This is a genomic window from Rhodococcus sp. PvP016 (assembly GCF_017832185.1).
In the GTDB taxonomy this organism is placed as follows: domain Bacteria; phylum Actinomycetota; class Actinomycetes; order Mycobacteriales; family Mycobacteriaceae; genus Rhodococcoides.
In genome coordinates this window covers 3,436,595-3,897,967 of sequence record NZ_JAFIBH010000001.1, presented here as the reverse complement: position 1 = coordinate 3,897,967, position 461,373 = coordinate 3,436,595, and the positions used below count along the sequence as shown (strand labels likewise).

The following is a 461,373-nucleotide window of genomic DNA, read 5'->3' as shown; positions in this document are numbered from 1 at the left end:
GGGTACCGGTCTCATCGAGGCGTTCTCCACGACGTGCGAGCACTGCCACGGGCGTGGGTTGATGATGCATCAGTTCCCGGTCGAGCCGGCCAAGGACGAGGGTGGGCGCTCCCACTCCCGCTCCGACCGGTCGCGGTCCGACAACTCCCGTTCGGACACCAGCTCACGCTCCGAGAACTCCCGCTCCGACAACCAGGGCTCCGAGGGCGGCTCGCGTCGCAAGCGCGGCGGCCGGGACCGGTCGGAGAATCGAGTCGACGACACGACGACGGCCGAGACCACGGAGTCCGAGTCGGGGAGTGACACGGCTCCGCGTCGTGCGCATCCCGTGGCTCTGGCCATGGCGGCGCATCTGCATCCGGACGATGTCGCCGAGGTGGCGGACACCGTGTCGGATCCGATCGAGGACGCGACGGCCGCCGTGGCAGCGGTGCGCGACGCCGCCGGCCGCAACGGCCGATCGGACTCCGCCGCCGAGGTGACCGAGACGTCGGACACGCTGTCGACACCCGATTCCGTCACACCCGAGCCCGCGGCGTCGGAGCCTGTCACTCCCGAACCCACCGCCGCGACGCGTCCGCGCCGCAGTCGTCGGGTGTCCCGAGCGGCGTCCGCGCCGGCCGGGGACTCCGCCGGCACGGTCATCGTGGTGCCCTCGGCGTCTGAGACATCCACGGGGACAGCGGCTTCCGGCAGCAACGACGGGGGCGGCGCTGCCGAACCCGTTGCGGTGACCGTCGGGGGCGGCGCCTCCGTGGAGCCCGTCGCACCGGTCCGGCGTCCGCGCCGTCGGGCAGCGGGTCGGCCGGCTGGACCGCCGGTGGACGACGAGGCCTGAGCTGCGGCCGAGCACCGGGTCCGGCGGTTTGACCGGGCCACTGGCTCTACCGTAGTCTTGGACAGTCGCTGCCGGCGACGTGGCTCTGTCCTGTCCACCGCGAGGTGAGCGGGCGCAGCCGCCCGAACTTCGGTTCGCCGGCGCAAGAGTGTGACCAGCAGGGGCTGCGGAACCGCAGCCACGAGACCAGTCGCGTCCCCGACCAGGGACGCGAGAACGCATCAAAGAAGCAAGGGGTAGCCCTCCGATGGCAACGTACGCGATCGTCAAGACCGGCGGAAAGCAGTACAAGGTCGCTGTAGGTGACCTCGTCAAGGTCGAGAAGATCGAGGGAGCGCCCGGAACGGCTGTCTCGCTTGCTCCTGTTCTCGTCGTCGACGGGTCCGAGCTGACCACCGGGGCCGACAAGCTGGCCGGCATCACCGTCACCGGTGAGGTCGTCGAGCACACCAAGGGCCCGAAGATCCGCATCCACAAGTTCAAGAACAAGACCGGGTACCACAAGCGTCAGGGACACCGGCAGAAGCTGACCGTCCTGAAGGTCACCGGCATCAAGTAAGTCCTGATACCGGTCTCCATCCGGCGTCTCTGCGTCACCACGGCTCGTTCCACCAGGGCTCGTCCATCACGGCACCGGCTCCACCAACCCCGGGAGGGTTTCTCATGGCACACAAGAAGGGCGCGTCCAGCTCACGCAACGGTCGCGATTCCAATGCTCAGCGTCTCGGCGTCAAGCGCTTCGGCGGACAGTCGGTCAGCGCGGGCGAGATCCTCGTCCGTCAGCGCGGCACCCACTTCCACCCCGGTGTGAACGTCGGCCGTGGCGGCGACGACACGCTCTTCGCCCTCTCGGCGGGTGCAGTTCTCTTCGGCACCAAGCGTGGCCGCAAGACCGTCAACATCGTCCCGGCCGCCGCGGAGGCCTGATTCTCCTGCGGCGCCCGCGAGGTCCGGCTTCGGCCGTTCGCGCGACGTCAGTGCACGTTCCCGTCAGGGGCGGTTCGGAGGGCTCGTCCTCCGTCCGCCCCTGACGGCGTTTCACCCCTCGGCGCCCTGTCGGCCGCCGATCTCTCAGCAGTTCAGCATCATCTGCCTTTCGGAAGGACCCTCCACCCATGTCGCGTTTCGTCGACCGTGTCACCCTGCACGTCAGTGCGGGAAAGGGCGGTAACGGGTGCTCCTCCGTCCACCGGGAGAAGTTCAAGCCCCTCGGTGGTCCGGACGGCGGCAACGGCGGCCGCGGCGGCGACGTGGTCCTCGTGGTGGATCCGAGCGTGCACACCCTTCTCGACTTCCACTTCCACTCCCACGCGAAGGCAGGGAACGGCACGCAGGGAGCCGGCAGCAATCGCGACGGCGCCGTCGGCGAGGACCTGATCCTGGGTGTCCCGGACGGCACCATGGTTCTCGACAGCGACGGCCGGATCCTCGCCGACCTGGTGGGCGAGGGCACGCGTTTCGACGCGGCGGCCGGCGGTCGCGGCGGCCTGGGTAATGCTGCCCTCGCATCGCGAGCGCGCAAGGCGCCCGGCTTCGCGCTGCTCGGCGAGGACGGGGTCGAGCGCGACCTGGTCCTGGAGCTCAAGTCCGTGGCCGACGTCGGCCTGGTCGGCTTCCCGAGTGCCGGAAAGTCGTCTCTCGTCTCCGTGCTCTCGGCCGCCAAGCCGAAGATCGCCGACTACCCGTTCACGACACTGGTCCCGAACCTCGGCGTCGTCTCGAGCGGCGACACCACGTTCACGGTCGCCGACGTCCCCGGCCTCATCCCCGGTGCCAGCCAGGGCAAGGGGCTGGGCCTGGACTTCCTGCGTCACCTCGAGCGCTGTGCCGTGCTCGCCCACGTCGTCGACTGCGCGACCCTCGATCCGGGTCGCGACCCCGTGTCCGACGTCGACGCTCTGGAGGCCGAACTGGCCGCGTACACGCCCGCCCTGTCGAGCGACGCCGGCCTGGGCGAGTTGGCCGATCGCCCGCGCATCGTCGTGCTCAACAAAGTGGACGTTCCCGAGGCACAGGAACTGGCCGACATGGTGCGCGAGGACTTCGAGGCGCGCGGCTGGCCCGTCTTCGCCATCTCCGCGGTGAGCCGAGAAGGTCTGCGGCCCTTGACCTTCGCCCTCGCGGAACTGGTCGCGCAGTACCGCATCGATCATCCGAAGGCCGTCGCGCGTCGGCAGGTCATCCGGCCCGTCGCCACCGACAAGGCGGGCTTCAGCGTCATCTCCGATCCCGACGAGCCGGGCGGCTTCATCGTGCGCGGCGAGCGCCCGGAGCGGTGGGTCATGCAGACGGCCTTCGACAACGACGAGGCCGTCGGTTACCTCGCCGACCGACTCGCTCGTCTCGGTGTCGAGGCGGAACTGGTCAAGCAGGGCGCACAGCCCGGGGCGTCCGTGACCATCGGCGACGTCAGCTTCGAATGGGAGCCGCAGACCCCCGCCGGTGTCGACGTCACGATGACCGGCCGCGGTACCGACTCGCGCATCGACCAGGTCGAGCGCATCGGCGCGCCCGAGCGCAAGCACGCCCGCCGTGTCCGTCGAGGGCTGGAGAGCGACGAGCAGTGACCGCGACCCAGCCGCAGCGGAGTACGCGGGAGATCATCGCGTCGGCGCGCAGCATCGTCGTGAAGATCGGGTCGTCGGCCCTCACCAGCATGGAGGCCGGGCTCGACCTCGCCCGGCTGGACGCGTTGGCGGATGCGATCGAGGCTCGGATGCGTGCCGGGTCCGACGTCGTCGTCGTGTCGTCCGGAGCGATCGGTGCCGGTATGGCGCCGCTGGGTCTCAAGCAACGGCCTCGTGACCTGGCGACGAAGCAGGCCGCGGCCAGTGTCGGCCAGTTGGCCCTGGCGCACGCGTGGGGCACCTCCTTCGGCCGCTACGGTCGCACCGTCGGTCAGGTCCTGCTGACGGCGGACGACATCGCCCGTCGGTCGAATCACCGCAACGCTCAGCGCACGTTCGACCGACTGCGCTCGCTCGGCGCCGTGGCCGTCGTCAACGAGAACGACACCGTCGCGACGGCCGAGATCCGCTTCGGCGACAACGACCGCCTCGCAGCCCTGGTCGCGCACCTCGTCGGGGCGGACGCGTTGCTGCTGCTGTCCGACGTCGACGGCCTCTACGACGGCGACCCCCGCAAGGACCCCGACGCGACCTTCGTCCGCGAGGTCGCGAGTCCCGAGGATCTCGACGGCGTCGTCGCCGGATCGGGCGGCTCCCTCGGCACCGGCGGCATGGCGTCCAAGTTGTCCGCAGCCCGCCTGGCAGCGGACGCGGGTGTTCCCGTCCTGCTGGCGGCGGCGTCCGAGGCGGCCTCCGCCCTGAGTGGTGGACTGGTGGGAACCACGTTCACCGCGCGCCCGAACAGGTTGTCGGCCCGCCGTTTCTGGGTCCGTCATGCCGCGGACACCGCCGGCGCCCTCACGCTCGACGACGGCGCCGTCACCGCGGTGATCGGCCGACGACGCTCACTGCTGTCGGCAGGAATCGTCTCGGTCAGTGGCTCGTTCGACGCCGGCGACGTGGTGACCCTGCACGGCGTCGACGGCACCGTGGTCGCGCGCGGAGTCGTCGCCTACGACGCGGCGGAGCTCGCCGGCATGATCGGTCGCTCGACGGGCGACCTCGCCCCCGAGGCCCGGCGTCCCGTGGTGCACGCGGACGACCTCGTCCCGGGCTGAGCGACCGGTCAGGCCGGAGCCGACGCGGCGAGCACGCGCCGCAGTGCGAGGGCCAGCAACGCCACCGCGACACCGGCGGCGACCATCGACCACAATGCCCAGCCGAAGCCGGTCAGCTCCGCGAGGGAACCGAACGCGACGGGTGCCAGCAGCACCCCTATGCGGGCGATCAGCGACACCACCGTGAGAGCCGTGCCCGCGGTGATACCGGGGAGTCGGCCGGCCAACCCGAACGCAGCCGGAAAGATCGGTGCCGCACCGAATCCCGCAACGGCGAACATCACCGGGGCGATCACGGGCGAGCTCACCACGGGTGCCGCCAGGAACGCGGCCGCGATGAGCAGTGCGCCGCCCATCAGCACGGCGTGGCGTCCGACGCGGTCCACCACGGCATCACCGACGAGGCGCCCGACGAACATTGCGGACGAGAAGGCCACGACGGTGAGTCCCGCCAGTCCCGGCCCGGCTCCGAGATCGGTGGAGTAGATCGCACCCCAGGACTGCGGCACGTCCTCGACCAGGGCACACACCAGCACGAGCCCGCCGAGCAACGCCAGGGCGCCGGAGAACACGCGCCGTGGACCCCGGCCGGACGATCGAGGGACGGTGTCGGGCGCGGCGCGTCCGTCGGGAACCAGCGAGCGGTGAGCCACCAGTGCGAGCACCAGCAGGACGCCACCGACGAGAGCGAAGTGGACGAGTACGGCGAGTCCGATGCCGGCTGCGGCGGCGCCCGTGAGGCCGCCGGTGACGGCCCCTGCGCTCCACGCCGCGTGGAAACGGTTGAGAAGCGAACGCCGCCGGTGCTTCTCGACGATCACCCCCTGCGCGTTCATCGCCACGTCCATGACGGCGTCGGCCCCGCCCAGGACGGCGAGAGCGAGTGCGAGTGCCCACCACGTCCCGGCGAGAGCCGGGAGCACGAACGCCAGGCACAGCACCGTCGCGGAGAGCAGGACGACTCGGCGACTGCCGAGCCGCCGGATTCCGAGGGCGGCCAGGGGAGTGGCGAGGAGACCGCCGGTGCCGACCCCCGCGAGCGCCAGACCGAGCACCGACGCGTCGAGCCCGAGAGCGTCACGGATCGCAGGCAGGCGCGGCGCCCAGTTACCGAGCACCGCACCGTTGACGAAGAAGACCGCCGCGACTGCCCATGGGGCACCGCCGACGGCCCTGCCGTCCGTCACAGAAAGGACGCCAGGACCTCGGAGCAGCCGGCCTCGATCTTCTGGGCGGCGAACTCGTCCCCGCGGGTGCGCCCTCGGTTGACGATGAACACCGGGATGTCGTTCTTCCACGCGTGTCGGACGAAGCGCAGTCCGGACATGACGGTGAGCGAGGACCCCAGCACCACGAGCGAGCGCGCGGCGTCGACCATGTCGTAGGCGCTGCGGACGCGCGGCTTGGGCACGCTCTCGCCGAAGTAGACGATGTCGGGTTTGAGGATGCCGCCGCACACCTCGCAGCCGACCATGCGGAAGTGGGCGGTGCTCTCGATGATCGCGTCGGCGTCCGGGGCGATCTCGACGCCGTCGGCGCCGACCACGGACTCGATGAAACCGGGATTGGCAGCGGTCAGACGTTCGTCGAGAGCGACGCGGGAGACGAGGCGATCGCAGTCGAGGCAACGGACCCGGCCGTACACGCCGTGCAGGTCGATCACCGAGCGGGAGCCGGCCTTGGTGTGCAGCATGTCGACGTTCTGCGTGATGACGCCGGTGACGGTGCCCATGCGCTCGAGCTCGGCGAGGGCACGGTGGCCGGCATTGGGGCGGGTGGCGTCCATGTGGCGCCAGCCGACGTGGTTGCGAGCCCAGTAATGACGTCGGAAATCGTCGTCGCCGATGAACTGCTGGAACGTCATCGGGTCACGCGGTGGAGAGTCCGGGCCGCGGTAGTCGGGAATTCCCGAGTCCGTGGACATCCCGGCACCGGTCAAGGCGACGACGCGGCCGTCGGCCATCGCGTCCTGCAGAGAGAGGGCGCTGCGCGGCGACCGATCGAGAGAGCGTGGGGAAACCGAGGTCACGCTCTCCAGAGTAGGTCGCCGCGCCGGCTGGGGTGGGGCGGCGGGGTGGGATGTGTACACACCTGCCACAGAGCGAACACACCCTGCAGCATGCGGAAGTGTGTGTCCGCTCGCGGCAAGGTGTGTTCGGTCCGCCCCTGACGTCAGGCAGGAACCTCGATCAACGGGTAGACACCGTTCTCGTCGTGACGCTCGTTGCCGACGACGGGCGGGTTGAACACGCACAGCATCCGCATGCGGGTCCGCGTCTCCACCGTGTGACGCTCGTGCCCGTTCAGCAGGTACATCGATCCCGGACCCAGGTCGTACGTCTCTCCGGTCTCGCGGTCGGTGAGCGTGCCCTCGCCCTCGATGAGCCAGACGGCCTCGACGTGGTTGGCGTAGTGGAAGTTGTTGACGGTGTTCGGCTCGATGGTGGTCTCGTGGAACGAGAACCCGACCCGGTCACCGCCCAGGACGATCCGCTTGGACCGCCACTGGCCGTCCTCGCTCGCGATGTCGCGCTCGGTTCCGGTGATGGCCTCGGTGGTGCGAACGATCATGTGGTCCTCCTCGTGCTGTGCAGACGTGCGGAACGCGATTCGGTCAGGAGCAGACGGTCGCGGTGGCGTCGGCCAGGATGCCGAGGCCGTGATCGAGATCCTCCTCGGTGATGGTGAGCGGCGGAAGCAGCTTCACCACCTCGTCGGAGGGACCGGACGTCTCGGCGAGCAGGCCCTTGTCGTAGGCGAGCGCGGTGACCTTCGACGCCTTCTCCGCGTCCTCGAACACGAGGCCCTGGACCATGCCGCGGCCGCGGGTGCTCAGACCCTCGAAGCGGGCCGAGAGGTCGATGAACGCGTCCTGGATGCGCTCGCCCTTGGCCAGGATCGACGCCTCGAACGCGCCGTCGGCCCAGTAGTGGTCGAGCGCGGCCTTGCTGGTGACGAAGGCCGGGCTGTTGCCGCGGAACGTGCCGTTGTGCTCGCCGGGGCCCCAGACGTCGAGTTCCGGGCGCATGAGGGTCAGTGCCATCGGCATGCCGTAGCCGCCGATCGACTTCGACAGCGTGACGATGTCCGGCACGATGCCGGCGTCCTCGAAGGAGAAGAACGGGCCCGTGCGGCCGACGCCCATCTGCACGTCGTCCACGATCAGCAGGATGTCGCGGCGCTTCAGCAGGTCCGCGAGTCCGCGCAGCCATTCGGCACGGGCGACGTTGACGCCGCCCTCGCCCTGGACCGTCTCGACGATGACGGCCGCGGGGCGGTTGATGCCGCTTCCCGAGTCGTCCAGCACTCGTTCCATCCACTGGAAGTCGTCCGTGGCACCGCCGAAGTAGTTGTCGAACGGCATCGGGGTCGCGTGGACGAGCGGGATACCGGCTCCGGCGCGCTTCATGGAGTTGCCGGTGACGGACAGCGCGCCGAGCGTCATGCCGTGGAACGCGTTCGTGAAGTTGATGACCGAGGAACGGCCGGTGACCTTTCGCGCCAATTTGAGCGCGGCTTCCACGGTGTTCGTTCCGGTGGGTCCGGGGAATTGCACCTTGTAGTCCAGCCCGCGCGGCTCGAGAATGCGCGTGGTGAACGACTCGAGGAATTCGCGTTTCGCGACGGTGGACATGTCGAGACCGTGTGTGATGCCGTCCCGCATGATGTAGTCGACCAGTGCCTGCTTGAGCACGGGATTGTTGTGGCCGTAATTCAGTGCACCGGCTCCGGCGAAGAAGTCGAGATAACGACGGCCGTTCTCGTCGGTGATCCACGAACCCTGCGCGGTGTCGAACACCGCGGGCCACTGTCGGCTGTAGCTGCGGACCTGCGACTCGCGGGCCTCGAAGATGTCGGTGGTGGTGTCGGTCGGGGTGATGCTGGTGGTCATCGAGGTCCTTCGGGTGTGGTCGTCGGAAGTGTCGGCGAGCGTGCCGTCGAACGGGCCGACCGTGTAGAGGTCCTCCGGCTCGTGGCTGTCGGGAAAATCCGCCGCTGCGAACAGATCTCGTCGGGTGATGGTGGTGTCGCGTCGTCGCGCCAGGGACGTGAAGAGGGCGATCGACGCGTCGTTGTCGGGGCTGATGGTGGTCTCGAGGAGGCGTGCTCCGCGTGGCGTGGTGCGGTCGACGAGGCCCTGCAGCATGCGCACGGCCAAGCCGTGCCCGCGCTGGTCGGAGTCGACTGCGACCTGCCAGACGAACAGGGTGTCGTCGGCATCGGGACGGATGTATCCGGTGACGAAGCCGACCGGACGGTCATCGGCGTCCACTGCCACGATCGAGGTGTCGGAGAAATCGCGGCACCACAGCACGTACGAGTAACTGGAATTCACGTCCAGTACTCGGGAGTCCCTCGCGATCTCCCACAATCGCGTCCCGTCGGCCACGCGTGGTGGGCGGAACGAGAAATCGATGTCGTCGGTCGGGGCGGCTCTCTGTAACACTGGCGTCATATTGCAGACGAACGTAACAAGACCGACCGGACATGTCAGGCGCCCTCGTCGTCAGGCGCGGGAATGGCGCGCCTATCGCCAGTACGTTCGCCCCTTGTGAGTGTGGTCACACGGCGATGCCTGCGTCGGGTCTTCGGGGACTGCCGCGGCCGTCCCGCACCCATGCTGCCTCCGCGCACCCCGCCTCGCCGAGCAACACGCGTGCGGGACGCAAGCATGGGTGCGGGAGGTGCGGGAACCCTCTCAGCGACACCGCGGCGTGGGGCTGCTGTGACCAGTGTGAACAGGGTGATCAAGACTGAATGGTCTCGACGACGGCGAAATAAATGGTCAGAGCACCGGCGAGGCACCCACCGTTCCCGTTCGGTGATGGCTAATGTCCGGCACACTATGACTCCCACGGTCAGACTTCCCCGGCCCGCCCGACTGCGAGGCGCGGCTGCACGTGTCGGTGCAGCCAGTTCGACCCCCGTCGCGATGGTGCTCGCCGTTCTGCTCCCCACCGTGGCGGCCGGAGTGTTCTGGGTCTCGCAGACCGACCGCCCCGCCACCACCGGCACCGTCACCGTCGCCGCCACTGCGGGCGGGTCGACGACGGACCCGCTCGGGTCGAGTCGGGCCGCGTTGACCAACACGGTCCTGCCGCTGCAGATCCTGAGCGGCGGCATGGCCGAGCTGTCCGACGGCAGCGTGGAGTTGGACGACGGCGCTCACCAGATGTCGGACGGCCTGCACCAGGCCCGCGACGGGTCGGCCGAACTCGCCGACGGTATGACCCAGCTCCGCGCCGGTCTCTGGCAGCTCGGTGACGGCTCGTCGCAGGTGAGCGGAGGAGTCGACCGCGTGGTGGGTGCCCTCACCGGCGTGGGAGCCGCGCAGGGCCAGATCGAACTGATCGTGCAGCAGACTCTCGACTCGCTCGCCGCGTCCACCGATCCGGGCGCCGCCGCGTCCGCCGATCAGCTGCGGCCGGTCCTCGACCTGCTGCGCACCCAGGGACTGAACGCCGGGGTGATGACGGATCTGCAGACGCTCCGCGACGGTGCGCGGACGGTGGCGTACCAACTCGACGACCCGTCCTCGGAGTTCGTCGACGGCATGGTGCGTGCCACCGACGGTTCCGCGCAGCTGCGCGACGGCCTCGTCCTGCTCGACGACGGCGGGGTACGCCTCGTGGACGGCACCACACGTCTGGTCGGGGGAGTCGGCCCGATGGAGACCATGTTCTCCACCCTGCGCACCAACGTGGAGAAAGCGTCCACCTCACTCCCTGCAGCGGAGCGGATCGAATCCGATCCGGCCGGTGGGGGTACCTCGTACGTGGTGCGGTCCGCTTCGGACGCGTGGCCCTACCTCGCGGCGGCGTTCGCGCTTGTCGCAGCAGCGCTCGTGGGGTTCTTCGTCCCGCGCGCCCGCGCCGCGGTTCTGGGGGCGGTGGCCACCGCGTCGACCATGGTGCTGGCCCTGACGTTCGCCGACACCGGCGCGAGTCTCTCGGGCTCGATGATCTCGACCGTCCTGATCGGAGTCTGGGTCGCCGCGGTGGCCACCGCGGCGCGTGCACTGCTTACCGCTCTCGGCGCCGTCCGCGCCGGGGTGGTGCTCGGGGTTCTCGGGCTCGTCCAGGTGGTGCTCGGCGGACTGGTTCTGCGCGGGGTCGGTGGACTCCCCGACACGGTCGGACTCTTCACGCCCCTCGGCCAACTGGTCCGATCATTGGAGAACGCGGCCGCGGGCGGAAGCATCGTCACCTCGCTCGTGTCGGTGATCGCCGCACTGGTCACGGTGGCCGTGTCGGTGGCCGTCCTGGCCGCACATCGCACGACCGACGACGCGGAACCGGTCGACCACGGCGCCGATGCGGCCGTCGAGAACGACGCCGACGAGGCCGACCGAACCGAGGACGACAGCGTCTCGTCCTCCGTACGCTAGGACCACCGGCCGGACGATCCCGCGGCAGGAATTCCTGTCGGCGCCGGGTGGGCGGAGGAGCGTGACGTGCTGCTCGACGGAGCCAACGCACTGATCTACGGGGGCGGCGGTGTCGTCGGGGGCCGTCTGGCCGTCGCCCTGGCCCGCGACGGAGCGCGCGTGCACCTCGCCGGACGATCCCGGACAAGGATGCAGCACGTCGTCGACATCATCCGCGCGGACGGTGGCCACGCCGAGGCGGCCGTCATCGACGTGCTGGACGAGGTCGACGTCGACGAGTACGTGGACGTCGTCGCCGCCTGTTCCGGGAGCATCGACGTGTCGATCGACGTCATCGTCCCCGGCCGGGCGTCGCGCGCGACCCCCTCGGAAGCGTCGGCGCGTCGGCTCGATCGCACCGAGGTCGCGGATCTCGAACGTCCGGTCCTGGACGCGCTGCGCGCCCACTTCATCACCGCGCGGGCGGCCGCACGGCACATGGTGTGCCAGCATTCCGGGCTCATCCTCGTTCCGCGCTGCCTGCCGACCGCAGGCGACGCGGGGCTGGACGCGTCGTCGCTGGCCTCCGTCGTCATCGATCGGCTCGCCGCGCAACTGGCCGGCGATCTGGTCAGCACCGGGGTGCGCGTCACGGCCGTCGACACCGATCCGACGTCGGCCGACGAGACGGCCCGCCGACTGGTGGCCGCGGCGTCAGACGGCGATACGTAGCGCCTCGACGAGATCCCGGTACAGGGTGTCGGTGTCCAGCAGCTCGCGGTGCGTTCCCTTCGCGCGGACGCGTCCGCGCTCGAGTACGAAGATGGTGTCCGCGTCGATGACCGTCGACAGGCGGTGCGCGATGGTCACGACGGCACCGTGCACGGACAAATCCCGGATGGCGTCGTGGATGGCGGCCTCGGTGATGCCGTCCACCTGCGCGGTGGCCTCGTCTAGCAGCAGGATGTCCGGTGGGCGGACGATGGCACGGGCCAACGCGATGCGCTGACGTTCGCCGCCCGAGACCGCCGAATCGCGCAACTCGGTGGCGAGACCGTCCGGCAGCAGCTCGATCTTCTCGGCCAGCCGAACGCGTTCGAGTGCCGCCCACAGCTCGGCGTCGGTCGCGTCCGGGTGGGTGAGCCGGAGATTGTCGGCGATCGTGCCCGGCAGTGTGGGTGTGGCCTGTTCGACGTAGCCGATGCGCGCGCGGATCTGACTGTGCGACAACGCCGAGTACGGGACACCGTTCAGGGCGAGTTCGCCGTCCCGCGGTTCGAGGAAGCGCAGGATCAACGAGAACAGCGTCGTCTTGCCGGCGCCCGACGGTCCGACGACGGCGGTGTGGCCGCGCGACGGAATGCTCATGTCGATCGCGTTCACCGCGGCGCCCTCATCGCCGTACCCGGCCGTGACCCGAGTGAGAGCGAGCGCCGAGACCTCCGCGCTCGCAGGCAGGTCCGCCACCGCGGTGGGCGCTTCCTTCTCCAGGTCCATCACCTGCACCTCGCGAATGCGGGCCGCGGCGGCGATGCCGCGCTGCAGCTGCGAGACGTAGAGCGTGAGCTGGGCGACCGGGCCCACCAACTGGAACGCGTAGAGCAGGAACGCGACCAGGCTGGAGACGGCCAGCGCTCCCGAGCTCACCCGATAAGCGCCCACGCCGAGCACCGCGATGATGGTGAGCTGGATCCCGGAACCGGTGATGGTCCACGCCCAGGCTTCGAGACGCACTGCCCGGATACCGTAGGACGCCGAGACGCGGGCCTCCTCGATGACCAGCTCGCTCGAACGACTCTCCGCGCGACTGGCCTTGACCGTGCGGACGGCGCGCAACGCGCCCTCCAGAATGCCGCCGAGCCGACCCATCGCCTCCTGCGCATTGCGTTGCGCGCGAGCCACCTTCGGCATGAGGAACCCGGCGGCGACACCGATCAGACCGATGCCGAGCAGAGCCGTCCCGAGGAGGGGGAGGTCGAGTGTCGCCATGAGCACGATGACACCCACGATCGCGATGCTGCCGTTGACGATCTCGACCAGCGCCCAGGACGACGCCTCGCGGAGCAGCATCGTGTCGGACGTGACCCGCGTGAGCATCTCGCCCGCGGGACGAGCGGTGACCGCCGGGATGGTGGCGCCGAAGAAGCGCCGCACCATGGACGATCGCGCCTCGAGCACGACGCGTTCGGCCATGGTTCCCAGTAGCAGGCGTTGAGCCAGACCCACGATGATCCCCACGACGAGGAGCCCGACCAACAGGACGATGGCCGACCGCGTGGCGCCCGGGACGTCGAACGAGTCCAGCAGGCGCTTGGTGACCAGAGGAGTGGCCAGGGACGACGCGGTGACCAGCAGACCGAGGAGCAGACCGACGCGGAACAACCGGCGATGCGGGCGGATGAAGGTCCAGAGAAGGCGGAGATTGGGAAGCCGACCTGGTGCATCGGGCGTAGCTGTCGTCACCTCGTCACACTAGTCGCGCGCCGCCGGCCACCCCTTCTCGTCCATCCGCCCGGCCTCCGGCCTACCCGCGACCGATCAACGCGAACGGCAGGACCGCATCGGCCCCCGCCTGCCGGAGCGCCCGCGCCGCCATGGTGAGCGTCCACCCGGTGTCGGTGGAGAGATCGATTAGCAGGACCGGTCCGTGGTGCGCCGTCAGATCGGGCGGCTCGAAGGCGTCCACCAACGAGGCGACGCGGAACGCGGAGTTCGCGCCCGAGACCGGCCGCGCATCGGGCCGACGGTGCAGTACGCCCAATGGCTCCAGCCTGCCGACCCTCGCCAGACGCTCCCCGAGGTCGTTCAGCAACGCCGGCCGAGAGTCGCTCTCCATGACCATCAGCCCGGTGGGCCGCTCGTCCCACGTCCACTCCGCGAGAACCTTGATGCACGCGGCCTCGAGCCCGTCGGGTGCCGGACCGTCCTCGCCGTCCGTCAGCGCGCGCAGGCGTGGTCCCCACACCGGATCGGTGAGGCGGCCGAGGATACGGCCGGTCTCCGGACCGTCGGTGATCTTCCCCGACAGCTCGACGCCGACCTTCTTCAGTCCCGTCGGCCACTGCTTGCGGATGGCGAGGTCCAGCCCGGGTCGATCGAGACGGCGACGGGTCGATTCCACGTGATCGGCCGACACGTCCGCGGAGAGGTGCTGCCCGGTGCAGTTGTCGCAGCGCCCGCACCGGTCCGCCTCCGCGTCCCCGGTGAGGGACGGGTCGTCGAGTTGCCGGCGCAGGAACGCCATCCGGCACTCGTCGGTGCTCTGGTACTCGATCATCGCGCGCTGTTCGGACAGCCGTGCCTCGTCGAGTCGTTCGTACCGTTCCCGGTCGTAGTGCCAATGTTCCCCGGTGCCGAGCCAACCACCCTTGACCCGCCGGACGGCACCGTCGACGTCGAGGACCTTGAGCACCATCTCGAGGCGAGTGCGTCCGAGCTCGACGAGCGGTTCGAGAGCCTGGGTCGACTGGGCGCGCTCAGTGTCCAGAACCTCCAGCACCCGACGCACGACGTGCTCGCGGGGGAAGGCGACGGACGCGAAGTAACTCCAGATCTCCCGATCCTCCGGTCCGGGCAGGAGGACGACGTCGGCGCGCTCGGTGGCGCGTCCGGCGCGGCCCACCTGCTGGTAGTAGGAGATGGGGGACGACGGTGCACCCACGTGCACGACGAACCCCAGATCGGGTTTGTCGAAACCCATGCCCAACGCCGAGGTCGCGATGAGCGCCTTCACACGGTTCTGCAGCAGATCCTGTTCCGCCGCTTCGCGTTCCGTCGGGTCGGTCTGGCCGGTGTAGGCGGCCACCTCCATTCCCCGGTCGCGCAGCAGCGCCGCGAGGTCGTTGGCTCCCGCGACCGTCAACGAGTAGACGATGCCCGAGCCGGGCAGCGTCTCGAGATGGTCGGCGAGCCAGGCGATGCGTGCCGTCGGATCGGGGATGGTGACCACGGACAGGTGCAGCGACTCGCGCTGGAGACCGCCACGCAGCACGGTGGTGTCGGCGCCGCCGACGCCGAGCTGTGCCGCGACGTCCTCGACCACCCGATCGTTCGCGGTGGCGGTGGTGGCGAGAACGGGAACCCCCTCGCGCAACTCGGCGATGAGCGACCTGATGCGGCGATAGTCCGGCCGGAAGTCGTGACCCCAGTCGGAGACGCAGTGCGCCTCGTCCACCACGACGAGCCCCGCGTCCGCGGAGAGCGAGGGCAGCACCTGATCGCGGAAGTCCGGATTGTTCAGCCGCTCCGGGCTCACCAGCAGCACGTCCAGTTCACCGGCCGCGACGCGTGCGTGGACGTCGTCCCACTCGGTGACGTTGCCCGAGTTGATGGTGGCGGCGGTGACCCCGGCGCGCTCGGCAGCCGCGACCTGGTTGCGCATGAGCGCGAGCAGAGGCGACACGATGACGGTCGGTCCGAGCCCCTGCTCGCGCAGCAGGCGTGCGGCGATGAAGTACACGGCCGACTTTCCCCACCCGGTGCGCTGCACCACGAGTGCGCGTCGATGATGGACGACGAGCGCCTCGATCGCCGTCCACTGATCCTCGCGGAGAACGGCATCGGGGCCGGCGAGGTCGGTCAGCAGCTCCTGTGCGCGCTCACGGGTGCTCATGCGTCACGCGATCCGGCGAGCGCCCGGTCGACCTCGGCGACGGTGGGAGCCGAGGCCCCCGCACCGTCGCGCGTGGTGGACACGGCTCCGGCCGCACATGCGCGCCGTATCGCGGCGGCGGGGCCGTCACGCCACGCGGCTGCCAGCGTGCCGGCGAAGACGTCGCCGGCACCCGTGGTGTCGACGGCTTCGACGGCAGGCGAGGGATGAGCGGTGACGACGCCGTCGGCTCCGCGGTGGCGGGCACCGTCCGCCCCGAGCGTGGTGACCACGTGCGGAATGCGGGCGAGGGCGTCGACCCCCAGCGCGTTCTCCTCGTCGCGGTTGACGACGGCGACGTCGACGAGCCCCAGCAGATCGTCGGAGAGCGGTTGCACGGGTGAGGGATTGAGGAACACGAGCGTGCCGTTGGCGCGCGCGTGCCGCGCCGCCGCGACGACCGTGGCGACGGGCGTCTCGAGTTGGCACAACAGGACGTCGGCCTCGGCGACGGCAGCCAGTTCCTCCGCCGTGAGCTCGGTCAGGGTCTCGTTGGCACCGCCCACGACGACGATGGAGTTCTCCGCGGCGTCGTCGACCGTGATGACCGCGACGCCGCTCGCGCCCTCGACCTCGCGCAGCAGCGACGCGTCGACCTCGGCCCCGACGAGGGTCTCGCGCAGGTCGAGCGCGAAGGTGTCGGAGCCGACTGCTCCGACGAAGACGACCTCGGCGCCCGCCCGAGCGGCGGCGACCGCCTGATTGGCGCCCTTGCCGCCGGGGGAGGTGCGGAACCCGCTGCCGAGGACCGTCTCGCCCGGTGCGGGCAGCGTGGGGGTGCGGGCGACGAGGTCCATGTTGATGCTGCCGACGATGGTGATGCGGGGACGTGCGGTGTCAGGATCGGCCATGGTGCACGACACTAACGGGTGGTTCGGACACCCGAGCCGTCTCGACGAGCGGGCGGCCAGTCCACGAACGACTTGCTCCGCGGCGGCGCGAACGTGCGCACCTTGGACGTGCGGAGACCCTGCCGGACCAGCCCCTCGGCGACGGTGATCGCCGCGGTCACCCCATCGACGACGGGAACGTCGACCCTGGCCCGCACGGCGGCGTCGAGACCGGACATGCCGCCGCACCCCAGGACGATCACCTCGGCTCGGTCGTCGCGCACCGCGCGTTCCGCCTCGTCGACGACGGCGCGCACCGCGGCATCGGGATCACGGTCGAGGTCGAGCACCCCGAGGCCGCTGGCGCGGACCGACGCGCAGCGGGTGTGCAGGCCGGCGACGAGCAGCCGGTCCTCGATCAGCGGGACCGTGCGGTCCAGTGTGGTCACCACCGAGTACGACCGCCCGAGGAACATCGCGGTGCTCGCCGCGGCCTCGGTGATGTCGACGACGGGAACGTCGAGCAGCTCCTGGAGTCCCTCGCGGCCGTGCTCGCCGTAGCCGGCCTGCACGACGGCGTCGAACGGTTCCGCGTACGCGCGGACGGTCTCCATGACCGCGACGGCCGCGAGGTACGACTCGTAGTTGCCCTCCACCGACTCGGCCCCGAACGCGGGCGTCAGCGCGACCACGGTGGTGCCCGGCGACGCGATCTCGCGGGCGCGCGCACCGATGGCTTCGGTCATGGATCGCGTCGTGTTGACGTTGACGACGAGGATGCGCACGGCAGCTCCGGAGTTCGGCGGGAACGGGGTTCGGCGTCGCTCAGAGTAGACCCGCGCCGCGGGCCGGAAGATATATCGCGAACTCGGTTACGTTGGCAGCGCACGAGCGTGAACCGAACGAGAGGACCGGACCCACACCATGGCCGAACTGTTCTGCAACGGAGGCGCCATGCGTGGCGGCAACCTGCACCACAACGTCTCCAGCCACACCTTCCTCGGCTCGGTGCGAACGGCGCCGAACTACCGGTTCTTCGCGGTGCGCGACGAGTTCCCGGGACTGCTGCTGACCGAGACCGGTGGCGCCTCCATCGCCGGTGAGCTGTACGACGTCCCGATGGAGAACATCCGGACCGATTTCCTGCCGGAGGAGCCCGTCGAACTCGAACTCTCGGTGATCGAGCTCGCCGACGGACGGTCGGTGATGGCCGTGGTGCTGCGACCGGGCCTGGTCGATTCGCTGTCCTCCGAGCTCACCGAGATCACGGATCTCGGCGGATGGCGTGCCTATCGCGGGCTTCCCGATCCGGACGAGACCGCCTCCGCGGGAGCATGAGTCGTGTCCGCTGCTGCTGACTTCCTCCTCTTTCCCGATCTGGCCTCGCGCGCGCTGGGCGGGTCGGTGAGCGCCGCCAACGACGAGTTGTTCGCCCAGCGCGAGAACCTGATCAAGCCGACGGCGCCGTTCTTCGATCCGTCGGAGTTCGGCCACAAGGGCAAGGTGTACGACGGCTGGGAGACCCGCCGCCGACGCGACGACGGTCACGACTGGGCTCTCGTGCGACTGGGCGCGGCGGGCGTCGTGCACGGCGTCGTCGTGGACACCGCGTTCTTCCGCGGCAACTATCCGCCGTTCGTGTCGGTCGAGGCCGCGTCCGTCGAGGGCTACCCCTCGGCCGAGGAACTGTCGACGGCGCAGTGGCACACCATCGTCGAGAAGTCGCCGGCCGACGGCGACACGGCGAATCTGTATCCCGTGACCGACACCCGCCGCTGGACCCACGTCCGGTTGTCGATCTATCCGGACGGGGGAGTGGCGCGGTTGCGGGTGCACGGCGAGGTGGTGCCCGACCCGCGGTTCCTCACCGGAACGGTCGATCTGCTGGCAGCGGAACACGGTGGGCGGCTCGTGGAGTGCTCGGACGCGTTCTACGCGTCTCCGGCCAATATCATCCTGCCCGGCCGCGCTCGGAACATGGGTGAGGGGTGGGAGAACTCGCGTCGGCGAGGCGGCGGAAACGACCACGCGACGTTCGCTCTCGCTGTCGCCGGGGTGCCGCGGCACGTGGAGGTGGACACGTCGTACTACGTCGGCAACGCCCCGGGCTGGGTGCGACTGAGCACCGTCGACGATCGGGTCGCCGACGTCGCGGATCCGTCCGCGTGGGCCGAGGTCCTGCCGCGCACGGCGGTCCAGCCCGACACGCGGCACCTGTTCCTTCTCGACGGCGCCCCTGCCGCAACACATCTGCGCCTCGACGTCTACCCGGACGGGGGTCTGTCCCGGCTGCGGTTGTTCGGCGATCCGGACGAGCGTGGCCGCGCCGACGCGCGCGCCGCGTGGTGGGACGCGCTTCCTGCCGAACACCGCGCACTCCTCGCCGAGCAGGCCCCGGCATGAGCGCGTGGGATCTCGCGTTCCGCGCACGCCGTGCGGTGGTGACCGCGGCCGACGGTTCCCGGATCGAGACGGCGTGCACGGTGGGGGTGCGGGACGGCCGCATCGTCGCCGTCGTGGGTCACGACGATCCTGCCGATGCGGACGTCGTCGTGGACCTGGCAGACGACGAGGTACTGCTCCCGGGTCTGGTGGACACCCACGTGCACGTGAACGAGCCCGGTCGCACCGAGTGGGAGGGGTTCGCGAGTGCGACGACCGCCGCGGCCGCCGGGGGCATCACGACCCTGATCGACATGCCGCTCAACAGTATTCCCTCGACGGTCTCCACCGACGCACTCGACGTCAAACGAGCGGTGGCCGAGCCCAAGGCTCGTATCGACGTCGGCTTCTGGGGCGGCGCCGTACCCGGCAACGTCCCGGACCTGCGCGCGATGCACGAGGCCGGTGTCTTCGGCTTCAAGTGCTTCCTGTTGCACTCGGGTGTCGACGAGTTCCCGCCCCTCTCGCCCGACGAGCTCGAGGAGGCGATGCGAGAGATCGCCTCGTTCGACGGACTGCTGATCGTGCACGCCGAGGACGCGCAGATCATCGCCGACTCCGAGAACGCCGGCGGCCGGGACTACGCCGGTTTCCTGGCGTCGCGGCCGCGCGCCGCGGAGAACACGGCCATCGCCGACGTGATCGCGGCGTCGCAGCGGACGGGATGCCGCGTCCACATTCTGCACCTGTCGAGTGCCGACGCCGTGCCGCTCGTGGCGGCGGCGAAGAAGGACGGTGTGCGCATCACTGCCGAGACCTGCCCGCACTACCTGTCGTTCGCGGCGGAGGAGATCGCGGACGGGGCGACCCAGTTCAAGTGCTGCCCGCCCATCAGGGAGGCCGACAACCGGGACGCGTTGTGGCAGGCGTTGTCCGACGGCGTGATCGACACGGTGGTCACCGATCACTCGCCGTGCACCACGGAGCTCAAGCGGTTCGACATCGGCGACTTCGGCGTCGCGTGGGGTGGCATCGCCTCGCTGCAGGTGTCCTTGGCCGCCGTGTGGTCCGAGGCGCGTCGGCGTGGGCACTCTGTCGCCGACGTCGTCGGGTGGATGTCCGCGGCGACGGCGGCTCAGGTCGGACTGGAGACCAAGGGCGCGATCGCGGTGGGCAAGGACGCCGACCTGGTGGTGTTCGCACCGGACCAGGAGTTCGTGGTGCACGCGGAGGAACTGCGGCACAGGAACCCGGTGAGTGCGTACGACGACCGAGCGGTGACGGGCTGTGTGCGCTCCACCTGGCTCGCCGGACGGCGCGTCGATCTCGACGGTCCAGCGCAGGGGAGGCTCCTGACGCGCGGCTGATCGCAGATTGTTGACAATCCGACGATCGTCCTCGACAGTGAGGGCATGACTGCAGCAGCATTCGTGCCTCGAACAGCCGACGGCACCGACGCCTCCCCGGGTGCCCCTTCCGCTCGGCTGTCGCCCGCCCTGAAGCAGGCCACACCCATCGTCGTGGATCACGCGTCGGGAACTTGGATCACCGGGACCGACGGGCGTCGCTACCTCGACTTCACCACGGGTATCGGCGTGACCAGCACCGGGCACTGCCATCCGCGCGTGGTCGCGGCGGCGCGTGAGCAGGTCGGCAAGATCATCCACGCGCAGTACACGACCGTCATGCACACACCCCTGCTCGAGTTGACCGAGAAGCTCGGCACCGTCCTTCCGACCGGCCTGGACAGCGTGTTCTACGCCAACTCGGGGTCCGAGGCGGTCGAGGCGTCGATCCGCCTGGCGCGCATGGCCACCGGCCGCCCGAACATCATCGCGTTCCACGGCGGTTTCCACGGTCGCACCGTCGCTGCGGCGACACTCACCACCGCCGGGACCAAGTTCCGGTCCGGCTTCGCGCCGATGATGGGCGGCGTCCACATCGCACCGTTCCCGTATGCGTTCCGGTACGGCTGGGACCTCGACACCGCGGTGACCTTCGCGCTGCGCGAGCTCGACTACCTGCTGCAGACCGTGTCCGCCGTCGCCGACACCGCGGCGTTCATCATCGAGCCGGTCCTCGGCGACGGTGGTTACCTCCCCACCCCGCCCGCGTTCCTGGACGGCCTCCGAGAGCGAGCCGATCGGCACGGCATCGTGCTCATCGTGGACGAGGTCCAAGCGGGAGTGGGCCGCACGGGGAAGTTCTGGGGTCACCAGTTCTCCGATTCCACCCCGGACGTCCTCATCACGGCCAAGGGTCTCGCCAGCGGCTTCCCGATCTCCGCGATCGCCGCGTCGACCGCCCTGATGAGTACCGCCCTGCCGGGATCGCAGGGCGGCACCTACGGCGGCAACGCGGTGGCCGCGGCGGCCGCCGTCGCCACGCTCGACGTCGTCGAGGACGAGGGCCTGGTGGAGAACGCCCGTCTGCGCGGGGAGCAGCTTCTCGGTGGACTGCGTGCGATCGCGGCTCGGCACGACCAGATCGGTGATGCCCGCGGGCTCGGTCTGATGGCGGCCTTCGAGTTCGTCGACGACGCCGGGGACGCCGATCCGGGCGCCGCGCTCGCTCTGCAGAAGGCAGCGCTCGACCGCGATCTCCTGCTGTTGACCTGCGGTGCGCTGGGCAACGTGGTGCGCATCATCCCGCCCCTCGTGGTGACGCGCGACGAGGTCGAGCTGGGACTCGAGCGCATCGCGGACGCGTGCGACGCGGCGCTGGGAGTTCGGTCGTGACGACGACGGTCGACCGACCCGTGCCGGTGTCCGATCGCAGCATTCTGATCGGGGGTCGATGGCGGGACGCGGTGGACGGCCGCACGTTCGACGTCGAGAACCCTGCCACCGGCGAGATCATCGCGCGCGTCGCCGACGGGGGAGCCGCCGACGCGGCTCTGGCGCTCGATGCCGCGAGCGCCGCCCAGTCGGGGTGGGCCGCGACGTCGCCGCGGGACCGGAGCGTCGTGCTGCGCCGTGCGTTCGACCTCGTGGTCGAGCGCACGGAGGACCTCGCCGCCGTGATGACCGCCGAGATGGGCAAGCCGCTCGCCGAGGCTCGCGGCGAGGTCGCCTACGCCGCGGAGTTCCTTCGCTGGTTCTCCGAGGAGGCCGTCCGCATCGCCGGCGATCACACCCTGACCGGCGACGGGTCGACGCGCATGGTGGTCACACGAGTACCGGTGGGACCGTGTGTGCTGGTGACGCCCTGGAACTTCCCGTTGGCCATGGGTGCCCGCAAGATCGGGCCCGCTGTGGCAGCCGGATGCACCATGGTGTTCAAGCCGGCCGAACAGACCCCGCTCACCTCACTGGCTCTCGCCCGCATCTTCCAGGAGGCCGGACTGCCGGACGGCGTCCTCAACATCGTCACGACCTCGGACGCGGGTGGCGTCGTCGAACCGTGGTTGCGCAGCGGTGTGGCTCGCAAGCTGAGTTTCACGGGCTCCACCGCCGTCGGCAGGCTCTTGCTCGGCCAGGCGGCGTCCACGGTCATGCGCACGTCGATGGAACTGGGCGGGAACGCGCCCCTCGTCGTCTGCGCGGACGCCGATCTGGAGACGGCGCTCGACGGAGCCATGATCGCCAAGATGCGCAACATGGGGGAGGCCTGCACCGCCGCCAACCGGTTGTTCGTCCATCGGTCCGTCGTCGACACCTTCGCGGAGCAGCTGACCGCGCGGATGGCCGAGCTCACTGTGGGAGACGGTGCGCACGAGGGTGTCCGGGTCGGCCCGCTGATCGATGCGGAGGGCCGCGCGAAGGTGCAGCGCCTCGTCGACGACGCGGTGAGACGTGGGGCGCGGATCCTGACCGGCGGCGCCACGCCGGAGGGACCGGGATACTTCTACCCTCCGACGGTGCTGGTGGACGTCCCTCCTGACGCCGAGATCGTGCACACCGAGATCTTCGGGCCGGTCGCCGCGATCATCACCTTCGACGACGAGGACGAGGTGGTGCGCATCGCCAACGACACCGAGTGGGGTCTCGTGGGCTACGTGTTCACTCGCGACGTCGATCGGGCCTTCGATCTGGGTGAGCGCCTCGAGGTGGGCATGGTCGGCCTCAACACCGGGCTGGTGTCCAACCCCGCGGCACCCTTCGGCGGGGTCAAGCAGTCCGGACTCGGACGCGAGGGCGGGCGCCTCGGCATCGACGAGTTCCTCGAGGTGAAGTACTTCGCCGTGCCGCGTCGGCCGGGGCGGACGCTGTGACGGCCACTCGACGGCTGACGCCCCTCGACGCCCGCACCACGTCGATCGTCATCGCGGACCAGCTGCGCGAGCGCATCATCGACGGATCGTTCGCGCCGGGGGAGCAGGTCCACGAGGCGACGGTCGCGACCGAACTCGCCGTCTCCCGCGGACCGGTTCGCGAGGCGCTGCAGCGCCTGAGTCAGGAGGGGTTGCTCGTCTCCTTCCGTAATCGCGGCGTCTTCGTCGTCGAGCTGGGCGAGTCCGACGTCGCCGAGATCTACCAGGCCCGCGCGGCCATCGAGATCGGTGCCGCGTTCACCGTCCTGCGACGCGGTGACTCCGAACGCGTCGCCGACGCGTTGTCGCGCATCGTGGTCGAGATGCAGCCGGCCATCGACCGGGGCGACTGGCGGTCGGTGGCCGAGCGGGATCTCGCGTTCCACACCGCCCTGGTCGCGGCGACGGGGAACAGCCGGATGAGCCGGATGTACGCGACTCTCGCCGCCGAGGCCCGCATCTGCATGGCCAACCTCGAGACCGCGTACCACCGGCCCGACGCGTTGATCGAGGAGCACACGCTGCTGGTCGATCTGCTGCGAGCTCAGGACTGGGCCCGGCTCGAACCCGCTCTGCGCGAACACATGGACACCGCCGTGCACGATCTGACGGCGTCGCTACGCGAGTCGGCGGAGACCGCGTAGTCACTCGCGCTGCGCCCGTGGGTGCGAGCACCTACGCTCGCTCCATGAACCCGGAGAACCTCGAAAGCGTCAGGGGTACAGCATGATCGACACGATCAGCACGGCCGAACACAGCTCCCGCCTCGCTGCCGTGCGTGCCGTCATGGCCGAGCGGGGTCTCGCGGCGCTCATGATCACCGATCCGTCGAACATCTACTATCTGACGGCGTACAACGCTCTGTCGTTCTACACCCCGCAGGTGCTGTTCGTGCCGGCCGAGGGCGACATGCTGTTCTTCGCCCGCGCCATGGACGCGCACGGCGCCTCACGCACGTCCTGGCTGCCGGACGACCAGGTCTTCGGCTATCCGGAGACCCTGGTGCAACGGCCGGACACCCATCCCTTCGTCTGGGTGGCCGACACGCTGCGCGGACTGAACCTGGTCTCGAACTTCGAGCACGGCCAGGTGGGGCTCGAGATGGACTCCTACTACTTCAGTCCCAAGGCGTTCGAAGCACTCGTGAAATGCCTGCCGGAGTACCGGTTCGTCGATTCGCGTGAACTGGTGAACTGGGTGCGATCGGTGAAGTCGGACAACGAGATCGAGCTGATGCGCGGGGCGGCGGCGATCTGCGAGAGCGCCATGGCGACCGCGATGGACGCGATCGCCATCGGTGTGCGCCAGTGCGACGCCGCCGCGTCGATCTCCGCGGCGCAGGTGCGCGGCACGGACGATTTCGGCGGCGACCACCCCGCCATCGTTCCGATGCTGCCCACCGGTGAGGGTGCGGACACCCCGCATCTCACCTGGACCGACCGGCCGTTCCGGGACGGGGAGTCGACCGTCGTGGAACTCACCGGGGTGTTCCGCCGCTACCACGTCCCGATGGCGCGGACGGTCTCACTCGGGCGACCGGACCCGCGCATGGCCGGTCTCGCTGCCGCCACCGACGACGCACTCGGAGCCGTGCTCGCGGAGATGAGGCCCGGAGTACAGACCAGTGACCTCGCGGCGACGTGGAACCGTGAACTGGGCCGCGCGGGATTTCACAAGCCTTCGCGCATCGGGTACTCCATCGGCATCGCGTACGCGCCGGACTGGGGCGAGCGCACCATCAGCCTGCGCAGCGACGACGCAACGATCCTGCAGCGCAACATGACCTTCCACGTCATCGGCGGTATGTGGCTCGACGGTTACGGATACGAGGTGTCCGAGTCCGTGGTGGTGACCGACACCGGTATCGACACCTTCACCGCGTACCCGCGATGCCTGACAGTCAAGGAGTGACGGACATGCACGCACAGACATATGCGACGACCACGCTTCCGTGGGCGCTGCGCACCGATCACCTCGTCGGGTCGATGATCGACTCGTCGACCTCGCTTCTCGCCGCGCAGAAGCACGACATCGTGCGCTTCGCCATGGGATCGCCCGCCGCCGAGGCGGTTCCGCACGCGGCGATGGCGGAGATCGCGGGCCGGGTCCTGACCGCAGATGCCTTCGACTACGGTGCGACGGAGGGTGATCCGGCTCTGATCGAACAACTGGTGGCCTTCTGCGACGCCTTCGGTGAACCGACGTCGCCCGATCGGCTGGTCATCACGTCGGGTGGGATGCAGGGGCTCGATCTCGCGTGCACGCTGTTCGTCGACCCCGGCGATCTGGTGATCGTCGAGAGCCCGACGTACACGAACGGCACCGCGACCGTGCTCAGCTACGGTGGCGACATCCTCGAGGCGCCGATGGATTCCGACGGACTGATCGTCGAGGCGCTTCCCGAGTTGGTCGCCCGCGCGGGCCGACTGCCCACGATGATCTACACCATCCCGACGTTCCAGAATCCGTCGGGAACGACCATGTCGCTCCCGCGCCGACTGGCGCTCCTGGAGCTGGCCCGCGAGTGGGGCGCCGTGGTGCTCGACGACGACCCCTACGGCCATCTCCGCTTCCAGGGAGACCCGGTTCCGAGCCTGCGAGCGCTCGCCCCCGACGACCCGCTGGTGTTCTCCGTGCGCACGTTCTCGAAGCTCATCGCCCCGGGGCTGCGCGTCGGATGGGTGGACGCGGACCCCGCGGCTCGCCGGTTGATCATCAACGCGAAGCAGGCGATGGACACGTGCACCAACGTGCCGAACCAGCGGATCGTGGCCGAGTTCCTGCGACAGGGACTGCTCACCGAGCACCTGGCGTCCCTCGCGGACATCTATCTGCCCCGCAAGATCGCGATGCAGACCAGCCTGGAGCGGCACCTCGGTGGGAGGGTGCGCACCACCGATCCGGAGGGAGGGTTCTTCCTGTGGGTCACGTTGGTGGGTGACGACGCCGCCGTGGACACGCGGCGACTGTTCGAGATCGCACTCGCGCACGGCGTCGCCTTCATCCCGGGTCCGGCGCTGTCCGCGAACGGTCTCTTCGGTGATGCGATGCGACTGTGCTTCGCGTCCTCGACGCCCGAGCGCATCGACGTCGGGGTGCAGCGGTTGGCGGGTGCGCTGGATGCGGCCCGAGCCGAACTGTGACGGCGGCCGATCTCGAGCAGGATCGCGCGTCGACCGACGTCCAGACGGTCGAGCAGATCACGCGCGCGCTGATCGACGCCGGTCCCGACGAGTCCGCCGTGGTGGCCGAGATCTGCCGCATCGCTGAGAGTCTCGGACTGCAGACCGTCGTCACCGACGCGTCGCCGGGGCGGCCGAACGTCGAGGTGGTCCTTCCTGGCGGGCCCGGCCCGGGCCTGCTGTTCCTCGGGCACTCGGACGTGGTGCCCGCCGGCGAGGGCTGGACCGGGGACCCGTTCCGCTCGCGGGTGCACGACGGTCGGATCGTGGGACGCGGCGCCTGCGACATGAAAGGTGGTCTCGCGGCGGTACTCGCTGCGATGGGGTCACTGGCCCGGCGCGGTGTGGTCCCGGCGCGCACCGTGACCCTCGCCTGCGTGGTGGACGAGGAGGACACGGGCCTGGGCATCCGGGCATGGGTGTCCGACCAGACCGGCCGGCCTCCGGCCTTCACGGTCGATGACGACCAGCCTCCGGCCTTCACGGTCGATGACGGCCGGCCTCCGGCCTTCACGGGATGCGTCGTGGCGGAACCCACGGCCGGCACCGTGATCGTCGGGTGCCGCGGAGCGGCGAACATCGTGCTCACCGTCACCGGTCGGAGCGCGCATGCCGGTCGGCCCGAGAACGGTCGCAGTGCCGTGGTCGCGGCGGCTCGCGTCGTGGGCGAGATCGCCGGGCTGCACGCGGAACTGGCCACCGTGCCGCACCCTGTGCTCGGTGCCGCATCGTGGAACGTCGGCCGGATCGACGGTGGGACCGGACCGTCGATCGTCGCTGGCCGCTGCCGTCTGGAGATCGATCGTCGCGTGCTGCCGGACGACGACGTCGACACCGTCGTCGAAGACCTGCTGCGCCGGGCCCGCCTCGTCACGGATCTGGACGTCGACGCGTACGTCGAGATGGAGATGCCGGGATTCCTCACCGAAGAGTCGAGCCCGCTCGTCGAGTCGGCGCTGGCGGCGTTGCGCTCCGAGGGCGCGCCGGACCCGTCTACCGCGGTGTGGACGGCGTCCTGCGACGGGGGGTTCGTCGCCCGTGACCTCGGGGTGTCCACCATCGTGCTGGGTCCCGGTGATCTCGAGGCGCAGGCCCATCAGCCCGACGAGTCCGTGGACCTGCTCGAGGTCGCTCGCCTCTCCCGGGCCTACGCTCGACTGATGACGGAGCAGCGACCGTGAGCCCCTCCCGCACGGACGGCGGAGCGAGGCCGATCATCACCGTCCTGCACGACGGGCTCCTTCCCGATCGGGTGCAGGAACTCGACACCTCGTACGAGGTGCGCCATGCCACCGCCGACACGTTCGGCGATGCGGTCGACGGCGCGCAAGCGGTCCTGCTGTGGGACTTCTTCTCGTCGGCGCTCCGGGACCAGTGGTCGCGCTGCTCCGCCCTCGAATGGGTGCACGTCGCCGCAGCAGGGGTGGACAAGCTGTTGTTCGACGACCTCGCGGCGTCCGACGTCGTGGTGACCAACGCGCGCGGGGTCTTCGACGTGCCGATCGCCGAGTTCGTGCTCGCCTCCGTGCTCGCTCTGGCGAAGGACGTGCGCGGCACCGTCGAACTCGGCCGGCAGGCGCGATGGTTGCGCCGGGAGACGGAGAACATCGCGGGGCGTCGAGCTCTGGTGATCGGCACGGGCAGCATCGGCCGGGCGACGGCGCGCATGCTGCGTGCCGTCGGTATGGACGTCGCCGGGGTCGGACGGACGGCTCGCACGGGTGATGCGGATTTCGGAACCGTCCATGCCAGTGCGGATCTCGCGTCGGTGGTGCCCGGCGTCGACTACCTCGTTCTCATCGCACCGCTGACACCGTCGACACGGGGCATGGTCGGCCGCGACGTCCTCGCGGCGGCCGATCCCGGGGTGCGCGTGATCAACGTGGGTCGTGGCGAACTGCTCGACACCGACGCGCTGGTCGACGCTCTCCGCAGCGGCCATGTCGGCGGCGCTGCCCTGGACGTGTTCGAGACCGAGCCGCTGCCACCCGAGCACGTGCTGTGGACCCTCGACCACGTGCTGCTGACCGCACACATGAGCGGTGACACCGTGGGGTGGCGCGACCGGCTCTACTCCGGCTTCGCCGAGAACGCCGAACTATTCGCCGCCGGCCGACCGCTGCGCAACGTCGTCGACAAGTCCCTCGGGTTCGTCGCCGGGTGACCCGGTGACCGCGGGCGTCCGGTCGTATCCCTTGCGGTCGTAGATCGCGATCACCAGAGCGCCGAGGAGCAGGCCGATGACGAGCCCGAGCAGCGTCATGCCGAGTCCGTGGGCCAGGCCCGAGGTCCAGCGTGAGTCGAAGTAGAGGATCGAGCGCACCGCGAGATACACCTGATGCATCGGCTCGAATTGCGCGAGCCACCCGAAGAGCGCGGGTGACGCCTGGATCGGGATGGTGGCGCCGGCGGACGGCAGGCCCAGGATCACGAAGACGACGAGGTTGAGGATCAGCCCCGGAGTGCCGAAGATCGACAGTACCGACACCGCGGTGATCCCGACGGCCGAGATGGCCAGCACTCCGAAGAGCCACAGGCCCAGTGCGTTCGGGATCGGCATGCCCAGTGCGGTGGCGATCGCGACGTAGAGACCGGACACCACGAACCCGATCACCACCATCGTGAGCCACTTCGCGGCGAGCACGCGCAGGCGACTGTCGGTGGACCGGCGACGCTGCAGGAAGGTGGGGCCGAACTCGAGCGGTACGAAGCCGAGGGCGCCGTCGACGAGAGCGCTGGCGATCATCGCGCCGGTGAAGCCGGCGAGCACGAGGAGCAGGGCGTAGTAGAAGGCGGACAGCCCGAGCCCCGTGCCGTCCGGAAGTGGGTCGTAGGGAGTGACGACGATGTCGACCGGCGCGGCCAGCGTGAGGGCCGCGGCCCCGGAGAGGGTGGCGCCCGCGGGCAGTGCCTCGGTCACCTGCGTCGTGAGTCGTTCTCCCAGAGTGCCGTTCGCGGAGTCGAGCGCCGTGTCACCGATGGTGGTCATGAGGGAGGATCCGAGAGTGCCGGCGCGCGGATTGGTCATGATCGTCACGATGGGTCGCTCGATGTCGCCCGCCACGACGGAGGCCTGCGTCAGGATCGACACCCGTTTGGTGAAGTCGCTCGGCACGACGATCGCGCCGTAGACGTCGCCGTTCGCGAGGAGGTTCTGCGCCTCCGCGATACCGACCTGTTTCAGATCGATCTTCTCCGCGTCGATGCCGTCCGCGATGCCCTGGCCGATCTGCTGACCCAAGTTCGCCTGCTCACCGTTCGGCAGCACGTCACCCTCGTCGCTGACCACCAGTGCCACCGGGAAGTGGCGGAGGTTCTCCTTCGGGTCGAGGATGCCGCCGAGGTACAGCGTCGCGAGCAGCGACATGACGACGGAGACCGCGACGACCGGCAACAGCCAGGTGGTGGGGCGCCGGAATGCGGGCGCAGCGGCTTCGGGGGACATGGCGGGCCTTCCGTCGTCGAGTTCTCGGGATCCGATACACATCTGTATCGTCTCGTTCGATACGATAGTGCATCATGGCGGCGACTTCAGGCAACGTGACCGCGAGAACAGGCCGGACCGCCACTCGCAGCAGAGCGCAGACTCGCGAGCGCGTGCTGGACGGCGCCCTCGAGGTGTTCGTCGAACGGGGATTCGGGAGATCGACCCCGGAACAGATCTGCGAGCGAGCGGGATTCACCCGTGGAGCGTTCTACTCGAACTTCTCCTCGATGGACGAGGTCTTCCTCGAGCTGTGGACGCGACAGTCGTCGGGACTGATCACGCGGGTACGTGGAGTGGTCGACGCTCTCGAGTACGACGCGTCCGACGGGCGCTCGTTCGAGGAGACCGTCGTGGCGGCGTTGAGCGGCCTGGTCGGCGACGTGTCGTGGCACATTCTGATGGCCGAGTTCGGCGCCCACGCGGCGCGGAACCCGGGGCTGGCGGCCGTGGTGACCGCTCACCGGGCCGCGCTCCGTGACGCCCTGCGTCCCCTGATCGTTCACGGTCTCGCGATCCACGGGCGCGAGGTGGCGGTGGACGACGACACCCTCGGTCGGGGTGTCGTCGCCGCCTACGAGGGAGCGATGGCCCAGGCGATGATCGAGCCGGCCAACCCGGTACCCGCGCGGCTCGCCCTCGAACTCGTGGCCGCTGTCATATGGTCGTTCTCGCGAAAGCGCTGACTCAGAACGCCCGCTCGTACTGCGGAGGGGTGGCCGGGGTGATCTCCGCGCCGAGTTCGCGTGCCGCCCGACGGGCCCAGTAGGGATCGCGCAGGAGTTCGCGCGCGAGGAACACGGCCACGGCCTCACCGGACCCGATGATGTCCTCGGCCTGCTTGGGCTCGGTGATCAGTCCGACAGCGGCCGCGGGGATGCGCGTCTCACTCTGGATGCGCCGCGCGAACGGCACCTGGTAGCCGGGTTCGACGGGGATGGAGGCCTTGGCGACGTTACCGCCGGTGGAGACGTCGACGAGATCGACACCGTGATCCTCGAGCTGCTGGGTGAGCAGGACGGTCTGATCGGGCGTCCAGGCCTCGGAGTCGACGCCGCGCTCATCGCCGGTCCAGTCGGTCGCGGACACGCGCACGAAGACTGGCTTGTCGGCGGGCCACACCTCGCGGATCGCGTCGACCACGCGCAGGGTCAGGCGGATCCGACCCTCGAAGCTGCCGCCGTACTCGTCGGTCCGGTGGTTGCTGGCCGGGGACAGGAACTGGTGCAGCAGGTAACCGTGCGCCGCATGCACCTCGGCCACGTCGAAACCGGCGGCCAGCGCGCGTACCGCGGCGGACCGGAAGTCGTCGACGACCTTGTCGATGTCCGCGGTCGTCATCTCGCGCGGGGCGGGGTAGTGGCCGAACTCGACAGCGCTGGGTCCGACCGTCTCCCACGCGAGGGAGTCGTCCGCCGCCAGCGGCTTTCCGCCGCGCCACGGTGCGTCGGTGGACGCCTTGCGACCGGCGTGGGCCAACTGGATCGCGGGCACACTGCCGTACTGCCGGATCTCGGTGACCACCTCGGCCAACGCGTTCGCCTGCTGGTCGTTCCAGATGCCGAGGTCCCACGGCGTGATGCGGCCCTCCGGGCTCACCGACGCCGCCTCGGTCATGACCAGGCCGACGCCGCCGACGGCACGCGAGACGAGGTGAGTCCGGTGCCACGGTGTGACCGCGCCCGTCGAGGGTCCCTCCGCGTCCGCCGAGTACTGACACATCGGCGACATCCACACCCGGTTGGGGAAGGTGACCTCACGCAGGGTCAGGGGCTCGAACAGCAGGCTCACAGTCATCTCCTCGTCTCGTCCGACACGCGCGCCGTCCACGACGACAGCGCTCACGATGAACGAACAATCGGGCCCGGCGATCATTCCCGTCGGCCGGAGCGTCCCGGGTGCGCTCGGGCGTACGGGCTGGTGGGAGCGTGACCTACCCTGGACGGCGTGACTGCCACCACCAGCGCCGAGGTGTCCACTCCCGATGCTCTCGAAGCGGACGTGCACGCCGCCGCTGCCCGCGCGCGGGTCGCCGCACGCGCGCTCGCTCTGCTGACGACCGCGCGCAAGGACGACGCACTGCACGCCGCGGCCGACGCCGTCCTTGCCTCCGCCGACGCGATCCTCGCCGCCAACAGCGAGGACCTCGCGCTCGCCGAGGCGTCGGGCACCCCGCCCTCGCAGCTCGACCGACTGCGACTGACCCCCGACCGCGTCGACGGCATCGCCGCCGGACTGCGCCAGGTGGCGTCCCTGCCGGATCCCGTGGGGGAGCTCCTCGAGGGTCGGACCCTGCCCAACGGGCTCGAGATCCGGCAGCTCGCGGTGCCGCTCGGCGTCGTCGGCATGATCTACGAGGCCCGGCCCAACGTCACGGTCGACGCGTTCGGGCTCACTCTGAAGTCGGGCAACGCCGTCCTCCTGCGGGGATCGTCCTCCGCCGCACGATCGAACGCCGCGCTGGTGGGCGTTCTGCGGGCGGCTCTGTCGGCGCTGGACCTTCCCGCCGACGCCGTCCAACTGCTGTCCAGCGAGGATCGCGCGACGGTCACGCACCTCATCCGGGCTCGCGGGCTCGTCGACGTCGTCATCCCGCGCGGCGGGGCCGGCCTCATCTCCGCGGTGGTGCGCGACGCGACGGTGCCCACCATCGAGACCGGTGTCGGCAACTGCCACGTCTACGTGCACGCGTCCGCGGACCTCGACATGGCCGAGCGCATCCTGCTCAACGCGAAGACACGTCGAGTGAGCGTGTGCAACGCCGCGGAGACGGTGCTGATCGACGCCGCCGTGGCCGACGTGGCAGTGCCGCGTCTGGTGCAGGCGTTGTCGGACAACGGGGTACGTGTCCACGGTGATCTTCCGGGACTCGTTCCGGCCACCGAGAACGACTGGGCCGACGAGTACCTGTCCGACGACATCGCCCTCGCCGTCGTCGACGGGCTGGATGCCGCCGTCGCGCACATCGACAGGTACGGCACCGGACACACCGAGGCGATCGTCGCATCGGATCTTGCTGCCACGCGGGCATTCTCGGCTCGGGTGGACGCAGCGGCCGTCATGGTCAACGCCTCCACCGCGTTCACCGACGGTGAGCAGTTCGGCTTCGGAGCCGAGATCGGCATCTCCACCCAGAAGCTCCACGCTCGCGGCCCCATGGGGCTGCGAGAACTCACCTCCACGAAGTGGATCGTGCAGGGCGACGGGCACATTCGTCCGGCCTGACCCGCTCCACCACACTCGAATCCTCGACTGTCTCGAACCATCCGAAGGGCCCGGCGTGACGCAGACGTACTCCGACATCGTTCCGTTCTTCTCCGACGTCGACGACGTGGCGACCCGCCTCGCCGCCACGGGGTATCTCGCCGACAAGGCGACGGCCACGGCGGTGTTCCTCGCCGATCGTCTGGGCAAGCCGCTGCTCATCGAGGGTCCGGCAGGCGTCGGCAAGACCGAGCTGGCTCGCGCCGTCTCGCAGGCCGCGGGAGCCGAACTGGTCCGCCTGCAGTGCTACGAGGGCGTCGACGAGGCGCGGGCACTGTACGAGTGGAACCACGCGAAGCAGATCCTGCGCATCCAGTCGAGTTCCGGCGCGGGGTGGGACGAGACACGCCACGACGTGTTCTCCGAGGAGTTCCTGCTGTCGCGGCCGCTGCTGACGGCGATCCGTCGATCGGATCCCACCGTGCTGCTGATCGACGAGACCGACAAGGCGGACATCGAGATCGAAGGCCTCCTCCTCGAGGTGCTCAGCGATTTCGCGATCACCGTGCCGGAGCTCGGCACCATCTCGGCGACCAGACGGCCGTTCACGGTGCTGACCTCCAACGCGACCCGCGAGTTGTCGGAGGCACTGAAGCGTCGCTGTCTGTTCCTGCATCTCGACTTCCCGGACGCCGACCTGGAGCGGCGCATCCTGGCCAGCCGGGTCCCGGAACTGCCGGAGGCGATGGCCGAGCAGATGGTGCGCATCGTGCAGGTGCTGCGGGACATGCAGTTGCAGAAGTTGCCGTCGGTCGCCGAGACCATCGACTGGGGCCGCACCCTGTTGGCACTGGGCATGGACGAGGTGAGCGACGCAGCCGTGCGGTCGACGCTCGGCGTCATCCTCAAGCACCGCTCCGATCAGGACCGCGCCGTCGCCGAACTCCGACTCGGCTGACCCGTGACCGGGACGGTGGACATCTCCGGCATCCCCGCACACCTGGTGGGCTTCGTGGAGGCGCTGCGTCGCCGCGGTATCGACGTCGGCCCGTCGGAGACGGTCGACGCGGGCGCGGTGTTGGCCGTCCTCGACATTCTCGATCGCGAGGTGGTGCGGGAGGGTCTCGCGTGCGCGCTGGTGCGCCGACCCGGCCATCGCCCCGCGTTCGATGCGCTCTTCGATCTGTGGTTCCCCGCCGCGATCGGTGCGCGGACCGCCGACGAGGAGAACACGGTCGGCCCGCCTCTCGCCGAAGACGGCACCGTCGATCTCGATGCTCTGAAACACGTGCTGGCGGAGCTGCTCGCGGACGGCTCCGCGGAGGCCATGGCGCAGGTCGAGCGCCTGGTGGGCGACATCGTCGAGACCTACGGCAAGTACAGCTCCAGCCGGGGCGAGTCGTTCTCGGAGTACCAGACGCTGCGCACGGTGGAGCCGTCGACGCTGCTGGCCAGGATCCTCGACGGACTGGTCGGCCGCTCCACCGGTCCCGGTGCACCCACGACCGGCGAGTTCGAGTCCGAACTGGCCCGTCGGACAGCGGCGGTCCGCATCGCGGAGTTCCGGTCGATGATCGAGAAGGAGACTCGCCGCCGCACCGCCGAGGTGCTGGGCAAGGAACGGGTGGCGTCCTACGGCGTCCCGCGCCTGGCCGAGGACGTCGACTTCCTTCGCGCGTCCGAATCGGAGCTGGCCGCACTCCGCAAGAACGTCGCTCCGTTGGCGCGGCTCCTGGCGAGCCGACTGGCGGCCCGTCGACGGCGGTCACGAGCGGGGTCGATCGACCTGCGGCGCACGTTGCGAAAGTCCCTGTCCACGGGCGGCGTCCCCATCGACCTGGTCAACCGCAAGCCCCGCACCGCGCGGCCGGAACTGGTGATCTTCTGCGACGTCTCGGGATCGGTCGCGGGCTTCAGCCAGTTCACCCTCCTGCTCGTGCACACGTTGCGCGAACAGTTCTCCCGAGTGCGTGTCTTCGCGTTCATCGACAGCGCCGACGAGGTGACCCGGTTCTTCGACGCTTCGGCCGGGCGCGCGTCGCTCGCCGAGTCGATGTCGCGGATGATCGCCGAGTCGGAGCTGATCACGTACGACGGCCATTCCGACTACGGCCACTCCTTCGAGACGTTCACCGCGCACCACCTCGATGCCATCGGTCCTCGGGCGTCGCTGCTGATCCTGGGCGATGCCCGCACCAACTACCGCGATCCGCGCACCGAGTCGCTCGCCCGCATGGTCACCGTCGCGCGGCACGCGCACTGGCTCAACCCCGAGCCGAAGGCGCAGTGGGGGACCGGCGACTCGGCCGCCGACGTCTATCGGCGCGTGATCTCGATGCACGAGTGCCGGTCGGCAGCGCAACTTGCCGAGGTCGTGTCGCGGCTCCTGCCCACGGGATCCTGACGTCTCTCGGTTCGGCCGAATCCTCTGTTCGGGGCAGGTCCACGTAGAGTCGTCACTCGTGCAGGAACCGACGACGCCGCCCGAGGGCCGACGCCCGCGACGGCTCGGCGTCATGGGCGGCACGTTCGACCCCATTCACCACGGGCACCTCGTGGCCGCCAGTGAGGTCGCCGATCGGTTCCAGCTCGACGAGGTCGTCTTCGTTCCCACCGGCCAGCCCTGGCAGAAGCAGGACCGGACGGTGAGCCCGGCGGAGGACCGCTACCTCATGACGGTCGTCGCCACCGCGTCGAACCCTCGCTTCTCCGTCAGCCGCGTCGACCTCGACCGTGCCAAACCGACGTACACCGTCGACACGCTTCGCGATCTCGCCAACCAGCATCCCGGTGACCAGCTGTTCTTCATCACCGGAGCCGATGCTCTGAGCAGCATCATCGGGTGGCAGAACTGGCAGGAACTGTTCGAGCTGGCCCGCTTCGTCGGCGTGTCCCGCCCCGGGTACGAACTGGGTGCCGACCATCTGGCCGAGTACCTCGATCGGTTGCCGAAAGACGTCCTGACCCTCGTGAAGATCCCGGCTCTGGCCATCTCGTCCACGGAATGTCGACGGCGTGCCGCCGAGAACCGTCCCGTCTGGTACCTCGTGCCGGACGGCGTCGTCCAGTACATCTCGAAGCGGGACCTCTACCGCCCCGCCGGGGAGGAGCGTCACGACGGCATCGCGACCGTCTCCGAGCCCGCACCCCAGCACACCGGCACTTCCGCCACCACCGCATCAGCCCTACCAGGAGAGAACACCACGTGAGCGCTACACCCGAGGCCATCAGGGTCGCCAGCATCGCCGCACTCGCCGCGGACGAGAAGCTCGCCGCCGACGTCATGGCCCTCGACGTCTCCGACCAGCTGGTCATCACCGACTGCTTCGTCATCGCGTCGGCACCCAACGAGCGCCAGGTCAACGCCATCGTCGAGAACATCGAGGAGAAGCTCCGCGAGGCGGGCAGCCAGCCCGTTCGTCGTGAGGGCACCCGCGAGGGCCGATGGGCACTGCTCGACTACGTCGACGTCGTCGTCCACGTGCTCCACAACGACGAGCGTCACTTCTACGCCCTCGAGCGTCTGTGGAAGGACTGCCCGGTCCTCGAGATCGAGGGTCTCGGAGCCACGGACACCTCGACGCAGTACGGCACCGACGATCACGGTGTCGACGACGCCCTCGATCACGGTGTCGATCGCGTCACCGAACCGGACGAGTGACGTCCGTTCGTCGGTTGGTGCTGCTCCGGCACGGTCAGACCGAGTACAACGCGGCCTCGCGCATGCAGGGTCATCTCGACACCGAGCTGACCGAGCTGGGTCGCACACAGGCCGAGGTCGCCGCGCGAGCGTTGGCGCTGCTGCAGCCGCACCGCATCGTCTCGTCCGATCTGCGACGGGCACACGACACGGCGACCGCGCTGTCGACGGCGACGGGTGTTCCCGTCGAGCTCGACGAGCGGCTGCGGGAGACGCACCTCGGTGACTGGCAGGGGCTGACGCACCTCGACGTCGACGACGTCTCACCCGGCGTCCGCGAATCGTGGCGCGCCGACGCCGAGTTCCGTCCGCCGGGCGGCGAGTCGCGCGTGGACGTCGCCGAGCGCTCGATGCCGCTGATCCAGGAGCTGCTGAAGGACCCGGAGTGGACCACGGCGCCCGTCGTCGTGGTCGCCCACGGTGGAACCATCGCCGCGCTCACGGCCGCACTGCTCGATCTGCCGGTCGACCGGTGGCCGGTGTTCGGGGGGCTGGGCAACGCCAGCTGGGTGCAGGTCGCCGGCATAGGAACAGACGACGTCTCCTGGCGCCTGGACGTGTGGAACGCGACGGCCGCCGTGGCGGGTGACGTTCTCTGATGTCCGAGGCGGATCGCCCGGTCCTGCTCGTCCTCGCGGACTCGCTCGCGTACTACGGTCCCGAGGGCGGCCTGCCGGCCGATCATCCCCGCATCTGGCCGACCCTCGTCGCACGCGAACTGGGGTGGGACGTCGAGCTCCTCGGCCGCATCGGCTGGACCTGCCGCGACGCCTGGTGGGCACTCACCCAGGACCCGCGTGTGTGGGCGTCGATACCGCGTGCCGGCGCGGTGGTCCTCGCGACCGGCGGGATGGACTCGTTGCCGTCACCTCTGCCGACGGCCTTGCGGGAGCAGATCCGCTACGTCCGACCGCCCATCCTGCGGCGCGGTGTGCGCGCCGCCTACGGGTGGCTGCAGCCGCGGCTCTCGCACCTGGGCCGCCCGGTGGCCCTGCCGCCGCATCTGAGCGTCGACTACCTCGAGCAGATCCGCGCCGCCCTCGCGGCCGTGCGTCCGGAGGTACCCGTCATCGCGACGCTCCCGTCGGTGCATCGGTGCGACGCCTACGGACGAGTGCACGCCGGCCGCGAACCAGCGGTGCGCGCGACCACGGCGTGGGCGGTGGCGCACGATCTCCCGCTCGTCGACCTCAAGGCGGCCGTCGAGGAGAACATCGTGTCCGGGAACGCGAATCCCGATGGTATTCACTGGGGTTGGGACGCACACGTGCGCGTGGCCGAGTCCGTCGTCGCTGCCGTGCGCGCCTCCGCCCGCATCTGATCCACAGGGTCGTGGCCGTCCACAGGTGAGCCCGGCGGCGGCTCGTCTCGTCCTGGCCCCGGCCTACCGTCGCGGGCATGGCACCCGAGATCGCTGCTCCCGAGCCGGCCGACCCCGACGGCGGCCGGTCCGACGCGGTGCATCGCCGCGCGGGTCTCGTCGGCTCGCGCTTCCGGATCGATCCGGGATCCCGCGGCGTCCGTGCGCTCGCCGTGACCGCCGTCCTTCTCGTGGGCGCCGTGGGGGCGGTGGTGATGCGAGATTCTCCGCAGGTCACCGCGGTGCCGCCGCTTCCTCCTCTGGTCACGGAGTCCGAGACGCCGACGACGTCGGCACCGGAGTCCGCGGGAGTCGTGGTCAGCGTGCTCGGCGCGGTGGTGCGCCCCGGACTCGTCACCGTTCCCGCCGAGTCCCGCATCGCCGATGTCGTCGCGGCCGCGGGTGGGCGCCGGGACGACGCGGACCTCTTCGGGCTCAACTGGGCGGCGAAGGTGTCGGACGGTGACCAGGTGGTGGTGGGGTCGACGACGGGGTTGGTACCGCTCGCTCCGGCACCCGTGTCCGTGGCCGGTGAGGGGTCGTCCGATGCCGGCGGGAAGGCCGGAGGCCGGTCGGGGGGCAGCGGGAAGGCCGCGGGTCTGGTGTCGCTGAACGAGGCGACGGAGGCGGAGCTCGACGCCCTGCCCGGTGTCGGGCCGGTGACGGCGAGCGCGATCGTGCAGTGGCGCAACGAGAACGGCGGGTTCACGTCCGTCGACCAGCTGTCCGAGGTGAGCGGTGTCGGCCCCGCTCGGCTCGAGAAGCTCACGCCTCTGGTCACGGTGTGACCGACGCACCGGCCGTGGATCTGCGGCTCGTTCCGAGTGCGGTGGGGGCGTGGGCTGCGACCGTGGTGGCCGTCGGCGCGGGGTGGCGGCCCGCGGCGGCTCTGGCCGCGGTGTGCGTGCTCGTGGCGGTCGTCGGCTGGTGGTGCCGGCGTCGGCAGGGCCGGGGATCGGTGGTGATGCTCGTCGTCGTGGCGGCCTGCTGCGTCACCGCGGCGTTCGCGGCGATGTCGTCCCTGCGGATGCACGAGGTGACGACGGGTCCGATCCGCGAGGGTGCGCTCCTCGGTGCGTACGCCACGGTCGAGGGCGTCGTCACGGACGATCCGCGTCCGATCACGGGCTCGTTCGCGGATCAGGTGCTCGTGCCGATACGCGCGAGCCGAGTGACGCTGCGTGGCACCGTCGTCGACGGGTCGGCCCGGATCACCGTGTTCGCGCCTCCGGATCCGTGGCGGGCACTGGAACCGGGTGTGTCGGTGACGTTCCGGGCGCGGCTCGCGGCTCCCGATCGTGTGGGCGCGGTGGATGCCGTCGCACGCGCCACCGGGCCACCCGAGGTGGGGAGCGCGCCGGCCCTGCTCCGGTGGTCGGGCGTGGTGCGACGTGCTCTCGCGGAGGCCGCTGCGATCGCACTGCCACGAGAGGAGGCGGGGCTGCTCCCGGGGATGGTGGTGGGGGACAGGTCGGGACTCGTCGTCTCCGTGCAGGACTCGTTCACGGCAGCCGGTATGTCCCACCTGACCGCTGTGTCGGGTGCGAACTTCACGTTCGTCGTCGGGTGTGTCGTCCTCGGCGCTCGGTTGCTCTCGGCCGGCCCTCGGACCACCGCCGCGCTCGCCGGAGTCGTCCTCGTGGCGTTCGTCGTGGTGGCCAGGCCGTCACCCAGCGTCCTGCGTGCGGCGGTCATGGGTGTGCTGGGCCTGCTGGCGGTGATGACGGGCCGCCGTCGCCACGTGATGCCGGCCCTGTGCACCGCGGTGCTGGTGCTGCTGGCCGTCGATCCGGGGCTGGCGGTGTCGTGGGGGTTCGCGCTGTCGGTGACCGCGACGGTGGCTCTCGTGCTGCTCGCCCCGGTGCTGACGGCGATGGTGAGCCGAGCCGACGCGCCGCCCGGTCGGCGACGACCGGTGGTCGACGCCGTGGCCGTGGCGCTGGCGGCGCACCTGGTGACCGCACCGCTCATCGCCGCCATGGCCGGCACGTTCTCCGTCTACTCGGTGGCGGCGAACGTGCTTGCCGCACCCGTCGTGGGGCCGGTCACCGTGATCGGAGCGCTGGCCGCAGTGGTGGCCGTCGTGAGCGTGGAGGCCGGGGCCGTCGTCGCCGGGGTGGCGTGGGTGCCGCTGCGGTGGTTACTGGCCGTGGCCGCGTACACGGCGGACGCTCCCGGTGCGACGGTGCTCACTCCGACCGGGCCTCGGGGTGCCGCCGTCGTCGGGGGATGTGTCCTCGCCGCGGCGGGCGCGGCGGTGATGGTCCGGCGTCGGTGGCTGTCGGCGCACCGTGGCACCATCGACCGGTGAGTTCGACAGCGAGCAGCACCCGTCCCGAGCCCCTGCACCTCGTCCTGGGCGACGAGGAGCTTCTCGTCGAGCGTGCGGTGTCGTCCATCGTGTCCGCGATGCGCGCAGCGACGGTGGGGGCCGGGGCCGAGGTGCCGGTCGACCGTCTGCGGGCGGGGGACACGACGGTCGCCGAGCTCGCGGAACTGCTCAGTCCCTCGCTGTTCGCGGAGGATCGCGTGGTCGTCTTCGAGGCGGCCGCCGAGGCCGGCAAGGACGCGATGGCCCTGGTGCTGGACGCCGCGGCGACTCCGGTGGACGGGGTGGTCCTGGTCGTTCTGCACTCGGGTGGAGGTCGGGCCAAGGCCATGGTGGGGGCGCTGCAGAAGTCGGGCGCCGTGGTCCACGAATGCGCGAAGCTGTCCAAGGCGTCGGAGCGCGTCGACTTCGTGCGGGCCGAGTTCCGGTCCCACTCGGAGACACGCGTCGCTCCCGACGCCATCGCCGCGCTCGTCGATGCGGTGGGGTCTGATCTCCGCGAACTGGCCGCCGCGTGCTCGCAGCTGGTGTCGGACACGGCGGGGAAGGTCGACGTCGCGGCCGTCCGCCGCTACTACTCGGGCCGTGCGGAGGTCACGGGCTTCGACATCGCCGACAAGGCCGTGTCGGGTGACCGCGCCGGTGCGCTGGAGGCATTGCGGTGGGCGATGTTGGGTGGGACACCGCACGTGCTGCTCGCGGACGCACTGGCCGAGGCCGTGCACACGGTGGCGCGGGTCGGTTCGGCAGGCCGCGGTGATCCGTTCCGGATGGCGTCCGAACTGGGGATGCCGCCGTGGAAGATCAAGAAGGCGCAGGCGCAGGCCCGCATGTGGGATCCGCAGCGCATTGCCGAGGCACTGCAGGTGGTGGCCGCGCTCAATGCGGACGTCAAGGGTCAGGCCGCCGACGCGGACTACGCGGTGGAACGTGCCGTGAACGTGGTGGCGGGACTGAGCTCGCGCTGACAGCGACACCCGTACGCACGACTAAGCCCCGGGCATCGTGCTCGCCCGGGGCGTAGTGCTGACAAGCTACTGCACAGGAACTCTCGAGAAGAACTGCACAGGGACTCTCGAGAGGAGCCGCGAGGGCTCGGGAGAGATCAGAGCTTGTTGAAGGCCAGCGACAGTGCCGACTTCTTGTTGGCAGCCTGGTTCTTGTGGATGACGCCCTTGCTGGCTGCCTTGTCGAGCTTGCGGCTCGCGGTCAGCAGGATCTCCTCGGCCTTGGCCTTGTCGCCGGCTTCGGTCGCCTCACGGAAGGAGCGAATCACGGTGCGGAGCGACGACTTCACCGACTGGTTGCGCAGGCGCTGACGCTCGTTGGTAGCGATTCGCTTCACCTGGGACTTGATGTTGGCCACGCGTAGTTATCCTTCGTCTCTTCTCGGTCCGGGACGGCTGACTCCGGGGAACACTCTCGAGCCGTACGTGCAGTGCTTGTGAAAGCTGGTGACGGTGGGTGCGCACGAGCGTGCCCACGTCCGACGTACGAGACTACCAGCGTCGGTCCGGTAACCCAATTCGGTGATCTCGCTGCAGGGAGTCGGCGTGCACGTGACTCGTGAGGTTGCATGGAATTAACGTGTCCACCGTGCCTCAGGAGTACCTGTGAGGCAGCATGGCGACCATGAGTCCCCGATCAAGCGCTGCACCACAGGCGAAGAAGAGCCGTTCGCAGTCGCAGTCCTCGTCCGGACCGAGTGTGTTCGACGGGTACGCCGATATCGGCAAGTACGGGCTCGCCTTCGACGAGATGTTCGACGGCGACGGCGGGCTCCGCGGTCCCTACAAGGGGATCCACAAGGCGCTCGCACCGTCCGACGCCGCCGAGCTCGACGCGAGATCCGACGCTCTGGGCCGCGCGTTCGTCGACCAGGGCATCACGTTCGCACTCGAGGGGCAGGAACGTCCGTTCCCTCTCGACCAGGTGCCCAGAGTCATCGCGGCGTCCGAGTGGAACAAGCTCGAGCGCGGCATCAAGCAGCGGGTCAAGGCACTCGAGTTCTTCCTGGCGGACATCTACGGGGAACAGGAGATCCTGCGCGACGGCGTGGTCCCGAAGTCTCTGGTGACGTCGTGCGAACACTTCCACCGTGAGGCGTTCGGCATCGTCCCGCCCAACGGTGTGCGCATCCATGTCGCCGGCATCGACCTGATCCGTGACGCCGAGGGCACCTTCCGCGTGCTGGAGGACAACCTGCGCTCGCCGTCGGGGGTCTCGTACGTGATGGAGAACCGCCGCACCATGGCGCGCGTGTTCCCCGACCTGTTCGCCAGCCACCGGGTGCGTGCGGTCGGCGACTACGCCACGCACCTGTTGCGCGCCCTGCGTGCTGCCGCCGCGATCAACGAGGCGGACCCCACCGTCGTCGTCCTCACACCCGGCGTCGCGAACTCCGCGTACTTCGAGCACTCCCTCCTCGCTCGCCTGATGGGCGTCGAGCTGGTGGAGGGCCGCGACCTCTTCTGTCGCGACAACGTCGTCTACATGCGCACCACCGAGGGCGAGCGCCAGGTCGACGTGATCTACCGCCGCATCGACGACGACTACCTCGACCCCATGCAGTTCCGACCCGACTCCGTTCTCGGTGTGGCCGGGCTGGTCAACGCCGCACGCGCGGGCAACGTCGTCATCTCGAGCGCCATCGGCAACGGTGTCGGGGACGACAAGCTCACCTACACGTACGTGCCGACCATCATCGAGTACTACCTCGGCGAGAAGCCGCTGCTCGCCAACGTCGACACGTTCCGGTGCTGGCTGCCGGACGAGTGCGAGGAGGTGCTCGACCGTGTCGACGAACTGGTGATCAAGCCCGTCGAGGGCTCCGGCGGCTACGGCATCGTGTTCGGTCCGGACGCGACGCCGAAGGAACTGGCCACGATCAGCAAGAAGATCCGGGCCGATCCGCGCGGGTGGATCGCGCAGCCCGTGGTGCAGCTGTCGACCGTGCCCACCAAGATCGGTGACCAGCTCGCGCCGCGGCACGTCGATCTGCGACCGTTCGCCGTGAACGACGGCGACGACGTGTGGGTGTTGCCCGGAGGTCTGACCCGAGTGGCGCTCCCCGAAGGATCGTTGGTGGTCAACTCGAGCCAGGGCGGCGGCAGCAAGGACACCTGGGTGCTGGCCGGCCGCGCCACCAAGGAGGACGAGCGTGAGCTCGGTGGAGCGGAGATCGTGTCCGAACCCCCGTCGTCACCGACCGCAGAGCAAGGTCCCGAGCTCAACAGCCAGCAGATCCAACAGCAGCAGCAACAACTGACCCACTCCCCGAAGGACGGTGCCCGCTGATGTTGGCTCGTAACGCCGAATCGCTGTACTGGATCGGCCGCTACGTCGAACGCGCCGACGACACCGCGCGCATCCTCGACGTCACGCTGCACCAGCTGCTCGAGGACGCGACCGTCGACCCCGACCACACATCCCGAGTGTTGCTGCGGGTGTTGGGATTCGAGCTTCCCGACGAGCGCCTGGACGTGTGGTCGTTGACGGAACTCGTCGCCTTCTCCCGCGAGGGCAACGGCTCCATCGTCGACTCGTTGTCCAGTGCCCGCGAGAACGCCCGCGGCGCACGCGAAGTCACCTCGAGCGAGATGTGGGAATGCCTCAACACGACCTACAACGCACTGGGCGAACGCATTCGAGCGTCGAAGCGCCTGGGCCCCCATGAGTTTCTCGGGTTCATCGAGGAGCGCGCCGCGATGTTCGCCGGCCTCGCCGACTCGACGCTCAGCCGCGACGACGGCTACCGGTTCCTGCTGCTCGGTCGCTCCGTGGAACGCATCGACATGACCGTCCGCCTGCTGCTCGCCCGTGCCGGCGACCGCCCGTCGTCACCGGCGTGGGTCACAGTGCTGCGGTCGGCCGGTGCGCACGACACCTATCTGCGCACCTACCGCGGTGCTCTCGACGCCCAGCGCGTTCTGGAGTTCATGCTGCTCGACCGGCTGTTCCCGCGCTCGGTGTTCTACGCGCTGAGCGAGGCCGAGCACTCGCTCGACAGCCTCGACCATCACCCCGACATGCGCGTCGGATCTCGCGCCGAGGCGCAGCGCCTTCTCGGTCGCGCACGCAGTGAACTCGAGTTCCTGCAGCCGGGTGTTCTGCTGGAGGATCTGCAGGATCGCCTGATGTCGTTGCAGGAGATCTGCCGCGAGGTGGGTGAGGCAATATCCAAACAGTACTTCCACGCAGCGCCCTGGGTCGCCTGGACGGACGCCGGAAGCCGAACGGACGAAGCACAATTGGAGGGTGAACTGTGAGCTGGCGGATGCGCGTCGTGCACACCACGGGGTACAACTACGACGCACCGGTCACGTCCTCGTACAACGAGGCCCGACTGACGCCGCGGAGCGACACCCGGCAGAACGTCATTCTCAATCGCGTCGAGACCGATCCGGCGACGAGGTCGTACCGGTACACCGACTACTGGGGCACCGCGGTCACGGCGTTCGACCTGCACGCTCCGCACACGTCCCTCGAGGTGGCCGGGTCCTCCGTCGTCGAGACGGACGCGTTCGTCCCGCCGGAGGAGACCCTCGGCTGGGAGGATCTGGCCGCCGACCCCGTGGTGGACAGGTTCAACGAGTTGCTCGGCCACAGCACCTACGTCCCTCGGAACCGTCAGCTGACGTCCGTCGCGAAGAAGTTGGCGAAGGATCTGGGGCCGTACGACGCCGTGGTGGCCGTCTGCGACTGGGTGAACCAGGAGATGTCCTACGTTCCCGGCACCACCGGGGTGCACACGTCTGCGGTGGAGGCGTGGGCCGAGAAAAAGGGCGTTTGCCAGGACTACGCACACCTCACGCTGGTGTTGCTCCGCAGTATCGGCATTCCTGCCCGCTACGTCTCGGGCTACCTGCACCCGAATGCCGAAGCGGTGGTGGGTGACTCGGTCGAGGGTCAGTCACACGCGTGGATCGAGGCGTGGACCGGATCGTGGTGGGGCTACGACCCGACCAACGGTGTGCCGGTGAACGAACAGCACGTCTCGGTGGGAATCGGGCGCGACTACGCCGACGTGCCACCACTCAAGGGAATCTTCTCCGGTGGCGGGTCCACCGAACTCGACGTGGTCGTGGAGATCACCCGCCTGGCGTGACGCTCGAACCGCCCAGCAGTGAGCGGGTCAGTCTCTGACGTTCGTCCACAGAGGCGGCCAGAACCGCGGCGATGTCACTGTCGGTGATCATCGTTCTGCGTCCGTCGACATCGTGGTCGTCGCGCTCGATCGCGGCGACCACGATGCGGCGCACGAGTTCCCGCACGTACGAGGCTGTTCCGCCCTCGGTCGCCTCCACCAGCGGTGTGAGGTCGGCTGCCACGTCCACTGCCGACAGGTAGCGCTCCGCCAACCGGGCGCGGCCGCGGGCATCGGGCAGCGGGATCTCGACAGCGAGATCGATACGTCCGGGTCTGTCTCGAACCGCTCGCTCGATGGAATCTGGCCTGTTCGTGGTGAGCACGAACGTCACGTCCGCGTCGCCGTCCATGCCGTCCATCGCATCGAGCAAGGCGAACAGGAGCGAGTTCACACCCGTTTCCTCGCGCTCCCGAGCGATGAGATCGACGTCCTCGACCACCACGACCGACGGGCTCAGGCGGCGTGCAAGGGTGGTGGCCTCGGCGATGTGGCGCATCGCGGACCCGGTGAGCACGATGACCGTGCTGTCCGGCACGAGTCCGAGCAGGTGGCGGACCGTGTGGGTCTTGCCGGTTCCGGGTGGGCCGTACAGGAGTATGCCGCGACCCACGTGTTGGCCCGCTTCACGTAGTCGTGCTGCGGAGGATCCGACGGTGACGAGGTGGCGGGTCATCGCCTCGAGGGTGCCGTCGGGAAGGATCAAGTCCTCGCCTGCGACGGTGGGCCTCGTCATGAACCTCACGAGCCCGTTGCCCCGTCCGCCGCTGCTCCCCAGGGTCAGGACCTGGCCGCGCATGACGTCGTGTTCGTCCATGAGCGAGACGATGCTGTCCAGCGTGCTCGCGCCGGCGTCCCGATCCCTGCAGATCACCTCGATCTGCAGCGGACCCTGATGCGCCGGGTCCGGGATGTGGATCGCGACCGCCACGGGGATTCCGCCGGGCGAGCAGGTGTCGAGTAACCCGAACGCCGGAACCGACATCGTCGACTCGGGACCGGTGTCCACCGACCGGTACTCGACGGGTGCGCCGCGACAACTGCCACCGCGACGGCAGGAACTCAGCATGGCGACGAGGTCGTCGTGGAATCTCTCGTGGCCACGAACCGACGACCATCGTTGTGCCGCAGATGATGTCGATTCTTCCGGACGATCATCGGCATAGGCCTCGACGGCGAGGACGAGGGTCGCGGCCTGATAGGCGGGGAGTGAGCGGCGATGCGAGATCACCGCATCCGGAGGCACCGCCAGGTGCGAGAAGATGTGCAGCGCAGGCTCTTCGAGCGGTCCGGTGTCGAGTGCCCGGGCGCGATGGGAGAGATGGGACAGGGCTCCGCTGACGATGTCGAGGGAGTCCGGGGGATGCGTGAGGGTCACAGTGAACGCACTACCAGTGCGGATGGTTCGAAGGAATGTGATGCAGGATGTGGCGCCCGTGAGAAGGGGGGAGAGGGGAGGGCGGAGAATCACATCCGCACGGTCACGGTAGCACCGCGGCATGGATGTGCGCCAGGGCCGGCCGGAACTGACGACCCTCGCGGCGTCCGGACGGAAGTGATTCACTGGGGACCATGTCGGCCACCGGATGGTTCCTCGTCGCCCTGATCGTTCTCGTCGTCGCCGTCCTGGCGTTCCGATATCTCGGACGCGCCGCATCCGGCACGTCCACGACCTCCGGCGAGGTCGGGACGGTCGGCCTGGACGACGGTGCTCGCGCCGAGATTCATCGACTCTTGGTCGCCGACAAGAAGATCCAGGCGATCAAGGTCTATCGGGAGCGGACGGGCGCCGGACTGCGCGATGCAAAGGTGGCGGTCGAGTCCCTCGAACGCGGTGAGTCCCTCGAACGCGGTGAGTCCCTCGAGCCGGGGCCGGCGCAGTGGGAGGACCTCGTTCCACGACTCACGGCACTGAAGAACGAGGGACAGGCGATCGCCGCGATCAAGCTCCTCCGCGAGCGAACCGGGTTGTCGCTGCTCGAGGCGAAGAACGCCGTCGATCGACTGTGATCCGAGTTCAGTGCCAGGAGAAGTCGGATCGCAGGCGCTGTGCGACCAGGTCGAAACGGTCACGGGGGAGGACGGCTCCCTCTCGTCGGATCCCGCCCTCCGGAACGTCGAGCACGCGGTCGAGACGGACCCAGCTCGGGCGTCCCTGCGCGTCCCACGGCCCGCCGCCGAGTCCGAGCCAGTCGCGGTCGCCGTCGTGCTTGCTCTGACTCGAGAGCATGAGGCCGAGCAGAGTGGAACCGTCGCGGCCGACCACGAGCACCGGTCGATCCTTGCCCTGCGACGGATCCTCCTCGAAGGCCACCCACGTCCACACGACCTCGCCCGGATCCGCGGCGCCGTCGAGCGCGGGGGAGTACTCGATGCGCCGTGCGCGCGTGGCGGTGGGAGCCGAGGTCGACGTCACGGGCCGTCCAGACGGTGCTCCGGTGGGTGAGGTGCCGCCGGCACCGGATGCGCCGATGCGTGAACCCAACGACTGCGTCACCTTGTCGAGGGCGCCGGACCGCTGCAGTTGCCGGAACAGGCGCGGGCCCTCCGCCACTGCGAGTCGTCCCAGTTTCTTGCCGATCGACGCCAGAGTTGCCATGCCGACCAGGCTACCGAGACCCGACGATGTAGCTCACCACCCATGAGTGAGGTTCGGCTACCCTAAGTCCGATTTCGGGAGATTCCCGATGCGGAAGAGGGTTGTCGTGAGGCGTGGAAGTGTCGGACGTGTGGGTCGCCGCACGGTGGTGGCCGTCGGACTGAGTGTCCTGGCGTTGGTGTCGGCGTGCTCGTCGGACACCGAGAGCGGATCGACCGAGGGGTCGGTGACCGTGACGCACGCCTACGGCGAGACCGTCGTGCCGGCCAATCCGCAGCGCGTCGTCTCGGTCGGACTGACCGAGCAGGACACCCTGCTGGCTCTCGGCGTCGTTCCCGTCGGTGTCACCGAGTGGTACGGAGAGCAGCCGGACGCGACGTGGCCCTGGGCTCACGATCTGTTGGGTGACGCCCGGCCCGAGGTGCTCACCCAGGACGACGGCATCCAGTTCGAGAAGGTCACCGCCCTCGAACCCGACCTGATCATCGGCACCAATGCCGGCATGACGCAGGACGACTACACCCGGTTGAGCGCCATCGCCCCGACCATCGCCCACAGCGATGTCGATTCCCCCTACTTCGAGCCGTGGGATCAGCAGACACGCACCATCGGGGCCGCGCTCGGTAAGCCCGACGAGGCGGAGGCGCTCGTCGAGAACGTCCGTACCCGGTACCGAGAGGCGGCCGAGGCCCATCCCGAGTTCGCCGGGAAGAAGGCCGTCCTCCTGCAGAACGCGATCTACGACGGCAACGCCATCGCCTATCAGGACGGTCTGAGCACCGATTTCCTCACCTCGCTCGGGTTCGCGATCCCGTCCGAGCTCGACGCGTTCGTCAAGGAGGAGGACGCCCAGGCGTACATCCCGTTGGAGAACCTCTCCGTGCTCGACGCCGCCGACGTACTGCTCTGGGCCACCGAGTCGCCGGAGGACCGCGCGACCCTGGAGGCCGACCCGGTGTACTCGTCGTTGCAGGAGGTGCGGGAGAACAGGCTCGTCTTCACCGACGCGATCACGGCCGGCGCCATCTACTTCACCTCGCCGCTGAGCCTGCCGTACCTGCTCGACTCGCTCGTACCGGCACTCGAGAGCACCCTCGCGGGGGACGGAGCGGCCACCACCACGGCCCCCGCCTGACCCCTCCGGCCTGCCCGGGACCCCGGCCGTGGTGACGTGCAGATATTCTGTATGTCACCACGGCCGTCTCGTCAGGAGTACCCCATCACCAATTTTGCGGACACGACGTTCACGGATCCCACCAGGATCCGTAACTTCTGCATCATCGCCCACATCGACCATGGCAAGTCGACGCTGGCCGACCGCATGCTGCAGCTCACCGGTGTCATCGACGACCGGTCGATGCGTGCGCAGTACCTCGATCGCATGGACATCGAGCGCGAGCGCGGCATCACCATCAAGGCGCAGAACGTCCGCCTGCCGTGGAAGGTGGGGGACACCGAGCACGTCCTGCACCTGATCGACACCCCCGGGCACGTCGACTTCACCTACGAGGTGTCGCGTGCTCTCGAGGCGTGCGAGGGTGCCGTGCTCCTCGTCGACGCCGCACAGGGCATCGAGGCGCAGACGCTCGCGAACCTCTACCTGGCACTCGAGAAGGATCTGACGATCATTCCGGTGCTCAACAAGATCGACCTGCCCGCGGCCGACCCCGACCGCTACGCCGCGGAGATCGCCCACATCGTCGGATGCGAGGCGGACGACGTGCTGCGCGTCTCGGGCAAGACCGGCATGGGTGTCGAGGCATTGCTCGACGAGGTGGTCCGTCTGGTGCCCGCGCCCGTCGGCGACGCCGACGGCCCCGCACGAGCCATGATCTTCGACTCCGTCTACGACGCGTACCGCGGCGTGGTGACGTACGTGCGTGTGGTGGACGGCAAGATCCTGCCGCGCGAGAAGGTCACCATGATGTCGACCGGTTCGACGCACGAGCTCGTCGAGGTGGGCATCGTCTCGCCGGACCCCAAGGCGACGAAGGGGCTCGGAGTCGGTGAGGTGGGCTATCTCATCACCGGCGTCAAGGACGTGCGTCAGTCGAAGGTGGGAGACACCGTCACCAGCGCCCGCAACGGCGCGACCGAAGCGCTCACCGGATATCGCGAGCCACGGCCGATGGTCTACTCGGGTCTCTACCCGGTGGACGGGTCCGATTACCCCGATCTGCGCGACGCCCTCGAGAAGTTGCAGCTCAACGACGCCGCTCTCACCTACGAACCGGAGACGTCCGTCGCCCTCGGATTCGGGTTCCGCTGCGGATTCCTCGGTCTGCTGCACATGGAGATCACCCGTGAGCGCCTCGAGCGCGAGTTCGGGCTCGACCTGATCTCGACGTCGCCCAACGTCGTGTACCGGGTGGAGATGAACGACGGCGCCGAGCACATCGTCACCAACCCGTCGTACTGGCCGGAAGGCAAGGCGCGCGCCGTGTTCGAGCCGATGGTCAAGTGCACCATCATCTCGCCGAGCGAGTTCATCGGGTCCATCATGGAGCTGTGTCAGAGCCGCCGCGGTGAACTCGGCGGTATGGACTATCTGTCGGAGACCCGCGTCGAGCTGCGCTACACCATCCCGATGGCCGAGATCATCTTCGACTTCTTCGACATCCTCAAGTCGCGCACCCGCGGCTACGCGAGCCTCGACTACGAGGAGATCGGCGAGGAGTCGGCCAACCTGGTGAAGGTGGACATTCTGCTGCAGGGCGAGGCCGTCGACGCGTTCTCGGCCATCGTGCACGCCGACGCGGCGGGTGCCTACGGCAACAAGATGACCACCCGACTCAAGGACCTGATCCCGCGCCAGCAGTACGAGATCCCGATCCAGGCGGCGATCGGATCCAAGATCATCGCGCGCGAGAACATCCGAGCGATCCGCAAGGACGTCCTGGCGAAGTGCTACGGCGGCGACATCAGCCGTAAGCGCAAACTGCTCGAGAAGCAGAAGGCCGGCAAGAAGCGGATGAAGACCATCGGTCGCGTCGACGTGCCGCAGGAGGCGTTCGTCGCCGCTCTGTCCACCGACGCGTCCGCGGACAAGAAGAAGTAGGCCCGCGGTCGCTCCCGCGGGGACACCCATGACCAGGACCCCGCCGGCCGGCACCGGGTCGGCCGGCGACGACGATCCGCCGTCGCTGGCCGACGCGGACCTGCTCCGCACCCCGCCGGCGACCCCGCGCGGAGTGCGGACCCGCGCTGCGCTCGTCGCGGCGGCGCGGGTGGTGTTCGAGCGTGCCGGGTACCTCGACGCCCGTCTGGTGGACATCACCGCCGAGGCTCGCTGCTCGTCCGGCACGTTCTACACCTACTTCGCGAGCAAGGAAGAGATCTTCGCGGCGGTGCTCGAGGTGTCGCAGGACGACATGATGCATCCCGGTACCGAACACGTGCCGGACGACGGTGATCCGGTCGCCGTCATCGAGGCGAGCACGCGCGCGTACTTCGAGGCGTACGAACGCAATGCGAAGCTGATGGAACTGCTCGAACAGGTGGCGGCCATCGACATCCGGTTCCGGCGGCTCCGACGCAACCGTGCCGACGCGTTCGTCCGTCGCAACGCGCGCAGCATCGCGGGTCTCCAGCGACGAGGCCTGGCGGACGGCGGCGTGGATCCCGTCGTCGCATCACTCGCGTTGTCGGGCATGATCTCCCGGCTGGCGTTCACCCATTTCGTGGTGGAGCCGTCCCTCGGCGAGCCGCCGACGTGGTCGTCGGATCAGCTGGTGCACGCGGCGACGCGCCTGTGGGTCAACGCCCTCCGACTCGACTGACCGTCACGAGTGCGCATGGCCGTGGGCGGGCTGGAACTGCCCGGCCTGCGCTGCCTCCTCCGCCCGGATGACGTGCACCACGGCGTTGATCAGCGCGAGGTGGGTGAACGCCTGCGGGAAGTTGCCCAGGTGCCGACCCGTCTTCGCGTCGATCTCCTCCGCGTAGAGCTTCAGCGGGCTCGCGAACCCGAGCAGCCGTTCACACAGTCGCTTCGCGCGGTGCAGTTCGCCGATCTCGACCAGTGCGGACACCAACCAGAACGAGCAGATGGTGAAGGTGCCCTCCTCGCCGGAGAGCCCGTCGTCCGTGGTGTCGACGCGGTAGCGCAGTACCAGGCCGTCCTCGGTGAGCTCGTCGGCGATGGCGAGCACCGTCGCCCGGACGCGCTCGTCGTCCGACGGCAGGAACCGCAGGAGCGGCACCAGCAGCAACGAGGCGTCGAGTGAGTCGTCGCCGTATCGCTGGGTGAAGACTCCGCGCGAGTCGACGCCGTGCTCGAGAACGTCGGCCTTGATCTCGTCGGCGATGCTCGACCATTCCTCGGCGTACGCCTCCTCGCCGTGCAGCACAGCAAGTTTCGCTCCGCGGTCGAGCGCCACCCAGCACATCACCTTGGACGACGTGAAGTGCTGCGGTTCCCCACGTACCTCCCAGATGCCCCGGTCGGGCTCGCGCCAGTGCTCGATCGCTTCCTCCACCTGACGCTTCAGCAAGGGCCACAGCGACTCCGGAACATTCTCCCGCGAGCGCACGTGCAGGTAGACGGAATCGAGCATCGTGCCCCAGATGTCGTGCTGCACCTGGTTGTAGGCACCGTTACCGATGCGCACAGGGACGGCTCCGTCGTACCCGGACAGGTGTCCGAGCTCCTCCTCCTCGAGCGTGCGTTCGCCGCCGATGCCGTACATCACCTGCAGCGGAACGGGTTCGCCGTCCGGGCCCGACGTCACGTCGGAGATGAAGGCGAAGAAGTCGTTGGCCTCGCGATCGAGGCCGAGCGTGTACAGACCCCACAGGGCGAAGGTGGAGTCGCGTACCCAGGCGTACCGGTAGTCCCAGTTCCGCTCTCCGCCCGGCGTCTCCGGCAACGACGTGGTGCTCGCGGCGAGCAGCGCGCCGGTCGGTGCGTACGTGAGACCCTTGAGGGTGAGCGCGCTGCGCTGCAGGAACCCGCGCCACGGATGGTCCGGAAAGCGGCCGATGGTGATCCACTGGCGCCAGCACTCCGCCGTCTGCCACATCTTTTCGGCTGACTCCTCGAAGGTGCGGGGAGGATCGAGCGTCGACCACGACAGCGCGACGAAGACGTTGTCGCCCTCCGTCATCCGAGTCCGGGCGCGGGCCTCTCGCCCCTCGAGGCCGATGCGCAGATTGGTGGTCAACTTGAGGGTGGGTTCGGTGCCGTCGCCCGCCGTGGCGGTGGCCGTCGCCTCCTCGTAGACGTTGCCGGTGTACTCCCACACGGCAGGCTTGCGGTGGTAGTCGAACGCGGGCTCACAACTCATCTCGAGCTCGACCGTTCCACTGACGCACTTCACGCTGCGGATGAGGCAGTGCTCGGCGTCCCAGTCGGACGGGGCCCGGCGGTGCGTGCGGGAGCGCTCGTCCGTGTTGTGCCACTTGCCCATCACCAGAGCGTCGCGGACCACCAACCATCCGGTCTCGGTCTGCCACGTGGTCTCGACGATCAGACCGCCCGGGAGATAGCGCCGCGCCGCGGGCACGTTCTGACCGTATGGGCCGATGCGGAACTGCCCGGCACCGCGATCGAGCACCGCTCCGAAGATGCTGGGGGAGTCCGGTCGCGGAATGCACATCCACTCCACCGCACCGTTGCGAGCGATCAGACACGTGGTCTCGCAGTCCGACAGGAAGGCGTAGTCGTCGATCGGCGGAAACGTCGTGCGATGCGGCAGCCAGGTCTGGGCCGTGCCGGGAACGGTGTCGAGCGCGCCGCCCTCCTCGGCCGGCTCGGCCGCGCCGGGGCCGAAGACGGCTTCCCCCGCGCTGGCGACGCGGGGGACCACGGACTGTTCGTCGAACGGGCTCATCCGCCCATCATGAAGCCGTCCGGCGCCCCAGTCCACCGCGGAGAGCGAGGGACTACTGTCGTGAGGTGTGAACGCAGTGGCCACGTGGTGGGACGGAGTCGAACTCTGGATCGCCGGGTTGCCGTTCGTGCCCCAGGTCGCCGTCGTCCTGCTGGTGGTCGTGCCGGCAGCGGCACTCACCGCGTACGTCGTCGACATCGTGTTGTCTGCGCTCTTCGATGCCAGGCGGCGCTACTTCCGCCGGACGCCCGCCGACCGGGATCCCGCAGCCGTGACCACCGGCAACTCCGACCCCCGAGAGAAGTGACACCGTGCCCCGCTCCCGTGTGACCCTGGCCCTCATCGCGCTGATCGTGCTGGTGATCGTCGCGTGGCTGTTGACTCGGTAGCAGGCTCTCTCCGACTTTCTGCTAAATTCTCGGCTGTGTCCGACGCAGCCCCGCACCCGATCCGCCATGAACTGGCGCTGATCGCTGTCGGCATGCTCGCGGTCGCTGACGTCGACTGTCGCTGACCCCACACGGCGCGCCCTCACCGATTCCGGCGCGTTCCGCTCGTCAGTTCCGTCCATCACCGCTGTTCATGTCCGTGCCGCCGCGCGCTCGCGTGTGCCGCACTCCTCGAGAGGTCCACCGTGTTCCCATCACGTCGTGTCCGCCTGCTGTCCGCCGCCGCCGTCGCGGCCGCCCTCACCCTGACCGCGTGCTCCACCGGGTCCTCCGACACCGTCGGGGAGACCGCCGCGTCCACGTCCGGTCCGTCGCTCACCCTCGTCGGGTACGCCGTGCCCAAGAACGGGTGGGATGCCATCGGCGCCGCGTTCGCCTCCACCGAGAACGGTGACAACGTCACCATCAACGCCGACTATGGCGCCTCGGGCAACCAGTCGCGCAAGGTCGCCGACGGCGCACCGGCCGACATCGTCAACTTCTCGGTCGAGCCCGACGTCACCCGACTGGTGAAGGCCGGCAAGGTCGACGAGGCCTGGAACCAGAACGCCTACGGTGGCGTGCCGTTCGGTTCGGTGGTGTCCATCGTGACGCGACCGGGCAACCCGAAGAACATTCGCACGTGGGAGGACCTGATCCGCCCCGACGTGCAGGTCATCAGCCCCAGCCCGCTCAGCTCCGGCTCGGCGAAGTGGAACTTGTTGGCGCCCTACGCCTCCGTGAGCAACGGCGGCCAGGATCGCCAGGCCGGCCTGGACTACGTCACCGAACTGGTGAAGCACTTCCCGGTGCAGCCCGACTCCGGCCGCTCCGCGTCCGAGGCGTTCCTCCAGGGCCAGGGCGACGTCCTGCTCAGCTACGAGAACGAGGCACTGTTGCTCGAGGGGCAGGGCCAACCGGTGGAACACATCGTTCCGGACCAGACCTTCCGCATCGACAACCCCGTCGCGGTCGTCAACTCCAGTGCGAATCTCGAGCAGGCCAACGCGTTGAACGACTACCTCTACACCGCGGACGGCCAGAAGATCTGGGCCGACAGCGGTTTCCGTCCCGTCGACCCCGCGGTCGCCGCCGACTACACCGACAAGTTCCCGACGCCGCAGAAGCTGTACACCATCGACGACCTCGGTGGCTGGGCTGCGGTGGACAGTGACCTGTTCGGCGAGAACGGCGCCATCAACGCGATCTACAAGGCATCGAGCTGACCATGACGACAGAGGTCGCCGGTCGGCGAAGGTTCCTGTCCCGCCGCTCGGCCTCCCATCTTCCCGGGGGGTCGCTCACGCTCGGCACCGTCGTCCTGTGGCTCTCGATCATCGTTCTGCTGCCCCTGGCAGCCGTGCTGAGTCGCTCCCTGTCCGACGGACCCGCCGAGTTCTGGGACGCGGTCACCGATCCGCGGGCGCTGGCCACTCTGCGCGTGACAGTGCAGGTCTCGGTGGTCGCGGCGTTGATCAACGTCGTCATGGGCACCGTCATCGCCTGGGTGTTGGTGCGCGATGACTTCCCGGGCAAGTCCGTCGTCAACGCGCTGATCGACCTGCCGTTCGCCCTTCCCACCATCGTCGCGAGCCTGGTGCTCCTGTCGCTGTACGGGCCGATGAGCCCGGTGGGAATCACGCTGAACGCCACTAAGACCGGCGTCGTGCTCGCCCTCGCGTTCGTCACCCTGCCGTTCGTCGTGCGCGCGGTGCAGCCGGTGCTCATCGAGCTCGACCGGGAAGTGGAGGAAGCGGCCGCCTCGCTGGGTGCGAGCAATCTGGTGATCTTCCGGCGGGTCGTGCTGCCGGTGCTGCTGCCGTCGATACTCTCGGGTGCCGGACTGGCCTTCTCTCGGGCGCTCGGCGAGTTCGGATCGGTCGTCCTCATCGGTGGCAACATCCCCGGCGACACGCAGATCGCGTCGCAGCTCATCCGCGAGCAGATCGAGACAGATCAGCCCGTCGACGCGGCCGCGATCTCCGTGGTGCTGTTGCTCATCGCCTTCGCGGTGCTGTTCGTGCTGCGCATCTCCGGTAGCCGCCTCGCCCGGCGGGAGGAGCAGAAGTGAAGCTGTCCACCGGAACTCGACTGAGCCTCCGTACGGTCGCGCTGCTCTATCTGGCCGTGCTGGTGGTGTTCCCGCTGGGCGCGATCCTGTACCGCACGTTCGAGAACGGCATCGTCTCGTTCTTCCAGCTCATCACCACACCGGCCGCACAGTCGGCGTTGCAGTTGTCGCTGATCATCGTCGCGATCGTCGTGCCGCTGAACGTGGTGTTCGGCGTCGTCACGGCCCTGGCTCTCGCGCGCGGCAACTTCCGTGGCAAGGGTCTCGTGCAGGCGGTCGTCGATCTCCCGTTCGCGGTGTCCCCGGTCATCGTGGGTGTCGCGCTCATCCTGCTGTGGGGTGCAGGCGGCTGGTTCGGCTTCCTCGCCGAGTGGGGCATCACGATCATCTTCGCGCTGCCCGGCATGGTACTGGCCACCATCTTCGTCACGCTGCCGTTCGTGGTGCGCGAGGTGGAACCGGTGCTGCACGAGATCGGACAGGAACAGGAGGAGGCCGCGGCCACGCTGGGCGCGACGTCGTGGCAGACCTTCTGGCGCATCACACTTCCCGCCATCCGCTGGGGGCTGACGTACGGCGTCGTCCTGACGGTCGCCCGCGCGCTCGGCGAGTTCGGTGCCGTCATCATCGTCTCCACCAACCTGCCGGGCATCTCGCAGACGCTGACGCTGCTGGTGAACGCCAGGTACGAGGACTTCAACCAACCGGGCGCGTACGCCGCGTCGACACTTCTCATGGTCGTCGCCGTCATCGTGTTGTTGCTGATGACGGTTCTGGACCGCAAGCGAACCAAGGAATGAGCACCGTGACGACGACAGAGAAGCGCACGGGCGGCATCGAGATCTCCGTCCGTGGAGCGCGGAAGAACTACGGCGACTTCGCGGCCCTCGACGACGTGTCCCTCGACATCCCGTCCGGATCGTTGACGGCGCTGCTGGGGCCCAGCGGGTCGGGCAAGTCGACTCTGTTGCGGTCGATCGCCGGACTCGAGGAGCTCGACTCCGGTGTGGTGGTGATCGCCGGCGACGACGTCACCACCGTCAGCCCGCAGAAGCGGGACATCGGGTTCGTCTTCCAGCACTACGCCGCGTTCAAGCACCTCACCGTGCGCAAGAACGTCGCCTTCGGGCTCGAGATCCGCAAGCGGCCCAAGGCCGAGATCGACGAGCGCGTCGACCAGTTGCTCGACATCGTCGGCCTCTCGGGGTTCCAGACGCGCTTCCCGGCCCAACTGTCCGGTGGCCAACGTCAGCGCATGGCCCTGGCCCGCGCGCTCGCCGTGGACCCGCGCGTGCTGCTGCTCGACGAGCCGTTCGGTGCCCTGGACGCCAAGGTGCGGGCCGATCTCCGCACGTGGCTCCGTCGACTGCACGACGAGGTGCACGTCACCACGGTGCTCGTCACGCACGATCAGCAGGAGGCGCTGGACGTCGCCGACCGGATCGCGGTCATGAACAAGGGCCGGATCGAGCAGGTGGGCGCTCCTCGCGATCTCTACGACACCCCTGCGAACGACTTCGTCATGTCCTTCCTCGGTGACGTGTCGCGGCTCAACGGCCAGCTGGTCCGTCCGCACGACATCCGGGTCGGCCGCACACCCGATCTCGCGAACGCGCAGCAGACCGGCACGGCCGAGAACGCGGGGGTGTTGCGGGCGACCGTCGAGCGCATCGTGCACCTGGGATTCGAGGTGCGGGTGGAGCTGCGCAACGGCGCCACCAACGAGCTGTTCTTCGCGCAGATCACCCGCGGCGACAACGAGGCGCTGGGGCTCCAGAGCGGGGAGACCGTGTACGTGCGTGCCACGCGCGTGCCGGTGATCCCCGGCTGATTCACGCGCATCCCCGACGCGGGGACGTGCGTCCAGTCCGCGCCGCGTGGGTGCGCTGCGGGAGAGTGAACACCTCGTGTGTCGAGTGCACACCGGGTGCGGCGTGCCGCAAAGGGTGTGTGCTCACCGAGATCCGTGTGCGCACACCGTGCAGAGTCCGCGGGCCGACGTGTGAGGGCTCCGCGGCAGAGTGGACACCTCGTGTGTCGAGTGCACACCGGGTGCAGCGTGCCGTAGAGGGTGTGCGCTCACCACAACTCGTGTGCGCACACCGTGCAGCGTCCGCCGGTCGACGTGTGAGGGCTCCGCGGCAGAGTGGACACCATTTCTGTCGAGTGCACACACGGTGCAGCATGCCGCAAAGGGTGTGCGCTCAACGCAACTCGTGTGCACACACCCTGCAGCGTCCGCCGCTCGCCGCGTAAGTGCGCTGCGGCCGAGTGAACACCACTTCTGTCGAGTGCACACACGGTGCAGCATGCCGCAAAGGGTGTGCGCTCAACGCAACCCGTGTGCACACACCCTGCAGCGTCCACGACGCGAACCCCTCGAGGGGCTACTGCTCCAGTCCGCGCAGCACGGCTGCCGCGACCTCGGCCGGCGCCGCAGTGTCGTCGGCGTCGACGCGGTGATCGGTGACCGGGATGCCGGCCGCCGCGATCTCGACCCGCGCGGCAGCGAGATCTTCGCCGTCCGCGGACGAGATGGGCACGATCGCGACCACTCCGGCATCGGCGAACAACCGGGCCAACCGGGCGAGTTGCACCGTTGCGGCGCGGGTTCCGGCTGCGGCGTCGATGTCGAGCACTCCGCGGACGTTGTCACCGCCGACGATGTAGGCGGTGCGACCGGAGGCGGTCAGTGCGTCCTCGAGCGCGACGGCGACCGCGGCCTTGTGCGAGGACGGGTGACCGGTGAGCCAGATCGTCGCACCGTGCTGACCGGTACGGCGGACACGCTCCTCGGGGGTGATCGACGACGGAACCCAGGAGGGGGTGTCCGAGCGGTCGAGCACCGCGCGGGACCCCTCGATGATGCCCGCGGCCACGGTGTCGTTCGTGTGCTCGTCCAGCAGGATGAACGCGCCGGAGTCGCGGTTGTCCGCGTAGTCGTCGGCCACGATCACCGCACTGGTCCGCAGTGTCACCCGCGCTATGTCGTTGAGCGACAGGTTCTCCGAGCCCGGATGCTCGTCGAGCGTCTCCGGATCGAGCCGTGAATGGATGCGCTGCACCGTCGCACGCACCGTGGTGGTGGTGTGCTTGAGCGCCAGTCGGTCGCCGACGCCGAGGGGCGCCTCCGCCAGCCAGCACACGGTGGCGTCGAATTCCCGTGCGAGCGTGGGCAGGTGGGCGTCGGGCTCGCCACTGACCAGGACGTCGCCGCGGGCCACGTCGATGTCGTCGGCCAGTTCGACGGAGACGCTGAGCGGCGCCACGGCGACATCGCGGGCGTCGTCGAGTGTGTCGAGTGCCGTGACCACGCTGCGGGATCCGGACGGCAGCGCGACGATCGAGTCGCCGATCCGCACGGTGCCGGCAGATAGTCGGCCGGTGTAGCGGCGCCGTTCGCCGTCGGTAGGGCGTGAGACCCACTGCACGGGCAACCGCAGCTCCGTCGCGACCGGTGCCGGAGCGACCAGGTCGATGCTCTCGAGGTGATCGAGCAGGGTGGGGCCCGTGTACCAGGGCATGGTCGTCGACGGCTCGACCACGTTGTCGCCCAGCTTTGCCGCGATCGGGATGACCAGGATCTCGGTGCCGAGACGAGCGCCGAGTTCGGCGAGCTCGCGCTCGACGTCACGGAATCGGGACTCGTCGAAGTCGATGAGGTCCATCTTGTTGACGGTCGCCACCAGGCGGTCGACACCCACCAGCGTCGCGATCCGGGCGTGACGACGTGTCTGGCGCAACACGCCGGCTCGGGCGTCCACGAGCAGGATGGCGACGTTCGCGTTGGACGCCCCCGTGAACATGTTGCGCGTGTAGCGCTCGTGTCCCGGGGTGTCGGCGAGGACGTAGCTGCGACTCGGCGTGGAGAAGAAGCGGTAGGCGACATCGATGGTGATGCCCTGCTCGCGCTCGGCACGCAGACCGTCCGACAGGGCGGCGAGGTCGGCCACGCCCTCCTCGTCGGTCACGGCGTCGAGGTGATCGAGCGGAAGGCTGTCCGTGTCGTGCAGCAGCCGCCCGATGAGGGTGGACTTGCCGTCGTCGACGGAGCCGGCGGTGGCGATGCGCAGCAGCTGACGCGGGACGGTGGCGGCCGGCGACACCGGAACGTCCGACACGGGAAGCGGATTGGTGATGGTCATCAGAAGTACCCCTCGCGCTTGCGATCTTCCATCGCGGCTGTGGACGTGCGGTCGTCGGCGCGGGTCTCGCCGCGCTCGGACACGGTGGCCGCGGAGATCTCCGTGATGACCCCGGCGATGTCGGTGGCGTGCGAGCGCACGGCGCCGGTGATGGTGAGATCGCCGACCGTGCGGTAGCGCACCATCTCGACGGCGGCGGTCTCGTGCTCGGTGGGGGAGGTGAACTCCGAGGTGGCGAGCAGGATGCCGTCGCGCTCGAACACCTCGCGCTCGTGGGCGAAGTAGATGGACGGGAGTTCGAGCTGCTCGAGCTCGATGTACCGCCAGATGTCCAGCTCGGTCCAGTTGCTCAGCGGGAACACGCGGACCTGCTCACCGCGCTTGATGCGGCCGTTGTACAGCGACCACGGCTCGGGGCGCTGGGCCCGCGGATCCCACTGGCCGAACTCGTCGCGGAAGCTCAGCACACGCTCCTTGGCGCGGGCACGCTCCTCGTCGCGCCGCGCACCACCGAAGGCGGCGTCGAACTTGTTCTCCTCCAACGCGTCCAGCAAGGTCCGGGTCTGGAGACGGTTGCGCGAGCCGGAGGGGCCGCCGACCTCGCGGACGCGACCGGAGTCGATGGACTCCTGGACGGACGCCACGACGAGGCGATGGCCGCCCTCCTCGAGTCGTCGGTCGCGGAACTCGATGACCTCGGGAAAATTGTGTCCGGTGTCGACGTGCATCACCGGGAAGGGGACGGGGGAGGGGCGGAACGCCTTCTCCGCCAGGCGAAGAAGGACGATGGAGTCCTTGCCCGCCGAGAACAGCAGGACGGGTCGTTCGAGCTCGGCCACCACCTCGCGGATGATGTGCACGGACTCGGCCTCGAGTGCCCGGAGCTCGTCGACGTGGGTGACGTCCACGCTCGTGGCGGCTGTCATCGGGTTCCTTCCTCGGTCGAGTGCAGTCCGCACTCGGTCTTGGTGCTGCCGGCCCAGCGACCGCTGCGTGGATCCGCTCCGGGAGCGGGCTTGGCCGTGCAGGGTGCGCACCCGATCGACGGGTACCCCTCGTCGACGAGCGGGTTGACGAGGATGCCGTGCTCGTCGATGTAGGACTGCATCTCGTCGTCGGACCACGCCGCGATCGGGTTGATCTTCACCAGGCCGAACGCCTCGTCGAAGGAGATGAGCGGCGAGTTCGCGCGCGTGGGCGCCTCGACGCGGCGGATGCCGGTGACCCAGGCGCTGTAGTTCGCCAGTTCGCGCTTCAGCGGCACGACCTTGCGCAGGGCGCAGCAGCGTGCGGGATCGCGGGCGAAGAGATCCTTACCCTCGAGCCGGTCCTGCTCGGCCACCGACACGGTCGTCTTAGCATCGATGACGTTGACCCCGTATACCGACTCGACGGCGTCGCGGGTGCCGATGGTCTCGGCGAAGTGGTAGCCGGTCTCCAGGAAGAGCACGTCGACACCCGGATGCACCTGCGCGGCGAGATGCACCAGCGCGCCGTCCTGCATGTTCGACGCGACGATGTAGTCGTCGCCGAAGGTGTCCTCCGTCCAGCGCATGAGCTCGTCCGCAGAGGCGCCGTCCATCTCCCGCGCGCCGCGCTCGGCGATGGCGCGGAGCTCGGACTCGGTCAGGTGGCGATGGGTGGCGACGCTCATGAGACAACCTTTCGCGGGCGGACGGTCCAGGAGACAACGCGAGGGTGGGACACGCGATTCCCGTGCTCGCTCACTGCAGATCCGCGTCGTCGGCGCGCACGGCCCACTGCGCGAACCGCTCGCCCTCGTCGCGATGCTTGACGAAGTTGCGGACGACCCGGTCGATGTAGTCGCCCAGCTCGGCGCTGGTGACCTTGTGCTGGCGCAACTTCCGGCCGAAGGCGCTGTCGAAGCCGAGGCTTCCACCGAGATGGACCTGGAAGCCCTCCACCTGTCCGCCGTCACCGTCGTCCACCAGCTGGCCCTTGAAGCCGATGTCGGCGACCTGCGAGCGGGCGCACGAGTTGGGGCAGCCGTTGATGTTCACGGTGATGGGGACGTCGAGCTGCGCGTTTACGTCGGCCAGCCGCTGCTCGAGTTCCGGGACGAGCGCCTGCGAACGCTTGCGGGTCTCGGCGAAGGACAGCTTGCAGAACTCGATGCCGCTGCACGCCATCAGGTTCTTGCGCCAGATGGACGGCCGCGCCGGCAGACCCAGCGCGTCCATCTCGGCGATGAAGTCCTCGAGCTTCTCATCGGAGATGTCGAGGACGATGAGCTTCTGGTACGGGGTGAAGCGGATGCGATCCGACCCTGCCCGCGCGGCCGCGTCGGCGACCTTCGTCAGGATGGTGCCGGAGACGCGCCCCGCGATGGGAGCGAGTCCGACGGCGTTGAGGCCGTTCTTCAGCTTCTGGACCCCGACGTGGTCGATGGGACGGGTCGGCTTCTCGGGGGCGGGCCCGTCGAGCAGTGGCCGCTTCAGGTACTCGGTCTCGAGCACCTCACGGAACTTCTCCACGCCCCAGTCCTTGACCAGGAACTTCAGCCGTGCCTTGTTGCGCAGACGCCGGTAACCGTAGTCACGGAAGATCGAGACCACGCCTTCCCAGACGTCGGCAACCTCGTGCAGCGGCACCCAGACTCCGAGTCGCTGCGCGAGCATGGGGTTGGTGGACAGACCGCCGCCGACCCAGACGTCGAGGCCGGGACCGTGCTCGGGATGGTTCACCCCGATGAAGGCGATGTCGTTGACCTCGTGGACCACGTCCTGCTGGCCGGAGATCGCGGTCTTGAACTTGCGAGGGAGGTTCGAGTACTCCGGGCGGCCGATGTAGCGCTCGACGATCTCGTCGATGGCGGGCGTGGGATCGAGGACCTCGTCGAGCGACTCGCCGGCGAGCGGGGAGCCCAGCACGACGCGGGGGCAGTCGCCGCACGCCTCGGTGGTCTTCAGGCCGACCGACTCGATGCGGCGCCAGATCTCGGGGACGTTCTCCACCTCGATCCAGTGGTATTGCACGTTCTCCCGGTCGGACAGGTCCGCGGTGTCGCGGCCGAACTCCTGCGAGATCTCACCGAGAGTGCGCAACTGCAGCGCGCTGAGCGCACCGGCATCGCAGCGGATGCGCATCATGAAGTACTTCGCCTCGAGCAGGTCGATGTTCTCGTCACCCGTGAAGGTGCCGTCGTAGCCCTGCTCGCGCTGGGTGTAGAGACCCCACCAGCGGAAGCGTCCGCGCAGATCGGCCTTGTCGATGCTGTCGAAGCCCTGCTTGGAGTAGATGTTCTCGATCCGCGCGCGGACGTTGAGCGGGTTGTCGTCCTTCTTGCTCTGTTCGTTCGCGTTGAGCGGTTCCCGGTAGCCGAGTGCCCACTGGCCCTCGGACCTCCGCTTGGCGGGACGGGTCGACCGTGCGCGCGGCGCAGCGGTGTCGGGGGTGTTCGTCATGGGCGCTCCAAGGTCGGGCGCCGAACAGGAAGGGGTGTCTCGGAGGGCTGGTCCGCACACCTCGTCCCTGACCGGCCGGGGGGTGTGCGGGCTGGCGGGAGGGTCAGACGAGCGGCCTCAGACAGCTGCAGACGCGTGCGAGATCGACGTGGCGCCGAGCCACGAGCATGATCTCCACGACTGTCATGAGCCCCATTCTGCCACGAGGCGGGTGCCTCCCCCGACCAGGGCGTCGCCGAGCAGGGAGGAGGACACTGGTCCGGTGATCCCGGTTCCACTGGCAACTCCCGCCGTCGGCGTACTCGCACCCGAGTCGTTCGTCGATCGTCCGCCCGCGCCTTTCGGCCTCTACCTCCACGTGCCGTTCTGCGCGACGCGCTGCGGCTACTGCGACTTCAACACCTACACCGCCGGGGAGCTCGGAACGTCGGCGTCACCGCAGTCCTGGCTCGACGGGGTGCGCCGCGAGCTCGATCTCGCCGCGGCCACGTTCCAGCGAGAGTCGGGCAGCGTGCCCGCTGTCGACACCGTGTTCGTGGGCGGCGGAACGCCGTCGCTGCTCGGCGCCGACGGCCTCGCCGATCTCCTCGGTGCCGCGCGTTCGTCCTTCACGTTCTCGGCCGATGCCGAGGTGACGACGGAGTCCAATCCCGAGTCGACGTCGCCGGCCTTCTTCGACGGAATCCGCGCGGCCGGCTACACGCGCGTGTCGCTGGGCATGCAGTCGGCGGCGCCGCACGTGCTCGCGATCCTCGACCGCACCCACACCCCGGGACGCGCCGGGGACGCGGCACGGGAAGCGGCGGCGGCCGGGTTCGACCATGTGAACCTCGACCTGATCTACGGAACGCCGGGAGAGAGTGACGACGACCTCGACGCGTCGTTGACGGCGGTGCTCGACGCCGGTGTCGACCACGTGTCCGCCTACGCGCTCATCGTCGAGGACGGGACGGCCCTGGCGAGGCGGGTGCGCCGGGGCGAGCTCCCGGCTCCGGACGACGACGTGCTGGCGTCGCGCTACGAGCGGATCGACGCGCGGCTCGGCGCGGCCGGCTTCGGGTGGTACGAGGTGTCCAACTGGGCGCGGGGCGACGGTGCGGAGTGCCGACACAACCTGGGTTACTGGGACGGCGGTGACTGGTGGGGCATCGGTCCCGGCGCACACAGCCATGTGAACGGGACGCGGTTCTGGAACGTCAAGCATCCGGCGCGGTACGCGGAGACGCTGGCGAACGGGGCGCTGCCGATCGCGGACAGTGAAGCTCTCACGCGCGACGAGCGCCACATGGAACGGATCATGTTGACCGCGCGGCTGCGGGCAGGAATGGCCGCGGGTGATCTGTCAGCGGACGAGGTGGTCCGCGCGGACTCGATCGCCTCCGATGGACTGCTCGTCCGTCTGGGCGATCGGTACGTCCTCACTGACCGTGGGCGGTTGCTGGCCGACGGGGTCGTGCGCGACATTCTCGAGTGAGGGCCGCGTTCAGGCCCCGATCGCGTCGTAGTCGAACACCCGCGCGTGCAGCACGACACGGTTTCGCAGCGCGGCCCGCACCGCCCGGTGCAGGCCGTCCTCGAGGTACACGACGCCGTGGTAGTGCACGGCATGGGGAAACAGGTCCCCGTAGAACGTGCTGTCCTCGGACAGCAGACGGTCGAGTTCGAGCACCTTCGTGGTGGTCACGATCTCGTCGAGGCGCAGCTGGCGTGGCGGGATCTTGGACCAGTCGCGGAGCGACAGACCGTGCTCCGGATACGGCTTGCCGTCGCGCACTCCCTTGAAGATCACACCGGCCACAGTAGTGACTCGGGCGAGCGGAATGGGGCACCCGCGCGTCGCCGACTAGAATCGGCTGGTCCCGCACAGCCACCGGTCCCGAGCGTAGGAGGGTTGCGATGTCGAGTACGGAGGATCGACGTTTCGAGGTCCTGCGTGCCCTGGTCGCCGACTATGTCGCGACGCAGGAGCCCATCGGATCGAAAGCACTGGTCGATCGACACAACCTCGGGGTGTCCAGCGCGACCGTGCGCAACGACATGGCCGTGTTGGAGGCCGAGGGCTACATCACGCAGCCGCACACCAGCTCGGGTCGTATCCCCACCGACAAGGGCTACCGGCAGTTCGTCGACCGCATCGCCGACGTCAAGCCGCTCTCCGCGGCCGAGCGGCGCGCGATCCTGCAGTTCCTCGACACCGGTGTCGACCTGGACGACGTGCTGCGACGCGGCGTGCGCCTGCTGGCCCAGCTGACCCGTCAGGTCGCCGTCGTGCAGTACCCGACGCTGTCCGCGTCGTCGGTCCGCCATCTCGAGGTGGTGGCCCTGACGCCGGCGCGACTGTTGCTGGTGCTCATCACCGACTCCGGTCGCGTCGATCAGCGCATCGTCGAACTCGGCGACGTCATCGACGACGAGGACCTCTCGCGTCTGCGGTCGCTGCTCGGTGGCGCGCTGGAGGGCAAGCGTCTCGCCCTGGCGTCCGCCGCGGTGGCCGAACTCGCCGAGACGGCGCCCGAGGATCTGCGCGACGCCGTGGTGCGCTCGTCGACCGTGCTGGTCGAGACGCTCGTCGAACACCCGGAGGAGCGTCTCGTGCTCGGGGGCACCGCCAACCTGACGCGCAACGCCGCCGACTTCGCCGCGCTCAGTGGATTCCCGGGGTCGCTGCGCTCCGTGCTCGAGGCGCTGGAGGAACAGGTCGTGGTGCTCAAGCTCATCGCGGCGACGCAGGACACCGGCCGGGTGACCGTCCGGATCGGCGAGGAGACCATGGCCCCGGAGATGCGGGGAACCTCGGTGGTCTCCACCGGCTACGGCTCGGCGGGCAACGTGCTGGGCGGTATGGGTGTGCTCGGCCCCACTCGCATGGACTACCCGGGAACGATCGCGTCGGTCGCGGCTGTTGCTCGATACATCGGAGAGGTGCTGGCCGAACGATGACGGCCGGTGCACTCACCTGACCCACCCGAACTTTTCCCGACCCACCTTCCACCAAGAGGATATGAGTACACACGTGGCACGCGACTATTACGGAACTCTGGGCGTCGACAACAAGGCGTCGGACCAGGAGATCAAGCGCGCGTATCGCAAACTCGCGCGTGAGTTCCACCCCGACGTCAACCCCGACGAGTCGGCCCAGGCCCGCTTCAAGGACATCAGCTCCGCGTACGAGGTGCTGTCCGATCCGGAGAAGCGACGCATCGTCGATCTCGGTGGCGATCCGCTCGAGAGTGGCGGCGGAGGCGGAGCAGGCGGTTTCGGCGGTGCCGGCTTCGGCGGCGGACTCGGCGACGTGTTCGAAGCGTTCTTCGGCGGCAACGGCGGCGGCACCCGCGGACCCCGCGGTCGCGTCCAGCCCGGCTCGGACTCGCTGCTGCGCACCACGCTGACGCTGGAGGAGTGCGCCACCGGCGTCACCAAGCACATCGCCGTCGAGACGGCCGTGCTGTGCGACGTGTGCACCGGTTCCGGGACCAACGGCGACTCGACGCCGGTCCGCTGTGAGACGTGCAACGGTGCCGGCGAGGTCCAGTCGGTCCAGCGGTCGTTCCTCGGACAGGTCATGACAGCACGCCCGTGCCCTACCTGCGGCGGCGCGGGCGAGACGATCCCCGATCCCTGCCGCAAGTGTGGCGGCGACGGACGTGTACGTGCCCGCCGCGAACTGGCCGTGAAGGTGCCGGCCGGTGTCGGCAGCGGGATGCGCATCCGTCTCGCGGCGCAGGGCGAGGTCGGCCCGGGCGGCGGTCCCGCCGGTGACGTGTACGCCGAGGTGGTCGAGAAGTCGCACGACGTGTTCGTCCGCGACGGCGACGATCTGCACTGCACCATCCGCGTGCCGATGGCGGACGCCGCCCTGGGCACGTCCGTCAGCGTCGACGCGATCCTCGACGGGCCCACGACGATCACCGTCGAGCCCGGCACGCAGCCCGGCTCGGTGCAGGTCCTGCGCGGTCACGGCATGCCCAAGCTGCGCAGCGGTGTGCGCGGCGATCTGCACGCCCACCTCGAGGTGGTGGTCCCGGCTCGCCTGGACTCCACGGAGACCAAGTTGCTGCAGCAACTGCGCACCCACCGCGAACGCGACAACGCCGAAGTGGTCACCACCGCATCGCAGCACACCGGGGGACTGTTCTCCCGTCTGCGCGACGCCTTCAGTCGCTGATCGGGCGGAGGACCACTCGTGGCGGCGACCGTCTACTTCCTCGATCCGCTGCCGTCTCCGGGGGAGTCGGGCGTGCTGGACGGTGCCGAGGGTCGGCACGCGGCCACGGTGCGCCGGACGACGGTCGGTGAGCGGCTGGTGCTGTCGGACGGCCGCGGCTCGCTCGCGGCCGTCGAGGTCACGGGCGTCGAGAAGGCCCGGCTCGCGTTCTCGGTGCTCTCCGTCACCACCGCGGAGCCGCCCCGGCCCACGGTGACGGTGATCCAGGCGCTCCCGAAGTCGGAGCGCTCGGAACTGGCCGTCGAGACGGCGACCGAGGCGGGTGCGGACGCGATCGTGCCGTGGCAGTCGCTGCGCTGCGTGTCGCGATGGGACGGCCCGAAGGCCGTCAAGGGTGTGGCGAAGTGGCGGAACGCTGCCACCGCGGCCGCCAAGCAGGCGCGGCGTGCCTTCGTTCCCGACGTCGCGGACCTGCACGACACCCGGATGGTGCGCAGCCTGGTCGAGGGCGTCGTCGCACGTGGGGGCATCGTGGTCGCGCTGCACGAGGCTGCGCCCGGGGCCTTCGCGGACCTCCCGTTCCGCGGCGCACCCGAGGTGGTGCTCGTCGTCGGACCCGAGGGCGGGCTCGACGACGCGGAGATCGACATGCTCGTCGATGCCGGCGCGACTCCCGCGCTCCTGGGGCCGACCGTTCTGCGGACGTCGACCGCGGCGGCCGTGGCACTCGGAGCGCTCGGCGTCCTGACCGATCGCTGGTCCGGCGCACCGCCCAGCGTGTGACCCGCGACAATAAAATGCACTTGTCGGCGCAATGGCTAGAGTGGAGAGCAGGACGGGACGAAGTCGAGCTCGTCCCGCATCGAGAGTCGAGAACCGAGAGAAGGCCATAGCCACCACGTGAGTGACAACATCCCTTTCGTCGGCACCAGAGGTGACGATGCGCAGGACACCACTCGTGCGTCCCGCGGACAGAAGCGGCAGTCCTCACGCCCGGTTCTGACCGAGGCGCGTGTGACCGAGTCCATCGAGCTCGACCCCGCCGTGATGTTCCCTCTGCTCGGATCCGCCGACGGTAACCTCCGGGCGCTCGAGCAGGTACTCTCCGCCGAGATCCACGTGCGCGGTAACGTCGTCACGTTCGAGGGGGCGCCGTCCGACATCGCCGTCGGCAAGCGGGTGCTCACCGAGCTGGCCGCCGTCGTGGTCGCCGGCGGACCGGTCACTCCGGACGCGGTGCGGCGCACCGTCGCGATGCTCAGCCGCGGCGTGAGCGAGTCTCCCGCCGAGGTCCTGAGCCTGGACATCCTGTCCCGACGCGGCAAGACCATCCGGCCCAAGACGCTGAACCAGAAGCGCTACGTCGACGCGATCGACGCCAACACCATCGTGTTCGGCGTGGGTCCCGCCGGAACGGGCAAGACCTACCTGGCCATGGCCAAGGCGGTGCAGGCTCTGCAGGCGAAGCAGGTCAGCCGCATCATCCTCACGCGCCCGGCCGTCGAGGCGGGGGAGCGGCTGGGGTTCCTCCCCGGCACACTGCACGACAAGATCGATCCGTACCTGCGTCCGCTCCACGACGCGCTGCACGACATGATGGACGTCGAGGCCATCCCGAAGCTCATGCAGGCGGGCATCATCGAGGTCGCACCGCTGGCCTACATGCGTGGCCGCACGCTGAACGACGCGTTCATCATTCTCGACGAGGCGCAGAACACCACGGCCGAGCAGATGAAGATGTTCCTGACCCGCCTCGGCTTCAACTCGAAGATCGTCGTCACCGGTGACATCACCCAGGTGGATCTCCCCGGCGGATCGCGCTCGGGTCTGCGGGCCGCCACCGAGATCTTGGTGGACATCGACGACATTCACTTCGCCAAGCTCGACAGCAGCGACGTGGTCCGGCACCGACTGGTCTCCGACATCGTCGACGCGTACGACCGTTTCGACGCTGCGGACGCCAAGTCCGCCAACCGCGCTGCCCGTCGCAGTGGTGGTCCCCGCGCCGCGCACCACTGATGTCGGCGTGCACGGGCACGGGGTCGTCGCCGCGCACTAGTACGGTGTTCGCATGAGCATCGAGGTCTCCAACGAATCCGGGATGGACGTCGGAGAAGAGGATCTGATCGCGGTCGCGCGCTATGCCATCGCGCAGATGGACGTGCACCCGGCAGCAGAGCTGTCGATGGTCCTCGTCGACTCTGCCACCATGGCCGATCTCCACATGCGCTGGATGGACCTGCCGGGTCCCACGGACGTGATGTCCTTCCCGATGGACGAGCTCGAGCCGGGCGGTCGCCCGGACTCACCGGACCCCGGCCCGTCGATGCTCGGCGACATCGTGCTGTGCCCGTCGTTCGCGGCGGACCAGGCCGAGAAGGCCGGACACCCGCTCGAGCACGAACTCGCACTCCTCACCGTGCACGGTGTGCTGCACCTCCTCGGCTACGACCACGCGGAGCCGGACGAGGAGAAGGAGATGTTCGGCCTGCAGAACAGCATCCTCGAGGACTGGTACGAGAGTCTGCGCCAGGCCGAGCGCGACGCTCTGTTGGCGGCGCGGGACGCGAAACTGTTGGGCAGCACCGGTTTCGCGAATCCCCGGACCGATGCCGGTGGTGAGTCGACCCGGTGACCAGCGCTCCGGCACTGATCGTGCTCGCGGTTCTCCTCGTCCCTCTCGGTGGCCTCTTCGCCGCCATCGACTCCGCCGTCAACACTGTCTCCTCCGCACGCGTCGAGGAGATGGTCAAGGAGTCCCGGGGCGGGGCGAGCGAACTGCTCCGCATCCTCGAGGACCGTCCCCGCTACGTCAATCTGATGGTCCTGCTGCGCATCCTGTGCGAGATCGGGTCCACGGTCCTGCTCGCCGGAGCGTTGCTGGACCTGCTCGCGCCGGCGCAGGCACTGGCCATCGCCGCGGGCGTCATGGTGGTGGTCGACTACGTCGTCATCGGCGTGGGGCCGCGCACACTCGGCCGCCAGCACGCGTACTCCATCTCGTTGGGGTCGTCCTACCCGCTGCGCGCCATCGGCATCCTCCTGGGCCCGGTGAGCCGGCTCCTGATCCTCGTCGGCAATGCGATCACGCCCGGCCGTGGCTTTCGCAACGGTCCCTTCGCCTCCGAGATCGAACTGCGGGAACTCGTCGACATGGCGCAGGAGCGCGGCGTAGTCGCCGACGACGAACGCCGCATGATCCAGTCCGTGTTCGAGCTCGGCGACACCTCCGCACGCGAGGTGATGGTGCCGCGGACCGAGATGGTGTGGATCGAGCGTGACAAGTCCGCCGGTCAGGCGACCACCCTCGCCGTGCGCAGCGGGCATTCACGGATCCCGGTGATCGGCGAGAACGTCGACGACATCCTCGGCGTCGTCTATCTCAAGGACCTCGTGCAGCAGACATACACGTCGTCCGACGGCGGCCGCAGCGTGCGTGTCGACGAGGTCATGCGTCCGGCGGTGTTCGTCCCGGACTCCAAGCCGCTGGACAGCCTGCTGGCCGAGATGCAGCGGGACCGCAAGCACATGGCCGTCCTGGTGGACGAGTACGGCGGCGTCGCCGGCCTCGTGACCATCGAGGACGTGCTGGAGGAGATCGTCGGTGAGATCGCGGACGAGTACGACACCGACGAGGTGGCCCCGGTCGAGGAGCTCGAGGACGGTCGCTTCCGGGTGTCGTCCCGGCTGCCTCTCGAGGACCTCGGGGAACTCTTCGACATCGAGATCGACAACGACGAGGTGGACACCGTCGGTGGCCTGCTGTCCTACGAGATCGGGCGCGTGCCGCTGCCGGGTGCCCGTGTCGAGGCACACGGGCTGATCCTGGTGGCCGAGGGCGGTTCCGATGCGCGCGGACGGGTGCGCGTGAGCACCGTGACCGCCGAGAAGCTTCCCGAACCGGACGCCGACGACGAGGACTCCGAGTCGTCGGACGAGAGAGACGAGATCGACCATGACCGAGACTGACGACTTCCACTCCGGGTTCGTGTGCTTCGTCGGACGGCCCAACACCGGCAAGTCCACTCTGACGAATGCCCTGGTGGGGGCCAAGATCGCCATCACGTCCTCCCGGCCGCAGACCACACGCCACACGATTCGGGGCATCGTGCACCGGGACCACGCGCAGCTGATCCTCGTGGACACCCCGGGCCTGCACCGGCCGAGGACGCTGCTCGGGCAGCGATTGAACGACCTGGTGCGCGACACTTACTCGGAGGTCGACGCCATCGGTCTCTGCATCCCGGCGGACGAGAAGATCGGCCCCGGCGACCGCTGGATCCTCGAACAGGTGCGGCACAACGCGGGCAGGACCGCGCTCGTCGGTCTGGTGACCAAGATCGACAAGGTCTCCAAGCAGCGCGTCATGGAGCAGCTGATCGCCGTCTCGAACCTGCTCGGTCCCGACTGCGAGGTGGTCCCCGTGTCCGCCGCGTCCGGCGAGCAGGTGGAGGTCGTCGTCGACGTCTTCGCGAAGGTGCTGCCGCCCGGGCCCGCGTTCTACCCGGACGGCGAGCTGACGGACGAGCCGGAGGAGACCCTCATGGCCGAATTGATCCGGGAGGCAGCGCTCGAGGGAGTGCACGACGAGCTCCCGCACTCGCTCGCCGTGGTCATCGAGGAGGTCGGGCCCCGCGAGGGGTCGGACACGATGTTGGACGTGCACGCCATTCTCTACGTCGAACGTCAGTCGCAGAAGGCGATCGTCATCGGCAAGGGTGGCGCTCGACTCCGCGACGTGGGCACAGCGGCTCGCGGTCAGATCGAGAAGTTGCTCGGCACACGCATCTATCTCGACCTCCGCGTCAAGGTGGCGAAGGACTGGCAGCGCGATCCGAAACAGATGGGCAAGCTGGGCTTCTGACCCCGCGGCCACCGTGCCGTGCTCGATCGTCGCGACACGGTGGCCGGGTGGACACTCAGGACAGGTGCACAGGCTCCGTCTGAGTCTTGTGGTGCTCGTCGGAACGCATCGCGTCCTGGCCGCCGTGTCCCACTCCGGGGCTGCCTGCCGTGGCCGGACTCAACGAGACGACGATCGACTTCGACGTGGGGCAGTTGCTGTCGATCGCCGACGAGTCGAGCGGAACCAGAGGGTTGGTCTCCGGGTAGTAGGCGGCCGCGGACCCCTTGGGCGTCTGGTACTCGACGATCCGGAAGTTCTCGGCGACGCGGACCACGTCGTCGTCGTCCCACTTGGTGGTGATGTCGACGAAGTCGCCGTCCTTCATGCCGAGTTCGGCGATGTCGCCGCGGTTGACGAACACGACGCGGCGGCCGCCCTCGATTCCCCGGTACCGGTCGCTGAGGCCGTAGATCGTGGTGTTGAACTGATCGTGGCTACGGAACGTCTGCAGCAGAAGGTGCTTCGGCGGTACCTGCAGAGCCTCGATGGGCGAGACGAAGAACTCCGCGAGGCCCGACTCCGTCTGGAAGGTCCGTGAGTCCCGCGGCGGGTGGGGGAGAACGAAGCCTCCGGGGCGCCGAGCGTTGACCTCGTAGCCCTCGCATCCCGGAACCACCCGCGAGATGTGCTGACGGATGGTGCGGTAGTCGTCGCGCATGCCCTTCCAGTCGAGGCCGTAGCGGTCGCCGATCGTGGCTTCCGCGATCTGCGTGAGGATCTCGACCTCGGACTTGACGTGCGGGCTCGGCGGATCGAGCGGACCGCGGGAGGAGTGCACCGAGCACGTCGAGTCCTCGACGCTGATCCACTGCGGCCCGCTGGCCTGGATGTCCTTCTCGGTGCGGCCCTTGGTCGGCAGGATCAGCGCCACGTCCCCGGTGACGAGGTGCGAGCGGTTGATCTTCGTCGAGATGTGCACCGTCATGTTCGTCTTGCGCATGGCATCGAAGGTGACGGTGCTGTCCGGCGTGGCCTGGGCGAAGTTGCCGCCTAGACCGAGGAAGAACTTCACCTTGCCGTCGCGCATCCCGCGGATCGAGTCGATCGTGTCGAGACCGTTCTCGCGGGGCGGATCGAAGCCGAATTCCCTCTCGAGTGCGTCGAGGAAGTGCTTCGGCACCCGCTCCCAGATGCCCATGGTGCGGTCGCCCTGCACGTTCGAGTGACCGCGCACAGGCAGCACACCCGCGTTCGGCTTACCGATGTTGCCCTGAGCGAACGCGAGGTTGGTGATCTCCTTCACGGTGTTCACGGCATTGCGGTGCTGCGTGATGCCCATGGCCCAGCAGAAAACGGTGGCCTTCGAGTCGCGCAGGAGCTTCGCTGCGTCGGTGATCTGGCCTCGGGAGAGACCGGTGACCGTTTCGACCTCGTCCCAGTCGACCGCCGAGACGTGCTGCTTCCACAGATCGAAGTTGTTTGTGTACTTCTCGATGAACTCGTGATCGAGGGCGTCCCACTCGACCAGCAGCTTGCCGATGGCCTGGAAGAGTGCCAGGTCGCCGTTGATGCGGATCGGCAGGTGCATGTCTTCGAGATCGGTACCGGGGCCCACCATGCCGCGCGGCGTCTGCGGATTCTTGAAGTTGATGAGGCCGGCCTCGCGCAGCGGGTTGATCGCCAGGATCTTGGCGCCGTTCTGCTTGGCCTTCTCCAGCGCGGACAGCATGCGCGGGTGGTTGGTGCCCGGGTTCTGTCCGGCCAGGATGATGAGGTCGGCGCCGTACACGTCGTCGAGCACGACGCTGGCCTTGCCGATGCCCATCGACTCCTGCAGGGCGAACGACGTGGACTCGTGACACATGTTGGAACAGTCCGGCAGGTTGTTGGTGCCGTACGCGCGGACGAAGAGCTGGTACACGAATGCGGACTCGTTCGACGCGCGACCCGACGTGTAGAACGTGGCCTCGTCCGGGTGCAGCGAGCGCAGTTCCTCGCCGATGAGGTCGAATGCCTCGTCCCACCCGATCGCCTCGTAGTGGGTGCCGCCCGACCGCTTGACCATCGGGTGCGTGATGCGTCCCTGCTGACCGAGCCAGTGCTCACTGTGCGAGTCGAGGTCGGCGATGCTGTGGCGCGCGAAGAACTCCGGGGTGGCGCGGCGCTTGTCGGCTTCCTCGGCCACGGCCTTCGCGCCGTTCTCGCAGAACTCCGCGGCGTGGCGATGACCCGGATCCGGATCGGGCCACGCGCAGCTCATGCAGTCGAAGCCCTCGGCCTGGTTGAGCTCGAGCAGAGTCCGTGCTGTGCGCACCGGGCCCATGCGCTCGAGCGAGCGCTTCATCGAGACAGCGACGGCGGTCGGACCGGCGGCATGCGTCTTCGGCTTCTCGATCGACAGGTCGGCCTCGTCGTAGTCCCGAGAGTCGTGTGTGCGTGTCATCGATCCGTCACTCCTTCATATCGCGCGTGCCCCTCTGGTCGAGGGTAGTGCGCGGCGCCGACACGACCGGTCGGACGACGCGCTTCCTCTCCTGTCTACCCGCGCCGACGGTTCCGTACCCGTCGCCTAGCGTGAGGCCATGACGAGAACTCGCACCGTGTCCGATCACGTCGACGTCGCGGCGTCGCCCGACGAGGTCTACGCACTGGTCAGCGACCCGACGCAGACGCATCGGTGGAGCCCCGAGAACACGGGAGCGGTGGTGGACGAGCCGCGCCGTGGAGGTACCTACGAGGGCATGACGTTCGTCGGTCGCAACAAGCGCGGCCGGGCGACGTGGAGCACGCGGTGCGTGGTGACGGCCGCCGATCCCGCACGGCGATTCGCGTTCCGGGTGGAGGCCATCGGACCCGGCAAGCCGATCGTCCGCGCCCGGAACGCGAGCTGGGAGTACACCTTCGCACCCGTGGACGGCGGCACTCGCGTCACCGAGACGTGGACTGACGATCGGCCGTGGCCCGACGCGGTGGCCGCACTGTTCGACAAGGTGGCCACCGGGGGCAGTTCCTTCCCGTCCTTCCAGCGCCGCAACATCGCGCGGACGCTGGCGAATCTGCAGGCCGAGCTCGGCGCTCCCTGACCTCACCCGATCGTCCTGCGTGGGACAATGAGATGGTGCCGGCGAGCAGAGGTGGAGTGTGAGGTCGTATCGCGATCATGCCGTCGTCCTGCGCCAGCACAAGCTCGGTGAGGCCGACCGCATCGTCACGCTCCTCACTCGCCGCCACGGACTGGTGCGCGCAGTGGCGAAGGGTGTGCGCCGCACGACCTCGAAGTTCGGCGCCCGGCTCGAGCCGTTCGCCTACATCGACGTGCAGCTGTATCCGGGACGCAACCTCGACATCGTGACCCAGGTGCAGACCGTCGAGTCGTTCGCGTCCGACATCGTCGCCGACTACGGCCGCTACACCACGGGCTGCGCCGTCCTCGAGACCTCCGAGCGACTGGCGGGTGAGGAACACGCTCCGGCGCCCCGCCTGCATCACCTGACCGTCGGCGCGCTGCGCACCCTGGCATCCGGGGCCCGCGACTCGGAACTGGTGCTCGACGCGTTCCTGCTGCGGGCGATGAACTTCGCCGGGTGGGCTCCGTCGCTGGACGAGTGCGCGACGTGCGCTGCGCCCGGTCCGCATCGCGCGTTCCACGTCTCCGCCGGGGGAGCGGTGTGCACCCACTGTCGCCCCGCCGGGTCCAGCACACCCTCGATGGGTGTGCTCGACCTGATGTCGGCCCTGCAGAGCGGCGACTGGGCGGGTACCGAGGCGTCGACCGACTCGATGCGCGTGCAGGCGAGCGGTCTGGTGGCCGCGCACCTGCAGTGGCATCTCGAACGGCAACTCCGCACCCTGCCCTTCGTCGAACGCAGTGGCGCCGGGACCGCCGGGTCCGCGACGGTCCCGGAAACCTCGGTCGGGCAGGATGAGACCCGTGATCCGTCGAAGTCCACGCGAGCAGCCCACCCGGCGTGAGGTCCGTGCGCCCGATCCGCACCCGTCCGGAGCCCGCGCGCCGATCCTGCAGCCGGAGCTGATTCCCCGCCACGTTGCGCTCGTCATGGACGGCAACGGACGCTGGGCGCAGGATCGCGGACTGCCCCGCACCGCCGGCCACGAACGCGGCGAAGCCGTCCTCATGGACACGGTCTGCGGATGCATCGACATCGGCGTGCGGTGGCTGTCCGCCTACGCGTTCTCGACGGAGAACTGGCGCCGCAGCCCGGACGAGGTGAAGTTCCTCATGGGCTTCAACCGCGACGTCATCCGCCGTCGCCGCGACGAGATGCACGAGATGGGGGTGCGCGTCCGCTGGGCCGGACGCCGACCTCGTCTGTGGCGCAGCGTCATCAACGAACTCGAGACGGCCGAGGAGCTCACGAAGGACAACACCGTCATGACGCTGACGATGTGCGTCAACTACGGAGGCCGCGCCGAGATCGTGGACGCAGCCCGCGAGATCGCCCGTCGCGCAGCAGCCGGACAGCTCGATCCCGACAAGATCTCCGAGGCGTCCTTCGCGAAGTACCTCGACGAGCCGGACATGCCCGACGTGGATCTCTTCCTGCGGCCGTCCGGCGAGCAGCGCACGTCCAATTTCCTGATCTGGCAGTCCGCCTACGCGGAGATGGTGTTCCAGGAGAAGCTCTTTCCCGATTTCGACCGCCGCGACCTGTGGGCCGCGTGCGTCGAGTACGCCTCGCGTGACCGCAGATTCGGTGGTGTCAAATGACAGAGCAGGACATCGTGGCGGCCCTGCAGGACCGGGCCCGGCTGGCACTCGGACAGTTCGCGGACGTGTCCGTGGGCGACGACGGGTCGCTCGGCTTCAGCTACGCGGGCGCACTCTGCTCACTGCGTGCGGTCGCTCTGAGTCCGGGGCTCGAGGTGCTCGCGCTGACGGCCGTGCTGGCCTGGGACCGTCCGTCGTCGGGCACGCTGCGGGCGCGAGTGGCGGTGCGCAACAGCGAGTCGCAGTTCGGCTCGATCTCGCTCACGACGCACGGGTCGCAGGCCGACGTCGTGATGCGCTACACGTTCCCGGCGTCGGGTCTCGACGACGAACCGCTCATGACGATGCTCGTCCTGGTGCTCTCGGGTGTGGAGAAGGCGCGCGTCGGCCTCGTGCCGTGATCTAGGGGGCGGCGCACTCGCTGCAGGTGCCGAAGATCTCGGCGGTGTGGCTGACGTCGCGGAACCCGTGCTTGGAGGCCACCGATGTGGTCCAGCGCTCCACGGCGGCACCTTCCACCTCGACGGTGAAGCCGCAGCCGCGGCACACCAGATGGTGGTGGTGACCGTCGGAGCACCGGCGGTAGACGGACTCACCGGAATCGGTCCGCAGGACGTCGATGGTGCCGGCGTCCGCGAGGGCCTGCAGGGTGCGATAGACGGTGGTGAGGCCGATGCCGTCGCCACGCTTGCGCAGTTCGTCGTGCAACTCCTGCGCGGACCGGAACTCGTCGACGGTCTCCAGCAGTTCGGAGATGGCGCTGCGCTGCTTGGTCGAGCGCACACCAATGGTGCGAGGGGCGGTCACGAGTGGTTCTCCTCCTGAGCGTGGGCGACGGCGTCGACGACGATGTGGGCGAGGTGGTCGTCCACCAGGCGGTACAGGACCTCGCGTCCGGCTCGCTCACCGCGGACGACGCCTGCGGCCTTGAGGACACGCAGGTGCTGGCTGATGAGGGGCTGCGTCACGCCGAGCGCGCCGACCAGCTCGTGCACGCACCGCTCCGATTCCCGCAGCTGCAGCACGATCGCGATGCGCACCGGCGCGGCGAGTGCACGCAGCAGGTCGCCCGCGCCGCCCAGCACGTCCTTGGACGGCAGCGGAACGGGGCTCGGGGCCGCGGGGGGGACCACCGTGTCGTCGATGCTCATGAAGGTCCTCCTGCACTGTCGGGTGGTGCTTAATGGAAACAGTAACCACTTTCGACATCTACTCTGATATGCGCGGACGTGCATGTCAACTCACCGGTGCTCGAAGGCCGGGGCGTCGCCGGATAGTCTGATGTGTCGCGAGCCGAGGGACACCCCCTCGCTCGGCAGTACTACCGACCACCCGAGATGGAGAGCTGGCCCCGTGGCACCGAAGTCCAAGATCGATACCGTCGCCAACCTGGCCAAACGCCGGGGACTCGTCTACCAGTGTGGCGAGATCTACGGCGGAACCAAGTCGGCCTGGGATTACGGCCCCCTCGGCGTGGAGCTGAAGGACAACATCAAGAAGCAGTGGTGGCGCAACATGATCACCAGTCGCGAGGACACGGTGGGTCTCGACTCCTCGGTGATCCTGCCGCGCGAGGTGTGGGAGGCGTCCGGCCACGTCGAGACGTTCTCCGACCCGCTGGTGGAGTCGCTCCACACCCACAAGCGCTACCGCGCCGACCACCTTCTCGAAGCGTACGAGGAGAAGCACGGCCACCCGCCGGAGAACGGACTCGCCGACATCCGCGATCCCGAGACCGGCGAGCCCGGCTCGTGGACCGAGCCGCGCGCGTTCTCCGGACTGCTCAAGACGTTCCTCGGACCCGTCGACGACGAGGCGGGCCTGCACTACCTCCGCCCCGAGACGGCGCAGGGCATCTTCGTGAACTTCGCCAACGTGCTCACGACGTCGCGCAAGAAGCCGCCGTTCGGCATCGGCCAGATCGGCAAGAGCTTCCGCAACGAGATCACGCCCGGCAACTTCATCTTCCGCACCCGCGAGTTCGAGCAGATGGAGATGGAGTTCTTCGTCAAGCCCGGCGAGGACGAGCAGTGGCACCAGTACTGGATCGACTACCGCATGAAGTGGTACACCGATCTGGGCATCGACCCGGAGAACCTGCGCCTGTACGAGCACGCGCAGGAGAAGCTGTCGCACTACTCCAAGCGCACCGTGGACATCGAGTACCGCTTCGAGTTCCAGGGCAGCGCGTGGGGTGAGCTCGAGGGCGTCGCCAACCGCACCGACTTCGACCTGTCGACGCACTCGAAGCACTCGGGCACCGACCTGAGCTTCTACGACCAGGCCAACGACGAGCGCTACACCCCGTACGTCATCGAACCTGCTGCGGGACTGACGCGTTCGCTCATGGCGTTCCTCGTCGACGCGTACCACGAGGACGAGGCGCCCAATGCGAAGGGCGGCGTGGACAAGCGGACGGTGCTGCGACTCGATCGTCGACTGTCGCCGGTCAAGGCCGCCGTGCTCCCGCTGAGCCGCAACGCCGATCTGACGCCCAAGGCCAAGGACCTCGCGGCGACTCTGCGGCAGAACTGGAACGTCGAGTTCGACGACGCCGGCGCCATCGGTCGCCGCTACCGTCGCCAGGACGAGATCGGCACCCCGTTCTGCATCACGGTCGACTTCGACACGCTGGACGACCATGCGGTCACCATCCGCGAACGCGACAGCATGGCCCAGGAGCGGATCGCCCTCGACCAGGTCGAGGGCTACCTCGCCACCCGGCTGCTGGGCTGCTGACCGCTACTTCTGCAGGGCAGCGGTCATCTGCTCCTCGGTCTCTTTCCCGACCCGCTCGAAGGCGACGCCTGCGAGCGGGTCGGCCAGTTTCGCGAGGCCGTTGAACTCGATGTTCGCGTGATAGGTGATCTCCGTGGAGTTCGGGCCGGCTTCCGACAACGTGATGTCGTCGATGCTAGTGGCGGTCTTGTTGGTGCCGCGCAGCACGATGTGTCCGGGCTCGTCGACCTCGAGGCGGTAGGTCAGCTCCGTCGAGATGCCGTACAGCTTCGACGTGTTGTTCCACTCGGTGCCGACGGCGACCGGTCCGGGCGTGGACTGCGTGCACTCCACGGTGCCCGGGTCCCACTCGGTGGCGTTCGCGAAGTCGCGCAGGTACGCGGCGACGTCCGCTCGGGCGCGGGAAACGGTGAACGTGCGGGTGACATCGACCATGGGTGGGGCTCCTGATGCTAGGTGGGTGACTCCAGAGTGCCCGTTCGCGCGCAGTGCTGAAACACCACCTCAGCGGACACAGGAGCGCTGCTGGTACTCCACCAACCGGCGCTGCACCGACACGGGCACCGGGATGCGGGTGTAGACCGGCGCACCGTCACCCACTGCGATCCACGCGGGGAACACGGCTCCGTGTCTCGACCGGGCGTTTTGCTCCTCTCGCGCGCAGAATCCGCGGGATCCAGCGCGTAGTCGCCGCGAGCGGAGCATCACGGTCACCCGATCAGAAGCGTCCGCCGGACGAGCGTCCGATGCGTCCCGAGCTCCCCGATCCACCGAACGATCGTGGGCCGCCGCCGAATCCGCCGTACCCACCGCCGCGCCGGTTGCCGTACGACCGACCACCCGAGAAGCCGCCGCGAAGCACACTGTCGATCAGCACTCCGGTCAACACACCTCCAGCGGACGAGGAGCTGCCGAATCCGCCGCTGTGGCGCGGGCGTTGCGTCGCTTCCCATTCCGCGACATCGGCCTGCGCCAGATGCGAAGCCTGCGCCGCCATGGACAGCGCCGCAGCCGCATGCTGCAGCGCACGCGGAGCATCGGTCGCGGCGAGCTGTTGCGCTGCCTGCACGTGCCGCTCCGCCTCGGCCAGTCGTGTGCGGGCCTGTACCTTGACCGCTCCGCTCCGGGCACCGATGTAGTCGCCCGCGGCACGGACCTGCGCCTGGGCCGACCCCAGATCGCGGTCGAGCCGCGCCCGCGCATGGTCGTCTTGCTCCTTCGACTGCGCCGCGGCGGCGAGGGCGCGGTCGAGTTCCGCGTCGGCCGCGACGAGAGCGTTCATGGTGCCGAGCGGGTCCTGAGTACCGCGTGACTGCGCTTGATCCAGAGCTGTCGCTACGGCGGCCCTCGCGGCGGCCAGCGGGTCGCCGCCGTGCTCTGCGAGACGGTCGGCCGACGCGATGTCCGCTCGGGCGTCCTCCATCGCTGCGGGCAGCCCGTCCCGTGCCGCGGTGATGTCACCGTCCGCGTGTTCGACCGCGTCGAGAAGCGACCGCGCTCGCGACAGAGCGCTCTCCGCGGTGCGGACCGCGGCGACGACCGGACCCTGATGCCCGACGGGTTGTGCCGCGGCGTCTCGTCCGTCGTCGATGCTGTTGTCCGCCAGTGCCAGCTGTTCGCGGGCAAGGTCCACGTTCTGTGCGACAGGTGCCAGGACGGCGGCGTCGTACCGCTCCCGCAGCGATGCCAGAGTGGCCGCGGCCGAATCGAGCCGGGCCGTCTGCTCCACGTGGGCGCGGGTAAGGGCGTCCAGGCGCGCGTCGGCGTCTATGAGCAGATTGCGGATCTCGTCGAACTCGGCCACCTTCTCGTCCAGTCGGCGGTCGGCGTCGCTGCACGAGGTGATGATCGCCATGAGCATCTGCCGGCGCTCGTCGGGTGACTCGGGAATGGCGTCGTCCAGACGCTGGCGAATCGCGAACGCCTCGGAGAGTGCGCGTCGGGCGCCGTCGAGGGCATCGACGAACGGTCGGGCCGCCGCATCGCCCAGTTCGCCTGCTGCGGTGGACAGCTCGTCGGCGCTCGCACGGATGGCCTCGTCGGTTTCCACGAGCAGGGCGCGAGACCGCTCGTCCAGCACGTCCAGCGGCAGTGACGCGAAGGCAGCGGGATCGCTGCCGTCGAGTTGCTCGGCGGCCTCGAGTGCGTCCTTGCGGCGTCGCTTCGCCCGCAATCTGGTGAAGGCGAAGGCCCCCACCACGATCAGGAACACGACTCCGACCGCGACCCACAGGCCGGCCGAACCCGATCCGGACGTGGACGACGCCTTGCCCAGGCCGGTCGCCGCCGCGGTCGCCGCGCCGGCCCAGTTCTCTTCGCGCAGAGCCGGTTCGATCGACGACTGCTCAAGTTCGGAGATCTCGGAATCCGAGATGCTCGACAGGGCCTGCGGCACGTTCAGCGTGTAGGCACGGGCCTCCGTCGCCACCGCCATCAGGACATCGCGACCACCGAAATCACTGATCGTCGCGGTGCGATCGCCCCACGTCGTCGCGGTCTGGCCGGAGAAGTCGTCGACGAAGACGACCCAGAGCCGGAAGCCCTGCTGGTCGTAGAGCGAGTCGACAGCCGACTGCACCTCCGACAGCTCGCTCGGGTCGAGGGCGCCCGTAAGGTCGCTGACCTGTTCGGGAACCCGGAACGGCTGCTCCGCGGAGGCGACGGCGGACGGCAGCAGCGCGGCCGACAGCAGCATGGTCGCCGCGGCAGCGGCGCGCAGGAGAACTCGAGCGCTGGTCATGGTGGGAACCTACCGGGCCGCCGTCTGCCGCGAGTACCCATGACAAGTGTCACCTCGGAGTCGTGACGCTCGGACGAGGGTCGGGGTGCCGGAACGGAGCATCGTTCCGTACATGACCACACCAGCGATCCACCTCGACCGCCTCCGGAAGTCGTTCCCCGGTCCCGGCGGTACACGTGTCCAAGCAGTCGACGACGTGTCGCTCGTCGTGCACCCCGGCGAGATCGTGGCGTTCCTCGGTCCGAACGGAGCCGGCAAGACGACCACGATCGACATGATGCTCGGCCTCGGGCGCCCCGACGACGGAACGGTGTCCCTGTTCGGGGAGTCCCCGCAGGACGCCGTCGCCACCGGGCGCGTCTCCGCGGTGATGCAGAGCGGGGGACTCCTGAAGGACATCACCGTCGAGGAGACCGTGCGGCTCATCGCGACTCTGTACGCGTCGACGAGACCGGTGTCGGAGGTGCTCGCGCGGGCCGGCATCGCCGACATCGGTGGCCGCATGGTGGGCAAGTGCTCGGGCGGGCAGCAGCAACGCCTGCGATTCGCCCTCGCGTTGCTCCCCGATCCGGACCTGATCGTTCTCGACGAGCCCACCACCGGAATGGATGTCGAGGGCCGCCGCGAGTTCTGGTCGGCGATGCAGGAGGACTCCTCGCGCGGCCGGACCGTGCTGTTCGCCACCCACTACCTCGACGAGGCGGACGCCTACGCCGACCGCATCGTGTTGATCCGCGACGGTCGCATCGTGGCCGACGGCACCGCCGCCGAGATCAAGAACGTCGCGTCCGGTCGCCGCGTGTCCGCGGTGCTGCCGGGGGCCGACGCCGCCGAGTTCCTCTCGATTCCGGGTGTCGACGACGTGGAGATCCGGGGTGACCGCCTGACCGTCCACGCATCGGACTCCGACCAGGTCGCCCGATACCTGTTCGGACACACCGAAGCCCGCGATGTGGAGATCGTCGCGCACACCCTCGAAGACGCTTTTCTGACCCTCACCACCGACACCGCCGGGAGCCACGCATGACCACCACAGGATCGCTCGTCCGTTCTCGCTCACTGCCCGCCCACGGTGGGTTCAACGCAGGCTTTCTCGCACTCGAGATGCGGCGGATGCTGCGGAACCGACGCACCATCGTGTTCGCGCTCGTGGTCCCGCCGATCTTCTTCCTGATCTTCGGATTGCAGGGCGATCTGAAGACCGAGTCCGCCGGGTCGGCCAACGTGACGGGATACGTCATGGTCAGCATGGCGCTGTACGGGGCGATGCTCGCCACGACGAGCGGCGGCGCCATGGTGTCCATCGAGCGAGGGTTGGGCTGGAGCCGACAGCTCAGGCTCACACCGCTCACGCCGACGGCGTACATCGCGATCAAGGTCGTCGTCGCCATGGCACTCGGACTGGTGTCCGTCGCCGTCGTGTTCGCTGTCGGCGCGGCAACCGGAGCAACACTTCCCGCGGCCGCCTGGGTCGAATGCTTCGTGCTCGCCTGGATCACCTCGATCGTGTTCGCCGCCTTCGGGCTCTTCATGGGCTACCTCCTGCCGTCGGAGAACGTGATGCAGATCCTCGGTCCCGGCCTGGCCGTCCTCGCCTTCGCCGGCGGGTTGTTCGTCCCCGCCAGCGGATGGTTCGAGACCGTGGCCAAATTCGTCCCCACGTACGGTGTGGCCACGTTGGCGCGGTCGCCGCTCGGCGACACCAGCTGGTCCTCGCTGATCGAGGCGCTGGTCAACGTTGCCGTCTGGACGGCGATCTTCGTAGTCGGCGCGATGACGATGTTCCGTAAGGACACCGCCCGCGTATGACACGGACGAGGGCAGCGGGTCTAGCGTGGCAGCGGTGAGCAGGACCACCGGTGCCACGCTGTACCGATCGCTATGGTCGCACTTCGTGATCGAGCCGCGCGAGGTGAACCTCGACGACAGCGAGGGCACCCGGCTACGGGATGCCGTGCGTCGCGGCTGGGTCTTCAGCGCTGTCTGGCTGATCTATCTGATCTACCCGGTGCGCGCCGTGGCCGGTTACGACGGTCCGGTGGCCTGGAAGATCGCGGCAGCGTTGTCGCTGATCGCCTTCGCCGCCGTGTTCCTCGGTGGGTTCCGCGATTTCCGTGGCCGCTTGCACGCCGCGGAGGACGTGCGGGTGCCGCGGCAGTGGGCCGTGGTGGTGACCCTGATGCTCCTGCTGGTTCCCGCTGCCCCCGCCGCCGGCGACTCCGTTCTGACCGGGTGCGTCTTCGTCGCGGTTCTCGCGGTCATGACGCTGCCGCGCCGGTCGGCTCTGGTGGTGCTGGCTGCGAATTTCGTTGCGGTCGAGGGTCTTCCTCGCATCGTCCCGAGCTGGACGCCGGACGACTCCGCAGGGTTCACACTCGGAGTCGCGGCCTTCGCCGCGTGGGGGATCAGTCAGCTGGTCGCCCGCAACATCCAGTTGAACGAGGCGCGTCGTCGCCTGTCGGACCTGGCCGTCGTCGAGGAACGCGAGAGAGTGGCCCGCGACGTCCACGACATTCTGGGTCACTCGTTGACCGTCATCACCGTGAAGGCGGAACTCGCCGGTCGACTTCTCGAGCTGGATCCGGCGCGGGCCGCCGCGGAGATCGCCGACGTCGAAAGTCTCTCGCGTGCAGCATTGGCCGATGTACGGTCCACCGTCGGAGGCCTGCGCCACCTGCGTCTCGAGACCGAGCTGCGGGGAGTCCGCAGCGCGGTCGAGGCGGCCGGAATGGTGGTGCACATCGAGGGTTCCGCGGCGGGTGTCGACGAGGACTGTCGTGAACTGTTCGCGTGGGCGATGAGGGAGGCGGTGACCAACGTGGTGCGCCACAGCAAGGCAACGGAGTGTCGTATCCGCCTGGATCCACGTCGTATCACCGTGACGGACAACGGGGTCGGACCTCAGGGTAAATCGACGGGAACCGGTCTGAGAGGTCTGTCCGACCGTGCGGACGCACTCGGCGCCACCGTGCGCGCCGCACGAGGGAGTGACGGCGGATTCGTACTCACGGTGACCGCGCCATGACGATCCGCCTACTGCTTGCCGACGACCAGGCCCTGGTGCGCGGTGCTCTCGCGGCGCTGCTCGGACTCGAACACGATCTCGATGTCGTGGCCGAAGTCGGGGGCGGCGACGAGGTCGTTCCCGCGGCTCTCGAGCATCGACCGGACGTGGCGCTCCTGGACGTCGAGATGCCGGGCGGCGACGGCATCGTCACCACCGGACTTCTACGGGCCGCGCTTCCGACCTGCCGTGTCCTCGTGGTGACGACGTTCGGACGGCCCGGTTACGTCAGACGTGCGATCGACGCGGGGGCCGGCGGATTCGTCGTCAAGGACACTCCCGCCCGCCAGCTCGCCGAGGCCGTGCGACGGGTCCATGCTGGCCTGCGGGTGATCGATCCCGAGCTCGCGACGGAGACTCTGACCGCGGGCACCTCACCCCTGACTGCGCGTGAGCGGGAAGTTCTGTCGGCCGCCAGGGCGGGCACCACCGCGGCCTCGATCGCGTCGGCGCTGCACCTGTCCGAGGGCACTGTGCGCAACCATCTGTCCGCCGCCATCGGCAAGACGGGCGCCACGACGCGTGCCGAGGCCGTGCGGACAGCAGTGGACAACGGCTGGCTCTGAAGGCGCGCCGACACCTACTCACAGGTGCCGACTGGCAGAATCGCCGTGTGAGTACCGACTACCAGTACGACTACCCGCCTCAGCCTGCACGTCTCGGCTTCGGTGGCACGCTCGCGCGCTGGCTGCGACGCGTGATCGCCGGTGTGGTGCTCGTGGGACTGCTGCTCGTGGGCGGAACCGCTATACGCGTGTGGCAGGTTGCCCGTATCGACGACCACACCCCGTCCGACGCGATCGTGGTTCTGGGGGCGGCGCAGTACGACGGTGTTCCGTCATCGGTCTTCGAGGCGCGACTCGAGCAGGCGTCGGCGCTGTTCTCCAGCGGGGTCGCTCCGCTGATCGTGACGGTCGGTGGCAAGCAGGTGGGCGACAACTACACCGAGGCGGCATCGGGTCGGAACTACCTGATGGATCAGGGTGTTCCGGGCGAGGACATCGTCGCCGTCGAGGAGGGGTCGGACACCCTGCTCAGCATCGAGGCCGTCGCGGCCGAGTTGCAGTCGCGAGGACTGACCGACATCACCCTGGTGAGCGATCCATGGCACTCGCTGCGCACCCGCACCATGGCGCGCGACGCCGGTCTGGACGCATGGACGTCGCCCACCCGCCAGGGCCCCGCCGTGTTCACTCGCGAGTCGCAGATCCACGGAATCGCCAGGGAGACAGCGGCTCTGCTGTGGTATCAGCTGACGCACTACTCCGCAGACTTCCAGTACACGGCCAGCCAGTGACGCAGTACGACGCGGCGGACCTCGAACGGCTGGTGGCGGAAGGGCCGAAGACGGCCGCGCTGATGCTCACCGAGGCGCCCGGCGATTCGCGAGGACACTTCGCCCGTGATCGCGCCCGCGTGCTGCACTCGGCCGCGTTGCGACGCCTCGCCGACAAGACTCAGGTCACCGGTCCCCGTGAGGGCGACACGCCCCGCACCCGGTTGACGCACTCGCTCGAGGTCGCCCAGATCGGGCGCAGCATCGCCGACGGCATCGGGTGCGATCCCGATCTGGTGGAACTGGCCGGGTTGGCTCACGACATCGGCCACCCGCCCTACGGACACAACGGCGAGCGGGCTCTCGACGAGGTGGCCGAGTCCTGCGGCGGGTTCGAGGGCAACGCTCAGAACCTCCGGATCCTCACAGTGCTGGAACCGAAGGTCCTCACCGAGGACGGCGCCAGCGCCGGGCTGAACCTCACTCGTGCGTCGCTCGACGCCGCGATCAAGTACCCGTGGCTGCGGCCGCGGCCGGGCGCGAAGTTCGGCGCCTACGACGACGACGCCGACACCCTCACCTGGATCCGCGAGGGCGCACCCGAGGGCCGTCAGAGCCTGGAGGCGCAGGCGATGGACTGGGCCGACGACGTCGCGTACTCGGTGCACGACGTGGAGGACGGCATCATCGCCGGGCGCATCGACCTCCGGTCGCTGGCCGACCCCAGTGAGCAGTCCGCCCTCGCCGAGATGTCGGTGAGCGAGTTCCGCGGCTTCGACCGCGACCACATGCGCGAGGCCGCTCAGCGGCTGTCGGAGATGCCGGTGGTCACCGATGCGTCCGGCTACGACGGGACTCTCGTCCGCTCGGTGGCGCTCAAGCGGATGACGAGCGAGCTGGTGGGCCGGTTCACCACCGCCGCCATCTCGAGCACCCGGGAGGCGGCCGACGGCAGGCCCGTGCGGCGCTACGAGGCCGATCTCTCCGTACCGTCGCTGGTCCGAGCGGAGGTGGCGCTGCTCAAGACGATGGCGCTGCGCTACGTGATGTCCGACGCCGGGCACCGGCTCCGGCAGGACCGTCAGCGCGATCGCATCCACCGCGTGGCGGCCTGGCTGCTGTACTCGGCGCCGGCCTCGCTCGATCCGATGTTCGTTCCCGTGTGGAACGCTGCCGCGGACGACGCGCAACGCACCCGCGTCGTGGTGGATCAGATCGCGTCGTACACGGAGTCGCGGCTCGAACGGGTGGACAAGAGCAGCGTCGGAGCGCAGGCGTCCTGGGGTTAGCGGGTCCGGGTCGGGACGGCGGGGGAGCCGTGTCGGACCCGGCACTAGACTGGGCTCGTGGCCGGCCGGATACCTGAACGCGATGTAGCCGCCATTCGCGAACGCACTCGCATCGAGGACATCGTCGGCGAGTACGTCGCACTGAAGGCTCCGCGAGGCGACTCCATGAGCGGACTGTGCCCGTTCCACGACGAGAAGAACCCGTCGTTCCACGTCCGGCCGAATCACGGCACCTTCCACTGCTTCGGCTGTGGTGAGGGCGGCGACGTGTACACGTTCCTGCAGAAGATCGAGCACATCACGTTCGTCGAGAGCGTCGAACAACTCGCGGATCGGTTGAACTACTCCATCTCGTACGAGGGTGGCGGCACCTCGGTCCAGCGCGATCGCGGCACCCGGTCCCGCCTCGTCGCGGCCAACGCGGCAGCGCAGCAGTTCTACGCCGAGCAACTCGGATCATCCGAGGCGCAGGCGGCGCGGGACTACCTGACGCAGCGCAACTTCGACGCCGCCGCGGCCAAGGAATTCGGGTGCGGGTTCGCCCCGAGTGGGTGGGACACGCTCACCAAGCACCTGCTCAACAAGGGCTTCGAGTTCAAGGAACTCGAGGCGGCCGGGTTGTCCCGCGAGGGCAAGCGGGGGCCGATGGACCGGTTTCACCGTCGGTTGCTGTGGCCCATCCGTAATCTCTCCGGCGACGTCATCGGCTTCGGCGCACGCAAGATCTTCGACGACGACACGATGCCGGGCAAGTATGTCAACACGCCGGAGACGTTGCTGTACAAAAAGTCTCAGGTGCTGTTCGGCCTCGACCTGGCGAAGAAGGACATCGCCAAGGGGCACCAGGCCGTCGTGGTCGAGGGCTACACCGACGTCATGGCCATGCATCTGGCCGGGGTCAAGACGGCGGTCGCCTCGTGCGGTACCGCCTTCGGTGACGAGCATCTCGCGCTCCTGCGTCGGCTGCTGATGGACGACAAGTTCTGGCGCGGCGAGATCATCTACACCTTCGACGGGGACTCCGCTGGCCAGGCTGCCGCGATGAAGGCCTTCTCGGGAGACCAGAAGCTCGCCGGCCAGACGTTCATCGCGGTGGCCCCGGACGGGATGGATCCGTGCGACCTGCGCCTCGAGAAGGGCGACGCGGCTGTACGTGATCTCGTCGCGCGTCGTACCCCACTCTTCGAGTTCGCCATCCGCGGCGCACTGTCCGAGTGTGATCTCGACACCGCCGAGGGGCAGGTCGAAGCCCTGCGCCGCACCGTGCCGATGGTCGCGCAGATGAAGGACCGTGCGCTGCGCGACAACTACGCGGCTCGGCTCAGCGGATGGGTGGGCTGGATCGACGAGCGCATGGTGGTCAACCGGGTGCGCGAGGAAGCGGCGAAGATCGCGAAGGGTGGCGCTCCGGCGCCGCTCCGGCGGCCGGTGCGCAGTACCGAGACCGAGAAGGCCGCGCCGGTCGGTCCGGCGCATCCGGCGCGCAACGACCCCACCCTGTGGCCGCAGCGCGAAGCCCTCAAGGCCGTCATGCAGCACCCCGGTATCGCCGGGTCCGTGTTCGATTCGCTGCCGCACGAGACGTTCGGGCACCCGGCGTACGCCGCGGTGTCCGAGGCGGTCCGCGAGGCCGGTGGAACGGCCGCGGGGCTCGGGGGCGGGGAGTGGCTCGATGCCGTCGGCAAGAAGGCGGAGCCGAAGGGATTGCGCTCACTGGTCACGGAACTGGCCGTCGAGGCCATGCCCATCTCCGACGAGGCGACCCCGCGCTACATCTCGGGTGTGCTCGCGCGGCTGCAGGAAGTGTGGGTAGGCCGGCAGGTCGCGGAACTGAAGTCGAAGCTGCAGCGCATGTCACCCATCGACAAGCCGGACGACTACAACGCGCTGTTCGGCGACCTCATCGCGCTCGAGCAGTACCGCCGCAGCCTGTTGGAGCAGGCAGTCGGCAGCACCACGGACGCGGAGTTCCCCGCCGTCTAGAGCTTGTCGTGCGGGATGTAGAGCTGAGTGTCGTCGACCTGCTTCATCGGCTCGAGCTTCGGCTGCGTACTGAGGGTGTCGGCCAACTTCTGGCGTCCGGCCGACACGACCTTCTTCGTCGCGGGACTCGACGCCACCGCCTTCGTCGCACGGCTGATCTGTTCGTAGCGCGCCCGCCCCGCCTTGGTGCCGAGCACGTATCCGGCAGCGATGCCGGCCAACATTCCCATCATGTGAGCGTGAGTCCTTTCGAGACGTCTCCCCATATCCTGCCCGACAGCGCGGACATGCGCCGTGGGCGGGGGGCGCACAGCCCGCCGAGATCTACGCGGACGAACGGAAGTGCCTCCGACCAGCCGATTTGGTGGTGTGCGGGTGTGATGAGCTAGAGTCTGTTCTCGGTCGAGGACACATCCGTAAGGGTCTGTTCGCGGCCACGGACATTCCCCCATAGCTCAATTGGCAGAGCATTCGACTGTTAATCGAAGGGTTTCTGGTTCAAGTCCAGATGGGGGAGCGCCTGAGACCCCCGATCATGCATCTGAGATGTGGTCGGGGGTTTTCGCGTCGTCGGCGCCATGGTGCATACACGTCGGGTTCCTGACGAAAGTTTCGGTGTTTCAATCGGCAGACTGTCGGGGCGGGCCCCTACTGTCGATGCGATGAGCTCCAGATCTTCGACGTGGCAGGTGCCGGCGCAATGGTGGCGGCGCGGCGAGGCGGTGCACGGCCGGACGCCGACGCCCGCGCCGTCGAAGGCGCCGCTCAAACCTGACGCGATCGACGGTCTCATCGAACGGGTGGCGGACCAGTTCGATGCCGTCCTCGATCATCCCGCGACACCGCCGGAGTGGGCCGATGCTGCCCGCGCGTTCGTTGCAGGCCACCATTCGCCCACGGAGAACGTGACGCCACTCGCGGCGGCAGCGGTGTGGATGGTGTCGACCCAGCACAATCAATACAAGATGCGAACACCGTTCGTCGTGTACTTGATCGGTCGATTCGGGGCCGCGTTCGCCGCGGAGGCTGTCGTCGTAGCAGCGGGGATGACCATCGAATATCACCCGAGTCCGCAACCCAGAACCATGGCCACTAGTTCCCTCAGCCACCGAATCGGCATGGACACCGTCAATTTCTGGGTCGACGACGCCTACAGCCGCGTGCGATCTGCGCTCGCCGCACTGTCGGACAACGAGTACGCGGCAGCTGTGGAACGACTCGCGGAGTTTCGCGGCTCCTGCTTCGCGCGTCGCATCGCGACGTCATTCCTGTTGCCGACCGAACACGACTGGGTTGCGGCCGATCTGCAGAAGTCGTCCGGACTCGACCGCTATCAACGGAGTATCGGCCTCGTCCTGCTTGCCAGTGTCAGCGACGTGGCTGCCGTAGAGACCGCGTTCGAGCTGGTCGAAGACCGTGCCCGTGCGATCTGGAATGTTGGGATCTATCCGCGCATCCTTCACGCCATGTGTGCCAACATCGGGCCGGGGTTGGAGCCGATCGTGGGTGAGATCTTCGACGGCAATCTCTCGTCCGCCAACAAGAAGCGGTGTGCCGAAATTCTTGCGGAATTCGACACGGACGCGGGGGTGTCGGAACTCCTGGACCGGTTGGGCACGAAACACATAGAACCTGCTGTCCTCGACGCGATGGACCGTGCACCCGAGCGGGCGGCGCGGATGTTGGAGGAGTCGGACAAACCGCTCGCAGGGGCACTGCTTCGCGATCTGTACCGAACACACCCTGAACTTGCCGGACCCGAGTCACGGGACGAGCCGACCACGCTGTCCGCGAATGCCGTTCCCACACTTCTGGCGTCGCCGCCGTGGCTCGGGCCTCGGAAAGCGTCAGCCCCCGTCGTGATCGACGTCGACGAGCCGTCGACGGAGTTGTTCACGGCATGGCTGCCCGGAGAGCGAGAGGAATGGGCCGCGGCGGGCACGCCGTATCCACCCTCTGTGTGGCGAAAGACGTGGGCGGACTTCATCAAAGAGGTGACCGATGGCCACGGGCGATATCCACTGAGCTACGTGGCACACGCACCGGATGACATTATCCGTCCCCTACTTCCGACGATTACCGAATCGTCCTACCTGTGGCAGGCAGAGGGCGAGATCCGTCGTATCTTGGCCCGATTCGATGTCGACGCAGCGGATTACGTACTGCGAACAGTGATCACCAAACCAGCGCAGACCGTGCACGTCCTTCTACCGGTGGGCGGCAGCGCTGTAGCCCGTCGGATGGTGAACTGGTTGCAAGCGAGGTCGGTGAGGCCAAGCGCTCTTGAGTGGTTCGACCGGCACATCGACTCGGCAGCGCCTGACGTCGTCGCGTCGGTGCTGCGCCAGAAGGGTGCGCCGCGACTGACAGCGGAGAAAGGCATGCGCACGTTGGCCCGGCGTGGTCACCGCGACGTACTGGTCGCTGCTGCAGAGCAATTCGGGCCGAAAGCGAGCGCCGTGGTGGCCACGATCGTGGACCTTGATCCGCTAGCGGTGCTGCCACGCACCATCCCGACGACTCCGGCGTGGCTCGACCCCGCGTTGTTGCCGCCGCTCGTTCTGACGGACACCGAGGCGCCCCTACCCGCAGATGCCGTGCAGAACGTTCTCGTCATGTTCGCGATGTCGAGGATGGACGAGGTCTATGCCGGGATCGACATCCTGCGCGACCTCGTCGACGCGGATGACCTTGCCGTGTTCGTGTGGGACGTCTTCGAACGATGGGCGGCGGCAGGCTTCCCCGATGCTCAGAATTGGGCGTTGGACGCACTGGGGATCGTTGGCAACGACGACACCGCGCGGAGGCTCACACCACTGATCCGAACGTGGCCGCTCCAATCCGCACACCGCAGGGCCGCAGCAGGATTGGAAGTTCTGGCAACGATCGGCACAGACGCAGCACTCGGCCATCTCTGGACTATCTCGCAAGCGCTGCGGTTCCCGGCGCTGCGAGCCAAGGCCGATACCCGCATCCGGCGCATCGCCGACGAACTGAACCTCACGCCACTCGACCTCGCCGACCGCCTGGTTCCGAACCTCGGACTCGACCCTGACGGCACGACGACATTCGACTATGGCGACCGCTCGTTCATCGCGACCTTCGACCACCGCCTGAGCCTGATGATCGTCGACCGCGACGGCAAGACTCGCGACCGTCTTCCCCGCCCGGGACAACATGATTCGGATCTCGCCCGTGAGGAGTACAAGCGGTACACGACTCTGCGAAAGGATCTCGGCGCGGTCTCCGGCGAGCTGATTGCACGCTTCGAGAAGGCGATGGTCGCGCATCGAACGTGGCGCATGGGCCAGGTGAGAACCCACCTGGTCGCGCACCCCTTGACGTGGCATGTCGTGAGCAGGCTCGTCTGGTCTACGGGCAGTGGCACGCACTTCCGATTCTCGGACCTCCGGTCGCCCATCGATGCCGATGGTGCGCACGTCGAGATCGCAGATGAGGTCGACGTCGCGGTGGCGCACCCCCTGACGATGGGTGACGCGGTGCGAACCTGGCAGCACGTGCTCGACGCCGCGATGGTGCAGCAGCCGTTCGAGCAGGTGCACCGGGCTGTCTTCACTGGTGACCTGCAGGCTGCCATCGGCGGGCTGGAGGGAACGAAGGCATCGACACGGCAACTGCTGTCGTTGAAATCCCGCGGGTGGATTCGAGAGGAGCCCCAGGACAAGGGGGCGCAGATCTCCTTGGAGAAGCGCGTCACGGACGCGGTGACCGTCTCGATCATGGTCTTTCCGGGCTTCAACGCTGCCCAACCTGTGTTCTCGGAAATACAGAAGATCGTCTACATCGCGATCAGTGAAGACGAGCTGACACCGGTTGCGTCGTCCGAATTACAGCGTGATCTGTCGACAATCGACACCCAGCCGATCCGAGGAGACGAGCCCGAGTTGGCGGGCGAACTGTGAATGTCAGAAACCCGTGAGCAGTTAGTCGTTAATTTCACTTAACGCACCGTCAGCCGTGAAACGCCAGTTCAGCACAGTTTTGGTCCGCGACCATGTCGGACGACGGGTCTAGGCTGCAAGTATGGAGTCCCGACCTGCCGAAACGGCCCACGTGCGCGCTCTGGCGACCGTCTCGGGTCCCTCGGAGGGCGCGAGAGCGCCGGCGATTCCCGAGGCGGTGGCCGCTCGCATCGCCGGAGCGGTGCAGTTGTCCCGGTCGGCCGGGACCCGCCGTGCCTACGCCGCAGGGTGGAGCCGCTTCACCGAGTGGTGCACCCGCCACGGGCATGTCGCGCTCCCGGCGCACCCTGTCACCGTCGCCGCCTACCTCGTCGACGCTGCCGACACCGTTTCCGCGGTGGGGGAGAAGGCGTACGCCGCCAGCACCCTGTCCTCCTGGGTTGCGGCCATCAACCACTACCACCGGACTGCTGGACACCCGCAGCCGTCGGCGCACGAGCTTGTTGCCGCCACGCTCGCCGGTATGCGCCGCGACTACGCCACCGCCGGCGACCGACCCCGGACCCAACGGGCACCACTCCTCGTCTCCGACATCCGCCGCCTCGTCGACACCGCCCGCCACCAATGCAACGGGTGGGCCGACGACGTCCTCGAGCGCCGCGACAACGCGCTGCTGCTCCTCGGGTTCGCCGGCGCATTCCGCCGCTCCGAGCTCGCCGCCCTCGAATGCCGCGACGTGACGCTGCACCGAGAGGACGGCCTGCACATCCGACTGCGCAAGACCAAGACCGACCAGGAAGGCCGGGGGGTCGTCCGCGCCCTGCCCACCACCGACTCGCACACCACCTGTCCACCCTGTGCGTACGTGCGGTGGGTGCAGGTTGTGTCAGCCTTCGACGCCGGCGGCCGCTCCTCAGTCATTCGACTGCTCCGTGGACGGGCGCCGTTCCGCGATCATGTCTGCCGCGGGGGAGTGCCCCGCACCACCGCACGGGCACCGCTGTTCCGGGCAATTGCCAAGAACGGCAACCTCAGCACCACACCGATCTCCGGTGCCGCGATCCACAAGACCATCCGACGCCGCGCCGAGCGTGCCGGCTACGACTCCACCCTTGTCGCTCAATTCGGTGGGCATTCTCTTCGATCCGGGTTCGTCACCCAAGCCTTTCGTAACGGCGCCGACGCGCACGCCATTATGCGCCAGACCGGGCACACCACACCCGCGATGCTCGAACGCTACGCTCGCGAAAACGCACCACTGATCGGCAACGCAGTCAACGACATAGGATTATGATCCTTACAGGCTCAAGTGTAAGAGCCGAAATCCTCAGGTCTAGCGGCCAGATTCCGGAACTGTCGTGTCCCAGGGGCAGAGTCCGTCATGACACGGGGTCAACAAGATTGGCCTCGACTTAACTTACTGTGCTGCGTCGCGAACAGCCTCGGTGAGCAGTGCGAGGACACTTTCAGTGTTCAGTTGTTTGCTGTCGGTTATGAAATCGTGGTACGTAACCACTCGAGCGGTGTTCTTCTGGTCTTCGATTGGTGGGTAATCCGCCATTTCACGGCCGACCATGTGCGCCGACCGCTGCTGAGTGTACCGCTGCAGGACCCAACTACCACGGTCCGTTTTAGCCTCGAACTGGTAGCCGATGTTGGCAATCGCCTTTTTCTCTCCGTTGAGCGCCGCAGCGTAGACAATTCCGGCGAACAAGATGGGCTGTTGTAACGCCTGGTTTCCGTACGCGAACGCGCTCATCCTTGAACCATCGAGACCGGACAATTCCTGCGCATACTCGACGGCCTTGGGCGCGAGTCCTGACGTCCACGGCCACGGTACGAAAGCTAGGCGAACGGTTCCGAGGCGGAGAAACCACTGCGCATTATCGGTCGTGAGTGCGATGTCCGGTGCGCCCGCTGAGGCTTCTTCTTCGGATGACCTCAAAATTTCTTCGAGGTCGGCCTGAGATTGTATACGTAAATCGTCCACCCGACGCGCGTGCTTGCGCTGGTTCGCCGTGACGGCCTCGTCGTTCGCTTCCTTGAGGTCGAGCGCCGCTGCTGCTTCCGCGAGTTCGGCTTGACCGGTGCTGAGCGGCCGTCGAGCATTGGTCAATGCTTCTATAATCTCGCGCGCATCTTGCGGCCGTTCAGCCGGGTTTTTCTTGAGCAAACGCGTGGCCAGGCGTCTAACGGTGGGTGGAACGGTGTCCGGCAGATCAGCCGGAACCGTGTGGAGGTGGTGGTTTCGTTGTGCTTCGAGCGATCCAGCGGGGAACGGACGTGCCCCGTTGAGTACCTCGTGCAGCAAAACTCCGAACGCGTAGAAGTCAGACTTGGCGGTTCGCGGCTCACCATTCCAGACCTCAGGTGGCAGATACTCTGATGTTCCATACTGCGCGAATGTCTTCGTTGCGGTCTTGGTGCTGAGATTGCGCGCGATACCAAAATCTGACAGTAACCATTGATCGTCGAACCGCAGTACATTCGCAGGTTTGAGATCGCGGTAGGCAATGCGCAAATCCTGCAATTCTTGAAGCCCTTGCGCGATCTGAATCAAGGTCCCCAGACCTTCGCGCAGATCGAAACGACGTGCTTCGAGCTCCTTCTCCAAGGAACCGTCTGCGCGCTGCATGACAACATAAAACCGATCGCGGTCGTGAAAGAATGCCTTCGGCTTCAAGAGATGAGTAGTTGCAGAACCAGACTGCTGGATGAGGGCATTGATGTCACCCTCACGGCCCAGCTCCGAGTCGATCTCGGAGGCCGCAGACGACGGGCTCAATTCCACGACTTTGATCGCTAGTGCCTCACCTGCTGAGGAACCACCGTAGACATTACCGAAGCCTCCACGCCCTATCAGGTCGCTCGGGTCATATGTCCACGCTCTTCCCGACGGATCGACTATCGTTTCTACCATGCTTCCCCTCTTCTTTTGGCTAGCAAGTCGAATTCCTTTTCGCGATCGTCTACGACCCTATCGCGAGTTGTCCAAGAACCGCGACCAGTGGACTGCTGGCCACTGACACGGTGAACGGGTAGACGAACTGTTCGGCGACGTCTTTCCATCTTGATTTTTCGGAGGTGCTGTGTACGGAAGCGACGCCCACAGCCATCATCAGTCGATCCACGGCGATTCTCAGATCGAAGTCACCGACGATGTCGAAACGGTCGAGGCAATCCCTCAAGTGCAGCACTAAGTTGGCCAAATAGAGGCGTATCTCCTCCGATAGCGAGTCGTCGGCTTTGACCAGTTCGGCGATGCGATCGCTGAACTGTCGGATGTCGTCGCGCTGTTCGTCTGTTGTTCGCGCGATCCAGGTGTCCATGATGCCAGCGAGGGTGTCAAGCAATGCGAGATCTTGCGTGGGAATACCGGATGCGCTGTCCTGGTTCCACCCGTGGGGGTAACCGACTATGGCTGCGGTCCACCTGGGCACCGCTTCGACGTACGGTGTCACTCGGGCTTGCTGCGCCTGCTGTCCGGCGAGCGCTTCCGAGATGGCATCGACGTATCCCATAGCCCGCCGAACGTCCGACCATGCCGGAGACGCCGTTGAATCGATTCCGCGAATATCGCTTGCTGAGCCGTTCACGCACCATGACGTCAACAAGCCGTGCAGCAGTGCCGCTGGGTTCGCCATGCGTCGAGATCTTAAGGGGTGGCCCCGACACCGCTGTCGTTTCTGAGAGAAAGCCCACTGAGATCTCGAGTTCGCCTCTTCTCGATTCACTGTGTCCTCGTCACCCGCAATCCGGCAACGATGTCGGATCCGGTTGAAACCGCCAAATTTTGCCGACCCCATCAGCCCGTCCAGGTGGTTGTTTGTCAAAGGGCACGCTTCACGGTGCGTTAACAGCAATTTATGACCCCGGTGAGTGCATGCGGCACCGCGAGCCGGCCTCGGCGGCGTCGGAAGCCGGTCCCGCGATCTGCTGACCGAGTCCGGTACTACCGGATGATGTGCGCGAGCGTACCGAGTGTGCACAGAGCAATTTGCTTCGAGCGAGCAAACCCCCGGTCATGTCTGGCTGTCTACTTAGCTCGGAAATCTACGTTTCAGATCGACCAAGTCCCGAAAGTCCGTTCAATCTTCGCCGCACGCCAGAACCCTCGCGTCAGTGGTTTGCGATCGGGTCGCCCAGCTCAATGAGTTTGAGCGGCCCAGTTCTCCGGAGGATCCACCGGCTCCGGAGCCGCCGACACCCACTCCCTGATCGTTTGAAGTACGTCCGTATAGAACACGTCGACAGCAGCGGTGACGCTGGTGACGAACCCCGACGCGGTACCGGATCTCTTGCTTCCCATCGTGGTGATGCGAGTCAGTGAGAACGTCACGATGTGCCCCTGGCGACCGTCGGTGAGTGCCTTGGGCGTGGCGCGAACAGTCGCCAGAGTTTCGCAGGCGACCACGCCGTGTTCCGAGAAAACAGCCTCCACGAGTAGATCCTCGGGTGCCGACCCGAGCTGCTTCATGATCCAGGACAGTCGCTTGGTCGTCGATCCCTCGTCAGGAGCATTCACGGTCGTTGTGCAGGTGACTCGGTTTGCTCTGAGGTCGACGCTGACATCCAGATCGCCCGCAGTTTCCGGAACGCGGAATGACGCGCCGAGTGTGCCCTCCGACGCGAGTTTGTCCACGAAGAACGCGGTCCTCTGAGTCGGGTCGTTCACCAGCCGTCGTGGGAGAACGTGGCGCACCGGCACGCCGAGTTCAGCGGTGAGTCGCTGGGAAAGGTGCCTGGAGAGGCTCAGCCACTTGTCCGCGACGAACGACACCTTCTTGTCGCCGGCACGCAGCGTGCCGGCGGCAATGCTGTCCCGGACACTCACCCAATGTGGTCCCATGTCGACGAAGTCCGCCGCACCTGATCGAGGATGCGCGAGATACCGAACGAATTCGGTCAGAATCCATGCTTCGAGACCGTCCTCGATACCGCCGTGAGCCAACAGCATTCGCGCCTCGTGAACGACATCGGTCCACGAGAGGTGCCGGAGGTCGACCTTGGCGAGCTTACGTCTGTCGACCTCGACGGGAAGGTCCCCGACACCGGGAGGCACGTCGTTGGACAGGCTGACGACGACGTCGTACTTGTGGCGCCGCGCGACATCCAGATAGTTCTCCAGTTGGTCTCGGCGCAATTCGCCCGAACCCGTCTTCACTTCGAGCAGCGCCGTCCACATCCTGGATCCTCGGGCGACGCGAAAGACGGCGTCCGGGATGACCTTGGTTTCGCCCTTCGTGTACGGAACTTCGACGTAGCCTTCGAATCGGCCTGCCGGTGCGCCGACACGTCCACTGATTGCGCGCGCGAAGGGCCTCACGGCTTGCATCGTGGCAACGAGTGCGGCAGTCGCACGGCGCTCTTGCTCGTCGCCGGACCCGACCCCGACGACAGAGAACAGTCGGGCGGGCGCCCAGTTGTCCCCGTCGGCGGAGACGAAAGTGAAGGGCTTCGCCTTCCTCGGCACAGCTTTCGTGGTGCGCACTCCGCGACGCGTGGAGGCGGGCGCGCGCCCCGTGGTCTTGTCGGATCCATCTTCCTGAACCGATGCGGATGTCGTCGTCGTGATCGGCATGTCGACAACAGCGGACGTAACTGTCTCATCGAGCTCAGATTCGACAGAACTCGGTTCGACGACATCAGGTGCCACACTCACCACATCGTCAGCGACGGGATCAGCTCTGTCGACCACCTCCGGGTCGGGCACATCGCTGTTCTCGATCGACACCCCGTAATCGGTTGCCAATCCCTCCAGCCCACTGGTCCATCCCTGTCCGACCGCCCTCAGCTTCCACCGACCCCCTCGCCGGTACACCTCCCCGAATACGAAGGCCGTTTCGTCCTTCGCATCCGCTGTGACGTACTCGCCCAGCGTCACGCCCGCACCGTCGATCACACGCAGGCTCAGCTTGCCGAGGTCACCGAACGTCCCCCCGGTCACGCTTCCCGCGAGCGCCACGGTCAGAACGGCCGGGTCGAGAAGTGTCAGGTCGATACTGATGCGTTCGGACATTCCGTCCTCCGCGGCACTTCGCCCGAGGTGACGGATCGCGCCGTCGGAACTCTCAGGTTGGTTGTAGAACACGAAGTCGTCGTCCTTCGACACCGTGCCCGATTCCGCCAGCAGGAGTGCGGACGCGTCCACGTCGCCCGCGTCGTCGACCCAACTGATCAGGATGTCCATCTTCGAGATCCCATCGGGAAGTTCGACATTCTGGCCTTTGGACAGCAGGCTCGACGTCATCGGTTGCTTTGGTTCGGTCGGCATCTCTTCGCGCACGTGTCGATCAGACCACACGGGCCGTTTCGTCGGGACGCGTCTGTGAATCGAATTGCTCGGGAGTCCTGCGCCTGCGGGCAGCAACTCGTCGTGGCACCACCATGAGCCGAGCGGTCAGGGTAGCCTAAGTCGAGTTCACGACCTCGACTGCGGGAGTTTCATCGATGACCGACGACACCGAGCCGACCTTCTACTGGGCCGAGGTGGTGGACCGGGTGACCCTGAGCCCCAACCTCGTTCGCCTCACCTTCGGCGGAGAGGACCTGCGCCGGTACCGGCCGGCCGGTGTGGCCGACGAGTGCGCCGCTCTCTACTTCCCGGCTCCTGGCAAGTCTCGGCCGCCGGCCATGCAGTGCGTCGACGGGGTGTGGTGGTACCACGACGACGCCACCCGTCCCGAGGGCCGCAACTACACGGTGCGCAAGGTGACCGACGCCGGTGAGCTGGTGATCGACTTCGTCGCCCACGAAGGCGGGGTGGCCGCCTCCTGGGCGCTGTCGGCGCGACCGGGCGACGTCGTGGTCGTCACTCCACCGCGGCACTGGTTCGCGCCGCCGGCGGACACCACGTGGTTCCTCCTCGCGGCAGATCTCGCCGGGCTTCCGGCGCTGGGCCGAGTGCTCGAGGACTTGCCCGCGAACACTCGGGCCCATGCGATCGTCGAGGTTCTCGACGAGGCCGATGTGCAGACGTTCGAGTCGGCGGCCGACGTGACCGTGCAGTGGTGCGTCGGGTCCGGCAACGGGCACGGTCCCGGGGTGCTGCCGGACGCGGTGCAGGCGTGGGAGTTCCCGCCGGGCGAGGGTTACGTCTTCTTTGCGGGGGAGGCCGCGGACTCGCGTGCCGTTCGCAAGTACGTGCGCCGCGAGCGGGGGATGGGCGTCGACCGTTTCGACATCATCGGTTACTGGCGCGTGCGAGCCGAGCAGTGGCTCGCGAAGTACACGGCGGTGGAGAAGGAGGTGTCCGCCGTCTACGTGAATGCGCTGCAGGAAGGCCGTTCGGAGTCCGAGGCGGCTCTGATCTACGACGAGGCGCTGGAGAAGGTCGGTCTCTGACGCACGCCTCGGCGAGCGAACTCCAGGAGCACCGCACCGGAAGCCACCCCTGCCACGATGTCGATCCACATCCGGTCCGCCCCGGCGACGGCCAGCACGAATCCGAGCACGCCGAGAGCGGTCAACGCCGCGCCCAGGACGTCGAACAGTCGCAGGTGCCACAGGCGCGCCAGGACGATGAAATGCACCCCGACCACGACGGCCACCCAGGCGACCCCGGCCTCGGGAAGTCCGAGCGGCCCCGCCACCACGCGGACGCCGACGAACAGCAGCACCACCTCGGCGAGCACGATCACGGCGTAACCGCGTCCGAACGGTCTGACACCCGCGGGCACCGAGGCCACGGGATTGCGCGCGATTCCCACGAGAACGGTGATCGCGGCCGCCGCAGCGGCCACACAGAACGCGAGACGCAGGAGCCCGGGCGACGACGCCGAGTTGACCACCACGAACACGAGTCCGAACACGGCGCCGATGAGGGATCCGAGTTTCTGCGGGGGCAACCGGCGACGAGTGCTCATGGACTCAGTGTGGCAAGTCTCCGGTCCGCGCGCTCATCTTCCGCGGGGGAGGGGCGGTCCTGGAGTGGAATACATTGCCCTCCGAATCGTCTTTGGGCTCGCGCGCGATGCCGAAACGCCACATCAACGGCCCGACGAGTCGATCGAAGACCGCCGGCACCAGCGAGTAGCCCGCGGACGCGAACTTGTTGACGAGACCGAACACCGCATCGGCATCCCTCTCACGCTGTGGGCGCCGGACGACCGCCGCCACGGCGCGGGCGATGACCTCGGGCTCCGCGACGGGGGGAGGCGGCGATCCCGCTCGCCCGACGACGGTGGCGGCCTGCTCGTAGATCGGCGTGTTCACGGCACCGGGTGCGACGGCACTGACGTGTACGCCGGGATACTGCCGAACCTCCTGCTGGAGAACGCGGGTGAGGCCACGCAGTCCCCACTTGGACGTGACGTAGGTCCCCATCCACGGCACCGCGATGCGGCCCAGCAACGATCCGATGACCACGAGGTGGCCGTGCTCCTGGTCGCGGAACACCGTCAGCGTCGACCGTGCGACGTTCGCGGACCCGAGCAGGTCGACCGACACGGCGTGATCGAACACCTCGGCCGGGGTGTCGAGGAACGTCCCGTAGGACATCACCGCGGCGGAGTGCACGCAGACGTCCAGGCGGCCGAACTGCTCGACGACCTCGGTGACGACCTTGGTCACGTCGTCTCCGCGCACCACGTCCACCGGCTTGACGGCCACCGCGGCGGCGCCGCGATGCAGGCACTCGTCGGCCACGGCGGCCAGACCGTCACGGCCACGGGCACACACGACGATCGACCATCCGCGCTCGGCGTACAGGTGGGCGGTGGCGCGACCGATACCGCTCGACGCGCCGGTGATGAGGATCGTCCCTGCGGATCGACGATCGGAGGGAGAGATGGACTGGGTCATGGATCACCTTGAGTATCGACGCACTGCCGACGTCGGCGCGCGTCCAGAGAGTCGACGGCCGAGACCGTCGATGGTGACGCCAGTTCTCGACGCCGTCGACGCCGCGGATGTGACCGGCGGCGTCCCAGAGCTGTACCCCGAATTCGGAGTCACGAGCAGGACGAGACCGATCAACGTCGATATTTCTCGCGATACATCGCGTTGTCCGCCCGCCTCATCAGTTCGTCGAGGTCCGGGCCGACGCCGCCGGGAGCGGGGTTCCACACCGCGACCCCCGCACTGACGGAGAGCTGCGCGGCGCCGAGTCCGTCCAGGGCGGTCGTCCCGAGGTCGAGGACCTCCTGTTCGCCGGCCCGAGGGAGGACGACCACGAATTCGTCGCCGCCGACGCGGGCGATCAGATCGTCGGAGCGAAAGCTCCTGTGGAGAATGCCGGACAGTCGCACCAGCGCCGTGTCGCCCGCCTCGTGGCCCGCACGGTCGTTGATCTCCTTGAGACCGTCGAGATCGAGATAGAGGACGCCGACGGGCGCGGCGTCACGTTCGCACTCGGCCAGCGCGTGCGCGGCGCCCCGCGCGAGTCCGCGCCGGTTCAGCAGGCCCGTGAGGTCGTCTCGATGAGACAGCGAATCGGCTTGCGCGCGTGCTCGATCCACCGTCCTGTAGCGCTCCCACAGCAGACCGATGGTGCGGATCCGCACGTAGTGGATCAACCCCGCCACCAGAACGGTGCGCACGATCGCGGCCGCGAAGGTTGGCACCCCGACGTCTCCGATTCCGTTGATCGAGGCCAGGGCGATCCAGGCCAGCACGCCCACGGTGACGACGACGACCACGTGCCATCGTCGTTGCAGCAACGCGGCGGCGGCGACGATGGAGAGCGCCAGTCCGAAGGCGGGGAAACCTGACTCCGCGTCGGCGTTCCCCAAGACCGGACTGGCGATGACCAGGGCCGCGGCGACGAACGTCACGACGTCCGTGTGACGGTAGAACCACACGGCCCGCGGCGTGTGCAATGCCCAGAACGTCGTGGCCGCGAGCGCGGAGACCAGCAGGTTGTAGGACTGGACCCACCAGTGAACCGCGTAGTCGGGGTCCGTGGTGATCCACAGGAACACTCCTGCGTACAGGACGGTGCACAGCACGCAGATCGCGGCGAGGCCTTGGACGACCACCACGTCGGATCGCACCGGATCGCCGTCGTGAGCGCTCTCGCGCCACCGCCGACGCGCTCGGCGTGCGGACGCCACCAGCGCACCCGCCCCCGTGTCACTCACTCGCGCAGACCGCCCTCGCTCCGGGCCCCCGTAGCCCGTGTCACCACCACGCTACCGGGCGGACGAGTCCTCGCCGTGGGAGAGGCGCAGGGCGCGACCACGTTCGACGTGTTCGCGATCGGTCTCCTCGTTCTTCTCCGAGACGCGCGTGTCGCGCGGCGGAAGCTGCAGATGGTCCTCGGCCTCGATGCCGGCCTGGAGTTGGCGGCCGCGCTCGAGCTCGGAATCGAGTTCCGCTCCGAACAACAGAGCGAGGTTGGTGATCCAGAGCCACAGCAGGAAGATGATCACGCCGGCCAACGAGCCGTAGGTCTTGTTGTAGCTGCTGAAGTTCGCGACGTAGAAACCGAAGAGCACGGACGCGAGGATCCACACGACGATCGCCATGCCGGCCCCCGTGCTGATCCACCGGAACTTCGGCTGCTGCACGTTCGGCGTGGCGTAGTAGAGGATGGCGACGGCCAGGACGATCAGCGCGAGCACGGCGGGCCACCGCGCGATGTTCCACACCGTGAGTGCGGTGTCGCCGGCACCGATCGCGTCACCGACTGCCGTGGCGACGGGACCGCTGACGGCCAGCATGAGTCCCGCTGCAGCGATGCAGATCAGGCCGATGAGGGTCACGAGCAGCATGACCGGCCGCAGCTTCCAGATCGGTCGACCCTCGTCCACTTCGTACATCCGATTCATGGCGCGGCCGAACGCGCCCACGTAGCCGGACGCCGACCAGAGGGCGCCGGCCAGACCGATGATCAGGGCGAGTCCGGCGGTGGGCGCCTGCACGAGCTGCTCGACTGGTCCGCGCAGTGTGTCGACTGCGGACTACCCGCGCTCGCCCGATGCAAACCGCCGCTGGGTCACGCGGACAACGGCGGGGTCGGTGCGTCGTCCACCTCGTGCACGCCGCGGACGAACTCGGCGAGAGCGGCCTGCGCGGTGTACCGAGGTGCCCAGTCCAGCAGGTCGCGGCGCACCGAACGTCAGGGAGCGTCGGTGAGGTACCCGCCGCCGCGGGGGAAGTACTCCGCAGCGGGGATCGTCCGGTCGTCGTCCTCGGTGCGCACCGCGTCGATGACGAGCGCGCGGTTACGGCCGAGGTGGGCGTTCGGGCCGGAGACGATCGCCATGCCGTCACCCTCGTGGATGAAGACACGACCGGGTGTCCCCCCGTAGATGCCCTGCGACACATGCGCTTCGACGATGCGGAGCCGACGGCCACGGTGGTGGGTCCACGCATTGGGGTAGGGGTCGGACTGAGCGCGGACCAGACGGTCGATGTCCTCGGCCGGCCACGTCCAGTCGATACGGCTGTCGATGTCCGCACGCTTGTGGAAGAACGTGCGCTGCGAGAGGTCCTGCGGGGTCCACACCGCGGTGCCGCTCTCGATCGCGCCGAGGGCCTCGAGCAGGACCTCGGGGATGAGATCGATGGTCGCCTGGACCAACTGGGTGGCGGTGTCGCGCGGGCCGATCGGAACGGACCGCTGGATGACGACGTCGCCTGTGTCGAGTTCGTCGTCCATGCGGTGCGCGGTCAGGCCGGTCTCGGCCGCACCGCTGATCAGCGACCAGATCACGGGGGAGAAGCCCGTGAACCGGGGCAGCAGCGAATCGTGCAGGTTGAGGGTGCCGTGCGGCGGCATGTCGTAGATGGACCGGGGCAGCTTGGTGCGCCAGTTGTTCGCGACGATGATGTCCGGCTTCGCCTCCTCCAGTGCGACGCGCAGGGCATCGTCCGGAGTGAGGGCGAGATGGACCGGCACGTTGTGAGCGCGTGCCAGATCCTCGACGGAATCCGACCAGATCGACTCGTACGAGTGCTCACTGGGCGGATGAGTGACGGCCAGCACCACCTCGTGGTCGGACTCGATGACCGTCCGAAGCGTCGTGTGTCCCCAGGTCTGATAGCCGAACATCGCCACTCGCATGCTGGTTAGCCTAACCTTCCCCGGCCGCCGTCCTGCATCAGCCCCTGAGCATCACCGGGACGCCCTGGTAGGGCTGCAGGGTCATCGGGAAGCTGCCCAGCTCGTCGACGACGGCGATGTCGTGGTCGGTGAACAGGTCCACCACCGTGGCTCCGCCGGTGAGGTGCTTCGACTGCACCGTCGCGTGGATCTCGTCGCCGGTGAAGTTCAGCACCGTCGCCGAGACGGACCCGTTGCCCAGCTGGTGCACCAGGACGAGCAGCCCCTTGTGCGACACGGAGGGGACGTCGAGCTGGGTGGCCGTCGCGATGCCGTACCTCGTCCGCACATCGAGGATGCGGGACAGCTGACGCGCGAACGACGTCGAGTCCTTCATCTGCTCCGGCAACGAGCCGTAGAGGCTGCGGCCACGCGGGATCCCGGACTCCGACCGGGTGGCGTCGGGTGAGGTGTTCATGAGGTCGTGCGCCCCACGGTTGATCCAGCGGGTGTCGCCCTCACGGATGAGATCGGCGACCTCTTCCGCGGGCACCGGCAGGATGCCGGTGAGGTCCCAGCCGGACAGCGCGAACACGCCGGGTTGCAGCGCGTTGTACATGGCCAGCATGAGATGGGCGCGCTTGACCGTCTCGATGTCGGTGTCGTCCATCCGGTCGAGGTCGCGGATGCCCAACGACGCCGTGATGACCGACGCGGTGGTGCAGGCGATCCCGTTGTTGGTGAACGTGCGGTTGTACGGCGCCCAGCGGCCGGTGAGTCGTTCGCACAGTTCGGCGCGGATCTGGTCACCCAGATCGCCGCCCTTGATCACGTCGCCGCCGTACGAGAACTCGTCCTCACGGTGCAGTGTCGCGAAGTGCACCAGCTCGAAGGTCATCTCGTCGTGGTTCTGCAGCGCGTGCACCAGCGACGCGGTGTCCACGCCGTGGTCCCGCGCCAGATTCATGGTGAGCCTGAGGAACTCGGTGTTCCCCATGACGAGCGCGTGGTGGTAGGCGGGACGGTTGATGAAGTCGTAGGACAGGTCGGCGCCGCTGCTTCCCATCGCCTTGATGTCGTCGATGGTGAGGTTCAGCTCCTGGAAGGTGAAGCCGCCCATCTTGCGCACCACGCTGGAGATGAGGTGGTTCGCCGCCTCCGAGAGCGGGTGCCCCTCGGACCATCCCGGACCCTCGGTCCGGCGCTCGACTCCGAGGAACCCGTTGGCGTCGAGTCGCAGTGCGCCGGCGCCGAGGTCCGCGATGGAGTGGCAGGCGTCGCCGATGACGAGGCGCATGCCGGCGAACGAGGGATCGAGCCAGTTGATGGAGGGCTGACCGGCCTTGAAGTAGTGCAGGTACACCCAGCGGCGCTCGACCCCGTCGACCCCGCGGATGATCGGCGTGGCACTCCAGTTGGTCTCCTTGACGCCCATCTCGTAGAAGATGACACGCTGGAGCTGGCCGACGATGTACCCGGCACGAGCGAGATTGGCCTCGGACTCGGCATCGATGTTCACCGAGTCCTGGCCCGCCTTCACGCGGGGGAGCAGGTGCCAGTCCTGCGGCTCGATCTCCACCATGTGATAGATGCCGGGGTAGTCGGAGACGTTCATCTCCGCCAACCGGAAGTCGGCGCCCTTGCCGGTGTGCCCGGGGACGATGTCGTCGATGACGATGCCTTCGTATGCGGACGCGACGACGCACAGCCGACGGAACTCCTCCTCGGAGCCGAACGCCGGGTCGATCTGCATGCTGACGCGGTCGAAGTGGCCGTCCACCGACGGTGTGGCGTGCCACCCGTGCAGTCCACCGGCCTCCTTGACGGGGCCGGTGTGCACGGCCGTGATTCCGATGTCCGAGAACACCTGCCACAGGGCCTCGTCGCCGAGCGTGCCGAGGAAGCTCTGCCCGGGAGCCGCGATGAGCGAGATGGGGTACGCGGTGAACCACACGGGTGCGCGCTCGACGGCTGCGCGCGGATCCGGCGACGCGTAGGGGTTCTGCCACATGCTGCCCTTCCCGGACAGCTGTTCGGCGATCAGCTTGGCATCGTGCAGCATCGACCGGTCGACGAGCCACGACACGTACTCGGGATTGGTGGCGTCGGCGTCACCCTGGGGCAGCGCGCCCGCGGTGCGGTACGCACGACGCACCGACGGCTTCAGCGGGCGAGGCCTGGCCGGGTAGAAGCTCTCGTCGTACGTGATCTCGCTGGGTTCGTGCTGAACTTCCGGATCCACTGTTCCTCCGATGTGACGGGACGCGCGGACATCTTCGATGGGAAGCTCCCACAGGCGTGCCTGGTCTGCATGCCGTCCGGGGAACTACCCGAGGGCCGACGAACCGAAACGCCGACCGCACCTCAGACTACGCACGGACCGACGGAGTGTGCCGAACACGCCTCGGTGGATCGGCGGTCGTGTGATCGAATGGTGCAATGGACACGGAAGGGCGGGCCGAAGGTGGCCTGACACCCGAACGCCTCGGTGAGATCGTCAGCTCGCTGGGTCGACGCATCGAGGACACGGACGAGCTCGGCGAGTTGCTGCAGCGATCGGTGGACCTCGCGCACGACATCATCAGAGGCGCCGACAGTTGCGGCGTGACAATCGATTACGACGGCACCACGTACACGGCGGTCTACACGGACAGCACCACCCTCGCGGTGGACGAGATGCAGTACGAGACCGGCGAGGGCCCGTGCCTCGAGGCGTCCCGTACCGACACCACGATCGTCGTCGACTGCGACAGCACCGATCAGCGGTGGCCGGAGTTCGCAGCCGCGGCGCGCACCGAGGGCGTGCACTCGTTCCTCGCCTCGCCCATCAGGACTCTCGACGGTGTGATCGGCTCGTTCAACCTGTACGGCTCGTCGCCCGACGCCTTCGACGACATGGACGCCGACATCCTGGAAAGCCTCACCACCACGGTGGGTCGGGCCATCGGCGAGCATGCTCGCTACACCGACGCCACCACCACGGTGAGCGGACTACGCGACGCCATGGCGCGACGTGCCCCCATCGAGCAGGCCAAGGGCATTCTGATGGCGATGCGCGGTCTCGACGCAGATGCGGCGTTCGACGTGCTCTCGCGTGAGGCGCAGCGGCGGAACGTGCGAGTCCGCGAGGTGGCCGCCGACTTCGTGCGCGACGCCACCAGGACCGATCCGGCCGGCTGACGATCAGCCGGCGCGTCGCTCCAGCAGCATCGAGGTGACCTCGTTCGCGCTGGCCGGGTGGGCGAGCCAGAAGCCCTGGGCCAGATCGCAACCACTGTCCCGCAGTCGGTCGAACTGGGCCTGTGACTCGACACCCTCGCCGACGACGGCGACGTCGAACGCGTGTGCCAGGGACACGATGGCGGACACGATGGCCTCGGGCTGCTTGCCCGGCATGGCCTGGATGTACGTCTGATCGATCTTGAACGCCTCGATGACGGGATACCGGCTGAGGTAGGTGACGGAGCTGTGGCCACTGCCCAGATCGTCCAGGAGGATGGACACGCCCATCTCGTGCAGTTCGGTGAGAGCGTCCCGCACCTGCGCCGTGTCCGCGAGCCACACCGTCTCGGTGATCTCCAGGCCGAGTCGGCCCACCGGCAGACCGGAACTGGCGAGGATGCGGGCGACGCTGGCCACGAACTCGGGCTGGCGAAGCTGCAGGGCACTGACGTTGACCCGCACGCCGACGTCGGAGATGGCCTGCCACTCCGCCGCCTGCACGCACGCGGTGTGCAGAGCCCACAGGCCGAGGGTGTTGATCTGGCCCGTCCGCTCGGCGATCCGGACGAAGGTCTCCGGGCTCACCGAGCCGAGAGTGGGGTGCTGCCACCGAGCGAGCGCCTCCACCGCGGTGATGCGGCCGGTCGCGATGTCGAAGATGGGCTGGTAGGCGAGCGTCAGGATCTGGCTGTCGAGCGCGGACCGGAGATCGGCCGACAGAGCCAACTGGTTGCGGCGGTGCTCACGATCGTCGGTGTCGAACACTGCGACGTTGCCGCGCCCGGTGTCCTTCGCGCGATACATCGCCACGTCGGCGCGGCGGATGAGCTCGTTGCCGGGCACGGTGTCGTCCGCCAGCGCGACGCCGATGCTCGCGGTGATGCGCAGCTCGTTGCCGTCGACGACGATGGCTGCCCGGACGGCGTCCGCGTAGGCCTGCGCCACGGCGATCGACTCCTCCGGACCGGAGATGTTCTCGCAGACCGCGACGAACTCGTCGCCGCCCAGGCGCGCCACGGTGTCGCCGGGACGCGATGCCCGGGTCAGGCGGTTGCCGATGGACACCAGAGCCGAGTCGCCCGCCTCGTGTCCCAGCCCGTCGTTGATGGACTTGAAGTCGTCGAGGTCGATGAGCATGACGGCCGTCGTGGTGGCCTTCGCGACGCCCCGCTCGACGGCGGACTCGATCCGGTCGTACGCCAGCGCGCGATTGGGGAGACCCGTCAGTGGGTCGCGGAGGCTGCGGTAGCGCAGTTCGCTCTCGACGCCGACACGATGCACCGCCGCCGACACGACGTCGGACACCGTGTCGAGGGCGCCGGTGTCGAGCATCGGATTGTCCGAGACCAGAACCGGCGGCCCCGCAGTCGAGATGTCGATGATCGGCACGGACGACCCGGTGGCGGAGGAGAGATAGCGCGAATCGACGCCGAGGACGGTCAACACACCCCACGGCTGGCCGGTGCCGTCGATCGGCACCGCGACCGCGTTCTCCACACCACCCGCGACCAGTGCGGCGACGTCGAACCTGGACTCGTGCGCGTCCCCGGACCACACGATCCGGGTGGCCGATCGACTGGCGAACGCCGTGATCGAGGACGGGCCGGTGGCGCACAGATCGTGCGGTGCGTCGTCTCCCGTGGCGGCGACGATCTCGAGAGTGGCCGGCAGGTCGTGCGCGCGGGTGATGACGGCGCACCGCGCCCCGTACAACGTCACCACGGCGTCGGTGGCCGCCGACAGAAGATCGTCGAGCCGGCCGCGGAGAGCGAGCCTGCTCAGCTCGGCGACGACCCGCTGCTCGGACGCCCGGAAGGTCGACGCGTCCAGAGCCTTCTGCAGGAGATGGTCGTCGGCATTCTGTGCAGAGGCGTCGCGATGGATCGAGACGACCAGGGACGAATCGTCGTCGTGGCCGCGTACCGCGAATGCTGAGGTGGACACCGCGAGCCTTTCTCCTGTGAGGTGATGCACCAGTTCTGTTCGGCCGAGCCACGTTCCGTGGAGCTGGACAGCCGACAGGATGTCCGCGAGCGTCGTGGGGGGAGTGGGGACGACGACGGCGTCCACGGTCGGATCGTCCGGCGGCCCGTGCTCACCGCCGTCGAGGCCCAGAGTCCTCGACGCCTCGGGATTCGCGTGGACGATCCGCCCGTCGGACGTGGACACGAGCACCACGTCGGGGGAATGGTCGAACACCGTCGCGAGACCGAGTCGCGAGGACATGAAGGCCTCCGACAGTGTCGGGCGCGGGTCTGATCCATCCTCGTCGGGCATCATCGTCGTTCCTCACGGCTCTGCCGTCGGTCCTGCCTTTCTCGTCACCGTTCGGAGTCGACGAACAGACGGGTAGCCGGGTCGATCGCTTCGAAACAAACCTAGAGTTCAAAATATAGCAGACGAACAGCCGAAACGACGGTGTGTGCGTGTCGGGACGACTGGGTCCCGGTGAGGGGGGCGCCCGGGGCCTGACGGCCGAGGTGCGGGAAAGCGGAAAGGTCCGAGTGGGGCGGGCGGGGCTCGAACCCGCGACCAATGGATTATGAGTCCACGGCTCTAACCGACTGAGCTACCGCCCCCGGCGCTGACGCGCGCTCACGATACCTGGGCAGGATTATCGACGGCGGCCGCGGGTACGCGTGCCGCATGACCGAACCGAACGGCGACTCGCCCGTGTCCGACCGACCCTCGACCTCCTCGGAGAGGCCCTACGACTCCTCGCGTGACCCCGACGCCGATCCGTCGGAACTGGACGACGCGGCCGGAACGCAGCCCGACCAGGCGGAGGGCTGACGCTCAGCTCGGTGTGAGAGTTCCGATTCGCAGCATCTCGAGGACGACGTCGGCGGGCTGGGGACGTGCGTAGAGGTAACCCTGAGCACGCGTGCACCCCAGTTCCAGCAACACGGCACGGGCGTCGACGTCCTCGAGTCCCTCCGCGATGAGGTCGAGGTCGTAGGCCCGAGCGAGGGCGGTGACGGCCTCGACGATCGCGCGGTCGTCCCGACTGGTCGCGAGGTGGGTGACGAACTCGCGATCGATCTTCACGGCGTCGACCGGCAACGTCTTGAGGTGCGAGAGCGAGCTGTACCCCGTGCCGAAGTCGTCGATGGCCACGCGGACCCCGAGTGCACGGATGTCGCGCAGAGCCCGTGCTGCCAGGACGATGTCGTGGACCACCGCCACCTCGGTGATCTCGATGCACAGGTACTGCGGTTCGAGGGAATAGCGGGACAGTGCCTCTCGTACGGTGTGCACGAAGTCCAGCGAGACCAGTTGAGCCGGTGACACGTTGACTCGGAGTGCGATGTCGAGCGTTCCCAACGTCGAGCGCCACGACGCGTACGTTCTGCACGCGGTGTGGAGAACCCACCGCCCGAGGTCGGTGGCCAGGTTGACGGCCTCGGCGATGGCGATGAACTCGACCGGCGGCAGCATGCCCCGCGTGGGATGCTGCCACCGCACCAGGGCCTCGACCGCGGTGATGCGGTCGGTCGTGAGGTCGATCTCGGGCTGGAAATGGAGGAGCAGGGACTCGCCCTCGATCGCCGCACGCAGATGCAACTCGATGTCGTTCTGCAACTCGTTGCGTTCGCGGATCTCGGAGCTGAACAGCGAGACCTGATTGCCCCCGGCCGTCTTGGCCGCCAGCGCAGCCTGGTCGGCGTCCGCGATCACCGAGTCGACCGTGCCGCTGCCGGGGATGCCCAGTGCGACACCGATACTGGCGGTCCGTGAGACGTACTCGCCCGCCATGTCGACCCGTGCGGTGACCACGGTGAGGATGCGGCAGGCCTCGGCGTACGCGTCGTCCTCGGTCATCGGACCGGGAAGGACGACCACGAACTCGTCGCCGCCCCATCGTGCGAGGAGTGTGTCCGCGTCCGAATGCCGCTGCAGCCGTGCACCGACCGTCCGGAGGAACGTGTCGCCGGCCGAGTGCCCCAGGAAATCGTTCAGGGCCTTGAGACGATCGAGGTCGAAGTAGAGCACCGCGAATGCGTCACCGCCCCCGGCGAGTCGAGCGGACAGCAGATCCGAGACACCCCGCCGGTTGAGCAACCCCGTCAACGCGTCGTGCGTGGCTGCCCACCGCAGGTGCTCCTCGGCGTCGATCCGAGCCTGCAGTTGGGAGAAGAGGGTGGCGATCGCTTTCATCGCCTCGACCTCCTCGTCGGACCACTCGCGGTCGCCCGACGCGACCAGGCCCAGGGTTCCGGTCGTCGTGTCGCGCGTGACGAGCGGGACCGACGCCATCGAGATGCTCGTGTATCCCGAGGCACTCTCGACCCGCCGGCGATAGTCCTCCATCGCGGGATCGGGGCGGAACAGCAGCGGTTCCTTGAGGTGCTCCGTCGCGGCGAACACGGGGTCGGCGTCCCGAAAGGTGACGGTTCCCAGTGGATCGGGATCGGGCACATCGGTACGAGCCGGCCACTCCGCCACCATGACTGTTGCACGGCGTTGCGCGTCGTGATGCCGGAGATAGGCGGCATCCACATCGAAATAGTCGACGAGATTCTCGAGGACCTTCTCGTACCCAGCACTCACCGTGGCGGCGTTGACGCCGATCAGGTGGGTCGCCACACGGGTCACCAACACGTCGAAGCTCGGACGGCGCTCCAACGTCGGGTCTCCTCGCGTGGCCTCGGAGCGCTGGACTGCACTCGTTCAGCCGACTGTACCGCGAAGAGTGCCGTCAGCGAGGTCGACGCCGACTTCGAACGGCGGGAATTGCGCAGTGAGACAGTCGTAATACAAGGCCGACCGGTTTGTCTCGCGGCTGACCAGCGGTATCGAGGAAGCGGTGACGCAGCGCGCGAAGCCGCTCGGCGTAACGCGGAGACAGAGCGTCGAATTCGCGATCCTCCGAGGCGTAGAGGAACACGGGTGACACGGGATGGACTGCCAGACCGTGCAACTCGGCCGTGATCCACGCGCGCTCGATCGCACTGCCCGCGACGACGTGATCGCGTCCGGTGGTGCCCGGCGCGAACACGACGAGCACCGCGGACGTGGTCGCCATCCGATCGCGTGTGTCGTCGCCCAACGCCGTGCCGGTGTCCCAGTCCGCGAGGAGAGCCATCACGTCGGGTCGTCGGGCCACGTCGAGCTTGACCAGGTCGGTGGCGTCCAGGGCCAGAGTGGCGACATCGATACCGGTGTCCGGGTCGTCGTCTCCGGGCCACCGCAATTCGGACATCATCTCGGCGTGCAGCGTGCTGGTGAGGTAGCGGAGTCTGTCCGATTCCGCCAGGATCTCGCCGATCTCGGACAGCGCCGCCCGATCCGTGATCACGACCGCTGAGCCGTCCTCCGCCGCAGCCGCCGCGCGGAGGTCGCGCACGACCTCGTCGGACAGCGCTGTCGGCGTGCCCGGGTGACGGTTCGTCGAACGCCGCATCATGGCCTCGTGAAGGGGAGCGAGGGCAGTGTCCGGCGCCGGCGCCGGCGCCGGCGCCAGTGTCAGGTCGACGCGTACGCCCCCGGCGCTCTCGTCGACGACGGTCGGCACCGCCGTGAGTCCGGCGTGGGCCGCGGCGACCCGAGCATTGAACACGGCGGCGCCCACGGCGATTCGGCTCCCGCGGTAGGCGACATCGAGACCCGTAGTGCGCAGAGGATCGAGGGAGATCGTGACGACGTCGTCGGACGCGTTCAGGATCCACGGCTGAACGTTCCCGCCGGACGGTGCGCGCCGTGCGGCCTCCACCATCGAGTCCACGACCGAGGAGGTCGGTGCCGTGGGCGTCGTCGTCGGTGCGGGCCGGGCGGTGGCGTCCTGGTGGCTCTCGGCCGTTCCGAGGGTGTCGAGCGCGCCGTCGACGTCGATACGGGTGCGCCCGGACGGCATCGGGTGCCCCAGCACGATGCGCCGCACCACCGCTGCGACCGTCGCGCCTCCCAGTGCGACGTCGCTCCCGAGCTGCGGCCACGTCGAGATCGTGCGGTCGACTTCGACCATGGACGCGGCGAACCGCGCGGACACCTCGGATGCACCGAGGATCGACATCACGTGGGGGGCCTTGTCGCGCGTGCTGAGACCGGCGAGGGCGCCCGACGAGAGAGTGCCGACGGTGCCGTGAAATATCGGACGATCGGGCTCGAGATCGAACCGTTCCACGTCGAGAAGTCCGCGATCGCTGGTCTCCATGATCACCGGGATGCGATGCCGCTTGGCGGCTTCACGCAGCAGGACCTTCACATCGAGGGAATCGCATTCTTCGACGACGATGTCGAGGCCGTCCAGGAAGTCGTCGACCGTGTCGGCGGTGATGCCGCGTGCTTCGACGCGCACGGTGAGGTACGGGTCCAACTCGGCGATGCGCCGGGAGACGATGTCGGTCTTGCTCTCGCCCAGGTCCAGAACGGTCGACGGGATCCGGTTCAGGTTGGAGAGTTCCAACTCGTCGAAGTCGGCGACCCGCAGCTCGCCGCACAGTCCCTCGAGGGCCAGGGTGTGCGCGACCGCGTGCCCCACGCTGAGACCCACGACGCCGATCGTCGCCGCGCCGAACCGGTCCTGTTCCTCGGCGGTGATCTTGTTGCGGTTGCGGTCGAGCCGGAGCCGCCGGAAACCGCGAGGTCCGAGGACGCGGACGAGCGTGCGGCGCCACGGATAGTGCACCCAGCGAGGGGATTCGTCCAGAATGTCGGCGTCGGGCCGGGGGACCAGAGCGGACAGTCCCCGTGCCTGGGCGTCGAGTGTGTCGAGAACGACGGTCACCCCGTCGCCGATCAGTGACTCGATGACGGCGCGGTCGTTCTCCGAGTGTGGATCGAGAACGACTGCAGCAGAGCCTGTCAGCGCATCGGTCACGAGTCGCTCCTTCTGTCGGGCCTACGTCTCACCCGTGGACCAGGTGTGGACCAGTTGCGCTGCCGCGTCGTCGATCCGTCGAGCGTGATGAGCGTGTGCGGTCTCTCGAAAAGTGTGCAGATCCCACCAGAGGGCCCGCGTGCTGTAGCGGTCGTCCGGATACGGGGTGGGGTCGATCGTATCGGCCACCACGGCCCCCGACTTCTGCCACATCGACACGGCATGGTCCGCAGCGGTGGAGAGAGCGAAACGCACCCCGAGCAACGAGCACGCCAGCGGCCCTGCGTGCGCGATCATGTCGACGAGACGTCTGTCGCGTGGCGCTGCACGATCCACCCAGCCCGATTTGAGCTCGATGACACCCTCGCGCAGGCGTTCGGTGACTGCGTCACGCAAGACAGTCCGCGCCAACGGGTTACGTCGCCACTCCAGGTCGGCGTGCGTCTGGCGGGCGTGTTCGTACGGACCCTGGACTCGGATGCCGGCGAGCATGCGCCCGGACGCATCCAGGGCGCACAGGAAGATGGTCGTGTTCCGCCCGTCGCGGATGGTGTCGTACTCGAGGGCGACGGACACGTCGTGCCGCTCGTAACTGATGCGCGCGCCTTCGAGGTAGCGGTGCCACAGATCCGGACGGGAGGTGGGGGAGGTGGCGACCACGGTGCACTCGAACACGGGATCGTCGTAGTACCCGAAGGCGTGCGTGGGGCGTGTGTGCGTGGTCGAGAGTGGCGGGGCCGTCATCGTCTGGCACTCCTGTACTCGGGATCGTCACTGTCCGGGGTTCAGTTGTCGTGCCTCCGGCTCGGCGAGTCAGGCCGCGGGGGCGACCGGTGTCGACTCGACGAGCAGGTACCGACGATCCCCGACCTGCACCCGGGAGAGTTCGAGATCCACCTCGACGGACCCACCGTTTTTGCAGACCAGCCGCAGGCGAGCGTCGGCCGAGCCGTCGAGGGCGGCATACGCCCGCGCGGTCGCATCGGCGAGGGCCTCGGTGTCCGCGGGGTGAAGCACCGCGGACGATCCGAGCAGCCCGAGCTCACCCGAGTCGTAGCCGAGCAGATCGGTGCACGCGGAGTTGTAGAACATGAGAGCGCCGGAGCCGTCGTGCACGGTCGTCGCGCGGTCGGACCGTACGACTCGGTGGTAGAGGGACGAGAGGTCAGGGGCAGCGGTGACCGAGCTCGCTGACGTATTCATCGATACCAGGTCCGACATGGGTTCGATAGTGGCACAGTGGCTTACGGTTCTGCCACGGTGCAACTGCGGCAAAACCGGTAAAAGGTCGGTTTTTATGTGTGATGTCATGAGTTGCAGGTCACTGCATTTTCGGATCAGATAGTGATCAGAATGCGCGGAAGATGCCTCGAGCTGCGAGTACGACACGCTGCATCGACCGGGCGGGGTGGTGACGGCCGTGCGGGGGGCATCGGGCCGTTCAGGGGATTTCAGGAGAAGTCATGGATGGGATGGAAGGTCGGACGAGTGTCCGGCGGCCCCTCAACACGCTCGTGTCCGAGTTGGCGACGCGGTTGCTCGGTGCCGACGCCGCGAACGTCGTCGAGGCGTACCGGGCGCTGCTGCGAGACCTGTCCACCGATTTCGGGATGGACACGTGCTTCCTCCGGCACAACGACGAGCGCATCGACGCGTCGATTCTCGTCGCGGAGTGGCCCCCGCGGCACGTCGTGCCCGACCCGGATCCGTTGGGTGTGGTGTATTTCGACAGAGCCGATCCGGTCTTCGCCCGGTCGCGCAGCCAGACCGAGGTCGAGATCTACAGGCCGAGCGATCAGCCCGAGAACTACCGCGAACGGGTCAAGGACGGATCAGGGGTTCCGGCGACCACGATGGTCGCCGTACCCCTGGTCGGTGACAGCCGCACCCTGGGCGTCCTGGGGTTCGTCCGTTTCGCCGATCGCGAGTGGACCGCGGACGAGCTCGAGGCCGTCACCGCGGTGGGAGCGATGCTCGCCCAGGTGCAGCGGCGCGTGGCCGCGGAGAACGAACTGCGTCACACCGCGATGATCGACGAACTGACGGGGCTGATGAACCGTCACGGGCTGACCGAGCTGCTCGACGGGCGCGCCGGAGACGGCACCGCGGTGGGCGTGCTGTTCGTGGACATCGACCGGCTGGCGGCTCTCAACGACTTCCTCGGCCATCGCATGGGTGACGAGTTCCTGCGCACCGTTGCGGACCGCATCCGCCGCCGACTGCCGGACGAGGACGTGGTGGCGAGGCTCGGTGGAGACGAGTTCGTCGTCGTCCTCGGCGGTGTGCCCACGGCCGAGGACGGTGCGGAACGTGCGGAGATGGTCCGGTCGGTGGTCGCCGAGCCGATGGTGGTGGTGGACGACAGGGTGACCCGCACCGCGAGTATCGGCGTGGCCGTGGGAACCGCGGATCCGTCGGAGATGCTGCGCCGGGCGGATCAGGCGGCGCTGCACGTGAAGTCGTCGGGTGGCAACGGCGTCGTCCTCTACTCGGACGAGATCGCGGCGACCAACGACCTGCGGACCGACGTGGAGCTGACGCTGGGCCACGCCATCTCGCACGACCGGCTGGTGCTGCACTTCCAGCCCGAGGTGGACCTGCGTTCCGGTGAGATCACCGCGGTGGAGGCTCTCGTCCGCTGGCCGCATCCGACCCGCGGGATGCTCGGGCCCGACGTGTTCGTGCCGATCGCCGACGCGGCGAACCTCGCCCCGGAACTCGGGCGCTGGGTCATCGATGCGGCGTGCCGGGCGTATGTGAGCTGGCGGGACGCCACGGGTCGCACCGATCTGGTTCTGCGCGTGAACATCTCACCGGTTCACCTCGCCGTGCGCGATTTCGCGCAGGAGGTGGCGGACATCCTGCGGACCCGCGGGATCGATCCGGCCTGCTTCTGCCTGGAACTGTCCGAGGTCGCGGTGGTGGACTCGGTGGCGCGATCGGGCGCCGCTCTGACCTCCCTGCGCGAGAGGGGAATCAGGACGGCCATCGACCACTTCGGCGTCGGCTACTCGTCGCTGCTGCATCTCAAGAGGCTGCCGCTCGACGTGCTCAAGATCGACAGACACTTCACCGACGGACTCGGTGTGGACGGCGACGATCGTGCGCTCGTCTCGGTCATGATCGGACTTGCTCGATCACTCCGGCTCGACGTCGTCGCCAACGGAGTCGAAACGTCCACGGCGGCGCGCACCCTGGTCGAGCTGGGCTGCCATCGCGCTCAGGGTCACGCCATCTGCCCGCCCGTCGACGAACCGACTCTCCGCTCGCTGCTCGTCGACGGGACACGCCTGCTCGACGTGTCCTGATCGGCGGTCCCGACGGGCCGGAGTGTCACCGGTACACCGTTGAGGACGGCATTGCCCGCGACCCCCTCGACGCGATCCGGATCCGTGAGGTCGTTGACGCTCGGTCCGCGGACGTCGCGGGCCACCGTGAGTCGCACGCCGTCGCGGTCATGACCGAAACCGTGCGGGATGCTCACGACGCCCGGCATCACGGAGTCGCTCGCCGTCACCTCGATGCGCACGGAGCCCGCGGCGGACACGACCTCGACGGTGTCCCCGTCCGAGATGCCGAGACGGTCGAGATCGGCGGGATGTGCCAGCAGACCGTGGCGCGGCTTGCCCTTCACGAGACGCGGCGCGTTGTGCATCCACGAGTTGTTGCTGCGCACGTGGCGCCGCCCGATCAGGAGCAGTTCGCCGTCCGCACGCGGCGTCGCGGCGAGCAGCGCGTTCCGCAGCCTGTCGATGTCCGGGGTGATCACGTCGTGCATCAGAGCGACACGCCGATCGCGGGTGAGCAGCTTGCCCGGCAGGCCGGGACGCAGCGGACCGAGGTCGGTGCCGTGCGGGTTCTTCCGAAGTGTCCGCAGAGTGACCCCGCGGGCGCGCAGCAGCAGGAGTTCGACCGTTCGGGCGGGGGACAGCCGAGTGCGCACCTCACGGACGACGGCCGCGGCGTTCACCCGACCCAGGGTCCGCGCACGCGGTCCGCGGCGGCGGACGGCGGCGTAGCGCAGACTCAGATCGCGGAAGATCTCCCAGTCGTGGCGCGCCTCGGCCTCTTTCGGCAGGACGGCCGGATTGAACTTGGCAGTGTTCCGCACCGCGAACGTCGAGAAGATGAGGTCGTAGTGGTCCCGCTCGAGGGCCACCGTGGACGGCAGGATGATGTCGGCATGGCGTGAGGTCTCGTTGACGTAGATGTCGAAGGACACCATGAAGTCGAGCCCGGCGAACGCCTCGTCGAGTCGGGGACCGCCCGGCATCGACAGCACCGGGTTGCCCGATGCCACCACCATGGCGCGGACGCGCCCTGGCCCGTCGGTGTTCATCTCGTCCACCAGGGTGGACGCCGGGAGCTCGCCGCTGAACTCGGGCAGATCCCGCACCCGGCTGCGCCACTTGTCGAAATGACCGCGGCCGGTGATCTTGTTCGCGATCAGGTCGACGGCCGGATCGGTGAACAGCACGCCGCCGACCCGGTCGAGGTTGCCGGTCAGGATGTTCAGGACGTGCACGGCCCACTGGCACACGGTGCCGAACTCCTGGGTGGAGACACCCATCCGGCCGTAGACCGCGGCCGATCCGGCGCTCGTGAGATCACGTGCGAGCGTGCGGATCACGTCGGCGTCGATACCGGTGAGCGGTGCCACCGCCTCGGGAGTGAACGCCGCCACCGCCTCGGTCACACCCTCGACCCCGTCGACGTACGGGGCGGGGGTCGCGGCACCGTCGGCCAGGACGACGTGAACGAGTGCCAGCAGCAGATGAGCATCCGTGCCCGGACGGATGAAGTGGTGGGTGTCGGCGACGTCCGCCGTCTCGGTGCGCCTCGGGTCGATCACCACCATGCGCCCGCCCCGTGCACGCAGTTCCTTCACCCGCTTACCGAAATCGGGCACCGTCATCATGGATCCGTTCGACGCCATCGGGTTGGCACCCAGGACGAGAAAGAAGTCGGTGTTGTCGATGTCGGCGATCGGCTGACGGAGCTGATGACCGTAGAACAGCATGTTGGTGAGCTGGTGCGGCAACTGGTCCAGTGAGGTCGCGGAGTACCGGTTGCGGGTGCGCAGCATCGACAGGAACGGGATGCCGTGGGTCATGGCGCCGAGACTGTGCACGTTGGGGTTGCCCGCGTAGACACCCACGGCGTCGGCGCCGTGCTCGTCACGGATGGCGGACAGGCGTCGGGCCACGAGGTCCACCGCCTCGTCCCACCCGATCTCGCGCCACCCCGTCTCGGTGCGCTGCAGCGGTCGGCGTACGCGGTCGGGATCGTTGAGGATGTCGACGAGCGCCGTCGCCTTGGGGCAGATGTGTCCACGGGACAACGGATCCTTCTTGTCTCCGCGGACGGACTGCACACCCTCGTCGGTCACCGTGTACTCGAGTCCGCACATGGCCTCGCAGAGGGTGCAGGTGCCGTGGGCGGTGCGCGTGGTTCCAGCCGAGGTCATTCCACGCACGCTAGTCGCGTGTACCCGGACGCATCGAGATTCTGTGACGAGTGTGAATTACAGTCGGGCTCGTGGTCACCGGCAACGCATCCGAGATTCTGTCCTCGCTCACCGACTGGCCGGTCCCGGCGGTGTCGGCCGTGGTGATCACCGAGGGCCCCGACGTGGCCGCGCGACACGGTGATCGGGACCGCGTACAGGAACTGGCCTCGGTCACCAAGCTCCTCGTCGCCTACGCGGCGCTCGTCGCGGTGGAGGAGGGTGCCGTCGAGCTCGACGAGGCAGCGGGGCCCGAGGGATCCACCGTCCGTCATCTTCTCGCTCACACCTCGGGAGTCGCATTCGACGATCGACGGCCCACCACGGCGCCGGGAACGAAACGCATCTATTCGAGTGCCGGCTTCGAGATCCTGGCGGACCACGTGACCGAGCGCTCCGGCATCGAGTTCGGGGAGTACCTGTCCGCCGCCGTGCTCGAACCGTTGGGGATGACCTCGACCGAGCTGCACGGGTCGGCCGGCCACGGAGCCCGGTCGAACCTCCGCGACATGGAGGCGTTCGCGGCGGAACTGCTCGCACCGACGCTCGTCTCCCGCCAGACCGTCGACGAGGCGACGCGCGTGCAGTTCGAGGGACTCGGGGGCATCCTCCCCGGGTACGGGTCGCAGCGACCCAACGACTGGGGTCTGGGCTTCGAGCTCCGTGATCACAAGTCACCGCACTGGACGGGGGAGAGCAACTCGGCGCGCACGTTCGGGCACTTCGGTCAGTCGGGAACCTTCCTCTGGGTGGATCCCGATGCCCGCGTCGCGTGCGTCGTGCTCGCCGACCGTGCGTTCGGGGACTGGGCCAAGCCGCTGTGGACCGCGTTGGGTGACACGGTGCTCGCGGGCGTGTGACCCGCTGCGACACGCCGCCGGAACCCACGCGACACACCGAACGACTGGTGTAACAGGGGTAACTCGAGGCACACTGGTAGAAGCCGTACATCAGCTGACGCGTCAGGCCGTTGGGGAAGACGTCCCTCGTCGAAGCTGGAGGCAACGGTGAACGCACTGAACCAATTCGCGGACTCGACCACGGGTGTCGTCTACATTCACTCGTCGCCGGCCGCGCTGTGCCCGCATGTCGAATGGGCGCTGTCCGATGCGCTCGACTGCCGAGCGAATCTCAAGTGGACCGCGCAGCCCGCATTCGACGGTCAACTGCGGGCCACCACCAACTGGACCGGCCCCGTGGGCACCGGCGCCCGGTTGGCCAGCGTCCTGCGCTCATGGCAGATGCTGCGTTTCGAGGTCACCGAGGACCCCAGTGAGGGTGTCGACGGTGAGCGCTTCGCGCACGTGCCCGGCCTCGGCCTGTGGCACGGCGCCACCAGTGCCAACGGCGACGTCATGGTGGGCGAGCAGCGACTGCGATCGATCCTGGAACAGGGACGCGGCGACGTGTACGCGCAGCTGGATCACGTTCTCGGTACCGCCTGGGACGCGGAGCTCGAACAGTTCCGTCTCGGTGGAGTCGGCGGAGAGGTCACCTGGCTCGCGAGTTAGTGGGCCTCCGGCCCCCGTGAGCCTTTTGCGCATCCAGGGATGCGCGAAAGGCTCACGGGGCGAAGCCACTCAGAGCGGGATGTTCTTGTGGCGACCGCGGCGCGCCGGGGCGTCCGCCAGCGCGCGGGTGAGAGTGCTGCGGGTGGCGGCCGGATCGATGATCGCGTCCACCACACCGATGCCCACGGCCCGCTCGACACCACCGGCGATGGCCTCGTGCTCGGCCGTCAGGCGGTCGTGCAGCGCCTCGCGCTCGTGATCGGGCGCCGCTGCCAGTGCCTTCTTGTGCAGGATGCCCACGGCCGCCTTGGCGCCCATGACCGCGACCTCGGACTCCGGCCAGGCGTAGACGGCCGTCGCTCCGAGAGCCCGCGAGTTCATCGCGATGTACGCGCCGCCGTAGATCTTGCGGGTCACCAGTGTCACGCGGGGCACGGTGGCCTCGGCGAACGCGTGCAGCAGCTTGGCGCCGCGGCGGACCACGCCCTCCCACTCCATGCTGACGCCCGGCAGATAGCCCGGGACGTCCACGACGACGACGAGCGGGATGCCGAACGCATCGCACAGGCGGACGAAGCGAGCGGCCTTCTCGGCTGACTCGGAGTTGAGGCACCCACCGAGGCGGATCGGGTTGTTGGCGATGACGCCGACCGTGCGGCCACCGAGGCGGCCGAGCCCGGTGACGATGCTGCGCGCCCAACCGCCCTGGAACTCCTCGAAGGACGACTCGCCCTCGACGTTGTCGAGCAGCTCGTGGACGACCGGGTGCACGTCGTACGCGCGGCGGTTCGACGCGGGCAGGAGTGCCTTGAGATCGGTGTCGCCGTGCTGCGCGGCGGCCAGGTCGAACTCGCCCTGCTCACTGAACATCGACACGAGCCGACGTCCACGGGCGAGAGCGTCGAGTTCGTCGTCGGCGACGATGTGGCAGACCCCGGACTTGCGGAAGTGAGTGTCGGGTCCGCCGAGCGAGGCCATGTCGACCTGTTCGCCGGTGACGCTGCGCACCACGTCGGGACCGGTGACGAAGACCCGGCCCTCGGGGGCCATGATCACGACGTCGGTGAGCGCGGGGCCGTACGCGGCTCCGCCGGCGGCGAATCCGAGCACGACGGAGATCTGCGGAACGGTGCCCGACGCGCGGACCATGGCCTCGAAGACCAGCCCGACGGCGTGCAGGGCCTCGACACCTTCGGCGAGACGGGCTCCACCGGAGTGCCAGATGCCGACGATGGGCGCACCGGAGTCCAGGGCCTCGTCGATGGCGGAGACGATGTGCTTGCAGCCGTCGACTCCCATGGCGCCGCCCATGACGGTGGCGTCGGAGCAGTAGGCGATGGTGCGGACTCCGTCGATCTCACCCGAGGCGGCCAGCACACCGGACTTGTCACGGTCGTGCAGCGGGGTGGTCGTACCGGAGTCGAAGAGCTTCTCGAGACGAGCGAGGGGGTCGCGCGGGTCACGCGACGAGGAGTGGCGGGTGTGCGGAGCGAGGACGGTCATCGTGTTCTCCCCTTCATACTGCCGCTCCCGGCAGGGGAGTGGTGGTGCGAACGGAGATCCGGCGACCGCGGTCGCCGGATCCCCGCTGTGACGCGGTCCGTGCTGTCGTGCTCGGTCAGTGACGACCGAAGGCGAGCGCAACGTTGTGCCCACCGAATCCGAACGAGTTGTTCAGTGCGTACTCGATCTCGCCGCGACGGGCCTCGCCCGACACGACGTCGAGATCGATCTCCGGATCCTGGTTGTCCAGGTTCAGCGTGGGCGGAACGATCCCGTCCCGGATGCTGAGCACTGTCAGGATCGACTCCAGGGCGCCGACAGCGCCGATGGAGTGCCCGAGGGCCGACTTCGGCGCGTACACCGACGCGTGGTTGCCCACCGCAGCGTTGATCGCGGTGGCCTCGGCCGTGTCTCCGATCGGCGTCGCGGTCGCGTGGGCATTCACATGAGTGATGTCCTGAGCGGTGAGTCCGGCCGTCTCGATCGCGCGACGCATCGCGCGAGCTGCACCGGAGCCCGACGGGTCGGGAGCCACGAGGTGGTACCCGTCCGAGGTGATTCCGGCGCCGAGGAGACGAGCGTGGATCGTCGCTCCGCGTGCCAGTGCATGTTCTTCCGACTCGATGACCATGAGTGCACCCGACTCGCCGAAGACGAAGCCGTCACGATCCTTGTCGAACGGCCGCGAGGCCGCCTGCGGATCGTCGTTGCGTGTGCTCATGGCACGCATCATCGAGAAGGCCGCGATCGGCACCGCGTCGATGTGTCCCTCGACCCCACCCGTGACCATGATGTCCGCGTCGCCCATGACGATCATCCGCCATGCGTGAGCGATCGCTTCCGATCCCGACGAGCATGCCGACACCGGTGTGATGACACCGGCGCGTGCACCCAGGTCGAGCCCGACGACAGCCGACGGTCCGTTCGGCATGATCATCTGCACGGCGAGCGGGGACACCTTGCGGTACCCGCCCTCGCGCATCTTCTTGTCGGCGTCGAGCAGTGCGTCTCCGCCGCCCAGGCCGGTGCCGATCGAGACGCCGAACCGCTCCGAGTCGACCTCGGGGCTGCCGGCGTTCTTCCACACCTCCTTGCCCAGGACGTACGCCATCTGCTCGACGTAGCTCATGCGTCGTTGCTCGACGCGAGAGAGAAGAGTCGATGGATTGACGGCCAGATGGCCGCCGATGCGAACCGGAAGATCGAACTCGGTGACGAAATCGTCCTCGAGCACGTCGATGCCGCTCTCCCCGTTCAGCAGTCCCTTCCACGTCGCGTCGACGTCACCGGCGATGGAGGTGGTTACCGCCAGGCTGGTCACGACGACGTTGCGGAAGCCCCCGTTGGCTGTGCTGGGCGTGGTCACGGTCGTGCTCACTCGCCTGCGGAGTCGCTCTGGTTGTCGAGCTTCGCCTTGATGGCCTCGGCGGCCTCGGGGTTCTCGGCTTCGAGCTTCTGGATGTAGTTCACGGCGTCGCCGACGGTGCGGAGGCTGGCGAGATCCTCGTCGGGGATCTTGACGCCGTACTTGTCCTCGGTCTGCACTGCGATCTCGACCATGGAGAGGGAGTCGATGTCCAGGTCGTCGACGAACGACTTCTCGACGGTCACCTCGGACGGCTCGATGCCGGTGACCTCTTCGATGATCTCGGCGAGTCCGGCGATGAGTTCTTCCTGCGTGGCCACGGAGTGGCTCCCTTCGTGTAAGGAACTGTGCACACGGCGCGACTGTGCGCCGGTGCGGATGCTGTCTCGACGAACGCTCGTTCTCGAGTCGGGCCGGCTACGTACCGGCCCCGCTCACCCCACGACGTGTGGTGAGCGATGCGCACCCCCGGATCGGTCCGTGACGGACCGGCGGGGTTGCGCGCAGTAACCTAACCGACCGATACCGGGGCGGTGAGGCCGGAGACGTCCTCCGGAGTCTTGAGGGCGACCGTCGGAGTGCCGCGCATCTCGCGCTTGGCGATCCCGACGAGGGTGCCGGCCGGCGGGAGCTCGACGATCGAGGCGACCTCGGACGCGCGCAGGGTCGCGGTGCACAGATCCCACCGGACGGGCCGGGTGACCTGGCCGGCGAGCTTGGCCAGTGCGTCCGCGCCGGAGGTGACCTCGCGGCCGTCGAGGTTGGAGAGCAGGCGACGCGTCGGCTCGGACGGCGTGATGGAGGCAGCGGCGGCGACCACGGCGTCCTGTGCGGGTGCCATGAAGCGCGTGTGGAACGCGCCGGCGACGGGCAGCGGGCGAATGCGGGCCTTCTCGGGCGGGTTCGCGGCGAGCTCGGCGAGATCGGTGAGGAGACCGGCGGCCACGATCTGGCCGGCGGCGTTCCGATTGGCGGCCTCGAGTCCGAGCTCGGTCAGACGCTCGAGGACCGCGTCCTCGTCGCCACCGAGCACGGCGGACATGCCGGTCGGAGCCGATGCGCAGGCCTTGGCCATCTCGGCGCCGCGGATCGCGGCGAGAGCGACGGCGTCGTCGGCGGAGATGACGCCGGCGACAGCGGCCGCGGCGAGTTCACCGACCGAGTGGCCGGCGACGACCATGTTCTCCGGCAGTCCGTGTGTGCGCTCGATCTCCTCGAAGGCGAGGAGTGCGGCGGCCACGACGAGCGGCTGGGTCACGGCGGTGTCGGTGATCTCCTCCGCCGTGGCGGTGGTTCCGAGCCGCGTCAGGTCGAGGCCCGACGCCTGCGACCAGAGGGCGAGACGATCCGCGGCCCCGGGGAGTCCGAGCCACGGCACGAGCATGCCGGGTGTCTGAGAGCCCTGTCCGGGCGAAAGCACTGCAATCACGGAACTAAGAAAACACTGTGAAGGCCGTTTCAGGAGATGTTCTACGCGATGAACCTTGTCGGTCGTATTTGTCAGAACCCTACAAACGCCCTGCAGGATGGGTCGCATCGCTCCTGGCGCAAGATCCGTTACTGTATGAGATTCCCAAATGTTCCGGCTGTGACTGTTGTTATCGGTGATGGGTTTTCGTTATGGGATTGCGACAGGCGACCTACTGTTGCCGCGATTCTCAGGACGTACGCGTCGCGGGCATTGGTGGGATCCCGACCAGTCACCTCCGCGATTCGCTTGAGCCGATATCGCACAGTATTTGGATGAACAAACAGTGACCTGGCACACGTCTCGACCGCTCCACCGCAGTCGAGATACGCATCGAGCGTGTCCGAGAGTGCCGATCCGGCAGCCTGGAGCGGCTGGACGATGAGTTCGTTGAGCGACGTGACCGCCGCCTGATCGCCCAGCAACGCTCGTTCCGGCAGAAGTTCACCCGCATGGACCGGCCGCGGTGCACCCCGCCATCCGACCACCGCCTGCATCCCCGCGAACGCCTCCACGGCGCTCGAGTGCGCGGCGCCGAGGGTGCGGGTCGTCGGGCCGATGACCACCGGGGTGTCGGAGAAGTTGCGCATCAGGTCGTCGAGGAAGGCGGCACTGGTCGGGTCGCCGGAGAGATGACCGGAGACCACCATGACCAGACGCGTGCCCTGCACCACGGCGAGCGCGGCGCGATGGTGGCGCTGCGCCACCGTGTGCACGGTCCCGACGACGGAGACGCCCTGATCCGGCGGAGGTGATCCGACGAGCACGGTGGCCGGTGCGGTCGCGTCCCAGTTGAGGGTCGCGGCGCGCGAGAGCATGTCCGAGCCGGTGTCGCCGCGGACGACGGCGTCCACCACGAGGGCCTCGAGGCGGGTGTCCCACGCGCCACGCGACTCGGCCGCGCTCGCGTACACCGACGCGGCGGCGAATCCCAGCTCGCGCCCGTAGCGCAGCACGGCTTCCGTGAGCGCGACGAGCTGCTGATCGTTGCGCGCCAGGGCCGGGAGCCACTGCTCGAAGAACTCCATGGCGACCCGGACCATGTCGACGGTCTGCCGCAGAGTCAGGCGCCGCGCCAGATCCTGCGGAATGACCTGGAACGCGTCGAGACTGAAGCGGATGTCGCTGTCGGGGTTCTGCAACCACTCGAGGAAGTTGACGACGGCCGTCTGGACGAGCATCTGCACACTTGCGCGCTGCGACGCATCGAGATCGCTCACGAACGGCAGCTGATCCTGCATCTGGGTCAGCGCCTCGGTGGAGAGCCTGCTGGAGAACTGCTTCACCCGTCGCAGCAGTGCCTCGGGGAGCGGGACTCGTTGTTGTCTCGCGCGGATCGCGCCACCGGGTCGGTGGGCCTCCGCGGCGGCACGTCGGAGCTCGCGGCGTTCACGCACACGCTCCGATTCCCCCTCCGGCGAACCGTCGGGGGAATCGGGAGCGATGTCTGCCATGGCCACGAACTTACGCGGCGTGCCTGGTGTAACTGTCAGGCGACGCCCGGATCGGCCGTGGAGATCGGAGCGGCCAGGACATCGTCGATCTGGTAGCGCTCGGCTGCCTCGACGGCCTTGTCCTTGTCCACCTCACCCGAGCGAGCGAGCGCGGACAGCACGGCGACGACGATCGACTCCGCGTCAACGTTGAAGTGCCGCCGCGCGGCGGTGCGGGTGTCGGAGAAGCCGAACCCGTCGGTTCCCAGCGTGGTGTAGTGGCCGGGAACCCACTGACGGATCTGATCCGGGACAGCACGCATCCAGTCCGACGCGGCGACGAAGGGGCCCTCCGCCTCCTGCAGCTTGCTGGTGACGTACGGGACGCGCGGCTCGTCACCGGGATTGCGCAGTGCCTCGGTCTCGGCGTCGACACCGTCGCGGCGGAGTTCGCCCCAGCTGGTCACCGACCAGACGTCCGCGGACACGCCGTAGTCCTCGGCGAGAAGTTCCTGCGCACGCAGCCCCGACGGCATACCTACACCGGAGACCAGGATCTGCGCTTTGGGGCCGTCGGCCTTGCCCTTCTGGAACAGGTAGATGCCCTTCAGCAGACCCTCGACATCGAGGTTCTCCGGCTCGGCCGGCTGGCGGTACGGCTCGTTGTACAGAGTGATGTAGTAGAAGATGTTCTCTCCACCGAATCCCTCCACACCCTCGGTGCCGCCGTACATCCGGCGCAGACCGTCCTTGATGATGTGCGCGATCTCGAACGAGAACGCCGGGTCGTACGCGACGGCCGCCGGGTTGGTCGCCGCGAGAAGCAGCGAGTGTCCGTCGGCGTGCTGCAGGCCCTCACCGGTGAGCGTCGTGCGGCCGGCGGTGGCGCCCAGCACGAAGCCACGGGCCATCTGGTCGGCAGCAGCCCAGAGGCCGTCACCGGTCCGCTGGAAACCGAACATCGAGTAGAAGATGTACAGCGGGATCATCGGTTCGCCGTGGGTGGCGTACGACGTGCCGACGGCTGTGAAGGACGACGTCGAACCGGCTTCGTTGATGCCCTCGTGCAGGATCTGGCCGGTGACGTTCTCCTTGTAGGCGAGCATCAGTTCCGAGTCGACCGAGGTGTAGAGCTGGCCGTTGCGGTTGTAGATCTTGAGCGACGGGAACCACGAGTCCATGCCGAAGGTGCGGGCCTCGTCGGGGATGATCGGCACGACGCGATGGCCGATCTCCTTGTCGCGGAGAAGTTCCTTCATGACGCGGACGAGCGCCATGGTCGTCGCGACCTCCTGCTTGCCAGAGCCCTTCATGATCGACTTGTAGGTCGAGTCGGGCGGCATGGGCAGCGGCTTCGCCGACGTGCGACGCTCGGGCACGTATCCGCCGAGGGCCTTACGGCGATCGAGCATGTACTGGATCTCGGGGGAGTCCTCGCCCGGGTGGTAGTACGGGGGCAGGTACGGATCCTTCTCGAGCTCCTCGTCGGAGATCGGGATGTGCTGGATGTCGCGGAACGCCTTCAGGTCGTCCAGCGTCAGCTTCTTCATCTGGTGGGTCGCGTTGCGGCCCTCGAAGTGCTTGCCCAGCGTGTAGCCCTTGATGGTGTGCGCCAAGATCACCGTCGGCTGGCCCTTGTGCTCCATCGCGGCGGCGTAGGCGGCGTGGACCTTGCGGTAGTCGTGGCCACCGCGCTTGAGGTTCCAGATCTCGGCGTCACTGAGGTCCTTGACCAGTTCCTTGGTCCGCGGATCGCGCCCGAAGAAGTTGTCGCGGACGTAGCTGCCGTCGTTGGCCTTGTACGTCTGGAAGTCGCCGTCGGGCGTGGTGTTCATCAGGTTCACCAGCGCGCCGTCGCGGTCCTTGTGCAGGAGGGTGTCCCACTCACGGCCCCACACGACCTTGATGACGTTCCAGCCGGCACCGCGGAAGAACGACTCCAGTTCCTGGATGATCTTACCGTTGCCGCGCACCGGGCCGTCGAGGCGCTGCAGGTTGCAGTTGACGACGAAGGTCAGGTTGTCCAGACCCTCGGTGGCCGCCACGTGGGCGAGGCCGCGCGACTCCGGCTCGTCCATCTCGCCGTCGCCGAGGAACGCCCACACGTGCTGATCGGTGGTGTCCTTGATGCCGCGGTCGGCGAGGTAGTGATTGAAGCGGGCCTGGTAGATGGCGTTCATCGGGCCGAGACCCATCGACACCGTCGGGAACTCCCAGAAGTCCTGCATCAGACGCGGGTGCGGGTACGACGGCAGGCCGCCGCCCTGATCCGCGTGGCTGTACTCCTGGCGGAAGCCGTCCATGCGCTCGGCCGGAATGCGGCCTTCGAGAAAGGCGCGCGCGTAGATGCCGGGGGAGGCGTGGCCCTGGATGAAGATGTGGTCGCCGCCGCCCGGGTGGTCCTTGCCGCGGAAGAAGTGGTTGAAGCCCACCTCGTACAGAGCAGCGGACGAGGCGTACGTGGAGATGTGGCCACCGACGCCGACACCGGGGCGCTGCGCGCGGTGCACCATGATCGCGGCGTTCCAGCGGATCCAGGCGCGGTAGCGGCGTTCCATGGACTCGTCGCCGGGGAACCACGGCTCGTTCTCGGTGGGGATGGTGTTGACGTAATCGGTCGACGTCAGCGCGGGAATGGACACACGCTTCTCACCGGCACGCTCGAGCATGCGCAGCATCAGGTAGCGGGCGCGCTGCGGCCCGGAGCGCTCGAGGAGCTGGTCGAAGGATTCCATCCACTCGTCGGTCTCGTCACTGTCGATGTCCGGAAGGTACGACGCCACCCCCTCTCGGATGACGCGAACACGGCCGTCCGTGCTCGCCTTCCTGGCGACAGCGCCCATCGCGGCGTCTGCCGCGTCGGTGCGCTCTTCCTTCGTCGATTCCGACAACGTGTGTTCTCCTCGATGTGGCGGGAGCATGGTGTGCTCCCGGTCCAGTGCGAGCCGGTCCTGTGACGCCGGCCCGCTGTGCTGCTTCACGGTGATCTGGGTCAATCTCGGGTGATCGAGGTCAATCCTGCCCCATCGGACCCCACATGGTGCAGGTGGTTCCCGATTGGGTAAGCGTGAAATCAATGCAACGGAAAAACGTGCAGATCGCCGCGTCGGCTTGCGCCGGGGCGCCCGACCCTGTTCGCTTTGACTACTGCACACTTTGCTGTATCGCCCGGTCGGTCTCGATCGGGTTCACGACTCGAAGGAGGACACGACCGTGGTCGCCGCGGCGGACGCCCAGAACTATGCCCAGAAGCTCGGAGTCACCCGCGACATGGTCGTACAAGAGTTGGGTTGGGACGAGGACACCGACGACGACTTGCGGGCCGACGTCGAGGAGATGATCGGCGGCGAGACCGTCGACGAGGATTCCGACGAGGTGGTCGACGTCGTGCTGCTGTGGTGGCGCGACGGGGACGGAGACCTGGTCGACGCCCTCATGGACGCCATCAGCCCCCTCTCCGACGACGGCTTCGTGTGGGTCCTCACTCCCAAGACAGGCCAGTCCGGCCATGTCGAGCCCAGCGAGATCGCCGAGTCCGCACCCACCGCGGGCCTCACCCAGACCTCGACCACGAACCTCGGTGCGTGGATCGGCAGTCGGCTGGTGCAGCCCAAGGCTCAGCCCACGAAGCGCTGATGACGCTCGAGGTGGGAGTCGAGGCTCCCGACTTCACGTTGAAGGATCAGAACAACCAGCCCGTCACGCTGTCGGACTATCGCGGCACCAAGAACGTGCTGCTGATCTTCTTCCCGCTCGCCTTCACCGGCACGTGCCAGGGTGAGCTCTGCCGGGTGCGCGACGAGCTGCCGAAGTTCGAGAACGACGACACCGCGGTGCTCGCCGTCTCGGTCGGTCCGCCTCCCACGCACAAGATCTGGTCCGCCGAGCAGGGATACACGTTCCCGCTCCTGTCGGACTTCTGGCCGCACGGCGCCGTGGCGCAGCAGTACGGCGTGTTCAACGAGGACCTCGGGTTCGCCAACCGCGGCACCTTCCTCATCGACACGTCCGGAGTGGTGCGGTTCGCCGAGATGATGGGTCCGGGCGAGGCCCGTGACCAGGGGGCTTGGGAGAAAGCCCTCGCCACGCTAGATTCTTGAGCGCGTTCCCCGGCTCGGTCGGGGAACGACGGGGCGTATAGCTCAGCGGTAGAGCTCTGGTTTTACACACCAGCGGTCGGGGGTTCGAACCCCTCTGCGCCCACATCATGGACATGCGGCCCAATTGCGAACGGTGCGACGTGGATCTGCCCCCGTCGTCCGTCGACGCTCATGTCTGCACGTACGAGTGCACCTTCTGCACCGCTTGTGTGACGCGCCTGGCGAACGTGTGCCCCAATTGCGGTGGCGGCTTCGCGCCACGTCCCGTGCGCCCCGCCCGCGAGTGGCGGCCCGGGTTGTCGGTCGCGCTGCGACCCGGATCGACCGTGCGGGTACACACGCCGTACAGCGAAGCGGAGCTCGACGAGTTCGTGGACCGGGTGAAGGGTGTGCCGCCGGCGGAGCGGTGAATGGGGCCGGCGCCGCGGTCGCGCCGGGCGCTGCGCGCGGCGGTCTGCGCAGGTTGCAGAGTGCGCTCACCACCGGGCGCTGCGCGCGGCGCAAGAAGCAACCGGGCGCAGCGCCGTGGGCAGCGTCAGAACACCTGCCGGTACAGCTCCTCGATCTGCTGCGCCGTGGGAACCACCGGGTTGTTGTTCGGCGAACCCGAGGCCAGGGCCTGCTCCGCCATCAACGGGACGAGCTTCTCCCACTTGTCGGCGTCGATCCCGTGTGTGCTGGGGGACGGCACTTCGACTGTCGCGCAGAGGTTCTCGATGTAGGTGACCAGTGCTGCCGAGGCCACATCGTTGCTGTCACCCTCATGTGCGGCGCCGAGTTGCCGTGCGCACTCCGCGTACCGCTCCGGGGCGCCGGGGATGGAGAACGCGGTGATCGCGGGGAGCAGCATCGCATTCGACAAGCCGTGTGCGACATGGAAATGCCCGCCGATGGGCCGGCTCATGCCATGCACCAGGCACACGCTCGCGTTGGAGAACGCCATGCCGGCCTGGGTGGATGCGGCCATCATCGCGGCGCGGGCCTCGGCGTCGTCCCCGTCGGTGTACGCGCGTACGAGGAACCGTCCGATGGTGCGCATGGCGTTGAGGGCCAGCGCATCGGAGATCGGGTTCGCCTTCTTGCTGACGTACGCCTCGATCGCGTGGGTCAACGCGTCGACACCGGTGTCCGCGGTGAGGCGGGGAGGCATGGACATCGTCAGCTCGGGGTCGACGACGGAGGCGATGGGGAGGAAGGACAGGCCGGGGCACAGCATCTTCTCGTCCGACTCGCTGTCGGTGATGACGGTGAACTGTGTCGCTTCGGAGCCGCTTCCGGCCGTCGTCGGGATGGCGATGATGGGCAGCGCGGGTCCGGTGTACGGGCCGGGTGCCTTGTAGTCGCGCATGACGCCGCCGCCCTTGCTCAGCACCGACAGTGCCTTCGCGGTGTCCATGGGGCTGCCGCCGCCGAAGCCGATGACGGCGTCCGCGTCGTGCGCTGCGACCGCGGCGACGCCGGCGGTGAGGGAGTCGGTGGTGGGGTCGGGCACCGTCTCGGCGAACAGTGCGCCGGTCTTGCCGGCGGCCGCGATGATGCCCATGACGCGATCCGCCGCGCCCGTGCTGACCATGAACGCATCGGTCACGAGAAGGGGGCGCTCGACCCCGAGGTCGTCGAGCACCTGGCCGAGGTCCTCGACGGCGCCGGGTCCCATGCGCAGGAAGCGGGGAAAGGAAATGGATGTCGACATCGTCGTCGTGCTCCTTCTCGTGGTCGGGCGGTGCGATTCCCGCACCGATCCTCGTGTCCCGCACCTGACCTCGCCGAGCGACACGCGTGCGGGAACCGAGGAAGGGTGCGGGAAGGGGAAATGCCGGGGAAATACCGATGCCGCACCGCCTCCCGAACTGCGGAGAGACGATGCGGCGCGGCGTGGACCTGACTAGTCGTTCTCGGGGAATCCGAGGTTGATGCCGCCGTGGCTGGGGTCGAGCCAGCGGGAGGTGACGGCCTTGGCGCGGGTGAAGAAGTGCACGCCCTCGGTGCCGTGGGCGTGGGTGTCGCCGAAGAGGCTGTTCTTCCAGCCGCCGAAGCTGTAGTAGGCCATGGGAACCGGGATCGGGACGTTGATGCCGATCATGCCGACCTCGACCTCGTTCTGGAAGCGTCGAGCGGCGCCACCGTCGTTGGTGAAGATGGCGGTGCCGTTGCCGTAGGGGTTGTCGTTGATGAGCTGCAGTGCCTCGTCGTAGGTGTCGACGCGGACCACGGAGAGTACCGGTCCGAAGATCTCGTCGGTGTAGATGCTCATCTCGGGGGTGACGTGGTCGATGAGGGTGGGTCCGAGCCAGAAGCCCTCGGCCGGCCTGATTCCCGTCGCTTCGCTCGCCCCGTCGCCGTCGGCCTTCACGGTGCGGCCGTCGACGACGATGGTGGCGCCGGACTCCTCGCCCGCGTCGACGTAGGAGGCGACCTTGTCGCGGTGCGCCTTGGTCACCAGCGGGCCCATGTCTGCGCCGCGGGTGCCGTCGCCGGTCTTGAGCGGGGTGGTGCGCTCGGCGATCTTGGCGACCAGCTCGTCCGCGATGTCGCCGACCGCGACGAGGGCGGAGATGGCCATGCAGCGCTCACCGGCGGAGCCGAAGCCGGCGTTGACCATGGCGTCGGCAGCGAGGTCGAGGTCGGCATCGGGGAGCACGATGGCGTGGTTCTTGGCGCCGCCGAGAGCCTGGACGCGCTTGCCGTGCGAGGTGCCGGTGGCGTAGACGTACTGCGCGATGGGGGTGGAGCCGACGAAGCTGATGGACTTGATGTTGCGATTCTCGAGCAGCTCGTCGACGGCGGTCTTGTCACCCTGCAGGACGTTGAAGACGCCGTCGGGCAGGCCCGCTTCCTTCCACAGCTCGGCGATCCAGATGCTCGCCGTCGGGTCCTTCTCGGACGGCTTGAGCACGACGGTGTTGCCGGCGGCGATGGCGATGGGGAAGAACCACATCGGCACCATGGCCGGGAAGTTGAAGGGGCTGATGATGCCGACGGGTCCGAGCGGCTGGCGCAGGGAGAAGACGTCGACTCCGGTGGAGGCGTTCTCGGTGAAGCCGCCCTTGAGCAGATGCGGTATGCCGCAGGCGAATTCGACGACTTCCTGGCCGCGGCTGATCTCACCGAGGGCGTCGGAGAGCACCTTGCCGTGCTCGGCGGTGATGATCTCGGCGAGTTCGCCCTTCTTGGCGTTGAGCAGCTCGCGGAAGTTGAAGAGGATCGCGGTGCGCTTGGACAGGGAGGTGTCACGCCAGGCGGGGAAGGCGGCGGTGGCCGAGTCGATGACGACGCGGGCATCCTCGACGGTGGCGAGGGCGAGCTCGCCGGTGACCTGACCGGTGGCCGGGTTGGTGACGGGTGAGGTCTTGTCGGAGGTGCCGGCGAACGGCTTGCCGTCCACCCAGTGCGTGATCGTGTTCACGGAGATTCCTTCGGTCGAGTGCTGGCCTGTGACCTGAGTCTCCCCAGCAGATTTGCGTCTGTCAAAGGCCAAAGGCGCACTGCCGCGTGCAGATCTGCACGTGGTGGGTACGCTCACGCCATGTTCTCCGCCGATCACCTCCGCTTCTTCCTGGAGGTCTCGCGCCACGGGCGCCTCAACGACGCCTCGCGAGTGCTGGGCGTCGATCACACGACGGTGGGCCGCCGCATCACCAGTCTGGAGAAGGCGGCGGGCCATCGACTCTTCGATCGCACTCCCTCGGGCTGGCGGCTGACGGAGGCGGGGCGGCGCCTCGTGGGGTACGCGGAGACGGTGGAGTCGACGCTGATCGCGGCGTTCGAGGATCAGACGACGTCGGTGGGCTCGCTGACCGGCTCGGTGCGCATCGCGGCCCCGGACGGTTTCGGTGCCTTCGTGCTCACGCCGCAGCTGACGCGGCTGCGGCGGGACCACCCCCGACTCGACGTCGAGCTGGTCACCGCCACGGAGCACGACGCGCTGAGCACCCGCGGCTTCGACGTCGCCGTGAGTCTGGAGCGGCCCTCGCCGCGATTCATGTCGTCGCGCAAACTGGCGTCGTACGAGCTCAAGCTGTACGCGTCACCGTCCTACCTCCGCGCCGCGCCCGCACTCGAGAGCCTCGACGACCTGCGTCGGCACGTCCTGATCTGGTACGTCGACGCGCTGCTGGACGTGGTGCCGCTGCGCATCCTCGATGCCATGCACCTGGACGGTCGACCCCAGTTCCAGACCAACAACATCACTGGTCACTGGCTCGCGGCCCGCCACGGGCTCGGGATCGCGCCGTTGCCCAACTACATCGGTGAGCCGGACGACCAGCTGGTCTGCGTGCTGCCCGACGAATTCGCCGTGCGCCGCGACTACTGGACGGCGATGCCTCGCGACCTCACGCGACTGGCGCGGGTGAAGGCCGTCGACGACCTACTGCGGTCGATCGTCGCCGACGACGTGCACCTGCTGGCACCGGATGCGGACGATCAGTGAGCCCGTCGCGGTAGGGCGAAGACCAGGACGAAGGCGAGCACGGCGAATCCGGCGCTGACTCCCATGGCATGCGCCGCGCTGTCGGTGAACGCCGTCGCGACGGCGTCCTCACCGGGGCCCATGACGTTCAGCGAGCCGAAGAGGACGCTGCCGATGATGGCGATGCCGATCGCGCTGCCGACCCGCTGCATCGTCGAGATGACACCGCTGGCGGCGCCCGCGTCGGGCCGGTCGACCGTCGCGACGATGAACTGCGCGTTCGGAGCGATGAAGGCGCCGTTGCCCAGGCCCGCGATGAACAGGGGGAGCAGCAGCTTCCAGTTGGTCAACGCCGACGCATCGGTGAACAGCAGGACCAGCCAGGCCCACACGAGTCCCAGGGTGACGAGCGCCGTGCCGAGCACCAGCACGTTGCGCCCGAGTCGTTCGGCCAGTCTGTTGGACTGCGACGACGAGATGATGCTGCCGATCGCGAACGGGATCGACACCACTCCGGAGGCGAGCGCGGAGTTCCCGAGACCGGTCTGCCACAGGATCGAGATGGTGAAGAAGATCGACGTGAAGGCGGCGAAGTAGACGAGGGCGAGAATGACTCCGCCGGTGAACGCGGGCCGGGTGAACAGTCGCGGCGGGACCAGGGGGGTGCGGCCGGCACGCGAGTAGCGCACCTCCCACGCGCCGAACAGTCCGATGAGCACGATGCCGGCGCCGAGTGTCACGTACGTCCATGTCGGCCATCCGGTGTCCTGGCCCTCGATGAGGGGGACCAGGATCGCGACGAGACCTGCCGTGACGAGTGCGAGACCCACCCAGTCGATACCGCGCGCGGGGGCGTCGGGGGAGTCGATCTCGGAGCGGGTCGGCAGAATCTTCGCGGCCAGGATCAAGCCGATGAGTCCGAACGGCAGGTTGACCCAGAAGACCAACCGCCATCCGCTCTCGCTGCCGGCGGCCTCGATGATCAGACCGCCGATGATGGGGCCCAGTGCCGACGAGACACCGATGACGGCGCCCATGATGGCGAACGCCTTGCCCCGCATCTGCGGCGGGAAGAGCAGCTGGATGTAGGCGGTGACGGCGGGGACGAAGATGCCGCCCGCGAGTCCCTGCACGATGCGCGCCGCGACGAGCTGCAGATCGTTCTGCGCGAGTCCACACGCGAGGCTGGCCACGGTGAAGAGGGCGAGTCCGGTGAAGAACACCCACTTGTGGCCGATGCGGTCGCCCACCCGACCCGCAGGTATCAGTGCCAGGCCGAACGCGAGTGCGTATCCGGAGATGATCCAGGACAGGGTGGCCTCGGACGCCTCGAGGCTCGTGCGGATGATGGGAAGCGCGACATTGACGATGGTCGTGTCGAGCAGGGCGATGAACATGCCCATGAGCAGGACGATCAACGACTGCCAGGCGCGTCGGGAGACCGCGGGGGCCGCGTTGTCGGCCGAGGTGGAAGTGGTGGACACCCGAGAAACCTTTCGCACAGGACATGAACTGACGACCGTATTCGGTGAAGACGTGAGTCTCGGACCGGTGGTGGCCGCATTCTCTAGAGTTGCGTGCACCACGGAGCGCAGCGCACGGGGTGCAGCGTTCCCCGCGGGACGCGCACGCAATCACCGCGGCGCCGGTGAGGGAAGCGAGGGGGATCTTCGATGACACATGCGTTCACGGACGATGCGCTGGGGCGCGACGACGCGGTGGGGCTCGCGCTCCGAGTGCGCCGGCGCGACGTCTCCGCCGGCGAACTGGCGTCGGCGGCACTCTCGCGCATCGAGAAGATGGCCGAGTTGGACGCTCTGGTGGGGCCACCACTGGCGACTCCCGTCGTCGGCGACCAGGCGGGGCCGTTCGCGGGTGTGCCGACGGTGATCAAGGACAACAGCGACGTCCGGGGGCTCCCGACGGGCCAGGGCTCCGAGATCATCCGTGCTCGTCCCGCCGACCGGCACGGTCCGGTGGCCCGCGAGATGCTCTCGATGGGGTTCGGCGTGGTGGCGAAGACGACGCTGCCGGAGTTCGGTCTCAGCGCGTCGACCGAGTTCCCGACCCGGCCGCCCACCCGCAACCCCTGGAACACCGAGTACTCGACCGGCGCGTCGTCGGGCGGATCCGCGGCGCTGGTGGCGGCGGGGGCGGTTCCCCTCGCACACGGCAACGACGGCGGTGGCTCGATCCGGATCCCTGCGGCCTGCACGGGGCTCGTGGGCCTCAAGCCGTCGCGCGGCAGGTTCGTGCTGCCGGCGCTGGAGAAGCTGCTGCCCGTCGCGATCGTCTCGGAAGGGGTGCTGACGCGCAGTGTCCGTGACACGGCCGCATTCTGGGCCGCGGCCGATCACGCGAGTGCGCGACGCCTGCGACCGATCGGCACCGTGACGGGCCCGTCGGCGCGGCGATTGCGTGTCGGCGTGATCCGGCAGTCGCCCGCGGGCGGCCCCACCGACGTCGAGACGCTCGCCGCGCTGGACGACACCGCCGCGCTCCTCGCGCGCCTCGGTCACACGGTGGACGAGATGACCACCGTGCCGATCGACCAGCGCTTTCCCGAGGATTTCGTCGAGTACTGGTCGTTCCTCGCCTACGTTCTGCAGAAGACGACGCCGCGTCTCGAGGGCCGCACGGAACGCGACTTCGACACGCTCACCGTGGGACTCGCGGACCGCTTCCGTCGTACGCGGTACCGGTTGCCGTCGGTGGTGCGTCGACTGCGCCGGGCGAGTGCCGACTACGCCTCGATGTTCGCGAGCGTCGACCTGGTGCTGTCCCCGGTACTAGGGCACACCACGCCGCGGCTGGGGCATCTGTCGCCGCACGTGCCGTTCGACGAGTACCTCGAGAGGCTCACGTCCTACGCCGCGTTCACTCCGCTGCACAACGTGGCGGGAGCTCCGGCGATGTCGCTGCCGCTGGGGCGCTCGAGTGCCGGACTGCCGGTGGGGGTCATGTTCTCCGGTGTGCAGGGCGACGAGCGAACGCTGCTCGAGGTGGCCTTCGAGGTCGAGGACGCGGCCCCGTGGCGTTCCCTCGCCGACTGAACCGAGAACTTCGCCCGTTCTCCGTGTTGCGACCCCCGACGGGCCGGCGGGTGCCTAGTGTGCGGGGACAGGGGGCGACCCGAGCCCGCTGACAGGCACGAACGTCGGAGGAACACATGTCCGCAGGGCTCGTCGACATCCTGATCCGCATCAGCTACCTGTTCCGCGGCTGGAGCTTCTAGTCAGGCGTTCGGGTTCGCCACGTTCTGCAGCCGTACCTGGCCGCGGGCGATCTCCTTGCCGGAGTCGGCGCTGGTGATGATCACCTGCCAGAGCTGCTGGACCCGACCCTGTTGCAGCGGGGTGGCGACCACGTCGACCCGCCCCTCGGTGATCGACCGGAGGAAGTCCGTCCCGTTGTGGACGCCGACGGCGAACTGTCCGCGGTCCGAGACCGCCACGCTCGCACCGATACTCGCGGCCGATTCGACGGCCGAGGTGTAGACGCCGCCGTGCACGACGCCCCACGGGGTGTGGTGATCGCTCGTCAGATCGATGTGTCCGCGTACCTCGGTGCCGGTGGCCGTGGTGACCTGCAGCCCGGCTGCAGCGGTGAAGACGGTGTCGGCGAAGTTCTGCAGGTCGGTCATGGAGGCTCCTGTGTCGGCGGACCCCCAGTCAACACCGACCGACTCAGCGTCGGTCGACGTGTCCGCCGAAGACGATGGAGGCGTCGGCGAGTGCGGCGCTCACGGTCGGCGTGCGTCCGTGCAGGTGACCCAGCGGACCGTCCGGCGCGAACGTCCACGTCGTCGACAGCGCGCGGGTGGTCGCGTAGATCGTGTTGCGGGAGACGACGGTGCGACCGCCGAGGTGCTGTGCAGTGGTGAGCGGAATGCGCGGCGTGCCCGGCGTGAGCCGGCGCCCGACGCGCGCGTCGAGCGCCGCGACGGGGGCACCGTCGAACGTCATCGACGCGGTGACACGCGGCCCGCTGGTCTCGCGGCGGAACTCGCCCAGATGCTTCGGAATGGACCACAGTTCGCGGCCACCGGTGCGGGACTGCGGACTGTCGACCCAGATGTGCGGGATGGTGGCCATGACCGTGAGGCCGCGCCGGACGAGTACCGAGCCGATCAACTCGTCGTAGGACAGGACGCCGCCCGAGGTGTAGCGCACGAAGGCCGCCGAGACGACAGCGTTCCCGCCGACCGTCACCAGCCGGGCATCGGCGTCGGACACGGCGGACAGCACGTCCTGCGGGAGCTCGCGGACGGGAACGCGGTAGACCGACACCAGGAGTGTGCCGCCGAGATACCAGGGCTCCGGCGGATACAGCTCGCCGTCTGCGCCGGTGTGCCAGTCCTGCGTCCGCGTCGACTCCGTCATGCGCACAGGGTAGCCGAATACGTGGACGTCCGACTATCTGACCGTGACGTGAAGGATAGGATCGCGGACGATGATCACCGCACCCGCCGTCGGAATCGCGTCCGGATACCTTGCCGACCTGATGCTGGGGGATCCACGACGCCGTCATCCCGTGGCCGCCTTCGGATCCCTCGCCGCCGCCCTCGAGACGCGGACGTACCGAGACGACCGACTCGCCGGAACCGTCCACACCGCACTGCTCGTCGGTGGAGCGATCGGAGCGACGGCCGCGGCGGATCGACTCGTGCGTGATCACCCGGTTCCGCGTGCAGCGCTGACGGCCGCCGCGGTCTGGGCGTGTCTCGGGGGAACGACGCTGGCTCGCACGGGTCTCGCGCTGGCCGACGCCCTGGACGCCAACGATCTTCCGGCCGCGCGGGCGATTCTGCCGTCGCTGTGCGGGCGTGATCCTGCTCTGCTGGACGACGCGGGCGCGGCGCGGGCGGCGCTCGAATCGGTGGCCGAGAACACGTCGGACGCGACGACGGGCGTGCTCTTCTGGGCCGCGGTGGCAGGGGCTCCCGGCGCCGTCGGATACCGCGCCGTCAACACCCTCGACGCGATGATCGGCTACCACTCGCCGCGCTACGAACGGTTCGGGTGGTGTGCCGCCCGCCTCGACGACGTGGTCAACCTGATCCCCGCCCGACTCACCGGACTCCTCACGGCAGCATCGGCGCCGACGGTGGGTGGGACGCCGCGGGACGCCCTGGCCGCGTGGCGCGCGAGCGCGGCCGACCATCCGAGCCCGAATGCCGGAGTGACCGAGTCGACCGCCGCGGGCGCCCTCGGAGTGCGGCTCGGCGGCGAGACGGCCTACGCGCACGGCGTCGAACAGCGGCCCGTCCTGGGCCGGGGAAGCGTCCCCACGACGAACGATCTGCGGCGTGCGGTGCGCCTGTCGGCTGCGGTACAGGCGAGCGCCGCGGCGGTGTCAGCGCTTCTTGCCGTAGCGGTCGGTCAGCAGCGTCGTCGACTCGGCCGCGGGCGCCGACTTCCGTCGTAGGCCTCGCCGCGGCTTCAACAGCGCGTCCAGTCCGTCGTCGTACTCGTCGGGAGCGGCAGTGGGCTCGAGATCGTCGCTCGGTTCGAGATCGTCACTCGACTCGGCGTTGCCACGGCGCCGTTCCTTGATCTCGGCGCGCACGAAGTACGCGAGGCCCAGCGGAGCCATGATGCCGAACGCAAGCCATTGCAACCCGTAGGACAGGTAGGGCCCGGCGTCGAGCTGCGGCAGCGCGAGAACACCGAGACCGCCGGGCTGCGCGTCGGCGAGCTGCACGTACCCGTCGACCGGATCGGTGCCGGTCAACTCACCGACCTGCGCCGGCGTGATCGTGTACACCTGCGGGACCCCGGGGCCGGCGACGGCGGGCTTGTCCGGAACCGACGGTTCCGAGACGCGCAGGCGGCCCTCCAGCGTGACGGTGCCGGCCGGCGGGGGATCGAAGGTCGGGACGTCGATCCCCGTGGTGGGCAGCACGTAGCCGCGGTTCACCAGGATCGTGGGCCCGGCGTCGGTGACGAACGGGGTGAGGACCTCGAAGGCCGGCGTGTCGTCGACGCTGCGCAGGCGGACCACCACGTCGCTGTCGGTGTCGTACGTCCCGGTCACCACGACCCGTCGCCAGTCGTCCTCGGGAGCGACGACCTGCTCGGTCAACAGATCGGCAGCATCGACCGGTTCCGCGTCGAAGGAGCGGCTGATCTGCTCGTTCCGCGCCGACGTGGTGGTGTTCTTGCCCAGTTGCCAGGGCGCGAGAACCGAGAAGCAGAGGTACGCGAAGAGGATGACGACAGCCGCGAGTGCCAACCACCCGGGACGGAGAAGGAACGACAGTCGGCGCACGACTACACAGCGTAGTCGTCGCGTCGCGACGGGGGTGTCAGCGCTGGGAGAGGGCCTCGAGAAGACCGGGGACGGCTGCCTCGATCTGCTCGCGCACCGTCCGGAAGTCGCTATCGTCGCCGTAGTACGGATCGGCCACCGAGTCGGAATCGGCGTCCGGGTCGAACGAGCGCAGCAGTGCCAACCGGTCCGCGGGCACGCCGAGCCGACGGAGGTCGCGCTCGTGAGATCGATCCAGCGCGACGACGAGGTCCGCGCCCAGGATCTCGGCATCGACGGTGCGGGCGCGATGCGCCGACGGGTAGCCGTGCGACTCCAGCTCGGCAGCGGCGCGCGGGTCGGCGGCGTCGCCGACGTGCCAGTCGCCCGTGCCGGCGCTGGTGACGCGCACCCGGTCGTCCATCCCGGCATCCGCGAGGGCCTGCGTCACGATCTTCTCGGCCATCGGCGACCGACAGATGTTGCCCGTGCAGACGAAGGTCACGTGCACCGTCATGCCGCGTCCGTCGTGAGCGAGGAGAGCAGCGTGGTGAGTTCTGCGGCCGATCCGACGGACCACGAGGCCGCGTCGTGCTCGGACTCGAATCCGTATCCCCACCGGACCAGGACCACGGGGATGCCCCAGTGCCCGGCGCCGAACACGTCGTGGTCGCGGTCGCCGACCATCACCACCGACGCGGTACCGCCCTCGGCCGTGGACCGAGCCGGGCGCCCCACCTGCTCGAGTGCGCGCGCGACGACGTCCGCCTTGGACCGGCGGCTTCCGTCGTCGCTGGCGCCCGCGATGAAGCGGAAGTAGTCGGCCAGGCCGAAGTGCTCGAGGATGCGCCGCGCGAATCGTTCGTTCTTCGACGTCGCGACCGCCATCGGGACGCCGGCGGCCACGAGCGCGTCCAGCACGTCGACGATGCCCTCGTACACCCGGTTCTCGGACCAGCCGCGGCTGTCGTAGTACTCCGTGTAGGCCGCGCGGGCGCGCTCGACCCTGTCCTCGTCGAGACCGAGGGACCGGAACGTGTCGATCATCGGCGGTCCGATGACGTGCGCGCGGACGTCGTCGCCGGGCGGCGGGCTCCCCACTGTCGCGAGCGCGTGATCGAAACCGGCGAGGATGCCGGGTGCGGAATCGGTGAGGGTGCCGTCGAGGTCGAAGAGGACGAGGTCGACGGCTGTGGTGGACATGGGCGTCAGTATATGGAGCGCCTACAGTCACCCGAGTGACAGGCGACGCCAGTATCGATCCGCTGCTTCGCCACCACGGCGACGTGGAGGTCGAGGCGGGCATGCTCGACTTCGCGGTGAACGTCCGCGGGTCCCGGCCCCCCGAGTGGTTGCGGCGCAGACTGATCGAGACCGTCGACCGACTCGCGGCGTACCCGTCGGAGGCCGAGGATCGGCGGGTTCGTGACCGAGTGGCGTTGCGCCACGGTCGATCTCCGGACGAGGTGCTGTTGCTCGCCGGAGCGGCCGAAGGATTCGCGATGCTGCCCCGGCTGCGCCCGCGCCTCGCCGCGGTCGTCCACCCGTCCTTCACCGAGCCCGAATTCGCGCTGCGCAGTGCCGACGTCCCGGTGCATCGAGTCGTGCTGCCCGCGCCGTACCGGCTCGTCGACGCCGCCGTTCCCTACGGCGCCGACCTGGTGGTGCTGGGCAATCCGACCAACCCGACGTCCGTCGCCCATCCCCGCGCGGACGTGCTCGCACTCCGGGAGGAGGGACGCGTGCTCGTCGTGGACGAGGCATTCGCCGACACCGTGCCCGGCGAGCCCGAGTCCCTGGCGTCACAGTCGCATCCCGACGTGGTGGTGCTGCGCAGCCTCACCAAGTCGTTCGCCCTCGCGGGACTGCGGTGCGGGTACGCGCTGGGAGCGCCGGACGTCCTCGCCACACTGAACCGGGGCCGACCCCACTGGCCGCTGGGGACCCTGCAGCTGGCCGCGATCGAAGCGTGCTGCGAACCCGAGGCCGTCGCGTCCGTGGACGCCGACGCACTCGTGCTCGCCCGCGAGCGGCAGTACCTCGTCGAACGGCTCCGCGTACTCGGGGTGGAGGTGTCGGCACCGGCGACGGCGTCGTTCGTGCTCGTCCGCGCGGAGAACGGCGCAGCGATCCGGGCCGCGTTGCGGGACCGCGGTGTCGCGGTCCGCCGAGGCGACACCTTTCCCGGCCTCGGCCCGGATCACCTGCGGATCGCGGTGCGGGACGCGGACTCCGTCGGCCGACTCGCCGACGCGTGGGGTGACGTGGTGCGCGAGACGGGCACACCTAGGGTCGAGTGATGGCATCGACGGGAACCGCAGCGCCCACCCTGGCCGAGATCATCGACGTGCTCGACGCGGCGTACCCGCCCCGGCTCGCCGAGAGCTGGGACTCGGTGGGTCTGGTGTGCGGCGATCCCGCGAACTCCGTGACCACCGTGATGTTCGCCGTCGACGCCACGGCCGCCGTCGTCGACGAGGCGATCACCGCCGGTGCCGATCTGCTCGTGGTGCACCACCCGTTGCTGCTGCGCGGCGTGGACACGGTCGGTGCCCACACGCCCAAGGGCGCGTTGGTGCATCGCCTGATCACGGCGGGGTGCGCTCTGTTCACCGCCCACACCAACGCGGACTCGGCGCAGCCCGGGGTGTCCGACGCGCTGGCCACTCTGCTCGGCCTCATCGATCTGCGCCCCCTCGACGAGAAGTCGGACGGGGGCCTCGACAAGTGGGGTGTGTACGTCCCCGTGGCCGATGCTCCCGCCGTGCGGCAGGCCATGTTCGACGCGGGCGGCGGGTCGATCGGCGACTATCGCGAGTGCAGCTGGAGCGTCGTGGGCGACGGCCAGTTCCGTCCCGTCGACGACGCGCGGCCGGCGATCGGCACCGTGGGCACCGTCGAGTCGGTCGAGGAGCGGCGCGTCGAGATGGTCGCTCCGCGCTCGGCGCGCCCGGCCATTCTCACCGCGCTCCGCTCGGCGCACCGCTACGAGGAAGTGGCGTTCGACGTCGTCGAGACGGCCGGGTTGCCGACCGACTGCGGGCTGGGCCGGATCGGGACACTGGCCGAGCCGATGTCGTTGCGCGCCTTCGCCGAACGCGTCGGCAGTCGGCTCCCGTCCACTGCCTGGGGAGTGCGCGCCGCCGGCGATCCGGACGCGACCGTCCGCCGTGTGGCCGTGTGCGGTGGATCCGGGGACTCGATGCTCGGCGACGTCACGGCAGCGGGCGTCGACGCCTACGTGACCTCCGACCTGCGACACCACGTGGCGGACGAACACCTGCGGGCCGGCGGACCCGCGCTGATCGACGTCGCGCACTGGGCGGGGGAGTTCCCGTGGTGCGCCCAGGCGCGCGACCTGCTGGACAGCGCGTTCGGAGATCGCGACGGCTGGACCACCCGGACCCTGACGATCAGAACGGATCCGTGGAGCATCGGCGTCCGTCCCCCGCAGGACTAGTACCGTGACACGCGTGAACGTCGACCCGAAGATCCAGCTCTCCCTCCTCGACCTGGCCGCCATGGACACCGAACTGGCCCAGCTCGCACACCGTCGACGCACTCTTCCCGAGCAGGTCGAGCTCGATGCACTCGAACGCGAGCGGATCGAGCGCAAGGACGCCGCCGTGGGCGTGCAGATCTCGCTCGATGATCTGGACCGCGACATCCGCAAGCTCGAGGGCGAGGTCGACGCCGTGCGCCGCCGCGAGGAGAAGGACCGCGCTGCGCTGGCCTCCGGGGCGGCTCCCGCGAAGCAGCTCAGTGAACTGCAGCACGAGCTGGGCAGTCTCGAGCGCCGCCGCGGCATCCTCGAGGACGAGTTGCTCGAGGTCATGGAGCAGCGCGAGGCGTCGCAGAGCGACTACGAGCACGCCGGCGCCAATCTGACACAGGTCGAGGACACGATCGTCGACGCCACCCGTCGACGCGACGACGCCCTCGCCGACGTCGAGAACGCCGAGCGCACCCGGTCGGCGCAGCGCGAGGAGCTGGCCGCGCGGCTGCCCGCCGAGGTGTCCGCGATGTACGAGAAGCAGCGTGAACGGTCGGGCATCGGTGCGGCCCTGCTGCGCGGTCGACGCTGCGGCGCGTGCCGGATCGAGCTGGATCGCGGCGAGATCGCGCGCATCGCCGGCACCGCGCCCGACGTGGTCGTGCGGTGCTCGGAGTGCAACGCGATCCTGGTGCGCACCAACGAGTCCGGTCTGTGAGTCCCCAGCTCGATTCCGTCCTGGTGGAGGCCGACGGGGGATCGCGAGGCAACCCCGGGCCCGCCGGATACGGAGCCGTCGTGTGGGACGCGGCGCGATCCACGGTGTTGGCAGAGCGCCGCGAACACCTGGGAGTGGTGACGAACAACGTCGCCGAGTACCGCGGACTGATCGCCGGTCTCGAGGCGGCCCGCGAACTCGGGGCCTCGCGCGTGTCGGTGCGGATGGACTCCAAGCTGGTGGTCGAGCAGATGTCCGGCCGCTGGAAGGTCAAGCACCCGGACATGATTCCGCTGCGCGCGCGAGCAGCCGCGATCGCGGACACGTTCGACGACGTGCAGTACGCGTGGATTCCGCGCGCCGAGAACTCGCACGCCGACCGGCTGGCCAATCAGGCGATGGACGGTGAGGACGCTCTGCTGACCGGAGCGGCCGAGGTCGTGAGCGCGCCGGCCCCGGTGTCGGAACGGCCTGCCTGGCAGTCCGTCTCGGGTGCCGCCACCCGCACGATCCTGCTGCGGCACGGCCAGACCGCGCTGTCGGTGGATCGTCGGTACTCCGGCCGAGGCAACCCCGAGCTCACCGAGCTGGGTCGAGCGCAGGCGGCGGCCGCGGCGCAGCGTGTCGCACTGCTGGGCGGCGTCGACGTCGTCCTGAGCTCACCGCTGGGCCGGGCCCGGGACACTGCCGAGGCCGTCTCCCGCGCGATCGACGTCCCCGTCACGGTCGTCGAGGATCTGACGGAGACGGACTTCGGCGAGTGGGAGGGCCTGACCTTCCTCGAGGCCACCGAACGCGATCCCGAGCTGCATCGGCGGTGGATGGGAGACACGTCCGTCGCGCCTCCCGGCGGCGAGAGCTTCGACGCCGTCCGCGAACGGGTGCGCCGGGTCCGGGAGCACATCGCGACCGAGTACGCGGGCAAGACCGTCGTCGTGGTCTCGCACGTGACGCCCATCAAGACGCTCCTGCAGCTCGGCCTGGACGTCGGCCCGTCGATCCTCTACCGGATGCACCTCGACCTGGCGTCCATCAGCATCGTCGACTGGTTCGACGACGACGCGGCCTCCGTGCGCCTGGTGAACGACACGTCGTTCCTCTGGGCCTGACGGAGGAACCGACACGTCGTTCCTCTGGGCCTGACGGAGGAACCGACGCGTCGTTCCTCTGGGCCTGACGGAGGAACCGACACGTCGTTCCTCTGGACCTGACGCCTACACCTGCAGGGCGAGCCACAGGGCGACGGTTGCCGCGACCACGGTGATCGGTGTGGTCACCAGGCCCACCACGGTGAACGTGCGCAGGCTCGGCGCCTCGCCCTCCGCGCGAGCCACGCGGCGCCACAACATGATCGCGAGCGACCCGACGTAGGTGAGGTTGGGCCCGAGGTTGACGCCGATCAGCATGGCGAGCAGCGCGCCCACCGGGGCAGCGCCTGTCGTCGACGTCAGGGCGGCGAGCAGCAGCAGGGTCGCGGGCAGGTTGTTGAGCACGTTGGAGGCGACTGCGGCCACCGCGGCGACGGTCAGCAGCGCGAGCAGCGTGGACGACGTCGGCAGGATCTCGGTGACGGCCTCGCCGACCGGGCCACCGGCGAGCCCCGCGACCACCACCCCGAGCGCGAAGACGAACACGCAGAACCACAGATCGAGTGCACGCACGATCGCGACGGGAGTCGTCTCGGACCGGCGCAGCGCAGGAACGGCGAGCACGATCGCGGCCGCCGCGGCCACCCACACCGGTTCGAGGCCGAGCGACCCACTGATCGCGAAACCCACCAGGGCGCAGCCGATCACGACGAGGGCGAGCGTCGGCGCCGCCACGGACGGACCGTCGTCGTCCGGCGGGTTCTCCACCTCGTGCAGGTCGCCGCGGAACAACCAACGGAACGCCGCGTACTCGAGCGCGATCGCGACGAGCCACGGCGCCGCCATCAGTGCGGTGAAGTGCAAGAACGACAGACCGGTGGCCGAGAACACCAGCAGGTTGGTCAGATTCGACACCGGGAGCAGCGTGGAGGCCGAGTTGGACAGGTGTGCCACGGCGTAGGACGCCGGTCGTGGCGACATCCCGGCGCGGCGGGCCGCGGCGATGACGACCGGGGTGAGCAGGACGACCGTCGCGTCGAGACTGAGCACGGCCGTGGTGAGGGACGCGGTGGCGAACACGAGCATCAGGAGCCGCGTCGGGGAGGACCGCGACCGGGCGTGCAGGACGGACGCTATCCACGTGAACACGCCGTGCGCGTCGGCGAGGTGAGCGAGAGCCAGGATCGCCGCGAGGAACGCGACGGTGGGGGCGAGCTCCGCCGTCTCCTCGAGTGCGTCGCTCGTCGACACGACTCCGAGCAGGATCGCCAGTGCCGCGGCCGGAACCGCGATGGTGGCCTCGGGGAGTCCGCGGGGGCGCGCGATGGCGAAGATCAGGACGGCAGCCACCAGCAGCGCGGCCACGACGGTCCGCGCGGTGGAATCGGTGATCACGCGAGGATCTTGCGCAGCGTGCGGAGGTTTCGCGTGGTCGTCGTCGACTTGTAGGACGCGCGCGCACTGGCCTTGCCGACGACGCTGGACAGGGTGTCACCGCGCACGACCTCCCAGAAGAGGACGTGATGCGGCCCGAGCGTCGACCGCTCGACGGCAGGGTCGGCCGTCTCGCCGATCTCCGCTAGATCAGTGGTCGACACACCGTCCGTCGAGAAGATCACGTACGGGTGGCGTACCGCCTCGTCGGTCTCCCACGGGAAGGCGGTGACGATCTCGGCGAGCTGCTCCACGGTCACGACCACCACCCACGCCTCGTAGCCGAAGGCCTGCCGGAGCACACCCTCCACGTCGGAGCGCACCACGGCCGGGTCCTGCGTCGTCGCGGTGAGCACCACGTTGCCCGACGCGAGAACGGTGCGCACCCCGGTGTATCCGGCGTCCTCCAGAGACGACCGCAGGGCCGCCATGGAGATGCGGATGCCGCCGACGTTGATGCCGCGCAGCAGGACGACGAAGGTCATGCGCGTGACTCTAGATCCCCGGTCCGACCATCCGTCCGCTCGGCACACCCACCCCCCGCGAGTACGTCCGAACTGTCGTGATCGGGGCTCGCCCAGCGACGGTTCGGACGTACTCGCGGGGGTTGGGCACGGGGCGGAACGGGGGTCGGAGCGGGGGTGGGACGGGGGTGGCGGAGCGGCTACCATGACGGGGCGGACGAGTTGGCCGGGCGGCCGCGGCACGGAGAACTGACGACCGGCGTCGTCAAGCTTCGAGCCGAGGAAAGTCCGGACTCCACAGAGCAGGGCGGTTGCCAACAGCAACCCGAGGCGACTCGCGGGACAGTGCCACAGAGAAGAGACCGCCGACCGGTCCTCGGATCGGTCGGTCAGGGTGAAACGGTGCGGTAAGAGCGCACCAGCACCCCGGGTGACCGGGGTGGCTCGGTAAACCCCGCCCGGAGCAAGATCGAAGGTCGCACCGCCGTTCGCGGTGGTGCGTCTGCGCAGGTGTTCGAGGGCTGCTCGCCCGAGCCTGCGGGTTGATCGCTCGAGGTACCCGGCGACGGTGTGCCCAGATGGATGGTCGCCACCCGGGATTCGTTCCGGGGACAGGATCCGGCTTACACGCCGACTCGTCCGCGCACACCACCAGCACGGATCGCTGTGTTCGAGGGCGGACTAGAACATACGTTCGATGTCCTCTACAGTGAGTCTCGGCGGGCCGGCGGTAGGAAACTACGGGAAGCGTCGGCCCGCCGCCACGCATCGAGTGCCCCTCCTGAACGACGAACGGCCCCGTCCTCGATGAGGGCGGAGCCGTTCGTGAGCAGGGTGGATCAGATGGGGTCGACCACCAGCAGGGTGGCCCAGTACGTCGCGGCGTCATGGCCCATCAGCGGCAACAGTTGATCGAAGAGAAGGGTCGACATGTCGTACTCCTATCGGGTGCGTGGTCCGGCTCCGGTCCGGCGTGTGTACCCGGACATGCGAGAAGTGTAACGCGGTCACTGGTCACGCGGTGTGTCCGGTCGGCGCGTCGCCGAGCGTGAATCGCGGGGTCGCAGAACGCGAAGTCTGTTCCGTCGGGGCGGATCTGGGGCACACTGTCGATCATGAGTGACGACGACGATCAGTGGTACTTCCGCATCAGCGACAAGGCTGTCGTGCAGGGCAAGGAGGCCGGTGCGATGGACCGCATGGGCCCCTACCCCGACAAGGCCACCGCCGAGCGCGCCCTCCAGATCGCCGCGGAGCGCAACAAGGCCGCGGACGACGCCGACGACACCTGGTCTTCGTGACCGCATCGGCGCGCTCGTGACCGCGTCGGTGTCGAGGCGGGCCGTCGCGCCTCGGGTCGACGGTGTCGACTTCTCGGCCGTACGCGCCGAGTTCGACCTGCCCACCGGGTACCCGCCCGACGCTGTCCCGGTGGCGGACTCTCGTCCGACGCGGCGCGACGCGACCGACCTCGAGTTCGTGACCATCGACCCGCCCGGGTCGATGGATCTGGACCAGGCTCTCGTCGTCCACCGCACTGACGCGGGTTTCCGCCTCTACTACGCCATCGCCGACGTCGGTGCGGTCGTCGCGCCGGGAAGTGTGCTGGACGAGGAGGTGCGCCGCCGTGGACAGACGCTGTATCTCCCGGACGACAGCGTGCCGCTGCACCCTCGGGAGATGTCCGAGGACGCGTCGTCCCTCCTGCCGGACCGGGTACGACCGGCCGCGCTGTGGACCATCGACACCGATCCCGCGGGAACGGCGACGTCCTGGCACGTCGAGCCCGCGACAGTGCGCTCACGGCAACGGTTCACCTATGCCGAGGTGCAGTCGGCGGTCGAGTCCGGCACCGTGCATCCGTCGCTGACGGCGCTGCAGGATCTCGGTCGGGCGCGGCGGGCCCTCGCGGTCGAGCGCGGAGCCATCGAGCTCGCGCTGCCCGAACAGGAGGTCGTCGCCGACGGTTCCGACCGCGGTGGATGGCGCCTCGAGATCGCGCCGCGCACGGAGGCCGACGCGTGGAACGCCGAGATGTCCCTGCTCACCGGGATGTGCGCCGCCGCGATCATGCTCGAGGCGAAGGTCGGCATCCTGCGCACACTCCCGCCGCCGGGAGCATCGGACGTCGAGGCACTTCGGGCCGTGGTGCGGGCACTGGGCCTGCAGTGGCCGACCGGTGCCTCGCCCGGCCAGGTTCTCGCCGGCCTCGATCCGTCGGCCCCCACGACTCTCGCCGTGATGACCGAGGCGACCAAGCTGTTGCGCGGCGCCGCCTACGTCGCCTTCGACGGTGAGACACCCGAGGAGCCGGACCATTCCGGGATCGGCGGCCCGTACGCCCACGTCACCGCGCCGCTGCGTCGGCGCGTCGACAGGTACGCCACCGAGGTGTGTCTCGCTCACTGCGCCGGAACTGCTGTTCCCGACTGGGTGCTCGCCGAGTTCGCGGATCTGCCCGACGCGATGCGGCGCAGCGACTCGCTGGCGTCGAAGGTGGACCGTGCATGCATCGACCTCGTCGAGGCCAGGGTCCTGGCGGACCGCGTCGGCGACACCGTCTCGGCCGTCGTGCTGCGCGGACGTACCGGCAAGCGGCCTGCCGAGGTCTTCGTTCCCGAGTACACCGTCGTCGGTCCGTGTTCGGGAGATCCGGCCGAGGGCACGACCGTCACCGCGCGGGTGGGGCCGGTGGACGTCGCGACGCGGCGAGTGGAGTTCTCGGTCGGGTAGGCCGGAGGCCGGTCGTCGATGGTCGGGTAGGCCGGAGGCCGGTCGTCGATGGTCGGGTAGGCCGGAGGCTAGTCGTCGATGGTCGGGTAGGCCGGAGGCCGGTCGTCGATGGTCGGGTAGGCCGGAGGCCGGTCAGCCGAGGGAGGCTGCGCGGCGCCGCAGCTTCGCCCACGCGCGGGGGAGCGGTTCCAGCGCGTCCGCGCTGTCGTGTCCCTCGTTCGCGTACAGAACACCGAAGGTGAAGGTGTCCTCGCCCCGCTCGGTCGCGGAGGCGGCTTCGGCCAGGATCGTGGCGCGCGACACCGCACTGTCCTGGACGTCGCCGAGGACGGACTGCACCTTCTTCGCGGCCTTCGCGACGTCGGCGGCCGTCGTGCGTACTGCTCCTCCCGAGAGCGCGCCGGCCGCTGCCTCGGCCGCGTAGCGCAGCTTCTTGGCGTTCTTGCGTACGTCGTGCAGAGCCTCGGCTCGCTCGTCGCCGGTGAGCGCGGCGGCGTGGGCCTCGGCTCGGGCGATCTTCCGGTACTGGCCACGCAGCACCTTCCGAAAGACCTTGTCCGCGCGGCCGTCCGACGGACCGACGGTGGGTGCTGCCAGAAGGGCGTCGAGTGCGTCGAGCAGGGCGAAGTAGCGCTCGCCGCTCAACTCCCGCACGATCTCCTCGTGCGCGAGCGTGTACAGCCGTCGCTGGGTGCCGACGAGGGTCTCGACCACGGGACCGCGCACCGCGTCGGACGGCAGCGCCGAGAGCGACGCGTCGTAGCGGGCCGCCAGCACCTCGGCGTCGCGAGCGGTGCCGAGAATGTCTGCGAGCCACGATAGTTCGCCGCGGACCGCGTCGACGGACGGTCGGTCCAGCAGGTCGCGGTAGGACCGCAGCACGCTGCGCAGTCGCCGCGTGGCGACGCGCATGGCGTGCACCGCGTCGTCGGCGTTCTCCCGCACGCGCGGATCCGCCGCGAGCAGAGCGGACACGTCCGTGGCCAGGGCGGCGAGCAGCGCGGACCCGGCGGTGCCGTCGGGCGTGGCATCGCCGGTCCGGAGATCCGCCAGGCGGGATCCGAGCGCCCGTGCGAGCTTCGAGGGTGAGGAACCGGGGTCGGCGCCGTGGGAGAGCAGGTAGGTGCTCACCTTCTCCAGGGTCCGGCGGTCGCCGTCGAGTAACTCCACCTCCCATTCGCGCCAGCGAACAGTGGTGTCGTCCAACATGTTCCGGGCGGTGACGGTGTCGTCGCACAATTCCGCGGCGGTCTGGTGCCGCTTCGTGGCCACGACGGTGACGATGCGGCGGGTCTCGATGCTCGCGACGGGCACGAGCGGTTTGCCTCGCACGTGCGCCGTCACGCGATCGGCTACCTCGGCCGGCACGCGAGCAGTGTTGCCGCCCGCGGACAGCGGGCTACGCAGCTCGAGACGCTCGTCGGACGAGACGGGCATCTTGATGTGCCACCCCGCGTCGGAGCTTCCGGTCCGTCGACGCACCGTGATGCGGCGCCGTGCCAGATCGAGATCCGGGGTGTCGAAGTACGTGGAGACCGGGTGCGTCAGCTCCGGCGCGGACGCGGACACGATCGACTTCGCGCCCGTGAGTTCGGGAACCGGCGTGTCCATGCCGACGTCGAACTTGGCCTCGATCTCCGTGTGCGCATCCGCACCACCTGAACTCATGGTGACATCTTTACCACCTGCAGGTGAACGGCCGGTTCGTCAGCGGCGGAAGGAGTCCGTCGCCTCGACGAGGTGATGGATGATTCCCGGTTCGGCGGCGGAGTGCCCGGCGTCGTCGACGATGTGAAGTGTCGACGACGGCCAGGATCGATGCAGATCCCAGGCGCTCGTGGCCGGGCACACCACGTCGTAACGGCCCTGCACGATGACACCGGGGATGTGGGCGATGGAGTCCATGTTCGCCAGCAACTGATTCTGTTCCAGGAACCCCTGGTTGACGAAGTAGTGATTCTCGATGCGCGAGAACGCGAGTGCGAACCGCGCCTCGGAGTTCTGCTCCACGCGTTCCGGTTTCGGGAGCAGGGTGCTGGTGGCGCCCTCCCACGTGGACCAGGCGACCGCCGCGTTCAGCGCGGTCTCCGGGTCCGACGAGTGAAGGAGTCGGTGGTAGACCTCCACCGGGTCGCCGTCGCGCTCCGCCGCCGGGATCGGGGCGAGGAACTTCTCCCACAGTTCGGGGAAGAGGTGGCCCGCGCCGCCGCGGTAGTACCAGTCGATCTCCGACTCACGCAGCAGGAAGATGCCGCGCAGCACCAGCGACGTGACGCGGTGCGGGTGCGCCTGGGCGTACGCGAGCGACAACGTCGATCCCCACGACCCGCCGAACACCGACCACGTGTCGATGCCGAGATGCTCGCGCAGGACCTCCATGTCGGCGATGGAGTGTCCGGTGGTGTTGACGGAGAGATCGGCTCCGTCGGCGACGTGCGGCGTGGACCGACCGCATCCGCGCTGGTCGAACAGCACGATCCGGTAGGCCTCGGGGTCGAAGTAGCGACGTTGATCGGGACCCGTGCCGCCACCCGGTCCGCCGTGCACGAACACCACGGGGGTGCCGTCGGGGTTGCCGCTGACCTCGAAGTGGAGGTGCTGCCCGTCGCCGACGTCGAGCATCCCCGAGTCGTGCGGGTCTAGTTCGGGGTAGAGGGACCGGCGCGCCGCCATCGTCACAGCCCCACGAGGCCCGACGCGAGGTCGGGAATCTCGAGGATGTCGACGACCTGGCTCCGGACGTCGGAGCACGCGTCGGTCGCGGCCGTGTCGACGATCCCGCGGTTCTGGATCACCGCCGCGTTCAGTCCGTAACGAGCCGCCCACGTCTGCACCAGGATGTTCAGTCCGCCGCGGCCCACGGTCGGGCCCTGCACGCGCCAGTTCGACAACTGTGCCTCGAGGTCGGTGCACAGTGACTGCGCCTGATCCTCGGACACCGTCGGGGTGGCCGGAGCCGCCGTCGTCGTCGTCGTGGGAGCGGCCGTCGTCGTCGACGCAGTGGTGGTGTCCGTCCCACCCGCGCACGACGTCAGGGTCACGGTCGCTACCGCCAGAACACCCGCCGCGGCGAGTCCATGTCGCATCATCATGGCCCCGAGTGTGCCACCCGGGTGCCTCCCCGACCGGCTCGCCCGCGTCGCTCGCCAGGGGTCGCAGTCCTAGAAGCTGTGCTCCTGCGCGGGGAAGGCCCCCGACCGCACCTCGGCGGCGTAGGTCGACGCCGCGGCGCGCAGCTGGTCGCCGACGTCGCCGAAACGCTTGACGAACTTGGCGGTGCGACCGCTGGTGAAACCGGCCATGTCCTGCCAGACGAGAACCTGGGCGTCGCACTCCGGACCGGCACCGATGCCGACGGTGGGGATCGTCAGCTTGCGTGTCACCTGGCCGGCCAGATCGGCGGGCACCATCTCCATGACGACGGCGAAGGCGCCGGCCTCCTGGACGGCGATGGCATCGGCCACGAGCTGCTCGGACGCATCGCCGCGGCCCTGCACGCGGAAACCACCGAGTCCGTTGACGCTCTGCGGGGTGAAACCGATGTGCGCCATCACGGGGATGCCCGCGGCGGTGATGGCGGCGATCTGCGGGGCGACGCGCTCGCCGCCCTCGAGCTTGACCGCGTTGGCCTGGCCCTCGCGCATGAAGCGGACAGCGGTCTCGACAGCCTGCTGCGGAGAGATCTCGTAGGTGCCGAACGGCAGGTCGGCGACCACGAGTGCGTTGGGGGCACCGCGGACCACGCCGCGGACCAGGGGGATGAGCTCCGCGATGTCGATGTGCACCGTGGTGTCGTAGCCGTAGACGACGTTGGCTGCCGAGTCGCCCACGAGCAGGACGGGGATGCCGGCCTCCTCGAAGATCCGGGCGCTCGAGTAGTCGTAGGCGGTGAGCATGCTCCAGCGGTCGCCGGAGGCCTTCATCGCCTGCAGGTGGTGGGTGCGGGTCTTGCGGCCCGTGGGAGCGGATCCGTACAGCGGGGTCTCAGCAGCAGACATCGAGCGTCCCTTTCGTCCTCGAGGCCCGCTCGGCGGGTCCCCGGGTAGAGGTGATGACGCATCCAGTCTGCCACCGCCGGGGTCCCGCGGCACGAGTGCGCTTGGTCACACCGGGCGCCGTGCCACCATCGAGACGTGTCCTCCCGTCGCGTGCCCGTCCGTCTCGCCGTCTCCCTCTCGGTTCTCGCGGTGCTGGCCGCGGCGTGCGGCTCCGACGTCGGCGGTACCCCCACCGACGACGAGGGTGAGTCCGTGCCCGTGACGACGACGGAGACGCGGGCAGATCAACCGTCGACGCTCGACGCCTTCCGGGCGCAGCGCGTCACGTGGGGATCGTGCGAGGGATTCGTGACCGACGGGTCCGAGCTGGACCCGAGCCTGCAGTGCGGGCGGGTGACCGTGCCGATCGACTACGACGATCCCGCCGGGCCCACCGCCTCACTGGCCCTGTCCCGGTCGGCGGCGACGGGGGAGAAAGTGGGCTCGATGCTCGTCAATCCGGGCGGACCCGGCGCGTCGGGCCTCTCCACCGCGACCGTGGCACGGGGTACCGCCGTCGAATCGTCCTTCGACGTCATCGGATTCGATCCTCGGGGGATCGGTGCGTCGGTGCCTGCGGTGCGCTGCGACACTCCGCGGGAGTTCGACGCCGAGCGCGCGGACAACGACGTGGACACCTCGCCGGCCGGCATCGCCGAGACCGAGAAGGAGAACCAGGACTACGCCGCGCGCTGCGCCGAGCGCAACGATCCGGTGTTGCTCGAACACCTCACGTCGGCCGACGTCGCGCGGGACATGGACATCGTCCGGTCGGTGCTCGGCGACGACCGGCTGACCTATCTCGGGTTCTCGTACGGAACGCGGCTGGGGTACACCTACGCCGAGCTCTTCCCCGAGAACGTGCGCGCGATGGTGCTCGACGGCGCTCTCGACCCGGCGGCGAACGCGGCAGACGAGGTGGTCGCCCAGGGTGCCGGCTTCCAGTCGGTGTTCGACGCCTTCGCGGCCGACTGCGCGGGGCGGTCCGACTGTCCGCTGGGTACCGACCCTGCGGGAGCCGTGCGTTCGTTCCGGGCACTGGTCGATCCGTTGGTGGACCGGCCCGCGCGCACCGAGCTCACCGGGCCGGAGGGGACGCGCTCGCTGAGTTACGACGACGCCGTGACCGGGGTGCAGCAGGCGCTCTACAGCACCGAACTGTGGGCACCGTTGCGGCGCGGTCTGAACCAGCTGCGCACCGGACAGGGCGACATCCTGCTCTCGCTCGCCGATCTCTACAACGGGCGCCTGAGCGACGGCACGTACAGCAACACCAACGACGCGTTCACCGCTGTGCGGTGCGTGGACGATCCGCGAGTGACCGACCGGGCGGAGGAAGGCGCGCTCGACGCCCGGTTCCGCGCCGCCGCGCCGTTCCTCGACGACGGCCGGGGCAACGGCACCGCGCCGCTCGAGCCGTGCGCCTTCTGGCCGGTGCCCTCGGCGGCCGACCCGGGGCCGGTCTCGATACCGGGACTCGCGCCGACCGTGGTGGTCTCGACCACCGACGATCCCGCCACCCCGTACGAGGCCGGGGTCGCTCTGGCCGCGCAGCTGGGCTCGTCGCTCGTCACCTACGAGGGAAATCAGCACACCGCGTCGTTCGCGGGGATCGCCTGCATCGACGACGCCGTGTCCGCCTACCTCGTCGACCTGACACCCCCACCAGCAGGTCTGCGCTGCTGAGAGGCGACCTCACAGTCGTCGGCACCGCGCTGTGAGGTCCAGAAAGTGCGACCGGTTTCACGATGTAACACGGATTTAATGCAACGTGCCTAACCTGACGGTCATGGATCGCCAAAAGGAATTCGTGCTTCGCACTCTGGAGGAGCGCGACATCCGGTTCGTTCGTCTGTGGTTCACGGACGTGCTCGGCTACCTCAAGTCCGTGGCCATCGCCCCGGCCGAACTCGAGGGCGCGTTCGAGGAGGGCATCGGCTTCGACGGCTCGGCGATCGAGGGCTTCTCGCGCGTCTCCGAGGCCGACACCGTGGCCAAGCCCGACCCCACGACGTTCCAGATCCTGCCCTGGACCACCAGCAAGGGCGAGCAGCACTCCGCCCGCATGTTCTGCGACATCGCGATGCCCGACGGGTCGCCGTCCTGGGCCGACTCCCGCCACGTGCTGCGTCGTCAGCTCTCCAAGGCAGCGGACCTCGGATTCAGCTGCTACGTGCATCCCGAGATCGAGTTCTTCCTGTGCAAGGAACTGCCCGACGACGGTCGGCCCCCCGTCCCCGCGGACAACGGCGGCTACTTCGACCAGGCCGTCCACGACGAGGCGCCGAACTTCCGGCGCCACGCCATCGATGCCCTCGAGTCCATGGGCATCTCGGTGGAGTTCAGCCACCACGAGGCCGCGCCCGGTCAGCAGGAGATCGACCTCCGCTATGCCGATGCCCTGTCCATGGCCGACAACGTGATGACCTTCCGCTACCTCGTCAAGGAGGTCGCGATCGACGAGGGCGTGCGCGCGACGTTCATGCCCAAGCCGTTCAGCGATCAGGCCGGATCGGCCATGCACACACACATGAGCCTGTTCGAGGGCGAGACCAACGCCTTCCACAACCCGGACGATCCCATGCAGTTGTCCGAGACCGGCAAGGCCTTCATCGCGGGCATCCTCGAGCACGCCAACGAGATCAGCGCGGTCACCAACCAGTGGGTCAACTCCTACAAGCGTCTGATCCACGGCGGCGAGGCCCCCACGGCGGCATCCTGGGGACCGTCGAATCGCTCTGCGCTGGTGCGCGTTCCGATGTACACGCCCAACAAGGCGTCCTCCCGTCGCGTCGAGATCCGTAGCCCCGACTCGGCGTGCAACCCGTACCTCACCTTCGCCGTGCTGCTCGCGGCCGGACTGCGCGGTGTGGAGAAGGGATACACGCTTCCGCCCGAGGCCGAGGAGGACGTGTGGTCGTTGACCTCCGCCGAACGCCGCGCCATGGGCTACCGAGAGCTGCCCAGCAGCCTCAACGAAGCGCTCGCCGCCATGGAGGGCTCGGAGCTGGTGGCCGAGGCGCTCGGCGAGCACGTCTTCGACTACTTCCTGCGCAACAAGCGTCGTGAGTGGGAGTCGTACCGATCGCACGTGACGCCGTTCGAGCTCAAGACCTACCTGGGTCTGTAGGGCCTGCGCGATTGTCGAGTGGACGGGGCCGTCGAGTAACGTCGACACGCCATGAACATGTCGGAATGCACCACCGTCCCGAGATTCGTCGACCCGCGGTTCGTCCACCCGACGTTCGCTGACGCCGACCCGGCGGTCGATTCGTACACCGTGGTGGAGGCTCGCTCGTGATTCCGCCCAGTTCCCGCTCCACCGTGCCGAGCCCCGGACGGCTCGGTCTCGTCGAGGCGTCGGCCGCGGCGAACCTGTCGCTCCTGGGCTGGACCGACGAGGACAGCACCGAACTGCTGTGGTCGCTCTCGCGCTCGCCCGACGCCGATCTCGCGCTGCGCACCCTCGCGCGCCTCGCCGAGGATCTCGGTGACGGCTGGTCCGAGCTCGACGCCCGCCTGCGCACCGACAAGAGCCTGCGCGGCCGCATGTTCGCTCTCGCCGGATCGTCCAGCGCTCTCGGCGACCACCTGGTGTCCGAGCCGGACAAGTGGCGCCTGCTCACCACCTGCACGGAGTCGTTGCCCACGGCCGACGAGCTGCGCGAGTCGATGCTCGCAAGCGTCGGTGCCGTCGCGGAGGCGGGCGACGACGCCCTCGGTCAGGTGTTCCGGGCCGAGCTGACCGGACCCAAGGCCATCATCGCGCTGCGCACCGCGTACCGCGACCACCTCATGATCCTGGCCGCCGCCGATCTCGCGGCGACCGTGGAGAACGAGCCCGTCGTTCCCTACGAGGTGGTCGGTCGTCAGCTGTCCGATCTGGCGGACGCGGCGCTCACCGCGGCACTGTCCGTGGCCGTCACCGTCACGTTCCCCGACGGGCCCTGCTCGGTCCGACTCGCGGTCATCGCGATGGGCAAGTGCGGTGCGCAGGAACTGAACTACGTGAGCGACGTCGACGTCGTCTTCGTCGCCGAACCCTCCAATTCCCTCGCCACCCGCATGGCCGGCGAGATGATGCGCATCGGCTCGTCCGCCTTCTTCGAGGTCGACGCCGCACTGCGCCCCGAGGGCAAGCAGGGCGAACTGGTCCGCACCCTCGACTCGCACCTGGCGTACTACCAGCGGTGGGCGAAGACCTGGGAGTTCCAGGCGTTGCTCAAGGCGCGCGCCATGACCGGTGACGCCGAGCTGGGCCAGGCCTACGTCGACGCGGTGACGCCGATGGTGTGGGTGGCCAGTGAGCGCGAGGACTTCGTTCCCGAGGTGCAGGCGATGCGCCGCCGCGTCGAGGAGATGGTGCCGGCCGAGCTGCGCGAGCGCGAGATCAAGCTGGGGCGCGGCAGCCTGCGTGACGTCGAGTTCGCGGTCCAGCTGCTGCAACTCGTGCACGGACGAGCCGACGACTCCCTCCACGAACGCGGTACCGTCGCCGCGTTGTCCGCTCTCGCCACCGGTGGCTACATCGGGCGTGACGACGCGGCCAACCTCACCGCGTCCTACGAGTTCCTCCGCCTCATCGAGCACCGGCTGCAGCTGCAGAAGCTGCAGCGCACGCACCTCCTGCCGCCGGACGACGACGACGAGGCGATGCGCTGGCTCGCCCGCGCCGCCCATATGCGTCCCGACGGCAACCACGACGCGACCGGCGTTCTGCGCCAGGAGATCCGTCGCAACGCCCAGCGGATCCGGCGGTTGCACGCTCGGCTGTTCTATCGTCCTCTGCTCGAATCGGTGGCCCGGCTGGACAGCGACTCGCTGCGCCTCAGTTCCGATTCCGCGATCCGGCAGCTCTCGGCGCTCGGCTACTCGGCTCCGCAGAACGCGCTCGGGCACCTGAGCGCACTAGTCGGCATGGGTGCGCGCAAGGGTCGCATCCAGTCGCTCCTGCTGCCGACGCTGCTCGAATGGCTGGGTGACACACCGGATCCCGACGCCGGCCTGCTGGCCTACCGGCGACTGTCCGAGGAGGTCGCCGAGCAGTCCTGGTTCCTGCGCCTGGTCCGTGACGAGGGCCCGGTGGCGCAGCGCCTGATGCAGGTGCTCGGGTCATCGGAGTACCTGCGCGGTGTGTTGGTCAACGCGCCGGAGGTCATCCGGCTCTTCGCCGACGGATCGACCGGCCCCAAACTGCTCGACGTCGATCCCACCGAGACGTACGGCGCCATCCTCAAGTCCTCGGCGCGCTACGACGATCCGGTGCGCGCGGTCGCGGCGGCGCGGTCCCTGCGTCGCTACGAGCTGGCGCGGGTGGCCTCGGCGGACATCCTCGGACTGCTCGAGGTCCCGGAGGTGTGCCGGGCGCTGTCCTCGGTGTGGGCAGCGGTCATCAATGCCGCCCTGGACGCGGCGGTCCGTGCGTCCGTCGCCGAGCGCGGCGGCACTGCTCCCGCGTCCATCGCCATCATCGGCATGGGCCGACTCGGCGGTGGTGAACTGGGCTACGGGTCCGACGCCGACGTGTTGTTCGTGTGTGAACCGGCCGAGGGCGCCGACGACAGCGACGCCGTCAAGTGGGCCAACGCCATCGCTGACCGCGTCCGCAAGCTCCTGGGTTCGCCGAGCCAGGACCCGCCGCTCGAGGTCGACACCGGACTGCGTCCCGAGGGGCGCAACGGGCCTGTCGTGCGCACACTCTCGGCCTACGACGCGTACTACTCGCAGTGGGCGCAGCCCTGGGAGGTGCAGGCGCTGCTCCGCGCCCATCAGGTCGCCGGCGATCAGGACCTGGGAATCCGGTTCCTGCTCATGGCCGACCGCATCCGGTACCCCGAGGGCGGTGTCTCCGAGGACGCCGTTCGCGAGATCCGTCGCATCAAGGCTCGGGTCGACGCGGAGCGACTGCCCAAGGGAGCCGACCCGAAGACGCACACCAAGCTGGGGCGCGGCGGACTGGCCGACGTCGAGTGGACCGTGCAGCTGTTGCAACTGCGTCACGCCCACCGCATACCGGCGCTGCACAACACCTCGACCCTGGAGTGCCTGGACGCGATCGGCGCCGCGGAGCTCATGAGCCCGGGCGACGTCGACCTGCTGCGCCAGGCGTGGCTCACCGCCACCAAGGCCCGCAACGCGCTGGTCCTGGTGCGCGGCAAGCCGACCGATCAGTTGCCGGCTCCCGGCAAGGTGCTGTCGGCCGTCGCGCAGGTGGCCGGCTGGCCCAGTGGCGACGCGGGGGAGTTCCTCGACAACTACCTGCGCGTCACCCGTCGGGCGAAAGCCGTGGTCGAGCGGGCGTTCGGGTCCTGACTCGTACCGGTTCTGCACAGAGAACGACCCCGCTCGGCCGGATGTGCCGGGCGGGGTCGTCTTCCGTTCTGGGCGAATGCCTCGGTGTCAGTCGGCCCCGGCGGTGACGAAGCCCTGCTGCACCATCCAGTCACGCGCCACCTCGGCGGGTTCCCGGCCATCGACGTCGACCTGCTTGTTCAGCTCGGTGATGGCGTCGATGGTCAGTGCCGCGGACACGGGGGCGGTGATCTCTGCGATCTCCGGGTAGCGGTCGGCGATCTCCTGACGGATGTTCACCGTCGCGTTGTAGCGCGGGAAGAACAGCTTGTCGTCTTCGACGACCACCAGGTCGAGGCCCTTGATGCGACCGTCGGTGGTGAACACCTCGCCGAACTTGCACTGCGAGCCGTCCGCCGTCGCCTGGTAGATGATGCCCGTCTGCAGGATCTGGCGATTCACCGCGTCGGCGTCGAAACCGTACGCCGCCGCCATGCCGGGGAATCCGTCCTGGCGGGAGTTGAACTCGGTCTCCACGCACACCGCTGCGGCCGCAGGATCACGTTGCACCAGCGCGGCGTAGTCGGACAGCGTCTTCACGCCGGTCTCCTCCGCCGTCTGCTGGTTCATCGCGAGTGCGTACGTGTTGTCCATCGGCGCCGGGTTGACCCAGACGATGCCGTTCTCCTCGTCCGCGTCGCGTACCGCCTCGTACTGCTCGGTCGCGTCGGGAATGGGAGTCTCGTTGCCGAGGTAGTTGATCCAGCCGGTGCCGGTGTACTCGTAGGCGACATCGACCTGGCCGCTGATCATGGCTTGGCGCGTGCTGTTGGATCCCGAGATGTTCGTGAGGTCGCGGACGTCCGCACCCGCCGCCTCGAGTGCGAACTCCAGGATGTACCCGAGGACGATCTGCTCGGTGAAGTCCTTGGAGCCGACGGTGAGCTCGGCGCCCTCGAGACCCGGCTGCGCCGTGATGCTTCCGGGTTCGACGGCCAGGGGCACCGCGCTGCCGGACTGCAGCCCGCAGCTGGTGAGGGCGAGGGTGGAGACCGCGCACAGTGCGATCAGGGTACGGCGCATCAGCGCAGTCCTTTCGGTCCGAGGAAGGCCTCGGCGAGAGCGCCCAACCAGTCGACGAGCAATGCCAGCGCCACCGCGAGCACAGCGCCCACGACGAGGATGAGCGGCTGATTGAGCTTGTACCCGGTGTCGATCAGCACGCCGAGGCCGCCGGCGCCGACGAGGAAGCTCAGCGTGGCGGTACCGACAGCCAGCACGAGAGAGGTGCGCAGGCCGGCGAGGATGTACGGCACCGCGAGCGGGAACTCGATGCGCCACAGGATGCCGGAACCCGACATACCCTGTCCGCGAGCGGCATCGATGTAACTCGCGTCCACCTGTTGGAACCCCAGCATGGTGTTCCGCAGCACCGGGAGCAGCGAGTAGAACGCGATCGGCAGGACACCGACCCAGAATCCGGTACTGCCGGTCGCGAGGAACAGCAGCACCAGCAGGCCGACCGCCGGCGCTGCCTGACCGATGTTCGCGATGCCGATGAAGACGGGAGCGAGCCGTCGATAGCCGTTGCGGGTGAGGATGATTCCGAGCGGCACCGCGATCAGGACGACGAGCGCCGTGACGACGAACGTGATCAGCACGTGCTCCAGAACGCGCTGCGAGATCGTGGCGACGTTGATCGTCGCCGCCTGCGTCGCCGTGAGATCACGCGTGAGGGCGTAGACCAGCGTGACCACCACGAGGACGAGAACCAGTGCGGGCTGAACGAACAGACGGACCCGTTCGGCTCGGCGCGCTGCCCTGGCCGCGGACTTCGCATCGCCCTCGGCGTCGGCGGGATCGTCGACGACGGACGCCTCGACCGACGCCGTCACGACGACGCGCCCGAGACGGACGCCGCGCCGGTGTCGACCACGTCGTCGTGGTCGTGCGCGTGCTGCGAACGGATGGTCTTGATGGTGTCGATCAGCGCCTCGATGGTGACGGTGCCGACGTATTCGCCGCGCTTGCCCGTCACGGTCGCGGTCGCGTTGCCCTCGGCGAGCAGTGCCTCGAGCGCGTCCTGCAGCGTGGACTGGATCGACACGAGCTCACCGATCGGCACACCGACGTCGCGGAGGCTGCCCACGCCGGCGAGGTGACGACGGTCGGTCCACCGGATGGGCCGCTTGCGGGAGTCGAGGATGAGACCCCATGCCTCCGGATCGGTGCCGAGTGCCCGGTTCATCGTCTCGACCGGCTCGTCCTCACCGAAGGCGGGAACGTCGCTGAGCTCGATGTCGCGCACCCGCATGAGGGTGAGCTGCTTGAGGGCCGCACCGGCGCCGACGAAGCCGGCCACCGTCTCGTCGGCGGGATTGGCCAGCACGGCCTCGGGGGTGTCGTACTGCAGGATGCGGGACTGGTTGCCCAGGACGGCGATCCGGTCACCCAGCTTGACGGCCTCGTCGAAGTCGTGCGTCACGAAGACGATGGTCTTGCCCAGCTCGGCCTGCAGGCGCATCAGCTCGTCCTGCAGGAGACCGCGGGTGATGGGGTCGACGGCACCGAAGGGCTCGTCCATCAACAGCACCGGGGGATCGGCCGCCAGCGCGCGGGCCACACCCACGCGCTGCTGCTGCCCACCGGAGAGCTGGCGCGGGTAGCGCTCGCGGTACTGGCCCGGATCGAGTCCGACCAGATCGAGCATCTCGTCGGTGCGGTCGGAGATCTTCTTCTTGTTCCACCCGATGAGCCCGGGGACCATACCGACGTTCTGCGCGATCGTCATGTGCGGGAACAGGCCGGCCTGCTGGATCGAGTAGCCGATGGTGCGTCGCAGCTCGTTCGGATCGATGGACAGCGCGTCCTTGCCGCCGATCGTGATGCGACCGGACGTGGGCTCGATGAGGCGGTTGATCATCCGCATCGTCGTCGTCTTGCCGCAGCCCGACGGTCCGACCAACACGACGACCTCACCCGCGGGGATGGTGAGCGACACGTGGTCGACCGCGGCGGCCTTCTGGTTGGGGTAGGACTTCGTCACGTCCTCGAGGACGATCTCTGCTCCGGTGGTGGTGCGAGTCGTGTCAGTCACGGATACCCCTCGAGGTGGTGAGTTTGCCGATCAGGACGTAGATCCCGTCGAGGATCAGCGCCAGGATGACGATCAGGACGGTGCCGGTGAGGGCCTGGGGAACTGCGGTGGGGCTGCCGACGCGGGCGAGGCCGGAGAACAGGAGATTGCCGAGGCCGGGGCCCTTGGCGTACGCGGCGATGGCGAGAATGCCCATCGCCATCTGGGTGCTGACACGCATCCCGGTGAGAATCGACGGCCATGCGAGAGGAATCTCGATGCGACGCAACACGGTGGCTCGGCTCATGCCGATACCGCGTGCCGCATCGCTGACCGCCGGATTCACCGCGTCGAGTCCGACCACCGTGTTCCGGATGATCGGCAGCAGCGAGTACAGCACCAGCGCGGTGACGGTGGGCTTGACGCCGAGACCGAGAATGGGAATCAGCAGTCCCAGCAGTGCGAACGACGGGATGGTGAGCACCGTGCTCGCGAGAGCGGTGGCGACGGCGGAGCCGGCGGGACTGCGGTAGACGAGAACTCCGATGGCGACGCCCAGGATGGTCGCGATGACGACACACTGGACGACGGCGGAGACGTGGAGATAGGAATCGATCGCGAGCTGCCTTCGGCGGCCGACGATGAAGTCCCACAGAGCATCCATCAGGTGCAGATCCTTCGCTCGGCAACAGGAGAGACGCGACTGTGGTGGTGCCACGACGTCCGGCGACCGGGTGGATCGTCACCCGGAACACAGCGGACATTCGTGTCTACCCCGAAAGTGCGCAGTTCAATCCAGCTTTCGGTCATGTCGTGTCCGCATCGTTCCCGAATCGTCCCGGAAACGACGCGAGCCCGCGCCGGACAGGGTCCGGAGCGGGCTCGACGTGGTGCAACGGGACTCAGCAGTCGTAGTACAGCTGGAACTCGTACGGATGCGGACGGAGGTTCACCGGCGCGATCTCGTTCTCACGCTTGAGCGAGATCCAGGTCTCGATCAGGTCGGTGGTGAAGACGCCACCGGCGGTGAGGTACTCGTGGTCGGCCTCGAGGCGGTCGATCACGGCAGGCAGCGACGTAGGTGCCTGCGGGATGTTCTTGGCCTCCTCCGGCGGGAGCTCGTAGAGATCCTTGTCGACGGGGGCGAGCGGCTCGATCTTGTTCTTGATGCCGTCCAGGCCGGCCATCATCTGCGCGGCGAACGACAGGTACGGGTTACCGGACGCGTCGGGTGCGCGGAACTCGAGACGCTTGGCCTTCGGGTTGTTGCCCGTGGTGGGGATACGGACGGCGGCCGAGCGGTTGCGGCCCGAGTACACCAGGTTGATGGGGGCCTCGTAGCCCGGCACCAGACGGTGGTACGAGTTGATCGTCGGGTTCGTGAACGCCAGCAGCGACGGCGCGTGGTGCAGGATGCCGCCGATGTAGTGACGAGCGAGATCCGACAGACCCGCGTAGCCCTTCTCGTCGTAGAAGAGCGGCTTGCCGTCCTTCCAGAGCGACTGGTGGACGTGCATGCCCGAGCCGTTGTCACCGAACAGCGGCTTCGGCATGAAGGTCGCGGACTTGCCGTGCTGCCAGCAGGTGTTCTTGACGATGTACTTGAACAGCTGCAGGTCGTCGGCTGCACGCAGCATGGTGTTGAACTTGTAGTTGATCTCCTGCTGACCGCCGGTGCCGACCTCGTGGTGGCCGCGCTCGAGCTCGAAGCCCGCGTTCTGCAGGTTGGTGGAGATGGCGTCACGGATGTCGACGTAGTGGTCGTACGGCGCGACGGGGAAGTAGCCGCCCTTCGGGCGGACCTTGTAGCCGAGGTTGGGGGACCCGTCGGCCTCGGTCTCGGCGCCGGTGTTCCAGGCGCCGGAGCTCGAGTCGAGCTCGTAGAACGCGCCGTTCATCTGGGAGTCGTAGCGCACCGAGTCGAAGATGTAGAACTCGGCCTCGGGACCGAAGAACGCGGTGTCGGCGATGCCGGTGCTGGCGAGGTACTCCTCGGCCTTGCGTGCGACGTTGCGGGGGTCGCGGCTGTAGGACTCGCGGGTGTACGGATCGTGGACGAAAAAGTCCATGTTCAGCGTCTTGGCGTGACGGAACGGGTCGATCTGAGCGGTGCCGTAATCGGGCAGCAGCATCATGTCCGACTCGTGGATCGACTGGAAGCCACGCACGGACGAGCCATCGAACGCGAGACCGTCTTCGAGGGTGTCCTTGGTGAACGCCTTCGCCGCGATCGAGAAGTGCTGCTGGATACCCGGGAGATCGGTGAAACGGATGTCGACGTACTCGACGCTCTCGTCCGCTATGTACTTGATGACCTCTTCGGCCGTGGTGAAATCCACGCTGGAACTCCTTCTTGTCGAGTGCTGGTCCGCGACGTCTGTGTGAGTGCGGCAGCTGCGCCACGCCGACGGTAGGGAAGTGGTGTTGCCTCACCGTCAAGTCCGTGTTTCGTCGGTGTTACGCGTCCCGTCGTCGCAGCTGGTGGCCGGTGGGAAGGCTCTCCCGCCGGGGCGACACCTATCCTGGAGCAATGGCACCGGACTCACACCAGTATGGAGAACACTCATGGCACGGATGACCGGATCATGGCTCTCGGGCCCCGCCGCCGCGCTGCCCGACGGTGACCACGAGCAGCAGGCCTACCAGGGCGAGTACCTGGGACTTCCCAAGGTGGGGCCGGGTTCGCTCGCGCCCACAGCGAGGCGTGTGGCGGCGTTGGCCATCGATTGGTTGATGTCGATGGGTGTGTCCGCGCTGTTCCTCGGCGGCAGTGTCGCCGGGGGCAACCTGTCGACTCTGACCCTCGGTGTGTGGTTCCTGCTCGGCTTCGTGTCCGTGAGTTTGTTCTCCTTCACGCCCGGTCAGTTCTGCATGGGCATGCAGGTGGCGCGCATCGACGCTCCGGGCCGCGTGGGAGTCGTGCGCGCACTGGTACGTCAGGTCTTCATCGCGTTCGTGGTGCCCGCCGTCATCACCGACATCGACAGCCGCGGCATGCACGACCGCGCGACGGGCACCGCACTCCTCATGTCCCGGTAGTGGGGCCGGAGGCCACTAGCGACGCTTGATGGTGCGCTGCACGCCCTTCATCTTCGCGCCGCCCGGCATCGGCCCCTTGGGGAGTGCCGGGCCGCCGCGGGCGCCCAGCGCCGAGAGGCGTGACTCGATGGTCTCCATGCGCTTGCTGTCGATGTTCTTCGGCAGCTTGGTCAGGTACTTCTGCAGCTGCGAGAGCGGAACCTGGCCCTCGTCGTTGCCCACGACCACGTCGTAGATGGGGGTGTCGCCGACGAGGCGCGCAGTCTTCTTCTTCTCCTGCGCCAGCAGTGCCTTCACGCGCTGCGGTGCGCCCTCGGCCACCAGGATGACGCCGGGACGACCGATGACGCGGTGCACGGCGTCCAGCTGCGTGGTGCCGGCGATGGCGGTCTTGACACGCCACCCGCCCTGCAGGTTGTCCAGTGCCCACGCGGCGGCGCCGGCCTGGCCCTCGGCCTTGCCGTACACCGACTTCTGCACGCGACGACCGAAGATCACGAATGCGATGAGCACACCGATGAGGAGCCCGAACGGCAGCAGGAGCCACTCGATCCCGAAGATCAGTCCGATCAGAAAGAACAGCACCGCCATACCGACGACCGATCCGATCATCAGCGGCAGGAGGAGCTTGTCCTCCTTGCGCTGCATCTGGAAGGCCTGCCACAACTGGGAGCGCCGTTCCTTCGAGGCCTGCTTGCGTGCTGCCTTCGCCGCGGCCTTCGCCTCTTTCGAGGCCTTGCCCTTGCCTGCTGTACCGCCGTTCGCCATGACTCCCAGGATAGGCGCAGACGCAGCGCGGCCCGCCATCCGGTAGGACGGCGGGCCGCGTGGTGTCGCTGGGGGTGTGAGGTCAGCGGGCTGCCAGGCGCGCCATCAGCGAGCTGGCTTCCTGGGACGCCTCGCCGCCGTGCTCGAGGTGGGACATGTTCTCGGAGATCGCACGGCCGTGGTGAGCCATGGCCTGCGCGTAGAGGCGACCCGCGCGGTACGAGGAGCGGACCAGGGGACCGGCGAGGACGCCGGCGTAGCCCATGGCCTCGGCGGCCTTGGAGTGTTCGACGAATTCCTCCGGCTTGGCCCACCGGTCGACCGGATGGTGTCGCGGCGACGGGCGCAGGTACTGGGTGATGGTGAGGATGTCGCAGCCGGCGTCATGCAGGTCCTGCATCGCCTGCGTGACCTCCTCGTAGGTCTCGCCCATGCCCAGGATCAGATTCGACTTGGTCACCAGGCCGGCGTCGCGCGCTGCGGTGATGACGTCGAGGCTGCGCTGGTAGCGGAACGCGGGACGGATGCGCTTGAAGATGCGCGGCACCGTCTCGACGTTGTGCGCGAGCACCTCGGGGCGCGAGGAGAAGACCTCGGCCAGCTGGCCGGGGTCGGCGTTGAAGTCGGGGATCAGCAGTTCGACACCGGTGTTGGGGTTGAGGCGCTTGATCTCACGCACGGTCTCGGCGTACAGCCAGGCGCCGCCGTCCTCGAGATCGTCGCGGGCGACACCCGTGATGGTGGAGTAGCGCAGACCCATCGCCTGCACCGATTCGGCCACGCGGCGCGGCTCGTCCCGATCGAGGTCGGCAGGTTTGCCGGTGTCGATCTGGCAGAAGTCGCAGCGACGGGTGCACTGCTCACCGCCGATGAGGAACGTGGCTTCGCGGTCTTCCCAGCATTCGTAGATGTTGGGACACCCGGCCTCTTCGCACACCGTGTGCAGTCCCTCGCGCTTGACGAGTCCCTTGAGTTCTGAGTACTCGGGGCCCATCTTCGCGCGGGTCTTGATCCACGACGGTTTGCGTTCGATCGGGGTCTCCGCGTTTCGGATCTCGAGGCGGAGAAGCTTGCGTCCGTTCGGAGCTTGTGCAGGAGAGTTCTCGGGTGCGACGGTCACCGCATCGATGCTACTCGCGGGGGGTCATCCGCCGAAGTTCACCGTGGTGAAGCGTGGGGTGGGTGCGACGGGCGTTCTGTCCAGATCGTGCACCGCCAACGGCAGGCGTCCGTCGAGTGCGTCCAGGATGCGCTGCGTGACAGCGGGAGTGACCTCGTCGACGGTCACGTCGCGGCCGAGTTCGTCCGACAGCGTGGTGACGCCGGCGTCCGCGATACCGCACGGAACGATGGTGCCGAAGCCCTCCAGAGACGCATTGCAGTTCAGGGCGAAGCCGTGCAGAGCGACTCCCCGCTGCACACGGACCCCGATGGCAGCGACCTTGCGTTCGGGCTGCCATCCCGGACCAGAATTTCGGGCTCCGCGCACCTCGCCGGCCGCGAGCCAGACGCCCGAGCGGCCGTCGATACGCCCGACCACCAGGCCCAGGTCGGTGCACACGGCGATGAGTGCCTCCTCGATCAGCCGGACGTACCGCACGACGTCGACGGGTTCCGCGAGCCGCACGATGGGATAGCCGACCAGCTGCCCGGGGCCGTGCCAGGTGATCTTGCCGCCGCGGTCGACGTCGATGACAGGGGTGCCGTCGCGCGGCCGATCCTCGGGAGCCGTACGCCGACCCGCGGTGAAGACTGCCGGGTGCTCGAGAAGCAGCAGCTCGTCGGCGCCGACGTTCTCGGCACGACGGCCGGCGACCTCGCGCTGGATCTCGAGAGCCTCGAGGTAGTCGATCGTGCCGAGCGAACGCACGAGCATCGGCCGGGAGTCGGCGCGGGCGGAGCGGGTGATCATGACATCGAAGAGTACGCCGCCGGGTCAGCCGACGGTGTCCGCGAGCGCCTCTCCGATGGTGTTGTGCTCGAACGTGAATCCGTGCTTCTCGAGCACCGCGGGGATGGCTCGCGGATTGTGCAGGATGGCCTCGTTCGCGAACTCGCCGATGATCGCGGAGATCGCGAACCCGGGCACCATCCACGGTGCCGGGCGATGCACCGCACGCGACATGGCGCTGTTGAACTGGGCATTGGTCACCGGGGCGGGCCCCTGAAGGTTGACCGGTCCGGTGATGTCCTGATTCTCGAGGGTGAAGACGATCGCCCGGACCTCGTCCGTCAGCGAGATCCACGGGAAGTACTGGCGGCCGCTGCCGAGCCGACCGCCCAGCGCGAAGAGGTACAGCGGGCGGAGCTTGCCCATCATGCCGCCGTGCCGGGACAGGACGGCAGCACTGCGCAGGAACACCACCCGGACGCCGTTCGAGGCCGCGAAGGACGTGGCGTCCTCCCAGTCGCGACACACCTCGGCGAGGAAGCCCGTGCCGACCGGCGCCGTCTCGTCGACCACGGTGTCGCCGGTGTCACCGTAGAAGTTGATGCCGCTGGCGTTGACGAGCGTCGGCACCTTCGCCTCGACGACGGCGCGGGAGATCACCTCGGTGGGGACGATGCGACTGTCACGGACGGCCTGCTTGTACGCGCCGGTCCACCGCTTGTCGCCGATCCCGACACCGCACAGGTTCACCACGGCGTCGGCGCCCTTCAGCGCCTCCGGGTCGAGCGATCCGGCGGTGGGATCCCAGCCGATCTCGTCCGGCCCCGCGGGTGCACGGCGAACGAGGCGGAACACGTCGTGTCCTCCGCTGCGCAGCGCCGCCACGAGCGACGTGCCGATGAGTCCGGACGAACCTGCGATGACGATGCGCACGAGTGAATGCCTCCTGGGACGGCGATGGGGGCACCCACCACACGACGTGCGGCGAGTGCCCCCTCGTTCGACAGGTCACAGATTCCCGGAGGTCGGGGCTGCGAAGAGTCGGGGACCTCCGAGATTACCGAAGAAGCGTCAGAGGCCGAGGTCGGCTTCGAACGCGCCCTCCTCGAGGCGCTGCTTGATGGTGGTCAGGAAGCGACCCGCATCGGCGCCGTCGACGAGACGGTGGTCGTACGTGAGCGGCAGGAACGCCATGGAGCGGACACCGATGGACTCGCTGCCCGAGGCGTCGGTCACCACGACCGGGCGCTTGACGATGGCCCCGGTGCCCAGCATGGCGGCCTGCGGCGGAACCAGGATCGGCGTGTCGAACAGAGCGCCCTGGCTGCCGATGTTGGTGATGGTGAACGTGCCACCGGACAGCTCGTCCGGCTTGAGGCCGTTCGACCGTGCCCGTGCCGCGATGTCCGCGATGGCGCGTGCGATGCCGGCCAGCGACAGGTCGCCCGCGTTGTGGATGACGGGGGAGAGGAGACCCTGCTCGGTGTCCACCGCGATGCCCAGGTGCTCGGCGTCGTGGTAGGTGATCTCCTTCTTCTCCTCGTCGATGCTCGCGTTCACGTTGGGGTGAACCTTGAGCGCCTCGACGACGGCCTTCGCGAAGAATGGCAGGAACGTCAGGTTGACGCCCTCGCGCTCCTTGAACGTGGCCTTGGCGCGGGTGCGCAGTGCTGCCACCTTGGTCAGGTCGACCTCGAACACCTGCGTGAGCTGCGCCGACGTCTGCAGCGACTCGCGGGTCTTCTTGGCGGTGATCTGCCGGATGCGGTTGATCTTCTGCGTCGAACCGCGCAGGTGCGCGAGTTCGGGCCGCACGCCGGCAGTGGACGGCGCCGAGGGCGTGGCGGACGCGGCCGGAGCTGCGGCAGCCGGAGCGGCCTCCTCCTTCGCGGGCGCCTTCTTCGCCTCGGCGGCGGCGAGGACGTCCTGCTTGCGGATGCGCCCACCCACGCCGGTTCCCGACACGGAGTTCAGGTCGACGTCGTTCTCCTGCGCGAGCTTGCGCACGAGCGGCGTGACGTACGGGCTGGAACCGCCGGCGTTCGAGCCGCCGGCCGGCGCCTCGGACTGCGACTTCGACGAGTTCTCGGACTTGCTCTCGGACTTCGGCTCCGGCGTGTAGACCTCACCGGCGGGCTCGGGATCGGCCTGCTTGGCGGGCTTCTCGGCGGGCTTCGCTTCGGCCTTGGGCTCCGGCTTCTTCTCCGGCTCGGGCTTCTTCTCGGGCTCCGGCTCGGGCTCGGGCGCGGACTCCTTCTTCGCGGGAGCGCCGGAACCGATGACGGCGAGCTGACCGCCGACCTCGACGGTGTCGTCCTCCTCGGCGCTGATCTCGAGCAGGGTACCGGCGACCGGCGACGGGATCTCGGTGTCGACCTTGTCGGTGGAGACCTCGAGGAGCGGCTCGTCCACGGCGACCTCGTCGCCGACGGCCTTGAGCCACCGGGTGACGGTGCCCTCGGTGACGGACTCGCCCAGTTCGGGCATCGTGACGGGGGTGCCGTCGCCGCCACCGGCGGAACCGCTGCTCGCACCGCCGTCGTCGTCGCTCTCGGGTGCGGGCGCCTCGGCCTCACTCTCGCCCTCGACGGACGCCTGCTCGGCGGCGTCGGACGGGCCTGCGTCGGCTTCGTCGCTGCTCGAGTCGTCGCTGCTCGAGTCGTCGCTGCTCGAGTCGTCGCCGTCGGACGGGGCCTCGTCCGCGTCACCGATGACACCGAGCTCACCGCCGATCTCGACGGTGTCGTCCTCCTGCGCGACGATCTTGGTCAGGACACCCGCTGCCGGAGAGGGAATCTCCGTGTCCACCTTGTCGGTGGAGACTTCGAGCAAGGGTTCGTCGACTTCGACCGTGTCCCCCTCCTGTTTCAGCCACCGTGTGACAGTCCCCTCGGTGACGCTTTCACCGAGAGCTGGCATCTGGACGGAGAAGGTCATGTCTGTTGACTCCTCGACAAGTTGTAGTACGGGTGTAGCGGCTCGTGGTCGCTAGCGGGTGTGGTGTCTAGCCGGTCGCGGTACGTGCACCATTGTGGCCGCGTCGCACCGTTCTCGCGGCGAGTTGTGCCGGTAACGGGTGACGCGCACCGTGAGATGGTTCACGCGATGCCCGATCATCCTGTCACTTCGTGAGACGGTTCGCGCTCGGTGGGGTCGGCGTGCCGTACGGATGATGGTGTGGACCGGATTGAGTGCATTTCGTGCACGCGAGAGTCGCGTGCGCTGCCCGACGGATGGAGGAGACACCGTGGGACTGTTCGACAGATTCAAGCGTTCGGGTCGATCCCGAGGCGGAGCGTCGTCCTCGTCCGACAGAGCTCATCTCGCCGACTGGACGGCCGCACGCATCGGCGTCGAGGCCTACGTCGAACCGGAGACGACGGTCACCCCGATCACCGTGGTGCTGGTGGCGAACGACGGTGAGTGGACCCGCCGCGCGGTGGGCGGCGAGAAGGGCGCACGCAAGCTGGGCGAGGACCTGAAGATCCCGGTCTACGACGTGCGCAAGACCGGGTACCCGCAGCGGATGCGGGACCACGACGCCCGACAGAAGATCATCCGGCGGCGCGAGCAGGGAGCCTGAGCTCCCCGCTCGCGCGAGCGGCGCCGGAGAGCGTCAGCCCTGCTCGGCGATGTCCTCGAGCACCGAGATCATGGTGCGCACCGGGACACCGGTGCCGCCCTTGCTCGTGTAGCCGTGCGGCCCGCCGGTGTTGAACGCCGGCCCGGCGACGTCGATGTGCGCCCACTGGACGCCCTCGGCGACGAACTCCTTCAGGTAGAGCCCGGCCGCGAGCATGCCGCCCCACCGGTGGTTGGTGACGTTGGCGAGATCGGCGACGCGGGAGTCGAGATCGGGTCGCAGTTCGGCAGGCAGCGGCATGGCCCAGGCGTTCTCGCCGATGCGCTGCGAGATGGCGGCGACGCGGTCGCGGAACACCTCGGTGCCCATGACACCCGGGGTGCGGGTGCCGAGGGCGACCATCTGCGCTCCGGTGAGGGTCGCGGTGTCGATGAGGTAGTCCGGTTCGTCCTCGCAGGCGCGCACGATGGCGTCGGCGAGAATGAGGCGGCCCTCGGCGTCGGTGTTGATGACCTCGACCGTGGTGCCGCCGTACTGGGTCAGCACGTCGCCGGGACGCTGCGCCGTGGACGACGGCATGTTCTCGGCCATCGGCACCGTCGCGGTGACGTCGATCGGCAGCTTCAGCTTGGCCGCCAGCACCACCGTCGCGACGACGGCGGCCGCGCCGGCCATGTCCGAGGTCATGTTCTCCATGCCCGCCGCGGGCTTGATCGAGATGCCGCCGGTGTCGAACGTGATGCCCTTGCCGACGAGAGCGACGGTGGGGGACTTCTTCTTGCCGCCGGACCAGGACAGCCGGACCAGACGCGGCGGGCGGGACGAGCCCTTCCCGACGCCGATGATGCCGCCATAGCCCCCGCGCTCGAGTGCCTTCTCGTCGAGCACCTGCACGGTGAGGCCGGCCTCGGTCCCGAGGGCACGGGCCCGCTCGGCGAACTCGGCCGGGAAGAGGTGACTCGGGGGCGTGTTGACGAGGTCACGGGCGGTGGCGACCGCCTCGGCGACGGCCTCGGAGCGCGCGAGTTCGGCGCGAGCCTGCTTGTCGCGCGGGGATCCCACGAGCAGATCCACCCGGGCGATCGGCGTCGCGTCCTCCGCGGGTGCCGACTTCTGCTTGTACTCGCTGAACTGGTACGCGCCGAGGTAGAGGCCCTCCGCGGCGGCGGCGAGGCCGACGGCGGACAGTGTAGTCGCGACGTGGCCGATGCCGGTGAGCGCGCGCGCAGCCGAACCGGCCGCGCGACGCAGCACGTCGTCGGAGCGCTCGGCGGCGGTGCCCAGGCCGACGGCGAGAACGCTGGCGGCGGGCAGGGACGAGGGCGCGGGAACGCGGGTGACCTGGTCGGCTCGGCCGGTGGCGCCGAGGGCCGTGACCGCGGCGAGGACGTCGGCTGCGGCGTTCCCGAGGAAGTCCTCGCCGACGATGCGGACACCGTCGTCGGTCTTCTCGAGTCCGACGACGACGACCTCGACGGCCTTGTCGATGGTTCCGGCGAGGACCAGTTCGGGTCCGAGTGTGCGCTGCGACTGACTGCTCACGTGCTGCTGCTCCTGATGGTCGGGGACGGTCGGTGGGGGTGGAGCGACGCAGTCGATCGTATGCCGACCCCGACATCGGGCTCGTCTGAGTTAGCGTTCCCCACCATGAGCGAAGAGTTGTTGCACGGTCCGGTCCACGAGGCGCACGTCGCCCTCGGAGCCACGTTCGCCCCCTTCGGCGGGTGGACGATGCCGGTGTCGTACGCGGGCACCGTCTCCGAGCACACGTCGACGCGCACCACCGCGGGGTTGTTCGACGTGAGCCACCTGGGCAAGGCTGTCGTCTCCGGTCCCGGCGCCGCGGCGTACGTCGACTCGGTGCTGACCAACGCCCTCGACCGCATCGGGCCCGGCCAGGCGCAGTACACGTTGTGCTGCACCGAGAACGGGGGAGTGGTCGACGATCTGATCGCCTACCTCGTCTCCGACGACGAGGTTTTCCTCGTGCCCAACGCGGCCAACACCGCCGCCGTGGTCGACGTGCTCGCGCAGGGTGCCCCGGCCGGCATCGAGGTCCGCTCGGCGCACCGGGAGTACGGCGTCCTGGCCGTGCAGGGGCCGTGGTCGGCCGACGTCCTCGCCGCCGTCGGGCTGCCGTCCTCTCTCGACTACATGGCGTTCGAGGACGTCGCGTTCGGATCCGGCTCGGTACGGGTCTGTCGCACCGGCTACACGGGGGAACACGGCTACGAGCTGCTGCCGCAATGGGACACGGCCGCGTCGCTGTTCGAGGCGCTGCTGGGTGCGGTGCGCGAGGTGGGCGGCGAGCCCGCCGGCCTCGGAGCGCGCGACACGCTGCGTACCGAGATGGGCTACCCGCTGCACGGGCACGAGCTGTCCGTCGACATCAGTCCGCTGGAGGCTCGCTGCGGCTGGGCGGTGGGCTGGAAGAAGGACGCGTTCCGCGGACGCGACGCCCTCCTGGCGCAGAAGGAGGCGGGCGCACCCCGCACCCTCGTCGGCCTCCGCGCCGTCGGACGCGGTGTGCTGCGTCCGGGTCTGACCGTCTTGCGCCCCGGGAATTCGGTCGGCACCGGAGAACCGGTCGGTGTGACCACGTCCGGCACCTTCTCGCCGACCCTGAAGGTGGGCATCGCGCTCGCGTTGCTCGACACCGCGGCGGGCGTCGCCGTCGGCGACGCGGTCGACGTGGACGTGCGTGGTCGGGCGATCGCGTGCGAGGTGGTCAGGCCGCCGTTCGTCGAGGCGCACGTGCGGTGAGATGCCACACCACCCTGCTTTAGAGTGTTCGGCATGACTGGCCTGGAATTCACGCGTCACGAGCACCCGTCGCCCGCCACCGCGGAGGCGCGGGCAGCGGTGTTGCAGGCGCCCGGATTCGGCGTGCACTTCACCGATCACATGGTGGCCATCGACTACGACGCCGGCACCGGCTGGCACGACGCGGTGGTGACGCCCTACGCGCCGTTCCCGATGGATCCTGCGGCCATGGTTCTGCACTACGGCCAGGCCATCTTCGAAGGTCTCAAGGTCTACCGCCAGCCCGACGGCAGTCTCGCGTCGTTCCGTCCCGGCGCGAACGCGGAGCGCCTGCAGAGCTCGGCCGCGCGGTTGGCGATGCCGGCCCTGCCGGTGGAGCTGTTCCGAGAGTCGATCGAGCAGCTGCTCGCCGTCGACCACGAGTGGGTGCCCGTGGCCGGCGGCGAGGACGCGCTCTACCTGCGGCCCTTCATGTTCGCCACGGAGGCGGGACTGGGCGTGCGCCCGTCGTCCTCCTATCGCTACCTCCTCATCGCTTCGCCCGCCGGCGCGTACTTCCCGCGCGGGGTCAAGCCGGTCAGCGTGTGGCTCTCCACCGAGTACGTGCGCGCGGCGCCGGGCGGCACCGGCGCCGCGAAGTTCGCGGGCAACTACGCGGCCTCCCTGCTGGCCCAGGCGCAGGCCGCGGACCAGGGCTGCGACCAGGTCGTGTGGCTCGACGCTCTCGAGCGCCGCTACGTCGAGGAGATGGGCGGGATGAACCTGTTCTTCGTCTTCGGCTCCGGCCCCGACGCGCGGTTGGTCACGCCGTCCCTGTCCGGCTCGCTGCTGCCCGGCATCACGCGTGACTCGCTGTTGGCGCTCGCCACCGACGCGGGCTTCGCCGTGGAGGAGCGCAAGATCTCCACGGACGAGTGGCAGAAGAAGGCGGAGTCGGGCGAGATCACCGAGGTCTTCGCGTGCGGCACCGCGGCCGTGATCACCCCCGTCGGCAGCGTGAAGTCCGCCGAGGGCGACTTCCGCATCGGTACCGGAGAGCCCGGCGAGGTCACCATGGCGCTGCGCGACACGCTCACCGGCATCCAGCGCGGCACCTTCGCCGACACCCACGGCTGGATGAGCACGCTGCGCGACTGATCGGTCAGTCGACGAGGCAGAGCACGAGCACCACGGCGGTGGTCAGCTCGATGCTCGCCCCGAGTACGTCACCGACGAGACCGCCGAATCGCCGAACGCAGTGCCGGGCGATCACAGTGACGGCAGCGAGTGCCGCCGCGACGGCGGCCACGCCCTGCAGCGGGGCGCCGGGGACGGCGAGCAGCCCGGCGGCGAGTGCCACGAGGACCCACAGTGTCACCGCGACGGGTGACTGCGACGCCGCCACGAGCGAGCCGAAGCCACTGCCGGTGGCGGCGGGTACCGAACGGCGGCACACGATCACGACAGCGCACCGCGCCGCCACGGCCGCGACCACGATCGCGAGAGTGTCACCCCGAGAAGCGAGTTCGCCCATGGCCACCGCTTGCACGCCGAGAACCAGGACGAGAGTCGCGGCCCCGAACGGCCCGGTGGACCCGGACTTCATGATCGCCAGCGCACGCTCGGCCGGGCCGTAGGACCCGAGTCCGTCCGCAGTGTCCGCGAGCCCGTCGAGATGCATACCGCGGGTCAGCAGCGCGAGAGTGCCGACGCCGAGCAGTCCCGCGAGCAGTGGCGGCAGGTCGGCGGCGGCGCACAGCCACACCACCAGTGCCGCCGCGCCGCCCAGTGCCAGGCCGACGAGCGGGACGATCCCGATCGCACGGCGTGCGTCGTCGCGATCGACGGCGTCCGGACCACGCACCGGCAGCACCGTCAACCAGGAGAACGCCAGGCGCACCGGGTCCAGGAACATCAGGGCCGCGTGCTCACTCCGGCATCGGAGAACGTTGCCATGTCGGCAAGTGTCGCGACGGCCCCGGACAGGATCGGCAGAGCGACCATCGCCCCCGAGCCCTCGCCGAGGCGCATCGACAGGTCGAGCAGGGGATCGAGCCGCAGGTGCGCGAGCGCCAACGCGTGTGCCGGTTCCGTCGACCGGTGGCCGGCCAGCCACCACGCCGAGGCGCCGACCGAGAGATCGTTCGCGACCAGAGCCGCCGCCGTGACGACGACGCCGTCGAGCAGCACCGGTGTGCGACGTACCGCGGCCTGCACCAGGAAGCCGGTCATCGCGGCGAGATCGGCGCCGCCGACGGTGCGCAGCAGTGCGATCGGGTCGCGGGTGACGGGGCGCGCACGCCGCAGGGCGTCGCGGATCGCGGCGGTCTTGCGGATCCACCCAGCATCGTCGATGCCGGTGCCGCGTCCGACCGCCGCCACCGGTTCGGTGTTGGTGACGGCAGCGATCAGCACGGTGGCGGGGGTGGTGTTGCCGATGCCCATGTCGCCGGCGATCAACAGATCGGCGCCGCCGTCGACCTCCTCGTCGGCGATGTCGCGGCCTGCTGTCAGGGCGGCGATCACCTCGTCCTGCGACAGTGCGTCCTCGCGGTCGATCGAGCCGCTGGAGCGACGTACCTTGTGCGACGAGACGGACTCGTCGGTGTCCGCGTCGACCGCGATGTCCACCACCCGCACGGTCGCACCGGAGACCGTCGCCAACGCGTTGATCGCGGCGCCGCCCGCGGCGATGTTCGCGACCATCTGCGCCGTCACCTCGGGCGGGTACGCGGAGACCCCGCCGCGGGCGATGCCGTGATCGCCGGCGAAGACCACGGCGCGAGCCCGAGCGAACCGATGCGGAGGGCTCACGCCCTGGCACGACGCGACCCACACGGCGAGGTCCTCGAGGCGGCCGAGCGACTCCGCGGGCTTGGTCAACGACGACTGTCTGGCCCTCGCCTCACGGGCGATGTCGGCGTCGGGTGGATCCACCGGACGGAACAGTGCGGAACTCTCGGTCACCACGTGCCTCTCGATCGGTCGGTGGGTCGGTCACTCGGTCGGGTGAGGGGAACGGACAACCCGGCCACCACCAGCGTCACCGCGTCACACACCTGTGCGAGACGGGCGTTCGCGGCACCGATCTCGTCGCGGAAGAGTCTGCCCGCCCGCGACTCCGGGATCACGCCCAGACCCACCTCGGGGGAGACGAGCACGAGCGGACCCTCGAACCGGTCGACGGCCGCCACCAGGTCGTCGACCGCGGCCACGACCGTGCCGCGCGGCGAGTCCCACGCGTGCAGATCGTCCAGCGCGCCGGTGAGCCAGGTCCCCAGGTCGTCGACCAGTGTGGGCACACCGTCCCGCAGTGCCTCGGACAGTGCCGCGTACGAGGTGATCTCGACCGTGGACCAGTGCGCCGGCCGCGTCCGTCGATGCGTGTCGATGCGGGCGTCCCAGTCGGCGTCCGCGCTGTTCCGACGCCCGGTGGCCACGTATCGGACCTCGGGGTGATCGTCCAGCAACGACTCCGCATGGCCGGACTTGCCGGACCGGGCACCTCCGAGGACGAGTGTGCGCGTCACCGCGGATGCGCTCAGACCGCGTCGCCGGGACCGACGCGAGGCTTGGGGGCACGCATCTTGCGAACCTGCGACGCGCGGACGAACGAGTACCAGCCGAGCTTGAAGCCGCCGTCCGGAGTCTCGGGGAAACGGTCCCGCACCTTGTTGTTGACGCGGCGGCCGAGCAGGTAGCCGTCGATACCCATGAAGATCATCATGATGAACAGTGCGAGCGTGACGATCGACTGCACCTCGGGGCTGAGGAACAGCGCCACGAGCAGGATCAGGGCCATCGGCATGAAGAGCCCGACGAAGTTGCGACGCGAGTCGACCAGGTCACGCGCGTAGGCGCGGACGGGACCCTTGTCGCGGGGGAGGAGGAACTTGTCCTCGCCGGCCATCATGCGGGCACGCTGGTCGGCGGCCTTCGCGCGACGTTCGGCCGAGGCGGCCTTGCGCTCGTCCTTGCTGCCCCGTGTCGCCTTGCGTCGTGCCCGGGCCTCCTTGGCCGTCAGCGGTGCCGGTGCGACGGGGCCACGGCGGCGGCCCTCGGCCTCACGCCGCGAGGGCGTCGGACGACCCTTGCCGAGGCTGACGTTGCCGCGGGTCTGCGCCGTGCTCTCGTCCACGCTCGTCGATTCGTGGTCGACGGGGGTCTGGGTGTCGGACTTGTCACTCGACTTACCGAAGGGCAGCTTCACCCCCACAGGTTATTCGACGTTCACCACCACGCGAACACCGCAGTCACGGGCTCTCACGACCGGCGCTCCTCGTTAGAGTGTTCCGATGCGCGTTCTCATCGCCCCCGATTCCTTCGGAGACACCCTGACCGCGGCCGAAGCAGCCGACGCCATCGCGGCGGGGTGGTCGAGCGCGCGCGACGACGAGCTGATCCTCGCGCCCCAGTCCGACGGCGGACCGGGGTTCGTCGACGCACTCGCGGCCGACGGCGGCGAGGTGATCGAGTCGACCGTGTCCGGACCTCTCGGTGATGCCGTGACCGCGCGCTGGTTGCTCGACGGCGCCACCGCCTACGTGGAGGTCGCGCAGACCATCGGTCTCGCACTACTGGGTCGTACGCCGGATCCGGAGTCGGCCGTCGCGGCGACCAGCAGGGGAGTGGGGCAGATCGTCGCGGAGGCGCTGACCCGCGGTGCGACCACCGTGGTGGTCGGTCTCGGTGGCAGCAGCTCGACAGACGGCGGCGCGGGCATGATCGAGTCTCTCGGGGGACCTGATGCGGCGGTCGCGGCTCTCGCGGACGTCGACCTCGTCGCGGCGACCGACGTCGACAATCCGTTGCTGGGCCCGGCCGGTGCGGCCGCGGTGTTCGGACCGCAGAAGGGTGCGGACGCGGACGCCGTGCGCGTGCTGGAGGAGCGGAACGCCGACTGGTGCGTCGAGCTCGATCGCATCGCAGGGCGCGCGGTGGCGGACCTGCCGGGGGCGGGTGCTGCCGGTGGTCTGGGCGCCGCACTGCTCGCGCTGGGAGCGACCCGCACCTCCGGGGCCGATCTGGTGGCCGAGCGCACCCGACGCCACGACGTGATGCCGACGGTCGACCTGGTGCTCACAGGTGAGGGAAAGTTCGACTCGCAGTCGCTGCGCGGGAAGGTCGTCACCGCCCTCGCGGGATCGGCCCGCGAGCACGGTGTGCGCACGGTGGTCCTCGCCGGTCAGGTGCGTCTGGGCGAGGACGACATGCGGGCCGCGGGCATCGAGTCGGCGCACTCGGTGACCGATTTCGCCGGATCGGTCGACCTCGCCATGTCGGACGCGCGTGCCCAGCTGACCGGACTCGCGGCAGACGTCGCCCGTACCGGCTCCTGGGCGTGACCGCCCCGGCGATCGTGTGGAATAGCGGGGTCGGGAGTACCGTTGACTGTGTTCGCCGGCGTTGTCGCCGAGAGGGCACGAACGATAGGGAGAACCCATGACTGTGCAGAACGACGTCGCCACCAGTGACGTGACCACCACCGACACCGAGACGCACGCCGTCCTGATGACCGAAGCGGCCTCGTCCAAGGCCAAGGCACTGCTCGATCAGGAAGGCCGCGACGACCTGGCGCTGCGCATCGCGGTTCAGCCCGGCGGGTGCGCAGGGCTGCGCTACCAGCTGTTCTTCGACGACCGCTCGCTCGACGGCGACCTGGTCAAGGACTTCGGCGGCGTCACGCTCGCCGTGGACCGGATGAGCGCGCCGTACGTCGAGGGCGCATCGATCGACTTCGTCGACACCATCGAGAAGCAGGGCTTCACGATCGACAACCCCAACGCCACGGGTTCGTGCGCGTGCGGTGACTCCTTCAACTGAGTCCCGAGTAGTCCCCGCCGTCCCCGGCACCCTGTCACTGGGTGTCGGGGACGGCGTGTGTCCGGGGGCGTCCGTCTGGTGGGGTTCACCGGCTCGTCACCCGGGTAAGGTTCACAGCAGTCCTCCTCCACCTGCTGCGAAAGGCCCTCGGACGTGACCATTGCGGTGTCCGGCTCCATTGCTACCGACCATCTGATGCGTTTTCCCGGTCGGTTCGCCGACCAGTTCCTCGCCGATCAGCTGGCACACGTCTCGCTGAGCTTTCTCGTCGACGACCTCGTCATCCGCAAGGGCGGGGTGGGCGGCAACATCGCCTACGCCATGGGTGTTCTGGGCGGCGCACCGCTGCTCGTCGGCTCGGTGGGGCCCGACTTCGCCGAGTACCAGACGTGGCTCGAGGACAACGGCGTCGACTGCTCCGCCGTCACCCTCTCCGAGACGGCGCACACCGCGCGTTTCGTCTGCACCACCGACGAGGACATGGCCCAGATCGCCTCGTTCTACCCCGGCGCGATGACCGAGGCCGGCGACATCTCCGTCCACACCGTGGCCGAGGGCCGCGATCTCGATCTCGTCCTGGTCGGCGCCAACGACCCGGCCGCGATGATGCGCCACACGGCGGAGTGCCGCGAACTGGGCATCCCCTTCGCCGCGGATCCGTCGCAGCAGCTCGCACGCCTCGACGGAACGCAGGCCACCGAGCTCATCCAGGGCGCCGAGTACCTGTTCACCAACGAGTACGAGTGGGGCCTGCTCCGTCAGAAGACCGGGCTGACCGAACGCCAGATCCGCGACACCGTCGGCCTGCGCGTCACCACGCTCGGCAAGAACGGCGTCGAGATCGTGGGTGCCGACGGCACCGACATCCGCGTCTCCGTGGTCCCGGAGACCAGCAAGGTCGACCCCACCGGTGTCGGAGACGCGTTCCGCGCCGGGTTCCTCGTCGGCCGCGCGAACGGCCTCGGCCTCGAGCGCGCTGCCCAGCTCGGATCGTTCATCGCGGTGCTCGTGCTCGAGACCACCGGCACCCAGGAATGGACGCTCGTCCGTGACGACGCGATCAAGCGCCTCACCGACGCGTACGGCGACGAGGCCGCGGCCGAGATCGCCGCGGTCCTGCCGCAGTAGTTCGCGTCTGCCGGCTAGAGCCGAACCGGGTAGGTGGGTTCGGCGATGGCCGGCACGATGCGCTTCTCGACGAAGATGCCGTGCCACACCATGAAGATCAGCACGGTCCACAACCGGCGGCTGTGATCGCTGCGTCCCTCGCGGTGGTCGTTCAGCATGCGGGTGATCGCGGCCTTGTCGAGCAGGTGATCGGTCTGGGAATCGACGATCTGCTGGTGCGCCCAGTCGAAGAGCTCGGTGCCCCGCAGCCAATGCCGAAGCGGCACAGGGAAACCGAGCTTCGCGCGGTTGAGCACGTGGTCGGGCACGATGCCGTCGAGCGCCTTGCGCAGCGCGTACTTCGTCGTCGACTTCGTGATCTTCTGCTCCAGCGGCAACTGCTCCGCCACCCGGAACACCTCGTTGTCGAGGAACGGCACGCGCAACTCCAGCGAGTTGGCCATCGTGATCTTGTCGGCCTTCACCAGGATGTCGCCGCGCAGCCACGTGAACAGGTCGAGATGCTGCATCCGCGCCACCGGGTCCCACCCGGCGGACTGCGCGTAGATCGGCGCCGTCACGTCCTGATGGGTCCACTCGGGCCGGAACTCGCGCAGCACCGACCGCAACTGCGCGTCGTTGAAGCTGCGCGCATTGCCGTAGTAGCGCTCCTCCAAGCTCATCGACCCGCGGTGCAGGAGACTCTTGCCGCGGGTGCCCTCCGGGATGCGCTCACTCAGTCGACCGGCGGCGCGTCGCAGGGAGGGGGGCAGCTTCTCGAACGGTGCGAGCGACAACGGCTCCCGATAGATGGTGTAGCCGCCGAACAGCTCGTCCGCACCCTCGCCGGACAGCACCACCTTGACGTGCTTACGTGCCTCCTTGGCGACGAAGTAGAGCGGCACCAGCGCCGGGTCCGCCACCGGATCGTCGAGGTACCAAACGATCTCGGGGATCGCTGCCGCGAACTCCTCGGGCCCGACGACCTTGATGACGTGCTTGGCGCCGATCGCAGCGGCCGACTCGGCCGCGACATCCACCTCGGAGTAGCCCTCGCGCTCGAAACCGGTGGTGAAGGTGACCAGATCCGGGTTGTGCCGCATCGCGAGCGCGGCGATCGCCGTGGAGTCGATGCCGCCGGACAGGAACGAGCCCACGGTGACGTCGGCACGCATGTGCTTGGCGACGGAGTCCTCGAGCGCCTCGGCGATCTCGCGGTACCGCGCCGCCTCGGTGCCCGACGGCACGGGGCGCACGGGGAACGTCGGCCGGAAGTAGCGGGTGACGGTCGGCTCGGAGCCGGGGGTCAGGCGAGCGGTGCAGCCGGACTCGAGGCGACGGATGCCCGCGTGGAGCGTCTCGGGTTCCGGCACGTACTGCAGCACCGTGTAGTGCTCCAGAGCGCGGGGGTCGAGCTCGTCGGACACGCCCAACGACTCGAGGAGTTCGAGAATGCTCTTCTTCTCGCTCGCGAACGCGGTGCCCGCGGCGCCCGTCGAGTAGAACAGCGGCTTGATGCCGAACGGGTCGCGCGCCAGGAACAGTTCCCGCTTCTCGGTGTCCCACAGCGCGAAGGCGAACATGCCCCGCAGGCGTCGAACGGCGTCGTCACCCCAGAAGTGGAACGCGGCCAGAATGGCCTCGCCGTCGCCCTCCGTGGCGAACGTCGCGCCGTGCTCGCGTGCCAACGTCTCGCGCAGTTCGAGGTAGTTGTAGATCTCGCCGTTGAACACCAGCGCGTAGCGCTCCGGACTCTCCGCGGGACCCCAGCGGAGCGGCTGGTGCGAGTGCTCGATGTCGATGATCGAGAGCCGGTTGAAGCCCAGCGCCAGATCGTCGTCGTGCCACGTTCCCGGCTCATCCGGTCCGCGGTGTCGCATGCAGTGCGACGCGTGGCCGACGGCATCGACGACGTCTTCCGCGGATGCGTTCGACGTCAGCAGTCCCAGCAGTCCACACACGGTCGGTACGCCTCGTTTCGTTCGGGTGTCGGCCCGGTACCGGGCCTGGTCACAGGCGTCGCCGGGACCTCGCCGGCCCGACGCGCATCGGTCCGAGTATGCCGCAGTGCGGTGGGAACTCCGAAGTGACCGGCCGGGCCCGGTGTCGCCGCCGAACTCGCACCCGACCCGACACGAGAACCGAGCCCGCTTTGGTCTACGCTGCGTAGTACACGAGTACCTCGTGCGTGTGAGCCACTTCGGTGGCTCGTCCGGACAGTTCTCGTACTCTCCATCTGGCAATCAGGAAGGCGTGATCGTGGCGCAGCGTGGTGGTGGATCCGGTCGTCGGACGACACGACGAGTCGGATTGGTGGCCTCTCTTGCAGTGGCCGCCGTGGTGCTGTCGGGCTGCGGCATCGACAATTCCGTACTTCGATTCGGATGGCCGTCGGGTGTCACGCCGCAGGCCGAGCGGATGCGCGAGCTGTGGACGTGGTCCGTCATCGCGGCGCTCATCATGGGCGTCATCGTGTGGGGCCTCACCTTCTGGACGGTGGCGTTCCACCGCAAGAAGAAGGACTCGCCGGAGTTCCCGCGCCAGACCGCGTACAACGTGCCGCTCGAGCTGTTCTACACGGCTGTGCCGTTCGTCATCATCGCCGTCCTCTTCTACTTCACGGTCGTCGTGCAGAACTACGTCCAGGAGAAGCAGGACAACCCGGACGTTGTCGTCGACGTCACCGCGTTCCAGTGGAACTGGAAGTTCGGCTACCGCACCGTCGATCTCAAGGACGGGCAGCCGCTGTACGACGGCACCGACCAGGAGCGCGAGCAGGCAGCCGAGGAGGCCGGCACCCCCGAGGGTGAGGAGCCGGGCCCGCTGTTCGGCCGCGAGAAGTCCGACCAGTCCTACCTGCACTACAACGAGGTCGAGACAGTCGGCTCGAGCTCCGAGGTCCCGATCCTCGTGCTCCCCACCGGCAAGCGCATCGAGTTCGAGATCGCGTCCTCCGACGTCATCCACTCGTTCTGGGTTCCCGAGTTCCTGTTCAAGCGCGACGTCATGCCGAACCCGGACGAGAACAACTCCGACAACGTGTTCCAGATCAGCGAGATCGAGCGTGAGGGTGCCTTCGTCGGCCGCTGCGCCGAGATGTGCGGCACGTACCACGCGATGATGAACTTCGAGGTCCGCGCGGTCAGCCCCGAGGCCTTCGAGAACTACATGGCGGCACGTCGCGACGGCCAGACCAACGCTCAGGCGCTGGAGTCCATCGGCGAAGAGCCCCGCGCGACCTCCACCTCGCCGTTCAACACCGACCGCACCGTCAAGGCTGCGACCGTGGCAGAAGGAAACTGACATCTCATGAAGATCGAAGCGAAACTCTTCGAGATCCTGACCGGGTTCTTCATCCTCGTCGGAATCCTCTACGGCGTGTTCACCGGCTTCTCGCGGACCGGCATCGAGTGGGCCGGCCTCACCGCCATCGCCCTCTCGGCAGGCCTGACGCTGATCGTCGGTACGTACTTCCGGTTCGTCGCTCGTCGACTGGACACCCGTCCCGAGGACTACGACGACGCGGAGATCGCCGACGGCTCGGGCGACCTGGGCTTCTTCAGCCCCGGTAGCTTCTGGCCCATCATCCTCGCCGGATGCGCCGCCTTCATGGCCCTCGCGTTCGCGTTCTACGAGCCCTGGATGCTCGCTGTCGGCGCCCTCGCCATCATCGCCGCGGCAGCCGGATTGGTCTTCGAGTACCACGTGGGACCTGAGAAGCACTGACGCAGCACCACCCCGAACGCCCCCGGCCTGTGGTCGGGGGCGTTCTGCGTCGGTGGGGGGCGTTCCCGCCCTCGTGGTGGGTTGGCGCACTGCTGGTCTCCCGCAGCTACTGTGGCTCGGCGCACGCCCGTTGTCTTCCCGCATGCTGTGTTCCTGCACCGATGCTGTGTTCGCGCACCGATGCTGGGTTCTCGCACCCGTGCTGGGGCGTCGCACGTCGCCTTGCCGAGCAACACGCGTGCGGGGCGCCAGAAGGGGTGCGAGAACTGGTGCCCCGCCGGCTGCTCGCACGGTGATGACGAAGTGTCGACGAATCGATGATCGAGGTCGAGGACGCGTCTATCCTCACCCGGCACTGCGGCGCGGGCGCAGGGTTCACCGTCGTCTGCCCGGACTTGCGTGGGTACAGCCGCTCGCACGGCCCGCCGCCGACACCTGACCACTCTGAACACCGGAGTGGGCGGTGGCCTCGGACATGGTGCTGGTGACGGCCCCACTCGGGCACTGACGCTTCGCGGTCCGGATTCGCTGGGGCGGTGCGTTCGTGTGCAGTGATCCGCGGTGGGCGCCGATCACTGCACACGAGAGTGGTCGGTGGCGTGGGCCCACAGCATGCGGGAACGGGTCTGGTGGGATCCGGTGCAGTAGCCCGCGCTCTCGACGGTCCAGTGCACCGGATCTGCTGGGGCGGAGCGTTCGTGTGCAGCGATCCGCGGTGGGCGCGGATCACTGCACACAAGAGTGGTCGGTGGCGTGGGCCCACAGCATGCGGGAGCGGGTTGGGTGGGATCCGGTGCAGTATCCCGCGCTCTACACGGTCCAGTGCACCGGATTCGCCGGCAGCTGGTCCCGCACCCCGCCTCGCCGAGCAACACGCGTGCGGGCCGCAAGGAAGGGTGCGGGAACGGGCGAGCAGTGGGGGAGGGGAGGGGACAGACGAGAAGAGGCGCCACCCGAGTGGGTGGCGCCTCTTCTATCGTTCAGCGGGTGACTCAGTGCCCGTTGGACTCCGGTCCGTGACCGTTGCCGTTGCCGTTGGACGAGCCATCACCATTCGAGTGGCCGTTGGACGAGCCGTTGCCGTTCGAGTGCCCGTTGGACGAGCCGTTGCCGTTCGAGTGCCCGTTGCCCTGCGACAGGATCTTCGCCTGGTAGGTGCGGAGCATGGTGAGCTGATCGTGCTCACCCTCGTGCGACAGACGCTCGTGCAGCCGGTGCTCCTCGTCCGAGTCCGGAGTGAAGATGCTGCCCGAGCCGGGCTTGCCGGCGGAACCGAGCTTGTTCATCTTCTTCGGGATCGCAGCACCCTGGTACTCGAGCGGGATCGGGTGGCCGTGATCGTCGACCGGGCCGAGGGGCTGGTGGATCTCGACGTAGGCGCCGTGGGGCAGACGCTTGATGACGCCCGTCTCGATGCCGTGCTCGAGCACCTGGCGATCGCTGCGCTGGAGACCGATGCAGAAGCGGTAGGTCAGCAGGTAGACGATCGGAGGCAGGACCACGAGGCCGATGCGACCGATCCAGGTCATCGCGTTCAGGGAGATCGAGAACTTGTACGCGATGATGTCGTTGACGCAGCTGAGCGTCAGGACCACGTAGAAGGCGATCGCCATGGCGCCGACCGCGGTGCGCACCGGGACGTCGCGGGGACGCTGCAGCAGGTTGTGGTGAGCGTCGTCCTTGGTGAAGCGCTTCTCGATCCAGGGGTACGCGATCATGATCGCGAACACCGCACCCATGATGACGGCGACCCAGAAGACGGCCGGGATCATGTAGTTGCCGATGTAGAGCTCCCACGCGGGCCACAGTCGAGCCAGGCCGTCCGTCCACATCATGTAGAAGTCGGGCTGCGAGCCGGCCGAGACCTGCGACGGGTTGTACGGGCCCAGGGCCCACACCGGGTTGATCTGCAGCACGCCACCCATGACCGCGAGGACACCGAACGTCATGGCGAAGAAGGCGCCGGACTTGACCGCGAAGACAGGGAGGATGCGGACACCCACCACATTGGTCTCGGTGCGGCCGGGGCCGGGGAACTGCGTGTGCTTCTGGTACCAGACGAGCGCGAGGTGAGCTGCGATGAGCGCCAGGATGATGGCGGGCAGGAGCAGCACGTGCGCGACGTACAGGCGCGGGATGATCAGCGTGCCGGGGAAGTCACCGTTGAAGATCAACCAGTGCATCCACGTTCCGATGACCGGGATGGAGATCGTGATGCCCGAGAAGGCGGCGCGCAGGCCGGTACCGGACAGCAGGTCGTCGGGGAGCGAGTAGCCGAAGAAGCCCTCGAACATCGCCAGGATCAGCAGCAGCGAGCCGATGACCCAGTTCGCCTCACGCGGGCGACGGAACGCACCGGTGAAGAAGATGCGCATCATGTGCACGATGATCGAGCAGGCGAACAGCAGAGCAGCCCAGTGGTGGATCTGGCGGATGAACAGACCGCCGCGCACCTCGAAGGACAGGTCCAGCGTGGTGGCGTACGCCTTGGTCATCTCGACACCGCGCAGGGGAGCGTAGGCGCCTTCGTAGATGGTCTCCGTCATGGAGGGGTCGTAGAACAGGGTCAGGTACGTACCGGACAGCAACAGGATGACGAAGCTGTACAGCGCGATCTCACCCAGCAGGAACGACCAGTGGGTGGGGAAGACCTTGTTGATCTGACGACGCATACCCGCTGAGAGGTGATAGCGGGAGTCGACGTCCTCGGCCTGCTTCGCAGCGAGCGTGGCGATGGATGGACTCATCGTGAACCTTCCGATGACGACGCAGCAGAAGCGCTCTCCTGCTCGTGTACTCCGGCCGGACGTTCCCAGTAGGCGGGTCCGAGCGGCTCGATGAAATCGCCCGCGGCGACGAGGTAGCCCTCGTCGTTGACCGTGATGGGCAGCTGCGGAAGAGCGCGGGCGGCCGGTCCGAAGATCGGCTTGGCGTACTCCAACGCGTCGAATTGCGACTGGTGGCACGGGCACAGGATCCGGTTGGTCTGCTGCTCGTACAACGATGTGGGGCACCCGAGGTGGGTGCAGATCTTCGAATAGGCGAAGTAGTCGCCGTAGTTGAAGCTCTCCTGGCCCTTCCGCTTGATGGTGCGGTCGGCGTCCTCGGTACGCAGACGGATGAGCATGACCGCGTTGCGGATGCCCTTCAGTGCGTGCGAGAGCTCCTCCTCGTTTCCACGCTCCGACTCACGGAACGGGAAGACGGTCTCCATGGCGCCGGCGTCGAGATCCTCCGGGCGGACGAGGACGATGTCGTCGACGCGTCCGGTGTAGCGACGCAGGTAGACGGTCTCGCCCTCGTAGTTCGGCGTCCAACCCGAGACCCAGAGCGAGGACTCGTCGCCCTCGGCCCACGGGTTCTTGATCAGACCGCCGAGGGGGAGGATCGACATGACGCCGAGCGCGCCGCCGCCGAAGACGAGGCTGCGCTTGATCATCTTGCGTCGACCCAGTGTGGAGGTGTCGAAGGAGTCGCTGAGCTCGGCGACGACCGTCTTCTTGTCCACCTCGCTCGATCCACCGTCGTGGCGGTCCTGGATGGACACCTCTTCGGGGATGAACTTCTTGGTGAACTGCACGGCGCCGACGCCGACACCGATGATCGCGAGACCCATGGTGAGACCAATGAGCGGTGTGTACAGGCTGTACAGCCCGTAGCTGTCCTCGCCCATCCCGGCGTACTGCCACGGCCAGAACAGGTAGATGGCGATGAAGGCCACGGCCGACACACCCGCGAGGAAGAACCAGAGGCTGACGCTGCGCTCGGCGCGCTTCTCCGCCTTGGTTCCGGGGACGGGCCAGCGAGCGCGGCGGAACGCCACGTCGACGTGATCGAGGTTGGTGCCGAGAGCGACGAGCTCGTCGCGGCTCATGGCGGACAGTTCCTCGTCCGTGTACTTGCGGTCCGGGTCGAAGCCCTCGGGGAACTGGTTCGGATCGCCGGGCACGCCGTCGTCCTTGCGGTTGTCGTCGCTCATGACCTCACTCCGATCCACAGTGCTGCTGCGACGACCGCTCCGATGCCGACCACCCAGATGGCGATGGCTTCCGTACCGGGGCCGAAGCCGCCGAGTCCGTATCCACCGGGAGGTTGCGTCTCGGAGGAGGACTTGACGTACGCGATGATGTCTTTCTTCTCTTCGGGCGTGAGCTGACGATCCGAGAACTTGGGCATGTTCTGCGGGCCGGTGACCATCGCCTGGTAGATCTGCTGCTCGTTCGCCGGGTCGAGCGTGGGTGCGTACTTGCCCGAGGACAGTGCGCCGCCGCGGCCGGTGAAGTTGTGGCAGGACGCGCAGTTGAGGCGGAAGAGCTCGCTGCCGCGGGCGACGTCGCCGCCGCGGAGGGAGTCCTGCGCGATCTCACCGTTGTCGGTGCGCACCACGGTGGGTCCGCCGCCGTTGGCCTGGATGTAGGCGCCGAGGGCGTCGACCTGGGACTGGTTGTACTTAGGGGGCTTCCGCTCGGCCTGGGCCTCGTTGCGGGCCATCGGCATACGACCGGAGGAGACCTGGAAGTAGACGGCTGCCTCGCCGACGCCGATGAGCGACGGTCCGCGGTCCTGGACGCCCTGGAGGTTGGCGCCGTGGCACGTCACGCAGGACGTGTCGTAGATCTGCTGGCCTTCGCGCACCATGGCCGCGCTGTCTTCCTGCGCAGTGGCGACCTGGGCGTCAGGGGTGAGTGCGGCGGCGAGGAAGCCCGCGCCGACGAGACCCATGAACAGCGCCATCGCACCGCTGACCCGGCGACGGGTACGACGCTTGCGACGCGCCTTGGTGGCCGAGGCGTCCGGCGTACCGGCGGACACGACGGTGCCGTCGTCGTCGGGAGTGGCGGGGGGAGAGGAACTCATCTGTATCCCTTGTCGTGTCGGGACGGCTTGTCGGATGCGACCGATGAGGCTGTCATCGGGTATTCGACGCCTGCTCGGTCAGCGGATGAAGTAGATCGTCGCGAACAGCGCGATCCAGACGATGTCGACGAAGTGCCAGTAGTACGACACGACGATGGCGGCGGTGGCCTGGGCCGGCGTGAACTTGCTGACCAGGGTGCGGGCGATCAGGAAGACGAAGGCGATCAGACCGCCGATCACGTGCAGGCCGTGGAAGCCGGTGGTGATGTAGAAGACGGAGCCGTACACGCTGCTCGAGATCGAGGTGCCCTCGTGGACGAGGTGGTAGTACTCGTAGCCCTGGCCGGCGACGAAGAACGCGCCCATGGCCAGGGTGATCGTGTACCAGCGGCGCAGTCCGAACACGTCGCCGCGCTCGGCGGCGAACACGCCCAGCTGGCAGGTGAAGGACGATGCGATGAGCACCGCGGTCACGGGGACGGCCAGCGTCAGGTTCAGCTCGGTCGGCTCCGGCGGCCACTGGCCGGGAGCGGCCTGAGCCCGCGCGACGAAGTACATCGCGAAGAGGCCGGCAAAGAACATCAACTCGCTGGACAGCCACACGATGGTGCCCACGCTGACCATGTTCGGTCGGTTCAGCGAGTGGACACGCTGGGTGATGGCGGATCCCGAAGTACCTACTGCGCTCGTCACATCGAGAAGTATGACTCGTCGTAGTACGGATGGCATAGCCGGGGCGGTATTGGCGAGTCGAGCATCGTTCGCGCGCGCGTGACACAGAATGCCTCCTCGTGGTCCGGTCGGCCCGTCTTCCTGGACTTTCTGTTCAATAGTACTCGTCTGCGCACGTCGGACCCGGTTCCGTCGGTCCCCGCGCCCGTGATGTATCCCGCATGCCGGAGTCTCGACCCGAGCTTCAGACTCGGTGCGTCCCGGGCGACTCCGGGACCGGTTTCGGGCGCATCTGGCACTGTCGTGACATGACTTCGGGCTCTGGTCGTGGGCGGACACGGTGGTGGCAGCGACTCTTCGGCCGGGCGGCTCCGGAGCCCCTCGACCCCACTCGCACCGACCTCGTCGTGGTCGCGTCGTGCTTCGACGACGTGGAGGCGTGCTCGACGACCCTCGAGCGCGCGGCGCACACGGATCCCCTCTGGTCCGCGGACGACGACGTGGTGTTGCGCCATCACCTGCTCCTCCCCGCCGATCAGATCGCCGACGCGGTGTCGGTCGCGGCGCAGGACGGCTACAGCGAGGCGACGGCAGGTCCGATGGCGCAGACTCCGGGGCATCTGCCCGGCGGCGTCGCCGACGCGACCGTCCTGGTGCTGCAGCGGGTGCAGGTGCTCGACGCCCTGCACTGCTCGCAGGAACGGTCACGGATGGCGGGGTTGGCTCAACGACGCGACGGGGTGGTGCTGGGCTGGGACGCCCTCCAACCGGCTGCCGAGGATGCATCGCAGGCGCACTAGGCTTCCCGCTCATGAGCGCTGGGGATGGCACGCGTACATGGGCACAGGTCCTCGGGGCCCTGGCATCACGCCAGGACCTGACGGGCGCCGACACGGCGTGGGCGATGGACGAGATCATGTCGGACAACGCGACCGCTGCCCAGATCGCGGCCTTCGGTGTCGCCCTGAAGATGAAGGGCCCCACGTCGGACGAACTTCGCGGACTGGCCGACTCGATGCTCGGCCACGCCAAGCGCGTGCCCGTGGACGACGACGTCGTCGACATCGTCGGTACGGGCGGCGATCGATCCCACACGGTGAACATCTCGACGATGGCGTCGGTGGTGGTCGCGGCCGCGGGGATCCGGGTGGTCAAGCACGGCAACCGGGCCGCCTCGTCCAAGAGCGGCGGAGCCGACGTGTTGGAGGCGCTGGGCGTGCGTATCGACCAGGGGCCGGATCGGGTCGCGGCGAGTGTCGCCGAACTGGGCATCGGGTTCTGCTTCGCGCCCGTGTTCCATCCGGCACTGCGGTTCGCCGCCGCGCCCCGCAAGGAGATCGGCATTCCCACGGCGTTCAATGTTCTCGGGCCGCTGACGAACCCTGCGAGTCCGCGCGCCGGTCTGGTGGGATGCGCGTTCGACGATCTGATCGACGTCGTCGCGGGCGTGTTCGCGGCGCGCGGCAACTCCGTCCTCGTGGTGCGCGGCGACGACGGGCTGGACGAGATCACGACGTCGACGACGACCTCGGTGCGCATCGTGCGGAACGGTGTCGTCGACCACGCGGTGCTCGATCCACGCGATCTCGGGATCGAGCGGGTCTCCCTCGATGCCCTCCGAGGCGGGGACGCCGCACACAACGCCGACGTGGCGCGTCGGGTGTTCGGCGGCGAACGAGGCCCCGTGCGCGACGCGGTGCTGCTCAACGCCGCAGGAGCCATCGCGGCGTTCCGCGGGGTCGACGGTTCCCTCGAGGACGCGATGGCCGGTGCACTGACGACGGCGGCCGCCGCAGTGGACGACGGAGCCGCTCAGACCCTGCTGACGCGATGGGCGGCGTTCACGTCGGCCTGAGTCACTCGCCGATGGAGAAGCCCGCGTCGACGTCAGCGCTCGAGTAGGACTTGAACGCGATGTGCGTGTCGGTCCGCACCACGCCGTCGACGCGGTTGACGCGCTCGGTGATCACCTCGGCGATCTCCTCGTGCGTACGCACCTTGACCACGGCGATCAGGTCGACGTCGCCGGCGCACGAGTACACCTCGGACACACCCGGTACGTCGGCGACGGCACGCGCGGTCTCCGGAATGGAGTGCACCTCGGCGTGGATCAGAACGATGGCGGTGATCATGGTGAACCTTCCGAACTGTCGAGAGAGGGCGAACTGCGGGTCAGCCTAGTTCTCGGCCGCGCTGTCATCCCCAGGCCATCGTGCGTTCCTTCTCGCGGCGTCCGACGTCGCGCACGGCGGCGCACCACTGCGCCCATCGCCCAGCGCCGTGCGCCGGTTCGCACCATCCGTCCGTGGTGTCGACGATGCGGACGCCACCCGACTCGAGCCACCGCGCGATCAGCGCCACCTCCTCCGGCGTGGCGCCGCGCAGGGGAGTGGCGTCCGGCACGACGGTCTCCGCGCCGGCGACGAGTGCCTCCACGACGGGCATGGGCGCGACGCCGCGGCGGGAACGACCGGCGCTGGCGAGGCGTCCGTGGCGGACGACGACGAACTCCCACCCGCCGTCGTCGGCGCGGCGCGCGGCGATCAACTGCTCGATGGCCGCGAGTGCCTGCAGACGCTGCACCGACCGCAGGGCCGTCAACAGGGTGGCCGCACGGTCGCGCAGGCGGGCCGCGGACTCGAAGAGCAGATCCTCGGACAGGGCGTCGATCCGAGCGGCGACGGCATCGAGCACCGCTGCGTCGGCACCCTCGGTGAGAGCGCGGAAGGCGACGGGCGCGCCGGCGTACTCGTCGGGACCGAGCGGGGTCGCCGTCGCCGCCGTGCATCCACCGACGGCCTCGGTGGAACAGTCGTGCACCGCCGTGGCGGCGATGCGGTGGGTGCAGGAGCGCAACCGGGTGTGCTCGGCGATGAGAGCGGCGGCCTCGGCGGCCGCCCCGCGGACGGAGAACGGTCCGAGCGCGCCGGGCGCCGGTGTCCGGACGATGGAGATGCGCGGGAACGCCTCGGTCGTCAGGGTCAGCCACCAGCCCTTGCGGGGGTACTTCGATCGACGGTTGTACGGGGGCGTGTGCGCACTGATGAGCCTCAGTTCGCGGACGCCCGCCTCGATGGCGTGGCTGCACTCGACGTGGTCGACCCGAGTGGCGAGGGCGACCATCTCCTTCATGCGTCCGCGGGTCTCGGATCCCGTGAAGTAGTTCCGTACACGGCGGTGGAGGTTCCGCGAGGTGCCGACGTAGAGCACTTCGTCGGACGGTCCGCGGAAGAGATAGACACCCGGTGCGTGCGGAAGGCCCGCCGCGAGTGTGCGTTTGGCGCGGTGGGCCGAGGACACCGTCGGCAGGTAGTCGACCAGTTCGGCATAGCTGTGGACGCCCTGGTTGCCCACCCGTTCGATGAGCCCGTGCAGGACGTCGACGGTGGCCCGAGCGTCGTCGAGAGCCCGGTGGGTGGGTCTGGTGGACACCTGGAAGAGGGTGGCCAGCGAGGACAGCTTGACCGACGGTGCCTCGTCGCGTGTGAGCACTCGCCGGGCGAGCGTGACGGTGCACAGCACTCGGAACGACGGCCACGCCAGATCCATCCGCGTCGCCGCCGCGCGGAGGAACGCGGTGTCGAAGCGCGCGTTGTGCGCCACCAGCACGCTGCCGCGGGCGAACTCGACGAACGTGGGAAGGACCCGTTCGATGCGAGGGGCGTCGAGAAGCATCGCGCTGGTGATGCCCGTCAACGCGACGATGGCGGGAGGGATGGACCGGCCCGGGTCCACGAGCGTCGCCATCTCACCGATCACCCGGCCGCCGCGAACCTTGACGGCACCGATCTCGGTGATCGCGTCCTCGCCCGGTCGGCCTCCGGTGGTCTCGAGGTCCACCACCACGAAGGTCGTGTCGCGTAACGACTGGTCCAGTTCGTCGAATGCGAGCTGCACACCGCGTGCGTGCCCCGACATCACAGTCGCCCCATCAGTCACGTGCGTCACCGTAGGTGGTCCCACCGACAGGAACCCGGGCCGTCCACGACGAGCGCGCCGTGTCGGTGCACGTCGTTAGCGTCCGTTTCCGAGGCGTGATCGAGCGTCGGATCGGGTGTGATCCGGGCTGAACATCACGGCGAGAGACCGTGAACCACAATGAGACGGAGATCACATGATTGTCGATTGCGGCGAATGCACCGTGCGCGGGGACGCCTGTTCGGACTGTGTCGTCTCGGTGTTGCTGGGGGTGCCGGGCATGCCCGCGGCGTCGGCCGGCGGCCCGCGAGACACCCCCTTCGCCACGCGCAGAATGCGTCTCGAGCAGGACGAACAGGAGGCTATGGCCGTTCTGGCGGAGAGCGGGTTGGTGCCCCGGTTGCGGTTGGTCGGCAGAGAAATTCCGACACCGCAGGAGACCGGCCACGACCGACCCGCCGCGGGGCCGGAGCACGCCGCGGGGTGAGTCGGACCGTGATCGTTTCGCGACACGAGTGGGCTGGGCTCGACATCGGGGATGCCGTTTCGTAATCTTTCCGAGACATTGCGGAGTCGAGCAGAGCCACCAGGGACTGCGCCGCAGAGTCACCGCCTAATCGGCCACCTCTTCCGGGTGGTCGTACCGGGAACCCACCGTTACACCGGGGTGAATCCCGTCGTAGTCGCACCAGCGACTCGTCGGGTAGGGCTGATCTTCCCAGCCCGAACCCGTCAGCTAACTCGGTCGGCGGATATCAGGAAGAAACGGAGCACATCTTTTCGTGGCGAAACACCGTAAACCCAGCACTGCCTCGCGGCCGGTCCGCAACGTTCTTGTCGCCGGCGCGCTCACCGCAGGCGCTGTCGCCATCCCCGCCGCCCCCGCGTTCGCGGCACCGGTGGAGATCCCCGGTATCGGTACCTTCGAGGTCCCGGACCAGATTCTGAGCCAGCTTCCCCCCATGCCGCAGGTCCCCGCGCTTCCCGGCCCGGCCGCACCGCAGTCCAGCGCCGCGCAGGTCGCCGTGCAGGCAGCCGAGAGCAAGGTCGGCGCGCCGTACGTCTACGGAGCCGCAGGCCCCAGTGCGTTCGACTGCTCCGGCCTCATGAAGTGGGCGTACCAGCAGGCCGGTATCGAGCTTCCCCGCACGAGCTACGACCAGGCCGCGGCCGGCGTACCCGTCTCGCAGGCGGACCTGAAGCCCGGCGACGTAGTGTCCTTCTACGGCGGCTCGCATTCCGGCATGTACGTGGGCAACGGCAACGTCGTCCACGCGTCGACCGAGAGCCAGCCCGTCAAGATCGCTCCGTTGTCGTCGATGCCCTTCGACGGCGCGCGTCGCTACGCCTGACGCAGCGACACCCACGCCAGACACCCTGACGCCGCACGAAACCGATCACCCGGTCGGTTCCGTGCGGCGTCAGTCGGTGAACCCGCTGTTTTCGACGGGTTCTCGGGCTTCGTGGACAGAATCATCGTTCGCGTCGTAATCTTTCCGTGACGTCCTCGGCCAGCATCGCGCCGCCGAGCGACCCGGACTCGTCCAGATCGGAGAACCGTTCATCGTGCCGTCATCGGTCCACCCCCGCGTTCGTCCCACTTCTCGTACGAGACTGCGTGGACTGGTGATCGCGAGTGCGATGACAGCGGCGATCGCCGTGCTCCCCGCCGGTCCCGCCGGCGCCGACCCGGTTCCCGGCGCGTCCGCCTCCGAGGCGGTCACGAAGCTCACCGATCTCTCCCGCGAGTCCGAGCAGACCACCGAGGCGATGCACAACGCCCAGATCGAGCTCGACGCGAAGCTCGCCGCCCAGCAGGAGGCGGACGCTCGGCACGACGCCGACCGTGCCGCCCTCGACGCGGCCACGGCGCAGATCGACACGGTGCGGCCCGCCGTCGACAAGATCGCCCGAGCCAACTACCAGGGCGCTCGCACGAACCGGCTCTTCGCGGTCATGGTCAGCGATTCCCCGCAGCAATTGCTCGATCAGATGTCCGCTCTCGACATCATCTCCACGGACGCGGCCGCCACCGTCGGCACCTTCCGGGAGGCCGGCGACGCCGCAGCGGCAGCCGAGGCGGCGTCACAGCAGTCCGCCGACGCGGCCCGGGTGGCCACGGAGCAGGCCAAAGCGGTCAGCGACGACCTGCAGGGCAAGCAGAGCCGCCTGCAGAGCGAGATCGCCGATGTCGTCGCCGCGTTCGGTTCGCTGTCCGACACGGAGAAGCAGGGGTTGGCCGGCGCCGCGTTCCCGCCGGGCTTCGATCCCGCCGCCATCCTCGGCGCGCTTCCGCCGGGCTCGCAGGCCGGAGCGCTGTCGGCCGCCTTCACGCAGATCGGCAAGCCGTACGTGTGGGGTGCGACCGGCCCGGACGGGTACGACTGCTCGGGGCTCGTGGTGTGGGCCTACAAGCAGATCGGCAAGACTCTCCCGCGGTCGAGCCAGGCGCAGGCCGCCGGCGGCACCCCCGTCGACAAGGCGAACCTCCAGCCCGGCGACGTGGTCCTGTTCTATCCCGACGCATCGCACGTGGGTCTCTACGCCGGTAACGGCAACGTGGTCCACGCATCGACCTTCGGTGTCCCCGTTCGTGTCGAGTCGATGGCTTCGTGGCCCTTCTACGGCGCTCGCCGCTACTGACGGTCCGCGCCCTGGCGGCGCTGGCCCTGGTGCTCTCCGTGCTGGTGGCGTGTTCGCCGTCCACACCGGACGACGGCGTGTCGGGAGTGCCCACGACGACCGTGGGCCCGGACGCCCGCACTGTCGGTGTCACGGCACTGCTCGACTCCTGGACGGCTGCACTCCGCTCCGACGACGAGGCCGCGCTGCGCGAGTTGATCGACTCCGGCGCGGACCCGGGATTCGCCGACCGTGAGATCGCCCGCGCGCAGGCGCTGCGCGGTCTGCCGCTGTCCGACTTCGGCTACGAGATCACTCCGGGTCCGGAGACGCCGGTGCCGGTCGATCGGGCTGACGCACTCGCGGCCACCGAGGTGTGGGCGCCGAACGTCGCACTGCGCTATGCCTGGGCCGACGCCGACATCGGTTCCACGAGTCGCGACATCGCGCTCGTCGTCGCCCGTCGCGGCGACACGTGGCGTCTGGTCTCCGATGCAGACCTGCCGCAGTACGGGCGCACCACGTGGCGTGGCCCGTGGGACTTCGGGCCGGTGGTCACGGAGCGAGTCGCCACCGGGTCGACCACGTCACTCGTCGTGGGTCACGAGGCGCAGCGCGCCTTCATCGACGACCTCGCCGCGGAGTTGCCCTCCGCGGTGGCGGCCGTGACCGAGTTCGCCGGGCTCGGATGGTCGCGCCGTGCCGTCCTGACGGTCACCGGTTCCGATGCCGAGTTCATCAGTGCAGCAAACGGTTTCACGTCCACCGACGTCGCGGCCTCGACCATCGCGGATCCGGTTCGCGGGGGCCTGGTCACCGGCCAGCGCATCGTCTTCGGCCCGACTGCACCGGACCGGCTCACCGACTCGACCCGCCGCACCGTGCTGCGCCACGAGTTGACCCACGTGGCCATGCGAGCGGTCACCGGCGAGGACGCGCCCCTGTGGATGCTCGAGGGTTTCGCCGACTACTCGGGCTATCGAGGCTCGGGACTGTCCTTCGAGGAGATCGCGCCCACCCTCGCGGCCGTGGTCCGCGCGGCGGGACCGCCCAGGGTCCTTCCGGAGGACTCGGACTTCGCCGCGGGTGGCAGTCGCGGATCGATCGCCTACGAGTCCGCCTGGTCGGTGGCCTCGTTCGTCGCCGACCGGTTCGGGGAGCCGGTGCTCCGGCAGCTGTACGACCGTTTCGCGGCGGGACCGACCGATCCCACCGTCACCGACTCGGTCTTCTCGGCCACGCTGGGCTTCGGCACCGTCGACTTCCTCGCGCAGTGGGGGCAGTGGGTGGCGGAACAGGCCGCCGGGCAGAGCTGACAGCGGCATCCGTCTACGGTGGTCCCATGCGTCGAACGCTGCTGGTGACCAATGACTTTCCTCCGCGGCGCGGCGGCATCCAGTCGTATCTGCACACCTTCGCCCAGCTGTTGCCCGCCGACGAGCTGGTGGTCTACGCACCGCGGTGGCGTGGCGACTCCCACGTGCGGTTCGACGCGGAGCAACCCTTCGAGGTGGTGCGGCACCCCACGACGTTGATGCTTCCGACGCCCGCCGTCGCCCGGCGGGCGGCCGGGCTGGTGTCCGACCGACAGTGCGACACGGTGTGGTTCGGGGCCGCTGCTCCGCTCGCCGTGCTCGGGCCTCACCTGCGCCGTGCCGGAGCCGAGCACGTCGTGGCCTCCACCCACGGTCACGAGGTGGGCTGGTCGATGTTGCCGGCAGCGCGGCAGGTGCTCGGTCGCATCGGCTCGACGACGGACGTCGTCACGTTCGTCAGCCGCTACACGCGTGGCCGATTCGCCGCTGCCTTCGGGGCGGACGCGGCCCTCGAACACGTACCGCCGGGGGTCGACTCGACCGTGTTCGCGCCCGACGCGTCGGCACGGGAGACGCTGCGCGCGCGCTACGGCCTGGGGGATCGGCCGACCGTCCTGTGTCTGTCACGGTTGGTGCCGCGCAAGGGACAGGACATGCTGATCAGGGCGCTACCGGGAATTCGTGCGGAGATCGACGGAGCCGTGTTGGTCGTCGTCGGCGGTGGTCCGTACGGCGACACCCTGCGGGCTCTGGCGCAGTCGTGCGGAGTGGCGGATCACGTCGTCTTCACGGGGTCGGTGCCGGCCGAGGAACTGGCGGCACACCACACCCTCGCCGACGTGTTCGCCATGCCGTGTCGCACCCGCGGTGCGGGTCTGGACGTCGAGGGCCTCGGCATCGTGTTCCTCGAGGCGTCCGCGTCCGGCGTGCCGGTGGTCGCGGGCCGGTCGGGTGGAGCGCCGGAGACCGTCGTCGAGGGCGTCACGGGCACCACCGTCGACGGCACCTCGGTCGACGACGTCCGGCGCGCCGTCGTGGACGTACTGTCCGATCGTGACCGCGCCGCGGCGATGGGGGCCGCGGGACGCGAGTTCGTCTCCACCGAGTGGCGGTGGGACGACCTCGCCGCCCGACTGGCTCACTTGCTGTAGATGGCCTCGATGTCGCTCGCGTAGGACCTCTGGACCACGGCGCGCTTGAGCTTCATCGTCGGGGTCAGCTCGCCGCCCTCCTCGGTGAAGTCCGCCGGCAGGATCCGGTACTTCTTGATGGACTCCGCGTGCGAGACGGTCTTGTTGGCCTCGGCCACGGCGGCGTCGATCTCCGCGACGAGGTCGGGATCCTTCGTCAGATCGGCGACGCTGGCGCCCTCGTCCTTGCCGTTGCGCTGCTTCCAACCCGGAAAGGCGTCCGGGTCGATGGTGATGAGCGCGCCGATGTACGGCTTCTGGTCACCCACGACCATGGCCTGACCGATGAGCGCGCTGGCCCGCAGCGAGTCCTCGAGACCGGCGGGGGAGACGTTCTTGCCGCCCGCGGTCACGATGATCTCCTTCTTGCGGCCGGTGATGGCGATGAAGCCGTCCTCGTCCACGGCGCCGAGATCGCCGGTGTGGAACCACCCGTCGGTCAGCGCCTCGGCGGTGGCGTCGTCGTTCTTCCAGTAGCCCTCGAAGACCACGCCGCCCTTCAGCAGGATCTCACCGTCGTCGGCGATGCGGACGGCGTTGCCCGGCAACGGCTTTCCGACGGTGCCGATGCGCTGTTCGTCGGGCGTGTTCACCGCTGCCGCGGCCGTGGTCTCGGTCAGGCCGTAGCCCTCGTAGATCGTCACACCGATGCCGCGGTAGAAGTGCGCGAGGCGCTCACCCAGCGGGGCGCCGCCCGAGATGGCGAGTTCGCACTGCCCACCGAGCGCAGCGCGAAGCTTGCCGTAGACGAGACGGTCGAACAGAGCGTGCTTGGCGCGCAGCACGATCGACGGACCACCGGTGTCCCGCGCCTTGCTGTAGGAGACCGCGGTGTCGGCGGCCGCGTCGAAGATCTTGCCCTTGCCGTCGCCGTGAGCCTTCTGACGCGCGCTGTTGTAGACCTTCTCGAACACACGCGGGACGCTGAGGATGAAGTGCGGTCGGAACGAGCCGAAGTTGTCGACGAGGTGCGGGATGTCGTGCGTGTGCCCGAGTGTCGCGCCCTGGTCGAAGGCTGCGATGGACACCGCACGTGCCAGCACGTGAGCCATCGGCAGGAACATGAGGGTGGTGCGTCCCTCGGTGAGCATGCGGCCGATGGAACTGGCGGCGATACCGCGGGACTCGGCGATCAGGTTGGAGTGCGTGAGCACGCAGCCCTTCGGCCGTCCCGTGGTGCCGGAGGTGAAGACGAGTGTCGCCGGGTCCGAGGAGCGCAGCGCCGCGACGCGGTCGGCCACCGTGGCGTCGGTGATCTGGGCGCCGGCGTCGGTGAGGACGTCGATGGCGCCGGGTCGCCCGGCCGAGGCGTCGATCTGCAGGACCGTCGCGACACCCGGCAGCACGGGAAGGATGTCGGTGAGGATGTTCGTGTGGGCCACCGTCTCGGCGATCATCGCGGCGGCACCCGAGTTCTCGAGGATCCACCGCACCTGGTCCGACGACGACGTCTCGTACACCGGAACCGTGACGGCGCCGGCGGACCAGATCGCGTAGTCGAGCAGGGGCCACTCGTAGCGGGTCGACGACATGAGGGCGACCCGGTCGCCCTGCTTCACACCGGAGGCGATGAGCCCCTTGGCCACTGCGCGAACCTGAGCCGCGAAGTCCGCTGCGCGGACGTCCGACCACCCGTCGCGGGTGGCGCGGCGGTACACCACGACGTCGGGCCGGGTCTTCTCGTGCGCGAACACGGCGTCGACCACCGACGCGTCGTCCTCGATGGTGAATGGTGCCGGGACGGTGAACTCGCGCACGGATTCCTCCGATGTCGTAGCGGTTTCGGACGAGGCTTCACAGTAATCCTGTCCATTCCCCGGATGTCACCGGCACGTGCTCGTCGACCGAGGTCGTCGACGCCGTCGGCGAGGGCACGTGGGATTCTGGTCCGCATGAGCAGTGTGCAGGTCGCCGACCAGACGTTCGTCGCAGCGCGGGCCGAGGACGTCGCGGCGCTCGTGTCGGACACCCGTCGATGGCGGGCCTGGTTCCCCGGTCTCACCGTCACGGTCCAGGAGGACCGGGCCGAGAAGGGTGTCCGCTGGGTCGTCGCAGGACAGCTCCGCGGCACCATGGAGGTGTGGCTCGAGCCGATGCTGGACGGCGTCGTGCTCCACTACTTCCTGCACGCGGAGCCGGCCGACGGAGCACAGGTCCCGTCCACCCACCGCCGACGGGTGCTGGCCAAGCAGATGTCGTTCGAGATCAAGGCCCTTCTCGAGGCCGGGCGGGCGGCGGGAGAACCGCCGGTCCCGGGGCTCGGGTCCTGACCCACGGGTACTCGCGGCGACAGGAACCGACCCCGCCGTTCGGGCGGTGCCACCGGACGGTCGATCATGTGGGTACACGGACGCCGATCAGGTGACGGCACGCGGCGCGGAGGGAACGAGTTCCATGGCAGACAAGACCACGAAATCGATCGTCGTCGGAGCGGCGCCGGACGAGGTGATGGCGGTCATCGCCGATTTCCCCAGGTATCCGGAATGGGTCACCGCGGCCAAGTCGGTCGAGGTCCTCGAGGAGGGGGAGTCGGGCCGGGCTCGTCGGGTCCGGTTCGTGCTCGACGCGGGCATGGTCAAGGACACCTACGAGCTCGAGTACGACTGGCGGCCCGACGGCACCGCGGTCTCGTGGACGCTTGTCGCGGGGGAGATGCAGAAGTCCCAGGTCGGTTCCTACGTGCTCACCGAGAAAGGTGCCGGAAGCACCGAGGTGACCTATGAACTGACGGTCGATCTCGCCATTCCCATGATCGGCCTGTTCAAGCGCAAGGCGGAGAAGGTCATCACCGACACCGCGTTGAAGGAATTGAAGAAGCGAGTCGAAGGCTGAGCGATCGCGTTTCCGAGACCGCCGCGCGGATCACATTCGTCGTCGGAGCCGGCGGTGCGGGCAAGTCCACCGTCGCCGCTGCCCTGGCCGTCGATGCGCACCGCGCCGGTAGGCGTGTGCTCCTCGCGTCCATCGACGGCGCGGATCCGTCGGACCTGGTGTCGGACGTCGCACTCGACGTGCGGCGTATCGACCCGTTGGCCGTTCTCGAATCGCAGTACCGCCTGCTGACCACGGCTCTGGCCATGGCCGGACGTCATGATCACGGCGCCGGTCCGACGCTGCCGGACCCCGAGGAGCTGACGTCGCTGCCGGGCGCCGAGCCGCTCACCGCGCTGCTCGAGGTGGTGCGCTGCGCCGACAGCGGCGAGTGGGACGACGTGATCGTCGACTGCCCCGGACCGACGTCCTGGCGGGAGATCGTCGCGACCCCCGGAGCTGTCGCGGGATACGTCGAACGCATCTGGCCACGTCATGCCCGCGTCGTGGCCTCGACGGGTCAGGACGTCCGTGCCGCCGTCCTGGTGGAGCTCGTCGATCGTGTCGTGGCGGCGGCGACGTCGGTCACGGCCGTGCTCGGGGACGAGGGCAGGACGTCGGCCGTCGTCGTCTCGCGTCCGACCGCGCGGTCCTTCGCGACGGCGCGAGAGCTGTTGGCCGTCACCAGTTTCCACGGCGTCCGCGTCGAACGTGTGGTGGCCGCGGGGGTGATCCCGGACCTCGGGGCCGGAGCGCCGTCGTCCGTGCTGGGCACGCATCCCGGCGTGTTCTGGATGGACCGGGCGCATGCGGAGCACCGCGCGGCGCTGGAGGAGTTCCGCGGCGCGGTGGGCGACCTCCGCATCGACGTCGTGTCGGCCCAGCCCACCGAGCCGGTAGGGTCGACTGCTCTGGGGGCCGTCGCGGCCGACCTGAACGGGCAGGTGGCGGCCGGACACGGCGGCGCGCTGCCCGCGCTGTCGCCGCGGGTGCGGCACGAGTCCGGGCAGGGCCTGGACTCGGTGTACGTGATGGACGTCCCGCTGCCGTTCGTCGACACGGACTCGGTGGCGGTGGGTCGGGTGGAGGACGACGTGATCGTGAGTGCGCAGGGCAGTCGGCGACGACTGCGGTTGGCGTCGGTGCTGCGTCGGTGCGTGGTCACCGGCGCCGGCGTCGACGACGGCGTGCTGTCCGTGACTTTCGCCCCCGACCCGGCGCTGTGGCCGGAGAACCTGCAGAAGGCGGACGCACCGGGGGAGTCCGGCGATGGATGAGGGCCGGCGGGACCTGGCGGCCGAGCTCCGGGTGCTGGCCGAGTTGCTCATCGACCGGGTCGAGCCGGTGCTGCGCCGTCTCGACACCGAGGACGCGCCCGAGTGGCAGGGCTGCTCCTGGTGCCCGTTCTGCGCTCTGGCCGCCGCCCTGCGCGGGGAACGTCACGATCTGCTGACGCTGGTCACCGGCGAGATGGACGGTCTGATCGAGGTGCTCCGGGACTTCCTGCAGACCCACGGTTCGGGGCGACACACGCCCGGCGCCGCGGAACGAGCCGACGCGCCGGAGGGCGCTGCGCCACCCGTCGTTCGCCCCGCGAGCTACCAGCCGATTACGGTGACCAGGACGCGTGAACCCGACCCGGCACGCAGACCCGATCGCGACCGGTGACACCGGTCGCCCGCCACCACGTGAGGATGCCGCAGACGTGAGCGCCCAGTCCCGGTCCAGCCGGCCTCTGACCATCGGCATCGACGTGGGCGGCACCAGCATCCGCGCGTCGGTGGTCGACGTCGACGGACAGGTGCTCGACTCCACCCAGGCGCCCACGCCGCAGTCCTCCCGCGCACTCGAGAACGGCATCGACCGGGCCGTGCGCGAACTCGCGAGCCGCCACGACATCGCGGCCGTCGGTCTCGCGGTCGCCGGGTTCATCAACTCCGACCGCACCGTCGTGCGCTTCGCCCCGCACCTGCCGTGGGTCAACCGCCCGGTCGCACGAGAGATGACGGAACGCCTCGGCATCCCGGTCATCCTCGAGCACGACGCCAACGCCGCCGCCTGGGCGGAACACCGCTTCGGTGCGGCCGCGGGCGGCGGGAACGTGGTCATGATCGCGATCGGCACCGGCATCGGCGCCGCGCTGCTCATCGACGGCAAGCTCTACCGCGGCAGCTACGGCATCGCGCCGGAACTCGGCCATCTCCAGGTGGTTCCGGACGGACGTCAGTGCGCGTGCGGCAAGCGCGGCTGCTGGGAGCGCTACTGCAGCGGTACCGCGTTGGTGGACACGGCGATCGAACTCCTCGCCGCCAACCCTCGGGGATCGACGGTGCTCGCGCGCGAGGCCTTCCTCGACCCCGGATCCCTCACCGGTCGACGCATCGCCAACGCCGCGCAGGACGGTGACCTGGTGGCCATCGAGACGATGTCCGAGTTCGCACGGTGGCTCGGCATCGGACTGGCGCTGGTGTCCGACGTCTACGACCCCGACCGCATGGTCATCGCCGGCGGCGTCGCCACGTCGTCCGCGCTGTTCCTCGACACCGCCCGCGAGCACTACGCCGCGCAGATCACGGGCGCCGGCCACCGGCCCCTCGCCCGGATACGCGGAACCCAGTTGGGGGAGGCCGCGGGCATGATCGGCGCGGCCGAACTCGCGCGCGTCGAGGTGGGCGCGGCACGCGCCTGACCGGCTCGGCGGACGGGTTCGTGTCCGGATGATGGCCGGGTGATGACGGCGGTGTGAGATGTGTCCGAGCTGATGCTCGAACTGTGGCTGGTGTCATAAAGCCCCGGTACAGTTACGCCCACGAGATGTCCGAGCGGGCCGCGGGCATCGCGGTGCGGGTCGCGGGTACTTCGAGAAAGGCATGTCGGGCATGTGGTACTGGATATTCAAGTACGTCCTTCTCGGGCCGGTGTTGCAGGTGATGGGCCGTCCTCGCGTGGAGGGTCTGGAGAACATCCCCGACGACGGGCCGGTGATTCTCGCGAGCAACCACCAGGCGGTGTTCGACTCGTTCTACGCGTGCCTGGTCGTACCGCGTCGCATCACGTTCCTCGCGAAGAGTGAGTACTTCACCGGCAAGGGCCTCAAGGGCCGCTTCCAGAAGTGGTTCTTCTCGTCGGCGGGACAGGTCCCGATCGATCGCACCGGTGCTTCCGCCGCGCAGGACGCGCTCGACGCGGGCCTGCGCGTGCTGGCGAAGAACAAGGTGCTGGGTATCTACCCGGAGGGCACGCGCTCGCCGGACGATCGGCTCTACAAGGGCAAGACGGGCATGGCGCGTCTGGCTCTCGAGAGCGGCGTACCGGTGATTCCGGTCGCGATGATCGGCACCGCGAAGATGAACCCCATCGGCTCACGGATTCCGCGCCCCACCAAGCTCGGCGTGAAATTCGGTAAGCCACTGGACTTCTCGCGGTACGAGGGCATGGCCGGAAACCGGTTCGTCGAGCGCGCCGTCACCGACGAGGTGATGTACGAGCTGATGAAGCTCAGTGGTCAGCAGTACGTCGACGTGTACGCGGCGAGTATGAAGAAGACGCCCACCCCCGTGGTGGATCCGGCTCCGTCCACCGAGGCCGCGCGCATCCCCGACACCCGCGCGGGCTGAGTCAGACCGCCTCGGCGGTGATTCCAGGACTGCGTCGATCGCGGAGCGGCACCGCCGCCACCGCGATCACGAACACCAGTCCCCACCACACGTAGGACGAGGCCTGGATCTGGTCCCACAGGGGCCAGCCCAGCCCGTTCCAGCGTCCGGGCGCGAGCCGCCAGTGCGACGGATAGTGCAGCAGCACCGCGCCGACCACGGCGAGGGCCACCAGTGCGGGGGCGCGCCGCGTCACGCCGACGTGCACCAGGACCATCAGCATCGGCACCGTCCACACCCAGTGATGCGACCACGACACCGGCGAGACCAGCAGCCCCAGAGCGGCGTTGACGCACAGTGCCAGCAGGTACTCGTGTACCGCCAGAGCGCGCCGCATCGCGACGAGGGCCACCAGGCCCACGACGGCGCTGCACAGGATCCAGACGATGGTCCGCGGGCCGTCCGCGAGACCCAACCGTGCGAGCATCCCGGTGAGGGACTGGTTCGAGATGTACCCCGGCCCGCCGATGCGGTCGGAGTCGAGCAGCACCTCGGTCCAGTACTGCACCGAGTCGCGGAACGTCGCGACGAATCCGAGTGCCGTGAACCCGAGGAACGACAGTCCGGTGACCACTGCCGCGCGGTACTGCTTGCGCAGCAGGAAGTAGAGGACGAACACCGCCGGCGTGAGCTTGATGGCGGTGACGAAGCCGATCAGCAGACCGCGCGGCCACGGGGTGCGCTTCAGCAGGACGTCGAGGACGACGAGGCACATCAACACGACGTTGATCTGCCCGTAGTCGAGCGTGGACCACACCGGTTCGAGGGCGAACGCGATCGCGGTGATGCCGCCCGTGACCCACGCCGTCGTCCGGGCCGACAGGTGCACCAGAGAGCGCAGGCACACCGCCACCGTGACGGCGAGCAGGATCATCGTCATCGCCGTCATGATCAGCGAGGCCGCCGGCAGCGGGAGGACCGCCATCGGCGCGAAGGACACCGCGGCCATCGGCGGATAGGTGAACGGCAGTGGGATGTTCACCGAGGTGCGCGGCAGGACTCCGTAGAGGTTCACGCCGTCGAGCAGAGCCCGGCCACCGATGCGGTACACGTCGAGGTCGAGCCGGTAGATCGCGCCCCACTCCCGCAGCGGGGGCAGACCGACCACGTTGAACGCGATGCCCGCCACGAGCCCGACGCACACCGCGACCTTCGCGATCACGGCGACCGGTCGGGGCAGCGACGCCCCCGGCCCGGTGTAGGGGTGGGCGGACGGCAGAGTCCACGTCATGGTCGGGGTGGATCCTTTCGGTGACCTAGGCTCGCAGGCGTGCGTTACTTCTACGACTGCGAGTTCATCGAGGACGGCCGCACGATCGATCTGGTGTCCATCGGGATCGTGGCGGAGGACGGGCGTGAATATTACGCCGTGTCCACGGAGTTCGATCCCGAGCGCGCGGGCACCTGGGTTCGCCGCAACGTCCTGCCGAAGCTCCCGCCGTTCTCGTCGCCGCTGTGGCGCTCACGCAGCCGCATCCGCGACGACATCCTCGAGTTCGTGTCGACGCCGCACGGCACCGTCGGACCGACCGTCGAGATGTGGGCCTGGGTGGCGGCGTACGACCACGTCGCGCTGTGCCAGCTGTGGGGCTCGATGACGGCGCTTCCGCGGATCATGCCGCGGTACACGCGGGAGTTGAAGCAGTACTGGGAGGAGCACGGGTCGCCCGCGCTGCCGCCGGTGCCGGACGACTCGCACGACGCGCTCGCCGACGCCCGGCACAACCTGGCGAAGTTCCGGGCCGTCGAGGCCGCGAGAGCGTGGTCCGGTCGGGAGTGACACACCGCTGGTCCCGGCCGTCGGAGCGGGCGACTACTCTGTACGCGTGAACTGGACTGTCGACGTTCCGATCGAACGCTTGCCCGAGCTTCCCCCGCTGCCCGAGTCGATGCGCGAGCAACTCGACGTGGCGCTGGCCAAGCCGGCGGCGCAGCAGCCCAGCTGGCCCGCCGATCAGGCGGAGGCCATGCGCAAGGTCCTCGAGAGCGTGCCGCCCATCACGGTCGCCAGCGAGGTCGAGGCGCTGTCGGAGAAGCTCGCCTCCGTCGCCCGCGGCGAGGCGTTCCTGCTGCAGGGCGGCGACTGCGCCGAGACCTTCGTCGACAACACCGAGCCTCACATCAAGGGCAACATCCGCACGCTGCTGCAGATGGCTGTCGTGCTCACCTACGGCGCGTCGATGCCCGTGGTGAAGGTCGCGCGCATCGCCGGCCAGTACGCCAAGCCGCGCTCCGCCGACGTGGACGCCCTTGGCCTCAAGTCCTACCGCGGCGACATGGTCAACTCCCTCGTGGCCGACGACGCCGTCCGCCAGCACGACCCGTCGCGCCTGGTCCGCGCCTACGCCAACGCCAGCGCCGCGATGAACCTGGTGCGCGCACTCACCGGCGCCGGCATGGCCGACCTGCACAAGGTGCACGACTGGAACCGCGAGTTCGTGCAGAACTCGCCGGCCGGTGCCCGGTACGAGCAGCTCGCCTCCGAGATCGACAACGGTCTCAAGTTCATGGACGCGTGCGGCGTCACGGATCCGAACCTGCACCAGGCCACCATCTACGCCTCTCACGAGGCGCTCGTGCTCGATTACGAGCGCGCGATGCTGCGTCTGGACAACGACGACGAGCACGCCAAGCTCTACGACCTGTCGGCACACTTCCTGTGGATCGGTGACCGCACGCGGCAGCTGGACGGCGCGCACATCGCGTTCGCCGAGCTGGTCTCCAACCCCATCGGACTGAAGATCGGTCCCAGCACGACGCCCGAGATGGCCGTCGAGTACGTCGAGCGGCTCGACCCGACCAACAAGCCCGGCCGGCTGACGCTGATCTCGCGCATGGGCAACGGCAAGGTCCGGGACCTGCTGCCGCCCATCATCGAGAAGGTCCAGGCCACGGGTCACCAGGTCATCTGGCAGTGCGACCCCATGCACGGCAACACGCACGAGGCGTCCACCGGCTACAAGACGCGCCACTTCGACCGCATCGTCGACGAGGTCCAGGGCTTCTTCGAGGTGCACAACGAGCTCGGGACCCATCCGGGTGGCATCCATGTCGAGCTCACCGGTGAGAACGTCACCGAGTGCCTCGGCGGCGCCCAGGACATCTCGGATCTCGATCTGTCCGGACGGTACGAGACGGCCTGCGACCCGCGACTGAACACGCAGCAGTCCCTCGAGCTGGCCTTCCTCGTCGCAGAGATGTTGCGCGGCTGACAACCGCCACAGTGGGCGAGTACGTCCGTATCGTCGTGCGACACGCCAACGGCACGACGATATGGACGTACTCGCGGGGATTGGAACTCAGGGCAGCGCGGTCAGAGTGACCGTGCTGCCCTTCTGCACTCGGTCGCCCTGACCGGGCGACTGGGCTATGACGAGCGAGCGATCCGTCTGCGCGACCTGGCGCACCACCACGGTGAGCCCCAGCCGTTCGAGTTCCGACCGTGCCGAGCCGACGGTGCGTCCGAGCATCGAGGGCACCTCCACGGCCGTCGACACCCGCAGCGTGACGGTCGATCCCGCGGTCACGGACGTGCCGCTCGCCGGGTCGGTCCCGATGACGCGGCCACCGTCGACGTCCTCGTCGAAGACGGAGTCCACCGTCGCCACGGTGATGCCGACCCGATCGAGTTCTGCGCGCGCCTGCTGCTCGGTCTCGCCCCGGACGTCGGGAACGTCGACGGGGGGAGCGCCCTTGCTGGTCACCACCCGGACCTCGCTGCCCACCGGCAGAACGGTCCCGGGCGCGGGGTCGAGTGCGGCGACCGCACCGATGGGCGCGGCGCTGCTGAAGGCGTCACCGCCGTCCACGGGGACGAACGTGCGCTCCCGCAGTGCCGCCTCCACCGTGGTCGAGTCGGCGTTCCCGAGAGCCGGAACGGTGGGCCTGCCCTGAGAAACGAGAAGGGTCACGGTCTCGCCTCGGGCGATCCGTGACCCCGCGGGAGGATCGGTTCCGAGTAATCGGTCCACAGGATCGCTGTCGGTGTAGCGGCCTTCGACGGTCGCCGAGAGATCGGCCGCCTCGATGGCGGAGACGGCGGTGGATCGGTCGAGCCCGTCGATGGCCGGCACCGCGGTGAAGCGGCCGGACCCGGCCCACCAGCCGACGGTGCCGAGCAGGACCGCCACGATCACGACGATCGCGAGCCACGTGAGGGCGACCCGACGCGACCTGCGCTTGTCCGCGTCGAAGTCCGGGAACGCGAAGGCTTTCCGGTCCACCGGCTCGGCGGCGGTGGACCGCGGTTCGTCGGCGCCGCGGGGGGTCGCGGTGGTCACCATTCGCGTGTGCTGGACACCGCCGGTGGACGGCTGCCCGCGGTCGGCCGCGGCGGAGAAGTCGTCCGCGGGGACCGACACGATCTCCGTCTCCGGAGTACGCGGAGCCTGCGGAGCGTAAGGGCGCGGAGCGTTCAGCGTCTCGGCACTCAGATGCTCGGCCGACCGTGACGGGGACGGCACCCGGTAGTGGGGCAGAGCGAGGGTCCTGGTGACCGAGCGCACCGCGTCACCCATGGTGCCGGCGTCGCGGAACCGCTCCTCGGGACGCCGCGCCGTCGCGTCGCGCACCAGTGCGTCGAAGTGGGGCGGCACCCCTGCGATCACCGAGCTCGGCGGCGGAACGTCGTTCTCGATGCGCTGGTAGGCGATCGAGAGGGAGGTGTCTCCCTGGAACGGCGTGCGTCCGGTCAGCAGTTCGAAGAGCAGGATGCCCGCCGAGTACACGTCGCTGCGCGCGTCGGCCGATCCGGTGGTCACCTGCTCGGGGGAGAGGTAGGCGGCAGTGCCGAGGATGACGCTGTTGGACGTCGTCGTCGACGCGGCCACGGCGCGCACCAGACCGAAGTCGGCGATCTTGACCTCGCCCGCGTCGGAGATCAGCACGTTCTCCGGTTTGACGTCGCGGTGCACGAGGCCACCGCGGTGCGCGACCGCGAGTCCGTCGAGCACGGGTTGGAGAACGGCGGCGACGGCGTGCGGGGGCATGGGGCCACGTTCGCGGAGCAGCTCGCGCAGCGTGCCGCCCTCGACCAGTTCCATGACCAGGAAGGCGTGCTGACCGTCGCGACCGTGATCGTGGACGGCGACCAGACCCGGATGGCTGAGCCTGGCGACCGCGCGCGCCTCGAACTCGAAGCGCCGCACGAACTCGGGGTCGGCGGCGAACTGGGGATCCATGATCTTGATGGCCACGGGCCGGTCCAGGCGCAGGTCCAGACCCCGGTAGACCGTGGACATACCGCCGCGGGCGATCGGCGCGTCGACGCGGTAACGACGGTCCAGCAGCGCGCCGAGCAGCGACGGACCTGACGTTGTCACCTGCGTCCACTCTCCTGTCGTGTTCTCGCATCGAACGATGCCGATCATCCGATGGTAGCCAGTGTGACGGATGAGGTAGCAGTCACGTGTGCGGGAACACGGCGCGGGAGGTGTGCGCCGGCGAATTGTCCTGGCGGCGGGCCGTGACTACCTTTGACCGCGTGAGTGCCATTCCCTACTGCGACGACGTCCTGCCTGCCGACGAGGCCGTGATCGCGATTCCCGACGCCGCCGAGATCATGGGCGTCCCCGTGACCAAGCTCTACCAGATGGTGCGTGAGCACAAGCTGATCGCGGTGCGCCGCGATCGAGTGGTCTCGATCCCCGCGAAGTTCGTCGGCGAGGACGGCGAGCCGATCAAGTACCTCGCCGGTGCGATCGCGGTTCTGCTCGACGGCGGTTACAACCACCCGTCCATTCTGCGGTGGCTCTTCACCCCGGACGACAGTCTGCCGGGCATGCCGGCCGACGTGCTGCGCGGCGACCACGCCCGCGAGATCATCCGCCGCGCCCAGGCCATGGCCTTCTAGCGCTCGATCGGATCAGGCGGCGCGTGACCCTGGCCGCGGGAGCCGTTCCCCTGCTCGGACGAGAAGACCTCGACCGGCTGCCGTCGCGGCGACGCGAGCGCGCCGAGGAGTGCCGACGCGAGAGCGCACGGACAACGACCGGTACCCGTCGTTCTCCACGGCCTCGAGGATGTCCTGGTACAGCGCGAACGCTACCCGGATACCCTCGCGTGCCCGCGGTTCCAGCAGAGCGATGCCGGGCTCGGCGGTGCGGTAGAGCGCGCGGGTGGTGGCGATGATGTCGGCCAGAGCGCGGCGGACCCGCGGATCGACGGAGTCCGTACGGCGGCACCACCACAGCAGGTCCTCGTCGACACCGTAGGCGCTGAGCACGTCGCCGGGCAGATAGATGCGGTCGCGCGCGAGATCCTCGCCCGCGTCGCGAACGAAGTTCGTGACCTGGAAGGCCTCGCCGAGAGCGGATGCCGTCGGGCGGGCCTCCTCGACCGGACACACGGTCCCAAGAATGGGGAGCATCTGCAGACCGATCACGGCGGCGGAGCCGTACATGTACGTCGACAACTCGTCCATGGTGGCGTAGCGATCCTTGTAGATCGCCGAGTGCGGCACGTCCATGAGCATCGACGTCATGAAGGCCGTGAAGTACTCGGACGGGATGTCGTAGCGACGTGCGGTGTCGAACAGGGCCGCCAGGATCAGCTCGTTGCGCCGGTCGGACCCGGGCGGAACCGACGTCGGCGGGGCGGTGGTCGAGGCGAGACCCTCGTTCAGTCGCTCCTCGATGCGGGTGAGCAGCGCCAGGTCGAGTGCGACCGCCGTGTCGTCGCCGCGCTCGGCGATCATGTCGACGTCGATGATGTCGTCGACCATGCGCGCGAACGCGTACAGCGCGTGCACCGCGGGCCGACGGTCGGTCGGCAGCAGGCGGGTGGCGAGGAAGTACGTCTTGCCGTGTTCGGCCGCCACGTCCCGGCACAGCGCGTAGGCCTCGGGAAGATCGGTCACTCGGTCAACTCCTGGCCGGCCTGGTCGGGGCGGGTGGTCTCGGTGCGGGCGCGCGGCGCCGGGACGAATGTGTTCTCGTGCTCCGGGTGTGTGACGGCCCGCAGACGGAGGGGATCGACCGTCCGGAGCGACAGTGCGGCGACCACTGCGGCGAACGTCGCCAGCACGACGTGCGGGAACGTGTAGAGGCCGATGGACCCGTCCGGCTGGAACACCAGCATCAGCCAGGCGGAGAGACCCACCAGCACGGTCAGAGTGGTCGCCGACATGGTGAGGCCCGCGGCGACGGCGAGAGGCCACGAGTAGTACCAGGGGAGAGCGGCCGGGGACAGGATCACGATGGCCACCAGCGACACGAGGATGCCCAGCAAGGCGCCGCGCTCCGAGTGGCGCGATCGCCACCACGCCGTGGCCAGGATCGCGGCCAGAGCCACCGCGCACAGCATCCTGGTCACCTCGAGCACGGGGCCGAGCCGAGCGCCGGTGAACCACCCGGTGAAGACCGTGACCAGGTGAGCGAGGATGGTCGGCAGCGAGAGCCAGTTGATGATCTTCGCCGAGCCGGACAACGCCGTCAGCCAACCGATGCCGACGCCGGCAACCAGGGACGAGACGACGAACACCGCGACGAACACGGCGAAACCGATACCTGCGGTCTTCGCGAACACCAGCAGGACGTGCTGACGTCGCGGCGGGTCCCCACGCTCGGCCCGCGCCTCGTTCTCGGTGCGGAGACGGTCGCGCTCGTGGAGCATCCAGATCCACACCAGGAAGGGCAGCGCGATGCCTGCGGTGGCCTTGATCGCCACGGCGACAGCGACGAGCCCCATCCCGGCGACGTGGTGCCGGTCGAGGACGGCAGCGATACCGGCCGTCATGAGACCGACCATGAGCATCTCGTTGTGGACGCCGCCGATCAGGTGGATCAGGACCAGGGGATTGAGCACGGCGAGCCACAGAGCCACGGCCGGATCCGCGCCGAAGTGTCGGGCGATGCGGGGGACCGCCCACATGGTGAGCGCGAGCCCCGGCAGCATGGTCAGGCGCAGCAGCATCGTCCCGGCGATCACGTTGTCGCCCGTGAGCGAGGTGATGCCTTCGCCCAGCAGGAGGAACAGCGGGCCGTAGGGCGCGGTGGTGGTGGTCCAGACGTTGCTCACGTTGTCCAGCAGCACACCGGGATTGGCGACGGGACCGACGGCGTACGGGTCGAACCCGTCTCGGAGGAGGGCGCCCTGCGCGAGATAGGAGTATGCGTCCCGGCTGAACATCGGGACCGCGAGCAGGAGTGGCGCGATCCAGAGCGGCACCACCCAGCGCAGCTGCCGCACCGTGGTCCGGTGACCGAGAGTGGCGCGTCCGAGTCGAACCCACGCGGCGATCATGAGCAGCACGCCGATCCAGACCATGACGGTGGACAGCACGAGTCCGTGCCCGAAGCGGAGCCAGGACAGGTGCATCGCCTCGAGCAGCGGGTCACGACGGCGTACGGCACCCGAGCCGAAGCCGCCGAAGGTGATGAGCGCGGACCCGGCCAGACCCACCAGTGTGGCGCGGCCGGCGCGTCCCCCGAAGAACCGTCGTGTCGATCGCCACGCCGACTCGTCGGTGCCGTCCGCGGCCCGGAGTGGGGAGGACGTCGTCATGTTCCTCCCCGGAAGACGCGACATGCCGGCGACCGTGCGGAAGCCGGGCTGAACTCACGTGAGTTTAGAGGCTCCGGACCGGAAGACGAACCGGCCCGCCGTCAGACGGCCACACGGGCCGAGCGACGCACGGACGGATCGATGCGTTCGGCGGCCAGTCGACCCGAGATCAACACCGTCGGCACACCCACTCCGGGGGTGGTCCCACACCCGGCGAGGACGACGTTGTCGATGCCCTTGACCAGGTTGCGGCGCCGGAACGGGCCGGTCTGGCGGAAGATGTGCGACGCCGAGAACGGGGTTCCCGCGACCATCCCCTGCGCGAGCCAGGTCGCCGGCGTGTCGATGTGGTCGATCTCGAGGTGCTCGGACACGCCCGTGTAGCCGCGGCGATCCATCTCGAGCAGAATCTCCCGAACGTAGGGGCCGGTGATGGCCGACCAGTCCAACGGAGCGCTGTCGAGGTTGGGGCAGGGCGCGAGGATGGAGATGGGCTCCTGCTCGGTGCCGTCGTGCGTGACGCGCAGGGCCGGATCGGTCAGCGAGGTCCGGGTGATGAGCAACGACGGGTCCGACATGAGTGTGCCGCGCCCGCGTGAGGCAGTGAGCTCCTCGAACGTCTCGTTCCAGTTGTGCCCGAAGTCGATGACGTGGTGCGAGCGGGACGACCACTGTGCGGTGACGTCCACCGGGACACGGCCGTGCACGACGACACAGGACGGTGACGCCCGGATCGTGCGGCGCACGGTGATGCCGGCGGTGGCGAGAAGGCGATCCGTCACCAAGAGATCCGGCGTCAGGATCAGGGAGTCGCATGTGTGCCGCTCGCCGTTCTCGGTCACCACCGCGCGAGCGCGCGATCCGCCCTTCTCGATGGCGGACACGCCGGTGGAGAGCAGCAGCGTGCCGCCCGCACTCACGAACGCGTCGGCCATCGCGTTCGCGATCGACTGCATTCCGCCGTCCGGGAACGACACCCCCAACGAGGTGTCCATGTGCGAGATCGCGGAGTAGACACCGAGAGCCTTGGCGGGTGCGACCCCGGCGTAGAGAGCCTGGAAGGTGAAGATGCGGCGCAGTCGGGGGTCGTCGATGAGCTTGTCGATGCGCTTGCCGAGTTTTCCGAATCCGCCGAGACGCAGGAGGGTCAGCGTGTTCGCTCGCGCCGTCCGCTCACCGACGAGGTCGAGCGGTGAATCGAAGTTGTCGTCGATGTAGCGGTCGAACTCCGCGTCGAACATCGATCCGATCCACGCGCGCAGCGTGCGGTAGCGCCGAGCCTCGTCCGGCCCGCACTTCTCGCCGACCTCCGCGATCATCCGCTCGGGATCGGAGTGGACGTCGATGGTGGTGCCGTCGGCGAAACGGGTGTGGTAGGCCGGGTGCAGCGGAGTGAGACGTAGGGGAGGCGTGGTGGACTCGCGGGTCGCGCCCACCGCGGCGAGTGCCTGATCGATCAGATCGGGCATCGTGAGAACGCTTGCGCCCGTGTCGATGCGGTAGCCCGGTGCTGGCACGGACCCCACCCGGCCGCCGACGGTGTCGGACCGCTCGATCACGGTGACCTCGCGACCGGTGCCGCGGAGGTGGAGCGCCGCGGCGAGGCCGGACAGACCGGCGCCCACGACGATCACGTGATCGGTGGGTCCGGACACGGTGGCATGCGTCATGAGGTTCTCCTGGTGGCGGTGTAGGCCATGGCCGTGAGCCGCCTCTTGGCGTCCTCGGTGACATCGGACGCGTTCAGCGCCGCCAGGGCGCTGTCGGTCAGTGTGGTGATGCGGCGCTCGACGTCGTCGACGGCACCGAGATCGATCATCTGCGCACGCAGGTCGTCGACGGCCGCCTCGGAGAGGTCGGTGCCGATTCCCGCGCGCAGAGCTGCCGCGGTGGCGGGATCGCGTTCGTCCGCCGCGTCCAGGGCGGCGGCGAGGAGCACCGTCCGCTTGCCCTCACGCAGATCGTCGCCGGACGGCTTGCCGGTCACGGACGGGTCCCCGAACACTCCCAGCAGGTCGTCCCGCAGCTGGAAGGCGATGCCGATGTCCGCACCGAAGGTGCTGTAGACCTCCAGTAGCTCGGGGCCGGCGCCGGCGAGCGTGCCGCCGATGAGGAGAGGGCGTTCCACCGTGTAGGCCGCCGTCTTGTAGCGGTCGATCTGGAGCGCGGCTTCGACGGAGTCGTCGCCGCTGGCCTCCACGGCGATGTCGAGCAACTGCCCGCCGAGCACCTCGGTGCGCATCGCGGACCACACCGGAGCGAGGCGAGCCGACGTGGCGGAGTCCAGTGCCGCCGCGCGGACGAGATCGTCGGCCCAGCAGAGCGCGATGTCGCCCAGCAGGATCGCCACCGACTCGCCGAACTTGTCCGAGTTCCCGCGCCACCCGGCAGTGCGGTGCCGCTCGGCGAAGGTGACGTGGACGGTGGGGAATCCGCGACGGGTCGAGGACGCGTCGATGATGTCGTCGTGCACGAGCGCGCACGCCTGGACGAATTCGAGGGCGGAGCACACGTCGAGGACGGCGTCGGCCCCGGCGGCGTGCGGATCGCCGCCCGCACCCAGGAAGCCCGTCCACGCGAAGGCGGGGCGGATCCGCTTGCCGCCGCGGAAGACGAAGGAGGTGAGCTCGGCCACGGCGTCGGTGTAGACGGGACCGACCGAGTCGACCGTGGCCTGCTGCGTCGCGACGAAGTCGCGCAGGGACGTCTCGACCGCATCGACGAACGTCCCCAGGGGCCACTGATCACGGTCGTCCACGGCGGACTGCACGTCGAGCGGTCGGTGGGCAGCGGGGCTGTGCGGTGCGGCGGACAGAGTTTCCTCCGGTGTTCGGTGCGGCGGACGGTGTCCGCGGGCAGTCGGTTTGGATGCGGTCGGGCCTCGGGCGCAGCGTCCTGGCACCCCCGACTCTATCCGGGTATTCGGACACGGCGCCGGTGCGGACGACCTGGGGGCCCGAGCAGGTCGACGCGGGAATCTATGCTGTGAGGCGTGACAGACGAATCCTCCCGCGCGCGGGTCAGCCGCACTCCGTCGGTGATCGACCGGTTGAATTCCGCGGCGCACGGGAGTGTTCCGTTCTCCGTCGAGTTCTCGCCCCCTCGCGACGAGGCCGCCGAGGACCGCCTGTGGCGCGCCGTGCGCACCTTCGAGCAGATGCATCCCGCCTTCGTGTCCATGACGTACGGGGCGGGCGGATCCACGCGTGATCGCACGGTGCGGGTCACCGGCGAGCTGGCCGAGGTGACCAACCTGCTGCCCGTGGCCCACCTCACTGCCGTGGGGCACAGCCGCACCGAGCTGCGCGCGATGGTCGGGGCCTACGCGGACCGCGGCATCTCCAACATCCTCGTGTTGCGCGGCGACCCTCCCGGCGATCCGCTGGGTCCGTGGGAGAAGCATCCGGACGGCGTCGAGTACGCGGAGGAACTGGTGCGGTTGGTGTGCGAGCTGGGCGACTTCCACGTCGGTGTCGCGTCGTTCCCCGAGGGGCATCACCGCGCGCCCGATCTCGACCACGACACCCGCCATCTCGTCGCGAAGCTCCGTGCGGGCGCCGAGTACTCGATCACCCAGATGTTCTTCGACGTCGAGGACTATCTCCGCCTGCGTGACCGTGTCGCCGCGTTCGATCCGGAGCAGGGCGCCAAGCCGATCATCCCCGAGATAATGCCCATCACGTCGCTGCGCAGCGTCAAGCGTGCGATGGAGCTGTCGGGGTCTGCGCTGCCCGCATCGGTCGAGAAGCGCCTGTCCGCCGCGGCCGGGTCCGACCCGGACGAGAACCGGGCCGCTGTGCGCGCGGTGGGCATCGAGATCGCCACCGAGATGGGGGAGCGGTTGATCGCCGAGGGCGCTCCCGGTCTGCACTTCATCACGCTGAACTTCGCGAAGGCCACCAGTGAGGTCGTCGACAATCTCGGGCTCGCCCGCCCGGTTCCGGAGGGCACTGGCGGTATCGGTACCGGATCAGCGCCGGGTGGCCAGAACACGCGACTTCCACACGAGAGTGCCCTGGCGGCGTCCCCGGTCCGATGAGGCCAGCAGCGCCGAGCCCGCTGCGATGGACAGTGGGTGCAGCGCCGACGTGACGACGTCGCGTGCCAGCGAGTCGTCGCTGCCCTCCGCGCGGCGCGCGGCGATGCGCGAGACCCACCCGGCCAGGTACCCGGCGACTCCCCACCGGCGGGTCGATCCGCGCGCCGCCATCGCGATCGGTGGCAGGACCCAGACGGCCGTGGCGATCGCCGAGACGGCGAGAGTTCCTGCAGCGCCACCGAATTGGGACCAGAGCCACTTCGCGTGGCCGGCACGCACCTGCGCGGCGTCGGTGTACATGCGGCACGTCGCGACGCGCCCGCCGTACGCCACTGCCGTCGGGAGACCGCGGGAGCGGACGTGCCGCACCAGCGTCAGATCGTCGGCCACCGCGAAGCGTGTGCACTCGTGTCCGCCGACCACGCGGTAGGACTCGGCGTCGAGCACGAGGAACTGTCCGTTGGCCACGCCCATCGACGGCCGACGGCCTCGATTGGCGGCGCGGACGATGAGGGTCACCGACCACGACCAGGACAACAGGGGCTGGACGACCCGCTCGATCGTCGTCACGGCCGTCTCCGCGGGCCACGGGCAGAGCATGGCCACGTCGTGCTCGCGGAGAACGGACGTGGCGGCGTCCAGCGCATCGGGATGCAGCCGCACGTCCGCGTCGAGGAAGACGACGACGGTCGGATCGGTGGTCGCGAGCGCGCGGCGGCCGAGGTCGAGGCAGGCGAGGGACTTGCCCATTCCCGGCGCGTCGGGCGGTTCGGTCGTGCGGCCCGCCAGGATCCGGAAACGCGGATCGTCACCCACGACGGCCCGGGCGACGTCCGCGGTCCCGTCGGACGAGTCGTCGTCCAGCACGAGCACGGTCATCGCGGACCGGGAGCGCTGAGCCAGCAGATCCCGCAGCAGGTCGGGGAGACGCTCGGCCTCGTCGCGGGCAGGAATGCAGACCGTGATGCGCTCACCGGCCCGCACCGTCGCCGCGGACGAGGGCAGCACGCGGGGTGCGGTCGCGGCATTGATCAGGGCGATGCCCGCGGTGGCGATCGAGGCGAGCGAGCCGGCCCGGACCGCGTTCCGGGCTCGGCGCCGGGCGGTCACCGGCGGCCGGCCGACTCCGCATCGCGTCGGCGTCCGCGGGAAGCGTCGCGAGCGACGTAGGCCATGCCGCCGACGATGGCCGCGATACCCACGGTGACACCGAAGACGATGCCGGCCCACCCGGCGAAGCTGCGCGTGTTCGGATCCGAGTAGCGAACCTCGGCGCGCAGGGTGCTGCGCTCGCCGGCGGGGAGCTTCCAGGACACCACGTTGTCGCCCTCGCGGGCGCCGTTGGTGGTGGTGACACGGGCGGGGAAGGCGATGGTGAACTGCACGTCGCTGCCCTCGGCGGGCACGGAGCTCAGATCGACCTGGCCGGCGAGAGTGACGAGGTCACCCGCGCGGACCAGGGACAGTTGGTAGAGGCCGACCGACTGGTCGGACAGTGCCGCGAGCTGCTGCACGTCACCGAACGTGAGGTCGCTGAAGAGCGCCTCGCTGCCGACGTACCCGTCCGAGTCGTACGGCTGCACCCGGATCTTGCTGCCCAGGCTGTCGGGGACCTCCATGCCCGGTCCGGTGTCACCCTCGGCCGTCGGCACCGTCGCGGCGACGATGCGGCCGGACACCCGGTCGTTCGAGGACACGCCCATGGACACCTGTGCCCGGAGGCACCCGGCCAGCAGCGGAACCGTCAGCAGGGCGAGCACGAGGACGGAGACCACGCGGCGCGGCACGGAGGTGCGCGGCGACGTGCGAGGAGCAGCGGGGTGGGGCACAGCGGTCATCGTGCCAGGCCGCCGCGACACCGTCAGTGAACGGGTCGGTCGGCGCGGCGTGGCGCGTCGCGAGCGATGTCCGACCGGGGTCGGGACAGGGCGACGAGGAAGGGGACACCGACGACGCCCATGGCGACGAGGCCGTACAGAGCGGACCAGCCGAGGTCCGGCAGGAAGACTGCGTGGGCGAGAGCGGAGCCGAGCCACGTCCACACGAACAGCCCCCACGGCACCAGCGGGCTCACCGTGGGCGTCCGCATCGGTGCCCGCCCCAGGACCTCCATGGCGACGGCCATGAGCGCCGCGACGAGCAGCCATCCCACGTAGTTGGTCCACGGGATGCCGTCGAGCCCGGGCAGGGGAGCGAAGGAACTGCACCAGGTCCACTGACCGTCGGCCACCATCTGCGGGTCGAGATACAGATCCCATCCCACGACGCCGACGGTGGTGAGTCCCACGCGGGTGAGCACCGGTCGGCGCATCCGCTGCGCGACGACGGTCGCGGCGCACCACACCGGGTAGAGGCCGGCCGTCCAGGCGAACGGAACGACCACCGGTACGTGGGCCAGGGAGGGGCCGATGCGGTCCTGCGCGTACTCGTAGCACCCGAAGGGCATGCCGGTTCGCGTGCCGATGACCTCGGCCGTCAGACCGATCCCGGCGGTGAGCACCACCATGAGCGTGGCCCACCCGGCCCCGCGGGCGCTGGCCGCGTGCGTGACACAGGCGGCCGCGAGCAGAGCGACGACACAGAACGTCACGGCGTCCTTGACGCCGCCCGAGACGAGCGGGTAGCTGATCTGCGCGAGGACGGCCGCGGCGGCGAAGCCCACCGCGACGGGCGTGGCTCGCCCCGACGCCCGGAGAGTGTCTCCGGACCTCATCGGCGGCCCGGGAGAGCGGCGCTCAGACGCGACGCCACGCGCTTCAGAGGACTGCCCGCGCGTTCGGCGATCGCGAGCCGGGCGGCACTGCGACCGCTGGATCCGGAGACGCCGCCGCCGGGGTGCATCGAGGCACCGGTCAGGAAGAACGACGGGGCTCCGGGCACGGTCATGTCCGCGAGCGCGGGCATGGGGCGCCACATCATCATCTGGTGCAGTGACATCTCGACGTGCATCACATTGCCGCCGATGAGCCCGAGTTCCTGTTCGAGGTCCCACGGGGACTGGGTGTGTCGCTGCAGGATGCTGTCGGCGAAGCCGGGGGCGTACTTGTCCACCTCGGCGATGATCCGATCTCCCTCGAGTTCCGCCACCTCGGGGCTGCCGCCGCGCCAGCTCCGGCCGTCGGCCAGTCGGTACGGGTGCCACTGCGACCACAGCGAGACCTGGTGTTCGCCGGGCTTCGCGATCGACGGGTCGACCGCGCTGAAGCTCATGGCCAGCACCACCGGCGCCGGCGGGAGATCGCCTGCCGATGCCGCTCCGTGCGCTCGACGGAGCTGGGCCCGGTCGTGTACCAGCAGTTGCAGTCCTCGGGTGGACGCCTCGACGCTGGGAGCGCCGGGGTACTGCGGCAGCGACGACGTCGAGGCGCGGACCACCATGCCGATGCCCGGACCCACGTCGATCTGCCGCCGCCAGGACTCCGTCGTCGCCGTGTCGAAACCGCCGGCGTCGAGGAGGTCGAGCGTGGTCAGGATGTGGCATCCGGCGATGACCGTGCGTGCGCGCACCTCCTCGCCACTCGCGGTGCGTACCGACCATCCGTCTCCGACGCGCGTGACCGACACGACGGCGTCGCCGAGGGAGACGGTGCCTCCGTCGGCCTCGATCTTCGTCCGCAGCGCGACGCTGAGCGCGCCGCTGCCACCGACGGCGCGGCCGGGCGGGGTCGTGTGCATCAAGGCGTTGAAGGCCACCATCGGTGCCGTGCCGGGCTCGGACATCGGCGGACCGGACTGGGCGCCGAACCACGCGAGAGCCGCCTTCAGTCGCTCGCTGTCGAACCACTGGTTCAGCAGCGAGTCGCCCGACGCGAGGAACTCGCGGGACAGGGCCGCGGCACCGTCGCTCGCGTCCATGCCCCAGAAGGAGGACAGCAGAGCCCTGCCGGTGGGCGGGCTCCCGAACGACTTCATGACGCGTGCGCTGCGGGGCCCCCACAGTGCGACGAACGCGCGGTACGCGTCCGCGTCCTTGCGTCCGCACGCCGCCTCGATCGAGGCGCAGGTGGCGTCGAGATCGACCGAGAACACGATGCCCGGCTCGTCGGTGCCGGGCGGCGGCGGCGCGAACGCCCACGGATCGCAGTCGAGATAGCGCAGGCCGTGATCGGCGAGGCGCAACTCCTCGATGATGCCGGTCTGCCGGATCATGATGTGCGCGGACGAGCCCCGATCCACCTTGTGGCCGGGGAAACGCTCGACCGTGGAGGCCGCGCCTCCGACGACGGTGTCTCGCTCGAGGACGCGGACGGACCATCCGGCATCGGTCAGGTAGGCGGCGGAGACGAGTGCGTTGTGACCCGATCCGACGACGGCGGCATCGATCACGTGGTCGGCCCCTCTTCTGTGGTGGTGTCGAGACCGAGTCCGGTCCCGGGTGTCAGGGGTAATTCGCGGCCGAGCACCGCGAAGGGTCGGGCGTCGCCGGCGAAGTGAAATCTGCGGACGACGTCCTGGAACCCCGTACGCCGGTAGAGACGCCACGCTCGATTGTCCTCGCCGGTGACCTCGGGAGTGGAGAGCAGCACGGAACCCTCCCGACGGCCCGCCATGAGGGCGAGCAGGAGCCGTTCGCCGAGACGGTGCCCCTGAGCCTCGGGGGAGACGTGCAGCTCGGTCAACTCGACGTAGTCCGAGAGGACCCGCTCGGCGTTCTCGGCGGACCACCCCGCTCGTCGCATCCCGTCGCGGACCTGCTGATGCCACCACTGATGGGGCGCTCCGCGATAGCAGTAGGCGATCGCCACCAGGTGGTCGTCGCGTGAGACTCCTCCCACCGCGCCCCACCCCGGCCGCAGGATGTGCTCCGCCCACATCGGCGCCCGATGCAACTCGGTACCGCGCGGGTAGCCCATCGCGGCGACGTAGACGGACAGGGCCTCGGTCAACCGTCGGCGCATGTCCTGCGGGGTGAGTTCGATCAGACGAATGTCCTCGTCGGAGGGGCCACCTCGGGCGTCGTGAACGGTACTCACCTCGATCCCTCGCATCGTGTCGGACGTCCGCGCTACAGTGAAGTCATCGAACACGCGTTCGAACGAATCGACCTCGGGTCGATCGGCCCGGAATCGGGTCGATCCCTCGAGACGGTCCGGAGAACATGTCCGACCTCCATGCTTACATCGCGCTCGATCGGCCCGCTCAGGGGAGTAACCGACAGGCCGGCGGTGTTGAGAAGGACGTGGGACGCCGATCGGTTCACGTGTCGGAGAGGGAGGTAGCGCAATGGCTCGGAGCACGGGTGGTCACACTGCGGCACGCCGCAGCTCTGCAGACCGCACGGAGGGTGGTGACGCGGTGACGAACGGCACGGTGGTCTCGTTCGACGCCTCCGCGGCGCCCTCGCGCACGCATGCCCGCGCCCGCATGTTGCTGCGTCGCGCGGACGCCATTCTCGGTGACGCGGCCGGCGCACCGTCGGCGGCCGACATGTTCCTCGAGTCCTACGTCGCAGCGTTGCGCGGTGCCGGCGCGCTGCTCGACGCGGTCGATCCGGTGCCCAAGCGCGGGGCGTCCCGCAGCGCCTGGGTGCGCATGCGGACGGCTGCGCCCGAGTTCACGGAGTGGGCGTCGTACTTCGCGGCGTATTCCACGCTGCGTGCGTCCATCGAGGCGGGCTCGGCCGATCGGCTCGACGCGGCCGAGGCGGACGAGTTCTTCTCGCAGGTGGGACGCTTTCTGCACCGCGTCGAGGACCGTGTCACCTCGCGGTCCGACGCGGTCGCGGTGCCCGCATAGACCTGGTCGCCACCACGGAGCGACTTTTTCTCGCATACTGGTGGTGCAGGTAGGTGGCTCGCCGCCGATTCTGCTCGTATCATCGACAACAGGTAGCCGGACCGATCGGCTACCTCTCACTTCTGGCCAAGAAGTGAGAGCCACCATCCAGTGCCGGGGGAGGTACCGTGCCACTCTCCGAGCACGAGCAGCGCATGCTCGACCAGATCGAGAGCGCTCTCTATGCCGAGGACCCCAAGTTCGCGTCGACCGTGCGCGGCGGACGGATTCGAGCCGCATCCACGCGGCGTCGTTTCCAGGCCGTCGCTCTGTTCGTGATCGGCCTCATTCTGCTCATCGCAGGCGTGGCCCTCCCGATCAAGCCCGGTGGATTCCCGATCATCAGTCTCGTCGGCTTCGTGTTCATGTTCGGCTCCGGCGTGTTGCTCTTGCTGCGCAAGCCCACCGCGCCCCAGTCCGAGCAGTCCGAGGCCGACAACGCGCCGGCACCGGGAAGCGGCCCCCGCCGTTCCGGTTCCGCACCGCGCCGAGGTCCGCGCAAGGGATTCTCCTCGCGGATGGAGGATCGTTTCAAACGACGGTTCGACCAGGAATGAGAGACCGGAGCGATCACACCGATCGCTCCGATTCTCGTGTGAGGGGCAGCACGCCTCTCACCCCGATGCTGTGACACATCAGCGCGGCACCCACCACGGGTGCCGCGCTGATGTCGTTCAGGGCCGCGTGGGTGTCGATCCCCCCCACCGCGCCCCACCGGGGGTGGTCTCGGCCCCCAGATCCCCACCACGCCCCACTCCGCCACCCCCGGTGACTCTGCCGCGCGCTGTTGCGCGGGTCCGCGATGCGTGAAGATACCCGCTGACCTGGATTGATCCGGTTTGCCGGCGCTGCGGCCCGGTGGGGGCCGCCTCCACCACGCACACGCGGGTCCCCTGGCTACCGGACCGACTTCGCCGCCCTTCAGGCGCCCGACCAGGCTTTTTAGTGACGAGTCACTGAAATGTTCCGCCGTGTCGATTGAATGTGGGGGAAAGTGGGGTAATGTGGCGGACAGCGGGGATCGATGGAGTCCCGCGAACTGCACGACACGGGGTCGAGGAGGTGCCGAGTGTTTCTCGGTACCTACACGCCCAAGCTCGATGACAAGTTTCGACTGACGTTGCCGGCGAAGTTTCGCGAGGACCTGGCGGGAGGAGTGATGGTGAGCAAAGGGCAGGACCACAGCTTGGCCATCTACCCCCGCGACGTGTTCGCGGAGCGGGTGGCGAAGTTGTCGAAGGCCTCGCGGTCGAACCCGCAAGCGCGCGCGTACATCCGCAACCTCGCGGCCGGTACGGACGAGCAGCGGCCGGATTCGCAGGGTCGCATCACCATCGGGTCCTCGCACCGCGAGTACGCGGCGCTGTCGAAGGACTGCGTCGTCATCGGCTCGATGGACCACCTCGAGCTGTGGGACGCCGCGTCGTGGGAGCGGTACTCGCAGGAGCACGAAGAAGATTTCTCGCAGGCAGTGGACGAATCGCTCATGGACATGTTGTAGCCACACCCGGCCGGCGGCGAGTGCCGCGTGGCCTCTGCCCGAACCGGGCCTTGACGTACTTCCCCAACGCCAAGTACCGGTCGGACCCTGACGTACTTCCCCAACGCCAGGTTCCACTGTCGGACAGAGACCTCGACGCACTCACCGCCCCACCTGGCACGACACACAGCTCGAATGCGAATCAGGCGGGAGATCACCACCATGGCGGAGGACGAGCAGGCATCCGCCTCGGCTTTCTCGCACGTTCCGGTCCGTCTTCCTCGGGCCGACGAACTCCTCGGACCGGCGTTCGTCGCCGCTGCTGCGGACGACCGCGATCCTGTCTACATCGACGCCACTCTCGGCCTCGGTGGTCATGCCGAACATTTCCTCACAGCGTATCCGCGGTTGCGGCTCGTCGGTCTCGATCGCGACCCCGACGCGTTGGCCATGGCCGGAGAACGGCTGGCTCCCTTCGGTGACCGCGTCTCGCTGGTCGCGACCACGTACGACGGTATCGAGGAGGCGCTGGCGTCGGTCGGCCTCGGCGCGACGGACAGCGTCGACGGGATCCTCTTCGATCTCGGCGTCTCGTCGATGCAGCTCGACTCCACCGATCGTGGCTTCGCGTACTCCGTGGACGCACCGCTCGACATGCGGATGGATCCCACGACGGGTCGGACCGCCGCGGACATCCTCAACACCGCGTCGCACGGTGAGATCGCCCGCATCCTCAGCACCTACGGCGAGGAACGCTTCGCCGGCCGCATTGCCTCGGCGATCCTGCGCCGCCGGGAGACGGAACCGTTCGTCACCAGCGGGCCCCTCGTCGAACTGCTCTATGCGAGCATCCCGGCGGCGACGCGTCGCACCGGTGGTCACCCGGCCAAGCGGACGTTCCAAGCACTGCGGGTCGCGGTGAACGAGGAACTCGACTCGTTGCGCGACGCCATCGCACCGGCGCTCGACTCGCTGGTCGTCGGGGGACGCATCGTCTTCATGTCGTACCAGTCTCTGGAGGACCGCGTGGTCAAGCAGGAGCTGACACCGCGCACTCGGTCCACCACTCCGGAGGGGCTTCCGATGGAGCTGCCGGGAAGCGGACCCGAGTTCCGGCTGCTCACTCGCGGCGCCGAGAAGGCGTCGCAGGACGAGATCGACGACAACCCGCGCGCGGCTCCGGTCAGACTGCGCGGCGCAGAACGCATTTCCAGGAGGTCGTCATGAGTGTTCCGGTGGACGTGACCGGATCGGACGGCAGCCGCCGCGCCGGGTCTTCGCTCGAGACGGTGCGCGCACCACGGCCTCCCGCTCGCACGGGCGCGGCGAAGCGCGCGTACGACAAGCGGCGCCAGCGTGCGATGTCCCACGAGTCCGACCCGCGCGCGCACCGCCCCACCCGGTCCGTCGCAGCTCGGATCCCTTTCGTGGCCAGCATCATCGGGCTCCTCGCCATCGGACTCGCCTCGACACTGCTGTTGAGCACACGCGCTGCGGAGGACTCGTACCTGCTCAGTGCGGGGCGTGCCGCCAACCAGGAGTTGACGGAGCGGGCTGCCGCACTGCAACGTGACGTGGAGACTGCGAACTCGGCTCCCGAGCTGGCCCGTCGCGCGACCGCCCAGGGAATGATCCCGACGAAGGACGTTCCGCGACTGGTGGTTCTGCCGGACGGCGTCGTCCAGGTGATCGGTACGCCGGCACCGGCCGCCGGTCCACCGGCCCCCGACTTCGCGGCCGCCACCCCGTCGGGCGGTGCAGCGACTCCGAGTGCGCGCCCCGGCACACCCGCGTCCGGCGGGGAGGCGCTCACTCCCGTCGGTCGCCCCGGTGCGTCGTCGAGTGCGTCCCCGACCCCGACCACGTCGGCACCGGCAGCATCCACCACGCCGGCCCCCACGACGTCCGCGCCCGCGGCACCGACGACCACGCCGGTGCCGGCGAATGCTGCGCCGCAGCCTCTTCCGGCTCCCGCCGCCGCGGTGGGCGAGCAGCAGGTACCCATCGCAGGAGGCGCTCGGTGACCACTCGACAGCCGTACCGGAGCACCGGCCGCGACCACGGCGATCCACGCGCCCGGCAGGCCACCGGTTCCGGCCCTCGCGGTCCTCGTCCGCCGCGTCGGAAAGGTCCGCGCAAGTCCGAGACGTTCGACTTCCGCTTCCGCTACGGCCGTTTCGCGATGTTCGCCATCCTGGGTGTCGCGACGTTGCAGTTGCTGTGGATCCAGGGCATCGACGCTCCGTCGCTGTCGGCGCAGTCGGCCAGTCAGCGCACGACCACGATCGTCGATCCGGCGACGCGAGGGTCCATCACGGACCGCGACGGCAATCCCATCGCGTTCACGATGGAGGCGAAGGCGCTGACCTTCCAGCCGCAGCGAGTGCGTGTGGAGCTCGAGGAGGCGAAGGCGAAGGACGAGACGAAGCCGGATCCGGACGATCGCATCCGCGAGGTCGCTGCCGGTGTCCACGGCATCCTGGGCGACCTGGTGTCGGAGAAGGACCTTCTCGACAAGATGACCGGATCCTCGTCGTTCGAGTACCTCGTGCGCAGCATCGATCCCGCCGTCGCGGCGACCATCGCCGAGCAGTACCCCGAGGTCGGCCTCGAGCGCCAGGACATCCGCGAGTACCCGGGTGGGGCGCTCGCCGCCAACATCGTCGGGGCGACCGGCTGGGACGGCCACGGCCTGTTGGGCCTGGAGGACTCCCTCGACCCGGTGTTGGCCGGTACCGACGGCTCCCGCACCTACGACCGCGGCAGCGACGGCGCGGTGATTCCCGGCAGTTGGCGCGACCAGCAACCCGCCATCGACGGCTCGAATGTGGAGCTGACGCTCGACAGCGACATCCAATACTACGTGCAGCAGCAGGTCCAGCAGGCCAAGGATCTGTCGGGCGCCAAGAACGCGTCGGCCGTCGTCCTGGACTCGCACACCGGCCAGGTGCTGGCCATGTCGAACGACGGCACCTTCGACCCGGCCATCGGCGTGGGCAACAACTCGCCGACGGCGCAGATGGGCAACCTCGCGGTGTCCAGCCCGTTCGAGCCGGGATCGGTGAACAAGATCGTCACGGCGGCGGCCGCCGTCGAGGACGGTCTGACGAACCCCGACGAGGTGCTGCAGGTTCCCGGCAGCATCACGATGTCCGGTGCGACGGTCAAGGACGCCTGGGATCACGGCGTCGCGCCGTACACGACCACCGGTGTGTTCGGTAAGTCCTCCAACGTGGGCACGCTGATGCTCGCGCAGCGGGTCGGCGAGGATCGCTACGCGGACATGCTGGACAAGTTCGGGCTGGGACAGCGCACCGACGTGGGCCTGCCCGGCGAGAGTGCCGGCAGTGTTCCGGCCCGCGACCAATGGTCCGGCGGCACGTTCGCGAACCTTCCGATCGGGCAGGGCCTGTCCATGACCCTGCTGCAGATGACCGGGATGTACCAGGCGATCGCCAACGACGGCGTGCGCATCCCGCCGCGCATCGTCTCGGCGACCGTCGGCAAGGACGGTCAGCGCACCGAGGAGCCGCAGCCCGAGGGCGTGCCGGTGGTCAGCGCCGACACCGCGCGCACCGTGCGCGACATGTTCCGGGCCGTCACGCAGAACGACACCGGCAACCAGCGCGGCACCGGGGTCGCTGCCGGTATCGAGGGATACCAGGTCAGTGGCAAGACCGGCACCGCCCAGCAGGTCGATCCGGAGTGCAAGTGCTACTCCAACTCGAACTACTGGATCACCTTCGCCGGTATCGCGCCGGCGGACGATCCGCGCTACGTGATCGGCATCATGCTCGACGCCCCGACCCGCAGCTCCGACGGATCGGGCGGGCAGTCCGCCGCTCCGCTGTTCCACTCGATCGCGTCCTGGATGCTCCAGCGTGACGCGGTGCCGCTCTCGCAGGAAGGTCGTCGGCTCCTCCTGCAGGCGGACTGATCCGTCGACGGTGCAGGGCGTTCACCTGCACCGGGTCGGACTTCGCCATGGCACGTCTCGTGGCGTGCCGACTCGCCGGTAATCTGATGCGTCGGCCGCCGACCACCGGTCGGCGGCACTCGCATGTTCGGCGTCGAGGCAGTCACCGCACCGGCCCGAACACCCACCGTCCGCCCGTCACCACAGCAGAGGAGCGTCTCGAAGTGCCCAGCTCGACTCTCCGCCCGCAGCGGCCCACGGTCACGTCGGCGACCGAGCTGGCCCGAGAGATCGGTCTGCGCCACGGAGTGCTCGTCGACGGTGCGCTGGTCGACGCGACGGACGACGTCGGCGTCACGGGCATCGAACTGCGCGCCCAGAACATCCTCGAGGGCGATCTTTTCGCAGCCCTGCCGGGCGCCCGGTCGCACGGCGCCGCCTTCGCGGGCGAGGCGCTCGAGCGTGGAGCGGTCGCCGTGGTCACCGACGACGAGGGTCTGGCCCTCATGATCGGCTCCGGCGTGCCCGACGGGACGGCCGTCCTGGTGCATCCGCAGCCCCGCTCGATTCTCGGCACACTGTCCGCGGCGGTGCACGATCGGCCGTCCGCCAAGATGACGGTCATCGGCATCACCGGCACCTCGGGGAAGACCACCACGTCCTATCTGGTGGAGGCGGCGCTGCGCGCTGCCGGGCGCACTCCCGGGCTCATCGGCACCATCGAGACCCGTATCGGCACCGAACCGGTGCCGTCCGCGCTGACCACGCCCGAGGCTCCGAATCTGCACGCGATGTTCGCGGCGATGTACGAGCAGGGGGTGGACACGGTCGTCATGGAGGTGTCCTCCCACGCACTGTCCCTCGGCCGGGTCGACGGCACCACCTTCGCGGTGGGCGCGTTCACGAACCTCTCGCAGGACCACCTCGATTTCCATCTCACCTTCGAGGACTACTTCGCGGCCAAGGCCCGGTTGTTCGCCGAGGACTCGGCGGTCCGCGCGGATCGCGCCGTCGTCTGCGTCGACGACCGGTGGGGCCGGCGCATGGCGGGGATCGCGGCGGCCGGCGGCCGACCCGCCCCGCTCACCGTGGCGACCACGACCGAGGGGACGGCCTCCTGGTCGGTGACGTCCTGGTCGTCCGGGCCGGACGGCACCCAGCAGTTCGAGGTCACCGCACGGGAGACCGTCCTGTCGGCGTCACTCCGCATGCCGGGGCGCTACAACGTCGCCAACGCCGTGGTCGCCGCCGCCGTGTGCGCGGAGGTCGGGGTGGATCCGGCGGTCGCCCTCGCCGCGATGGCCGAGGTCGACGTGCCCGGCCGCATGCAGCGCGTCGAGCGTGGACAGAACTTCCTGGCCGTCGTCGACTACGCCCACAAACCCGCCGCACTCGAGGCGGTGCTGGCCACTCTGCGCGCTCAGACCGACGGCCGCATCGCCGTCGTCGTCGGCGCCGGGGGAGACCGCGACGCCGAGAAGCGGCCACTGATGGGCGAAGCCGCGGCGCGCGCCGCAGACCTGGTCGTCATCACCGACGACAACCCGAGATCCGAGGATCCGGCCGCCATCCGCGCGGCCGTCCGGCGAGGCGCCGATGCCGTCGGCGGTCGTGCCGAGGTGCGCGAGATCTCACCGCGCGACGAGGCGATCCACGCCGTGGTGCAGTGGGCGAAGGACGGCGACGTCGTCCTGATCGCCGGCAAGGGCCACGAGGTGGGGCAGGACGTCGGCGGCATCAAGCATCCCTTCGACGACCGCCGCGTGCTCGCCGACGCCCTCGACCGACAGAAAGGCTCGATGTGATCCGACTGTCCCTGTCCGCCGTCGCGGACATCGTGGAGGGCACACTGCACGACGTCCCCGATCCCTCCGTGGAGGTCACCGCCGGCGTCGAGTTCGACTCCCGGAAGATCACCGAGGGCGGACTGTTCCTCGCTCTTCCCGGTGAGCGCGTCGACGGCCACGATCATGCGGCCGGTGCCGTCGCCGCCGGTGCCGTCGCGGTGCTCGCAGCGCGCCCGGTGGGCGTTCCCGCCATCGTCGTCGAGCACCAGGACGGACCCGGCGCGGCCGTCCTGGAAGCACTCGGGAAGCTGGCCGCGGCGTCGGTCGCCGAACTGGCGGCGGGCGACCTCACCGTCGTCGGCGTCACCGGAAGCTCGGGCAAGACGTCGACCAAGGATCTGATCCGCGCGGTGCTCGAGCGTGCGGGCACAGTGGTCGCGCCGCCCGGCTCCTTCAACAACGAGCTCGGTCATCCCTGGACCGTGCTGCGCGCGGACGCCTCGACACGGTTCCTCGTCCTCGAGCTGTCGGCGCGGGGTCGCGGCCACATCGCCGCGCTGGCCGCGATCGCACCGCCGCGGATCGGTGTGGAACTCAACGTCGGCACCGCGCACCTCGGCGAGTTCGGTTCGCGCGAGAACATCGCCGAGACCAAGTCCGAACTGGTGCAAGCGCTTCCGGCCGCGGAGGCCGGTGGTCTGGCGATCCTCAACGCCGACGATCCGCTGGTGGCAGCGATGGCGTCGAAGACCACCGCCCGCGTCGTCACCTACGGGTCGGACACGAGCGCCGACATCCACGCGCTGGACGTCCGCCTCGACGAGACCGCACGCGCGTCGTTCACCATGGTCACGCCGTCGGGGAGCGCACCGGTGTCGCTCCTGGTCCACGGTGAGCACCAGGTGGGCAACGCGTTGGCGGCGGCTGCCGTCGGCCTGGACTGCGGCATGGACGTCGAGACCGTCGCCGCCGCGCTGTCGGGTGCGGAGGCCGCCTCGGCCCGGCGCATGGACGTACGCACGCGCGCCGACGGCGTCACCGTCGTCAACGACTCCTACAACGCCAACCCGGATTCGGTACGCGCTGCGCTGAAGGCGCTGGTCACGATGGCGCGCAGTGGCCGCGACAGCGGTCGGCGGTCCTGGGCCGTGCTGGGTGAGATGGCCGAACTCGGCGAGGAGTCGGTGATCGAGCACGATCGGATCGGCCGGCTCGCGGTGCGTCTGGCCGTCAGCAAGATCATCGTCGTGGGAACGGGTCGCCCGTCGCACGGCATGTATCAGGGTGCCGTCATGGAAGGGTCCTGGGGCGAGGAGGCCTATCTGGTTCCCGATGCCGACGCCGCGATCACGCTGCTGCGCGACGAGGTGGAGCCGGGTGACCTGGTGTTGGTGAAGGCATCCCAGTCGGTGGGGCTGTGGACCGTCGCGGAGGCATTGCTGAGCGAGCAGGGGGAGACTCGGTGAGACAGATTCTGTTCGCGGGCGGTATCGCACTGGCGGTGGCGATCCTGCTGACGCCCGTGTTGATCAAGGCGTTCTCGAAGCAGGGGTTCGGCCAGGAGATCCGGGTCGAGGGTCCTGCGAGCCATCAGTCCAAGCGCGGCACGCCCACCATGGGCGGCGTCGCGATCCTCGCCGGTCTCTGGGCCGGCTACTGGGGCTCGCACCTCATCGGCATCGGCTACGACGCGGACGGGCCGTCGGTGTCGGCGCTCCTGGTGCTGGGTCTGACGACGGTGCTGGGCTTGGTGGGCTTCCTCGACGACTTCATCAAGATCCGCAAGCAGCGCAACCTCGGACTGAACAAGACGGCCAAGCTGGTGGGTCAGCTGTTCGCCGCGGTGATCTTCGGTGTCCTCGCACTGCAGTTCAACGGTGCCGGCGGACTGACGCCGGGCAGCGTCCAGCTGAGTTACGTGCGCGACATCGCGACCGTCTCCATGGGCGGCATCGTCTTCATTCTGTTCTGCTACCTCCTCGTCAGTGCCTGGTCCAATGCGGTCAACCTGACCGACGGCCTCGACGGACTCGCGGCCGGGTCGATGACCCTGGTGCTGGGTGCGTACACCGTCATCACCTTCTGGCAGTACCGGCAGGCGTGCACCACGAGTCCCGGACCCGGCTGCTACGACGTCCGTGATCCGCTCGACCTGGCCCTGATCTGCGCCGCCGCTGCGGGTGCGTGCATCGGCTTCCTGTGGTGGAACGCGGCGCCGGCCAAGATCTTCATGGGCGACACGGGCTCGCTCGCGCTCGGTGGCCTGCTCGCCGGCCTGTCCATCGTCACTCGGACCGAGCTGCTGATGGTCGTCATCGGTGCACTCTTCGTGGCCGAGGCCGCGTCCGTCGTGATCCAGGTGGCGGTCTTCCGGTCGAGCCGCCGACGGGTGTTCCGGATGGCCCCGTTCCATCACCACTTCGAGCTCGGAGGATGGGCCGAGACGACGGTGATCATCCGTTTCTGGTTGTTGGCCGCCATCTCGTCGGCCGTCGGACTGGCTCTGTTCTACAGCGAGTACCTCTCGGCGATCGGCGACTGACGTGGTGTTGCACGATCCCCGCGAGCCCCTCACGTCACCGCTCGACCTCCGGGGTCGACGGGTTCTCGTCGCCGGTGGCAGGGTGTCCGGCCGCGCCGTGATACCCGCGCTGCTCGAGGTGGGAGCCTCGGTGACGGTGGCCGACTCGGACGCGTCGTCGCTCGAGGCCTGCGCCGATCTCGGGGTGGACACGGTCTCGATGGACGCGATCGCCACAGACCGCGACGCGGTCGCCGAGAGCGCCCTCGTCGTCACCAGCCCGGGATTCCGCCCCGATTCGCCGTTGCTCACCACCGCGCTCACGGTCGGCGTTCCGGTGTGGGGCGACATCGAGTTCTCCTGGCGGATCGATCAGGCCGAGGTCTACGGGCCGCCGCGCACCTGGTTGGTCGTCACCGGCACCAACGGCAAGACCACGACGACGTCGATGCTCGCGTCCGTCCTCGACGCGGCGGGCGTGGCGTCCGCGGCGTGCGGCAACATCGGCGTACCGGTCATGGACGCGCTGCGACGCGACCCGCGGGCGGACGTGCTCGCCGTGGAACTGTCGTCCTTCCAACTCTTCTGGGCGCCGTCGGTGCGACCCGCGGCCGGAGTGGTGCTCAACATCGCCGAGGACCATCTCGACTGGCACGGCGGCATGGAGGCCTACGTCCAGGCGAAGCTCCAGGCACTGCACGGCGACGTCGCCGTGGTGGGGCTGGACGACGCGATCGCGTCCACGCTGCGAGCGCGCGCCGCTGCTCCGATCACGGTCGGGTTCACTGCGGCCGACCCCGCTGCCGGCGATGTCGGTGTCGTGGACGGCACGATCGTGGACCGCGCGTTCGGAGACGCGGAGTCGCTGCTGGAGACGGACGCCATCGAACCCGCAGGGCCCGCGGGACTGCAGGACGCGCTCGCCGCGGCGTCGCTCGCGCGCGCGGCGGGGATCTCGGCCGGGCACATCGCGGCCGGACTTCGGTCGTTCCGCGTCGGACCGCACCGCGCCGCCGTGGTGCGCGAGCTCGGTGGGGTGCAGTTCGTCGACGACTCGAAGGCCACCAACCCGCACGCCGCGAGGTCGTCGATCCTCGCGCACGAGCGCGTGGTGTGGCTCGCTGGCGGTCTGCTCAAGGGCGCGGAGGTCGACGATCTCGTCGCCGAGGTCGCCCCGCGGCTCGTCGGTGCCGTGGTGTTCGGCCAGGACGGGGACGTGATCGCGGCAGCACTCGGGCGACACGCGCCGGATGTGCCCGTGGATCGGGTGCCGTCGGGAGACGATGCTGGAGTGGCCGATGCGACTGATGTGACTGACGGTGACGAAGTGATGGCGCAGGCGGTGCGGGCAGCCGCACGCCGCGCCGAGCCGGGAACCACCGTGCTCCTGGCACCCTCGACCGCCTCGTTCGATCAGTTCCGGGACTACGGGCACCGCGGCGACAGCTTCGCTGCCGCCGCCGCGAGCCTCGGCCCGCACGATCTCGCTCCCACCGCCGACCACGGCACGCCGGCATGAGCCCGGCCCGCGGCGCCACGACACCCCCGTCGCGCGCAGGCGGACCCGTGACCGAGCCGGTCACCGCCGCCCGCCCCGGTCGTGCGGCTCCGCGTCGGCGGCCCGTCCGCGCGAAGTTCGAGACGTGGGTCGACCGGCCCCTCGCGTCCTTCCACCTCATCGTCACCGTGGCGGCGCTGCTCACCATCCTCGGACTCGTCATGGTGCTGTCCGCGTCCTCGGTCGAGGCCTACGCCGAGGACGGTTCCGCGTACACGATGTTCACCCGGCAGGCCATCTTCACCGTGGTCGGCCTGGTGCTGTTCGTCGTGGCGCTGCGCCTCCCCATCCGGATCCTGCGCAAGATGTCCTTTCCGTTGTTCGTGGTGTCGGTGATCCTGCTGGTGCTCGTGCTCATCCCCGGCATCGGTACGGTCGCGCAGGGCACCCGCGGATGGTTCACCATCGGCGGAGTCGGCCTCCAGCCGTCGGAGATCTCGAAGGTGACCTTCGCCGTGTGGGGTGCGCACCTGCTCGCGTCGCGCCGGGCGGAGCGTGCCGACCTCAAGGGTCTGCTGATTCCTCTGGTGCCCGCCGCGATGGTGATCTTCTTCCTCATCGTGATGCAGCCCGACCTCGGTACCACGGTGGCCCTGGGCATCATTCTCATGGCTCTGCTGTGGTTCGCGGGCCTGCCGGTCAAGGTGTTCGGATCGGTCGTCGGCGGCCTGTTCCTGGCGGCGGTGGTGCTCGCCCTGACGGCCGGGTACCGCTCCGCGCGTATCCAGCAGTGGCTGAACCCCGGTAGCGACCCGCAGGGCACCGGGTACCAGTCCCGGCAGGCGCTGTACTCCCTGGCCGACGGTGGGTTGTTCGGTCTCGGCCTGGGTCAGAGCCGAGCCAAGTGGAGCTATCTTCCCAACGCGCACAACGACTTCATCTTCGCGATCATCGGCGAGGAACTCGGCCTGGTCGGGTGCATCGCGGTCATCGGACTGTTCGGGCTGCTGGTCTTCACGGGCCTGCGCATCGCGGCGCGGGTGCCCGATCCGTTCATGAAGATCCTGGTGGCGACGTTCACCGTCTGGATCCTCGCGCAGGCCGCCATCAACATCGGCTACGTCATCGGGCTCCTGCCTGTGACGGGACTGCAGTTGCCCCTGGTGTCCGCGGGCGGAACGTCCACCGCCATCACACTTCTGGTGCTCGGGCTGCTCGCCAACATCTCGCGACACGAGCCCGAGGCGGTGGCCGCGCTCGCGTCGGGTCACGACGGGAAGTTCGGCAGACTGCTCAGACTGCCGGTGCCCGAGCCCTATTCGCCGGTCAAGGCGTCACAGGCGCGAGGCGGACCGCGTGGTCCGGGCCGGCAGGGCGTGGCGGGACCCGCTGCGCGGCAGGCGTTGGCGCCACAGGCGCGACGACGCGAGTCCGAGCCCCGCGCGGCACGCCCCGCTCCCGATCGACACACGTCCGGACGCCCGTCCGCGCGGGATCCCCGACGGGGCGCCGCCGCGGACATGGCACGCAGCGCCGCTGCTCGCGACGCACGATCACGAGAACGGAGACATCACCGGTGACAGGCTCTTCCGGCGTGTCCGTCGTCGTCGCCGGCGGCGGCACGGCGGGACACATCGAACCAGCTCTCGCAGTGGCCGACGCCCTGCGGGAGCTGGACCCGTCGATACGGGTGACGGCACTCGGAACCGAACGGGGGCTCGAGACGACGCTGGTGCCGGCCCGCGGATACGAGTTGGCGCTCGTTCCGCCGGTGCCGTTGCCGCGCAAGCTCACCCGGTCGCTGTTCGCGCTGCCGGCCAAGGTGGTGCGATCGGTCCGCGCCACGCGTGCGGTCCTGCGCGACGTCGACGCGGACGTGGTGATCGGCTTCGGCGGGTACGTCGCGCTGCCGGCCTACCTCGCCGCACGCGGCACGGTGCCCGTGATCGTGCACGAGGCGAACGCGCGCGCCGGTATCGCGAACAAGGTGGGCGCCCGTGTGGCGACGAGAGTCCTCGCCGCCGTCGCCGGCTCCGGGATCCACGGCCGCGGGTCGTCGGAGGCCGAGATCGTGGGCATCCCTGTCCGGCCGACGATCACCGAGCTCGACCGGGCCGGACTGCGTGCCGAGGCGCGTGCACACTTCGGACTGCCGCAGCACGGTCCCGTGCTGCTCGTGTTCGGAGGGTCGCAGGGCGCCCGCTCGCTCAACCTCGCCGTGTCCGGCGCGTCGGCCGCGCTCGCGGCCGCCGGCGTGTCGGTGCTCCACGCGCACGGCCCGAAGAACACCCTCGACGTCGCGACGGCCGATCCGGACGCCCCGTACGTGGCAGTGCCGTACCTGACCCGCATGGACCTCGCCTACGCCGCCGCCGATGCCGTCGTCTGCCGGTCCGGTGCGATGACCGTCGCGGAGGTCTCGGCCGTCGGTCTGCCCGCCTTCTACGTACCCTTGCCCCATGGCAACGGGGAACAAGAGCTCAACGCGGGCCCGATCGTCGCGGCCGGCGGTGGTGTCGTGATCGCCGACGCCGACCTCACGCCGGAGTTCGTGGCCACCGACGTGGTGTCGCTGCTGACCGATCCCGATCGCGTGTCGGCCATGAGTGCGGCCGCCGCGGGCGCGGGTCATCGAGGCGCCGCCGCGGAGGTCGCCCGCATCGTTCTCGAGGTCGCCGGACGAGGTGGTCGAGCATGACCGGACACACCGTCGACGCGACCCTGCCGCCCGAACTGCAGCGCGTGCACATGGTCGGCATCGGGGGAGCGGGCATGTCGGGGATCGCCCGGATCCTGCTCTCACGCGGTGGCCAGGTGTCGGGCTCCGACGCCAAGGAGAGTCGCGGCGTGAAGGCGCTGCGCGCCCGCGGCGCCCAGATCCGGATCGGGCACGACGCGTCGGCGCTCGACATGCTCGAGGGCGGCCCGACGGCGCTGGTCACGACGCACGCGGCCATCCCGAAGACGAACCCGGAGCTGGTGGCGGCCGCCGAGCGCGGTGTGCCCGTCCTCCTGCGTCCGGCCGTGCTCGCCTCGCTGATGAAGGGCTTCCGCACCGTCCTGGTGTCGGGGACACACGGCAAGACCTCGACCACGTCGATGCTCGTCGTCGCGCTGCAGCACTGCGGTGCAGATCCGTCCTTCGCCGTGGGCGGTGAGCTCAACGAGGCGGGTACCAACTCTCATCACGGCACCGGCGAGGTCTTCGTCGCGGAGGCGGACGAGAGCGACGGGTCGCTGCTGCAGTACGACCCCGACGTCATCGTCGTCACCAACGTGGAGGCGGATCACCTCGACTACTTCGGCAGCGAGGACGCCTACGTCCAGGTGTTCGACGACTTCGCCGCTCGGCTGTCCTCCGGCGGTGCCCTGGTGGTGTGCTCGGACGATCCCGGGTCGCGAGAGCTGGCTCGTCGGGTCGCCGCGAAGGCGACCGACGGTGTGCGGGTGCTGACGTACGGCTCCGAGGACGCGCACGTCGACGGCGCCGAGGTGTCCGCGACTCTGCTCGGGTGGGAGCCCGAGGACACCGGCGGCGTGGTGCAGTTCCGGCTGGCCGGCGAGGACCGTGCCCGCACCGTGCGTCTGGGTGTGCCCGGACGGCACATGGCGCTGAACGCGTTGGCCGCGATCGTCGCCGCGCGCGAGACCGGGGCCGGAGTCGACGAGATCATCGAGGGGCTGGCCGGTTTCGCCGGTGTGCACCGACGGTTCCAGTTGCAGGGCCGTGAGCGCGGCGTGCGCGTGTTCGACGACTACGCCCACCATCCCACCGAGGTCCGTGCGGTGCTCGGCGCCGCGGCGGACCTGGTGCGCACTGCGGACACCGCGACCCCCGGTCGCGTGATCGTCGTGTTCCAGCCCCACCTGTACTCGCGCACGGTGACCTTCGCGGACCAGTTCGCGGCCGCATTGGATCTGGCCGACGAGGTGGTGGTGCTCGACGTCTACGGCGCGCGTGAGGAACCGGTTCCCGGCGTCAGCGGCGCGACGGTGGCCCGGTCGGTGACCAAGCCGGTGCACTACCAGCCCGATCTGTCCGCGGTACCGCGTCAGGTGGCGCACCTGTGTGTCGCCGGCGACATCGTGGTGACGATGGGCGCGGGCGACGTGACCATGCTGGGAAGCCAGATCCTCGATGCTCTCCGCTCCACCCCGGCGCGGCGCTGAGCTCGGGACGTGACATGGCAGGACGACAGACCGTGAACGCGCGCGGTACCGGCCGCACCCGACCCGCGGCCACACCGCGTCGCGTCGGTGCAGAGCGGTCGACGCGGTCGCGCACGTCGACGCGGGCGCCGGCGCGCGAACCGCGTGTCGGTCGCCGCGGCAAGCTGCTGATCCTTCTCGCGCTCGTCGCCTCGGTCGCCTTCGTGGCGGTGTCGTACTTCGGTCCGCTGTGGGCGGTCTCCTCCGTGCAGGTGAACGGCAACGCCGCGGTCTCGCGTGAGCAGGTCGTCCAGACGCTGCAGGTCGCCGAGGGGACACCCCTGCCGAGAGTGGACACGGATGCTGCCGCGGCGCGGGTCGCCGCCATCCCGAAGGTCGCGTCGGTCCGGGTCCAGCGCGTGTACCCGTCCACGGTGCGGGTCACGGTCGAGGAGCGGGTTCCGGTCGTCTTCTTCGACGCGGCGGACGGTACCCACCTGATGGACGCCGAGGCCGTCGACTTCGCGGTGGAACCGCCCCCGCCCGGGGTGGTGCGCATGGTGGTGGCCAGCCCGTCCTTCGGCAACCTCGAGACCCGTGCGGCCCTGTCGGTCCTCACGGCGCTGCCCGGTCCGCTGCGATCGCAGGTGGCGCAGATCGACGCGCCGACCATCTCCGCGGTGTCGTTGACGTTGTACGACGGCCGGGTCGTGGTGTGGGGGAGCAGCGAGGACACGGAGTACAAGGCATCCATCGCCTTGCCACTGCTCACTCAGCCGGGTCAGACCTACGACGTGTCGAGTCCGGATCTGCCGACCATCCGGTGACGATGACGTCCCACATATTTTTCCTGCGCGTGTCGGCGCGCCTAATGGAACCCGCCGAGCGGTGTCTCTAGCGTTTCACCCAGTCGATCACTTGACATAACTATGAACCTATGGTTCAGGTTGAGGGTTTGCCTCGACTGCATCATGCACACCAACCACGGAAGGCGAGAGCCCATGACGCCCCCGCACAACTACCTCGCCGTAATCAAGGTCGTCGGCATCGGCGGCGGCGGCGTCAACGCGGTCAACCGCATGATCGAGCAGGGACTCAAGGGAGTCGAGTTCATCGCGGTCAACACGGACGCGCAGGCGCTGCTCATGTCGGACGCCGACGTCAAGCTCGACGTCGGTCGCGAGCTCACCCGCGGCCTCGGCGCCGGTGCCGATCCCGAGGTGGGCCGCAAGGCCGCCGAGGACCACAAGGACGAGATCGAAGAGGTGCTCAAGGGCGCCGACATGGTGTTCGTCACCGCGGGCGAGGGTGGCGGCACCGGCACCGGTGGAGCCCCCGTCGTCGCGAGCATCGCGCGCAAGCTCGGCGCCCTCACCGTCGGTGTGGTGACGCGGCCCTTCTCCTTCGAGGGCAAGCGGCGCGGCGGTCAGGCCGACGTCGGCATCCAGGGTCTGCGCGAGTCGTGCGACACCCTCATCGTCATCCCGAACGACCGGCTGCTGCAGCTCGGCGACGCCGCCGTCAGCCTGATGGACGCGTTCCGCTCCGCGGACGAGGTGCTGCTCAACGGTGTCCAGGGCATCACCGACCTCATCACCACTCCCGGCCTCATCAACGTGGACTTCGCGGACGTCAAGGGCGTCATGTCCGGTGCGGGCAGCGCGCTCATGGGTATCGGGTCCTCGCGCGGCGAGGGGCGCGCCATCAAGGCGGCCGAGTCGGCCATCAACTCGCCGTTGCTCGAGGCGTCCATGGAGGGTGCACGTGGCGTGCTCCTCTCCATCGCCGGCGGATCCGATCTCGGTCTGTTCGAGATCAACGAGGCGGCATCGCTGGTGCAGGAGGCCGCACACATCGACGCCAACATCATCTTCGGCACCGTGATCGACGATTCGCTGGGCGACGAGGTGCGGGTCACCGTCATCGCCGCCGGTTTCGACGGCAGCGGTCCGGCCCGTCGCCCCATCGAGGCACCGCAGAGCCAGTCGCGCGGCGCCACCGTGGGAACGGCCCGCGCGGGCGAGACGCGTACCGAGGACGACGGTCCCGCCGTCTTCCGCGACGCGCCGTCCTCGTCTCTTCCCCCCATCGGCGAGCGCGCCGCGCGTGCCACCGGACATCCCGTCCGGGTGGAGGACGAGGGCGACGACGACGTGGACGTGCCCTCCTTCATGCGTCGGTGAGCATCTCCGACCGCGGCTACCGTGTCCGGCGCGTGACGACGTCACGCGCCGGAGGCGTGTCCGAACCGCCCTACGATTCCTTCAATCTCGGTGATCACGTCGGTGACGACCCGGCGCACGTGGAGGCCAACAGGCGTCGTCTCGCCGAGAAGATCGGTCTGTCTCCCGAGCGGCTCGTGTGGATGGACCAGATCCACGGTCGATCCGTCGCGACGGTGGACGGACCGGTCTCCGGGCCGGTCGAGGCCACCGACGCCCTCGTCACCACGCAGCGCGACCTCGCGCTCGTCGTCCTGGCGGCCGACTGCGTGCCGCTCCTGTTGTCGGACGATGCCGCGGGCGTCGTCGCCGCCGTTCACGCCGGCCGCGTCGGTGCTCGGATCGGCATCGTCCCGCGCGTTCTCGACGCCATGGTGGCCGCGGGTGCCTCCGTCTCCCGTGTCGAGGCGTTCCTCGGCCCGGCGGCCGGGGGAGACGACTACGAGGTGCCCCGCACCATGCAGATCGACGTCGAGACGCATCTGCCGGGCAGTGCGACGCGGACCCGCAGGGGCACACCGGGTCTCGACATCCGTGCGGGCCTGCGTCGCCAGTTGCTCGAGGCCGGCGTCGCCGGAGTGGCCGCCGATCCGCGCGAGACCATCACGGACCGTTCGCTGTTCAGCCACCGCCGGGGGTCGCCCACGGGGCGGCATGCCGGTGTCGTGTGGATGGACACGACCTCGTGACCGCGCCGGACGATCGGCGGACGTATCTCGCGGAGCATCTCACCGAGGTTCGTGATCGGCTGTCGCGCGCCTGTGCGGCCGCGGATCGCGCACCCGATTCCGTGACCCTGCTTCCCGTCACCAAGTTCTTCCCGGCCTCCGACGTCGCACTGCTGCGCGAGCTCGGGTGCACCGAGTTCGGCGAGTCGCGCGAGCAGGACGCGTCCCCCAAGGTCGTTGAGATCGGCACCGACGGTGTGCGCTGGCACATGATCGGTCGCCTGCAGCGCAACAAGGCGAAAGCTGTTGCCGCATGGGCACATGCGATCCACTCGGTGGACACCGACCGTCTGGTCACCGCACTGGGCAAGGCGGTCGCCGGCGCGGTGGACAACGGTGACAGGACCACGGATCTGGACGTCTACGTGCAGGTGAGTCTGGACGGCGACACGCATCGCGGAGGCGTTGACCGTGTGGACCTGGAGGCACTCACCGCGCAGGTGTCCGAGACCGCGGGTCTGCGGCTCGCCGGTCTCATGGCGGTGCCCCCGTTGGGCGCGGACGCCGACGCGTCGTTCGAGGATCTGCAGCGTCTTCACGCGCAGGTCCTCGCCTCGCATCCGGACGCGACCGGACTGTCGGCCGGGATGACGGGCGACCTGGAAGAGGCTGTCCGACACGGGTCCACGTGTGTGCGTGTCGGAACCGCAATCCTCGGTCCACGGCCGATAACCTCGCCTTGACGACATGAACACCATCGTCACCACGGACTTACTCCAGTCACACGAGTACCAGCCACACCGCCACGCCAGGAAGGTCGACCGATGAGCACGTTGCACAAGTTCAAGGCTTACTTCGGCATGGTCCCACTCGACGATTTCGAGGACGACTACCTCGACGACACGGATGCGCCTGTCGCATCCCGGTCGTCGCGTGGCGGATACGGAAAATCGATGGACGACCATGACTACGCCGATCGCGACTACGCCGAGCCGGCGTTCGTCGGTGGTCGCCGCGACGAGGACGACGACTACGAGCGTCCCGAGCCCCGGCACAGTGCCCGGGTGGCGCCGCTGTCGTCGCGTTCCGGTGGCGGATCCCGCTCCGGCGGCGCGATGCGCACCTCCACCCGCGGCGCCCTCGCGATGGACACCCGCATGGATCCCCACTCGGAGCTGCGTCGCAGCGAGCCCCGTCACGCCGAACCGCGCGTGTCCGACCGCCGCCAGGCCGCACTCGACGACGGGGGCCCCATGTCGACCATCACCACGCTGCGTCCGCGCGACTACAGCGAGGCGCGCACGATCGGTGAGCGCTTCCGTGACGGCACGCCCGTCATCATGGATCTGGTCGAGATGAGCAACGCCGACGCCAAGCGCCTCGTCGACTTCGCTGCAGGCCTCGCGTTCGCCTTGCGTGGTTCGTTCGACAAGGTCGCCACGAAGGTGTTCCTGCTCTCACCGGCCGACGTCGACGTCTCTGCCGAAGAGCGTCGCCGGATCGCCGAGACGGGCTTCTACAACCAGCAGTGACGTCTCACACGGCGCGGTGGGCCGGTCTCGCGGTGCGAGATGAGCTCCCCTCGTCGCGGGATGGCATTGTGGTGTCGTGCGTGATCAGAAAGTTGTGTCGGTGTCGGTCTCTCCTGCGTCTCGCGGGACGGTGAGCTGAGTGTTCGCAGTCCTGTACTTCATCCTCTTCGTCTTCTGGCTGTTGCTCATCGGCCGGATCATCGTCGAGTTCATTCGTTCGTTCGCACGTGACTGGCGTCCGACGGGTGTGGTCGTGGTCATACTCGAAGCGATCTTCACGGTCACCGATCCGCCGGTCAAGCTGCTGCGGCGCATCATCCCGCCACTGAATCTGGGCGGTGTGCGGCTCGACCTGTCGATCATGGTGCTGCTCTTCATCGTCTTCATCCTGATGCGCGTGGTGCAGGGCGTCGGCTGACGGCGAGTTCCGTCGACGGCGACAGTGTCCCGTGTGACAGAATGTTGCTCGAAGGTGCACGATGAGTGACCATCGCTCTTTGTGCGATATAACTGAATGTCCTGGTTGCCCCCACTACGGCAGCCGGGTGCCACTGCCATTGTTGATCGAACGAATGCTCGCGTACATCGCTTGTCGATGCTCCACCGCTCTCGAGACGCGTGAAGGGACCCTTCCATGCCGCTGACTCCCGCCGATGTGCACAACGTCGCGTTCAGCAAGCCGCCCATCGGTAAGCGCGGATACAACGAGGACGAGGTCGATGCGTTTCTCGATCTCGTCGAACAGGAGCTCTCGCGCCTGATCGAGGAGAACGCCGACCTGCGTCAGCGGGTCGGAGAACTCGATCAGGATCTCGCCGAGGCCAAGAGCTCGGCAGCGTCGCGTCCGAGCACCCCTGCACCCGCGCCTGCTCCCACCCCCGCACCGGCACCGCGTCCGGAGCCCGCCAAGCCGGCACCGGTCGTCCAGGCCGCTCCGGCACCGGCTCCTGCCCCCGCCGCGGCGTCCTCCGCCGGCGACTCGAACATGCAGGCTGCCAAGATTCTGGGTCTCGCCCAGGAGATGGCCGACCGTCTGACCGGTGACGCGAAGACCGAGTCCGAGCAGCTGCTCGGGAGTGCTCGCGCCAACTCGGACCGTCTGGTCAGCGAGGCACAGAGCCGCGCCGAGTCCCTCGTCTCCGAGGCTCGCCAGAAGGCCGACGCACTGCTGTCCGACGCGCAGACGCGTTCGGAGACCCAGTTGCGCCAGGCCAAGGAGAAGGCCGACGCGCTCGAGAGCGATGCCGAGCGCAAGCACACCGAGATCATGGCGACCATCAACCAGCAGCGTTCGGTCCTCGAGGAGCGCATCGAGCGCCTCAAGACGTTCGAGCGCGAGTACCGGGTCCGCCTGAAGTCCTACCTCGAGTCCCAGCTGCAGGAACTCGACCAGCGTTCGTCCGCACTGCCGGTCGACAGTGGTCAGGATCCGTTCAGCAAGGACAACGGCCAGTCGTCGAACTTCGGACAGTCGTACGCCAAGGGCAACAACTGATCCGTCCTCGTCGAGGCTGTTCCGGGGGGAACCAGCGGGGGGATCGAGGGTGAACGGATGAGTGCGTGCTTGTTCTGACGCTGGTTCTGGCGGGCGTCGGGTTCGCGTTACTCGTCGTCTCGCTCGTCACGGGATCTGTGGTGTGGGCCTGGGCCTGCATCGCGGTGTGTCTCGTGGGTGCGGTCCTTCTGCTCGCCGGTGCCCTCGCGGGCCGGCGGCGGTAGACTGCCTCACGTCGAAGTACAGGTAGTTCCAGCGACGATCCGGCCATCACCGGGGAGCTGTCCGGAAGAACGGTCTCGGCCCGTACGGGTCGGTGCTCAGTAGAACCGGACGGGTCGAGCCCGTCACAGCTCGATCGGAGAGTGGGTCGCCTCGGCGGCCAAGCGGGGTGGTACCGCGGCTCCCGGCGCACAGTGCCGGTCGTCGTCCCCGTGCCGCATCGAACGGGCACAGGAGCACCGCAGCCATGACCACCACCGACGACACCACGACACCCGACGCCGGCTACCCCCGCGTCTGGTACGCCTCGGAGTCCGGCAGTCCCGATTTCCCGGCTCTCGAGCAGCAGGTTCTCGCGCACTGGGATGCGGACGGCACGTTCCGAGCCAGCGTCGACGCGCGTGCCGACGCCGACGAGTTCGTCTTCTACGACGGGCCGCCCTTCGCCAACGGCCTGCCGCACTACGGCCATCTTCTCACCGGCTACGTGAAGGACCTGATCCCGCGTTTCCAGACCATGCGCGGGCGCAAGGTGGAGCGACGGTTCGGCTGGGACTGCCATGGTCTCCCCGCTGAGCTCGAGGCGGAGAAGCAGCTCGGCATCACCGACAAGAGCCAGATCGACACGATGGGTCTGGCGGAGTTCAACGCGTACTGCAAGCAGTCCGTTCTGCGGTACACCGGCGAGTGGCGCGACTACGTCACGCGCCAGGCGCGATGGGTGGACTTCGACAACGACTACAAGACCCTCGACCTGGACTTCATGGAGTCGGTCATGTGGGCGTTCAAGGAACTGCACGACAAGGGTCTGGTGTACCAGGGCTTCCGTGTGCTGCCCTACAGCTGGTACGAGCAGACGCCGCTGTCGAACCAGGAGACCCGGCTCGACGACGCCTACAAGATGCGTCAGGACCCGGCCGTCACGGTACGGATGACGTTGACCGCGCCCGGCTCCCCGCTCGACGGTGCGGACGCACTGATCTGGACCACCACCCCGTGGACCGTGCCGTCCAACCTGGCGATGGCCGTGCGCCCCGACATCGACTACGTGCAGATCGAGGACGGCGCGGGCGGCCGTGTCGTGCTCGCCCGAGACCGGGTGTCGCACTACGCCCGTGAGTTCGGTGACGAGCCCGTGGTGGTGTCCGAGCACACCGGTGCGGAGCTGATCGGTCTCGCCTACGCGCCGCCGTTCGATTTCTTCCTCGGTCACGAGAACAGTCACCGGGTGCTGTCGGCCGACTACGTGACCACCGACTCCGGTACCGGAATCGTCCACCTCGCACCGGCTTTCGGTGAGGAGGACATGGACGTCGCGACGGCCAACGGTATCGAGGTGGTGCAGCCGCTCGATGCGGGCGGCAAGTTCACCGCGATGGTGCCGCCGTACGAGGGTCTGATGATCTTCGACGCCAACCCGGTGATCATCAAGGACCTCAAGGCGTCGGGAAAGCTGGTACGGCACGAGACGATCGAGCACTCGTACCCACACAGCTGGCGTTCGGGTCAGCCGCTGATCTACATGGCGGTGCCGTCGTGGTTCGTCTCCGTCACCAGTTTCCGCGACCGTATGGTCGAGCTGAACCAGGACATCACGTGGGTGCCCGAGCACATCCGCGACGGCCAGTTCGGCAAGTGGCTCGAAGGCGCACGCGACTGGAACATCAGCCGGAACCGGTACTGGGGCAGCCCCATCCCGGTGTGGGTGTCGGACGATCCCGCGTACCCACGTACCGATGTCTACGGCAGTCTCGATCAGATCGAGGCGGACTTCGGCGTGCGGCCGACCGACCTGCACCGGCCGTTCATCGACGAGCTGACCCGTCCCAACCCGGACGACCCCACGGGCAAGTCCGTCATGCGTCGAGTCCCCGAGGTACTGGACTGCTGGTTCGAATCGGGCTCGATGCCGTTCGCTCAGGTGCACTACCCGTTCGAGAACGCGGAATGGTTCTCCACGCACAACCCGGGCGATTTCATCGTGGAGTACAACGGGCAGACGCGCGGGTGGTTCTACACCCTCCACGTGCTGGCGACGGCGCTGTTCGACCGGCCCGCCTTCCGGACGGTCGCCGCACACGGCATCGTGCTGGGCGAGGACGGGCTGAAGATGAGCAAGTCCAAGGGCAACTACCCGGACGTGAACGAAGTGTTCGACCGCGACGGCTCCGATGCCATGCGGTGGTTTCTCATGTCGTCCCCGATCCTGCGGGGCGGCAACCTGATCGTCACCGAGCAGGGCATCCGCGAGGGTGTGCGGCAGGCACTACTGCCCATGTGGAACGCGTGGAGTTTCCTGCAGCTGTACGCGTCGAAGCCGGGGACGTGGCGGACCGATTCCACCAACGTGCTCGATCGCTACATCCTTGCCAAGTTGGCCGAGACCACGCGCGTCATCACCGAGGCGTTGGAGGCGGTCGACATCGCGGGGGCGTGTGACGAGTTGCGTCAGTTCTGCGACGCGCTGACCAACTGGTACGTGCGGCGCTCGCGTCAGCGCTTCTGGAACGAGGACGCCGACGCGATCGACACCCTCCACACGGTGCTCGAGGTGCTCACCCGCGTTGCGGCCCCGATGCTCCCGCTCGTCAGCGAGGTCGTCTGGCGGGGACTCACGGGTGGACGCTCCGTGCATCTCGCGGACTGGCCGGTGGTCGGTACCGAGTTGCCGGCCGACCCCGAGCTGGTCGCGGCGATGGACGAGGTGCGCACCGTCTGCGGCGCGGCACTGTCGCTGCGCAAGGCGAAGAATCTGCGCGTCCGTCTGCCGCTGCAGGAGCTCACCGTCGCCGCGGACAACGCCGAGCGGCTGCGCCCGTTCGCGGACCTCATCGCCGACGAGGTGAACGTCAAACGCGTCGATCTCACCGAGAACGTCGACGTGCACGGCCGTTTCGAGCTCGTCGTGAACGCCCGTGTGGCCGGTCCGCGTCTGGGCAAGCAGGTGCAGGCGGTCATCAAGGCGGTCAAGGCAGGGGAGTGGAGCGAGACCGACGGCGTCGTCACGGCGGCAGGTCTCGAGCTGCTGCCCGAAGAGTTCACCCGGCGCCTGGTCGCGGCGGAACCGGAGTCGACGGCGGCGCTCCCGGGCAACGCCGGGTTGGTCGTGCTCGACTCGGAGGTCACCGAGGAGCTCGAAGCCGAGGGGTGGGCCAAGGATCGCATCCGCGAGTTCCAGGATGCCCGACGCTCCGCGGGTCTGGACGTGTCCGACCGCATCGCGGTGACGGTCGACGTTCCCGCCGAGCGCCGGTCCTGGTTCGACACGCACCGCGACCTCATCGCCGGCGAGATCCTGGCCACCGATCTGCAGGTCGGCGATCCGGGTTCGGCCGCAGTCGATCTCGGCGACGGAGTGCGGGCATCGTTGGTGAAGGCCTGACGGTGTGAACGGCGGGTCGGCCGAACGCAGCAGACGCTGGGTGCTCCATCTCGACATGGATGCGTTCTTCGCGTCGGTCGAGCAGCTCACCCGGCCGACGCTGCGCGGCCGACCGGTGCTCGTCGGCGGCGGCGGTGGTCGAGGCGTCGTGGCGGGATGCAGCTACGAGGCACGCGTGTTCGGTGCCCGGTCGGCGATGCCGATGCACCAGGCTCGGCGACTCGTCGGCTCCGGTGCGGTGGTGGTGCCGCCCCGCGGCAAGGTCTACTCGGCGCTCAGCACCGTCGTCTTCGACACCGTGCGGCGCGTCGTGCCGGTGATCGAACAGCTCTCTCTCGACGAGGCGTTCGGTGAGCCGGCGGAGTTGGCGGGAGCGACTGCCGGCGAGGTCGAGGAGTTCTGCGCGGCGCTCCGCGCTGCGGTGCTGGACGCGTCCGGTCTCGTGGCCTCCATCGGAGCGGGAGCGGGCAAGCAGATCGCGAAGATCGGGTCGGGCCTCGCGAAGCCGGACGGGATCCGGGTGGTCTCTCCGGCGGACCAGGCGGCCCTGCTCGAAACTCTGCCGGTGCGGAAGTTGTGGGGCATCGGGCCGGTGGCGGAGGACAAGCTCCGCCGGCTGGGAGTGCACACGGTCGGTGCGTTCGCCGCGATGCCGGAGGCGGAGGCCGCGTCCGTGCTCGGTTCCGCCGTCGGACCCAGCCTGCACCGTCTCGCACGTGGTCTCGACGATCGGCCCGTGGCGGAACGCGCCGAGTCCAAACAGGTCAGCGCCGAGACCACCTTCGCCACCGACATCGTCGACATGGCCGGGTTGCGATCCGCCATCGTCGCGAGCGCGGAGGCCGCTCACACCCGGTTGACGAAGGACGGGCGGGCGGCCCGCACCGTCGTCCTCAAGCTCCGCAAGTCCGACATGAGCATCGTGACCCGTTCGGCCACACTGCCGTACGCGACGGTCGATCTGGCGACGATCGTGGCCACCGCGCAACGGCAGGCTCTCGATCCGCGCGAGCTCGGCAGCATCCGTCTCGTGGGGGTGGGCCTCGCCGGCCTGTCGACCGTTCGGCAGGAATCATTGTTCCCCGAACTCGACCAGGAGAGCCTCGACGTCGACTCCTCGGTCACCGCGGCCGAGCCCGCGCCGGTCGTCACGAGCGACGTCCTGCTCTGGCGGCCAGGGCTCGACGTCCGACACGACGAGTACGGCCACGGGTGGGTGCAGGGCGCAGGGCACGACGTGGTGACCGTGCGGTTCGAGACGCGGAGCACAGGCCCCGGGGTGGCGCGGACTTTCTCCGGAGACGACGAGCACCTCGCGGTGGCGGATCCGATGGAGAGTCTGGCCTGAGGGCGCGTGCTCTGAGCGGTGTGAACGTGCGTTCGTGCATGTGTGATGTGAGCGAACAAGTACTGCCACCCGGCATCTCCGTTCGTTACTGTGACCGAGTCCAGTCACTTCGGGGAAAGGGCTCGTCATGAATGTCCGACTTCTCGCTCGGGTGTGTGCAGCGGCGTCTGTCGTCGCTGCGGCCCTGGTCGTTCCCAGCGCTGTGGCCACCGCGGCGCCGTGTACGGACGTCGACGTCTCATTCGCACGCGGGACCGGTGAACTGCCCGGACTCGGCATCACCGGTGGACCTTTCGCCAGCAGTGTCACCTCCACGCTCGCCGGGCGGTCCGTCAGCACCTACGCCGTGAACTACGCTGCCGACTTCTCGCAAGCCAGCGCCGGGCCCGGCTCGCGTGACCTGGTCGCGCACATCACCTCCGTCGCAGCAGCATGTCCTGCAACACAATTCATCATCGGCGGGTATTCGCAGGGTGCCACTGTGGTCACCAATGCCGTGGGTCTGCGCACCCCGAGCAGTGTCACAGGTTCCGTGCTGCCCGCGGGCGTCGCCGACAGGGTCAAGGCCGTCGTCGTGTTCGGCAATCCGTTCGGTCTGACCGGGAGGACCATCGAGTCCGCGAGCGGCACCTACGGCCCGCGCACCCGCAGTTTCTGCAACTTCGGAGACCCGGTGTGCCAGATCGGCGGATTCAATTCCTTCGCGCATCTCACCTACGCGAGCAATGGCAGCGCGGGTCAGGGTGCGACATTCGCGGCTTCCCGAATCAGCTGAATTGTTCATTGTTCGACTGATCGGAGCTCGGTGGACCGAATGTGCGCGGTGCATGCGGGGTCGCCCGCCGCCGCCCATCCTGTGACCCCTCTCGAGGGCACGACGAGCTTTACCGTTTCCTCAGAACTGGTCGGTAAGGTCTGGCCCGACGCTCGATACCGAGTCAACTCACGAGATGTAAGGACGTACACGTGAAGCTTCCCCGTACCGGACGCGCACTGGTGGCAGGCATGGCAGTCGCCGCCGCTCTGACGATGACGGCGTGCAGCAGCGGCGAGGACGGCGGCACCACCGACGCCACCACGTCGGCCGCCACCACCTCCAGCGCAGTCGCCGAGGCACCGTCCGATCTCCCCCCGGTTCCCACCGCCGAGGAGCTGAACACGCGCCTGCAGGAGAGCCTCGATCCCAACGTGCCGCTCGAGCAGAAGGTCCAGTACGTGCAGGGCGCGGAAGCCGATCCGGAGCTCATCAACAAGGTCGCCGAGGCCGCTCGCGTGAACAACGCGAAGATCCAGGTCCTCGATGTGACCGATCTGGGCGACGGCACGCTGAGCTCGAACGCCACCATCGATCTCGGTGGCCAGGTCAACCCGCTCCAGGTCGCCTACATTGCCGAGGACGGGGAGTGGAAGCTGTCGAAGGACAACGCCTGCGCGATCGTGTCGCTGGCGCAGCTGACCTCGCCTGCCTGCACCGCCTGACACCGCAGTACCGACCACACGACGCCGGCATCACTTCAGGGTGGTGCCGGCGTCGTCGTGTCTCAGCGCAGTCGGTCGGCGGCGGTGCGCGCGAGCGTCCGCACCAGGTCGGGGTCGACGGGCTCGGTCCCGGTGGCCACCAGTTGGGTCAGGGTGGATCCGGAGACGGTGAGGATCGCGTCCGTCGTCAGGGACACGCCGTCGCTGCTCACGGCGAGTCGCACCGCGACGGACGCGTCGCCGATCGGGGGAACGTCGGTGAGCAGGGTCGAGGAGCCGACGCGGTAGTCCACCCGCACACCGTCGGCGTCCGTGCCGCTGAAGGTCGCGCATCGTGCGAGTGAGTCCTGCACGGCCGCGAACGCGGTGAGGGCGCCGGGACCGTCGTAGCTCGCGGCGTCCTGGTCGATCGAGGAGAAGTCGGGTCCGCCGTAGGAGACGGACGCGGCGCTGATGACGCCGGGCACCTGGGTGGCGATCGGTGCCAGCACCGCCGCGCACTCGGCGGGGTCCGTGCTGGACCGGTCCTCGGCCGTCGCGCCCGGAGCGCTGGGGTCGAGCGGAGGCAGGTCGTAGCCCGTGTAGCCGGGTGGGAGATCGGCGATGCTCAGGAGCCGACCGGCGAGCAGAGCGTTGTCGGTGATCGGGCCGGTGCCGGTGGTGGCCGACGGCGGGGGGACCGACGTGAAGGCGGGGAGCCCGACGGTGGGCGCCTCGGGCGTGGCATCGCTCGGTGCATCGCCGGCGTCCCTGTCGGTGCCGCATCCGACGAGCACGACCGCGAGCGCTGCCGTGACCGCGCCCAGTCGTCTCAACTCCATGTCACCGTGTTGCTGGTGGTCTGCTTCAGCGTCGTCTGGCTGTTGGCGTCCCGGTAGACCTGATCGCCGCCGACGGCGACCGTGCCGCCCAGAGGGAGCGGCTTCGACGGATCGATCCGCAACTGCCCCTGGCCGGTCATCACGAACGACTCGATGTTCAGAGTGCCCTGCTCGTCGGGGAGCTGCCAGATCGGTTCCTCCGGCGCCTGGGTCACGGCGACGTCGACCGTCGCGACGCCGTCCTCGAACGACGTGAGTGTCGCCGTCGTCGTCTGCAGCAGCGAGATCCCGCTGACGACCTCCTGGGTGACGGTCCATCGCGCGCCGACGCCGATGGGTTCCGCCGGGAACGGGACGGCGCGGTACACCGCCTGGGACAGCGCCTGCTCGACGGCTGATCGAGCGATGTCCTGAGCCTCCGGCGACGGATCGATGGTGAGTGCGGTGACGGCACCCGACGCGGTGGTCGCGAAGCCTGCGGAGGATCCCTCGGTGGGCCCGAGGCTCGCCTGCAGGGTGGCGTCCGACGTGGTGGCCGCACCCAGTGTCATGTCGACCTGGAGTCCGTCGGACCCGGCCGCCGAGCGTGAGGTCGCCGTCATCGGCAGCGTCAGCGGCGGTGTCGAGAAGTCCTGCGCCTCGGCCGCGTCGATCTGCTGGCTGATGGTCGACTCGGCGACGAGGGTCGCGGTCTGCTCGGCGTCCGACGGGGCCGCGGTGACGACGGTCCTCGGCTCGGCTCCGGCATCGACCAGCGTGGTGGTGACGGCGGAGACCGGGAGGGTGACCGCGGACGTGCTGGGCGTCAGCTCCTCGGTCGCGGGTACGTCGGTGTCGGTCCCGCACGCCCCGAGCGCCAGGACGACGGTGACCGCTGCCGCGGCGACGAGGGTGGTGGAGCGTCGGCGGGGTCGTGTCGAGAGCGATGTCACGCGCCCGAGGTTAGCGTCGGATCCTGAGCGGCCGGTGAGCGGTGAGTGTAGGTAGTGGACAATGGTGGGGTGACCGACGTGGAGAATCCGGACCGACCCCTGGCCCGACGCACCCGACGGCTGTTCGCCGTCGCGGCGGTCGTGCTCGCCCTGGACCTGCTCACGAAGATCGTCGCGGTCGCCGTCATCGAGCCCGGTCGACCGATCGAGATCATCGGCGACACCGTCACCCTGCGCATGGTGCGCAACGCCGGCGCGGCGTTCTCGATGGCCACGGGCATGACCTGGCTGTTGACACTGGTGGCCGTCGCCGTCGTGGTGGGTGTCATCCGCATCGGACGCACTCTTCGCTCCGGCTGGTGGGCCGTGGGCCTCGGGTTGGTGCTCGGCGGTGCGCTCGGCAATCTCATCGACCGGTTCTTCCGCTCGCCCGGCCCGCTGCAGGGTCACGTCGTGGACTTCGTGTCCATCGGCTGGTGGCCGGTGTTCAACGTCGCCGATTCCTCCATCGTCTGCGGTGCCGTCCTGCTGGTGATCATCACGCTGTTCGGCATCGAGCCGGACGGAACTCGCCGTGCCGACGACAAGAGTGACGCCCCTGCGGCCACCGAGAGCGCCGCGGCGACCGAATCGGAGAAGAAGGCGTGAGGGAGACACGGTCGATGCCCGTTCCGGACGGGCTCGACGGCATGCGCGTGGATGCGGGACTGGCTCGGCTGCTGGGGTTGTCGCGGACCGTCGTCGCGACCCTCGCCGAGGAGGGCGCCGTTCAGGTCGACGGTTCCATTGTGGCGAAGTCCGACCGTCTCGGCGGCGGCACGTGGCTCGAGGTGGAGCTGCCCGAGCCCGCGCGTCCGTTGACCATCGAGGCACAGCCGGTGCCGGGCATGGAGATCCTCTACTCGGACGACCACATCGTCGTCGTGGACAAGCCGGTCGGAGTGGCCGCGCACGCGAGTGTGGGCTGGACGGGACCGACGGTGATCGGTGGTCTCGCGGCCGCAGGGTTCCGCATCTCGACGTCGGGGGTCCACGAGCGCCAGGGCATCGTGCACCGTCTCGACGTCGGGACGTCCGGCGTGATGGTGGTGGCGACGTCGGAGCATGCCTACACCGTGCTCAAGCGCGCGTTCAAGGAGCGCACCATCGATAAGCGCTACCACGCTCTGGTGCAGGGACATCCGGACCCGAGCAGCGGAACCGTCGATGCGCCCATCGGGCGACACCGCAGCAACGACTGGAAGTTCGCCGTCACGGCCGACGGCAAGCCCAGCATCACCCACTACGACACGGTCGAGGCGTTCCAGGCCGCGAGCCTGCTGGACGTGCACCTCGAGACCGGGCGCACTCACCAGATCCGGGTGCACTTCTCGGCGTTGCGGCATCCGTGCTGCGGCGATCTGACCTATGGTGCCGATCCGCGCCTGGCCGAACGGCTCGGCCTCGAACGCCAGTGGCTGCACGCCCGCGCACTCGGGTTCACCCATCCCGGTGACGGCCGCTACGTGGAGTTCTCGAGCCCGTACCCGGCGGATCTGCAGCACGCACTGGACGTGTTGAGAGCGGGCTGAGACGCGTGCGCGCCGTGTCCGCGGCGTCGGTCGTCGCGTTGATCGTCGCGGTGCTCGTGCTCGGTGTCCTCAATCCGGTCCGTGGTTCGTCGGTCCGCACCGATGCCCTCGGTCCCGACAACGACGAGACCGCCGCGCAGTACGTGGCTCGGGTGGACCCGCCCACCGGCGACGGCGATCGGTGGGCGCTGGTGTCCTTCACGCGGTCGATGCGTGCCGACGAGATCGCGCCCACCGTCGACGGAATCAGGGTCTCGGTCGTCTACGCGCACGTGCCGATCGACCGCGTGCAGACCCCGCTCGTGGTGGTCCCCGTGCCGGACACCGACTCCGTGCTCGCGTCGTCCGTCCGCCTTGCCGCCGGCCTCGTTCCACCCGGTCGCGACGAGCGCGGGAACGCGATCGCGGCGGTGGTGCGCTCGCGCCTGCAGGCCGACTGCGCCTGCGCCGCAGGCGTTCTGATCCGAGCGAGTGTTCCGGAGCTCGCCGCGCTCGCGGGCCGGGACGGTATCCGCGCGGTCGAGGCGCTGCCGGGGGACGCGATCTACGGCCGGTTCGCGGTGGCACCGCTGTATCCCGAACGCGACGGCGACGCGGTGCAGCCCGACGACGGCCCGGTTCCCGCCTCCTGACCTCAGGACCCGAGCAGGCCGAACCCGAGCACGGCCGAGTCGTCCGCCCAGTCCAGATCGTGGATGCGGATCCCGCCCATCTCGTTGCCGCCGACGGTCGTGACCGTGTCCCCGTCCACCGCGACCACGATGTTCGTGTGCTGGCCGACGAGCAGATCTCCGACGGGCCCACCCGACTCGTACAGGACGACGTCGCCGACCGCGGGGGTGTGGTCGCCGACCGGCGCGAAACGCCCCTGCTCCTGGTAGTACTCCGTCAACGTGTAGACACCGGGAATACGCCACCCGCCCGAGTGCGGATTGGTGAACGACGCTCCGGCCTCGCGCATCACGTGGCTGACGAAGTCGGCGCACCAGGCCTCGTCGACGCCCTCGGAGTAGAACGTGGCGGGGCGGGGATCGCGGTACTCACGCTCCACCACCTCGAACACGCGTTGCTGCGCGGGGGACAGGGACGCGTCGGCCGCGGGGAACTCGGCGGTGTCCCACGGGTACCACCGCTCGGGCGCGGTCCACAGCACCGCCGCGACGGCGACCACCGCGAGGGTGACGATGCCGGCGACGGTACGGCGTACGCGGGTGGTGGTGGGCATGCTCCGACGCTACCGAGCCGGGCCTCCGTGGTCAGGATCGCGGCGCCGATCTTCACGGAACCCTCACATGATGGACTGGGAGCATGAGACGTGTGGGGCGCCGACATCTGATCCGTGCCGTCGGCGGGTCCGCCGCCGCGGTGCTCGTCGTCGTGCTCGGATCGGCGGCGTGGGTCGCCGCCTCGTCACACGGTCGGCTGTACACGGCGGACACCGCGCCGAGCGCTCCCGTCGCCATCGTGCTGGGCGCTCGGGTCCAGGACGGCGAACCGTCGTCGTTTCTCGCCGGTCGTCTCGACGCGGCACTCGACCTGGTGCGGCGCGGTACCGTGCGCGCACTTCTGTTGTCGGGCAACGCCGCCGGCACGTCGGGTGACGAGCTGGAGGTGATGATCCGCTATCTGGTGAGCCGCGGCGTCGACCCCGACCGCATCGTTGCCGACCCGTACGGGCTGACGACCCACGACACGTGTCGACGCGCCGTGGCGACGTACGGAGTGACGACGGCCCTGATCGTCAGTCAGGACACCCACGCCGCACGTGCGGTGGCCCTGTGCCGAGCGGCGGGAATCGAAGCCGGCGGCGTCGTCGCTCCCTGCGACTGTTCCCGGCGCTCGTTGCTGCGGCAGTTCGTACGCGAGATGCTCGCGCGTCCCAAGGCCGTGCTGGACGTGCTCCGCGGCTCCGCGCCCGCGGTGCAGTCGCCACCGACCGGCGCGGTGCGCCGCGCCGTCGAGATCGGCTGACGCGGGTCACTCGAGCGGCGTCGTGGTCGACGTGACCGGCGGTGCGCTGCGCGAGGTGCAGCCGACCTGACGGAGCGTGTCGGTCAGCCCGCGCTGCCGCGGCGGGCCTTCTCCAGCGCGGCCAGTGTCGACATGACGGTGGCGCGCTGGCGCTGCAGGTCGCTGAGCCGGGCGCGCGCGGGCAGACCCGACGACGCCTCGGCGTCGGCGATGCCGGCCTCGATGGCGGTGAGCTGCTCGAGCAGACCGGTCACTCGATCGGCGAGCACGGCGACGTCCACGGTGCTGACGGCACCCGACGGAGCGGAGGACGCCGCGCGGGACGGGGTGGTGCGGACGGCAGCGGACGCACCGGCGCGGGCCGACGCCTTCCGGACGTCGGCGGCCGCGGGACGCTTCGGCAGGCGGACCCGGTCGAGCGCGGCACGCGCACTGCGAGCCGCGGTGCGGTGTTCGAGTTCCTCGTCGTCGTCGGACGTCACCGCGCCGCCCAGGGGACGCAGGCCGTACATGCCGATGAAGCGACGCGCCGCGTCGATCGTGTTCTCGTGTTCGCGGCACTCACCGCACCGGGGCTCGTCCCGGTAGATCTCGATGTCGGTCCGGCTGCCGCACCACACGCAGCCGCCGGGGCTCCACCGCCGGGTGACGGGGGTGTCGTCCGCAGCGGTGTCGTGGGGTGAGGTGGTGGTCATCGTGGAGGAGGCGCCGGAGCCGAGATTTCGATCGTCGATCACGTCGAACCACCGTAGTGCACGACGCGAGGGCCGAGGAGCGGGAGCGGCTGTCGCCTCGTGCTTTTCGCGTCGCCGGTGACCAACGTCATGACACACCAGGCTCCGCTCGGTCGTGGCATCGGCGTGTCGCGTGAGCAGACCCGTCGGTCTTCCCCCGGGGCTCCGGACCGTCCATACTCGGCAGTCGTGAGCACACTCGAAGTCACGACCGTCGCCGACGGCGTGCACGTCGCGTTCGGGCCGGACGTCAACTGGACACTGTTGGTCGACGGCGAGGACGTGACGCTGGTCGACTCGGGATATCCGCGGTACGTCGGTGCGGTCGTCGAATCGCTCCGTCGTGTCGGTCGGCGTCCGGAGGATGTGCGAGCGATCCTGCTGACGCACGCGCACATCGACCACATCGGCGGTGCCGGCCACTTCGCCTCGACGTATGGCACGCCGGTGCTCACCTCGGACGCCGAGGCGCGGCATGCCCGACGTGAGTATCTCGAACAGGCATCGCCGCTCGACGTGGCGCGCAACGTCTGGCGGCGCGGCGCGCTCGCGTGGACGGTGCGCATCGCCCGCGCGGGCGGAACCGAATCGGGTGCCGTCGCCGATGCCGAGGGTTTCGACTCCGTCGTCGGATCCGTGCCGGGCGGCCCGCTGGATCTGCCGGGCGGACCGGTGCCGCTCGACACCTCGGGTCACACGTCCGGCCACACCGGGTATCACGTGCCGGGTGCGGGGGCCGTTCTGAGCGGTGACGCTCTGGTCACCGGACACGCTCTGAGCGTTCGGACCGGACCGCAGATGCTGCCGCCCCTGTTCGCGCACGACCGGCCGCGGGAGTTCGACGCGCTCGACGCCTTCGTCGGCCTGGACGCCGACGTCCTGATTCCCGGACACGGGGGAGTGCACCGCGGGTCCGTCGACGACGCGGTGCGGCGGGTACGGTCCGCACGCGCCTGAGCCGACTCCGGGTCAGCGGGGTCGCCGAATGCGGATGGGGCCCTTCGCCGTCGACGGGTCGACCACGTTCCCGCCCTGCGTGATCTGCGCCTCGCCCGCGGCGACGAGACGGCGGGCGGCGCGGCGGACGGGTTCCATCAGGGGGCGCCAGTCGTCCGGCGCCACGGCGCGAGCCACGTCGGAGGGACAGATCGACGACTCGCGAGCGCGACTGTCGAGCAGCCGCCGGATCGCGTCCTCGAGACCGTCGTCGGCTCCCGCGGAGCCGGTGCGTCGGCACGCGTCGCTGCAGTACTTCACCGACTCCCAGTCGCGTTCCCACTTCTTGCGCCACTCGATCCGTCGACCGCAGACGACGCAGGTCTTGTCCGCCCGAGCCTCGGCCTCGCCGCTCGGCGCCTTCTTCCTGTGTGCCACCTCGTCGATTGTGCACCGGTCGGGGATAGCGTGAGCGCGTGCGCAGTCTCACGTCCTCTCTCGGCTCCCGGCGCGGTGGAGCTCCCCGGTCGTCCTCCAGCGTCGGCATGGCCAGCGGTGTCGGTGCGTACGGTCTGTGGGGACTGTTCCCGGCCTTCTTCGGCGTGCTGTCCTTCGCCGGGCCCGTCGAGGTCCTCGCGCACCGCATCGTCTGGACGCTGGTGCTCATGCTCGTCGTCCTGGCGGTGTTGGGACGACTGTCCACGCTGCGCGGTCTCCCGGCTCGCACGTGGGGTGTGGTGGCGCTGTCGTCGGCCTTCATCTCGATCAACTGGGGCGTGTACATCTACGCGGTCTCCCAGGACCGTGTGGTCGAGGCGGCCCTGGGATACTTCATCAACCCGCTCGTCAGCGTCCTGCTCGGTGTCGTGGTGTTCCGGGAGCGGTTGGGGCGCGCGCAGATCGCGGCCCTGGCGCTGGCGTTCGTCGCGGTGGTCGTGCTCACCGTCGACTACGGACGGCCTCCCGTCATCGCCCTCACCCTGGCCTTCTCGTTCGCGCTGTACGGCGTCATGAAGAAGGTGGTCCGACTCGAACCCACCACGTCGCTGACCGCGGAGGGCCTCGTGGGGGCGCCGATCGCGATCGGCTACCTGGTGGTGCTGGGCGTCACCGGGGGAGCGAGCGCCCTCTCGCTCGGCGTGCCGCACGCCCTGCTGCTGGTGCTCGCCGGGCCCGTCACCGCACTGCCGTTGCTGCTGTTCGGGGTCGCCGCGCAGAAGCTGCCGTTGGTCACCCTCGGGCTGCTGCAGTACCTGACACCGGGCCTGCAGCTCGCGTGGGGAGTGCTGGTGCTGAACGAGGACATGCCCGCGTCGCGGTGGATCGGTTTCGCACTCATCTGGTGTGCACTGGCGATCTTCACGGTCGACTCGGTGCGGCGTCTGCGGGCGCATCGCGTGGCGTCGGTGCCGGTCGAGGCGGCGTCCGCGGACACCCCGCGTTAGTCCTCATCCGTCACAGTCGTCACATGCCGCGTGTGCGGAGAATGTTGTCGGCCCGACGACCTAGAGTGGCTCCCGTGTCGGACTTCGTTCATCTCCACAATCACACCGAGTACTCCATGCTGGACGGGGCGGCGAAGATCGCGCCCATGTTCGCGGAGGCCCAGCGCCTGGGGATGAGCGCGGTCGGGATGACCGACCACGGCAACATGTACGGGGCGAGTGAGTTCTACAACGAGGCCAAGAAGGCCGGGGTCAAGCCCATCATCGGGATCGAGGCCTACATCGCCCCGGAGTCCCGTTTCAACAAGAAGCGGGTGCTGTGGGGAGACCGCAGCCAGAAGTCGGACGACGTCTCGGGCAGCGGCGCGTACACGCACATGACGATGGTCGCGGAGAACGCGACGGGTCTGCGCAACCTGTTCAAGCTGTCGTCCCTCGCATCCACCGAGGGTCAGCTGGGCAAGTGGGCGCGCATGGACGAGGAGATCATCGCCAACCACGCCGAGGGCATCATCGCCACCACCGGCTGCCCGTCCGGCGAGATCCAGACCCGGCTTCGTCTGGGCCACGAGCGTGAGGCGCTCGAGGCGGCGGCCAAGTGGCAGGAGATCTGGGGCCCCGACAACTTCTTCCTCGAACTGATGGACCACGGTCTGTCGATCGAGAGGAGGGTGCGAGAAGGACTGCTGAGCATCGGGGAGCAGCTCGGCATCCCCCCGCTCGCGACCAACGACTGCCATTACGTCACCAAGGACGCGTCGGTCAATCACGAAGCGCTGCTGTGTATCCAGACCGGCAAGACGCTGAGCGATCCCACCCGGTTCAAGTTCGACGGCGACGGCTACTACCTCAAGTCCGCGGAGGAGATGCGCGCCCTGTGGGACGACGAGGTGCCCGGCGCGTGCGACTCCACGTTGCTCATCGCCGAACGCGTCCAGTCCTACGACGAGGTGTGGGAGCACCGCGACCGGATGCCGGTGTTCCCGGTGCCGGAGGGCTACACGCAGGGCACCTGGCTCCGCAAGGAGGTCATGGACGGCCTGCACCGCCGCTTCCCCGACGGTCCGACGGAGGAGTACCTCTCCCGTGCGGACTACGAGATCAGCGTCATCCTCGAGATGGGCTTCCCCGCCTACTTCCTCGTCGTCGGTGACCTCATCAACCACGCCAAGGAGGTCGGCATCCGCGTCGGACCCGGTCGTGGTTCGGCGGCCGGGTCGCTCGTCGCCTACGCGATGGGCATCACCAACATCGACCCGCTGCCGCACGGTCTGCTGTTCGAGCGATTCCTCAATCCCGAGCGCGTCTCCATGCCCGACATCGACATCGACTTCGACGATCGCCGCCGCGGCGAGATGGTGCGCTACGCCACCGAGAAGTGGGGCAGTGACCGCGTCGCGCAGGTGATCACGTTCGGCACCATCAAGACGAAGGCCGCCATCAAGGACTCGGCCCGCGTGCAGTTCGGGCAGCCGGGCTTCGCCATCGCCGACCAGATCACCAAGGCGCTGCCCCCGCCCGTGATGGCGAAGGACATCTCGGTCGCGGGCATCACCGATCCGACGCACGAGCGGTACAAGGAGGCCACCGAGGTCCGCTCGCTGATCGACTCGAACCCCGACGTCGCGAAGATCTACCAGACGGCCAAGGGTCTCGAGGGGCTGATCCGCAACGCCGGCGTCCACGCCTGCGCGGTCATCATGTCCTCGGAGCCGCTGACCGACGCCATCCCGGTGTGGAAGCGTCCGCAGGACGGCGCCATCATCACCGGCTGGGACTACCCGTCCTGCGAGGCCATCGGCCTGCTGAAGATGGACTTCCTGGGGCTGCGCAACCTCACGGTCATCGGTGACGCCATCGACAACATCAAGGCCAACCGCGGCATCGACATCGATCTCGACGCCCTGCCGCTCGATGATCCGGCGACGTTCGAACTGCTCTCGCGCGGAGACACTCTCGGCGTGTTCCAGCTCGACGGCAGCGCGATGCGGGACCTGCTGCGCAAGATGCAGCCCACCGGATTCGAGGACATCGTCGCCGTCCTGGCGCTCTACCGGCCCGGCCCGATGGGCATGAACTCGCACAACGACTACGCCGATCGCAAGAACGGCCGTCAAGAGGTCAAGCCGATTCACGCCGAACTCGAGGAACCACTGAAGGTCATCCTCGGCGAGACGTACGGCCTGGTGGTCTACCAGGAGCAGATCATGCAGCTGGCGCAGAAGGTCGCCGGCTACTCGCTCGGCCAGGCCGACCTGTTGCGGCGCGCCATGGGAAAGAAGAAGCTGTCCGAGCTGGAGAAGGCGTACGCCGGATTCCGCCAGGGCATGCTCGACAACGATTTCTCCGAGGCCGCCATCAAGGCGCTCTGGGACACCGTGCTCCCGTTCGCCGGCTACGCGTTCAACAAATCGCACTCGGCGGGGTACGGGCTGGTGTCCTACTGGACGGCGTATCTCAAGGCCAACTACCCGGCCGAGTACATGGCCGGACTGCTCACCAGTGTCGGCGACGACAAGGACAAGGCGGCGATCTATCTCGCCGATTGTCGTCGGCTCGGCATCACCGTGCTCCCGCCGGACGTCAACGAGTCCGAACTCAACTTCGCTTCTGTGGGCGAGGACATCCGCTTCGGCATGGGCGCGGTGCGCAACGTGGGCGCCAACGTCGTGGCGTCCATCATCTCGGCGCGCAAGGAGAAGGGGAAATTCACCGACTTCTCGGACTACCTGGCCAAGATCGACGCCACCGCCTGCAACAAGAAGGTCACCGAGTCTCTCGTCAAGGCCGGTGGTTTCGACTCGCTGGACCACCCACGCAAGGGTCTGATGCTGATCCACGCCGACGCGATCGACTCGGTTCTGGGCACCAAGAAGGCGGAGGCCATCGGCCAGTTCGACCTGTTCGGCGGCGTCGATGCGGACGAGTCCATCACGTCCGTCTTCAACGTCAAGATCCCGGCCGAGGAGTGGGACAGCAAACACCGACTCGCGCTGGAGCGGGAGATGTTGGGGCTGTACGTGTCCGGGCATCCGCTGAACGGAGTCGAGCACGTGCTCGCGGCACAGTCGGACACCGCCATCCCCACGATCCTCGAGGGCGGGCTGAAAGACGGGACCCAGGTGACCGTCGGCGGCATCCTCACGTCGGTCAACCGACGGGTGAACAAGAACGGTCTGACCTGGGCGTCCGCCCAGCTCGAGGATCTCACCGGTGGTATCGAGGTGCTGTTCTTCCCGCAGGCGTACTCCGTGTTCGGCGCAGACGTCGCCGAGGACGCCGTGGTGCTGGTGAAGGCCAGGGTGTCGGCTCGCGACGATCGGATCTCGCTCATCGCCAACGACATCGCGGTCCCCGATCTGTCGTCCGTCGGTGTCGCCAAGCCCGTCGCCGTGAGTCTGCCGACGCGTCAGTGCACCGCGGACAAGGTCGGGGCGCTCAAGCGGGTGCTGGCCAGCCATCCCGGCACCACCGACGTGCACCTGCGCCTCATCAGTGGCGACCGGGTCACCATGCTCAAGGTGGACGAGAAGCTGCGCGTCACGCCGTCGTCCGCGCTGATGGGCGATCTCAAGGCGTTGCTCGGACCCGGCTGCCTCACCGTCTGACGCTGCCTCACCGTCTGACGCTGCCTCACCGTCTGACGCTGCCTCGACGCCTGATGCTGCCTCACCGCCTGACGAACGCCGACCGCTCGACGGCCGCCGCGAGGTAGGCATCGGGATCGACGCCGAACGGGTTGTCCCGCAAGCCCTCCGCGATGACGTCGCGGTAGCCGTCGGCCGGCACTCCGGGTTCTCGAACGTGGCTCGACGTCAGAGTCAGGGCCGGGACGCCGTCGATGTCGTTCAGGCGCAGCGCCGCGTCGTACTTGCCGCGGTGCGGCTCGGAGGACACCTCGACGGGGAGCAGCGACCACGCTCCCGGTCGTGTCGGCACGGAGGCGCGGACATCGAGTGTCTGCTCCGTCTGCGCGTTCTCCACGGTCGCGATGTGGTCGAGGGCGGACCACTCCAGGAGGTAGGCGCGGGCGATGGAGTCGGGGGAGAGCGCGAGCGAGAGGAATGCGGACGCTCCGGTCCACCGAGCCGAGACGCCGGCGAAGTACACCGCGTGCGGCACGGTGATCCATCGGTGCTCGCGCGGAGGTGAGAGTGTCCGAGGGGCGGCGTGTGCCCCGAATCTGCTGTCGGCCGCGGAGCCGCCCAGATAGGCGTCGAGGCGTGCGGGCAGAGTGTTCGAGCCGTAGCCGACGTACCAGACGAGATCGTGACGGTTCACAGGAACGGACGGTACCGTCGGGTCGTCAACCGAACTCGACCGAGAGGGACGACCCCATGATCACCAACTTCATCAACGCCGTGCTCGACTTCGTCGGAGGCGTCGCCGCTGGGAGCAGCGGGCTCTACCTGGCCCCCGGTGTCCTGCCGTTCGGTTCCTGATCCGCGTCCGGACCACGCGAACGCCGACGGGGCGCCCACATCGAGTGGGCGCCCCGTCGGCGTCTGTACGTGATCAGTGTCGGGTGCGGAACCGCTCGGTCGCGCCGAGGGCCCACCACACCGTCACGCCGACGGCGGCGGAGGTGAGGACGGCGGTCTGCATGCTCACGGTCAGTGCGAGAGCGGCGAAGAGGATGACGGCGACCATGATGCTCTCGAGCTTGTAGAGCGGCCAGTCGGTGCCGGCCACATCCACGGTACGAACGCTCGTCGAGTGCCGCGGGCGTGTGAACTGCAGGTCGACCGGGGTCATACTCGCCTCCCGAACCATTCGTGTTCCGTGTGCCGTGCGTTGGTCCCCAGGCTACACGTACATCGAAGTTCGGGCGACCGAAACCTGCTGATCATCGTGTGGATGGTTGCCCGAGACCGCCGAGGTGTGTGTACTGGGATCATGCCGCTGCACGGAGAGTACGAGCCGAGTCCGTCCACCTGGGCCGCCGATCAGGCCGATCTGTACGAGAGCTCGGGTGGGACCGAGGGCACCGAGATGCGGGGGATGCCCGTCATCCTCCTCACGACCATCGGGAACAAGACGGGCAAGCTCCGTCGGACCCCTCTGATGCGCGTCGAGCACGACGGTGCGTATGCCGCCGTCGCCTCGCTCGGCGGGGCGCCCAAGCACCCCGTCTGGTACTTCAACGTGCTCGCGAACCCCAACGTGGAACTGCGGGACAAGACCGAGAAGTGGGACATGGTCGCGCGCGAGGTGCACGGCGAGGAGAAGGCGCAGTGGTGGGAGCGTGCGGTCGCGGCTTACCCCGACTACGCGGACTACCAGAAGAAGACCGACCGCGAGATCCCGGTCTTCGTGCTCGAGCGGGCCTGAGCGCCGATTCGTCACCCCCGCCGGCGGCCGCTCCGCAGGTGAGGGTGGGTCGGTGGTCGTCGCACCACCGTGGCAGCATGTCCGTGTGACCGAGACGACGAGCCGTACCGACGCCGCTGCGCCGACCGCAGACGACATCGATGCCGCGGCCGTCCGGCTGCGGGACGTGGCCACCCGGACCCCGCTCGAGTACTGCGAGCGGTTGTCCGAGCAGACGGGTGCGCGGATCCACCTCAAGCGCGAGGATCTCCAGCGCGTGCGCTCGTACAAGTTGCGCGGCGCGTACAACCTGATGCTGCAACTCGACGACGACGAGCGCGCGGTCGGTGTCGTGGCGGCGAGCGCCGGCAATCACGCGCAGGGTGTCGCGTTCGCGTGCCGGGCACTCGGTATCCGCGGTCGCATCTACGTACCGACGAACACCCCGAAGCAGAAGCGCGATCGCATCGCCTTCCACGGCGGCGACATGGTGCAGGTCATCAGCGTCGGCTCCACCTTCGATGCGGCCGCGGCGGCCGCCCTCGCCGACGTCCGCACCACCGGTGCCACCATCGTGCCGCCGTTCGACGACCCGAGAACCGTGGCGGGACAGGGCACCATCGCCGCAGAGATCCTGGAGCAGCTCGGTGCCGCTCCGGACGTCGTCGTGGTCGCGGTGGGCGGCGGTGGGTGCATGACGGGCATGTCGGCGTACCTCGCCGAGCGGTCGCCGAACACCTCCGTCGTCGGTGCGGAGCCCACCGGCGCCGCATCCATGGCGGCGGCGCTCATGGCCGGTGGCCCCGTCACACTCGACGAGATCGACCCGTTCGTCGACGGCGCCGCCGTGCGCCGGATCGGCGATCTCCCGTACCGGGTGGTGTCGTCGCTCGGCGCGACCGTCGCCTCGCACGCCTCGGTGACGGTCGGCGCCGGCCACGACGGACGCGGGTCGGTGGTGGTCACGCAGGTGGACGAGGGTGCCATCTGCACCGCGATGCTGGATCTGTACCAGAGCGAGGGCATCATCGCCGAACCTGCCGGAGCACTGTCGGTGGCCGCGCTGTCGCAGATCGACATCCCGGCCGGATCCTCCGTCGTGTGCTTGATCTCGGGCGGTAACAACGACGTCTCGCGCTACGGGGAGATCCTCGAACGTTCGCTCGTGCACAAGGGGCTCAAGCATTACTTCCTCGTCGACTTCCCGCAGGAGCCGGGCGCACTGCGCACGTTCCTCGACGTCGTTCTCGGTCCGGACGACGACGTGACGCTGTTCGAGTACGTCAAGCGCAACAACCGCGAGACGGGTGCCGCGCTGGTCGGTATCGAGCTCGGCTCGGCCGGGGGCCTGTCGTCCCTCCTCGAGCGGATGGAGACCTCGCCGATGCACGTCGAGCATCTCGAGCCCGGGTCGCCCGCGTACCGCTACCTGACCTGAGTCATCCCGCCGACCCCCGACCGCTCGGGTCGACAGTGCTCGAACCGCCACAGAGGAGCCGTGCGACCACGTCGCGGTGCAGGTCGGGTGGCGTGTGGGGGAGGCCGAGCAGCGCGGCGAGGTAGATGCCGTCGCCCACCAGCCGCACGATCTCGGCCTGCACCGGATCGGTCACCTCGCGCTGCAGCGCGCGGTCCCACATGCCCATGACGTCGATGACGGCCTGCTGCACCTCGCCGGGTCTGCCGTCGATGCTGCGCAGCGCGGCGAGAGTGGAGCGGTAGAGCGCCACCTCCTCGGCGGACGAGGCGTCCGGTGGTTGGAGATACCACTGGGCCAGCGAGGTGCCGGCGGCCTCCGCCTCGACGCGTTGGACGTCGGATCGTTCACCGAGGCGACGCACCAGCGCGGCCATCATCGCGTCCTTGCTGGGAAAGTGGTACAGCAGACCACCTTTCGAGACGCCCGCCCGAGAGGCCACCGCCTCGAGGGTGGCCTTGTCCGCGCCGTCGTCGAGGAGCAGCGTCTCGAGGGCGTCCAGGATGCGGTCGCGTGTGTCGGCTGCCATGACACGCACTGTACCGGCCGGACGGTTGTTGCTACGCTGTCGGTGTCCGTTGACTGTACCGTCCGGACGGTAAACGAAAGAGGTGTCTCGTGTCCGTGTCTCCGGCGGCGTCCGTGCAGCCGAATCCCGACGATCTCGTACCGGCCGGCGCCACCCGCCGTGACTGGCTCGGTCTGGTGGTGCTGGCCGGTGCCGTGATGCTCATCGCCGTCGACGGCACCGTCCTCGACATCGCGCTGCCGTTCCTCAGTGCGGATCTCCGCCCGAGCAGCACCGAGCTGCTGTGGATCATCGACGTCTACTCGTTCGTCCTCGCCGGCCTGCTGGTCACCATGGGCACGGTCGGCGACCGCATCGGACGACGGCGGTTGCTCCTGATCGGTGCGGTCGGCTTCGGTCTGTCCTCGGTACTCGCCGCTTTCGCTGTCGACCCCGCGATGATGATCGCGGCTCGTGTGCTGCAGGGCATCTCGGGTGCCACGTTGATGCCCGCCACCCTGGGCCTGATTCGCACGATGTTCCAGGTGCGGCGTGAACGCACGCTCGCGATCGGTGTCTGGGGTGCCATGGCCGGCGGCGGCGCGGCGGCGGGTCCTCTGGTGGGCGGATGGCTTCTCGAGCACTTCTGGTGGGGCTCGGTCTTTCTGATCAACGTGCCGATCATGATCGCGCTGGTCGTCGTGGGTCCGTTCACCATCCCCGAGTCCAAGGACCCGGAACCCGGCCGATTCGACGTACCCAGTGCCGCGCTGTCGATCCTGGCGATCGTTCCCGTCGTCTACGCGATCAAGGAGACCGCAGCCCACGGGCCGCACCCGTCGATGATTCCGGTCGCGCTGGTCGGTCTGGCCGCGGGCACCGTCTTCGTCCGCCGGCAGGGCCGACTCGCCGCCCCGATGATCGACCTGACGCTGTTCGCGCAGCGTCGCTTCTCGACGGCTGTCGCGACGAACCTGCTGTCCGTCTTCGCGCTGGCGGGAGTGCTGTTCTTCGGCTCGCAGTACCTGCAGTCGGTTCTCGGCACCTCCCCGCTGGAGGCCGGTCTGATCATGCTGCCAGGAACGGCGACGAGCATCGTCGCGTCGCTCGCCGCCGCACATCTCGTACGCCGCTGGGAGTCGGGCACCGTTCTCGCCGTGGGACTCGCGGTCTCCGCGGCGGGGGCACTGTTGCTGACGCGTCTCGGTCAGACCGACGGCATCGCCGTGTTCATGGCGTCGTTCGTCCTGGTCGGTGTCGGCGCGGGACTCGCGCTGACGCTGACGTCGGATCTGGTGGTCGCCTCGGTTCCCGCGCCGCGCGCCGGCGCAGCGTCCGCGATCTCCGAGACGGCGTACGAACTCGGGATCGCCCTCGGCGTCGCGTTGCTCGGTTCGGTGGTGATGGCCGTGTTCCGCGGCGGTATCGACACGTCGGCGCTCGACCCGGACACCGCGTCGGGTGCCCGCGAGACCATCGGCGAGGCGGTCTCGCTCGCGCGGACGCTACCGGCTGATCTCGGTGACGCTCTGACCAGTTCGGCCGGCGCCGCGTTCGTCGACGGGATGCACGTCGCGGCGGTGGCCACCGCGATCGTGCTCGCCGCCAACGCTCTCCTCGTGGCTCTGGCTCTACGTGGCTCGGACGCCGGCGACGCGCGAGCCGAGCCGGAAAGTCACTCCAGCGGAACTCACTCCAGCACGACGAAGGAGTGACCAGGGACGGTCGTCGCCGACGCGGTCGCGTTCGGCGTCGGCTCGTCCCACCACAGCAGCGGCGTGCCGCCCACCGGCACGGTCACCGGCGAGTCGCTGAGGTTGCACGCGATGCTCAGGCCCCGGCCCGCGGTGGGGTGCGCCCGATGGATCACGATCCATCGGGCGTCCTCGTCGTAGTCGACGTGCACGCCGGTCGACCACGGGTTCGTGATCTCGGTGCGCTGGGCACGCAACGCCAGAAGCGCTCGGTAGCAGTCGAGTACGCGGGCGTGATCACCCTCGGTGACCTCGTCCCAGTTCAGCTTCGAGTTCTCGAACGTCGCGGGATCCTGCGGATCGGGGATGTCCTCGCTGTCCCACCCGTGGGACGCGAACTCGGCCTTGCGTCCCTTCGCGGTGGCCTCACCCAGCTCGGGTTCGGGATGGGAGGTGAAGAACTGGAACGGGGTGGACGCGTCGAACTCCTCACCCATGAACAGCATCGGGGTGAAGGGGGACAACAGGATCAGCGCCGCCTTGACCGCCAGCTGCCCCGGCGTGAGTGAGAAGCCGGGACGATCGCCGATGGCGCGGTTGCCCACCTGATCGTGCGTCGTGGTGTACGCGACGAGCGAGCTCGCCGGGAGCACCCGTCGGTCCAGGGGCCGACCGTGCACGCGGCCACGGAAGGTCGAGTACGTCCCGGCGTGGAAGAAGCCCTGCGTGATGGTGGTCGCGAGGCACTGCATCGAGCCGAAGTCACCGAAGTAGCCCTGGCGTTCGCCGGACACCGCTGCGTGCACGGCGTGGTGGACGTCGTCGTCCCACTGGGCAGTGAGACCGTAGCCGCCGCCCGCTCGGGGGGTGATGAGCGTCGGGTCGTTGAGGTCACTCTCCGCGATCAGGCTCAGGGGTCGACCGACGTGCGCCGCCAGAGCCTCGGTCTCCACGGCGAGCTGCTCGAGGATGTGGGTGGCCGTGGTGTCGGCCAAAGCGTGCACCGCATCGAGACGGAGCGCGTCCACGTGGAACTGCTCGAACCATCGCAGTGCGTTGTCGATGATGTAGCGCCGCACCGTGTCCGACTCCGCGCCGGCCACGTTGACCGTCTGTCCCCAGGAGTTCGCACCCTCCGACATGTACGGACCGAACTTCTCGAGGTAGTTGCCCGACGGACCCAGGTGGTTGTAGACCACGTCGAGTGTGACGGCCAGCCCACGGGCGTGGCAGGCGTCGACGAACCGCTGGAAACCTTCCGGGCCGCCGTAGCCCTCGTGGACGGTGTACCAGAGGACGCCGTCGTACCCCCAGTTGTGTGTCCCGTTGAAGCCGTTGACGGGCATGACCTCCACGAAGGTCACGCCGAGGTCGACGAGGTGATCGAGTCGCTCGATCGCCGCGTCGAACGTCCCCTCCGCGGTGAAGGTACCGATGTGCAGCTCGTACAGCACGCCGCCCGCCAGCGGGCGACCCGTCCACGCGTCGTCGGTCCACGCGAAGGTGTCCGCGGAGTACAGCGCCGACGCCTCGTGCACGCCGTCCGGCTGCCGCGGTGAGCGCGGATCCGGGATCACCGCATCGTCGTCGTCCAGGACGAAGCCGTACCGGGCACCGTCGGCGGCGGGCACCTCGGTCGTCCACCACCCGTCCTTCTCGGTCATCGGGTGCAGGTCACCGTCGAGGTGCAGTCGGACCCGCTCGGGTGTGGGTGCCCAGACCGCGAACGTCCGGGGTCCAGTGGTGCGGGAAGCGGCGCGAACCGGAGTGCTCATGGACGCATCCTTACCCAGTAGCCGGGCCACCGACACCGGACGGGCGGGGGAGTTGCACCACACTCGTGTCGTCGGGTTCTGCCGCGGTGGTCGCGGTGAGTGCATGCTGGTGGTGTGGACGACGACATGCACGCCCGGTCCGACGACATCTACGAGCTCCCGATGTTCCCGCTCGGTTCGGTGGTACTGCCGGGGGACGACGTGCCGTTGCACGTGTTCGAGCCCCGGTACCGCGCGATGGTGCAGCACTGCCTGGACACCGAGTCGCACTTCGGGGTGGCGCTCATCGAGCGGGGCCACGAGGTCGGCGGCGGGGACGTGCGCGGCGTGGCCGCAGTGTCGACCCGGATCGACCGCGCCCTCCCCACACCGGACGGACGCTTCGTGCTCGAGTGCCGCGGAGTCGATCGGATCCGCGTGCTGGAGTGGCTGCCGGACGATCCGTACCCGCGGGCGCGCGTCACCGCCTGGCCCGATCTCCCGGCGGGCGACGAGTCGCTGGACGAGGTGTACGACCTCGTGCAGGAGCGCACCGACCGGCTGTTCGAGATCCTGACCGGCATCGCACGCTCGCGGGATCTGCCGACACCCGAGGCGCCGCGTGTCGACGCGGACGGAACGCGCTCCGTCGCCGAGGTCTGGGAGTTCGCGTCGTCCCTGCCGCTCGGCTCGTCCGATCGCGCCAAGGTGCTCGCGGCGGAGACGGTCGGACGCCGACTGCGCGTTCTCGCGAACGCCCTCGAGGACGTCATCGCGATCGCCGAGTTCTCGGCGCTGCCTGATCTCTGAACGTCCGCCGATCTCTGAACGTCCGCCGATCTCTGAACGTCCGTGGGCGCGGTCGGGGTCCCGATCCGACAGTCGTGGTCCGCGGTCGTTGCTCGCCCACTAGGCTTCTCGGGGCGGGGGTACACAATCGACACAGGAGGACCCGAGTGGCTCACGAGCGAGCGGGACAACGGGCACAGGCATCGGATCTGGTCGATCTGTCGCACCTGGTGACGGCCTACTACAGCGTGAAGCCGGACGTCGAGAATCCCGATCAGCAGGTGGTCTTCGGTACCTCCGGACATCGTGGATCGTCCCTGGACGGCGCCTTCAACGAGGACCACATCGTGGCCACGACACAGGCCATCGTGGAGTACCGGGCCGCGCAGGGCACCACGGGGCCGCTGTTCCTCGGTCGAGACACCCACGCGCTCTCCGAGCCCGCATGGGTCACCGCCGTGGAAGTCCTCGCCGCCAACGGCGTTGCGGTGCTTGTAGATTCGGCAGACCGCTACACGCCGACCCCGGCGGTGAGCCACGCGATCCTGCGTCACAACGCCTCGGGTCCGTCGGCGCTCGCAGACGGCATCGTCGTCACGCCGTCCCACAACCCGCCGCGCGACGGCGGTTTCAAGTACAACCCGCCGAACGGTGGACCCGCCGACAGCGACGCCACCTCCGTGATCGCGGCGCGCGCCAACGAGATCCTGCGCTCCGGTGTGTCGTCCGTGAAGCGCGTGTCACTCGCGTCTGCGCTGGCCGGCTCCGTGCAGAAGTACGACTTCCTCACCACCTACGTGGACGATCTTCCGTCGGTCGTCGACATCGACGCCATCCGGTCCGCGGGTGTGCGCATCGGCGCCGATCCGCTGGGCGGCGCGAGCGTCGACTACTGGGCGGCCATCGCCGAGCGGCACCGGCTCGATCTGACCGTCGTCAACCCGCTCGTCGACGCGACGTGGCGGTTCATGACCCTGGACACCGACGGCAAGATCCGGATGGACTGCTCGTCGCCCAACGCGATGGCGTCGTTGATCGGGGCCCGCCACGACTACGACGTGTCGACGGGCAACGACGCCGATGCGGACCGGCACGGCATCGTCACCCCCGACGGCGGACTGATGAACCCGAACCACTACCTCGCGGTGGCGATCGACTATCTATTCTCGCACCGGCCGGGATGGCCCGCCGAGGCGGCGGTCGGCAAGACCCTCGTCAGTTCCTCGATGATCGACCGCGTCGTGGCCTCGCTCGGCCGCACCCTGCTCGAGGTGCCCGTGGGGTTCAAGTGGTTCGTGCCGGGTCTCGTCTCCGGTGAGATCGGGTTCGGCGGCGAGGAGAGCGCCGGAGCCTCGTTCCTGCGGACGGACGGATCTGTCTGGACCACCGACAAGGACGGCATCATCCTGGCCCTGCTCGCCTCCGAGATCACCGCGGTGACCGGAAAGACACCGTCCATGCGCTACCGGGAGCTCACCGAGCAGTTCGGTGATCCTTCCTACGCACGCACCGACGCGCCCGCGACGCGCGAGCAGAAGGCCGTGTTGGCGAAGCTGTCGGCGGAGCAGGTCACCGCGACCACCCTGGCGGGGGAGGACATCACCGCCACGCTCACCTCGGCTCCCGGCAACGGGGCGGCTCTGGGCGGACTCAAGGTCACCACGGACAGCGCCTGGTTCGCCGCTCGGCCGTCGGGTACGGAGGACGTCTACAAGATCTACGCCGAGTCCTTCCGCGGCACGGAGCACCTCGCCGAGGTGCAGAGCGCCGCACGCGATCTCGTGTCGTCCGTCCTGACCGGGGAGTGAGCGCCGCAGCAGGGGCCGGTGCCGGGACGCGGGGGACCGCGCCCGATCCCACCCGCGACATCTGGATTCTCGTCTCGGCCGCGTTCGTCATCGCACTCGGCTTCGGCATCGTCGCGCCCGCGCTGCCGGGGTTCGCGCTCGCCTTCGGGGTGGACGAGTTCGCGGTCACCGTCATCATCAGTGCCTTCGCGGCGACACGTCTGATCTTCGCGCCCGCCAGCGGATCGCTGGTGCAGCGCATCGGCGAGCGGCGGGTCTACCTCACCGGTCTCGTGGTCGTCGCAGTGTCGACCGGGTTGTGTGCTCTGGCCCAGACGTACTGGCAACTCCTGCTCTTCCGGTCGCTCGGCGGCATCGGGTCGACGATGTTCACCGTGTCCGCGCTGGGGCTGCTCATCCGGATCGCCCCGCCCGATCGCCGCGGGCGCGTCTCCGGCATGTACGCGTCGAGCTTTCTGGCCGGCACCGTCCTGGGCCCGTTCGTGGGCGGCATCGTGCTCGGTGTCGGAGGTCTACGGGCGCCGTTCGTCTTCTACGCCGTGACGCTGGTCGCGGCCGCCGCCGTCGTCGCGGTGGGCCTGCGAACGCCCGCCGCGACCACCGACGCCGACCGGGACGCGGCGGTCGTGCTGCGGTTCGCCGACGCCGTGCGCTCGCCCACCTACCGGTCGGCACTGCTGTCCAACTTCGCCAACGGGTGGGCGGTGTTCGGCGTGCGCACGGCGATCGTGCCGCTGTTCGTCGTCGCCGCGCTCGGACGCAGCGATTCGATGGCCGCCGTGGCCCTCGCGGTGTTCGCGGTGGGCAATGCGGTGGTGTTGGTGCCGGCGGGGCGATGGTCCGATCGGTACGGGCGCAAGCCGTTCCTCGTCGCCGGGCTGCTGCTGTGCGGCGCGTCAACCGCGACCATGGGCATCTCGGGATCGACGGAGGTGTTCCTCGTGATCACCTTCGTCGCCGGGCTCGGGTCCGGGCTGATCACGCCGACCCAGCAGGCGGCGGTGGCCGACATGATCGGCTCCCGGGCCCGCGGAGGTCCCGTCCTCGCCGCGTTCCAGATGGCCATGGACGTGGGCTCGGTCATCGGGCCGTTGGTCGCCGGTGTACTCGTGACGGAACTGTCCTACGCGGCCGCGTTCGGGACCTCGGGTGCCATCCTGCTGATCGCCGCCGTGGGCTGGATGGTGGTACCCGACACGCGGTCCGGGCGGGTGTCGCTGACCGCGAGGCCCACCGCGGTGACGATCGATCCGGGCGGCGACTCAGGCGGTGCCGACACCGATGAGGGATCCGACGGCATAGGTCGCCGCGACGGCGAGTGAACCGAACAGCAGTTGGCGGAGCGCTCCGACGACGGTCGACCGCGAGGTGAAGTGCGCGGCGAGCGCGCCCGCGATCATGAGACCCACGGCGCCGAACGCGAGCCCGAGGGCGAGGACATCCGATCCCAGCAGGAACGGGACGAGCGGAATGATCGCGCCGATCGAGAACAGGACGAAGGACGATCCGGCCGCGACCCACGGTGACGGCTTCTCGGTGGGGTCGACACCCAACTCCCGCGAGATGTGCAGATCCACCGCACGATCGGCGTCCGTGTGGATCTCGCGCGCGGCGACCGTGGCCGTCTCGGTCGACATTCCCATGTCGGTGAGCATGCCCACCAACTCCGCCTGTTCGGCCTCCGGGTACTTCGTGAACGCGGCGCGCTCGGTGGTCACCTCGGCATCGATCTGCTCGTTCTGCGTGGACACGGACGTGAACTCGCCGAGTGCCATCGAGAACGCTCCCGCGACGAGGCCGGCGATGCCGCTGAGGACCAGCGTGTGCGTCGAGACGCCCGCACCGCCGACACCTGCGATGAGCGAGGTGTTGGTCACCAGTCCGTCCATGGCCCCGAACGTGGCGGCCCGGAGCCAGCCTCCGGAGACGTCGGCGTGTGTGTGATCGATGTCGTGGGGCAGGCCGGGTGCCCCCTCGGCGGGCACGGCGGACGCCTGTGGATCACGGGGCTCGATGTGGGTCACGGGGCGAATGTACGCGCGCCGGAACGTCTCTACCAGCAAGCATTGGCATACCTGACATCACGTTCTCAGCACACTGTCAGTCGCGCGTGACACAGTATTCGCGTGAATGCCTCGAAATCGTCGTCATCGAAATCGTCGAGCAAGTACACGCCGCAGAAGTCGTCGAGCACGTCGACCTATGTTCTGGGCGGTCTGGCTCTCCTGGTCATCGCGGCCGTCGTCATCGGCGGCGTGTTGTGGCAGAATTCCCGCAGCCAGCCGCGCGCCGACGGATACGGGTCCGTGCAGAATGCGGCGGTCACCTCCTCGGTCGACGACGACGGCGTGGTGCGGCTGGGTCTCCCGGAGGCGACACGCACGGTCGACATCTACGAGGACGCGATGTGCCCGTACTGCGCCGAGTTGGAGAACACCTACGGCCAGGAACTCGCGCAGAAGATCGACGACGGCACCATCGCGGTGCGCTATCACATGCTCGACTTCCTGAATCAGTTGTCGCCCAGCGGTGACTACAGCACCCGTGCGGCCGCCGCATCGCAGTGCGTCGCCGCCACGGGCGACGGGCCCGCCTACTCCGCATTCCACTCGGCCCTGTTCTCGCCGGACTTCCAGCCGGAGGAGAAGGGCAGCGCGGACCACACCGCCGACGAGCTCGCCGCTCGCGCCACGGAGGCGGGAGCGCCTGCCGAGGCGGCGCAGTGCATCACCGACGGAACCCGAGTGGCGGACGCCGCCACCGACGCTGCGACGGGCAGCGCGGCGCTCGCAGCCGCCGGCGCGCGAGGCACTCCCACCGTCATCGTGGACGGCGCGATCGTCGACACCACCACCAACTCCGCCTGGGTGTCCGATCTCGGCTGACGCTGATTTGGACCTCGTCGAACCGATGGTGTAACTTCGGTCGAGCGTTCTTCGAGCGGTGCGGAACACTGTTTCTCACGGTCAGAAGAGCACGGGGCTATGGCGCAGCTGGTAGCGCACCACACTGGCAGTGTGGGGGTCAGGGGTTCGAGTCCCCTTAGCTCCACCGAATAACAGCTCCACCGAGTGACAGCTCCACCGAGTGACAGCTCCACCGAAGTAGGCAGACACGTGAAAGGCCCCGTACCGGTCAGGTACGGGGCCTTTCACGTGTGATGTGGTGTCAGTGCGCTGCGTCGTACGCGCTCTGCACCTCGGAGGGAATGCGCCCGCGGCTCGACACCGTGAATCCCGCGTCCACAGCCCATTCGCGCACGGCCCTGGTCTGTTCGGGACTGCGTCGTCCCATCGGCTTCGTGCTGCGTCGTCCGCTGTGCGTCGCGGCCGACACCTTCGCCGCGTGCTCGATGTAATAGCCCAGAACACGTCGGAACTCGGCGGCATTCTCGGGCCCGAGATCGATCTCGTAGTGCGTGCCGTCGACGGCGAACGTGATGTGTTCGCCGTCCTCCTCGAGAGGAGTTCTGTCGATGTCGTCGACCAGCTGAACAACGACCTTCTTCGCCATGTCTTCTGCTTTCGTCGCTGAGCTCGGTTAATCACGTTTTGCCGAGACCATACCGTGTGAACCGCCCTTCCAATTCGGTCGGGGGCGCGCGATAACACGTCATTTTCTCGGGATGCGGAGCCATTGTGCACGGATATCGCGATTCACGCCGTCCGAACTCGCGAACGGTCACGACGGGGTCACGGACGGCTACCGATCATCACACGTTCAACCAATTCGCGGTGCCATTCTTGGCGATCGCGAGAAAATCGTGTCGGCGCGCGTGCGCCGAGGTGGAAAGTGGGGCGTATGCGATCGTCGGTTGCGCGAGACTGTGGTGTCTCGATCCTCGCGGTCGCACTGGTCTCCGTGGCGGTTCCGCCCGGGGCTGCGGCGGTCCCGGTCACACCGGACGCACCGCTCGCGGGCACCGTGGTCTTCCTCGATCCCGGACACCAGGGAACGCGTCACGGGGAGAACCTCGCAGCGCAGGTGGACGACGGACGGGGCGGTACGAAGGACTGCCAGACGAGCGGGATGACGGCGCTCGGCGGAACGCCGGAACACACCATCGTCTGGGAGGTCTCGCAACTGGTGGCTTCGCGCCTCGAGAGTCTGGGTGCCGAGATCGTGCTGAGCCGGCCGGACGACACGGGATGGGGTGGGTGCATCACCGACCGTGCGCGGGCGGCGAGTGCATCGGGCGCCGCGGTGGCGGTGAGTGTTCACGCCGACTCCACCTCACTCCGCGCCGACGACGCGCATCACGGATTCCACGTCATCGTGCCGGCGCTGCCGGTGCCGTCCGCCGACGTCGACGAGGTGCAGGCCGGTGAGGGACGGCGTGCGTCCACCGCCATGCGAGACGCGTACGAGCGAGCCGGCTACACACCGGCGAACTATGCGGGGGTGGACGGGCTGCAGGTGCGATCCGACGTGGCCGCCCCCGCTCTCACGACCGTCCCCGTCGTCTTCCTCGAGATGGGCAACGGGTCGAACCCCTCGGATGCCGCCGAGCTCGAGAGTCCCGAGGGTCGTGCGTCGCACGCGGCGGCGATCGCGACCGGGATCGTCGATTTCGTGGCGGGAAGGCCGGAGGCCGGTCGGTAGGGCGGGAAGGCCGGAGGCCGGTCGGTAGGGCGGGAAGGCCGGAGGCCGGTCGGTAGGGCGGGAAGGCCGGAGGCCGGCTGACGTACCCTGACGCGGTGTCTCGCAGCGCTGTTCCGGTCGTCCTCGTCGCCGGGTACCTCGGATCCGGCAAGACGACGTTGCTCAATCATCTCCTTCGCCGCAATCATGGCATTCGAATCGGTGTGGTGGTCAACGACTTCGGCGCCGTGGACATCGACTCGATGCTGGTCGCCGGGCAGGTCGACTCGATGATCACCCTGGGCAACGGGTGTCTGTGCTGCGCCGTCGACACCGAGGATCTCGACGAGATGTTCGGGGCCCTCACTGCGACCAGTGCCGCCGTCGACGCGATCGTCGTCGAGGCCAGTGGTGTGGCGGAGCCACGTGCTCTCATCAGGATGGTCGTCGCGAGCACCGACTCCCGGATCCGGTACGGCGGCATGGTGATGGTCGCGGATGCCCTGCACGTGCTCGAGTCGACGGCTCGGCACCAGCACCTCGCACAGCATCTCGGTCTCGCCGACCTGGTGGTGGTGAACAAAGCGGATGCGGTGGAACCCGGACGCATCGACGAGGTGCTCACGCTGGTGCGCGACGCGGCTCCCGCTGCCCCGACGGTGGTGACGTCGCGCGGAGCCGTGGACGTGTCGCTCCTTCTCGATCCGCCGGAGCGCCCCGACGACGGGCCCCGGCAACTCGCCCTCGACGATCTGTTGCGGGAGCAGGACGACCCCCACGACCACCTGCACACGAGCTACGAGACGTTCAGCGTCGAGACCGGCGACTGCCTCGATCCGCGGGCATTCTTCGAGTTCCTCGAGAACCCGCCGCCGGGGCTGTACCGATCCAAGGGGTTCGTCCGATTCGGCCGTGGCGCGGCGCGATTCGTGGTCCAGACGGTCGGCGTCCACATCGACGTCGAGACCGCCTCGTCTCGCGGAGACACCGCACTGGTCTTCATCGGCTCGGGACTCGACGTCGCGGCGGCGCGTGCCCGGATCGAAGCGATGATCCGCACCGAGAGTGCGACCGACGCAGAGTCACTCGTGGTGCACAGGTTCCTGCGCACCGGCGACCGTTAGAGACCCACCCACTCGCTGGTGCCGCCGGGGAACTGCTGGCGCTTCCAGATCGGCACCTCGGTCTTGATGCGATCGACCAACGCCTGCAGCGCTGCGAACGCCTCGGCGCGGTGGGGAGACGCGACCGCCGCGACGAGAGCGGTGTCACCGATGGTCAGGTCGCCGACGCGATGCACGGCCGCCGTCGGCAGGCCGGATGACGCGGCCGCGTCCTCGCAGCAGCGACGCAGGAACTTCTCCGCGTCCGGGTGGGCTCGGTACTCGAGCGCCGACACCGACTCGCCGTGATCGTGGTCGCGGACGACTCCCCAGAACACCAGCACGGCACCGTGTTCGGGACCCGAGACGGCGTCGGAGACCTCCGCAGGATCGATCGGATCGCTCGAGATCCGGGCGAGAACCGTTGTCATTCGTGAGCACCGCCTCCGCGTACCTGGGCAACGAGATGGTCCACGATCGGATCCAGCACCGTCAGTCCGTCCTTCACTCCGCCGGGTGATCCGGGCAGGTTCACTATCACCGTCCTCCCGGCGACGCCCACCAGCCCGCGGCTGATCGAGGCGTGCACGGTGGCGGCCAGTCCCGTACGCCGGATCTCCTCCGCGACGCCGGGTAGTTCGCGGTCGAGCAGTGGCCGGGTGGCGTCGGGTGTGGCGTCGGTGGGGGAGACGCCCGTGCCTCCGGTGCTGATGATCAGGGCGGGTCCGCCGGTGAGGGCGTCCCGTAAGCCCGCGGCCACGTCGGCGTCTGCCACGACGAGAGGCCCCCGGACCTCGAAACCGCGGTCACCGAGCCAGGACACGATGCGCGGTCCCGTGGTGTCCTCGCGCGTCCCGGCTGCGCCGCCGGTGGACGCGACGACGACGACCGCCGTGCGATCGCCGAGAGGCGTTGCTGCGGAGGGGGTGTCGGGGTGGTGGTCGTCTCGCGTCCACACGCCGCGCTTGCCACCCTCCTTGCGGATCAGGCGCACCGACTCGATCGACGCTGCCGGATCCACGGCCTTGACCATGTCGTGCAGCGTGAGCCCGGCGATCGACACCGCCGTCAGTGCTTCCATCTCGACGCCCGTCCGCCCGGTCGTGACGGCGGTGGCCTCGATCGTGATCGTGTCGTCGGTGAAGCCGAAGGACACCGCGACCGAGGACAGCGGCAGCGGATGGCACAGCGGAATGAGGTCGGACGTCCGCTTCGCGCCGGCGATGCCGGCGATGCGCGCGGTCGACAGGACGTCGGCCTTCGGCATGCCGTCGGCACGCACCAGGGCGATCACGTCCGGAGTCGTCCGCAAGGACCCGGCGGCGACCGCGGTGCGCGTGGTCTCGCTCTTCCCGCTGACGTCGACCATGCGGGCCCGGCCGTCGGAGTCCAGGTGCGAGAGCCCTGCTGAGGGACTCTCGGACGAGTGCGCAGCGGATGAATCGTTCACAGCGGCCACACTCGCACACTGTTGCCGGCGGGTACCTCGACGGTGTCCGCGGGGACGTCGACCAGGACATCGGCGGCGGCCATCGACACCACCAGGTGCGACCCCGGTCCGGACGACACCACGACGCCGGTCTCCGTGAGTCGGCCCCGCAGGAACTGGCGACGTCCGGGGAGGGATCGAACGGTCTCGTCGGCGATGCGCTCGGTGGTCCCCGCGTCGGGAAGGCCCGAGAGCCTCCGGATCGCCGGACGGGCGAAGACGAGGTAGGACACCAGGGTGCTCACGGGATTTCCGGGGAAGCTGATCACCGGGGTGCCGTCGAGGTCGGTCCACCCCTGCGGCCCACCGGGCTGCATCGCGACGTGCGTGAAGGTCCCCCCGCGGGGCCCGAGAACGTCCCGGACCACCTCGAAGTCGCCCATCGACACACCCCCCGACGTGATGATCACGTCAGCGTTCTCGGCGGCCTCGGACAGCATCGCGGAGAACTCGTCGGCGGTATCGGTGCTGCGGCCGCGGAACGTCACCACGGCGCCGTCCGCGACCACCGAGGACGCGAGCGTGAGACCGTTCGAGTCGTACAGCTGACCGGGTCCCAGTGCGCTGCCCGCCTCGACGAGTTCGGCACCGGTCGCGATGACCGCGACCCGCAGTCGGGGGCGGACGGTGACGTCGGACCGGCCGACGGCCGTGAGAGCGCCGAGATGACGAGGGCCGAGCGTCGTGCCGGCCGGGACGACGACCGACCCCGCCGCGATGTCGCTGCCCTGCTCCCGCACGTACTCACCCGAGCGTCGTGAGCCGAGGATTCGGACACCGTCCCCGTCCACCTCGGTGTCCTCGACGGGGATCACCGCGTCGGCGCCCTCGGGTACCGGAGCGCCGGTCATGATCTTGCGTGCCGTGCCCGACCGATGCCGCTCGTCCCCGGCGTCGCCGGCGGCGAGAACACCGGTGACCGGCAGTGTGACGGGCACGTCCGCAACCGATTCGGCGTCGACCGCGTATCCGTCCATCTGAGAGTTCCGGAAGTTCGGAACGTCGATGAGGGCCTCGATGTCCGCGTGCGTCACGCGGCCGAGCGCATCGGTGAGCGGAACCGTCTCCGGGGGGCGAGCGGACCACACGCGGGTGATCATCTCGTCGATCCGAACGGCGTGATCCTCGACCGAGCGTGCCGACGTCGTGTGCGCATGGCCCATGCGGTCATCCTAGAGCGGGAATGAGGACGGTCGGGTTCCCGTTGCCCCGAACGGGCATACTGACGTGAACGGCGAATGGAGGTGATCGGATGACGACGGTGAGCATGGGAATTCCCAGCCTGCCCGGTGTCGTCCGCGCACCGTCCATGGTCGGCCGTCCGGACGTTCCGCACCTGCTGGACAGTTTCGGCCGCATCGCGCGGGACTTGCGCATCTCGGTCACCGAGAAGTGCTCGCTGCGATGCACGTACTGCATGCCGGCCGAGGGGTTGCCGAACCTGGAGTTCGAACAACTGCTCACCGCGGAGGAGATCGCTCGCCTCGTCGGCGTCGCCGATCGTCTGCTGGGCGTGCGCGAGGTGCGATTCACCGGTGGTGAGCCGTTGGTCCGCAAGGACATCGTGGACATCATCGCCCTGACCGCCCGGCACGCACCCGGTGTCGAACTGTCGATGACCACCAACGGAATCGGCCTCGAACGCCGAGCGGAGCGTCTGCGCGAGGCGGGTCTGACCCGAGTCAACGTCTCGCTCGACACGATCGACCGCAAGCACTTCGCCTCGTTGACGCGGCGGGACCGTCTGCCCGCCGTGCTCGGCGGAATCGACGGGGCCCTGGCGGCAGGTCTGACGCCGGTCAAGATCAACGCCGTTCTCATGCGCGAGACTCTGCACGGCGCTCAGGACCTGGTGCAGTGGTGCCTCGACCGGGGTGTCGATCTGCGGTTCATCGAGCAGATGCCGCTCGACGCCGATCGGGAGTGGGCGCGCTCGACCATGGTCTCGGCGGCCGAGCTGCTCGATCTGCTCGGGAAGCGGTTCACGCTCACCGAGATCGGCCGCACCGATCCGTCCGCGCCCGCCGAGGAGTGGACCGTGAACGGTGGCCCCGCCACGGTGGGCATCATCGCCTCGGTCACCCGCTCGTTCTGTGCCGACTGCGATCGGACCCGGTTGACGGCTGAGGGGACCGTGCGGTCCTGCCTGTTCAGCGATTCCGAGACCGATCTGCGGGTGGCGTTGCGCGGGGGCGCGACCGACGAGGAGATCGCGGACCTCTGGCGCGGAGCGATGTGGAACAAGTGGGCCGGCCACGGGATGGAACGCGAGGACTTCGTGCCGCCGGAACGCTCGATGGGTGCCATCGGTGGCTGAGTCCGTGACCGTGGACGTGCGGTACTTCGCGGGGGCCGCGGACGCCGCGGGCACCACGGAGGAGTCGTACGCCCTGAGGGTCGGCGCGACCGTGGCGGACGTGAAGTCGGCGCTGCGTTCTCGCCACGGGGAGAAGTTGGATCGTGTGCTGGACGTGGCGGTGTTCCTCATCGGTGACGAGATGGTCCGCGACGACGCCTACCCCGTCGGTACCCGGATCGATGTCCTCCCGCCCTTCGCCGGCGGCTGACGATGGTGTTCGTCAAACGGCGTGAGGACGCGCATCCCGACTTCTTCGCCGCCGAGACCGCGGGTCTGCGGTGGCTCGCGGACGGGGGAGCGCCGACGGTCGACGTCCTCGAGGTGGCGGCCGACCACATCGTTCTCGAACGCCTCGACTCCGTCCGGCCGACAGCGGACGCTGCTCGCCGATTCGGCGCGCTGCTCGCCCGCACCCACGACAGCGGTGCCCCCCGGTTCGGCTCGCCGCCCGCGGGTTTCGACGGAACGCTGTTCATCGGATCGCGCACCATGTCGTCGGTGGAGCACGACCGCTGGGGTGAGTTCTACGCGCAGGAACGCGTGCTGCCGTATCTCCGTGTCGCGGTCGACGCCGGCACGGTCACGCGGGACGAGGCCGATCTCGTGGAGCGTGCCTGCTCCGTCGTCGCGGACGGGTCGTTCGACTCGACCGACCCTCCGGCGCGTCTGCACGGCGACCTGTGGACCGGCAACGTGCTCTGGACGCCCGGCGGCGTGACGCTCATCGACCCCGCGGCGCACGGCGGGCACCGCGAGACGGATCTCGCGATGCTGTCTCTCTTCGGCTGTCCGCACCTCGAGCATCTTCTCGACGGCTATCAGGAGCAGCACGAGCTCGCTCCGGGCGCCGAGGAACGGGTGCCCCTGCATCAGCTGCATCCTCTCGCCGTGCACGCGGCCGGTCACGGCCGCAGCTACGGCGTGGCACTGGCCGACGCCGCGGTGCGGACCCTCGCGCTGGTTTGAGGTCAGGCGGAAGCGATGCGGCGGGCGAGGTCTTCCCAGCCGTCGGCGAGGCGCTCGGTGGTCATTCCGGCGTCGCGTTGCAGATGCAGCACCAGAGTGGCCTCGAGCGGGGCGAGCAGCGCGTAGGCCAGCAACGTGACGTCGCCCGACACGCCGATCTGCCGCAGCAGTGTGCTCACGTGGGTCAGGCCGACCGCGTGGGCGGGCGCGGAGAAGCGCGAGACGGGCGAGTTCTCGGCTGCCCGCAGCACCTCGCCCTGCACGGCGACCAGGTCGAGGCGGGCGCGGCCGAACGCGACGAGTCGATCGAGCGGTGGCGCACCGGGGCCCAGAGGGGGAGGACCGAAGAGGAAGGCCTGTTGGAGTTCGGTCTCGGTGTGGTCCAGAAGCGCGAACATCAGACCCGCACGATTGCCGAACCGACGGAACACCGTGCCCTTCCCCACGCCTGCGCGGGCCGCCACGGCGTCCATGGTGACGGAGTCCGCTCCGCGCTCGTCGACCAGCCCGATCGCGGCGTCGAGGAGCAGACGGCGGTTGCGTGCGGCGTCGCAGCGCTCGCTGTCGTCGGCCGCCATCGGCAGAGGGGCATGTGTCACACCGTCAGGATAGCGCGTCACGGAAGAAAGTGGACTACGGTCCGGTTGTAGATCACGGACACACTTCGTCGAAAGGACCCACCCCCATGAGCCGCGTCATCGCACTCGTCGCGGCAGCCTCCGCGCCGCCTCCATCACCCGTCGTCTCGCCGAGACCGCCACGTCCGTCGCACCCGAGGGTGTCGAGGTCGTCATCCACGAGGGCCTGGGAGACCTCCCGTTCTACAACGAGGACATCGACACCCCCGAGTCGGTCGCCTCGCTCGACACCGTGACCGCTCTGCGCGCGGCCGTCCAGGACGCGGACGCCGTGTTGCTGCTCACGCCCGAGTACAACGGCACCATCCCGGCAGTCCTCAAGAACGCCATCGACTGGCTCTCCCGCCCCTACGGCAGCGGCGCCATCTCCACCAAGCCGACCGCCGTCATCAGTTCCTCGCCGAGCTCGAACGGTGCCCGGTGGGCCAAGGAGGACACGGAGAAGGCGGCGCGCATCGCGGGTGCGAGCGTGCTCGACGACGTCGACCTCGCCATCGGTGGCGTGGTCGCCGCGATCGACGGGGGTCATCCCCGTGACAACTCACAGATCGCCGCGGACATCGCCGAGGTCGTCACGGCGCTCACCCGCGCGAAGCTCGTCGACGCCTGAGGCTCGGGGGCCCGTCCGCAGCGTGGTCTCGCGACGCGCCCGAGGGGCCGCGACACGCCGGAGTTTTCCGCGTCCGACCAGGTAATTCCACCAGTGTCATTACAAAGTGTGGTGTTGCCTTGCACTGTCGGACACTAGGTGTAGTGTCTTGAACACCGAGAGGCCACAACGGCCCGAGGCCCGCATCACTCCCTTTTCGGAGGGGTGGATGCGGGTCCGGCCCGGTCTCTCGAACAGGTTGTCAGTGGTGTGCACGGCAGAGTCGGCGGGTCTCGCTTTCTCCAGTGCGATCCCACAGCAGCAGTGCAGGACAGCTCTCGGGCGAACAGCGAGCGCATCCGGACACAGGATGCGGAGAAGAGGATTCATGAGCGCCACCACCGTCACCGTCTACACCAAGCCCGCCTGCGTGCAGTGCAAGGCCACGTACCGCGCTCTCGACAAAGAGGGCATCGAGTACGACGTCATCGACATCTCGCAGGATCCCGAGGCACGTGACTACGTCATGGCGCTCGGTTACCTGCAGGCACCCGTCGTGGTCGCAGGCGAGGACCACTGGTCCGGCTTCCGCCCCGACCGCATCAAGACCCTCGTCACCGCCGCTGCCTGAAGCGCGTCCGCCGCGCCTTCCGTCGAGGAGGCCGGCTCGGGTGAGTTCCCGACTCACCGCTGACGGCCGACCCACCCGGTCCGCACCGTCGCAGCAGTCGAAGAAGTGCGCAGAATCGGCGGAGGATGGAGCATCGTGTCCGAATCGCTGGTCTACTTCTCGAGCGTCTCGGAGAACACTCACCGGTTCGTGGAGAAGCTCGAGATCCCCGCGACGCGCATCCCCGTCCGCTATCCCCGTGACGACGTGGAGATCGACCGTCCGTACGTCCTGATCCTCCCGACCTACGGCGGCGGCACCACCGCGCTGGGGCGCGACACGAGTTACGTCCCCAAGCCCGTCATCCGGTTCCTCAACGACGAGCACAACCGGTCCCTCATCCGCGCCGTCATCGCCGCGGGCAACACCAACTTCGGCGATTCGTACTGTTTCGCCGGGGACGTGGTCTCGACGAAATGTCAGGTCCCGTTCCTCTATCGCTTCGAAGTCATGGGTACCCCGGAGGACGTGGAGCGGGTCCGCACCGGACTCGCCGAATTCTGGGACCGGCTCGACGCGACCTGCACCATCTGATCGTCCGCACCAGCACCGCCCATCATCGATCTCAGGAGTACGCACATGGCACCGACCATCACCGACTCGTCTCCCGCCGTGTCGCGCCGTGACGACTCGGAGCTCGACTATCACGCTCTGAACGCGATGCTCAACCTGTACGGGCCGAACGGCGAGATCCAGTTCGAGAAGGACCGGGACGCCGCGCGGGCGTACTTCCTGCAGCACGTCAACCAGAACACGGTCTTCTTCCACAACCTCGACGAGAAGCTCGACTACCTCGTGGAGGAGAACTACTACGAGGCAGAGGTTCTTGACCAGTACTCGCGATCCTTCGTCAAGGGTCTGATCGAGCACGCCTACTCGAAGAAGTTCCGGTTCCCCACCTTCCTGGGTGCGTTCAAGTACTACACGTCCTACACACTCAAGACGTTCGACGGGAAGCGCTACCTGGAGCGCTTCGAGGACCGGGTGTGCATGGTCGCGCTGACGCTGGCCGCCGGCAACGAGACTCTCGCGACCGACCTGGTCGACGAGATCATCGCCGGCCGCTTCCAGCCGGCCACCCCCACGTTCCTCAACTCGGGCAAGAAGCAGCGCGGCGAGCCCGTCTCCTGCTTCCTCCTGCGTATCGAGGACAACATGGAGTCCATCGGTCGCTCCATCAACTCGGCGCTGCAGCTGTCCAAGCGCGGTGGCGGAGTCGCGTTGCTGCTCAGCAACATTCGTGAATCCGGTGCGCCGATCAAGCGCATCGAGAACCAGTCGTCGGGCGTCATCCCCATCATGAAGCTGCTCGAGGACTCGTTCTCGTACGCGAACCAGCTCGGAGCGCGGCAGGGTGCCGGCGCGGTGTACCTGCACGCGCACCACCCGGACATCTACAAGTTCCTCGACACCAAGCGCGAGAACGCCGACGAGAAGATCCGCATCAAGACGCTGTCTCTCGGCATCGTCATCCCGGACATCACGTTCGAGCTGGCGAAGAAGAACGAGGACATGTACCTCTTCTCGCCGTACGACGTCGAGCGCATCTACGGCAAGCCCTTCGCCGACGTGAACGTGAGCGAGACGTACCACGAGATGGTCGACGACGCGCGCATCCGCAAGACGAAGATCAAGGCGCGCGAGTTCTTCCAGACCCTCGCCGAGCTGCAGTTCGAGTCGGGCTACCCGTACATCATGTTCGAGGACACGGTGAACCGGGCCAATCCCATCGAGGGCAAGATCACGCACTCGAACCTGTGCTCGGAGATCCTGCAGGTCTCCACGCCGTCCACGTTCAACGAGGATCTCTCGTACAGCCATGTGGGCAAGGACATCTCGTGCAACCTGGGTTCGCTGAACATCGCGAAGACCATGGACTCGCCCGACTTCGCGCAGACCATCGAGGTCGCCATCCGAGGCTTGACGGCCGTGTCGGACCAGACCCACATCTACTCGGTGCCGTCCATCGAGCAGGGCAACAACACCTCGCACGCCATCGGCCTGGGCCAGATGAACCTGCACGGCTACCTCGCTCGTGAGCGCATCCACTACGGCAGTGAGGAGGGTGTCGACTTCACCGACATCTACTTCTACACCGTGCTGTTCCACGCTCTGCGGGCCTCGAACCGGCTGGCGAAGGAGCGCGGCAGCTACTTCGGCGGCTTCCCGCAGTCGAAGTACGCGTCGGGCGAGTTCTTCGACAAGTACACCGAGCGCGCCTGGGAGCCCAAGACCGCGCGTGTCCGAGAGTTGTTCTCCCAGTCGGGAATCAGCATCCCGACTCAGGACGACTGGGTCGAGTTGAAGGCGTCGGTGCAGCAGCACGGCATCTACAACCAGAACCTGCAGGCCGTCCCGCCGACCGGCTCCATCTCGTACATCAACTACTCCACCAGCTCCATCCACCCGGTGGCGTCGAAGATCGAGATCCGCAAGGAAGGCAAGATCGGCCGCGTCTACTACCCGGCGCCGTATCTGACCAACGACAACCTGGAGTACTACCAGGACGCGTACGAGATCGGCTACGAGAAGATCATCGACACGTACGCGGCGGCGACGCAGCACGTCGACCAGGGCCTGTCCCTCACGCTGTTCTTCAAGGACACGGCGAGCACGCGCGACATCAACAAGGCGCAGATCTACGCGTGGCGCAAGGGAATCAAGACGCTGTACTACATCCGGCTGCGCCAGATGGCCCTCGAGGGGACCGAGGTGGAGGGTTGCGTCAGCTGCATGCTCTAGTGGGCTTCGCCCCCGTGCGCCTTTTGCGCATCTGACGATGCGCAAAAGGCGCACGGACGGGTGTCGTACCGGTCGTGCACCATCCCCGCATGCGCATCCGGGGGGACGAACATGAATTGCATCGACTATTGGACGACCAGTCAGGCCTGTTCACTCAATCGCAAGTGACGGGCCTCGGATACAGCCGAGACAGAGTTCGGCGCCACGTCGAGTCGGGTCGGTGGGCGATCGTTCTTCGGGGCGTCTACGCCATCGCAGCAGGTCCGCTCGATCGGGAACAGACTCTGCGCGCCGCCCTGCTCTACGGCGGCCCGGACTCCTTGCTCAGTCACCGGAGCGCAGCGGAGGAGTGGGGTCTGCGGCGAGTCTCATCGGGTGCACGCGCCCATGTCACGGTTCCCTACGGCCGTTCGGCGCGGTGCCAGAGTCCCACCAGGGTTCGCTCCCGAGTGACGGCGACGGGACCGGTGGCCCGCGTCGGGTCCGTTCTGCATCCCGGGGTCGTGGTTCATCGGTCCCGCGCTCATGCACACATCGTGCACGACGGGCCGCTGCCGAGAACCGGTGCGGCCGACACGGCGATCGACCTCGCGACATCCGAATCGACTGCGCGCGAAGCGATGACGAGTCTGGTGTCCTCTGTGAGCAGTCGGATCGTGCGACTCGACGACATCCGTGAGCGACTCGAGAAGCGTCGCCCCTACCGTTACCGTGTGGCTCTCGAACAGGCTGTGCGGTACATGTCCAACGGGGTGCAGTCCGTTCTCGAACTCGCGTACGCACTCGAGGTCGAGCAGGCGCACGGACTTCCCGTCGGTGCACGCCAGAGCCCTGTTCGCGTCGACGGTCGGACATTGTTCGAGGATGTCGATTATTCGAACGTCGGCGTCGACCTGATCGTTCGCCTGGACGGCCGTCGGTTCCACGCGATGCCCGGCGTGGCCTTCCGCGACCGCCGACGCGACAATGCCGCGGAACTTGCCGGCCGCCCGCGTCTGGTCTTCGGGTACGACGAGGTGGTCGACGATCCCTGCGGTGTCGCACGTGAGGTGACGACCGTGCTCCGTCGTGAAGGGTGGGTAGGCGAGTGGTCGGGCTGCGCCCGTTGTGAGCCTCTTGCGCATCTCTGAATGCGCATGAGGCGCACGGGTCGAAGACACACGGTGTTGTGTTGGCCCCCGGGGCATGCCACAACGGGTAGTGTTGCTGTCAGTGACAATTCGCGGCCACGGCCGCATTTCTCGCAGTCCCCGGCGCACCGCAGGTGCAGCCGTGAAGCAGAGTCATCGATCAGCAGGTAGGTACCCATGGTGAAGCTCATCGATCGCGTCTCCGCGATCAACTGGAACCGCGTCGTCGACGACAAGGATTCCGAGGTCTGGGATCGGCTCACCAGCAACTTCTGGCTGCCCGAGAAGGTGCCGATTTCCAACGACATCCCGTCCTGGGGCACGCTGACGGACCACGAGAAGCAGCTCACCATGCGCGTCTTCACGGGTCTGACGCTGCTCGACACGATCCAGGGCACCGTCGGCGCCGTGTCGCTGATCCCGGACGCCATCACTCCCCACGAGGAGGCGGTGTACACCAACATCTCGTTCATGGAGTCGGTGCACGCCAAGTCCTACTCGTCGATCTTCTCGACGCTGTGCTCCACGCGCGACATCGACGACGCGTTCCGCTGGTCGGAGGAGAACCCGAACCTGCAGCGCAAGGCGTCCATCGTCATGGACTACTACAAGGGCGACGACCCGCTCAAGCGCAAGGTGGCCTCCACTCTGCTCGAGTCGTTCCTCTTCTACTCGGGCTTCTACCTGCCGATGTACTGGTCCTCGCGGGCCAAGCTCACCAACACGGCCGATCTCGTTCGCCTGATCATCCGCGACGAGGCAGTGCACGGGTACTACATCGGCTACAAGTACCAGCGCGGACTCGAGACCCGCTCGCCCGCCGAGCGCGAGGAGCTGAAGAACTACACGTTCGATCTGCTCTTCGAGCTGTACGAGAACGAGACCGAGTACACGCAGGACCTCTACGACGAGGTCGGCCTCACCGAGGACGTCAAGAAGTTCCTGCGCTACAACGCGAACAAGGCGCTCATGAACCTCGGCTACGAGGGCCTGTTCCCGAAGGACGAGTGCGACGTCAACCCGGCCATCCTGTCGGCGCTCTCACCCAACGCCGACGAGAACCACGACTTCTTCTCGGGTTCGGGCAGCTCGTACGTCATCGGCAAGGCAGTCAACACCGAGGACGACGACTGGGACTTCTGACCCACCTCACCTCAGGGCACCGTCCGCATTGCGGGTGGTGCCCTGAGTCATGTCTGGTGAGGGCGGGTGCAAGCGCGATGCCGTAGCGGAAGTCCCGGTGGCCGCACTTCTCCGCGGCACACGCAGGTTCGAGTGCTACTCACACCGCTTCCCGCAACCCTCAGTGGTTGTAACCGGTGAAGGTGGCCGAAACCGGTGAGGGTGTGCGGCCCCCGCGGCCCCCGCGGCCCCCGGCCCCCGGCCCCCGGCGCCGTGCAGACGTGCACACAGAACGCGTCGGCAGGGAAGGACGGCACGGGTCGGCGCCACCTACCGCCGGAACCAGGCCTCCGGGCCGTGGTCCAGCGCCTTCGCGATGCGGAGCACAGAGGTGTCGGTGATGTCCGAGGGCAGCGCATCGCGCGCGAACCACTGCACGTCGAGGTTCTCGTCGTCCGCGACCCGCGCCTCGCCGGCGACGTACCGGGCGAGGAAGCAGACGTCGAGGTACTGGGTGCGGTCGCCGTTCGGGTAGACGATGGGCTCGGTGACGTCGACACTCGTCAACCGCACGAGCTCGGCCGTCACGCCCGTCTCCTCCAGGATCTCCCGGAGGGCGGCCGGTCCGGGTTCCTCGCCGGGCTCGAGAACGCCGGACACCACGGCCCAGAGTTCGTTGTCCTTGCGACGCGTCAGCAGCAGCCGATCGTCGGCGTCGAGCACGACGGCACTGACACCGGAGAGCCAGAGCGGGTCGTGACCGATCTTGGCGCGCAGGGTGGTGATGAACTCGGGTATCGGCACTCCCGGAACGCTACCGCCGACGCGTCAGACGTAGCCGTTCAACGTGTTCGACACGTCGGTGAGGATCGCGCCCGCGGCGACGAGGCCCTCGCCCGACCACACCGTGTCGTCGACACTGAACACGCGACTGTCCGTCGCGGCGCCGAGGTCCTTCCAGGCGTCCGAGTCCATGACCTCGGTGCCGCGTTCCAGACCCGCCTGGCCGTCGAACATGACGTAGATCAGGTCGCCCTCCGCGTCGGACAGATCGTCCTGCGGGAGCGCGCGGGTCTCGCCGAGCTGAGGTCCCGGCCGTCGGACACCCGCTTGCGCGAGTACCTGCCCCGCGAAGCTGTCGTCGCCGAGCAACTGTGCGCCGTCGGCGCCGAAGCGCACGAGGGACGCCTCGGTGATGCGGGAGTTCTGCTCGCGGCCGACGGTCTCGGCGCGTGCGCGGTACTGCTCCGTCGCGCGGGTGGCGGCGTCGCGTCGTCCCATCGCCGCGGCCGCGAGCGTGGACCGCTCGAGCCACGACGACGACGCGCGCGTGAGAACGGTCGGGGCGATGCCGTCGAGTTGCGCGGTGACGGCGGGGGCGAGGGCGTCGCCACCGATGATGACGTCCGGAGCCAGTGCCCGGATCGCGTCGACGTCGGGGGAGCCCTCGGGTCCGACGCCGGCGATCTCGGCGATGCCGGTGCCGAGGTAGTCCGGCCGCAGCAGGCCGGACGGGGGAGCGGTGGGAGCGAGCGGCGCGGTGGGTGCGCCGACGACGCGCTCCCAGGTACCGACGGCACACGACGCGTCGAGTGCCGTCATGGTGAGAACCACGACACGTTGCGGATCGGCGGGCACCGTGGTCGCCCGGCCGCTGCCGACGACGAGCCTGGTGTCACCCTGCTGACCGACGGAGTCGACCGGCTGCGGGAGTGCGCACAGACCGGCGGTGTCGCGTTCGATGCCGACCACGCCGGCTCCGGCCACGTTGGTGGTGGTCCGGACGATGGTGGAGGCGTCGTCACTCGAGGTGTCGCCGCAGGCAGAGAGGGCGAACATCGCGGGAATGGTCGCGAGGGCGACGACCGATCGAGCGTGACGACGAGAGCGATCCGACATGGCCGAGACATTACGGGGAGGCCGGAGGCCGGTCGTTCAGTGCGTGGCGGGGAGGCCGGAGGCGGGTCGGGGTGCCCCGTCGGAGGGGGCCTCCCGCGGACCGGAAAATGCGACTCCCGGGCGGAAGTACGACACTGAGTAGGACCCGTGCCGCAGTTCGTGTGTCATGGGGTTACGATCCATGGAGCGCACGAATTTCATGCGTCCACCTCGGGCACGGGGAGACGCGCTTTCAGGAGGATCAGTGACTGCCCTAGCGCCCCAGCCAGTCCCCGAGCTGACGGCTTCACGGCCGTACCCGCCCCGTATGGGGCCCAAGGGATCGTTCATCCACAAGATGGTGACGACCACCGATCCGAAGACGCTCGGGATCATGTACATGGTCACGTCGTTCGGCTTCTTCTTGTTCGGTGGCGTCCTCGCACTGCTCATGCGTGCGGAGCTCGCCCTCCCGGGCATGCAGTTCCTGTCGAACGAGCAGTACAACCAGCTCTTCACCATGCACGGCACGATCATGTTGCTGCTGTACGCGACGCCCATCGTGTTCGCGTTCGCCAACTACATCCTTCCCCTGCAGATCGGTGCGCCCGACGTGGCGTTCCCGCGTCTGAACGCGTTCAGCTACTGGCTGTACCTGTTCGGCGCACTCATCGCCTCGGCGGGCTTCATCACCCCCGGTGGCGCTGCAGACTTCGGCTGGACGGCCTACACGCCGCTCACCGACGCCGTGCACTCGCCGGGCGTGGGCGCGGACTTCTGGATCATGGGCCTCGCGCTCTCGGGCCTCGGCACCATCCTCGGTGGCGTGAACATGATCACGACGGTCATCTGCCTGCGTGCCCCGGGCATGACCATGTTCCGGATGCCGATCTTCACCTGGAACATCTTCGTGACGATGATCCTCGTGCTGCTCGCCTTCCCGCTGCTCACCGCGGCACTGCTGGGACTGGCGGCCGACCGACACCTGGGTGCGCACCTGTTCGATCCGGCCACGGGCGGTGTGTTGCTGTGGCAGCACCTGTTCTGGTTCTTCGGTCACCCCGAGGTGTACATCATCGCGTTGCCGTTCTTCGGCATCGTGTCGGAGATCTTCCCGGTCTTCTCCCGTAAGCCGCTGTTCGGTTACACGGGTCTGATCTACGCCACCATCGCCATCGCGGCGCTGTCCATCGCCGTGTGGGCTCACCACATGTACGCGACCGGTGCGGTGCTGCTGCCGTTCTTCTCCTTCATGACGTTCCTCATCGCGGTCCCGACCGGTGTGAAGTTCTTCAACTGGATCGGCACGATGTGGAAGGGCCAGCTCACCTTCGAGACCCCGATGCTGTTCTCGGTCGGCTTCCTGGTGACGTTCCTCTTCGGTGGTCTGTCCGGTGTGCTGCTCGCCAGCCCGCCCATCGACTTCCACGTCACCGACTCGTACTTCGTGGTGGCGCACTTCCACTACGTGCTGTTCGGCACGATCGTGTTCGCGACCTACGCCGGCATCTACTTCTGGTTCCCGAAGATGACGGGCCGGATGATGGACGAGGCTCTGGGCAAGTGGCACTTCTGGGCCACCTTCGTCGGCTTCCACGCCACGTTCCTGGTGCAGCACTGGCTCGGCGCCGAGGGATTCCCGCGTCGCTACGCGGACTACCTCCCGTCCGACGGCTTCACGGTGCTCAACTCGATCTCGACGGTCGGTGCGTTCGTCCTCGGTGCCTCGACGCTGCCGTTCCTCTGGAACGTCTTCAAGAGCTACCGCTACGGCGAGGTCGTCACGGTCGACGATCCGTGGGGCTACGGCAACTCGCTGGAGTGGGCCACCAGCTGCCCGCCGCCGCGCCACAACTTCGTGGAGCTCCCGCGCATCCGCTCCGAGCGCCCCGCGTTCGAGCTGCACTACCCGCACATGGTCGAACGCATGCGAGACGAAGCGCATGTGGGACCGGGCCACGGTGGAGGCAAGACCACCGAGGTGCTCGAGCAGGCACGCCGCGCGCCGATCGCGACCAGCGATCACGAAGGTTCGGGCGACCGCGACAAGTAGTCCTCTCGTTCCCACGACCGTTCCAGCGACGAGCCCCTCTCCTCACGGTGAGGGGCTTTTCGTGTGACAAGGAGATACCTCGATGGTGGAGACACCACCCCCGCCGACGTCCGTGCTCGTGACGGTCACCGGCGGTGACAAGCCCGGTGTCACATCCGTGCTCTTCGCCTCGCTGGCGCGACACGACGTCAGCGTCGTGGACGTGGAGCAGGTGGTCATCCGCGGCCGCCTGACGCTCGGTGTCCTGGGCAGTTGCCCCGGTGACGTCGAGAGCTTGCAGGAGCACCTCGAGGAGGCCATGGGCACGGTGGGTGTGCACGTCGACGTCGAGGTCGGGGGAGCGCACGGTCGTTCGCCCCTCTCCACCCACGTCGTCGTCGTGCTGGGACGGCCCGTCACGGCGCGGGCCATCAGCGTGCTGTCGAGCGAACTCGCGCGCCAGGGCGCCAACATCGACTCGATCCGCGGCATCGCCGACTACCCGGTGACGGGACTCGAGCTGTTGGTCTCGGCACGTCCGCAGGAGGAGGGCGGGCTGTCGAGCGACGAGGCCGACGAGGCGTTGCGGTCGGCGCTCGCGACCGTGGCTGCCGGAGTCGGTATCGACGTCGCGGTCGAACGGTCCGGACTGGCTCGTCGAGCGAAGCGCCTCATCGTGTTCGACGTCGACTCGACGCTGGTGCAGGGCGAGGTCATCGAGATGCTCGCGGCACGGGCCGGAGTCGAGGACGAGGTCCGAGCCGTCACCGAGGCGGCCATGCGAGGCGAGATCGACTTCGCGGAGTCACTGCACCGTCGAGTCGCGACCCTCGCCGGGTTGGACGCATCGGTCATCGACGACGTCGCCGAGGATCTCGAGCTCACGCCGGGCGCGCGCACCACCATTCGGACGTTGCGACGACTCGGCTATCACTGCGGCGTGGTGTCGGGCGGTTTCCGACAGGTGATCGAGGGTCTCGCCCACGAGCTCGAACTCGACTTCGTCAAGGCGAACACCCTCGAGATCGTCGACGGCAAGCTCACCGGCCGCGTGATCGGCGATGTCGTCGATCGCGCGGCGAAGGCGGTGGCGCTGCGCCAGTTCGCCTCAGAGGTCGGCGTGCCGATGGAGCAGACGGTGGCCGTCGGCGACGGTGCCAACGACATCGACATGCTCACCGCGGCGGGTCTCGGCATCGCCTTCAACGCGAAGCCGGCGCTGCGCGAGGTCGCGGACGCGGCGCTGTCCTATCCGTTCCTCGACGCACTGCTCTTCGTCCTCGGTGTCACTCGCAGTGAGATCGAGGCCGCCGACTCCCTCGACGGCGGTGTTCGCCGCATCCCCATCCCGTGATCGACGAGAGTCCCGCGGAGGACGTCCGGCCGTCCACCCTCGAGGAGCGCCACGCGGTGCTCGTGGCCGGGACGAGTGCGGCCGGTTCCTACGGCTCGCGAGTCGATCCGCCCGATCCTGCCGACGTGCGCGCGATGCCGCTGGTGCTCCACGTCCCCAAGGTCGATCCGCCGGCCCGGTCCGACCTGCTGGCCGCGGCGGCGTCCGCGACGCTGCAGGTGTGTCTGGACGAGCGCATCGCCCCGGGCGGTCCCTGGCACGAGGAGTACACGGCGTGGCTGGGTGCGCGGATCCGCAAGGTGTCCCGTCGGGCGCGGGGAGCGCAGTGGACGGCGGCGCAGGACGTGGACGGCGTGACCGTCGACGTGGGCGGCGCGTCGGCTCGGGCCTACGTGCCGTGCCGTGTGGGTGATCTGGACCCGAGGCTGCGCAAGCTCCAGGTGGGAGGCACCGACCTACCGGCCGACGACCCGGGCCCACACACCGAGGGTGCCGTGCGGCTCTGGGTGGACGCGGAGCTCGAGATGACCGTCGGCAAGACCGCCGCCCAGGTGGGGCACGCCGTGATGCTCGCCGCCGGTGCCATGACGGTCGAGGACGTCCGGGCGTGGCAGGACGCGCACTGGGCCGTCAGCGTCCGCGACGCCGATGCCGCGACGTGGTCTCGCCTCGTGGCCGAGTGCGAGCGCGGCACCGCCATCGCTGTGCGCGACGCGGGGTACACGGAGGTCGCTCCGGGGTCGATGACCGTGATCGCCGAACTGGACGTTCCGCGCACCGCCTGAGTCAGGACGGGATCGTCGAGATGTAGACGAGCACGATCGGACCGGTCACTCGGACGGTGCTTCCCGCGGTGACCGGGGACGCGTCCACCGGTCGACCGTCGCGTGTCGCGGAGTCGAAGACGGGAACGTAACCAGGTGCCTCGTCCGGCCCGTGACGACGGTGATCGGGGAGGACGATGTCCGCATCGCCGCCCGAGTGCACCACCAGCAGAGCTGAATCGAAGGTCTCCGTCTCGACCCCGGCGTGACGGAGTGCAGGGATGCGCACGTCGGATCCGTCGACCCAGGCCTGCAGGGTCCGGGCGTGATCGTCGTTCCACCGGTCGCCCACGATCTCGGCCCCGTCGTGGTCGAACCACATGAGATCCGGTTCGCCGCTGGGTGTGTCACGACCGGCGAAGAACTCCTGTTGGCGCAGAACGGGTGCCGAACGACGCAGCCGCAGTGCTCGTCCCAGAGTCGCCGTCAGGGCGTCGTCCCGTCTCGACCAGTCGATCGCGTGCGCATCCGCTGCCGACGTGCCCTGTGGCACGCAGTAGGCATTGTTGTTGCCGTGCTGCGTGTGTCCCAGTTCGTCGCCGGCCAGGAACATCGGTGTCCCGGTGGACAGGGCCAGGGTCGACAGCAGAGCACGCACGTGTCGATCGCGCGCCGCGAGCACGGCGGGGTCCTCGGTCTCGCCCTCGACGCCGTGATTCACCGAGAGGTTGTTGTCGGTGCCGTCGCGGTTGGACTCGCCGTTGGCCTCGTTGTGCTTGGCCCTGTAGGACACCAGGTCTCGCGCGGTGAAGCCGTCGTGGGCGGTGACGAAGTTGACGGACGCCCACGGCCTGCGTCCGGTCGGCGCGAACAGATCCTCGGATCCCGCGAGGCGTGACGCCAGTTCGCGCACACCGCCGTGCCCGGCGAAGAAGCGGCGCAGCGTGTCTCGGTAGCGGTCGTTCCACTCGCTCCACACGCCGCCGAAGCCGCCGACCTGGTACCCGGGCCCGGTCGCATCCCATGGCTCGGCGATCAGCTTGGCGCGGCACAGGATCGGGTCGGCGGCGATGGCGCTCAACATCGGGGCGTGCGGATCGAAGCTCCATCCGCCCGGCCTGCCCAGAGTGCTGGCGAGATCGAAGCGGAAGCCGTCGACGCCCAGTTCGGTGACCCAGTACCGCAACGAGTCGCAGACCATCCGGACGACGGCCGGGGACGCGGCATCGACGGTGTTGCCGCACCCCGTCAGATCGATGTCGTGACCGCGGGCGTCCAGCAGGTAGTACCCGCGCGCGTCCAGGCCGCGCCACGAGAGGGAGGGGCCGTCGACACCGCCCTCGCAGGTGTGGTTGTAGACGACGTCGAGGATCACCTCGATACCCGCCTCGTGCAGCGTGTCCACCATCGTGCGGAACTCGGTGACCTCAGCGCCGGGGACCGAGGCGTACGACGGTTCGACGGCGAAGTACGAGCCGGTGCTGTAACCCCAGTGGTTGCGCATCCCGCGGGCCCGCACACCGGGTTCGGTGAGGCACGCGTGCACCGGAAGTAGTTCCACCGCCGTCACACCCAGCGTGCGAAGGTGCTCGAGCACTGCCGGGTGGACGAGTCCGAGGTAGGTGCCCCGCAGGTTCTCGGGTACGTCCGGATGAGCACCGGTGAACGACCCGACGTGCACCTCGTACACGACGGTGCGGTCCCAGTCGGTCTCGAGTCGTGGTGCGTCCGAGGCCGGCAGGGGAGCGGTGACCACCGCGAGGGGCGCGTGTCCCAGCGAGTCGACCGTCGACTGCGGTCCGAACGGATCGTCGCGATACGGCAGGAGGGCTCGCGCGTCGCCGAGAGTGCCGACGATGCGACGTGCGTAGGGGTCGAGAAGGATCTTGTGTGGATCGAACCGGTGACCGGCCTCCGGATTCCACGGTCCGGAGACGCGGTAGCCGTAGACGGATCCGACGTCGGCCTCGGCGACCACACCGTGCCAGATGCCGTACGTGCGCTGTGTGAGGAGGTGGCGCGATTCCCGTGAGTCGGGGCCCGACCCGTCCACCAGACACACCTCGACAGCGTGCGCGTCGGGTGCGTGCACGGCGAAGCAGACGCCGCCCTCCACGGGGTGGGCGCCCAGCGGGAAGGGCGTGCCCGACGCGGCGGCGGACTTCGGTGAGTTCTGTTCGTGCGACACGCGTGCTGATCCTGCCGTGGATGCACCCCGCGCGTGCGGGAAGATGGAAGGCGTGTCCTCTCCTGACCCAGACCTGCTCGTCGAACTCGCCGATGTCTCCGTCGTCCGCGGAGGGACGACCCTCGTCGGCCCCGTCTCCTGGAACGTGGAGTTGGACGAGCGGTGGGTGGTCCTCGGACCGAACGGTGCGGGCAAGACCACGCTGCTGCGCGTCGCCGCGGCGGAGATCTATCCCACTTCCGGTACCGCGCACGTGCTCGGCGAGACGCTCGGGCACGTCGACATCTCGGAACTCAAGCCCCGCATCGGCCTGTCGTCCTCCGCTCTCGCCGGACGCATTCCGTCCGACGAGGTGGTGGCCGATCTGGTCGTGTCGGCGGGGTACGCGGTGCTCGGTCGCTGGCGTGAGAAGTACGACGAGATGGACGACGAGCGTGCGGTCGACATGCTCGAGACGGCCGGTATCGAGCATCTCGCTCGCCGGACCTTCGGGACGCTGTCGGAGGGCGAACGCAAGCGTGTCCTGATCGCCCGTGCCCTGATGACGGACCCCGAACTGCTGTTGCTCGACGAGCCGGCCGCGGGTCTCGACCTCGGAGGCCGCGAGGACCTCGTCGCCATCCTCACCGACCTCGCACTCGACCCCGATGCCCCGGCGACGGTGCTGATCACGCATCACGTGGAGGAGATCCCGCCGGGCTTCACCCACGCCATGCTGCTCAAGGAGGGCGGGGTCGTCGCGCAGGGTCTCATCGACGACGTCATCACGGAGGAGAACCTGTCCACCGCGTTCAGTCAGGCCATCGCCCTGGAGCGCACCGACGGGCGCTTCTTCGCGCGGCGCAAGCGGTCGCGGTCGTCCCATCGGCGAGCGCGGTGACCGAACCGGTCGCGCTGCGGGACGCCTCCACCGTCATCCTGCTGCGCGATGCGCCGGCCGGGCTCGAGGTCTTCCTGCAGCGGCGAGTCGGACGGATGGCGTTCGCCGCCGGCATGACGGTCTTCCCTGGTGGCGGTGTGGATCCGTCCGATCGCACTCCCGCGGATGGGGAGGACCGGTGGGCCGGCCCGTCACCCGCGTGGTGGGCCGCACGGTTCGGCACCGGCGACGACGCCGCGGCGCGGGCCCTGGTGCTCGCCGCGGTGCGCGAGACCTTCGAGGAGTGCGGTGTCCTGTTCGCCGGGCCCGACGCGCACACCGTCGTCGCCGACACGTCCGATCACGCCGATCGGCGGCGCGCCGTCGAGAAGCACGAGATCTCGTTCGGTGAGTTCCTGGCCGAGACTCGCCTGGTGGTGCGGTCCGACCTGCTGCGCCCGCACGCCCGCTGGATCACGCCCGAGGGTGAGACGACCCGTCGGTACGACACCCGCTTCTTCGTCGCTGCGCTCCCGTCCGGGCAACGCCCCGACGGCGAGACGTCCGAGGCCGTCGATGCCGCGTGGGTGCGGCCCACCGACGCCCTGGACGAGTTCCGTCGCGGCGACCGCATGCTGATGCCGCCCACGTGGGCGTGCCTGCGGCATCTCGCCGGTCACGGATCGGTGGCCGAGGCCATGGCCGCAGAGGCAGATCTGGCACCTGTACAGCCCGTCATCAGCGGAACGGGTGGATCCGTTCGGGTAAACTTCGACGGCGCCGACGAGTACCGCGCCGACCTCCCCCCACGCACCGAGCGGACGTCGAACAGCTAGCGTGCTGGCCATGGCTGAATTCGTGACTCTCGACGTGACCGACGGCATCGGCACCATCCGGCTCTCCCGGCCACCGATGAACGCCCTGAACCGCCAGGTGCAGGGTGAGTTGCTCGAGGTCTCGCGGGCCGCCGCCGAGGATCCGGACGTCAAGGCGGTCATCGTGTACGGCGGCGAGAAGGTGTTCGCCGCCGGCGCGGACATCAAGGAGATGGCGGAGATGTCCGCCGGCCAGATGACCGACGCGATCGGCGCTCTGCAGGCCGGCCTCGGAGCGATCGCGTCCATCCCGAAGCCCACCGTCGCCGCCATCACCGGACACGCCCTCGGCGGCGGTCTGGAGGTCGCCCTCGGTGCCGATCGCCGCATCGCGGGCGACAACGCGAAGCTCGGCGTGCCCGAGGTGCTGCTCGGCGTCATTCCCGGCGGTGGCGGCACCCAGCGACTCGCCCGGCTGATCGGCCCGAGCCGCGCGAAGGACATGGTGTTCACCGGCCGTTTCGTCGGGGCCGAGGAGGCGCTCGCTTTCGGTCTCGTGGACGAGGTGGTGGCGCCCGACGCCGTGTACGAGGCGGCGCGCACGTGGGCGAGTCAGTTCGTCCGCGGTGCCTCGCGCGCCCTCGCGGCAGCCAAGGCGGCGATCGACGAGGGTCTGGACACCGACCTCGCGACGGGTCTGAAGATCGAGGCGCACGTCTTCGCCTCGCTGTTCGGAACCGAAGACCGCGCGATCGGTATGGCGTCGTTCCTCGAGAACGGCCCGGGCAAGGCCGACTTCACCGGCAACTAGCCTCCTGCACTCGTTCAGATAGGGTTCCCTTCCATGACCGCTCGTGAACCGCACACCGACACCGCCGCCTCGACCGCACCGTCGGACCCGGCGCCGCGCCCGCACGCGAGTGCCGAGGAAGTGCAGGCCGCGCGGTCGGACACCAAGCTGGCCCAGGTGCTCTACCACGACTGGGAAGCGGAGACCTACGACGACAAGTGGTCGATCTCCTACGACCAGCGTTGCATCGACTACGCACGCGGCCGTTTCGACGCGGTCGCCGGATCCGAGGCCCTGCCGTACGGTCGCGCGCTGGAACTGGGCTGCGGTACCGGCTTCTTCCTGCTCAACCTCATGCAGAGCGGCGTCGCCGCGACCGGGTCGGTGACGGACCTGTCGCCGGGCATGGTCAAGGTCGCGCTGCGCAACGCCGAGAACCTGGGCCTCGACGTGGACGGCCGCGTCGCCGACGCCGAGACCATCCCGTACGAGGACGACACGTTCGATCTCGTCGTGGGTCACGCGGTGTTGCACCACATCCCGGACGTGGAGCAGTCGCTGCGCGAGGTGTTGCGCGTGCTCAAGCCCGGCGGTCGGTTCGTCTTCGCGGGCGAACCGACGACGGTGGGCAACTTCTACGCGCGGTGGCTGGGGCGTCTCACGTGGGAGGCCACCACCCGCACCACCCGGCTGCCGTTCCTCGCGGACTGGCGTCGCCCGCAGCAGGAGCTGGACGAGTCGTCCCGCGCCGCGGCACTCGAGGCCGTCGTCGATCTGCACACCTTCGACCCGACGGAGCTCGAGAACATCGCCGTCGCCGCGGGTGCGGACGACGTACAGGCCAAGACCGAGGAGTTCGCCGCAGCGCTGCTGGGCTGGCCGGTCCGCACCTTCGAGGCGGCGGTGCCGGCGGAGAAGTTGGGCTGGGGCTGGGCGAGGTTCGCGTTCAACGGCTGGAAGTCGCTGTCCTGGCTGGACGAGAACGTGCTGCATCACGTCGTGCCCCGTGGCTACTTCTACAACGTGATGATCACGGGCACGAAGCCGGACACCGGCGCGCTCTGACGCGTCGGTGGGATACTCGTTCGAACTCGACGACGTCGAGTACCTGGCCGGGGCGTCCGACGCGCTGGCCGCGGTCGGTGACCGTCCTCTGACGCCCGCCACTCTGGTCTCGGACATCGGCCGGATCCGCAGCGCCTTCGGTGACCGCGCCGCCGCGCTGATCGAGACGGTCACCCTGCGTCGCAAGGCCGCGACCAAGCTGCCGTTCGCCGGAACGTGGTTGGTCACCGACGACGCGGTGCAGCAGGCCACCACGGAGCAGGTGTCCCGGCACCGGGCCGAGCGGCTGCGCGGACGCCGGATCCACGACGTCACCTGCTCCATCGGCACCGAACTGCACACCTTGCGGTCGGCCGCGGACATCGTGGTGGGCAGCGATCTCGATCCGGTGCGGCTGGCGATGGCGCGACACAACGTTCCGGACGTGGCTGTGCTGCGTGCCGACGCGGTGGTCTCCACCACGCGCGGCACCGTCGTCGTCGCCGACCCCGGACGCCGCGCCGGCGGCCGCCGCCGCCACGACCCCGCAGCCCTCGAACCCCCGCTTCCGGACCTCCTCGACGCCTATGCCGGCCGCGACCTGGTGGTCAAGTGCGCGCCGGGTCTCGACGTCGACCGCCTCGACCTCGCGAGCCGACACACGCGGGCCGAGGTCGAACTCGTCTCCCTGGACGGCGCCGTCCGCGAGGCGTGCATCTGGCTCGGGGAGGTGGCGGACCCCGCTGTGCGTCGCCGCGCGACGGTGCTCCGGTCGGACGGTTCCTCGTGGGAGGTGACGGACGCCGACTCGGACGACATCGACGACGATCGCGCACCGGGCAGGTACATCGTCGATCCCGACGGCGCCGTCGTGCGTGCCGGTCTCGTGCGCCACTACGCCGCGAGACACGGACTGTGGCAACTGGATCCACGCATCGCACACCTCACGGGAGACGCGATACCGGAGGGGACGGCGGGCTTCGAGATCCTCGACAGGCTGCCCTTCACCGAGAAGGTGTTGCGCAGGCGGCTCGCCGAGCTGGGATGCGGGTCACTGGAGATTCTCGTCCGCGGCATCGACGTCGATCCCGCGCTGCTGCGCCCCCGGCTCGATCTCCGGGGCGCCGTGCCGCTGGGGCTCGTGATCACCCGGATCGGGCGCTCGGGGGTGGCCTTCGTGTGCGGGCCGCGCACCGGACCTCAGCGGAACGAGTAGAGCGATCCCAGCGCGGTCGGGACGACCACCTCGCCGTCCGAGCCGACGACGACTCCGGGGCTGTAGCCCTCGGCGCCGGGGAGCGGGTCGGTGTCCACCGTCTCGCCGGTGGCCGTGTCGAACGTGACGAGTGCGAGCCCGTCGCCATCGCCGACCACCGTGTAGCCCGTGGTGCCACCCGCCTGTGCGGAGGAACCCTGTGTCACGAGATCTGGCCGCTCCCAGAGCATTTCGGGTCGGTCGCCCGCATCGCGGATCGCGCGCAGATGCGAGCCCGCGCCGCCCGCGGGGACGATGGTGCCGTCCGCGGCGACGGACACACTTCCTGCCGCGCGGTCACCGACGAAGTAGGACCAGATCTCGGAGCCGTCCTCGGTGGAGTACGCCCGCACGGTGCCCTCGACGTCCGTGAGGTACACGCGACCACCGTCGGGTGACACCACGGGGCTCGACGTCACGGCGGAGGGCAAGAGGGGTGACGACCACGCCTCGGTGAGGCCGGGAGAGTCCCCGCCGGTGTAGGACAGCGCCACGAGCTGGGGAGCGATGGCGCCGGCGCGCCACAGGACGAGGTAGACGGTCGAGGACGCCAGGTCGACGGCCGGCGCCGCCGCGACGGCGCAGTCCGGCCCGCCGCCCAGGCAGGCCATCAGACCGTCGTTCGCGGGCCGCAGAGTGGTGTTCGGTGCGTCCAGCGGGGTGGGGTTGGGGATCAGGTCGAGCACGGGTGCGACGGCGGTGCCGGTCTGGTTGCTCAGCACGTTGATCTGACCGAACTGGGTGACCACCAGGACGTTGCCGTCGGGCAGGAACTGCGGGGTGCGCGGTACCCCGTAGACCGGTGTGCGCCAGCGCAGTTGGCCGTTCTGGTTGATCGAGCTCATGCTGCCGTCGTCACCCGCGTAGAGGTTGGACGCCGAGTCGGCGACCGCGGTCGACGAGACGCCGGAAGGTCCGAGCGAGTTGCAGAACCGCTTGCGTCCGGTCTCGCCCTGGAACGATCCGAGCGCGCAACCGGCATCTCCGGTCATCGTCACCGTGATCTGACCGTTGGGCGCGATGGAGGGACGTGTGGACGTCGGAGCGCCGAGAGGTCGGGTCCAGTCGAGAGCGAGGGAGCGGCTGCCCTCGGTGACCACGGAGGCGGAATTGCGGGCGTCGGCGAGACCGCCGCGCCAGCCCTCGTCGCCCAGGATGTCGATGGGCCCGGAATCGCTGCCACAGGCCCCGAGGGTGAGGGCACCGACCGCGAGGAGAGCGGCACCGGCTCGACGAGTGCGCACCGAGGTACGCGGGTTCTCGTCGTGCATGCACTCTCCTGATGTCGGGTGATCGGCTCGCACGAGACTAACGGCTGAAACGATGCGCCACGGTTCCGACCCCCGGTGGTCGGCCCAGGGGTTCCGGGCGGCGGCGCCGTCAGTAATGTGCCGCCCATGACCAGCATGTGGAACGCGCCGTTGCGCACCCGGTGGCGAGGATCGCGGCGACGTGACCCCGACCAGGCCCGCTTCCTCACGCTCGCGTCGTTGCGCTGGGTGATCGGCCACAAGGCGTACACACCCTGGTACCTGGTGCGGTACTACCGCCTCGCGCGTTTCAAGGCTGCCAACCCGCACGTGGTGCTGCGCGGAATGGTGTTCCTCGGCAAGAACGTCGAGATCCACGCGACGCCCGAGCTGGCGCGACTCGAGATCGGTCGTTGGGTACACATCGGTGACGGCAACGCGATCCGCTGCCACGAGGGGTCGCTGCGCATCGGTGACAAGGTGGTGTTCGGCAAGGACAACGTCGTCAACACCTATCTCGACATCGAGATCGGTGCGTCCACCCTCGTCGCCGACTGGTGCTACATCTGCGATTTCGATCATCGGACCGAGGACATCACGGTGCCGATCAAGGATCAGGGCATCGTCAAGTCGCCCGTGCGGATCGGACCGGACACGTGGATCGCCGCGAAGGTGACCGTGCTGCGGGAGACGGTCGTCGGTCGCGGTTGCGTCCTGGGCGCACACGCCGTGGTCAAGGGACACGTGCCCGACTACGGGATCGCGGTCGGCGCACCCGCACGGGTGGTCCGCAACCGCCGCGCCGACTGGGAGGCCGGCGCCGAGGACCGCGCGAAGTACGTCGCTGCCCTGGAGGACATCGCCCGCAAGAAATCGCTCGGGAGCGAGTGACTCAGTCCCGTTCGGGCAGTGGACGTTCGCTGATCGTCGGCCTGCCCAGTGGGAAGCGCACCCGGCGCTTGGCAGTGGAGTAGACCGTGGCGGTCTCGCGGGCCACGGAGTGCCAGTCGAAGTCGGACGTGAGTCGCGCGCGTGCCGCGTCGCTCCGGGTGCGTGCCGCAGCGGGGTCGTCGAGGGTGCGCCGCACCGCCGTCGCCAAGGAGCCGACATCGCCGGGAACGAAGGACATCCCGGTGACGCCGTCGACGACGGCTTCGCCCAGACCGCCCGCAGTGGAGGCGACGAGAGGCGCGCCCGCCGCGGCGCCTTCGAGGGCGATGATGCCGAAGGGCTCGTATCGACTCGGCAGCACCAGCGCGTCCGCCCGGTGCAGATGTCCGAGAACGCCGTCGTGGCCGAGGGATCCGACGAACGTCACCGCGCGGCGCACTCGGTGCACACGCGCCAGATCGACGAGGTGGTCGAGCTGGGTCCCGTCGCCGACGACGGTGAGCGTGGTGCCGGGGTGCGTCCGTCGGACACGGGGGAGTGCCGCTATCAGATCCTGCACGCCCTTCTCGTACTCCAACCGACCCACGAAGAGCAGGGACGGGGCGCCGATGCGTGCCGTGCGGGGACGGTACGTCCAGGTTCGGGTGTCGATGCCGTTGCGGATCACGTGGACCGGGGACGGGAGCGGACCGAACAGCCGGACCACCTCGTCCTCCATTCCTGCGGAACACGTGATGACGGAATCGGATTCGTGCGCCAGCCACCACTCCACGGAGTGCACCTGGCGATTCACGCGGCCGGAGACCCATCCGCTGTGGCGACCGGCTTCCGTCGCGTGGATCGTCGAGACCAGCGGGACGTCGTAGTACTCGGCGAGCGCGATCGCCGGGTGCGCCACCAGCCAGTCGTGGGCGTGGACGACGTCGGGAACCCACCCCTCGCCGATGCCGGGCTTGGAGAGCGCCAGGCCGGCGCGCACCATCGCGTGACCCATCGCGAGCGTCCACTCCAGCATGTCCACTCCGAAGGTGAAGTGCGCCGGATCCTCGGCCACGGCAACGACGAGCACGCCCTCGGCGACCGAGTTCACGGTGGGGTGGGTCGCCGCGTCGGAACCCGTGGGGCGGCGAGAGAGGACCACCACCTCGTGTCCGGACGCGGCGAGTTCCACCGCGAGATGGTGGACGTGGCGACCGAGGCCGCCGACCACCACGGGCGGGTACTCCCACGAGATCATGAGGATCTTCACGCCCGCACCTCCCGACCCGTCGGTTGCAGACGCCGTGCATCGAGGTCCGGGAACAGATCGTCCGCCTGGTTCCACCCGGATGCAAGGTCGGCGGCCCGCGCGTGGTGGCCGTGCACGCGGGCGTCAGCGATCTCGCGCACCGCGTGAGCGTGTTTGTGGGCGCGGTCGCGGGCGTACTGCGCGGCCGAGTCCTTGCTCACCATGAACGCCCAGTCGCTCGAGACGGTGAGCATCGTCTCGCGCAGAATCTGGTCCGCGACACGGTCTCGCAGACCGTCGGTGGGTGCCGCGTCGACGGCGCCGAGCGCGGTGGCGGTGACCTCGGCGTTGAGATCGACCAGGTCGCGTACGGGATCGCCCGCCCACACCCGCCAGTCCTTTCCGCTGCCCCACGAGGTGTCCGGGAGGTCGACGGGGTCACCGACATAGCCGTCCCGCTTCGCGCCCGCGAGTGTCCCGACGCGGATGCCGGCCTCGGGGAGCGCGCGCAGGATTCCGCCCAACCATGCCGGACCCTCGTGCCACCAGTGCCCGAAGAGTTCGGTGTCGAAGGCGGCGACCACCAATGCCGGAGACCCGGTGCGTGCGTGTTCGGAGCGCAGGCGACGGCGAACCACGTCCACGAAGTCCGCGACGTGCGTGCGGACGGCGGCTGCGGCGCGCTCCGGGTCGTACGGCGCCTTGTCCGGGCCCGCGACGCTTCTCCCGGTGACTCGGGACGGCTTGAGCCCGGTGTCGTGGTCGTAGGTGTGGAAGTCGCGGTACGCGGAGTGGCCGGGGTAACCGGACTTCGGTGACCACACGCGGTAGCTCACCGGGAGATCACGGCCGAAGGCGACGACGTCGCTGTCGCCCACGGGACGCCCGCGCGTCGTGTCGCCGTGCAACGCGGGGCCGTCCACCATGAAGTGTCCGATGCCGGCCGCGGCGTAGTCGCGCTCCATGCCGGCGGTGAAGGCGCACTCGGGTGCCCAGATGCCCTCGGTGCCGCGACCCCACCGGCGTACGGCGTCGGCGCGTCCCTCGCGCAGCGCGAATGTCCGCAGTCGTGGGTCGAGCAGGGGCTGGAACGGGTGCATCGACGGCCCACCGAGCAGTTCGACGGCGCCGGAGTCGGCCAGTTCGCGCAAGCGGGGGGCGCCGCCGTGGCGCCAGCGGGTCTCGAACTCGTGCAGTGAAGCGGCCGAGCGACGATGTTCGCGCTGTCCGAGTGCGCGGCGGTCCGGGTCACGGGAGCCGGCGGCCTCGGCGGCGCGGAGCTGCCAGTTGCCGAGCCAGTGATGCATCCCGTCGAGGCTGTACGGATCGTCCAGTTGGGCGGCGAGTACCGGCGTCACGCCGAGGGTCACAAGATCGGTGCGGCCCTCGTCGGCAAGGGTCCGCAGTTCGCGGACCACGGGCAGGTACGAATCTGCCCACGACTGGTAGAGCCACTCCTCCCCGACGGGCCACCGGCCCTGGTGGGCGAGCCACGGGAGATGGGAGTGCAGGACGAGCGCGAACATGCCCGGTTCGTCGGCCGAGGGCGCGCCCGTCACGTGCTGGACGGTTTCCGGGCCACCGCGACGAGATCCAGGCTCTCGTCGATCGCCTCGGCGTGGATGTCGAAGTCGTCGACCGTGATGCCGGCGACGTCGGCGACGAGGGCCTCCGGCCACGGCTCACCGGCGAGGGCGCGGTCGATCTGCGCGTCGATGAACGATCCGCCGTGGGCCGCGTCGAGTTCGCGCAGTCGCTCGCCGTGATGCACGCCGATCATCGACTCGATCTCGAATCCGTTGTCGGACAGTAGTTCCTGCAGTTCCGCGGCTGCGAGCTCGCGGGTGTGGAAGGGGTTGAGTGGGGTGTCCCGGCCGGGCGAGAACGTGATGCGGTTGGGGGTGCTGACCAGGAGGACGCCGCCGGGAACCAGAACACGGAGGCATTCCCGCAGGAACTCGGCCTGATCCCACAGATGTTCGATCACCTGGAAGTTGACGACGACGTCGACGCTCTCCGTGCGCAGCGGCAGCATTGCGAGATTGCCTCGGGTCATGGCGACCGACGGGTACCGGCGATCGACGTGTTCGGCGGCGCTGCGGTCGTAGTCGAGACCGATCACCCGTGTCGCCGTCCGCGCGATCATGTCCGCGCCGTAGCCCTCGCCGGAGCCCGCCTCGAGCACCACTCGGTCGGCGCAGGCCGGTGCGAGACGGCGGTACACGACCTCGTGCCGACGGAACCAGTAGTTCTCCTCGGCGATGCCGGGCACGGTGCGCTCGCCGGTGAGCGGGAGGGGTGTCTCGGTCGACACGGTCGTGTCGGTCGCGGCGTCGTTCATCCGGGCGACAGTAGTTCCCACCTGCCCGGTCGGGCGACGCCGGTCGGCGGTCGGATGGGGCACGGGGGGTGACTTCTCGGCTCGACAGGAGTAAGTTACCCACCAGTAACCACGAATGGGGTAACGTCCGTGACACGTCGGTTCCGGGGCTTCGGCCCACCGCGCGCAGCGTGAACTCCGAATACGTTTCGGGCCCCGCGCTACGAGATCAAGACCTGATTCACCGAGACAGGACACAGGAGGTCGACGAAGACCCATGACGAACATCGTCGTACTGATCAAGCAGGTTCCCGACACGTGGTCCGAGCGCAAGCTCTCGGACGGCGACTACACGCTCGACCGCGACGCGGCCGACGCCGTGCTCGACGAGATCAACGAGCGCGCCGTGGAGGAGGCACTCCTGATCAAGGAGCGCGACGGCGGCGAGGTGAAGGTTCTCTCGGCAGGACCCGACCGCGCGACCGAGGCCATCCGCAAGGCCCTCTCCATGGGCGCGGACAGCGCTGTGCACGTCAACGATCCGGCCATGCACGGTTCCGACGCCATCCAGACCGCGTGGGCTCTCGCTGCCGCACTCGGCCAGGTGGAGTTCGAGAACGGTGAGGCCGCGGATCTGGTCATCGCCGGCAACGAGGCGACCGACGGCCGCATCGGCGCCGTCCCCGCCATCATCGCCGAGTACCTCGGCATCCCGCAGCTGACCCAGATGCGCAAGCTGGTCGTCGCCGACGGCAAGGTCAGCGGCGAGCGCGAGACCGACGAGGGCATCTTCGGCCTCGAGGCGGAGCTCCCCGCGATCGTCAGCGTCACCGAGAAGATCAACGAGCCGCGCTTCCCGTCCTTCAAGGGCATCATGGCCGCCAAGAAGAAGACGGTGCAGGTCCTCACCCTCGCCGACATCGGCGTCGATCCGGAGACCGTGGGCGTCGCGAACGCGGGCACCACCGTCACCACGGTGACCCCGAAGCCGCCGAAGACCGCTGGTGAGCGCGTGAACGACGAGGGCGACGGTGGCACCAAGGTCGCCGAGTACCTCGTCGCGCAGAAGATCATCTAGATCCCCGGCGCCAACCACACATTCGTCTCACTGCAGCACAGGAGAAACACCATGGCAGAGGTACTCGTACTCGTCGAGCACGCAGACGGGGCACTGAAGAAGGTCACCAGCGAGCTCATCACGGCCGCCCGCGTCCTGGGTGAGCCGTCCGCGGTGGTCACGGGAGCGCCGGGCACCACCGACGCGATCGCCGCCGCACTCACCGAGGCCGGCGCCGCGAAGATCTACGTCGCGGAGTCCGCCGACGTCGACGGCTTCCTCGTCACCCCCAAGGTCGACGTGCTGTCGTCCCTGGCCGAGTCGGTCTCGCCCGCCGCGATCCTCACGTCCGGTGGCATCGAGGGCAAGGAGGTGGCGGGTCGTCTCGCCGCTCGCCTCGGTGCCGGACTGCACCAGGACGTCGTGGCGATCAACGCCGACAAGTCCGCCACGTACTCCATCTTCGGTGGCGCGTTCACCGTCGAGGCGAAGACCAACGGCGACGTCCCGGTCATCTCGCTCCGCCCGGGTGCCATCGACGCCGAACCGCAGGCCGGTGCCGGTGAGCGTGTCGACGTCGAGGTTCCCGCGCAGGAGGAGGCCGTCGTCAAGGTCACCTCGCGTGAGCCCGTCGCCGGCGGCGACCGCCCCGAGCTCACCGAGGCGTCGGTCGTCGTCTCCGGCGGTCGCGGTGTCGGCAGCGCGGACAAGTTCTCCGTCGTCGAGGACCTGGCCGACTCGCTCGGCGCGGCCGTCGGCGCGTCGCGCGCAGCCGTCGACTCGGGTTACTACCCGGGCCAGTTCCAGGTGGGTCAGACGGGCAAGACCGTCTCGCCCCAGCTCTACGTCGCGCTCGGCATCTCCGGTGCGATTCAGCACCGCGCCGGCATGCAGACGTCCAAGACGATCGTCGCCGTCAACAAGGACGAGGAAGCTCCGATCTTCGAGATCGCGGACTTCGGCGTCGTGGGCGACCTCTTCGACGTCACGCCTCAGCTCGCCGAGGCAGTGAAGAAGCGCAAGGGCTGATCCCCCCAGCAGTACCCGAGGGCCCCGCTACCGTTCGTCGGTAGCGGGGCTTTCGTCGTTCGTGCACCTTCCGGTCACGTCGTGTTGTGGGTGCCGTCGAGTGGGCTCGATAGATCTATGTGCCATGACATCAGATGTGTGCGACTCGGCACCGACCGTCATCACCCCGTCCTCGGCCGACGAGCACGTGCTCGTCTCCGACAAGCACCACTCCCTCGTTCTCGGATCCACCCCGGAGCACGTACGCGCGGCGCAGCGGTTGCGCGCCACCGTGTTCGGCTCCGAAGCGGGGTACGAGTCGACCGCCTTCGACGGCGGCCTCGACGCGGACCGCTTCGACGACCACTGCGATCACCTGCTCGTCGTCGACAACCGCACCGGCGATCGCGTCGGTTGCTACCGCATGCTCACCCCGGACGGTGCGGAGCGCGCCGGCGGGTACTACACGGCGACGGAGTTCGACATCAGCGAACTCCGTGCACACGAGTTGCGGACGGTCGAGATGGGTCGTGCGTGCGTCCTGGAGGGCCATCGATCGGGCTCGGTGCTGGCGCTGATGTGGTCCGGGATCCTCCGGTACATCGACCTCGGTGGCTACGACCGGGTGATGGGCTGTGTGTCGGTCCCCATGGCACTCGGAGACGGCGAGCCGGACGGTGCGCACGTCAAGGGCGTGTACGACCTCGTCGAGAAGCGGCACCGTTCCGACGTCCGCGCGTACCCCCGCACCCCCGTGCGCGTCGACGGTGTGGCCCTCGCCGACATGACGGCACCCGCACGCACCTCGGTGCCGGCACTGATGCGCGGCTACCTGCGCATGGGCGCCTCGATCTGCGGGGAGCCGGCCCACGATCCCGATTTCGGCGTCGCGGACTTCGTCACTCTCCTGCACATGAAGGACGCCAACGTCCGCTATCTCGACCGGCTCCGCTCGGCTGCGGCGACCGCGGAGTCGCACGCGTGACGACACACGCCTGGATGCCCGCCAGCCCGTGCGGGACGGGGTGCCATCCGGCGGTCTCGGCGACCGTGGGCACCGCACGCGTGGTGGTGCGCTGCGTCCTGGTGGCGGTGCTGCTCGCCGTGGTCCCTCTCCTGCTGGCGGGCCGGGTGTTGCCGGCGGGCGGTCGACGCGCCGCCGCGCGTGCCGGAGCCAGGGGACTCCTCGGCGCCCTCGGTGTCCGCGTGACCCTGGACGGCGACCGCACGGCCGAGCCCACCGGCGTCGGAACGCTCGTCGTCGCCAATCACGTGTCCTGGACGGACGTCCTGGTGCTGGCAGCCTGTTTCCCGTGCCGCTTCGTCGCCCGCGCGGACCTCGTGGACTGGCCCGTCCTGGGGTTGCTCGCACGCATCGTGCGGGTCGTTCCCATTGCCCGTGAGCGACTCCGCTCCCTGCCCGGCACCGTCGACGAGGTGACCGAGGCCTTGCGATCGGGAGCCACGGTGGTCGTGTTCCCCGAAGGCACCACCTGGTGCGGAACCGCCTACGGGTCGTTCCGTCCCGCTCTGTTCCAGGCGGCCATCGACGCCGGTGCGGTGGTGCGGCCGATCGCGGTCACCTACCGCGACGTCGACCACCGTCCGACGACGGCCACCGCCTTCGTGGGCGACGAGACCATCGGCGAGTCGATGTCGAGGATCCTGCGGCTGAAGGGCGTACGCGCCGCCGTGCGGGTGTGCGAGGACATCGCGCCGATCGACGATCGGCGACTGCTGGCACGCAGCGCAGAGTTGGCCGTGCGCCGACACCAGGACGAGACGGCCGTTCCGCCTCTGCGCGTCACCCGGACTCGGCTGCCGCGTCGGGATCGGCTCGCCCAGCCGGTCCGCGCCGGCGAGTACGCCGGAACCGTCGTGCGAGCGAGCTGACGCACGGCAGTTCGGGCGTGCTCGCGCGGGGGGAGAGGCGGGGTCCGCGACCGGTTATCCTGGACGACGTCATGCCACAGCCCCCACGTGTGCCCGGAACTCCGGTGTACCTCGATCATGCCGCGACCACTCCGATGGTCCCCGCGGCGATCGAGGCGATGACGGAGATCCATCGGACCGTGGGAAACGCGTCCTCCCTGCACGGATCGGGGCGCACGGCCCGCCGCCGCATCGAGGAGTCGCGGGAGTCGATCGCCGCGGCGCTGGGTGCTCGCCCGTCCGAGGTCATCTTCACCTCCGGCGGCACCGAGAGCGACAATCTGGCGGTCAAGGGCATCTTCTGGGCGCGCCGCGCGCGTGATCCTCGTCGCGTCCGCGTGATCACCAGCTCGGTCGAACACCACGCCGTACTCGACGCCGTGGAGTGGCTCGAACGTCACGAGGGTGCCGCGGTGTCCTGGTTGCCGGTCGAGGCCGACGGCCGTGTCCTCCCGTCGACGCTGCGCCGGGAACTCGAGCTGCACGCCGACGAGGTCGCCGTCGTGTCGATCATGTGGGCGAACAACGAGGTGGGCACCATCATGGCGATCCGCGAACTCGCTGCCATCGCGGCCGAGTTCGACGTGCCCATGCACAGCGACGCGGTCCAGGTGGCCGGTGTCCGTGAGCTCGACTTCGCGTCCAGTGGTCTCTCCGCGCTGTCCATCGCGGCACACAAGTTCGGCGGACCCCAGGGTGTCGGCGCGATGCTGCTCGGACGCTCGGTGCCCTGCGAGTCGCTGCTGCACGGAGGCGGTCAGGAACGCGACATCCGGTCCGGGACGCCCGACACGGCGGGTGCCGTGGGCATGGCGGCCGCTCTCGACGTCGCCGTCGCCGGACGCGCCGACACGGAGGCGCGGCTCGTGGCGTTGCGCGAGCGCGTCATCGAGGGTGTCCTCGACGCGGTGCCCGGCGCGTCGGTCAACGGTGCCCGCGGCGCGGACAGACTCCCCGGCAACGTGCACGTCACGTTCCCCGGATGCGAGGGCGATTCGCTGTTGATGTTGCTCGACGCCTCCGGTATCGAGTGCTCGACGGGATCCGCGTGCACGGCGGGTGTCGCGCGGGCGAGTCATGTGCTGCTGGCGATGGGCGTCGATGCGGCCGATGCCCGCGGATCACTGCGGTTCTCCCTGGGTCACACCAGCACCGACGCCGATGTCGACGCGCTGCTGGAGGTTCTGCCGCGCGTCGTCGAGCGTGCGCGGGCCGCCGGCATGGCGTCCAGTTCGAGATGACGAGAACGTCGAGACGAGAAGAGTGGTGACATGAGAGTTCTGGCAGCGATGAGCGGCGGCGTCGATTCCGCGGTGGCGGCGGCGCGTGCCGTCGACGCCGGCCACGAGGTGGTCGGAGTGCACCTGGCGCTGTCCACCGCTCCCGGCGCTCTGCGCACGGGGTCGCGCGGGTGCTGCTCCAAGGAGGACGCCGGGGACGCGCGCCGCGCCGCGGACGTGCTCGGGATCCCGTTCTACGTCTGGGATTTCGCGGATCGGTTCAAGGAGGACGTGATCGACGACTTCGTCGCGTCCTACGCCGCGGGCGAGACCCCGAACCCGTGCCTGCGCTGCAACGAGAAGATCAAGTTCGCGGCGCTCGCCGATCGCGCCGAGGCGCTCGGTTTCGACGCGGTCGCCACCGGCCACTACGCCCGGCTCGAGGACGGCGTGCTTCGCCGTGCGGTCGATGCCGACAAGGACCAGTCGTACGTGCTGGGCGTCCTCACCGCGCGTCAGCTGTCCCGTGCACTCTTCCCGATCGGCGACACCCCGAAGGCGGAGGTGCGTGACGAGGCCGCCCGCCGCGGTCTCGCCGTCGCGGACAAGCCCGACAGCCACGACATCTGCTTCATCCCGTCCGGCGACACCCGGGCGTTCCTCGGTGCTCGTATCGGAGTGCGCCCCGGATCGGTGGTCGACGCGGACTCCGGCGCGGTGCTGGCCGAGCACGACGGTGTCCACGGGTTCACCGTCGGCCAGCGCAAGGGCCTGGGTGTCGAGGGGCCGGCCGCCGACGGCAAGCCCCGGTACGTCACCTCCATCGAGCCCGAGACCGGGACGGTGCGCGTCGGCTCGGCGAGCCGCCTCGACGTGTACGGCATCGATGCGAGCGCACCTGTCTGGACGTCCGGCGCGGCACCCGAGGGTGACGTGGACTGCGTCGTCCAGGTCCGGGCACACGGCGGACTCGCGGACGCCGTCGCTCGTGTCGACGGGGACACCCTGCACATCGGTCTGCGGTCCCCGCTCACGGGAGTCGCACGTGGTCAGGCGGCCGTGCTGTACCGCCCCGACCCGGCAGGCGACATCGTGGTCGGCAGCGGCACCATCGCGGGAACCTCCGCCGAGTCGCCACTCACCGCGTCCGCTCGCCCGTGACGGATCCCGCTGCCGCTCTGGCAGGTGTGGCGACAGGCATCGGCTCGTGGCCGGGAACCGACATCGCGAACGCTGTCACGACGGTGATCGGCGAGTTCCCCGACCTGCCGCACGTCGTGGAACTCCCGGCCCGAGGTCTCGGCGCCGACATGATCGGACGCACCGGAGTGCTGCTGGTCGACATCGAGATCGATGCGGCCACCAGCGGGTACCGCGTGAGCCGACGGCCGAGTACGACGAGCCGCCGGGCCCGCGACTTCCTGACGGAGGACCTCGACGTTCTCGAGGAGCAGTGGGAACTGGCCGGGCTGCGCGGATCCGGCCGCACCGTCAAGGTGCAAGCCGCCGGCCCGCTGACGATGGCCGCGGACATCGAGCTGGCCTTCGGGCACCGCGCGTTGACCGACCGCGGCGCGGTGCGCGACATCGCCGGCTCGTTGGCCGAGGGAGTGGCCGCGCACGCGGACGAGGTCGCGAGGCGGCTCGGTGCCGAGGTGGTCGTCCAGTTCGACGAACCTCGCATCGCGGCCGTGCTGGCCGGTCGCCTGCAGGGCGTGACGAGCCTCGAGCAGATCGCCGCGGTGCCGGCGCCGGAGGTAGCCGACCTGCTGGGCTCGGTGGTGCGCCGGGTGAACCGACCGGTCATCGTGCACGCGTGCTCCGCCGACGTCCCGTTCGAGGTCTTCGGACGCAGCGGGGTGCACGGCGTCTCGTTCGATCTGTCCCTGCTGTCCACGTCGCGGTACGACGCTGTCGGCGACTACCTGGAGAGCGGTGGTGTCGCCGTCCTGGGGGTGGTGCCGGGAACCGATCCGGAGAAGTACCCGGCGTGGCGCGAGAGTGCGGCGCCCGCAGTGGAACTGATGGACCGGTTGGGCTTCCCGAGGCGGTACCTCGCCGAGCGCGTGGCCGTCTCACCCACATGTGGGTTGTCCGGCGCGAGCCTGCCGTGGGCCCGGCACGCTCTGACGGTGCTTCGCGACGTCCGCGCTGCCTTCACCGAGGACCCCGACGCGCTGTGACACCGGCGTTCGTCACCGGGGAACGGTGTCGGAGCGCTCCGATAGTCTGCGATCGTGGACGAGATCGAGACACCGCCGGACCTGGTCCCTGCCTCACCCGAGCAGAAGCAGGAGTGGGACGCGCTGGCCGAGGAGGTCCGCGGCCACCAGTTCCGGTACTACGTACGGGATGCGCCGATCATCTCGGACGGGCAGTTCGACGAGTTGCTGAAGCGCCTGCAGGCCATGGAGGAGGCGCATCCGGATCTCCGGACGCCCGACTCGCCGACGCAGCTCGTCGGTGGCGGCTTCGAGACGGAGTTCACGGCGGTCGACCACCTCGAGCGAATGCTGTCCCTGGACAACGTGTTCGACGCGGACGAACTGCGTGCCTGGGCGCGCAGGGTCGAGGTGGAGGCGGGGGAGAACCTGCACTACCTCTGCGAGGTCAAGATCGACGGTGTCGCGCTCAACCTCGTGTACGAGAACGGCCGATTGGTGCGCGCTGCCACCCGCGGTGACGGACGCACCGGGGAGGACGTGACGCTCAACGCGCGCACCATCGACGACATCCCCGAGCTGCTCACCCCGTCGGACGAGTTCCCGGTCCCGACGCTGCTCGAGGTGCGGGGCGAGGTGTTCTTCCGGCTCGAGGACTTCCAGGCACTCAACGCCTCTCTCGTCGAGCAGGGCAAGCCGCCGTTCGCCAACCCGCGCAACTCCGCTGCGGGGTCGCTGCGGCAGAAGAACCCCGCGGTCACCTCGCGGCGGCGGCTCGGCATGATCTGTCACGGGTTCGGCCGGATGGAGGGCTTCGCCCCCGCCGCCCAGTCCGTCGCGTACGACGCGCTCGCCGCCTGGGGTCTCCCGGTATCGAGTCACACCGCACTGGTGCAGGGCGTCGACGCGGTGGTCGAACGCATGGAGTACTGGGGCGAGAACCGGCACTCCGTCGAACACGAGATCGACGGCCTCGTCGTCAAGGTCGACGAGATGGCGTTGCACCGACGGCTCGGATCCACGTCTCGCGCACCCCGCTGGGCCATCGCCTTCAAGTATCCGCCCGAGGAGGCCACCACGACGTTGCTCGACATCCGTGTCAACGTCGGTCGCACCGGGCGAGTGACGCCGTTCGCGTTCATGGAGCCGGTGCTCGTGGCGGGGTCGACGGTGTCCCTCGCGACGCTGCACAACGCGTCCGAGGTCGTGCGCAAGGGCGTGCTGATCGGAGACACCGTGGTCATCCGCAAGGCGGGCGAGGTGATCCCGGAGGTGCTCGGGCCGGTGGTCGACGCGCGCACCGGGGACGAGCGGGAGTTCGTCATGCCGACGCACTGCCCCGAGTGCGGAACCGAGCTAGCACCGGCCAAGGAGGGCGACGCCGACATCCGCTGCCCCAACTCGCGCTCGTGCCCGGCACAGTTGCGGGAGCGGGTCTTTCACGTCGCGGGCCGTGGTGCGTTCGACATCGAGGTGTTGGGGTACGAAGCCGCGACGGCGCTGCTGTCCGCACACGTGATCGAGGACGAGGGCGATCTGTTCGATCTCACCGAGGACCAGCTCACCCGGACGGATCTCTTCCGAACCAAGGCGGGAGCGTTGTCCGCGAACGGTCGGCGATTGCTCGACAACCTGGGGCGAGCCAAGGATCAGCCCCTGTGGCGGGTGCTCGTCGGATTGTCGATCCGCCATGTGGGACCGACCGCGGCCCGCGCCCTCGCCGCCCGCTTCGGGTCGCTCGAGGCCATCCGGGCGGCGACGGAGGAGGAACTGGCCGCGGCCGACGGGGTCGGCCCCACCATCGCCCGCGCGGTGGTGGAGTGGTTCGACGTCGACTGGCACCGCGCCATCGTGGAGAAGTGGTCGGCGGCCGGAGTGCGTATGGAGGACGAACGCGACGAGAGCATCGAGCGCACGCTCGACGGTCTGTCGATCGTCGTCACCGGATCGCTCGCCACGTTCACGCGCGACGACGCCAAGGAGGCGATCCTGGCCCGTGGCGGCAAGGCGGCCTCGTCGGTGTCGAAGAAGACGGCGTTCGTGGTCGTCGGCGACGCACCCGGATCCAAGCACGACAAGGCGCTCGAACTCGGTGTTCCCGTGCTCGACGAGGACGGGTTCCGCACGCTGCTCGGCGAGGGGCCCGACGCGGCCCACGCGCTGGTCGCCGGGGCGGACTCAGCCGAGGACGGTGGCGACGATGCCGGCCAGGTAGCCGAGCCGGGCGATCTCTGACAGTCGGAAGTCCGGTCCGCCGGGTCGTCCGAGCACCAGCACGGTGCCCGACGATCCGAGCGGCGCCGCGGCGAGTGTGGTGTCCATGTCCTTCCACGACTGCGGAACCCATGCTCCGGTCGGGTCGAGGACGGCCGGCTTCTCGAGGGGCATCCACGGCATGTCGTCGGCCCGCGACTCGGGCGCTCCGGAGCTGCCGACGATGACGGCCGGACCGTGATCCGACATGCCCACCACGGTGCTCCATCCGACGCGCAGCACCCGCGGCGCACCGTCCACGAGCACCTGCAGACGGTCGTCGTGCGCCGTGGCCACCTGATCGATGAGCTCGAGCTCGCGGTGAGTGTCCAGGATGCCGGCGTAGGGACGGATGGAGTCCACGCGGACGTCGGTGAGCTTCTCGGCCGCGGTGATGAGTGTGTCGGGGAGGGCGCCCGGCGCGACGTCCACCACCAGATCGTCCACCGCGAATCCGGCTCCGCGTTCGATGACGTCGAGCGACAGGATGTCGGCCCCCACCGAACCCAGGGCGACGGCGAGAGACCCGAGACTGCCCGGACGGTCGGGCAACTGGACCCGCAGGAGATACGACACGCCGACATCCTCGCACTCGACGCCGCCTCCATCGAGTCGCACGCCGCCCACGGGAAGGCGGAGTACGGCCGCGCTCGTCCTCCTTCGCCACGACGCGAGGCCGTGACGGTGGGGTGGTCGCCACGAACTAGGCTGCTCGGCATGCGTTACGAATCGAAGGGGGCCTGACGGACGTGTCTGCCATATCCCGCGACGAGGTCGCCCACCTCGCACGACTGTCCCGGCTCGCGCTCGAGGAGCACGAACTCGATGCCTTCGCCGGTCAGCTCGACGCCATTCTGGGCCACGTGAAGGCGGTGTCGGAGGTCGACGTCTCGGACGTCGACGCCACCGCGAGTCCGCTCGCTGTGACCAACGTCACCCGGCCTGACGTCATCGTCCCGGGTCTAGGCCCGGACAGTGCCCTCGCCGAGGCGCCCGCGTCCGAACAGAGCCGCTTCGCGGTGCCGCGCATCCTGGGAGAAGAGTGATGACCGCCGCCGAGCAGACCGATCTGATCCGGTCCACCGCGTCCGACCTGGCCGCGAAGATCCGTACCCGCGAGGTCTCCGCCGTGGAGGTCACCCGCGCCCACCTCGATCGCATCGCCGAGGTCGACGGAACGCTGCACGCCTTCCTGCACGTCGCGGGGGACGAGGCGATCGCCGCCGCCCAGCGCGTCGACGACGCGTTGGACGCGGGTGAGTCGCCCGCGTCGGAGTTGGCCGGTGTCCCGTTGGCGCTGAAGGACGTGTTCACCACCACGGACATGCCCACCACCGCCGGTTCGAAGATCCTCGAGGGATGGGTGTCGCCGTACGACGCCACGGTCACCGCGCGGCTGCGTGCCGCGGGAATCCCGTTGCTGGGCAAGACCAACATGGACGAGTTCGCGATGGGATCGTCCACCGAGAACAGTGCGTACGGACCCACGCTCAACCCGTGGGACACCACCCGCGTGCCGGGCGGATCGGGCGGCGGTTCGGCCGCGGCGCTCGCGTCGTTCCAGGCTCCTCTGGCCATCGGTACCGACACCGGCGGCTCGATCCGGCAGCCGGCCGCCGTCACCGGCACCGTCGGGTGCAAGCCGACGTACGGCGGCGTGTCCCGGTACGGGCTCATCGCCTGCGCCTCCTCCCTGGATCAGGGCGGTCCCTGCGGGCGGACGGTGCTCGACACCGCCCTGCTGCATCAGGTCATCGCCGGACACGATCCCCGCGACTCGACGTCGGTCGACGCGGCGGTACCGGACGTCGTCGCGGCGGCGCGCCGCGGGGCGGGTGGAGATCTGACGGGCGTGCGCGTCGGCGTCGTGAAGGAATTGCACTCGGACGCCTATCAGCCGGGGGTCATCTACTCCTTCGACGCCGCCGTCGAGGTGCTCACCTCGCTGGGCGCCGAGGTGGTGGAGGTGTCGTGCCCCAACTTCGATCACGCCCTCGCCGCGTACTACCTCATCCTTCCGTCGGAGGTGTCGTCCAACCTCGCCCGCTTCGATGCGATGCGCTACGGACTGCGGGTCGGAGACGACGGAACGCACAGTGCCGATCAGGTCATGGCGATGTCGCGTGCCGCCGGATTCGGCCCGGAAGTCAAGCGCCGCATCATGATCGGGACGTACGCGCTGTCCGCGGGCTACTACGACGCGTACTACGGCCAGGCTCTCAAGATCCGGACGCTCATCGCCCGGGACTTCGACCGTGCCTACGAAAAGGTGGACGTCCTGGTGTCGCCCACCACTCCGTCGACGGCGTTCGCGCTGGGCGAGAAGGTCGACGATCCCATCGCCATGTACCTGTACGACCTCTGCACTCTGCCGACCAACCTGGCCGGACACCCGGCCATGTCGGTGCCGTCGGGTCTCGCGGACGGTCTTCCGGTCGGACTGCAGATCATGGCTCCCGCGATGGCGGACGACCGTCTCTACCGGGTCGGTGCGGCGTACGAGGCCGCACGGGGAGAGTTTCCCCAGCCGTCCGCGATCTGATCCGACCGTGCCTCCGCGCGCCGGAGGTAGCAAGATGGTGACGAGCATCGTGCGCGGCGACCCCGCGTCGACACCCGCGAACGAGAGGCACCGACCCATGCGTATCGGAGTACTGACCGGCGGCGGCGACTGCCCGGGACTCAACGCGGTCATCAGGGCCGTCGTACGCACGGCGGATGCCCGCTACGGCTCGTCGGTGGTCGGATTCCTCGACGGCTGGCGCGGCCTGCTCGAGGATCGCCGCATCCAGCTGCGCAACGACGATCGCAACGATCGACTGCTCACCAAGGGCGGCACGATCCTGGGGACCGCGCGCGTCAATCCCGAGAAGTTGCGGGCGGGTCTCGACCAGATCAAGCAGACGATGGACGACAACGGCATCGACGTGCTCATCCCCATCGGGGGCGAGGGCACGTTGACCGCCGGGCACTGGCTGTCCCAGGAGGGCGTGCCCGTCATCGGGGTTCCCAAGACCATCGACAACGACATCGACTGCACCGACGTCACGTTCGGGTTCGACACCGCCCTCACCATCGCCACCGACGCGATCGACCGGCTGCACAGCACCGCCGAGTCGCACCAGCGCGTCATGCTCGTCGAGGTGATGGGGCGGCACGCCGGCTGGATCGCGCTGCACTCCGGCCTCGCGTCCGGTGCGCACATGACGCTCATCCCCGAGCAGCCCTTCGACGTCCAGGAGGTGTGCGATCTGGTGAAGAAGCGGTTCCAGCGCGGGGACTCCCACTTCATCTGCGTCGTCGCCGAGGGAGCGACGCCCAAGGAGGGGTCGATGGAGATCCGCGACGGGGGGATCGACGAGTTCGGCCACGTCCGGTTCACCGGTGTCGCACAGCAATTGGGCGTCGAGATCGAGCGCCGCATCAACAAGGAGGTCCGCACCACGGTGCTGGGCCACGTGCAGCGCGGCGGCAAGCCCACGCCGTACGACCGCGTCCTCGCCACCCGTTTCGGCGTCAACGCCGTCGATGCCGTGCACGCGGGGGAGAAGGGCAAGATGGTCTCCCTCCAGGGCGCCGAGATCGGCCTGGTGGACCTCGAGGAGGCCGTCCGTCAGCTCAAGAGGGTTCCGGAGAGCCGCTACCTGGACGCGGCCGCTTTCTTCGGCTGACACCGAGCGGGTTCGGCCCACCGGTCCGCAGTAAACTCGGCACCATGACTGCTGCCACCTCATCGCACTCGACGAGCCTGATGGACTACGACGAGGTGATCTCCCGGTACGACCCCGTGCTGGGCATGGAGGTGCACGTCGAGCTCGGTACCGCCACCAAGATGTTCTGCGGGTGCCCCACCGAGTTCGGTGCCGAGCCCAACACCCAGGTGTGCCCGGTGTGTCTCGGCCTGCCGGGTGCGCTGCCGGTGGTCAACGCGGCTGCCGTCGAGTCCGCCATCCGGATCGGCCTCGCGCTGAACTGCTCCATCACGCCGTGGGGTCGGTTCGCGCGGAAGAACTACTTCTACCCGGATCAGCCGAAGAACTACCAGATCTCGCAGTACGACGAGCCGATCGCCACCGAGGGTTACCTCGACGTGGTGCTCGACGACGGGTCCACGTGGCGGGTCGACATCGAGCGCGCCCACATGGAGGAGGACACCGGCAAGTCGTTGCACGTCGGTGGTGCCACCGGTCGCATCGACGGCGCGAGTCACTCACTGCTGGACTACAACCGGGCCGGTGTGCCCCTCGTCGAGATCGTCACCAAGACCATCGAGGGCGCCGGCGAGCGCGCGCCCGAGGTGGCCCGCGCCTACGTCACCGCGCTGCGGGAACTGATCCGCGAGCTCGGCGTGTCCGACGTGCGGATGGACCAGGGCTCGCTCCGGTGTGATGCCAACGTCTCCCTCATGGCGAAGGACGCCACCGAGTTCGGCACGCGGACCGAGACCAAGAACGTCAACTCCCTCAAGAGCGTCGAGGTAGCCGTCCGCTACGAGATGCGCCGTCAGGCAGCAGTTCTCGCCGACGGCGGCGAGATCGTGCAGGAGACGCGGCACTTCCAGGAGGCCGACGGCAGCACGGCACCCGGTCGTAAGAAGGAGACCGCGGAGGACTACCGCTACTTCCCGGAGCCCGATCTCGAGCCGGTCGCCCCGGACGCCGCCTGGATCGAGGAACTGCGCGCCACCATTCCCGAGGCGCCGTGGATCACCCGCGCGCGCATCCAGAAGGAGTGGGGCTGGTCCGATCTCGTCATGCGCGACGTCGTCAACGCCGATGCGCTCGGACTCATCACCGCGACGGTCGACGCCGGTGCGACACCCGACGCTGCCCGCAGCTGGTGGGTGGCGTACCTGTCGCAGCAGGCCAACACCCGCGGCGTCGACCTCTCGGACCTGGCGATCACCCCGGTGCAGGTGGCCCGTGTCGCCGCGCTGGTCGCCGACCGCACACTCACCAACGCCAACGCACGCAAGGTGGTCGACGGCGTCCTCGACGGTGAGGGCGACCCCGATGCCGTCGTCGAGGCACGCGGACTCGCTGTCGTGCAGGACGATTCGGCACTGGAGACAGCAGTGTCCGAGGCGCTCGCGGCCAACCCCTCCGTCGCGGAGAAGATCCGCGGCGGCAAGGTGCAGGCCGTCGGCGCCATCGTCGGTGCCGTCATGAAGGCGACCAAGGGTCAGGCCGACCCCGCGCGAGTCAAGGAACTCGTCATCGCCGCCTGCAGCTAGAACCCCGACCGGCCTGCGGCCTTCCCGTCGATCGACCGACCGGCCTCCGGCCTTCCCGCTAGTCGCTCCCGCCGCCGCCGGCCGGCACCGGCACGATGACCACCCGGTCGTCCGTCGGCACCGGCTGGCCGCCGTCCTTGTTCACGGTGGTCACCCACACCTGGCCCTGAGCGCCGAGCGACGCACCGCGCAGGCGGCCGTACCGGTCCTGCGCGGTGAGGGTCGGCGGCGTCGTCACGGCATTGGTGTCCGGGTCCACGGGAACCAGTGCCAGCGCACGGGCTCCGGTCATCGACACCGCCACCGAGCCGGGTGCGGCCGCGCATCCGCCGACGCCCGGCTTGTCCGGCCACGTCCACACGGGACTGACGACGGCGCCCTCTGGCGTGATGCGGGAGAGTCGGTCCTCGGTGGCCGTCGCATCGGTCACCCAGGTGCTGCCCGTGGCGTCGATGCAGACGTCGCCGGCGCGGCCGATGCCGCTCATGACGACGCGGGGAGCAGAGGTGGAGTCGACGCGTGGGTCGGTGACGGCGAGGACCTTGCCGGCGAGCGATGCCGGATTCGCCGCAGCCGCGGGATCGCCCCCGTCGCCGGTGATCACTCTAAGTTCGTCGGGTGAGGAGAAATCGAGGGCGCCCGAGCTGCTGGTCCCGCGGGGGATACCGGCGAGCACAGTCTTCGGAACGTCCCCCGCCGCGATGCGCACCACGCGGTTGTCGGTCGCCGTCGTGATGTACGCGTAGAGGAGGCGGTCCTCGTCGTAGGTGGGGGACAGCGTGATGTCGAGCAGTCCGCCGTCGCCGTCACCGTCGACCGGGACAGTCACGACGGGTCGGGGTGCCTGGCCCGGAGCCACCTGGAAGATGGTGCCGGTACGACGCTCGCCGACCAGGGCCGATGCCCCGCCGGGGAGGACGACGAGGCCGGACAGGGTGTCGAGGCAGGTCGCGACGACATTGGGGTCCGGATCCACGCACGGGCCGGCGGCCGGCGACGGTGCGGGCGGCGTGCTGGACCCCGGCGCTCCCGGCTCCACCGGTTCGATGTCGGCCGCGCCGAACGTGGGTTCGGGGGAGAATTCCGTCGAGGCGGAGTCGTCGAACCGTGCGCATCCCGCGGAGGCCGTGACGATCGCCATCACCGCCGCTCCGAGCACGAACGATCGTCGGGCCGCGCGCCGAGTCCCACCCACTGTCATGAGATCCCACGGTACGGGTCGCGCCTGCGCCGGGAACGGGCCCGCCGCATCTACGCTGAGGCACGTGAGTGAGAAGTCCGAAGACACAGGCCGTTCCCCGTCCGGTTACGAGCCGGCGGCGAGTCCCTACGACCAGCCGACCGAGCGGATAGGCGGGGGCAGCGGATCACAGCTCCCGCGCACCGACGACGAGCTCGACGCCGACCGGTCGCGCACCGCGCATCCCACCGAGAAGCTCCCCACCTACGCCGGTGACACCGCGGCGACGGCGGGGCGCACCGAACCCGCGTACGACGACAGCGCGACGCGTGCGATCCCGGTGGCCGGCACCGATCGCACCGCGACCCCCGCGGAGGTGCGGCCCGAGGTGGTTCCGGAGCGTCGCGGCACGCTCGATCTCGGACTGCTGATCCTGCGCGTGAGCGTCGGCGCGATCGTGCTGGTCCACGGCCTGCAGAAGCTCACGGGGTGGTTCGACGGTCCCGGGCTCTCGGGCTTCCAGGAGATCGTCGCCGGGTCGGGGTACGACCAGGCACGTCTGCTGTCCATTCTCGGCGCGGTCGGTGAGGTCGCCGGCGGTGCGCTGCTGATTCTCGGCCTGGCCACGCCGCTCGCGGGGGCCGCCGTCCTGGCCGTCATGATCAACGCCTGGCTCGTGCGTCAGGTGGGCGAGCCCGGGTTGCAGTTCTTCGCCCCCGCGGGTGTCGAGTACGAGACGTTGCTGGTGCTGGCATCGGCGTCGATCATTCTCACGGGGCCCGGACGGATCGCCGTGGACGGCGGACGTGGCTGGGCGCGCCGACCCTTCATCGGGTCGTTCCTTGCATTGGCCATCGGCATCGGCGGCGCTGCGGCGCTGTGGATCTTCCTGAACGGCGCCGACCCCTTCGCCTGATCGAACCGTGCCCCACTGCCCGCAACTCGGTCGAATCGACGGAAATCCGTCGGATCGGCCGAGTTGTGGTCGTTCAGGCCCGCGGTTCGGCTTCGTCCTGCTCGACGTCAGCGGCGGACTCGGCCTCGACCGGTTCGTCGCGAACAGGCTCCTCGACGGGCGACGGATCCGGCACCGCGCCGCCGCTCGCCGCGGAGAGCAGCGGGAGCTTGTCCACGGTCACGCCGGGCATCCGAACGGTCGAGCCGTCCTCGAGGGTCGCCTTGCCCCACCCGAGCTTCGGGAACAGCAGTCCCGTGACGGACGACCACGGCACCGTCGTGGAACGGAACGCCCGGCGCGAGACGAACTGCTCCGGAGTGACGGTGGTGCGGACGCGGATGATCCAGTACCCCAGCAGGACCGGGAGCGCGAGCATCCACCCGAAGAGTTCCGGCGCCCCGACCACGGGGAACGTGACCCCGAACAGGAACAGCGCCACTCCGGACAGCGCCAGGGCCGGGATGCGGAACACCGTGGGGGCCGCGGGGGAGGCGTCGGAAGTGGGGCTCTCGGTATGGGAGACTGTCACCGGTGGTTCGGACTGCTGCGAAGACGACACCCCTCCATCTTCGCACTGCATAACGCCATCCCACATAATGGGACAACGAGTTCGGTAAGTTTGACTGGCACCGCATCACGCGCCTAACGTCACACGCGTGAAGCGTGAAGAGTTCCTCGTAATCGGCAGGCGCGTCGTCGCCTGAGCCGAAACGTCTTCACGCTCAGCCACGACGCGCCACCCTCGTACAGCATCTGCTGGCGAGGGTTTTTTCTTGCCCGGATGAAGTTCTAAGGAAGCACCAGTGAGCGCACCCACCGCCCGGCCCGGCCCGGCACCACGCAAGGCTCCGCCCGCCGCCGATCGTCCCACTCCGTCCGCGACGCCGCAGCGTCGTCCCCTCCCGCCCGAGCGCGTGACCGGAGCGAAGTCCGTCGTCCGCGCACTCGAGGAGCTCGAGGTCGACGTCGTCTTCGGCATTCCCGGTGGTGCCGTACTTCCCGTCTACGATCCGCTGCTCGACTCGGCGAAGGTCCGGCACGTGCTGGTGCGCCACGAGCAGGGTGCCGGCCACGCCGCCACCGGCTACGCGCAGGCCACCGGCCGCGTCGGCGTCTGCATCGCGACGTCCGGTCCCGGCGCCACCAACCTGGTGACGCCGCTGGCCGACGCGCAGATGGACTCCGTCCCGGTCGTCGCCATCACCGGACAGGTCGGTCGCGCTCTGATCGGTACCGACGCCTTCCAGGAAGCCGACATCTCGGGCATCACCATGCCCGTCACCAAGCACAACTTCCTCATCACCGACCCGCTCGACATCCCGCGCATGATCGCCGAGGCCTTCTACCTGGCGTCCTCCGGACGACCGGGCGCGGTGCTCGTCGACATCCCGAAGGACGTCCTGCAGGCGCAGACCACCTTCTCGTGGCCGCCGGAGATGAAGCTGCCGGGCTACCGCCCGGTGACGAAGCCGCACGGCAAGCAGGTGCGTGAGGCCGCGCGGCTCATCGCGGCAGCGAAGAAGCCGGTGCTGTACTGCGGCGGCGGCATCATCAAGTCGAACTCGTCGCCCGAGCTGCTCGAGCTGGCGGAGCTCACCGGCATCCCCGTCGTGACGACGCTGATGGCGCGGGGCGTCTTCCCGGACAGTCACGACCTGAACCTCGGCATGCCCGGCATGCACGGAACGGTCGCCGCGGTCGCCGCACTGCAGAAGAGTGATCTGCTCATCACGCTCGGCGCTCGCTTCGACGACCGCGTGACCGGACAGCTCGACTCGTTCGCCCCCGAGGCGAAGGTGGTCCACGCGGACATCGATCCCGCCGAGATCGGCAAGAACCGGTTCGCCGACGTGCCGATCGTGGGTGACTGCCGCGAGGTCATCGTCGAGCTGATCGAGGCGATCCGCGCGGACCAGGCCACCGGCACCGCGCTGGATCTCACCGACTGGTGGGCTTACCTCGACAACGTCCGGCGCACCTACCCGCTGAGCTACGACCGTCCGTCGGACGGCGCGATGTCGCCCGAGTTCGTGATCCAGTCGATCGGCAAGTTCGCCGGACCCGACGCGATCTACTGCGCCGGCGTCGGACAGCACCAGATGTGGGCCGCCCAGTTCATCAGTTACGAGAAGCCGCGGACGTGGCTCAACTCGGGTGGACTCGGCACGATGGGCTACGCGGTCCCGGCCGCGATGGGCGCCAAGATGGGTCTGCCCGACACCGAGGTCTGGGCCATCGACGGGGACGGCTGCTTCCAGATGACCAACCAGGAGCTCGCGACCTGCGCGGTCGAGGGCATCCCGATCAAGGTGGCCGTCATCAACAACGGCAACCTCGGCATGGTGCGGCAGTGGCAGACGCTCTTCTACGAGGAGCGCTACTCCAACACCGAGCTGGGCACGCACGGCGCCGTCCGCATCCCCGACTTCCTCAAGCTCGCCGAGGCGCTGGGATGCGTCGGACTGCGGTGCGAGCGCGAGGAGGACGTCGATGCGGTGATCGCGCAGGCGCGTGCGATCAACGATCGCCCCGTCGTCATCGACTTCATCGTCGGCAAGGACGCCCAGGTGTGGCCCATGGTCGCTGCGGGCACCGGCAACTCCGAGATCATGGCCGCCCGCGGCATCCGTCCGCTGTTCGACAACGACGAGGAAGCGGCGCAGGAGCCCGGCTCGGTCGGCGACGTCACCGAGGCGGCCCAGGGCGCCAATTCGAAAGGCATCGACCTGTGAGCACCAGTCACACCCTGAGCGTTCTCGTCGAGGACAAGCCGGGCGTGCTCGCACGCGTGGCGTCGCTGTTCTCGCGCCGCGGGTTCAACATCGCCTCCCTCGCGGTGGGCGGCACCGAGGTTCCCGAGATCTCGCGCATGACCATCGTCGTGACGGTCGACGAGTTCCCGCTCGAGCAGGTGACGAAGCAGCTGAACAAGCTCGTCAACGTCATCAAGATCGTCGAGCAGGAAGCCGACTCGTCGGTCGCCCGTGAGCTCGTGCTCATCAAGGTCCGTGCCGACGCGAGCGTGCGGAGCGAGGTCATCGAGACGGTGAACTTGTTCCGCGCCAAGGTCATCGACGTCTCGCCGGAGGCAGTCACCGTCGAGGCGACCGGTACCCGCTCGAAGCTCGAGGCGTTGCTCCGGATGCTCGACCCGTACGGTGTTCGCGAGATCGTCCAGTCCGGCGTCGTCGCGGTGGGTCGTGGACCGAAGTCCATCACCGCGTCCCGCTAGTCACCCAACCCAGTAGTTTCGATTACCCGGTCACATGCGACCGGGACAGATGTAGGAGGAAACCACAGTGGCAGTCGAGATGTTCTACGACGACGATGCCGATCTCTCGATCATCCAGGGCCGCAAGGTCGCTGTGATCGGATACGGAAGCCAGGGCCATGCGCACTCGCTCAGCCTGCGCGACTCGGGCGTCGACGTCCGTATCGGTCTGAAGGAAGGCTCCAAGTCGCGTGACAAGGCTGCCGAGCAGGGCCTCGGCGTGGGCACGCCGGCGGAAGTCTCCGAGTGGGCCGACGTCATCATGCTGCTCGCCCCGGACACCGCCCAGGCACAGATCTTCAAGGACGACATCGAGCCCAACCTCAAGGACGGCGACGCGCTGTTCTTCGGTCACGGCCTGAACATCCACTTCAAGCTGATCGAGGCCCCGGCCAACATCACCGTCGGCATGGTCGCCCCCAAGGGACCCGGTCACCTCGTGCGTCGTCAGTTCGTCGACGGCAAGGGCGTTCCCGCCCTCATCGCCGTCGACCAGGATCCGAAGGGTGAGGGCCAGGCTCTCGCGCTGTCCTACGCCCGCGGCATCGGCGGCACGCGTGCCGGCGTCATCAAGACCACGTTCAAGGAAGAGACCGAGACCGACCTCTTCGGCGAGCAGGCCGTGCTGTGCGGCGGTACCGAGGAGCTGGTGAAGACCGGCTTCGAGGTCATGGTCGAGGCCGGCTACGCGCCCGAGATGGCGTACTTCGAGGTCCTGCACGAGCTCAAGCTCATCGTCGACCTCATGTACGAGGGCGGCATCGCGCGCATGAACTACTCGGTGTCCGACACCGCGGAGTTCGGCGGCTACCTCTCCGGGCCGCGCGTCATCGACGCCGGCACCAAGGAGCGCATGAAGGCGATCCTGGCCGACATCCAGTCGGGCGAGTTCACCAAGCGCCTCGTCGCCAACGTCGAGAACGGCAACACCGAGCTCGAGGGCCTGCGCAAGCAGAACGCCGAGCACCCCATCGAGGTCACCGGCAAGAAGCTGCGCGACCTCATGAGCTGGGTCGACCGTCCCATCACCGAGACGGCCTGACTCTCGCATTCCTGACACGGGGCACCCGCGGTCGAGTTCCTCGACTTCGGGTGCCCTGCGTCGGGTCGCGGCTCGGCCATTAGGCTGACGCCCGCACGAATTCGGAACCACACCTCTTCTCCGTCACCTGATCAGGGAGTTCTCCACGTGAGCCAGCCAGGCCGCCCCGTCGTACTCATCGCCGACAAACTTGCGCAGTCCACCGTCGAGGCTCTCGGCGACGGTGTCGAGGTCCGGTGGGTGGACGGTCCGGATCGCCCGGCCCTCCTGGCCGCGGTTCCCGACGCGGACGCCATCCTGGTCCGCTCCGCGACCACGGTCGACGCCGAGGTGCTCGCTGCCGGTAGCAAGCTCAAGATCGTCGCCCGCGCCGGCGTCGGCCTGGACAACGTCGACGTCCCCGCAGCCACCGAGCGCGGCGTGCTCGTCGTCAACGCCCCCACGTCCAACATCCACACCGCCGCCGAGCACGCGGTGACGCTGCTGCTCTCGGCTGCCCGCCAGATTCCCGCCGCCGATGCCACGCTGCGTCGGCACGAGTGGAAGCGCAGCACGTTCAACGGCGTCGAGATCTTCGGCAAGACCGTCGGTGTGGTCGGGCTCGGCCGCATCGGTCAGCTCTTCGCGCAGCGTCTCGCCGCGTTCGAGACGCACATCATCGCGTACGACCCCTACGTCTCCCCGGCTCGTGCGGCCCAGCTCGGCATCGAGCTGGTCAGCCTCGACGAGCTTCTCGAGCGCGCCGACATGTTCTCCGTGCACCTGCCGAAGACCCCCGAGACCAAGGGTCTGATCGGCAAGGAGGCGCTCGCCCGGACCAAGAAGGGCGTCATCGTCGTCAACGCCGCCCGCGGTGGACTGGTCGACGAGCAGGCTCTCGCCGACGCGATCACCAGCGGCCACGTCTTCGCCGCGGGTATCGACGTCTACGCGAGCGAGCCGTGCACCGACAGCCCGCTGTTCGAGCTCCCGCAGGTCGTCGTCACCCCGCATCTCGGTGCGTCGACCACCGAGGCCCAGGACCGTGCCGGCACCGACGTCGCCAAGTCCGTCCTGCTCGCCCTCGCCGGCGAGTTCGTGCCCGACGCCGTGAACGTCTCCGGCGGCGCCGTGGGCGAGGAGGTCGCGCCGTGGCTCGACATCGTGCGCAAGCAGGGCGTCCTGCTGGGTGCCCTGTCGGACGAGCTCCCGACGTCGCTGTCCGTCGACGTGCGTGGTGAGCTGGCGTCCGAGGACGTCGACATCCTCAAGCTGTCGGCGCTGCGGGGACTGTTCTCCGCCGTCATCGAGGACGCGGTCACCTTCGTCAACGCGCCGTCGCTCGCCGAGGAGCGTGGCGTCACGGCCGACGTGACCAAGGCCAGCGAGAGCCCCAACCACCGGAGCGTCGTCGACGTCCGTGCGGTCTACGGCGACGGGACCGTCGTCAACGTCGCGGGCACCCTCACCGGTCCGCAGCACGTGGAGAAGATCGTCAACATCAACGGCCGCAACTTCGATCTGCGCGCCGAGGGCAAGAACCTCATCGTGACGTACGACGACCGTCCCGGCTCGCTCGGACGCATCGGCACCGCCCTGGGCGACGCCGGTGTCGACATCGCCGCCGCGGCACTCAGCCAGGATGCGGAGGGTGGCGGTGCCACCATCCTGCTGCGCGTCGATCGTGATGTGGCGCAGGACGTTCGGGACGCCATCGCCGCCTCCGTGGGCGCGACGACCATCGAGCTGGTCGACCTGTCCTGATGTCGACGCCGAACGAGGGGACTTCGATGAAGCTGGGTGTCGTGGCCGGAGACGGCATCGGACCGGAGGTGGTGGCCGAGGCACTCAAGGTGCTCGAGGTGGTCGCGCCCGGTGCGGAGACGACGGAGTACGACCTGGGTGCACGGCGCTATCACGCGACGGGGGAGATCCTGCCGCCGTCGGTGCTCGAGGAACTCCGCGGCCACGACGCCATCCTGCTCGGCGCCATCGGTGATCCGTCGGTGCCCAGCGGTGTGCTCGAGCGCGGGCTGTTGCTGACCGCGCGATTCGCGCTGGATCACCACATCAACCTGCGGCCGTCCAAGCTGTACCCGGGTGTCGTCGGTCCGTTGGCGGGCAACAAGCCGGTCGACATCGTCGTCGTACGGGAGGGCACCGAGGGCCCGTACACGGGCAACGGCGGCGCCATCCGCGTCGGCACTCCGCACGAGGTCGCCACCGAGGTCAGCCTCAACACGCGATTCGGTGTGGAGCGCGTGGTCCGGGACGGCTTCGCCCGAGCGATGGGTCGTCGCAAGCACGTGACGCTGCTGCACAAGACGAACGTGCTGGGGTTCGCAGGATCGCTGTGGAAGCGGACGGTCGACGAGGTGGCGGCCGAGTTCCCCGACGTCGAGGTGGCGTACCAGCACATCGACGCGGCGACGATCCACCTGGTGACCGACCCGGGCCGCTTCGACGTGATCGTCACCGACAATCTCTTCGGCGACATCATCACCGATCTCGCGGCCGCGGTCGCCGGTGGTATCGGTCTGGCCGCGAGCGCGAACATCGATGCGACGCGGACGAATCCGAGCATGTTCGAGCCCGTGCACGGCAGTGCGCCGGACATCGCCGGCAAAGGAATCGCCGATCCGACGGCCGCCATCCTGTCGGTGTCGCTCCTCCTCGCACATCTCGGCGAGACCGAGGCGGCGGAGCGCGTCGAGTCCGCCGTCGCGCAGGACCTCGCGACGCGCACCGCCGGGGATCCGGGTACGACCGCGACGATCGGCGATCGGATCGCCTCACTGGTGTAGTCGGTCTCGCGCTTCTCGCGGAATGGTCGGTACCGCGAGAAGCGCGATAGCCGCGGACGCCCCGAACGCCACCGCGTACGACGTGTGCGTGATCAGGGCGCCGAATGCCGGGGGAACCGCCGACGCGGCGATGAACTGACTGGTGTTCTGCGCGCCGAGTGCCCGCCCGCTCCAGAACGGACCCGCCCGCTCGGCCACGGCGGTGAACGCGAGCCCGTTGGGTGACACCGTCGCCACCGACGCGACCACGAGTATCACCACCGATGCCGCGAGGCCCAGGGCGTCCGCGATCGCCAGCGCGGCCATCACGACGACGACGCCGACGGCGACCCACCGCATCGGTCCGAGCCTGCTGCCCACCCGGTCCGAGACGGCGCCGGCGGCGATGCGCCCGCCTGCTCCGAGTATCTGCGAGACGGTGATGAGGACACCGGCGGCCTCGGGGGACCACGTCCGTTGGTCCACGAGCCAGACGAGGGCGAACGTCCACACCACGTACTGCGGCACCACCAGCGCGACCGAGGCGCCGTGTATGCGCCAGAGATCGCGACGCCCGCGGTAGGGGTTGGCAAGGAGGTCGGCACTCGAGGCGGCGGATCGGGAGGGCCGCGGCGGATCGAACACGCCGACGACGCAGGCGAGAGCGGAGAGGGCGGACGCGACCGCGGGAAGGAGCATCGCGGTTCCCACCCCGTGATCGCGGGCAATACCGGGAATCAGCAACGCGGACAGTGCGACTCCGAGAGGGAGAGACATCTGCCGGATGCCCATGGCCAGGCCGCGGCGGTGGGGAGGGAACCACCCCACCACCACGCGTCCGGTGGCGGAGTTCACGCTGGCGGCAGCCATGCCGCCGAGCAGCAGGAAGACGGCCAGCGCGACCGTGGACTCCGTCGCGGCGGCGCAGAAGGCGGCCACCGACGTCAGCACGGAACCGGCGATGAGGGACCGCCGTTCGCCCACGCGGTCGACGACGGCACCCCACGCGAACAGCGTCAGGACGATGCCGGCCGTCGGCATCGCCACGACCAGACCCGCCGACGCGAGCGAGAGTCCGCGCTGATCCCGCAGTGCGGGGATGAGGAAGGCGGCGCCGTTCAGGAGAAGTGCCGTGGAGGCCGTCGCGAGCATGCCGATCACGAGCATCGCCCACCGACCCGCCGTGGACGTGGTGTAGCGCTGGACGCGACTCATGCCGGCTCCGTTCTCATCATGTGGGACAGCATTCTCGTATGTTGAACTCCCGGTCGCCGATGCTACCCCGCGCGCGTCGTCGTTCGTCGCCCGCCGGTGTCCGCTCGATGCCGCTCGATAGACTTCCGCCATGCGTCTTGGTCGAGTAGCGAGTCCCGACGGTGTTGCATTCGTCGCCATCGAAGGCGACGGGGACGAGAGGACGGCGCGAGAGATCGCGGAACATCCCTTCGGCACACCCACCTTCACCGGCCGGAGCTGGTCCCTGGCCGACGTCCGCCTGCTGGCGCCCATTCTCGCCAGCAAGGTGATCTGCATCGGCAAGAACTACGCGGCGCACGCCGCGGAGATGGGCTCGGACGCACCCGAGGACCCGGTGATCTTCATCAAGCCCAACACGTCCATCGTCGGACCCGGTGCGAACATCGTGCGTCCGCCGACGTCGTCCGAGGTTCACTTCGAAGGTGAGCTCGCGGTGGTCATCGGCCGTCCGTGCAAGGACGTTCCGGCAGCACGCGCTCTCGATGTGGTGCTCGGCTACACCGTCGCGAACGACGTCACGGCCCGCGACAACCAGCGCCACGACGGTCAGTGGACCCGCGCCAAGGGTTACGACACCTTCTGCCCACTCGGCCCCTGGATCGAGACCGCGCTCGACGCCTCGGATCTCGCTCTGACCACCACGGTGGACGGTGCGGTGAAGCAGAACAGTCGCACCTCGCTCCTGCTGCACGACGTGCCGAAGATCATCGAGTGGATCTCGTCGGTGATGACTCTGCTTCCCGGCGACGTCATCCTGACCGGCACCCCGGAAGGCGTGGGGCCGATCGTGGCGGGCGAGAGCGTGTCCGTCGAGATCGAGGGCATCGGCACGCTGACCAATCCGGTGGTGGACAAGTGACCGCCGCGAGCGTTCCCGCATCCGACGTCCGCGTCCGGTTCTGCCCGTCGCCCACCGGAACCCCGCACGTCGGGCTGGTGCGCACGGCACTGTTCAACTGGGCGTTCGCCCGCCATCACGGCGGCGCGTTCGTGTTCCGCATCGAGGACACCGACGCCGCACGTGATTCCGAGGAGTCTTACCAGGCGCTGCTCGACGCGCTGCGGTGGCTCGGACTCGACTGGGACGAGGGTCCCGAGGTCGGTGGGCCGTACGAGCCGTACCGGCAGTCGTTGCGCCGTGATCAGCACCTCGCCGTGGTGCAGCAACTCGTCGACGCGGGGGAGGCGTACGAGAGCTTCTCCACACCGGAGGAGGTGGAGGCGAGGCATCTCGCGGCCGGCCGAGATCCGAAGTTGGGCTTCGACAATCACGACCGCACGTTGACCGATGAGCAGCGGGAGGCCTTCCGCGCCGAGGGACGCAAGCCCGTCATCAGGTTGCGTATGCCCGATCACGATCTGTCGTGGAACGACCTCGTGCGCGGCGAGACGACGTTCCGCGCCGGCACCGTTCCGGACTTCGCGCTCACCCGCGGCAACGGTGTCCCGCTGTACACGTTGGTGAACCCCGTGGACGACGCGCTGATGAAGATCACGCACGTCCTGCGCGGTGAGGACCTGCTGTCCTCGACTCCGCGTCAGATCGCGCTGTACGACGCCCTCGTGCGCATCGGTGTGGCGGAACGTGTCCCGGAGTTCGGGCACCTGCCGTTCGTGATGGGGCAGGGCAACAAGAAGCTGTCGAAGCGCGACCCCGAGGCGGATCTCTTCCTGCACCGGGAGCGCGGGTTCGTCCCCGAAGGTCTGCTGAACTACCTGGCCCTCCTCGGGTGGGGTTTCTCCGAGGACCGCGATGTCTTCTCGCTCGACGAGATGGTGGGTGCCTTCGACATCTCGACGGTCAACTCGAACCCGGCCCGCTTCGATCAGAAGAAGGCCGACGCCATCAATGCCGAACACATCCGGCTGCTCGAGCCGGCCGACTTCGCTGCGCGCCTGCGGGCGTACCTCGAGACGCACGGCCATCCGATCGGGGTGTCGGACGCGGCGTTCGCCGAGGCAGCGGAACTGGTGCAGACGCGCATCGTCGTGCTGTCCGACGCCTGGGGACTGCTGAAGTTCCTGCTGGCCCCCGCCGCGGAGTTCACGGTCGATCCGGCGTCGGCAGCCAAGAATCTGGGCGCCGACGCGGCACCCGTCCTGGACGCCACGGTGCGCGCCGTGGAGGGCGCAGCGGAGTGGACCGCGGAGGCCTTGGAGTCGGCTCTCAAGGTCGCGCTCATCGACGAGATGGAGCTCAAGCCGCGCAAGGCGTTCGCGCCGGTGCGCGTGGCGGTGACCGGTTCCCACATCAGCCCACCGCTGTACGAGTCGATGGTGCTGCTGGGCCGGGAGCTGACGCTGGCCCGGTTGCGGTCGGCCCGTGCGTCGATCGTCTGAGGTGACTCGGATCCGTTCGGGCGAAAGGGTGTGGTGATGAGCTTCACCGATCGGATCGACAAGTTTCAGCAGCGGCACCCCGCCATGGGATTTCCGTTGGCCGTGTTCTACAAGTTCTTCGACGACCAGGGCGGCTACCTGGCGGCACTCATCGCCTACTTCGGTTTCATCTCGCTGTTCCCGTTGCTGCTGCTGTTCTCGACCGTCCTGGGCATCGTCCTGGCCGGCGATCCCGAACTGCAGCAACGGATCATCGATTCGGCCATGAGCCAGATCCCGTTGATCGGCGAACAACTCGGCCAACCGGAAGGGCTGAGCGGGGGGACCGGGGCCATCGTCATCGGTGTCCTGGGATCGCTCTACGGCGGCCTGGGTGTGGCGGTGGCCGCGCAGAACGCGATGAACGTCGCCTGGTCCGTCCCGAAGAACGATCGCCCCGATCCTGTCCGCGCGCGCGTGCGCGGCTTCGGCCTGCTGCTGACCGTCGGGACGGCCGTCATCGGCGTCACGGTCCTGAACGGTTTCAACGCGGCGGGCTTCTTCGGCACGATCGCGCAGGTGCTCGTCACGATCGCGGCGATCGTGCTCAACACCGCCACGTTCGTCGTGGCGTTCCGGCTCGGGACCACGCGTGCGGTGAGCGTGCGCGACGTGCTTCCCGGCGCCGTCATCGGCGCGCTGCTGTGGCAGGCCCTGCAGTCCTTCGGTGGGCTGTACGTTCAACGCGTCGTCGGCGGTGCGGACACGACCAACGGTGTGTTCGCGATCGTCCTCGGGCTGCTCGCGTTCCTCTACATCTCCTCGCTGGTGCTGGTCCTGTGCATCGAGGTGAACGTCGTGCGGACCGACAGGTTGCACCCGCGCGCTCTGCTCACCCCGTTCACGGACAACGTCGAACTGACCGACGGTGACAGGGACGCGTACACGGCGCAGGCCGAGGCGCAGCGAAGCAAGGGTTTCGAGGAGATCGAGGTCACCTTCGGTGGGCCCGACGGGTCGCAGTCGACCGACCCAGCCCGCTGACCAGCCGATTTGGTGAATGCGGGATGGTGTTTGGTAGTGTTCTCCACGGCTCGAAACGGCCCGGAGAACGCGTCCGGACCAGGCCATTGGGGTATGGTGTAATTGGCAACACAGCGGTTTCTGGTACCGCCATTCTAGGTTCGAGTCCTGGTACCCCAGCAGAGAAACACCCGATTTCGTCGGATGCTCTCGGCCGGTTATGCTCTTCCGGTTGCTCCACCTGATTCACAGATGAAGATCCTGGCCCCGTCGTCTAGCGGCCTAGGACGCCGCCCTCTCAAGGCGGTAGCGCGGGTTCGAATCCCGTCGGGGCTACAACATTCGAGGACCACCGCGATGCGGTGGTCCTCGAGTCGTTTCCGGGGGAGCCGCACCCTCCCGCTCCGGTGGTGGGGCCGTGTCGGTGTGTCGTAGGTTCACTGGGTGTCCTCACTACTCATCGCTGTTCCCGTCTACGGCCAGATCGACTACACCCACGCTGTGGTCCAGGATCTGCGACGCGAGAACGCCACCTTCGTGATCATCGACAATCGCGGTGACTACACCCCGCTCGCCGACGAGCGCGTCGTCACGCCCGGCCGCAACCTCGGCTGGGCCGGCGGATCGAACCTCGGGTTCCGCATCGCCTTCAGCGACGGCCACACCCATGCGATGACGCTGAACAACGACACGCGGTTGTCCCGCGGGTTCCTCGACGCGGTGACCGACCCGCAACTGCCGTCGGATGCGGGCATCGTCGTGCCCGTCTACGACGACGCCTACGGCCACCGGGACATGAAGACGACGTACTCCGGGCCGGCGGAGGACTACGTACCGGTCGACAGGTACCGCAAGTGCTACGCCGTGGACGGAACCGCCATGACCATCACGAAGGACACCTGGCTGGCGCTCGGCGGGTACGACGAACGCAACTTCGGGTCCACGGGGTGGGGTGCGGACGTCGACTTCTGCATCCGCGCTGCAGCAGAGGGATTCGGCAGTTATGTCACCGAGCGCGCGTTCATCAACCACTTCGGCCGAGCCACCGCCATCGAGATGATGGGCAACCGCAAGTACCTCGCCAAGTCCGCGGTGGGCATGGTGGGCGGTGTGCTGCGCCTGCACCGGGGCAACGTGAGGAACTGGCTGTCCACGCCGCGACCGACGGTGCACGAGTTTCGGTGACCCGGCCGGCGCCTCGCCTCAGAGGCGTTTCTGCACGGCCTCCGCGGCCGCGAGAAGATCGGCGGCCCAGCGTGCTCCGGGACGGCGTCCCATGCGGTCGATAGGGCCGGACACGGAGATCGCGGCGACCACACGGTCGTCGCGTCCGCGAATCGGTGCGGCGACGCTGGCGACGCCGGGTTCGCGCTCGGCGGCGCTCTGTGCCCAGCCGCGCTTACGCACCTCGGCGAGCACCCGCTCACCGAAGGCGGCGTCGGGGAGGACGGTGCGCTGCAGTGCCGGGTCGGCCCACGCCAGCAGCACCTTGGCGCCGGAGCCGGCGGTGAGGGGGAGGCGGGCGCCGACGAGCACGGTGTCCCGCAGCCCGGTGGGAGGTTCCATGGCTGCCACGCACACGCGCACCGTGCCGTCGATGCGGTAGACCTGCACGCTCTCCCCGGTGATCTCGCGCAGCCGTGGCAGTACCGTGGCCGCGGCGTCGAGAAGGGGATCCTCGGCGGTGTGCGCCAGTTCGGCGAGCGCCGGCCCCGGCCGCCACAGTCCGTCGGCGTCGCGGCTGAGCATGCGATGCGTCTCGAGTCCGATGGCGAGCCGATGCGCGGTGGCGCGGGGGAGCCCGGTGGCGGAACACAGGTCGGCGAGGCTGCACGGTTCGAGTGACGCAGCCTGCAGAACGCTCATTGCTTTGTCCAGAACGCCGATGCCGCTATGCTGTCCCATGTAGCGATACTAGCGTCTCACAACGTGAGATGGTGATCGTCGTCGGTCGAAAGGTGGAGTCATGGCAGCGAAGACCCTGGCGGAGAAGGTCTGGGATCAGCACGTCGTCGTTCGCGGCGGTGGTGAGGGTGACGCGACCAAGCCGGATCTCGTCTACATCGATCTCCACCTCGTTCACGAGGTCACCAGCCCGCAGGCGTTCGACGGACTGCGTCTGGCCGGTCGGCCAGTGCGACGGCCCGATCTGACGATCGCGACGGAGGACCACAACGTCCCGACGGTCGACATCGACCAGCCGATCGCGGATCTCGTCTCCCGTACGCAGGTGGACACCCTGCGGCGCAACTGCGAGGAGTTCGGCATCCGCCTGCACTCGATGGGCGACATCGAGCAGGGCATCGTGCACATCATCGGGCCCCAGCTCGGCCTGACCCAGCCGGGAACCACCGTCGTGTGCGGGGACAGCCACACCTCGACGCACGGTGCGTTCGGCGCTCTCGCGATGGGTATCGGCACCAGCGAGGTCGAGCACGTGCTCGCGACCCAGACATTGTCGTTGCGCCCCTTCAAGACCATGTCGGTCACGGTGGACGGCGAACTCGGTGACGACGTCGGCAGCAAGGATCTGATCCTGGCGGTCATCGCGCAGATCGGTACGGGTGGTGGGCAGGGCTACGTCATCGAGTACCGCGGTGAAGCCATCCGGAAGATGTCGATGGAAGCGCGGATGACCATCTGCAACATGTCCATCGAGGCGGGCGCGCGTGCGGGCATGATCGCCCCCGACGAGATCACGTTCGAGTACATCAAGGGTCGGCCACACGCTCCCTCCGGTGAGCTGTGGGAGCAGGCCGTCGCCGACTGGTCGACGCTCGTCACGGACGACGGTGCCGTCTTCGACAAGGAAGTGCGGATCGACGGGTCGGCGCTGACTCCGTTCGTCACGTGGGGCACCAACCCCGGTCAGGGCGCACCCCTCAGTGCGTCGGTACCCGATCCGGCCGAGATCCTCGACGAGGGCGAGAGTCAGTCCGCCGAGAAGGCGCTCACCTACATGGGTCTCGAGCCGGGCACGCCGTTGCGCGACATTGCGGTCGACACCGTCTTCCTCGGGTCCTGCACCAACGGTCGGATCGAGGATCTCCGTGTGGCAGCGAAGATCTTGGACGGCCGTACCGTTGCCGACGGTGTGCGGATGCTCGTCGTCCCCGGCTCGATGCGTGTGCGCGCACAGGCCGAGGACGAGGGACTGGGCGCGATCTTCACTGCCGCAGGGGCGGAATGGCGCCAGGCGGGGTGCTCGATGTGTCTCGGAATGAATCCCGATCAGCTCGCTCCGGGTGAGCGTTCGGCCTCGACGTCGAACCGCAACTTCGAAGGGCGCCAGGGCAAGGGCGGCCGTACGCACCTCGTCTCGCCGGCGGTCGCCGCCGCCACCGCGGTGCGTGGACGGTTGTCGGCTCCCGCCGATCTCGGCTGAGTCGACCGACAGTCCTTCCGCCCCGTCCCCCGTACACCCCGTCAGGAGCTCGTCATGGAATCGTTCACCACGCACACCGGAATCGGTGTCCCGCTGCGCCGCAGCAACGTCGACACCGACCAGATCATCCCCGCCGTGTACCTCAAGCGCGTGACCCGAACGGGTTTCGAGGACGGGCTGTTCGCGGGGTGGCGCACCGATCCCGGTTTCGTCCTCAACACTCCGCCGTTCGACAAGGGTTCGGTCCTCGTCGCCGGACCTGATTTCGGTACCGGGTCCTCTCGGGAGCACGCCGTGTGGGCACTCTCGGACTACGGATTCCGGGCCGTGATCGCGTCCAGATTCGCCGACATCTTTCGCGGAAACGCCGGAAAGGCGGGTCTGCTGGCCGCCGTTGTCGAGCAATCGGATGTGGAACTGCTGTGGAAATTGCTGGACGAGCGCCCCGGGACGGAACTCACCGTCGACCTCGAGACGAAGACGATCAGCGCCGGAACACTGGTGGTGCGCTTCGATATTGACGACTACACGAGGTGGCGTCTGCTGGAGGGTCTGGACGACGTCGCGCTGACGTTACGCCAGGTAGAGGCCATTTCCGAGTTCGAGAAGTCCCGCCCGGAATGGAAGCCGAAGACACTTCCGGCGCCCGATCAGGCTCGGTGATTCCGGGCCGAAAAGGCCCTACCCGCGACACTCATTGTGGCTGCGATGATTACAGCCGAACAGACTGTTTTGGCGTGGCTCGTGGACTCGTGCGCATTTCCGGTTTACCGTGGTACTCAGTCGGTCCGACGACGGGCCAATCAGTATGCGGAGGAATCACCGATGAACAAGGCAGAACTGATCGACGCCCTGACCGAGAAGACAGGCGCGGATCGCCGGAGCGCCACGGACGCTGTCGAGAACATCGTCGACATCATCGTGCGCGCCGTGCACCGCGGCGAGTCGGTCACCATCACCGGCTTCGGTGTCTTCGAGCAGCGTCGCCGTGCAGCCCGCGTCGCTCGTAACCCGCGCACCGGCGAGACCGTCAAGGTCAAGCCGACGTCCGTTCCCGCGTTCCGTCCCGGTGCTCAGTTCAAGGCCGTCATCGCCGGTGGCCAGAAGTTGTCCGCCACGGGTCCCGCCGTGAAGCGTGGCGCCTCCGCAGCCCCCGCGAAGAAGACTGCGGCAGCGAAGAAGACGGCAGCGGCGAAGAAGACCGCGGCCAAGGCTCCGGCGAAGGCGGCGACCAAGGCTCCCGCCAAGACGGCGGCGAAGAAGACCACCGCCACCAAGGCACCGGCCAAGACCGCAGCGAAGAAGACCACCGCCACCAAGGCACCGGCCAAGACCGCAGCCAAGAAGACCACCGCCACCAAGGCACCGGCCAAGACCGCAGCCAAGAAGACCACCCCGGCCGCCGCGAAGAAGACCACGGCGACGAAGGCACCGGCCAAGACCGCAGCCAAGAAGACCACCCCTGCCAAGAAGGCCGCGCCCGCGAAGAAGGCGCCCGCCAAGAAGGCTCCGGCGAAACGTACTGCACGCAAGTAACGTTCCCGTTCGACACGAAGGAGCCCCGGACCGATGGTCCGGGGCTCCTTCGTGTTCGGGTCGGTCGTACCGGCTGTTCAGTCGTGCCGGCTACGCGGGAGTGGCGAATCGGTGTAGTCCGCTGCCACCAGGACACCACCGACGAAGCTGAGCACCCAGACGCTCGCCTTGCGCGATCGAGTGCGGGAGAGTTCGACGCCGTCGCTCTCGGCCCACCACTCCATCAGGTTGGGAATCACCTTGCCCTGACTGCAGATCACCGGGACGCCGGACGTCGAGGCGATGATCTCGCGTGCGCGCTGACGTCCCTTGTCGGGTAACTGCGCGTACCCCTCCTCGGTCAGCGTGGGCTCCAGGGCCAGATCGACTCCGACGGACTCGGCCCACGGCGCGATGGTCTGGACGCACCGAGCACGCTCGGCGGTGAATCCGTCGGTGCCGCCGTAGGCCTGGATCAGAGGAACCAGTGCTGCTGCCTGGCGGACACCGACGCTGTCCAGAGGCCGTTCGGCGTCATCTCCCTTGTAGCGCGCCTTGCTCCCGGCCCGCGCATGGCGCACCAGCACAGCCGTACTCGTCGGCACCGGGTGCTGCGCGAAACGACCGACGACGTCCCGGTCTACCTCGTAGGTCGCGAGATCGCGGGCCTCTGCGGGTGTGAGCCACCGCAGATCGTCGACCTCGTCGTTGACGACGAACTCGCCGTCCACGACTCGAGCGGCCCAGTAGTCGACCTGCTTGATCTTCTTCGAGCGCGGGAGCGGATAGGTGGTGGTTCCGAGACCGTGTCCGAGAACGCACCGGAAACCGGTCTCCTCCCACACTTCTCGAACGGCAGCGACCGCGGGTACCTCGTCGGCCTCGACCTTGCCCTTGGGAAGGGACCAGTCGTCGTAGCGCGGTCGATGCACCAACGCCACCACCGGCTCGTCGCCCTCGGGCCCCGGCCTCCACAGAACCGCACCCGCGGCGAGGACCGGATCAGGAGTCTTCGATGCGCGTGAGCTGCTCACCGACCCACCTCACGATCCGGTGTAGCGACGCTGGCGCATGAGGGACACCTGGTGATCCCGCACCGTCTCGCCGCTCGCGGGGGACGCCGTCCAGGCGCCGTCGGACTGCAGGACCCAGCAGCGGGTCGTGACGTCCATGGCCGAGTCGAGCATCGAGTTCAGCTGACCGGACAGCTTCGGGTCCTTCACCTGAGCCATGACCTCCACGCGTCGATCGAGGTTGCGGTGCATCATGTCCGCGCTGCCGATCCAGAACTCGTCGATCGCCTCGAAGTGCAACACACGCGAGTGTTCGAGGAACCGACCGAGGATCGACCGCACCTGAATGTTCTCGCTAAGACCGGGTACGCCCGGTTTGAGAGCACAGATACCGCGCACGACCACCTCGACCTGGACGCCCTCGGTGGACGCCCAGTACAGCGCGTCGATCACCTGCTCGTCGACGAGTGCGTTGGCCTTCAGGCGGATTCGGGCGTTCGCGCCGTCCTTGTGCGCCTGCACCTCGGCCTCGATGCGCTCGACGATTCCCGCCCGCACACCGAACGGCGCGACGAGGAGGTTCCGGTACTGCTCCTTGCGCGAGTAACCGGTGAGCGAGTTGAACAGGTCGGTGAGATCGGCGCCGATCTCGTCGGCGGCCGTGATGAGACCCACGTCCTCGTAGAGCCGGGCGGTCTTGGGGTTGTAGTTGCCGGTGCCGATGTGGCAGTACCGGCGAATGGTGTCGCCTTCGCGGCGGACGACGAGGCACGTCTTGCAGTGGGTCTTCAGTCCGACCAACCCGTAGACCACGTGCACGCCGGCCTGCTCCAGTTTGCGTGCCCAGGCGATGTTGGCCTGTTCGTCGAAGCGCGCCTTGATCTCCACGAGGGTCACGACCTGCTTGCCGGCCTCCGCCGCGGCGATCAGCGCGTTGACGATGGGGGAGTCGCCCGACGTCCGATAGAGGGTCTGCTTGATGGCGAGCACGTGCGGATCGGCTGCCGCCTGCTCGATGAAGCGCTGCACGCTGGTGGAGAACGAGTCGTACGGGTGATGCAGCAGCACGTCCCCGTCCCGCAGCGTGGAGAAGATCGACTTGGGCGTCTCGCGCTCACCGAAGGCGGGGTGCGTCGCCGGCACGAACGGTGCGTCCTTCAGGACAGGCTTGTCGACTCCGTAGAGCTGCATGAGGCACGACAGGTCGAGCAGTCCCGGTACCTGGATGACATCGCCCGGATCGACGTCCAACTCGCGCAGCAACAGGCTGAGCATGTGATCGGTCATGTCGTCCGCGACCTCGAGGCGAACGGGCGATCCGAATCGGCGGCGCGCGAGTTCGCGCTCGAGGGCCTGCAGGAGGTCCTCGTCCCGATCCTCCTCCACCTCGAAATCGGCGTTGCGCGTGATGCGGAAGGCGTGGTGCTCGACGATCTGCAGTCCCGGGAACAGGACGTCGAGATGCGCCGCGATGAGCTCCTCCATGGGAAGGAAAGCCGGCACGGTGCCGACGTCGCCCCGGTGCAACTGCACGAACCGATCGACGTTGTCCGGTACCTTCACCCTGGCGAAGTGCTCGCCGCCCGTCGTCGAGTCCTTCACCGTCACAGCGAGATTGAGACTCAAGCCGGAGATGTACGGGAACGGGTGGGCGGGATCCACGGCCAGCGGGGTGAGGACGGGGAACACCTGCTCGGTGAAATACCGTGTCAGACGGGTCCGCTCGTCGGAGGTGACCTCCGACCACCGGATGACCGAGATTCCCTCGTTCGCCAGCTCCGGCAGGATGCGGTCGATGAAGGTGCGGGCGTGACGGTCGGCGATCTCCTGGGTGCGCCGGGCGATCAACGCCAGCTGCTCACGGGGGGAGAGTCCGTCGGCGGAGCGGACGGACAGTCCGGTCTCGTCACGGCGCTTGAGGCCGGCCACCCGCACCATGTAGAACTCGTCGAGATTGCTGGCGAAGATGGCGAGGAACTTGGCCCGCTCGAGCAGCGGAAGCGACGAGTCCTCCGCGAGTGCCAGCACCCGTGAGTTGAAGTCGAGCCAACTCAACTCGCGGTTGAGATAGCGGTCTTCCGGGAGCAGGTCCGCCGGCACCGCGGTGTCCGATGTCGCGGCCGGCGGTGCCGTGGGTGCGGAGGGTGCCCGGCTGGCCAAGGGCGCGCTCCACTCACCGTCGACGGCGTCACCGGGTGCTGCGGAACTCGTGGGGGCCCCGGAACGGGAAGGGGCGTCGGTCGGATTCTCGGTCGCCTCGTTGGTCACGCGTCGATCATCCCCCACGCGGGGCGGGCGCGAGTAGTCGACCGCGTGCGAATTCGCGACGGGCCTCGCCCGGGCGCGGTCAGCGCGCGGCGGTCCAGCCCAGCTCGGCGAGCATCGCGGCTGTGTGCGGCCCGACCCCCAGGTCGAGGGCGGCGCGGACGTCGTCCGCCGTGTCCACGTCCAGACGCAGACCCGGCCAGGTGCCGAGGAGAGGGAACGCTCCGGAATCGACGTGGCGCGAGGCCGAATCGGGACCGAACCGTGGTTCGAGACGCCGGGGGCGACCCCGCACGATCAGGGCCGACGTTCCCGTGCCGGTGTGATCGATCACCACCGAGCGGGTGTCCGGGGGAGCGGCGGCGTAGGCCGCGACCAGTTCCGCGGTGCGCAGGGCAGGGAGGTCGGCCTGCAGGGCTATCACGTCGCCGCCGTGGGCGTCACTGATCGCGTCGTCCGCTGCGGACAGGGCGCGGTTGAGTCGCTCCACGGTGGTGGCGGCACCCGACTCGGGTTCGGACACCGTGTGTCCGCCGAGGGCGACCGCGACGCTCGCGACGCGAGCGTCCGGCGTGACGACCGACCATCCGGTGACGACGTCCGCGGCTGCGGCGGCCGACGCGGTGTCGCGCAACATCGCCAGCACGAGTTCGGCTCGTTCGTCGCCGGGGAAGGTCGTGGACAGTCGGCTCTTCGCGTCGACGAGGTTCTTCACCGCGAGCACGAGATGGACACCGCGCCGCGGGGCGGTGTCGGTCGGAGGTCGACTGGGCGTGCTCATGACCGTCGATCCTGCCAGCAGTCATTACCGCCGACTTCGTTCGGCAGGCCTCCGACATCGCTACTGTGAGCCGCCAGGGCTGCCGAGCGGGCGACGGCCTCGTGTCGATCGAGGAAAGGCTGGGTCATGGTCAAGGCAGCGGTGCTCGGTTCCGGTTCGTGGGGAACCGCGTTCGCGAAGGTGCTCGCCGACGCGGGCACCGACGTGACCATGTGGGCACGTCGAGAGGAACTCGCGACGTCCATCCAGGAGAACCACCGGAACGACGACTACCTTCCGGGAGTCGCACTGCCGTCTGCCATTCGAGCGACTCACGACGCCGCGGAGGCGTTGGACGGGGCCTGCACCGTCGTCCTCGCGGTGCCCTCGCAGGCCCTGCGTGCCAACCTGGCGGAGTGGGCTCCGCTGATGGGGTCGGACGTCACCCTGCTCTCGCTCGCCAAGGGCATCGAGACCGGGACCCTCATGCGCATGTCGCAGGTGATCTGTCAGGTCACCGGTGCGGACCCGAGTCGCGTCGGCACGTTGTCGGGACCGAATCTCGCCAAGGAGATCGCCACCGAGCAACCCACCGCGACGGTCATCGCCTGCCCGGACTCCAATCGCGCGATCGCGCTCCAGTCGGCGTGTGCCACCAGCTACTTCCGCCCGTACACGAACTCCGACGTCATCGGGTGCGAGATCGGCGGTGCGTGCAAGAACGTCATCGCCCTCGCGTGCGGCATGGCGGCGGGTATCGGTTTCGGGGAGAACTCGGTCGCCAGCATCATCACCCGCGGTCTCGCCGAGGTGACCCGTCTCGGTGTCGCGCTCGGCGCCAATCCGTCGACGCTCGCGGGTCTCGCCGGGGTGGGTGACCTCGTCGCCACGTGCTCGTCTCCGCTCTCGCGTAATCGCACGTTCGGCGAGCGGTTGGGTTCGGGTGGCTCGCTGGAGAGTGCGCAGGAAGCGGCGCACGGTCAGGTGGCCGAGGGTGTGAAGTCGTGCACATCCATCCGAGCTCTCGCGGAGGCCTACGACGTGGAGATGCCCCTCACAGACGCGGTCCACCGGGTCTGTCACGAGGGCCTCTCCGTTCCGGACGCCGTCCACAGCCTCCTGGGGCGTCGTCACAAGCCGGAGTGAACCGGGGCGGTGCGCGTCACGCCTCGTCCGGGGTTCGCCGGTACGGTGCTCACGTGACCGATCCCATCAAGGTCGCCGTGATCTACGGCGGTCGAAGCAACGAACACTCCGTCTCCTGCGTCTCGGCGGGAAGCGTCATGCGTCACCTCGATTCCGACCGCTTCGACGTGATCCCCATCGGGATCACGCGCGCCGGAACGTGGGTCGAGGGCACCGCAGACCCGACGGAGTTGCAGATCCGCGATCGCGTTCTCCCGTCGGTCGCCGGTGAGGGTGTTCCGCTCGCTCTCGGTGTCGATCCGGAGAACCCCGGCCGTCTCACGCGCTCCGTCGACGGGACGGCCGAGGACATCGGTGCGGTCGACGTCGTCTTCCCGGTGCTGCACGGTGCCTACGGCGAGGACGGCACGGTCCAGGGGCTGTTCGAGGTCGCCGGGATCCCATATGTGGGACCGGGAGTCCTCGCGAGCGCCGCGGCGATGGACAAGGAGTTCACCAAGAAGCTGCTCGCGGCCGAAGGCCTTCCCGTCGGCCGCCAGGTCGTCCTGCGCCGCGATCGCAAGACTCTGACCGCGGACGAGCGCGACGTCATCGGTCTCCCCGCGTTCGTGAAGCCGGCCCGCGGCGGGTCGTCGATCGGCATCACGCGCATCGTCGACTGGGACGAGCTGGAACACGCGGTGGCCGTTGCGCGAGAACATGATCCGAAGGTCGTGATCGAGGCCGGCATCGTCGGCCGCGAGGTGGAGTGCGGTGTCCTGGAGATGCCGGACGGCTCCGTCCGCGCCAGCGTCGTCGCCGAGATCCGCATGGACGAGGCCCCGGCGTCGGCCGGTGGTGCGACGTTCTACGACTTCGACAGCAAGTATCTCGACGACGTGGTCGAGTTCGACATCCCCGCTCTGCTGGACGACGACGTCTCGACGGTGCTGCGGGAGATCGCGGTCCGTGCCTTTGCTGCGCTGGATCTGCAAGGCCTCGCGCGCGTCGACTTCTTCGTGACCGACGACGGTCCGGTGATCAACGAGATCAACACGATGCCCGGCTTCACGGCCATCTCGATGTACCCGCGGATGTGGGAGGCGACGGGCGTCGGCTACTCGGAGCTCGTCGGCACCCTCGTCGACACCGCCCTGGCACGGGGGACCGGACTGCGGTGAGAGGTCGGCCCCACCGGGTCAATTGATCGGAGCGGGGTCCAGCGGCGTCTGCGGGAGAGCGCCCGACACCGCGGCCGACAGGGCCTGGATCGGGGTGGGGCCCGTGCCGTCGGGGATGGTGGCCGCGGCGTACACGCCCCGGTCGACGACGAACCAGGTGCTCGCGGCGAGGCCCTGATCCGCACCCGACACCCGGAACCACTGCACGCCGTCGACGACGTCGAGAGCGGCGGCCTGATCGAACTCCGCCGGACGCTCGAGCCCGCACCGCAGCACGATGGGGTCGGTGACGTCCTCGGACTGCCAGGCGGCCGCACCCACGGGCGCGGGATCGGCCAGCTCGGCGCGGGTGAACGAGTCGAACGTCTCCGGAAGTGCGCCGAGCAGCGTCGCGCACTCGGTGCTCTCGGCGAGCGGTGAGGGAACCGCGCCGAGGGCGACGGGCTCGCGGACGGGAGTTCTGTTCGCCATGACCGCCGCGACGATGATGCCGACGACGAGTGCGACGGGGAGGGCGATCGCGGTGGCGATCAGAGCGGGATGCAGACCCGTCGCCGACTCGTCCGTCGCGGTCGGTTCGTCCTGCGTCATCGTGCTCCCTCGTGTCGAACGGTCTCGGCGGAAACGTTACCCGCGCCCCGGCGGGGGCCCGGATGCGTGACGACGACGAGGACCCGTGGGATGCTGCACGACGGTGATCCACGACGGTGATGGAGGAGTTCTGTGTCACAGGCCGACGATCCCGCGACCGGGACGGTGGGGGACCTCGGTGAGTTCGCACTCATCGGCCGCGCGACGGCCGGCCGTATCCACCCTCCGTCGGTCGCGATCGGTCCGGGGGACGACGCGGCGGTGATCGCCGCCCCCGATTCCCGCGTCGTCGTCACGACCGACATGTTGGTGGAGGGCCGACACTTCCGACTCGACTGGTCGAGTCATCACGACGTCGGCCGAAAGGCCATCGCGCAGAACGCCGCGGACATCGCCGCGATGGGCGCGCGGTGCACGGGGTTCCTCGTCTCGATGTCGTGCCCGTCGACCACCGCGGTGTCGGACGTGGACGCGCTCACCGCGGGCCTGTGGGCGGAGGCGACGCGTGTCGGCGCGTCGATAGTCGGCGGAGACGTCACGGGTGGCGACCGGCTGGTGTTGTCGATCACCGCGCTGGGTGACCTCGAGGGTCGTCCCCCGGTGCTGCGGTCCGGTGCGCGGCCGGGCGACGTCCTCGCACTGTCCGGACCCACCGGCCGGTCCGCTGCCGGGTGGGCACTGTACGAGGCGGGCTCGGCCACCTACCCGGATCTGCTGGCCGCACACCGCGTCCCGACGCCCGATCCCGCCGACGGTCCGGCCGCGGCGCGCGCGGGAGCGTCGTCGATGTGCGACGTGTCCGACGGCGTGATCGGCGACGCGGGACATCTGTCGGCGATGTCCGCTGTGCGGCTCGACATCTCGGCGGCCGACATGGAGATCCCCGAGGACGTGGTGCAGGCCGGCATCGAACTCGGCGTCGACCCGCTGCACTGGGCGCTCGGCGGCGGTGAGGACCACGTGCTGCTCGCGACCTTCGCCTCCGACGACGTGCCGACCGGCTGGCGCCGGATCGGATCCGTGAGTGCGGGAACAGGAGTCACGGTGGACGGTGTGCGATGGGAAGGACCTGCGGCATGGACGAGCTTCTGACGATCACGACCACTCGGCTCGACGACCCGGACGTGGTCGCGATGATCGACGAGGTCCAGCAGGAGTACGTGCGACGCTACGGCGGCCCCGACGAGACGCCGCTCGACGTCCGAGAATTCCTGACGCCGCACGGCGTGATGCTGCAGGCCGTCCTGGACGGCGCCGTCGTCGGTATGGGTGGGTGGCGGACCCACGAGCACGGAGGACCCGAGGCGGAGGGACTGCGCGCCGGCGATGCGGAGATCAAGCGCATGTACGTCCGCACCGAGGCGCGAGGCGCGGGCGTCGCGCGCGCCCTGCTGCGGACGATCGAGGACACCGCCCGCGACGCGGGCCGGCTACGACTGGTCCTCGAGACCGGACTGCGTCAACCCGAGGCGATCGGCCTGTACACCTCGAGCGGGTATCGCCCGCTCGTACCGAAGTTCGGTCTCTACCGGCACGAGGAGCAGTCGGTGTGCATGGTGAAGGATCTGACCGGATGACATGCTGGAGCCATGACCGTCTACGCACTCGGTGACCGCGAACCCGATATTCATCCCACCGCCTACGTGCACCCCGATGCCGTCGTCATCGGTGCGGTGACACTCGGTGCGGGAGTGTCGGTGTGGCCCGGTGCGGTGTTGCGCGGCGACTACGGGACCATCACCGTGGGGCAGGACACGAACATTCAGGACGGCACCGTCGTGCACTGCACGCCGATCCATCCGACCGTGATCGGTGCCGGGTGCGTCGTCGGGCACAACGCGCACGTCGAGGGGGCGATCATCGGGGACGCGTGCCTCATTGCGTCGGGCTCCGTCGTCCTCAACGGCGCGTCCATCGGGTCCGGTGCGATCGTCGGTGCCGGCGCCGTGGTCCCCTTCGACGCCGTCGTGCCCGAACGCCGGATGGCACTGGGTGTCCCGGCCAAGGTCCGCGAGGGCCACGAGGTGGAGGAGGGGCACGTGGACGTCAACGTCGCGATGTACAGGGCCAATGCGGAGTACTACCGCGGCGCGCTGCGCGTGCTCTCGTGACGGCGCCCGTCGCGGATCCCGGGTGGGCGTCCGCGCTCGGTCCGGTGGCCGCCGACATCGCCCGCATGGGCGACTTCCTGCGCGCCGAGAACGCGGCCGGGCGAGGCTACCTGCCCGCCGGGGAGGACGTGCTGCGCGCCTTCAGTCGCCCGTTCGAGGAGGTGCGTGTGCTGGTGCTGGGACAAGATCCCTACCCGACGCCGGGACACGCTGTGGGACTGAGCTTCTCGGTCGCACCCGACGTGCGTCCGGTCCCGCGCAGCCTTGCGAACATCTTCACCGAGTACAGCGCTGATCTCGGCCTGCCGACACCCACCACCGGTGATCTGTCGCCGTGGGCCGATCGCGGTGTGCTCCTGCTGAACCGTGTTCTCACGGTGGAACCGGGCAAGGCGGCGTCTCACCGGCGCAAGGGCTGGGAAGCGGTGACGGCGCAGGCCATCACCGCTCTGGTGAACCGCCCCGGCCGCTCCCTGGTCGCGGTCCTCTGGGGACGCGACGCCGCGACGGCCACACCGCTGCTCGGTTCCACGCCCACGGTCGAGTCCGTCCATCCCTCACCGCTGTCCGCGTCGCGAGGGTTCTTCGGGTCACGGCCCTTCAGCACCGTCAACGACCACCTGGCGACGCTGGGCGAGGAACCCGTCGACTGGCGTCTGGACTGAGGCGGCCGTCAGTGGCCGAAGGACGGCCGGCGCTTCTCCACGAAGGCGTCGACACCCTCGATGCCGTCCGCGGTGGACGCCTGGTGAGCAATCGAGTCGGTCTCGGCGTCGAGCTGATCGGACAGCGTCGCGGAGTCCGAGGCGAGCAGTAACCGCTTGGTCGCACGGGACACCTCGGTGGGCCCGGCGGCGAGAGAGCGGGCCACCCGCTCGGCCTCCGACGCGATGACGTCGTCGCCGACCAACCGTGTGAGCAGACCCAGGCGGTATGCCTCGTCCGAGCCGAGAACGCCGTCGGCGAGCAGGATGTCGCGTGCGCGGCGGGTGCCGACGATGCGGGGGAGCGCCCATGTCAGACCGCCGTCCGGAGTGAAGCCGAGCGCTGGATACGCGGGACGGAGACGGGTGGATCGACCGCCGATCACGATGTCGGCGTGACACACGAGCGACATGCCCGCGCCCGCTGCCCAGCCCGGTACACCCGCCACGACGGGGACCGGCACCGAGGTGAGCGCGCGGACGAAGCCGTGGAAGGTGTCGGCGAGTTGCCGGACGAACGCACTTCTGTCGGGCGCCCCGTGGAAGGCGCGCACGTCGCCGCCGGCACAGAAGTTGGACTCGGCGCCGACTAGCAGGACGGCGCCCACGGACTCGTCGAGATCGGACAGCGCCGCAGCGCCTGCGGCCATCGCCTCGCCGTTCAGCACGTTGCCGCCGCGGGGCGTCGCCACCCGTACGTACAGGACACCGTCCTCCACGGTGACGGGGGACGTGGCCGGGGAGTCGACTGATTCGGTCATCGTTCGAACTTAGACCAGGACTGCTCGGCTCCGGAAACGGCAGAGCCCCCGGAGACGACAGAGGCCCCGATACCGAGGTATCGGGGCCCTGCCGTGGAAATTTCGTGCGGGAACGTCAGCCCCGGACCACCTTGCCGGCCTTGAGGCACGAGGTGCACACATTGAGCCGACGAGAGTTACCCGGCGCGACCTGCGCGCGGACGGTCTGGATGTTGGGGTTCCAGCGACGGTTGGTACGGCGGTGCGAGTGCGAAACCGACTTACCGAAGCCGGGTCCCTTGGCGCATACGTCGCAGACGGCAGCCATAGTCGCGAACTCCTTGGTATTCGAGGTGAGACCGGGACACGATTCGAACCGTGACCGGTGTGGGGCAAGATCTTCGTACGACTGCGCCCGGCACCTCCGGGCATGCCGGACGCGTCAGACGCAACCCTGCAAGACTAGCCGCTCGGGTGCCCCGAGTCCAAACCGGCCCGCACGCGCCGATGTCGCAGGTGCCTGGTGGAATGGTCGCACAGGTGGCAGCAGCATCAGGACGGGAGCAGTGCGGTGGTTCAGCTCGGTGACCGGCTCGACCACGTACTGGGTCGCAGGGCCGCCGATCCGCTCGAGACGGCGTTCGGTCTCGTCACGGTGGAGGACCTGCTGCGCCACTACCCCTTCCGGTATGTGACACAGGGCCAGGAGCTGGCCCGCAAGGACCCGGACGACGGTGAACGCATCACCGTCGTGGGGACGGTGTCCAAGGCGGACCTCGTGCCCATGAAGGCGCGCAAGGGCCACATGCTCAAGGTCGTGCTCACGTGCGACGGTCAGAACGTCTCCGCCACCTTCTTCAACGGGCACAAGGTGCGTCACAACATCACCGTGGGGTCGCGCGCGATGTTCTCGGGCACGGTCAAGTGGTTCCGGACGTCGTGGTCGCTGAACCACCCCGGCTACCTGATGCTCGAGGGCGACGAGGACGACCTGGTGGGGCGCCCGCACGGCGGCGGCGAGCTCGCCGGCATGGCTCGCGGCGCCACGGACAGTTCCGGTGCGGTGAACATGTCCATGCTGTCGCTTCCGTTCCTTCCCATGTACGCGGCGACGCGGGAGGTCGAGAGCTGGACCTTCCTGCGCTGCGTGCGTCAGGTCCTGGACCAGCTCGATCCCGTCGAGGATCCGCTGCCCGAGACGGTGCGCGCCGAGCACGCACTGATGAGCCTCGACGACGCACTGCGGGTCGTGCACTTCCCGGAGTCCGAGGACGACATCGAGAACGCTCGCTACCGTCTGCGCTTCGACGAGGCGACGGCGCTGCAGTTGGTGCTCGCCGAACGGCGCCACTCGGTGGCCGTGCGCACGGCGCCGGCCTGCCCGCGTGCGACCGACGGTGTCGCCGCCGCCTTCGACGAGGTGCTGCCGTTCGAATTGACCGACGGGCAGAAAGAGGTCGCCGAGGAGATCGAGAGCGACCTCTCCCGCACTCGGCCGATGAGCCGACTCCTGCAGGGTGAGGTGGGATCGGGCAAGACGATCGTCGCTCTGCGCGCCATGTTGCAGGTGGTGGACGCGGGACTGCAGTGCGCGTTGCTGGCACCCACCGAGGTGCTCGCCACGCAGCATCACCGGTCGATCACGCGGCAACTCGGTGCGCTCGCGACGGCCGGGGAACTGGGTGCGCCCGACCGCGCCACCCGAGTGGTGCTGTTGACCGGATCGATGTCGACGGCCGCGAAACGAGCCGCGCTGTTGTCGATCGTGACCGGAGACGCAGGCATCGTCATCGGCACTCACGCGCTCATCCAGAGCACGGTGTCGTTCTTCGACCTCGGGATGGTGGTGGTCGACGAGCAGCACCGCTTCGGAGTCGAGCAGCGAGACGCGTTGCGCGCGAAGGCGAGAGAGGGTGTCAGCCCGCACCTGCTGGTCATGACGGCCACACCCATTCCGCGGACGATCGCCATGACCACGCTGGGCGATCTCGAGACGTCCACGCTGCGTGAGCTTCCCCGCGGACGCGCGCCCATCCGCACCTCGGTCGTTCCCGCCCAGCACCGGCCCGCCTGGGTCGAGCGAGCGTGGAGCCGGATCTCCGAGGAGGTGGCCGCCGGCCGCCAGGCGTACGTGGTGTGTTCGCGGATCGGCGACGAGAAGCCCGAGGATCTGGGCAAGGACACTCCGGACACCGCGTCGGCGGTCGACGTGTACGAGTCCTTGAGCGCCGGCGCTCTGGCGAACCTGCGCGTGGGGTTGCTGCACGGGCGGCTGCCCACGGAGGAGAAGGACGAGGTGATGTCCGCGTTCAACGACGGCGACATCGACGTCCTCGTCTGCACCACCGTGGTGGAGGTCGGTGTGGACGTCCCCAACGCCACGGTCATGGTCATCGTGGACGCCGATCGCTTCGGTGTGAGTCAGTTGCACCAGCTGCGTGGCCGCATCGGTCGTGGCGGCCACCAGGGTCTGTGCATCCTGCTGACCGAACTCGCGCCGGGCACACCCACCTACGCGAGGCTCGACGCCGTCGCGGCGACCACCGACGGGTTCGAGCTCGCCGTTCTCGATCTACGGCAACGACGGGAGGGCGACGTGTTGGGCGCAGCGCAGTCGGGCACCACGACGACCCTGCGACTGCTGTCGCTCCTCGATCACCTCGACATCATCACCGCGGCCCAGACCTTCGCCCGCGACGTCGTCGATCGAGACCCGGGGCTCGTGGAGCACCCCGGGCTCGCGGCGATGATGCGGTCCGCGGTCGATGTCACCCGTGTCTCATATCTGGACAAGTCATAGCTCCGTCTCGCCCGTACTGAAGGTAGGTTGACCGGAATGTTCTCCAAGGTGCTGGTGGCCAATCGCGGCGAGATCGCGATCCGTGCGTTCCGCGCGGCGTACGAACTCGAGGCGCAGACGGTGGCGGTGTTCCCGTTCGAGGACCGCAATTCTGTGCATCGGACGAAGGCCGACGAGGCGTACGAGATCGGTGAGCCGGGGCATCCGGTGCGCAACTACCTGTCGGTGGATCTGATCGTCGATGCGGCGGTGCGTGCGGGTGCGGACGCGATCTATCCGGGGTACGGGTTCCTGTCGGAGAATCCGGAGTTGGCGGCGGCGTGTGCGGCGGCGGGGATCACGTTCGTGGGTCCGTCGGCGGAGGTGCTCGAGCTGACGGGCAACAAGGCGCGGGCGATCGCGGCGGCGAAGGATGCCGGGTTACCGGTGTTGGCGTCGTCGGAGCCGTCGACGGACGTCGATGCGTTGGTGGCGGCGTCGGAGTCGATGACGTTCCCGGTGTTCGTCAAAGCGGTCGCGGGCGGCGGTGGCCGCGGCATGCGGCGGGTGGCGGAGCCGTCGGGGTTGCGCGCGGCGATCGAGGCGGCGGCGCGGGAGGCGGAGTCGGCGTTCGGTGATGCGACGGTGTTCCTGGAGCAGGCGGTGGTCGAGCCGCGCCACATCGAGGTGCAGATTCTCGCGGACACCCACGGCGATGTGATCCATCTCTTCGAGCGGGACTGCTCGGTGCAGCGGCGTCACCAGAAGGTGGTGGAGCTCGCACCGGCGCCGAACATCTCGGACGAGCTGCGGGCCCGGTTGTGCAGTGACGCTGTGGCGTTCGCGCGGAAGATCGGGTACTCGTGTGCAGGCACGGTGGAGTTCCTGGTGGACCGGGACGGCAATCACGTGTTCATCGAGATGAACCCGCGGATCCAGGTCGAGCACACGGTGACCGAGGAGATCACCGATGTGGATCTGGTGCAGTCGCAGTTGCGGATCGCCTCGGGGGAGTCGCTGGCGGATCTGGGGTTGCGGCAGGAGGACATCCGGATCAGGGGTGCGGCGATGCAGTGCCGCATCACGACGGAGGATCCGGCGAACGGGTTCCGCCCGGACACGGGCCGTATCACCGCGTACCGCACCCCGGGTGGTGCGGGTATCCGTCTCGACGGTGGGACGACGTTGGGTGCGGAGGTGTCGGCGTACTTCGATTCGATGCTGGTGAAGCTGACCTGTCGTGGACGCACGTTCGAGGACGCGGTGGCGCGGTCGCGACGGGCGTTGGCGGAGTTCCGCATCCGCGGTGTGTCCACCAACATCGGTTTCCTGCAGGGGCTTCTGCAGGACGAGGACTTCCGTGCGGGCAACGTCACGACGTCGTTCATCGAGGAGCGACCCGAGCTGTTGACGGCGCGGTCGTCCGGCGATCGCGGTACCAAGATCCTGACCTACCTCGCGGACGTGACGGTGAACAAGCCTCATGGCGAGCGTCCGAGCACGGTGTACCCACAGGACAAGCTGCCCGACATCGATCTGTCCGTCGCGCCGCGCGACGGGTCTCGGCAGCGGCTGCTCGAACTCGGTCCCGAGGGCTTCGCCCGCGACTTGCGTCAGCGAAAGGCGTTGGGCGTCACCGACACCACGTTCCGCGACGCCCACCAGTCGTTGTTGGCCACGCGCGTGCGGACCTCGGGACTGCTGATGGTCGCCCCCTACGTCGCGCGGACCACACCCGAACTGTTGTCCATCGAGTGCTGGGGCGGTGCGACGTACGACGTGGCGTTGCGGTTCCTGCACGAGGATCCGTGGGAGCGGTTGGCGGCGCTGCGGGAGGCGGTGCCGAACATCGCCCTGCAGATGTTGCTGCGCGGTCGCAACACCGTCGGCTACACCCCGTACCCGGAGCGGGTGACGACAGCGTTCGTTCAGGAGGCGGCGGCGACGGGTGTGGACATCTTCCGCATCTTCGACGCGCTGAACAATGTCGATCAGATGCGCCCGGCGATCGACGCTGTCCGTGAGACCGGCACGACGATCGCCGAGGTGGCGATGTCGTACACCGGTGATCTGTCGAATCCCGACGAGAAGCTCTACACGCTGGACTACTACCTGCGGTTGGCGGAGCAGATCGTCGACGCCGGAGCGCACGTGTTGGCGATCAAGGACATGGCGGGGCTTCTGCGGGCGCCGGCGGCGACGACGTTGGTGACGGCGCTGCGGAAGAATTTCGACCTGCCGGTGCACGTGCACACCCACGACACCCCGGGTGGTCAGTTGGCGACGTATCTGGCGGCGTGGCAGGCCGGTGCGGATGCCGTGGACGGGGCGTCGGCGTCGATGGCGGGCACGACCAGTCAGCCGGCGTTGTCGGCGATCGTGGCGGCGGCGGCGCACACCGAGCGGGACACCGGGTTGGATCTGGCGGCGGTGTGCGATCTGGAGCCGTACTGGGAGGCGATCCGAAAGGTGTACGCCCCGTTCGAGTCCGGGCTCCCGGCCCCGACCGGCCGGGTCTACACGCACGAGATTCCGGGGGGGCAGCTGTCGAATCTGCGTCAGCAGGCCATCGCGTTGGGTCTGGGGGATCGGTTCGAGGACGTGGAGAAGGCGTACGCGGATGCGGACCGGTTGTTGGGCCGGTTGATCAAGGTGACGCCGTCGTCGAAGGTGGTGGGCGATCTGGCGTTGCACCTGGTGGGGGCGGGGGTGTCGATGGAGGACTTCGCGGCGGATCCGGGGAAGTTCGACATTCCCGATTCGGTGATCGGGTTCCTGCGCGGCGATCTGGGCACCCCGGCCGGTGGGTGGCCGGAGCCGTTCCGCACGACCGCGTTGGCGGGGCGCGGCGCCGGGCGTGGGGAGGCGACGTTGACGACGCAGGACGAGGTGCTGCTCTCGGGCACGTCGGCGGAGCGGCGTGATCGTCTCAATCATCTGTTGTTCCCGGGGCCGGCGAAGGAGTTGGCGGAGCATCGGGAGAAGTACGGGGACACCTCGGGGTTGTCGGCGAATCAGTTCTTCTACGGGTTGCGTCAGGGCGATGAGCATCGGGTGCGGCTGGAGAAGGGTGTGGATCTGCTGATCGGGTTGGAGGCGATCTCGGAGCCGGACGAGGCGGGGATGCGGACGGTGATGTGCATCCTGAACGGTCAGTTGCGGCCGGTGTCGGTGCGGGATCGGTCGATCTCGGCGGATGCGCCGACGACGGAGAAGGCGGATCGGGACGATCCGTCACATCTGGCGGCGCCGTTCGCGGGTGTGGTGACGTTGACCGCAGAGGTGGGGCAGTCGGTGTCGGCGGGGGAGACCGTCGCGACGATCGAGGCGATGAAGATGGAGGCGGCGGTCACCGCACCGCGGGCGGGCACTGTCACCCGTCTGGCTCTGTCCGGTGTCGCGCAGGTCGAGGGCGGAGATCTGATCTGCGTCATCGCCGTCGGCGACACCACCGACCGCTCCTGACAGGGTTCACGCAGTGACCAGGATCGTGGCCGGGACGGCCGGCGGGCGTTCGCTCGTCGTGCCGTCCCACGGCACCAGACCCACCGCCGACCGGGTCCGGGAGGCGCTCTTCAGTGCGCTCGAGAGCCGGATGTACCTCGACGGTGCGTCGGTGCTGGACCTCTACGCGGGGTCGGGCGCCCTCGGCCTCGAAGCGCTCTCGCGCGGAGCCGAACACGTCCTCCTCGTCGAGAACGACGCGCGCGCGGCGGCCGTGGTCGCCCGGAACATCGAGTCCGTGGGACTACCGGGAGCGCAGGTGCGGACCGCGCCCGTCGCGGCCGTCGTCGGCGGGACGCCCGAGCGCCGCTACGACCTCGTGCTCGCCGATCCTCCCTACTCCGTGTCGGACAGTGCCGTGTCCTCGGTGTTGGACCGACTCGTCGACGGCGAGTGGCTGGCCGAGGACGCCCTCGTGGTCGTCGAGCGGTCCTCGCGCTCGCCCGCGACGGTGTGGCCCGCCGGGCTCGTCGAGCTGAAGGCCAAGCGCTACGGCGAGGCTCGCATCGACATGGCCCGGTTCGAGGTCGCGTAGATCGAGCACCCCGCACAGGGAAGCTGATACGTTCACCCACCATGAGCCGCGCCCTGGTCCCGGGATCCTTCGATCCGATCCACAACGGTCATCTCGACGTGATCTCGCGCGTCGCAACGCAATTCGACGAGGTCATCGTCACGGTGGTGGTGAACCCCAACAAGAGCGGTCTCTTCACCGTCGACGAACGGGTCGAGATGCTGGCGCAGGCCACCACCCATCTGCAGGGTGTGCGTGTCGCGACGTGGCAGGGGTTGCTCGTCGACTTCGCGTCGGAGTCCGGGGCCACCGCCATCGTCAAGGGTCTGCGCAACGCCGCCGACTTCGACTACGAGGTGCAGATGGCGCAGATGAACCGGCGACTCACCGGCGTGGACACGGTGTTCCTCGGAACCGACCCGGTGCACAGCAGCCTGTCGAGTTCGCTCATCAAAGAGATCGCGCGACTGGGTGGAGACGTCACGACGATGGTCCCGGCCGCTGTACACGACCGGCTGCTGGCCCGGCTCGCCGAGCTCTCCTGACCGGGCCGGACGGCGACACACCGAGGGACAATCGTGCAGACCGGTGCGCGTACCGGGCACACTGACACCGGAAGATCACGCCCGACGGGTGTGGTCGCCGAAGTCAGAGACTGTCGATCGAAGTGAGGGCCGAGCACGGTGTACCGGGTATTCGAGGCGCTCGACGAGCTCGTCGCGATCGTCGAGGAGGCGCGCGGCGTCCCGATGACCGCGGGATGCGTCGTCCCGCGTGGTGATGTGCTGGAACTGCTGGACGACGTCCGAGACGCCATTCCGGGTGAGCTCGACGACGCGCAGGACGTGCTGGACCACCGCGACAAGCTGGTGTCGGACGCACGGACCGGTGCCGAGAAGACGATCTCGTCCGCCAACGCGGAAGCCACCAGCACGGTGGAGAACGCGCGGGAGGAGGCCGATCGACTCCTGGCCGACGCGAAGGCCCACGCCGACCGGATGGTCGCCGAGGCCACCGCGCACGCCGAGAGCCTCGTCGCCGATGCCACCGCGCGCGCCGACGCCACCATCGCGGACGCGGAGCACGAGTACGAGACGCTGACCGAGCGCGGCCGCGTCGAGTCCGCTCGCTCGATCGACGCCGGCAAGGCGGCCTACGAGCGTTCCGTCGCCGAGGGCCTCGCCGAGCAGGAGCGCCTGGTCTCGCAGACCGAGGTGGTGCAGTCCGCGCACGCGGAGTCCGCTCGAGTCATCGATGCGGCGCACGCCGAGTCGGATCGTCTGCGTACCGAGTGCGACCTGTACGTCGACACGAAGTTCGCGGAGTTCGAGGAGATACTCTCCGGCACGTTGCGGTCCGTCGGCCGCGGACGCCAGCAGCTCCGCACCGGCAGTGGCGTTCCGAGTTACGACACCGATTTCGCCGACTCGCGTGGTGAGGGTCGCTCGCGCTACTGATTCCCACGCTGTTCTCTCCTCGCGAGTACGCCCGAACTGCCGTTGTCGGCGCGGTTTCAGCGACGATTCGGACGTGCTCGCGGGAGCGGGTGGTGTGATTTGGCGCTGACCAGACGCTCCCGTATCGTGGAGTGGTTGCCCGCACCGCCCGTGAAAGGATCGTTCGTTGTCTCCCGCTGCTCGTCGCCACTCCGCCGAACCCGTCTCGGGGCTGGTGGTGGACACCCGTCGTCTGGGTCGCCGCGCAGGGTCGATGATGCCGGTCGCTCGCACCGTTCCCTCCCCGTCGCGCATCGGTCTGGACCTGATCGCGATCCAGGAGGGGGCCGACATCGACCTCGATCTTCGATTCGAGTCCGTGTCCGAGGGTGTGCTCGTCAGCGGCACCGTCGACGCCGACACGGTCGGTGAGTGCTCGCGGTGCCTCGAGCCGTTCACCTCGCACGTCCAGCTCCACCTCACGGAGCTGTACGCGTACCCGAACAGCGTCACCGAGGCCACCACGGACGAGGACGATCTCTACCGGGTCGAGGACGACGCGATCGATCTCGAACCACTGATCGTGGACGTGGCGGGGCTCACCCTGCCGCTGCGGCCCCTGTGCACCGAGGACTGCCAGGGACTGTGCCCGGAGTGCGGTATCCGCCTGTCGATTGCGGAACCGGGTCATGCGCATGAGACAATTGATCCTCGCTGGGCCGGTCTCGCGGCGAAGCTGCAGACCGACACCGACCAGACCTAGTCGGCCGGCGCATCCTGCGCCTGCACGACCCGTGCTTCACCAGCACGACATTGCACCGAACGAGTACGAGGAGAAGTAGAAGTGGCTGTTCCGAAGCGCAAGATGTCGCGGTCCAACACCCGATCGCGACGCAGCCAGTGGAAGACCACTGCACCCACCCTCATCACCTGCCCCAACCGTGGGTGCGGCGAGAAGACCCTGCCCCACACGGTGTGCCCCAATTGCGGCACCTACAAGGGTCGCCAGGTCACCGCGGCAGTCTGACGGTGACCTCACAGTCGCCAGCGACAGACCGGAGCGGCGAGGACGATCACGCATCGCTTCTCGCCGCTCTTGGCGTGTCTCTGGACCACGACCTGCTCGTCCACGCTCTCACCCACCGCTCGTACGCGTACGAGAACGGTGGGCTGCCCACGAACGAACGCCTCGAGTTCCTCGGAGACTCCGTTCTGGGTCTGAGCATCACCGAGCGGCTGTACAGCGCCCACCCCGACAAGTCGGAGGGCGAGCTGGCCAAGATTCGCGCGAGCGTGGTCAACATGCATGCGCTCGCCGAGGTGGCTCGCCAGCTGGGCGACGGCGGGCTCGGCGCGCACCTGCTGCTCGGCAAGGGCGAGGAGATGACCGGTGGACGCGACAAGCCGTCGATCCTCGCGGACGGCATGGAATCGCTTCTCGGCGCCATCCACGTCGAGCACGGCATCGATGTCGCACGCGAGGTGGTGCTGCGTCTGTTCGACGCGTTGCTCGAGCGCGGACCGCGTCTCGGCGCCGGCCTCGACTGGAAGACCAGCCTGCAGGAGCTCACGGCCGAGAAGGGTCTGGGTGTTCCCGCGTACGAGATCACCGCGACGGGACCGGACCACGACAAGGAGTTCACGGCCACCGTGCTCGTCGGCGGATCGCCGCACGGGCAGGGCGTGGGTCGCTCGAAGAAGGAAGCCGAGCAACGCGCGGCCAGTGCAGCCTGGAACGCTCTCAACGAATCGGCCTCCGCTGCGCTGATCGCCGGCCCCACCCCGGAGATGTCGTCCGACCGGAATGCCTGAACTTCCCGAGGTCGAGGTGGTGCGACGCGGACTCGCGTCGCACGTCGTGGGGGAGACCCTGGTCGACATCGAGGTCCTGCATCCTCGTGCCGCGCGACGGCACTTCGAGGGGAGTCTCGATCTCCAGTCGCGACTGGCCGGCACCACCGTCGTGTCCGCCGAGCGCCGTGGCAAGTACCTCTGGCTCGTGGTCGCCGCGAACGACGACGCGTCCGGGCCGCTCGAGTCGATCGTGGTGCACCTGGGCATGAGTGGGCAGATGCTCGTCCAGCCCGCGGACGCACCCGACGAGAAGCATCTCCGTATCCGGGCCCGACTGGGCAGCGGCACGGATCTGCGGTTCGTCGATCAGCGGACGTTCGGCGGGTGGGCGGTCGCCGACCTGGTCGAGGTCGACGGCTCCCGGGTCCCGATCCCCGTGGCGCACATCGCCCGCGATCCGCTCGACCCCCAGTTCGACGCGGAGTCCGTGGTGACGGCGATGCGAGGCAAGCACACCGAGATCAAGCGGGCACTCCTCGATCAGACCGTCGTGTCGGGCGTGGGCAACATCTATGCCGACGAGTCGTTGTGGCGCAGCAAGATCCACGGGAATCGACTCACCGATTCGTTGACCCGCCCTGCTCTGCGCAGGTTGCTGAACAACGCGCACGCGGTCATGGGGGAGGCGCTGGCGCAGGGCGGCACCTCCTTCGACGCGCTGTACGTCAACGTGAACGGTCAGTCGGGATACTTCGACCGGTCGCTGGCCGCGTACGGGCAGGAGGGGCTCCCGTGCCCCCGCTGCGGCGCCCCCATCCGCCGCGAGAAGTTCATGAACCGGTCGTCCTTCAGCTGCCCGAAGTGCCAGCCGGCACCGCGGGTTCGGCGGGGATGATTGCGGTACGCGGCGTAAAAATCGCATCAAGACGCCTGCTCGCAGCGTCAACAGAGCGTCAGTGAGGTCGAGATGGGCGCGTAGGGGGTGGACGCTGGCGTAGCTGCCGAGCATCCGCCGGCAGTTCGTCGCCGTTTCCCGAGGATTGCATCCATGGCTGACCTGGCCTATCTACTCACCACCGCGGCAGGTTTCGCTGCGCTGGTGTTCACCGTTCTTCGACTCGGGCGATCCGAATGACCGCCGCCGGAATCGAGAGCGTGATCTTGATCGTGGTGTCCGCGGCTCTTGCGGTATACCTGCTGATCGCGTTGCTCGACCCCGAAAGGTTCTGAGCCGTGACCCCCGCACTTGCGGCCGGCGTGCAGATCGCGGCCGTCGTGATCGTGCTCGCTGCCGCCTACGTACCCCTCGGCGACTACATGGCGCGCGTGTTCACCACTCCGAGAGATGCACGTGTTCGTGAAGAATTGGTCAGCTCTGCCGCACGACAGGCAGGGGGATCGACGATCACCACCACCGCTACTGCCGACCCGCCGAAGCCGACGAGCAGGTCGGTCTCGGCAACAGCGGACTGGCGGGTGGAATCCCTGCTGTATCGGGTGTGCCGGATCGACCCCCGCTCGGAACAGACGTGGGTCGGCTACACCTTGTCGCTGCTGGGCTTCTCTGCGGCCGGCGTCTTCTTCCTCTATGCCCTACAACGTGTTCAAGGTGTCCTGCCGCTGAACAACTCGCTGCCCGGCGTCAGCCCGTCGGTTGCGTTCAACACCGCCATCTCCTTCGTGACCAACACCAACTGGCAGTCGTATTCACCCGAGACGACCATGAGCAACCTCACGCAACCGCTCGGCCTCGCAGTGCAGAACTTCCTCTCTGCCGCAGTGGGACTAGCCGTCGCGGTCGCGGTGATCCGCGGGTTCGTCCGGGTGCGCAGCGGTGGGGAACTCGGAAATTTCTGGGTCGATCTCACGCGCGGCGTACTGCGGATCCTGTTGCCGTTGTCGTTCGTCGTGGCGCTGATCCTGCTGACGCAAGGCGTCGTCATGTCGTTCCACAGCAGTTTCGCGTCGACGGGTCTGGACGGTAGCTCGATCACGAATGCTCTCGCTCCCGTCGCCTCTCAGGAAGCGATCAAAGAGCTCGGCACCAACGGCGGCGGGATCCTGGCGGCCAACTCCGCGCACCCGTTCGAGAACCCGACGCCGCTGTCCAACATCGTCGAGATCATCGCCCTGTTGTCGATCCCGGTCGCGTTGACGCGAACCTTCGGAACCCTGGTCGGAGAACGTAAGCAGGGTCTGTCGATCCTTGCCGTCATGGCGCTGCTGTGGGGCGCGGTTCTCGCCGTGACCCTTGCTGCGGAATCCGGTACTCGCGGTGTCGCCGCGCAGGCCGCGGGCGCCATGATGGAGGGTAAGGAACAGCGTTTCGGCATCCCCGCGTCTGCCCTCTGGGCAGTCAGCACCACGGGAACCTCGACCGGCGCAGTGAATTCGGCGCACGACTCGATGTCGCCCCTGGGCGGTGGAGCCGTCATCCTGAACATGCTCTTCGGCGAGGTCGCTCCCGGCGGAGTCGGGACCGGCCTCTACGGAATGTTGGTCCTGGCCATCATCGCCGTGTTCGTCGGTGGGCTCTTGGTCGGACGCACGCCCGAATACCTCGGGAAGAAGCTCGGCAAGCGCGAGATCACGATGGCAGCGCTGTCGGTACTCGTCATGCCGGCGCTCGTTCTGATCGGCACCGGCATCACGGTGATCCTGGGTTCCACCAGCGGGGCGCTCGGCAACAGCGGGGACCCCGGAACTCCGGGTTCGATCCACGGATTCAGCGAGGTGCTCTACGCCTACGCGTCCGCGGCGAACAACAACGGAAGTGCGTTCGGCGGACTGACAGTGACCGACGACTGGTTCCAGACTTCCCTCGGCATCGCGATGCTGCTGGGACGGTTCCTTCCGATCGTGTTCGTTCTGGCCCTGGCCGGCTCACTGGTCACCAAGCGTCGAAGTCCGGCCGGACCCGGCACCCTACCCACCACTGGACTGCTGTTCACCGGCCTTCTCACCGGCACGATCGTCATCGTCGCTGCGCTCACATTCTTCCCGGCACTCGCGCTGGGCCCCTTCGCGGAGGCATTGCAATGACCCTCGTCAACGACCACCCCACCCTGCCTGAGGCGACACCCGACGACGGCGCGCCGGGTTCCGTCACGTCCGGCTACTTCAGCCCCACGCAGCTGTGGACCTCGTTACCCACCGCATTCCGCAAGCTGGATCCGCGTCACCAGGCCCGCAACCCGGTCATGTTCGTCGTTCTGGTCGGCTCGGTCATCACCACCGTCATGGCGATCGCCGACCCGTCGGTTTTCTCCTGGCTCGTCACCGGGTGGCTCTGGTTCACGGTGTTGTTCGCGAACCTCGCCGAGTCCGTTGCCGAGGGTCGCGGCAAGGCCCAGGCGGCCAGTCTGCGCAACGTCAAACGGGACACGCTCGCGAATCGTCGGCTGCCCGACGGGTCCGTCGAGAGCGTGCCCGGCACCGAACTGAAGGTCGGTGACGAGGTGGTCGTCACGGCAGGGGAAGTCATTCCCGGTGACGGTGACGTGGTCGACGGCATCGCCTCGGTGGACGAATCCGCCATCACGGGTGAATCTGCACCGGTGGTGCGTGAATCGGGCGGTGACCGAAGCGCCGTCACCGGCGGCACGACCGTGCTGTCGGACCGGATCGTCGTCAAGATCACCGCCGCACAGGGTGAGACGTTCGTCGACCGGATGATCGCGCTCGTCGAGGGTGCGTCGCGACAGAAGACTCCGAACGAGATCGCTCTCAATATTCTGCTCGCATCCCTGACCATCGTGTTCCTGCTTGCCGTCGTGGCCATCGGTCCCATGAGCATCTACGCGGGGTCGGCGCAGGATCCGGTCAAGCTCATCGCACTTCTCGTCTGCCTGATCCCGACGACCATCGGCGCACTCCTGTCCGCCATCGGCATCGCCGGCATGGACCGACTGGTGCAGCGCAACGTACTGGCCATGTCGGGCCGCGCGGTCGAGGCCGCCGGTGACATCGACACCCTGCTGATGGACAAGACCGGCACGATCACCTTCGGAAATCGCCGAGCCACGGCATTGCATCCGGCACCCGGGGTCGAGGTTCGGGAGCTCGCCGATGCGGCTCGCCTGTCTTCACTCGCTGACGGCACACCCGAAGGACGCAGCATCGTCGAACTCGTCGCACGCGACGTCGGCGGGGAAGTGGATCCCGCAGCAGGGGGTGAGTTCGTTCCGTTCACCGCTCAGACCCGCATGAGTGGGCTGGACGTCGACGGTCGACAGATCCGAAAGGGCGCCTCCGACAGCGTCTTCGCCTGGGTCCGCGAACAGGGTGGCGACGCCGCCGACACTGCGGTACGTGATTCGGTCGAGTCGGTGTCCGACGCAGGCGGCACACCGCTCGTCGTCGCGGTCGCCGAGTCCGGTTCGAGCGCCCGAGTTCTCGGAGTCGTCGAGTTGTCCGATGTGGTCAAGCCTCACATCGCCGAACGATTCGAACGATTGCGCGCCATGGGTATTCGTACCGTGATGGTGACCGGTGACAACCCCCTCACCGCTCGGGCCATCGCTGCGGAAGCCGGGGTCGACGATTTCCTCGCCGAAGCGACACCGGAAGACAAACTGGCATTGATCCGCCGTGAACAGAACGGTGGTCGGCTGGTCGCGATGACGGGGGATGGCACCAACGACGCTCCTGCGCTGGCTCAGGCCGACGTCGGCGTGGCGATGAACACCGGAACGTCCGCAGCGAAAGAGGCGGGCAACATGGTGGATCTCGATTCCGATCCCACCAAGTTGATAGAAGTGGTCGAGGTCGGAAAGCAACTCCTCATCACCCGCGGAGCGCTCACCACGTTCTCGTTGGCGAACGACCTCGCCAAGTACTTCGCGATCCTGCCGGCAATGTTCTCCACGGTGTATCCCCAGCTCGACACGCTGAACATCATGAGGCTGGCAACTCCACAATCAGCGATCGTCTCGGCCGTGGTGTTCAACGCCTTGGTCATCGTGGCGCTGATTCCTCTTGCGCTGAAGGGTGTTCGGTACACGCCGTCCACCGCGTCGAAGCTTCTCGGCCGCAATCTGGCCGTGTACGGAGTGGGCGGCGTCATCTCGCCGTTCGTCGGTATCTGGCTGATCGACCTCGTGGTCCGACTTATTCCTGGAATGGGCTAGCAATGCGTATCACTTCGGTGTTCTTCAAGCAGGTCGTCGCCGGCTTCATGGTCCTGTCGGCGTTCACGGTACTTCTCGGCATCGGGTACCCCGCTGCGGTGTGGGCGGTCAGCCGGATCGGGTCCGACTCGGCGGAGGGTTCACCCATCCGCGATGCCTCGGGATGCGTTGTCGGCAGCTCGCTCATCGGCGTCGACACCATGGTCGCAGACGGACGACCCGATCCGTATTTCCACACGCGCGTCACGGGGTCGGTCGCCGACGACGACGCCTTTGCCGCGGGCGACCCCTCCGCCGCTCTCCCTCTGAACCAGGGTCCGAGCAGTGACACTCTCGCGTCGTTCATCGAACAACGGCGTGCGGCGATAGCCGAGCGTGAGAACGTCGATCCGGCGGCGGTGCCCGTCGACGCGGTGACGGGGTCGGGTTCAGGTATCGATCCGGACATCAGCCCGGCGTATGCGGAGATTCAGGTACCCCGGGTGGCGGCAGCGACCGGCAACTCCCTGGAGGAGGTCCGCGCGCTGGTGGCCGCGAACACCGATGGTCGTCAGTTCGGATTCTTGGGACAAGCGACGGTGAACGTCACCACGCTGAACGTCGACCTGGGACTGACTGCACCCGACTGCTCGACCACGGGTGGATGATGAGCAGGTGAGCATGCACGCCGACGCCGCAGCCGAACGCACGACTCCGGGGGGCAGGGGAGAACTGCGAATCTATCTCGGCGCGGCGCCGGGCGTGGGAAAAACGTTCGCGATGCTGGGTGAAGCGCACCGCCGCCAGTCCCGCGGGTGCGACGTCGTGGCCGGCGTGGTCGAGACTCACGGGCGAATTCGGACCGCAGAGATGCTCGACGGCATCGCGATCCTGCCGCCGAGGACGGTCGACTATCGCGGAGCCTCGGTTCCGGAACTCGACGTCGACGGCGTCCTTGCCAGAATGCCGGAAGTGGTCCTCGTCGACGAACTGGCCCACACGAACACTCCGGGCAGTCGTAACGCCAAGCGCTGGCAGGACGTCGAGGAGTTTCTCGCCGCCGGGATCGACGTGGTGTCGACTCTGAACGTGCAGCACCTCGAGAGTCTCAACGACGTGGTCCAGCGCATCACCGGTGTGGTGCAGCGGGAGACGGTTCCCGACGCCATCGTGCGGGCCGCGGCCCAGGTCGAGCTGGTCGACATCACCCCGGAAGCGCTGCGACGCAGACTGTCACACGGGAACGTCTACGCCCCCGAGAAGATCGACGCGGCACTGAGCAACTTCTTCAGGCGCGGAAACCTCACCGCCCTGCGGGAGTTGGCGCTGCTGTGGTTGGCGGACCAGGTCGACGCGGCACTGGCCCGCTACCGCGCCGACAACGCCATCAAGGACACCTGGGAGGCACGCGAACGTCTCGTGGTCGCAGTCACCGGAGGTCCGGAATCGGAGACCTTGCTTCGCCGGGCGAGCCGGATCGCCGCCAAGTCCAGCGCGGAACTGATGGTGCTGCACGTGGTCCGCGGCGACGGACTCTCCGGTGTCTCCGCCTCGCACATGGGTAAGGTCCGCACCCTGGCCACCGCGCTCGGTGCCTCCGTGCACAGCGTCGTCGGCGACGACGTGCCCGTGACGTTGCTCGAGTTCGCCCGCGGGGTGAACGCGACGCAGCTCGTGATCGGAACGTCGCGCCGCTCACGGTGGGCACGGGCCGTGGACGAGGGCATCGGATCGACCGTGGTGCAGAACTCCGGCGCGATCGACGTCCACATGGTCACGCACGACCACGCCTCCACCGGAGTCCGGCGACTGTCGTCGCCGACCGTCCGGCGCCCGGTCGCCTGGATCGCGGCGCTCGCCGTACCGGCAGTGGCGGCGGGGTTGATCTCGCTCGTGGACGACCTTCTCGATCTCGGCGGCGAGAGTGCACTGTTCTTCATCGTCGTGCTGGCGGTGTCCCTGCTCGGCGGTGTGGCTCCCGCGATCCTGTCGGCGCTGTTCTCCGCCCTGCTGCTGAACTTCCTCTTCACCGAACCTCGCTACAGCCTCACCATCGCCGAGCCGGACAACTTCGTGACGACGGTGGTGCTGCTCGTCGTCGCCGTGGCGGTGGCCGTGCTCGTCGACGCGGCTGCCCGGCGGGCGCGGGACGCCCGCAGCGCGTCGCAACAGGCGGAACTGCTGGCGCTGTTCGCCGGATCGGTGCTGCGTGGAGCCGACCTGCCGGGTCTGCTCGAGCGAGTGCGCGAGACGTACGGGCAGCGCGCCGTGGCAGTGCTGCGCTCGGGTCACGGTGTCGTCAGCGCAGTGGGGGAGAACCCACCCACGAGCGTGGACGACGCCGACACGGCGGTGGAGGTCGGCGACGAGGAGTACGCCCTCGTCCTCGCGGGTCAGCGCACCCGCGCGACCGACCGGCGGGTCCTCACAGCGGTCGCCAATCAGGCGGTCGGCCTGATCCGCCAGAGCGAACTCGCTGCGGAGGCGAGCACCGCCGCGGCCGCCGTCGAGTCGGACACACTGCGGCGGGCGTTGCTGTCCGCTGTGGGACACGACCTGAGAACGCCGCTGGCCGCGGTCAAGGCCGCCGCCTCGAGTCTGCGCAGTGAGGACGTCACCTTCTCGCCCGAGGACACCGCGGAGTTGCTGGCGACGATCGAGGAGTCGGCGGATCAGCTCACCGCGCTGGTGGAGAACCTGCTCGACTCGTCGCGGCTGGCCGCCGGCGTGGTGCGGCCGGTGTCGGCGCGTGTCTTCCTCGACGAGGTGGTGCACCGCGCCTCGGCCTCCGTCGGTCCGGCGCGGTCCCGTCTGCAGGTGGAGGTGGGAGATCTGTCGGTGCTCGCGGACGAGGGTCTGCTCGAACGGGTGGTGGCGAATCTGATCGACAACGCGGTGCGGTACGCACCCCACGGCGAGATCCGCGTGTCCGCTCGTGTCGACGACGACCGCGTCCGGCTGGCCGTGGCCGACCACGGGCCCGGTATCGCGGACGGTTCGGAGGAGACCGTCTTCGACGCGTTCCAGCGGCTCGGGGATCGCGACACCACCACCGGCGTCGGCCTCGGACTGTCCGTGGTGCGCGGCTTCGTCGAGGCCATGCACGGGACGGTGTCCACGCAGCGCACCGTTGGCGGCGGGCTGACCGTCACCGTGGACCTGCCGGCGGCGTCGTGATCGAGAACGAGGGAACGACGGAGACGCCGCGGCCGGGTCCGCCGCCCACCCGCGTCCTCGTCGTCGACGACGAACCGCAGTTGCTGCGGGCGCTGCGCATCAATCTCGGGGTGCGGGGCTACGACGTGTCGACGGCGTCGACCGGAGCGGGAGCACTGCGCGCCGCCGCCGAGGTGCATCCCGACGTGATCGTCCTCGATCTGGGCCTGCCGGATCTCGACGGACTGGAAGTGCTGGCCGGGCTACGCGGGTGGACCACCGTGCCCGTCATCGTGCTGTCCGCCCGTTCGGATTCCGCCGACAAGGTCGACGCGCTGGACGCGGGCGCCGACGATTACGTGACCAAGCCGTTCGGTATGGACGAGTTCCTCGCCCGGCTGCGCGTCGCCGTTCGGCGCGCCGCGCGCCCGCCGGACGGAGACGGCGAGGCGGTCGTCGTGACCGACTCGTTCACCGTGGACCTGGCCGCGAGGTCGGTGACGCGCGACGGGCAGCCGGTCCACCTCACCCCCACCGAGTGGGGCATGCTCGAGATGCTGGTGCGGCACCGCGGCAAGCTGGTCGGACAACGAGAACTGCTGCGCGAGGTGTGGGGTCCGGCGTACGAGACCGAGACCCACTATCTCCGGGTGTATCTCGGTCAGCTGCGCCGCAAACTCGAGCCCGATCCGGCGCATCCACGCCATCTGTTGACCGAGGCCGGGATGGGGTACCGGTTCCGGACCTGATGCGCCTCACCGCCGACGGCGCGCCGCTCGGATAGGTTGGCCGGTGTGCTGGTCGACGGAAGAGACATCCCGGTCACCGGGAGCGTCCTGCAACCGTTGACCCGGCGAACGAGCGACATCCTGCGGGTCGTGACCGCGACGATCGTCCTGGGAGCGATCGTCGTCGGTTCTCTGGTGACCCGCAACGAGTGGACAGCGCTGGAGCGGTCGATCTCCGACATCGTCGGCGTGCTCACCCCGAGCCAGTCCGACGCCGTGTATCTCGTGTACGGCGTCGCCATCCTGGCACTGCCGTTCACCGTGCTCGCCGGACTGGTGGCGGCACGCCGCTGGCGACTGCTCGCGGGCTACGCCGCCGCGGCCGTGGTGGCAGCCCTGGCGCTGTCGGTCAGTGGCAGCGGCATCTCCGCGCCGAAGTGGCACGTCGACGAATCGACCCGTCTCGACACTCTGCTCTCGCAGATCCTCGACGATCCGCGTTGGATCGCCATCGTCGCGGCCGTGATCACCGTCTCCGGCCCGGCACTGCCGATCCGCTGGAAGCGGACGTGGTGGGTACTGCTCCTCGCCTTCGTCCCGATCCATCTGCTCATCAGCACCGTCGTCCCTGCGCGCTCGCTGCTCGGTCTCGCCGTGGGGTGGCTCGCCGGATCGCTCGTGATCTGGGTGGTGGGCACCCCGGGACTCGAGGTGCCGCTCGCCGAGGCCGTCCGTGCCCTGAAGCGCCGGGGTGTCGACATCGCCGGCTTCGTCGTCCTACGCCCGGCAGGTTCGGGTCCCCTGGTGCTCTCGGGGCGGATCGGGCCGGTGGGCCACGACGTCGTCGTCGAGTTGTTCGGTCCCAATCAGCGCAGCCGCGGCGCCCTGCGTCTGCTGCGCCGACTGGTGACTCTGCGGTCGTCGGAGAGTCCGCCCCTGCACGCGTCGCAGCGTCGCGCGGTGGAGCATCGCGCGTTGATGGGCATCGCGCTGAACGACCTGGGCGTGGCGGCCTGCGTCCCGACGGCGGTGTCGGCACTCGAGCGTGGCTGGGTCCTGTACGCCCACAGCGTTCCCCGCGGCCGGCGCGTGGACCCCGAGCGACCGGAGGATGCGCACGCCCTGTGGCGGACTCTGGGGGTGCTGCGCTCCCGGCAGATCTCGCACGGGGACCTCCGGGTCGACGACATCCGGATCGACGAGGACGGCTCCGCGTTGCTCGGTGGCTTCGACACCGCGGAGCTCGGCGCGTCGCAGGCCCAGTTGCACTCGGACGCCGCGCAGCTGATGCTGACCACCGCATCGCTGTACGGGCCCGACGTCGCCGTCGACGCGGCGATCGAGAGACTCGGCCCCGCGGACGTTCTCACCGCCTCACGCCGGCTGACACCGTCCGCCATCCCGACCCGCGTGCGCCGGGCGGTGCGCGACGCCAAGGGGGTGCTCACGGCGACGCGAGACACGGTGCTGGCCAGGACCGGAACCTCGGCGATCGCCACCGAGCAGGTGACGCGGTTCTCGCGCAACCAGATCGTGCAATTGGTCCTGCTCATCGCCCTGGTCTACGTCGCCTATCCGTTCATCAGTCAGGTCCCGACGTTCGCCTCCGAGCTCGCCTCGATCGACTGGTGGTGGGCACTGCTCGGTCTCGTGATCTCCGCCGCGACCTATTTCGGAGCGGCCGCGGCGCTGTGGGCGTGCGCCTCGGGCGCCGTGGGCTTCCTGAACACGACGATCATGCAGGTGGCCAACACTTTCGCGGCGACGACGACTCCGGCGGGCGTCGGCGGATTGGCACTGAGCGTCCGCTTCCTGCAGAAGGGCGGGTTGACGCTCACGCGCTCGACCGCCGCGGTGGCCCTGCAACAACTGGTGCAGGTCATCTCGCACGTGACGCTGCTCGTGGTGTTCAGCGTCGCGGCGGGCCAGTCCGCCGATCTGTCCCGCTTCGTCCCGAGCGCCACGATCCTGTACCTCATCGCCGGTGTCGCGTTCGGCGCCCTCGGCGCCTTTCTCTTCGTGCCCACCCTGCGGCGCTTCCTGCGCACCGCGGTGCGGCCCCAGCTCGCGGAGGTCTATTCCGACCTCTCGGAGCTCGTGCGCCGTCCGGCACGTTTCACCGTCATCGTGCTGGGCTGCGCTGCAACCACTCTCGGCGCCGCCTTCGCGCTGTGGGTGAGCATCGAGGCGTTCGGCGGGGGCACCACCTTCATCACGGTCACCATCGTCACGATGATCGGCGGGACGCTCGCCTCCGCAGCCCCGACGCCGGGTGGAATCGGCGCCGTGGAAGCCGCCCTCATCGGCGGTCTGGCGGCGTTCGGACTGCCCGCCACCATCGCGGTGCCGTCCGTTCTGCTCTATCGCGTGCTCACGTGCTGGATCCCGGTGTTCCTCGGCTGGCCGATCATGCGGTGGCTGGCGCGCAAGGACATGATCTGATCCCGTCCCTCAGGACATCCGCAGGGCCAGATAGAAGTTCACGCGGTCCTCGAGTCCGGAGAGATCGCGACCGGTGAGTTCCTCGATGCGCTGGATGCGGTAGCGCACCGAGTTGACGTGCAGGTGCAGCCGGGTCGAGCACGCCGTCCACGATCCGTTGCAGTCGAGGAAGGCTCGCAGAGTAGGAACGAGGTCGCTCTGATGGCGGTCGTCGTACTCCACGACCGGATCCAGCAGACGCGAGCGGAACAGTCGTCTCATCTCGTCCGGCACGCTCGCCAGGAGAAGCACCAGATCCGCCAGTTCGTCGTGCCCCACGATGCGGACCCCGTCGCTGCGGCCGGCCGCGAGCCGGCGGGCGTACCGGGCCTCCTCGACGGCGCCGCGGAGTTCGCTCGCCGTCACCACGCCGCTGACGCCGAGCGAGACGTCGCTGCCGGCGAGTCCGGGACCGAGACGGTCCACCCCCGACCGCACTCGGGGCATCAGATCGTCGTCGGTGGGAACGATGGCGACCACCTCACCGTCCGTCACGCCGATCGCGCCGCCGCTCGGGAGCAACTCGCGCAGGACCACCCGCAGTTCGCCGGGGCGAAGGGGGCCGCTCGCGACGGCCGCGGCGACCACCGCGTACCGAGCGTCGGTGTCGAGGCCGACCACTGTCATCTGGACGAGGGTGTCCGCCACCGATCCGCCCGCGGTGACCACGCGGATCAGCTGGTGCGCCGAGCGTCCCGACGACCCGAGACGGTCGTCGGTGCGCTCACGTTCGAGCGCGACGATCGACGCCACGTCCTCGGCGAGTGCGAGCCGTTCGGGTGTCCAACTGCGCCAGTCGCTGCGGAAGGCCACCATCGCGTCGGCGACGCGCGACGTGCGGTCGCCGTCGACGGCGAGCAGGGACAGGCCGTGCGACACCGCGGGAAGTGTTCGCGCCGTGAGGAAGTCGTGCGCCAGATCGTCGGGACGGATCTCGTCGGGAAGCGGATGGGACGAGGCCACGACGCGTCCGCCGGGGGTGAGCACCCAGCACTCCAGTCCGAGGTCCTCGGACACCAGGTCGAGAAGCGGCCCGATGCCGTCCCCGGCGCCGGCGCCCGAGACCAGGCGGCGGTGCCGGTCGAGGACCGACCGGAGATCGGTGGCGCGCTCGCGCGAGAGCGAGCGCACCACGCTCTCTGTGATCGTCGCGAAGGCCACGGCGGCGGACACGCGGAACAGGGGCAGCCCGTGACGGCGGCACGACTCGATCAGATCGGCGGGCACCACCCCGTCGTACGAGGCCGCCAGTGCGGCGACTCCGGCGCCGGTGATCGCACGGACGAAGACATCCGAGTCCTCGGGTCTCGTGTGCCACATCAGTCCGGTGAGGACCAGTTCTCCGCCCTCGAGGTAGCGACCGGGATCGAGCATGTCGGTCGTCACGACCCATCGAATGACCGCGTCTCGGCCGTCGTCGGACACGAGGGGGTCGAGTCCGAGATGGGGCATGTCGAGCAGGTCGTGCACCTTCATTCGGAGGAACCTACAGTGATTTGCGTGTGATGCGGGTCATACTCTGTCGTTCCTGCGTCTCGTCCGACCGTCGGCGGGCGGGTGTACTTCCCTCATGGACTTTCTTCGGCCACAGACCTGGGCGGACGCACTCGCCGCCGCAGCCGATCGACCCGACGTCGTCCCCGTGCAGGGGGGCACCGACGTCATGGTCGAGATGAACTTCGACCTGCACAGACCGACGGCGCTGCTCGACCTGAACCCGATCACGGAGCTGACCACCTGGGAGGAAAATCCAGACGGGTCGCTCCGCGTCGGTGCCGGCATGCCGTACGTGCGGATCATCGCCGAACTGGGCGATCGGCTGCCGGGGATCGCGCAGGCCGCGCGTACGGTCGGATCGCCCCAGATCCGCAACAGGGGCACGGTCGGCGGCAATCTCGGGGGCGCATCGCCCGCCGGCGATCTGCACGCGCCGTTGCTCGCCTGCGGCGCGATCGTCGAGGCCGAGTCGGCCGCTCGGGGCACCCGGATGGTCCCGGCGGAGGAGTTCTACGTCGGCGTCAAGCGTCACTGCCTCGAACCGGACGAGTTGATCCGCGCGTTCCACGTGCCGTCGGCCACTGGACCGCAGTACTTCTCGAAGGTCGGCACGCGCAACGCCATGGTGATCGCGGTGTGTTCGTTCTCCCTCGCACTGTTCCCGGCCGAGCGACGTGTCGGGACGGGTATCGGTTCGGCCGCCCCGACTCCTCGGCGCGCCACCGCCGCAGAGGAGTTCCTCGCTGCCGAGCTCGACTGGGACGGCCCACTCGATGACGCCGTCGCCCGTCGGTTCGGCGACCTGGTCCGCGAGGCGGCGAGCCCGATCGACGACGTACGCGGTACCGCCGACTATCGGCGACATGCGCTGGCGGTCATGGCGAGACGCACTCTCGCCTGGTCGTGGCGCGACCACAGGAACAACGGAGAGGCAGCGTGAGCATGAGAGTGAACTGCACCGTGAACGGCACCGACCAGAGCGCAGACGACGTGTGGGAGGGCGAGAGTCTTCTCTACGTGTTGCGCGAGCGCATGGGCCTGCCCGGATCGAAGAACGCGTGCGAGCAGGGGGAGTGCGGTTCCTGCACCGTCTATCTCGACGACGTACCGGTGTGCTCGTGCCTGGTGGCGGCCGGTCAGGTCGAAGGCCGACGCGTGCGCACCGTGGAGGGACTCTCCGACGGTGAGGCGCTGGGGCCGATCCAGAAGGCGTTCGTGGAGTGCGGTGCCGTCCAGTGCGGTTTCTGTACACCCGGGCTGGTGGTCCAGGCTCACGACCTCGTCGAGCGCGTACCCGACCCGTCCGATGCGGAGATCCGCGAGGCTCTTGCCGGAAACCTCTGCCGCTGTACCGGTTACGAGAAAATTCTCGACGCCGTCCGACTCGCCGCCGCACGAAGGGCCGACTCCCGATGAGTATTCGCATCGTCACCAACGCCTACATCGCACCCGTGGTCGGTGCCGAGATCCCGCACGGGTACATCGTCGTCGACGGGCCGCTCGTGACCGCGATCGGAGCGGGCCCCGCGCCGATCGTTCCCGGCGCCGAGATCATCGACGCGCGTGGGGGACTGGTCACGCCCGGCCTGGTCAACGCGCATCATCACCTGTACCAGTGGGCGTCACAGGGATTGGCGAAGGACAGCACCCTCTTCGAATGGCTCGTGACCCTCTACCGGCCCTGGGCGAAGATGGACGCCGAGGTGGTCGGCGGGGCCGCACTGGCCGGGCTCGGTTGGCTCGCGAAGTCCGGGTGCACCACCAGCACCGATCACCACTACATCTTTCCGAAGGGACGCGGCGATCTGTTCGCCGCCGAGATCGACGCGGCGGCGCGGATCGGAGTGCGTTTCCACCCCTGCCGCGGGTCGATGGACCGGGGCGTGTCGGACGGCGGGCTCCCGCCCGACGAGGTCGTGGAGAAGCTCGACGACATCCTGACCGCCACTGCGGACGCGATCGACACGCACCACGACGCGTCGTTCGGGTCGATGCTGCGCATTGCCGTGGCGCCGTGCTCCCCGTTCTCGATCAGCAAGGACCTGCTCGTGGAATCGGCAAGCCTCGCCCGAGCGAAGGGTGTTCGGCTGCACACACATCTGTCCGAGACGGTGGACGAGGAGGAGCACTGCCTCGCCCAGATGGGCTGCACGCCCGTGCAGTACATGGAGCAGGTGGGGTGGCTCGGTGACGACGTGTGGTTCGCCCATGCCGTCCATCTGCACGACTCCGACATCACCTCGCTCGCGGCAACGGGTACCGGCGTCGCGCACTGCCCCAGTTCGAACGCCCGACTCGGCGCGGGAATCGCCCGTGTCGCCGATCTGCTGCGCGCCGGCGCGCCGGTCGGTCTCGGCGTGGACGGATCGGCGTCCGCCGAGATGGTCTCGCTCGCCGGCGAGATCCGTCAGGCCGTGTACATGCAGCGCGCACGCTATGGGCCGACCGCGCTGAGCGCCCGCCAGGCTCTCGAAGCCGCGACACTCGGTGGCGCCACGGTCCTCGGCCGACAGGACGAGATCGGGTCACTCGAGGTGGGCAAGCTCGCCGATCTCGCGATCTGGCGTACCGACGGCTTCTACGCCGCGATCGACGATCCCGTCGTCGCGCTCGCGTACGGTCAGACGCCGCCCCTGGGCCACCTCATGGTCGGCGGCCGCACGATCGTGGAGGACGACACGCTGGTCAGCGTGCCGCAGGACGAGGCGGCGGCCGCCGGAGCGAGCGCTCATCGTCGTCTCATGGCACTCGCGCAGGACGTCCTGTGAGCGCCCCCGCGCGGACGCGCCCCGGCGCCTTCCCCACCGCCGTCGACGCACCGGGCCATGGACGGGTCGGAGAGAGTCCGCTACGACCCGACGGGACCCTGAAGGTCAAGGGGGAGTTCGCGTACTCGTCCGATCTGTTCATCGACGGCATGCTGCACGGCGCCACCCTGCGGAGTCCGCATCCCCGCGCGCGCATCGTGTCCGTGGACATCTCGGCGGCGCTCGCCCTCCCTGGCGTGGAGGCCGTGCTCACCCATGAGGACGTGCCGGGACGCCCGTGTTTCGGCCTCGACGGCACATGGGACCAGCCCGTTCTCGCGTTCGGCGAGGTGCGTCACGAAGGCGAGCCGATCGTCCTCGTCGCGGCGGATCACCCCGAGACCGCGCGCCGGGCGATGGAACGGATCGAGGTGGTCTACGAGGTACTCGAGCCACTGTGCGACGCCCGCCGTGCCGCACTGGATCCGACCTACCCGAAGGTGCAGGAGCGCGGCGGAATCGCACGACACCAACCGGTGCGCGTCGGCGACGTGGCCGCTGCGCGTGCGCGGGCCGACGTCATCGTCAGCAGCGACTTCTCGGTCGGCATCCAGGACCAGGCCTTCCTCGGACCCGAATCGGGTCTCGCGGTTCCCGGCGACGACGGCGGGGTGGACCTGTACGTCGCGACGCAGTGGATGCACAACGACCTCGAACAGATCGGACCGTGCCTCGGACTGCCCAAGGAGAAGATCAGGATGACGCTCTCCGGCGTCGGGGGAGCGTTCGGCGGGCGCGAGGACCTCTCCATGCAGATCCACGCGGCCATGCTCGCGATGTACACGGGCAAGCCGGTGCGGATGGTCTACAACCGGTACGAGTCGTTCTTCGGCCACGTGCACCGGCACCCGGCGCAGATGCACTACGAGTACGGCGCCACGAGCGACGGCCGGCTGCTGTTCGCGGACGTCGAGATCATTCTGGACGGCGGCGCGTACACGTCGGCCACGCTGAACGTCGTCGGCAACGCTGCGTCGCTGGGCGTGGGACCGTACGTGATCCCGAACATCGAGATCGACGCGTACGGCGTCTACACGAACAACCCGCCGTGCGGTGCGATGCGCGGGTTCGGCGCCGTGCAAGCATGTTTCGCCTACGAGTCGATGATGGACCAGCTCGCCGAGGCGTGCGGTCTGAGCCCGGTCGAGGTACGCCGCGTCAACGCCGTCGCTCAGGGGTCGCTCCTCGCCACCGGGCAGGTGATCGAGGCTCCCGCGCCCCTCGCCGAGATGCTCCTTCGGGCCGAGGCGATGCCCATGCCCGCGCCGCTGGACACCTCCGACATCCGCAACCTGCCCGGAGGCGCGTCGCAGACCACGCACGGTGAGGGCGTCGTGCGGGGGGTCGGCTACGGAGTGGGACTCAAGAACATCTGCTTCTCCGAGAACTACGACGACTACTCGACGGCGCGGGTCCGACTCGAGGTCATCGGCGGCGAGGTCACCGCCCTCGTGCACACGGCCGCCGCCGAGGTGGGCCAGGGCCTGGTGACGCTCGAGGCGCAGATCGCCCGGACCGAGCTGGGGGTGTCGCGCGTGACCATCCACCCGGCCGACACCACCGTCGGGAACTCCGGGTCGTCGTCCGCGTCCCGCCAGTCCTACATGACCGGCGGTGCGGTCAAGGCCGCGTGCGAGGCGGTCCGGGAAGCCGTGTTCGTCCTCGCCGGACTGCATCTCGGTCGCGCCGCGACGGACCTGACTCTGGAGGGTGGCAAGGTGGTCTCCTCGGTCGACGGAGTCGTGGCCACTATCGAGGACGTCCTCGGTGACCGCGTGGTCGAGCAGACTCGCGAATTTCACCATCGCCCCACCACCGGCATGCATCCGGTGACCGGGCAGGGCGCCAGCCACACCCAGCTCGCGCTGTGCGTGCACCGGGCGGTGGTCGACGTCGACGTCGAACTGGGTCTGGTGAAGGTCGTCGAGATGGCCGCCGTCCAGGACGTCGGGAAGATCCTCAACCGGCTGTCGCTCGAGGGGCAGATCCACGGCGGATCGGCCCAGGGACTGGGCCTGGCGCTGATGGAGGAGATCGTCGTCGTGGACGGGCTGGTGAAGAACCCGTCGTTCACCGACTACCTCATCCCCACCATCCTCGACATGCCGCCGATGAAACTCGACATCCTGGAGAACCCGGATCCGTTGGCGCCGTACGGCCTTCGCGGGGCCGGTGAGCCTCCGACCCTGTCCTCCACCCCCGCAGTCGTCGCTGCCGTTCGCGACGCCACCGGTCTCGCGCTCACGCGAGTACCGATACGACCCGAACACATCACGGACCCGGGAAGGCCCTGACCTCATGACGAAACTCGATCCCGCGACGACGGTGGGCAGCGGCGGGCGCCGCTCCCGACTCGACACCTTCTTCTCCATCACGATGCGCGGCTCCACGATCACCCGTGAGATCCGTGGCGGCATCACGACGTTCGTCGCGATGGCCTACCTGATCGTGCTGATCCCGCTCATCATCGGGGACGCGCAGGACGTCACCGGTGCGACCCTCGACCCGGCACAGTTGAGCACCATGGTCGCGCTGTCGGCGGGGCTGACGACCGTGCTGATGGGCGTGGTGGGCAACGCGCCGCTCGCCATGGCGGCAGGGCTGGGAGTGACGCCGATCGTGGTGTTCCAGGCCGCACCGTTCATGACCTGGCCCCAGGCGATGGGTCTCGTCGTCCTCGAGGGTGTCATCATCGTCGTCCTCGCGCTGACCGGTGTCCGCCAACTCATCATGGACGCGATCCCGCGTGTGCTCAAACAGGCCATCGGGGTGGGCATCGGAGCGTTCATCGCTCTCATCGGTCTCGTCGACGCCGGGTTCGTCGGATACGGCGACAACGCCTCCACCGCAGTCACGCTCGGCATTTTCGGGAAGTTGGCAGGCTGGCCGGTCCTCGTGTTCTGCGTCGGGCTCGTCGTCATGATGGTGCTGTTCGTCCGGCGCGTTCCCGGTGCGATGCTCATCGGCATCTTCGTCGCCACCAACCTCGCCATCGTGCTGAACACCGTGGTCGACATCGATCCGCGCGCATGGGGTCCCGTGGTGCCCTCGGTACCCGATTCCATCGTGGCCACACCGCGATTCGATCTGCTGTTCGAAGTGGACGTGTTCGGCGGCTTCGCCCGCGCCGGCGTCGTCACCGCGTCGGTCGTGCTGTTCACGCTGGTGCTCTCGGGCTTCTTCGACGCCATGGGAACCATTCTCGGAGTAGGGGAAGAGGCCGGGCTCGTCGACAAGCAGGGCCGGCTGCCCGGACTGAGCCGCATCCTCACCGTCGACGGCATCGGTGCCATCCTCGGCGGTGCGATCAACGGTTCCGCGAACACCGCGGTGGTCGAATCGGCCGCCGGAGTCGCGGAGGGTGCTCGCACGGGACTGGCCAGCGTGGTCACCGGTGGACTGCTCACCAGCCTCATCTTCTTCACGCCACTCGCCGGCGTCGTCCCGGTCGGCGCGGCCGCTCCCGCGCTGGTCCTCGTCGGCGCGTTGATGATGACCCATGTCCGCAAGATCGACTGGGAGGACACCGAGATCGCGATCCCTGCCTTCCTGACCATCGTGCTCATGCCCTTCACGTACTCGATCACCGTCGGTGTCGCGGCAGGCGTCCTGTCCTACACGATCATCCGCCTCGCCAAGGGCAAGCTGCGGCAGACCCATTGGCTGCTGTACGTCATGAGCGCGGTGTTCGTCGTGTACTTCGCACTGCACCCCATCGAGGAAGCGCTGGGCATCTCCTGATGCGGGACATCGCGGACCGGCTGATCGCCTGGCACGACGTCGGACTGGCGTACGCCGTCGCGACCGTCGTCGCCGTCTCGGGCAGCGCACCCCGGTCACCCGGTGCCGCGATGGCCGTCGCCTCCGACGGACAGGTGGTGGGGAGCGTGTCGGGCGGGTGCGTCGAAGGCGCCGTCTACGCGCTCTGCGAGGAGGTCCTGGAGACCGGCGTCGCGGTCCGCCGGAATTTCGGCTACAGCGACGACGACGCGTTCGCCGTCGGGCTCACGTGTGGGGGAGAGATCGAGGTGTTCGTCTCGCCGGCACCCGGGCCCGCGGTCCTGCGGTCGTTCGACGGCGCCGTCGCCATCGTTCAGCTCCTCGACCCCGTCGGCACGGTCCTGACCGTGCGGCCCGACCGGCACCTCGGGTCGACTGGCTTCGCCGACATCGACCGGATCGCTGTCGACGAGGCTCGCGCGATGCTGGACGCCGGCAGCACCGGGATTCGTTCCGTCCGTTGCCGACCGGGTGTGGAGATGTTCGTCGTGTCGTACGCCCCACCGCCGCGGCTGCTCGTGTTCGGGGCGATCGACCATGCCGGCGCCCTCGCCCGCCTCGGCAGCTTCCTCGGCTACCGCGTGACGGTGTGCGACGCCCGCCCGGTGTTCGCCACACGGGCGCGGTTCCCGGACGCCGACGAGGTGATCGCCGAATGGCCGCACTCCTATCTCGCGCGCACCGACGTCGACGCGCGCACGGTGGTGTGCGTCCTCACGCACGACGCGAAGTTCGACGTGCCGTTGCTCGAGGTCGCGCTGCGGCTGCCGGTCGCGTTCGTCGGGGCGATGGGGTCCAGACGAACCCATCGTGACCGGCTGGCACGGCTGCGCGAGGTGGGGATGACCGAGACCGAGCTGTCTCGACTGCGCTCGCCCGTCGGCCTCGATTTGGGTGCGACCACGCCTGAGGAGACCGCGGTGGCCATCGCGGCGGAGTTCGTGGCAGCGCGGCGCGGCGGAAGCGGTATGCCCCTGACACTCGGGGACGGCCCGATCCACCACGCGACCGTTCCCGACCGTCGTCAGGCGTAGGAGAGTTGTGTGCAGTGATCCGCGGTGAGCGCGGATCACTGCACACAGGTGGATCGGGAACGACGATGCCGCTGACCGCGTCGAACCATTCGTGATCGACAGACTGCTCGCGGCGCAGGACGGCGTGGTCACGTCCGCGCATGCCCGAGGTGCCGGCCTCAGCTCGGACGCCCTGGAACGACGGGTCCGCTCGGGGCGGTGGCGACGGGTGAGTCCCGGCGTGTACGTCGCCCTGGACCGACCATTCACCGACGCTGCGCGGGTGCGGTGCGCAGTGTGGTCGACCACGAGCGGAGTGCTCACCGGCACGAGCGCCGCGTTCTGGTTGGGCCTGACGACGCATCTCCCCCCGCTGGTCGAGGTCACCGTTCCGCTCACCGCGTCGGGTCGCCCCGCACCGGGGGTTCGGTTGCGCCGCCGCACTCTCGATACGGCAGACATCGTCGAGGTCCGCCGTGTCCGTGTCTCCGGTCTCGCGCTGACGGTGCTCGAGGCATCGGTCGTTCTCGGCCAGGAGGTGATGGACCGCCAACTGCAACGGCACGCCACGCTTCTCGGCCTCCGACGAGCGCAGGACCGCAATCGCGGGCGCCACGGCAGCCGGGAAGCGGAGCGCTTGCTGTGGTCGGCCGAGTCCGGCGCTCGATCGGAGGCGGAGCGGCTCGTTGTTCGCCTCCTCACCGCATCCGGGCTCCGCGGGTGGGTGGTGAATCATCCGTTCGGCGGGTACGTGCTCGACATCGCGTTCCCGGTGCAGCGCTTGGCCATCGAGATCGACGGGTGGGCGTTCCACTCCGACAGCGCGGCCTTCCACCGTGACCGTGTCCGGCAGAACGCGCTGAGCGCGTCGTGGACGGTGCTGCGCTACACCTGGCGCGACCTGACCGAGCGTCCCGGTGACGTGATCGCAGAGATCCGCGCGTTCGTCGATCGTGTGCAGTGATCCGCGCCCACCGCGGATCACTGCACACGAGTCGGGACTACTCGGTGGGGCGGGAGGACGACCAGCGTTCGCGTGCCGCGGTGGCCGAGTCGTCGTCGAGCTCACCGAACATTCGCAGCCGTGACAGTCCGCCGTCCGGGTAGACGTCCAGACGCAGGTGCGTCGCGGCAGGCGAGGCATCCAGGGCGAACCGATGCCGCGTGTCCGGAGCGACGGCCGTTCGCGGCAGCAGTTCGTGCCACGTGCGCTCGTCGCGGCTATCGGCGGTGCGCGCGTCCACGGTGGTGACGCGGACCCACCCGGGCGCGTTTCCGACGTAGTAGCTCGTGTCCACTTCGAGGTACCGCGGAACACCCGCGGCCGCCAGTGCGAACACCGCGAAGTCGTTGCCGCCGTGTCGTCGTCGCGCGTTCTCCCAGCCCTCGCCCATGTTGCGGGCGCGGCCCGGCATGATGATGTTGGCGGGCGAGGAGTAGAACGCGTCGGAGCACTCCGTCAGGACGGCGCCGTTCTCCGCGGCGAGCAGATCGACCGTCCCCGTCAGGAACCTCGGGTCGGGGACCACCTCGCCGTGCACCCGGAGCCGGGCCACACCACCGTCGGGAAAGATGTTGAGGCGCACATGTGTCCACCGGTGGTGATCGTCGACGGCGTAGGCGTTCGCGGTGCCGCCGAGTGCCGGCGACCTCTCGACGACGGTGTGCCAGTCGGCCTTCTCCAGTTCCTCGGTCGACGGGTGGCCCTCGACGCAGGCCCCGTCGACGGACACGAACGGCGGGTAGTTGCCGAGGAAGTGCGCCGTGTCGACGACGACGCCGTGCACGATGCCGGCGGCACCGAGTCGGACGATCGCCCAGTCGTGTCCGTCGTCGCGGCGGCGGCGCGTCTCCCACCCGTCGTAGACCTTGCCCTTGTGCCCGAAGTCGTGGGGGTCGAACACCGGGGGTTCGGGCCGGATCAGGTTCTCCCGCTGGGCGAACAGTTCGTCGTTCGCCGCGCTGACGCTTCCTCCCAGGGCGCGGGAGGCGAGGTCGACATGGGCGGTGAACGTAGCGGTGGTCATGAGACTCCTTCGGGAACGAGAGAGGTGGCAATCGTCGCGCCGACTCGGCGGAGCAGCGTCGTGGCGTGTCGGATCGAAGTGCCGAGGTCGGGTTCGAGGTCGGCGAGCGAGTAGGACCGGTAGATGCCGTGCTCGCGGAGTTGTCCGGCGGAGAGCACTGTTCGGCCGGCGACAGCGATCACCGGGACGCCGGCGTTGCGCGCGGCGAGGGCTACTCCGACGGGCGCCTTGCCGTGCAGGCTCTGCTCGTCCAGCGATCCCTCACCGGTGACCACGAGGTCCGCCGACACCAGACGGCGGCGGAACTCGAGGAGCTCGAGTACGGTGTCGATCCCGGACCGTACCGTCGCCCCCAGCACTGCCATCGCGCCGAACGCAGTTCCGCCGGCTGCGCCCGCGCCGGGCCGATCGGCGTGGGCAGCGCCCGCGACCTCCGCCCATCGCGTCATCGCCTGCTCGAGGACGCGCAGCTCGTCCGGATCGGCACCCTTCTGCGGTGCGTACACGGCGGTGGCGCCCGACGGGCCGAGCAGTGGATTGTCGACGTCGCACGCGAGCTGGAAGGAGACGCCGGTCACCGCGGTCGTCATCGCGTCGAGGTCCAGGGTGGCCGCCTCGCGTAAGGAGGCGCCGCCGCCGGTGATCTCGCGGCCGCGGGCGTCGAGGATGCGCACACCCAGTCCGCGGAGCATGCCGGCGCCGCCGTCGGTGGAGGCGCTGCCGCCCAGTCCGATCACGACGGTCTGGGCTCCGTCGCCGAGAGCGTGTCGGATGACCGTCCCGAGTCCGAACGTGCCGGCCCCCAGCGCGTTCGGGGCGCCGCCGGGCAGCTGCGACAGTCCCACCGTCGACGCGAGTTCGACGACGGCGGTGGATCCCCGCCGCGCGTACGAGGACGCGACCGGGACACCCGTCGGACCGGTCGTGGACACGAGCACGCGGTCCCACCCGGCGGCAACGGCGGCGTCGACCGTGCCGTCGCCGCCGTCCGCCACCGGGAGTCGCACGACGTCCCACGACGGTGCGGTGGTCGCGATTCCCTCGGCCAGGGCATCGGCGACCTCGATCGCGGTCGCCGATCCCTTGAACTTGTCGGGCGAGAGGAGAACGCGCGGCATCCTCAGTCCAACATCAGCAGTGCCGTGGGTGCATCGGCCGATGATCGCGCGAGATCCTCGAACTCGCCGACGTTGTCGAGCTCGGTGCCCATCGCGATGTTGGTGACGCGCTCGAGCACGATCTCGACGACGACGGGAACCTTGTGCTCGGCCGCCAGGGTGCGGGCCGAGGCGAGTGCGTCCGCGATCGCATCCGGATCGGTGACGCGCAACGCCTTGCAGCCCAGACCCTCCGCGACGGCCACGTGATCGACGCCGTAGCCCTTGGGGATGCCCGGTTCACCGTCGACAGGATCGCGGTGGTTGATGTTGTCGAACCCGAGCTGCACACAGAAGTCCATGTCGAACGCGCGCTGGGCCTGCCGGATCAGACCGAGGTACGAATTGTTCACCAGCACGTGCACGTAGGGCAGGTTGAACTGCGCGCCGACGGCCAACTCCTCGATCATGAACTGGAAGTCGTAGTCGCCGGAGAGACCCACGACGGGCGCGCCCGGATCCGCCGCGACCACACCGAGTGCGGCGGGGATCGTCCATCCCAGCGGCCCGGCCTGGCCGCAGTTGATCCAGTTGCGCGGCTCGTACACGTGCAGGAACTGCCCGCCGGCGATCTGCGACAACCCGATCGTGGTGACATAGCGCGTGTCCCGGCCGAACACCCGGTTCATCTCCTCGTACACGCGTTGCGGCTTGATCGGCACGTCGTCGAAGTGAGTGCGGCGCTGCATGGTTCGCTTGCGCGCTGCACACTCGTCCACCCAACCCGTGAGGTCGCGGAGCGAACCGGCCGCGCGTCGGTCCCGTGCGACGGCGACGAACTGTTCCAGGGCTGCCGCCGCGTCCGAGATGATGCCGTAGTCGGGGGCGAACACCCGTCCGATCTGAGTTGGTTCGATGTCGACGTGCACGAACGTCCGCGTCCCGCGGTAGGTGTCCAGGCCGCCAGTGTGTCGGTTGGCCCACCGGTTCCCGATGCCGATGACGAAGTCCGAGGCGAGCAGTGTCGCGTTTCCGTAGCGGTGTGAGGTCTGCAGCCCGACCATCCCCGCGGCGAGCGGATGATCGTCGGGGATGGTGCCCCAGCCCATCAGGGTCGGGATGACGGGAACGTTCAGAATCTCGGCCAACTCGACCAGCAGGTCCGATGCGTCGGCGTTGACGATTCCGCCGCCGGCGACGATCAACGGTCGCTCGGCGGCGAGCAGCATGTCGATCGCCTTCTCGGCCTGTGCCCGCGAAGCACGCGGCTTGTGCACCGGCAGTGACTGATACGTGTCGGGGTCGAACTCGATCTCGGCCATCTGCACGTCGATGGGCAGGTCGATCAGGACGGGCCCCGGGCGCCCGGACCGCATCAGGTGGAACGCCTGCGCGAAGGCGCCGGGCACCTGTGCGGGTTCGAGCACCGTCATGGCCATCTTGGTCACGGGCGCGGCGATCGACGCGATGTCGACGGCCTGGAAATCTTCCTTGTGCAGTCGGGCCACCGGTGCCTGGCCCGTGATGGCCAGTACGGGAACGGAATCCGCCATCGCGGAGTAGAGACCGGTGATCATGTCGGTGCCGGCCGGCCCGGAGGTGCCGATACAGATGCCGATGTTGCCGGCCTTCGCTCGGGTGAATCCCTCCGCCATGTGTGACGCGCCCTCGACGTGGCGGGCCAGGACGTGCCGGATGCCGCCGTGTGCCCGCATGGCCGAGTAGAAGGGGTTGATCGCAGCGCCGGGGAGACCGAATGCGGTGGTCGCGCCTTCGAGTTCGAGAATCTTCACCGCGGCGTCGGCTGCGCGCATGCGGGTCATCGGCTCGCCTTCCCGGACAGCTGCTCGACGCCGCGGAACAGGGCTGAGTGGTCGAGGCCGCCGTCACCGTTCGCACGTGCCGACGCCATCAGCTGGGCGAGCAGGGCACCCATCGGTGTGACGACACCCGCTTCGCGTGCCGCGGAGCCGACGATGCCGAGGTCCTTGTGGTGCAGGTCGATCCGGAACCCCGGCTCGAACGATCGGTCGAGCATCTTCTGTGCCTTCTGCTTCAGGACTGCCGATCCGGCGAGCCCGCCGCCGAGAACCTCGACGGCGGCGCGCATGTCGACGCCGTAGGCCTCGAGGAAGACGATCGCCTCTGCGAGCACCTGGATGTTGCCGGCCACGATCAGTTGGTTGGCGGCCTTGACGGTCTGCCCGGAGCCGTTGGGTCCGACGTGGACGACGGTCGAGCCGACCACGTCGAGAATGGGCCTGGCCGATTCGACGTCCTCGGCGCTGCCGCCCACCATGATCGACAGCGCCCGGTTCTCGGCGCCGGCCTGACCACCGGACACCGGCGCGTCGATGATGCGGAACCCTCGTGACCGGGCCTCCTGCGCCAGCGCGCTGGTGACATCCGGTCGGATGCTGGAGAAGTCGATGATCAGGGCGTCTGCAGGTGCGTTGTCGAAAACCCCGCCCTCGCCGGTGAGGACGTCCTGGACGTCGGGGGAGTCGGGCACCATGACCGCGATAACGTCCGCGCCGGTCACCGCCTTGGCGATGGACTCCGCCGCGGTGCCGCCGGCCTCGACCAGTGGTGCGGTGCGGTCGGGTGTGAGGTTGTATCCGACCACCTGATGGCCGGCATGTGCGAGGTGGACGGCCATGGGGCTGCCCATGATGCCGAGTCCGATGAATGCGATGGTGCTCATGGCGGATCCTTACGTGGAGTGCGAGTGGGTGAGCCAGTCGAAGGCGGTGTCCCGAGCGGCCTTGTATTCGAGTCCGATGACACCGCGGTAGCCGTTCTCGGCGAGACGCGCGAGGTGCGCGTCGAGGTCGAGGGCCCCGCTGCCGGGTGCGCCGCGACCGGGGGAGTCGGCGATCTGGACGTGTCCGATCAGTGCGGCCCGAGTGTCGATGACCGCGGCGACGTCGTCACCGTTGACGTCGAGGTGGTAGAGGTCGGCGAGCAGTCGGAGCGAGTCGACGCCGCGGGCGGCGACCCGGTCGATCACGGCGATCGCATCCGCGGCCGTCGTCAGCGGGTAGGCGGGAGCTCCGCTCACCGGCTCGATCAGGACGACTCCGCCGAGTCGGGCGACGGCGGCGCCGGCGGCGACCAGGTTGTCGGTGGCGACGCGGTCCTGTTCGACGGGATCGACCCCCTCGAGCCGATTGCCGTAGAGCGCGTTGAACGCTCGCGTACCGACTCGCTCACCGATTCCGACCGTGACGTCGATGTTGTCGCGGAACGCCGCGATCTGTGCGGGGTCGGACAGGATGCCCCGATCACCGGCCGGCATGTCACCCGCGGCGAAGTTCAGCCCGGTCAGTCGAACCCCGGCATCCTCGATGGCGGTGACGAAGGCCTCCACCTCGCGGTCGGCGGGCACGGGAGAGGCGAAGGGCCACCAGAACTCGACGGCCTCGAAGCCCAGATCACGAGCGAGTCGGGGGCGCTCGAGGAGGGGCACCTCGGTCAACAGGATCGAGCAGTTGACCGCGTACATCCACGTCTCGCCGCCGCTCACGACACGTCGCCGGACGACGGGGCGGTGAGCCCGCGGTACCGCCGCCAGCTGCCGGCGGCGGTGATGTCGGTCAGGCCTGTGCTGTCGTCGAGCACTATGCCGGGTCGAAGACCCACGGCGAGAACGGAATCCCCGTTCTCGAGCTGCACGACCGTCAGTTCGAGCTCGGGTGGTTCGTCGGGCAGGAACCGAGCCCGGATGTCGTCCATCGGGACGTCGTACAGCTCACCCTCGATGGCGGCGCCGCCATCAGGGGCGAGAACCAGAGCCGGGAACTCGTCGCGCACCGAGTAGAAGCGGTAGTCGGGTGTGGTGCGCACGGTACCGAGGAAGGTGTGTGCGGCGACGTTGTGGTGGAGAACGCCACCACGCATCGCGTCGCCGTTGCAGAAGAGTCGAGCCATCGAATAGACCTCCAGAATCCGTATTGTGGAATAAGTATTCCGCGGATGCGTCGAGTGTCACGGGTCACACTGGGGATGTCAACCCCTCGAGCGTGCTGCGCGAGGTGCTGCCGATCGAGGGTTGACAGCGCGTGTGACCGCTGTCACTCTTCGATCTATGGAATTGCTGTTTCGCGATACGGAATCCAAGACCCTCGCGGGCGACGGCGGAGAAGAGCACCTCCGTCATTGCCTCGACATCCCACGGTGGGGCCGGGCGCTGCTCGCGCTGAGGCCCTTCGCCGACGAGAATTCGCTGCACACCGCCGTGATGTCGGTGGCCGCCCCGTTCACGCCCGCCGAGATCGACGGTGCGCTCCGGCACCATCCGCGCATCGGGGACCGGCCTGTCGGTGACGACGCCGGCGCCGCGTTCGCACGCTCGGAGCAGTCCGGCGTGGACAGCTCCGATGCGAGGGTCGGCGCTCGGCTCGCCGCCGGCAACGAGGAGTACGAATCGCGATTCGGTCGGGTGTTCCTCGTCAGAGCGGCGGGCCGGAGTGCTGCCGACGTGCTCGCCGAGCTCGATCGGCGGCTGGGTCACGACGAGTCGACCGAACTCCGCGAGATCGAGGAGGCTCTGCGTCAGATCGCCGCTGTGCGGCTCCTGGGACCGGGTGTCCTGTGACCGAGCCCGCTCACGTCACGACGCACGTACTCGATGCAGCCGATGGTGTACCCGCACAGGGCGTGTCGGTCGTACTGGTGCGTGAACGCGACGGCGTGACCCTGGCCTCGCGCGTGACGGACGCGCAGGGGCGCATCACCGATCTCGGTCCCGCCCGCCTCGAACCGGGCGTCTACCGGCTGACCTTCGACACCGCGTCCTACTTCGCGCGCGGGGGCCGTCCGACCTTCTATCCGCGGATCGACATCGCTGTCGACGTCCGTTCCGCCGACGAGCACTACCACGTTCCCATCCTTCTCAGCCCGTTCGCGTACACGACCTATCGAGGGAGCTAGACATGAGCACGATCGTTCTCGGAGCAAACCAGTACGGCAAGGCCGAATGCCGCCTCGTGCGCATCGACAGGGAGACCCCGCGTCACCGCATCACCGACATCTCGGTCACGTCGCAGTTGCGGGGAGATCTGTCCGCGGCGCACACCGACGGCGACAACGGTCATGTCGTCGCGACCGACACACAGAAGAACACCGTCTACGCGTTCGCGCGCCACGGCATCGGAGCCATCGAGGAGTTCGCGCTACGTCTCGGGCGGCACTTCACCACCGATTTCGACTGGATTACCGGCGGCCGCTGGGAGATAGAGCAGTACTCGTGGGACCGCATCCCGACGGGACCGGAGGGGCACGATCACTCCTTCGTGCGTGCCGGCGACGAGAAGCGCACCACCATCGTGACCGTGGACGGCGACGACACCTGGATCGTCTCGGGCCTCAGCGATCTGGTGGTGCTCAAGTCGACGGGCTCGGAGTTCTGGGGCTTCCCCACCGACAGGTACACCACCCTGCAGGAGACGACGGACCGCATCCTCGCCACCTCGGTGAGTGCACGGTGGCGGTACCTCACCACCGAGCTCGATTTCGACAAGACGTTCACCGACGTCCGCTCCATCATGCTCGAGACCTTCGCGACGGTGCATTCACTGGGGTTGCAGCAGAGCCTCTTCCAGATGGGGACGAAAGTTCTGGAGGCGCATCCCGAGATCGGCGAGATCAGGTTCTCGATGCCCAACAAGCACCACTTCCTCGTCGACCTGGAACCGTTCGGGCTCGACAACCCCGGCGAGGTGTTCTACGCCGCGGACCGGCCCTACGGGCTCATCGAGGCCACCGTCGAACGTGACGACGCCCCCGACGCCGGCCGGGCGTGGGACACCGTCCCCGGATTCTGCTAGGAGACGGCGATGACACGCGCAGCGCATGATCCCGCCCGCCCGGAGGACGAGCGGCTGAGTCTCGGCAAGACGTACGTCTACGGCCTGCAGCACATCCTGACGATGTACGGCGGGGTCATCGCGCCTCCGCTCATCGTCGGCGGCGCCGCCGGTCTGTCCGGTACCGACATCGCGATCCTGGTGTCGGCGGCCCTGTTCGTCAGCGGCGCGGCAACACTGCTGCAGACACTCGGGTTACCGTTCGTGGGCGCCAAGCTTCCTCTGGTGCAGGGCATCTCGTTCGCCTCCGTGTCCACTATGGTGGCCGTCGCGAGTGGGCCCGGTGGGCTGAACGCGGTGTTCGGCGCCATCATCGCCGCCGGTGCCATCGGCATCCTCGTCACACCGTTCTTCAGCAGGATCGTCCGCTTCTTCCCACCGGTGGTCACCGGCACCATCATCACGGTCATCGGAATCTCGTTGCTGCCCGTGGCCTGTCGGTGGGCCATGGGTGGGACGGAGTCCGCGCCGGACTGGGGGTCGACCTCGAACATCGGGTTGGCCGGCGTCAGTCTCCTCGTCGTCCTCGTCGTCAGCCGGTTCGCGCAGGGCACACTGTCGCGCCTGTCCATCCTCATCGGCATCGTCGTCGGCACGATCTTCGCGTCGCTCGTCGGCAAGGCCGACTTCGGTGACGTGGGCACGGGCGCGATCTTCAGTCTCCCGGAACCGTTCGCCTTCGGGACGCCCGTCTTTCAGATCGGCGCGATCATCTCGATGGTCGTGGTCATCCTCGTCATCATGACCGAGACCACGGCCGACATCCTCGCGGTGGGCGAGATCGTCGGCACCGACGTCGATTCCCGCCGCGTCGGGGACGGTCTCCGGGCCGACATGCTCGCCACCACCGTCGCCCCGATCTTCGGAACGTTTCCCGCGAGTGCCTTCGCGCAGAATGTCGGCCTGGTGGCGGTGACGGGTATCAAGAGCAGGTTCGTGGTCGCCGCCGGTGGATCGGTCCTGTTGGTGCTCGGGCTTTTTCCCGTCCTCGGACGCCTCGTCGCCGCGGTGCCACTGCCCGTGCTCGGCGGCGCCGGCATCGTGTTGTTCGGTTCGGTGGCGGCGAGCGGCATCCGCACCCTGTCGAAGGTCGACTTCGACGGCAACCTGAATCTCGTGATCGTGGCCGTGGCCATCGGATTCGGTGTGCTCCCCATCGCCGTGCCCGGATTCTGGTCGGCGTTCCCGGAGTGGGTGCACGTGGTGTTCGACTCCGGAATCAGCGCGGCGAGCATCGTCGCGGTGATCCTGAACATCTTCTTCAACGAGATCACCGCCGGCCGACGGCCGTCGCCGTCGGTGGTCGCAGCGGCACCCCCCATCGTGGTCGAGCGAAGGGAATGAGCCGTTTCTTCCGCCTGGTGGAATAGGCTGAGCGGCATGGAGTCCAGTGGCGGCGTGCAGTCGGTCGAGCGCGCGTTCGACCTTCTCGAGATCATGGCCGGTGCGGGCGGGTCGGTCGGTGTCAGCGAGCTGGCCGAGGCGGCCGAGCTGCCGATGCCCACCATCCACCGTCTGCTCAAGACCCTGGTGGCGCTGGGCTACGCACGCAGACTGCCGTCGCGTCGGTACGCCCTCGGGACACGGCTCATCGCCCTCGGTGAGCGATCCGCCAAGCTCATCGGCTCGTGGGCGCGTCCCTATCTGGCGGAGCTCGTGTCGATCACGCACGAGACGTCCAACATGGCGTTCCTCGAGGACGACATGGCCGTGTACGTCGCGCAGGTGCCGTCCGAGCACGCGATGCGCATGTTCAACGAGGTGGGTCAGCGCGTGTTCCCGCACAGCACCGGGGTGGGCAAGGCGCTGCTGGCGCAGCTGCCCGACGAGGAGGTGCGCGCACTGCTCGCCCGGACGGGGATGGCGCCGAAGACGGTGAACACCCACACCACACCGGCGACGCTGCTCGCAGATCTCGCCGTGATCCGCGAGCGTGGGTACTCCGTGGACGAGGGGGAGCAGGAGGTGGGAGTGCGGTGCTTCGCGGTCCCGGTGATCGGCGCCCCGACCCTCACCGCGATCTCGATCGCGGGCCCGTCCGCCCGCGTCACCCCCGACACCGCGAACGACTATGTGCCACTGCTCGTCTCGGCTGCCGAACGACTGGCGAAGGACCTGGCCGCGGACGGTCTCGGTCGCCGCTGACTAGACTCGATCCATGGCTGAACTGTGGGTCGATCGCACCGGGACACGTCGTTACACCGGCAAGAGTTCGCGCGGTGCAGAAGTGCTCATCGGGTCCGAGGACGTGGAGGGTGTCTTCACTCCCGGTGAGCTGCTCAAGATCGCTCTCGCGGCGTGCACGGGCATGAGCTCCGACCGTCCCCTCGCCCGCCGGCTCGGTGACGACTACGACGCGACCGTCCGGGTGTCGGGCGTCGCCGATCGTGACGAGGAGCGCTACCCGCGGCTCGAGGAGGTGCTGACGGTCGACCTCAGCGCCCTCGATCCGGAGGCCAGGGAACGGTTGCTCACCGTCGTCACCAAGGCCGTCGACAAGGTGTGCACGGTGGGGCGCACGTTGAAGGCGGGCACCGAGGTGGACCTCCGTATCGAGGTCGAGGAGTGACGGCGGCCGACCTCGAACGGCTGAGCGCGTGGGTCCACGGCAGCGTCCAGGGCGTCGGTTTCCGCTGGTGGACGCGGTCGCGCGCGCTGGAACTCGGGCTCGTCGGATCAGCGACCAACACGTCCGACGGCCGGGTGCACGTGGTCGCCGAGGGAGATCGAGCGGATCTCGAGGCGTTGCTCGCCGCACTGCGATCGGGCGACACTCCGGGCTCGGTGACCACCGTGGTGGACAACTGGGAATCCGCGCGCGGCGGACTCGACGGGTTCGTCGAACGCTGAGAGAGCAGGGCTGGGTAGTCTGAACCGCCATGCACCTCAAGAGTCTGACGCTGAAGGGCTTCAAGTCCTTCGCCTCGGCGACGACTCTGCGTTTCGAGCCCGGCATCACCTGCGTCGTGGGGCCCAACGGATCGGGCAAGTCGAATGTCGTCGATGCCCTGACCTGGGTCATGGGGGAGCAGGGCGCGAAGGCGCTGCGCGGCGGCAAGATGGAGGACGTCATCTTCGCCGGCACGTCCGGCCGCGCTCCGCTGGGCCGGGCCGAGGTGACGCTGACCATCGACAACAGCGACGGTGCACTGCCGATCGACTACTCCGAGGTCTCGATCACCCGTCGCATGTTCCGCGACGGCGCCGGCGAGTACGAGATCAACGGCAGCTCGTGCCGACTGATGGACGTCCAGGAACTGCTCAGCGACTCGGGTATCGGCCGCGAGATGCACGTCATCGTCGGTCAGGGTCGACTCGCCGCCATTCTCGAGTCGCGGCCGGAGGATCGTCGCGCCTTCATCGAGGAGGCCGCCGGTGTCCTCAAGCACCGCAAGCGCAAAGAGAAGGCCGTCCGCAAGCTCGACTCCATGCAGGCCAACCTCGCGCGTCTGACGGACCTCACCACTGAACTGCGTCGGCAGCTCAAGCCTCTGGGTCGGCAGGCCGAGGTGGCTCGGCGCGCGCAGACGGTGCAGGCGGACCTCCGGGACGCGCGCCTGCGCATCGCCGCCGACGATCTGGTGGCACGCCGAACCGAACTGGCGGAACAGTCGCACGACGAGACGAAGGCCCGCGAGGAGTACGCCGCGGTCCAGGACGCGTTGGCCGAGGGCGAGGCGGTACTGGCCGAGGGCGAGCAGGATCTCGCGCGACTCACCCCGAGTGCGGAGGCGGCGGCGCAGACGTGGTTCCAGCTGTCCGCTCTCGCCGAGCGTGTCGGCGCCACCGTGCGCATCGCGACCGAGCGGGCACGTCACCTCGGTGACGAGCCGGAGGACCGCCGCGGTCCCGACCCGGACGAGCTCGAGCAGCGTGCGGACCGGGTCGCCGAGGAGGAGCTGCAGCTGACCGAGGCGGTGGAGTTCGCGCGCGCCACCCTCGATGCCGCGAGGGAGCAGCTCGCGGAACGGGAAGCGGCCGCGGCGGACGCGGAGCGCGCCCACGCCGCTGCCGTGCGCGCCGTCGCCGACCGCAGGGAGGGCCTCGCGCGGCTCTCCGGTCAGGTGGACGGGCTGCGCGCTCGGGCCGAGTCGTACGACACGGAGGTGGCCCGTCTCGCGACCGCGATCGAGGACGCGAGGCACCGCGGCGACGCCGCGCAGGCCGAGTTCGACATCGTCCAGGAGAAGGTCGGCGAACTAGACGCCGGTGAGGCGGGACTGGACTCGCAGCACGAGAACGCTGTCGAGGCACTGGCCATCGCCGACGCCCGCGTCGCGGAACTGCAGACGGGAGAACGGGAGTCGAGCCAGCGAGTGGCATCGCTGCGTGCCCGGATCGACGCACTCACCATGAACCTGGAACGCGGTGACGGCGGTGCGTGGCTCGGTGAGAAGCAGCAGCACGGTGTCGTCGGCAGACTGGGCGATCACCTCACCGTGCGGCCGGGCTACGAGGTGGCGGTGGCCGTGGCGCTGGGAGCCGCGGCCGACGCCGTGGTGGTCTCGTCGGCCCGGAACGCCCGCGAGGCGGTGTCGGCCCTCAAGAGCGAGGACGCCGGCCGCGCGGCGATCGTCTACCCCACGGGTACGGCGTCGGACGAGCGAGCGGTCGGCTCCGGCACCTCGATCCTGTCGGTGATCGAGGCGTCCGAGTCTGCGCGCGGCGCGCTCGCCTCGTTGTTGGCGGGCACCAGCGTCGTCGACACGCTGGAGGAGGCCACCGCCCTGGTCGAGGACGGCGCCGACGTGCGCGTCGTGACGCGCGGCGGCGACCTGGTGGGGCGTGGGTGGATCACCGGTGGGTCGGACCGCCGACCCAGCACGCTCGAGGTGCAGGCGGCCATCGACGAGTCGGTGACCGAACTGGCGGCGACCGAGCGTCGGACCGAAGAACTGGCCGCAGCGCTGTCCGGGGCGCTCGCCGAACAGGCGGACCGCAGGGAGGCCGCCGATCAGGCGTTGGCCGCGCTCACCGAGTCCGACGCCGCGATGTCCGCGGTGTACGAACAACTCGGCCGACTGGGCCAGGTCGCGCGTGTGGCCCACGCCGAGTCGACTCGACTGCAGTCCCAGCGCGAACGGGCCGAGCATCAGCGGGACGAGGCGGTGACCGCGCTCGCCGAACTCGAGGAGCGCGTGCGCCGGGCCGAGGACGACCAGGGCGGCGACGCCGACGGGGACGGTGAGGCGGAGGAGTGGGCGCGAGCCCGCGAGGACGCCGCCGCGGCGGTCACCGAGGTGCGGTCCGTCGAGGTCGAGGCCAGATTGTCCCTGCGCACCGCCGAGGAGCGCGCCGACTCGGTCCGCGGCAAGGCCGACCAGCTCCGTCGACAGGCGCGGATGGAGCGAGAAGGGCGGGCGCGGGCCGAGCGGGCACGAGCACGCCGTGTGCAGTCCGCTGCGGTGGCCGCCGCGGTCGCCGAGGCCGGGACTCGCGTCGCCGGCCGGCTGGAGCGCGTCGTGGCGGACGCTGCCGTGCGCCGCGACGAACTCGCTCGCCGTCGCTCCGACCGAGCGGCCGAGCTGGACCGGACGCGGGAACAGGTGCGCGCCCTCGCCGCGCGCGCCACGCAGTTGACCGACGCGGTGCACCGCGACGAGGTGGCCAAGGCGCAGGCGGTGCTCCGCATCGAGCAGCTCGAACAGAACGTGGTGGAGCAGTTCTCCATCGCGCCCGACGACCTGATCGCCGAGTACGGACCCGATGTCACGCTGCCGCCGACCGATCTCGAGATGGCGGAGTACGAGCAGGCGAAGGAACGCGGCGAGCAGGTGGTGGCCCCGGCCCCGATGCCGTTCGACCGCGCGGAGCAGGAGCGCCGGGTCAAGCGTGCGGAGAAGGACCTCGCGACGCTGGGCAAGGTCAACCCGCTGGCTCTCGAGGAGTTCGCCGCCCTGGAGGAGCGCTACAACTTCCTGTCCACCCAGCTCGAGGACGTGAAGTCGGCACGCAAGGATCTTCTGGGCGTGGTCGCGGACGTCGACGCCCGCATCCTGCAGGTGTTCACCGAGGCCTACGCCGACGTCGAGCGCGAGTTCGTCGGCGTCTTCGCCAAGCTCTTCCCCGGCGGTGAAGGCCGACTGGTGCTGACCGACCCCTCGGACATGCTCACCACCGGCATCGAGGTGGAGGCCCGTCCGCCGGGCAAGAAGGTCAAGAGGTTGTCGCTGCTGTCCGGCGGCGAGAAGTCGCTGACCGCGGTCGCGATGCTCGTGGCCATCTTCCGGGCCCGGCCGTCCCCGTTCTACGTCATGGACGAGGTCGAGGCAGCGCTGGACGACACGAACCTCCGGCGCCTCATCGGCCTGTTCGAGCAGCTGCGGGAGAAGTCGCAGCTCATCGTCATCACGCACCAGAAACCCACCATGGAGGTGGCCGACGCGCTCTACGGCGTGAGCATGCGCGGCGACGGCATCACGACGGTGATCTCGCAGCGGCTGCCCAAGCGTGCCGTCCTCGAGCCCGCGGGGGAGGTGGCGACTCCCGAGCCACCGTCCTGACAGGATGGTCGACGTGACTACCGAACTGTGGATCGTCGTGGCGGCCGTCCTCGCACTGCTCGTCGTCGTGCTCGTCGTCGGGTTGGTGCTGCAGCGTCGTCGCCGCATCTCCCTGGCCCGTCCGGACGCCACCGAGCAGGTCCGCGAGGTCGACCGGTCGGGTGGCTACCAGGCCGGCACCGGATTCGACTTCTCGCAGGGCACGGCGGCTCCGCCCGCGCCGGCGCCCCGGAAGCCGACCCCCGAACCCACCCTCGAGCGCACCGACACCGACGATCAGCCGCGGGTCGGTGACGACGCGTCGGTTCCTCGCGACGCACCCAAGCGCGGCATCACCGACATCTCGCTACCCGACCCGGTGCTCGACGAGCCCGCTCCGGCCACGGAGGCACCGCCTGTCGAGACCCCGCCCGTGGTCGTTCCTCCGGTGGAGGAGGAGGCGCCCGCCGAACCGGCGAGCTCCGCTCCGGTGCTCGACGAGATCGAGCCCACGTCGGGCCGGCTGACCAAGCTGCGCGGTCGACTGTCACGATCGCAGAACGCCGTGGGCCGGTCGTTGCTCGGACTGCTCGGTGGCGGCGACCTCGACGAGGACTCGTGGGAGGAGGTCGAGGACACCCTCCTCGTCGCCGACCTGGGGAGCGCGGCGACCGCCGAGATCGTCGCGACGCTGCGTGAGCAGATGGCCGTGCGCAACGTGCGGACGGAGCCCGAGGCCCGCGCCCTGCTGCGCGAGGTGCTGATCGAGCAGCTCACCCCGTCGTTCGACCGCTCGATCCGTGCGCTGCCGCACGGTGACCGACCGTCCGTCCTGCTCGTCGTCGGCGTCAACGGCACCGGCAAGACCACGACGACCGGCAAGCTCGCCCGCGTCCTGGTGGCGGACGGTCGTCGGGTCGTGCTGGGCGCGGCCGACACGTTCCGCGCCGCGGCGGCCGACCAGCTGCAGACCTGGGCCGAGCGCGTGGGCGCCGAGGTGGTGCGCGGCAAGGAGGGCGCCGATCCGGCCGCCGTCGCGTTCGACGCCGTGACGCGCGGCATCGCCGACGGGGTCGACGCCGTGCTCATCGACACTGCGGGCCGACTACACACCAAGACCGGACTGATGGACGAGCTGGGCAAGGTCAAGCGCGTCATCGAGAAGAAGGCGCCCGTCGACGACGTCCTGCTCGTGCTCGACGCGACCATCGGTCAGAACGGTCTCGCGCAGGCCCGCGTCTTCGCTCAGGTCGTCGACATCACCGGCGTCGTGCTGACCAAGCTGGACGGCACCGCGAAGGGCGGCATCGTGTTCCAGGTGCAGCGCGAACTCGGTGTCCCGGTGAAGCTCGTGGGCCTCGGCGAGGGCGCCGACGACCTCGCTCCGTTCGAGCCCGGCGCGTTCGTCGACGCTCTTCTGGGCTGACCGCGAGCCCCGCTCGGGCCGCCGAGAATGCGACTCTCGTCGAGTCCTCGGCGGCCGAATCGGGTGAAAAGACCGAGACGCAACACGGTCGCAACATGATTCGGCTGTGCGTTCACACCGACGAAACACCGCAGTGTCGTCGCCGAAACGTCGAGTGAGCACCCTTCTCCTCAGGTCGTCAGCCGCCATCGGCTGGGGCGAGGAAGAAGGAGGAGGCTCAAGGTGGATTTTCCCACTATCGGTGCGCCCGACACCGGTGACACCGCATGGATGCTGACAAGCGCGGCATTCGTGTTGCTCATGGTTCCGGGTCTTGCATTCTTCTACGGCGGCATGGTCCGCGCGAAGAGCGTGCTGAACATGATCATGATGAGCATCAGCGCGATGGGCGTCGTCGGCGTTCTCTGGGTGCTGTACGGCTACTCGGTCACGTTCGGCGAGGACAAGGGCAACCTGATCGGTGACCCGTTCCAGTACTTCGGCCTGAAGGGTCTGATCGGCGGAACGTACCTCGCCTCCGAGGACGAGGCCGGTGTCCTCACCGATGCCGCGATCCCGCTCGTCGGCACCATCCCCGCGACCGTGTTCGTCTCCTTCCAGGCCATGTTCGCGATCCTGACGGTCGCGCTCATCTCCGGCGCGGTCGCCGACCGCATGCGCTTCGGACCGTGGCTGCTGTTCGCCGGACTGTGGGCGACCCTCGTCTACTTCCCGGTCGCGCACTGGGTCTTCTCCTTCGACGAGGTCACCACCACGACCGGCGGCTGGATCGCCAACAAGCTCGCCGCAGTCGACTTCGCCGGCGGTACCGCCGTCCACATCAACGCGGGTGCCGCGGGTCTGGTTCTCGCGATCATCCTGGGCAAGCGCAAGGGATGGCCGGGCACTCCGTTCCGCCCCCACAACCTGCCGTTCGTCATGCTGGGTGCCGGTCTCCTGTGGTTCGGCTGGTTCGGTTTCAACGCCGGTTCCGCCGTCGGCTCCAACGGCATCGCCGGTGCCACCTTCGTCACCACCATCGCGGCCACGGCCGCAGCCATGCTGGCGTGGCTCCTCACGGAGCGCATCCGTGACGGGCACGCGACGAGTCTCGGTGGTGCGTCGGGCATCGTCGCCGGACTCGTTGCCATCACCCCGGCCTGCTCCTCGGTCAACATCCTCGGTGCGCTCGTCATCGGCGTCGTCGCCGGTGTGCTCTGCGCACTGGCCGTCGGCCTGAAGTTCAAGTTCGGTTTCGACGACTCGCTCGACGTCGTCGGCGTCCACCTCGTCGGCGGTCTGGTGGGCACGCTGCTCGTCGGACTGGTCGCCACCTCCGAGGCACCGGCCGGTGTCGAGGGACTGTTCTACGGCGGCGGGTTCGACCAGCTGTGGCGTCAGGCAGTCGGTGCCGGTGCGGTGCTGCTCTACTCTCTGGTGGGTACGACCATCGTCGCGCTCATCGTCAAGTACACCGTGGGCCTCCGGATCGACGACGATGGTGAATCCATGGGAGCCGACGAATCGGAACATGCCGAGACCGCCTACGACTTTGCGGCACTCGGTGGGTCAACACTGGGACGCGTTCCCAGCAAGGAGGCGTGAGACATGAAGTTGATCACTGCAATCGTCAAGCCGTTCACTCTCGAGGACGTCAAGACGGCTCTCGAGCAGGCAGGCGTTCTCGGTATGACCGTGAGCGAGGTGCAGGGGTACGGCCGACAGAAGGGCCACACCGAGGTCTACCGCGGTGCCGAGTACTCCGTGGACTTCGTTCCCAAGGTGCGCGTCGAGGTCGTCGTGGACGATGCGGCCGTGGACAAGGTCGTCGAGGTGATCGTCGAGGCAGCCCGCACCGGCAAGATCGGTGACGGCAAGGTCTGGGTCTCGCCCGTGGAGGCCGTCGTGCGCGTGCGCACCGGCGAGCGTGGCTCCGACGCTCTGTAGTTCCCGTCGGTCCGGCCGCGGATCCGCCTCGTTCGACGGGGGGATCCGCGGCCGATCTGTTTCTCGGCGACACGACACCAGAAGGAGTGAGCCCCGTGGGAGGTTCCGAAGCAGCGGCGGATCTCGTCCGAGCGCGCGAGCAACTGCTCGCCGGCCAGGGCCGGAACCGACGACTGGACGCGACGGCGTTGCGCCAGGCGCTCGTCGATCTGCACGAGTTCTGGCTGACCACCAAGGGTTCCGAGGTGGGCATCAAGCCGGACAGCGGATTCGCCATCGTCGCCGTCGGCGGGCTGGGTCGCCGCGAGATGCTGCCGTACTCGGACCTGGACCTGGTGCTGTTGCACGACGATCTCGATCCGGCGCTCGTCAGCGGTGTGGCCGACCAACTCTGGTACCCGCTGTGGGACGCGCACATCAAGCTCGATCACAGTGTCCGCACGGTTCCGCAGGCTCTGGACGTGGCCGCCCACGACATGACCGCGGCCCTCGGTCTGCTCGACGCCCGACACATCGTGGGCGACGCCGAACTCAGTTCGATGTTGATCGACGGGATCCGGCGTCAGTGGCGCATCGGGATCCGCGATCGGTTCGATGAATTGCACGCGCTGACCCGCACTCGCTGGGGGCGTAGCGGCGAGATCGCCCACCGGGCCGAGCCCGATCTCAAGAGTGGACGCGGCGGACTGCGCGACGTGCAGCTGCTCGACGCGCTCTCCATCGCGCAGCTCACCGACGCGATGCCGGGTCTCGGGCCCGAATCACCGGGCGGTGGACTGGATGTCGCTCACCGGCGGATCCTCGACGTCCGTACCGAGCTGCACCGGGTGGCGGGCCGTGCCCGTGATCAGCTGCGAGCGCAGGACGCGGACGAGATCGCCGCCGCGCTCCGCATCGGTGATCGCTTCGATCTTGCACGCGTACTGAGTGATTCGGCGCGCACCATCGTCTACTCGACGGACGTGGGCCTGCGTACCGCCGCGAATGCCATACCGCGACGCGGACTCTCGCGGCTCCGCCGGGTACCTGTGCGTCGGCCCCTGGACGAGGGGGTCGTCGAGCACGCCGGCGAGGTGGTGTTGGCGCGGGACGCCCGCCCCAACAAGGATCCGGGACTGATCATGCGTGTCGCGGCGGCCTCCGCGGTGACCGGGATGCCGATGTCCGCGTCGACCCTGGGCCGGCTGTCCGACAGTGCTCCGGAACTGCGCGAGCCGTGGCCGAAGGAGGCACTCAACGACCTGCTGGTGGTCCTCGGCTCCGGTCGCCGCGCCATCGACGCGATCGAGGCTCTGGACCGGACGGGCCTGTGGGGGCGTCTGCTTCCCGAGTGGGGGGCGGTGCGCGACCTCCCGCCGCGCGACGCCGTGCACACCTGGACGGTGGATCGCCATCTCGTCGAGACCGCCGCGCACGCGAGTGGTTTCACCACCCGGGTCGCGAGGCCCGACCTGCTGGTCCTCGGGGCGTTGCTGCACGACATCGGCAAGGGCCGCGGGGGAGACCACAGCATCGTCGGCGCGGACCTGGCCACGCAGGTGGGCAAGCGGCTCGGTCTGTGGCCGTCGGACGTCCGGCTGCTCGAGGCGATGGTGCGCCACCATCTGCTCCTGCCGGACACCGCGACCCGACGCGACCTGGACGATCCCGCGACGGTGCAGCGGGTGGTCGACGCGCTGGACGGCGATCCGATCCTGCTCGAACTCCTGCACGCGCTGGCCGAGGCGGACTCGCTCGCGACAGGACCCGGTGTCTGGGGAGACTGGAAGTCCTCGCTCATCGGTGAGCTCGTGCGACGGTGCCGCATGATCATGGCCGGTGAATCGCTGCCGACGCCCGATCCGATCGACGCGGCGCTCGCGGCCCGGGCCTCCGAGGGCGGAGTCGACGTCGATCTGCAGCCGTCGGACAGTCCGCACACGTTCGAGGTGACGGTGACCGCCCCGGACAGGCTCGGCCTGCTGTCCAACGCGTCCGGCGTGCTCGCCCTGGCCGCGTTGCGAGTGCTGTCCGCGTCCGTGGTCAGCGCGAACGGATTCGCGGTCAACCGCTTCGTCGTCACACCCACCTTCGGAGCGCCGCCCCAGCCCGGCCTGCTGCGTCAGGAGCTCATCCGTGCACTCGACGGGGACCTCGACCTGCTCGCGCAACTCGACCTCAAGGAGGCCGGGGCGCGGATCGCCGCGTCGGACGACGATCTCGGAGCGCTCGACTCGGCGGAGGTGTTGCTGTACGCGCAGGCGCCGCCGCGGGTGCTGTGGTTCGACGGTCCGGACGGTGACTCCGTGATCGTCGAGGTCCGCGCCGAGGATCGGCTCGGGCTGCTGTGCCGGCTCTCGTCCGTCTTCGAGAAACACGGTGCCGACGTGCGCTGGGCCAAGGTCACCACCCGCGGATCCTCGGTGGTGGACGCGTTCTGCGTCGACACCAGCGGGGCGTCCGAGGGCGGCGCGAGTTCACGGGCTCAGCGCGAGGAGCTCGAGCGCGCGCTGCTGGCCGTCGTCCCCGCCCTGCGTCCGAAGGAGCCCGAGTCGGACGACTGAGGTACGCCGGGGGGACCCACGTGCCCCTCGGGCCGGGCCACCGCCGGGTCCGTCGACCGTTAGGCTGGTCGACGGAGTCTTCACTTCTCTCGCGATGTTCAGGAGTATCGGTGTTCGAATCACTGTCCGACAGATTGACCGGAAGCCTCAAGGATCTGAGAGGCAAGGGTCGGCTCTCGGGCGCCGACATCGATGCGGTGTGCCGCGAGATCCGCCTGGCACTGCTCGACGCCGACGTCGCACTGCCGGTCGTGCGCGCCTTCATCACCCGGATCAAGGAGCGCGCGAAGGGCGCCGAGGTCTCTGCTGCTCTCAATCCCGCGCAGCAGGTCGTCAAGATCGTCAACGACGAGCTCGTCGGCATCCTCGGCGGCGAGACCCGGCGTGTGGAGTTCGCGAAGAACCCGCCGACCGTCATCATGCTGGCCGGTCTGCAGGGCTCCGGTAAGACGACACTTGCGGGCAAGCTCGCCAAGTGGCTCAAGGACCAGAACCACACCCCGCTCCTCGTGGCCTGCGACCTCCAGCGCCCCGGTGCGGTGAGCCAGCTCCAGATCGTCGGCGAGCGTGCCGGCGCCGCGGTCTTCGCGCCGCATCCGGGGACGTCGATCGGCGGCGGCGAGAACGCCCTCGGTGTGACGGCGGCGGATCCGGTGGAGGTCGCTCGCGCCGGTGTCGCGGAGGCCAGGGCGAAGCAGTACGACGTCGTCATCGTCGACACCGCCGGTCGCCTGGGTATCGACAGCGAGCTCATGGCGCAGGCCGCGGGCATTCGCGACGCCACGTCGCCCGACGAGATCCTCTTCGTGCTCGACGCGATGATCGGCCAGGACGCCGTCAGCACGGCGCAGGCCTTCCAGGACGGTGTCGGCTTCACCGGCGTCGTGCTCACCAAGCTCGACGGTGACGCCCGCGGTGGTGCCGCTCTGAGCGTCCGCGAGGTCACCGGTCGACCGATCATGTTCGCGTCGACGGGCGAGAAGCTCGAGGACTTCGAGATCTTCCACCCGGATCGCATGGCGAGCCGCATCCTCGGCATGGGCGATTTGCTCAGCCTCATCGAGCAGGCCGAGACCGTCTTCGACGCGAAGCAGGCGGAGGACACCGCCGCGAAGATCGGGTCCGGCCAGCTGACGCTCGAGGACTTCCTCGAACAGATGATGGCGATCCGCAAGATGGGACCGATCGGCAACCTGCTCGGCATGCTGCCAGGTGCCGGTCAGATGAAGGACGCCCTCGCGTCGGTGGACGACAAGCAGCTCGACCGCGTGCAGGCCATCATCCGCGGTATGACACCCGCCGAGCGGGCCGATCCGAAGATGATCAACGCCTCCCGTCGTCTGCGCATCGCCAACGGTTCCGGTGTCAAGGTCTCCGACGTCAATCAGCTGGTCGACCGCTTCTTCGAGGCCCGCAAGATGATGGCGTCGATGGCCGGCCGCATGGGCATGCCCGGTGCGCGCAAGCAGGTGCAGCGCAGCAACAAGAAGGGCAAGAAGGGGAAGAAGGGCGGACGCGGACCCACACCGCCCAAGGGCGTGCGGGGAGGCTTCCCCGGTATGCCGGGCGGGATGCCCGCGGGGATGCCCGATCTGTCCTCGATGCCGAAGGGGCTCGACCAGCTTCCGCCGGGCCTCGAGGGCATCGACCTGTCGCAGCTGAAGCTCCCCAAGAAGTAGGGCGGAGCACGCGGTGCGCATCTCGCCGAGTCTGCATCTGCGCGGCGTCGTGCTGCCCGGCCAGGACGAGGTGGACGTCTGGGTGCGAGACGGTCTCGTCTCGCTGGATCCGGTTCCCGGTGCCACGACGGTGGGGCGGGGCGGCTGGATCGTTCCGGGCCTTGTCGACGCGCACTGTCACGTCGGTATCACGTACGGCGGCGGGCACGAGGATCACGACGGCACCGTCGCGCAGGCCACCACCGAGCGCGAGGTGGGTGCGCTGCTGCTGCGTGACGCGGGATCGCCCGTCGACACCCGCGCACTCGACGACCACGAGGATCTGCCGCGCATCATCCGCGCGGGTCGGCACATCGCGATGCCCAAGCGCTACATCCCCGGCCTCGCCGTCGATCTCGAGGACGAGTCGCAACTGCCCGAGGCCGTGGCTCAGCAGGCGCGCCTCGGCGACGGGTGGGTCAAGCTGGTCGGCGACTGGATCGACCGCGAGGTCGGCGATCTCGCACCGTTGTGGGACGACGCGGTCCTGCGCCGGGCCATCGACGCCGCCCACGCCGAGGGCGCTCGCGTGACGGCACACGTCTTCGGCGAGGACGCGCTTCCCGGGCTGATCGGTGCCGGCATCGACTGCATCGAACACGGCACCGGCCTGACCGACGAGACCATCGAGATGATGGTCGAGCACGGAACCGCGCTGGTGCCCACGCTCATCAACATCGAGACGTTCCCGTCGATCGCCGACTCGGCCACCCGCTATCCGCGCTACGCCGATCACATGCGCGACCTGCACGCCCGAGTGGCGGACACGGTGGGGCGCGCGCACGACGCCGGAGTCCCGATCTACGCGGGCACCGACGCGGGCGGCAGCATCGAGCACGGGCGGGTGGCCGACGAGGTGGCGGCGCTGGTGGGCGTGGGCCTGTCGCCGACCGACGCCCTGGGTGCGGCCAGTTGGACGGCGCGGCGGTGGCTCGGGCGTGCGGGCATCGAGCACGGCGCACCCGCGGATCTGGTGTTCTACTCCAGCGACCCACGAACCGGGCCGGACGTCCTGTCGGCGCCGGACGTGGTGGTGTTGCGCGGCCGGATCTGGTGACCGGGCTGGGATTATGACGCTCGCGCGGCGTCTGGCAGAATAAGGCGCTGTTCGCCCGTCTTCGGTTCCGTACCGAGCGGCGGTCACAACACCCATCCACCGCAAAACCGGGTGCGCATGCCGTGCGCATCGCTGAATTGCGCCGTGACCAGCGGTCGCGTCCTGCGACCACACCGAAAGAGGCTTCGTTTCACATGGCAGTCAAGATCAAGCTCACCCGTCTCGGCAAGATCCGCAACCCCCAGTACCGCGTCGTCATCGCCGACGCGCGCACCCGTCGCGGTGGCCGCGCCATCGAGACCGTCGGCAAGTACCACCCGAAGGAAGAGCCGTCGCTGATCGAGATCGATTCCGATCGCGTGCAGCACTGGCTGAGCGTGGGCGCACAGCCCACCGAGCCCGTCGAGGCACTCCTCAAGATCACCGGTGACTGGCAGAAGTTCAAGGGCCTCCCGGGCGCCGAGGGCACGCTCCGCGTCAAGGAGCCGAAGGCGTCCAAGCTGGACCTGTTCAACGCTGCGCTCGCCGCCGCCGACAACGAGCCCGTCGCCGAGGCCACCACGCCGAAGAAGAAGAAGGCCGCCAAGGCCGACGACGCCGAGAGCGCACCGGCAGACGAGACCGCCGACGCCACCGCCGAGTCCACCGAGAAGTAGGACCCACCTGTGAGCACCATGGTCGCCGACGCCGTCGAGCATCTGGTTCGCGGCATCGTGTCCAACCCGGACGACGTTCGTGTCGAGATGATCACCGGTCGCCGTGGCCGGACCGTCGAGGTGCACGTGCACCCCGACGATCTGGGCAAGGTCATCGGCCGTGGCGGTCGTACCGCCACCGCGCTCCGTACCCTCGTCTCGGGTATCGGCGGCCGTGGGATCCGTGTCGACGTCGTCGACACCGATCGCTGATCACCGACGTGGAGCTCGTCGTGGGCCGCGTGGCCAAGTCGCACGGCATCAAGGGCGAGGTCGTCGTGGAGGTCCGCACGGACGATCCCGACGAGCGGTTCGCTCCCGGATCCGTCCTGCACGGCCGCGCGCGGCGCGACAACAGCACGACCGACTACACGGTGGAAGCCGCCCGGGAGCACTCCGGGCGGCTTCTGCTGCGTCTGAAGGGAATCGACGATCGTGGTACCGCCGACGCGATGCGCGGCACCCTGTTCGTCGTCGATACCGCGGACCTGCCCCCGTCCGACGATCCGGACGAGTTCTACGACCACGAGCTCGAGGGGATGACGGTGCAGTTCGCTCCGGGTCACGAGTCGGTGGGCACGGTGATCGGCACGGTCAGCGAGGTGCTGCACTCCGCTGCGGGGGAGTTGCTGTCGATCACACCGGCCGACGAGACCGTCGGCCGCGAACTGCTCGTCCCGTTCGTGTCCGCGATCGTGGTGTCGGTCTCCCGCGAGACGCGGATCGTCGATATCGACCCGCCCGAAGGGCTTCTGGACGGCGAGTGACCATGCGTATCGACGTGGTGACGATCTTCCCCGAGTACCTCGAGCCCATGCGTACCGCGCTGCTGGGCAAGGCCGTGCAGAACGGTCTGGTGACCCTCGGGGTCCACGACCTCCGGAACTGGACCCACGACGTGCACAAGGCGGTCGACGACTCGCCCTACGGCGGCGGCCCCGGCATGGTCATGAAGCCGACGGTGTGGGGAGACGCGTTGGACGACGTCATGCGCGACGCCGATCCGATCCTGGTGGTGCCCACGCCCGCCGGAGTGCCCTTCACCCAGCGCACCGCCGAGAGATGGTCACGCGAGGATCATCTGGTGTTCGCGTGCGGTCGCTACGAAGGCATCGATCAGCGGGTCTTCGACGACGCGGCGACGCGGGTGCGCGTCGAGGAGGTCAGCATCGGGGACTACGTGCTCATCGGCGGCGAGGCCGCGGTGCTGGTGATGACCGAGGCCGTGACGCGGCTGCTGCCCGGCGTCCTGGGCAATCAGCTCTCGCACCAACAGGACTCGTTCTCCGACGGTCTCCTCGAGGGGCCGGGCTACACCAGGCCGGCCACGTGGCGTGGCCTGGACGTGCCGCCGGTCCTGTTGTCCGGCAACCATTCCCGCATCGAACAATGGCGGCGCGAACAGTCGCTCGAGCGTACCGCTCAGCGCCGGCCCGACCTCCTGCCCTGACGCGGCCTCTCAGGCGACGACCCCGGTGGGGAACAAGATCTTCAGCGCGCCGGTGACGGTGACGCGCGCATGCTTGGCGCCGTCGTCGTCGGTCACCGCGGTGTCGGCCGTCGTCTCCGCGCTGCCGCCGTCCGCGCCGTACCAGGGATCCTCCCGCGAGAGCACCGCCACCACGTAGCGCTCACCTTCTCCGACGAACCCCGTGCTCAGATGGATCCATCGTCCGTCGACACAGCACATCCAGCCCTGCTTGACCCCGCGCACCGTCTCGCCGGGGAGTGCCCGGGGGATTCCGAAGGTCTGGGGATAGCCGTCCGCCCCCTCGGGGGTGAAGGCCTCGAGGTCTCCGACGACGGTCGCGCGGTCCGCCGGGTTCAGTCCGCCGGTGCCGTCGAGGACGGCGTCGTAGTACCGCACCAGGTCCGCTGCGGTGGTGCGGGTGTTCCACCAGATCCCGTCCGCCGACGCGACGGTGGCGGGCAGGCCGTAGCGGCCGGCGACGCGTCCCACGACGTCGGATCCACCGGCGGCGTCCCACAGGACCTGTGCCGCACTGTCGTCCGACGACGAGAGCATCGGCGCGATGAGGGCGCGGGACTCGTCGTCGAGGGCGAACTCGCCGCGCGACGAGCGGTAGAGCAGATCGTCGGCGATGAACAACTTGACCACCGACGCCGTCTCGATCGGGTCGTTGTCACCGGAACCCATGTACGTCCCGGTCTCCCGGTCGAGGAAGCCGATGGAGAGCGTGGCGCCGCGCGCGGCCGCGCCGTCGAGCGCCTGCTGCAGGCGGCCGGTGAGGTCCGGTGCCATCGGCATCTCGGGTTCGGGGAACTCCGGTGCGACCGGGACCGTCGTCGCGGCCGGTTCGACCGGCTGCGCGCAGGCCGCCGCCATCGTGGTGGCGAGCGCCACCGCCGCCATCATGGTGGAGGCTCGCCGCAGTCGCGCCGAGAGAGTTGTCACGTGACTACCGTTCTGTCATCGGGTGCCCCCGCATTCGAGAGTGGACGTACCGGGCGCGTCGGCGCTCGGAACCCGGAGCGGCACCGTCACTCCACGGTACCGGCGCGGTAGGGTCCATCGCCGTGACGACCGCTGTGAAATCTGTCAATCGCCGGATCGCTGAGGAACTGGACGTCGCGGAGGAGCGCGTACGCGCCGCCGTGGACCTGCTCGACGGGGGCGCGACGGTGCCGTTCATCGCGCGCTACCGCAAGGAGGTCACGGGCACGCTCGACGACACCCAGCTGCGCACGATCGACGAGCGGCTGCGATACCTGCGCGAGCTCGACGAGCGCCGCGCCGCGATTCTCGAGTCCATCCGCTCGCAGGGCAAGCTCGACGACGCGCTCGAGGACTCGATCATGCTTGCGGACACCAAGGCGCGTCTCGAGGACATCTACCTCCCGTTCAAACCGAAGCGCCGCACCAAGGCGCAGATCGCGCGCGAGGCCGGCCACCAGCCCGTGGCGGACGCCCTGCTGTCCGATCCGACCACCGATCCGACGTCCTTCGACGACGAGCAGCTCGCCGGTGCGCGCGCGATCCTCGTCGAGCACTTCGCCGAGGACGCCGACCTCGTCGGGTCGCTGCGCGAGCTGATGTGGACCCGCGGCCGATTGACCTCCGCCGTGCGACCGGGCAAGGAGACGGACGGTGCGAAGTTCTCCGACTACTTCGCGTTCTCCGAGTCCTTCACCTCCGTTCCGTCCCACCGCGTGCTGGCAGTGCTGCGCGGCGAGAAGGAGGAAGTGCTCTCCCTGACGATGGATCCGGAGCCGAACTCCGACGAACCCGCACCCGGTAACGCGTCGGTGTACGAGACCCGGATCGCGGCGCGCTTCGGTATCGGCGACCACGGCCGTGCGGCCGACCGGTGGCTGCTCGACACGGTGCGGTGGGCATGGCGGACCAAGCTGCTGGTCAGCCTGGGCATCGACACCCGCATGCGCCTGCGACAGTCCGCGGAGGAGCGCGCGGTCGACGTCTTCGCCTCCAATCTCAAGGATCTGCTGTTGGCGGCTCCCGCCGGCAGTCGCACCACCATGGGCCTCGACCCCGGGTTCCGCACAGGCACCAAGGTCGCGATCGTGGACCCGACCGGCAAGGTGCTCGCGTACGACACCATCTATCCGCACAAGCCGCAGGGCAAGTGGAACGAGGCGCTCGCCACGTTGGCCGCACTGGCGGCGAAGCACCGTGTCGATCTGGTGGCCATCGGCAACGGCACCGCGTCGCGCGAGACCGACGCGCTGGCGGCGGAGCTCATCGCGAAGTATCCGGACGCGAAGCTCACCAAGGCGATGGTCTCCGAGGCCGGCGCCTCCGTGTATTCCGCGTCCGCCTACGGGTCGCGCGAACTGCCCGATCTCGACGTCTCGATCCGCGGCGCGGTCTCCATCGCCCGTCGGTTGCAGGATCCCCTCGCGGAACTGGTGAAGATCGACCCGAAGTCGATCGGCGTGGGGCAGTACCAGCACGACGTCTCGGAATCGATGCTGGCGCGGTCCCTGGGCGCCGTCGTCGAGGACGCGGTGAACGCGGTCGGTGTCGACGTCAACACCGCGAGTGTGCCGCTGCTCGCGCGCGTCTCCGGCGTGGCCACCACGCTCGCCGAGTCGATCGTCGCGCACCGCGACGAGAACGGCCCCTTCCGGTCCCGATCCGCGCTGCAGAAGGTTCCGCGGCTCGGGCCCAAGGCCTTCGAGCAGTGCGCAGGGTTCCTCCGCATCACCGACGGCGACGACCCCCTCGACCGGTCGAGCGTGCACCCCGAGGCGTATCCCGTCGTGCGCCGCATCGTCGACAGGGCGGGCGTGGGGGTCCGTGAGGTGATCGGCAACGAGCGGGTGCTGCGGTCTCTGCGTCCGCAGGAGTTCGTCGACGACCGATTCGGACTCCCGACCGTCACCGACATCCTGTCCGAGCTCGAGAAGCCCGGCCGCGATCCGCGTCCGGAGTTCGCCACCGCCACCTTCGCGGCCGGTGTCGAGAAGGTCGCCGACCTCGAACCGGGCATGGTGCTCGAGGGAGTGGTGACCAACGTGGCGGCCTTCGGAGCCTTCGTCGACGTGGGTGTGCACCAGGACGGACTCGTCCACGTCTCGGCGATGTCCGACCGCTTCGTCTCGGACCCGCACGACGTCGTCAAGTCCGGACAGGTCGTTCGCGTGAAGGTCATGGAGGTCGACCTGCCGCGCCAGCGCATCGGCCTGTCCCTGCGACTGAACGACGAGATCGGCGGCACTGCAGCGGCATCGGCCTCACGCGGCGGGGACGGTCGGCCGCAGGGCGGGCAGCGCAGCGGGTCGGGAGGCCAGGGCGCCCGGAACCGGCAGAAGACCGGAGCCGGACCGCGCAAGGGAGCGCAGTCCTCGGCACCGGCCGCGGCAACGGGATCGATGGCCGATGCCCTGCGGAAGGCGGGCTTCGGAAAGTAGAGGGTGTCGCGGCGGCGCGGATAGACTTCCTCGTCACAGGACAGGCACGGCAGGAAGGCGCTGTGATGGAGCGGTGGATGCACCACGTCTCCGACGAGGGGCGCATTCCGCTGCTGTTCTTTCTCGTCGGGTTCATCGCCGGGTTCGTCTTCATCCGGTTCAGCGTCCGCATGATCCGCGCGCAGGTGTCCTGGTGGCCGGGCAACGTCACGCCGGGCGGGCACCACGTGCATCACGTCGTGTTCGGTGTGGTCGCCATGCTGGTCTCGGGCATCGCGATGATCACCGTGTACGTCGACGGCACCCAGACCACGGGCGCGGCGCTCGCGGCGTTCTTCGGTGTCGGTGCGGCACTGGTGCTCGACGAGTTCGCGCTCATCTTCTATCTGGAGGACGTGTACTGGGCCGAGCAGGGCCGCACCTCCGTCGACGCGGTCTTCGTCGCCGTGGCGGCCACCGTCATGCTGCTGTTCGGTCTCAAACCGCTGGAGTTCTTCGACGTTGCCGGCTTCCGTGACGATCCCAGCGTCGCGGTGCGGAGCATCATCGTCGTCCTGGCTGCGCTCAACCTCCTTCTCGCCGCGATCGTCCTCGCGAAGGGCAAGATCTGGACCGGGCTCGCCGGGCTCTTCTTCCTGCCGCTGCTCGTGATCGGTGCCATCCGGATCGGCCGGCCGGGGTCACCCTGGGCGCGCTGGCGCTACACCAGACGCCCGCGGCGGATGGAGAAAGCCCTGCGGCGCGAGCGCAACCTGCGCCGTCCCGTCGTCCGAGCGAAGATCTGGATGCAGGACGCCATCGCGGGCACGCCCGACGTCGCGCACGTGCGCGCCGCGGCCGAGGACGAACTCGATCGCATCGTCGTTCCGGCGCCGGCGCCGGGGGAGTCGCGCCCTGATCGCGAGCCGGTCGGTGCGGGCTGATCCGGCCGATTTCGTCGGCCACCGGTTCTCTGGCACAATCGTGGGGTTGCCTGACACCGGGCGTGCTACCTGCATGCCCGGCAACCGGTGGACACCTATTCGGAGTACGAACCAGTCGAGCGTCGACGGCATCCGCCGACGGCAGCCGCTCGGGTCCTCTGCTCGAGATCTCGTCACAGCAAGGATGAACCATGAACACCCTGGATTTCCTGGACAAGCAGTCGCTGCGTAGCGACATTCCCGAGTTCCGACCGGGCGACACACTGAACGTGCACGTGAAGGTCATCGAGGGCTCCAAGGAGCGCGTGCAGATCTTCAAGGGCGTCGTCATTCGGCGTCAGGGTGGCGGCATCCGCGAGACCTTCACGGTCCGCAAGGTGTCCTTCGGCGTCGGCGTGGAGCGCACCTTCCCCGTCCACACCCCGAACATCGCCCAGATCGACGTGCTGACCCGCGGTGACGTGCGTCGCGCGAAGCTGTACTACCTGCGCGAGCTGCGCGGCAAGAAGGCCAAGATCAAGGAGAAGCGCTGATCTTCGGCGTTCCACTCGCTGGACGGCCGGACACAGGGGATTCGTTCCCCGGTGTCCGGCCGTTCTGCGTCCCGGCCGTTCTGCACCGCGGCGCTGCCGCTAATCTTGACCCGTGACGGACGAGCGCGCGGGCGACGACAACGACGAGGCGCAGCGAACCAAGAAGCCACGGTCCTTCTGGCGTGAGCTCCCGATTCTCATCCTGGTCGCTCTGGTGCTCAGCTTCCTGTTGCAGACCTTCGTCGCGAGGGTGTATCTGATCCCCTCGGAATCGATGGAGCCGACCCTGCACGGCTGCAACGGTTGCACCGGTGACCGCATCGTCGTGGAGAAGATCGGGTACCGCTTCGGCGATCCGACAGCCGGTGACGTCATCGTCTTCCGCGGACCGCCGTCCTGGGACGGCGACTACGTCTCCACGCGGTCGTCCAACGTCGTCGTCCGCGGCGCTCAGGAACTCGGATCCCTCGTCGGCCTGGTCGCGCCGGACGAGAACGATCTGGTCAAGCGTGTCATCGCCACCGGCGGTCAGACCGTCGAGTGCTGCGACGAGCAGGGGCGCGTTCTCGTCGACGGCACGCCGCTCGACGAGCCGTACATCACCATGGACTTCGACTTCGTCCCCGGCACGCTCACGTGCGACACGCCTATTCGTTCCGGGCGGTGTTTCGGGCCGGTCACCGTGCCCGAGGGCAACGTGTGGGTCATGGGTGACAACCGCAGCAACTCCGCCGACTCGCGCTTCCACGTCGCCGACGAACTGCAGGGAACCATCCCGCTGGACAACGTGATCGGCAAGGCGCAGGCCATCGTGCTGCCCCCCGGTCGCTGGGGTCTCATCGACGATCCGGACATCCAGGGGCAGTGAGTTCGGGGCCAATGAAGTCGACCACCCCGAGATCGACGACCACACGGCTCTCCCGGACGTCGTGGCCGCCGCGCACCGTCATCCGGCGTGCGGGTGGCATGCGCACCATGGAGTCGGCCCTTCTCCGGTCGGGTCTCGGGCCCGTGGCGGGCGTGGACGAAGCGGGTCGTGGCGCCTGTGCAGGCCCGCTGGTCATCGCCGCGTGCATTCTGGGCGATCGCGCCCGCGCCGCGCTGGACCTTCTGGACGACTCGAAGAAGTTGAGTGAGAAGATGCGGGAGTCGTTGTTCCCGAAGGTGATTCGCTGGGCGACGGCTTACTCGATCGTCACCGTCCCCGCCGCCGAGATCGATCGCATCGGCATCCACGTCGCGAACATCGAGGGCATGCGCCGCGCCGTGGCCGGACTGTCGGTCGACCCCGGGTACGTCCTGACCGACGGTTTTCGGGTGCCCGGGCTCCCGGCGCCGTCACTTCCCGTGATCGGTGGCGACGCCACCGCGGCCTGCATCGCTGCCGCGAGCGTGCTCGCCAAGGTGCACCGCGACCGCATCATGCGCTCACTCGACAGAGACATTCCCGGCTACGACTTCTCCGTGCACAAGGGCTACAACACGACGCTGCACACGGACGCCCTCGCCCGTCTCGGGGCGAGCCGGGAGCACCGTCGCTCGTGGTCGAACGTCGCCTGCCTCGAGGACGCCGGCGCCGCACCGACGGCGTCGCCGCAGGAGCGGGGTCGATGGGAACGCGAGGGCGCCGATGCGCGATGATGGCGGCATGAGTGCCGAGGATCTCGAGAAGTACGAAACCGAGATGGAACTGTCGCTGTACCGGGAGTACCGCGACATCGTCGGCCAGTTCACCTACGTGGTGGAGACCGAGCGACGCTTCTATCTAGCGAACTCGGTGGAGATGATCCCGCGGAACGCGGACGGCGAGATCTACTTCGAGGTGCGGATGTCCGATGCATGGGTGTGGGACATGTACCGACCCGCGCGCTTCGTCAAGCACGTCCGGGTGATCACGTTCAAGGACGTCAACATCGAGGAACTCGACAAGCCGGATCTCAGACTGCCGGAGTGAGTCAGCGCTGATCCGTTCCCAGGATGCGCGCGTTGAGGTGCCACCCCTCGTAGCCGTCGTCCACACCGCCGCGCTGGTCGTGCTCGATCGACGCGCGGGGAATGGACAGGATGCGCGCCGTCCGTAGCGCCCACGAGTAGTCGCCGCACCCCACCTCCCTGGTCGATTCCCGCCCCAGCGCATCGTTCGACGTCCAGAGCAGCGCATAGGGGTGAGCGGGCCGCCGATCGTCCGGCACCCGGCGGAGAAGGAACTCACTGCCGGACGGCGTCCCGCTCGCCGACGAGTCGCGTGCAGTGTTCATGACCCGATCATCGCAAACCCCGCGGCCGAGCGCCGCGCAACAGGGAGTTTCGGTGGCCCTCATCCCCGGGTCGATCGTCATCCCCGGGATTTCTGCGGCCGCAGGTCGGCGGCCCGGCACGGTCGCCGCGTGCCTGCACAGTCGTGCTTCGACACCGGATGTGCCCACCACCGGGCACCGGGTCGGCGAGGGGAGCCATGGCGACGAACGCGGAAATGGGCAGAGCGGGCGAGGAGGCTGCCGCGTCGTATCTGACGACGGTGGGTCTGTGCATTCTCGACCGGAACTGGCGGTGCCGGCACGGCGAGGTCGACATCATCGGCGTGGACGGTGACACCATCGTGTTCGTCGAGGTGAAGACCCGCTCCGGCGACGGGTACGGCACACCGGCCGAGGCGGTCACGCCGGCGAAGGCGCAGCGCATCCACCGGCTGGCCGGGCTGTGGCTCGCCGAACGGTCCGGTCCGTGGGTGCCGGTGCGGTTCGACGTCGTGGAGGTCGTGATCGCCGACGGCCGGGGGCCTCTGCTCTCGCATCTGAGGGCGGCGTTCTGATGGCGCTGGGACGGACGTTCTCGGTCGCCGTCACGGGCATCGACGGCATCCTGGTGGAGATCGAGGCCGACGTGGGGCGGGGCCTGCCGGGCGTGCACGTCGTCGGACTCCCCGATGCGGCGCTGCAGGAGTCACGGGACCGAGTGCGGGCCGCGGTGAACAACTCCGGCCAGAGCTGGCCCGCGTCCAAGGTGGTGCTCGCGCTGTCGCCGGCGACGCTCCCGAAGGTGGGATCCGTGTACGACCTGGCGCTGGCGTGCGCGGTGCTCGGCGCCGCCAAGGTGGTGCCGCCGGGTCTGTTGGCCTCGACGGTGCTGGTGGGCGAGCTGGCACTCGACGGCCGGGTGCGCAGCGTGCGCGGGGTCCTTCCCGCCGTGCTCGCCGCACGCGGAGCGGGATGGACCCGAGTGGTGGTGCCGCAGGACAGCCTCGCCGAGGCGGGCCTGGTGGGCGGGATCGAGGTCCTCGGAGCCGCACACCTGCGACAGGTGATCGAGTGGCTCTCGCACCGGTGCACTCTGCCGGAACCGATGCCGATCCGGCCGGGTCCGGAGCCCCGGTACGGCGATCTCGCCGACGTGGTCGGACAGTCCGAGGCGCGCTGGGCTCTCGAGGTCGCGGCCGCCGGCGCACACCATCTGATGTTCACGGGCCCGCCCGGCATCGGCAAGACGATGCTGGCGGGTCGGCTGCCCGGCCTGTTGCCGCCGCTGACGGAGGGTCAGGCACTGGAGGTGACGGCGGTGCACTCCGTCGCCGGGACGCTCACGGCGGAGTGCCCGTTGATCACCACCGCCCCGTTCATCGCGCCGCATCACACCACCTCGGTGGCGGCCCTGGTGGGCGGCGGGAGCGGCATGGCGCGGCCGGGTGCGGTGAGTCGGGCACACCACGGCGTGCTCTTCCTGGACGAGTGCGCCGAGATGTCGGTGCGCGTGCTCGAGGCACTGCGCACCCCGCTCGAGGACGGTGAGGTGCGCATCGCGCGGCGCGACGGGGTCGCCCGTTATCCCGCTCGCTTCCAGCTGGTGCTGGCGGCCAATCCGTGTCCGTGCGCCTCGCCGCGGACCGCCGACTGCGTGTGTGCGCCGAACGCCCGTCGGCGCTACCTCGGCAAGCTGTCCGGACCACTGCTCGACCGGGTGGACCTGCGGCTGTCGATGCAGCCCGCGGCGACGGGGATGTTGACCGACGATGTGGGGGAGACCACCGAGGTGGTGCGGGGCAGAGTGACGGCAGCGCGGCAGGCGGCGGCGGAACGGTGGTCCGAGTTCGGCTGGCAGACCAATGCCGAGGTGCCCGGATCGGCACTGCGACAGCGATTCCGGCTGGAACGAGAAGCGTTGATCCCGATCGAACGGGCGCTGCGCCGCGGCGGTATCACGGCCCGGGGTGCAGACCGCATCCTGCGGTTGGCATGGACGCTCGGCGACCTCGAGGGGCGGATGTCTCCGGGACCCGAGTGCGTGGCGTCGGCGATGAGTTTTCGCGAGCAGGGGAGTGGTGTGTGAGCACAGCGAGAAATCCGGAGACCCTGGCGTGGGCGTACGTCTCGACGGTGGTGCAGGGGCCGTCGCGCGCCGTCGAACAGCTCATCGCCTCGCGCGGAGTGGTGGACGCCGCGGCGACGATGCGCACCGGGGACGTGCCGAAGGCCGTGTGGGACCGCGTGTCGGCGCGGGCGCATCTCGACACCGCCGCGGCCGGCCTCGACCTGATGGCCGCGATGGACGGCCGGCTGGTGGTGCCGTCGGACGAGGAGTGGCCGGCGTGGCGATTCCTCGGATTCGAGCGGCCGGACGGGGCGCTGCCCACTCGCGACGGCGGTGCGCCACTGGCGTTGTGGGTGGTGGGTCCGGCGCCGGTGGCGCCGTCCACGGAGCGGGCGGTGGCCGTGGTGGGAACGCGCGCGGCGACGAGCTACGGAGAGCACGTGACGGGTGAGATCGCGGGAGACCTTGCCGTGGACGGGTGGACGGTGGTGTCCGGCGGCGCGTACGGCATCGACGGCGCGGCGCATCGCGCCGCGCTGGGCGTGGGCGGCTGCACGGTGGCGGTGCTGGCGTGCGGCGTCGACCGGGCGTACCCGGCGGGGCACGAGCGTCTGCTGCGGAGAGTGTCGGAGACGGGTGCGGTGGTGTCGGAGTATCCGCCGGGCACACCACCCGCCCGGTACCGCTTCCTCTCCCGCAACAGGCTTGTGGCCGCACTGTGCGACGGCGTGGTCGTGGTCGAGGCGGGGTGGCGCAGCGGGGCGCGCAACACGGCGTCGTGGGCACGGGCACTGGGGCGACCGGTCATGGCGGTACCGGGGCCGGTGACGTCCGCGTCGTCGACGGGGTGCCATCGGATGATCCGCGAGGGCGAAGCGCGTCTGGTGACGGGCGCGCGGGACGTGGTCGCCGAGGCGGGTGCGGTGGGTGCGGGAGTCGAGGACGACGACGACCGGGACGCTCTGTTCGGCCGCGATCTCGATCGCCTGCCGCAGACTCCCGCCCGCGTGCTCGACGCGTTCCCGGCCTCGGGAGCTCGCACGGTGCAGCAATTGTCCGTGGACTCCGGCGTGCCCGTGTCGGCGGTGCGGTCAGCGCTGGTGGTCCTCGAGATCGAGGGACACGCCGGCCGCGACGAGACGGGATGGGTGCGCGTCGATAAAGTCCGATGAGGGCTGTGTCGGAACCAGATCCGCCGAGCGCAGGTCCTCGGGTCGCAGGGAGGTGCCGGGCAGGATCGCGTCGCGCAGGTCCGGCCTGACCCCGCTGATGATCCAGGTGCACAGCGCGGCGAGCTGAGCGGACACGAGCGGCGGTACCGCGTCCCCGATGTGGCGGTACATGTTCGACAGCGATCGCGCCCGGAACACGTAGTCGTCCGGAAAACCGTTCAGCAGGGCCAATTCTCGCACCGTGCACAGCCGGTCCTGCTCGGGATGGGTGTAGCGGCCGTTGCCGAAGTGGGCGCACTCCCGTTTGACGGTGGGCGCGGGACGGTCCCACCACAGTCGGCCGTAGACGTCGGGGTGCGACCCCAGGCGCCCGGCGGCGACGAGGCGCTGCATCGCGGGCGTCAGATGGTCGTCGCCGCCGGGGGTGGACCTGAGGTCGAGCCAGGATCCGCCGTCGTGGGGAAGGGCGTGGAGGCGGCGGCGGGTCGACTCACGACCGATGCTGGGCGACAGGTGCATCGGATCATCGGGCGCGGTCTCGCCCGCCTCGACGTGGGGCAGGTGGCCGATCGCGCGGCGCACCGTGATCGCCTCCGGCGCGATGGTCGTGCCTTCCCACAATTCGGCGAGAGTGTGCATTTCGTGATCGCGCCGCACTGCGACGACCAGGGATCTCTCGCGTCGTTGCGGCAGGCCGACCGAGCTGAGCATGTGCACCGAGGCGTCGACGTCGTAGCCGAGACGATCCAACCGCAGAGCCAACGCGTCGAGATGACCACGGAAATTACCGCCGACCAATTCTCGTGCGTTTTCCATGACGAGCACGATCGGGCGCAGAGCTTCGACGGCGTCGGCGACGCGGGCCACCAACGAATTGCGTGGATCGTCGGTGAGATGATTTCGAGGATTTGCACGGGAGAAGCCGGTGCACGGCGGGCACGCGCTGAGTACGTCGAGTGGTCGTCCGTTCAGACGCGGTGCAAAGAGTTGCGCCAACTCGGCCCCGGTGACAGCGGAAAGATCCACTGCGTGCGGCACCGTTCCGATATTCGCTTCGTAGGACCCATTGCATTCGAGAGATCCGCGCGCACTGCTCGGTTTACCCAGTTGTGCGTCCGCAGCGCCGACGACCTCGAACGCGCCGTGTCGTACGAAGCCGCAACTCATTCCGCCCGCACCACTGAAGAGATCGACGAAGGTCAGCGAACCGTACGGTCTCGTCGTCGACGACGCGGCACGCGTTTCCGAGAAACCCTGTGCGGTCATCCGTGAACCCTTCGTGGCCGACGTCGACGGGAGTGGCCGCGTCGCGTGTGTTCGTCACAGTACCGGCGCCCGCGCCAGGGCCGTTCGTGCCGTGCCGGTCGCGGATGACAGGTCGTCGAATTCGCGACCCGGCTGTCGTGATTCGGCTGCCTTTCGGGTCGGTGTCACGGTGCTGACCAACTCGGCTGTTATCTTGGAGGAAATTCTTTTCCGCCCGGTATCGAGGAGCGCAGAACAATGGCACGACGCACCACCGTCCAAATGATCGACGATGTCGACGGTTCTCTGATCAAGGACGGTCAGGGTGAGACGGTCGAGTTCGCGGTCGGGGGCGTGTCCTATTCGATCGATCTCAACAGCAAGCACGCCAACGAGTTGTACGACCAATTCGCATTCTGGATCGAGCACGCGGAGAAGGTGGGCGGCAAGAAGACTCGCCGGACCGGATCCGCCGCGGCGCCGAAGAAGGGCCGCCAGAATCTGCAGGACGTGCGGGCCTGGGCCAAGGAGAACGGCTTCGAGGTCAGCACACGCGGACGCATCAGCCAGGAGATCCAGGACGCGTACGACGCCGCGCACTGACCTGTCGCGGGGCCGGTCGTCGAATTAGGGTAGGCTAACTACGTCTTGCGCCCGACCGGCGGCGAGGCCCGACGCGATGCGTCGAGATCCGTACCCGATGGAGGTGCCCTGTGGCGCGACGACTGACCACCCTGACCGTTCTCCGCACCGAGCGGCTCACCCCGCACATGGTGCGCGTGGTGCTCGGCGGCGCGAACTTCGACGAGTTCGCGCCGTCCGAGTTCACCGACAGCTACGTCAAACTGCACTTCGGTGACGCCGACGAGCCGACGTTGCGCACCTACACGGTGCGATCGGTCGACACGGAGGCTCGCGAAGTCGCCATCGACTTCGTCGTCCACGGCGACGAGGGTGTCGCGGGCCCCTGGGCGCTGAGCGCCGCCGCGGGGGACCAGCTCTCGTTCTTCGGTCCCGCGGGCGCGTACTCGCCCCGCGCAGACGCCGACTGGCACCTCCTCGCCGGTGACGAGACAGGCGTGCCCGCCATCTCCGCAGCACTGGCGGCGCTTCCCGCGGGAGCCGTCGCGCGAGTAGTGCTCGAAGCAGCGAGTCCCGAGGACCGCCTCGAGATCGCCGCGCCGGCCTCTGTCGACATCCGCTGGGTGTACCGCGACCAGGATTCGGGCAGCTCACCGCTGGCCGCCGCCGTCCGTGCGGTGGAGTGGCTACCCGGTCAGCCCCATGTCTTCGTGCACGGTGAGGCGCAGTCGGTGATGCACCAGATCCGGCCCTACATCCGCAAGGAGCGTGGCGTGACGGCGGAATGGGCCTCGATATCGGGATACTGGCGTCGTGGCCGCACCGAGGAAGGGTTCCGTACCTGGAAGCGAGAACTCGCTGCCAGCGAATCCTGACGACCTCGCGCTCCTCGCGAGATTCACCGAGCACCTCGCGCTGCAGCGCAACCGCTCCGGTCACACCGTGCGCGCGTACGTCGGTGACGCCCGTGCTCTGATCGGCTTCTGTCGAGACGCGCACGGAGATCCGTCCGCGGCACTCGACGACGTGATCACTCTCCGTCTTCTGCGCTCGTGGCTCGCCTCCATGTCGATCGCGGGAGTGTCCCGCTCGACTCTCGCGCGTCGAGCGAGTTCGGCGCGCACCTTCACCGCGTGGTCGTGCACCGTCGGAGCGCTCACCGCGGATCCGGCGGTGCGACTGTCGGCACCGCCGTCGCGTCGGACGCTTCCGGGTGTGCTGCGTGAGCGCGACGCTCGGGACGCGATGACGGCCGCGACATCCGGTGCCCAGCAACAGGATCCGGTGGCCCTGCGCGACCGGGTCGTCGTCGAGCTCCTGTACGCCACCGGGATCCGGGTCGGCGAACTGTGCGGTCTCGACGTGGACGACGTGGATCTCGACAGACGGGTGCTCCGCGTCCTCGGCAAGGGCGACAAGGAACGCGTCGTACCGTTCGGCGCGCCCGCGGAGGACGCGGTGGTGCAGTGGTCGACCGTGGGCCGCCCCGCCCTGGCCACACCGAACTCCGGCGCGGCCCTGCTCCTTGGGCGTCGCGGCGGACGCCTGAATCAGCGGCAGGCGCGCTCGGTGGTGCACGAGGTGTTGTCCGCCGTGCCCGGTGCCCCGAACCTGGGTCCGCACGGCCTCCGGCACTCCGCCGCGACCCATCTGCTCGAAGGCGGCGCCGATCTGCGCGTGGTGCAGGAACTGCTCGGTCACGCGTCGCTCGCCACGACGCAGATCTACACCCATGTGTCCGTGGAGCGGCTGCGCGCAGTCCACGATCAGGCACATCCGCGAGCCTGACGTCGGGTCCTGTCGACAACCCCGCACGCTCGTGCACGTTTGGTACCGTCTGCACGGGGGATGTGACTGTGACAGCGCTCGGAACCACACCGTTCGTCCCCGATCGGCAATCGGAGCAGACCGTCGACAGGAGGGTGGGGACCGTGGACCGTCGAGACGACAGCGCGCACTCCTCCGGTCCCGGCAGCCGGGCGGGTTCGAACGGACCCTGGTCTCCGCCCGAACCGGAACGATTCGCTCGACCGTCTGTTCCGTCCTCCCACATTTCCGCACCGCACCAACCGGGCCTCGCGGATCCGCGACGCGACTCGGCCGCCTTCGGTGCGGAAAGTCCGGTGCGCCGACCCGGATCGCCCTTCGTCTCACCGGCCCCGTCCTCCACTCGGCCGGGGTGGCGCCGAGCCCTCGACCGCGTCATGGGCAGTGGGCGACCGCGCGACCGCGCGGTGGCCTCCGAGGCGGAGCGCCGCCAGCAGGTCGACCGCATCCGACAGCCGCTGCGCAGCGATTACCGGATCGCCTTCCTGTCGCTCAAGGGCGGGGTGGGCAAGACGACCGTCACGGTCGGGCTGGGGTCGGTGTTCGCCTCCCTGCGTCGCGACGACGTCATCGCCGTCGACGCGAACCCCGACTTCGGAACGCTGGGAGAACGCGTCCCGCGGCAGACGATGTCCACGGTGCGCGATCTCCTCGCTGCCCGGCCGACCATCCGGAGCTACGCCGACATCAGGGAGCACACCTCCCAGTCGTCGAGTCGTCTCGAGGTCGTCGCGGGGGAACGAGACCCGGCCGCATCGGAGGCGTTCACCGAACAGGACTACCGCGCGGTCATCGACACCCTTCGCGCGCACTACAACCTGATCCTCACCGACTGCGGCACGGGCATCATGCACTCGGCCATGGAAGGGGTGCTGTCGCTGGCGCACGCGCTGGTGCTCGTCAGCTCGCCGGCGGTCGACGGTGCCAAGAGCGCCGCCGCGACCCTCGACTGGCTCGGTCTGCACGGGTACGCGCACCTCGTCGAGCGGACTGTCGTCGTCATCAGCGCCCACCGACCGGGCGCCGCGAGCATCGACATGGACGAACTCACGCGGCACTTCCTCGCGCGCTGCCGCGCCGTCGTCGTGATTCCCTTCGACGATCATCTGGCGGAGGGTTCCGTCGTCGATCTCGATCGACTGCGCCCCCGCACGCGCGCCGCCTTCATGGACCTGGCGGCGATGATGGCGGACGACTTTCCCGACGCGGAGGGCCGGCACGCGTCCGCGCCGCAGTCGACGCCGCAGCGTCACCGCGCGTACTGACGGCGGTCACCCGAGATCGATCAGGGGTTTCAGCACCACCACATCGCGGTCGACGAGAGCTGTGGGATCGAGGTAGTCGCGGCCGCGGCGCGCTCCCCAGTGCAGACACCACGCGGCGACGCATCCCTCGTGACCTGCCTCGAGGACACCGATCGGCTGACCCCGTCGCAGCCGGGTACCGACCGAGACGGTGGCGTCGACAGGCTCGTAGGTCGTCCGGAGGCCGCCGGCATGATCGATCGAGACGACCGGCCGGCCGGCGACCGCCCCTGCGAACACGACGACGCCGTCCCCGGCCGCGACGACGGTGTGACTCGGATCGGAGCTCGCGTCGAGGTCGACGCCGCGATGGCCGGGCAGCCACCGCTCGGGTGGCGGGTCGTACGGGGTCACCACGGCGGGACGCGGCTGCAGCGGCCAGTCGAACGGGCGTCCGTCCGTGTGCGCGGAGGCCGCGGAGCCGGGCGTCAGCGCGGCGGCCGTCAGCGCCGCGCACACGAGCGCCGAACGCGACGACAGACGCTGGGCGGAGCGGAGACAGGTCATCTCCGCACTCTCGCGGACGCGACGACAGTGGTCCCGCGTCGAGCCACCGCCCCCGGGGACGGACCGCCCGCCGTGCACAGGCGGTCGACCCGGTTATGACCTGCGGCGTCGCGGACGTACACTGACTTCTGCGGCCTGTCCACACGGGTCGACTTCGCGCGCTCGTCGCGCTCGGGTACGGATCGGCACCTGTCGATCCTCCACCGGAGCACGGGTTCGTCGGCTGGTCCTGCACTGCAGGTCCGACGGACGACGAGCGCCAGGGCACGACACACCGGCGGTACGGCGGACCCACGGGTTCGGCGATCGACGGTGCTCGCGCGTCAACCGGCACACGAAAGAGAGATCCACAGCTATGGCTGTCGTTACCATGAAGCAGCTGCTCGACAGCGGCACGCACTTCGGGCATCAGACCCGCCGTTGGAATCCGAAGATGAAGCGATTCATCTTCACCGATCGCAACGGCATCTACATCATCGACCTGCAGCAGACGCTGACGTACATCGATCAGGCGTACGAATTCGTCAAGGAGACCGTCGCCCACGGTGGCACCGTTCTCTTCGTCGGGACCAAGAAGCAGGCACAGGAGTCCATTGCGGCCGAGGCGACTCGGGTCGGAATGCCCTACGTGAACCAGCGCTGGCTCGGCGGCATGCTCACCAACTTCACCACCGTCCACAAGCGTCTGATCCGGCTCAAGGAACTCGAGTCGATGGAGCAGACCGGTGGCTTCGAGGGTCGCACGAAGAAGGAAATCCTCATGCTCACGCGTGAGATGACCAAGCTCGATCGCACCCTCGGTGGTATCCGGGACATGTCCAAGGTCCCGTCGGCGATCTGGATCGTCGACACCAACAAGGAGCACCTCGCGGTCGCCGAGGCTCGCAAGCTGAACATCCCGGTCATCGCGATCCTGGACACCAACTGCGACCCCGACGTCGTCGACTACCCGATTCCGGGCAACGACGACGCGATCCGGTCTGCAGCACTCCTCACCAAGGTCGTGGCGTCCGCCGTGGCCGAGGGTGTGCAGGCGCGTGCCGGCCGCAACGCCGGTACGGACGAGAAGCCCGAGGTCGGTGCCGGCGAGCCCCTGGCCGAGTGGGAGCTCGAGCAGCTCTCGCAGGCTTCCCCGGCCGCCGAGGCGACGCAGCAGGCCGCTGCCGAGACCCCGGCAGCCACCGAGGCACCCGTCACGGAGGCTCCGGCCGCCGAGGGCGCGAACGGTGCGGCGGCTCCCGCCGAGACCGAGGCACCCGTCGCGGACGTTCCCACCGCGCAGAACTGATCACGGTCGAGACCCGGTGTGCCCGTTTCGTGGCGCACCGGGTCTCGTTCTGATTCACCCCCTCTCTCGTCACACACGAGACGCATCACCCGTGCGTCTCCACGAGCAATGCAAGGAGGCTCGCCCACGATGGCGAACTACACTGCCGCCGACGTCAAGCGGCTCCGTGAGCTGACCGGCTCCGGCATGTTGGACTGCAAGAACGCGCTCGCCGACAACGACGGCGACTTCGACAAGGCCGTCGAGCAGCTCCGTATCAAGGGTGCGAAGGACGTCGGCAAGCGCGCCGAGCGTTCCACCGCCGAGGGTCTCGTCGTCGCGAAGAACGGCGTCCTCCTCGAGATCAACTCGGAGACCGACTTCGTCGCCAAGAACGAGGAGTTCCAGAACTTCGCGCAGTCCATCGCGGACGTGGCGGCCGAGGGCAAGCCGGCCGACGTCGACGCCCTGAAGGCGCTGCAGCTCGACGGCAAGACCGTCGACGCCGCACTGCAGGAGCTCTCGGCCAAGATCGGCGAGAAGCTCGAGATCCGTCGCGTCGTCTCCTTCGACGGCCCGGTCGCGACCTACCTGCACAAGCGCAGCTCGGACCTCCCGCCCGCCGTCGGTGTCCTCGTCGAGTACACCGGTGAGGGCGAGGCCGCAGCCGAGGCCGCTCGCGGCGCGGCGATGCAGGTCGCCGCGCTCAAGGCCAAGTACGTCACCCGCGACGAGGTCCCCGCCGACATCGTCGAGGGCGAGCGCCGCATCGCGGAGCAGACCGCTCGTGAGGAGGGCAAGCCCGAGCAGGCGCTGCCCAAGATCATCGAGGGTCGCGTCAACGGCTACTACAAGGATGTCGTGCTGACCGAGCAGTCCTCGGTCCAGGACAGCAAGAAGACCGTCAAGGCTCTTCTCGCCGACGCCGGAGTCACCATCACGCGCTTCGTGCGTTTCGAGGTCGGCTCCAACTGAGCCTCGTGACACCCGAGTGACGTCATGACTGTGCCGTCCACCCCGAGGGGTGGACGGCACAGTCATGTGCGCCCCGTGCCGACGCATGGGGCAAGATCAGGCGCAACAGTGTCGTGCGGACACCGACCCGCACACGCCCCATGGACAGGAGCCTTCATGACCGAGTCGTCGCCCGCCCGCACCGGATTCTCCCGAGTGCTGCTCAAACTGGGCGGTGAGATGTTCGGTGGCGGTCAGGTCGGACTCGATCCCGACGTGGTGCAGAAGGTGGCGGAGGAGATCGCGGACGTCGTCCGTTCGGGTGTCCAGGTCGCCGTCGTCATCGGCGGCGGGAACTTCTTCCGCGGAGCCGAGCTCCAGGTGCGCGGTATGGACCGGTCCCGCTCCGACTACATGGGCATGCTGGGCACCGTCATGAACTGCCTCGCCCTGCAGGACTTCCTGGAGAAGCAGGGCATCACCACGCGCGTGCAGACGGCCATCACCATGGGGCAGGTCGCCGAGCCGTACATCCCGCTGCGCGCCGAACGCCACCTCGAGAAGGGGCGCGTGGTCATCTTCGGTGCCGGCATGGGCATGCCCTACTTCTCCACGGACACCACGGCGGCGCAGCGTGCGCTCGAGATCGGCGCGGAAGTGGTGCTCATGGCCAAGGGTGTCGACGGGGTCTACTCCGCGGACCCGCGGGAGGATCCGACCGCCACGATGTACACCGAGATCTCGCACCGCGAGGTCATCGAGAAGGGGCTGAAGGTGGCCGATGCCACAGCGTTCAGCCTCTGCATGGACAATGGGATGCCGATCATGGTCTTCAATCTGCTCACCGAGGGAAACATCGCGCGAGCGGTGTCGGGTGAGAAGATCGGAACACTGGTCAAGTGAGTCACCACGTGCAGTCGCTGCACACTCGAAGTTTTCGGAAGGAACGGTCGTGATCGACGAAGCGCTCTTCGACGCCGAAGAGAGAATGGAAAAGGCCGTCACGGTCGCGCAGAACGATCTGTCGTCCATTCGGACGGGTCGCGCGAACCCGGGGATGTTCTCGAAGATCGTGGTCGAGTACTACGGCTCGCTGACCCCCATCACCCAGCTCGCGGGCATCAACGTGCCCGAGGCGCGCATGGTGATCGTCAAGCCGTACGAGCAGGCCCAGCTGGGCCCCATCGAGACCGCGATCCGTAACTCGGACCTGGGGTTCAACCCGTCCAACGACGGACACATCATCCGCATCTCCATCCCGCAGCTCACCGAGGAGCGGCGCCGCGAGTACGTCAAGCAGGCCAAGAGCAAGGGTGAGGACGCGAAGGTGTCCATCCGCAACGTCCGCCGCAAGGTGATGGACGAGCTCAAGCGCATCCAGAAGGACGGCGAGGCAGGCGAGGACGAGGTCACGCGCGCGGAGGCCGAGCTCGACAAGACCACCGCGAAGTACGTGGCGCAGGTGGACGAGATCGTGAAGAACAAGGAAGCGGAACTGATGGAGGTGTGACCTCCGCACGTCCCGGTGGCCCAGATGAAGTGAAACGAGAAGCAGTGTCCGTATCGGCCGACAACGGTTCGACCGCCGATCCCGCCCCGAAGACCTCGCGGGCGGGCCGCGACCTCCCCGCGGCGATCGCGGTCGGAGGCGCACTGGGCGTGTCGCTCATCGTCGTCCTGGTCCTGGTTCCGCTCGTGTTCATCGGGATCGCCGCGGCCGCGGTCGCCGTCGCCTCGTGGGAGGTGACGAAGCGGCTGCGGGAGTCCGACATCTCGGTGCCCCGGATCCCGCTGATCCTCGGTGGTCAGGCGATGATCTGGCTCGCGTGGCCGTTCGGCGCACTGGGCGCGCTCAGTGCGTTCGCCGCGACGGTGCTGGTCACGATGGTCTGGCGCCTGTTGTCCGGTGGTCTGGACGTGGCACCGAAGAACTACCTGCGCGACTGCGCGATCTCGATCTTCGTCCTGTCCTGGCTGCCACTGTTCGGTGCGTTCGCGGCGTTGCTGACCCTCGAGGACGACGGCGGCTCGCGCGTCCTCGTGCTCATGATCGCGGTGGTGTGTTCGGACGTCGGCGGCTATGCGGCCGGAGTCCTGTTCGGACGGCACGCGATGGCGCCGGCCATCAGCCCGAAGAAGTCCTGGGAGGGACTCGGCGGATCGTTGCTCTTCAGCGTCGTCGGGTGTGCCCTCACCGTCACGTTCCTGCTGGACGGGAACCCGTTCGTGGGGGCCCTGCTGGGCGTGCTCATCGTCTTCTCCGCGACTCTCGGCGACCTGGTCGAGTCGCAGGTCAAGCGGGAGCTCGGGATCAAGGACATGGGGACGATGCTTCCCGGTCACGGCGGACTGATGGACCGCCTCGACTCCGTTCTGCCCAGCATCCTCGTGACGTGGATCGTTCTGACGATCTTCGTCTGATCCCGTGCCCGGCCGCGACGGCGTGATCGCCAGTCCGAACATCTGGAACTGGCCCGACGTGTACGAGGCGGAGAACCGCGCCCAGGACGTCACCGGCGAGATCGAGGCGGTGCTGCGGGATCTCACGCCGTGGGCGGGACGCGACGTCGTCGACGTCGGATGCGGAACCGGATTCCATCTGCCCCTGTTCGCCCGCGAGGCACGGTCCGTTGTCGGCGTCGAACCGCACCCACCACTGATCGAGCGTGCTCGGATCCGGGTCACGGGCTCCGCTGTGCGGGTGGTCCGGGGTACTGCGGACCGGCTGCCGCTGGAGGACTGCTCGGTGGACGTCGTGCACGCGAGGACGGCGTACTTCTTCGGCCCGGGATGCGGGCCGGGCATCACCGAGGCCATGCGGGTCCTGCGTCCCGGGGGAGTGTTGGTGGTGGTGGATCTCGACGCCACGGTCGATCCGTACGGAGCATGGATGCGCCGCGACCTGCCGCACTACGACCCCCTCACAGTCGAACGATTCTTCGCCGCCCAGGGTTTCGACCTGCGCCGGGTCCTGACGCGGTGGTCGTTCGCGGACCGCGAGGAGGCCGCTGCGGTGCTGGGAATCGAGTTCTCGCCGCGCGTGGCCGCTCGCGCGCTACGGCAGCTCACCGGCACCTCCGTCGAGGTCGGATACCGGGTGCACACTCGTCGCAGACCGCACGGACTCGAGACGGCCTGAGCCGCCGCGTCGGCGATCAGGAATCGAGGAGCAGCGCCGATGCGCACCGGCTACCGTGTCCGCTGACCCGTTCGCTGCACCACGAAGGACATCGCCATGGCCACGAAGTCGAGTTCCGCACGGCACGTAGCCGACACCCACGATGTCATCCGGGTGCAGGGGGCGAGAGTCAACACTCTGCAGAACGTGAGCGTCGACCTCCCGAAGCGCCGTCTGACGGTCTTCACCGGCGTGTCCGGTTCGGGCAAGAGTTCGTTGGTGTTCGGCACGATCGCCGCCGAGTCCCAGCGCATGATCAACGAGACGTACAGCGCGTTCGTGCAGGGGTTCATGCCCACTCTCGCGCGGCCCGACGTGGATCTGCTCGACGGTCTGACGACGGCCATCATCGTGGACCAGCAGCGGCTCGGCGCCGATCCGAGGTCCACCGTCGGTACCGCCACCGACGCCAACGCGATGCTACGCATCCTCTTCAGCCGTCTCGGGCAGCCGTACGTCGGCTCGCCGCAGGCGTTTTCGTTCAACGTGGCGTCCATCTCCGGTGCCGGAGCGGTGACGGTGGAGAAGGGCGGGCGGCAGACGAAGGAGAAGCGCACCTTCAGCATCACCGGCGGGATGTGTCCGCGGTGCGAGGGGCGCGGCTCCGTCTCCGACATCGACCTCACGGCGCTCTTCGACGACAGCAAGTCGCTCAACGAGGGTGCGATCACGATCCCCGGGTACAGCATGGAGGGGTGGTACGGGAGGATCTTCCGCGGCTCCGGCTACTTCGATCCGGACAAGCCCATCGCGAAGTTCACCAAGCGTCAGCGCGAGGACCTGCTGTACCGGGAGCCGACCAAGATCCAGGTGGACGGCATCAATCTCACGTACTCGGGACTGATTCCCCAGATCCAGAAGTCGTTCCTGTCCAAGGACGTCGACGCGATGCAGCCGCACATTCGTGCCTTCGTCGAGCGTGCCGTGACGTTCGCCGTGTGCCCGGAGTGCGACGGCACGCGGCTCAACGAGGGTGCACGCTCCTCGACGATCGACGGCGTGTCGATCGCCGACGCGTGCGCCATGCAGATCAGCGATCTCGCGGCGTGGATGCGCGGAGTGTCGGCACCGTCCGTGGCCCCGCTGCTCACCGCGCTGGGAGACACCCTCGACTCGTTCCGGGAGATCGGACTGGGGTATCTGAGTCTCGACCGTCCGGCCGGCACGCTCTCCGGTGGTGAAGCGCAGCGCACCAAAATGATCCGGCACCTCGGATCGTCGCTCACCGATGTCACCTACGTCTTCGACGAACCCTCCACCGGACTCCATCCCCACGACATCGCGAACATGAACGATCTGTTGATCCGGTTGCGCGACAAGGGAAACACGGTGCTCGTCGTCGAGCACAAGCCCGAGACCATCGTCATCGCCGACCACGTCGTCGATCTCGGACCGGGCGCCGGAACGGCCGGTGGCACGGTGTGCTTCGAGGGCACCGTCGAGGGCTTGCGGACGAGCGACACGATCACGGGCCGGCACTTCGACGACCGCGCCGCGGTGAAGGACGCGGTGCGTTCGTCGACCGGAGCGGTGGAGATCCGCGGCGCCGACTCGCACAACTTGAAGTCGGTGGACGTCGACGTGCCCCTCGGCGTCCTGGTGGTCGTCACCGGGGTCGCCGGGTCGGGCAAGAGTTCGTTGATCCACGGCTCGCTCTCTGGTCGCGAGGACGTCGTGGCCGTCGATCAGGGCGCGATCCGCGGCTCGCGGCGCAGCAACCCCGCGACCTACACGGGCCTCCTCGAGCCGATCCGCAAGGCCTTCGCCAAGGCCAACGGGGTGAAGCCGGCTCTCTTCAGCGCGAATTCGGCGGGAGCGTGCCCGACGTGCAACGGCAACGGGGTGATCTACAGCGACCTCGCGATGATGGCCGGAGTCGCCACCGTGTGCGAGTTGTGCGAGGGTCGGCGGTTCCAGAACTCGGTCCTCGAGTACCACCTCGGCGGCCGCGACATCAGCGAGGTGCTCACGATGTCGGTGGCGCAGGCACAGGAGTTCTTCTCCGGCGGTGATGCGGCTCTCCCGGCGGCGCATCGCATCCTGACCCGACTGAACGACGTGGGCCTGGGCTACCTGAAGATCGGGCAGCCGCTGACCACCCTGTCCGGCGGTGAGCGTCAGCGGCTGAAGCTGGCGACGCACATGGGGGACAAGGGCGGCATCCTCGTCCTGGACGAGCCCACGACGGGACTGCATCTCGCCGACGTCGAGCAGTTGCTCGCCCTGCTCGACAGGCTGGTGGACGCCGGGAAGTCGGTGATCGTCATCGAGCATCACCAGGCCGTGATGGCCCACGCGGACTGGATCATCGACCTCGGACCGGGCGCCGGGCACGACGGTGGCACGGTGGTCTACGAGGGAACACCCGCGGACCTGGTCGCGGCACGGTCCACCCTCACGGGTGAACACCTCGCCGCGTACGTCGAGCGGTGACCGTCAGCCGATCGAGAAAACCGCGGCCTGAGCGGTGATCTTCTTCGCCTTGGCCAGGCGGGGGAGGTCGCTGCCGTCGCGCACGCCGGAGCCGTCCTCGCCGAGCTGGGCGATGACCTCACGGGCCCACGCCACGTCGGCGGCGCTGGGTGCGAGTTCGCGGTTGACGATGGGGCCCTGATCGGAGTGCATGCACAGCTTGCCGGTCATGCCCATGGAGACGGTGAGCTGGCTGTCGCGGCTGAGCATGCTGTCGTTGACGGCGAGGGTGGGGCCGTCGATGGGGCCGGGAAGACGGGCGGCGCGGCTCGAGACGACGAGCCGGGCACGCGGGTAGGCCATCGCCATCGGGTCGTCGCTCATGCCGGTGTCGCGACGGAAGTCACCGCTGCCGAACGCGAGGCGGAAGGTGGCTTCGGCGCGCGCGATCTCGGGGGCAGCCTCGAGGCCCATGGCCGATTCCACCAACGCCACGATCCGGCAACCGTCCTGCCCGTCCCGACCGGCGTCCGGCCTTCCCGCCAGCCGGTCGGCGGTGGCCTCGACCTGGCTTCCGCTCTCGGTCTTGGCGAGCATGACGCCCTCGAGGGTGTCGATGCCGCGCAGCGCGTCGAGATCGTCGGCCCAGTACGGCGTGGTGGCGTCGTTGATGCGGACCCAGGCGCGACCGCCGGCACGGAGCCACGCCACGACGGCCTCGCGCGCGGCGGGCTTCGCAGCCGGTGCCACGGCGTCCTCGATGTCGAGGATCACGGCGTCCACGGCGGACTCCGCGGCCGGGGTGAAGAGTTCCGGCTTGCTCGCGGGAACGAGAAGCCACGAGCGCGCCTTGTCGGCGGCCACTCCAGATAGCACGGGGTTCTCCAGGAAGGTCGTCACGTGTGCAGTCCTCGCTCGGTGTGTCGCTCGTGGGTCGCGTCGAGCTGCGACTCGTACCGTTCGATCACCACTGTGCACGGCAGACCACCACACGTGAAGGTTGTGTCAATAGTGTTCACGTGCGCGACGGAACACCGACGGCCGCGCAGTGAGATCGCTCACGACCCGCGGCCAGGGGGCCTACTTGCGCTTGGCGGCCCGGCGGACCTGCAGGATGCGCACTCCGCCCGCGGCGGCCATGACGAGCGCACCGGCGACCGCGGCGAGGAGCATGCCGATGCCGATGGGCAGGTCGAAGGTCCAGCCGAACAGGTGGATCGGGACGCTGTCGAGGTTCTGGATGATGAACACCATCAGGACGACCAGGATGATCGCGCCCACCACGAGACCGGTGTAGAGCGCCGCCGCACGGGTGTGTTTGACACCGTCGGGCGTCTTTCCCTGCGCCAGGCGGGTGTCCGTGGGCCCGGTCTGCTCGACGGGGAGACCCGCGGCGGTGGAGGAGGTGTCCAGAGGAGCGTCCGTGCCGGTCAGGGCGTTCGGATCGGATGCGTCGTGCGATGAGCGGGCCATGTACAGATCATGCTGTACAGAGGTGGCGAATGCACGTCTGCCCCGACCGTGCCCGACAGTGTCGCCGAACAGTGCGAGAATGGTGCTCACTATGGCACCCATCGCTCTCCCTCTCGTGTTCGACGCTCCCCGTCGCGGCATGCCCGCGAAGCACCTCGCCGACCTCGACGCGGATCAGCGTCGAGCGGCCGTCGCCGAGCTGGGGCTGCCGGCATTCCGCGCCGACCAGCTGGCGCGGCAGTACTACTCCCGGCTGGAGGCCGACCCGGCGAAGATGACCGATCTTCCGGCGTCGGTCCGCGAGAAGGTCGGGGATGCGCTGTTCCCGACGTTGCTCACGCCCGTCAAGCACATCGCCTGCGACGGCGGAGACACGCGTAAGACGCTGTGGAAGGCCGCCGACGGCACGCTCCTCGAGTCGGTTCTCATGCGGTACCCGGATCGCGCGACGCTGTGCATCTCGAGCCAGGCCGGGTGCGGCATGGCCTGCCCGTTCTGCGCCACCGGTCAGGCAGGCCTGCAGCGCAACCTCTCCACGGCCGAGATCGTCGACCAGGTGCGGAGCGCTGCGGCGGATCTTCGCGACGGTGCGGTCGAGGGCGGCGAGGGGCGCCTCTCCAACGTCGTCTTCATGGGTATGGGGGAGCCGCTCGCGAACTACAAGCGCGTCGTCGCGGCGGTCAAGCGGATCGTCTCGCCCGCTCCCGAGGGTCTCGGACTGTCGCAGCGTTCGGTGACGGTGTCCACCGTCGGGCTCGCTCCCGCGATCCGCAAGCTGGCCGACGAGGGGCTGACGGTGACGCTGGCAGTGTCGCTGCACTGCCCGGACGACGAACTGCGCGACACGCTCGTCCCCGTCAACAACCGCTGGCCCATCGCCGAGGTTCTCGACGCGGCGCGCTACTACGCCGACACCACGGGGCGACGGGTCTCCATCGAGTACGCGCTGATCCGCGACATCAACGATCAGCCGTGGCGAGCGGACATGCTGGCCAAGAAGCTCAAGCGCGCCCTGGGGGCGCTGGTCCACGTGAACCTCATCCCGCTCAATCCGACACCCGGCAGCGAGTGGGACGCCAGCCCCAAGCCGGTGGAGCAGGAATTCGTGCGACGCGTCCGTGCACACGGCGTCTCGTGCACCGTGCGTGACACGCGGGGTCAGGAGATCGCGGCGGCCTGCGGGCAGCTGGCCGCCGAGAACTGAGCCCGGCGGCCCGCGCGTCGTTGCGTCAGGAGCGGCGCGGCTTGCGGCGGAGCAAGATGTCGCGGACCAGCAGGCCCGCGATGGCCACGGCGAAGCCGACGAGCCAGATGTCCTCGACCCGGCCCGTGTGGTTACCGATGATCATGACCAGCAGGATCGCGACGGTCACCCAGCCCGCGATGCGCGAGGTGCGGGGGCCTTCGCCGCTCCACCCCCACTCCGCGGACGGAACCTCGGCAGTGCTGACCTTGGTCGTGGGAACGCGCTCGACGTCCGAAGCCTGGTTGCGGCTGATGTCGGTCACGGCCGATCCTCCTGAAAGTCTGTGATGCAGGTGGTCCCTGGTGGGCTGAATCCTAGCGCGCTGTACGACCGCCCGTCGTAGGGGCAGTCGCCACGACGTGTCAGGCGGTGAGGGCCGCGATGTAGCGACCGGTCGCGATGCGCTGGGTCGCCCTGTTGAGGGGCCCGCCCAGGGCGACGACCCTGTTGCCGGGCCGCGAGAAGGCTCGAATGTGGGCGGTCACGGCATCGGTGACCGGATCGTGTCGGACGGTGAAGCGTTCCTCACCCGACTCGGGGTGCCCCGGCAGCGTTCCGTACGCGAAGCCCCGGTGGTGCGACTCCTCGATCACCTCGACGACCCGGCACGGGATGCGGACCGGACCGAGCAGCAGGACCACCACGGCGTCGACGGTCGCCGACGCCGCACTCGACCGCACCCGCAGCCCGGCGCCGCGGTGCATGTCCCACTCGACGATGCGGCGTCCGGCCAGCTCGAAGAATTCGAGGCCCGTCCCGATGTGCTTCTCGACGTCGACGTGGTGATATCCCGCCGGCATCGACTCGTGCGCGGTCCCTCCGATCTCGTCGTAGGTGAGGGGCGTCGAGACGTACGAGTCCGGGTCGGCGGACGGGAGCAGGGGCACGCTGCTCATCCTCACACGGTGAGCCGCAGTTCCCCGCTCACCCTGCTCTCAGTGAGGTCGTCCACACTGTCCAGGTGACGGAACAGAAGGCACGGGGGACCGACGGACCCGTGCGGGTGCTGGTGCTCGGCAGTACGGGGTCCATCGGCACCCAGGCGCTCGAGGTGATGGCGGCTCGACCGGACCGTTTCACCGTGGTCGGGTTGGCCGCCGGCGGCGGCAACGTCGACCTGCTGCGACGACAGATCGCCGAGACCGGCGTCCGCGACGTGGCGGTGGCCGACGTCGACGCCGCGCGCACCCTGGACATGCCGGGTGTGCGTTCGGGGGCCGACGCGGCGACGTCGTTGGTCCGCGAGGTGCAGGCCGACGTGGTCCTCAACGCGCTCGTCGGATCTCTCGGTCTGCCGCCGACGCTCGCTGCGCTGGAATCGGGAGCTCGGTTGGCGTTGGCGAACAAGGAGTCTCTCGTGGCGGGCGGCTCGCTGGTCACGTCCGCGGCGACTCCGGGCCAGATCGTTCCCGTCGACTCCGAGCACTCGGCTCTCGCCCAGTGCCTGCGCGGCGGTCGCGCCGACGAGGTGGCCCGACTGGTGGTCACGGCGTCCGGTGGACCGTTCCGCGGCTGGGACCGGGAGGGCCTCGAGTCCGTGACGCCGGAGCAGGCCGGCAAGCACCCCACCTGGTCGATGGGGCCGATGAACACGTTGAACTCGGCCACCCTGGTGAACAAGGGCCTCGAGGTGATCGAGGCGCATCTGCTGTTCGGCATCCCGTACGACCGCATCGACGTCACCGTCCACCCCCAGTCCATCGTCCACTCGATGGTGACGTTCACCGACGGATCGACGCTCGCTCAGGCCAGCCCGCCGGACATGAAGCTGCCGATCGCGTTGGCACTCGGATGGCCCGATCGCATCGCCGGCGCCGCGACGGCCCTGGACTTCACCCGAGCGCACACGTGGGACTTCGCACCACTCGACGACGAGGTGTTCCCCGCGGTCGAGCTCGCGCGCACCGCCGGCGCGCTGGGTGGCTGCATGACGGCGATCTACAACGCGGCCAACGAGATCGCCGCCGAGGCATTCCTCGACGGACGCCTGTCGTTCCCGCAGATCGTCGACGTGGTGTCCGACGTGGTCGACGCCGGACGCGACGACTGGTCCGCGGAACCGTCTACGGTGGACGACGTTCTCGCAGCGGACACGTGGGCTCGGGACACCGCCCGCACACTCGCCGCCGCACGATCGAAAGGCTGAACGAGAAGATGGTGTTCGTTCTCGGTGTGATCGCCTTCGCGATCTGCATCGGTATCTCGATCGCGCTCCACGAGTGCGGTCACATGTGGGTGGCCAAGGCCACCGGCATGAAGGTGCGCCGCTACTACATCGGATTCGGGCCCAAGATCTTCTCCTGGCGTCGCGGCGAGACCGAGTACGGACTCAAGGCGATCCCGGCCGGTGGCTTCTGCGACATCGCGGGCATGACGGCGGTGGACGAGCTCGCTCCCGACGAGGTCGAGCGCGCGATGTACAAGCAGAAGACGTGGAAGCGCCTCGCCGTGATGTTCGGCGGGATCGCGATGAACTTCGTGCTGGCGTTCGTGCTGGTGTACACCCTCGCCCTCGGCTGGGGACTGCCCAATCGCGACACGACGGCCGTGAACTCTTCCACGGTCGCGGGAACTCAATGCGTCGCCCCGCAAGACGCCGACGGAAACTTCAGGCCGTGCGACGGACTCGGGCCCGCGGGCGCCGCCGGGCTGAGGAACGGTGACGTGATCACGGCGGTGAACGGTGAGCCGACCGACACGTTCGCCGAGGTGGTGGCAGCGATTCAGGACGAACGTGGCACTGTCACCGTGACCGTGGACCGGGCAGGCGAGTCTCTCACCCTTCCCGTCGAGGTGCAGGAGACCCAGCGACTGTTCCCGGTGGAGAACGGGGCACCGGTCGAGACCGAGCTGCGCACCACCGGCGCCATCGGTGTCGCCCGCACCGCGAGCACCCTCGACTACGACCCGGTGTCCGCCATCGGCGGATCAGCCTCCTACACGGTCTTCATCGCGGGACAGACGGTGCAGGCCATCGTCGATCTTCCCAGCAAGGTGGGGGCACTGTGGACGTCGATCACCGGTGGTGAGCGGGATCCGAACACTCCCATCAGCGTGGTCGGTGCCAGCGTCATCGGCGGTCAGGCGGCGGAACGAGGCTTGTGGGAGGTCTTCGTCACGCTGCTCGCGACCCTCAACTTCTTCCTCGGTGCCTTCAACCTGCTCCCGTTGCTTCCGCTCGACGGCGGGCACATCGCGGTGACGATCTACGAGGGCATCCGGAACAAGATCCGCTCGCTGCGGGGGCTCGGCAAGGGTGCGCCCGTGAACTACCTCAAGCTGATGCCGGTGACGTACGTCGTCATTCTCATCGGCGGCGCGTTCATGCTCCTGACCCTCACCGCCGACATCGTGAACCCCATTCAGATCTTCCGCTAGAAGCGCAGGTCCGGCGTGACGGCGCGAACACACGGCGGTCCTCCCGGCGCGACTACAGTGGTGAGAGTCAGTCGGCACCAGATGCCGTCAGAAGCTCGAAAGGATCGAAGTGACCGTTGGACTGGGCATGCCGGCCGGACCCGTACCGGTGCTCACACCGCGACGGAAGACTCGTCAGCTTCAGGTGGGCAGCGTCGGTGTCGGCAGCGACTCGCCGATCTCGGTGCAGTCGATGTGCACCACCAAGACTCACGACATCAACTCCACGCTGCAGCAGATCGCCGAACTCACCGCCGCGGGATGCGACATCGTCCGCGTCGCGTGCCCGCGTCAGGAGGACGCGGACGCCCTGGCGACCATCGCGCGCAAGTCGCAGATCCCCGTCATCGCGGACATCCACTTCCAGCCGCGGTACATCTTCGCGGCCATCGACGCCGGGTGCGCCGCGGTGCGCGTGAATCCCGGCAACATCAAGGAGTTCGACGGCCGCGTCAAGGAGGTCGCGAAGGCGGCCGGTGACGCGGGCATCCCCATCCGTATCGGAGTCAACGCAGGGTCCCTCGATCCGCGCCTGATGCAGAAGTACGGCAAGGCCACGCCCGAGGCGCTGGTGGAGTCGGCTCTGTGGGAGGCCGGTCTCTTCGAGGAGCACGGTTTCGGCGACATCAAGATCTCGGTCAAGCACAACGATCCGGTCGTCATGGTCGAGGCCTACCGTCAGCTCGCCGCCAAGTGCGACTACCCGCTGCACCTCGGTGTGACGGAGGCCGGGCCGGCGTTCCAGGGCACCATCAAGTCCGCCGTCGCCTTCGGGTCGTTGCTGGCCGACGGCATCGGCGACACGATCCGTGTCTCGCTGTCCGCGCCGCCCAACGAGGAGATCAAGGTGGGGACGCAGATCCTGCAGTCCCTCAACCTCCGTCCCCGCAAGCTCGAGATCGTCTCCTGCCCGTCCTGCGGACGCGCACAGGTCGACGTCTACACCCTCGCCGATCAGGTGACGGCCGGACTCGAGGGCATGGAGATCCCGCTCCGCGTCGCCGTCATGGGTTGCGTGGTCAACGGTCCCGGTGAGGCGCGCGACGCCGATCTCGGTGTGGCTTCCGGAAACGGCAAGGGACAGATCTTCGTCAAGGGCGAGGTCATCAAGACCGTGCCCGAGGCGATGATCGTGGAGACCCTGATCGAGGAGGCGATGCGTATCGCCGAGTCGTACGAGTCAGACCAGGAAGCAGCCGGCGGATCGCCCGTCGTGTCGGTCAGCTGATTCTCCTCGTCTGCGACGACATTTCCTGGCAGTGTCACCATGACAACGGGTGTGCTCGGTGTGGATCGGTGGTCACGGAGGTGGCGGGATGCTCAAGCTGCTCGGCGCTAAGGCGCTGACGAGCCGCGACACGAACGAGGTCGTCCGTGTGCTGCGTAGTGATCCCGTCGCGTCGTGCATGGTGCTGGCACGTGTCGAGGAATCGGGCGTGGAGCCCCGCGACAACCACGGCGAACTGTGGTCACGCGGAGGTCCGGCATCGTCCCTGTGTTTCTCGGGAGCCAATCTCGTGCCGTTGTTCGGTACGTACGACGATCTCCGGAGTTTCGCCGAGCGCGCGTTGCGCTCTCCCCGCGTCTGCTCGTCGCTGGTGGGGCGCGCCGAACTGACGCTGCCGCTGTGGGACATGCTCGCCGCCGACTGGGGGACCCCGCGTGAGGTGCGTGCGGAGCAGCCATTGCTGGCGTTGACGAGTGCGCCCACCGCCGTGGACCCCTACGTCCGACGCGTCACCGTCGACGAGCTGGACGTGTATCTCACGGCGGCCGTGGCGATGTTCATCGAGGAGGTGGGCGTCGATCCGCGCGCGGGCGACGGCGGCCGCGGCTATCGGCGGCGCATCGCCTCGTTGATCGCAGCGGGTCGCGCCTGGGCGAGGTTCGAGGAGGGCCGCGTCGTCTTCAAGGCCGAGGTCGGATCGCTGTCCACCTCGGTCGGTCAGATCCAGGGCGTGTGGGTGCACCCGCTCTACCGCGGGCGCGGGCTCGGTACCGCGGGAACCGCATCCGTGGCGGCCGCGGTGGTCGACAGCGGCCGCACGGCCAGCCTGTACGTCAACAGCTTCAACGTGCCCGCCCGCCGTGCCTACGAGCGTGTCGGGTTCGAGCGCGTCGCCACCTTCTCCACCGTTCTGCTCGACTGACACGCTGCCAGGGTGAGGGCCGCGGGCGTCCCGTCGCCCTACGATGAGGATCGATGATCTCTCGTGAACACGGCCGTGCCACCCGCGTCCTGATCGTGCTCGTCGCGGCGATCACCGCGGTGGCGGCCTCGGCGTGCACCCCGAAGCCGCAGGGCCCCGAGTCCGCGGCCGATTCGTTCGTCTCCGCACTGGCCGAGCGGGACAGTGCCGCCGCGGCGCAGGCCACGGATCGGCCGGACCTCGCGACCGCCGCCGTCGATCAGGCGTGGGACGGCCTGCAGGCCGAGTCGCTCGACGCGGCGACCGGTGCGGTAAGCGTGAACGGCGACACCGCGACCGTCGACTACACCTACACGTGGCACCTCCCGAAGGACCGCACCTGGACCTATGACGGGGCTCTGCAGATGGGCCGACGCGACGGGGCCTGGGTGGTCCGGTGGAACTCGACCGATCTGCACCCCAAGCTCGGGGACACCCAGTCGATGGTGCTGCGGTCGACGTCGGCGCCGCGGGCGCGGGTCAACGAGCACGCAGGGTCCGACGTCCTGGTTCCGGGGGTGGTCCAGGGGGTGTCCTTCGACGCCGCGGAGTCCACCGACGTGGTGGGCACGGCGCGCACGCTCGAGCGCATCCTGAAGCCCTTCGACGCGTCGATCACGGCGCAGTCCATCGTGGAGTCGGCGACCGCCACACAGGGCCCGTACCGCCTGGTGACCCTCCGGGACGAGGACTACGACGCCGTCGCCCCCGGACTGCTCGCGTTGTCCGGGGTGTCGGTCACGGAGCAGTCCGACCTGGTCTCCACCGATCGCACGTTCGCCCCCGACCTGGTGAGCCAGGTCAAGAAGACCGTGATGGACCGCGTCGACGGTGCCGCGGGATGGAGTGTCGTGGCGGTCAACACCAACGGCGCGGACACCGGTGTGTTGACCGAGACGGCGCCGCAGCCGGTTCCGTCGATCAGTATCAGCCTCGACCGTCCGGTGCAGGTGGCGGCACAGAACGCCGTCAACGTGTCGCGGGACCAGGCGATGATGGTGGTGATCCAGCCGTCGACCGGCGACATCCTCGCGGTGGCGCAGAACCCGGCCGCGGATCGGGACGGTCCCGTGGCCTCGACCGGCCTCTACCCACCGGGCTCCACCTTCAAGATCATCACGGCGGGAGCGGCGATCGAGGAGGGACTCGCGACGCCCGAGACCACCGTGCCGTGCCCGGGCCGCATCGTCATCGGCGAGCGCAGCGTGCCCAACTACAACGAGTTCTCCCTCGGTGACGTCTCGATGAACACGGCTTTCACCCGCTCGTGCAACACCTCCTTCGCCAAGCTCGCCAGTGAGATGTCGGCGAGTGCTCTCACCGACGCGGCGGCCATGTTCGGCGTCGGGCCCGACTACGGCGTGGTGGGTCTGCCCACCGAGTCGGGATCCGTCCCGCCCGCCGAGGAACTGGTGCAGCGCACCGAGGACGGGTTCGGACAGGGAAAGGTGCTGGTGTCGACGTTCGGCATGGCTCTCGCCGCCGCGACCGTCGCACACGGATCGACGCCCGTTCCCCGGCTGATTCAGGGGGAGGAGACCACGATCGACGGAGACCACCCGCAGATCGAGCCGGCCATGGTCGACGGGCTCCGCGGGATGATGCGCTCGGTGGTCACGAGCGGCACCGCGGACCGGATCGCCGATCAGGGCGAGGTGTACGGCAAGACGGGTGAGGCCGAGGTCGAGGGCGGATCCCATGCCTGGTTCGTCGGATACCGCGGTGATCTCGCGTTCGCGACACTGGTCGTGCGCGGCGGCAGCTCGGACAACGCCGTCGCCGTGACGCGGGACATGATCACCGCGTTGCCCGCGGGATACTGACCGCGACCGGCGGCGACTACGCTGGTGCCATGTCCGTCCGCACCGTTCTCGAACCCGGCACCGTCTCACCCGTTCTCGATGTTCCCAAGTCCGTCGAACGCCCCGAGTACGCGTGGAAGAAGACCGCGCGCGAAGGCCACGAGCCGTGGGTGCAGACCCCGGAGACCATCGAGAAGATGCGTCTGGCGAGCCGCATCGCCGCGCGGGCACTGCAGGAGGCCGGAAAGGCCGTCGAGCCGGGCGTCACGACGGACCGACTCGACCGGATCGCCCACGAGTACATGGTCGACCACGGTGCGTACCCGTCGACGTTGGGCTACAAGGGGTTTCCGAAGTCCTGCTGCACCTCGCTCAACGAGGTCATCTGCCACGGCATCCCCGATTCGACGGTCGTGCAGGACGGCGACATCGTCAACATCGACGTCACGGCGTACATCGACGGGGTGCACGGCGACACGAACGCCACGTTCCTCGCCGGGGACGTCTCCGAGGAGGCGCGCCTGCTCGTGGAACGCACCCACGAGGCCACCATGCGAGCGATCAAAGCGGTCAAGCCGGGTCGCGCGCTGAACGTCGTGGGACGGGTCATCGAGGCCTACGCCGATCGTTTCGGATACGGCGTCGTCCGGGACTTCACCGGTCACGGCATCGGTACCACCTTCCACAACGGCCTGGTGGTGCTGCACTACGACGAGCCCACCGTCGAGACGGTGCTGGAGCCGGGGATGGTGTTCACCATCGAGCCGATGATCACCCTCGGCGGCATCGACTGGGACCAGTGGAACGACGGCTGGACCGTCGTCACGCGGGACCGATCCTGGACCGCGCAGTTCGAGCACACTCTCGTCGTCACGGAGACGGGCGCCGAGATCCTCACCCTCCCTTGACTGTTCGCGGCGCCATTCTGGTCGCGGGAACCACCTCGGATGCGGGCAAGAGTGTCGTCGTGGCGGGGCTGTGCCGCCTCCTCGCCCGACGCGGTGTGCGGGTGGCACCGTTCAAGGCGCAGAACATGTCCAACAACTCCGTCGTCACGTTGGACGGCGGGGAGATCGGCCGTGCGCAGGCACTGCAGGCCCGGGCATGCGGTCTCGAGCCCAGCGTGCGGTTCAATCCGATCCTGCTCAAGCCGGGCGGGGACAGGACGTCGCAACTGGTGGTCCGCGGCCGAGCCACGGGCACGGTGGGCGCCGCCGACTACATGACGCACCGACAGCATCTGCGCTCGGTCGTGGCGGAGGAACTCGATTCGCTGCGGGGAGACTTCGACGTGGTGATCTGTGAGGGCGCCGGCTCACCCGCCGAGATCAACCTGCGCGCCACCGATCTCGCGAACATGGGACTGGCGCGCGCTGCGAGCCTTCCCGTGATCGTCGTGGGCGACATCGATCGCGGGGGAGTGCTTGCCCACTTCTTCGGCACCCTGGCCGTGCTCGACGCGGCGGACCAGGCCCTCGTCGCGGGGTTCGTCGTGAACAAGTTCCGCGGCGATCCCGCGCTGCTGCAACCGGGACTCGACACCCTCCAGAGGCTCACGGGCCGAACGACGTTGGGAATCGTTCCGTTCAGCGACGAGTTGTGGCTCGACGCCGAGGACTCCCTCGGGACCGTGGCCGACGCACCGCTGGGCCGTCCCGCTCCTCCGATCGGATCGCAGTGGCTCCGTGTGGCCGCCGTGCGGTTGCCGCGCATCTCGAACTCCACGGACGTCGAGGCCCTGGCGTGCGAACCGGGGGTGACGGTGCACTGGGCGACCGAGGCCTCCCGGCTGGCGGACGCCGATCTGGTGGTGCTCCCCGGCTCCAAGGCCACGGTCCAGGACCTGGACTGGTTGCGGCGCACCGGTATCGCAGACGAACTGGCGCGGCGCGTGGCCCGCGGTGCTCCGGTCCTCGGGATCTGCGGCGGCTACCAGATGCTGGGGAGAACGATCACCGACGCCGTCGAGTCGGGTGCCGGGCAGGTTCAAGGGCTCGGCCTCCTGGACCTCGACATCGAATTCGCGGCGGACAAGGTGCTCTCCCGGGTCACCGGACATGCCGGCGCGGTCCCCGTGACCGGCTACGAGATCCACCACGGCCGGGTGATCCGGAGCGGCGACGAGCCCTGGTTCACGGGAACCGATGACGCACCCGAGGGCAGCGTTCGTGGACGGGTGCGCGGCACTCACTGGCACGGCCTGCTGGAGAACGACGACTTCCGTCGTGCCTTCCTCGCGGAGGTGGCGGAGCAGGCCGGCCGCACGGGTTTCATGGTCGCCCCGGACACCGATGTCGACGCGATGCGCACTGCCCAGGTAGATCTTCTGGCCGACCTCATGGAGAGCTCCCTCGACATCGACGCGCTTCTCACGCTCGTCGCCGAGGGAGCTCCCGCCCTGCCCGTACTGCGCGTCACGCACTCGTCCGCTGGAGAATGATGCGTGTTCCCAGACCGGCCGCGGAGGCGACGAGAAGTGGCAGCAGCACCGTGGTCAGCAGTCGCGGTGCGTCGGCGACGGCCTCTGTGACCGGGCCCCACCACCCCTGCCAGGTGACCACGAAGATCACGGCGCCGACGACGACGGACTCGACCAGCACGGTCGTCCAGATACCGGTCACCCCCCAGCGCAGGTAGACGGCGCCGGCCAGCATGCCGATCAGGTTGCACATCGCGAACAGGGCGACGAGCAGAAGAAGCTCGGTGACGGCGTTACCCGCCAGAGGCGTCGCGAGCGCGAACATCTGCATTCCGACCCCGAAGCCGTCCGTGGCCGTCTCCACGACGGACAGCACGAACATGCCGACTCCGAACACGAGAGCATGTGCCGCTGCCACGCAGACGGTTGCGCGGAAGAACTCGCGCCGTGTGACTCCGAGCCCCAGAACGAACGGAAACGCCTGTGTCACCATCTGCGCGAACAGCACCAGGCCGAAGAAGAAGACGAACAGCGACCCGCCCGTCTTGATCTCGGTACTGCCGTCGGGCGCAAGGGACAACACGGCCCACGTGACCGCGACGATGACGGCCAGGATGCCGAGTGGCCATGCGAAGGCGAGCGTGCGGTAGTGGGTGTGAACGCGCATCACGGAGATGATGCGGTCACGATCGGGTGCGCTGCGGGTGTCGAGTGCGGTGGTCATGACGGGATGTCCTCTCGGGTACCGGACACAGCGGGCAGAGCGGTTCGCCCGCGTGATGTGCAGTGGACGACGAACTGTTGCAGCGACACGGGTTCGATGCTCAGTCCGTCGGTAGCGGCCCGGGCGAGGTCTGCATCGGTGAGCGGACCCACGACGGTGGTGCGGGCCATCGATCCGAACGACTCACGATGCAGCACTGCGCGATCGGCCACCAGCCGCTCGACGGCGGCAGTGGACCCGCCGATGGTCACGGCGCGTCCGCGAAGGTTCTCCGCGTCGTCGTCGACCACGACGGTGCCGTCGCTGATGACGACGACGCGGTCGATGAGCTCGCTGACCTCGTCGATGAGATGGGTGGACAGCACGACGGTGCGCGGGTGTTCCGCGAAATCCGCGAGCAGCTGGTCGTAGAACATCTGCCGGGCCACCGCGTCGAGACCGAGATACGGCTCGTCGAACAGGGTCAACGGTGCTCGGGACGCCAGTCCCACCACGACGCCGAGTGCCGAGGTCATCCCCCGCGAGAGCTTCTTCACCTTGCGCTTGCGAGGTAGGTCGAAGTCGTCTGCCAGTCGGCGGGCGAAATCTTCGTCCCAGTCACGCATCAGCGACGCAGCGGACGAGAGGACCTGGCCGACCGTGAAGTCCTCGGGGTACTTCTGGCTCTCCTTGACGAAGCAGACGTCGCGTAGGACGGTCGCGTTCTCGAACGGCCGGGCGCCGAACACTTCCACGTCGCCGACGTCCTGCCACGTCTGACCGGTGAGGATCTGCATCATCGTCGTCTTGCCGGCGCCGTTGCGCCCCAGCAGTCCGTGAATGCGATGCTCCTGCACTTCGAAGGTCACGTTCTCCAGTGCGGCGACGTCGCCGAAGGACTTGGCGACACCGCGGACGGTCGCCACTGTCGCGGTCATCGCCGTGCCTCCGTGGTCACGGAATCGACAGTCGACGCCCGCGACTGGGCGTCGATCATGTCTTGGAGTTCGGCGGGACCGAGGCCGAGTTTGCGTGCCTCGGCCACGAGCGGCCGGACGTACTGCTCGGCGAAGCCCTCTCGCCGACGGAAGCGGAGCGCATCTCGCGCTCCCGAGGTGACGAACATTCCGATTCCTCGCTTCTTGTAGAGAGTCCCGGCCGTCACCAGATGGTTCAGGCCCTTGCCCGCGGTGGCGGGGTTGATGCGGTGGAAGGCTGCCAACTCGTTCGTCGAGGGAACCTGGCTCTCCTCGGCGAGCGAACCGTCGATGATCGAGTTCTCGATCATCTCGGCGATCTGCAGGAAGATCGGTCGGTCGTCGTCCATCACCGCGACCACCGCGCCCGGAGGCGTATCTGCCTCATTGGTTCATTACTCATGTAATGAACCATACAACCTCAGCTGAGTCGTGGCAAGGGCTCCGAACGGGCCCGGTCGGGTAGCGTCGGGTCCCATGCAGCAGCAGACCGTCCCCCTGCCCTCCGGCGATCTGACCGTGCGAGTCGACGGGCCGGACAGTGGCCACGCGGTGCTGTTGCTCCCGGCCGACGGCGACGGCGCAGACGTCTTCGACGACACCGCGGCGCGGCTGACGACATCGGATCTGCGCACCGTCACGCTCGAGCCCGGTGCGAGTCCGAACGACACCGATCTCGTGGCGCTGCTCGATGCGCTCGGGTTGCCGTGGGTCAATCTGGTCGGCAGGGGAGAGGGCGCCGACCGCGCCTGGTCGCTCGCCGCCCGCACGTTCGGGCGAGTGTCGAGCCTGGTCGTCATCGACCGGGGCCACCCGGCCGTGCGTGACGACTCCGCTTGCCCGGCAGTCGAATTGCGTACGACGATGGTGGTCGTGGACCCCACCTTCGCTGAGGAGGCGTCCGCGACGAGCCGCTACGTCTACGGCGACTACCGCGTCGTCACGCTCGACTCGTCGACCCCGGACGCCGCGGCCGCAGCACTGGCCACCGAGATCGTGATGCGCACCAGCGCCTGGTGATCACTCGCCGGGTGCGGTGAGGTAGTCGTTCCCCTGCGAGTCGCGGATGTGGACGATGCCGTCGCGAAGCATGCGATAGTGCCACTGCCGGCGGGTTTTTCAGGCCGTGGTGCCGACGGCACAGCGGCGTGAGGTTGCCGGTCACGGTCCAGCCGCCTCTTTCCGGGTCGGTGTGGTCGAACGGGACGACGTGGTCGAGGTCGCAGTCCTCGCTGGGCACAGCGCACCCCGGATGGACGCACGTCGGATAGAGCGCTGTCACCAGCGCTGCAACCGCCTGCGATGGCCGGTAAGCCAATGCCCCGGCCGGGGGCACGGCGAATCCGCCGTGGCCGTCGGGGTTCTCAGCGGCACGGTCCAACGCTGATGGTGGGAGCGTGCGGAGGTACTCGACCTGCTCCCTCACCTTTCTGGCGTGTGCGGTGCGGACGTTCCCGGAGGTAGGCGTCCAGCCCGGCGGCATGCGGCGGGTGCGGCGAACTTCTCGCCCGGTGACCGGCACCAGCGGATCCGATGGTTCGGAGTCGGTAGGTGGGTCGTGCTGCGGGCACCGGCAACTGCACCCCGCCCGCGGTGCAGGAACTCTCGCTGCGGTGATGAGTGCTTGCCAGGTCGCATCTCCGGCGATCGTGCGGGCCACATCGGCCGGGACAGGTCCCCAGCCGACGAGATGGCCGGGTTCCCCCGCCAACCCGGCTGCCGTGGCCGCATCGAGGACGATCACGGCAGTGGTGTCCGGACGTGTGACCGGCCCCCGCCGCTCGCAGTCCTGATCAGCACACTCACACCCGACAGCGCCACCGGTGAACACCGCGTGCGCTGCGTCGAACAAGCGGGCCGGGAGCGGCCGCGGATCCGTGGCGCACACCCCCCGGGCCGCCTCGACGATGGCCCGCTTCATCCCGGCGATCTGCTCTGCAGGGCCACGAATTTTGAGCTCCGCCTGTCCTCTCGGCAGCTTCCTGACCGAGACGTGCCGTTCCGTCGTCGCCCGTTCCCGAGCGATGCGGTGCCAGTCGACGTCGAACTCGGCGAGAATGCGGTCGATCGCCGCCGCCACCGCACCGGGGGTGCATCGCTCCGCCGCGCCGAGCACACGACGGAGGAGATCCTCGGTCGCATCGGGGACGTCGGACAGGGACCGGCAGACGGTGCGGAACGCCGCGTACGCCAACCGGCCCGCATCGAAAGCCTCCGCCACCGCAGGATGCGCGTTGCGGGTCAGGAACAGCCACTCGGTCACCGTGCGCGTCGACACCGACAACGCCGCCGCGACCTCCGCCACCGCACAGGTCTCAGCGGCCTCGGCGTCGAACACCCCACCCGGACCGAGCACCGCGGGACGACGGGACTCCTCGTGAACGTAGGAGCACGACGCGGCGACAGTGCGGGCGAACGACGCCTGCGCATCGACCTTCGCCGACACCAACACATCCGTTGAAACCGCTGCGTCGTACACGAATTCACCCCCCGGCGATGCCCCGATCAGGCCGCCCCCCGACGACCTGAACAGACAGTAACCGACCCCACCGACACGAAATCAGCGTGGCGCGAGGGCGTCCGATCAGTCCAGATCGAGCCCGAGGAGCGCGTTCTCGACCACCTCGGGCAGTGCCGGGTGGATCCAGTACTGGCCCCGTGCGACGTCGCGGACGGACTGTCCGAACGTGAGGGCCTGGATCAGCGGTTGGATCACGGTCGGAGCCTGCTCACCGATGATGTGCGCGCCCAGCAGTCGGCCGGTCGCGCGGTCGGCGATCACCTTGCACAGACCTTCGTCGTCCTCCATCGCCCAGCCGTACGCGACGTCGGCGTACTTCTGGACCTTGACCGCGATGTCGTATCCCTGGTCGCGGGCCTCCTGCTCGGTGAGGCCCACCTCGGCGATCATCGGATCGGTGAACACCGCGGAGGGGACGTAGCGGTGATCGAAGCGCTTCCACCCCGTCGTGTCGTCCCACGACGGCTGCAGGACGTTCTCCTGCACCACGCGCGCCTCGGCATTGGCGACGTGCTTGAGCTGGTACGGGGACGAGACGTCGCCGAGGGCGAAGACGCCCTCGGCCGATGTGCGGCCGAACTCGTCGACCGCGATGCGGCCGTCGTCGTGCAGGTCGATGCCGGCCTCGTCGGCGCCGAGCCGATCGGCGTTGGGAGCGCGGCCGATCGCCACCAGCAGTGCATCCCCACGCACCTCGGTGCCGTCCGACAGGGACATCACGACGTCGTCGCCGTCCTGACGGACACCGGTGGCATCGACCGAGAGCCGGACGTCCCACTTGTCCTGCGCGAGCCTGGTGAACTGTTGCGAGATCTCGAGGTCCGACTTGCGGAGGAGGCGCTCCTTGCGTGCCAGGACCGTCACGTGCGAGCCGAGTGCCGAGAACACGTGCGCGAACTCGGCGGCGATGTAGCCCGACCCGAGCACGATCAGCCGCTCCGGAAGGGACGGCAGTCGCATGATGTCGTTGTTGGTGTGGAACGTGACGCCGCTGTCGCGGACGAAATCCGGGACGGTGGCGCGCGAACCGCTCGCGACGACGACCCTGTCCGCGGTGACGACACGGCCGTCGCCGGTGTCGATACGGCGCGGTCCGACGAAGCGCGCATGGCTGCTGAACAACGTCACGTTGGGCGAACCCTCGCGGCGATACTTCTCCCCGCCGTCCGCGATGGGGTCGATCCGGCCGAAGACGCGGTCCACGATGTCGGTCCACCGCACCGTGTCGATGTGGGCGTCGATGCCGTACTTCGACGCCGTGGTGACAGCGCGGGCGACCTCCGCCGCGTAGACGAACATCTTCGTCGGGATGCATCCCACGTTGATGCAGGTGCCGCCGAAGATGGACTCTTCGAACATCGCGACGCTCAACCCGTCGAAGCGCTCGTCGAGTATCGAGTTACCGGAACCTGTTCCGATGATCGCGAGGTCGAAGTGCTGGACGTCGGACCCGGTGTCCTGCGTGGCGCTCACGATCCGGTCGCCAGTTCTGCGTGGTCGCCGCCCGAGGGCGCGTCGGACAACCCGCTGCCGCGGTGCCGCAGCCAGTCGTCCATCTCGGCGAAGGCGCGTTCCAGTGGTTCGGGGGTGGAGAGGAAGACGTCGTGGCGGGCGCCCTCGATCGGGACGATCGTCGTGCGGTTGCCCAGGCATCCCGCCCACCGCGCGATCTGACGGACGTCGAGAACGGCGTCCGCGGCGTCGACGTCCGGCACGTACGTCTTGGAGAAGCGGGTGACCTTGGACCGGAGAATCAGGGACGGCACACCGATGTCGAGTCCCCGGTGCAGTTCCGCGTGGCCACGGCGGACCGCGCGGATCCAGCCGAGCTTGATCGGGAAGCCGGCCAACGGTTTCCACGACAGGTCGTAGTCCCACTCGCCGTTGCCACCCGAGCTTATGGAGAGGCCGTAGGTGTCGAGACCCTGGCCCGGCAGCGCGCGCAGGGGAGCGACGCGGCCCAGGACGCCGATCGCGACGGTTCCGACGCTGCGCACCAGAGGCGGACCCTGGAGGTCGAACCACGGGCTGTTCAGCACCAGGCCGGAGATGCCGGCGGCAGCGGCGCCGCCTCGGGTGCGTTCGAGGCGATCGAGCCACAGCGGGACGATGAGGCCGCCCGTCGAGTGCGCCGCCATCAGGACCTCGGCGCCCGTCTCCTCGCGCACGATCGCCAGCGCCCGGTCGAGTTCCTCGTCGTACAGCGCCAGGTCGGACACGAAGTGCGGCGACTGCCCCTCGCCGATGGAGCGTCCGCACTTGCGCAGATCGAGTGCGTAGAACGCGTGTCCCAGATCGGCGAAGTGCTCGGCCAGATGGCGTTGGAAGAAGTAGTCGGTGAAACCGTGCACGTAGAGGACTGCGCCCTTCGGCGTCGCGGAACCCGTCACGGACCGGGTCAGGCGCACGAGAGTTGCCCGCACCTCGCCCTCGCCGTCCGGGTCGGAGCCGAGCGGTATGGTCAGTTGCTCGTAATCGTCACCGAGTACATCGGGCGCCCATGTAGTCACACTCACACAGTAATGGCCGCTTCGCAGGGGTGGCGAGGGGCACAATCGGGTACAGAGACGGTGACTGTCGCGGTGACGCGGCACGGCGCCGCGGACAGCAGCATCCGCACCGCACTCCTTGTCGGGAGTGCCGATGGACGAAGGAAGTCGATCCAGCAGTGGGCGAACACGATCAGAACAGTCAGTCCGGCACCAAGTCGGGATCCAGGGTGGAGAGGACCGACGTCGTCCTGATCGGCGCGGGCATCATGAGCGCCACGCTGGGCACGCTCCTCCGTCAGGTCGAGCCCACCTGGTCCATCTCCGTCTTCGAGCGCCTCGACGCCGCGGCCGCGGAGAGCAGCGACCCGTGGAACAACGCCGGTACAGGCCACTCCGCCCTCTGCGAGCTCAACTACACCCCGCAGAACAAGGACGGCTCCGTCGACATCAGCAAGGCGCTGAACGTCAACGAGCAGTTCCAGGTCTCGCGGCAGTGGTGGTCGCACGCGCTGGAGGCCGGCGTGCTCGCCGACCCCAAGAACTTCATCAACCCCATCCCGCACGTCAGCTTCGTGCACGGCGAGGACAACGTGAAGTACCTGCGTGCGCGGTACGACGCGCTCTCGGGCAACCCGTTGTTCCCCGGTATGGAGTACATCGACGACGAGACCGAGTTCGCCCGTCGCCTCCCACTGATGGCGAAGGGGCGTGACTTCAGTGATCCGATCGCGCTCAACTGGTCCGACGGCGGCACGGACGTCGACTTCGGCGCACTGACCAAGCAGCTCCTCAACCACCTCGCGGTGGAGGGTGCATCCGTCAACTTCGGGCACGAGGTCCGCGACCTGTCCAAGAACTCCGACGGCACGTGGACCGTCAAGGTCTACAACGGACGTACCGGCGTCACGCGCAAGATCGTCACCAAGTTCGTCTTCGTCGGCGCGGGCGGCGGCGCCCTGCACCTCCTGCAGAAGTCGGGCATCGCGGAGGCCAAGGGCTTCGGCGGTTTCCCCGTCAGCGGTGAGTGGCTGCGGTGCACCACCCCCGAGCTCGTCGAGCAGCACTCCGCGAAGGTGTACGGCAAGGCCTCGGTCGGTGCGCCCCCGATGTCGGTGCCGCACCTCGACACCCGTGTCATCGGTGGCAAGCCCGGGCTGCTGTTCGGGCCCTACGCCGGCTGGTCGCCCAAGTTCCTCAAGCAGGGCAAGATGACCGATCTCGTGAACTCGGTCAAGCCGAACAACCTGTTCTCGATGCTGGGTGTCGGTGTCACCGAGATGGCCCTCACCAAGTACCTCGTCACCGAGCTGCTGCAGTCCGAGACCGACCGCGTGGAGACGCTCCGGGAGTTCATGCCGTCCGCTCAGGGCAAGGACTTCGAGCTGGTCACCGCCGGACAGCGAGTCCAGGTGATCCGTCGTAAGGGTCGCGGCGGCGTGCTCGAGTTCGGCACCGCCGTGATCAACGCAGGCGACGGCACCATCGCGGGCCTGCTCGGGGCGTCGCCCGGCGCGTCCACCGCCGTGCCGGCGATGCTGGACGTGCTGAAGCGTTGCTTCTCCGACCGGTACAGCTCGTGGGAGCCGACCCTCAAGGACATGGTTCCGTCCCTGGGTACCAAGCTCGCCGAGAACCCGCGTCTGTTCGACGAGATCTGGTCGCACACCACGCGAGTGCTGCAGCTCGACACGACCTCGGCCACCGGCCGGCAGGTCGCGCACTCCGGAACTGTGTGATACCACCATCACATGACGACGGCGACTGCAACACTCAAGCGATCCTGGGCACTCGACCTGTCGAACGAGACCCTCTACGAGCTTCTCAAGCTGCGCGTGGAGGTGTTCGTGGTGGAGCAGGCCTGCGCCTACCCCGAGCTCGACGGTAAGGACCTGCTCTCCGACACCCGCCACTTCTGGCTCGAGCGCGACGGCAGCGTGGTCTGCACACTGCGTCTCCTCGAGGAGCACGACGACGGCGAGAAGTCGTTCCGCATCGGGCGCCTGTGCACCCACCGCTCCTCGCGCGGGCAGGGTCACACCACGCGTCTGCTGCGGGCGGCTCTGGCGGAGGTCGGGTCGTCCCCGTGCCGCATCAACGCTCAGAGCTACCTGGTGGAGATGTACGCCAAGCACGGGTTCTACCCGGACGGTCAGGAAGTTCTCGAGGACGGCATCCCGCACACGCCCATGCGGCGCGGCGGCGGCAGTCCCTGGAGCGAAGGCGACAAGAACTGACACGCCTGCACCGACACTGAACAACCGACGAACGTCTCGGAGAAGCCCGTGAGACTCGGGCGCGGTCCCGCCACTGTGACGTGGCCCGGCCTCCTTCCGGAGGTCGGACCACGGAGCCAGATCGCTGAGTGTTCGTGTCACTGCTGCGTGAGAAGACCACGCGCAGCATCGTCTCGACTCC

At 68.8% G+C, this 461,373-nt stretch carries 419 protein-coding genes, 6 tRNA genes, 1 other RNA gene, 3 pseudogenes and 2 riboswitches (1 of these 431 running past the window's edge); of the genes and pseudogenes, 278 read left to right on the top strand and 151 right to left on the bottom strand.

The window, feature by feature from the left end:
* From JOE30_RS18115 to proB, 5 genes are all read left to right on the top strand, one after another.
* A protein-coding gene (locus JOE30_RS18115) for a translation initiation factor IF-2 N-terminal domain-containing protein (RefSeq protein WP_204868368.1) crosses the window boundary here: on the top strand, nt 1-838 show its final stretch. 2,576 nt of this gene lie to the left of the window's left edge; 838 of the gene's 3,414 nt are visible here — the last part of the coding sequence; its start codon lies off the left edge, out of view; it ends in the stop codon at nt 836-838.
* Between the two features lie 247 nt (nt 839-1,085).
* Nucleotides 1,086-1,397 (top strand): 50S ribosomal protein L21, encoded by a 312-nt coding sequence (gene rplU / locus JOE30_RS18110; RefSeq protein WP_027505669.1) that lies wholly within the window; start codon nt 1,086-1,088, stop codon nt 1,395-1,397.
* 104 nt (nt 1,398-1,501) lie between these two features.
* Nucleotides 1,502-1,765 (top strand): 50S ribosomal protein L27, encoded by a 264-nt coding sequence (gene rpmA, locus JOE30_RS18105; protein WP_027505670.1) that lies wholly within the window; start codon nt 1,502-1,504, stop codon nt 1,763-1,765.
* A gap of 188 nt (nt 1,766-1,953) precedes the next feature.
* The gene (gene obgE, locus JOE30_RS18100; protein WP_027505671.1) at nt 1,954-3,405 is read left to right on the top strand and encodes a GTPase ObgE; all 1,452 of its coding nucleotides are present in this window, start codon (nt 1,954-1,956) and stop codon (nt 3,403-3,405) included.
* Nucleotides 3,402-4,523, top strand: coding sequence for a glutamate 5-kinase (gene proB / locus JOE30_RS18095; protein ID WP_204868367.1), 1,122 nt, complete (start codon nt 3,402-3,404; stop codon nt 4,521-4,523). Before obgE ends, proB begins: the two co-directional genes overlap by 4 nt.
* A gap of 8 nt (nt 4,524-4,531) precedes the next feature.
* Here proB and JOE30_RS18090 read toward each other — a convergent pair whose 3' ends face one another.
* The 5 genes and pseudogenes from JOE30_RS18090 to ectA form a co-directional block, all read right to left on the bottom strand.
* Entirely contained in the window at nt 4,532-5,710 is a 1,179-nt protein-coding gene (locus tag JOE30_RS18090; protein WP_204868366.1) for an MFS transporter, read from the bottom strand.
* Nucleotides 5,707-6,486, bottom strand: coding sequence for a Sir2 family NAD-dependent protein deacetylase (locus tag JOE30_RS18085; protein WP_204870535.1), 780 nt, complete (start codon nt 6,484-6,486; stop codon nt 5,707-5,709). Before JOE30_RS18085 ends, JOE30_RS18090 begins: the two co-directional genes overlap by 4 nt.
* A gap of 209 nt (nt 6,487-6,695) precedes the next feature.
* The gene (locus JOE30_RS18080; RefSeq protein ID WP_204868365.1) at nt 6,696-7,094 is read right to left on the bottom strand and encodes an ectoine synthase; all 399 of its coding nucleotides are present in this window, start codon (nt 7,092-7,094) and stop codon (nt 6,696-6,698) included.
* A 43-nt stretch (nt 7,095-7,137) separates the two neighbouring features.
* Nucleotides 7,138-8,415, bottom strand: coding sequence for a diaminobutyrate--2-oxoglutarate transaminase (ectB, locus tag JOE30_RS18075; RefSeq protein ID WP_239533064.1), 1,278 nt, complete (start codon nt 8,413-8,415; stop codon nt 7,138-7,140).
* A 60-nt stretch (nt 8,416-8,475) separates the two neighbouring features.
* Nucleotides 8,476-8,979 (bottom strand): annotated as a pseudogene (gene ectA, locus JOE30_RS21400) (diaminobutyrate acetyltransferase); the annotation flags it as partial.
* A 390-nt stretch (nt 8,980-9,369) separates the two neighbouring features.
* Here ectA and JOE30_RS18070 point away from each other — a divergent pair.
* The gene (locus JOE30_RS18070; protein ID WP_204868363.1) at nt 9,370-10,911 is read left to right on the top strand and encodes a hypothetical protein; all 1,542 of its coding nucleotides are present in this window, start codon (nt 9,370-9,372) and stop codon (nt 10,909-10,911) included.
* Between the two features lie 66 nt (nt 10,912-10,977).
* On the top strand, nt 10,978-11,622 hold the full coding sequence (locus tag JOE30_RS18065; RefSeq protein ID WP_204868361.1) for an SDR family NAD(P)-dependent oxidoreductase: 645 nt from the start codon (nt 10,978-10,980) through the stop codon (nt 11,620-11,622).
* Here the strand turns inward: JOE30_RS18065 and JOE30_RS18060 are convergent.
* The 4 genes from JOE30_RS18060 to JOE30_RS18045 all read right to left on the bottom strand — a co-directional run bounded on the left by JOE30_RS18060 (nt 11,605) and on the right by JOE30_RS18045 (nt 17,156).
* A complete protein-coding gene (locus JOE30_RS18060) occupies nt 11,605-13,353 on the bottom strand; it encodes an ABC transporter ATP-binding protein (protein WP_204868360.1) in 1,749 nt (582 codons plus the stop codon). The genes JOE30_RS18065 and JOE30_RS18060 overlap by 18 nt on opposite strands.
* A gap of 61 nt (nt 13,354-13,414) precedes the next feature.
* The gene (locus JOE30_RS18055; protein ID WP_204868359.1) at nt 13,415-15,502 is read right to left on the bottom strand and encodes a RecQ family ATP-dependent DNA helicase; all 2,088 of its coding nucleotides are present in this window, start codon (nt 15,500-15,502) and stop codon (nt 13,415-13,417) included.
* The gene (locus tag JOE30_RS18050) at nt 15,499-16,392 is read right to left on the bottom strand and encodes a PfkB family carbohydrate kinase (RefSeq protein ID WP_204868358.1); all 894 of its coding nucleotides are present in this window, start codon (nt 16,390-16,392) and stop codon (nt 15,499-15,501) included. Before JOE30_RS18050 ends, JOE30_RS18055 begins: the two co-directional genes overlap by 4 nt.
* Nucleotides 16,393-16,403: 11 nt before the next feature.
* Nucleotides 16,404-17,156 (bottom strand): aspartate/glutamate racemase family protein, encoded by a 753-nt coding sequence (locus tag JOE30_RS18045; protein ID WP_027505679.1) that lies wholly within the window; start codon nt 17,154-17,156, stop codon nt 16,404-16,406.
* Nucleotides 17,157-17,295: 139 nt separating this feature from the next.
* Here JOE30_RS18045 and JOE30_RS18040 point away from each other — a divergent pair, with 139 nt between their 5' ends.
* The 10 genes from JOE30_RS18040 (at nt 17,296) to JOE30_RS17995 (ending at nt 28,351) form a co-directional block, all read left to right on the top strand.
* Entirely contained in the window at nt 17,296-17,709 is a 414-nt protein-coding gene (locus JOE30_RS18040) for a gamma-glutamylcyclotransferase (RefSeq protein ID WP_204868357.1), read from the top strand.
* Nucleotides 17,710-17,712: 3 nt separating this feature from the next.
* Entirely contained in the window at nt 17,713-18,774 is a 1,062-nt protein-coding gene (gene alc, locus JOE30_RS18035) for an allantoicase (protein ID WP_204868356.1), read from the top strand.
* Nucleotides 18,771-20,120 carry an allantoinase AllB gene (allB, locus tag JOE30_RS18030; RefSeq protein WP_204868354.1) on the top strand — a complete coding sequence of 450 codons (1,350 nt, stop codon included), beginning with the start codon at nt 18,771-18,773 and terminating at the stop codon, nt 20,118-20,120. The genes alc (JOE30_RS18035) and allB overlap by 4 nt, the downstream gene beginning before the upstream one ends.
* A 45-nt stretch (nt 20,121-20,165) precedes the next feature.
* A complete protein-coding gene (locus tag JOE30_RS18025) occupies nt 20,166-21,491 on the top strand; it encodes an aspartate aminotransferase family protein (RefSeq protein ID WP_204868351.1) in 1,326 nt (441 codons plus the stop codon).
* A complete protein-coding gene (locus JOE30_RS18020; protein WP_204868349.1) occupies nt 21,488-22,966 on the top strand; it encodes an NAD-dependent succinate-semialdehyde dehydrogenase in 1,479 nt (492 codons plus the stop codon). The genes JOE30_RS18025 and JOE30_RS18020 overlap by 4 nt, the downstream gene beginning before the upstream one ends.
* Nucleotides 22,963-23,649: a GntR family transcriptional regulator gene (locus JOE30_RS18015; RefSeq protein ID WP_307806235.1), complete on the top strand. Its 687-nt coding sequence runs from the start codon at nt 22,963-22,965 to the stop codon at nt 23,647-23,649. Before JOE30_RS18020 ends, JOE30_RS18015 begins: the two co-directional genes overlap by 4 nt.
* Before the next feature lie 82 nt (nt 23,650-23,731).
* A complete protein-coding gene (locus JOE30_RS18010) occupies nt 23,732-24,916 on the top strand; it encodes a Xaa-Pro peptidase family protein (protein WP_204868347.1) in 1,185 nt (394 codons plus the stop codon).
* Nucleotides 24,917-24,921: 5 nt separating this feature from the next.
* Nucleotides 24,922-26,148 (top strand): PLP-dependent aminotransferase family protein, encoded by a 1,227-nt coding sequence (locus JOE30_RS18005; RefSeq protein WP_239532407.1) that lies wholly within the window; start codon nt 24,922-24,924, stop codon nt 26,146-26,148.
* Entirely contained in the window at nt 26,145-27,368 is a 1,224-nt protein-coding gene (locus JOE30_RS18000) for a M20 family metallopeptidase (RefSeq protein WP_204868343.1), read from the top strand. The genes JOE30_RS18005 and JOE30_RS18000 overlap by 4 nt, the downstream gene beginning before the upstream one ends.
* Nucleotides 27,365-28,351, top strand: a complete 987-nt coding sequence (locus tag JOE30_RS17995) for a D-2-hydroxyacid dehydrogenase (RefSeq protein ID WP_204868341.1) — start codon at nt 27,365-27,367, stop codon at nt 28,349-28,351. The genes JOE30_RS18000 and JOE30_RS17995 overlap by 4 nt, the downstream gene beginning before the upstream one ends.
* On the opposite strand, the gene JOE30_RS17990 is transcribed toward JOE30_RS17995, so the two are convergent.
* Nucleotides 28,286-29,632 carry a DUF3533 domain-containing protein gene (locus tag JOE30_RS17990; RefSeq protein WP_204868340.1) on the bottom strand — a complete coding sequence of 449 codons (1,347 nt, stop codon included), beginning with the start codon at nt 29,630-29,632 and terminating at the stop codon, nt 28,286-28,288. The genes JOE30_RS17995 and JOE30_RS17990 overlap by 66 nt on opposite strands.
* A gap of 74 nt (nt 29,633-29,706) precedes the next feature.
* Between JOE30_RS17990 and JOE30_RS17985 the strand changes: the two genes are divergently transcribed.
* The gene (locus JOE30_RS17985; RefSeq protein WP_204868339.1) at nt 29,707-30,357 is read left to right on the top strand and encodes a TetR/AcrR family transcriptional regulator; all 651 of its coding nucleotides are present in this window, start codon (nt 29,707-29,709) and stop codon (nt 30,355-30,357) included.
* 1 nt (nt 30,358) lies between these two features.
* Here the strand turns inward: JOE30_RS17985 and JOE30_RS17980 are convergent, their stop codons facing one another.
* Nucleotides 30,359-31,462, bottom strand: coding sequence for an NADH:flavin oxidoreductase/NADH oxidase (locus tag JOE30_RS17980; RefSeq protein ID WP_204870531.1), 1,104 nt, complete (start codon nt 31,460-31,462; stop codon nt 30,359-30,361).
* Nucleotides 31,463-31,618: 156 nt separating this feature from the next.
* On the opposite strand from JOE30_RS17980, the gene JOE30_RS17975 reads away from it, so the two are divergent.
* From JOE30_RS17975 to holA, 10 genes are all read left to right on the top strand, one after another.
* Nucleotides 31,619-32,896: a glutamate-5-semialdehyde dehydrogenase gene (locus JOE30_RS17975; RefSeq protein ID WP_204868338.1), complete on the top strand. Its 1,278-nt coding sequence runs from the start codon at nt 31,619-31,621 to the stop codon at nt 32,894-32,896.
* Nucleotides 32,897-32,951: 55 nt separating this feature from the next.
* On the top strand, nt 32,952-33,833 hold the full coding sequence (locus JOE30_RS17970; RefSeq protein ID WP_056445834.1) for a MoxR family ATPase: 882 nt from the start codon (nt 32,952-32,954) through the stop codon (nt 33,831-33,833).
* Between the two features lie 3 nt (nt 33,834-33,836).
* Entirely contained in the window at nt 33,837-35,279 is a 1,443-nt protein-coding gene (locus JOE30_RS17965) for a VWA domain-containing protein (protein WP_204868337.1), read from the top strand.
* 58 nt (nt 35,280-35,337) lie between these two features.
* Nucleotides 35,338-36,084: a nicotinate-nucleotide adenylyltransferase gene (nadD, locus tag JOE30_RS17960; protein WP_307806234.1), complete on the top strand. Its 747-nt coding sequence runs from the start codon at nt 35,338-35,340 to the stop codon at nt 36,082-36,084.
* Nucleotides 36,081-36,536 (top strand): ribosome silencing factor, encoded by a 456-nt coding sequence (rsfS, locus tag JOE30_RS17955; RefSeq protein WP_051613344.1) that lies wholly within the window; start codon nt 36,081-36,083, stop codon nt 36,534-36,536. Before nadD ends, rsfS begins: the two co-directional genes overlap by 4 nt.
* Nucleotides 36,533-37,174, top strand: a complete 642-nt coding sequence (locus tag JOE30_RS17950; RefSeq protein WP_204868335.1) for a histidine phosphatase family protein — start codon at nt 36,533-36,535, stop codon at nt 37,172-37,174. The genes rsfS and JOE30_RS17950 overlap by 4 nt, the downstream gene beginning before the upstream one ends.
* Nucleotides 37,174-37,896: a diglucosylglycerate octanoyltransferase gene (gene octT / locus JOE30_RS17945; RefSeq protein WP_204868332.1), complete on the top strand. Its 723-nt coding sequence runs from the start codon at nt 37,174-37,176 to the stop codon at nt 37,894-37,896. Before JOE30_RS17950 ends, octT begins: the two co-directional genes overlap by 1 nt.
* A gap of 77 nt (nt 37,897-37,973) precedes the next feature.
* Nucleotides 37,974-38,723, top strand: coding sequence for a helix-hairpin-helix domain-containing protein (locus JOE30_RS17940; RefSeq protein ID WP_204868330.1), 750 nt, complete (start codon nt 37,974-37,976; stop codon nt 38,721-38,723).
* Entirely contained in the window at nt 38,720-40,246 is a 1,527-nt protein-coding gene (locus JOE30_RS21725; RefSeq protein ID WP_204868328.1) for a ComEC/Rec2 family competence protein, read from the top strand. The genes JOE30_RS17940 and JOE30_RS21725 overlap by 4 nt, the downstream gene beginning before the upstream one ends.
* A complete protein-coding gene (gene holA / locus JOE30_RS17930) occupies nt 40,243-41,232 on the top strand; it encodes a DNA polymerase III subunit delta (RefSeq protein WP_307806233.1) in 990 nt (329 codons plus the stop codon). The genes JOE30_RS21725 and holA overlap by 4 nt, the downstream gene beginning before the upstream one ends.
* A 137-nt stretch (nt 41,233-41,369) precedes the next feature.
* Here holA and rpsT read toward each other — a convergent pair whose 3' ends face one another.
* Nucleotides 41,370-41,630 (bottom strand): 30S ribosomal protein S20, encoded by a 261-nt coding sequence (gene rpsT, locus JOE30_RS17925; RefSeq protein WP_027505700.1) that lies wholly within the window; start codon nt 41,628-41,630, stop codon nt 41,370-41,372.
* A gap of 266 nt (nt 41,631-41,896) precedes the next feature.
* Here rpsT and JOE30_RS17920 point away from each other — a divergent pair, with 266 nt between their 5' ends.
* The 3 genes from JOE30_RS17920 to JOE30_RS17910 are packed head-to-tail and all read left to right on the top strand — an operon-like array spanning nt 41,897 to nt 45,371.
* Complete coding sequence (locus JOE30_RS17920) at nt 41,897-43,561, top strand: circularly permuted type 2 ATP-grasp protein (protein WP_371831684.1); 1,665 nt, start codon at nt 41,897-41,899, stop codon at nt 43,559-43,561.
* Nucleotides 43,561-44,532, top strand: a complete 972-nt coding sequence (locus JOE30_RS17915) for an alpha-E domain-containing protein (protein ID WP_204868326.1) — start codon at nt 43,561-43,563, stop codon at nt 44,530-44,532. Before JOE30_RS17920 ends, JOE30_RS17915 begins: the two co-directional genes overlap by 1 nt.
* A gap of 8 nt (nt 44,533-44,540) precedes the next feature.
* Entirely contained in the window at nt 44,541-45,371 is an 831-nt protein-coding gene (locus JOE30_RS17910; RefSeq protein WP_204868325.1) for a transglutaminase family protein, read from the top strand.
* Here JOE30_RS17910 and JOE30_RS21720 read toward each other — a convergent pair.
* Nucleotides 45,355-46,788 carry an ATP-binding protein gene (locus JOE30_RS21720; protein ID WP_204868324.1) on the bottom strand — a complete coding sequence of 478 codons (1,434 nt, stop codon included), beginning with the start codon at nt 46,786-46,788 and terminating at the stop codon, nt 45,355-45,357. The genes JOE30_RS17910 and JOE30_RS21720 overlap by 17 nt on opposite strands.
* A gap of 194 nt (nt 46,789-46,982) precedes the next feature.
* On the opposite strand from JOE30_RS21720, the gene JOE30_RS17900 reads away from it, so the two are divergent.
* Complete coding sequence (locus JOE30_RS17900) at nt 46,983-47,420, top strand: hypothetical protein (protein ID WP_204868323.1); 438 nt, start codon at nt 46,983-46,985, stop codon at nt 47,418-47,420.
* A 7-nt stretch (nt 47,421-47,427) separates the two neighbouring features.
* Here the strand turns inward: JOE30_RS17900 and JOE30_RS17895 are convergent, their stop codons facing one another.
* Nucleotides 47,428-48,009, bottom strand: a complete 582-nt coding sequence (locus JOE30_RS17895; RefSeq protein WP_204868321.1) for a type II toxin-antitoxin system PemK/MazF family toxin — start codon at nt 48,007-48,009, stop codon at nt 47,428-47,430.
* Between the two features lie 106 nt (nt 48,010-48,115).
* On the opposite strand from JOE30_RS17895, the gene JOE30_RS17890 reads away from it, so the two are divergent.
* The 3 genes from JOE30_RS17890 to JOE30_RS17880 are packed head-to-tail and all read left to right on the top strand — an operon-like array spanning nt 48,116 to nt 51,788.
* Entirely contained in the window at nt 48,116-49,144 is a 1,029-nt protein-coding gene (locus tag JOE30_RS17890) for an ABC transporter substrate-binding protein (RefSeq protein ID WP_307806232.1), read from the top strand.
* Nucleotides 49,145-49,195: 51 nt separating this feature from the next.
* Entirely contained in the window at nt 49,196-51,067 is a 1,872-nt protein-coding gene (gene lepA, locus JOE30_RS17885; protein WP_204868316.1) for a translation elongation factor 4, read from the top strand.
* 28 nt (nt 51,068-51,095) lie between these two features.
* Complete coding sequence (locus tag JOE30_RS17880; protein ID WP_204868314.1) at nt 51,096-51,788, top strand: TetR/AcrR family transcriptional regulator; 693 nt, start codon at nt 51,096-51,098, stop codon at nt 51,786-51,788.
* Nucleotides 51,789-51,791: 3 nt separating this feature from the next.
* Here JOE30_RS17880 and JOE30_RS17875 read toward each other — a convergent pair whose 3' ends face one another.
* Nucleotides 51,792-53,840: a glycoside hydrolase family 15 protein gene (locus JOE30_RS17875; RefSeq protein ID WP_204868312.1), complete on the bottom strand. Its 2,049-nt coding sequence runs from the start codon at nt 53,838-53,840 to the stop codon at nt 51,792-51,794.
* A 67-nt stretch (nt 53,841-53,907) separates the two neighbouring features.
* Between JOE30_RS17875 and JOE30_RS17870 the strand changes: the two genes are divergently transcribed.
* From JOE30_RS17870 to JOE30_RS17850, 6 genes are all read left to right on the top strand, one after another.
* A complete protein-coding gene (locus JOE30_RS17870) occupies nt 53,908-54,147 on the top strand; it encodes a hypothetical protein (protein ID WP_037185709.1) in 240 nt (79 codons plus the stop codon).
* A 117-nt stretch (nt 54,148-54,264) separates the two neighbouring features.
* On the top strand, nt 54,265-54,354 hold the full coding sequence (locus JOE30_RS21835) for an Ms4533A family Cys-rich leader peptide (protein WP_321163718.1): 90 nt from the start codon (nt 54,265-54,267) through the stop codon (nt 54,352-54,354).
* 120 nt (nt 54,355-54,474) lie between these two features.
* Entirely contained in the window at nt 54,475-55,494 is a 1,020-nt protein-coding gene (locus JOE30_RS17865; protein WP_027505708.1) for a sulfate ABC transporter substrate-binding protein, read from the top strand.
* A gap of 2 nt (nt 55,495-55,496) precedes the next feature.
* A complete protein-coding gene (gene cysT / locus JOE30_RS17860) occupies nt 55,497-56,339 on the top strand; it encodes a sulfate ABC transporter permease subunit CysT (RefSeq protein ID WP_204868310.1) in 843 nt (280 codons plus the stop codon).
* On the top strand, nt 56,336-57,139 hold the full coding sequence (gene cysW / locus JOE30_RS17855) for a sulfate ABC transporter permease subunit CysW (RefSeq protein WP_027505710.1): 804 nt from the start codon (nt 56,336-56,338) through the stop codon (nt 57,137-57,139). The genes cysT and cysW overlap by 4 nt, the downstream gene beginning before the upstream one ends.
* Before the next feature lie 5 nt (nt 57,140-57,144).
* Nucleotides 57,145-58,170 carry a TOBE-like domain-containing protein gene (locus JOE30_RS17850; protein WP_307806231.1) on the top strand — a complete coding sequence of 342 codons (1,026 nt, stop codon included), beginning with the start codon at nt 57,145-57,147 and terminating at the stop codon, nt 58,168-58,170.
* Nucleotides 58,171-58,726: 556 nt separating this feature from the next.
* On the opposite strand, the gene JOE30_RS17845 is transcribed toward JOE30_RS17850, so the two are convergent.
* From JOE30_RS17845 to JOE30_RS17830, 4 genes are all read right to left on the bottom strand, one after another.
* Nucleotides 58,727-60,484 (bottom strand): GTP-binding protein, encoded by a 1,758-nt coding sequence (locus tag JOE30_RS17845; RefSeq protein WP_204868307.1) that lies wholly within the window; start codon nt 60,482-60,484, stop codon nt 58,727-58,729.
* Entirely contained in the window at nt 60,484-61,410 is a 927-nt protein-coding gene (cysD, locus tag JOE30_RS17840; protein ID WP_204868306.1) for a sulfate adenylyltransferase subunit CysD, read from the bottom strand. The genes JOE30_RS17845 and cysD overlap by 1 nt, the downstream gene beginning before the upstream one ends.
* Nucleotides 61,407-62,138: a phosphoadenylyl-sulfate reductase gene (locus JOE30_RS17835; protein ID WP_027505713.1), complete on the bottom strand. Its 732-nt coding sequence runs from the start codon at nt 62,136-62,138 to the stop codon at nt 61,407-61,409. The genes cysD and JOE30_RS17835 overlap by 4 nt, the downstream gene beginning before the upstream one ends.
* A gap of 70 nt (nt 62,139-62,208) precedes the next feature.
* Nucleotides 62,209-63,909, bottom strand: coding sequence for a nitrite/sulfite reductase (locus tag JOE30_RS17830; protein ID WP_204868305.1), 1,701 nt, complete (start codon nt 63,907-63,909; stop codon nt 62,209-62,211).
* A gap of 277 nt (nt 63,910-64,186) precedes the next feature.
* On the opposite strand from JOE30_RS17830, the gene hemW reads away from it, so the two are divergent.
* Nucleotides 64,187-65,383 carry a radical SAM family heme chaperone HemW gene (gene hemW / locus JOE30_RS17825; protein ID WP_239533043.1) on the top strand — a complete coding sequence of 399 codons (1,197 nt, stop codon included), beginning with the start codon at nt 64,187-64,189 and terminating at the stop codon, nt 65,381-65,383.
* Between the two features lie 9 nt (nt 65,384-65,392).
* Here hemW and JOE30_RS17820 read toward each other — a convergent pair whose 3' ends face one another.
* A complete protein-coding gene (locus tag JOE30_RS17820) occupies nt 65,393-65,698 on the bottom strand; it encodes a type II toxin-antitoxin system VapB family antitoxin (protein WP_027505715.1) in 306 nt (101 codons plus the stop codon).
* A gap of 107 nt (nt 65,699-65,805) precedes the next feature.
* Here JOE30_RS17820 and hrcA point away from each other — a divergent pair, with 107 nt between their 5' ends.
* The 7 genes from hrcA to era all read left to right on the top strand — a co-directional run bounded on the left by hrcA (nt 65,806) and on the right by era (nt 72,938).
* The gene (gene hrcA, locus JOE30_RS17815) at nt 65,806-66,849 is read left to right on the top strand and encodes a heat-inducible transcriptional repressor HrcA (RefSeq protein ID WP_027505716.1); all 1,044 of its coding nucleotides are present in this window, start codon (nt 65,806-65,808) and stop codon (nt 66,847-66,849) included.
* A 73-nt stretch (nt 66,850-66,922) separates the two neighbouring features.
* Nucleotides 66,923-68,074: a molecular chaperone DnaJ gene (gene dnaJ, locus JOE30_RS17810; protein WP_204870527.1), complete on the top strand. Its 1,152-nt coding sequence runs from the start codon at nt 66,923-66,925 to the stop codon at nt 68,072-68,074.
* Between the two features lie 18 nt (nt 68,075-68,092).
* The gene (locus JOE30_RS17805; protein ID WP_204868303.1) at nt 68,093-68,857 is read left to right on the top strand and encodes a 16S rRNA (uracil(1498)-N(3))-methyltransferase; all 765 of its coding nucleotides are present in this window, start codon (nt 68,093-68,095) and stop codon (nt 68,855-68,857) included.
* A gap of 216 nt (nt 68,858-69,073) precedes the next feature.
* Nucleotides 69,074-70,093, top strand: a complete 1,020-nt coding sequence (locus JOE30_RS17800; RefSeq protein WP_056446329.1) for a PhoH family protein — start codon at nt 69,074-69,076, stop codon at nt 70,091-70,093.
* Nucleotides 70,094-70,145: 52 nt separating this feature from the next.
* Nucleotides 70,146-70,709: an rRNA maturation RNase YbeY gene (ybeY, locus tag JOE30_RS17795; RefSeq protein ID WP_204868301.1), complete on the top strand. Its 564-nt coding sequence runs from the start codon at nt 70,146-70,148 to the stop codon at nt 70,707-70,709.
* Nucleotides 70,706-72,043 carry a hemolysin family protein gene (locus JOE30_RS17790; protein ID WP_204868299.1) on the top strand — a complete coding sequence of 446 codons (1,338 nt, stop codon included), beginning with the start codon at nt 70,706-70,708 and terminating at the stop codon, nt 72,041-72,043. The genes ybeY and JOE30_RS17790 overlap by 4 nt, the downstream gene beginning before the upstream one ends.
* A complete protein-coding gene (era, locus tag JOE30_RS17785) occupies nt 72,030-72,938 on the top strand; it encodes a GTPase Era (RefSeq protein WP_027505722.1) in 909 nt (302 codons plus the stop codon). The genes JOE30_RS17790 and era overlap by 14 nt, the downstream gene beginning before the upstream one ends.
* A 55-nt stretch (nt 72,939-72,993) precedes the next feature.
* On the opposite strand, the gene JOE30_RS17780 is transcribed toward era, so the two are convergent.
* Nucleotides 72,994-75,363, bottom strand: coding sequence for an FdhF/YdeP family oxidoreductase (locus JOE30_RS17780; protein ID WP_204868296.1), 2,370 nt, complete (start codon nt 75,361-75,363; stop codon nt 72,994-72,996).
* Between the two features lie 139 nt (nt 75,364-75,502).
* On the opposite strand from JOE30_RS17780, the gene JOE30_RS17775 reads away from it, so the two are divergent.
* The 4 genes from JOE30_RS17775 to JOE30_RS17760 are packed head-to-tail and all read left to right on the top strand — an operon-like array spanning nt 75,503 to nt 78,050.
* Nucleotides 75,503-76,003, top strand: coding sequence for an SRPBCC family protein (locus tag JOE30_RS17775; RefSeq protein WP_204868294.1), 501 nt, complete (start codon nt 75,503-75,505; stop codon nt 76,001-76,003).
* A gap of 58 nt (nt 76,004-76,061) precedes the next feature.
* Complete coding sequence (recO, locus tag JOE30_RS17770) at nt 76,062-76,892, top strand: DNA repair protein RecO (protein WP_204868293.1); 831 nt, start codon at nt 76,062-76,064, stop codon at nt 76,890-76,892.
* Entirely contained in the window at nt 76,843-77,649 is an 807-nt protein-coding gene (locus JOE30_RS17765; RefSeq protein ID WP_027505726.1) for an isoprenyl transferase, read from the top strand. The genes recO and JOE30_RS17765 overlap by 50 nt, the downstream gene beginning before the upstream one ends.
* Entirely contained in the window at nt 77,646-78,050 is a 405-nt protein-coding gene (locus tag JOE30_RS17760) for a hypothetical protein (protein WP_027505727.1), read from the top strand. Before JOE30_RS17765 ends, JOE30_RS17760 begins: the two co-directional genes overlap by 4 nt.
* A 1-nt stretch (nt 78,051) precedes the next feature.
* On the opposite strand, the gene JOE30_RS17755 is transcribed toward JOE30_RS17760, so the two are convergent.
* Complete coding sequence (locus JOE30_RS17755) at nt 78,052-78,456, bottom strand: Fur family transcriptional regulator (protein ID WP_307806230.1); 405 nt, start codon at nt 78,454-78,456, stop codon at nt 78,052-78,054.
* Nucleotides 78,453-78,800 (bottom strand): metalloregulator ArsR/SmtB family transcription factor, encoded by a 348-nt coding sequence (locus JOE30_RS17750; protein ID WP_027505729.1) that lies wholly within the window; start codon nt 78,798-78,800, stop codon nt 78,453-78,455. Before JOE30_RS17750 ends, JOE30_RS17755 begins: the two co-directional genes overlap by 4 nt.
* A 202-nt stretch (nt 78,801-79,002) precedes the next feature.
* Here JOE30_RS17750 and JOE30_RS17745 point away from each other — a divergent pair, with 202 nt between their 5' ends.
* Nucleotides 79,003-80,388 carry a glycine--tRNA ligase gene (locus JOE30_RS17745; protein ID WP_204868292.1) on the top strand — a complete coding sequence of 462 codons (1,386 nt, stop codon included), beginning with the start codon at nt 79,003-79,005 and terminating at the stop codon, nt 80,386-80,388.
* A gap of 3 nt (nt 80,389-80,391) precedes the next feature.
* On the opposite strand, the gene JOE30_RS17740 is transcribed toward JOE30_RS17745, so the two are convergent.
* The gene (locus JOE30_RS17740; protein WP_204868291.1) at nt 80,392-80,823 is read right to left on the bottom strand and encodes an SRPBCC family protein; all 432 of its coding nucleotides are present in this window, start codon (nt 80,821-80,823) and stop codon (nt 80,392-80,394) included.
* A gap of 283 nt (nt 80,824-81,106) precedes the next feature.
* Nucleotides 81,107-83,128, bottom strand: a complete 2,022-nt coding sequence (locus JOE30_RS17735; protein ID WP_204868290.1) for a TPM domain-containing protein — start codon at nt 83,126-83,128, stop codon at nt 81,107-81,109.
* Nucleotides 83,129-83,240: 112 nt separating this feature from the next.
* Between JOE30_RS17735 and JOE30_RS17730 the strand changes: the two genes are divergently transcribed.
* Genes JOE30_RS17730 through dnaG form a run of 7 tightly spaced genes read left to right on the top strand, consistent with a single transcriptional unit; the run spans nt 83,241 to nt 90,740 of the window.
* The gene (locus JOE30_RS17730; protein WP_204868289.1) at nt 83,241-84,155 is read left to right on the top strand and encodes an ABC transporter ATP-binding protein; all 915 of its coding nucleotides are present in this window, start codon (nt 83,241-83,243) and stop codon (nt 84,153-84,155) included.
* Nucleotides 84,152-84,937 (top strand): ABC transporter permease, encoded by a 786-nt coding sequence (locus JOE30_RS17725; RefSeq protein WP_204868288.1) that lies wholly within the window; start codon nt 84,152-84,154, stop codon nt 84,935-84,937. Before JOE30_RS17730 ends, JOE30_RS17725 begins: the two co-directional genes overlap by 4 nt.
* A 34-nt stretch (nt 84,938-84,971) precedes the next feature.
* The gene (locus JOE30_RS21715; protein ID WP_204868285.1) at nt 84,972-86,153 is read left to right on the top strand and encodes a sensor histidine kinase; all 1,182 of its coding nucleotides are present in this window, start codon (nt 84,972-84,974) and stop codon (nt 86,151-86,153) included.
* Nucleotides 86,150-86,758 (top strand): response regulator transcription factor, encoded by a 609-nt coding sequence (locus JOE30_RS17715; RefSeq protein ID WP_204868284.1) that lies wholly within the window; start codon nt 86,150-86,152, stop codon nt 86,756-86,758. Before JOE30_RS21715 ends, JOE30_RS17715 begins: the two co-directional genes overlap by 4 nt.
* A gap of 47 nt (nt 86,759-86,805) precedes the next feature.
* Nucleotides 86,806-87,489 (top strand): YdcF family protein, encoded by a 684-nt coding sequence (locus tag JOE30_RS17710; RefSeq protein WP_204868283.1) that lies wholly within the window; start codon nt 86,806-86,808, stop codon nt 87,487-87,489.
* Nucleotides 87,486-88,757: a deoxyguanosinetriphosphate triphosphohydrolase gene (locus JOE30_RS17705; RefSeq protein ID WP_204868282.1), complete on the top strand. Its 1,272-nt coding sequence runs from the start codon at nt 87,486-87,488 to the stop codon at nt 88,755-88,757. The genes JOE30_RS17710 and JOE30_RS17705 overlap by 4 nt, the downstream gene beginning before the upstream one ends.
* A 57-nt stretch (nt 88,758-88,814) precedes the next feature.
* Complete coding sequence (gene dnaG / locus JOE30_RS17700) at nt 88,815-90,740, top strand: DNA primase (RefSeq protein ID WP_204868281.1); 1,926 nt, start codon at nt 88,815-88,817, stop codon at nt 90,738-90,740.
* On the opposite strand, the gene JOE30_RS17695 is transcribed toward dnaG, so the two are convergent.
* Nucleotides 90,737-90,973: a hypothetical protein gene (locus JOE30_RS17695; protein WP_027505741.1), complete on the bottom strand. Its 237-nt coding sequence runs from the start codon at nt 90,971-90,973 to the stop codon at nt 90,737-90,739. The genes dnaG and JOE30_RS17695 overlap by 4 nt on opposite strands.
* Nucleotides 90,974-91,184: 211 nt before the next feature.
* Here JOE30_RS17695 and JOE30_RS17690 point away from each other — a divergent pair.
* The 3 genes from JOE30_RS17690 to JOE30_RS17680 all read left to right on the top strand — a co-directional run bounded on the left by JOE30_RS17690 (nt 91,185) and on the right by JOE30_RS17680 (nt 95,957).
* Nucleotides 91,185-91,257: transfer RNA gene (locus JOE30_RS17690), tRNA-Asn, on the top strand.
* Nucleotides 91,258-91,948: 691 nt separating this feature from the next.
* A complete protein-coding gene (locus JOE30_RS21710) occupies nt 91,949-94,663 on the top strand; it encodes a DUF4132 domain-containing protein (protein WP_204868280.1) in 2,715 nt (904 codons plus the stop codon).
* Nucleotides 94,664-94,784: 121 nt separating this feature from the next.
* Complete coding sequence (locus JOE30_RS17680) at nt 94,785-95,957, top strand: site-specific integrase (RefSeq protein WP_204868279.1); 1,173 nt, start codon at nt 94,785-94,787, stop codon at nt 95,955-95,957.
* 123 nt (nt 95,958-96,080) lie between these two features.
* On the opposite strand, the gene JOE30_RS17675 is transcribed toward JOE30_RS17680, so the two are convergent.
* The 3 genes from JOE30_RS17675 to JOE30_RS17665 all read right to left on the bottom strand — a co-directional run bounded on the left by JOE30_RS17675 (nt 96,081) and on the right by JOE30_RS17665 (nt 100,913).
* Nucleotides 96,081-97,583: a serine/threonine-protein kinase gene (locus JOE30_RS17675; protein WP_204868278.1), complete on the bottom strand. Its 1,503-nt coding sequence runs from the start codon at nt 97,581-97,583 to the stop codon at nt 96,081-96,083.
* A gap of 49 nt (nt 97,584-97,632) precedes the next feature.
* Complete coding sequence (locus tag JOE30_RS17670) at nt 97,633-98,307, bottom strand: hypothetical protein (protein ID WP_204868276.1); 675 nt, start codon at nt 98,305-98,307, stop codon at nt 97,633-97,635.
* Nucleotides 98,308-98,810: 503 nt separating this feature from the next.
* Complete coding sequence (locus JOE30_RS17665; protein ID WP_204868273.1) at nt 98,811-100,913, bottom strand: TerD family protein; 2,103 nt, start codon at nt 100,911-100,913, stop codon at nt 98,811-98,813.
* A 200-nt stretch (nt 100,914-101,113) separates the two neighbouring features.
* On the opposite strand from JOE30_RS17665, the gene JOE30_RS17660 reads away from it, so the two are divergent.
* On the top strand, nt 101,114-102,007 hold the full coding sequence (locus JOE30_RS17660) for a siderophore-interacting protein (protein WP_204868271.1): 894 nt from the start codon (nt 101,114-101,116) through the stop codon (nt 102,005-102,007).
* Here the strand turns inward: JOE30_RS17660 and JOE30_RS17655 are convergent.
* From JOE30_RS17655 to treS, 6 genes and pseudogenes are all read right to left on the bottom strand, one after another.
* Nucleotides 101,974-102,528, bottom strand: a complete 555-nt coding sequence (locus tag JOE30_RS17655) for a hypothetical protein (protein ID WP_204868269.1) — start codon at nt 102,526-102,528, stop codon at nt 101,974-101,976. The genes JOE30_RS17660 and JOE30_RS17655 overlap by 34 nt on opposite strands.
* 4 nt (nt 102,529-102,532) lie before the next feature.
* Nucleotides 102,533-103,465, bottom strand: coding sequence for an SDR family oxidoreductase (locus JOE30_RS17650; protein ID WP_204868266.1), 933 nt, complete (start codon nt 103,463-103,465; stop codon nt 102,533-102,535).
* A gap of 170 nt (nt 103,466-103,635) precedes the next feature.
* Nucleotides 103,636-104,742, bottom strand: coding sequence for a GGDEF domain-containing protein (locus tag JOE30_RS21705; protein ID WP_204868263.1), 1,107 nt, complete (start codon nt 104,740-104,742; stop codon nt 103,636-103,638).
* A 51-nt stretch (nt 104,743-104,793) separates the two neighbouring features.
* Nucleotides 104,794-105,564: pseudogene (locus JOE30_RS17640) on the bottom strand (YihY/virulence factor BrkB family protein); the annotation flags it as partial.
* A 158-nt stretch (nt 105,565-105,722) separates the two neighbouring features.
* Nucleotides 105,723-106,670: a methionyl-tRNA formyltransferase gene (locus JOE30_RS17635; protein ID WP_204868261.1), complete on the bottom strand. Its 948-nt coding sequence runs from the start codon at nt 106,668-106,670 to the stop codon at nt 105,723-105,725.
* A 37-nt stretch (nt 106,671-106,707) separates the two neighbouring features.
* Entirely contained in the window at nt 106,708-108,891 is a 2,184-nt protein-coding gene (treS, locus tag JOE30_RS17630) for a maltose alpha-D-glucosyltransferase (RefSeq protein ID WP_204868258.1), read from the bottom strand.
* Between the two features lie 197 nt (nt 108,892-109,088).
* Between treS and JOE30_RS17625 the strand changes: the two genes are divergently transcribed.
* A complete protein-coding gene (locus tag JOE30_RS17625) occupies nt 109,089-109,829 on the top strand; it encodes a GAF and ANTAR domain-containing protein (RefSeq protein WP_204868256.1) in 741 nt (246 codons plus the stop codon).
* 3 nt (nt 109,830-109,832) lie between these two features.
* Here JOE30_RS17625 and JOE30_RS17620 read toward each other — a convergent pair whose 3' ends face one another.
* Nucleotides 109,833-112,097, bottom strand: a complete 2,265-nt coding sequence (locus JOE30_RS17620; protein ID WP_204868253.1) for an EAL domain-containing protein — start codon at nt 112,095-112,097, stop codon at nt 109,833-109,835.
* A 279-nt stretch (nt 112,098-112,376) separates the two neighbouring features.
* A tRNA-Ile gene (locus JOE30_RS17615) sits at nt 112,377-112,450 on the bottom strand.
* 67 nt (nt 112,451-112,517) lie between these two features.
* Between JOE30_RS17615 and JOE30_RS17610 the strand changes: the two genes are divergently transcribed.
* Entirely contained in the window at nt 112,518-112,664 is a 147-nt protein-coding gene (locus JOE30_RS17610) for a hypothetical protein (protein ID WP_204870858.1), read from the top strand.
* A 3-nt stretch (nt 112,665-112,667) separates the two neighbouring features.
* On the opposite strand, the gene JOE30_RS17605 is transcribed toward JOE30_RS17610, so the two are convergent.
* The 4 genes from JOE30_RS17605 to JOE30_RS17590 all read right to left on the bottom strand — a co-directional run bounded on the left by JOE30_RS17605 (nt 112,668) and on the right by JOE30_RS17590 (nt 117,912).
* On the bottom strand, nt 112,668-114,497 hold the full coding sequence (locus JOE30_RS17605) for a bifunctional diguanylate cyclase/phosphodiesterase (protein ID WP_239532405.1): 1,830 nt from the start codon (nt 114,495-114,497) through the stop codon (nt 112,668-112,670).
* Between the two features lie 73 nt (nt 114,498-114,570).
* Complete coding sequence (locus tag JOE30_RS17600) at nt 114,571-116,691, bottom strand: Rv1355c family protein (RefSeq protein WP_204868251.1); 2,121 nt, start codon at nt 116,689-116,691, stop codon at nt 114,571-114,573.
* Nucleotides 116,692-116,712: 21 nt separating this feature from the next.
* Nucleotides 116,713-117,435 carry a hypothetical protein gene (locus JOE30_RS17595; protein ID WP_204868250.1) on the bottom strand — a complete coding sequence of 241 codons (723 nt, stop codon included), beginning with the start codon at nt 117,433-117,435 and terminating at the stop codon, nt 116,713-116,715.
* A gap of 69 nt (nt 117,436-117,504) precedes the next feature.
* Nucleotides 117,505-117,912 (bottom strand): PAS domain-containing protein, encoded by a 408-nt coding sequence (locus tag JOE30_RS17590; protein WP_204868249.1) that lies wholly within the window; start codon nt 117,910-117,912, stop codon nt 117,505-117,507.
* A gap of 242 nt (nt 117,913-118,154) precedes the next feature.
* Between JOE30_RS17590 and JOE30_RS17585 the strand changes: the two genes are divergently transcribed.
* Nucleotides 118,155-119,999 (top strand): bifunctional diguanylate cyclase/phosphodiesterase, encoded by a 1,845-nt coding sequence (locus JOE30_RS17585; protein ID WP_204868248.1) that lies wholly within the window; start codon nt 118,155-118,157, stop codon nt 119,997-119,999.
* On the opposite strand, the gene JOE30_RS17580 is transcribed toward JOE30_RS17585, so the two are convergent.
* A complete protein-coding gene (locus JOE30_RS17580; protein ID WP_204868246.1) occupies nt 119,918-122,158 on the bottom strand; it encodes a molybdopterin-dependent oxidoreductase in 2,241 nt (746 codons plus the stop codon). The genes JOE30_RS17585 and JOE30_RS17580 overlap by 82 nt on opposite strands.
* Before the next feature lie 71 nt (nt 122,159-122,229).
* Here JOE30_RS17580 and JOE30_RS17575 point away from each other — a divergent pair, with 71 nt between their 5' ends.
* Together JOE30_RS17575 and JOE30_RS17570 are read left to right on the top strand one after the other, a co-directional pair.
* A complete protein-coding gene (locus JOE30_RS17575; protein WP_307806229.1) occupies nt 122,230-123,057 on the top strand; it encodes a serine hydrolase domain-containing protein in 828 nt (275 codons plus the stop codon).
* Nucleotides 123,058-123,204: 147 nt separating this feature from the next.
* On the top strand, nt 123,205-123,708 hold the full coding sequence (locus tag JOE30_RS17570) for a DUF3145 domain-containing protein (protein WP_027505753.1): 504 nt from the start codon (nt 123,205-123,207) through the stop codon (nt 123,706-123,708).
* A gap of 69 nt (nt 123,709-123,777) precedes the next feature.
* Here the strand turns inward: JOE30_RS17570 and JOE30_RS17565 are convergent, their stop codons facing one another.
* From JOE30_RS17565 to aceE, 6 genes are all read right to left on the bottom strand, one after another.
* Nucleotides 123,778-125,211, bottom strand: coding sequence for an acyl-CoA carboxylase subunit beta (locus tag JOE30_RS17565; protein WP_204868243.1), 1,434 nt, complete (start codon nt 125,209-125,211; stop codon nt 123,778-123,780).
* Between the two features lie 115 nt (nt 125,212-125,326).
* The gene (locus JOE30_RS17560) at nt 125,327-126,577 is read right to left on the bottom strand and encodes a KasA/KasB family beta-ketoacyl-ACP synthase (protein WP_204868241.1); all 1,251 of its coding nucleotides are present in this window, start codon (nt 126,575-126,577) and stop codon (nt 125,327-125,329) included.
* 8 nt (nt 126,578-126,585) lie between these two features.
* Nucleotides 126,586-126,897: a meromycolate extension acyl carrier protein AcpM gene (gene acpM, locus JOE30_RS17555; protein ID WP_027505756.1), complete on the bottom strand. Its 312-nt coding sequence runs from the start codon at nt 126,895-126,897 to the stop codon at nt 126,586-126,588.
* A 191-nt stretch (nt 126,898-127,088) separates the two neighbouring features.
* Complete coding sequence (locus tag JOE30_RS17550) at nt 127,089-128,006, bottom strand: ACP S-malonyltransferase (RefSeq protein ID WP_204868239.1); 918 nt, start codon at nt 128,004-128,006, stop codon at nt 127,089-127,091.
* Between the two features lie 128 nt (nt 128,007-128,134).
* A complete protein-coding gene (locus JOE30_RS17545; protein ID WP_204868238.1) occupies nt 128,135-129,499 on the bottom strand; it encodes a CdaR family transcriptional regulator in 1,365 nt (454 codons plus the stop codon).
* Nucleotides 129,500-129,534: 35 nt separating this feature from the next.
* Nucleotides 129,535-132,321 carry a pyruvate dehydrogenase (acetyl-transferring), homodimeric type gene (gene aceE / locus JOE30_RS17540; RefSeq protein WP_239533026.1) on the bottom strand — a complete coding sequence of 929 codons (2,787 nt, stop codon included), beginning with the start codon at nt 132,319-132,321 and terminating at the stop codon, nt 129,535-129,537.
* Between the two features lie 370 nt (nt 132,322-132,691).
* Between aceE and JOE30_RS17535 the strand changes: the two genes are divergently transcribed.
* The 4 genes from JOE30_RS17535 (at nt 132,692) to JOE30_RS17520 (ending at nt 133,988) form a co-directional block, all read left to right on the top strand.
* Complete coding sequence (locus JOE30_RS17535; protein WP_204868237.1) at nt 132,692-133,114, top strand: DUF3052 domain-containing protein; 423 nt, start codon at nt 132,692-132,694, stop codon at nt 133,112-133,114.
* A complete protein-coding gene (locus tag JOE30_RS17530) occupies nt 133,114-133,578 on the top strand; it encodes a peroxiredoxin (RefSeq protein WP_204868236.1) in 465 nt (154 codons plus the stop codon). The genes JOE30_RS17535 and JOE30_RS17530 overlap by 1 nt, the downstream gene beginning before the upstream one ends.
* A 31-nt stretch (nt 133,579-133,609) precedes the next feature.
* Nucleotides 133,610-133,681, top strand: a tRNA-Val gene (locus tag JOE30_RS17525).
* A 4-nt stretch (nt 133,682-133,685) separates the two neighbouring features.
* Entirely contained in the window at nt 133,686-133,988 is a 303-nt protein-coding gene (locus tag JOE30_RS17520; RefSeq protein WP_307806228.1) for a DUF1272 domain-containing protein, read from the top strand.
* Between the two features lie 125 nt (nt 133,989-134,113).
* Here the strand turns inward: JOE30_RS17520 and JOE30_RS17515 are convergent, their stop codons facing one another.
* Both JOE30_RS17515 and JOE30_RS17510 read right to left on the bottom strand, forming a co-directional pair.
* Complete coding sequence (locus tag JOE30_RS17515) at nt 134,114-135,271, bottom strand: iron-containing alcohol dehydrogenase (protein WP_204868234.1); 1,158 nt, start codon at nt 135,269-135,271, stop codon at nt 134,114-134,116.
* A gap of 192 nt (nt 135,272-135,463) precedes the next feature.
* On the bottom strand, nt 135,464-136,984 hold the full coding sequence (locus JOE30_RS17510; RefSeq protein WP_204868232.1) for a CoA-acylating methylmalonate-semialdehyde dehydrogenase: 1,521 nt from the start codon (nt 136,982-136,984) through the stop codon (nt 135,464-135,466).
* A gap of 120 nt (nt 136,985-137,104) precedes the next feature.
* Between JOE30_RS17510 and JOE30_RS17505 the strand changes: the two genes are divergently transcribed.
* Nucleotides 137,105-138,010 carry a LysR family transcriptional regulator gene (locus JOE30_RS17505; protein ID WP_204868229.1) on the top strand — a complete coding sequence of 302 codons (906 nt, stop codon included), beginning with the start codon at nt 137,105-137,107 and terminating at the stop codon, nt 138,008-138,010.
* Here JOE30_RS17505 and JOE30_RS17500 read toward each other — a convergent pair.
* Nucleotides 138,004-139,473 (bottom strand): MFS transporter, encoded by a 1,470-nt coding sequence (locus JOE30_RS17500; protein ID WP_307806227.1) that lies wholly within the window; start codon nt 139,471-139,473, stop codon nt 138,004-138,006. The genes JOE30_RS17505 and JOE30_RS17500 overlap by 7 nt on opposite strands.
* 189 nt (nt 139,474-139,662) lie before the next feature.
* Between JOE30_RS17500 and JOE30_RS17495 the strand changes: the two genes are divergently transcribed.
* Nucleotides 139,663-141,042: an amidase gene (locus JOE30_RS17495; protein WP_204868227.1), complete on the top strand. Its 1,380-nt coding sequence runs from the start codon at nt 139,663-139,665 to the stop codon at nt 141,040-141,042.
* Nucleotides 141,043-141,224: 182 nt separating this feature from the next.
* Here JOE30_RS17495 and JOE30_RS17490 read toward each other — a convergent pair whose 3' ends face one another.
* Both JOE30_RS17490 and JOE30_RS17485 read right to left on the bottom strand, forming a co-directional pair.
* The gene (locus JOE30_RS17490) at nt 141,225-141,632 is read right to left on the bottom strand and encodes a PaaI family thioesterase (RefSeq protein WP_204868225.1); all 408 of its coding nucleotides are present in this window, start codon (nt 141,630-141,632) and stop codon (nt 141,225-141,227) included.
* A gap of 43 nt (nt 141,633-141,675) precedes the next feature.
* Nucleotides 141,676-142,371 (bottom strand): acetoacetate decarboxylase family protein, encoded by a 696-nt coding sequence (locus tag JOE30_RS17485; RefSeq protein ID WP_204868223.1) that lies wholly within the window; start codon nt 142,369-142,371, stop codon nt 141,676-141,678.
* A gap of 70 nt (nt 142,372-142,441) precedes the next feature.
* Here JOE30_RS17485 and JOE30_RS17480 point away from each other — a divergent pair, with 70 nt between their 5' ends.
* Entirely contained in the window at nt 142,442-143,416 is a 975-nt protein-coding gene (locus JOE30_RS17480) for a cobalamin biosynthesis protein (protein ID WP_204868222.1), read from the top strand.
* On the opposite strand, the gene JOE30_RS17475 is transcribed toward JOE30_RS17480, so the two are convergent.
* Genes JOE30_RS17475 through JOE30_RS17465 form a run of 3 tightly spaced genes read right to left on the bottom strand, consistent with a single transcriptional unit; the run spans nt 143,345 to nt 145,441 of the window.
* Nucleotides 143,345-144,259 carry an SURF1 family protein gene (locus JOE30_RS17475; RefSeq protein WP_204868221.1) on the bottom strand — a complete coding sequence of 305 codons (915 nt, stop codon included), beginning with the start codon at nt 144,257-144,259 and terminating at the stop codon, nt 143,345-143,347. The genes JOE30_RS17480 and JOE30_RS17475 overlap by 72 nt on opposite strands.
* A 37-nt stretch (nt 144,260-144,296) precedes the next feature.
* Nucleotides 144,297-144,755, bottom strand: coding sequence for a low molecular weight protein-tyrosine-phosphatase (locus JOE30_RS17470; RefSeq protein WP_204868220.1), 459 nt, complete (start codon nt 144,753-144,755; stop codon nt 144,297-144,299).
* Nucleotides 144,752-145,441 carry an HAD-IA family hydrolase gene (locus JOE30_RS17465; protein WP_027505776.1) on the bottom strand — a complete coding sequence of 230 codons (690 nt, stop codon included), beginning with the start codon at nt 145,439-145,441 and terminating at the stop codon, nt 144,752-144,754. The genes JOE30_RS17470 and JOE30_RS17465 overlap by 4 nt, the downstream gene beginning before the upstream one ends.
* 35 nt (nt 145,442-145,476) lie before the next feature.
* On the opposite strand from JOE30_RS17465, the gene cobC reads away from it, so the two are divergent.
* Genes cobC through JOE30_RS17445 form a run of 4 tightly spaced genes read left to right on the top strand, consistent with a single transcriptional unit; the run spans nt 145,477 to nt 149,558 of the window.
* Nucleotides 145,477-146,538 (top strand): Rv2231c family pyridoxal phosphate-dependent protein CobC, encoded by a 1,062-nt coding sequence (cobC, locus tag JOE30_RS17460; RefSeq protein WP_204868219.1) that lies wholly within the window; start codon nt 145,477-145,479, stop codon nt 146,536-146,538.
* A complete protein-coding gene (locus JOE30_RS17455) occupies nt 146,538-147,698 on the top strand; it encodes a Nif3-like dinuclear metal center hexameric protein (RefSeq protein WP_204868218.1) in 1,161 nt (386 codons plus the stop codon). The genes cobC and JOE30_RS17455 overlap by 1 nt, the downstream gene beginning before the upstream one ends.
* A 13-nt stretch (nt 147,699-147,711) precedes the next feature.
* The gene (locus JOE30_RS17450; RefSeq protein ID WP_204868208.1) at nt 147,712-148,449 is read left to right on the top strand and encodes a zinc ribbon domain-containing protein; all 738 of its coding nucleotides are present in this window, start codon (nt 147,712-147,714) and stop codon (nt 148,447-148,449) included.
* On the top strand, nt 148,446-149,558 hold the full coding sequence (locus JOE30_RS17445) for a bifunctional RNase H/acid phosphatase (RefSeq protein WP_204868206.1): 1,113 nt from the start codon (nt 148,446-148,448) through the stop codon (nt 149,556-149,558). The genes JOE30_RS17450 and JOE30_RS17445 overlap by 4 nt, the downstream gene beginning before the upstream one ends.
* A gap of 105 nt (nt 149,559-149,663) precedes the next feature.
* Here the strand turns inward: JOE30_RS17445 and JOE30_RS17440 are convergent, their stop codons facing one another.
* Both JOE30_RS17440 and JOE30_RS17435 read right to left on the bottom strand, forming a co-directional pair.
* Nucleotides 149,664-150,929, bottom strand: coding sequence for an SLC13 family permease (locus tag JOE30_RS17440; protein ID WP_371831726.1), 1,266 nt, complete (start codon nt 150,927-150,929; stop codon nt 149,664-149,666).
* A complete protein-coding gene (locus JOE30_RS17435; RefSeq protein WP_204868204.1) occupies nt 150,929-151,456 on the bottom strand; it encodes a DUF1697 domain-containing protein in 528 nt (175 codons plus the stop codon). The genes JOE30_RS17440 and JOE30_RS17435 overlap by 1 nt, the downstream gene beginning before the upstream one ends.
* Before the next feature lie 197 nt (nt 151,457-151,653).
* Here JOE30_RS17435 and rnpB point away from each other — a divergent pair.
* From rnpB to JOE30_RS17420, 3 genes are all read left to right on the top strand, one after another.
* An RNA gene (gene rnpB, locus JOE30_RS17430) (RNase P RNA component class A) lies at nt 151,654-152,077 on the top strand.
* A 473-nt stretch (nt 152,078-152,550) separates the two neighbouring features.
* Complete coding sequence (locus tag JOE30_RS17425; protein WP_204868202.1) at nt 152,551-152,736, top strand: hypothetical protein; 186 nt, start codon at nt 152,551-152,553, stop codon at nt 152,734-152,736.
* A gap of 16 nt (nt 152,737-152,752) precedes the next feature.
* Complete coding sequence (locus tag JOE30_RS17420) at nt 152,753-154,168, top strand: RNB domain-containing ribonuclease (protein WP_307806225.1); 1,416 nt, start codon at nt 152,753-152,755, stop codon at nt 154,166-154,168.
* A gap of 132 nt (nt 154,169-154,300) precedes the next feature.
* Here JOE30_RS17420 and JOE30_RS17415 read toward each other — a convergent pair whose 3' ends face one another.
* From JOE30_RS17415 to panB, 4 genes are all read right to left on the bottom strand, one after another.
* Nucleotides 154,301-155,836: a CYTH and CHAD domain-containing protein gene (locus tag JOE30_RS17415; RefSeq protein WP_204868200.1), complete on the bottom strand. Its 1,536-nt coding sequence runs from the start codon at nt 155,834-155,836 to the stop codon at nt 154,301-154,303.
* A 39-nt stretch (nt 155,837-155,875) separates the two neighbouring features.
* Nucleotides 155,876-156,841 carry a prolyl aminopeptidase gene (pip, locus tag JOE30_RS17410; RefSeq protein WP_204868197.1) on the bottom strand — a complete coding sequence of 322 codons (966 nt, stop codon included), beginning with the start codon at nt 156,839-156,841 and terminating at the stop codon, nt 155,876-155,878.
* Between the two features lie 2 nt (nt 156,842-156,843).
* Nucleotides 156,844-157,260, bottom strand: coding sequence for a hypothetical protein (locus JOE30_RS17405; RefSeq protein ID WP_307806224.1), 417 nt, complete (start codon nt 157,258-157,260; stop codon nt 156,844-156,846).
* 69 nt (nt 157,261-157,329) lie between these two features.
* Complete coding sequence (panB, locus tag JOE30_RS17400; RefSeq protein ID WP_027505787.1) at nt 157,330-158,166, bottom strand: 3-methyl-2-oxobutanoate hydroxymethyltransferase; 837 nt, start codon at nt 158,164-158,166, stop codon at nt 157,330-157,332.
* Between the two features lie 135 nt (nt 158,167-158,301).
* Here panB and JOE30_RS17395 point away from each other — a divergent pair, with 135 nt between their 5' ends.
* The 3 genes from JOE30_RS17395 to JOE30_RS17385 all read left to right on the top strand — a co-directional run bounded on the left by JOE30_RS17395 (nt 158,302) and on the right by JOE30_RS17385 (nt 164,517).
* Nucleotides 158,302-159,891, top strand: a complete 1,590-nt coding sequence (locus tag JOE30_RS17395; RefSeq protein ID WP_307806223.1) for an alpha/beta hydrolase — start codon at nt 158,302-158,304, stop codon at nt 159,889-159,891.
* A 103-nt stretch (nt 159,892-159,994) separates the two neighbouring features.
* Complete coding sequence (gene glnA, locus JOE30_RS17390; protein ID WP_027505789.1) at nt 159,995-161,335, top strand: type I glutamate--ammonia ligase; 1,341 nt, start codon at nt 159,995-159,997, stop codon at nt 161,333-161,335.
* A gap of 167 nt (nt 161,336-161,502) precedes the next feature.
* On the top strand, nt 161,503-164,517 hold the full coding sequence (locus tag JOE30_RS17385) for a bifunctional [glutamine synthetase] adenylyltransferase/[glutamine synthetase]-adenylyl-L-tyrosine phosphorylase (protein WP_204868195.1): 3,015 nt from the start codon (nt 161,503-161,505) through the stop codon (nt 164,515-164,517).
* An 87-nt stretch (nt 164,518-164,604) separates the two neighbouring features.
* On the opposite strand, the gene JOE30_RS17380 is transcribed toward JOE30_RS17385, so the two are convergent.
* The 5 genes from JOE30_RS17380 to glnA (JOE30_RS17360) all read right to left on the bottom strand — a co-directional run bounded on the left by JOE30_RS17380 (nt 164,605) and on the right by glnA (JOE30_RS17360) (nt 169,911).
* Complete coding sequence (locus tag JOE30_RS17380; protein ID WP_204868192.1) at nt 164,605-165,579, bottom strand: glycine betaine ABC transporter substrate-binding protein; 975 nt, start codon at nt 165,577-165,579, stop codon at nt 164,605-164,607.
* Nucleotides 165,579-166,391 (bottom strand): ABC transporter permease, encoded by an 813-nt coding sequence (locus JOE30_RS17375; RefSeq protein WP_204868190.1) that lies wholly within the window; start codon nt 166,389-166,391, stop codon nt 165,579-165,581. Before JOE30_RS17375 ends, JOE30_RS17380 begins: the two co-directional genes overlap by 1 nt.
* Entirely contained in the window at nt 166,388-167,593 is a 1,206-nt protein-coding gene (locus tag JOE30_RS17370; RefSeq protein ID WP_204868188.1) for an ABC transporter ATP-binding protein, read from the bottom strand. The genes JOE30_RS17375 and JOE30_RS17370 overlap by 4 nt, the downstream gene beginning before the upstream one ends.
* Nucleotides 167,586-168,236, bottom strand: a complete 651-nt coding sequence (locus JOE30_RS17365; RefSeq protein ID WP_027505793.1) for an ABC transporter permease — start codon at nt 168,234-168,236, stop codon at nt 167,586-167,588. The genes JOE30_RS17370 and JOE30_RS17365 overlap by 8 nt, the downstream gene beginning before the upstream one ends.
* A gap of 238 nt (nt 168,237-168,474) precedes the next feature.
* A complete protein-coding gene (gene glnA, locus JOE30_RS17360) occupies nt 168,475-169,911 on the bottom strand; it encodes a type I glutamate--ammonia ligase (protein WP_027505794.1) in 1,437 nt (478 codons plus the stop codon).
* 226 nt (nt 169,912-170,137) lie between these two features.
* On the opposite strand from glnA (JOE30_RS17360), the gene JOE30_RS17355 reads away from it, so the two are divergent.
* On the top strand, nt 170,138-170,611 hold the full coding sequence (locus JOE30_RS17355; RefSeq protein WP_204868187.1) for an RDD family protein: 474 nt from the start codon (nt 170,138-170,140) through the stop codon (nt 170,609-170,611).
* Nucleotides 170,612-170,626: 15 nt separating this feature from the next.
* Here JOE30_RS17355 and JOE30_RS17350 read toward each other — a convergent pair whose 3' ends face one another.
* The 5 genes from JOE30_RS17350 to sucB all read right to left on the bottom strand — a co-directional run bounded on the left by JOE30_RS17350 (nt 170,627) and on the right by sucB (nt 176,207).
* A complete protein-coding gene (locus tag JOE30_RS17350) occupies nt 170,627-171,379 on the bottom strand; it encodes a DUF4191 domain-containing protein (RefSeq protein WP_056445665.1) in 753 nt (250 codons plus the stop codon).
* 82 nt (nt 171,380-171,461) lie between these two features.
* A complete protein-coding gene (gene lipA / locus JOE30_RS17345; RefSeq protein ID WP_307806222.1) occupies nt 171,462-172,499 on the bottom strand; it encodes a lipoyl synthase in 1,038 nt (345 codons plus the stop codon).
* A gap of 24 nt (nt 172,500-172,523) precedes the next feature.
* Nucleotides 172,524-173,291: a lipoyl(octanoyl) transferase LipB gene (lipB, locus tag JOE30_RS17340; protein WP_204868186.1), complete on the bottom strand. Its 768-nt coding sequence runs from the start codon at nt 173,289-173,291 to the stop codon at nt 172,524-172,526.
* Nucleotides 173,292-173,315: 24 nt separating this feature from the next.
* Nucleotides 173,316-174,203 carry a TIGR01777 family oxidoreductase gene (locus JOE30_RS17335; protein ID WP_056445658.1) on the bottom strand — a complete coding sequence of 296 codons (888 nt, stop codon included), beginning with the start codon at nt 174,201-174,203 and terminating at the stop codon, nt 173,316-173,318.
* A 138-nt stretch (nt 174,204-174,341) separates the two neighbouring features.
* The gene (sucB, locus tag JOE30_RS17330; protein ID WP_204868185.1) at nt 174,342-176,207 is read right to left on the bottom strand and encodes a 2-oxoglutarate dehydrogenase, E2 component, dihydrolipoamide succinyltransferase; all 1,866 of its coding nucleotides are present in this window, start codon (nt 176,205-176,207) and stop codon (nt 174,342-174,344) included.
* A gap of 310 nt (nt 176,208-176,517) precedes the next feature.
* Between sucB and JOE30_RS17325 the strand changes: the two genes are divergently transcribed.
* On the top strand, nt 176,518-176,853 hold the full coding sequence (locus JOE30_RS17325; protein ID WP_204868184.1) for an oxidoreductase: 336 nt from the start codon (nt 176,518-176,520) through the stop codon (nt 176,851-176,853).
* 33 nt (nt 176,854-176,886) lie between these two features.
* Here JOE30_RS17325 and JOE30_RS17320 read toward each other — a convergent pair whose 3' ends face one another.
* Nucleotides 176,887-178,395 carry a leucyl aminopeptidase gene (locus JOE30_RS17320; RefSeq protein WP_204868183.1) on the bottom strand — a complete coding sequence of 503 codons (1,509 nt, stop codon included), beginning with the start codon at nt 178,393-178,395 and terminating at the stop codon, nt 176,887-176,889.
* Nucleotides 178,396-178,500: 105 nt separating this feature from the next.
* Here JOE30_RS17320 and gcvT point away from each other — a divergent pair, with 105 nt between their 5' ends.
* Both gcvT and JOE30_RS17310 read left to right on the top strand, forming a co-directional pair.
* The gene (gene gcvT, locus JOE30_RS17315; RefSeq protein ID WP_204868181.1) at nt 178,501-179,616 is read left to right on the top strand and encodes a glycine cleavage system aminomethyltransferase GcvT; all 1,116 of its coding nucleotides are present in this window, start codon (nt 178,501-178,503) and stop codon (nt 179,614-179,616) included.
* A gap of 33 nt (nt 179,617-179,649) precedes the next feature.
* A complete protein-coding gene (locus JOE30_RS17310; protein WP_027505804.1) occupies nt 179,650-180,753 on the top strand; it encodes a branched-chain amino acid aminotransferase in 1,104 nt (367 codons plus the stop codon).
* A gap of 4 nt (nt 180,754-180,757) precedes the next feature.
* Here JOE30_RS17310 and cobS read toward each other — a convergent pair whose 3' ends face one another.
* From cobS to JOE30_RS17290, 4 genes are read right to left on the bottom strand one after another with little or no spacing between them, the layout of a single operon-like run.
* Entirely contained in the window at nt 180,758-181,510 is a 753-nt protein-coding gene (cobS, locus tag JOE30_RS17305) for an adenosylcobinamide-GDP ribazoletransferase (protein WP_371831683.1), read from the bottom strand.
* A complete protein-coding gene (cobT, locus tag JOE30_RS17300) occupies nt 181,510-182,565 on the bottom strand; it encodes a nicotinate-nucleotide--dimethylbenzimidazole phosphoribosyltransferase (RefSeq protein WP_371831682.1) in 1,056 nt (351 codons plus the stop codon). Before cobT ends, cobS begins: the two co-directional genes overlap by 1 nt.
* Nucleotides 182,559-183,125, bottom strand: coding sequence for a bifunctional adenosylcobinamide kinase/adenosylcobinamide-phosphate guanylyltransferase (locus tag JOE30_RS17295; protein ID WP_307806221.1), 567 nt, complete (start codon nt 183,123-183,125; stop codon nt 182,559-182,561). The genes cobT and JOE30_RS17295 overlap by 7 nt, the downstream gene beginning before the upstream one ends.
* An 11-nt stretch (nt 183,126-183,136) precedes the next feature.
* Complete coding sequence (locus JOE30_RS17290; protein WP_371831681.1) at nt 183,137-183,805, bottom strand: DUF3043 domain-containing protein; 669 nt, start codon at nt 183,803-183,805, stop codon at nt 183,137-183,139.
* An 85-nt stretch (nt 183,806-183,890) separates the two neighbouring features.
* Here JOE30_RS17290 and JOE30_RS17285 point away from each other — a divergent pair, with 85 nt between their 5' ends.
* The 3 genes from JOE30_RS17285 to JOE30_RS17275 all read left to right on the top strand — a co-directional run bounded on the left by JOE30_RS17285 (nt 183,891) and on the right by JOE30_RS17275 (nt 186,546).
* On the top strand, nt 183,891-184,940 hold the full coding sequence (locus tag JOE30_RS17285; RefSeq protein ID WP_204868178.1) for a glycerate kinase: 1,050 nt from the start codon (nt 183,891-183,893) through the stop codon (nt 184,938-184,940).
* Nucleotides 184,941-185,037: 97 nt separating this feature from the next.
* Nucleotides 185,038-185,418 carry an iron-sulfur cluster assembly accessory protein gene (locus tag JOE30_RS17280; protein ID WP_027505809.1) on the top strand — a complete coding sequence of 127 codons (381 nt, stop codon included), beginning with the start codon at nt 185,038-185,040 and terminating at the stop codon, nt 185,416-185,418.
* Nucleotides 185,419-185,571: 153 nt separating this feature from the next.
* Nucleotides 185,572-186,546: a carbohydrate kinase family protein gene (locus JOE30_RS17275; RefSeq protein WP_204868175.1), complete on the top strand. Its 975-nt coding sequence runs from the start codon at nt 185,572-185,574 to the stop codon at nt 186,544-186,546.
* 14 nt (nt 186,547-186,560) lie between these two features.
* On the opposite strand, the gene asnB is transcribed toward JOE30_RS17275, so the two are convergent.
* Nucleotides 186,561-188,486 carry an asparagine synthase (glutamine-hydrolyzing) gene (gene asnB / locus JOE30_RS17270; RefSeq protein ID WP_204868173.1) on the bottom strand — a complete coding sequence of 642 codons (1,926 nt, stop codon included), beginning with the start codon at nt 188,484-188,486 and terminating at the stop codon, nt 186,561-186,563.
* Nucleotides 188,487-188,781: 295 nt separating this feature from the next.
* Here asnB and JOE30_RS17265 point away from each other — a divergent pair, with 295 nt between their 5' ends.
* Together JOE30_RS17265 and JOE30_RS17260 are read left to right on the top strand one after the other, a co-directional pair.
* Nucleotides 188,782-189,828, top strand: a complete 1,047-nt coding sequence (locus tag JOE30_RS17265; protein WP_371831725.1) for a cytochrome c oxidase subunit II — start codon at nt 188,782-188,784, stop codon at nt 189,826-189,828.
* 6 nt (nt 189,829-189,834) lie between these two features.
* The gene (locus JOE30_RS17260) at nt 189,835-190,251 is read left to right on the top strand and encodes a cytochrome c oxidase subunit 4 (protein ID WP_027505813.1); all 417 of its coding nucleotides are present in this window, start codon (nt 189,835-189,837) and stop codon (nt 190,249-190,251) included.
* Between the two features lie 992 nt (nt 190,252-191,243).
* Here the strand turns inward: JOE30_RS17260 and JOE30_RS17255 are convergent.
* The 4 genes from JOE30_RS17255 to JOE30_RS17240 all read right to left on the bottom strand — a co-directional run bounded on the left by JOE30_RS17255 (nt 191,244) and on the right by JOE30_RS17240 (nt 195,801).
* Entirely contained in the window at nt 191,244-192,998 is a 1,755-nt protein-coding gene (locus JOE30_RS17255) for a cytochrome b N-terminal domain-containing protein (RefSeq protein ID WP_204868169.1), read from the bottom strand.
* Nucleotides 192,995-194,230, bottom strand: a complete 1,236-nt coding sequence (locus JOE30_RS17250; protein WP_204868167.1) for a ubiquinol-cytochrome c reductase iron-sulfur subunit — start codon at nt 194,228-194,230, stop codon at nt 192,995-192,997. Before JOE30_RS17250 ends, JOE30_RS17255 begins: the two co-directional genes overlap by 4 nt.
* On the bottom strand, nt 194,227-195,108 hold the full coding sequence (locus tag JOE30_RS17245; protein WP_204868164.1) for a c-type cytochrome: 882 nt from the start codon (nt 195,106-195,108) through the stop codon (nt 194,227-194,229). Before JOE30_RS17245 ends, JOE30_RS17250 begins: the two co-directional genes overlap by 4 nt.
* Nucleotides 195,109-195,186: 78 nt before the next feature.
* A complete protein-coding gene (locus JOE30_RS17240) occupies nt 195,187-195,801 on the bottom strand; it encodes a heme-copper oxidase subunit III (protein WP_027505815.1) in 615 nt (204 codons plus the stop codon).
* A gap of 287 nt (nt 195,802-196,088) precedes the next feature.
* Here JOE30_RS17240 and JOE30_RS17235 point away from each other — a divergent pair, with 287 nt between their 5' ends.
* Nucleotides 196,089-196,580, top strand: a complete 492-nt coding sequence (locus JOE30_RS17235) for a hypothetical protein (RefSeq protein ID WP_204868162.1) — start codon at nt 196,089-196,091, stop codon at nt 196,578-196,580.
* Nucleotides 196,581-196,591: 11 nt separating this feature from the next.
* Nucleotides 196,592-197,635, top strand: coding sequence for an anthranilate phosphoribosyltransferase (gene trpD, locus JOE30_RS17230; protein ID WP_204868160.1), 1,044 nt, complete (start codon nt 196,592-196,594; stop codon nt 197,633-197,635).
* Nucleotide 197,636: 1 nt separating this feature from the next.
* Here trpD and JOE30_RS17225 read toward each other — a convergent pair whose 3' ends face one another.
* The gene (locus tag JOE30_RS17225) at nt 197,637-197,912 is read right to left on the bottom strand and encodes an Lrp/AsnC family transcriptional regulator (RefSeq protein ID WP_204868156.1); all 276 of its coding nucleotides are present in this window, start codon (nt 197,910-197,912) and stop codon (nt 197,637-197,639) included.
* A gap of 64 nt (nt 197,913-197,976) precedes the next feature.
* Nucleotides 197,977-199,698 carry a DEDD exonuclease domain-containing protein gene (locus JOE30_RS17220; protein ID WP_204870509.1) on the bottom strand — a complete coding sequence of 574 codons (1,722 nt, stop codon included), beginning with the start codon at nt 199,696-199,698 and terminating at the stop codon, nt 197,977-197,979.
* A gap of 196 nt (nt 199,699-199,894) precedes the next feature.
* Here JOE30_RS17220 and JOE30_RS17215 point away from each other — a divergent pair, with 196 nt between their 5' ends.
* The 5 genes from JOE30_RS17215 (at nt 199,895) to JOE30_RS17195 (ending at nt 204,787) form a co-directional block, all read left to right on the top strand.
* Complete coding sequence (locus tag JOE30_RS17215) at nt 199,895-200,185, top strand: hypothetical protein (RefSeq protein ID WP_239532401.1); 291 nt, start codon at nt 199,895-199,897, stop codon at nt 200,183-200,185.
* Between the two features lie 113 nt (nt 200,186-200,298).
* Nucleotides 200,299-200,464: riboswitch (cyclic di-AMP (ydaO/yuaA leader) on the top strand.
* A 16-nt stretch (nt 200,465-200,480) separates the two neighbouring features.
* The gene (locus JOE30_RS17210) at nt 200,481-201,050 is read left to right on the top strand and encodes a C40 family peptidase (RefSeq protein ID WP_027505820.1); all 570 of its coding nucleotides are present in this window, start codon (nt 200,481-200,483) and stop codon (nt 201,048-201,050) included.
* Nucleotides 201,051-201,339: 289 nt separating this feature from the next.
* Nucleotides 201,340-202,341, top strand: a complete 1,002-nt coding sequence (locus JOE30_RS17205; protein ID WP_204868153.1) for a C40 family peptidase — start codon at nt 201,340-201,342, stop codon at nt 202,339-202,341.
* Entirely contained in the window at nt 202,311-203,636 is a 1,326-nt protein-coding gene (locus JOE30_RS17200) for a hypothetical protein (RefSeq protein ID WP_204868151.1), read from the top strand. The genes JOE30_RS17205 and JOE30_RS17200 overlap by 31 nt, the downstream gene beginning before the upstream one ends.
* A gap of 26 nt (nt 203,637-203,662) precedes the next feature.
* Nucleotides 203,663-204,787, top strand: a complete 1,125-nt coding sequence (locus JOE30_RS17195; RefSeq protein ID WP_204868149.1) for a glycosyltransferase family 4 protein — start codon at nt 203,663-203,665, stop codon at nt 204,785-204,787.
* On the opposite strand, the gene JOE30_RS17190 is transcribed toward JOE30_RS17195, so the two are convergent.
* Nucleotides 204,775-206,583 carry a long-chain fatty acid--CoA ligase gene (locus JOE30_RS17190; protein WP_204868147.1) on the bottom strand — a complete coding sequence of 603 codons (1,809 nt, stop codon included), beginning with the start codon at nt 206,581-206,583 and terminating at the stop codon, nt 204,775-204,777. The two genes, JOE30_RS17195 and JOE30_RS17190, sit on opposite strands and share 13 nt — an antisense overlap.
* Nucleotides 206,584-206,718: 135 nt before the next feature.
* Here JOE30_RS17190 and JOE30_RS17185 point away from each other — a divergent pair, with 135 nt between their 5' ends.
* The 6 genes from JOE30_RS17185 (at nt 206,719) to JOE30_RS17160 (ending at nt 211,254) form a co-directional block, all read left to right on the top strand.
* Complete coding sequence (locus JOE30_RS17185) at nt 206,719-207,096, top strand: polyketide cyclase / dehydrase and lipid transport (RefSeq protein WP_204868145.1); 378 nt, start codon at nt 206,719-206,721, stop codon at nt 207,094-207,096.
* Between the two features lie 124 nt (nt 207,097-207,220).
* Nucleotides 207,221-207,658, top strand: a complete 438-nt coding sequence (locus JOE30_RS17180; protein WP_204868143.1) for an SRPBCC family protein — start codon at nt 207,221-207,223, stop codon at nt 207,656-207,658.
* Nucleotides 207,634-208,914: an ArsA-related P-loop ATPase gene (locus tag JOE30_RS17175; protein WP_307806310.1), complete on the top strand. Its 1,281-nt coding sequence runs from the start codon at nt 207,634-207,636 to the stop codon at nt 208,912-208,914. The genes JOE30_RS17180 and JOE30_RS17175 overlap by 25 nt, the downstream gene beginning before the upstream one ends.
* Complete coding sequence (locus JOE30_RS17170) at nt 208,907-209,305, top strand: hypothetical protein (protein ID WP_204868139.1); 399 nt, start codon at nt 208,907-208,909, stop codon at nt 209,303-209,305. Before JOE30_RS17175 ends, JOE30_RS17170 begins: the two co-directional genes overlap by 8 nt.
* 37 nt (nt 209,306-209,342) lie before the next feature.
* The gene (locus tag JOE30_RS17165) at nt 209,343-210,326 is read left to right on the top strand and encodes an ROK family protein (protein WP_027505827.1); all 984 of its coding nucleotides are present in this window, start codon (nt 209,343-209,345) and stop codon (nt 210,324-210,326) included.
* A 190-nt stretch (nt 210,327-210,516) separates the two neighbouring features.
* Complete coding sequence (locus JOE30_RS17160; protein ID WP_204870508.1) at nt 210,517-211,254, top strand: 1-acyl-sn-glycerol-3-phosphate acyltransferase; 738 nt, start codon at nt 210,517-210,519, stop codon at nt 211,252-211,254.
* 1 nt (nt 211,255) lies between these two features.
* On the opposite strand, the gene JOE30_RS17155 is transcribed toward JOE30_RS17160, so the two are convergent.
* On the bottom strand, nt 211,256-212,524 hold the full coding sequence (locus JOE30_RS17155) for a glycosyltransferase 87 family protein (protein ID WP_204868136.1): 1,269 nt from the start codon (nt 212,522-212,524) through the stop codon (nt 211,256-211,258).
* Between the two features lie 39 nt (nt 212,525-212,563).
* Between JOE30_RS17155 and JOE30_RS17150 the strand changes: the two genes are divergently transcribed.
* Together JOE30_RS17150 and JOE30_RS17145 are read left to right on the top strand one after the other, a co-directional pair.
* On the top strand, nt 212,564-213,073 hold the full coding sequence (locus JOE30_RS17150; RefSeq protein ID WP_204868134.1) for a polyadenylate-specific 3'-exoribonuclease AS: 510 nt from the start codon (nt 212,564-212,566) through the stop codon (nt 213,071-213,073).
* A gap of 46 nt (nt 213,074-213,119) precedes the next feature.
* Nucleotides 213,120-214,505 (top strand): class II 3-deoxy-7-phosphoheptulonate synthase, encoded by a 1,386-nt coding sequence (locus JOE30_RS17145; protein WP_204868132.1) that lies wholly within the window; start codon nt 213,120-213,122, stop codon nt 214,503-214,505.
* 87 nt (nt 214,506-214,592) lie between these two features.
* Here JOE30_RS17145 and pknB read toward each other — a convergent pair whose 3' ends face one another.
* On the bottom strand, nt 214,593-216,614 hold the full coding sequence (pknB, locus tag JOE30_RS17140; protein WP_307806220.1) for a Stk1 family PASTA domain-containing Ser/Thr kinase: 2,022 nt from the start codon (nt 216,612-216,614) through the stop codon (nt 214,593-214,595).
* A gap of 161 nt (nt 216,615-216,775) precedes the next feature.
* Between pknB and JOE30_RS17135 the strand changes: the two genes are divergently transcribed.
* Nucleotides 216,776-217,144 (top strand): Rv2175c family DNA-binding protein, encoded by a 369-nt coding sequence (locus JOE30_RS17135; RefSeq protein ID WP_027505833.1) that lies wholly within the window; start codon nt 216,776-216,778, stop codon nt 217,142-217,144.
* Nucleotides 217,145-217,156: 12 nt separating this feature from the next.
* Here JOE30_RS17135 and JOE30_RS17130 read toward each other — a convergent pair whose 3' ends face one another.
* The 4 genes from JOE30_RS17130 to JOE30_RS17115 all read right to left on the bottom strand — a co-directional run bounded on the left by JOE30_RS17130 (nt 217,157) and on the right by JOE30_RS17115 (nt 222,565).
* Nucleotides 217,157-218,149 (bottom strand): phytoene/squalene synthase family protein, encoded by a 993-nt coding sequence (locus JOE30_RS17130; protein ID WP_204868127.1) that lies wholly within the window; start codon nt 218,147-218,149, stop codon nt 217,157-217,159.
* Nucleotides 218,146-219,795, bottom strand: coding sequence for an alpha-(1->6)-mannopyranosyltransferase A (locus JOE30_RS17125; RefSeq protein WP_204868125.1), 1,650 nt, complete (start codon nt 219,793-219,795; stop codon nt 218,146-218,148). Before JOE30_RS17125 ends, JOE30_RS17130 begins: the two co-directional genes overlap by 4 nt.
* Before the next feature lie 101 nt (nt 219,796-219,896).
* Nucleotides 219,897-221,465, bottom strand: a complete 1,569-nt coding sequence (gene crtI / locus JOE30_RS17120; RefSeq protein WP_204868124.1) for a phytoene desaturase family protein — start codon at nt 221,463-221,465, stop codon at nt 219,897-219,899.
* Nucleotides 221,462-222,565, bottom strand: coding sequence for a polyprenyl synthetase family protein (locus JOE30_RS17115; protein WP_204868122.1), 1,104 nt, complete (start codon nt 222,563-222,565; stop codon nt 221,462-221,464). Before JOE30_RS17115 ends, crtI begins: the two co-directional genes overlap by 4 nt.
* A 222-nt stretch (nt 222,566-222,787) precedes the next feature.
* Between JOE30_RS17115 and JOE30_RS17110 the strand changes: the two genes are divergently transcribed.
* On the top strand, nt 222,788-223,834 hold the full coding sequence (locus JOE30_RS17110; RefSeq protein ID WP_307806219.1) for a methylenetetrahydrofolate reductase: 1,047 nt from the start codon (nt 222,788-222,790) through the stop codon (nt 223,832-223,834).
* On the opposite strand, the gene JOE30_RS17105 is transcribed toward JOE30_RS17110, so the two are convergent.
* The 5 genes from JOE30_RS17105 to JOE30_RS17085 are packed head-to-tail and all read right to left on the bottom strand — an operon-like array spanning nt 223,766 to nt 228,732.
* Entirely contained in the window at nt 223,766-224,944 is a 1,179-nt protein-coding gene (locus JOE30_RS17105) for a glycosyltransferase family 2 protein (RefSeq protein WP_204868119.1), read from the bottom strand. The genes JOE30_RS17110 and JOE30_RS17105 overlap by 69 nt on opposite strands.
* The gene (locus tag JOE30_RS17100; RefSeq protein WP_204868116.1) at nt 224,941-225,672 is read right to left on the bottom strand and encodes a DUF3153 domain-containing protein; all 732 of its coding nucleotides are present in this window, start codon (nt 225,670-225,672) and stop codon (nt 224,941-224,943) included. The genes JOE30_RS17105 and JOE30_RS17100 overlap by 4 nt, the downstream gene beginning before the upstream one ends.
* Nucleotides 225,673-225,695: 23 nt before the next feature.
* Nucleotides 225,696-226,547: a carotenoid biosynthesis protein gene (locus JOE30_RS17095; RefSeq protein ID WP_204868114.1), complete on the bottom strand. Its 852-nt coding sequence runs from the start codon at nt 226,545-226,547 to the stop codon at nt 225,696-225,698.
* Entirely contained in the window at nt 226,544-228,160 is a 1,617-nt protein-coding gene (locus JOE30_RS17090; protein ID WP_204868111.1) for an NAD(P)/FAD-dependent oxidoreductase, read from the bottom strand. The genes JOE30_RS17095 and JOE30_RS17090 overlap by 4 nt, the downstream gene beginning before the upstream one ends.
* A complete protein-coding gene (locus tag JOE30_RS17085; RefSeq protein ID WP_239532996.1) occupies nt 228,157-228,732 on the bottom strand; it encodes an N-acetyltransferase in 576 nt (191 codons plus the stop codon). Before JOE30_RS17085 ends, JOE30_RS17090 begins: the two co-directional genes overlap by 4 nt.
* Before the next feature lie 325 nt (nt 228,733-229,057).
* On the opposite strand from JOE30_RS17085, the gene JOE30_RS17080 reads away from it, so the two are divergent.
* From JOE30_RS17080 to JOE30_RS16960, 25 genes are all read left to right on the top strand, one after another.
* Nucleotides 229,058-229,570 (top strand): SAV_6107 family HEPN domain-containing protein, encoded by a 513-nt coding sequence (locus tag JOE30_RS17080; RefSeq protein WP_239532400.1) that lies wholly within the window; start codon nt 229,058-229,060, stop codon nt 229,568-229,570.
* 167 nt (nt 229,571-229,737) lie between these two features.
* Nucleotides 229,738-230,166, top strand: coding sequence for a DUF3040 domain-containing protein (locus JOE30_RS17075; RefSeq protein WP_204868107.1), 429 nt, complete (start codon nt 229,738-229,740; stop codon nt 230,164-230,166).
* Between the two features lie 512 nt (nt 230,167-230,678).
* On the top strand, nt 230,679-231,110 hold the full coding sequence (mraZ, locus tag JOE30_RS17070) for a division/cell wall cluster transcriptional repressor MraZ (protein WP_027505841.1): 432 nt from the start codon (nt 230,679-230,681) through the stop codon (nt 231,108-231,110).
* Nucleotides 231,111-231,311: 201 nt separating this feature from the next.
* The gene (gene rsmH, locus JOE30_RS17065) at nt 231,312-232,316 is read left to right on the top strand and encodes a 16S rRNA (cytosine(1402)-N(4))-methyltransferase RsmH (RefSeq protein ID WP_204870504.1); all 1,005 of its coding nucleotides are present in this window, start codon (nt 231,312-231,314) and stop codon (nt 232,314-232,316) included.
* Complete coding sequence (locus JOE30_RS17060; RefSeq protein WP_204868105.1) at nt 232,313-233,113, top strand: hypothetical protein; 801 nt, start codon at nt 232,313-232,315, stop codon at nt 233,111-233,113. The genes rsmH and JOE30_RS17060 overlap by 4 nt, the downstream gene beginning before the upstream one ends.
* Nucleotides 233,110-235,026, top strand: a complete 1,917-nt coding sequence (locus tag JOE30_RS17055) for a penicillin-binding protein 2 (RefSeq protein WP_307806218.1) — start codon at nt 233,110-233,112, stop codon at nt 235,024-235,026. Before JOE30_RS17060 ends, JOE30_RS17055 begins: the two co-directional genes overlap by 4 nt.
* A gap of 203 nt (nt 235,027-235,229) precedes the next feature.
* The gene (locus tag JOE30_RS17050; protein ID WP_307806217.1) at nt 235,230-236,810 is read left to right on the top strand and encodes a UDP-N-acetylmuramoyl-L-alanyl-D-glutamate--2,6-diaminopimelate ligase; all 1,581 of its coding nucleotides are present in this window, start codon (nt 235,230-235,232) and stop codon (nt 236,808-236,810) included.
* Entirely contained in the window at nt 236,807-238,258 is a 1,452-nt protein-coding gene (gene murF / locus JOE30_RS17045) for a UDP-N-acetylmuramoyl-tripeptide--D-alanyl-D-alanine ligase (RefSeq protein ID WP_204868103.1), read from the top strand. Before JOE30_RS17050 ends, murF begins: the two co-directional genes overlap by 4 nt.
* Complete coding sequence (gene mraY, locus JOE30_RS17040; protein ID WP_204868100.1) at nt 238,255-239,334, top strand: phospho-N-acetylmuramoyl-pentapeptide-transferase; 1,080 nt, start codon at nt 238,255-238,257, stop codon at nt 239,332-239,334. Before murF ends, mraY begins: the two co-directional genes overlap by 4 nt.
* Nucleotides 239,335-239,341: 7 nt before the next feature.
* Nucleotides 239,342-240,832 carry a UDP-N-acetylmuramoyl-L-alanine--D-glutamate ligase gene (murD, locus tag JOE30_RS17035; protein WP_204870500.1) on the top strand — a complete coding sequence of 497 codons (1,491 nt, stop codon included), beginning with the start codon at nt 239,342-239,344 and terminating at the stop codon, nt 240,830-240,832.
* Nucleotides 240,829-242,391 (top strand): putative lipid II flippase FtsW, encoded by a 1,563-nt coding sequence (gene ftsW, locus JOE30_RS17030; protein ID WP_204868097.1) that lies wholly within the window; start codon nt 240,829-240,831, stop codon nt 242,389-242,391. The genes murD and ftsW overlap by 4 nt, the downstream gene beginning before the upstream one ends.
* Nucleotides 242,388-243,509 (top strand): undecaprenyldiphospho-muramoylpentapeptide beta-N-acetylglucosaminyltransferase, encoded by a 1,122-nt coding sequence (gene murG / locus JOE30_RS17025; RefSeq protein WP_204868095.1) that lies wholly within the window; start codon nt 242,388-242,390, stop codon nt 243,507-243,509. Before ftsW ends, murG begins: the two co-directional genes overlap by 4 nt.
* On the top strand, nt 243,506-244,981 hold the full coding sequence (gene murC / locus JOE30_RS17020) for a UDP-N-acetylmuramate--L-alanine ligase (RefSeq protein ID WP_204868093.1): 1,476 nt from the start codon (nt 243,506-243,508) through the stop codon (nt 244,979-244,981). Before murG ends, murC begins: the two co-directional genes overlap by 4 nt.
* A 14-nt stretch (nt 244,982-244,995) precedes the next feature.
* Nucleotides 244,996-245,787: a cell division protein FtsQ/DivIB gene (locus JOE30_RS17015; RefSeq protein WP_082544518.1), complete on the top strand. Its 792-nt coding sequence runs from the start codon at nt 244,996-244,998 to the stop codon at nt 245,785-245,787.
* A gap of 174 nt (nt 245,788-245,961) precedes the next feature.
* The gene (gene ftsZ, locus JOE30_RS17010; RefSeq protein ID WP_027505852.1) at nt 245,962-247,143 is read left to right on the top strand and encodes a cell division protein FtsZ; all 1,182 of its coding nucleotides are present in this window, start codon (nt 245,962-245,964) and stop codon (nt 247,141-247,143) included.
* Between the two features lie 2 nt (nt 247,144-247,145).
* Nucleotides 247,146-247,871, top strand: a complete 726-nt coding sequence (gene pgeF, locus JOE30_RS17005; protein ID WP_204870499.1) for a peptidoglycan editing factor PgeF — start codon at nt 247,146-247,148, stop codon at nt 247,869-247,871.
* A complete protein-coding gene (locus JOE30_RS17000; RefSeq protein ID WP_204868090.1) occupies nt 247,868-248,593 on the top strand; it encodes a YggS family pyridoxal phosphate-dependent enzyme in 726 nt (241 codons plus the stop codon). The genes pgeF and JOE30_RS17000 overlap by 4 nt, the downstream gene beginning before the upstream one ends.
* A gap of 81 nt (nt 248,594-248,674) precedes the next feature.
* Entirely contained in the window at nt 248,675-249,382 is a 708-nt protein-coding gene (locus JOE30_RS16995) for a cell division protein SepF (RefSeq protein ID WP_027505855.1), read from the top strand.
* A 139-nt stretch (nt 249,383-249,521) separates the two neighbouring features.
* Entirely contained in the window at nt 249,522-249,800 is a 279-nt protein-coding gene (locus tag JOE30_RS16990) for a YggT family protein (RefSeq protein ID WP_204868088.1), read from the top strand.
* A 216-nt stretch (nt 249,801-250,016) separates the two neighbouring features.
* A complete protein-coding gene (locus tag JOE30_RS16985) occupies nt 250,017-250,877 on the top strand; it encodes a DivIVA domain-containing protein (RefSeq protein WP_204868086.1) in 861 nt (286 codons plus the stop codon).
* Between the two features lie 65 nt (nt 250,878-250,942).
* On the top strand, nt 250,943-251,101 hold the full coding sequence (locus tag JOE30_RS16980) for a hypothetical protein (protein ID WP_027505858.1): 159 nt from the start codon (nt 250,943-250,945) through the stop codon (nt 251,099-251,101).
* Nucleotides 251,102-251,346: 245 nt separating this feature from the next.
* A complete protein-coding gene (gene ileS, locus JOE30_RS16975) occupies nt 251,347-254,481 on the top strand; it encodes an isoleucine--tRNA ligase (RefSeq protein ID WP_204868084.1) in 3,135 nt (1,044 codons plus the stop codon).
* Between the two features lie 55 nt (nt 254,482-254,536).
* Nucleotides 254,537-255,829, top strand: coding sequence for a DNA polymerase IV (locus JOE30_RS16970; protein ID WP_239532987.1), 1,293 nt, complete (start codon nt 254,537-254,539; stop codon nt 255,827-255,829).
* A gap of 127 nt (nt 255,830-255,956) precedes the next feature.
* The gene (locus JOE30_RS16965) at nt 255,957-256,604 is read left to right on the top strand and encodes a cutinase family protein (protein WP_204868082.1); all 648 of its coding nucleotides are present in this window, start codon (nt 255,957-255,959) and stop codon (nt 256,602-256,604) included.
* Nucleotides 256,605-256,795: 191 nt separating this feature from the next.
* On the top strand, nt 256,796-257,308 hold the full coding sequence (locus JOE30_RS16960) for a hypothetical protein (protein WP_204868079.1): 513 nt from the start codon (nt 256,796-256,798) through the stop codon (nt 257,306-257,308).
* A 62-nt stretch (nt 257,309-257,370) separates the two neighbouring features.
* Here JOE30_RS16960 and JOE30_RS16955 read toward each other — a convergent pair whose 3' ends face one another.
* Both JOE30_RS16955 and JOE30_RS16950 read right to left on the bottom strand, forming a co-directional pair.
* Nucleotides 257,371-258,129 (bottom strand): sensor domain-containing protein, encoded by a 759-nt coding sequence (locus JOE30_RS16955; RefSeq protein WP_204868077.1) that lies wholly within the window; start codon nt 258,127-258,129, stop codon nt 257,371-257,373.
* A complete protein-coding gene (locus tag JOE30_RS16950) occupies nt 258,120-259,061 on the bottom strand; it encodes a hypothetical protein (protein ID WP_204868075.1) in 942 nt (313 codons plus the stop codon). Before JOE30_RS16950 ends, JOE30_RS16955 begins: the two co-directional genes overlap by 10 nt.
* Before the next feature lie 54 nt (nt 259,062-259,115).
* On the opposite strand from JOE30_RS16950, the gene lspA reads away from it, so the two are divergent.
* From lspA to JOE30_RS16935, 3 genes are read left to right on the top strand one after another with little or no spacing between them, the layout of a single operon-like run.
* A complete protein-coding gene (gene lspA, locus JOE30_RS16945; protein WP_204868073.1) occupies nt 259,116-259,709 on the top strand; it encodes a signal peptidase II in 594 nt (197 codons plus the stop codon).
* Nucleotides 259,706-260,632: an RluA family pseudouridine synthase gene (locus tag JOE30_RS16940; RefSeq protein WP_204868070.1), complete on the top strand. Its 927-nt coding sequence runs from the start codon at nt 259,706-259,708 to the stop codon at nt 260,630-260,632. Before lspA ends, JOE30_RS16940 begins: the two co-directional genes overlap by 4 nt.
* Nucleotides 260,633-260,637: 5 nt before the next feature.
* Nucleotides 260,638-261,264 carry a hypothetical protein gene (locus JOE30_RS16935; RefSeq protein WP_307806214.1) on the top strand — a complete coding sequence of 209 codons (627 nt, stop codon included), beginning with the start codon at nt 260,638-260,640 and terminating at the stop codon, nt 261,262-261,264.
* A 2-nt stretch (nt 261,265-261,266) separates the two neighbouring features.
* On the opposite strand, the gene JOE30_RS16930 is transcribed toward JOE30_RS16935, so the two are convergent.
* Nucleotides 261,267-261,857: a CHAP domain-containing protein gene (locus JOE30_RS16930; RefSeq protein WP_204868068.1), complete on the bottom strand. Its 591-nt coding sequence runs from the start codon at nt 261,855-261,857 to the stop codon at nt 261,267-261,269.
* Nucleotides 261,858-261,949: 92 nt separating this feature from the next.
* Between JOE30_RS16930 and JOE30_RS16925 the strand changes: the two genes are divergently transcribed.
* A complete protein-coding gene (locus tag JOE30_RS16925; protein WP_371831724.1) occupies nt 261,950-262,603 on the top strand; it encodes a vancomycin high temperature exclusion protein in 654 nt (217 codons plus the stop codon).
* Nucleotides 262,604-262,686: 83 nt separating this feature from the next.
* On the opposite strand, the gene JOE30_RS16920 is transcribed toward JOE30_RS16925, so the two are convergent.
* Entirely contained in the window at nt 262,687-263,340 is a 654-nt protein-coding gene (locus JOE30_RS16920) for a hypothetical protein (RefSeq protein WP_307806213.1), read from the bottom strand.
* A gap of 186 nt (nt 263,341-263,526) precedes the next feature.
* Here JOE30_RS16920 and JOE30_RS16915 point away from each other — a divergent pair, with 186 nt between their 5' ends.
* Nucleotides 263,527-264,294: an MBL fold metallo-hydrolase gene (locus tag JOE30_RS16915; RefSeq protein WP_307806212.1), complete on the top strand. Its 768-nt coding sequence runs from the start codon at nt 263,527-263,529 to the stop codon at nt 264,292-264,294.
* Between the two features lie 12 nt (nt 264,295-264,306).
* Here JOE30_RS16915 and JOE30_RS21370 read toward each other — a convergent pair whose 3' ends face one another.
* Nucleotides 264,307-264,594, bottom strand: a complete 288-nt coding sequence (locus JOE30_RS21370) for a DUF3253 domain-containing protein (RefSeq protein WP_371831723.1) — start codon at nt 264,592-264,594, stop codon at nt 264,307-264,309.
* Nucleotides 264,577-264,711, bottom strand: a pseudogene (locus JOE30_RS21700) (DUF2256 domain-containing protein); the annotation flags it as partial. The gene JOE30_RS21370 and the pseudogene JOE30_RS21700, both read right to left, overlap by 18 nt.
* 107 nt (nt 264,712-264,818) lie before the next feature.
* On the opposite strand from JOE30_RS21700, the gene rarD reads away from it, so the two are divergent.
* Together rarD and dnaE are read left to right on the top strand one after the other, a co-directional pair.
* Entirely contained in the window at nt 264,819-265,718 is a 900-nt protein-coding gene (gene rarD, locus JOE30_RS16905) for an EamA family transporter RarD (RefSeq protein ID WP_204870495.1), read from the top strand.
* 41 nt (nt 265,719-265,759) lie between these two features.
* The gene (gene dnaE, locus JOE30_RS16900; protein WP_204870494.1) at nt 265,760-269,326 is read left to right on the top strand and encodes a DNA polymerase III subunit alpha; all 3,567 of its coding nucleotides are present in this window, start codon (nt 265,760-265,762) and stop codon (nt 269,324-269,326) included.
* 61 nt (nt 269,327-269,387) lie between these two features.
* Here dnaE and JOE30_RS16895 read toward each other — a convergent pair whose 3' ends face one another.
* The gene (locus tag JOE30_RS16895) at nt 269,388-269,999 is read right to left on the bottom strand and encodes a hypothetical protein (RefSeq protein ID WP_204868059.1); all 612 of its coding nucleotides are present in this window, start codon (nt 269,997-269,999) and stop codon (nt 269,388-269,390) included.
* A gap of 234 nt (nt 270,000-270,233) precedes the next feature.
* A complete protein-coding gene (locus tag JOE30_RS16890; protein ID WP_204868057.1) occupies nt 270,234-270,473 on the bottom strand; it encodes a hypothetical protein in 240 nt (79 codons plus the stop codon).
* Nucleotides 270,474-270,614: 141 nt separating this feature from the next.
* Here JOE30_RS16890 and JOE30_RS16885 point away from each other — a divergent pair, with 141 nt between their 5' ends.
* Nucleotides 270,615-271,049 carry a nitroreductase family deazaflavin-dependent oxidoreductase gene (locus tag JOE30_RS16885; protein WP_204868054.1) on the top strand — a complete coding sequence of 145 codons (435 nt, stop codon included), beginning with the start codon at nt 270,615-270,617 and terminating at the stop codon, nt 271,047-271,049.
* 85 nt (nt 271,050-271,134) lie between these two features.
* Complete coding sequence (ilvA, locus tag JOE30_RS16880) at nt 271,135-272,466, top strand: threonine ammonia-lyase IlvA (RefSeq protein WP_204868052.1); 1,332 nt, start codon at nt 271,135-271,137, stop codon at nt 272,464-272,466.
* Nucleotide 272,467: 1 nt separating this feature from the next.
* Here the strand turns inward: ilvA and JOE30_RS16875 are convergent, their stop codons facing one another.
* The gene (locus tag JOE30_RS16875) at nt 272,468-273,034 is read right to left on the bottom strand and encodes a TetR/AcrR family transcriptional regulator (protein ID WP_204868049.1); all 567 of its coding nucleotides are present in this window, start codon (nt 273,032-273,034) and stop codon (nt 272,468-272,470) included.
* An 89-nt stretch (nt 273,035-273,123) separates the two neighbouring features.
* Here JOE30_RS16875 and JOE30_RS16870 point away from each other — a divergent pair, with 89 nt between their 5' ends.
* Nucleotides 273,124-274,728, top strand: coding sequence for an MFS transporter (locus tag JOE30_RS16870; protein ID WP_307806210.1), 1,605 nt, complete (start codon nt 273,124-273,126; stop codon nt 274,726-274,728).
* Here the strand turns inward: JOE30_RS16870 and treZ are convergent.
* Nucleotides 274,704-276,482: a malto-oligosyltrehalose trehalohydrolase gene (gene treZ / locus JOE30_RS16865; protein ID WP_204868047.1), complete on the bottom strand. Its 1,779-nt coding sequence runs from the start codon at nt 276,480-276,482 to the stop codon at nt 274,704-274,706. The two genes, JOE30_RS16870 and treZ, sit on opposite strands and share 25 nt — an antisense overlap.
* 114 nt (nt 276,483-276,596) lie before the next feature.
* Between treZ and JOE30_RS16860 the strand changes: the two genes are divergently transcribed.
* The 3 genes from JOE30_RS16860 (at nt 276,597) to JOE30_RS16850 (ending at nt 280,380) form a co-directional block, all read left to right on the top strand.
* Complete coding sequence (locus JOE30_RS16860; protein WP_204868045.1) at nt 276,597-277,271, top strand: LON peptidase substrate-binding domain-containing protein; 675 nt, start codon at nt 276,597-276,599, stop codon at nt 277,269-277,271.
* Nucleotides 277,272-277,417: 146 nt separating this feature from the next.
* Nucleotides 277,418-279,058: a phosphoglucomutase (alpha-D-glucose-1,6-bisphosphate-dependent) gene (gene pgm / locus JOE30_RS16855; RefSeq protein WP_204868042.1), complete on the top strand. Its 1,641-nt coding sequence runs from the start codon at nt 277,418-277,420 to the stop codon at nt 279,056-279,058.
* Complete coding sequence (locus JOE30_RS16850) at nt 279,055-280,380, top strand: MFS transporter (RefSeq protein WP_204868040.1); 1,326 nt, start codon at nt 279,055-279,057, stop codon at nt 280,378-280,380. Before pgm ends, JOE30_RS16850 begins: the two co-directional genes overlap by 4 nt.
* Here the strand turns inward: JOE30_RS16850 and JOE30_RS16845 are convergent.
* Complete coding sequence (locus JOE30_RS16845; protein ID WP_307806307.1) at nt 280,321-281,073, bottom strand: VIT1/CCC1 transporter family protein; 753 nt, start codon at nt 281,071-281,073, stop codon at nt 280,321-280,323. The genes JOE30_RS16850 and JOE30_RS16845 overlap by 60 nt on opposite strands.
* A gap of 111 nt (nt 281,074-281,184) precedes the next feature.
* Between JOE30_RS16845 and JOE30_RS16840 the strand changes: the two genes are divergently transcribed.
* Nucleotides 281,185-281,943 carry a thioredoxin domain-containing protein gene (locus JOE30_RS16840; RefSeq protein ID WP_204868038.1) on the top strand — a complete coding sequence of 253 codons (759 nt, stop codon included), beginning with the start codon at nt 281,185-281,187 and terminating at the stop codon, nt 281,941-281,943.
* A gap of 93 nt (nt 281,944-282,036) precedes the next feature.
* A tRNA-Ala gene (locus tag JOE30_RS16835) sits at nt 282,037-282,109 on the top strand.
* A 117-nt stretch (nt 282,110-282,226) separates the two neighbouring features.
* On the opposite strand, the gene JOE30_RS16830 is transcribed toward JOE30_RS16835, so the two are convergent.
* The gene (locus tag JOE30_RS16830; protein ID WP_204868036.1) at nt 282,227-282,571 is read right to left on the bottom strand and encodes an Lsr2 family protein; all 345 of its coding nucleotides are present in this window, start codon (nt 282,569-282,571) and stop codon (nt 282,227-282,229) included.
* 288 nt (nt 282,572-282,859) lie between these two features.
* Here JOE30_RS16830 and JOE30_RS16825 point away from each other — a divergent pair, with 288 nt between their 5' ends.
* Nucleotides 282,860-283,660, top strand: a complete 801-nt coding sequence (locus tag JOE30_RS16825) for an N-acetylmuramoyl-L-alanine amidase (protein WP_204868034.1) — start codon at nt 282,860-282,862, stop codon at nt 283,658-283,660.
* Between the two features lie 95 nt (nt 283,661-283,755).
* On the top strand, nt 283,756-284,763 hold the full coding sequence (locus JOE30_RS16820) for a GTP-binding protein (RefSeq protein ID WP_204868031.1): 1,008 nt from the start codon (nt 283,756-283,758) through the stop codon (nt 284,761-284,763).
* On the opposite strand, the gene JOE30_RS16815 is transcribed toward JOE30_RS16820, so the two are convergent.
* From JOE30_RS16815 to glp, 3 genes are read right to left on the bottom strand one after another with little or no spacing between them, the layout of a single operon-like run.
* On the bottom strand, nt 284,760-285,173 hold the full coding sequence (locus tag JOE30_RS16815) for a molybdenum cofactor biosynthesis protein MoaE (RefSeq protein WP_204868029.1): 414 nt from the start codon (nt 285,171-285,173) through the stop codon (nt 284,760-284,762). The genes JOE30_RS16820 and JOE30_RS16815 overlap by 4 nt on opposite strands.
* Nucleotides 285,170-286,192 carry a bifunctional molybdenum cofactor biosynthesis protein MoaC/MoaB gene (gene moaCB, locus JOE30_RS16810; protein ID WP_307806209.1) on the bottom strand — a complete coding sequence of 341 codons (1,023 nt, stop codon included), beginning with the start codon at nt 286,190-286,192 and terminating at the stop codon, nt 285,170-285,172. Before moaCB ends, JOE30_RS16815 begins: the two co-directional genes overlap by 4 nt.
* Entirely contained in the window at nt 286,189-287,394 is a 1,206-nt protein-coding gene (gene glp, locus JOE30_RS16805) for a gephyrin-like molybdotransferase Glp (RefSeq protein WP_204868026.1), read from the bottom strand. Before glp ends, moaCB begins: the two co-directional genes overlap by 4 nt.
* Before the next feature lie 89 nt (nt 287,395-287,483).
* On the opposite strand from glp, the gene moaA reads away from it, so the two are divergent.
* Genes moaA through JOE30_RS16790 form a run of 3 tightly spaced genes read left to right on the top strand, consistent with a single transcriptional unit; the run spans nt 287,484 to nt 289,556 of the window.
* Nucleotides 287,484-288,548, top strand: a complete 1,065-nt coding sequence (gene moaA / locus JOE30_RS16800; protein ID WP_204868024.1) for a GTP 3',8-cyclase MoaA — start codon at nt 287,484-287,486, stop codon at nt 288,546-288,548.
* Nucleotides 288,541-288,798 (top strand): MoaD/ThiS family protein, encoded by a 258-nt coding sequence (locus tag JOE30_RS16795; protein WP_307806208.1) that lies wholly within the window; start codon nt 288,541-288,543, stop codon nt 288,796-288,798. The genes moaA and JOE30_RS16795 overlap by 8 nt, the downstream gene beginning before the upstream one ends.
* Before the next feature lie 2 nt (nt 288,799-288,800).
* Nucleotides 288,801-289,556 carry a fructosamine kinase family protein gene (locus JOE30_RS16790; RefSeq protein ID WP_204868021.1) on the top strand — a complete coding sequence of 252 codons (756 nt, stop codon included), beginning with the start codon at nt 288,801-288,803 and terminating at the stop codon, nt 289,554-289,556.
* Between the two features lie 2 nt (nt 289,557-289,558).
* Here JOE30_RS16790 and JOE30_RS16785 read toward each other — a convergent pair whose 3' ends face one another.
* The gene (locus tag JOE30_RS16785) at nt 289,559-290,155 is read right to left on the bottom strand and encodes a TetR/AcrR family transcriptional regulator (protein ID WP_204868020.1); all 597 of its coding nucleotides are present in this window, start codon (nt 290,153-290,155) and stop codon (nt 289,559-289,561) included.
* A 133-nt stretch (nt 290,156-290,288) separates the two neighbouring features.
* Here JOE30_RS16785 and JOE30_RS16780 point away from each other — a divergent pair, with 133 nt between their 5' ends.
* The 6 genes from JOE30_RS16780 to nrdF all read left to right on the top strand — a co-directional run bounded on the left by JOE30_RS16780 (nt 290,289) and on the right by nrdF (nt 296,468).
* Entirely contained in the window at nt 290,289-290,804 is a 516-nt protein-coding gene (locus JOE30_RS16780) for an NAD(P)H-dependent oxidoreductase (RefSeq protein ID WP_209993117.1), read from the top strand.
* 367 nt (nt 290,805-291,171) lie between these two features.
* Complete coding sequence (locus JOE30_RS16775; protein WP_027507048.1) at nt 291,172-291,414, top strand: redoxin NrdH; 243 nt, start codon at nt 291,172-291,174, stop codon at nt 291,412-291,414.
* A 135-nt stretch (nt 291,415-291,549) separates the two neighbouring features.
* The gene (gene nrdI / locus JOE30_RS16770; RefSeq protein WP_204868018.1) at nt 291,550-291,987 is read left to right on the top strand and encodes a class Ib ribonucleoside-diphosphate reductase assembly flavoprotein NrdI; all 438 of its coding nucleotides are present in this window, start codon (nt 291,550-291,552) and stop codon (nt 291,985-291,987) included.
* 45 nt (nt 291,988-292,032) lie between these two features.
* The gene (nrdE, locus tag JOE30_RS16765) at nt 292,033-294,195 is read left to right on the top strand and encodes a class 1b ribonucleoside-diphosphate reductase subunit alpha (protein WP_027507046.1); all 2,163 of its coding nucleotides are present in this window, start codon (nt 292,033-292,035) and stop codon (nt 294,193-294,195) included.
* A gap of 89 nt (nt 294,196-294,284) precedes the next feature.
* The gene (locus tag JOE30_RS16760; protein ID WP_204868017.1) at nt 294,285-295,325 is read left to right on the top strand and encodes a type IV toxin-antitoxin system AbiEi family antitoxin domain-containing protein; all 1,041 of its coding nucleotides are present in this window, start codon (nt 294,285-294,287) and stop codon (nt 295,323-295,325) included.
* 177 nt (nt 295,326-295,502) lie between these two features.
* Nucleotides 295,503-296,468, top strand: coding sequence for a class 1b ribonucleoside-diphosphate reductase subunit beta (nrdF, locus tag JOE30_RS16755; protein ID WP_204868016.1), 966 nt, complete (start codon nt 295,503-295,505; stop codon nt 296,466-296,468).
* Between the two features lie 309 nt (nt 296,469-296,777).
* Here the strand turns inward: nrdF and JOE30_RS16750 are convergent, their stop codons facing one another.
* The gene (locus tag JOE30_RS16750; protein ID WP_204868014.1) at nt 296,778-297,251 is read right to left on the bottom strand and encodes an NUDIX domain-containing protein; all 474 of its coding nucleotides are present in this window, start codon (nt 297,249-297,251) and stop codon (nt 296,778-296,780) included.
* 24 nt (nt 297,252-297,275) lie between these two features.
* Nucleotides 297,276-298,346, bottom strand: a complete 1,071-nt coding sequence (locus JOE30_RS16745; protein ID WP_204868013.1) for an ABC transporter substrate-binding protein — start codon at nt 298,344-298,346, stop codon at nt 297,276-297,278.
* 244 nt (nt 298,347-298,590) lie between these two features.
* On the opposite strand from JOE30_RS16745, the gene ctaD reads away from it, so the two are divergent.
* The 3 genes from ctaD (at nt 298,591) to JOE30_RS16730 (ending at nt 302,496) form a co-directional block, all read left to right on the top strand.
* A complete protein-coding gene (gene ctaD, locus JOE30_RS16740) occupies nt 298,591-300,378 on the top strand; it encodes a cytochrome c oxidase subunit I (protein ID WP_027507042.1) in 1,788 nt (595 codons plus the stop codon).
* An 82-nt stretch (nt 300,379-300,460) separates the two neighbouring features.
* Nucleotides 300,461-301,711: a phosphoserine phosphatase SerB gene (gene serB, locus JOE30_RS16735; protein WP_204868012.1), complete on the top strand. Its 1,251-nt coding sequence runs from the start codon at nt 300,461-300,463 to the stop codon at nt 301,709-301,711.
* Entirely contained in the window at nt 301,708-302,496 is a 789-nt protein-coding gene (locus JOE30_RS16730) for an aminoacyl-tRNA hydrolase (protein ID WP_371831680.1), read from the top strand. Before serB ends, JOE30_RS16730 begins: the two co-directional genes overlap by 4 nt.
* Before the next feature lies 1 nt (nt 302,497).
* Here JOE30_RS16730 and glgX read toward each other — a convergent pair whose 3' ends face one another.
* Nucleotides 302,498-304,663, bottom strand: coding sequence for a glycogen debranching protein GlgX (glgX, locus tag JOE30_RS16725; protein ID WP_204868011.1), 2,166 nt, complete (start codon nt 304,661-304,663; stop codon nt 302,498-302,500).
* 43 nt (nt 304,664-304,706) lie between these two features.
* On the opposite strand from glgX, the gene JOE30_RS16720 reads away from it, so the two are divergent.
* Genes JOE30_RS16720 through JOE30_RS16700 form a run of 5 tightly spaced genes read left to right on the top strand, consistent with a single transcriptional unit; the run spans nt 304,707 to nt 309,387 of the window.
* A complete protein-coding gene (locus JOE30_RS16720) occupies nt 304,707-305,543 on the top strand; it encodes an ABC transporter ATP-binding protein (protein ID WP_204870487.1) in 837 nt (278 codons plus the stop codon).
* Nucleotides 305,540-306,358: an NUDIX domain-containing protein gene (locus JOE30_RS16715; protein ID WP_204868008.1), complete on the top strand. Its 819-nt coding sequence runs from the start codon at nt 305,540-305,542 to the stop codon at nt 306,356-306,358. Before JOE30_RS16720 ends, JOE30_RS16715 begins: the two co-directional genes overlap by 4 nt.
* 10 nt (nt 306,359-306,368) lie before the next feature.
* The gene (locus tag JOE30_RS16710; RefSeq protein WP_204868005.1) at nt 306,369-307,148 is read left to right on the top strand and encodes an enoyl-CoA hydratase/isomerase family protein; all 780 of its coding nucleotides are present in this window, start codon (nt 306,369-306,371) and stop codon (nt 307,146-307,148) included.
* A 33-nt stretch (nt 307,149-307,181) separates the two neighbouring features.
* Nucleotides 307,182-308,192, top strand: a complete 1,011-nt coding sequence (locus tag JOE30_RS16705; protein WP_027507036.1) for a class I SAM-dependent methyltransferase — start codon at nt 307,182-307,184, stop codon at nt 308,190-308,192.
* Nucleotides 308,193-308,199: 7 nt separating this feature from the next.
* Nucleotides 308,200-309,387, top strand: coding sequence for a class I SAM-dependent methyltransferase (locus JOE30_RS16700; RefSeq protein ID WP_204868002.1), 1,188 nt, complete (start codon nt 308,200-308,202; stop codon nt 309,385-309,387).
* On the opposite strand, the gene JOE30_RS16695 is transcribed toward JOE30_RS16700, so the two are convergent.
* Complete coding sequence (locus JOE30_RS16695) at nt 309,372-310,697, bottom strand: PQQ-binding-like beta-propeller repeat protein (RefSeq protein ID WP_204868000.1); 1,326 nt, start codon at nt 310,695-310,697, stop codon at nt 309,372-309,374. The two genes, JOE30_RS16700 and JOE30_RS16695, sit on opposite strands and share 16 nt — an antisense overlap.
* Before the next feature lie 126 nt (nt 310,698-310,823).
* Here JOE30_RS16695 and JOE30_RS16690 point away from each other — a divergent pair, with 126 nt between their 5' ends.
* Nucleotides 310,824-311,567, top strand: a complete 744-nt coding sequence (locus tag JOE30_RS16690; RefSeq protein ID WP_204867998.1) for an acyltransferase — start codon at nt 310,824-310,826, stop codon at nt 311,565-311,567.
* Nucleotide 311,568: 1 nt separating this feature from the next.
* Here JOE30_RS16690 and JOE30_RS16685 read toward each other — a convergent pair whose 3' ends face one another.
* Genes JOE30_RS16685 through JOE30_RS16675 form a run of 3 tightly spaced genes read right to left on the bottom strand, consistent with a single transcriptional unit; the run spans nt 311,569 to nt 315,136 of the window.
* Nucleotides 311,569-312,816, bottom strand: coding sequence for a glycosyltransferase family 4 protein (locus tag JOE30_RS16685; protein WP_204867995.1), 1,248 nt, complete (start codon nt 312,814-312,816; stop codon nt 311,569-311,571).
* Entirely contained in the window at nt 312,813-314,321 is a 1,509-nt protein-coding gene (locus JOE30_RS16680; RefSeq protein WP_204870486.1) for a glycoside hydrolase family 57 protein, read from the bottom strand. Before JOE30_RS16680 ends, JOE30_RS16685 begins: the two co-directional genes overlap by 4 nt.
* Nucleotides 314,322-314,350: 29 nt before the next feature.
* Nucleotides 314,351-315,136 carry a bifunctional 2-polyprenyl-6-hydroxyphenol methylase/3-demethylubiquinol 3-O-methyltransferase UbiG gene (locus JOE30_RS16675; RefSeq protein WP_204867993.1) on the bottom strand — a complete coding sequence of 262 codons (786 nt, stop codon included), beginning with the start codon at nt 315,134-315,136 and terminating at the stop codon, nt 314,351-314,353.
* Between the two features lie 256 nt (nt 315,137-315,392).
* Here JOE30_RS16675 and JOE30_RS16670 point away from each other — a divergent pair, with 256 nt between their 5' ends.
* From JOE30_RS16670 to ligA, 8 genes are all read left to right on the top strand, one after another.
* Nucleotides 315,393-316,193 carry an electron transfer flavoprotein subunit beta/FixA family protein gene (locus JOE30_RS16670; protein ID WP_204867991.1) on the top strand — a complete coding sequence of 267 codons (801 nt, stop codon included), beginning with the start codon at nt 315,393-315,395 and terminating at the stop codon, nt 316,191-316,193.
* A gap of 51 nt (nt 316,194-316,244) precedes the next feature.
* Complete coding sequence (locus JOE30_RS16665; RefSeq protein ID WP_027507028.1) at nt 316,245-317,201, top strand: electron transfer flavoprotein subunit alpha/FixB family protein; 957 nt, start codon at nt 316,245-316,247, stop codon at nt 317,199-317,201.
* Nucleotides 317,202-317,325: 124 nt separating this feature from the next.
* Complete coding sequence (locus JOE30_RS16660) at nt 317,326-318,165, top strand: GNAT family N-acetyltransferase (RefSeq protein ID WP_204867988.1); 840 nt, start codon at nt 317,326-317,328, stop codon at nt 318,163-318,165.
* A complete protein-coding gene (locus tag JOE30_RS16655) occupies nt 318,162-319,073 on the top strand; it encodes a lysophospholipid acyltransferase family protein (protein ID WP_204867986.1) in 912 nt (303 codons plus the stop codon). Before JOE30_RS16660 ends, JOE30_RS16655 begins: the two co-directional genes overlap by 4 nt.
* A 71-nt stretch (nt 319,074-319,144) precedes the next feature.
* Nucleotides 319,145-320,353 carry a cysteine desulfurase family protein gene (locus tag JOE30_RS16650; protein ID WP_204867984.1) on the top strand — a complete coding sequence of 403 codons (1,209 nt, stop codon included), beginning with the start codon at nt 319,145-319,147 and terminating at the stop codon, nt 320,351-320,353.
* A 30-nt stretch (nt 320,354-320,383) separates the two neighbouring features.
* A complete protein-coding gene (gene mnmA, locus JOE30_RS16645) occupies nt 320,384-321,493 on the top strand; it encodes a tRNA 2-thiouridine(34) synthase MnmA (protein WP_204867982.1) in 1,110 nt (369 codons plus the stop codon).
* On the top strand, nt 321,490-322,515 hold the full coding sequence (locus JOE30_RS16640; RefSeq protein WP_204867980.1) for a methionine synthase: 1,026 nt from the start codon (nt 321,490-321,492) through the stop codon (nt 322,513-322,515). The genes mnmA and JOE30_RS16640 overlap by 4 nt, the downstream gene beginning before the upstream one ends.
* Nucleotides 322,516-322,578: 63 nt before the next feature.
* Complete coding sequence (ligA, locus tag JOE30_RS16635) at nt 322,579-324,729, top strand: NAD-dependent DNA ligase LigA (RefSeq protein ID WP_204870483.1); 2,151 nt, start codon at nt 322,579-322,581, stop codon at nt 324,727-324,729.
* Here ligA and JOE30_RS16630 read toward each other — a convergent pair.
* Nucleotides 324,673-325,323, bottom strand: a complete 651-nt coding sequence (locus JOE30_RS16630) for an amino acid-binding protein (RefSeq protein ID WP_204870485.1) — start codon at nt 325,321-325,323, stop codon at nt 324,673-324,675. The genes ligA and JOE30_RS16630 overlap by 57 nt on opposite strands.
* Before the next feature lie 173 nt (nt 325,324-325,496).
* On the opposite strand from JOE30_RS16630, the gene gatC reads away from it, so the two are divergent.
* The 4 genes from gatC to gatB all read left to right on the top strand — a co-directional run bounded on the left by gatC (nt 325,497) and on the right by gatB (nt 329,980).
* Nucleotides 325,497-325,793 carry an Asp-tRNA(Asn)/Glu-tRNA(Gln) amidotransferase subunit GatC gene (gene gatC, locus JOE30_RS16625; RefSeq protein ID WP_027507021.1) on the top strand — a complete coding sequence of 99 codons (297 nt, stop codon included), beginning with the start codon at nt 325,497-325,499 and terminating at the stop codon, nt 325,791-325,793.
* Complete coding sequence (gatA, locus tag JOE30_RS16620) at nt 325,793-327,289, top strand: Asp-tRNA(Asn)/Glu-tRNA(Gln) amidotransferase subunit GatA (RefSeq protein ID WP_204867978.1); 1,497 nt, start codon at nt 325,793-325,795, stop codon at nt 327,287-327,289. The genes gatC and gatA overlap by 1 nt, the downstream gene beginning before the upstream one ends.
* Nucleotides 327,290-327,386: 97 nt before the next feature.
* Nucleotides 327,387-328,418 carry an ATP-dependent 6-phosphofructokinase gene (locus tag JOE30_RS16615; protein WP_027507019.1) on the top strand — a complete coding sequence of 344 codons (1,032 nt, stop codon included), beginning with the start codon at nt 327,387-327,389 and terminating at the stop codon, nt 328,416-328,418.
* Between the two features lie 44 nt (nt 328,419-328,462).
* Complete coding sequence (gene gatB / locus JOE30_RS16610; protein ID WP_204867976.1) at nt 328,463-329,980, top strand: Asp-tRNA(Asn)/Glu-tRNA(Gln) amidotransferase subunit GatB; 1,518 nt, start codon at nt 328,463-328,465, stop codon at nt 329,978-329,980.
* A 58-nt stretch (nt 329,981-330,038) separates the two neighbouring features.
* On the opposite strand, the gene JOE30_RS16605 is transcribed toward gatB, so the two are convergent.
* Nucleotides 330,039-331,181, bottom strand: a complete 1,143-nt coding sequence (locus JOE30_RS16605; RefSeq protein ID WP_204867975.1) for a PQQ-dependent sugar dehydrogenase — start codon at nt 331,179-331,181, stop codon at nt 330,039-330,041.
* Nucleotides 331,182-331,245: 64 nt separating this feature from the next.
* On the opposite strand from JOE30_RS16605, the gene JOE30_RS16600 reads away from it, so the two are divergent.
* A complete protein-coding gene (locus JOE30_RS16600) occupies nt 331,246-332,076 on the top strand; it encodes a DoxX family protein (protein ID WP_307806207.1) in 831 nt (276 codons plus the stop codon).
* A 73-nt stretch (nt 332,077-332,149) separates the two neighbouring features.
* Here the strand turns inward: JOE30_RS16600 and JOE30_RS16595 are convergent, their stop codons facing one another.
* The gene (locus JOE30_RS16595) at nt 332,150-332,647 is read right to left on the bottom strand and encodes a PH domain-containing protein (protein WP_204867973.1); all 498 of its coding nucleotides are present in this window, start codon (nt 332,645-332,647) and stop codon (nt 332,150-332,152) included.
* 274 nt (nt 332,648-332,921) lie between these two features.
* Between JOE30_RS16595 and JOE30_RS16590 the strand changes: the two genes are divergently transcribed.
* From JOE30_RS16590 to JOE30_RS16570, 5 genes are all read left to right on the top strand, one after another.
* On the top strand, nt 332,922-334,850 hold the full coding sequence (locus JOE30_RS16590) for an acetolactate synthase large subunit (RefSeq protein ID WP_204867972.1): 1,929 nt from the start codon (nt 332,922-332,924) through the stop codon (nt 334,848-334,850).
* Nucleotides 334,847-335,350 carry an acetolactate synthase small subunit gene (gene ilvN, locus JOE30_RS16585; RefSeq protein ID WP_027507015.1) on the top strand — a complete coding sequence of 168 codons (504 nt, stop codon included), beginning with the start codon at nt 334,847-334,849 and terminating at the stop codon, nt 335,348-335,350. The genes JOE30_RS16590 and ilvN overlap by 4 nt, the downstream gene beginning before the upstream one ends.
* A gap of 79 nt (nt 335,351-335,429) precedes the next feature.
* A complete protein-coding gene (ilvC, locus tag JOE30_RS16580) occupies nt 335,430-336,431 on the top strand; it encodes a ketol-acid reductoisomerase (RefSeq protein ID WP_027507014.1) in 1,002 nt (333 codons plus the stop codon).
* A gap of 147 nt (nt 336,432-336,578) precedes the next feature.
* Nucleotides 336,579-338,174 (top strand): phosphoglycerate dehydrogenase, encoded by a 1,596-nt coding sequence (serA, locus tag JOE30_RS16575; protein ID WP_204867971.1) that lies wholly within the window; start codon nt 336,579-336,581, stop codon nt 338,172-338,174.
* A gap of 26 nt (nt 338,175-338,200) precedes the next feature.
* Nucleotides 338,201-339,214: a 3-isopropylmalate dehydrogenase gene (locus JOE30_RS16570; RefSeq protein ID WP_204867969.1), complete on the top strand. Its 1,014-nt coding sequence runs from the start codon at nt 338,201-338,203 to the stop codon at nt 339,212-339,214.
* Here the strand turns inward: JOE30_RS16570 and JOE30_RS16565 are convergent.
* On the bottom strand, nt 339,203-340,408 hold the full coding sequence (locus JOE30_RS16565; protein WP_204867966.1) for an MFS transporter: 1,206 nt from the start codon (nt 340,406-340,408) through the stop codon (nt 339,203-339,205). The genes JOE30_RS16570 and JOE30_RS16565 overlap by 12 nt on opposite strands.
* Nucleotides 340,409-340,538: 130 nt before the next feature.
* Between JOE30_RS16565 and JOE30_RS16560 the strand changes: the two genes are divergently transcribed.
* The 6 genes from JOE30_RS16560 (at nt 340,539) to JOE30_RS16535 (ending at nt 344,977) form a co-directional block, all read left to right on the top strand.
* Nucleotides 340,539-341,309 (top strand): fumarylacetoacetate hydrolase family protein, encoded by a 771-nt coding sequence (locus JOE30_RS16560; protein WP_204867964.1) that lies wholly within the window; start codon nt 340,539-340,541, stop codon nt 341,307-341,309.
* Nucleotides 341,306-342,790, top strand: coding sequence for a glutamate--tRNA ligase (gene gltX, locus JOE30_RS16555; protein ID WP_204867961.1), 1,485 nt, complete (start codon nt 341,306-341,308; stop codon nt 342,788-342,790). The genes JOE30_RS16560 and gltX overlap by 4 nt, the downstream gene beginning before the upstream one ends.
* A 36-nt stretch (nt 342,791-342,826) precedes the next feature.
* The gene (locus JOE30_RS16550) at nt 342,827-343,813 is read left to right on the top strand and encodes a YihY/virulence factor BrkB family protein (RefSeq protein WP_204867959.1); all 987 of its coding nucleotides are present in this window, start codon (nt 342,827-342,829) and stop codon (nt 343,811-343,813) included.
* Between the two features lie 87 nt (nt 343,814-343,900).
* Nucleotides 343,901-343,972: transfer RNA gene (locus JOE30_RS16545), tRNA-Gln, on the top strand.
* A gap of 83 nt (nt 343,973-344,055) precedes the next feature.
* A tRNA-Glu gene (locus JOE30_RS16540) sits at nt 344,056-344,128 on the top strand.
* Nucleotides 344,129-344,236: 108 nt separating this feature from the next.
* Nucleotides 344,237-344,977: a glycosyltransferase family 2 protein gene (locus JOE30_RS16535; RefSeq protein WP_204867957.1), complete on the top strand. Its 741-nt coding sequence runs from the start codon at nt 344,237-344,239 to the stop codon at nt 344,975-344,977.
* Between the two features lie 18 nt (nt 344,978-344,995).
* On the opposite strand, the gene JOE30_RS16530 is transcribed toward JOE30_RS16535, so the two are convergent.
* On the bottom strand, nt 344,996-345,697 hold the full coding sequence (locus JOE30_RS16530) for an IclR family transcriptional regulator (protein WP_204867955.1): 702 nt from the start codon (nt 345,695-345,697) through the stop codon (nt 344,996-344,998).
* A gap of 61 nt (nt 345,698-345,758) precedes the next feature.
* Here JOE30_RS16530 and leuC point away from each other — a divergent pair, with 61 nt between their 5' ends.
* The 3 genes from leuC (at nt 345,759) to JOE30_RS16515 (ending at nt 348,713) form a co-directional block, all read left to right on the top strand.
* On the top strand, nt 345,759-347,177 hold the full coding sequence (gene leuC, locus JOE30_RS16525; protein ID WP_204867952.1) for a 3-isopropylmalate dehydratase large subunit: 1,419 nt from the start codon (nt 345,759-345,761) through the stop codon (nt 347,175-347,177).
* A gap of 54 nt (nt 347,178-347,231) precedes the next feature.
* Entirely contained in the window at nt 347,232-347,840 is a 609-nt protein-coding gene (leuD, locus tag JOE30_RS16520; RefSeq protein WP_027507004.1) for a 3-isopropylmalate dehydratase small subunit, read from the top strand.
* 162 nt (nt 347,841-348,002) lie between these two features.
* Nucleotides 348,003-348,713, top strand: a complete 711-nt coding sequence (locus JOE30_RS16515; protein WP_204867949.1) for an HU family DNA-binding protein — start codon at nt 348,003-348,005, stop codon at nt 348,711-348,713.
* 77 nt (nt 348,714-348,790) lie between these two features.
* On the opposite strand, the gene JOE30_RS16510 is transcribed toward JOE30_RS16515, so the two are convergent.
* The 3 genes from JOE30_RS16510 to cofC form a co-directional block, all read right to left on the bottom strand.
* Nucleotides 348,791-349,726, bottom strand: a complete 936-nt coding sequence (locus tag JOE30_RS16510) for an NUDIX hydrolase (protein ID WP_204867947.1) — start codon at nt 349,724-349,726, stop codon at nt 348,791-348,793.
* A gap of 9 nt (nt 349,727-349,735) precedes the next feature.
* Nucleotides 349,736-351,865 (bottom strand): RNA degradosome polyphosphate kinase, encoded by a 2,130-nt coding sequence (locus JOE30_RS16505; protein ID WP_239532912.1) that lies wholly within the window; start codon nt 351,863-351,865, stop codon nt 349,736-349,738.
* Nucleotides 351,866-352,052: 187 nt separating this feature from the next.
* Nucleotides 352,053-352,751, bottom strand: coding sequence for a 2-phospho-L-lactate guanylyltransferase (gene cofC, locus JOE30_RS16500; RefSeq protein WP_204867942.1), 699 nt, complete (start codon nt 352,749-352,751; stop codon nt 352,053-352,055).
* 126 nt (nt 352,752-352,877) lie between these two features.
* On the opposite strand from cofC, the gene JOE30_RS16495 reads away from it, so the two are divergent.
* Both JOE30_RS16495 and JOE30_RS16490 read left to right on the top strand, forming a co-directional pair.
* Entirely contained in the window at nt 352,878-353,876 is a 999-nt protein-coding gene (locus tag JOE30_RS16495) for an NAD(P)H-dependent glycerol-3-phosphate dehydrogenase (RefSeq protein WP_204867940.1), read from the top strand.
* A gap of 53 nt (nt 353,877-353,929) precedes the next feature.
* A complete protein-coding gene (locus tag JOE30_RS16490) occupies nt 353,930-355,036 on the top strand; it encodes a D-alanine--D-alanine ligase family protein (RefSeq protein WP_204867938.1) in 1,107 nt (368 codons plus the stop codon).
* An 18-nt stretch (nt 355,037-355,054) separates the two neighbouring features.
* Here JOE30_RS16490 and JOE30_RS16485 read toward each other — a convergent pair whose 3' ends face one another.
* The gene (locus tag JOE30_RS16485) at nt 355,055-355,627 is read right to left on the bottom strand and encodes a DUF3515 domain-containing protein (protein ID WP_056445452.1); all 573 of its coding nucleotides are present in this window, start codon (nt 355,625-355,627) and stop codon (nt 355,055-355,057) included.
* Nucleotides 355,628-355,759: 132 nt separating this feature from the next.
* Between JOE30_RS16485 and JOE30_RS16480 the strand changes: the two genes are divergently transcribed.
* From JOE30_RS16480 to JOE30_RS16465, 4 genes are read left to right on the top strand one after another with little or no spacing between them, the layout of a single operon-like run.
* The gene (locus tag JOE30_RS16480; RefSeq protein ID WP_307806206.1) at nt 355,760-356,719 is read left to right on the top strand and encodes a thiamine-phosphate kinase; all 960 of its coding nucleotides are present in this window, start codon (nt 355,760-355,762) and stop codon (nt 356,717-356,719) included.
* Nucleotides 356,704-357,204, top strand: coding sequence for a GNAT family N-acetyltransferase (locus JOE30_RS16475; protein WP_204867936.1), 501 nt, complete (start codon nt 356,704-356,706; stop codon nt 357,202-357,204). Before JOE30_RS16480 ends, JOE30_RS16475 begins: the two co-directional genes overlap by 16 nt.
* 12 nt (nt 357,205-357,216) lie before the next feature.
* Nucleotides 357,217-357,738 carry a gamma carbonic anhydrase family protein gene (locus JOE30_RS16470; protein WP_204867934.1) on the top strand — a complete coding sequence of 174 codons (522 nt, stop codon included), beginning with the start codon at nt 357,217-357,219 and terminating at the stop codon, nt 357,736-357,738.
* Entirely contained in the window at nt 357,735-358,403 is a 669-nt protein-coding gene (locus JOE30_RS16465; RefSeq protein WP_204867932.1) for a uracil-DNA glycosylase, read from the top strand. Before JOE30_RS16470 ends, JOE30_RS16465 begins: the two co-directional genes overlap by 4 nt.
* Nucleotides 358,404-358,411: 8 nt before the next feature.
* On the opposite strand, the gene JOE30_RS16460 is transcribed toward JOE30_RS16465, so the two are convergent.
* Both JOE30_RS16460 and rpmB read right to left on the bottom strand, forming a co-directional pair.
* On the bottom strand, nt 358,412-359,203 hold the full coding sequence (locus JOE30_RS16460) for an enoyl-CoA hydratase/isomerase family protein (RefSeq protein WP_204867930.1): 792 nt from the start codon (nt 359,201-359,203) through the stop codon (nt 358,412-358,414).
* Nucleotides 359,204-359,318: 115 nt separating this feature from the next.
* Nucleotides 359,319-359,510: a 50S ribosomal protein L28 gene (rpmB, locus tag JOE30_RS16455; RefSeq protein ID WP_042576517.1), complete on the bottom strand. Its 192-nt coding sequence runs from the start codon at nt 359,508-359,510 to the stop codon at nt 359,319-359,321.
* A gap of 243 nt (nt 359,511-359,753) precedes the next feature.
* Between rpmB and recG the strand changes: the two genes are divergently transcribed.
* The 16 genes from recG (at nt 359,754) to JOE30_RS16375 (ending at nt 380,643) form a co-directional block, all read left to right on the top strand.
* Nucleotides 359,754-361,982 (top strand): ATP-dependent DNA helicase RecG, encoded by a 2,229-nt coding sequence (recG, locus tag JOE30_RS16450; protein WP_204867928.1) that lies wholly within the window; start codon nt 359,754-359,756, stop codon nt 361,980-361,982.
* A gap of 36 nt (nt 361,983-362,018) precedes the next feature.
* Nucleotides 362,019-365,426, top strand: coding sequence for a pyruvate carboxylase (locus JOE30_RS16445; RefSeq protein WP_204870479.1), 3,408 nt, complete (start codon nt 362,019-362,021; stop codon nt 365,424-365,426).
* Between the two features lie 13 nt (nt 365,427-365,439).
* Complete coding sequence (gene rsmD, locus JOE30_RS16440) at nt 365,440-366,000, top strand: 16S rRNA (guanine(966)-N(2))-methyltransferase RsmD (protein WP_204867925.1); 561 nt, start codon at nt 365,440-365,442, stop codon at nt 365,998-366,000.
* 41 nt (nt 366,001-366,041) lie between these two features.
* Entirely contained in the window at nt 366,042-366,524 is a 483-nt protein-coding gene (gene coaD / locus JOE30_RS16435; protein ID WP_204867923.1) for a pantetheine-phosphate adenylyltransferase, read from the top strand.
* A gap of 138 nt (nt 366,525-366,662) precedes the next feature.
* Complete coding sequence (locus JOE30_RS16430) at nt 366,663-367,436, top strand: DivIVA domain-containing protein (protein WP_204867921.1); 774 nt, start codon at nt 366,663-366,665, stop codon at nt 367,434-367,436.
* A 253-nt stretch (nt 367,437-367,689) separates the two neighbouring features.
* On the top strand, nt 367,690-368,178 hold the full coding sequence (locus JOE30_RS16425) for a DUF177 domain-containing protein (RefSeq protein WP_081821208.1): 489 nt from the start codon (nt 367,690-367,692) through the stop codon (nt 368,176-368,178).
* An 81-nt stretch (nt 368,179-368,259) separates the two neighbouring features.
* A complete protein-coding gene (gene rpmF / locus JOE30_RS16420; RefSeq protein WP_027504976.1) occupies nt 368,260-368,442 on the top strand; it encodes a 50S ribosomal protein L32 in 183 nt (60 codons plus the stop codon).
* Between the two features lie 2 nt (nt 368,443-368,444).
* Nucleotides 368,445-369,227, top strand: a complete 783-nt coding sequence (gene rnc / locus JOE30_RS16415) for a ribonuclease III (RefSeq protein WP_204867919.1) — start codon at nt 368,445-368,447, stop codon at nt 369,225-369,227.
* Nucleotides 369,220-370,104: a bifunctional DNA-formamidopyrimidine glycosylase/DNA-(apurinic or apyrimidinic site) lyase gene (gene mutM, locus JOE30_RS16410; protein WP_204867916.1), complete on the top strand. Its 885-nt coding sequence runs from the start codon at nt 369,220-369,222 to the stop codon at nt 370,102-370,104. Before rnc ends, mutM begins: the two co-directional genes overlap by 8 nt.
* Before the next feature lie 236 nt (nt 370,105-370,340).
* Entirely contained in the window at nt 370,341-370,439 is a 99-nt protein-coding gene (kdpF, locus tag JOE30_RS16405; protein WP_027504979.1) for a K(+)-transporting ATPase subunit F, read from the top strand.
* 3 nt (nt 370,440-370,442) lie between these two features.
* Nucleotides 370,443-372,251 (top strand): potassium-transporting ATPase subunit KdpA, encoded by a 1,809-nt coding sequence (gene kdpA / locus JOE30_RS16400; protein ID WP_204867914.1) that lies wholly within the window; start codon nt 370,443-370,445, stop codon nt 372,249-372,251.
* Nucleotides 372,248-374,338: a potassium-transporting ATPase subunit KdpB gene (gene kdpB / locus JOE30_RS16395; RefSeq protein WP_204867912.1), complete on the top strand. Its 2,091-nt coding sequence runs from the start codon at nt 372,248-372,250 to the stop codon at nt 374,336-374,338. The genes kdpA and kdpB overlap by 4 nt, the downstream gene beginning before the upstream one ends.
* 2 nt (nt 374,339-374,340) lie before the next feature.
* Nucleotides 374,341-374,985 carry a potassium-transporting ATPase subunit C gene (locus JOE30_RS16390; RefSeq protein ID WP_209993103.1) on the top strand — a complete coding sequence of 215 codons (645 nt, stop codon included), beginning with the start codon at nt 374,341-374,343 and terminating at the stop codon, nt 374,983-374,985.
* Nucleotides 374,986-374,998: 13 nt separating this feature from the next.
* The gene (locus JOE30_RS16385; protein WP_204870478.1) at nt 374,999-377,494 is read left to right on the top strand and encodes a sensor histidine kinase KdpD; all 2,496 of its coding nucleotides are present in this window, start codon (nt 374,999-375,001) and stop codon (nt 377,492-377,494) included.
* Nucleotides 377,494-378,222 (top strand): response regulator, encoded by a 729-nt coding sequence (locus JOE30_RS16380; protein WP_204870476.1) that lies wholly within the window; start codon nt 377,494-377,496, stop codon nt 378,220-378,222. The genes JOE30_RS16385 and JOE30_RS16380 overlap by 1 nt, the downstream gene beginning before the upstream one ends.
* A gap of 45 nt (nt 378,223-378,267) precedes the next feature.
* Complete coding sequence (locus JOE30_RS16375) at nt 378,268-380,643, top strand: lysylphosphatidylglycerol synthase transmembrane domain-containing protein (RefSeq protein WP_204867908.1); 2,376 nt, start codon at nt 378,268-378,270, stop codon at nt 380,641-380,643.
* 9 nt (nt 380,644-380,652) lie between these two features.
* On the opposite strand, the gene JOE30_RS16370 is transcribed toward JOE30_RS16375, so the two are convergent.
* Nucleotides 380,653-382,158, bottom strand: coding sequence for a PucR family transcriptional regulator (locus JOE30_RS16370; RefSeq protein ID WP_239532398.1), 1,506 nt, complete (start codon nt 382,156-382,158; stop codon nt 380,653-380,655).
* Between the two features lie 94 nt (nt 382,159-382,252).
* Between JOE30_RS16370 and JOE30_RS16365 the strand changes: the two genes are divergently transcribed.
* The 7 genes from JOE30_RS16365 (at nt 382,253) to JOE30_RS16335 (ending at nt 390,743) form a co-directional block, all read left to right on the top strand.
* A complete protein-coding gene (locus JOE30_RS16365) occupies nt 382,253-383,119 on the top strand; it encodes a xanthine dehydrogenase family protein subunit M (protein WP_204867907.1) in 867 nt (288 codons plus the stop codon).
* A gap of 2 nt (nt 383,120-383,121) precedes the next feature.
* Nucleotides 383,122-383,595, top strand: coding sequence for a (2Fe-2S)-binding protein (locus tag JOE30_RS16360; RefSeq protein ID WP_204870473.1), 474 nt, complete (start codon nt 383,122-383,124; stop codon nt 383,593-383,595).
* On the top strand, nt 383,592-384,947 hold the full coding sequence (locus JOE30_RS16355) for an 8-oxoguanine deaminase (RefSeq protein WP_204867906.1): 1,356 nt from the start codon (nt 383,592-383,594) through the stop codon (nt 384,945-384,947). Before JOE30_RS16360 ends, JOE30_RS16355 begins: the two co-directional genes overlap by 4 nt.
* On the top strand, nt 384,944-387,280 hold the full coding sequence (locus tag JOE30_RS16350) for a molybdopterin cofactor-binding domain-containing protein (RefSeq protein WP_307806205.1): 2,337 nt from the start codon (nt 384,944-384,946) through the stop codon (nt 387,278-387,280). The genes JOE30_RS16355 and JOE30_RS16350 overlap by 4 nt, the downstream gene beginning before the upstream one ends.
* A 4-nt stretch (nt 387,281-387,284) precedes the next feature.
* The gene (locus tag JOE30_RS16345; RefSeq protein ID WP_204867905.1) at nt 387,285-388,727 is read left to right on the top strand and encodes an NCS2 family permease; all 1,443 of its coding nucleotides are present in this window, start codon (nt 387,285-387,287) and stop codon (nt 388,725-388,727) included.
* The gene (locus JOE30_RS16340; protein ID WP_204867904.1) at nt 388,727-389,800 is read left to right on the top strand and encodes an XdhC family protein; all 1,074 of its coding nucleotides are present in this window, start codon (nt 388,727-388,729) and stop codon (nt 389,798-389,800) included. The genes JOE30_RS16345 and JOE30_RS16340 overlap by 1 nt, the downstream gene beginning before the upstream one ends.
* Before the next feature lie 91 nt (nt 389,801-389,891).
* Entirely contained in the window at nt 389,892-390,743 is an 852-nt protein-coding gene (locus JOE30_RS16335) for a type IV toxin-antitoxin system AbiEi family antitoxin domain-containing protein (RefSeq protein ID WP_204867902.1), read from the top strand.
* Between the two features lie 37 nt (nt 390,744-390,780).
* On the opposite strand, the gene alc (JOE30_RS16330) is transcribed toward JOE30_RS16335, so the two are convergent.
* The 6 genes from alc (JOE30_RS16330) to JOE30_RS16305 are packed head-to-tail and all read right to left on the bottom strand — an operon-like array spanning nt 390,781 to nt 396,833.
* Nucleotides 390,781-391,806, bottom strand: a complete 1,026-nt coding sequence (alc, locus tag JOE30_RS16330) for an allantoicase (protein ID WP_204867900.1) — start codon at nt 391,804-391,806, stop codon at nt 390,781-390,783.
* Entirely contained in the window at nt 391,803-392,924 is a 1,122-nt protein-coding gene (locus JOE30_RS16325) for a glycerate kinase (protein WP_204867898.1), read from the bottom strand. The genes alc (JOE30_RS16330) and JOE30_RS16325 overlap by 4 nt, the downstream gene beginning before the upstream one ends.
* A 2-nt stretch (nt 392,925-392,926) precedes the next feature.
* Nucleotides 392,927-394,726, bottom strand: coding sequence for a glyoxylate carboligase (gene gcl / locus JOE30_RS16320; protein WP_204867896.1), 1,800 nt, complete (start codon nt 394,724-394,726; stop codon nt 392,927-392,929).
* Complete coding sequence (locus JOE30_RS16315; protein WP_204867894.1) at nt 394,723-395,607, bottom strand: 2-hydroxy-3-oxopropionate reductase; 885 nt, start codon at nt 395,605-395,607, stop codon at nt 394,723-394,725. Before JOE30_RS16315 ends, gcl begins: the two co-directional genes overlap by 4 nt.
* Nucleotides 395,608-395,616: 9 nt before the next feature.
* Nucleotides 395,617-396,408, bottom strand: a complete 792-nt coding sequence (locus tag JOE30_RS16310) for a hydroxypyruvate isomerase family protein (RefSeq protein WP_204870468.1) — start codon at nt 396,406-396,408, stop codon at nt 395,617-395,619.
* Between the two features lie 17 nt (nt 396,409-396,425).
* Nucleotides 396,426-396,833, bottom strand: coding sequence for a gamma-glutamylcyclotransferase (locus tag JOE30_RS16305; RefSeq protein ID WP_204867891.1), 408 nt, complete (start codon nt 396,831-396,833; stop codon nt 396,426-396,428).
* A 157-nt stretch (nt 396,834-396,990) separates the two neighbouring features.
* Between JOE30_RS16305 and uraD the strand changes: the two genes are divergently transcribed.
* The 18 genes from uraD (at nt 396,991) to trmD (ending at nt 416,067) form a co-directional block, all read left to right on the top strand.
* A complete protein-coding gene (gene uraD / locus JOE30_RS16300; RefSeq protein ID WP_204867889.1) occupies nt 396,991-397,500 on the top strand; it encodes a 2-oxo-4-hydroxy-4-carboxy-5-ureidoimidazoline decarboxylase in 510 nt (169 codons plus the stop codon).
* Entirely contained in the window at nt 397,497-397,835 is a 339-nt protein-coding gene (uraH, locus tag JOE30_RS16295; RefSeq protein ID WP_204867887.1) for a hydroxyisourate hydrolase, read from the top strand. Before uraD ends, uraH begins: the two co-directional genes overlap by 4 nt.
* A 2-nt stretch (nt 397,836-397,837) precedes the next feature.
* Nucleotides 397,838-398,731, top strand: a complete 894-nt coding sequence (pucL, locus tag JOE30_RS16290; RefSeq protein WP_204867885.1) for a factor-independent urate hydroxylase — start codon at nt 397,838-397,840, stop codon at nt 398,729-398,731.
* Nucleotides 398,732-398,740: 9 nt separating this feature from the next.
* A complete protein-coding gene (locus tag JOE30_RS16285) occupies nt 398,741-400,114 on the top strand; it encodes a nucleobase:cation symporter-2 family protein (protein ID WP_204867884.1) in 1,374 nt (457 codons plus the stop codon).
* A gap of 36 nt (nt 400,115-400,150) precedes the next feature.
* The gene (locus JOE30_RS16280; protein ID WP_204867883.1) at nt 400,151-400,915 is read left to right on the top strand and encodes an IclR family transcriptional regulator; all 765 of its coding nucleotides are present in this window, start codon (nt 400,151-400,153) and stop codon (nt 400,913-400,915) included.
* A 13-nt stretch (nt 400,916-400,928) separates the two neighbouring features.
* Complete coding sequence (locus JOE30_RS16275) at nt 400,929-401,339, top strand: OsmC family protein (RefSeq protein WP_027505004.1); 411 nt, start codon at nt 400,929-400,931, stop codon at nt 401,337-401,339.
* Complete coding sequence (locus JOE30_RS16270; RefSeq protein ID WP_204867882.1) at nt 401,336-401,620, top strand: acylphosphatase; 285 nt, start codon at nt 401,336-401,338, stop codon at nt 401,618-401,620. Before JOE30_RS16275 ends, JOE30_RS16270 begins: the two co-directional genes overlap by 4 nt.
* Nucleotides 401,621-401,649: 29 nt before the next feature.
* A complete protein-coding gene (smc, locus tag JOE30_RS16265) occupies nt 401,650-405,273 on the top strand; it encodes a chromosome segregation protein SMC (protein ID WP_204867881.1) in 3,624 nt (1,207 codons plus the stop codon).
* A 4-nt stretch (nt 405,274-405,277) separates the two neighbouring features.
* Nucleotides 405,278-406,678, top strand: a complete 1,401-nt coding sequence (gene ftsY / locus JOE30_RS16260) for a signal recognition particle-docking protein FtsY (protein ID WP_204867880.1) — start codon at nt 405,278-405,280, stop codon at nt 406,676-406,678.
* Nucleotides 406,679-406,900: 222 nt separating this feature from the next.
* Entirely contained in the window at nt 406,901-408,262 is a 1,362-nt protein-coding gene (locus JOE30_RS16255; protein ID WP_204867878.1) for an ammonium transporter, read from the top strand.
* Nucleotides 408,263-408,265: 3 nt separating this feature from the next.
* Nucleotides 408,266-408,604 (top strand): P-II family nitrogen regulator, encoded by a 339-nt coding sequence (locus tag JOE30_RS16250; protein ID WP_027505009.1) that lies wholly within the window; start codon nt 408,266-408,268, stop codon nt 408,602-408,604.
* A gap of 56 nt (nt 408,605-408,660) precedes the next feature.
* Complete coding sequence (locus JOE30_RS16245; protein WP_204870466.1) at nt 408,661-411,147, top strand: [protein-PII] uridylyltransferase; 2,487 nt, start codon at nt 408,661-408,663, stop codon at nt 411,145-411,147.
* Nucleotides 411,148-411,257: 110 nt separating this feature from the next.
* Complete coding sequence (gene ffh / locus JOE30_RS16240) at nt 411,258-412,826, top strand: signal recognition particle protein (protein WP_204867875.1); 1,569 nt, start codon at nt 411,258-411,260, stop codon at nt 412,824-412,826.
* 31 nt (nt 412,827-412,857) lie between these two features.
* The gene (locus JOE30_RS16235) at nt 412,858-413,922 is read left to right on the top strand and encodes an amidohydrolase family protein (protein ID WP_204870465.1); all 1,065 of its coding nucleotides are present in this window, start codon (nt 412,858-412,860) and stop codon (nt 413,920-413,922) included.
* Between the two features lie 194 nt (nt 413,923-414,116).
* Complete coding sequence (rpsP, locus tag JOE30_RS16230; protein ID WP_204867873.1) at nt 414,117-414,578, top strand: 30S ribosomal protein S16; 462 nt, start codon at nt 414,117-414,119, stop codon at nt 414,576-414,578.
* Between the two features lie 9 nt (nt 414,579-414,587).
* Complete coding sequence (locus JOE30_RS16225; RefSeq protein WP_027505019.1) at nt 414,588-414,830, top strand: RNA-binding protein; 243 nt, start codon at nt 414,588-414,590, stop codon at nt 414,828-414,830.
* Between the two features lie 8 nt (nt 414,831-414,838).
* On the top strand, nt 414,839-415,384 hold the full coding sequence (rimM, locus tag JOE30_RS16220) for a ribosome maturation factor RimM (RefSeq protein ID WP_204867870.1): 546 nt from the start codon (nt 414,839-414,841) through the stop codon (nt 415,382-415,384).
* Between the two features lie 2 nt (nt 415,385-415,386).
* Nucleotides 415,387-416,067 carry a tRNA (guanosine(37)-N1)-methyltransferase TrmD gene (gene trmD / locus JOE30_RS16215; protein ID WP_204870464.1) on the top strand — a complete coding sequence of 227 codons (681 nt, stop codon included), beginning with the start codon at nt 415,387-415,389 and terminating at the stop codon, nt 416,065-416,067.
* A gap of 9 nt (nt 416,068-416,076) precedes the next feature.
* Here trmD and JOE30_RS16210 read toward each other — a convergent pair whose 3' ends face one another.
* Nucleotides 416,077-417,033: a serine hydrolase gene (locus tag JOE30_RS16210; RefSeq protein ID WP_307806204.1), complete on the bottom strand. Its 957-nt coding sequence runs from the start codon at nt 417,031-417,033 to the stop codon at nt 416,077-416,079.
* A 122-nt stretch (nt 417,034-417,155) separates the two neighbouring features.
* Here JOE30_RS16210 and JOE30_RS16205 point away from each other — a divergent pair, with 122 nt between their 5' ends.
* From JOE30_RS16205 to JOE30_RS16180, 6 genes are all read left to right on the top strand, one after another.
* Nucleotides 417,156-419,510 carry a Tex family protein gene (locus tag JOE30_RS16205; protein ID WP_204867868.1) on the top strand — a complete coding sequence of 785 codons (2,355 nt, stop codon included), beginning with the start codon at nt 417,156-417,158 and terminating at the stop codon, nt 419,508-419,510.
* Between the two features lie 65 nt (nt 419,511-419,575).
* Nucleotides 419,576-420,433, top strand: coding sequence for a hypothetical protein (locus tag JOE30_RS16200; RefSeq protein WP_204870462.1), 858 nt, complete (start codon nt 419,576-419,578; stop codon nt 420,431-420,433).
* Between the two features lie 191 nt (nt 420,434-420,624).
* A complete protein-coding gene (rplS, locus tag JOE30_RS16195; RefSeq protein ID WP_204867866.1) occupies nt 420,625-420,966 on the top strand; it encodes a 50S ribosomal protein L19 in 342 nt (113 codons plus the stop codon).
* 112 nt (nt 420,967-421,078) lie between these two features.
* Nucleotides 421,079-421,834: a signal peptidase I gene (lepB, locus tag JOE30_RS16190; protein ID WP_204867863.1), complete on the top strand. Its 756-nt coding sequence runs from the start codon at nt 421,079-421,081 to the stop codon at nt 421,832-421,834.
* An 11-nt stretch (nt 421,835-421,845) separates the two neighbouring features.
* On the top strand, nt 421,846-422,607 hold the full coding sequence (locus JOE30_RS16185; protein WP_204867861.1) for a ribonuclease HII: 762 nt from the start codon (nt 421,846-421,848) through the stop codon (nt 422,605-422,607).
* A 7-nt stretch (nt 422,608-422,614) separates the two neighbouring features.
* Nucleotides 422,615-422,920 (top strand): DUF2469 domain-containing protein, encoded by a 306-nt coding sequence (locus JOE30_RS16180; protein ID WP_027505026.1) that lies wholly within the window; start codon nt 422,615-422,617, stop codon nt 422,918-422,920.
* Nucleotide 422,921: 1 nt separating this feature from the next.
* Here the strand turns inward: JOE30_RS16180 and JOE30_RS16175 are convergent, their stop codons facing one another.
* The gene (locus JOE30_RS16175; protein WP_204867859.1) at nt 422,922-423,224 is read right to left on the bottom strand and encodes a hypothetical protein; all 303 of its coding nucleotides are present in this window, start codon (nt 423,222-423,224) and stop codon (nt 422,922-422,924) included.
* A 197-nt stretch (nt 423,225-423,421) separates the two neighbouring features.
* Here JOE30_RS16175 and JOE30_RS16170 point away from each other — a divergent pair, with 197 nt between their 5' ends.
* From JOE30_RS16170 to dprA, 3 genes are read left to right on the top strand one after another with little or no spacing between them, the layout of a single operon-like run.
* On the top strand, nt 423,422-423,778 hold the full coding sequence (locus JOE30_RS16170; RefSeq protein ID WP_204867856.1) for a YraN family protein: 357 nt from the start codon (nt 423,422-423,424) through the stop codon (nt 423,776-423,778).
* Nucleotides 423,778-425,289 carry a YifB family Mg chelatase-like AAA ATPase gene (locus JOE30_RS16165; RefSeq protein WP_204867854.1) on the top strand — a complete coding sequence of 504 codons (1,512 nt, stop codon included), beginning with the start codon at nt 423,778-423,780 and terminating at the stop codon, nt 425,287-425,289. The genes JOE30_RS16170 and JOE30_RS16165 overlap by 1 nt, the downstream gene beginning before the upstream one ends.
* The gene (gene dprA, locus JOE30_RS16160; protein WP_307806203.1) at nt 425,286-426,443 is read left to right on the top strand and encodes a DNA-processing protein DprA; all 1,158 of its coding nucleotides are present in this window, start codon (nt 425,286-425,288) and stop codon (nt 426,441-426,443) included. Before JOE30_RS16165 ends, dprA begins: the two co-directional genes overlap by 4 nt.
* Here the strand turns inward: dprA and JOE30_RS16155 are convergent.
* Entirely contained in the window at nt 426,363-427,709 is a 1,347-nt protein-coding gene (locus tag JOE30_RS16155; RefSeq protein ID WP_204867851.1) for a DNA cytosine methyltransferase, read from the bottom strand. The genes dprA and JOE30_RS16155 overlap by 81 nt on opposite strands.
* Nucleotides 427,710-427,946: 237 nt before the next feature.
* Here JOE30_RS16155 and JOE30_RS16150 point away from each other — a divergent pair, with 237 nt between their 5' ends.
* The 4 genes from JOE30_RS16150 to JOE30_RS16135 all read left to right on the top strand — a co-directional run bounded on the left by JOE30_RS16150 (nt 427,947) and on the right by JOE30_RS16135 (nt 431,362).
* Complete coding sequence (locus JOE30_RS16150; protein ID WP_204867848.1) at nt 427,947-428,291, top strand: Lsr2 family protein; 345 nt, start codon at nt 427,947-427,949, stop codon at nt 428,289-428,291.
* Between the two features lie 110 nt (nt 428,292-428,401).
* Nucleotides 428,402-429,145: a siderophore-interacting protein gene (locus JOE30_RS16145; RefSeq protein WP_204867846.1), complete on the top strand. Its 744-nt coding sequence runs from the start codon at nt 428,402-428,404 to the stop codon at nt 429,143-429,145.
* On the top strand, nt 429,129-430,058 hold the full coding sequence (locus JOE30_RS16140) for a tyrosine-type recombinase/integrase (RefSeq protein WP_204870461.1): 930 nt from the start codon (nt 429,129-429,131) through the stop codon (nt 430,056-430,058). The genes JOE30_RS16145 and JOE30_RS16140 overlap by 17 nt, the downstream gene beginning before the upstream one ends.
* A 335-nt stretch (nt 430,059-430,393) precedes the next feature.
* Nucleotides 430,394-431,362, top strand: a complete 969-nt coding sequence (locus tag JOE30_RS16135; protein ID WP_307806202.1) for a MinD/ParA family protein — start codon at nt 430,394-430,396, stop codon at nt 431,360-431,362.
* 6 nt (nt 431,363-431,368) lie between these two features.
* On the opposite strand, the gene JOE30_RS16130 is transcribed toward JOE30_RS16135, so the two are convergent.
* The gene (locus tag JOE30_RS16130; RefSeq protein WP_204867844.1) at nt 431,369-431,908 is read right to left on the bottom strand and encodes a M23 family metallopeptidase; all 540 of its coding nucleotides are present in this window, start codon (nt 431,906-431,908) and stop codon (nt 431,369-431,371) included.
* Nucleotides 431,909-432,263: 355 nt separating this feature from the next.
* Between JOE30_RS16130 and rpsB the strand changes: the two genes are divergently transcribed.
* From rpsB to JOE30_RS16095, 7 genes are all read left to right on the top strand, one after another.
* Nucleotides 432,264-433,196 carry a 30S ribosomal protein S2 gene (gene rpsB / locus JOE30_RS16125; protein ID WP_204867842.1) on the top strand — a complete coding sequence of 311 codons (933 nt, stop codon included), beginning with the start codon at nt 432,264-432,266 and terminating at the stop codon, nt 433,194-433,196.
* Nucleotides 433,197-433,325: 129 nt separating this feature from the next.
* On the top strand, nt 433,326-434,150 hold the full coding sequence (gene tsf / locus JOE30_RS16120) for a translation elongation factor Ts (RefSeq protein WP_027505036.1): 825 nt from the start codon (nt 433,326-433,328) through the stop codon (nt 434,148-434,150).
* Nucleotides 434,151-434,174: 24 nt separating this feature from the next.
* Complete coding sequence (gene pyrH, locus JOE30_RS16115) at nt 434,175-435,032, top strand: UMP kinase (RefSeq protein ID WP_371831679.1); 858 nt, start codon at nt 434,175-434,177, stop codon at nt 435,030-435,032.
* Nucleotides 435,033-435,081: 49 nt separating this feature from the next.
* A complete protein-coding gene (frr, locus tag JOE30_RS16110) occupies nt 435,082-435,639 on the top strand; it encodes a ribosome recycling factor (protein WP_027505038.1) in 558 nt (185 codons plus the stop codon).
* A 44-nt stretch (nt 435,640-435,683) separates the two neighbouring features.
* Nucleotides 435,684-436,550, top strand: coding sequence for a phosphatidate cytidylyltransferase (locus JOE30_RS16105; protein WP_307806201.1), 867 nt, complete (start codon nt 435,684-435,686; stop codon nt 436,548-436,550).
* A 22-nt stretch (nt 436,551-436,572) separates the two neighbouring features.
* Nucleotides 436,573-437,268, top strand: a complete 696-nt coding sequence (locus tag JOE30_RS16100; protein ID WP_204870459.1) for a class I SAM-dependent methyltransferase — start codon at nt 436,573-436,575, stop codon at nt 437,266-437,268.
* A gap of 96 nt (nt 437,269-437,364) precedes the next feature.
* Nucleotides 437,365-439,740 (top strand): excinuclease ABC subunit UvrA, encoded by a 2,376-nt coding sequence (locus tag JOE30_RS16095; protein ID WP_204867838.1) that lies wholly within the window; start codon nt 437,365-437,367, stop codon nt 439,738-439,740.
* A 3-nt stretch (nt 439,741-439,743) separates the two neighbouring features.
* Here the strand turns inward: JOE30_RS16095 and JOE30_RS16090 are convergent, their stop codons facing one another.
* Both JOE30_RS16090 and JOE30_RS16085 read right to left on the bottom strand, forming a co-directional pair.
* On the bottom strand, nt 439,744-440,619 hold the full coding sequence (locus tag JOE30_RS16090) for a CoA ester lyase (protein ID WP_204867836.1): 876 nt from the start codon (nt 440,617-440,619) through the stop codon (nt 439,744-439,746).
* Between the two features lie 180 nt (nt 440,620-440,799).
* Nucleotides 440,800-441,192, bottom strand: a complete 393-nt coding sequence (locus JOE30_RS16085) for a lipopolysaccharide assembly LapA domain-containing protein (RefSeq protein WP_204867834.1) — start codon at nt 441,190-441,192, stop codon at nt 440,800-440,802.
* 91 nt (nt 441,193-441,283) lie between these two features.
* On the opposite strand from JOE30_RS16085, the gene rlmN reads away from it, so the two are divergent.
* Nucleotides 441,284-442,396, top strand: coding sequence for a 23S rRNA (adenine(2503)-C(2))-methyltransferase RlmN (rlmN, locus tag JOE30_RS16080; protein WP_027505044.1), 1,113 nt, complete (start codon nt 441,284-441,286; stop codon nt 442,394-442,396).
* Nucleotides 442,397-442,421: 25 nt separating this feature from the next.
* Here rlmN and JOE30_RS16075 read toward each other — a convergent pair whose 3' ends face one another.
* Complete coding sequence (locus JOE30_RS16075) at nt 442,422-442,700, bottom strand: DUF2631 domain-containing protein (RefSeq protein ID WP_037185298.1); 279 nt, start codon at nt 442,698-442,700, stop codon at nt 442,422-442,424.
* Nucleotides 442,701-442,800: 100 nt separating this feature from the next.
* Nucleotides 442,801-443,334 carry a DUF1990 family protein gene (locus JOE30_RS16070; protein ID WP_204867831.1) on the bottom strand — a complete coding sequence of 178 codons (534 nt, stop codon included), beginning with the start codon at nt 443,332-443,334 and terminating at the stop codon, nt 442,801-442,803.
* Between the two features lie 107 nt (nt 443,335-443,441).
* Here JOE30_RS16070 and dxr point away from each other — a divergent pair, with 107 nt between their 5' ends.
* The 7 genes from dxr to JOE30_RS16035 all read left to right on the top strand — a co-directional run bounded on the left by dxr (nt 443,442) and on the right by JOE30_RS16035 (nt 452,286).
* Nucleotides 443,442-444,584: a 1-deoxy-D-xylulose-5-phosphate reductoisomerase gene (gene dxr / locus JOE30_RS16065; protein WP_204870457.1), complete on the top strand. Its 1,143-nt coding sequence runs from the start codon at nt 443,442-443,444 to the stop codon at nt 444,582-444,584.
* An 8-nt stretch (nt 444,585-444,592) separates the two neighbouring features.
* The gene (locus JOE30_RS16060; RefSeq protein ID WP_204867829.1) at nt 444,593-445,816 is read left to right on the top strand and encodes an RIP metalloprotease; all 1,224 of its coding nucleotides are present in this window, start codon (nt 444,593-444,595) and stop codon (nt 445,814-445,816) included.
* 103 nt (nt 445,817-445,919) lie between these two features.
* Complete coding sequence (ispG, locus tag JOE30_RS16055; RefSeq protein ID WP_204870455.1) at nt 445,920-447,083, top strand: flavodoxin-dependent (E)-4-hydroxy-3-methylbut-2-enyl-diphosphate synthase; 1,164 nt, start codon at nt 445,920-445,922, stop codon at nt 447,081-447,083.
* Nucleotides 447,084-447,171: 88 nt separating this feature from the next.
* A complete protein-coding gene (locus JOE30_RS16050) occupies nt 447,172-448,005 on the top strand; it encodes a GNAT family N-acetyltransferase (RefSeq protein WP_027505050.1) in 834 nt (277 codons plus the stop codon).
* Nucleotides 448,006-448,058: 53 nt separating this feature from the next.
* Nucleotides 448,059-449,867 carry a penicillin-binding transpeptidase domain-containing protein gene (locus JOE30_RS16045; RefSeq protein ID WP_204867827.1) on the top strand — a complete coding sequence of 603 codons (1,809 nt, stop codon included), beginning with the start codon at nt 448,059-448,061 and terminating at the stop codon, nt 449,865-449,867.
* Between the two features lie 29 nt (nt 449,868-449,896).
* On the top strand, nt 449,897-450,754 hold the full coding sequence (gene map / locus JOE30_RS16040; protein WP_204867825.1) for a type I methionyl aminopeptidase: 858 nt from the start codon (nt 449,897-449,899) through the stop codon (nt 450,752-450,754).
* Entirely contained in the window at nt 450,751-452,286 is a 1,536-nt protein-coding gene (locus tag JOE30_RS16035) for a cobyric acid synthase (protein ID WP_204867823.1), read from the top strand. Before map ends, JOE30_RS16035 begins: the two co-directional genes overlap by 4 nt.
* On the opposite strand, the gene JOE30_RS16030 is transcribed toward JOE30_RS16035, so the two are convergent.
* From JOE30_RS16030 to JOE30_RS16020, 3 genes are read right to left on the bottom strand one after another with little or no spacing between them, the layout of a single operon-like run.
* Nucleotides 452,261-452,989: an ABC transporter permease gene (locus tag JOE30_RS16030; protein WP_204867821.1), complete on the bottom strand. Its 729-nt coding sequence runs from the start codon at nt 452,987-452,989 to the stop codon at nt 452,261-452,263. The two genes, JOE30_RS16035 and JOE30_RS16030, sit on opposite strands and share 26 nt — an antisense overlap.
* Nucleotides 452,986-453,906, bottom strand: coding sequence for an ABC transporter ATP-binding protein (locus JOE30_RS16025; RefSeq protein ID WP_204867819.1), 921 nt, complete (start codon nt 453,904-453,906; stop codon nt 452,986-452,988). The genes JOE30_RS16030 and JOE30_RS16025 overlap by 4 nt, the downstream gene beginning before the upstream one ends.
* Nucleotides 453,903-454,298 carry a GntR family transcriptional regulator gene (locus JOE30_RS16020; protein ID WP_204867818.1) on the bottom strand — a complete coding sequence of 132 codons (396 nt, stop codon included), beginning with the start codon at nt 454,296-454,298 and terminating at the stop codon, nt 453,903-453,905. Before JOE30_RS16020 ends, JOE30_RS16025 begins: the two co-directional genes overlap by 4 nt.
* 124 nt (nt 454,299-454,422) lie before the next feature.
* On the opposite strand from JOE30_RS16020, the gene JOE30_RS16015 reads away from it, so the two are divergent.
* A complete protein-coding gene (locus tag JOE30_RS16015) occupies nt 454,423-454,965 on the top strand; it encodes an alpha/beta fold hydrolase (RefSeq protein ID WP_204867817.1) in 543 nt (180 codons plus the stop codon).
* Here JOE30_RS16015 and JOE30_RS16010 read toward each other — a convergent pair.
* From JOE30_RS16010 to JOE30_RS16000, 3 genes are all read right to left on the bottom strand, one after another.
* Entirely contained in the window at nt 454,886-456,391 is a 1,506-nt protein-coding gene (locus JOE30_RS16010) for an HNH endonuclease signature motif containing protein (RefSeq protein WP_204867816.1), read from the bottom strand. The genes JOE30_RS16015 and JOE30_RS16010 overlap by 80 nt on opposite strands.
* A gap of 138 nt (nt 456,392-456,529) precedes the next feature.
* Complete coding sequence (mtr, locus tag JOE30_RS16005; RefSeq protein ID WP_204867815.1) at nt 456,530-457,939, bottom strand: mycothione reductase; 1,410 nt, start codon at nt 457,937-457,939, stop codon at nt 456,530-456,532.
* Complete coding sequence (locus tag JOE30_RS16000; protein ID WP_027505059.1) at nt 457,936-458,976, bottom strand: alpha/beta hydrolase; 1,041 nt, start codon at nt 458,974-458,976, stop codon at nt 457,936-457,938. Before JOE30_RS16000 ends, mtr begins: the two co-directional genes overlap by 4 nt.
* Before the next feature lie 158 nt (nt 458,977-459,134).
* Here JOE30_RS16000 and mqo point away from each other — a divergent pair, with 158 nt between their 5' ends.
* The gene (gene mqo, locus JOE30_RS15995; protein ID WP_204867813.1) at nt 459,135-460,694 is read left to right on the top strand and encodes a malate dehydrogenase (quinone); all 1,560 of its coding nucleotides are present in this window, start codon (nt 459,135-459,137) and stop codon (nt 460,692-460,694) included.
* 12 nt (nt 460,695-460,706) lie between these two features.
* The gene (locus tag JOE30_RS15990; protein ID WP_027505061.1) at nt 460,707-461,192 is read left to right on the top strand and encodes a GNAT family N-acetyltransferase; all 486 of its coding nucleotides are present in this window, start codon (nt 460,707-460,709) and stop codon (nt 461,190-461,192) included.
* A 39-nt stretch (nt 461,193-461,231) separates the two neighbouring features.
* Nucleotides 461,232-461,315: riboswitch (cobalamin riboswitch) on the top strand.
* Nucleotides 461,316-461,373 lie beyond the last annotated feature (58 nt).

Excerpts from the sequence above, each read along its gene's own strand:
- JOE30_RS17465 (WP_027505776.1), bottom strand. The coding sequence starts at position 145,441 with ATGTCCACCACAGCCGTCGACCTCGTCCTCTTCGACCTCGACGGCACC.
- JOE30_RS16875 (WP_204868049.1), bottom strand. The coding sequence starts at position 273,034 with ATGGCAGCCGACACACGCGACCGCATCCTGGACGCCCTCGAGACGCTG.
- smc (WP_204867881.1), top strand. The coding sequence starts at position 401,650 with ATGCACCTCAAGAGTCTGACGCTGAAGGGCTTCAAGTCCTTCGCCTCG.
- dnaE (WP_204870494.1), top strand. The coding sequence starts at position 265,760 with ATGTTGTCGGCCCGACGACCTAGAGTGGCTCCCGTGTCGGACTTCGTT.
- aceE (WP_239533026.1), bottom strand. The coding sequence starts at position 132,321 with ATGGGCGCTGTCGCCAGGAAGGCGAGCACGGACGGCCGTGTTCGCGTC.
- rsmH (WP_204870504.1), top strand. The coding sequence starts at position 231,312 with ATGGCGGAGGACGAGCAGGCATCCGCCTCGGCTTTCTCGCACGTTCCG.
- JOE30_RS17490 (WP_204868225.1), bottom strand. The coding sequence starts at position 141,632 with ATGACCGACCTGCAGAACTTCGCCGACACCGTCTTCACCGCTGCAGCC.
- JOE30_RS16385 (WP_204870478.1), top strand. The coding sequence starts at position 374,999 with ATGCACGCCGACGCCGCAGCCGAACGCACGACTCCGGGGGGCAGGGGA.
- JOE30_RS17495 (WP_204868227.1), top strand. The coding sequence starts at position 139,663 with ATGACACATGCGTTCACGGACGATGCGCTGGGGCGCGACGACGCGGTG.
- JOE30_RS17350 (WP_056445665.1), bottom strand. The coding sequence starts at position 171,379 with ATGGCGAACGGCGGTACAGCAGGCAAGGGCAAGGCCTCGAAAGAGGCG.
- nrdF (WP_204868016.1), top strand. The coding sequence starts at position 295,503 with ATGGTGAAGCTCATCGATCGCGTCTCCGCGATCAACTGGAACCGCGTC.
- crtI (WP_204868124.1), bottom strand. The coding sequence starts at position 221,465 with ATGACGCATGCCACCGTGTCCGGACCCACCGATCACGTGATCGTCGTG.
- JOE30_RS17780 (WP_204868296.1), bottom strand. The coding sequence starts at position 75,363 with ATGACACGCACACACGACTCTCGGGACTACGACGAGGCCGACCTGTCG.
- JOE30_RS17480 (WP_204868222.1), top strand. The coding sequence starts at position 142,442 with ATGATCACCGCACCCGCCGTCGGAATCGCGTCCGGATACCTTGCCGAC.
- JOE30_RS18005 (WP_239532407.1), top strand. The coding sequence starts at position 24,922 with ATGCACGCACAGACATATGCGACGACCACGCTTCCGTGGGCGCTGCGC.
- gcvT (WP_204868181.1), top strand. The coding sequence starts at position 178,501 with ATGAGCGAAGAGTTGTTGCACGGTCCGGTCCACGAGGCGCACGTCGCC.
- JOE30_RS17915 (WP_204868326.1), top strand. The coding sequence starts at position 43,561 with ATGTTGGCTCGTAACGCCGAATCGCTGTACTGGATCGGCCGCTACGTC.
- JOE30_RS17765 (WP_027505726.1), top strand. The coding sequence starts at position 76,843 with ATGAGACCCGTGATCCGTCGAAGTCCACGCGAGCAGCCCACCCGGCGT.
- JOE30_RS17195 (WP_204868149.1), top strand. The coding sequence starts at position 203,663 with ATGCGTCGAACGCTGCTGGTGACCAATGACTTTCCTCCGCGGCGCGGC.
- JOE30_RS18055 (WP_204868359.1), bottom strand. The coding sequence starts at position 15,502 with ATGAGCACCCGTGAGCGCGCACAGGAGCTGCTGACCGACCTCGCCGGC.
- JOE30_RS16370 (WP_239532398.1), bottom strand. The coding sequence starts at position 382,158 with ATGAAGGTGCACGACCTGCTCGACATGCCCCATCTCGGACTCGACCCC.
- JOE30_RS17910 (WP_204868325.1), top strand. The coding sequence starts at position 44,541 with ATGCGCGTCGTGCACACCACGGGGTACAACTACGACGCACCGGTCACG.
- JOE30_RS16495 (WP_204867940.1), top strand. The coding sequence starts at position 352,878 with ATGGTCAAGGCAGCGGTGCTCGGTTCCGGTTCGTGGGGAACCGCGTTC.
- JOE30_RS16175 (WP_204867859.1), bottom strand. The coding sequence starts at position 423,224 with ATGAACACTGCACGCGACTCGTCGGCGAGCGGGACGCCGTCCGGCAGT.
- JOE30_RS17730 (WP_204868289.1), top strand. The coding sequence starts at position 83,241 with ATGACCACACCAGCGATCCACCTCGACCGCCTCCGGAAGTCGTTCCCC.
- JOE30_RS18025 (WP_204868351.1), top strand. The coding sequence starts at position 20,166 with ATGACTGCAGCAGCATTCGTGCCTCGAACAGCCGACGGCACCGACGCC.
- trmD (WP_204870464.1), top strand. The coding sequence starts at position 415,387 with ATGCGTATCGACGTGGTGACGATCTTCCCCGAGTACCTCGAGCCCATG.
- JOE30_RS16045 (WP_204867827.1), top strand. The coding sequence starts at position 448,059 with ATGATCTCTCGTGAACACGGCCGTGCCACCCGCGTCCTGATCGTGCTC.
- JOE30_RS17590 (WP_204868249.1), bottom strand. The coding sequence starts at position 117,912 with ATGTCGGACCTGGTATCGATGAATACGTCAGCGAGCTCGGTCACCGCT.
- JOE30_RS16815 (WP_204868029.1), bottom strand. The coding sequence starts at position 285,173 with ATGACAACGGTTCTCGCCCGGATCTCGAGCGATCCGATCGATCCTGCG.
- JOE30_RS16180 (WP_027505026.1), top strand. The coding sequence starts at position 422,615 with ATGAGTGCCGAGGATCTCGAGAAGTACGAAACCGAGATGGAACTGTCG.
- JOE30_RS17750 (WP_027505729.1), bottom strand. The coding sequence starts at position 78,800 with ATGAGCATCGACGACACGGTGGTCCCCCCCGCGGCCCCGAGCCCCGTT.
- JOE30_RS17655 (WP_204868269.1), bottom strand. The coding sequence starts at position 102,528 with ATGAGCACTCGTCGCCGGTTGCCCCCGCAGAAACTCGGATCCCTCATC.
- JOE30_RS16650 (WP_204867984.1), top strand. The coding sequence starts at position 319,145 with ATGCCACAGCCCCCACGTGTGCCCGGAACTCCGGTGTACCTCGATCAT.
- JOE30_RS16165 (WP_204867854.1), top strand. The coding sequence starts at position 423,778 with ATGGCGCTGGGACGGACGTTCTCGGTCGCCGTCACGGGCATCGACGGC.
- JOE30_RS17715 (WP_204868284.1), top strand. The coding sequence starts at position 86,150 with ATGACGATCCGCCTACTGCTTGCCGACGACCAGGCCCTGGTGCGCGGT.
- JOE30_RS17735 (WP_204868290.1), bottom strand. The coding sequence starts at position 83,128 with ATGACCAGCGCTCGAGTTCTCCTGCGCGCCGCTGCCGCGGCGACCATG.
- JOE30_RS17515 (WP_204868234.1), bottom strand. The coding sequence starts at position 135,271 with ATGTCGACATCCATTTCCTTTCCCCGCTTCCTGCGCATGGGACCCGGC.
- ybeY (WP_204868301.1), top strand. The coding sequence starts at position 70,146 with ATGAGCATCGAGGTCTCCAACGAATCCGGGATGGACGTCGGAGAAGAG.
- JOE30_RS17235 (WP_204868162.1), top strand. The coding sequence starts at position 196,089 with ATGACTTCGGGCTCTGGTCGTGGGCGGACACGGTGGTGGCAGCGACTC.
- JOE30_RS16565 (WP_204867966.1), bottom strand. The coding sequence starts at position 340,408 with ATGAGTCGCGTCCAGCGCTACACCACGTCCACGGCGGGTCGGTGGGCG.
- JOE30_RS17280 (WP_027505809.1), top strand. The coding sequence starts at position 185,038 with ATGACTGTGCAGAACGACGTCGCCACCAGTGACGTGACCACCACCGAC.
- obgE (WP_027505671.1), top strand. The coding sequence starts at position 1,954 with ATGTCGCGTTTCGTCGACCGTGTCACCCTGCACGTCAGTGCGGGAAAG.
- JOE30_RS16660 (WP_204867988.1), top strand. The coding sequence starts at position 317,326 with ATGACATCAGATGTGTGCGACTCGGCACCGACCGTCATCACCCCGTCC.
- JOE30_RS17670 (WP_204868276.1), bottom strand. The coding sequence starts at position 98,307 with ATGGCGAACCCAGCGGCACTGCTGCACGGCTTGTTGACGTCATGGTGC.
- JOE30_RS17080 (WP_239532400.1), top strand. The coding sequence starts at position 229,058 with ATGGCTCGGAGCACGGGTGGTCACACTGCGGCACGCCGCAGCTCTGCA.
- JOE30_RS16695 (WP_204868000.1), bottom strand. The coding sequence starts at position 310,697 with ATGCACGACGAGAACCCGCGTACCTCGGTGCGCACTCGTCGAGCCGGT.
- gatB (WP_204867976.1), top strand. The coding sequence starts at position 328,463 with ATGACTGCTGCCACCTCATCGCACTCGACGAGCCTGATGGACTACGAC.
- JOE30_RS16155 (WP_204867851.1), bottom strand. The coding sequence starts at position 427,709 with ATGACCGCACAGGGTTTCTCGGAAACGCGTGCCGCGTCGTCGACGACG.
- ectB (WP_239533064.1), bottom strand. The coding sequence starts at position 8,415 with ATGACCACCAGCATCACCCCGACCGACACCACCACCGACATCTTCGAG.
- JOE30_RS16970 (WP_239532987.1), top strand. The coding sequence starts at position 254,537 with ATGGATGCGTTCTTCGCGTCGGTCGAGCAGCTCACCCGGCCGACGCTG.
- lipB (WP_204868186.1), bottom strand. The coding sequence starts at position 173,291 with ATGATCACCCGCTCCGCCCGCGCCGACTCCCGGCCGATGCTCGTGCGT.
- JOE30_RS16425 (WP_081821208.1), top strand. The coding sequence starts at position 367,690 with ATGATGCCGGTCGCTCGCACCGTTCCCTCCCCGTCGCGCATCGGTCTG.
- pucL (WP_204867885.1), top strand. The coding sequence starts at position 397,838 with ATGAGCACGATCGTTCTCGGAGCAAACCAGTACGGCAAGGCCGAATGC.
- mutM (WP_204867916.1), top strand. The coding sequence starts at position 369,220 with ATGCCTGAACTTCCCGAGGTCGAGGTGGTGCGACGCGGACTCGCGTCG.
- JOE30_RS16775 (WP_027507048.1), top strand. The coding sequence starts at position 291,172 with ATGAGCGCCACCACCGTCACCGTCTACACCAAGCCCGCCTGCGTGCAG.
- JOE30_RS16995 (WP_027505855.1), top strand. The coding sequence starts at position 248,675 with ATGAGCACGTTGCACAAGTTCAAGGCTTACTTCGGCATGGTCCCACTC.
- cysT (WP_204868310.1), top strand. The coding sequence starts at position 55,497 with ATGACGACAGAGGTCGCCGGTCGGCGAAGGTTCCTGTCCCGCCGCTCG.
- gcl (WP_204867896.1), bottom strand. The coding sequence starts at position 394,726 with ATGACCCGCATGCGCGCAGCCGACGCCGCGGTGAAGATTCTCGAACTC.
- JOE30_RS16390 (WP_209993103.1), top strand. The coding sequence starts at position 374,341 with ATGCGTATCACTTCGGTGTTCTTCAAGCAGGTCGTCGCCGGCTTCATG.
- JOE30_RS17100 (WP_204868116.1), bottom strand. The coding sequence starts at position 225,672 with ATGACCGCTGTGCCCCACCCCGCTGCTCCTCGCACGTCGCCGCGCACC.
- JOE30_RS17185 (WP_204868145.1), top strand. The coding sequence starts at position 206,719 with ATGAGCAGTGTGCAGGTCGCCGACCAGACGTTCGTCGCAGCGCGGGCC.
- moaA (WP_204868024.1), top strand. The coding sequence starts at position 287,484 with ATGACGACGGTGAGCATGGGAATTCCCAGCCTGCCCGGTGTCGTCCGC.
- JOE30_RS16670 (WP_204867991.1), top strand. The coding sequence starts at position 315,393 with ATGACGAACATCGTCGTACTGATCAAGCAGGTTCCCGACACGTGGTCC.
- cobS (WP_371831683.1), bottom strand. The coding sequence starts at position 181,510 with ATGTTCCTGGACCCGGTGCGCCTGGCGTTCTCCTGGTTGACGGTGCTG.
- JOE30_RS16445 (WP_204870479.1), top strand. The coding sequence starts at position 362,019 with ATGTTCTCCAAGGTGCTGGTGGCCAATCGCGGCGAGATCGCGATCCGT.
- JOE30_RS17845 (WP_204868307.1), bottom strand. The coding sequence starts at position 60,484 with ATGACCATCACCAATCCGCTTCCCGTGTCGGACGTTCCGGTGTCGCCG.
- leuD (WP_027507004.1), top strand. The coding sequence starts at position 347,232 with ATGGAATCGTTCACCACGCACACCGGAATCGGTGTCCCGCTGCGCCGC.
- JOE30_RS16515 (WP_204867949.1), top strand. The coding sequence starts at position 348,003 with ATGAACAAGGCAGAACTGATCGACGCCCTGACCGAGAAGACAGGCGCG.
- JOE30_RS17680 (WP_204868279.1), top strand. The coding sequence starts at position 94,785 with ATGGAGTCCCGACCTGCCGAAACGGCCCACGTGCGCGCTCTGGCGACC.
- JOE30_RS17415 (WP_204868200.1), bottom strand. The coding sequence starts at position 155,836 with ATGAGTTCAGGTGGTGCGGATGCGCACACGGAGATCGAGGCCAAGTTC.
- JOE30_RS17900 (WP_204868323.1), top strand. The coding sequence starts at position 46,983 with ATGTCGGCCACCGGATGGTTCCTCGTCGCCCTGATCGTTCTCGTCGTC.
- JOE30_RS17660 (WP_204868271.1), top strand. The coding sequence starts at position 101,114 with ATGACCGACGACACCGAGCCGACCTTCTACTGGGCCGAGGTGGTGGAC.
- JOE30_RS17545 (WP_204868238.1), bottom strand. The coding sequence starts at position 129,499 with ATGGCAGACATCGCTCCCGATTCCCCCGACGGTTCGCCGGAGGGGGAA.
- rplS (WP_204867866.1), top strand. The coding sequence starts at position 420,625 with ATGAACACCCTGGATTTCCTGGACAAGCAGTCGCTGCGTAGCGACATT.
- ftsY (WP_204867880.1), top strand. The coding sequence starts at position 405,278 with ATGGTCGACGTGACTACCGAACTGTGGATCGTCGTGGCGGCCGTCCTC.
- JOE30_RS17895 (WP_204868321.1), bottom strand. The coding sequence starts at position 48,009 with ATGGCAACTCTGGCGTCGATCGGCAAGAAACTGGGACGACTCGCAGTG.
- rpmA (WP_027505670.1), top strand. The coding sequence starts at position 1,502 with ATGGCACACAAGAAGGGCGCGTCCAGCTCACGCAACGGTCGCGATTCC.
- JOE30_RS16060 (WP_204867829.1), top strand. The coding sequence starts at position 444,593 with ATGGTGTTCGTTCTCGGTGTGATCGCCTTCGCGATCTGCATCGGTATC.
- JOE30_RS16530 (WP_204867955.1), bottom strand. The coding sequence starts at position 345,697 with ATGGGACAGCATAGCGGCATCGGCGTTCTGGACAAAGCAATGAGCGTT.
- rpmB (WP_042576517.1), bottom strand. The coding sequence starts at position 359,510 with ATGGCTGCCGTCTGCGACGTATGCGCCAAGGGACCCGGCTTCGGTAAG.
- JOE30_RS16095 (WP_204867838.1), top strand. The coding sequence starts at position 437,365 with ATGGCCACGAAGTCGAGTTCCGCACGGCACGTAGCCGACACCCACGAT.
- JOE30_RS17775 (WP_204868294.1), top strand. The coding sequence starts at position 75,503 with ATGACGAGAACTCGCACCGTGTCCGATCACGTCGACGTCGCGGCGTCG.
- mnmA (WP_204867982.1), top strand. The coding sequence starts at position 320,384 with ATGAGAGTTCTGGCAGCGATGAGCGGCGGCGTCGATTCCGCGGTGGCG.
- JOE30_RS17650 (WP_204868266.1), bottom strand. The coding sequence starts at position 103,465 with ATGACCCAGTCCATCTCTCCCTCCGATCGTCGATCCGCAGGGACGATC.
- JOE30_RS17470 (WP_204868220.1), bottom strand. The coding sequence starts at position 144,755 with ATGACGGTGCACGTGACCTTCGTCTGCACGGGCAACATCTGTCGGTCG.
- JOE30_RS17625 (WP_204868256.1), top strand. The coding sequence starts at position 109,089 with ATGGACACGGAAGGGCGGGCCGAAGGTGGCCTGACACCCGAACGCCTC.
- panB (WP_027505787.1), bottom strand. The coding sequence starts at position 158,166 with ATGTCTGCTGCTGAGACCCCGCTGTACGGATCCGCTCCCACGGGCCGC.
- JOE30_RS17580 (WP_204868246.1), bottom strand. The coding sequence starts at position 122,158 with ATGACCTCGGCTGGAACCACGCGCACCGCCCACGGCACCTGCACCCTC.
- gatA (WP_204867978.1), top strand. The coding sequence starts at position 325,793 with ATGACCGCCGCCGAGCAGACCGATCTGATCCGGTCCACCGCGTCCGAC.
- JOE30_RS18040 (WP_204868357.1), top strand. The coding sequence starts at position 17,296 with ATGGCCGAACTGTTCTGCAACGGAGGCGCCATGCGTGGCGGCAACCTG.
- JOE30_RS16570 (WP_204867969.1), top strand. The coding sequence starts at position 338,201 with ATGAAGCTGGGTGTCGTGGCCGGAGACGGCATCGGACCGGAGGTGGTG.
- ilvC (WP_027507014.1), top strand. The coding sequence starts at position 335,430 with ATGTTCTACGACGACGATGCCGATCTCTCGATCATCCAGGGCCGCAAG.
- ftsW (WP_204868097.1), top strand. The coding sequence starts at position 240,829 with ATGAGCCCGGCCCGCGGCGCCACGACACCCCCGTCGCGCGCAGGCGGA.
- JOE30_RS17225 (WP_204868156.1), bottom strand. The coding sequence starts at position 197,912 with ATGATCACCGCCATCGTTCTGATCCACGCCGAGGTGCACTCCATTCCG.
- JOE30_RS16355 (WP_204867906.1), top strand. The coding sequence starts at position 383,592 with ATGAGTATTCGCATCGTCACCAACGCCTACATCGCACCCGTGGTCGGT.
- JOE30_RS17310 (WP_027505804.1), top strand. The coding sequence starts at position 179,650 with ATGACTGGCCTGGAATTCACGCGTCACGAGCACCCGTCGCCCGCCACC.
- JOE30_RS16310 (WP_204870468.1), bottom strand. The coding sequence starts at position 396,408 with ATGTACGCGGTCAACTGCTCGATCCTGTTGACCGAGGTGCCCCTCCTC.
- JOE30_RS17170 (WP_204868139.1), top strand. The coding sequence starts at position 208,907 with ATGGATGAGGGCCGGCGGGACCTGGCGGCCGAGCTCCGGGTGCTGGCC.
- era (WP_027505722.1), top strand. The coding sequence starts at position 72,030 with ATGACCGAGACTGACGACTTCCACTCCGGGTTCGTGTGCTTCGTCGGA.
- JOE30_RS16050 (WP_027505050.1), top strand. The coding sequence starts at position 447,172 with ATGCTCAAGCTGCTCGGCGCTAAGGCGCTGACGAGCCGCGACACGAAC.
- JOE30_RS16710 (WP_204868005.1), top strand. The coding sequence starts at position 306,369 with ATGGCTGAATTCGTGACTCTCGACGTGACCGACGGCATCGGCACCATC.
- JOE30_RS17015 (WP_082544518.1), top strand. The coding sequence starts at position 244,996 with ATGGCAGGACGACAGACCGTGAACGCGCGCGGTACCGGCCGCACCCGA.
- JOE30_RS16470 (WP_204867934.1), top strand. The coding sequence starts at position 357,217 with ATGACCGTCTACGCACTCGGTGACCGCGAACCCGATATTCATCCCACC.
- JOE30_RS16745 (WP_204868013.1), bottom strand. The coding sequence starts at position 298,346 with ATGTCGGATCGCTCTCGTCGTCACGCTCGATCGGTCGTCGCCCTCGCG.
- JOE30_RS16280 (WP_204867883.1), top strand. The coding sequence starts at position 400,151 with ATGGAGTCCAGTGGCGGCGTGCAGTCGGTCGAGCGCGCGTTCGACCTT.
- murC (WP_204868093.1), top strand. The coding sequence starts at position 243,506 with ATGACCGGACACACCGTCGACGCGACCCTGCCGCCCGAACTGCAGCGC.
- JOE30_RS16550 (WP_204867959.1), top strand. The coding sequence starts at position 342,827 with ATGAGCTTCACCGATCGGATCGACAAGTTTCAGCAGCGGCACCCCGCC.
- JOE30_RS16250 (WP_027505009.1), top strand. The coding sequence starts at position 408,266 with ATGAAGTTGATCACTGCAATCGTCAAGCCGTTCACTCTCGAGGACGTC.
- JOE30_RS17425 (WP_204868202.1), top strand. The coding sequence starts at position 152,551 with ATGAGTGACGACGACGATCAGTGGTACTTCCGCATCAGCGACAAGGCT.
- rpsB (WP_204867842.1), top strand. The coding sequence starts at position 432,264 with ATGGCTGTCGTTACCATGAAGCAGCTGCTCGACAGCGGCACGCACTTC.
- JOE30_RS16475 (WP_204867936.1), top strand. The coding sequence starts at position 356,704 with ATGGACGAGCTTCTGACGATCACGACCACTCGGCTCGACGACCCGGAC.
- JOE30_RS17530 (WP_204868236.1), top strand. The coding sequence starts at position 133,114 with ATGACGCTCGAGGTGGGAGTCGAGGCTCCCGACTTCACGTTGAAGGAT.
- JOE30_RS17435 (WP_204868204.1), bottom strand. The coding sequence starts at position 151,456 with ATGACCTTCGTCGTCCTGCTGCGCGGCATCAACGTCGGCGGCATCCGC.
- JOE30_RS17205 (WP_204868153.1), top strand. The coding sequence starts at position 201,340 with ATGACAGCGGCGATCGCCGTGCTCCCCGCCGGTCCCGCCGGCGCCGAC.
- JOE30_RS18085 (WP_204870535.1), bottom strand. The coding sequence starts at position 6,486 with ATGGCCGACGGCCGCGTCGTCGCCTTGACCGGTGCCGGGATGTCCACG.
- JOE30_RS17405 (WP_307806224.1), bottom strand. The coding sequence starts at position 157,260 with ATGATGATGCGACATGGACTCGCCGCGGCGGGTGTTCTGGCGGTAGCG.
- JOE30_RS16030 (WP_204867821.1), bottom strand. The coding sequence starts at position 452,989 with ATGACCACCGCACTCGACACCCGCAGCGCACCCGATCGTGACCGCATC.
- JOE30_RS17565 (WP_204868243.1), bottom strand. The coding sequence starts at position 125,211 with ATGACCGTCCTCGCTCCGCACACCCGCCACTCCTCGTCGCGTGACCCG.
- rpsP (WP_204867873.1), top strand. The coding sequence starts at position 414,117 with ATGGCAGTCAAGATCAAGCTCACCCGTCTCGGCAAGATCCGCAACCCC.
- JOE30_RS17610 (WP_204870858.1), top strand. The coding sequence starts at position 112,518 with ATGACCGAACCGAACGGCGACTCGCCCGTGTCCGACCGACCCTCGACC.
- JOE30_RS17260 (WP_027505813.1), top strand. The coding sequence starts at position 189,835 with ATGAAGATCGAAGCGAAACTCTTCGAGATCCTGACCGGGTTCTTCATC.
- JOE30_RS16170 (WP_204867856.1), top strand. The coding sequence starts at position 423,422 with ATGGCGACGAACGCGGAAATGGGCAGAGCGGGCGAGGAGGCTGCCGCG.
- JOE30_RS17365 (WP_027505793.1), bottom strand. The coding sequence starts at position 168,236 with ATGGATGCTCTGTGGGACTTCATCGTCGGCCGCCGAAGGCAGCTCGCG.
- map (WP_204867825.1), top strand. The coding sequence starts at position 449,897 with ATGTCCGTCCGCACCGTTCTCGAACCCGGCACCGTCTCACCCGTTCTC.
- JOE30_RS17380 (WP_204868192.1), bottom strand. The coding sequence starts at position 165,579 with ATGCGCCGTACCCTGATCGCACTGTGCGCGGTCTCCACCCTCGCCCTC.
- JOE30_RS17695 (WP_027505741.1), bottom strand. The coding sequence starts at position 90,973 with ATGATGGGAATGTTGGCCGGCATCGCTGCCGGATACGTGCTCGGCACC.
- JOE30_RS16015 (WP_204867817.1), top strand. The coding sequence starts at position 454,423 with ATGCAGCAGCAGACCGTCCCCCTGCCCTCCGGCGATCTGACCGTGCGA.
- JOE30_RS17215 (WP_239532401.1), top strand. The coding sequence starts at position 199,895 with ATGATTGTCGATTGCGGCGAATGCACCGTGCGCGGGGACGCCTGTTCG.
- JOE30_RS16275 (WP_027505004.1), top strand. The coding sequence starts at position 400,929 with ATGGCTGAACTGTGGGTCGATCGCACCGGGACACGTCGTTACACCGGC.
- cofC (WP_204867942.1), bottom strand. The coding sequence starts at position 352,751 with ATGAGCACGCCCAGTCGACCTCCGACCGACACCGCCCCGCGGCGCGGT.
- trpD (WP_204868160.1), top strand. The coding sequence starts at position 196,592 with ATGAGCGCTGGGGATGGCACGCGTACATGGGCACAGGTCCTCGGGGCC.
- JOE30_RS16460 (WP_204867930.1), bottom strand. The coding sequence starts at position 359,203 with ATGACCGAATCAGTCGACTCCCCGGCCACGTCCCCCGTCACCGTGGAG.
- JOE30_RS16085 (WP_204867834.1), bottom strand. The coding sequence starts at position 441,192 with ATGGCCCGCTCATCGCACGACGCATCCGATCCGAACGCCCTGACCGGC.
- JOE30_RS16315 (WP_204867894.1), bottom strand. The coding sequence starts at position 395,607 with ATGAGCACCATCGCATTCATCGGACTCGGCATCATGGGCAGCCCCATG.
- JOE30_RS16955 (WP_204868077.1), bottom strand. The coding sequence starts at position 258,129 with ATGGAGTTGAGACGACTGGGCGCGGTCACGGCAGCGCTCGCGGTCGTG.
- alc (WP_204867900.1), bottom strand. The coding sequence starts at position 391,806 with ATGACCACCGCTACGTTCACCGCCCATGTCGACCTCGCCTCCCGCGCC.
- JOE30_RS17740 (WP_204868291.1), bottom strand. The coding sequence starts at position 80,823 with ATGGTCGATGTCACCCGCACGTTCACCGTTTCCCGCGCCCGAGCGGAC.
- JOE30_RS17180 (WP_204868143.1), top strand. The coding sequence starts at position 207,221 with ATGGCAGACAAGACCACGAAATCGATCGTCGTCGGAGCGGCGCCGGAC.
- JOE30_RS17990 (WP_204868340.1), bottom strand. The coding sequence starts at position 29,632 with ATGTCCCCCGAAGCCGCTGCGCCCGCATTCCGGCGCCCCACCACCTGG.
- JOE30_RS17760 (WP_027505727.1), top strand. The coding sequence starts at position 77,646 with ATGACAGAGCAGGACATCGTGGCGGCCCTGCAGGACCGGGCCCGGCTG.
- JOE30_RS17095 (WP_204868114.1), bottom strand. The coding sequence starts at position 226,547 with ATGAGGTCCGGAGACACTCTCCGGGCGTCGGGGCGAGCCACGCCCGTC.
- JOE30_RS17620 (WP_204868253.1), bottom strand. The coding sequence starts at position 112,097 with ATGTCCTCGCGACTCGGTCTCGCGACGGTGTTCGACCATTCCCCCGAC.
- ftsZ (WP_027505852.1), top strand. The coding sequence starts at position 245,962 with ATGACGCCCCCGCACAACTACCTCGCCGTAATCAAGGTCGTCGGCATC.
- JOE30_RS17285 (WP_204868178.1), top strand. The coding sequence starts at position 183,891 with ATGCGCGTTCTCATCGCCCCCGATTCCTTCGGAGACACCCTGACCGCG.
- JOE30_RS17060 (WP_204868105.1), top strand. The coding sequence starts at position 232,313 with ATGAGTGTTCCGGTGGACGTGACCGGATCGGACGGCAGCCGCCGCGCC.
- JOE30_RS16720 (WP_204870487.1), top strand. The coding sequence starts at position 304,707 with ATGGAAGGCGTGTCCTCTCCTGACCCAGACCTGCTCGTCGAACTCGCC.
- JOE30_RS16305 (WP_204867891.1), bottom strand. The coding sequence starts at position 396,833 with ATGGCTCGACTCTTCTGCAACGGCGACGCGATGCGTGGTGGCGTTCTC.
- octT (WP_204868332.1), top strand. The coding sequence starts at position 37,174 with ATGTCCGAGGCGGATCGCCCGGTCCTGCTCGTCCTCGCGGACTCGCTC.
- rarD (WP_204870495.1), top strand. The coding sequence starts at position 264,819 with ATGGCCAGCGGTGTCGGTGCGTACGGTCTGTGGGGACTGTTCCCGGCC.
- JOE30_RS16615 (WP_027507019.1), top strand. The coding sequence starts at position 327,387 with ATGCGTATCGGAGTACTGACCGGCGGCGGCGACTGCCCGGGACTCAAC.
- serB (WP_204868012.1), top strand. The coding sequence starts at position 300,461 with ATGGTGGAGACACCACCCCCGCCGACGTCCGTGCTCGTGACGGTCACC.
- JOE30_RS17665 (WP_204868273.1), bottom strand. The coding sequence starts at position 100,913 with ATGACGTCGAGCCTGCTGTCCAAAGGCCAGAATGTCGAACTTCCCGAT.
- JOE30_RS18070 (WP_204868363.1), top strand. The coding sequence starts at position 9,370 with ATGACTCCCACGGTCAGACTTCCCCGGCCCGCCCGACTGCGAGGCGCG.
- kdpF (WP_027504979.1), top strand. The coding sequence starts at position 370,341 with ATGACCGCCGCCGGAATCGAGAGCGTGATCTTGATCGTGGTGTCCGCG.
- JOE30_RS16340 (WP_204867904.1), top strand. The coding sequence starts at position 388,727 with ATGCGGGACATCGCGGACCGGCTGATCGCCTGGCACGACGTCGGACTG.
- JOE30_RS16485 (WP_056445452.1), bottom strand. The coding sequence starts at position 355,627 with ATGACGCAGGACGAACCGACCGCGACGGACGAGTCGGCGACGGGTCTG.
- pyrH (WP_371831679.1), top strand. The coding sequence starts at position 434,175 with ATGACTGTGCCGTCCACCCCGAGGGGTGGACGGCACAGTCATGTGCGC.
- rplU (WP_027505669.1), top strand. The coding sequence starts at position 1,086 with ATGGCAACGTACGCGATCGTCAAGACCGGCGGAAAGCAGTACAAGGTC.
- ileS (WP_204868084.1), top strand. The coding sequence starts at position 251,347 with ATGACCACCACCGACGACACCACGACACCCGACGCCGGCTACCCCCGC.
- JOE30_RS16680 (WP_204870486.1), bottom strand. The coding sequence starts at position 314,321 with ATGTTCGCGCTCGTCCTGCACTCCCATCTCCCGTGGCTCGCCCACCAG.
- JOE30_RS16890 (WP_204868057.1), bottom strand. The coding sequence starts at position 270,473 with ATGACCCCGGTCGACCTGCAGTTCACACGCCCGCGGCACTCGACGAGC.
- JOE30_RS17245 (WP_204868164.1), bottom strand. The coding sequence starts at position 195,108 with ATGAGTTCCTCTCCCCCCGCCACTCCCGACGACGACGGCACCGTCGTG.
- JOE30_RS16365 (WP_204867907.1), top strand. The coding sequence starts at position 382,253 with ATGGACTTTCTTCGGCCACAGACCTGGGCGGACGCACTCGCCGCCGCA.
- JOE30_RS17505 (WP_204868229.1), top strand. The coding sequence starts at position 137,105 with ATGTTCTCCGCCGATCACCTCCGCTTCTTCCTGGAGGTCTCGCGCCAC.
- hrcA (WP_027505716.1), top strand. The coding sequence starts at position 65,806 with ATGTCGAGTACGGAGGATCGACGTTTCGAGGTCCTGCGTGCCCTGGTC.
- JOE30_RS16560 (WP_204867964.1), top strand. The coding sequence starts at position 340,539 with ATGCGTCTTGGTCGAGTAGCGAGTCCCGACGGTGTTGCATTCGTCGCC.
- JOE30_RS17125 (WP_204868125.1), bottom strand. The coding sequence starts at position 219,795 with ATGACGACGTCCTCCCCACTCCGGGCCGCGGACGGCACCGACGAGTCG.
- JOE30_RS17985 (WP_204868339.1), top strand. The coding sequence starts at position 29,707 with ATGGCGGCGACTTCAGGCAACGTGACCGCGAGAACAGGCCGGACCGCC.
- JOE30_RS17585 (WP_204868248.1), top strand. The coding sequence starts at position 118,155 with ATGGATGGGATGGAAGGTCGGACGAGTGTCCGGCGGCCCCTCAACACG.
- rlmN (WP_027505044.1), top strand. The coding sequence starts at position 441,284 with ATGGCACCCATCGCTCTCCCTCTCGTGTTCGACGCTCCCCGTCGCGGC.
- JOE30_RS16675 (WP_204867993.1), bottom strand. The coding sequence starts at position 315,136 with ATGAACGACGCCGCGACCGACACGACCGTGTCGACCGAGACACCCCTC.
- JOE30_RS17875 (WP_204868312.1), bottom strand. The coding sequence starts at position 53,840 with ATGAGCCCGTTCGACGAACAGTCCGTGGTCCCCCGCGTCGCCAGCGCG.
- JOE30_RS17455 (WP_204868218.1), top strand. The coding sequence starts at position 146,538 with ATGGCATCGACGGGAACCGCAGCGCCCACCCTGGCCGAGATCATCGAC.
- JOE30_RS17830 (WP_204868305.1), bottom strand. The coding sequence starts at position 63,909 with ATGACGAACACCCCCGACACCGCTGCGCCGCGCGCACGGTCGACCCGT.
- JOE30_RS16790 (WP_204868021.1), top strand. The coding sequence starts at position 288,801 with ATGGTGTTCGTCAAACGGCGTGAGGACGCGCATCCCGACTTCTTCGCC.
- JOE30_RS16070 (WP_204867831.1), bottom strand. The coding sequence starts at position 443,334 with ATGAGCAGCGTGCCCCTGCTCCCGTCCGCCGACCCGGACTCGTACGTC.
- lepA (WP_204868316.1), top strand. The coding sequence starts at position 49,196 with ATGTCACCACGGCCGTCTCGTCAGGAGTACCCCATCACCAATTTTGCG.
- JOE30_RS18050 (WP_204868358.1), bottom strand. The coding sequence starts at position 16,392 with ATGGCCGATCCTGACACCGCACGTCCCCGCATCACCATCGTCGGCAGC.
- JOE30_RS16185 (WP_204867861.1), top strand. The coding sequence starts at position 421,846 with ATGAAGTCGACCACCCCGAGATCGACGACCACACGGCTCTCCCGGACG.
- JOE30_RS17520 (WP_307806228.1), top strand. The coding sequence starts at position 133,686 with ATGGACATGCGGCCCAATTGCGAACGGTGCGACGTGGATCTGCCCCCG.
- JOE30_RS17085 (WP_239532996.1), bottom strand. The coding sequence starts at position 228,732 with ATGCGCCGACGGTTGACCGAGGCCCTGTCCGTCTACGTCGCCGCGATG.
- glp (WP_204868026.1), bottom strand. The coding sequence starts at position 287,394 with ATGGGCCATGCGCACACGACGTCGGCACGCTCGGTCGAGGATCACGCC.
- JOE30_RS17920 (WP_371831684.1), top strand. The coding sequence starts at position 41,897 with ATGAGTCCCCGATCAAGCGCTGCACCACAGGCGAAGAAGAGCCGTTCG.
- JOE30_RS16360 (WP_204870473.1), top strand. The coding sequence starts at position 383,122 with ATGAGAGTGAACTGCACCGTGAACGGCACCGACCAGAGCGCAGACGAC.
- JOE30_RS16025 (WP_204867819.1), bottom strand. The coding sequence starts at position 453,906 with ATGACCGCGACAGTGGCGACCGTCCGCGGTGTCGCCAAGTCCTTCGGC.
- uraD (WP_204867889.1), top strand. The coding sequence starts at position 396,991 with ATGGAATTGCTGTTTCGCGATACGGAATCCAAGACCCTCGCGGGCGAC.
- JOE30_RS17485 (WP_204868223.1), bottom strand. The coding sequence starts at position 142,371 with ATGACGGAGTCGACGCGGACGCAGGACTGGCACACCGGCGCAGACGGC.
- JOE30_RS17255 (WP_204868169.1), bottom strand. The coding sequence starts at position 192,998 with ATGAGTCCATCCATCGCCACGCTCGCTGCGAAGCAGGCCGAGGACGTC.
- JOE30_RS17675 (WP_204868278.1), bottom strand. The coding sequence starts at position 97,583 with ATGGTAGAAACGATAGTCGATCCGTCGGGAAGAGCGTGGACATATGAC.
- pip (WP_204868197.1), bottom strand. The coding sequence starts at position 156,841 with ATGGCGGCGCGCCGGTCCCTCTACCCCGAACTAGACCCGCACGACTCG.
- sucB (WP_204868185.1), bottom strand. The coding sequence starts at position 176,207 with ATGACCTTCTCCGTCCAGATGCCAGCTCTCGGTGAAAGCGTCACCGAG.
- JOE30_RS16605 (WP_204867975.1), bottom strand. The coding sequence starts at position 331,181 with ATGACAGTGGGTGGGACTCGGCGCGCGGCCCGACGATCGTTCGTGCTC.
- kdpB (WP_204867912.1), top strand. The coding sequence starts at position 372,248 with ATGACCCTCGTCAACGACCACCCCACCCTGCCTGAGGCGACACCCGAC.
- JOE30_RS17635 (WP_204868261.1), bottom strand. The coding sequence starts at position 106,670 with ATGCGAGTGGCGATGTTCGGCTATCAGACCTGGGGACACACGACGCTT.
- allB (WP_204868354.1), top strand. The coding sequence starts at position 18,771 with ATGAGCGCGTGGGATCTCGCGTTCCGCGCACGCCGTGCGGTGGTGACC.
- JOE30_RS16285 (WP_204867884.1), top strand. The coding sequence starts at position 398,741 with ATGACACGCGCAGCGCATGATCCCGCCCGCCCGGAGGACGAGCGGCTG.
- JOE30_RS16345 (WP_204867905.1), top strand. The coding sequence starts at position 387,285 with ATGACGAAACTCGATCCCGCGACGACGGTGGGCAGCGGCGGGCGCCGC.
- JOE30_RS16325 (WP_204867898.1), bottom strand. The coding sequence starts at position 392,924 with ATGCCGCGCGTTCTCCTCTCGCCCGACAAGTTCAAGGGATCGGCGACC.
- cysD (WP_204868306.1), bottom strand. The coding sequence starts at position 61,410 with ATGACAGCCGCCACGAGCGTGGACGTCACCCACGTCGACGAGCTCCGG.
- leuC (WP_204867952.1), top strand. The coding sequence starts at position 345,759 with ATGGCAGCGAAGACCCTGGCGGAGAAGGTCTGGGATCAGCACGTCGTC.
- nrdE (WP_027507046.1), top strand. The coding sequence starts at position 292,033 with ATGGCACCGACCATCACCGACTCGTCTCCCGCCGTGTCGCGCCGTGAC.
- JOE30_RS17250 (WP_204868167.1), bottom strand. The coding sequence starts at position 194,230 with ATGAGCGACGACAACCGCAAGGACGACGGCGTGCCCGGCGATCCGAAC.
- treZ (WP_204868047.1), bottom strand. The coding sequence starts at position 276,482 with ATGAGCACTCCGGTTCGCGCCGCTTCCCGCACCACTGGACCCCGGACG.
- JOE30_RS17155 (WP_204868136.1), bottom strand. The coding sequence starts at position 212,524 with ATGACGTGGACTCTGCCGTCCGCCCACCCCTACACCGGGCCGGGGGCG.
- JOE30_RS17355 (WP_204868187.1), top strand. The coding sequence starts at position 170,138 with ATGGCACGGATGACCGGATCATGGCTCTCGGGCCCCGCCGCCGCGCTG.
- glnA (WP_027505789.1), top strand. The coding sequence starts at position 159,995 with ATGGATCGCCAAAAGGAATTCGTGCTTCGCACTCTGGAGGAGCGCGAC.
- coaD (WP_204867923.1), top strand. The coding sequence starts at position 366,042 with ATGAGCCGCGCCCTGGTCCCGGGATCCTTCGATCCGATCCACAACGGT.
- JOE30_RS16930 (WP_204868068.1), bottom strand. The coding sequence starts at position 261,857 with ATGCCCACCACCACCCGCGTACGCCGTACCGTCGCCGGCATCGTCACC.
- JOE30_RS17880 (WP_204868314.1), top strand. The coding sequence starts at position 51,096 with ATGACCAGGACCCCGCCGGCCGGCACCGGGTCGGCCGGCGACGACGAT.
- JOE30_RS16705 (WP_027507036.1), top strand. The coding sequence starts at position 307,182 with ATGACCGCTCGTGAACCGCACACCGACACCGCCGCCTCGACCGCACCG.
- JOE30_RS15990 (WP_027505061.1), top strand. The coding sequence starts at position 460,707 with ATGACGACGGCGACTGCAACACTCAAGCGATCCTGGGCACTCGACCTG.
- JOE30_RS17725 (WP_204868288.1), top strand. The coding sequence starts at position 84,152 with ATGACCACCACAGGATCGCTCGTCCGTTCTCGCTCACTGCCCGCCCAC.
- JOE30_RS16825 (WP_204868034.1), top strand. The coding sequence starts at position 282,860 with ATGCGATCGTCGGTTGCGCGAGACTGTGGTGTCTCGATCCTCGCGGTC.
- JOE30_RS16200 (WP_204870462.1), top strand. The coding sequence starts at position 419,576 with ATGGAGCGGTGGATGCACCACGTCTCCGACGAGGGGCGCATTCCGCTG.
- JOE30_RS16130 (WP_204867844.1), bottom strand. The coding sequence starts at position 431,908 with ATGACCTGTCTCCGCTCCGCCCAGCGTCTGTCGTCGCGTTCGGCGCTC.
- JOE30_RS17220 (WP_204870509.1), bottom strand. The coding sequence starts at position 199,698 with ATGTCGGGGCACGCACGCGGTGTGCAGCTCGCATTCGACGAACTGGAC.
- JOE30_RS16885 (WP_204868054.1), top strand. The coding sequence starts at position 270,615 with ATGCCGCTGCACGGAGAGTACGAGCCGAGTCCGTCCACCTGGGCCGCC.
- JOE30_RS17940 (WP_204868330.1), top strand. The coding sequence starts at position 37,974 with ATGGCACCCGAGATCGCTGCTCCCGAGCCGGCCGACCCCGACGGCGGC.
- JOE30_RS16150 (WP_204867848.1), top strand. The coding sequence starts at position 427,947 with ATGGCACGACGCACCACCGTCCAAATGATCGACGATGTCGACGGTTCT.
- JOE30_RS17835 (WP_027505713.1), bottom strand. The coding sequence starts at position 62,138 with ATGAGCGTCGCCACCCATCGCCACCTGACCGAGTCCGAGCTCCGCGCC.
- JOE30_RS16985 (WP_204868086.1), top strand. The coding sequence starts at position 250,017 with ATGCCGCTGACTCCCGCCGATGTGCACAACGTCGCGTTCAGCAAGCCG.
- JOE30_RS16965 (WP_204868082.1), top strand. The coding sequence starts at position 255,957 with ATGAATGTCCGACTTCTCGCTCGGGTGTGTGCAGCGGCGTCTGTCGTC.
- JOE30_RS16830 (WP_204868036.1), bottom strand. The coding sequence starts at position 282,571 with ATGGCGAAGAAGGTCGTTGTTCAGCTGGTCGACGACATCGACAGAACT.
- JOE30_RS17595 (WP_204868250.1), bottom strand. The coding sequence starts at position 117,435 with ATGACGGCCCCGCCACTCTCGACCACGCACACACGCCCCACGCACGCC.
- JOE30_RS16760 (WP_204868017.1), top strand. The coding sequence starts at position 294,285 with ATGCGCATCCGGGGGGACGAACATGAATTGCATCGACTATTGGACGAC.
- JOE30_RS16690 (WP_204867998.1), top strand. The coding sequence starts at position 310,824 with ATGACCAGCATGTGGAACGCGCCGTTGCGCACCCGGTGGCGAGGATCG.
- tsf (WP_027505036.1), top strand. The coding sequence starts at position 433,326 with ATGGCGAACTACACTGCCGCCGACGTCAAGCGGCTCCGTGAGCTGACC.
- JOE30_RS17160 (WP_204870508.1), top strand. The coding sequence starts at position 210,517 with ATGTGGTACTGGATATTCAAGTACGTCCTTCTCGGGCCGGTGTTGCAG.
- JOE30_RS18080 (WP_204868365.1), bottom strand. The coding sequence starts at position 7,094 with ATGATCGTTCGCACCACCGAGGCCATCACCGGAACCGAGCGCGACATC.
- JOE30_RS18010 (WP_204868347.1), top strand. The coding sequence starts at position 23,732 with ATGATCGACACGATCAGCACGGCCGAACACAGCTCCCGCCTCGCTGCC.
- JOE30_RS16665 (WP_027507028.1), top strand. The coding sequence starts at position 316,245 with ATGGCAGAGGTACTCGTACTCGTCGAGCACGCAGACGGGGCACTGAAG.